Below are 461,373 nucleotides of genomic sequence, written 5' to 3' on the forward strand. Positions count from 1 at the left end.
GCAGTTCATCGACAACGACGTCTCCACCGTCGGGATGGGCATGGCTGCCTCGATGGGGCAGTTCCTGCTCTGCGCGGGGACCGCGGGCAAGCGTTACGCCCTGCCGCACGCGCGCATCATGATGCACCAGCCGTCCGGCGGGATGGGCGGTACAGCCGCTGACATCGCCATCCAGGCCGAGCAGATGCTTTACACCAAGAAGATGTTCCAGGAGCGGATCTCGTACCACACGGGACAGTCTCCGGAGCAGATCGCTGCCGACTTCGACCGGGACCGCTGGTTCACGGCGGCGGAGGCGAAGGACTATGGCTTCATCGACAAGGTGATCACCGGGGCCACGCAGGTCCCGGACGGTGCCGGAACGCTGAACTGAGGAGCTGACCATGACCGACCTTTCCATGCCTCCCGGGTTCGCTCCGGTGCACAACCGCTACGTGCTGCCCTCGTTCTCCGAGCGCACCTCGTGGGGGATCAAGGAGTCGAACCCGTACAACAAGATGTTCGAGGACCGGATCATCTTCCTCGGCGTGCAGGTTGACGACGCGTCGGCGAACGACGTGATGGCTCAGCTGCTCACGCTGGAGAGCACGGACCCGGACCGCGACATCCTGATGTACATCAACTCGCCCGGTGGCTCGTTCACCGCGATGACGGCGATCTACGACACCATGCAGTACGTGCGTCCCGACATCAGCACGGTCTGCCTCGGCCAGGCGGCCAGCGCCGCGGCTGTGCTGCTCGCCGGCGGCACCCCGGGCAAGCGGATGGCGCTCCCGCACTCGCGGATCATCATTCACCAACCGGCCACCGAGGGTGGCTACGGTCAGGGATCCGACATCGAGATCCAGGCGCGCGAGATCATGCGGATGCGTACCCAGCTCGAGGACATGATCGCGCACCACTCGAACCAGTCGGTGGAGAAGGTCCGCAAGGACATCGACCGCGACAAGATCATGACGGCGGACGAGGCCAAGGAGTACGGGCTGGTCGACGTCGTGCTGGCGACCCGCAAGAAGAGCCTGCAGGCCGTCGGCGCCAGTAACTGAGCGCGGTGTCAGGGGGACGGCCGGCAGAGGCTAGACTGGCCGACCCCTGACACGCCCGTTTTGGGGGGTCGGAGAACAGCCCCACAGCGGGTAACGTCGAGTCTGCAGCCTCAGCTACGCGGTTCAGCGGACGATGAGATGGCAACGGGGCAATCCGCCTCGGACACGGACCGGTCAGCGATCGGCCATGAAACGCAGGGAGAACGTAGGTGGCACGGATCGGCGACGGTGGCGACCTACTGAAGTGCTCCTTCTGTGGGAAGTCGCAGAAGCAGGTCAAGAAACTCATCGCGGGCCCCGGGGTCTACATCTGCGACGAGTGCATCGACCTCTGCAACGAGATCATCGAAGAAGAGCTGGCCGAGACCGGCGAGGTGAAGTGGGAAGAGCTTCCCAAGCCGATGGAGATCTGCCAGTTCCTGGACAACTACGTGGTTGGCCAGGAGCAGGCTAAGAAGGCGCTCTCCGTCGCGGTCTACAACCACTACAAGCGGATTCAGGCCGAGTCGAGCGGCGCGCCCGGTGGCGGCAGCGACGTCGAGGTGGCCAAGTCCAACATCATGCTCATCGGCCCCACCGGCTGCGGCAAGACACACCTGGCGCAGACGCTGGCCCGCATGCTCAACGTGCCGTTCGCGATCGCTGACGCCACGGCACTGACCGAGGCCGGCTACGTCGGTGAGGATGTCGAGAACATCCTGCTCAAGCTGATCCAGGCCGCCGACTACGACGTCAAGCGCGCCGAGCAGGGCATCATCTACATCGACGAGGTCGACAAGATCGCTCGAAAGAGCGAAAACCCGTCGATCACCCGCGACGTTTCCGGCGAGGGCGTTCAGCAGGCCCTGCTCAAAATCCTCGAGGGTACGGTGGCGAACGTCCCGCCGCAGGGCGGACGCAAGCACCCCCACCAGGAGTTCATCCAGATCGACACGACCAACGTGCTGTTCATCGTCGGCGGCGCCTTCGCCGGGCTGGATCGGATCATCGAGCAGCGTGTCGGGCAGAGCGGCGTCGGATTCGGCGCCCGGCTGCGGTCGATCTCGGAGCGGAACACCGACGACATCTTCAGCCGGGTGATGCCGGAGGACATGCTGAAGTTCGGCCTGATCCCCGAGTTCATCGGCCGGCTCCCGGTGATCACCACGGTGCGTAACCTCGATCGCGACGCGCTCATCAAGATCCTCACCGAGCCGCGCAACGCTTACGTGAAGCAGTACCAGCGTCTCTTCGAGCTCGACGGCGTCGAGCTGGAATTCGACGAGGGCGCTCTCGAGGCGATCGCCGACCAGGCGATGCTCCGCGGCACCGGTGCTCGTGGCCTCCGCGCGATCATGGAAGAGGTCCTCCTCTCCGTGATGTACGAGGTGCCCAGCAACCCCGACGCCGCGCGCGTGGTGATCACCCGCGAGGTGGTCCTGGAGAACGTGAACCCGACGATCGTCCCGCGGGAGTTCGTCGGCCGGCGCCGCCGTCCGGACCGCGAGGAGAAATCGGCCTGATCGGCCCCGCGTCATCGCCGCCGCCCGGTTCACCGGGCGGCGGCTTTTGCGTAGCAGTTCTTTCCGGTCCGCTTCTCCGGTGGTGCCGCTTCGGTGGCCCCGCGGTCTACGCTTCGATTCATGCGCGTCGCCGTCTGCCAGTTGAACTCCCGTGATGACCGGGCCCGGAACCTCGCGGTGGCCCGGAGCCTTCTTGAGCGAGCCGCTGAAGGCGGCGCCGAGCTGGCGGTCCTCCCGGAGTACGTCGACTTCCTGGGGCGCTCAACCGACGTGCCGAAGCCGGAACCGGTCGACGGGGAGTTCGGGGCGTTCTTCGCCACCGCGGCCCGGGAGCTCGGGATCTGGGTGCACGCGGGTTCGTTCCACGAGATCGGGCCCGATCAGGACCGGACGTACAACACCTCGCTTGTCTTCGCGCCCGACGGGACACTCGCCGCCACTTATCGCAAGATCCATCTGTACGACGTGGAGATCGCCGGCCGGGTCTCCTACCAGGAGTCGCGAACCGTGGCGCCCGGCGCGGAGACGGTGGTGACCGCGGTGAACGACATCCCGGTCGGCTTGAGCATCTGTTACGACCTGCGTTTCCCGGAGCTGTACCGCTCGCTCGCAGTCGCCGGGGCGAAGGTCCTCGTGGTCCCCGCCGCCTTCATGATGCACACCGGGCGGGACCACTGGGAGGTGCTGCTGCGTGCCCGGGCGATCGAGAACCAGTGCTACGTGCTGGCGGCCGGGCAGCTCGGCGACCACGAGCCGGGCCGGACCTGTTTCGGCCGCAGCATGATCATCGACCCGTGGGGGACGGTGCTCGCGCAAGCGCCCGACACGGTGGGGGTGGTGATCGCGGACCTGGACCTGGAGCGGCTGGAGACCATCCGCGCGGAGCTGCCGAGCCTCGCCAACCGCCGGCTGTAGGGCCGCCCTCCTCGCCGGCCCGGCGCCGCCCTCGGCCGGCTCTGCGCCGCATTCGCTGGCCTTGCGCTGCCTTCGCTGGCCTTGCGCTGCCTTCGCTGGCCTTGCGCTGCCTTCGCTGGCCTTGCGCCGCATTCGCTGGCCTTGCGCCGCATTCGCTGGCCTTGCGCCGCATTCGCTGGCCTTGCGCCGCATTCGCTGGCCTTGCGCTGCTTTTCCGCTGGCCTTGCGCTGCGCCGAGGCGCTGGCCGCGCGTTGCGGGGATCGGTCGGGCGGCCGCCGGGGCTGGGCACCTGCGGCTGATGAGGCTCAGGTCACAAACTCTGTACGAGGTAGCTGACGACGGCGAGGCCGACCACCGCGCTGCCGACCAAAAGAAGGGCCCCGCCCATCCGGGAGGGGCCTCGCAGGAACAGCCGATGAACCGAGACAACCACTGTGACCAGCACAAGTAGGCCGATCACGAGTTGCCAGAGCGGCACGAGGAGGCCGAGAAACGCGTCGACTGCCAGCGTCTCGGAAGCGTCCATGACGCCACTCTGTCACGGTTTCCTCTCGCCGTGTGCCGCCGCGCCGCCCCCGATGGTCATGAGCGTCGATTTGCGGTCACCCACCCGGGTCACGTAACTTCTTCTCTGCAAGCGGGAAACCGGTACGGAGCGGCACGAAGTGACAATCCGGAAGGCGACTCGGGAGCAGTCGAGAGCGAGCTAAGCTTGATCCCGACGATCCGGGCGGTGCGATCGGATCCAAGAAATTGGATTTGCGATCGCGACGCTGACCGGCTAGAGTGGTACAGCCGCCAGGGAAACGGACGGATGAAAATCCGGACGGCCTGGGCGAGCCACTCCACTTGGGCGAGGCCTTAACGGCGAAACTCGACCAGGTTTTTCGAACGGTTGCCTCGGATGCGGGCCTCATAATTGAGGTTCGACTTTGATGTGCGGTTGTTCTTTGAGAACTCAACAGGGTGCTTGATAAGCCAGTGCCAATTATGGCAATACCCCGGCCTGTCTTCGGATGGGTTGGAGATTCCTTTGGCAACATATCATGTTGCTGGGAATCAGATTTTCCACAGATTTTGTTGGAGAGTTTGATCCTGGCTCAGGACGAACGCTGGCGGCGTGCTTAACACATGCAAGTCGAGCGGAAAGGCCCTTCGGGGTACTCGAGCGGCGAACGGGTGAGTAACACGTGAGTAACCTGCCCCGAACTTTGGGATAACCCTCGGAAACGGGGGCTAATACCGAATACGACACGCCTTCGCATGGGGTGCGTGTGGAAAGTTTTTCGGTTCGGGATGGACTCGCGGCCTATCAGCTTGTTGGTGGGGTAATGGCCTACCAAGGCGACGACGGGTAGCCGGCCTGAGAGGGCGACCGGCCACACTGGGACTGAGACACGGCCCAGACTCCTACGGGAGGCAGCAGTGGGGAATATTGCACAATGGGCGGAAGCCTGATGCAGCGACGCCGCGTGAGGGATGACGGCCTTCGGGTTGTAAACCTCTTTCAGCAGGGACGAAGCGCAAGTGACGGTACCTGCAGAAGAAGCGCCGGCCAACTACGTGCCAGCAGCCGCGGTAAGACGTAGGGCGCGAGCGTTGTCCGGATTTATTGGGCGTAAAGAGCTCGTAGGCGGCTTGTCGCGTCGAATGTGAAATCTCGGGGCTCAACTCCGAGCTTGCATTCGATACGGGCAGGCTAGAGTTCGGTAGGGGAGACTGGAATTCCTGGTGTAGCGGTGAAATGCGCAGATATCAGGAGGAACACCGGTGGCGAAGGCGGGTCTCTGGGCCGATACTGACGCTGAGGAGCGAAAGCGTGGGGAGCGAACAGGATTAGATACCCTGGTAGTCCACGCTGTAAACGTTGGGCGCTAGGTGTGGGGACCCTCTCCGGGTTTCTGCGCCGCAGCTAACGCATTAAGCGCCCCGCCTGGGGAGTACGGCCGCAAGGCTAAAACTCAAAGGAATTGACGGGGGCCCGCACAAGCGGCGGAGCATGCGGATTAATTCGATGCAACGCGAAGAACCTTACCTGGGTTTGACATCGCCGGAAAACTCGCAGAGATGTGGGGTCCTTCGGGGCCGGTGACAGGTGGTGCATGGCTGTCGTCAGCTCGTGTCGTGAGATGTTGGGTTAAGTCCCGCAACGAGCGCAACCCTCGTCCCATGTTGCCAGCATTCAGTTGGGGACTCATGGGAGACTGCCGGGGTCAACTCGGAGGAAGGTGGGGATGACGTCAAGTCATCATGCCCCTTATGTCCAGGGCTTCACGCATGCTACAATGGCCGGTACAAAGGGCTGCGATACCGTGAGGTGGAGCGAATCCCAAAAAGCCGGTCTCAGTTCGGATCGGGGTCTGCAACTCGACCCCGTGAAGTCGGAGTCGCTAGTAATCGCAGATCAGCAACGCTGCGGTGAATACGTTCCCGGGCCTTGTACACACCGCCCGTCACGTCACGAAAGTCGGCAACACCCGAAGCCGGTGGCCTAACCCGTAAGGGAGGGAGCCGTCGAAGGTGGGGCTGGCGATTGGGACGAAGTCGTAACAAGGTAGCCGTACCGGAAGGTGCGGCTGGATCACCTCCTTTCTAAGGAGCATTCTTCTGCCGAAAGGTGGACAGAAATCCTGCACCAGCCGAATGTGTTGGTGAGGAGCTCATAGGCGGAGACACTGGTTAGCTGAAGCCGGCAACGGCCTGAATCCTCTAGTACACACGCTTTGCGTGCAGGAACGAGCTCGGGTGCGGCTGGTGGAAGCGATAAGCACCCTGTTGGGTATCTGAAAGAACAACCTTGCCGGCTGGGCCGGTGGTTGTTTTTCAATGCCAGGCATGACCTGGCGCTCCATACCGATTGCCTGAGGGCTTTGCTGGTGGTGCGCCTTGATGGTTGTGGGTTGGTCGTTGGTTGAGAATTGCACAGTGGACGCGAGCATCTTGTTTTCTGTGGTTAAGTTGTCAAGGGCGAACGGTGGATGCCTTGGCACCAGGAGCCGATGAAGGACGTGGGAGGCCGCGATAGGCCTGGGGGAGCTGCCAACCTAGCTGTGATCCCAGGGTGTCCGAATGGGGAAACCTGGCACGAGTCATGTCGTGTCATCCGCACCTGAATTCATAGGGTGTGTGAGGGGAACGCGGGGAAGTGAAACATCTCAGTACCCGTAGGAAGAGAAAACAACCGTGATTCCGTGAGTAGTGGCGAGCGAAAGCGGACGTAGCCTAAACCGGATATGTGTCATAGCTGTCAGGCGTTGCATTTCCGGGGTTGTGGGACCTGCTTATCAGGACTGACATTCTGATGAAGAGTTACAAAGTTATAGGTTAGTTGAACGGTGTGGGAAAGCCGGCCGTAGAGGGTGAGAGCCCCGTAAGCGAAAATCTATGACCTCTTTGCAGTGTTCCCGAGTAGCAGCGGACTCCTAGAATCTGCTGTGAATCTGCCAGGACCACCTGGTAAGGCTGAATACTTCCTGGTGACCGATAGCGGACAAGTACCGTGAGGGAATGGTGAAAAGTACCCCGGGAGGGGAGTGAAATAGTACCTGAAACCGTTCGCCTACAATCCGTCGGAGCCTTAGCTTTATAGCGGGGTGACGGCGTGCCTTTTGAAGAATGAGCCTGCGAGTTAGTGGCATGTGGCGAGGTTAACCCGTGTGGGGTAGCCGTAGCGAAAGCGAGTCTGAATAGGGCGCCCAAAGTCGCATGTTCTAGACCCGAAGCGGGGTGATCTAGCCATGGGCAGGTTGAAGCGTGGGTAAGACTACGTGGAGGACCGAACCCACCAACGTTGAAAAGTTGGGGGATGACCTGTGGTTAGGGGTGAAAGGCCAATCAAACTCCGTGATAGCTGGTTCTCCCCGAAATGCATTTAGGTGCAGCGTCGCGTGTTTCTTGCCGGAGGTAGAGCACTGGATGGTCTAGGGGGCCCACAAGCTTACTGAAATCAGCCAAACTCCGAATGCCGGTAAGTGAGAGCGCGGCAGTGAGACTGCGGGGGATAAGCTTCGTAGTCGAGAGGGAAACAGCCCAGATCGCCAGCTAAGGCCCCTAAGCGTGTGCTAAGTGGAAAAGGATGTGGGATCGCATGGACAACCAGGAGGTTGGCTTAGAAGCAGCCACCCTTTAAAGAGTGCGTAATAGCTCACTGGTCAAGTGGTTCCGCGCCGACAATGTAGCGGGGCTCAAGCACACCGCCGAAGCTGTGGCATTCACACTTTGCTCGACTCAATCTTTCGGGGTTGAGCCCAAGCGTGTGGATGGGTAGGGGAGCGTCGTGTTGCGGGTGAAGCGGCGGAGTGATCCAGCCGTGGACGCTACACGAGTGAGAATGCAGGCATGAGTAGCGAATGAAGGGTGAGAACCCCTTCCGCCGGATGACCAAGGGTTCCAGGGGCAGGCTAATCCGCCCTGGGTGAGTCGGGGCCTAAGGCGAGGCCGAGAGGCGTAGTCGATGGATAACGGGTTGATATTCCCGTACCCGCGTAGAAGCGCCCAAGACGAACCTCATAGTACTAACTACTTGATCAATTCAATGGCTTCGGCCGGCGATGCGGGAGACTAGGACCTCTGTGGGTAGTAGTTTAGCGATGGGGTGACGCAGGAAGGTAGATGAGCCCGGCCGGTGGTTGTGCCGGGGTAAGCGTGTAGGCCGGTGTGTAGGCAAATCCGCACACCATACAGGCTGAGACGTGATGCCGAGCCGTTCTGGTGAAGTCATTGATCCTATGCTGCCGAGAAAAGCCTCTAGCGAGCTTCGAGCGGCCCGTACCCTAAACCGACACAGGTGGTCAGGTAGAGAATACCGAGGCGACGGGTGAACTGTGGTTAAGGAACTCGGCAAATTGCCCCCGTAACTTAGGGAGAAGGGGGGCCGGACGCGTGAAGCCCCTTTGCGGGTGGAGCGTGGTATGGCCGCAGAGAGCAGGGGGAAGCGACTGTTTACTAAAAACACAGGTCCATGCGAAGTCGTAAGACGATGTATATGGACTGACGCCTGCCCGGTGCTGGAACGTTAAGGGGACCTGTTAGCCCGTGAGGGCGAAGCGGAGAACTTAAGCGCCAGTAAACGGCGGTGGTAACTATAACCATCCTAAGGTAGCGAAATTCCTTGTCGGGTAAGTTCCGACCTGCACGAATGGCGTAACGACTTCCCCACTGTCTCAACCACAGGCCCGGCGAAATTGCAGTACGAGTAAAGATGCTCGTTACGCGCGGCAGGACGGAAAGACCCCGGGACCTTTACTATAGCTTGACATTGGTATCCGAATTTAATTGTGTAGGATAGGTGGGAGCCGGTGAAGCTCGGACGCCAGTTCGGGTGGAGGCATTGTTGAAATACCACTCTGTTGGGTTTGGGTATCTAACTTGCGGCCCTGATCGGGTCGAGGGACAGTGTCTGGTGGGTAGTTTAACTGGGGCGGTTGCCTCCTAAAGGGTAACGGAGGCGCCCAAAGGTTCCCTCAGCCTGGTTGGCAATCAGGTGTTGAGTGTAAGTGCATAAGGGAGCTTGACTGTGAGACTGACGGGTCGAGCAGGGACGAAAGTCGGGACTAGTGATCCGGCACTTGCGTGTGGAAGCGGTGTCGCTCAACGGATAAAAGGTACCCCGGGGATAACAGGCTGATCTTCCCCAAGAGTCCATATCGACGGGATGGTTTGGCACCTCGATGTCGGCTCGTCGCATCCTGGGGCTGTAGCAGGTCCCAAGGGTTGGGCTGTTCGCCCATTAAAGCGGTACGCGAGCTGGGTTTAGAACGTCGTGAGACAGTTCGGTCCCTATCCGCCGTGCGCGTTGGATACTTGAGAAGGGCTGTCCCTAGTACGAGAGGACCGGGACGGACGAACCTCTGGTGTGCCAGTTGTTCTGCCAAGGGCACGGCTGGTTGGCTACGTTCGGAAGGGATAACCGCTGAAAGCATCTAAGCGGGAAGCCTGCTTCGAGATGAGGTATCCCACCACCTTGAGTGGGTAAGGCTCCCAGGAGACTACTGGGTTGATAGGCCGGAGATGTAAGCACGGTAACGTGTTGAGTTGACCGGTACTAATAGGCCGAGGGCTTAACCACTCTAAACATTGCGCTTGCGTCCACTGTGTGATTCACAGCAAACGAACAACCACCCCCGAGAGATCGGGGTTGCTGGTTTGTTCTGCTGAAGGCTGTTTCGGTGGTCATAGCGGTGGGGAAACGCCCGGTTACATTCCGAACCCGGTAGCTAAGCCCTCCAGCGCCGATGGTACTGCACTCGGGAGGGTGTGGGAGAGTAGGACGCCGCCGGACTCAACGTAGAAAAGGCCCACCCGGTTGACCGGGTGGGCCTTTTCCTGTTTGGTGGAGGAAAATCACGGCGCCGGTCCGTGCGGACAGCCGGCGAATCACTTCGCCGGCGTATCACCCCGCCAGCAAATCGCCCCCGCCGGCGGGGGCGATTTGGGCACGCTCTGATGGGCTCGGAACGCTTTTCGTCAGTTGCGGGTTTGGGTCGCTGTCCGGATTTGGCGCATCAGGGTTGCGGCGTCGGATTCGGTGCGGTCCAGGAACATGGCTACGGCGAGGCTTCCGTGGTCGGCCCAGCCGCAGACGGCGAGGTTGGTGCCGTCGGATGTCGTGGTGCCGCACTTCATGGTGCCGCCCAGGTCGCCGGCGTCGACGTCGGTCAGGCCGGTCACCGGGCTTTCCTCGTCACCCAGGAGGGTGAAGGCGTTGTCCAGCTCCTTGTCGGGGGACCACAGGAGCTTGGTGCCGCCGAAGAAGAGGACGTTGCGTTCGTCGGCGCCGGTGTAGACGGCGCCGACGGCCTTGTCCAGGGTGATCTCGGCGGAGATGGCGCTGCGCAGGTAGTCGGCGGTGCTGCTGGCGTCCGCGCTGTCGTCCAGGGTCAGGTCGCCGATGGTGGACGGCGTGGACAGGGTGGTGTGGCGCTGAGTGTTCACCTGCCAGCCGACGTAGCCGAGCGTGACCGAGCCCGCCCCGATCGCCACCAGCAGGGCGCCGAGCAGGACCGTTCTCACCTTGCGGCCCGTGGGGTTCGGGGGACGTTTGTCGTCCGCGGCTGCCGGCTCGGTGAGCTGGAAAGGCCCGGCGCTGATCTCGATGGGGGAGGACTTGTCCGCGGGGGACGGTGCGCCGGGTTCCGGAGTGGCAGAGTCGGCGGGCGAAGACATCACGCGAGCCTATCCTCCCCCGAGGGACAAGGTGTGGTTACCGGCTCCGTAGACTTGTCGGGTGACCGATGCGACCGAATCCCGTACTCCCGACAGCCGGCCCACCGGTGGCCTCTCCGCCCAGTACCAGCCGGGCGAGGTAGAGCAGCGGCGGTACGAGCGTTGGGTATCGGAGGGCTACTTCACGGCGGACGCGAAGAGTGACAAGCCGCCGTTCACCATCGTCATTCCCCCGCCGAACGTGACGGGCTCGCTGCACGTCGGCCACGCCCTCGACCACACGATCCAGGACACCCTGGTGCGCCTCAAGCGCATGCAGGGTTACGAGGTCCTGTGGCTGCCCGGCATGGACCACGCCGGCATCGCCACGCAGAACGTGGTCGAGCGCAAGCTGGCCGCCCAGCAGTTGTCCCGGCACGACCTGGGGCGGGAGAAGTTCGTCGAGAAGGTCTGGGAGTGGAAGGCCGAGTCCGGCGGCGCGATCCTCGGGCAGATGCGCCGGCTCGGTGACTCCGTCGACTGGACGCGCGAGCGCTTCACCATGGACGAGGGCCTGTCCCGTGCCGTCCAGACGATTTTCAAGCGGATGTTCGACGACGATCTGATCTACCGCGCGAACCGGATCATCAACTGGTGCCCGCGCTGCCTCACCGCGCTCAGCGACATCGAGGTGGAGCACAGCGACGACGAGGGCGAGCTGGTCTCGATCCGGTACGGCGAGGGCGACAACTCGATCGTCGTGGCCACCACCCGTGCCGAGACGATGCTCGGCGACACCGCGGTGGCGGTGCACCCGGACGACGAGCGTTACCAGCATCTGATCGGCACCGAGGTCGAGCTGCCGCTGACCGGCCGGCGCATCCCGATCGTGGCGGACGAGCATGTCGACCCGGCGTTCGGGACCGGCGCGGTTAAGGTGACCCCGGCCCACGACCCGAACGACTTCGAGATCGGTCAGCGGCATGGTCTGCCGAGCCTGACAGTCATGGACGAGCGTGCTGTCATCACCGTACCCGGGCCGTTTGAAGGTCTTGATCGGTTTGAGGCACGACCGGCGATCGTCGCGGCCCTGATGGAGCAGGGGCGGATCGTCGCGGAGAAGCGACCTTACGTGCACTCGGTCGGGCACTGCTCGCGGTGCAAGACGACGGTGGAGCCTCGGCTGTCGCTGCAGTGGTTCGTCAAGACCGGTCCGCTGGCGAAGGCGGCCGGCGACGCGGTGCGCGACGGCCGGGTGAAGATCGAGCCGGCCGAGCTCTCCAAGCGGTACTTCGCGTGGGTCGACAACATGCACGACTGGTGCATCTCCCGGCAGCTCTGGTGGGGTCACCGGATCCCGGTCTGGTACGGGCCGGACGGCGAGGTCGTCTGCGTCGGACCGGACGAGCAGCCGCCCACGGGTGAGGGCTGGCGCCAGGACGAGGACGTGCTGGACACCTGGTTCTCGTCGGGCCTGTGGCCGTTCTCCACGCTGGGCTGGCCGGAGCAGACCGCCGAGCTGGAGAAGTTCTACCCGACGAGCGTGCTGGTCACCGGCTACGACATCCTCTTCTTCTGGGTCGCCCGGATGATGATGTTCGGTCTGTACGCGATGGACGGCAAGCAGCCGTTCGACGTGGTGAACCTGCACGGCATGGTCCGTGACGGTCACGGCAAGAAGATGTCGAAGTCGTTCGGCAACGTCGTCGACCCGCTGGACTGGATCGACAGGTACGGCGCGGACGCCACCCGCTTCACGCTGGCCCGCGGCGCGAACCCCGGTTCGGACGTGCCGGTCAGCGAGGAGTGGTGCCAGGGCTCGCGGAACTTCTGCAACAAGCTCTGGAACGCGACCCGCTTCGCGATGATGAACGGCGCGACGGTGACGGGGGAGCTGCCCGACAAGTCGGAGCTGTCGGCGATCGACCGCTGGATCCTGTCCCGCCTGGAGCACACCATCGCGGAGGTCGACGGATACTTCGCGACCTACGAGTACGCGAAGGTCTGCGACACCCTGTACCACTTCGCCTGGGACGACGTCTGCGACTGGTACGTCGAACTGAGCAAGCCGGTGCTCGCTGCGGGGAGCGCGACGACGCAGAGGGTGCTCGGGCACGTGCTCGACCAGCTGCTGCGCCTGCTCCACCCGGTCATCCCGTTCGTCACCGAGGAGCTGTGGATCGCGCTCACCGGCGGCGAGACCGTGATGAAGGCGGCCTGGCCCACGGTCGACAAGAACCTCATCGACGACGCCGCCGAGGAGGAGCTCGCCGCCCTGCAGAAGGTGGTCACCGAGGTCCGCCGCTTCCGGTCCGACCAGGGCCTCAAGCCGAGCCAGCGGGTCTCCGCCGCGCTCACCGGCCTGGGCACCGTCGGCATCGACACGCACGAGCCACTGATCCGTTCGCTGGCCCGGCTCGACGCCCCCGGCCCGGACTTCACGGCGACCGCGACCCTCGCGGTGACCGGGGCGATCACCGTCGACCTGGACACCCGCGGCGCGATCGACGTGGCGGCCGAGCGGGCCCGTCTGGAGAAGGACCGGACGGCCGCGGAGAAGGAGGCCACCCAGTGCCGGGCCAAGCTCGGCAACGAGTCCTTCATCGGCAAGGCGCCCGATCACGTGGTCGCGAAGATCAAGGATCGGCTGGCGACCGCTGAGGCGGACCTGGTGCGAATTGCCGCGGCTCTGGAAGCGTTGCCCCAAGCATGAGCGCCGAATATTCAGAGGTGGAGGCCGCGCTGGACAAGCGCGGCTTCACCCGCATGGTCTTCGACATGCAGAAGATCCGGGACCTGATGGACGTGCTGGGCAGCCCGCAGCGGGCGTACCCGGCGATCCACCTGACCGGCACCAACGGCAAGACCAGCACGGCGCGGATGATCGACGCGCTGCTGCGGGCGCACGGGTTGCACACCGGGCGCTACACCAGCCCGCACCTGGAGACGGTCCGCGAACGGATCAGCCTCGACGGGGATCCGGTCTCCGAGGAGAAGCTGGTCACCACGTACCAGGAGATCGTGCCGCTCGCCGAGCTGATCGATGCGCGCAACGCCGAGCCGCTGACCTATTTCGACATGACGACGGCGATGGCGTACGCGGCGTTCGCGGACGCCCCGGTGGACATCGCGGTGGTCGAGGTCGGTCTCGGCGGCGAGGAGGACGCCACGAACGTCATCGAGGCCGGCGTCTGCGTGCTCACCCCGATCGGACTGGACCACACCGAGTGGCTCGGCGACACGATCGAGGACATCGCCTGGCACAAGGTCGGCATCATCCACTCCGGCGCCACGGTGATCACCGCGCTGCAGGACGAGGAGGCCATGCGGCCGATCCTCGAACGGTGCGCGGACATGGGTGCCACGCTCGCCCGGGAGGGGAGCGAGTTCGGCGTGATCAACCGGGCGCAGGCGGTCGGCGGGCAGGTGCTCACCCTGCAGGGGCTCGGCGGCGTCTACGACGAGATCTTCCTGCCGCTCTTCGGCGCGCACCAGGCGCAGAACGCGGCACTGGCGCTCGCCGCGGTCGAGGCGTTCCTCGGCGCCGGCCCGAACAAGCAGCTCGAGGCCGACCTGGTCCGGGAGGGCTTCGCGCAGGTCGACTCGCCGGGACGGCTGGAACGCGTACGCAGCGCTCCGACGATCCTGCTCGACGGCGCGCACAACCCGCACGGCATGGCCGCCACCGTCACCGCGCTGGAGGAGGAGTTCACCTTCCGCCACCTGGTCGCGGTGGTCGCCGTCCTCGGCGACAAGGACGTGTCCGGGCTGCTCGACCTGCTGGAGCCGGTGGCGGCCCGGATCGTCGTCACCCAGAACAGCTCGCCGCGCTCGATGCCGGTGGACGAGCTGGCCCAGCTCGCGACCGACATCTTCGGTGAGGACCGGGTGAGCGTCGCCGCGACCATGCCGGACGCCATCGAGGAGGCGGTTGTGCTCGCCGAGGAGGACTCCTCCGGCGAGCTCAGCGGTGTCGGGGTGCTGATCACCGGCTCGGTGGTCACGGTGGCGGACGCCCGGAAGCTGCTGAAGCGATGAGTGAGCGTCCGTCCGGTCTGAAGAACCCGCAGGGCGCGGTACGGGGTCTCGGCGCCGCCACGCTCTCCATGGAGGCGATCGTCCTGCTGCTGGCGATCGTCCCGCTGAGCGTCCTCGGCGGGGAGCGCAAGGGCCTGGCGATCGCCGTGGTGAGCGTCGGGGCGGTTGTCGCGATCGCGCTCTGCGGCATGATGAAACGAAGCTGGGCCTGGCAGGCCGGCAGCGTGCTGCAGGTGTTGCTGCTGCTGGGCGGTCTGCTGCACTGGGCGGTCGCCGCGGTCGGTGTCATCTTCGGACTGGCCTGGCTCTACGCCCTGCACGTCCGTCGCACCATCCTGGGCTGAGGACCGGCCGGCAGCTCTCCTGCCGGCCGGTCCCTTGCTCTATCGGACGGCCCGCCACTGGGTGATGGCGATGTTGTGGTTGTCCGGGTCGCGGAACGTCGCCGACCACAGCTCCAGCTTGTCGCCACGGTTCACCGCGCGGGGCGTGTGCACGAACTTCACGCCCTTGGCACGCAGCTCCTCGTAGACCGCCTCCACGTCGCCGACCTCGAGGTTGAGGTATATCAACCGCCCGGTCTCGGCGGCCAGGTTGTGCACGGTCCGCAGCACGAGCCGGGTGTCGCCGGACGCGAGCACCGCGCTGTCCTCCCCGGAGTCGATCTCGTAGAACCCGAGAACGTCCCGGTAGAACGCGATCGACTGGACCAGATCGGTCACCAGCACCGTGATGCCGACACCGTGGATCGCGCCGGCGGGGCCGGGTCGAGCGCTCGGGTAGGCGGTGATCACGTCGGCGGCGTGCTCGTCGGGTTCCCGGCGCCCGCCGAAGTCCCCCCACGGATTTCCAGGCACTTCCTTCTGGGTACGCCGGGAGGGCTCCTCCGCCGGGGCGCTTCGCTCCGGGATGTCGTCTGCCGGGGGCGCCACGACTCCGGCGGCCATGGCCGGGGCCGCGGCCGGGGTGGTCTCCGGCGCGGGTTCCGGGTTGTCGTCGAGCGGGATGTCGATGTCGTCCACTTCCGGCGGAGGCGCGGCGGGCCCGGTCGCGGTCTCCGGAGGTGGCGCTGTCGGGAACGGCCGGTCCGGGACGGGCGCGACCGGCGGTGGCGCGACGGGCGACGGTTCGGACGCCGTGGACGACGGGACGGGCTCCGGCCGCGCGGCGAAACCGTCCGGTTCCGGAGCGGGCACCGAACCGGCGGCGAGCGTGGACGAGGTGTGTGGCACTCCCGAGTCACCCGGTTGAGTGAAGAATCGGGTACGGCCTGACGACGTCCGCGGTGTGTCGGCGGGTTCCTCGAGGGGGATGTCGATCGGCGGTTCCGGGTCGGCGACGGTCTCCGGCGTGCTCTCGGTGGGTGTCCGCTGGGCCGGTGGCATCCCGGAGGCGGGCGTCGCCTGCGGCTGCTGCTCGGGCTCGGCCGCCGGCCCGTCGTGCCGGGCCGCCTGCTCGTCGCGCTCGACGGTTGGCTCGTCGTGCCCGGCGATCTGCTCGTCGTGCCCGGCGGTCTGCTCGTCGCGGTCGAGGGTCTGCTCGTCGCGCTCGTCGCGCTCGACCGTCGCGGTGGCTGTGGCGGCGCCGCCGCGGGGACGCGGGCTCGGCCGGACACCCGGCGGGCGGGTGGCGGACGCGGTGCCGGAGAAGGGCGCCGACGCGGCGGAGAACGACGGGGAAGGCGACGGGGAAGGCGGCGGAGGGGGTGGCGGCCCGTCGAAGCCCGGCCCCGGACCGCCGGCCGGCTCGGCGGCGAACGCCGCGCCCGCGGCACGCCGGGGCAGCGGCGGCGGCTCGTCGTCGGTCCCCACCACCTGGCCCTCGACTATGGTGCCGGCCGGTGTGTCCCGCACCACGACGGGCGTGGTCGGCCCGGCGCTGTAGGCAGCGCGGGGCGCGGGCGGCGGCGGGGGCGGAGGCTCCTCGTCGGCCTCGAACTCCCAGTCCCGGTCCCGGCCCTCCCAGGGTGCCGGTCCGATGTCGCCGAGCAGGTCGTCGTCGCGCTCCTCGGGGTCCTGGTAGGTGCCCTGCGGCACCGGCGGCGGCGGGTCGGCGCCCTCCTCGCGCAGCGGGGCGTCGTTCCAGTTGACCCGGACCCGGCGGGTGTCGTCGACGTCCACGGTGATCGGCACGGTGGCGCCCACCGCCGGCCACTTGGCGACCGGGATCCGCGACTCGCGCAGCACCGTGTCGAACGTGCCCAGGCCGGGCGCCACCACGATGACCTCGATGTCGGCACGGCCGTACGCCGCCGAGACCGGGGCCGGCGGGATCGACTTGACCTCCGCGTTGCCGGCGACGGTGGCGCGGCCGCCGCGGCGCTGCACGTTCACCAGCGCGAGGACGACGGCGAGCACGAGCACGGCGACGCCGAAGAGGGCCACCGGCCAGCTCGACATGCCCAGCCCATAAACGATCACGAAGACCGCCAGCGTGCCCATGACCGCCGCCACCAGTTTGCGGGCCGGTGCGATGGGCCGGCCGGTCTGGTTCGCCACTGTGGACCTCCCGGTTGTTCCCGTCAGGTTATGGCCCTGCGCCACATCCGCGAAAGTGCGGTAGTCGGGACATCGCCGCTCGCCCGATTCGCGGTACCGATAGGCTGAACTCACCGCGTGTCGGCCTGCCCCTTGCAACGGAGGAACTGCGTGACCAGCACCACTGAGCGTTCGCTCGTGCTCATCAAGCCCGATGCGGTGCGCCGCGGCCTGCTCGGCGAGATCCTGTCCCGCTTCGAGCGTAAGGGCCTGGTCATCGAGGCGCTGGAGTTGCGCACGATGGACGCCTCTCTCGCCGACGCGCACTACGCCGAGCACGTCGACAAGGCTTTCTACCCGCCGCTGAAGGACTTCATGACGAGCGGCCCGCTGGCCGCCCTGGTCCTCTCCGGCGACTCCGTGATCGAGGTCGTCCGCGCGATGATCGGCGCGACCGACGGCCGGAAGGCGGCGGCCGGCACGATCCGGGGCGACCTGGCCCTGTCGAACCGGGAGAACCTGGTCCACGCCTCCGACTCGCCGGAGAGCGCCGAGCGCGAGCTGGCCCTCTGGTTCCCCAAGATCTGACGGACACCCACCCCACGCCGCGTGTGGAGTTCCGGTGCCATCCGCACCCGAGATCCACACGCGGCGGGCCGTGGTGCGGGGACGGCTCTGCCCTCGTACCCGGGAAAGTGATTTAGCAGTCAGACGCTTCACCGTGATGCCTTGCTCGCCGAAAGAAGGGCGAAGAAAGCGAGGGCATCATGGGTTTTCTCCGACGGATGCGGTTGCGGACGCGGCTGCTGTCGGCGTTCGGAGTGTTTTGTCTTCTGGTCGCGGCCATGACGGCAGTGGGCGTCGCGGAGTCGCGTGAGCAGTCTGCGGCGGCGGACAAGGTCGAGGAGTTGCAGGGCCTGTCTCGTGCCGCCATGCAGTTGAAGTTCCGCAACGCGGATGTCAGTGGATGGCAGCTGGCCTACGGCTGGGACGCGTCGCTGACCAGCCCGGCGGAGGCGATCGACCCGGCTTCGGAGAACCGTAAGGGGACGATCGACGCGCTTGACGCGCTGGAGGCCGAGCTGGCCGCGGTGGCGGACGCCGATCTGAGCGCCGAGGAGCGTTCCTACTACACGGCTGTCGAGTCGAACTTCGACAAGTTCCGGGAGTACGACGACCAGGTCGTCACGATGTTGGAGAACGGCGGGACGGACGCGATCGCGCTGGCCGCCGAGCTGATCAACAACGACGCGTACGTGGTCTACCAGGCGATCGTGGAGAACACCGACAAGCTGGTGGACTCGGTCATCGCCCGGACCGAGGCGGCGCAGAACGAGCTGAAGACGGCGGGGGACCGGCTGCGGACGACGCTGCTGGTCGGGTGCGCGCTGGCCCTGGTGCTGACCGTGCTGCTCGGGCTCTGGCTGACCGCGAGCATCGAGCGTCCGGCGAACCGGGTGCGCGACGCGCTGCGGGTGCTGGCCGGGCGGGACGTCACCCCGCGCCTGCCGGTCGACGGCCGGGACGAGATGACCGACATGGCGGTCGCGTTCAACGAGGCCGCCGAGGCGGTACGCCAGACGCTGGCCGGAGTGGGCGAGCGAGCCGGCTCCCTGACCGAGGCGTCCGCCGAGCTGGCCGAGGTGGCCCGCCGGATGGACGGTCAGGCCGCGGGCACCAGCAGCCAGGCCGGTGTGGTCGCCGGGGCGGCTGACGAGGTCTCCGGCAACGTGCGGACGATGGCCGGCGCGGCGCAGGAGATGGTGGCCGCGATCGGCGAGATCTCCCGCAACACCACGTCGGCTGCCGGGGTGGCGGCGGACGCGGTGGAGACGGCGCGGCAGACGTCGGCGTCGGTCGCGGAGCTGGTGACGGCGAGCGCGGAGATCGGCGCGATCGTCAAGACGATCACCGCGATCGCCGAGCAGACGAACCTGCTGGCGCTGAACGCCACGATCGAGTCGGCGCGGGCCGGTGAGGCGGGCAAGGGGTTCGCCGTGGTCGCCGGCGAGGTCAAGGATCTCGCGCAGGAGACCGCGCGGGCGTCCGCCGACATCATCGACAAGATCTCGGCGATCCAGCACACCACCGGGCAGGCGACCCAGGCGATCGGCCGGATCACCGACGTGGTCCAGCAGATCTCCGAGCTGCAGGGCAACATCGCGGCCGCGGTGGAGGAGCAGTCCGCCACCACCGGTGAGATCAACCGGAGCGTCGGCGAGGTGGCGCAGGGCTCCGAGCAGATCGCTCGCAACGTGGCGAGTGTCGCGGACATCGCGACGGCGACCACCCGGGACGCCTCGGCGACCCGGGACTCGGCGCGGCAGCTCGGCGAGATGGCCGGCGATCTGCGAGGGCTCGTGGCGTCATTCAAATACTGAGTTCAGGGAAGCGAGGGGTGGCCGGTATCGTTGTCTCCACGCAGGCGACGATCCGGCCATCACCGGGGAGCCTTCCGGAAGAACAGGCAAGGCCCTGACAGGCAGCGCCCTACTAGAACCGGACGTCAGCGGCACGACACGTCGCGTAAACGAGCGGCGCTCGCGGGTAGGTTCGGCGGGCGCAAGCGGGGTGGTACCGCGGAGACCTGGCCGTACGCCGGGCGCTTCGTCCCCGTGTGGATGCCCGCGTGGCGTCCGTGCGAGAACGACGGAGCGTAGGGAGAACATGGTGGAGTCGCCATTCACGCCGTTGCCCACCAAGGTTGACTTCGGCGAAATGGATCGCAAGGTCATCAAGTGGTGGCAGGCCAACGACGTGTTCGCACGCAGTCTCGAGCAGACTGCCGGCGGCACCCCCTGGGTGTTCTACGAGGGTCCGCCCACCGCGAACGGCACGCCGGGCACCCACCACATCGAGGCACGGGTCTTCAAGGACCTCTTCCCGCGATACCGGACCATGCGCGGCTTCTCCGTGCCGCGGCGCGCCGGCTGGGACTGTCACGGACTCCCGGTCGAGCTGGCCGTCGAGAAGGAGCTCGGGCTCAGCGGCAAGCCGGACATCGAGAAGGTCGGTATCGCCGAGTTCAACGACAGGTGCCGCACCTCGGTGCTCCGGCACGTCGACGAGTTCGAGCAGCTCAGCGAACGCATGGGCTACTGGATCGACCTCAAGAACGCGTACGAGACGATGTCGCCGGAGTACGTGGACAGCGTCTGGTGGTCGCTCAAGAAGATCCATGGCGACGGGCGTCTCGTGGAGGACTTCCGCGTCGCGCCGTACTGCACGCGGGACGGCACGACCCTCTCCGACCACGAGGTCGCCCAAGGTTACGAGACGGTCACCGACCCCTCGGTCTATGTGCGGTTCCCGCTCAAGGACGCGGTCGCCGGGCAGGAGAACGCCGACCTGCTGATCTGGACGACCACTCCCTGGACGCTCGTCTCCAACACCGCCGTCGCCGCGCACCCCGAGGTCACGTACGTCGTGGCCCGCTCCGGCGGGCAGACGTTCGTCCTGGCCGAGCCGCTGCTCCGCAAGGTGCTCGGCGAGGAAGCCGAGGTGTTCGCCTCACTGCCCGGCTCCGCGCTGGAAGGCCTGCACTACGAGCGGCCGTTCGACCTGGTCGACATCCCGGACGCGCACCGTGTGGTGCTCGCCGACTACGTCACCACCGAGGACGGCACCGGCCTCGTGCACCAGGCGCCGGCGTTCGGCGCCGAGGACCTCGCGGTTTGCCGCGCGTACGGTCTGCCCCTGGTCAACCCGGTGGCGCCGAACGGGCGGTTCGAGGACGGTATCGAGCTGGTCGGCGGTGTGTTCTTCAAGGACGCCGACGCGCTGCTCATCGATCGGCTCAAGGAACAGGGCAAGCTGTTCAGGCACGAGCCGTTCGAGCACGCGTACCCGCACTGCTGGCGCTGCCACACGCCGCTCATGTACTACGCGCAGCCGTCCTGGTACATCCGCACCACGGCGGTCCGCGACGAGCTGATGCGCGAGAACGAGAAGACCACCTGGTACCCCGAGCACATCAAGCACGGACGGTACGGGGATTGGCTGAAGAACAACATCGACTGGGCCGTCTCGCGCTCCCGGTACTGGGGCACACCGCTGCCGCTGTGGCGCTGCGAGAACAAGCACGTCACGGCGATCGGCTCCCGCAAGGAACTGGGCGAACTGGCCGGTGCCGACCTGTCCCAGCTCGACCCGCACCGGCCGTACGTCGACTCGATCACGTTCGCGTGCCCGGACTGCGGCGCCACCGCGACGCGCGTGCCTGAAGTGATCGACGCGTGGTACGACAGCGGCGCGATGCCGTTCGCGCAGCTCGGTTACCCGCATGTGCCGGGCAGCGTGGAGCAGTTCGAGAAGACGTACCCGGCTCAGTACATCTGCGAGGCCATCGATCAGACGCGTGGCTGGTTCTACACGCTGATGGCGGTGGGCACCCTCGTCTTCGGCCGCTCCTCGTACGAGAACGTGGTCTGCCTCGGCCACATCCTCGCCGAGGACGGCCGCAAGATGAGCAAGCACCTCGGCAACATCTTGCTGCCGATTCCGCTGATGGACACGCACGGCGCGGACGCGGTGCGCTGGTTCATGGCCTGCTCCGGATCGCCCTGGTCACAGCGCCGGGTCGGTCCGGGCCCGCTCGACGAGATCGTCCGCAAGGTCCTGATGACGTACTGGAACACCGCGTCGTTCTTCACGCTGTACGCATCACACGCGGAGTGGAATCCGCAGAACGTGCACCCGGTCGGCGAGCGGCCGGTGCTGGACCGCTGGATCGTCGGTGAGGTGCACGCGCTGGTCGCCGCAGTCGACGATCGGATGCAGGACTACGACACGGCGAAGGCCGGCCGGCTGCTCGCCGACTTCATCGACGATCTGTCGAACTGGTACGTGCGCCGGTCGCGGCAGCGGTTCTGGGAGGGTGACCAGGACGCGCTGAGCACCCTCTACGAATGCCTGGAGATTCTGACCCGGCTGCTGGCGCCGTTCATCCCGTTCGTCACTGAGCAGGTCTGGCAGCAGGTCCTGCGGCCCGGCACCCCGGACGCGCCCGAGTCGGTGCACCTGGCGACCTGGCCGACGGCCGACGAGAACCTGATCGATGCGCAGCTGTCCGCGCAGGTCGCCACCTCGCGGGCGCTGGCCGAGTCGGGCCGGGCCGCGCGCAAGGCGAGCAGCCTGCGGATCCGGCAGCCGCTGAGCCGCGCCCTCGTCGGCCTGCCGGCCGACACGGTGCTGCCGCAGGAACTGCTCGACGACATCAGCGACGAGCTGAATGTGAAGTCACTGGAACGGCTCGACACCAACAACGAGATCATCGATGTGCACGTGAAGCCGAACTTCCGTGAACTCGGCAAGCGGTTCGGCAAGCGGACGCAGTTCGTCGCGAAGGCGATCACCGCCGCCGATCCTCGTGAGCTTGTCACGGCCGTACGCGATGGTGGTGTTTTCCATCTGACCGTCGATGACGAGCAGGTCGGCGTGGGACAGGACGACATTCTGGTCACCGAGGTGCCCCGGACCGGTTGGGTGGTGGAGTCGCAGCGTGGGGTGACTATCGCGCTGGACACCGACATCACGCCGGAGCTGGAGGCGGAAGGCACTGCCCGGGACGTCGTCCGCATCGTGCAGCAGTGCCGCCGGGACGCCGACCTTGACGTGTCCGACCGGATCACGCTGTCGATCGCCGGGCCCGAGGACGTGCTGGCCGCGGTCCGCGCGCACCAGGAGTTCATCGCGCACGAGACGCTCGCGGTGACGGTGAACCTGGTGAGCTCGCTGTCCGAGGGATTCCCCGGCACGGTCGGCAACGGTCGGGAGATCGTCGTGCACACACTGCGCGCCTAGCGAAAAATGGGGCGGAGGCGCCGGTTTCCGCCCCATTTTCGAGAATGAATGCGGTGCCGTCGAGCGGGTCGGAGCCGGCCGTCCGCGATGCAGCAACGCGCGGAGGTCACCGGGCGCGGCCAGAAGTGATCCGGCGAGTGCGGGATCAGTGGGATTGATCACTGCATGAGAAAACTGCCGATAGGCCCGGATGTTCGCCTGGTGGGGGCGAATGTCCGGGCCTCGGTCCAAGATCATTAGGTACATCGGCGCTCGGTTCCGATAACCTCACAGCACCCCATCCCTACTTCGCACCCTGGTGTGCTGCTCCGGAGGACGAGTTGCCGCTGATCTACTCAATCGGCAAGGTCATCGTCGGCGTGCCGTTGATGACCGGCTGGCGGCCGACCGTCGAAGGTCTCGAGCACATTCCGAGGAGTGGCGGTGCGATCTTCGCCGGCAACCACCTCTCCGTCGCGGACGAGCTCTTCCTCGGCGCGGTCGTGCCGCGTCACCTGGCCTTCTGGGCCAAGTCCGACTACTTCACCGGCACCGGCGTCAAGGGCTTCCTCAACCGCAAGCTGATGGAGGGCCTCGGCGCCATCCGGGTCGAGCGGGCCGGTGGCCGGGCCGCTCTCACCGCGTTCGACGCCGCCATCCCGGCGCTCAAGGGCGGTGACCTGGTCGCGGTCTACCCCGAGGGCACCCGCTCGCCGGACGGCAGGCTGTACCGCGGACGCACCGGCGTGGCCCGGCTCGCGGTCGCCGCCGGCGTGCCGATCATCCCGGTCGGCATGCTCGGCACCGACAAGGTCCAGCCGATCGGCCAGCTCTACCCGAAGCTGATGCGCGGCGCGGTCACCGTGAAATTCGGCAAGCCGATCGAGACGATCGGCCGCGCCGACGACCGCACCGCGCTGCGCGAGCTCACCGACCAGGTGATGGGCGAGATCCAGAAGATGACCGGCCAGGAGTACGTGCCCCGCTACGCCCCCAAGAAGCCCGACCAGGCCTAGGCAACGGGTCCGGGCCCTAGATCACGGGTTCGAGCACCTCGTCGCGGAGCTGGGCCACCAGGTCGGCGCTCTCCTCGAGCGACCGGCGGGTGAGCAGCACTGTGGCGAGGCTGCCGTGGTCGGCCCAGGTGCACGCCACCACGGCCGTGCCGTCGAGCCGGCCGGTGCCGCACTGCTCGTGCACGCCGAAGATCCCGGTGTCGTAATCGGTCACGTCGGCCAGCTTGAGCTCGTCGGCGAGCCGGTCGAGCTGGGCGCGGGCGTCCGAGCCGGGCGTCAGGCGGAAACCGGTGACGCCGTAGAGCGTGACCCGCTTGCCGTTGCCGTCGGCGTAGACCCCGGCGAACGCGTTGCCCGCCGATCCGGACTGCTGCAGCTGGTCGGCGAGCCGGTCGACGGCCTTGGTCGCGGCCGCGGTGTCGCGCAGGCTCAGGTCCGCGAAGGAGTCCGGCAGGTTCGCGCTGACCGGGAACTGCCGTGCCGCCGGGAACTGGGCGTAGGCGAGCGGCCCGCCGCAGCACAGCACCACGGCGACGATCGTGAGCATGGTGAGCCGGCGCAGCACCCGGCGCACCAGCCCGCGGCGCTTCGGCGGCCGGGCGAGCCACGGCGCCGGCACCTGGTTCCGCGGCGGGGCGAAATCCATCGGCGGGCGACGCTGGACCGGCGGCCGGGACGTCACGGTGGTCTTCGCCGCCGGCCCCTTGCCGTTACCGGGCTTGCGCCATCCACCGCCTGTGAAGAGCGGCTTGCGGGGTGCGAGCGGGGGCAGACCGTTGCCGCCGGCCGGTGGGGGATAGGTGCCCGGCGCGGGCATGCCGAGCCGCGCCTTCTGATCCGCTTCGGCCTTCGCCTTCGCCTCGGCCTCCGCTTTGGCCTTCGCCTTGTCGGCGATCATCTTGGCGATGGCGGCCCGGGCCGCCTCGGCCTTCGCGGCGGCCGCCGCGGCCGCGACCTTGGCGGCTTCGGCTGCCTTCTTCTCCACCACGTCCGCGGCTGCCGACGCGGCGTCCAGCCTCGCGTTCAGCGCGGCCACCCGGTCCGGTCGCCCGTCCGCAGCCGCGGCCTGCGCCGCGTTCTCCGCGGCGCCGGCGGGTGTGGGTCCATCCAGGCGCGTCGGTGGCATCTCCATCGGGGGTACGGGTGAAGCAGGCGCCGAGGGTACGGGTGAAACAGGCGCCGGGGGTACGGGTGAAACAGGCGCCGCCACCGTGGTGTACGCCTCGTCCCACACCTGGGTCGGCTGGTCGGCCCACGGATCGACGGCCGGCATCGTCGGCCACTCGTCGTCCTCGGGGGCACGGCCGGCGCCCGGGATCCGGTCGCGCAGCCGGCTCCACACCGATCGGCGCGGCTCGGCGGCCGGGATCGCTGCCGCGCCGCTCCACCGCGGCGGCATGCTCAGCGTCTTCGGCTCCGCGGCGTCCGCGCCGGCATCGGTCGCAGGGGCGCTGCTCTGCTCGGGCGCGCTGCTCTGCTCGGGCGTGCTGCCCGTCGCCGGCTCGCCGCTCTTCTCCGGCACGCCGACGGGCAGGGTCGCGTCGAGTGGCTGCTCGTCCGCCATTTTTCGATCTCCTCCTGTGCCCCCGGGTGTCGAACTCTTCCCCCAGGTTAGGAGTGGTATGCCAGCGGGACGGGCATGCCGGTTCCGGACGCCGTACGCGAATGCCGGACAACGAGGGCGATGTGCAGAACGCTCCGGAGTCGTATGGTTACCCGGACTTTGTATTTCGCCGGTTCCCTCGACCGGAAAGTGCCAGGAGTCACCCCTCGGAAAGATTCCGCACACCGACCACCCGCTCCGCCCGGAGGGTTTGTTGCGCATGAGCACCACGAACAGGAACGCCGTCACCTTCAGCGGCTCCGAAACCGGCCGGCCCATGGTGTTCGCCCACGGGTACGGCTGCGACCAGAACATGTGGCGGTTCGTCACACCGGCGTTCGCCGACACTCACCGGATCGTGTTGTTCGACCACGTCGGCAACGGCAGATCCGACCTGTCCGCGTACCGGGACGACCGCTACGCCACCCTCGACGGGTACGCCCAGGACATCCTGGAGATCATCCACGAGCACGACCTGCGTGACGTCGTCTTCGTCGGCCACTCGGTCAGCTCGATGATCGGCCTGCTCGCCGCGAACCGTGAGCCGGAACGCTTCGGCGCCCTGGTCATGATCGGCCCGTCCCCGCGGTACATCGACGACGAGACCCAGGGTTACGTCGGCGGGTTCGGCCACTCCGACATCGAGGAGATGCTGGAGTCGCTGGACAGCAACTACCTGGGCTGGTCCAGCGCGATGGCACCGGTGATCATGGGCAACCCGGACCGGCCGGAGCTCGGTGACGAGCTCACCAACAGCTTCTGCCGCACCGACCCGGCGATCGCCAAGAAGTTCGCCCGGGTCACGTTCCTCTCCGACAACCGCGCCGATCTCTCGCAGGCCCGGGTGCCCACGCTGATCCTGCAGTGCTCCGACGACGTCATCGCGCCCACCGTGGTCGGTGAGTACGTCCACAAGCACACTCCGAACAGCACGTTCCTGTCGCTGAACGCGACCGGTCACTGCCCGAACCTCAGTGCTCCACAGGAAACGGTTGACGCGATCAAGTCCTGGTTGTAGACAGCGGGCATGATCGGCGGAGCAGTGGCGTGAGTGAGACTGGTGGGCCGGACGTGACACAAGAGTTGCGACTGCCCTGGGACGACGATCCCGAGGACCTCTACGAGCATGCGCCGTGCGGGTACCTCACGACGCTCCCGGACGGCACGATCGTCCGGGTCAACGAGACGTTCCTGACCTGGACCGGGTACACCCGGGTCGGCCTGATCGGTCACCGACGGTTCCGTGACCTGCTCACGGGCGGTGACAAGATCTATCACGAGACCCATTACGCACCGTTGCTGTCGATGCAGAACGAGGTGCACGAGATAGCTCTCGAGGTGGTCGGTGCGGACGGGCGGCGATTGCCCGTACTGGTGAACTCGGTTCTGGAACGCGGCGCCGGCGGCGCGCCCCGGATCATCCGGACGATGGTCTTCAACGCGACCGAGCGGCGCAGCTACGAGCGGGAGCTGCTCACCGCCCGCCGTGAGGCGGAGGCCTCCGAGCAGCGGGTCCGGGTCCTGCAGCAGATAGTGGCCGACCTGTCCGCCGCGCCGACCGAGGCCGAGGTGGCCGAGGCCGTGGTCCGCGCTCCGGAACCGGCGTTCGAGGCCGCGAGCAGCAGCATCTACCTGGTGGACGAGGACCGCGACCAGCTGATCGCGGTCGCCTCCACGGACCCGACCACCGGCAACTGGGACGACATGCCGCGCTCCTCGCCCCGCGCGGTGGCGGCCGTGGCCCGGCGCGGCGACCTGCACGTGATCGGCACGCTGGCCGAGGCGGACGAGCACTTCCCGGACCTGGCCGAGTCGATGCGGGGCTCCGGCCGCGGGTCGGTGGTGCTGCTGCCGCTCACCACCGGGACCGGCGACGAGCAGGCCCTCACGGTGCTCGGCGTGCTGGCGTTCAGCTTCCGCGAGGAGCGCTCGCTCAGCGACGGCGAACTGCGGGTGATCCGCCTGCTCGGTCAGCAGGCCGGGCAGGCGCTGGACCGGGCCCGGCTCTACGACGACGCCCGCCGCCGGGAGGACCGGGCCGGCTTCCTGGCCGCCGTCACCCGGGCGCTGGACGAGGAGCATCGGCTGCTGCAGCGTGCCCGCCGCCTGGTCGAGCAGGTGGTGCTGGACTTCGCCGACTGGGCCGAGGTGCGCCTGCAGGTCGGCCCGGCCGGGCTGGTGGAGCAGGCCGGAAGCGCGCCGCCGGACGCGGACCGGATCGCCGAACGGGTCGCCGAGGCCACCCGGCTGTGCAAGCCTGTCCACGCGACCGACGGCGACGGGCTCGGCTGCACGGTGCTGCCGCTGACCGCCCGCGGCCGGGTGCTCGGCACGCTCGCGCTGCGGATGGCGCAGAACCGCCGCGGCGCCGAGGCCGAGCGGCAGTTCCTCGACGATCTGGCCGACCGGGCCGGGCTGGGCCTGGAGAACGCCCGGCTCTACGAGCAGGAACGGGCCATCGCCCGGACCCTGCAGCGCAGCCTGCTCGCCGCGGACGTGCCGGGCGGCGACCCGCGGTTCGCCGTCGAGACGTACTACCAGGCCGCCGCGCAGGATCTGGAGGTCGGCGGGGACTGGTTCGACGCGTTCCTGATCAGCCCGACCAAGCTCGCCGTGGTGGTCGGCGACGTGGTCGGCCGGGGCATCGACGCGGCCACCACGATGGGCCAGCTGCGCAGCGCGATCCGGGCGCTCGCGTCGGCCGAGAACGGGCCGGCCCGCCTGCTGGAGCAGCTGGATCGGTTCTGCGAGCGGGTCGACTCGGCCCGGATGGCGACCGTCGTCTACGGCGAGGTCGACCTGCTCAACAGCGAGCTGTCGTACGCGTGCGCCGGCCACCTGCCCCCGCTGCTGCACGAGCCGGCCGGTTCCCCGCAGTACCTGCTGCAGGCCCGCTCCGCGCCGATCGGCTCGCGGGCCGGCGACCGGCACCGCACCGAGCACAAGGTGCGGCTCGCGGCCGGCAGCCGTCTGCTGCTCTACACCGACGGCCTGGTCGAGCGCCGGGGCCGCCCGATCGACAGGGGCTTCGAGATCCTCGCCCGGGAGTACGCGCGACGCCGGGACGCCCCGCTCAAGGGCCTCACCGCCGGGCTCGCCGACACCATGGTGGGCCGTGATCACGGAGACGACGTCTGCCTGCTCTGCCTCACCCTCGGCACCGAGGAACGGCTGGAACGCTCGATCGGCGCCGACCCGCTGCAGATCTCGCTGCTCCGGGCCGACCTGCGCGCCTGGCTGGTCGGTCACGAGGTCGACCAGGAGTGCGTGAACGCGGTGCTGCTGGCCTGCTCGGAGGCGGTGGCGAACGCGATCGAGCACGGTTACCGGGAGGACCCGTTCGGCGTGGTCGACGTGTCCGCCACGGTCAGCGTGGACGCGGTGGAGGTCCGGGTCACCGACCGGGGCAGCTGGCGCGGGCCGGGCAGCGACTTCACCCGCGGCCGGGGACTGCAGCTGATCGAGGAATCGATGGACGAGGTCTTCTTCGACCGAGGCGAGGGGACGACGGTGACCATGCGCCGGCACCGCGGAGGTGTCTCATGACCGACCAGTGGGTGAGTTTCTCCCGCCACGGCGTCGCCGAGCTGGTCCACCTCAAGGGCGAGATCGACCTTGCCAACGCCAACGACATCGGGCGGGCCATCGTGGCGCGCACCACCGACGCGAACGCGGTGCTGATCGACCTCACCGCCGTCTCGTTCCTGGACAGCGCCGGGGTGCGGCTGCTCGATTTCATCGTCGGCGACCTGGACGATCGGGGGAAGCCGATCAAACTGGTGGTCGGCGAGCGCGGGGCCGCACGGATGACCCTGCAGCTCTGCTCCTTCCGGACCGACCTGCTCGCCACCGATCTGGAACGGGCCGCCGAGGAACTGGACCGTTAGTCTCGCGTACCCTGGAGACCCATGAGCGTCAGTTCCGTCTTTCCGCAGCTCGAGCAATTGTTGCCCCGGGTCAGCAAACCGATCCAATACGTGGGCGGCGAGCTCGGCGCCGTCGTCAAGGACTGGGACGCGACGGTCGTCCGCTGGGCGTTGATGTACCCGGACGCCTACGAGGTGGGCCTGCCCAACCAGGGCGTCCAGATCCTCTACGAGGTGCTCAACGAGCAGCCGGACGTGCTGGCCGAGCGGACCTACGCGGTCTGGCCGGACCTCGAGGCGCTGATGAAGGAGAACGGCGTCCCGCAGTTCACCGTCGACGCGCACCGCCCGGTCAAGGCGTTCGACGTCTTCGGCATCTCGTTCGCGACCGAGCTGGGCTACACGAACCTGCTGAGCGCGCTCGACCTGGCCGGCATCCCGCTGAACAGCGCGGACCGCACCGAGGAGCACCCGGTGGTGCTCGCCGGCGGGCACGCCTCGTTCAACCCGGAGCCGATCGCCGACTTCATCGACGCCGCGGTGCTCGGTGACGGCGAGGAGGCGGTCCTCGAGATCACCGGGATCATCCGGGAATGGAAGGCCGAGGGCTGCCCCGGCGGGCGGGACGAGTTGCTGCTGCGCCTCGCGCGGACCGAGAGCATCTACGTTCCCCGTTTCTACGACGTCGACTACCTGCCCGACGGTCGCATCCAGCGCGTCGTGCCGAACCGGCCGGACGTCCCGTTCCGGGTCGCCAAGCGGACCACGATGGACCTGGACGCGTGGCCGTACCCGAAGAAGCCGCTGGTCCCGCTCGCCGAGACGGTCCACGAGCGGTACGCGGTGGAGATCTTCCGGGGTTGCACCCGGGGATGCCGGTTCTGCCAGGCCGGCATGATCACCCGCCCGGTGCGGGAGCGGTCGATCACCACGGTCGGCCAGATGGTCCAGCAGGGCCTGGAGTTCTCCGGCTTCAACGAGGTCGGTCTGCTCTCGCTCTCCAGCGCCGACCACTCCGAGATCGGTGACATGTGCTCCGGTCTCGCCGAGCAGTACGCGGACACCAACGTCTCGCTGTCGCTGCCGTCCACCCGGGTCGACGCGTTCAACATCGACCTGGCGCAGGAGCTGTCCCGCAACGGGCGGCGTACCGGCCTCACCTTCGCGCCGGAGGGCGGCTCGGAGCGGATCCGCAAGGTCATCAACAAGATGGTGACCAAGGAGGACCTGATCCGGACGGTCGTCACGGCGTACTCGAACGGCTGGCGGCAGGTGAAGCTGTACTTCATGTGCGGCCTGCCCAGCGAGACCGACGAGGACGTGCTCGAGATCGCGGACATGGCGCACGAGGTGATCCGGGCCGGCCGGGAGGCCGCCGGCACCAAGGACATCCGCTGCACCGTGTCGATCGGTGGCTTCGTGCCGAAGCCGCACACCCCGTTCCAGTGGGCGAAAATGGACACGCCCGAGGTGATCGACGGCCGCCTCAAGATGCTCAAGCAGGCCATCAACAGCGACCGCTCGCTGGGCCGCGCGATCGGCTTCCGCTACCACGACGGCGAGCCCTCGCTGATCGAAGGCCTGCTGTCCCGCGGCGACCGCCGTGTCGGCCAGGTCATCCGCCGGGTGTGGGAGAAGGGCGGCCGGTTCGACGGCTGGTCAGAGCACTTCTCGTACGCGCGCTGGATCGAGGCCTGCGCCGAGGTGCTCCCGGACTTCGGCGTCGACCTGGACTGGTACACCACTCGCGAGCGCGAGGAGCTCGAGGTTCTGCCCTGGGACCACCTGGACTCCGGTCTGGACAAGGACTGGCTCTGGCAGGACTGGCAGGACTCGATGAGCGAGTTCGAGCAGGACGACTGCCGCTGGACGCCGTGCTTCGACTGCGGTGTCTGCCCGTCGATGGACACCGAGATCCAGATCGGTCCCACCGGCAAGAAGCTTCTTCCCCTGACCCCGGTCAACAACCTGCGGGTCCCCGCTTAGGAGAGAGACATTCCCCCCAAGAACCAGCCGGTCGGCGGTCAAGCCCCGGTCGTGCAGCGGATCCGCCTTCGCTATGCGAAGCGCGGACCGCTGCGTTTCACCTCGCACCGCGACTTCGCTCGCGCCTTCGAGCGCGCCCTGCGGCGTGCCGCGGTTCCCATCGCCTATTCCCAAGGATTCACCCCACACCCCAAGATTTCGTACGCGAGTGCGGCGCCCACCGGCGTCGGCAGCGAGGCGGAGTACCTGGAGATCGGACTGCAGGCCCCGGTCGATCCGGAGCAGCTGCGGGTCGCGCTGGACGCGGCGCTCTCCCCGGGACTCGACATCCTGGAAGCCGTGATCGCCGCAGACGGCAGCCTGGCCGACCGGATCGACGCCTCGCAGTGGCGGATCGAGCTCCCCGAGGTCGAGACGAAAACGGCGCAGGACGCCGTCGCGGCCTTCCTCGAATCGGCAGAAGTGCTGGTCGAGCGCATGACCAAGCAGGGACGTCGATCCTTCGACGCGCGCGTGGCGGTCGCCCGATGCACGGTGACGGAAGAGGCAGACCTACCTTCCGGGGCCATGGGGGTACCGTGTGCGATAATCGACCTTGTCGTACGGCAGGTGACACCCGCCGTGCGGCCCGATGACGTCCTTTCCGGCCTGCGCGTGGTGGCCGGCCTGGAGCCGCCGGTCCCCCCGCGGGTCACCCGGCTGGCCCAGGGCACACTCACCGCGCAGGGGGTTATCGTCGATCCGTTGGACGTGGATCGCGAGGCCGCCGGCATCGGAGGACGCTGACCGGAGTCCGGTCGGTGTTCGTTGGCAGACTTCGGCAGCCCGACCGGACTTGGCCGGGCCCGGAACACTTTTGCAGTGACCCTGCGTGGCAGCGCTTACCCGCGCCCGGGGTCGCCGAGAACTGGAGAGCGCCCCATGCTCGATAACGAGCCCCCAGTTAACCTGGGAGAACAGGGCGGTGAACGGGACGGTGCAGTCACGCCGCCCGGAGATACCGCCGCAGGCACCACCCCGGCACGCCGGACGCGCGCCCCGCGTCGCAAGGCGGCAGCGCCTGAGCCCGCGGCCGACGGGCCGGACAGCTCCGCCGCCGCTCCGAGCGAGGCGGCCGGCGCTGAGCCCGGCGGCGCCATCGAGGTCGCTGCCACCGATCCGCCCGCGCCGGCGAAGAAGGCGACCCGCACCCGGCGCAAGGCCGCTGCTCCGGCCGCCGAGCCCGCTCCGGTCGCGGGGGAGGCTGCCGATCCCGCTCCGGTCGCGGGCGAGGCCGTGGCTGAGGCCGCCGGCGTCCCGGTTGCTGAGACGAATGCCGGTGAGGCGACCCCGCCGCCGGTGAAAAAGGCCACACGCAGCCGCCGCAAGGCCGCCGCGCCGGCTGCCTCGGCCGCCCCGGAGACTCCGGCTGCGCCTGCCGACGCGGCCGCACCCGAAGCCACTGATGAGCCGGTGAAAGCCGTGAAAGCGGCAAAGGCCGCGAAGGCTGCTCCGGCGAAGGCCGCCGCTCCCGCCAAGGCCACGCGCAGCCGCCGCAAGGCCGCCGCCGCGCCCGAGCCCGCCGCCGAGGCATCGGCCGAACCGGCCGGAGAGGTTTCCGCCGCGCCGGCCGACGGGGTTTCCGCCGCGCCTGCCTCCGGGCCCACACCCGCGCCCGTGGTCGAGCCGGTCGCCGCCGAGGCCGACCTGGAGGAGATCGACGAGGAGCTGATCGCGGACGCCGCGATCGAGGCCGCCTCGGCCGCCCGCGCCGCGGGTGTGCCGGTCGTCGGCATCCTTCCGCTCGATGACGACTTCGTCGAGGAGCAGCCGGCCGGCCCGTCGCCGGCCCGCCGTGCCGCCCTGCCGCCGGCCGTGCTCTTCATGCCGCCGGACCCGTCCGAGGCGCAGGCCGCCCCGGCCGCCACCCGCCGCCGCCGTGGCGCTGCCGAGCCGATCGCCGCCGAGCCGGTGGCCGAGGAGCAGCCGCAGCCCACCACGACCACCCGTCGCCGTCGTGGCGCCGCCGCGCAGGCCGCCGCCGAGCCGGTCACGGCCGAGCCGGTCGAGGCGCCCGCCGCCGCAGCCGAGCCGGTCGAGGAGACCGTCACCGAGGTGCCCGTCGAGGGCACCCGCCGTTCCCGCCGCCGCCGTCGTGGCGCCGCGGAGGAGACCGCCGAGGCCGAGGTCGCGGTCGAGGAGCCGGTTCTCGAGGAGACCGACGAGACGTCCGACGACGCCGAGGACGGTGACGAGGACGGCGACGACGAGGAGTCGGGCCGCCGCCGGCGCCGCCGTGGCCGCCGTGGCCGTGGCCGTGGCAAGGGCCCGTCCGACGAGTCCGAGGACGGCGAGTCCGACACCGAGGACGAGGACGGCGACGACGAGAGCGCCGAGGCCTCGGCCGAGGAGGGCGACGAGGAGACCGACGGTGACGGCGTCACCCGTCGCCGCCGTCGCCGCCGCCGCAAGGGCTCCAGCGGTGACGCCGAGGTCGGCGGCATCGAGGACGGCGTGCACACCGTGGTCCGGGTCCGCGAGCCCCGCCGCACCTCGGACGAGGTGCAGGGCGTCTCCGGTTCGACCCGGCTGGAGGCCAAGCGCCAGCGCCGCCGAGACGGCCGTGAGCAGCGTCGCACCCGCCCGCCGATTCTGAGCGAGTCGGAGTTCCTGGCCCGCCGCGAGGCGGTCGACCGGGTCATGGTGGTGCGGCAGAAGCAGGACCGTACCCAGATCGCGGTCCTCGAGGACGGCATCCTGGTCGAGCACTATGTCGCCAGGGCGACCTCCGGCACCATGGTCGGCAACGTGTACCTGGGCAAGGTGCAGAACGTGCTGCCGAGCATGGAGGCCGCGTTCGTCGACGTCGGCCGCGGCCGCAACGCCGTGCTCTACGCCGGCGAGGTGAACTGGGACGCCACCGGCCTGGAGGGGCGCGCCCGCTCGATCGAGCAGGCGCTGCGCTCCGGCGACTCGGTGCTGGTGCAGGTCACCAAGGACCCGATCGGTCACAAGGGCGCCCGGCTGACCAGCCACATCGCGCTCTCCGGCCGGCACCTGGTCTACGTGCCGAACGGCAACGCGTCCGGGATCAGCCGCAAGCTGCCGGACACCGAGCGCAAGCGGCTCCGCGACATCCTCAAGAAGCTGGTGCCGGACGGCGCGGGCGTGATCGTCCGGACCGCGGCCGAGGGCGCCAGCGAGGACGAGCTGGCCCGCGACGTGAAGCGGCTGCAGGCGCAGTGGGAGGACATTCAGGCCCGGGCCGCCGAGGGGAACGCGCCGCGCGCGCTCTCCGAGGAGCCGGACCTGGTCATCCGCGTGGTCCGCGACCTGTTCAACGAGGACTTCCGCGAGCTGGTCGTGCAGGGCGAGCAGGCGTACGCCGAGGTCGAGGGTTACCTCGAGTCGGTCTCCCCGGACCTGGTGGAGCGTCTGCGCCGGCACACCGGTGTGGCCGACGCCTTCGCCGAGTGGCGGATCGACGAGCAGATCATGAAGGCGCTGGACCGCAAGGTCTTCCTGCCCTCCGGCGGTCACCTGGTGATCGACCGGACCGAGGCGATGACCGTCGTCGACGTCAACACCGGTAAGTACACCGGCGCGGGCGGCAACCTCGAGGAGACGGTCACCCGCAACAACCTGGAGGCGGCCGAGGAGATCGTGCGTCAGCTGCGGCTGCGCGACCTCGGTGGCATCGTGGTGATCGACTTCATCGACATGGTGCTGGAGAGCAACCGCGAGCTGGTGCTGCGGCGGCTCACCGAGTGCCTGGGCCGGGACCGGACCAAGCACCAGGTAACCGAGATCACCTCGCTCGGCCTGGTGCAGATGACCCGGAAGCGGATCGGCGCGGGTCTGCTCGAGGCGTTCAGCGAGACCTGTGACCACTGCAAGGGCCGTGGGGTGATCATTCACCCCGAGCCGGTGCCGGAGAAGCGCTCGAACGGTGGCGGCGGCGCCGCCACCCAGGTGAAGGCGGTGGCGGCGGCGCCCGCTCAGCAGGCGCCTGCTCAGCAGACGTCGAGCGGCAAGCGCCGGCGGCGGGGTGGCGACAGCGCCGCTCCGGCCGAGGTGACCCCGGCCGAGGTCGAGATCACCACGCCTGCCGAGCCCGCCAAGCCCGCCACGATTGCCGAGGCCGCCACGATCGACGTCGAGCCGGCCGGTGACGGTCCGGTCGCGCAGGTCGCCGAGGCGCCCCCGGCAGCAGCCGCACCGGTGACCCCACCGCCTGTCGCCACACCGCCTGTCGCCCAACCGCCGGCAGCCGCTCCGACGGCGTCCGCACCGGCCGCCCCGGTGGCCGGCTCGGGAATCATCAGCCGTCCGGTGAAGCAGGCGCTGACGAACTCCGACGGCAGCGAGTACGACATCAGCGGTTACGACCTGTCCCGGTACGACGTGGCTGAGACGAACGACACGGCTGAGGCCAACGGCATCGATCACGCCGAGGACGAGCCGATGAGACTGGCCGGTTCGGACGACCCGGACGCGGCCGAGGACGACGACGAGGACGACGACGCCGTCGGTGCGGGCGCGAGTGGCCGGCGCCGCTCCCGTCGCAGCGGCACGCGCAGGCGTACCCGTCCCTGAGGTCCTGTGAAGTGCGACCGGCCGTCCCTGCTCTCTTGAGCGGGGGCGGCCGGTCGCGTTTCGGGGCAGCCCAGGGGCCGGTTTGGGTCTCGGGCCTGCAATGAAGTAGTCTTGCCGACGGTGCCTTTCCGGCACCCGTTCCGTGCGCGCTTCCGAGCGCTTGCCGGAGCCCCCAGCACTATCCGCCAGCAGCTCTTCCGGCTGCGCAAGTCTCAGGGAGTCCGCGTCGATGTACGCGATCGTCAAGACCGGCGGCAAGCAGTACAAGGTTGCCGAGGGCGACGTGATCGAGGTTGAGAAGCTCGCGGGTCAGCCCGGCGACGCCCTGACCCTGGCCGCGGTCCTCCTCGTCGACGGTGACAACCTGGTGACCGATGCGGCCAAGCTTGCCAGCGTGACGGTGTCCGGCGAGATTGCCGAGCACACCAAGGGACCGAAGATTCGGATCCACAAGTTCAAGAACAAGACCGGGTACCACAAGCGCCAGGGGCACCGCCAGCCGCTGACTCGCGTCAAGGTCACCGGCATCAAGAGCGGGAAGTAGGCGCAGCTATGGCTCATAAAAAGGGTGCATCCAGCTCGCGTAACGGCCGTGACTCCGCCGCCCAGCGCCTCGGCGTGAAGCGGTTCGGTGGTCAGCTGGTCAGCGCCGGCGAGATCCTGATCCGTCAGCGGGGCACGAAGTTCCACCCGGGCGACCTGGTCGGCCGTGGTGGCGACGACACGCTCTTCGCTCTGGCCAACGGCAACGTGCTCTTCGGCACGAAGCGTGGCCGCAAGACCGTCAGCATCGTGCCGGTCGCGGAGTAGTTTTTCTTACAGCGGGCCGTGGACCCTCGGGTCCGCGGCCCGCTGTTGTTTTTCCAAACCGGTAAGAGGAGTGCTGAAGTGACCACGTTCGTCGACCGGGTCGTGCTGCATCTGCAGGCGGGTGACGGTGGGCACGGATGTGCCTCCGTGCACCGGGAGAAGTTCAAGCCGCTCGGCGGCCCCGACGGCGGTAACGGCGGGCACGGCGGCAGCATCAAGCTGGTCGTCGACCCGCAGCAGCACACCCTGCTGGACTTCCACTTCCACCCGCACATCAAGGCGAGCAACGGCGGCGGTGGCGCCGGGGCGAACCGCGACGGCGCGACCGGCAAGGACCTGATCCTCAAGGTGCCGAACGGCACGGTCGTGCTGTCGGAGTCCGGTGAGGTGCTGGCCGACATGGTCGGTAGCGGCACCGAGTTCGAGGTGGCCCGCGGTGGCCGCGGCGGCCGGGGCAACGCCTCCCTGGCGAACAACCGGCGCAAGGTGCCGGGCTTCGCCGAGCTGGGCGAGCCGGGTGACGCTTTCGACGTGGTCCTCGAGCTGAAGAGCGTCGCCGACGTCGGCCTGGTCGGCTTCCCGTCGGCCGGCAAGTCCTCGCTGATCTCGGTGATGTCCGCGGCCAAGCCGAAGATCGCCGACTACCCGTTCACCACCCTGGTGCCGAACCTGGGCGTGGTGCAGGCCGGCGAGGAGACGTTCACCATCGCCGACGTGCCCGGCCTGATCCCGGGCGCGGCCACCGGCAAGGGCCTCGGTATGCAGTTCCTGCGGCACATCGAGCGCACCTCGGTGCTGGTGCACGTGCTCGACGCCGCGGCGCCGGAGATCGAGCGTGACCCGCTCGCCGACCTGGACGCGATCGAGGCGGAGCTCGCGGCGTACGGCGGTCTGGAGGACCGTCCGCGTCTCGTGGTGCTCAACAAGATCGACATCCCGGACGGCCGGGACCTCGCCGAGATGGTCCGTCCCGATCTGGAGGCCCGTGGCTACCAGGTCTTCGAGATCAGCGCGGTGACCCGCGAGGGTCTCCGCGAGTTCACCTTCGCCCTGTCGAAGCTGGTCGCCGAGAACCGGGCGGCCAAGCCGGTCGAGGAGCCCACCCGCATCGTGCTGCGCCCGCGCGCGGTCGACGACGCCGGCTTCACGATCGAGCAGGACGAGGACGGCGTGTTCGTGATCCGCGGCACCCAGGTCGAGCGCTGGGTGCGGCAGACGAACTTCGACAACGACGAGGCCGTCGGTTACCTGGCCGACCGGCTGGACCGGCTCGGCGTCGAGGCGATGCTGGGCAAGAAGGGCGCCCAGGCCGGCGACCCGGTCCGGATCGGCAGCCGCGAGTTCGACTGGCATCCGAACGCCGGGGAGTACGTCTCCGGTCCCCGCGGCACCGACTCCCGCCTGGAGGAGCTCGACACCCGGCCGAGCGCGGCGCAGCGTCTCGCAGCCCGTAAGGCCCGGCGGGTCCGCTCCGAGGACGAGATCCAGCACATGGCGGCCGACGGCACGGTCAGCAGCGTCAAGAACTCGCAGGTTCCGGTGCTGGTCACCGACGAGGACGACGACGACGCGATCGACAAGGGCGACACCGACGAATAGGGCATAGGCCAGGTCTCGGCAACCCGCTGGCAAGGGTGGTCACCTAGAGTCACCCCCGTGCTGATCGAAACCCGTCCCGCCCTGGACCCCGAACTGGCCGCCCTGGTCACCGCTCAACAGCGGGAACTGACGGATGCCGGCGCCCGGGCGGGGGAGCGGATATTCGAGCCACGCGACGACATCGAGTACCTGGTCGGCGTCGTGAACGGCCGGGCGGTGGCCTGCGGCGGCTGGCGGGCCGGTGAGCCCGAGGTCGCCGAGATCACCCGGATGTACGTGCGCCCGGCACACCGCGGCCGAGGGCTCGGCCGGCAGATGATCGTCGCCCTCGAGGAGGAGGCGCTCGCCGCCGGCCGGCTGGTGATCCGGCTGGAGACCGCGGCCCATCTGCTCGCGGTGATCGCCCTCTACCAGTCGTCCGGCTATGCGCGGATCCCCGCTTACGGGGACCCGCGCAATATCTGCTTCGAGAAGCGGCTGCCCGCCCTAGTTCAGTAGTCCGATGGCGGCACGCGTACGCCGTACCGTCGCGGTTGCGGTGGGACGCACCTGCGCGGCGCCCGCCGCCAAGATCTCCCGGACGTGGGCCGGGTCTTTCACCAGCTCGGCGTGGCGCGCGCGAATCGGCGCGAGCAGCGCCTCGACCGCGTCGGTGACCTCCCGTTTGAGAGCGCCGTAGGAGACCGGATCGGCCGGTTCCCGCCCGGTGCAGGCGGCCAGAATGTTGAGCAGATTGGTCACGCCGGGCTGCTCGGGATGGCGGCGGACCCGCGCGAACTCGTCGGTGACGGCCCGGGCGACGGTCCGCCGGATCACGTCCGGCGGGTCCAGCAGGCCGATCCGCCCGGCGCCCGCCGCGGTGCTCTTGCCCATCTTGGTGGCCGGGTCGGCGAGATCCATGACCCGGGCCGCCGCGTCCGGGCGGACCCCGCCGGGCAGCCGGAACGTCTCGCCGTACCGCGCGTTGAACCGGGTCGCGATGGTCCGGGTCAGCTCCAGGTGCTGGTTCTGGTCCTCGCCGACCGGAACCTGGTCGATGTCGTAGAGCAGGATGTCGGCGGCCATCAGCACCGGATAGGTGAGCAGGCTGAGTCGGACCGGGCCGCCGCCCGCCGACTTCTCCTTGAACTGGATCATCCGGGAGGCCTCGCCGAAACCGGTCACGCACTCCAGCAGATAGTGCAGTTCGGTGTGCTCGGACACGTGCGACTGCAGGATGATCGGCGTGCGCGCGGGGTCGACGCCGGCGGCCAGCAGAACCGTCGCCTGCTCCATCGCGAGCGCGCGGATCTCGGCCGGATCGTGATCCATCGTCATCGCGTGCAGATCCGCGATCATCGCGATCGACACGGTGTCGTTCTGGGCTGCGATCAGCGGACGCAGAGCGCCCAGCAGGTTGCCGAGATGCAGGTGGCCGGTGGGCTTGAAACCGGTCAGCCGCCGGGTGGTTGCCATGAGATCTCCTTGCGGGGGTACGGGTGACCACACGCCCGGGAGATCGCGGTGAGACACGCAGCGGCCGCCCGGACGGGCGGCCGCGGTGAGAATCGCGCGTATGGGTGTGCCGCCCCGGTCAGGGCAGCCACCAGCTGTGGTTGATCACGCGCATGCCCCAAGGTTAACAGGGTCTTTTCCCAGCAGGCAGAATGCTTTTCATGCCGACCCTGACCCGCGCCGAGGCCGCAGAACGGGCGTCCCTCGTCGACGTCGAGACCTACCACGTCGACCTGGACGTCACCGCTGACGGCGACACGTTCCGATCCCGGGCGGTGGTCCGTTTCCGGGCCCGGCCCGGCGCAGCGACGTTTCTGGAGTTCGAGCCGGTCGAGGCGTCCTCGCTGCGCCTGAACGGCGCGCCGGTGGACCCGTCCGCGATCCGCGACGGCCGCCTGCACCTGGACGGGCTGGCGGAGAGCAACGAGCTGGTCGTCGACGCGCTGATGCGGTACTCCATCGACGGCGAGGGCCTGCACCGCTACATCGACCCGGCGGACGGCAACGTCTACCTCTACCAGCACCTGTTCATCAACAACGGCGGCCGGGTGCTGCCCTGCTTCGACCAGCCCGACCTGAAGGCGTCCTGGCAGGTGAGCGTCACCGCGCCGGCGGAGTGGACGGTCGCGACGAACGGCATGCTGGTGTCCCGCGACGGCGGTCGCTGGGAGTTCGCGCCGACCAAGCGCATCTCCACGTACCTGGCCTCCTTGATCGCCGGGAAATACCACGTGCGCACCGACGAGCACGACGGCATCCCGCTGGCGCTCTACGCCCGGGCCGCCCTCGCCGAGCACCTGGACGCCGAGGCCGCCGAGATCTTCGAGATCACCAAGCAGTGCCTGGACCGGTTCCACGAGATGTTCGAGATCCGCTACCCGTTCGGGCACTACCAGCAGGCGTTCGCGCCGGAGTTCAACTTCGGCGCGATGGAGTACCCCGGCCTGGTGGTCTTCCGGGACGAGATGATCCCGCGCTCGGTGGTCACCGAGAGCGAGCGGGAGCACCGGGCCAACGTGATCGCCCACGAGATGGCACACCAGTGGTTCGGCGACCTGGTGACGATGGCCTGGTGGGACGACCTCTGGCTGAACGAGTCGTTCGCCGAGTACCTGGGGACCCGTGTCGCGTCCGAGGCCACCCGTTACTCCGGTACCTGGACCACGTTCGCGATGCACCGCAAGGCGTGGGGGCTGCGCGCCGACCAGCGGCCGTCCACCCACCCGGTCGCGCCGGACGAGGTGACCGACACCGACGCGGCGCTGCTGAACTTCGACGGCATCTCGTACGCCAAGGGCGCGGCAGTCCTCAAGCAGCTGGTCGCCTGGCTCGGCGACGAGGCGTTCCTGGCCGGGCTGAACGCGCACTTCGCGGCGCACGCTTACGGCAACGCCACCCTCGCCGACCTGCTCGGATCGCTCTCCAAGGCGAGCGGGCGGGACCTGTCCGGCTGGGCCGACGTGTGGCTGCGCCGGGCCCAGGTCAACACGCTGCGCGCCGAGGTGCGCCGGGACGGTGCGAACTACGCCGAGGTGGCGGTGGTGCAGACCGCGCCGGCCGGGTTCCCCACGCTGCGGCCGCACCGGGTCGGCATCGGCCTGTTCGACCAGGTGGCGGGTGGCGCCGTGGTGCGCCGGCGACTGATCGAGGTGGAGCTGGAGGCGTCCGGGCGTACCGTGATCGCCGAACTCGCCGGTGAGCCCGCCGCGGACCTGCTGCTGCTCAACGACGGGGACCTGACCTACGCCAAGATCCGGCTGGACGAGGAGTCGGCGGCCGCCGTGCCGCTGCTGCTGCCGCTGCTGGACGACTCGCTTGCCCGGGCCGTGATCTGGGCCGCCGTCCTGGACGCCGTGGTGGACGGCGAGCGCCCGGTCGCCGAACTGGTCACGCTGGTCCTCGCCGCGCTGCCGACGGAGACCGAGGTGGTGATCATCGAGGACGTCCTGCGGGCCACCCGGGGACTCGTCGACAGGTACGCCACCGGCCAGGCCCGCCCGGCCGCGCTCGAACTCCTCGCCCAGGCCGCCGACCGGCTGCTCCGGGTCTCTCCGGCGGGCAGCTCGAACCAGCTGGCCGCGGCCCGTGGCCTGATCGGCGCGACCACCGAGGTGGCCCTGCTGCGCGGCTGGCTGGACGGCGAGAACGTCCCGGACGGGCTCACCGTCGACGCCGACCTGCGCTGGCTCATCCAGTACCGGCTCGCGGTGCTCGGCGCGGCCGGCGCCGCAGCGATCGACGCCGAACTGGCCGCCGACCGCAGCGCCAGCGGTGAGCAGTGGGCCGCCCGCTGCCGGGCCGCGCTGCCGGACGCCGCCGCGAAGGAGGCCGCCTGGACCGCGGTGGTCGCCGACGGCTCGCTCTCCAACCGGCTCGCCGAGCTCACCGCGGCCGGCTTCTGGCAGCCCGAGCAGCTCGACGTGCTCGCCGGGTACGCGGAGCGCTATTTCGCGGAGATGCCGGAGATGGTGCGGGTGCGCAAGGGCATGAGCGCCGAGAAGACGGCGATGGCCGCGTACCCGGACGTCGCCGTCTCGGAACGGACCCGGCAGCTCGCCGCCGGGCTTCTCGCGAGGGCGGATCTGAACCCGATTCTGCGTCGCGTCGTGCAGGACGCCGACGACGACATGCGGCGGGCGCTGGCCGCCCGAGGTTGATCGGATTCTCCCGTTCCCACCCCCGTGACCTCGTAACCTGTGCTTACGGGGGTGGGTGCGTGGAGTGGTCCGAGGAACTGGCCGGTGGGCTGTTGCAGGCCGCGCCCGACGCGATTCTGGTGATCGATGGCGATCGGATCGTGCTCGTCAACGACCGCGCCGAGCAGGTGTACGGCTGGCCCCGCTCCGAGCTCGTCGGCCGGTCCGTCGACGTGCTCATGACCGACGCGTCCCGGGCGCTCCGCGCCGAGCGGCGACAGGTCATGACGGAGAGCCCGCCCGGTTCGATCGGCACGATCAGGACGACCGCCTGCCGCAAGGACGGCACCGAGTTCCCGGTCGAGTCCTCCACCACGCTCGTCGAGACCCCGCAGGGCCGGCTCGCGGTGGCGGTGGTCCGCGACATCACCGAGCGGCTCGGCGCCGAGGAGGAGAGGGCTCGGCTGCGTGCCGAGGCACAGGCCCACCGCAGCCAGCGGCTGGAGAGCCTGGGACAGCTCGCCGGCGGCATCGCCCACGACTTCAACAACATGCTCGGGGTGATCCTCAACTACGCGAACTTCGTGATCGAGGAGGCGGAGTCGGCCGAACCGGACGTCTCGATGATCGCCGCCGACGCGAAGCAGGTGGTGAAGGCCGGGCAGCGCGGCACCGACCTCACCCATCAGCTGCTCGCCTTCGCCCGGCGCGAGGTGGTCCGCCCGCAGGCGCTTGACCTGAACGCGCTGGTCGGCGGGGTGCGGGAGCTGCTCTGCCGGACCCTCGGCGACCATGTGCGGCTGATCCTCCGGCTGGAGCCGGGCCTGCCGTCGGTGACCTGCGACCCGGCCCAGATGGAACAGATGCTCGTCCACCTCGCGCTGAACGCGCGGGACGCGATGCCGTCCGGCGGCAACCTGGTGATCGACACCGGCCGCCAGGACGACCAGGTGCGGCTCCGGGTCGCCGACACCGGCCGGGGCATGGACGCGGGGGTGCTGGACCGGGCGTTCGAGCCGTTCTACACCACGAAGGGCAGCGCCGAGGGGGCCGGACTCGGGCTGGCCACCGTCTACGGCATCGTCACCCAGGCGGGCGGCGAGGTCGCCATCACCAGTGAGCTGGGATTCGGCACCACGGTGACGGTGCTGCTGCCGGCCGGCGCCGAACCGGCTCCGGAGCAGCTCACCGGCGACCAGCCGGTGACCGAGGGCCACGGCGAGACGCTGCTGGTCGTCGAGGACGAGGACGCGCTCCGCGACGTGGCCGGCCGGATCCTCAGCGGCGCCGGGTACCGGGTGCTCTCCGCGGAGGGCGGGCGTCAGGCGCTCGACCTGGCGGCCCGGCACGACGGCGAGATCGACCTGCTGGTGAGCGACGTGGTGATGCCGGGGATGCTGGGCAAAGAGCTGGCGGAGCGGCTGATGGTGGTGCGGCCGAGCACGCGGGTGCTCTACATGTCCGGTTATGCCCAGCCGGTGCTGGCGTCCGAGGGGACTCTGGATCCCGGCGTGGCCCTGCTGGAGAAGCCCTTCACCGCGAACGACCTGCTGACCGCGGTCAGAAAGCGCCTCGACGGCTGACCCATCCGGCCACCCCGCCCGCCACCCCCTGATCGGAATAAAAGCTATCTTTTCCAGATGTCCGGACGGCGCATTGGCATCATGGGTGGCACCTTCGACCCGATCCACCACGGCCACCTGGTCGCGGCCAGCGAGGTGCAGGCGCGCTTCGACCTCGATGAGGTCATGTTCGTGCCGACCGGTCAGCCGTACGAGAAGGGGAAGGTCTCACCCGCCGAGGACCGTTACCTGATGACGGTGATCGCCACCGCTTCCAACCCGCGGTTCCACGTGAGCCGCGCCGACATGGACCGGGACGGCCCCACCTACACCGTCGACACGCTGCGGGACATGCGCACCCTGTACGGCCAGTCCGCTGAGCTCTACTTCATCACCGGCGCCGACGCCCTCTCCCGGATCATGTTGTGGAAGGACGCGCTCACCATGCTGGAGCTGGCGCACTTCATCGGCGTGACCCGGCCCGGGTTCGAGCTCTCCGGAGCCGGTCTGCCGGAGGACAGCGTGACGCTGGTGGAGGTGCCGGCCATGGCCATCTCGTCGAGCGACTGCCGCAAGCGGGTGGCCGACGGCTCCCCGGTCTGGTACCTGGTCCCGGATGGTGTCGTGCAGTACATCAACAAGCGAGGGCTCTATCGGGACTCGGGGAATTCGGGCGCGATGTGAGACGCTTGACGTCCTGACATACCTCGACCGAGGGGATTCTTTTGCCCGTCAACGAACGCGCTCTTGAACTCGCGATGGCAGCCGCTCAGGCCGCCTCCGACAAGAAGGCGCAGGACATCTCCGTCATCGACGTCGGCGACCACCTCTACATCACCGACGCGTTCGTGATCGCCTCGGCGTCGAACGAGCGTCAGGTCGTCGCGGTGGTGGACGCCATCGAGGAAGCGCTCGTCAACCTGCCGGAGAAGGCGAAGCCGGTGCGGCGTGAGGGCGAGCGCCAGGGCCGCTGGGTGCTGCTGGACTACGTCGACATCGTGGTCCACGTGCAGCACACCGAGGAGCGCGAGTTCTACGCCCTGGACAAGCTCTGGAAGGACTGCCCGACGATTCCGTTCGTCGACCGCGACATGGTCGACGCGGGAGCACCCGGAACCGAGGCGTGACCACCCGGGTCATCGTCTGGCGGCACGGCAACACCGACTGGAACGCCGGTGGGCGTGTCCAGGGGCAGACCGACGTGCCGCTCAACGACCTCGGGCGGCGGCAGGCCGCCGAGGCGGCGACGCTGCTGGCGGCCCTGCAGCCGGATGCGATCGTCGCCAGCGACCTGCGCCGGGCCGCGGACACGGCCGCCGCTCTCGCGGCGGTCACCGGGCAGACGGTCAGTCACGACCAGCGGCTCCGGGAGCGGTTCTTCGGCGCCTGGCAGGGCCTGACCACCGCCGAGGTGGCCGCCCAGCGGCCGGAGGAGTTCGCCCGGTGGCGAGCCGGCGAGGACGTGGTCGGCGGCGACGTGGAAACCCTCGACGACCTGGGCAAGCGCGTCGCCGACGGGCTGCAGGACGCGGCCCGGCTGGCACCCGGGGGCCTGGTCGTGGCGGCCACCCACGGCGCGGCGGCCCGGCAGGGGATCGGTCACCTGCTCGGCTGGCCCATCCAGCAGGTCCGCACGCTGCGCGCCCTGCAGAACTGCCACTGGGTGGAGCTGACCTCGGACGACGATCGGGGCTGGCAACTCTCGGCGTACAACGTGGGCGCCTTCTCGGACCGGCCGGTGCCGCCTCCCGTCTGAGGGAACCCCGGCCGCTCCGGTAACGTCTGAGCACCATGGTGATTCGTCGAAGCGTCATCCCCGTCGCGCTGCTCCTGGCGCTCTCCGCCGGCTGCGCGAACAACACCGGCACCGAGCCCGGCGCCCCCGCGCCGGCCCCCTCATCGGCCGCGATCGAAGAGTCGGCCGCCACCTCGGCCCCCTCCGAGGACTCCTCCGCCCCGGGCAAGCCCGCCGGCGGCACGACCACTCTGACCGGCACGATCACCGAGGGCGTCGAGCCCGGCTGCCTGCTGCTCGACGGCCATCTGTTGATCTTCAACGATGCCGCTCAGAAGCAGTCCGTGAAAGCCGGTGACCAGATCACCGTGACCGGCACGCCGGCCAAGGACATGATGACCACCTGTCAGCAGGGGGAACCGTTCAAGGTCTCCTCCGTGGCCGGCAGCTGACCCCTGGCTTCATCAAGTACCTTGCCTGCATGACCATCGCGGTCGTCACCGACTCCACCGCGTACCTGCCGGCCGAGCTGAGCGGCACGTATGACCTGACCATCGTGCCGCTCACCGTCGTCATCAACGGCTGGGACGGTCTGGAGGGCCTGGAGATCTCGCCGGCCGAGGTCGCCCGGGCGCTGGGCACCCGCCGGGCGGCGGTCAGCACCTCCCGGCCCGCGCCCTCCCAGTTCGTCGCCGAGTACCGCCGTCTGCTCGACGCGGGCGCCGACGGCGTGGTCTCGGTGCACCTCTCCGGCAAACTCTCCGGCACCTACGAGGCGGCTCAGCTGGCCGCCGCCGAGGTCGGCCCGCAGGTGCGGGTGGTGGACAGCGGGACAGCCGCGATGGGGCTGGGCTTCCCCGCCCTGGCGGCGGCCTCGGCGGCCGCCAAAAATCAGGATCTCGAGACGGTACGCCGTGCGGCAGCCGACCATGCGTCCCGGGTGAGCACGTTCTTCTACGTGGACACGCTGGAGTTCCTGCGCCGCGGCGGCCGGATCGGGGCGGCGTCCGCGCTGGTCGGCACCGCCCTCTCGGTGAAACCGATCCTGCACGTGGCGGACGGCGCGATCGTGGTCCGCGACAAGGTCCGGACCGCCGGCCGGGCCCTCAGCCGGCTCGTGGACCTGGCCGTCGACGCGGCCGGCGACGGTGAGGCCGACATCGCGGTGCACCACCTCGGCACACCCGACCGGGCGAGCGCGCTCGTCGACGCGATAAGCATGCGGCTCGGTGACCGGCTGCGGGACTGCTACCTCACCGAGGTCGGCGCGGTCGTGGCGGCGCACACCGGCCCCGGTCTGGCCGGGGTGGTCATCCACCGTCGCGCGTGACCCCGCGCTGCGAGTGCTCGACCAGCAGTTTCTCGGCCCGGCGGACCAGCGGGTGCAGCGGGTGACCAGGCGGCGCGGCATAGGGGACGGTGCAGCCGTGATCGTCGCTCACGTACGCCATCGGGCTCAGCGCCCGCGCCGACTCCCGGAAGATCTGCTCGGCCTGGGCGAAGAGGCCCGGCAGGTGCGCGCTGCCGTCCGCGGTCACCAGCAGCGTGCCGCGCTCCGGAGCGAACGCCACCGGAACCCCGCCGACCTGGTCGGCCAGCCGGCCCAGCCAGTTCTCCAGCAGCAGGTGCGAGGTCCAGTACGCGTTGCCGTCGTCGACGAACCGCACCACCACGGGACCTGATGCGACGCCGTGCAGGACGGCCCCGGGCAGATTCCGTCGCGCGGCGCCGAACACCAGGTCGGCTGAGACGCCCCAGATCGCCAGTTGAGCCGGAGACACGTACGTCATCGTCTCGGGATGATCGACCACGACGAACTCGGAGAGACACGGCAGAGCCGGCCTGCGCAGCAGGTCGTCCGGCGCCTCGCCGCGCAGAACCGGGCGCAGCAGCGGCCGCGCCGAGGCCCAGTCGGCCGGCAGGCCGGGGTTGCGCACCAGCCCCGCCACGAACGCGTCGAGTTGCCGCCGGCGGATCCGCCGGTCCAGCAACGGCCCCAGCTGCAGAACCGACGGCTCGTCGTCGCCGGAAGCGGTGAAGCGGACGCTGAAGGAACGCGTCGAGTACCGCGCGTCCCGGACACCCGCGCGACGCAAGCAGCGGATCACCCGGCGTGCCAGCCGGGCCCGGGCGATCCTTCGTAGCAGGCCCACTTCCGTCTCCCGAATGGCCCTATCGCGCCGGCGCCGGCCGGACGATGATCGCGTAGGCGTCGAGATCATCGTCGCTGGTGACGGTGGCCGTCAATCCGTTCCCATCGGCGACCGCGCACGCGGTGGCCGCCTGCGCCTCGGTGATCTCGGAAAGCAGCAGGCCGGTGGGGCTGAGCCAGTCCCGGGCCCGCTCCGCCACCGCCCGGAAGACGGCCAGGCCGTCGTCGCCGCCGTCCAGGGCGGTGCGCGGCTCGTGGTCGCGGGCCTCGGCCGGCAGGAAGGGGATGTGCCGGGTAGCGACGTAGGGCACGTTGGCGATCAGGACGTCGACGCTGCCGCGCAGGTGCTCGGGAAGGGCGGCGTAGAGATCACCCTGGTGGACGTCGCCGCCCAGGTTGTCGCGGGCGCAGGCGACCGCCACCGGATCCAGGTCGGCGGCGTGCAGGGTGATGCCGTTCACTCGGGCTCGGACGGCCAGGCCCAGGGCGCCGGAGCCGCAGCACAGGTCGGCGACGACGCTGCCCTCCTTCGAGGCCGCTTCCTCCGCCGCGAGCCTGACCAGCAGCTCACTGCGCACGCGGGGGACGAAGACGCCCGGCCGCAGGCGCACCCGGACCCCGGCGAAGTCCGCGTAGCCGACGATCTGCTCCAGCGGCTCACCGGCGGCCCGGCGCTCGACCATGGCTGCCAGCATCGCGGCGTCCGCGGCCGCCTCGGCCAGCACGGCCGCCTCCTCCTCGGCGAAGACGCAGCCGGCGGCGCGCAGCCGGTGGACGGCATCCGATGTCGCTAGCACGTCTGGCCTCCTCCCGGAAGTTGTCCACAATGCCGCGTCGTCCACAGGGGCGTCGGCGGACGGGTCGCGAAGTTCCTAGTTTCGGGCCGTGCGAGAGGCGAAGAATAGCGGTGAAGTCGCCGGAGCGCGGCTCCGGGCCGTGCTGCGGCCGGTCCGGCCTGCCCCGCCACCGCGAGACGGGCCGCTGAGCTGGTCGGACATCATTCCGGGCTGGGCGGAGGAGGATCTTCCACCGCCCGAACGCCCTTTCGGGCGTTCGCCCGCCGGTGGCGAGCCGGTGGCGGGCGACGCAGGGCACGGCGCCGGCTCGCCGGGCTTTCCATCGGGTACGGCGTGGGCCGCTCCCTACCGACCGGACCGCGCCGTGGCTGACCCGCCGCCGGACCCGTGGGACGCGCCGATCTCCCGGCCGAGCGCCGAGCCGTCGTATCAGTGGGAGGAGGTGGAATCACCGCCGCCGCTGAGCGGGGCCGGGGCGTTCGACGGGGAGAAACGCTCCTGGCTGCATGCCTTCGACCCCGGCCGGCCCGGTGTGCGGGCGCTCGCCGCGGTTGCGGTGGTGGTCGTGCTGGTCGCGGCGTTCCTGGCCTGGCGCTCCCGGCCCCGCCTCGACCCGGTCGAGCTCCCCGTGCCACCGGCCGTCGAGTCGGTGCCGGCCAGCGGCGCGGCCGTCGAAGTGGTGGTCGCGGTCGGCGGCAGGGTGCGCCGGCCGGGACTCGTCCGGCTCCCGCCAGGCGCCCGCGTGGCCGACGCGCTCACCGCTGCCGGTGGCGCCGAGCCCGGCGTGGACGTCGCGGTGCTCAACCTGGCCCGGCGGGTCACCGACGGTGAGCTGATCATGGTGGGGGCGACGCCGCCGGTTCCCGTTCCGGGCCCGGGCGGGTCGGCCGGAGCGGTGCCCGGCGGGCTGGTCAACCTCAACACCGCCCAGATGAGTGACCTCGACGGCCTGCCCGGGGTCGGTCCGGTGCTGGCGCAGCGGATCCTCGACGCCCGTGATCAGCAGGGCGGGTTCAAGGCCGTGTCCGACCTGCGCAAGGTCGACGGGATCGGCGACGCCCGGTATGAGCAGCTCAAGGAACTGGTGACGGTCGGATGAGCGGGGCGGGCGGCGAACGGCGGCTGCCGGATCTGCGGCTGGCCGGGTTTGCGCTCGGCGTCTGGCTGTCGTCGCTGGGCGCGCTGCATCTGTCCGCACGGACGGGACTGCTGGTGGGCGGGGCCGGGCTGATCGTGGCGGGCGTCCTCCTGGCGGTCCGGCCGGGTGTGACCTGGCAGGTGGCTGTTCGGTGGATCCTCGTGACGGTGGCGCTCGGGGTGGGGTGCGGGGCTGTCGCCACGGCGGCGCGGCTCTCGGTGCGGGATGCGCCGGCCCTGGCCGCCCTCGTGCGCTCGGGTGAGCCCGTCGAGGCGGAACTCGTGGTCCGCGACGATCCGCGACTCCTGCCGGGAGGGGTGGGACCGCCCACCTATCTGGTCGCGGTGGAGATCCGTACCGTGAAAGGGGCTGAGGCCGCACCGATCCGCCTGGTCGCACGCGCGCTGGTTCTCGGCGCCGACCCGGGCTGGCGTGGCCTGCTGCCGGGCCAGCGGGTGAGCGCCGCCGGACGGCTCCTGCCACCCCGCCCCGGCGATCTGCGGGCCGCCGTCCTCTCCGCGCGCAAGCCGCCGCTGCTCCACGGACGGCCGTCCTGGGCCCAGCGCGCCGCCGGTGTGCTGCGGTCCGGTCTGCAACGCGCGTGCGAACCGTTGCCGGACGACTCCGGCGGGCTGCTCCCCGGGCTGGTCGTCGGCGACACCACCCGGCTCGACCCGGCGCTGGAGGAGGACTTCCGCGCCACCGGCATGACACATCTGACAGCCGTTTCCGGTACGAACGTGGCAATCGTCCTCTCAGTGGTGCTCTTCCTGGTGCGGCGCATCCGAGCCGGGCCATTCGTGTCGGCGGCGGTGTGCGCCGTCGCGCTGGCCGGATTCGTCATCCTGGCCCGGCCGTCCCCGAGCGTCATCCGTGCCGCGGCGATGGGCGCGATCGGTCTGCTCGCCCTCGCCAGCGGGCGCAGCCGGGCGGCCGTCCCCGCGCTCGCCGCTGCGGCCGCCGTGCTGCTCGTCGCCGACCCGGAACTCGCCGCCGACCCCGGGTTCGCCCTCTCCGTGCTCGCCACCGCCGGCCTGCTCCTGCTCGCCCCGGCCTGGCGGGACGGCCTGCGCGCCCGCGGCTGCCCGGCCGGTGTCGCCGAAGCTCTCGCGGTTCCTGCCGCCGCCCAGCTGGCCTGCGGTCCGGTGGTTGCCGCGCTCTCCGGGACGATCAGCCTGGTCTCGGTCCCGGCCAACCTGGTCGCGGTGCCGGCGATCGCTCCGGCCACCCTGCTCGGCGTCGGTGCCGCGGTGCTCTCGCCGCTCTGGCCGGACGGTGCCGGGTTCCTCGCCTGGCTCGGACACTGGCCGACCGCGTGGCTGGTCGTCGTCGCGCACACCGGCGCCCGCATCCCGGCCGGCGCGGTGCCCTGGCCGGGCGGCGCCACCGGTGGGCTGCTCCTCGCGGCGATCACCGTGGCGTTCCTGGTCGCGGCCCGCCGGGCGGTGATCCGGCGGCTCGCCACCATCGTCGCCCTGGGAGCGATGCTCGGCGCCCTGCCGGTACGCCTGCTCGCCTCCGGATGGCCGCCACCGCACTGGCTGGTCGTCGCGTGCGCGGTCGGCCAGGGCGACGCCGTCGTGCTGCCTGCCGGCGCCGGCCGGGCCGTGGTCGTCGACGCCGGGCCGGAACCCGATCCGGTCGACCGGTGCCTGCGCCGGCTCGGGGTGCGTGAGGTCGCGCTGCTCGCGGTCAGCCACTTCCACGCCGATCACATCGGCGGTGTCAGCGGTGTGTTCCGGGGTCGCCGGGTCACCGCCGTGATCGGCCCGGACTGGCCGGAACCGGCAGCCGGCCGCAACGCCGTCGAAGCAGCGGCCGGCGAGGCCGGGATCGCCCTGCGCACCGCCGGGCCCAGCTGGACCTGGACCCTCGGTGACCTGCGTCTTGACGCGCTCGGGCCGGGCGATCCGATGCGCGGCACCAACTCCGATCCGAACAACAACTCGCTGATCCTGCGGGCGGTCGTCGCGGGGCGCAGCGTGCTGCTGCTCGGTGACGCCGAGACCGAGCAGCAGGACGATCTGTTCCACCGGGTCGGCGCGGCCGGGCTGCGGGCGGACGTCATGAAGGTGGCGCATCACGGGAGCGCCCTGCAGTCGCCGGAACTGCTGGACGTGGTGGATCCGGCGGTGGCGCTGGTGTCGGTGGGGCGGGACAACGATTACGGGCATCCGAACGGGCCGGTGCTGCATCGGCTGGAGCTCGGCGGGGCGCGGATCCTGCGCACCGACGAGATGGGCGACGTGGCAGCGGTGGCCGCGCCGGGCGGACTGGCGGTGGTGGCCCGAGGTGATCCGCCGGCGCGCTGACCTGCCCCCTGAGCCCTTCCTGCGTGCGGGGCGCCTGACGCGCGGCGCTCCCCGGCGCCTGACGCCCGGCGCTCCCCGGCGCCGGCGCCCATCTGCCGGACGACACGCCCGGATCCGGGACTGGCTTCTTGGACATCGCGGATGATAACGCTCAATAACGGACGAAACGCCCTGCGAAAGGCGTTCGCCGATTCGACCTGGGCAGCCGACTCTACGGCCGCCCAGGCATCATCGCCCACCGATATGTCGGGTTTCGCATTCGGTGATCGGCGTCCATGCGCGAAGGAGTGAGGCGTGCTGACTTGTCGGTGGCGCGTGCGACGATGTTGAGCGTGAACTCCGCGCCACCCGCCTCTTTGCTGCTCATCCTCGGTGATGAGGAGCTTCTCGCCGCCCGTGCCATAGCCGCGGCGGTCGAGGCCGCCCGAGCCGCCGACCCCGGTGCCGACGTCCGTGAATATGAGGCGGGCGCGCTGACCGCCGGCGAGGTCGCCGAGATGCTGAGCCCGTCGCTCTTCGGCGGGCGGCGGGTGTTGGTTATCAAAAGCGGACAGGATGCGCGCAAAGACCTGACGACGGCCCTTGTGGGGTACGCGAAGAACCCCGACCCCGACGTGACACTGATCGTGGCTCACGTGGGCGGCGCCAAGGGCAAGGCCTTCGCGGACGGTCTGCGCGCCGCGGGGGCCGAGATCGTCCCGGCGGCGAAGCTGAAGGGCGACCGGGAGCGGATCGCGTTCGTGCGGGACGAGTTCCGGCGTAACGGCGCCCGCTGTGACGAGGCAGCCGCGTCCGCGCTGCTGGCCGCGGTCGGCAACGACCTGCGGGAGATCGCGGCCGCCTGTTCGCAGCTGCTCTCGGACACCGACGGCAAGATCACCGAGGCGGTGGTGGCGCGCTACTACAAGGGGCGTGCCGAGGTCAGCGGCTTCACCGTCGCCGACGCCGCGATGGTCGGTGACCTGCCCGGCGCGCTCGAGGCGTTGCGCTGGGCGCTGCACGTCGGCGTCGACCCGGTGCCGATCGCGGACGCTCTGGCCGACGGGGTGCGGACCGTGGCGCGGGTGGCTTCGGCGGGGCGCGGTAACGCGTACCAGTTGGCAAGCTCACTCGGCATGCCGGCCTGGAAGATCCAGCGGGCGCAGGAGCGCAGCCGCGGCTGGACGCCGGATGGGCTGATCGACGCGATGCGTGCCGCCGCCGAGTGCAACGCGGCGGTCAAGGGTGGCGCGGAGGATCGTGGTTACGCGCTTGAGCAGGCGGTCTTCGCGGTGGCGGCGGCCCGGCGGAACGGTGGTGCTCGGTGACCAGGACGGTTCGATCGCGGCGTGCCGAGGTCTACCACCAGCCGCTGTACGCGCGGTTGCTCGGGCTTCGCCACCTCGCCCCGAGCAGCCTGCTCTGCTTCGTCTTCCTCGAGGGCGCCGTGGTGCTCGGCATCCTTCTCGCCCTGGCCGAGCTGGTCAGCTGGTGGGGGGTGCTGGTGCTGCCGTTCACCGTCGCGCTGATGGTCAAGTTCAACGACCTGATCGCCGGGACGCTCACCCAGCCGCCGGTCGCCACCGAGACGACGACGGCCCGCGCCTCGGTGCTGCGCCCGGCGTTGATGGCGGACACGCACGGCGCGGGTCAGATGTCCGGGTCCGCGCCGGAGGTCGAGCAGCGGATGACCGGGCCGGGCCTGGGTTTCCCGCCGGCGGGTTCGTCGCAGGCGGGCGCGGTGTTCGGCTTCCCTGGGACCGAGCAGGCCGGATTCGATCAGCCGGTGATGGAGCAGGCCGGTTTCGATCAGCGTGGGTTCGATCAGGGTGGGTTCGAGCAGCCGGCGTTCGAGTCGGCCGGGTTCGAGCAGGCCGGGTTTGAGCATGCGGGGTTCGAGCAGGCCGGCTTTGACCGGGCAGGGTTCGAGTCGTCCGTCTACGAGGAGTTCGGTTCCGAGCGGCCCGGGCTCCACGGTGCGGGCGCGAGGCAGATGCCGGGTGGCTACGGTTTCGCCGGCCCGAGCGCGGGTGACGGCTACACCGTTGGTCAGAGCGGTTTCGCCGGGGCGGGCAGCGGCTATGGCCCGGCGAACAACGGTTATGTCGCGACGGAGGACGGCCACGGTGCTGCCGACGGTGGCTACGGTCCTGCCAACGCGGGTCGGGGCTCGGCCGACAGCTTCCCGCCGGCGGTCATGCCTGCCGGGGTCGACTACGCGCATGCCGGTGACGATTCGGACCAGGCGGCAGCGCCCGCGCCCGGTGTCGTTCCGATGCGGCGGCAGTGGGGGGAGCAGTTGGACGTGCGGCAGCAGATGGCTCGGCATTCGGCGGCGCGCCGCTACGAGTGACGGCCGACGCCTGGCCGGTCGGAGTCGGACGGTTGGCCTGAGCGGTCGGGGTCCGGACGGTCGGCCATCGCGACAAAACGGGCGATTATTTGCGAAGCCCGGGCAGCCTTCACGGTGTGCCCGGGCTTATTGCTGCCTGCTACCCGCTGTGGATCGTGGAGATGTCGGGGTCGGGCTGGTGCTCAGTGTTCGCAAATCGGGCGCAGGGCAGCACTGACAGCCAGCCGGGCGAGGTGGGCTGGCGCGTAGTGCTGCTGCGAGGGCGCTTCGACGACACTGAGAGCCAGCCGGCCGGCTCTCGGGCAGGGCGACGCGAGCGGCTGGCGCGGCGATGCGAGCGGCGGGCGCGGCGGCGTGAGCACTCGGCTGGACATGCAGGGTCAGGGTTTGTGTTCGGAGGGTGACCATGCACCGGTCGCGAAAGGCGCCGGACGGCCTTGAGGGGCGCTGGGGTCGCGGGGGCGTGCCACGGGACCTATGTAGGGCGTACCAAGAAATGCACGAAGCCGGTCACCCGGGAAAGGGTGACCGGCTTCGTCAAGCTTGCCCACCGGAGGGTGGGCAGTTCACCGGTCGCGTCCGTGCGGCCGGTGAATGATCCGGAACGAGCAGATCAGGCGGAAAGCGAGGCGATCTTCTTAGCGATGGCCGACTTGCGGTTGGCCGCCTGGTTCTTGTGGATGACGCCCTTGCTGACAGCCTTGTCGAGCTGACGCGAGGCGTCACGCAGCAGAGCGGTAGCCGTCTCGACGTTGCCCGCGTCGCCCGCCTCGTGCAGCTTGCGGATCACGGTCTTCAGCGACGACTTGACCGACTTGTTGCGCAGACGGGCCTTCTCGTTCTGCCGGTTGCGCTTGATCTGGGACTTGATGTTCGCCACGCGACAGCCTTGTCCTGACTAGATTCGGAAAACGGTCTCACGCGGTGGTCACTGAAGCCGTCTGCCGGAGCAGGCTGCAACAGCGTGTCACCACACGCGAAAAACCAGATTACCAGCACGCCTGCGAGCCGCCAAAACGACTCCTGTCGAAGCGGAGGTCAAGGGGAGGTCAGCGGGCGGTCAGGGGGTGTCCCAGCCCTGCCGGGAGGCCAGCCATGCGAGCGCCTGATCGCCGCTGAAGCGCTGGTGCTGGCGGCTGTGCGGGGAGGCGCTGCTGGGGCCGTCGGAGGCGCGCACCAGCCAGTATCCGGCCAGCGCGGCGAGCGCGCCGTCGACGCCGCCGGGCGGTGGGTTCCAGGCGCTGATGTACGCGTCGGCGTCCAGCCCACTGGCATATGCGCTGATCAGGAGCGTGATCGCGTCGTACCAGGGCGCGCCGAGGCAGGGCCAGGTCCAGTCGCAGAGCCAGGCCGAGCCTGCGGCGTCGAGGAGCACGTTGTCGATCCGCAGGTCGCCATGGCAGACGCCGGAGCCGGCGGTCTTCGGTGGAAGGGCGCGTTCCAGGGCTGCCAGCTCACGCAGACGGTGCGGGGCGAGGGTGCCGTGCGCGGCCGAGGGCATCGGCTCGTGGCCGGATTCGATCAGTGACCACCACGACATCTCGTGCCGGAGGATCTCCGGAAGGGCGGGAAGACCGACATGCCGGATCCCGGCGGGCGGCTCGGCCAGCGCCCGGGCTGACGCGGACCAGGCAGCGAGCGCCGCGTCCAGGTCGGCCGGCTGCCACGGCAGCGCGGGGATCCGGCCGTCGATCGGCTCCAGCGCGAGGACGAACCATCCGGCCTCGGCGAGCGTCCAGAGCGGCCGGGCGGCCGGGACCTCGGCGGGCAGGGCGTGCGTGACGGCGGCCTCCCGGGCATACCACTCCGAGGTCGGCTCGCGCAGCGGTGCGGCCTTCACGAACGCGCTGGTCCCGGCCTCGGTGGTGAGCAGCGCGGCGAACGCCCTGGTGAATCCGCCGCCTGCGCTGCGCGCGGCGGACACCGGCGAGCCGAGGCGCCGGCTGATCGCTTCCCGCACGCGGCGGGGGAGGTCGGCCCAATCCGGACGTACGGACGTCGCGTCGTACGGGACGTCGGGCAGCGTGACCGGCCGGATCTCCATCTGTGGAATTGTCGTACCCGGCTGCGAGGATTCAGGCATGAGAACCGACGATTTCTGGGCGGTCATCGACCGTGCCACCGAGCAGCGCCCCGCCACCCCGGCCGAGGTCGCCGAGCGGGCCGTCGCCGACCTGGCCACCCGCGATCCGGAGGAGATCGTCGCCTGGGGCCGCCACCTCGACCGGGTCCTCGCCGCCTCCGGCACGGAGGATCTGTGGGCCGCGGCCTACCTGATCAACGGCGGGTGCACCGAGGAGGGCTTCGACAACTTCCGGGGCTGGCTGGTGGCGCACGGGCGCAAGGCCGTCGCCGCCTCGGTGAAATCACCCGACGTGCTGGCCGGCATGCCGGCGGTGCGGGCGGCGGCCGAGACCGGCGCGGTCTTCGAGGCCGAGGAGGTGCTGACGATCGCCGCGCGGGCCTATGAGAAGGCGACCGGCGAGCCGTTGCCCGATGCCGGTGAGCGGCCGCGTACCCGTCCGGAGGTCGCCGACCTGTGGGATTTCGACAACGAGGAGGAGATGCAGCGGCGGCTGCCGCGGCTCTCCGAGCTGTTCCTGGAGCCGCCGGACTGAGGGGTGGGAAATCGGGTCGAGCGGGCCGGTGCCGGTTGACGAGACTCGGGGCATGAGTGCGCAACGAGGGACGGTCGCCGCTGTCAGCCGTAACGACGCCTACACGTTCACCAAGCCGAACCGGGACGAGATCGTCCTGGTCGCCGGCTTCGGGGTGGAGGGTGACATCCACGCCGGGGTCAACGTCCGGCACCGCAGCCGGGTCCGGGTCGATCCGACGCAGCCGAACCTGCGGCAGGTCCACCTGATCCAGGGTGAGTTGTTCGACGAGGTGGCCGGAAAGGGCTACGAGGTGCCCGCCGGCGGCCTCGGGGAGAACGTGACGACGAGCGGGCTCGACCTGCTCGGGCTGCCGCGGGGGACGGTGCTGCGGTTCGGTGAGGCCGGTCTTGCCGGGCCGGGAGCGACTGGGGCGGGAGCGACTGGGGCGGGAGCGACCGGGGCGGGAGCGACCGGGCCGGGAGCGCATCCGGTCGCGCCGGTTCTGGAGGCGGCCGCAGCGGCGACGCTGGACGGGCCGACCGCGCGGGCCGCCGAGGCGGTGGCGGCCGCGGTGGAGCGGGACCAGACGATCACCGACGAGCGGCCGGCGATCGTGCTGGCCGGGCTGCGCAATCCGTGTCAGCAGATCAACGGGTTCCGGTCCGGGCTGCTCAAGGAGGTGCTCGGGCAGGACGAGCGGGGCAACGTGGTGCGCAAGGCCGGGGTGATGGCGGTGGTGCTGCGGGGCGGGCCGGTCCGGCCGGGCGACGTGGTCACGGTGGAACTGCCGCCGGGGCCGCACGGTGCCCTGGAGCGGGTGTGATCGGAGCGGCCCTCACGGACGTGGGACGATAGGGAGCGTCGGCTGTATCGCCGGCGCCACCCGGACCGCGCGAGCGAGCACGAGCCGGGTGCACAGCCCGGACCGTGCGTGCAGCGCGAGCCGGGTGACAAGCCCGGACCGTGCGTGCAGCGCGAGCCGGGTGACCAGCCCGGACCGCGTGACTGAGCGTGGGCCGGGCGATCCGCCCAGACCGCGACACCAAGCTCGAGAAGAACGGAAGACCGTGCCTGGACCGCTCGACCCCGGCGTGAACGTGATCGGATCGACCGATCCCGGCCGCATCCGCAACTTCTGCATCATCGCCCACATCGACCACGGCAAGTCGACGCTGGCCGACCGGATGCTGCAGATCACCGGGGTGGTCGACCCGCGTCAGATGCGCGCTCAGTACCTCGACCGGATGGACATCGAGCGCGAGCGCGGCATCACCATCAAGTCGCAGGCCGTGCGCATGCCCTGGACCGTCCGGGAGGGCGACAGGCAGGGCGACACCGCCGTCCTCAACATGATCGACACCCCGGGGCACGTCGACTTCACCTACGAGGTGTCCCGCAGCCTGGCCGCCTGTGAGGGCGCCGTGCTGCTGGTCGACGCCGCGCAGGGCATCGAGGCGCAGACCCTGGCGAACCTGTACCTGGCGATGGAGAACGACCTCCACATCATCCCGGTGCTCAACAAGATCGACCTGCCGGCGGCGCAGCCGGAGAAGTACGCCGAGGAGCTCGCCAAGCTGATCGGCTGCGAGCCCACCGACGTGCTGCGCGTCTCCGGCAAGACCGGCGTCGGCGTGGACCACCTGCTCGACGAGATCGTCCGGCAGTTCAAGCCGCCGGTCGGTGACCCGGACGGCCCGGCCCGCGCGATGATCTTCGACTCGGTCTACGACGTCTACCGGGGCGTGGTCACCTACGTCCGGGTGATCGACGGCCGGATCGAGGCCCGGGACCGGATCAAGATGATGTCCACCGGCGCCGTGCACGAGCTGCTGGAGCTGGGCGTCGCGTCTCCCGAGATGGAGAAGGCGGGCGCGCTCGGCGTCGGCGAGGTCGGCTACCTGATCACCGGCGTGAAGGACGTCCGCCAGTCGCGGGTCGGTGACACGGTGACCGGCAACTCGCGGCCGGCCAAGGAGGCTCTCGGCGGCTACAAGGATCCGAAGCCGATGGTCTACTCGGGCCTCTACCCGATCGACGGCTCGGACTACCCGGCGCTGCGTGACGCGCTGGACAAGCTGAAGCTCAACGACGCGGCTCTCACCTACGAGCCGGAGACCTCGGCGGCGCTCGGCTTCGGCTTCCGCGTCGGTTACCTGGGCCTGCTGCACCTGGAGATCATCGGAGAGCGGCTGGAGCGGGAGTTCGGCCTCGACCTGATCTCGACCGCGCCGAACGTGGTCTACCAGGTGATGACCGAGGACGGGAACGTCATGACCGTGACGAACCCGAGCGAGTTCCCGGCCGGCAAGATCGCCGAGATCCACGAGCCGGTGGTGCGTGCCACGATCCTGGTGCCGAACGAGTACGTCGGCGCCGTCATGGAGCTGTGCCAGAGCCGCCGCGGCAACCTGCTGGGCATGGAGTACCTGTCCACCGAACGGGTGGAACTGCGGTACACCCTGCCCCTCGCCGAGATCATCTTTGACTTCTTCGACCAGTTGAAGAGCAAGACCAAGGGGTACGCGTCGCTGGACTACGAGCCCTCCGGGGAGCAGGTGGCCGATCTCGTGAAGGTCGACATCCTGCTGCACGGTGAGCCGGTGGACGCGTTCAGCGCGATCGTGCACAAGGACAAGGCCTACTCGTACGGCACGAGCATCGCCGCCAAGCTGCAGAAACTGATTCCGAGGCAGCAGTTCGAGGTGCCGATCCAGGCCGCCATCGGCAGCCGGATCATCGCCCGCGAGACGATCCGCGCGATCCGCAAGGACGTGCTGGCGAAGTGCTACGGCGGTGACATCAGCCGTAAGCGCAAGCTGCTCGAGAAGCAGAAGGAAGGCAAGAAGCGGATGAAGATGGTCGGCCGGGTGGAGGTTCCGCAGGAAGCCTTCATCGCCGCGCTGTCCACCTCGGAGTCCGGTGACACCAAGGGGACAACAAAAAAATAGGGCGGTTTGATTTCTCGGGGGGTCGGGAACTCTGGGGCTCGACGGACGCAACACAGAGTTTTACCCCCCCCGAGGAGGATTCCCATGGAGTTCACGCTCACCGGCATCATCGTTGCCCTCATCGTCGGCCTGGTCATCGGTGCCCTCGGCCGGCTCGTGGTTCCGGGCAAGCAGAACATCCCGCTGTGGCTGACGATGGTTGTCGGTGTGGTCGCCGCCCTGCTCGGCACGGTCATCGCCCGTGCCGCCGGTGTCGCTGACACGGCCGGCTTCGACTGGATCGAGTTCTTCTTCCAGGTGGTTCTGGCCGCCATCGGTGTGGCTCTGGTCGCCGGTGTCGGTGGCCGTCGCCGCCTGACCCGGTAATCATCGGGAAAGCACCACAGGAACACACAGGCTTGAATGCCGGACCCAACCCCCGGGGTCCGGCATTCGGCCGTTCCACAGCGTTTTCAATATCGGAATTTGTGCTGGGCGCTGCGCCGATTCACCCAGGCCGGAAGATCGCCGACGTGATCGGAATGCGGCATCTGTTCGAATGGGTCGTGCCGGTCGGTGATGTCCCGCATGGTCACGACGAGTCCCTGGACGAGCCGGTCGTCGCGCAGATCCCGGTAGGTCATCTCGACGAACGCCTGAGTCTCGTCCGATCGGCGCAGGGCACAGCACACGCTGCCGTCGCCGTGGGAGCGCAGTCTCGCCCGTACCATCTCGCGGTCGTCCGGATGGACCAGCTCGTCGAGGGCGGTGAGCGGCGGGAGATCGTCGCCGCCGAGCAGGTCGCGCAGAGCCGGGCTGGCATAGCGGATCCGATGGTCGGAGTCGACCACCGCCATGATCTCGGCGGTGTTGCGGATGACGGCGCGCAGGTAGAGGTCGCTGTCCCGGCGGCCGATCGCAGCGACCAGGGTGATCCGGTCCAGGGCGAGAGCGGCCTCGCCGGCGAGCACCTCGAGCGTGTCCCGGCAGGCGACGAGCGCCTCCTTGCGGCCGGTCAGGATGAGCGCGCCGCCGCTCGGCCGGGCCACCGCGAGCGGTTCCAGCCGCAACGGGCAGACCAGCACGCACTCGTCCGGCTCGGCGGCCGCGGCGAACCAGCTGCGGGAACCGGCGCCGGTGGGCGCGGGCGGCACGCACTCGGCGGCGAGCCGGCCGTCGTCGGTGGCGAGCACCACCCGGCTCACCGAGCCGGGCGGCACCAGCCCGGTGATCGCGGCCCGAACGGCGGCGTCCACGGCCGGCGGGTCGGCCGCCGCGACCAGGGCGGTGTTCGCGGTACGCAGTCCGCGCTCCCGGCTCAGCGCGGCGCTGTGCTGACGGATCGCGTCGGCCAGCCGGGTGATGGTGAGCAGCAGCGTGATCGCGCCGGTCACGGCGATCACCACTCCGTCGCGCACCTCACCGGTGAGCGCCTCGATGAGCAGCACCGCCGGGGGAGTGGCGGCCGAGGCGGCGAGCAGCAGCGTCCAGTGGACCCGCCACGGGGTGAGCTCGGCCGGGCGCGGCTCGGTGAGCCGGACCATCGACGGATGCAGCGCGGAGAGTCCCCAGCCCAGGTAGAGCACGATGAACGCGGACTCGGCGGCTGCCGAGCCGCCGGTGAGCGGATAGCCGATGTCCCCGGCGAGCAGGCCGAGTGAGCCGGTGAGCAGCATGATCGCGGCGACGTTGCGGCGGTCGGCGACGACCAGCCGGACGGCGACGCCGACCAGGAGCAGGCCGCCGATCACGTCGGCGGCGCTGACCGCGCCGAGCTGCCCGGCCGACCCGATCACGAAGGCCCAGACCACCAGCAGCGTCGAGCAGGAGAACGCGAGCAGGTCGATCAGGCGGGCCCGGTTGGCCAGCACCGAGCCGTCCCGGGTGAACTGGAGCAGGCTCACCACGACGAGCGGGAACATCGCGAGGTAGGCCACCTCGGCGAGGTCCATCCGGTCGTAGGCGTACAGCACGTCGCCGACGCTGAGCGACGCGCAGGCGCCGGCGAGGAGGAACCAGGGCGCCCGCCGGACCGGACGGTGCCGCCGCACGCCGTAGAGGATCGCGGCGACGCTGCCTGCTCCCAGCAGGATCCACTCGATCGCCCTCAACACGCTCTACTTAGTACCAGGGCGGTTGCGGACTGTCCATGTCGATGTATACGCAGCGCAATACGTCCGAAAAATTACGCCGGGTCACCGATAATTTCACCGGAAGACCTCGGCGACGACCTGACCGGTGCTGGTGGTGCTGCCGTCCGTCACCGGCTGCCACTTCCCCTCCGGGGCGTGCCACTCGAGGTCGTCGAAACGTACCCGTTCGAGGCCGCTCACCGCGGCGTGCGAGACCAGCCAGTGCGCGAACCGCCAGCCGGTGTCCGCGCTGGCGACGTCCACGATCACGCCGGCCGTGTCGGTGGCGGCGGACTTGTTGGGCAGCTTCTTGCCCCAGTCCAGTTTGAGACTGGCGAGCAGGGCGGTGGCCGCCTCCGCGCCGCGCACCGCCGGCGTGCCGGTGTACCGGCACTCGACCGCGCCGGTGGCCCGGCCGGTCAGCGCGGCGGCGAGCACCCGCGACTCGTCGGCCCACTTCTGGTACGCCTCCGGGTACGCCGAGCGCTGCACCTTCTGCGCGGCGTCGGTGACCCGCATCTCCTCCCAGCCCTTCACCTTCTTCAGGGCGGAGTAGAACTTGCCCGCCGCGTACCTCGGGTCCTTGATCTCCTCGAACGTGCCCCAGCCCTGGCTGGGCCGCTGCTGGAAGAGGCCGACCGAGTCCCGGTCGCCGTCGTCCAGGTTCTCCAGTTTCGACTCCTGGAACGCCGTCGCCAGCGCCACGATCACGGCCTGCTCGGGCATCCCGCGCCGCACGCCGACCGCGGCGATCGTCGCGGCGTTGGCCATCTGGACCGAGTCGAGGGTGACCTCACCGTCGGCGCGGACCGTGCACTCGGGGCCCAGTTGCGGCAGCTTGATGCTGGTCACGACGCTGCGTAGCGCCACGAAAACGCCCAGAGCGCCGAGGAGGGCCAGCAGGGCTATCCCGCCGACGATCGGCTTCTTGCGCACCCGCACCTCCTCTGTCGTCGGCCGCCAAGCGTAAACAACGAACGCCCGAACCCCACGTTTCTAGATCCAGTAGGGGTCTCGCTTCTCCCGTGCCGCGGTGACGCCCTCGCGTCCCTCCTCGGACTTGAAGTATCCGGCGGAGCGGTGCGCCAGATCTGCCAGTTCGGCCCGGATCGACTCGTTTCGCGTACGCCGGAGCAATTGTTTCGTCCCGGCCAGCGCCAGCGGGCCGCCGCGCAGAAGGGACGCGCAGTAGCCGGCCACGGCATCGTCCAGGCGATCCGCCGGAACCGCGGCGGTGACCAGGCCGATCTCCGCGGCTCGTGTCCCGTCGAAGACGTCGCCGGTGAGATAGAGCTCAGCCGCGGCGCGGGGCGCCAGCCGGGGCAGCACGGTGGAGCTGATCACGGCGGGGATCACGCCGAGGCGTACCTCGGTGAAGGCGAACGTCGCGTCGGCCGAGCAGACCGCGATGTCGGCCGCGCCGATCAGGCCGAGACCGCCGGCGCGTGCCGGGCCGGCGATCCGCGCCACCACCGGTTTGGGGAACTCCCAGAGCACGGCGAGCACGTCGGCGAGCAGCTCGGCGGGGAGTTTGTCGCCGGGTTTCGCCTCGGCGGTCTCCTTCAGGTCGACGCCCGAGCAGAAGACCGGGCCGGTGTGGGAGAGGACGATCACCCGGCACGCCGGATCGGCGGCGGCCGTGGCCAGGTCGTCGAGCATTCCGCGCAGCACGGCGGTGGAGAGCGCGTTGCGGCTGCCGGGGTTGTCCAGAGTCAGGGTGCGGACCGGATCCATGCCCGGAACCTTAACTACGCTTGACCGATGGCAGGCGCACTCCCCGATGGCGAACCCGTACCCACCGACGGCTCACTTCCCGCTGAAGCGACCCGGCGAGTGGGCGAGAACGGGTTCGCCGTCTACGTTCACGTCCCCTTCTGTGCCAGCCGCTGCGGGTACTGCGACTTCAACACGTACACGGCGAGCGAGCTGGGCGGCGGGGCGAGCCGTGACGAGTACGCCGAGACCGTTCTGCGTGAGTTGTCCCTCGCCGGTCGGGTCGTCCAGCCGAAGATGGTCGACACCGTCTTCGTCGGAGGGGGCACGCCCACGCTGCTCCCGGCGGATGATCTTGCTCGGATCCTGGAGGGCATCGACCGTACCTGGGGATTGGCGGCCGGCGCCGAGGTGACCACCGAGGCGAACCCGGAATCCGTCGATCTGGCGTATCTCAAGACGCTGCGGCGATCGGGCTTCACCCGCATCTCGCTGGGCATGCAGTCGTCCGCCGAGAACGTCCTGCGCGTCCTCGACCGCAGGCACACCGCCGGCCGGGCGCCGCAGGCCGCCCTGGAGGCCCGCGAAGCCGGCTTCGAGCATGTCAACCTCGACCTGATCTACGGCACCCCGGGCGAGACCCCGGACGACTTCGAGAAATCGCTGAAGACCGTCATCGAGGCCGGCGTCGACCACGTGAGCGCGTACGCCCTGATCGTCGAGGACGGCACCCGGATGGCGACCCGGATGCGCCGGGGGGAGCTGCCGTTCCCGGAGGACGACGTGGCGGCCGATCGCTATCTGGCGGCCGAGGCGGCGCTCACCGCGGCCGGCTTCGGGTGGTACGAGGTGTCCAACTGGGCCAAGCCGGGCGGCGAGTGCCGGCACAACCTGCTGTATTGGACCGGCGCCGACTGGTGGGGCCTGGGGCCGGGCGCGCACAGCCACGTGGGCGGGGTCCGCTGGTGGAACGTCAAGCACCCGTCGGCGTACGCGAAAAGGCTCGCCGGCGGCGAGTCGCCGGGCCTGGCCCGGGAGGTCCTCACCGAGGAGGACCGGCACATGGAGGACGTGATGCTCCGGGTCCGCCTGCGTGACGGCATCCCGCTCGACCGGGTGGACGCGCCCGCAGCGGCGCGCGCCCTTGCCGGCGGGTTGCTCGACAAGGGCGCACACAACCGGGGGCAGCTGGTGCTGACCCTGAAGGGCCGTCTGCTGGCCGACGCGGTGATCCGCGACGTTATTTGATGATCGAGACGTTCATCGGGTAACGGAAGGGCTGGCCGCTGGTCGCCTTGATGCCGGCGATCAGCGGGACGATCCAGGCGATCAGCCAGGTGACCAGGATGACGAGCCAGCCCACCAGGACGCAGGTGAGCACCCAGCCGACGATCGTGAGCACCGACCAGAGGATCTGGAAGTTCAGCGCCTGCACGGCCTCGGCGCGCACGGCCGGCGAGCGGGAGCCCTGGGAGAGCAGGCTGATCAACGGCATGATCCAGCCGAGCACGCCGCTGCTGAGGAACGCGACGAGGGCGCTGATGAAGTGGGTCAGCACGATCCAGGTGCGGTCTTCGCTGGACGGGGCCTGCTGGTAGCCGCCGTACCCGTAGCCGTAGTCCTGCGGCGGCGGATAGCCGGGCGGCGGGCCGTATCCGGGCGGAGGCGGGGGCTGATATCCGGGCGGGGGCTGATATCCGGGCGGAGGAACCTGCCCATAGGGGTCATTTCCCTCGGGCGGGCGAGGAGGTTCGGTCATATGTCCACGCTAAGGCCGCTGATCGACCCGGTCGTGGCCGCCCCGCCGCTCAAGATCTGAGAAGCCTACGTACTTTCGATCATCGCGTTGCCGCCGCGGGCGACGTAGACTGGCACTCTGTCTTCGGGAGTGCCAACAGGGGGAGGGGTCATATGAGTCTCGATGACCGCAAGCTCGAGGTGCTCCGGGCAATCGTCCAGGACTACGTCGAGACCCGCGAGCCGGTTGGCAGCAAGGCTCTCGTCGAGCGGCACCAACTGGGCGTCTCCCCGGCCACCGTGCGCAACGACATGGCGGTCCTCGAGGAGGAGGGTTACATCCGGCAGCCGCACACCAGTGCCGGCCGGGTGCCCACCGACGCGGGTTACCGTCTCTTCGTCGACCGGCTCACCAGGATCAAGCCGCTGAGCCCGGCCGAGCGCCGCGCGATCGAGCGATTCATGGTGGGCGTCGTCGACCTCGACGACGTGGTGCACCGCACGGTCCGGCTGCTGGCGCAGCTGACCCGCCAGGTCGCCGTCGTTCAGTACCCGAGTCTCTCCCGCTCCGCGGTCCGTCACCTCGAGCTGGTGCCGATCTCCACGACCCGGCTCACGCTCGTGATGATCACCGACACCGGGCGGGTCGAGCAGCGGCTCGTCGAGATGCCGGGTCCGGTCGCGCCGGACGACGTGTGGGAGATGCGCCGCCGGGTGAACGAGAAGCTGGCCGGTCAGAAACTCGCCGACACCCCGGTCCTGGTGCAGAAACTCGTCGACGAGACGGCTCCGGATCGTCGCCCGACGATGGCGTGTCTCGCCTCGGTGTTGCTCGAGACGCTCGTCGAGCGGAGTGAGGAGCGCCTCGCGCTTGCCGGTACTGCCAATTTGACCCGCGGTGGTGTGCTGGACTTCCAGGGCACGCTGCGCCCCGTCCTCGAAGCCCTCGAGGAAGAGGTCATCTTGCTGAAGCTGATCGGCGACCTGGAGCCGAGCACCACCCGGGTCCGGATCGGCGACGAGAACGAGATCGACAACCTGCGGTCCGCGTCCGTGGTGAGCAGCGGTTACGGGCCGGGTGCGACGATCGTTGGTGGGCTCGGTGTTCTGGGGCCCACCCGCATGGATTACCCGGGCACCATCGCTACTGTTCGTGCAGTGGCACGGTACGTTGGCGACCTGTTGGCACAGAATTGACGGATTCGCGCAGACATTGAGGACTCCAAACCCCGTGGCCAAGGACTACTACGGAATTCTCGGCGTGAGCCGGGAAGCCACCGACGACGAGATCAAGCGCGCCTACCGCAAACTGGCTCGGCAGTACCACCCCGACGTCAACCCGGACCCCGAGGCGCACGAGAAGTTCAAAGAGATCAACGCGGCCTACGAGGTTCTCTCGGACGACCAGAAGCGTCAGATCGTCGACCTCGGCGGCGACCCGCTCGCGCCCGGTGGCGGCGGCGCTCCCGGCCCCGGTGGAGCGGGACCTTTCGTCGGCTTCCAGGACATCATGGACGCGTTCTTCGGCACGGCGGCCGGTGGTGGCTCCCGTGGCCCGCGCCCGCGGACCCGTCCCGGCGCCGACGCGATCCTGCGCCTCGAGCTCGACCTGGTGGAGACCGCGTTCGGCGTCGAGGCGCCGATCACCGTCGACACCGCGGTCCTCTGCACCCAGTGCTCCGGCGCCGGCACCGCCCCCGGCACGCACCTCGCCACCTGTGAGGTCTGCTCCGGTCGTGGTGAGGTCCAGTCGGTGCAGCGAACCTTCCTCGGCCAGGTGGTCTCGTCCCGCCCCTGTTCCAACTGCCAGGGTCACGGCACGGTCATCCCAACCCCCTGCCCGACCTGCGCCGGTGACGGCCGGATAAGGACTCGCCGCTCCCTCACCGTGAAGATTCCGGCGGGCGTCGAGGACGGCATGCGCATCCGGCTGGCCCAGCAGGGTGAGGTCGGCCCCGGCGGCGGCACCGCCGGCGACCTCTACGTCGAGATCCACGAGCGCCCGCACGACGTCTACTCCCGCAAGGGCGACGACCTGCACTGCCGCGTCACGCTCCCGATGACCGCGGCCGCCCTCGGCACCAGGATGACCATCAAGACCCTGGACGGCGAGGAGAACATCGAGGTCAAGGCCGGCACCCAGCCGGCCAGCACGCTCCGCATCCGCGGCAAGGGCGTCCCGCACCTGCGCGGTCAGGGCCGCGGCGAACTCTTCGTGCACCTCGACGTCAAGACGCCGACCAAGCTCACCGTCGACCAGGAGCGCATGCTCCGCGACTTCGCGAAAACCCGCGGCGAGGACGTTGCCGAGCTCTCCAAGCAGGGCGGCTTCTTCTCCCGGATGCGTGACGCTTTCAACGGGCATTAAAGACATTTGTCGCAGCGCAGGGGGGCGGCCTTCAGTCCGCTTTTGGGCGGCGGGTGGGGCGGTTGGATGGGTTCAGACCGTCGCTCCCGCCGAGGGCCCGGCGCGGGTTCGCTGACGCTCCCCGCGCCGGGCGACGTGCGTGAGTGGTTGCGCCCCTCTTCTCTCAGTCCCGTAGCGTCTCCGGTGTGTCTGCGCCGCTGTTTCTGGTCGAGAGTCTCCCCGCCGGTTCGTCGTTCACGCTCGACGGCCCCGAGGGCCACCACGCCGCCACCGTGCAGCGGCTCCGGGCAGGCGAAACCCTGATCCTCGCCGACGGCCGGGGCGGCTCCGCAAAAGCCGAGGTCAGCGCCGTCGGCAAGGGCAGCGTCGACGTGTCGATCACATCCCGCTCGCAGGAGCCGGCAGCCGACCCCCGGCTGGTCGTGGTCCAGGGCATCGCGAAAGGCGACCGCGGCGAACTCGCCGTCCAGGCGATGACCGAGGTCGGCGTCGACGAGATCGTCCCGTGGGCGGCGTCCCGCTCGGTCGCCCAGTGGCGCGGCGACCGGGGTTTCAAGGCCCGTGACAAGTGGGCCGCCACCGCCCGTGAAGCCGCCAAACAGGCACGCCGCTCCTGGCTTCCCCTGGTGGCCGGCGACCCGGACTGCTCGACGAAGCAGGTGGCGTCCCGCCTGTCCGAATCCGCCGCGGCGTTCGTGCTGCACGAGGAGGCGACGTCGCGGCTGACCGAGGTGCCGCTCCCGTCCGCCGGGGAGATCATGCTGGTGGTCGGCCCGGAAGGTGGGATCAGCGACCCGGAGCTCCAGGCGTTCGAGGATGCGGGCGCCGTGCCGGTCCGCCTGGGCGCCGCCGTCCTGCGAACCTCGACCGCAGGCGTCGCAGCCCTATCCGTGCTGTCCACCCGCCTGACCCGCTGGTAGCCGGGTCCCGCCGGGGTTGGGTGGCGCCGGGTTCGGGTGCGTGCTGAGCGGGTGCGTGCCGGGTCCGGGTGCGCGCCGGGTCCGGGCGCGCCGTGGGTCGCGTCTCGCGGTCCTGGGTGGCGCTTTCGCGGTCCCGGGTGGCACCTCGCGGCCCTTGGGGGCGTCTTGCGGTCCTCTGGCTCGCAGATCTTGGAAACGCCGATGCCGGCTGGCGCTCAGTGCGGACAAATCGGATGCCAGGCAGCACTGACCCTGCTGGTTTATTCGGTGGTTAGGCGGCGAGGGTGAAGTTGAGGCGTTGGAGGTGGGTGGTGCGGGTGCGGTTGAGGGGTTTGCCGGTCCAGTAGTGGTCGAGGCGGATGATGTTGATGGCGGTGGCGGCGAGGGTGTGTTCGAGGGTGGTTTTGGGCAGGCCGCGGTAGCGGGCGGTGCGGATGCCGGTGACGTGGGTGGTTTGGCGGATGGTGCCTTCGATGCCGGCGCGGGTGTGGTAGCGGGTTTTCCATTCGCTGGTGTTCTGCTGGGTGCGGTGGGTGGTGGCGGCTTCGTGCAGGTCGCGGGGTTGCAGGCCGATTTTGCGGCGGTCGCTGGTGGTGCAGAGTGGTTTGACGGGGCAGGGTTGGCAGGTGTGTCGGGGCCAGGCGACGATGATGGTGTCGGTGCCGTGGGATTGGGTGGGTGTCCAGGTGCTGCTGGTGTGGCCTTGGGGGCAGACGCTGTGGTGGGTGTCGTAGTCGATGGTGAACGCGGCTTTGTCGTAGCCGTTGCCGGCGCGGGCTTGGGTGGAGTTGTCGGTTAGCAGGGGGGCGATCAGGGTGATGCCGTGGTCGCGGGCGGCGGTGACGAGCAGGTGCGCGGACGGGTAGCCGGAGTCGACCAGGTGTTCGGCGGGGGTCAGGTTCTTGTCGGCGAGTTGCTGGTGGATGGTGGCGGTCATCGCGTTGTCGGCGGTGCTGGCTGCGGTGGTGACCACGTTGGTGATCAGGTTCGGGTGGTCCCCGCGTCCGGTGCTGCCGCTGGCGGTGTGGGGTTCGGGTGGGTCGCAGGTTTCGGTGAGGTGGACTTTGTATCCGGTCCAGGCCTTACCGCGTTTGGTGGCGTAACGGGCGTCGTGTTCATACGGCGAGGCGATCCGGTCTCTGGCCGGCGGGACACCGTCCCCGCTGGGGGCGGGGTCCCGCCGTCGCACCTCCCGCCGGCCGCTGCTGTCGGTGTCGCCGCAGAACTGCTGGATCCAGATCCGGCGTAACGCCTGGACCGCGGGGATCTCGGCCAGCCAGGGCGGGGCGTCCGGCTGGTGCACGGCATCGAGCAGGTGATAGCCGTCGCGGCCGTACTGCAGCAGCAGTTCGTCGCGTCGGGTCTGGCTGGCCGGTAGCCGCAGATTGTCGATCCGGGCGCCGTAAACGTCGAGCCAGGACGCGTCGATCACCGTGGTCAGCCAGTCCGGCGCCGCGGCGGACAACGCTTCCAACGCGGCCCGCACCGTTTCCCCGGCCAGCTCCAGACGGTTGAGCCGGCGGATCGCCGCGAGCACATGCGTGGAATCGGTGCGCTGCCGACCGGCGGCCTTGACCAGCTTCAACGCGGCCAGCCGCTGCAACAACGCGTCCAGCGCCAGACTGCTCAGCTCACCATCGACCAGCCTCGCCCGGAACTCACTGAGCACACTGGCATCGAACCCCGGATCGTCCAACTCCAAACCCAGCGCGTATTTCCAGGTGATCCGGTCCCGGACCGCCTCAGCGGCCTGCCGATCGGTGAGATCCTCCGCGAACTGCAACACACTGACGATCATCAACTGCGCCGGAGAAATCCCCGGCCGTCCCCGCACCCCGAACACAGCCACAAACCGGCCGTCCTCATACACCTGACCCAACTCATCACGGATCCGCGTCGCCAGATTCCCCTTCCGAAACGCCGCCCGCGCCATCCGCGCAGTCTGCTCCGGAACCTCAGGCCACGGCCTTGGCTGCATCGACATGACCACATAACTCCATCGACGGCCATAGGTAACGGACACGCCCACCGAATAAGCCATCAGGGTCAGCACTGTTAACCAGCCGGGCGAGGCGAGCTGGTTAACAGCGCTGTCAGCAGCATGCTCGGGCAACACTATGAGCCAGCCGGTCCGGCCGGACCGGCCGGACCGGCTGGACCGGCCGGACCGGCCGGACCAGCTGATTCACAGTGTCAGCCGATTCTTGTCGTGGTGGTGCTTCGGGGGTCGTCGAGGGCGTGGGCTGCGATCACCGTGTAGGTGCCGGGGATCGTCTGCCAGCCGTCGTTCCAGACCTGGAAGGCGCGTTCCGGCAGGGGGATTCGGGCGGTGACCGTTTCGCCCGGGGCGGCGGCCACCGAAACGAACCCGGCCAGCCAGCGCTCCGGCCTTTCCAGCACGGTTGACGGCGCGGTTGACGGCGCGGTTGACGGCGCGGTTGACGGCGTGGCCGCCGGCATGGTTGACGGCGTGGCCGCCGGCTCGCCCCCAAGGGAGACCGGCGAGCCGGGGTAAGAGAGATAGATCTGGACGACCTCTCGGCCGGGGCGCTCACCCATGTTGGTAACGGACACAAGAGCCTCACCCTCGGTGACCGCTAGATCCCCGTACCCCCATGTGGTGTAACCCAGACCGTGACCGAACGTGAAGAGTGGGCGTTCCGGGGAGCGCAACCACGCGCGGTATCCGATGAAGATGTCCTCGTCGTAGGTGAGCGCGCCGTCCGTGACGCGGACGTCGAGGACCGGGCAGTCCTGTTCGCGCCGGGGCCAGGTGGTCGGCAGGCGGCCGCCGGGTTCCTCGACGCCGAGGAGCACGTCGGCGAGCGCGGCGCCCGCCTCCTGGCCGGGGAACCAGGTGAGCAGGACCGCCGCCGCCTCCTCTGACCAGGGCAGGAGCACCGGTGAGCCGGCGTTGACCACGACGATGGTGCGCGGGTTGGCGGCGGCCACCCGGGAGACCAGCTCGTCCTGGCGGCCGGGCAGGGCCAGCGAGGTGCGGTCGAAGCCTTCCGACTCGACCTGCTCGGTGGTGCCGACCACGACGACTGCCACGTCCGAGCGGGCCGCGAGGTCGACGGCGGCGGCGATCAGGCCCTCCTCGTCGGGGCCCGGAGGGCGGTGACCGAGCGTGGTGGCTACCGAGTGTGCCATTCCGGGCTCGAAAGTCTGGCGGAGCACCACCGGAACGGTCACGCCGGCTTCCAGGGTGATCGGGAAGCGCTGTTCGCGCGGGTGCAGCAGCAGGTCGGCGCGGCCGGTGCCGGGCGGGTGCAGCGAGCCCTGGTAGAGCTTCTGGTCGCCGACGGTCAGCTCGAACGCGCCGAAGCCGGAGATCGCCAGCAGGTGCTCGCCGGAGACCTCGGGGGTCAGCGAGGTGCGCAGGACCATGCTGGTCGTCGTGGCGACGTCGCGGCCGCCGGGCAGGTCGCCGATCCAGCGGACCGTGCCGGTCGCGACGGTGAAGTCGTATCCGTCCAGGTCGAGCTGGAACGTGCCCCAGTCGGGGCCCTCCGCGGCGGGCAGGAACGGTCGCGGGTCGGCGCCGACCGCGTAAGCGACCTCGACGCCGGGGAGGACGGCGCGCAGGCCGTCCAGCGGTGAGATCACGTGCGGCGGGGTGACCTGGGCGCTGCCGCCGCCGAGCACGCGGGCGTCGGTGGCGAGGGCGCCGATCACCGCGACCCGGGACAGGTCGCCCGCGGTCAGCGGCAGCACGCCGTCGTTGCGGGCCAGCACGAACGAGCGGACCGCCACCTGGTGCGCGACGGCCGTGCCGTCCTCGTCGAGCGGCACGTCGGTCACGGGGTGGCTCTCCAGCGCGCCGGTCCGCATGGCGAGCAGCAGCACCCGGCGTACCTTGTCGTCGATCAACTCTTCCGGCACCTGGCCGGACCGGACCGCCTCGGCCAGCGCCGGACCCCATGGGTTGTCCATCGCCGGCATCGCGATGTCGAGGCCGCCGAGCGCGGTGCCGACCGTCGAGCGTGCGGCTCGCCAGTCCGAGACGACCACCCCGTCGAAGCCCCACTCGCGCTTGAGGATGTCCTCCTGGATCACTCCGTGCGCGGCCATCGGTGTCCCGTTCACCCCGTTGTACGCGCTCATCACGCCCCACCCGCCGGCCGCCGCGACCCGCTCGAACGGCGCCAGGTAGAGCTCGCGCAGCGCCCGGTCCGGGATCCGGACGTCCACGGTCATCCGGTCGGTCTCGAAGTCGTTGCCGACCAGGTGCTTGACCGTGGTGCCGACGCCGTGGCTCTGCACGCCTGTCACGAACCCGGTGGCGATCTCGCCGCTGAGCAGCGGGTCCTCGGAGTAGCACTCGAAGTGCCGGCCGCCGAGCGGGGTGCGGTGCAGGTTCACGGTGGGGCCGAGCAGCAGGTGCACGCCCTTGCGGCGGGACTCCTGGCCGAGCAGCCGGCCGGCTCGTTCGGCGAGGGCGACGTCCCAGGTCGCGGCGAGGGCGGTGGGGCTGGGCAGGGCGATCGACGGGTCGTCGGGGGCGTACCCGGTGCCGCGGACGCCGACCGGGCCGTCGGACATGACGAGTGAGCGCAGGCCGATGCGCGGGATCGCGGGCAGGGACCAGAAGTCCTGTCCGGTCAGCAGGGACACCTTCTCGTCCAAGGTCAGCTGAGCGAGCAGGTGATCGAGATCGGTCATGAGAGCGCTCCCAGAATATGCGACATGGATCCGCCGACCATTCAATCCGCAACACCTAAGATCCGATAGGTGGAAAACTCCTGCCTCTTCTGCCGCATCGTGTCCGGGGAGATCCCGGCGACCGTCGTGCACCGCACCGAGACCACCGTGGCCTTCCGGGACATCGACCCCAAGGCGCCGACGCACGTCCTGGTGATCCCGGTCGCGCATCACGCCGACGTGGTCGCGCTCGCCGCCGACCCCTCCGCCGCCGCCGACGTGCTGGCCACCGCGGCCGCGGTCGCCGAGAAGGAGGGCCTGACCGGCGGCTTCCGGCTGATCTTCAACACCGGGCGGGACTCCGGCCAGGAGGTCTTCCACGTGCACGCGCACGTCCTCGGCGGCACCCCGCTGGGCCCGATGCTGGCCGGCCAGTGACCGCGCCGCTCTCCCGCTACGAACGCGTCGCCCGCAAGGTCCAGGCCGACGGCCGGGTGCCGGCCCTCTCGGTCGCGCTGCACCGCGCCGACCGGGAACCCTGGGCGTTCACCGTCGGCGAGTCCGGCAACGCCGCGCATCCGCTCGGTCCGGAGACCCGGTTCCGGATCGGCTCGGTCACCAAGACGTTCACCGCGGTGCTCGTCATGCAGGCCCGCGACGAGGGGCTGATCGACCTGGACAAGCCGGTCTCGGCGTACCTCGACGTGCCCGCGCACGGCGACGCCACGCTGCGCCGGCTGCTCTCGCACACCGCCGGTTACCAGCGCGAGCCGTACGGCGACGTCTGGGACACCCTGATCACCCCGGACGCGGCGAAGCTGGTCGCCGAGCTGGACCGGGCCGAGCGGGTCCTGCCGAACGCCCGCCGGTTCCACTACTCCAACCTGGGCCTGGCAGTGCTCGGCCAGCTCGTCGCCAAGGTCCGCGGCGGCACCTGGGAACAGGTCCTCGACGAGTACGTCCTGACCCCGCTCGGCCTGCGTGCCACCACCGTGACGACGCCGCGACAGGCCGCGATCGGGTACGTGGTCGACGCGTACTCCGACGCCGCCCGCCCGGAGCCGCCGATCGAGCTGGCCGGTGTCGCGCCCGCCGCGCAGCTCTGGAGCACCGCCTCGGACATGGCCAAGTGGGCCGCGTTCCTGGCCAGCCCGGAACGGATCGACCCGGACGGCCGGGTGCTCGCCGCCGCCACTCTCGACGAGATGCGCTGGCCGCTGACCACCACCGACGAGACGCTCTGGGGCGCCGGCTTCGGGCTCGGCCTGATCCTGGTGCCGGAGGGGCGGCGGGTCGTGCACGTCGGCCACGACGGCGCGATGCCCGGCTTCCTGGCCGGCGTCTACGGCCGCCGGGGCGGCGAGGGCAACCCGGGCGCGCTGGGCTGCGCGGTCCTCGGCTCGTCGGGCGGGGCCGGCCAGATCAACGAGCTGGTGCACGAGCTGCTCCGGCTCGCCGTCGAGCTGGACCCGGCGGAGATCCGGCCGTGGCGGATCGCCCCGCCGGCGCCGACGGCGTACCGGTCGGTGCTCGGCCGCTGGTGGAGCGAGGGCTCCGAGTTCGTCTTCGCCTGGCACGACGGCCGGCTGGAGGCCCGCCTCGCGGACGCGCCAGCGGACCGGCCGCCGGCGGTGTTCGCGCCGCTGCCGGACCGGCCGGACGTGCTCCGGACGGTGTCCGGCCGGGAGACCGGCGAGCTGCTGCGGCTGACCCGGGACGACAGCGGCGAAGTGGTCCGGATGCACTGGGCGACCTATCGGTTCCGCAGGTTCCAGGACGGGTTCGACGGCGGGCCCGCTTCCGCAGGTCCGGAGCCCGTACCGGCCGGGTGATCGTGCGCGGGGCGGCGATAATGGCATCGGCGAGGCACCGGCCGAGCGGATAGGATGGCACGATCCTTCAGCACGCCGCCCCGCAAAGGCGACGTAGAGAAAGAGAGCAGGTGGCGGAGGCCCGCAGGGCCGCCCTATGACCGGTACGCCGAACTCTTCCAGCACGGGCTCGTCCAGCCCGGTGCGGGCGCAGACCAAGATCTCGGTCAGTGATCCGAAGATCATGGTGAACCTGCTCGGCGCCAAGGACGAGATCCTCCGTCTCATCGAGAAATCCCTCAGCAGCGACGTGCACGTTCGCGGCAACGAGATCACCGTCACCGGTGAGCCGGCCGACAACGCCACGGCTGAGCGTCTCTTCTCCGAGCTCGTCGAGCTCATCGAGAAAGGCGAGACGCTGAGCGTGGACGCCGTCCGGCGCACTCTCGCGATGCTCGAGGCGAACACCACCGAGCGCCCCGCCGAGGTGCTCACCCTCAACATCCTGTCCCGGCGCGGGCGCACCATCCGGCCCAAGACGCTGGGGCAGAAACGCTACGTCGACGCCATCGACGAGAACACCATCGTCTTCGGGATCGGCCCCGCCGGTACCGGTAAGACGTATCTCGCCATGGCGAAGGCGGTGCAGGCGCTGCAGGCCAAGGAGATCAGCCGGATCATCCTGACCCGGCCGGCGGTCGAGGCCGGTGAGCGGCTCGGCTTCCTGCCGGGCACGCTGACCGAGAAGATCGATCCCTACCTGCGGCCGCTCTACGACGCTCTGCACGACATGCTCGACCCGGAGTCCATCCCGCGGCTGATGGCCGCCGGGACGATCGAGGTCGCGCCGCTGGCGTACATGCGGGGCCGGACGCTGAACAACGCGTTCATCATTCTGGACGAGGCGCAGAACACCACGCCCGAGCAGATGAAGATGTTCCTGACCCGTCTCGGCTTCGGCTCCAAGATCGTGGTGACCGGTGACGTGACCCAGGTCGACCTGCCCGGCGGCACGTCGAGCGGCCTCAAGGTCGTGCGGGAGATCCTGCGCGACGTCGAGGACGTGCACTTCGCGGAGCTCTCCAGCTCCGACGTGGTGCGGCACCGCCTGGTCGCCGAGATCGTCGACGCCTACGCCAGGTTCGACGCGGACCAGGAACAACAGGCAGCACAATCCGTCCATGCCGTGCCCGGCCGGGCCGCCAGTGGTGGCCGCACCGGTCGGCGGCGCTGATTCGCAAGGGGTAATCGCACCACTATGTCCATCGAGATCGCCAACGAGTCGGGAGTCGAGGTCGACACCGACGCGATCCTCGCGGTTGCCCGGCACGCCCTGGACGAGATGGGGGTCAACCCACTCGCTGAGCTGTCGATCCTGCTCGTCGACATCGACTACATGGCCGAGCTGAACCATCGGTGGATGGGCAGCGACGGGCCGACCGACGTGCTCGCCTTCCCGATGGACGAGGGCAGCGTCGATCACGGTCCGGGCGAGTCGGGTGTCGGCGAGCCGGCTCTGCTCGGCGACATCGTGCTGGCGCCCGAGGTGGCGGCGAAACAGGCCGCCGTCGCCGGGCACTCCGCCGCCGACGAGCTGCACCTGCTGACCGTGCACGGCGCGCTGCACCTGCTCGGTTACGACCACGCCGAGCCGGACGAGGAACGGGAGATGTTCGCTCTGCAGAACAAGCTTCTGCAGAGCTGGCGCGCCACACGCAAGGCCGGCTGACCATGGAGCCCGCCTCTCTGCTGGCAGCGCCCGCCTCGGCGGGCCTGCCGGACCTGCAACTGATCATCTGCGCGGTGGCCCTGGTGCTGCTGGCCGGCCTGGCGTCGATGACCGACGCCGCGCTGGCCACGGTCAGCCAGGCCCGCTCCGCGGAACTGGCCCGGGAGGGCCAGCGCGGCGCGACCGCGCTCTCCGCCGTCGCCGGTGACGTGGTCCGCTACGTCAACCTGCTCCTGCTGCTGCGCCTGCTCTGCGAGCTCACCGCGACCACCCTGGTGGCGCTCGTCGCGGTGGACACCTGGGGCGTCGGCTGGCAGGCGGCGCTCGTCGCGGCCGGCACGATGACGCTGGTCAGCTTCGTGGTGATCGGTGTCGCCCCGCGGACCGTGGGCCGTCAGCACGCGTACGCGGTGGGCCGGGCGACCGCCCCGCTGGTGCGCTGGCTCGGCAGGGTGCTCAACCCGCTCGCCCAGCTGCTGATCCTGATCGGCAACGCGGTGACGCCGGGCAAGGGCTTCCCGGAGGGCCCGTTCGGCAGCCAGGTGGAGCTGCGTGAGCTGGTCGACCTGGCGGAGCAGCGCGGTGTCGTCGAGCACGGCGAGCGCGAGATGATCCACTCGGTGTTCGCGCTCGGCGACACGATCGCCCGTGAGGTGATGGTGCCGCGGACCGAGATGGTGTGGATCGAGGCGCCGAAAACCCTCCAGCAGGCGCTCTACCTCTTCCTGCGCTCCGGGTTCTCCCGGATCCCGGTGATCGGCGAGACCGTCGACGACGTGCTCGGCGTGCTCTATCTGAAAGACGTGATCCGCCGCACCCAGAACGGTGATCCGGCGGCGACCGCGCAGGCGGTGGCGGACGCGATGCGCCCCGCCACCTTCGTGCCCGAGTCGAAACCGGTCGACGACCTGCTCTCCGAGATGCAGGCCGCCCGCTCGCACGTGGTGATCGTGGTGGACGAGTACGGCGGCACCGCCGGCCTGGTCACCATCGAGGACATCCTCGAGGAGATCGTCGGCGAGATCACCGACGAGTACGACGTGGAGCGCCCGCCCATCGAGCACTTCGAGGACGGCTCGGTGCGGGTCGCCGCCCGGCTGCCGATCGAGGACCTGGGCGACGTGTTCGGCGTCGAGCTGCCCACCGACGAGGTGGAGACGGTCGGCGGCCTGCTCGCGCAGACGCTGGGCCGGGTGCCGATCCCGGGCGCTCACGTCGACGTGAACGGGCTGCACCTGGTCGCCGAGGGCACCACCGGCCGGCGGAACCGGATCGACTCGGTGCTGGTGCGCCGATCGGGCCCGGAGCCGGCCGACGACGAGAAGAACGACGAGAACGTCACCGAGACCGAGGAAAGACAACCCGCAGATGCCTGAGCAGATCAACGCCGCCGTTCCGGTGCCCGTCACGGACGGCACCCCGCTGAGCGCCGAGGACGCCAAGCTGGTCACGCTGGCGCGCAGTTCGCGCGCCCGGACCGGGGCGGTCGAGGGCGCGGCGGTGCGCGACCAGGACGGTCGCACCTACGCGGCGGCGTCGGTGGCGCTGCCCAGCCTCGCCGTGACCGCATTGCAGCTGGCCGTGGCGCAGGCGGCGTCCTCCGGCGCGACGAAACTGGAGGCGGCCGCGGTGGTGACCGAGGCGTCGACGCTGGACGGCTCCGGGCACGCCGCGGTGCGTGACCTGGCCGCCGACGCGCCGGTGCACGTGGCCGGCCCGGACGGCTCGCTGCTCGGCACGGTCCTCTGATGGCCCAGGAACCGGACGACCGCCATCTCACTCCGGGCGAGCGCAACGCCCGCCGCCGCCAGGAGCGTCAGGCAGCCAAGAAGAGCAATCCATCGGGTACGGGGGAGGCCCGCCCCACCGCTGACCCCCGGCCGCCCCGCAAGCCCCGGACCCGCTCCAAGGCTTCTGCCGCGCCCGACGCCCGTACCGGAAGCGGGGTCTCGCAAAGAGTGCACCGGCACAAGGCCGCGCGTTCCGACAAGCGGGAGGACGGGGTGTACCGTGCCGGTTTCGCCTGTTTCGTCGGGCGGCCCAACGCCGGCAAGTCGACGCTGACGAACGCGATCGTCGGACAGAAGATCGCGATCACGTCGAACAAGCCGCAGACCACCCGGCACGTCATCCGCGGCATCCTGCACCGGCCGGACTCGCAGCTCGTGCTGGTCGACACGCCGGGTCTGCACCGGCCGCGCACGCTGCTCGGCGAGCGGCTGAACGACCTGGTCCGGGAGACGTGGAGCGAGGTCGACGTGATCGGCATCTGCTTCCCGGCGGACGAGCCGGTCGGGCGTGGCGACCGGTTCATCTCCTCGGAGATGGCCGAGCTGAAAGCCACCGTGATCGCCGTGGTGACGAAGGTCGACCTGGTCAGCCCGCAGGTGCTGGCCGAGCGGCTGCTCGCGGTCTCGCAGCTCTACGACTTCGCCGAGATCATCCCGGTCAGCGCGGTCTCCGGGCACCAGGTGGAGCAGCTGACCGACGTGATGGTGAAGTACCTGCCGGAGTCGCCGCAGCTCTACCCGGACGACGTGCTGACCGATGAGCCGGAACAGGTGCTGATCGGGGAGCTGATCCGGGAGGCGGCGCTGGAGGGCGTGCGCGACGAGTTGCCGCACTCGATCGCCGTGCTGGTCGAGGAGATGCAGGTCGAGGGCAAGCTCACCAAGATCTACGCGGATCTGTACGTGGAGCGGCCCAGCCAGAAGTCGATCGTGATCGGGACCCGGGGCGAGCGGCTCAAGCAGGTGGGCTCACAGGCGCGGGTGCAGATCGAAGAGCTTCTGGGCGGCAAGGTTTATCTGGATCTTCACGTGCGCGTCGCCAAGGAGTGGCAGCGGGATCCGAAGCAACTTCGTAAGCTGGGCTTTTGAATCGATAATTAGACATTTCCTGACTATGGGATAGTTCACCGGGATTTGCGCTTTTCGGTCGAGGGCGGGTAACACCTTCGGTCATGCGGAACCGGTACCTGGACCTGTTGCGTGCGGCGGCGACCGTGCGGGTCGTGGTCTACCACCTCACCGGCTGGACAGCGCTGACAGTGATATTTCCGGCTATGTCGGTGATGTTCGCGCTGGCCGGCTCACTGATGGCCGCGTCGCTGGACCGGTTCGGGGTGTGGGCGGTGGAACGGCGCCTGCGGCGGTTGCTGCCGTCGCTCTGGGTGCTGGGCCTGCTGATCGCGGTGCCGGCGATGCTCATCGCCGGTACCCCGTTCGACGTACACCTGCTGCTCTGGGGTTTTCCGCTGGTGAATCCGGAGGCCACCGGGTGGTGGATGCAGTCGCTGAGCCACACCTGGTACTTGCGGGACTTCCTGTGGTTCGTGCTGTTGTCTCCGCTGCTGCTGCCGGTGTTCCGCCGATTTCCGGTGGTGACGGTTCTGACGCCGTACGCGGTGCTGGCGATCTTGGAAATTGGCGGGTTCCGCGTCCCGGCGGTGCCGCATGACCTCGCGCTGTATGGCGGCGCCTGGCTGCTCGGCTTCGCCCACCACGACGGTCACCTGCGCCGGCTCGGGCGCAAACGGCTGTTCACGCTGGCCGCCGCCCTGGCCGTGCCCGGCGCCGCCTGGGCCTTCACCCATCCCGGCCCGCGCGGCTACGACCTCAACGACATCCCGCTCGGCAACGCGCTCTGGTCCGCCGCGTTCATCCTGGTGGCGCTGGGGCTGTCGCCGGTGGTCCGGGAGCACCGCGTCCTGGCCGTCCTGAACGCCCGGGCGCTGACGATCTACCTCTGGCACATCCCGGTGATCGTGGCGGTCACCCAGGTCGGTGAGGCGCAAGGGCTGCCGGTGAGGGGCTGGGTCGGTATCTCGTGGCGTGCCGTCGTGGTGGTCGTGCTGCTCGGGCTGGCGCTGGCCGCGGTGGGCTGGGTGGAGGACCTGGCGGCGGGCCGCAGGCCTGTGCTGGCGCCCGGCCGACGGATTCACGCTCCGGTGCCGGCCTCGCCTGGACCGGACTCGCCTGGACCGGCCTCGCCTGGGCCGGCCTCGCCTGGGCCGGCCTCGCCTGGGCCGGCCTCGCCTGGGCCGGCCTCGCCTGGGCCGATCTCGTCCGGCCCGGGCTCGCCGGCTCCGGTGTCAGCGGGTCGTCACGGAGAGGTCGCCGCTTCGCGTGCGTAGGTCGATCACGTTGGTGGCCCGCGGGTCGTTCGTGAGGTTCTCCACGACCTCGTCGCCGCTGCCCGTGTCGGTGCGGATCTGGTAGGCGCCCTCCGGGACCGTCAGGTTCAGGTTGCCGCTCTGCACGGACGCGGTCACCGAGGCCGGCGTGCTCAGATCCATCTGCAGGTCGCCGGAGGTGGCCTTCGCCTGGATCGGGCCGGCGATCCGCTCGGCGATGACGTTGCCCGAGGTGAAGTCGACGGAGAGCGACGGCGCGCCGATCACCTGGAGGTCGCCGGAGGTCGCCTGCACCTTCACCGGGCCGGTGGCGTCCTCCACGATGACGTCGCCCGAGGTCAGGTTCAGATCGACGCCGCCGGTCCCGGAGAAGCGGATGTCACCGGAGGTCACCTTGCCCCGGACGGCCACCCCGGCCGGCGCGACGATCTCGTAGGAGACGCTGCACCGGTGGCCGCACTCGGTGGAGATGTCGAGCGTCGAGCCGGTGAGGCGGTAGGACGGGCCGGGGTTGGCCGAGCCGCGGACCACCCGCTTGATCCGGGTCTCCGTGACGCTGCCCGTGGTGATCACCACATCGCCGCTGGTACCGGACATCACGATGTCGGTGATTTTCGCCGTCTCGGTGTCGTCGAACGTCATGGTGGCGCCGACCACGCCGTCGCAGCCGGTCAGAGCAACCATCGACGCGGCGGCGAGAACAAGGGCAACTCTTCGGCTCATGCTGAAAACGCTATTTCCGCGGCCACCCCGAGCGCCATCGGTCCCGCCCCGGAGCCGACCCTGAGATCCGGGTCAGGGTTTGTCGTAGGCACCGGGCAGAATGGCGGGGTGCCTGCCGGATACCGACGCCAGCTCTACCGCGACGACGCGGTGGTCCTGCGTGTGCAGAAACTCGGCGAGAGCGACCGGATCGTCACCCTGCTGACCCGCCGGCACGGCCGGCTCCGCGCGGTCGCCCGGGGCGTGCGGCGCACCTCGTCGCGGTTCGGGGCGAGGCTTGAGCCGTTCGGCCACATCGACCTGCAGCTGGCCGGCTCGCCCGAAGGGCTGGGCAGCTCGCTGCACTCGGTCAGCCAGGTCGAGGCGATCGACCTCTGCGGCAAGAAACTGCTGGGCGACTACCCGAGATACACGGCTGCCAGCGCGATCTGCGAGACCGCGGAGCGGCTCACCCCGGTGGAGCGGGAGCCCGCGCTGCGGCTGTTCCAGCTCACCCTCGGCGCGCTCAAGGCCCTGGCGGCGGGCGAGCACGCCGGCAGCCTGGTCCTCGACGCGTACCTGTTGCGCGGCATGGCCTTCGCCGGTTGGGCGCCCGCGGTCAACGAGTGCGCGGTCTGCGGCACACCGGGGCAGCACGCCGCGTTCGCGGTTCCGGCCGGCGGCGCCGTCTGCCCGGACTGCCGTCCACCCGGCGCCGCCCACCCCAGCCCGGCCACCCTCGGCCTGATGTCCGCGCTGACCAGTGGCGACTGGGCGGTCGCCGACGCGTCCGAGCCCCCGGTCCGCCGGGAGTGCAGCGGCCTGGTCGCCGCCCACCTGCAATGGCACATGGAACGAGCGCTGCGTTCGCTGCCGCTTGTCGATCGACGGGAGTTGAACCCTTGAGCCCGCGTCCGCCCACCCCGCACATCTCCGGCGCCCGCCCGCCGCAGCTGCCCGCAGCCGCCCTGCCGAAACACGTGGCGATCGTCATGGACGGCAACGGCCGCTGGGCCAAGGAGCGCGGCCTGTCCCGGACGAAGGGGCACGAGCAGGGTGAGCACAGCCTGTTCGACACCGTCGAGGGCGCCATCGAGCTCGGCATTCCGTACCTGTCGGCTTATGCCTTCTCCACCGAGAACTGGAAGCGCTCGCCCGAGGAGGTGCGCTTCCTGATGGGTTTCAACCGCGACGTCATCCGCCGCCGCCGCGACCAGCTGGTCGACCTCGGCGTGCGGGTGGTCTGGTCCGGCCGAGCCGGGCGGCTGTGGAAAAGCGTGATCTCCGAGCTGCAGACCGCCGAGGAGATGAGCCGGAAGAACTCGACGCTCACCCTGCAGTTCTGCGTGAACTACGGCGGTCAGGCCGAGATCGCGGACGCGGCGGCGGCGATCGCCCGGGACGTGGCGGCCGGCCGGCTCAAGGCCGACAAGGTCAACGAGAAGACCATCCAGCGGTACCTCTACCACCCCGAGGTGCCGGATGTGGACATGTTCCTGCGCCCCTCCGGCGAGCAGCGGACCTCCAACTTCCTGCTCTGGCAGTCGGCGTACGCGGAAATGGTCTACCTGGACACCTTGTGGCCGGACTTCGACCGGCGGCACCTTTGGTATGCGTGCGAGTTGTACGCGCAACGGGACCGCCGGTTCGGGGGTGCGCTGCCGAACCCGGTCAGCCCGACATGAGGTGAGGGGGCCGGTGTGGCTGTTCGGCATCTGTGGCTCGTCCGGCACGGCGAGGCCGTGCCGGACCAGTCGGATCTGACCGAGGCGGGCCGGCAACAGGCCGAGCTGCTCGGGTTGCGGCTGGCCGGCCTTCCGCTGGAGGCGATAAGTCACAGCCCGAAGACGCGGGCGGCGCGCACCGCGCAGATCGTGGCCCGGCACTTTCCCCCGATGCCGGTCCTTCAGGCGCCGGAACTCGACGACCGGGTTCCCAGCGACGACCGGGCCGCGACCGCCGCGATGATCGCCCGGTTCACCGGCCCGGTCGTGGCGGAGAGCCACGAGCTGGTCATCACCCACAACTTTCAGGTGGGGTGGTTCCTCCGGGAGGCGTTCGCGGCGCCGACCGAGCGGTTCCGGGTGGTGAACCAGTGCAACACCGGGGTCACCCTGATCCGGTACCCGGCCGGACAGGCGCCCCGGGTGATCCTGGTCAACGACGTGACCCATCTGCCGGTGGAGCTGCGCTGGACCGGGTTCCCGCCGGAGCTGCGCCCGTGAGGGTCAGGCGGTCAGCGCCTCGATCGCCCGGTCGGGGTCGCTGAGGTCGGGCAGCACCGTGTGCGCGCCCGCTGCCTGCAGCTCGGCCGCGGTCGTGGCGCCGGTCGCCACCGCCACGGCGACCGCGCCGTTCGCCAGGGCGGCCCGCACGTCGTTCACCGTGTCGCCGATGACGACCGGCTGGAACGGTTCGCCGTACTTCGCCTCGGCCCGTTCCAGGCTCCGCTTCACGAGGGTGGCCCGGACGCTGTCGTCGGTGCCGTAACCGCCGACCTCGGCGTCGAACTCGTCGCCCAGCCCGAAGGCGGCGACCTTGGCCCGGGCGACCTCGGGCACGTTGCCGGTCACCAGGGTCTGCACCACCTCGGGCCGGCCCCCGAGCCGGGTCAGCACCTCACGGACGCCCGGCATGAGCGCCCCCTGCTCGGCGAACTCGTGCCGGGCCTCGTGCACGATCTCGATGTACCGGGCGAAGAAGCGCTCCGGCGTGCAGTCGGTCACCCCGTGCGTCGCGAACACCTCGGCGCAGATGTCCAGGTCGGTGCGCCCGCCGAAGACCGGCGTGTCCTGCCAGGCGACGCCCGTCACCTCGGTGAACGCGGCCTTCCAGGACCGCGCCGCGACCCCGCCACCGCGCAGCAGCGTGTAGTCGATGTCCCACATCACCAGCCGCTTCATCCCTGATTCAGCACCCGCTCGATGTGCTCCACCTTCGCGGTGAGCGCACCGGTGACGCCGGGCCGCACGTCGGCCTTGAGCGACAGGCTCACCCGTGGCGCGACGGCGGCGACGGCGTCCACGGCCTGCTTCACGACCGCCATCACCTCGTCCCACTCGCCCTCGACGGTGGTGAACATGGCATCGGTCCGATTGGGCAGTCCGGAGGCGCGGACGACGCGGACCGCCTCGGCGACGGCGTCCCCGACGGAGTCACCGGCCCCGATCGGCGTGACAGAGAAGGCAACCAGCATGGGGTCATCCTTCCAGGTCGGGCGCCTGAGTTGATCTATGCGTGGGACTGGCCTAGGCGTTGAGCAAGTTGTCCCTCGCTCTTTCGGGCCAGTCTGGAAGGAGTGCGAGCCCATGGAGGCTGTGGTGATGGAGAGCCCGATCGAAATCGACGCCAGGCGCTGATGGAGGCTGCCCGGATGCTCGACGACGCGATGGTGCCAGGCCTGGGCCAAACCGGCACGGGGCGAAAATCAGCGGCGGCGGTGGCGGAGCAGCTCGCTCACCTCGGCGGCCAGGTCGGTGGTGGCCTCGATCTCGGTCTTCCGGATGGAGACGTTCTCGATGTTGAAGCCGTAAGGGATGCCCAGGTGCTCGCAGAAGTCGATCAGATCCCGGGCGATCGCCACACATTGGCGGTACGACTCGGCCAGAGGGTCCTCGGCGTGCCGGAGGGAGTTCTGGAGCCAGCGGGGGACGTCCACGCCCAGCCAGCGGAGGAACTCCAGGGTCTTCGTCGAGCCGCAGAGCGACAGGGTGAAGATGATCGTGCGGGGCGTGACGCCGTCCGCGCGGCAGGCGTAGTAGTAGTCGGAGAGCAGGTTCTTCGTCTCGTTGACGTGGTAGACGACCTGGGAGATGAAGAAGCCGGCGCCGCGTTGCTGTTTCGCGAGCATGCGCAGGTGCTCGTCGGGGCGTTCGCCGATCACGACGGCGCCCAGGGGCAGCTCCGGGCGTACCTCGGACCGCAGCGCCTGTGCCTCCCGCAGGCTGGTGCGCACCGTCTTGCCGCCGGAGGAGGCGCCGACGAAGACGCTCAGGACCCGCTCGTCGACGCCGGACATCCACTCGCGCAGCTCGGACGGGGAGTACTTGCCGACGCAGCGGTAGATGACCACCGGCTTGTCCCAGCCGCTCAGATGGTCGGCGTAGTAGCGGGCCGGGTCGAGGGTCTCCAGGAAGGGGAAGGGCCGCTCGTCCGGGTTGCGGTCGGACTCGTCGTCGATGTCGTACAGGATCAGGCCGTCGAGGTCCAAGCCGTTGAGCCGGTCCAGGGTGACCTTGGCGATCTCGGTGACCCGCTCCCCGGCGGTGCTGCGCCGAGGCGGCGTGATGCTGAAGAGCAGCACGCCGCTGCGCGCTTCGGCCAGCTGTTGTGGCAGGTGGAGACGAGTCATGCCCCCACAGTAGGGAATTGTCGATCAGTGGTCGGCACAGCAGGGGGTCGGATCCCGCCTTTCGAACGGGATCAGCCGCCCGCCGGCCGCCGGGGTGGTGACCAGCACCAGTTCGCCGCCACGGAACTGGGGACGGACGAAATCGCCGGTCTCCACCACCGTGTCCGGTGCGGCCGGCCCGCTACCGAGGACCTCGACCCGGGAGATCGAACTGCGCTGCAGGATCTCGCTGACGGTCAGTTCCCCGGTCAGCCGTTCGACGCCGGGGAAGCACACGGCACGGCCGTATCGTCCCGCGGCGGCGATGTCGGCGGCCGCCTGCAACCCGTCCGCACTCTCGTAGGAGAGCGCGGTGAGCAGGCTGATCGCCACGTGCGGGAACGGCTCCGCCACCAGATGCGTGCAGGCCAGCACGGGTGCCGGGGTCAGCTCGGCGATCCAGTGGTCGGCCTCGGCGAGGGTGCGGTGACCCCGGCTGAGGCCGACGATCCGGGCGGCGCCGGCCGCCGGAGCGGCCGGCGCTACGGAGAACATCATCGCGGGAGGACCCAGATGGGGTTGGTGTAGAACCACAGGTCGCCCCACGGGTCGGCGGCGCCGGACACGTCCAGCTGGGGACCGTACGGGTCGACCGAGGCACCCATCAGACCCGGCTGGGTCCGGTTGCCGTCGGTACCCCGTACCCGGAGGTAGAAGGGCTTGTCGAGACGGCCCAGGGGGTAGGTCAGCGTGATCCTCCCGCTGGTCCTGGAGATCTCGAACGACTTGACCACCCTGGTGTTCGGGGTGGTGAAGGCGTCCCGGTCGGCGACCGGGCCGGTGACCGTGCCGACGATCACGTCGACACGCTTGAGCGCCGGGATGAAACCGGCCCAGTTCGGGATGTCCTGCAGGTCGATGTCGAGGGTCAGCTCGGTGGCGGTGCCCCGCCTGACCTGCAGCACGCCGCCGAGCGGGGTGCCGTGCGACAAGCGGCGGTCGCCGGATACGCGGACCCGCGCGTCCAGGCCCTTGACCAGCCGGCCGTGGTCGACCCAGACGCGACCGGCGCGCAGGCCGTCGACGACCGCCTTGTAGGAGAACGACGACGCGCCCACGTTGGTCCGGCCGTAGAAGCCCGGCCAGAAGTCGCCGGCCTGGGTGTTGACCGAGCCGTTGTAGACCGGGTCGTTGTACTTGCCGTTGGCGTTGAAGTCGCTGCCCGGCCCGCGCTCGGTCTGGTCCAGGTAGTTGACGTGGCTGTCCGAGTTGACGGTGATCCACCACGCTTTGCCCTCGGCGAGCAGGCTGTCCCAGAGGCCGCCGACCGTGGCGGTCATCCAGTCGAAGCCACCCCAGGTGCGGTAGCTCTCCAGCGGGTAGCCGGGGAACGAGGCGGCCGACGGGTTGTTGTCGTAGTAGCCGCGGGCGCCGCCCCGGCCGTTCGGGGCGGGGATGCCGGCGGCCTGGTGACCGGGCGCGCCCTCGAAGCCGACCGCGACTGTCGGGTCGGCGTCGCGCCAGCCGCGGATCTCGTGCGGCGAGTCGATGCCGCGGCGGGCCGGGTGGTTCGCGAAGAACAGCGCGCCGTCGATCTTGCGCTTCTTCACCTGCTCGCCGAGGAACTTGATGCCGGCGATCGCGAGGGCCTCGTTCTGGGCCGCGGTGTTCGTCGACGGGACGAACGTGCCGTCGTACGCGTTCTCGAACTGCTTGAGAACCTCGACCTCGTTCCTGCTGGGCGTGACGAACACGGTCGCGTGCTCGGCGGCCGGGATGTTCCACTCCAGACCCTGGAAGGTGAGCAGCCCCTTGAGCTCCTCGCGGGTCTTCACGATGTCCGGGTTGACCTTCTCCACACCGATCTTGGCGTGCGCGGCGCTGCCGTGGTCGGTGATGACCAGCCAGTCCAGGCCGTACGCCTGGCCCTTCTGCGCCTGGTCGAGCACCCGGTACTGGGCGTCCGAGCTGTACTGGGTGTGGATGTGGTGGTCACCGGCGAGCCACCGGAAACCGCCCTTGTCGCTGCCGCCGGCCCAGCTGCCGTGGGTGTGCGGGAGGCCGGCGGCCTCGGCGGCGCCCGGACGGGCGAGCACGGAGGCGGCGGCGCCGGCGCCGAGCAGGCCCGCGCCGAGCAGGAAGCGCCGGCGGGTCGCGTCGCCGGGGGAGAGCTCACTCTCCGGGACGCTGAGATCCAGGGCCTTCGGAAGATCGCCGGCGGAAGTGTGGACGTCGTCATGCGAGTGGTCGTGGCCGTGACCCATATCGGTGAACTCCTACGAAAGATCGTTGAGTGCACCTCACCCTGATCTGAACAGGACAACACCTGCTGTCGATACCGTGACGGCGAAGAGAACGGTCAGCCGACAACCGGCCGGAAGAAACCCAAGATCACCGAGAGGGTCAGGATCGTCGCGGAGGCCAGACCGGCGGCCACGACCAGCGCGGTGTCGGCACCGGTGAAATGCTGACGCCGGGCGTGGGTGCGGGGCACCCCGGAGTCGAAACCCCGCGCGTCCATCGCCACCGCGAGCCGCACCCCGCGCCGCAGCGCCCCGACCAGCAGCGCGAACGCGGTCGACGCGAAGAGCCGCAGCTTGGCGACCGGGTTGCGCCCGGCGTCGATGCCGCGAGCCCGGCGGGCCAGGCTGAGCGCCCGCCACTCCTCGGTGAGCAGCGGCAGCAGCCGGAAGGCGGCGAGTGCCCCGATCGCGAACCGGGCCGGCGCCTTCGCGTTCTGCACCAGCGCGTCGGCCAGGTCGGTGGGATCGGTGGTGGCGAACACGACGATGCCGGGCAGCGCCACCGCGAAGATGCGCAGGATCAGCCCGGCGGCGGTGACGAGCACCCCGGTGGTCACGTCGAACGGCCCCACCGAGAACAGCAGGTCGCCGCTGCGCTCGGCCGCGAAGAGGGTGATCGAAACCAGCACTCCGGCCGCGGCGAGCAGCAGGGGCGCGGCACGCCTCGCCAGTGTGCGGTAACGGACACCGAAGAACGGCAGCAGGATCAGTTCGAGGGTCAGGGCGACGGCCGGCGTGAACGCGTCCACGGTGGCGATCAGCGGTAGCGAGAAGAGCAGCGCGGCGCCCAGCTTGGCGACCGGGTTGCGGCGGGCCAGCGGCGCCGAGGGATCGGCGAGAGGTTCCAGGGCGAGGTTCACGGGCGGACCCGCCGCGGCAGTGGTTCCGGGTCCGGTTCGCCGAGCGGGACGGTGCGGTCCGCGAGGGTACGCACGAACACCTCGTCGTGGGTGACCGCAACGACCCCGTGCCCGGCGTCCCGCAGCTCCCCGAGCAGACCGACGAGCTCCTGCCAGGTCCGCCGGTCCTGGCCGAACGTCGGCTCGTCGAGAACCAGCAGCCGCGGGGCGGTGGCGAGTGCGGTCGCCACGCTCAGCCGCCGGGCCTCGCCGCCGGAGAGGGTGTACGGGTTCGCCTCGGCCAGTTTCTCCAGGCGCAGCCGCTGCAGCAGCTCGTCGACGATCTCCCGTACCTCGGCCGGTGACCTGCCGACCCGGCGGGGACCGAGGGCGAGCTCGTCGGCGACCCGGCCGGTGACGAACTGGTGCTCCGGGTTCTGGAAGACCGACCCGATCCGCTGGGTCAGCGTCGCGGCACGCCACCGGTGCGGCGGGCGCTTGTCGCCGAACGCCTCGATCCGGCCGGAGGTGGGCGCCAGCAGCCCGCCGAGCAGCAGGGCCAGGGTGGACTTGCCGGCACCGTTGGGACCCGTCACGGCCAGCACCTCGCCGGCCCTGGCAGCGATCGAGACCGGTCGGAGCCGGTTTCGCACGGAGGCCTGATCCGCCCGTACCAAATCGGACGTTGACTGTGACGTTGCCTTGAGCGGCGGGAAGCTGAAACCGGGCACCCAGACGCCGTCGGACGCCAGCTTGTCGCCGTAGGCGGCGAAGATCACCTCGGGCGCGCCGTCCGCGCGGACGCCGCCGCCCGGCTCCAGCACCACCACCCGATCCACCAGCGGCAGCGCCTCGGCCACCCGGTGCTCGACGACAATCATGGTCGTTTCCGGACTTGTGGCGGCGGTGAGCGACTCCCTGATCAGGGCCGCGCCGGGCGGGTCGAGATTGGCTGTCGGCTCGTCGAGCAGCAGCAGGCCGGGACGCAGCGCCAGCACGCCGGCGAGCGCGAGACGCTGCGCCTCACCGCCCGAGAGCGCCGCGGTCGAGCGGTTGATCGGGTACCGGAAACCGACACGATCGAGCACGTCGGAGACGCGGGGCCAGATCTCGGCGGCGGGCACCCCACGGTTCTCGCAGCCGAACGCCACGTCGTCGCCGCTGCGTGCCATCACCAGCTGGGTCTGCGGGTCCTGGAAGACGATGCCGACCTTGTCGCGTGCCTTCGCCGGATCGAGCCCATCAATCTCGATGGACCCCTCGGACTGACCGGAATCGGACGGCAGCAGACCGGCGAGCGCGGCGAGCAGGGTGCTCTTGCCGGCACCGGAGGGGCCGAGCAGCAGCACCCGCTCGCCGTGCCGCACGTGCAGGTCCAGGTCGCGGACCGCCCAGGCGCGGCGCCCGGCGTGCCGCCACCCGAACCCGTGAAGCTGAACCTCACTCATGACTTAGATGAGTGCCCGTTCGCGGCCCGCTCCGAACCGGTCGAGCACACCTGTCGGCGCGAGCGCCCGGACCAGGACCCAGCTGCCCAGGCCGGCGATGATCACGCTGCTCACCACGGTGAAGGCGGCGTAGGGGATGCGGTAGTCGCCGAGCGCGTACTCCGAGTTCCAGACGAAGAAGTCGTAGATCGCCGCGCTCAGACCGGTGAGCGCACCGGCGAGCAGGGCGGCCGGCAGCTTCCAGGAGCGGTAGCGCAGCGCCGCGAACGCCAGCTCGGCGCCGAGGCCCTGGCAGAGACCCTGGACGATGACCGCGCCGCCCCACTTGCTGCCGAGCAGCGCGGAGATGATCGCCGCGACGACCTCGGTGTAGAGGGACGCGCCGGGCTTACGGATGATCAGCCCGGCGAGGACGGCCGGCATCAGCCAGATGCCGTAGAGGATCGCCTGAGCCGGCGGGAAGAACGCGAACGCGCTCTCGGTGACGCTCCAGACCGTGTTCCAGGCCCAGAAGATCACGCCGAAGGTGACGGCGATGACCGAGGCGATCACGATGTCTATCGTGCGCCAGCGGTGGGTGTTGTCGTTCATAACGCCTCCCAGCGGGTACCGGGAGGAGACGCACGCCATTGATAAGAGATGACCGAGCTTCCTGCGCTGGCATTACCCAGATCAGGTACGAGGGTCTGCGGTCGCCCGCACTCTCAGCGCTTGTGCGCTCCCCTGTCGGATTACATTTGCTTTGATGACGCTAACACCTGGTCAATGGCCGGGATAGGGAGGTAGCAGTCACATGGAGATCAAGACCCGAGGCATGACGTTCGAGGTCTCCGAAAGCGGGCCCGCCGATGGGCAGCCTGTCCTTCTGCTGCACGGCTTCCCGCAGGACAACCGGGAATTCGAGCGGATCGTCCCCACGCTGAACGACGCCGGTCTGCGGACCTATGCGCTGAACCAGCGCGGCTGTTCCCCGGGCGCCCGGCCGCGCGACGTCGACGCGTACCGGCTCCGGGAGGCGGTCGCCGACGCGATCGCGGTGCTCGACGAGCTCGGCGTCGAGCGGGCGCACGTCGTCGGCCACGACTGGGGCGCCCAGATCGGCTGGCTTCTCGCCGCTCACCATCCGGACCGGGTGCGTACGCTCACCGCCGTCTCCGTGCCGCACCCGCGCGCCCTGATGCTGGCCCTGCGGGTCCGCCCGTCGCAGAAGGCCCGCCTCGCCTACTTCCAGGTGTTCCGCTCCCCGCGCGCGGAGGGCCTGCTCCTCGGGCGCGACGCCGCGGTGCTGCGCTGGATGCTGCGGCCCCTGGTCGCCGAGCGGGTGCAGCGGTACGTGGACGCCGCACGCGAACCGGGCCGGCTGACCGGCGGCCTGAACTGGTATCGCGCCTTCACCACCGACCAGATCGCCGGAACCGGTGTGATCACGGTCCCGACCACGTATGTCTGGAGTGATCGCGACGGGGTGGTCGGCCTGACCGCCGCGTTGCGCACCGCCGACTGGGTGTCGGCGGATTACCAGCTGGTGGCCATGCGCGGGGTCAGCCACTGGATCCCGGAGGAGGCGCCGCGTGAGCTGGCTGACGCGGTCCTGGGGCGCATCGGCGTTTGACCATGCGCGCGATCGGGAACGCTGCGCCGACATGGCGGCCTCGCATAACAAAGAGACTGAAAAACAGCGCTGGGACCGGAACTTCGCGGATCTCTTGCAGGAACTGCGCGTCGCGCAGACCGGTGTGCAGATCCTCTTCGCGTTCCTGCTGACCCTCCCGTTCAGCAATGGCTTTCCCAAGGCCACCGAATTCCAGAAGGACGTCTACATCGTCGCGCTGATCAGCGCGGCGTTCGCCACCGCGATGATCATCTCGCCGGTCGCGTTCCACCGCGCGCTGTTCCGGCAGGGACGCAAACCCGAGCTGGTCCGGTACGCCCACCGGATGGCCTCCGGCGGGCTCGGCTTCATGCTGGTCTCGATGGTCAGCAGCGTGCTGCTGATCACCGATTACGTGCTGGACTGGAAGTGGGCGGTCCCGCTCACCGTGATCACCGGCCTCTGGTTCCTCTCGCTCTGGGCGATCCTCCCCTTCGCGCACCGCAACTGGGGCGAGGACGAGGAGGACGCCGAGGCTACCGAGTCCGCAGACCGAGACTCCTGAGCTCCAGCTCGGCGAGGGCGTCCACCGCGTCCGCGTCGCCCGCCCGCCAGCTCTGCGCGATGTCCGGCCCGAGCCGCGACAACTCGCTCAGCGGCCGGCCGGCCAGGGCACGCAACGCCAGCAGATCGCGACCGGCCGGGTCGTCGCGCACGGCAGCGGCGACACCGGCCCGGCGCATCCACCGCAGACGCAGCGGAAGCCACAGAAAAAGAACAAGAGCCATGGGTACGGCCACCGCGATCGCCGGAATGATCAGAGCGAGCTGCCCGACCAGGTCCTGTTGCTGCTGACCGGCGTCGGCGATCGCCCGGGCGGCGTCCGCGGCGCCGCTGAACGGTTTCGTCAGCTCGTCACCGACCACCGGCACCCGTCCCACCTTGCCGCCCGCGTCGGCCAGGTTGTCGGCGATGCCGGCGCCGGCGCTCTCGAGTTTCTGGCCGGGCACCGCCAGTTTCTCCACAGTGTCGGAGATCCAGAGGGCGACCCGGATCCACAGATAGATCCAGAGGACGACGAGGATGTCGGTGAGGAGCTGGCGGATCGCGGTGGGCAGCCGGTCGGCGTAGGGCTTCACACGCGACAGCGTTCCACTCAGCCCTTTCCGGCGCACTCCTGGCACGTACCGAAAATCTCCAGGGTGTGCGAGACGTCGACGAAGCCGTGCTGGCCCGCGACCTTCTCCGCCCACGACTCGACCGCGGGACCGGCCACCTCGACGGTCCGCCCGCACGACCGGCACACCAGGTGGTGATGGTGTCCCTGGCTGCACCGGCGGTAGAGGTGCTCGCCGCCGGGCGGGCGCATCACGTCGATCTCGCCGGAGTCGGCGAGGTTCTGCAGCGTCCGGTACACCGTGGTCAGGCCGACCCGCTCACCCCGGTCACGCAGCATCGCGTGCAGGTCCTGAGCGCTGTGGAAACCCTCGGTCTCGGCGAGGACCGCGCTGACCGCGCTGCGCTGCTTGGTGTTACGGGGGGTCGTTTCCGGGTTCACTGTCGGCTCTCCCTGGCGTGGCTCACCGCGTCGGCGACGATGTGGGCGACGTGTTCGTCCACCAGGGAGTATGCGATCTCCCTGCCCTGACGGACACCCCGCACCACGCCCGCTCCGCGCAGGACCCGCAGGTGCTGGGAAACCAGGGGCTGCGGGGCGCCCAGTTTCTCCACGAGGTCGTGCACGCAGCGCTCGCCGGCGCCCAGTTCGACCACGATCGCCACACGGATGGGTGCGGAGAGGGCACGCAACAGGGCCCCCGCCGACTCGTACGCTTCATAACCGGTGGTCGTCATGGCTGCGACCACCGTACAGCTGTCGTCCGGTCAGCCATGCAACACGACGTCCGGAGGTTCCGCGGCGACCGGCGGGCGGGACCGCCGGACCATCATGCGGCGCAGCACGCCGGCGAGCGTGGTGCCGAGGAAGGCGACCAGGGCGAGCAGCACCGTGGTGGCGCCGGGCGCGGTGTCCGCCTCGGCGGAGACCAGGATGCCGGCGCCGGCGGCGCCCACCCCGATCAGCATGGCCGCCGCCATCGTGCTGCGGAAACCGCGGGTGACCTGCTGGGCCGCCGCGACCGGGACCACCATCAGGGCGGAGACCAGGAGCAGGCCGACGGTACGCATGGCGATCGTCACGGTCACCGCGGTGGTGATCGCGAGCAGGATGTTGAGGGTCCGCACCGGAAGGCCGCTGACCCGGGCGTACTCCTCGTCGTTGCAGAGCGCGAAGAGCGCCGGTCGCAGCGCCACCATGGCGATCAGCACCGCCGCGCCGAGCCCGCCGATCACCATGAGGTCCTGCGCCGACGTGGTGAGCAGCGATCCGAACAGGTACTGCATGAGGTTCGAGTTGGCGTTGTCGGAGAGACCGACCAGCACCACGCCACCGGCGATGCCGCCGTAGAAGAGCAGCGCCAGGGCCAGGTCGCCGGAGGTGCGCCCGCGCTCGCGGATCAGCTCGACGCCGACCGCCCCGATCGTGGCGACCACCACCGCGGCGAGCACCGGGGAGTTGTTGGTGAGCAGGCCCACGCCGACGCCGGTGAGCGCCACGTGCCCGATGCCGTCCCCGATCAGCGACAGCCGCCGCTGCACCAGGTAGATGCCGAGCGACGGCGCGGCCAGCCCGATGATCAGCGCGCCGATCAGGGCACGCTGCATGAACGGGTAGGTGAGCAGCTCCATCAGTACGCCTTCGATCCCTCGGTGGGCGCCCACTCGCAGATGCCGGCCTTGACCTCGTCGGCGTGCGGGTGCACGTGGTCGTGCCCCGGCTCGGCGTGGTGCCCGGCCGGCTCGGGCGGGGTCCCCTCGTGCGCGATCCGCCCGTCGTGCACGACCACGCCGCGCCCGATCAGCGGCCGCAGCGGACCGAGCTCGTGCAGCACCAGCATGATCGTGCCACCGTCCGCGGCGAACCGGGTGAGCGCCGCGGCGAACGCCTCCTGGCTGGCCGCGTCCACGCCGGCCGTCGGCTCGTCCAGCACCAGCAGGTCGGGCCGGCCGGCCAGTGCCCGGGCGATCAGGGTGCGCTGCTGCTGGCCGCCGGAGAGGGTGGCGACCGGGTCGCCGATCCGGTCCAGCAGCCCGACGTCTGCGAGCGCCTCGCGGACCGCGGTCTTGTCCGCCGCGCCGGGGAACCGGAAGATCCCGCGCCGGGCCAGCCGGCCGGACGCGACCACCTCGCCGACCGTCGCGGGAACGCCGCTGCCGGCGCCGAGCCGCTGCGGCACGTACCCGATCCGCTCCCAGCTGCGGAACCGGCGCTGCGCGGTGCCGAACAGCTCGATCTCACCGCGTCGCAGGGGCACCAGGCCGAGGACGGTACGGATCAGCGTGGACTTGCCGGACCCGTTCGCGCCGAGCACGGCGACCACGTCACCGGCGGCGACGCTCAGCGAGACGTCGCTGAGGATCTCCCGGCCGTCGTAGCCGGCCGCCGCGTGCCGTACCTCGACCACATTCGTCATGACTCACATCCCAGCGCCTTGGTGAGCGCCGCCAGGTTGGCGCGCATCACCGAGAAGTAGTCCGCATTCTCGTCGGTCAAACCTTCGAGCGGGTCCAGCACCGCGGTCTGGGCGCCGACCTCACGGGCCAGGGTCTCGGCGACCTTCGGGCTGACGAGCGTCTCGAAGAAGATCGTGGTGGTGCCGTGCTCCTTGGCCTCCTCGGCGACGGCGGCGAGCCGCTGCGGTGACGGCTCGGCCTCCGGGTCGATGCCGGTGATGCCGATCTGCTCCAAACCGTACCGGTCGGCGAGGTAGTGGAACGCGGTGTGGCTGGTCACCAGCTCCCGGCGCTCGCAGGTCTTCAGCCCGGTGGTGAACTCGCCGTCCAGGGTCTTGAGCTCGGTGCTGAGCGTCGCGGCGCGGGCGGTGAAGTCGGCGGCGTGCGCGGGGTCGGCCTTGCCCATCTCGGCGGCGACCTTCTCGGCCACCGTGGCGAGGCGGGTCGGGTCCAGCCAGAAGTGCGGGTCGGTGCCGTTCGCGCTCTCCTCCGCGTGCTCCTCCTCGCCGGTCTCGCCCTCGTGGGAGTGCGCATCGGCGGACTCGGCCGAGAGCAGCTGGATGGCCGAGGCGGCGTCGAACGCGTGGTCGCTGCCGTTCTGCTTGACCGCGTCGTCCACCGCCGGCTGGAAGCCGCCCAGGTAGACCACCAGGCCCGCGTCGGCGATCTGACCGACCTGGCCGGCGTTGAGCTCGACGTCGTGCGGCTCGGCGCCCGGCTTGGTGAGGTTGCTGACGTCGACCACGTCACCTCCCACCCGCTCGCTGATGAACTGCAGCGGGTAGAACGCGGTGACGACGGAAAGCTTCCCGTCGTCCGCCGCTTGTGCTCCGCAGCCGCTCAGGGCGGCGAGAAGGAGCAGGGCGGGGGCGAGGCGGCGCATCATGCCACCAACTGTCGTCGATAATGACAATGATTGTCAAAAGCGCATGGGTTCACAGCGCCTTCGATACGGCGGCGACGACCAGCAGGGTGAGCAGGACCACCCGGACCGCCCGGGTGATCGGAGTCTGGACCGGCCAGGTCGTGAACGTCAGCGCGCCGAGCCCGGCCGCGAGCACCGCCAGCAGCAGGGCGCCCACGATGCCCGGCAGGAAGAGGCCGGCCAGCAGGGCGGCCAGGGCCAGGGCGAACGCCACGGTCGGACTGACCCGGGCCAGACGGCGAAGCAGATGGTCGGACGGCGTCACAGTTCGGCTCCTTCGGCGTGCGTACCCTCGTCACATGCTGGTGCTCAACCGCTTCCATGTCCCACCGGAAACGCAGGACGGCTTCGTCGAGCGTGCGCACGCCGCCCTCGCCGCCCTCGCGGACAGCCCGGGATATCGATCCGGGCGGCTGGCCCGGGCCCTCGAGGACCCGGCTGCCTGGACCCTGGTGACCGAGTGGGAGTCCGTCGGAGCCTACCGGCGCGCCCTCGGCCGGTTCGAGGTCAAGATGCACGCCACGCCCCTGCTGGCGGAGACGCTCGACGAGCCGTCCGCCTTCGAGACGCTCGCCTCGGCCGCCCCCGGCGAGGCGGTCGTGGTGACCGCCAGTGACCGGGCCGCCGAGCCGTGGCGCTGAACACTACGCTGGACCCATGAGCACGGCGCCGCACTACGTTCCGCCGCCCCCGCCCGGTCCCGGGGTGCACCCGCCGTTCCCGGCGCCGCCGGTCGAGGGGCGTGGCCGCCGGGTCGGGGTGAGCCTCGGCATCACCGGGGGAGTGCTGCTACTGGTCTGCGGCGGTGGCGCGGCAGCGGTGGCCGGGCTGACCGCGGCCATGGACGACGCGCTCAACGAGCAGGTGGACGTGGTCGTGGGCCGCTATGTGCAGGCCGTGCAGAACCGGGACTTCGCCCGCTCCTACGACCTGCTCTGCCCCGCGGCGCAGCGGGCCGAATCCGAATCCGCCTACACGTCGCGCCTGTCGGCCACGGAGCCTTTTTCCGCGTACCAAATCGGTGATCTTGATCTGGTCTACGCCTCGGTCCCGGTGCAGCTGACCTATCCGGACGGGCGGACCGAAACGGTCGAGGCGGAGTTGAGTCAGAACACCTCGACGGGCGCATTCGAAGTGTGTGACCTCGGGGAGTAATCTCGCTGTTCGTCCGATAACCACGAGTTTCCCCGCCGACACCCAGCCGGCGTAGGAGGAAATCACCGATGCCCGCCGATCGTATCGATGCCGTTGTCAGCCTGGCCAAGCGCCGGGGCTTCGTCTTCCCCTCCAGCGAGATCTACGGAGGCACCCGCTCGGCGTGGGACTACGGTCCGCTCGGCGTGGAGCTCAAGGAGAACGTCCGCCGGCAGTGGTGGCGGACCATGGTCCAGCAGCGCGACGACATCGTCGGCCTGGACTCCGCCGTGATCCTGTCCCGCGACGTCTGGGCCGCCTCCGGGCACCTCGACGCGTTCGTCGACCCGCTGACCGAGTGCCAGTCCTGTCACAAGCGTTTCCGGGCCGACCACCTGGAAGAGGCCTACGAGGCGAAGCACGGCTCGCTGCCGGCCTCGCTGAAGGACCTGAACTGCCCGAACTGCGGCAACAAGGGCACCTTCACCGAGCCGAAGATGTTCAACGGCCTGATGAAGACCTACCTCGGTCCGACCGAGAGCGCCGAGGGCCTGCACTACCTGCGGCCGGAAACCGCACAGGGCATCTTCGTCAACTACAACAACGTGGCGACCGCGGCCCGCAAGAAGCCGCCGTTCGGCATCGCGCAGATCGGCAAGAGCTTCCGGAACGAGATCACGCCGGGCAACTTCATTTTCCGTACGCGTGAATTCGAGCAGATGGAGATGGAGTTCTTCGTCGTGCCCGGCAGCGACGAGGAATGGCACGAGTACTGGCTGCAGCAGCGCTGGGACTGGTACCGCGACCTGGGCCTCTCGGAGAGCAACCTGCGCTTCTTCGAGCACCCCAAGGAGAAGCTCTCGCACTACTCGAAGCGGACCGTCGACATCGAGTACCGCTTCCAGTTCGGCGGCACCGAGTTCGCCGAGCTCGAGGGCATCGCGAACCGCACCGACTTCGACCTGTCGACGCACTCCAAGCACTCCGGTGTCGACCTCTCCTACTTCGATCAGGAGAAGGGCGAGCGCTGGGTGCCGTACGTGATCGAGCCGGCGGCCGGCCTGACCCGCGCGGTGCTGGCGTTCCTGCTCGAGGCGTACGACGAGGACGAGGCGCCGAACACCAAGGGCGGCGTCGACAAGCGCACCGTCATGCGGTTCGACCCGCGGCTCGCGCCGGTCAAGGTCGCCGTGCTGCCGCTGTCGCGCAACCCGGAGCTGTCGCCGAAGGCCCGTGAACTCTCCGCGAACCTGCGCAAGCGCTGGATCGTGGAGTTCGACGACTCGCAGGCGATCGGCCGCCGTTACCGGCGCCAGGACGAGATCGGGACGCCGTTCTGCGTGACGGTCGACTTCGACACCCTCACGGACAACGCGGTGACGGTGCGGGACCGCGACACCATGAAGCAGGAGCGGGTCTCCCTCGACCAGATCGAGGACTACCTGATCAAGCGCCTGCCTGGCTGCTGATCGGCGTGGTGGTCGCGCCGCGCGGGATTCCGCGCGGCGCGGCGACCCGTTCGTCCGTGGATCCGCTCACTCAGAAGTGGAAACCACCGGGGCGATCGTTGCGGTCGGCGATCAGACCGGCCAGGATCGCCAGCGCGATCTCCGGGCCGGTGCGGCTGCCGATGTTGAGCCCGATCGGGCGGTGCACGCGGGCGATCTCCTCCGCCGGCACGCCCAGCTCACGCAACGCTTCCACGTGCGGGCCCTCGCTGCGCGGGTTGCCGACGATGCCGATCCAGCGGCTCTTGCCGGCCAGCGCCTCCTGCAGGACGGCGCCGATCTCCGCCCGGTGATGGTCGGTCAGCACCACGTCGGTGTGCTCGTCGATCCCGGCCGCGACCAGGTCCGCCACGAAGGTGTCACCGTGCGGCCGGGGAGTGCCCGACAGTCGCGTCGGGTCCGGCTCCACCAGAACGGTGTGAAAGCCCAGCTCCACCGCGAACCGCTGAAGCGCCTCGGACACCGGCGACTCGAAAACCGCAACGAGCCGCCTCGGGCTCAGCTCACTGTCTCCCACGCGGCCGACTCTGCCAGACTTCCGCCACATCGGCGCCCCAGGATTCGACAGGCGGGGGTGGTGGCGTGTCACCCTAGAGCGCGTGACCGCACCACTTCTGCTCGGCGACCATGCCGTCAACCCGCCCGTCGTGCTCGCCCCGATGGCGGGGATCACCAACGTGGCGTTCCGGCGGCTCTGTCGTGAGCAGGGCGGCGGCGTCTACGTCTGCGAGATGATCACCACCAGGGCGCTCGTCGAGCGGATTCCGAAGACGCTCAAGATGATCACGTTTGCTGAGGACGAGGGTTTCCGCAGCCTGCAGCTCTACGGCGTGGACCCGGATGTCACGGCTGCCGCGGTCCGGATGGTCGGCGAGGACAACCTGGCCGATCACATCGATCTGAACTTCGGGTGTCCGGTGCCGAAGGTGACGCGGCGCGGCGGCGGGTCGGCCCTGCCGTGGCGGCGGCGGCTCTTCGCGCGGATCGTGCAGCAGGCGGTCGACGCGGCGAAACCGTTCGGGATCCCGGTCACGATCAAGATGCGCAAGGGCATCGACGACGACCATCTGACGTACGTCGAAGCCGGTCTCGCCGCGCAGGACGCCGGTGTGGCCGCCGTGGCGCTGCACGCGCGCACCGCCGAGCAGCGCTACTCCGGCAAGGCCGACTGGGAGGCGATCGCCACCCTGAAGCAGGCGCTCGACGTGCCCGTCCTCGGCAACGGCGACATCTGGGAGGGCTCCGACGCGCTGCGCATGGTCGAGCAGACCGGCGTGGACGGCGTGGTCGTCGGCCGGGGCTGCCTGGGCCGGCCGTGGCTCTTCGCCGACCTGGAGGCCGCGTTCACCCAGGGTGCCGGCTACCGGCCGGTGCTGCCGACGCTCGGTGAGGTCGCCAAGATCCTCGCGCGGCACGCGCAGCTGCTGGTCGAGGCGCTGGAGGACGAGAAACACGGCTGTGCCGACTTTCGTAAGCACGTCGCCTGGTACCTGAAGGGCTTCCCGGTCGGCGGCGAGCTCCGCCGCAGCCTCGCCATGATCTCCTCCCTGGCCGAGCTGGACGACCTGCTCGCCAAGCTGGACCCGGCGGTGCCGTTCCCGGCCGAGGCGCTCGGTCAGCCGCGCGGGCGGGTCAACGCGCCCGGCAAGGTGTCGCTGCCGCACGGCTGGCTGGACAGCCGGGACGACGACACGGTTCCGGAGGGTGCGGAGACCGAGGAGTCCGGGGGCTGATCTCCACCCCGATCTCCACCCCTCGGCGCTCCATATCCACCCTGCCCGATCCCTACGGTTCGGGGCATGGGCATGAACGAGAACCGTGACAAGGGACGGCGTGCCGTCAACTACGTGGTCACCGGCAAGGCGGACGGCAATCATGGAACCCGGCTGGCCGGCGAGGTCATCGGCCGGGTCCTCGGTCGGGACGGCGGCCGGATCACCGGACGCGTCGTCGTCGCGATCCTGGTGGTGCTGGGCGTCGCGGGTCTGGCGTTCGTCGCCTACCGTCTGTTGATGATCGATCTGATCCTCAACCTGGTGGGGGAGCGGGGTTGACCCTGCGCGAGGGCGTGCGGCGGCTCCGGGCCGACGACCCGGAGACCGGCATTTTGGTCCGCATCGTGCTCAGCGCGCTGCTGATCTGGGCGTTCGTGACGGCGGGACCGGCCGGCCCCGGCGTCCGTCCGGTGCTCGCCGCCGCTCTCGCGTGCTGGTTCGTCTTCGTGGCCGGCGATCGCCGGCTGCCACGGCTCGCCCGGGTGGCTCTCGCCATGGCCGCGGTGCTGCCCGCTGTCGCGGCGAGCCAGCCGGACGACGCGTCGTCGCTGCTCTATCTGTATGCCGCGTTGTTCACGTTCGTACTGTTACCGCGCACGCCGATGTGGGCGATCCTGTCACTGACCGCAGTCGTCCTCACGGTCCTGCTGACGGGCCTCTGGATCGCCGGCCGGGGAACGGCGGCGATGCTCACCCAACCGGCGCTGATCGCCGTGCTGGTGCTCTTCAGCCTGCATCGGCGGGAGTACCGGCTACGGGCGGAACAGACCGCGCTGCTACTGGAACAGATCACGCAGACCCGGGCGGCGCAGGCGCGTGCGGCGGCCCTGGACGAGCGGGCGCGCATCGCGCGCGAACTGCATGATGTGCTCGCCCACTCGCTGGGGGCGCTGGGCGTGCAGCTGGAGGTCGCCGAGATTCAGCTGACCGAAAGAGGCGATGTCGACGGCGCCGCCGCGCGGATTCGGCAGGCCCGGGAACTGGCCGCCGACGGGCTGGCCGAGGCGCGGTCGGCGGTGCGGGCGCTGCGTGCCGACGTACCGCCGCTGCCGCAGGCTCTCCATGATTTGGTGACCCGGCACGAGGCTGATCACGGCGTTGCTGTCACGTTGCGTGTGGTGTCGGAACGTCGCGCGCTGTCACCGGGCGCGGAGGTGTCGTTGCTGCGGATCGCCCGGGAGGCGCTGACGAACGCCGCCCGCCACGCGCCGGGCGCGCCCGTGACGGTGACGCTCGACTATGCGGACCCGGCGGTGGCCCGCCTGACCGTCCGCAATCCGGTTCCCGGCGCTTCACCCCGGGCCGTCGGTCGCATTCCCGCAATCGGGGGTACGGGTGGACTGGGGCTGATCGGAGCACGCGAGCGGATCGCGCTGGTCGGCGGCACGCTGAAGACCGGCCCGGCCGACGGGGAATGGCAGGTGATCGCCGAGGCCCCGAGTCCCGGTGCACAGGGTGACCCGTGGGGCGCGGACGAGGGGACGGCGGCGTGACGGGGAGCGGGGCGCTGCGGGTTCTGGTGGTCGACGATCAGCAGCTCGTCCGGGAGGGACTGACCGCGCTGCTGGAGCTCACCGACGGCGTGACGGTGGTCGGATCGGCGGGGGACGGGGAACGGGCGATCGAAATGATCGCGGACCACCGGCCGGACGTCGTCCTGATGGACCTGCGGATGCCGGTGCTCGACGGGGTGGCCGCCACCGCCCGGGCTCGGGAACGGTTTCCCGAGGTCGCCGTCGTGGTGCTGACCACCTACGCCGATGACGAGTCGATCGCGGGAGCCCTCGCGGCAGGTGCGCGGGGCTATCTCACGAAGGACGCCGGCCGGGCGGAGATCGCGATGGCGTTGCGGGCCGCTGCGGCGGGGAATTCGCTGTTCGCGCCGGAGGTGTCGGCGCGGCTCGCCGAGGCGATGCGCCGGCCGGCTGAGGTGTCCGAAGCTGATCGGGGCCGGTCGTCGGATCAGTCGGGCCGGTTGCCGGACCGGCTGCCTGGCCGGTTGTCGGACGGGCAGCCCGGCCGGTTGCCGGACGGGTTGACCCGGCGTGAGGCGGAGGTGCTCGGGCGAATCGGGCAGGGGCGGACGAATGCGGAGATCGCCGCGGAGCTGTTCGTGGCCGAGGCGACGATCAAGACGCACATCAACAACGCGTTCGCCAAGATCGGCGTGCGCAACCGGGCCGAGGCGACGCGTTATGCCCTGCGCCACGGCCTCACGCCCGGCTGAGCGCCCGCGCCCGATCTCCCCACGCGGGGTGGGGCGCGCTCCCGCGTGGGGTTCAGGTGCGCCCGGAGTCAGCACGCGGGATGGGGGCGGGCTGTCAGCAGGGCTGTTGCCAGCAGGGGGATCGCGGCCAGGGCGAACAGCACCGGCAGCTCCAGCGGAAGGGCGAACCCCGCGTAGAGCAGGACCGCGCACAACTCGGCCCCGAAACCCGCCACGGACAGGACGGTCGTCCGGGACCTGCCGGACATCTCCCCCTGGAGACGGGACTCGGCGTGGACCATGGCGAATTGCAGCAGGCCGAAAGCAGCGGAGACCAGCACCATCCCGGCCAGATGGGGGATCAGCGCACCGGCGGCCAGCGTCACCGCCGCCAGCGACACGGCCAGCGACAACGGGCGCGCGGACCCCGGCGAAACCCGGCCGGCGAGAGCGCTGCCGGCGGCCATCGAAAGAGCGGTCAGAGCAAAGAGCAACGGTACGGTCGACGTCGTCGCGTCCTTGTCCCGGGAGAGCAGGGGCAGGTATTCGTCCAGAGCGCTGAACCCCGGCACGGCAGCGGCCACGACGACGGCTCGTCCCACGGTGCCGGCTTTGCCGAGAACCTCGGTGAGACCGTCGCGCAGGACCGTCAGGTAACCGCCCGTGCTGCTTTCGTCGGAGTCGTCCTCCGTACCCTCATAATCGGGCAGACGCAGCGCAAGCAGACCGCCCAGAGCGACCGTCGCGATGCTGATGATGCCGACCAGGAGGTATCCGCCGGTGGCGTAAGCGGGCGCGGCGAGCAGCGTGGCAGCGAGCATGCCGAGCAGCGCGATGGTGTCCGCGCGGCCGATGACCTGCGCATATGCGGTCGAGTCGCCGAGCTTGTCGTAGACGAGGGATTCCAGGGTGCCGGAGCTGAACGCGCCGCCGAGGCCCCACAGGGCGAAGCAGATCGCGAACCCGGGGTAGGACGGCCAGATCAGCCACAGGGTAAAACCGGTCGCGGTGGTCAGTTCACCGATCGCGTAGAGGCGCTTGCGGGACCAGACGTCGGCGAGCGCGCCGGCCGGGATCTCGCACGCGAAGGAGACCACCGACCAGATCGCGAAGAGCGAGGAGATCTCGGCGGTCGTGAGCCCGGCGTCCGCCATGAGCAGCGCGTAGACCGGGTAGAGCAGCACGGCCTCGGCACAGGCACGCACCGCATACAGATGTCAGCGTCAAATCGGGTGCATGCGCCCACCCTCCGCCACGCCGGAAGCGGGTGTCAACGCAATTGCGCCTCGTCGGCGGCGGCCCGGCCGGACTCCCAGCCCTCCAGGCTGTCCACCCGGCTCCCGCGAGCGCGGACAGTCGTCGGGAAGACCTTGTTCATCGCCTCGCGCACCTGGATGTCCCGGTTACGCAGAACCGGCAGCAGGTCGCTGTGCCCGGCCATCTCCCGCTCGGCGGTCTCCCGGAGTCGCTGGCCGATTCTGATCGCGTAGGCCACCAGGAACGACCGGCGGAACGCCTTCACCCTGGCCTTGCCCTTGGCCGGCTCGTCGCGGGTCATCGCCCGGTTCGCCTGGACCAGCAGCGACGTGTAGAGCAACTCCACCGCGTCGATGTCGGCGTCGAAGCCGAAGATCGTGCTGAAGCCGAGTTCCGGAGTCCAGACGCAGCGGCAGTTGTTCGCCCGGGAGACGGCGTCGAGGAGGCTGGCCTTCTCGTTCTCGTAGGGGTGGTCGACGCCGATCCGGCGCGCGAACGGCACGACGTCCACGGCCGGCGCGGTGATCTCCTCGATCCGGTACCGGGTGATCAGCTCCTGGGCCTTCGCGCTGTACGCCTCGGCCTCGGCCGCGAAGTCGGTCGCCTCGGCCTTCGCCAGCAGCGCGCGAACGCGGTCCAGAATCCGCTGGTCGGAATGGTGCGGCACGGTGGTGAGCGGGGTACCGGGCGGGGGGATGAGGATCTCGATCGCGGGGAGTTGCCGCAGCTCGGTGAGCAGGGTCAGCTTCGCGTCGATGACGGCTATGCGGTCGGGGCGGCGGCGGTCCTGGGACAGGGGGAGGCTGTCGGCCTGGGAGCGCCAGCGCGGGTCGACCGGTGTCCGGCTTTTCTGGAAATCGCGGGAAGCTTCGGCGGCGAGGTCGGCCTGGATCGGGTTGCCGCGCCTGGCCACCGCGCGATGCAGCTCGGCCGGTTGCCAGCCGTTGCGGAACAGCCGATCGAATTCGGTCTCGAGCGTGGTCTGAAGAGCAGAGTCGACCTCGGCGGCGGGTGCGCCGGTCAGCATGTCGAGGGCCGTCTCGTGATCGAGGTTTCCGGCCCGGACGCGGTCGACGATCTCGCGGGCCGTCATGGGAGCGATGGTAGTTGCCGGGGTCCCGGTTCCCGGCCAGGACCCCGGCGCCGTGACCGCCGAGCGGCCGGACGGTCACAGGGGTGCGCGGTGCATTCGCGACAAAGGGCGTTTGCAGCGCTGCAAAGAACAGCATGCACGCTGTTCGATCCCGAGGCAAGGGCGGAGGCGGGGGAGATCGGCGGGGCCGGGATGCCGGGCCGTAGCTCAGGCATGTGATCAAGGGGTGGATGGCCGCGCTGGCCTACGGCTGGGGGTGCCGGGCCGTAGCTCCGGCATGTGATCAAGCCGGTTTGGCCTGTCTGAGCTACGGCTCGGCCGGCGGTTGCCTGCGTGGGCTACGGCTCGGCGGGCGGGTCACCTGCCTGGGCTACGGCTCGGCGGGGAGGCGTGGGCGGGGCGCGCGGGGTGGGGAGGGGCGGGGAGGGTGGTGCGGCCCTCCCCGCCCAGGGGTGGCGATCACGACTCAGACGTCGAGGTCGTTCTCGATGCTGCGCAGCCGATGGCGGGACATGGCGAGGTTCGCGCGGTCCCGCCGCAGCGCCACATAGAGGAACAACCCCTTGCCCGACCGGCTCGTGAGCGGCCGGATCATGTGGTACTGCGTGTCGAGCGTGATGAGGATGTCCTCGATCTTCTCGGAGAGGTTCAGCATCTCCATCGCGCGCAGTTTCGCGCGGACCACGTCGGTGTTGCCGGCGGCGGCGACCGTCAGGTCGAGTTCCTTGCCGCCGCCGAGTGTGCCCAGGGCCATGCCGCTGGTGTGGTCCACGAGAGCGACGCCGATGCAGCCGTCGATCTCCATGATTTCCTTGAGTGCGGTGTCCATGTCGGGCATGGGATTCGTTCCTTCAGTTGAGTTGGGTGGCTGCGGCGAGCGCCGCACCGGAATGTCAGCCCGTCGCCTGGCGGCGGCGAGACACGTTGGACAGGGTTGCCATCGGGGTCCGCCGGGCCAGCGGGGTCGGTGGGCCGGACTGTGTGGGGATCTGCGGCCGCAGCTGCGGGGCGGTCTCCAAGGCCATGATCTTGATGAGCCGGCGTACGCACCGGCGTGCCTCCAGGTGCACCATCGCGAGGTTGGCGTCGCCGGAGGTGACCACGGTGAGCAGCGCGTTCGGTCCCGCGGTGTAGGAGGTGATGTATCCGCCGTCGCACTCGACCACGGATTCCCGCAGCTCGCCGTGGTTGACCGCGTGCGCGAACCGGCGTGCCAGCGCCAGGTGCGCCGCGGCGAGCGCCGCGAGCGTGTCCGGTTCGAGGCCGTGCGAGTCGTGTGCCACGACCAGCCCGTCGGCGGTGGCCAGCACGCTGCCGGAGAGCTCGGGCACCTTGCTGCGCAGGCGGCCGAGTTCTTCGAGTACCGCCGGATCCACCGTCATCGGATCCTCGCTCCTTCGGTCGGGGGCTGTCGAGGCTGTCGGGGGGCGCGCGCGTCACCGCAGGGCCCTCAATGCGGTGCGGATGCGCTTGAGCAGGACTTCGTCGGTGCCTTGGTGCACCGGGGGGTTCTCCGCGGACGCGATCTCCTTGGGGAGCTTCGCGCCGGGTTTCCGGCGGGCCAGCCGCGGCGCCCGATTCAGCCCGGCATTGTGATCACCGGGCGGCGGCGCGGGTGGGGGGTCGGGCTCGGGCGGCGCGGCGCGGGCCGCTGCCGGCTCCGACCCATTGATCACGGGTACGGGGGGAGCGCTCACCGGCACCGGCGAAGAAGCCGGATTCCGCGCCGGAGCTGGAGCCTGCGGTGAAGCGGAGGCCTGCGGTGAAGGGGAGGCCTGCGGTGAAGCGGAGGCCTGCGGTGAAGCGGCGGCCCGCGAGGAAGCCGGGGGCGCCCGGTCGATCGGCACGGCGGCGCCCCGGGGATGGGGCAACCGGACCAGCTCCGGGGAGTCGCTCACGCGTACCCTCGGCAATTCGATCATGCCCAGCGCCGCAAGGCGCCGCAGCTCCTGGATCGTCGCGTAGCCCGCGCGCCCCAGAAGCAGGGCCAGGTCAGCAGGTGTGCGCTGGCCGTCGGCGTGCACCAGCAGCTCCCACTGCGGCGCGGTCAGCGTGATCCGTTCGCGGGGCGCCCGGGTGACCGGGATGACCGGCGCGACGTCGATCCGCGGGTTGGGGAAGATGTCGTCGAGCAGCTTGACCCGTCGGCGCACCTCGCGGCCGACCGCTGCCGCGTCGATGTGCACGATCGCGCCGAGCCAGTGCGTCGCGCCGGGCAGGAACTCGACCGAGGCGGCCGGCTGGGCCAGCACGAAGTACGCCGCGTCGTAGGTCGAGCCGAGCACGCACAGCTCCAGCTCACCCTGGGTGAGATGGCCCTGCTCGACCAGGATCCGGCCGACGCGTGCCGTGGAGGTGCCCAGGTCCAGGGCGCTCTGCCAGGTGCGCCCGGCCAGCCGCCCGGACGAGGTGAGCATCTCGCCCACCCCGGGCGCGGACGGCGACTCGGCGTAGATGATCCGGCCCTCGAAGACGTAGACCGCGCCGCCGGGCTGACCGCTCACCACCAGGGCTCCGGTCTGCCGCTCACCGGCGACCTGCGTCAGCAGGTTCCCGGGCGATGCGGTCTTCGTGGAGGCCACCGGTGTACTCCTGTTCGGATGGTCGGAGCGGTCGGGGTTACGTCGTCACCAGCTCGTCGGCGAGGCGTTGCATCTTGCGGCGGGCGACGGCGAGGTTGCCGCGAACCCGGTCGAGCCACACGTACAGCACCAGCCGGCTGTCGAACTCGGTCTGTACGAGCCGCAGGAGGTGGTAACCGCCGGCGGTGGTGATGATCAGGTCTTCGAGCAGGTCGTGCGGGACGGCCGAGACGAACAGCGAGCGGCTGTTCGCGGCCTGGACCACCTCTGCCGTGCCGGCCGCGGCGGCTTCGTGGTCCGAGTTGGGTGCGGCTCCGGTCGTGGCGACCGGAAACCCGGTGGTGTAGTCGACGATGCTGGCCCCGACAGCGCCGGGGATCGTCATGGCCTCCTGTAGACAGTGATCGACGCCGGGCACTTCACTCCTCAGCGCTTCGTCGCGTTGCCCTTTGGTGGCGTCTTGTCGATCCCCGCCGCCACCGTGGGCCATCCTCCGGTGACACTGCGGCGACAAGTCGCACGTTTTGTGCGTCATGGTCCAGTGGGTCGCCAGCGATCCGTAACCGGCGGCGTCGTCGCACGTCCGCTGCGGTGTTCTCGGCGGTCCGGCCCGCCCGGATCGCGTAACATGATCGTCACTTATCGATCTCTGGTGTTCGGGAGGCGCGATGCCCAGCCGCTGGGAGCAGGTCGTGGTGGACGCCGAGGACCCGCCCCGGCTGGCACGGTGGTGGGCCGAGGCGCTCGGCTACGTGCTGGTGAACGAGGAGCCCGGCGAGGTGGAGATCCGGCGTACCCGGCACGAGTTGCCGGGCCTGCTCTTCACCCCGGTGAGTGACCCCAAGAGAGGGAAGAACCGGCTCCACATCGACCTGCGGCCGGACGACCAGGAGGCCGAGGTGGAACGCCTGGTCGGGATGGGCGCCCGGCCGGTCGACATCGGTCAGGGCAACCCCGGCTGGGTGGTGCTGGCCGACCCCGAGGGCAACGAGTTCTGCGTGCTGGGGGCGCGACCCGCGGCATAGGGTTAGATCATGACGCCTGCGGACTCCCAGCGATGGGCGCCGGAGCCCGCCAAGGACAGCGGCTACGGGCGTACCCCGTACCAGCGGGACCGGGCGCGGGTGCTGCACTCGGCCGGGTTCCGGCGGCTCGCGGCCAAGACCCAGGTGCACACCGCGGGATCGGACGACTTCCTGCGCACCCGGCTCACCCACTCGCTCGAGGTCGCGCAGATCTCCCGGGAGATGGGCGCACGGCTCGGCTGCGACCCGGACGTGGTGGACGTGGCCGGGCTCGCCCACGACCTCGGGCACCCGCCGTTCGGGCACAACGGCGAGGCGGCGCTGGACGAGGTGGCGCGCGCCTGCGGCGGTTTCGAGGGCAACGCGCAGACGCTGCGGGTGCTGACCCGGCTCGAGGCGAAGGTGCCGGGCGCCGGCCTCAACCTGACCCGGGCCACCCTCGACGCCTGCTCCAAGTACCCGTGGTTCCGCAAGGAGGGCTACCGCAAGTTCGGCGTCTACGCCGACGACCGGCCGGTCTTCGCGTGGCTGCGCGACGGGCGCGACGACGAGCGGCGCTGCCTGGAGGCCCAGGTGATGGACTGGGCGGACGACGTGGCGTACTCCGTGCACGACGTCGAGGACGGCGTGCACGGCGGATACCTGAGCCTGGAGCCGCTGCTGCGGGACGCGGACGAGCGGGCCGCGCTGTGCCGGGACGTGGCCGCCACGTACTCGCAGGAGAGCCCGGACGAGCTGCTCGCCGCGCTGGACCAGCTGCTGGCCGACCCGGCGGTCAGCGCGGTCGCCGGGTACGACGGCGGGTACGCCGCACAGGTCGCCCTCAAACGGATGACGAGCGTGCTGACCGGCCGATTCGTGGCGTCCGCGGTCGGCGCCACGCACAGCCGGTTCGGGACCGATCCGATGCGCCGCTACGACGCCGACCTGATCGTGCCGAGGACCGTCCGGAACCAGTGCGCGCTGCTCAAGGGCATGGCGTTCCGGTACGTGATGCGGACCCGGGCGGCCGAGGACTGGTACGCCGAGCAGCGGGTCATCCTGGTCGAGCTGGTGGCGGCTCTCACCCGTACCCCGGAGAGGTTGGATCCGCTCTTCGGGCCTCTGCACGCCACGGCAACCGATGACGCCGCGGCACTGCGGGTGATCATCGATCAGGTCGCGTCGCTCACCGACCACGCCGCTGTCGCGTGGCACAAGTCCCTGGTACCGGCGCGCCGCTGACCCTGCTGGCGGGTCGGCCGTCCGGCGAGGCAGGATGTATGCCGTGGCGGGCAGGGTCAAGGACGAAGACATCGCGCTGGTCCGGGACCGCAGCTCGATCGTCGACGTGATCAGCGAGACGGTGACGTTGCGGTCGGCCGGAGGCGGCAATCTGAAGGGCCTGTGTCCCTTCCATGACGAGAAGACGCCGTCGTTCAACGTCTCTCCCGCCCGGAATGTCTATTTTTGCCACGGTTGTGGCCAGGGTGGCGACGCGATCAAGTTCCTGATGGACGCGGAGCACCTCTCGTTCATCGAGTCGGTGGAGCGGCTCGCGTCCAAGGCCGGCATCCAGCTGCGGTACGACACGGACGGTCCCGGCGTCAGCACGCCCCGGCCGCAGACCGGGCAGCGGCAGCGCCTGCTCGCGGCGCACGCGGACGCCACCGCGTTCTACCGTGACCAGCTGGGCTCGCCGGGCGCCCGCAAGGCCCGCGAGTTCCTCGCGCAGCGCGGTTTCGGGCGGGACGCCGCCGAGAAATACGGGTGCGGTTTCGCGCCGGACAGCTGGGACGCGCTCAGCAAGCACCTGCGGCTCAAGGGGTACACCGCCGAGGAGCTGACCGCGGCCGGCCTCGCCAAGCCGGCCCGCTCCGGGTCGCTGATCGACAGGTTCCGCCGCCGGCTGCTCTGGCCGATCAAGGACCTCTCCGGCGACGTGATCGGTTTCGGCGCGCGCAAGCTGTTCGACGATGACGACGGCCCGAAATACCTGAACACGCCGGAGACGCCGATCTACAAGAAGTCGCACGTCCTCTACGGCATCGACCACGCGAAACGAGAGATCGCCAAGCGTGGCCGGGCGGTGATCGTGGAGGGTTACACCGACGTGATGGCCTGCCACGAGGCCGGCGAGCCGACCGCCGTGGCGACCTGCGGCACCGCGTTCGGCCTGGACCACATCCAGGTGCTGCGACGCCTGCTGATGGACAGCGACAGCTTCACCGGCGAGATCATCTACACCTTCGACGGGGACGCGGCGGGTCAGAAAGCGGCGTTGCGGGCGTTCGAGGAGGATCAGCGCTTCGTCGGGCGTACCTTCATCGCGGTCTCTCCCGACAACATGGACCCGTGCGAGCTGCGCCTGGCCAAGGGCGACCTCGCGGTCCGCGACATGATCGCCGGCCGGGAACCGCTGGTGGACTTCGCGCTCCGGCAGACCCTCGCCAAATACGATCTCGACTCGGTCGAGGGCCGGGTCGAGGCCATGCGCCGCGCCGCCCCTCTGGTCGCCAAGATCAAAGACAGGGAGAAACGACCGGAGTACGCCCGGAAGCTCGCCGGCGATCTCGGAATGGACCTGGAGCCGGTGCAGCGCGCCGTCGCCAACGCCGCACGTTCCGCCTCCGCCGACCCGCAGCCGCAGCGTGCCGCCTCGCCCGCCGACTCGCCGCAGCGGATGGTCGAGCGTGAGGCGCTGAAGATCGCTCTGCAGGAGCCGGTGCTGGCCGGGCCGATGTTCGACGCGCTCGGCGCGGAGAACTACGCCGACCCGGTTCTGGCGTCGGTCCGCGAGGCGGTCAGTGAGGCCGGCGGCGCGCAGGCGGCCACCGGCGGCGCGGTCTGGATCGAGAAGGTCCGGGACTGCTGCGCCGACATGGGCGGCCAGATGCTGGTGAGCGAGCTCGCGGTCGAGCCGCTCTACGTCGACGGCCCGGTCGACCCGCGTTATGTCCAGGTGACCCTGGCCCGGCTGCAGGGCGCCGCGCTGGCCACCCGGATCCGGGATCTCAAGTCCAAGGTGCAACGGCTCAACCCGGTGGCGAACAAGGATCAGTACCTCGCGCTCGCCGGGGAGCTCTTCTCGCTGGAACAGCAGGCGCGTGCCCTGCGTGATCAGGCGGCAGGTGGATTGTGAAGCTCTTCCGACGACGTCCCCGGTTGCCTGCCGATGCGCGGCCGCCGCTCGATCCGGCCGAGCGGGTGGTGGCCTGGTGCCCGGTTTCGCCGGCGGACTCCGGTGTGCTGGTGGCGACCAATCACGGGATCTGGCTGCCCGGTGCGGCGCAGCGGCTCGGCTGGCACGAGATCCACAAGGTGGCCTGGTCGGGGCGCGAGCTGCGGATCATCCCGGCGGTCGTGGAGTCGGTGCGGGAGGGCTACACCGTCCTCGCGGACGGTCCTGCCGTCACGTTCCTGCTGCTGGAGCCGGGTGAGGTGCCCGATCAGGTGCGGGCCCGGGTGACCCGGTCGGTGGCGTACACGACGCATCACCCGCTGCCGGAGGGCGCGGTCCGGGTGGTCGGGCGCCGGATCAGCGGGCGCGACGGGCTCTCCTGGGCGGTGCGGTACGACGTGGGTACGCCGGTCGAGCACGACGAGGTGATCACGGCGACCGATGAGCTGGTCGGCGCGGCCCGGGAAACTGTCGCACCCCCGCTCTAGGGTCCAGGGTGTGTCTTCCCTCATTCACGCGCGCGGTCTGATCAAGCGGTTCGAGTCGTTCACGGCGGTCGACGGCATCGACGTCGACGTGCAGGCGGGGGAGGCCTTCGGCTTCCTCGGGCCGAACGGCGCGGGCAAGAGTTCGACCATGCGCATGATCGGCTGTGTCTCCCCACCGACCGAGGGCGAGCTGCGAATACTCGGGATGGACCCGCGGCGCGACGGCCCGGCCATCCGCGCCCGGCTCGGCGTCTGCCCCCAGCTGGACAACCTGGACATCGAGCTCACCGTCCGGGAGAACCTGACCACCTACGCCCGGTTCTTCGGCATCCCGCGCAGGGTGGCCCGCGCCCGTGCCGACGAGCTGCTCGAGTTCGTCCAGCTCAGCGAGCGGGCCGACAGCAAGGTCGAGCCGCTCTCCGGCGGGATGAAACGGCGGCTCACCATCGCCCGGGCGCTCGTCAACGAGCCCGACCTGGTGCTGCTCGACGAGCCCACCACGGGTCTCGACCCGCAGGCCCGGCACCTGGTCTGGGAGCGGCTGTTCCGGCTCAAGCAGCAGGGCGTGACGCTCGTGCTGACCACCCATTACATGGACGAGGCCGAGCAGCTCTGCGACCGGCTCGTGGTGATGGACGGCGGCCGGATCGTGGCCGAGGGCTCGCCGCGCGCCCTGATCGAGCAGTACTCGACACGTGAGGTGGTCGAGCTCCGCTTCCCGGCCGAGGACCAGGGGACCTATGCCGGCAAGCTGGCCGGCATCGCCGACCGGATCGAGGTGCTGCCGGACCGCGTCCTGCTCTACGTGTCCGACGGCGACGACGCCCTCGCCGAGGTGCACCGGCGCTCCCTGAGCCCGGCCAGCGCCCTGGTCCGGCGCAGCAGCCTGGAGGACGTGTTCCTGCACCTCACCGGCCGGACCCTGGTGGACTGAGATGACCCACGTCTTCGAGTACCACCTGGTCAACTACCGGCGCACCTGGCGCTCCAGCGCGCTCTCCACCCTGCTGCTGCCTCTGCTCACCATGGTCGGTTTCGGTCTGGGCGTCGGGGGTTACGTGCAGGGCGGCATCGCCGGCGTGCCGTACCTGGACTGGATGGTCCCCGGTCTGATCGCCTCCACCGCGATGCAGGCCGCGATCGGCGAGTCCACCTGGCCGGTGCTGAGCTACTTCGAGTGGCTCAAGGTCTATTTCGCGCAGGCCGCCGCGCCGCTGCGGGTCGCCGACATCCTCGGCGGTCACCTGGCCTTCATGATGTTCCGGGTGCTGCTGAGCGTCACCGCGTTCGTGCTGATCGCGGCGCTTTTCGGCACACTGCACTCGGTGTGGGCGCTCGCCGTGCTGCCGATCTCGGTGCTCACCGGGCTGGCCGTGGCCGCGCCGGTCACCGCGTACAGCGCCTCGGTCAGCAGCGACAGCTACCTGGCGATCCTGGTGCGGTTCGCGGTGCTGCCGATGTCGCTCTTCTCCGGGGTGTTCTTTCCGCTCGACTCGCTGCACCCGGTGCTGCGCGCGGTGGCGTGGGCGCTGCCCCTCTCGCACGGCGTCGACCTGAGCCGGACGGCCACGCTCGGCCTCGGCGTCGGCTGGGCTGACCTCGGGCAGGTGCTCTACCTGCTGCTCTGGTGCGCGGTCGGCTGGTTCCTCGCGCTGCGCCGCTTCGGCCGCCGGCTGGTGGTGTGACGTGCTGACTCTGAAACTCGCCTCGGTCCGGGCGGCGGGCCGGCGGTCCAGCTCGGTGGCGGCCCGCAACGTGGCGGCGCTCGGCTCGGCGTACTGGCTGGTCATGCTCGGTGGCTTCCTCGAACCGGTGCTCTACCTCTTCTCGATCGGCATCGGGGTGGGCCGGCTGATCGGCGACATCACCCTGCCCGGCGGCGAGGTGGTGGGCTACGCCGTGTTCGTGGCGCCGGCCATGCTCGCGTCGTCGGCGATGAGCGGGGCGCTCTCCGAGACCACGTTCAACTTCTTCGGCAAGATGAAATTCATGCGGCTGTACGACGGGATGCTCGCCACGCCGATCAGGCCCATCGAGATCGCGTTCGGTGAGCTGGCGTGGGCGATGATCCGCGGCAACATCTACTCCGCCGTGTTCCTCGTCATCATGGTCGCGATGGACCTGACCACGCCGCTCCAGGCCCTCGCCGCCTTCCCCGCCACCGTGCTGACCGGCTTCGCCTTCGGCGCGGCCGGCATGGCCACGGCCACCCTGATCCGCAGCTGGCAGGACTTCGACCTGATCGGTTCGGCCCAGTTCGCGCTCTTCCTCTTCTCCGGGACGTTCGTGCCCGCCACGGCGTACCCGGAGGTGGTGCGCTGGATGGTGGAGGTGTCGCCGCTGTACCGAGCGGTGGACCTGGTCCGCGGCGTGACCACGGGAACGGTGGGGTGGGTGCAGGTGGTGGACGTGCTCTATCTGGTGGCGCTGACGGCGGTGTGTTTGATGATCGCGGGCCGCCGGATGAGCAAGCTCCTCTGCAAGTAGCCGCAGCCGCAGCACGACGCGGCACGACGCGACGCGGCACGGCGCGACGTGGCACGGCCTGAACGAGCGACGGCGCCGCCGGCTGAGCCGGCGGCGCCGTGACTGCGTGAGAGGTGGTGTCAGCCCTGGCTCAAGCCTTGCTCACTGCCCTTCTTCAGCTTCCGGTCGTCGCGGAGCTGGAGGAACGGCTCATCGTCCGGGGAGTGGCCCGCCGCGATCGCCCGCCCGCGCTCCAACTCGGCGTCGAGCTCGGCGCCCAGCAGGATCGCGATGTTGGAGATCCAGAGCCAGACCAGGAAGGCGATGACGCCGCCGAGGGTGCCGTACGTGGCGTTGTAGTTCGCGAAGTTCGCCAGGTAGATGGCGAACGCGGCGGAGGCGACCACCCAGAGGAGCACCGCGAAGATGCCGCCCGGGCTGACCCACCGGAAACCGCCGGTCTTGGCGTTCGGCGACGCCCAGTACAGGACCGCGAACATCAGGCTGACCAGCGCGATCAGAACCGGCCACTTGGCGATGTTCCAGGTGGTGACGGCGACTTCGCCGAGGCCGATCTTGTCGCCGACCACCTGGGCCAGGTCGCCGGTGAAGATGACGATCGCGGCGGAGGCGATCAGCATGACGCCGACCAGGGCGGTCACGCCGACCCGGATCGGCAGGGTCTTCCAGATCGGCCGGCCCTCGGGCACGTCGTAGATCGCGTTCGAGGCGCGCATGAACGCCGCGATGTAGCCGGACGCCGACCAGAAGGCGACGACGATACCGATGATCGCGGCGAGCCCGGCCTTGCCGGTGCCCTGCACCTGGCCGAGGACGGTGTCCACCAGGTCCCGGAGCTGCTGGTTGGGCGCGAGCTCGTCGACCGCGTCGGTCACCGCCTTCTGACCGTCCGAGCCGAGCAGGCCGAGCAGCGAGACGATCACCAGCAGGCCGGGGAAGATCGACAGAACCCCGTAGTACGTGAGCGCCGCTGCCCAGTCCGAGACGTTGTCCTCGGAGAACTGCTTGAACGTCCGCTTCACCGCGGCGAACATCCCTTTCGGGCGGAGCTTGGTGGGCCCGTCCGGGCCCGCGTCCGGTCCGGGTGCGGAGAGATCGGGGGTACGGTCCTCGGCGGTCCTCGTGGTGGCGGCGGCCGCTGTGTCGTAGTCGGCGGCGCCCTGCAAGCGCGCGTCGTCAGCGTGGCGGTCGGTGGACTGCTCGTCATGGTTGGGGCGAAGTTTCATCGAGGACCTCCTCCGGGCGTAACGGGCTGCGCGTGGTCGTTCCGTCGGTCGCTCACCCCGCTGCGACGTGCGAAGACGGCCTTGTTCGCACAGTTCCCCGTCCTAGCCGCCCCTAACCCGGAGGATCCGGGCGCGTCGTGCCAATGACGCGTCACCCCGGTCATTGTCACTTGTCGATCACGAAGCCCGACTTTCGCCAGGATTTGCAAAAGTTTCTGTTGATCAAGAAAAAGGTATGGCTCGATGTGGCGGAACCGCCTTAGTGTGACCCGCGTAACACGGCGTTAACGAACGCCCCTTTCCGGAGGTGTACGTGTTCCTGCCCGCGGCTCCCCACGTCCGGCTCCTGCGCCTGCTCCGCGACCAGGGCCCGGTGTCCCGCGCCGAGCTCGGCGACCGCCTGGAGCTGAGCCGTCCGCGCCTGCTCGCCGAGGTCGAGCGCCTGGTCGCCGCCGAGCTGATCGTCGAGGCCGGGATGGCGGCGTCCCGGGGCGGACGCCGGTCCACGCTCGTCGAGCTGGACCCCCGGCTCCGTTTCGCCGCGGTCGACCTGGGCGCCACCTCGATCGACGTGGAGCTGACGAACGGGCGGCTGGAGCCGATCGCGGCGTACCGGGAACCGGCCGACATCCGCTCCGGCCCCCGCGCCACCCTGCAGCGGGTCAACGACCTGCTGGCGAAGGCGCGGATCGACGGCGTCTACGACCGGCTGAACGGGGTGGGCATCGGCGTGCCGGGCCCGGTGAGCTTCCGGGACGGGGTGCCGGTCTCCCCGCCGATCATGCCGGGTTGGGACCGCTATCCGGTGCGCGAGCTGCTGACCAGGGAGTACGGCTGCCCCGCAGTGGTCGACAACGACGTGAACATCATGGCGATCGGTGAGCGGCACGGCGGGGTCGCGCACTCCGTCGACGACTTCCTGTTCGTCAAGATCGGTACGGGTGTCGGCTGTGGCATCCACCTGGCCGGTGGCGTCTTCCGCGGGGTGGACGGCTGCGCCGGCGACATCGGGCACATCCAGGTCGAGGCGCACGGTCCGGCCTGCTCGTGCGGCAACACCGGCTGCCTGGAGGCGCTGTTCGGCGGCGCCGCGCTGGCCCGCGACGCGATGGCGGCGGCGCGCTCCGGCGAGTCCCCGGCGCTCGCCGCCCGTCTCGGCTCGTCCACGACGACGACGCTGACCGCCCGGGACGTCGCCGACGGCGCCGCCGAGGGGGACATCACCTGCATCCGGTTGATCCGCGACGGGGGGCGCCGGGTCGGCAGCGTGCTGGCGACGCTCGTCTCGTTCGCCAATCCGTCGATGATCGTCATCGGGGGTGGGTTGGCGAACCTCGGCCATGTGCTGCTCGCCGAGATCCGCAGCGTGGTCTACCGCCGGTCGCTGCCGCTGGCGACAGGCAACCTTCCCGTGGTCCTCTCCGAGCTGGGCAGCCGAGCCGGTGTCACCGGCGCCGCCGTGCTGGCCAGCGACGCCGTCTTCGAGCAGGCATCATGACGAACCCAGAGGAATTCCGCCCGACAGGCGAAAAATCGGGAATGTCCGAAGAGGCGGCCGGCGGCGCAGCGAGGGCGGGCGAGGTCGCGGCGGCGGGGGACGTGACGGCTGTGCCAGGGGCGGCGGGGGATCCGGCGGCCCGGGCGGGGGATGAGCCCGAGCGGCCCGTGGTTCTGCGGCTTGCCGATGTGGTCAAGGTGTTCCCCGGGGTGCGGGCCCTCGACGGCGTGCAGCTGGAGGTCCGGGCCGGCGAGGTGCACTGCCTGCTCGGCCAGAATGGCGCCGGTAAATCCACCCTGATCAAGGTCCTGGCCGGCGTCCACCACGCCGACGCCGGGGAGATCACCTGGCAGGGGGAGCCGTTCGCGCCGGCGACGCCGCAGGCCGCCATGCGGGCCGGGATCGCCACGATCTATCAGGAGCTGGACCTCGTCGACGACCTGTCGGTGGCGGAGAACGCCTTCCTCGGGCACGAGCCGAGCCGGCTCGGGTTCACCAGGCGACGGGTCTCGGCGTACAAGACGAAGGAGATCCTGGCTCGTCTCGGTCATGCCGAGATCACGCCGCGACGGATGGTGCGGACCCTGCCGGCGGCGGCCAAGCAGGTGGTCAGCATGGCGCGGGCGCTGTCGCACGACGCCCGCCTGATCGTGATGGACGAGCCGAGCGCGGTGCTCGCCCACGACGAGGTGGACAACCTGTTCCGGATCATCCGGGAGCTGACGTCGCAGGGGATCGCGGTCATCTACATCTCGCACCGGCTCGACGAGATCCGGGAGATCGGCGACCGGGTGACGGTACTGAAGGACGGCCGGACCACCGCGGCGAACCTGCCGGCGCGCACCACGCCGACCCGGGAGCTGGTCGGGCGGATGACGGGACGATCCATCGAGTACGTCTTCCCGCCCGTCACCGGCACGCCGGGGGAGACCCCGCTGCTGGTCGTCGACAACCTGACCCGGTCCGGTGAGTTCGCCGAGGCGAGCCTCACGGTCCGGCCCGGCGAGATCGTGGGGATCGCCGGGCTCGTCGGCTCCGGCCGCTCCGAGCTGCTGGAGACGATCTACGGCGCCCGCCGGGCGGAGTCCGGCACGGTGACCGTCGACGGCGCGCCGGTGCGCGGGGTGGGCGCCGCGGTCCGGGCCGGCATGGGTATGGCGCCGGAGGAGCGCAAGAGCCAGGCGCTGCTGCTGGACGAGCCGGTCTTCAAGAACATGACGCTCGCCTCGTTCGCCCGGTTCGCGAAGGTGGGTTTCACCGACGCGGGTGGCGAGCGAGCGGCGGCCGAGCGGACCGCGGATCAGCTGGAGTTGCGCCCGCGGGACGTGGTCCGGCCGGTTCGGACGCTCTCCGGCGGCAACCAGCAGAAGGTCGTGGTGGGCCGCTGGCTGCTCGGCGGCACCCGGCTGCTGCTGCTCGACGAGCCGACCCGGGGCGTGGACGTGGGCGCCCGGGCCGAGCTCTACCAGGTGATCCGGGACCTCGCGGCGAACGGCGTGGGTGTGCTGCTGGTCTCCAGCGAGGTGCCGGAGGTGCTCGGTCTCGCCGACCGGGTGCTGGTGATGCGGGAGGGCCGGCTGATCCACGAGGCGCCGGCCGGCGAGATCGACGAAGACACCGTTCTCAACCTCGTGATGGCGGGGTCGCTTCTGGAAGGTGAGCCGGCATGACCACCACGGAGACCGCACATGTCGAGAAGCGTGCCGGCCGTGAGCGCCGCCGTCTCGACGAGGGCACGATACGCAACCTCGGCCTGCTCGGCGTCCTGGTGATCCTGGTGATCATCGGGATCATCACGAGGCCGGAGCTGTACAGCGACCCGGCCTGGGTGCGGAACAACGTCCTGACGATCCTGCAGCAGGCGTCCGCGATCGGCGTGGTGACGGTCGGGATGACCTTCGTGATCATCGGGGGCGGCATCGACCTGTCGGTCGGGGCGATCATCGCGCTCGCGGCGGTCTGGAGCACGACCGTCGCGACTCAGAGCTTCGGCGCCGGCGGCATGATCTTCACGGCTCTCGCGGTCGGAGTGGGCGTCGGGCTGGTCAACGGCGTGCTCATCGCGTACGGGAAATTGGTTCCCTTCATCGCCACACTCGCCATGCTGGTGGCGGCGCGCGGCCTCGCCGCGCAGATCTCCGGCAAGCAGACGCAGATCTCCGAGAGCTCGGTGATCAACAGCATCGCCACCACCAAGATCCTCGGCATCCCGCTGCTCGTGATCATCCTGGGTGTCGTGGTGGCGGCCGGCTGGGTGCTGCTGAACCGCACGACGTTCGGCCGCCGCACGGTCGCGGTCGGCGGCAATCCCGAGGCGGCCCGGCTGGCCGGCATCAACGTGAAGCGGCAGACCCTGCTGCTCTACGTGCTCTCCGGTCTCTGCTGCGGCATCGCCGCGATCATGCTGACGTCGCAGGCGACGAGCGCGCAGGCCGCGATGGCGAACCTGTACGAACTGGACGCGATCGCCGCGGCCATCATCGGCGGCACGCTGCTCAGCGGCGGCCGGGGCACCATCATCGGCGCTCTCTTCGGAGTGCTGGTCTTCTCCACGATCACGAACCTGTTCGCGATCAACAACCTCCCCACCGAGGTCCAGAACATGGTCAAGGGCGCCATCATCGTGGCCGCCGTCTTGGTCCAGCAGTTCCGATTCTCCGCGCTCACGCAGATGTTCAAAAAATGAGAAAAGACGGGAGCAATAATGTCCTCATTGTCCCGTAGGCGCGTTCTGTTCGGCGGCGCTGCCGTCGGCGCCGGCGCCCTGCTGACCGCCTGCACCAGCAACGACACTTCCAACAACGCCCAGGTCAACACGAACAGCGGCAACGAGAACGCCGCTCCCGGCGAGAAGGTGGTCATCGGCTTCACCGCCCCGGCCGCCGACCACGGCTGGATCGCCGCGATCACCAACAACGCCAAGGCCCAGGCCCAGCAGTACGAAGACGTCGAGCTCAAGGTCACCGAGGCCGGCTCGGACGCGGCGGCCCAGCGGGCGGCCATCTCCACGATGATCGCCGAGAAGCCGACGATCATCGTGATGCTGCCGCACGACGGCAAGGAGCTGAACGCGGCGGCCGAGGAGGCCATGCGGGCCGGCATCCCGGTGGTCAACCTGGACCGTGCGTTCCCGTCCCAGGACGCCTACCGGCTGCAGATCAAGGGTGACAACTACGGGATGGGGCTGGCCGCCGGGGCGTACATCGGCGAGCAGCTCAAGACCAAGGGCGTCAGCAACCCGATCATCGGGGAGATACCCGGCATCGACTCCCTCGAGCTCACCCAGGAGCGGACGAAGGGCTTCAACGACGCGCTCGCCGTCTACGGCTTCAAGGTCGCCAACCGCCGGCCCGCCGACTTCACGATCGACGGCGGCCAGAAGGCCGCGACCGATCTGCTCCAGGCGCTGCCCCGGATGGACGCGGTCTGGAACCACGACGACGACCAGGGCGTCGGCGTGCTCGCGGCGATCCAGCAGGCGAACCGCAACGAGTTCTTCATGGTCGGCGGCGCCGGGGCCAAGTCCGCGATCGATCACATCGCGGCGGACGACTCGGTGCTCAAGGCGACGGTCACCTACAGCCCGTCGATGGCCTCCTCGGCCATCTCGCTGGCCCGGCTGATCGCCCAGGGCAAGGGCATGGCCGACCTGGTGGAGCTGCAGGTGCCCAAGGAGATCACGCTCGCTTCCGAGACGATCACCAAGGAGAACGCCGCGCAGTACGCCAAGCTGGGATTCTGATCACGGAACAAGGGGGCGACATGTATCCGGACCTGCGAGTCGGCATGGTCGGTTACGCGTTCATGGGGGCCGCGCACTCGCAGGCCTGGCGCACCGTCAACCACGCTTTCGACCTGCCGTTGCAGGCCCGGATGTCGGTGGTGTGCGGCCGCTCAGCCGACCAGGTGGCGCACGCCGCCACGCGGCTGGGCTGGGCCGGGCACACCACCGACTGGCGGTCGCTGGTGGAGAGCGACGAGATCGACCTGATCGACATCTGCACGCCGGGTGACACCCACGCCGAGATCGCGCTTGCCGCGCTCGCCGCGGGCAAACACGTCCTCTGCGAGAAACCCTTGGCCAATTCGGTGGCCGAGGCGCGGGAGATGGCCGCGGCCGCGGCCCAGGCCCAATCCCATGGGGTACGGGCGATGTGCGGCTTCAACTATCGGCGGGTGCCGGCCGTCGCGTTGATGCGGGATCTGGTGGCGCGGGGACGGATCGGAGCGATCCGGCACGTCCGTGCCACCTATCTCCAGGATTGGATCGTCGACCCGGAGTTCCCACTGGTCTGGCGCCTGCGCAAGGAGATCGCCGGGTCCGGGGCACTGGGTGACATCGGCGCGCACATCGTCGACCTGACCCAGTTCGTCACCGGCCAGTCGATCACCACGGTGTCGGCGCTGACCGAGACGTTCGTCCGGTCCCGGCCGCTGCCCTCGGAGTCGGCCGGGCTGGCCGCCTCCGCCAACGGGACCGTGCTCGGGGACGTGACGGTCGACGACGCCGCCCTCTTCCTGGCCCGGCTGGACGGGGGAGCGGTCGCCACGTACGAGGCGACCCGGTTCGCGACCGGCCGCAAGAACGCGTTGCGGGTCGAGCTCAACGGTGCGCTCGGCTCGCTCGCTTTCGACTTCGAGCGGATGAACGAGCTGGAGTTCTACGACGCCACCGGGCCGGGTGCCGAACAGGGGTTCACCCGCATCCTGGTGACCGAACCAGATCACCCGTATGTGGCGGCCTGGTGGCCGCCGGGACACGGGCTCGGGTACGAGCACTCGTTCACCCACGAGGTCCGGGACCTGATCGAGGACATCGCGGCCGGTCGTGACCCGGCCCCGTCGTTCGCCGACGCGCTGCAGGTGCAGCTGGTGCTCGACGCCGTGGAGCAGTCCGCGGCCTCCGGTGCCTGGACCGACGTGGAGACGGTGCTGGAGCCCGCCTGACGCTGAGGAATCAGGAATCGTCCCGCCGCGGCCGGCGAGGGACGGCGTGGTTGCGCCCCGCGCCGGCCGGTCGTGGCGGGTGGTGCGGATGCACGGATCTCCGTGCATCCGCACCGGCGTGTGGCAAGTGCATGTCCATTTGTTCACCATCTGAACAAGGTGGGGGTCGGAACCCGCCGTTCTCCGTGTGACAGCGAAAGCTACTCGCTGGTCACCCCCGTCACGCACATTGTTGTCAATCGATGTGCGTGTGCTTTTCCGATCATGTTGTGGCCGGTCAGCTAGTCGCACGGCCGGTGCGCCGATGATCCGCTATGCGACGCACGCTCGTATCCGAGGACATGCATTCCACGGATGGAGGCGGCGATGACAGTCCGGCGGCGGGGCAGCGGTCGATCGGAGACAGGTCCCCGGATGGTCCATACTGGAGGCGTTAGCACGAGCGGATGCACGTGCACCTGCACGGGAGAGCTCGTCCGGGGAGGATATTGATGCGGCTGCGCCATCCCTCCGGCCGGATCGTGCACCTCAGCTACGGCATCAGCCTAGACCACGCCGAGACGCCGTCCGCCGCTCTGGAAGCACTCGACGCGACCGCCGCCGAGTTGCGATCCCGCTTCGGGACCGGCCTTCTCGGCGTGGCGCTCCGGCTGCCGTACCGTCTCGCCGCCGCCCTCGCGGACGACGGGCGTGCCCGCACCCGGCTGCGTGCCGAGCTCGACGCCAAGGGGCTCGAGGTCGTCACGTTGAGCGGGACGCCCGACGCCGAGGGCGGCGGCGAGAACACTGATCCGCTCGGTGACTGGAGCGAGATCGCCCGCGTCCGGCACACCCTCGACCTGGCCCGCATCCTCGTCGACCTGCTTCCGTTCGAGGAGGTCCGCGGCGCGATCGGCACCTGCGGGCTCGGTCGCGCCGACGACTGGGACGAGAACCGGCAGAAGGCCGGCGCCCGGCACCTGTCCCGGCTCTCCGCCGGCCTCGCCGACCTGGCCTGGCGGGTCGGCCGCGCGGTGCGATGCGGCTTCCAGCCCGCGCCCGGCCGGGTGCTGGACGGTCCGGAGCAGACCGTCGCGGCGCTCACCCGGGTCGACAAGGACCGGCTCGGAGTCTGTCTCGACCTGCCGGCCGTGGTGCGCGACTGGCCCGACCCGGAGGCCGGCATCGACCGGATGACCGACGCCGGTCTCTCCGTGATAACCGCCCGGATCACCGACACGACGGCCGGCTGGCAGCCGGTGCTGCGTCATCTGCTGGCCGCCGACACGGCCCGCACCGAGTATGTGGACGTCGACACGGCGGGCGGCGCGGCCGACCTGCAGCACGTGCTGGCGGAGCTCACCGCCCTCGGCCTGGTCCCCGAGCAGCAGCCCTGCACAGCGCCCTGATCACGCGGCGACCGGGTATTGATCGCGGCCTTTCGCGTCGCCGGGTCCGGTCGTAGAGTCCAGGGAGGGCATCGCCGGGAGAGAGCGAGGCCGGACCGGGAGGCGCAACCCCGTCCGGCACGACTTCTCGCCTCCCGTGGTGTGCCCTCGCGTGAGCCGGTCTCCCTCGCCGGATTGTTTCGCCGAGCCACGAGGAGGGACGACCATGGCACGACCCATCACACTCTTCACCGGCCAGTGGGCCGATCTGCCGTTCGAGGAGGTCTGCCGGCTCGCGTCGGAGTGGGGCTACGACGGGTTGGAGATCGCCTGCTGGGGTGACCACTTCGAGGTGGACCGGGCGCTCACCGAGGACGGATACATCGAGCGCAAGCACGAGCAGCTCGCCAAGCACAACCTGAAGTGCTGGGCGATCTCCAATCACCTGGTCGGCCAGGCCGTCTGCGACCACCCGATCGACGAGCGGCACCAGGACATCCTGCCGGCCGCGGTGTGGGGCGACGGCGATCCGGAAGGGGTGCGGCAGCGGGCCGCGGATCGGATGAAGGACACCGCGCGGGCGGCGGCACGATTCGGCGTCCGTACCGTGGTCGGCTTCACCGGTTCGTCGATCTGGCACACGGTCGCGATGTTCCCGCCGGTGCCGGAGTCGATGATCGAGCGGGGGTACGCGGACTTCGCCGCCCGCTGGAACCCGATCCTCGACGTGTTCGACTCGGTCGGCGTCCGGTTCGCGCACGAGGTGCACCCCAGCGAGATCGCGTACGACTACTGGACCACCCGGCGGACCCTCGAAGCGATCGGCAACCGGGCCGCGTTCGGACTGAACTGGGATCCGTCGCACTTCGTCTGGCAGGACCTCGACCCGGTCGGGTTCATCCTCGAGTTCCGTGACCGGATCTACCACGTGGACTGCAAGGACGCGAAGGTGCGGACCGGGGACGGGCGGCGCGGGCGGCTCAGCTCCCACCTGCCCTGGGCCGACCTGCGGCGCGGCTGGGACTTCGTCTCCACCGGTCACGGCGACGTGCCGTGGGAGGACTGTTTCCGAGCCTTGAACAGCATCGGGTACGACGGGCCACTCTCCGTCGAGTGGGAAGACGCCGGGATGGACCGGCTGGTCGGGGCGCCGGAGGCCCTTCAGTTCGTGCGCCGGCTGGCGTTCGACGCCCCGTCGGCGGCGTTCGACGCGGCGTTCTCCTCCCGCTGATCCGGCTGGCGAACCAGCGCAGGGCCGCCTCCGCGATGTGCGGGGGCGGCCCAACGGCTGAAACCGGCGTCAGTACGTGGTGCCGGTGCCGGTGCTGGTGCCCTTCGACCCGGCGAGCGAGTCGCTGGGTGCGAGCAGCTCGTCGGTGGTGCCCGTGCTGCTGCTGGACGTGCCGGTGTTGAGCTTCTCTCCGAGCTTGGACGACTGGATCTTGTCCTTGCCCTCGCTGTACAGCTTGTTGGCCTGCGCCTGCGCGACGCCGGCCGCCTCCTGCACCGTGGGGTTCTCCCAGATCTTCTGGGCGTTTGCCCGGATCTCTTCGTACTTCTCCCGGCCGGCACGGCTGCCCAGGACGAAGCCCGCCGCGAGACCGGTGAGGAACATCAGCTTTCCGCGCATGGTGGCGGCTCCTTCCGTTCATGACGCGCGTGCGTCTGTGGGGTGCATACCCATCCTGTCGGGGCGATACTCCCCCTCATTTGGATTCGGAGGATCTCGGCCCCCTCCGGTGGGGTATCCCCGTTGCTGGACACCCCGGATGGTCATGTAGTCTGTTCTCCGTCGCCAGGGAAACCGGGCGGCACGGAACAGAGCGATCCCCGATAGCTCAATTGGCAGAGCAGCCGGCTGTTAACCGGCAGGTTATTGGTTCGAGTCCAATTCGGGGAGCCATCCTCAACCCCAGGCTTCAGGGCCTGGGGTTTTCTGTTGTCCGCTTCTGTATAGCCCGTGGTCGCCACGCATGGTGACGGGTATCTGACAGGAGGGGCTCAGGCCGTACCCAGGGCCGAATTTGATCTTGAATTTTCCTTGCTCGTCTTTCGCCTCCCCGGGTGCGCGCGCCCGGTTAGGCTGAGTTCCGCGTTGAAATGCAGCATGTGAGGTGGTTATGTCGCAGCCGGTTGAGGTGGACGTCGTCATCATCGGCGGCGGGCTCGCCGGACTGTCGGCTGCCCGCCGGCTCGACCGCGCCGGAGTGGAATGGCTGCTCGTCGAGGCCTCCGATCGGATCGGCGGACGCGTCGCCACCGACGTGGTCGACGGCTGGCACATGGACCGCGGCTTCCAGGTGATCAACACGGCGTACCCGCGGCTGCCCGCCCTGGTCGACATCGACGCGCTCGACATGCGCTACTTCACCTCCGGTGTGCTGGTCCGCCGCGGCGCCGACCTGCACCGGCTGGAGAACCCGCTGCGGGAACCGCTCGCCACACCCAAAACGCTGCTCTCCGGCGTCGGCAGCCTTGCCGACCGGCTCAAGTTCGCCGCCCTCGCCACCCGATGCGCCACCCTGCCCGCCGGCAAGATCCTCGACATGCCGGAGACCACCACCCAGGAGATGCTGCGCAGAGCCGGCATCTCGCACCGGATGATCGAGGAAGTGCTGCGGCCCTTCTTCTCCGGCGTCTTCGCCGACCGGTCCCTGGAGACCTCCAGCCACGTCGCCGCGATGACCCTGCGCTCGTTCGCCCGCGGCCGCCTCGGCGTGCCCGCCGCCGGGATGGCCGCCCTGCCCGCCGCGATCGCCGGCCCGCTGCCCTTCCCCCAGCTGCTGATCGGTGCCCGCACCCTCTCCATCGGCCCCGGCATCGTCGTCACCGACGGCGGCGAGATCCGCTGCCGCGCCATGATCGTCGCCACCGACCCGCTCGCCGCCTCCGAACTGCTCGGCGGCCGGGTGCCGCGCCCCGACATGCACGGGCTGACCACGTTCTACTTCGGGGCGCCGCGCGCACCCATCGACGAGCCGATCCTGCTCCTCGACGGCGACCGCCGCGAGATCATCGCCAACACCATCGTGATGAGCAACGCCGCACCCGAGTACGCGCCCGGCGGCATGAGCCTCATCGCGGCCTCCGTCGTCGGCGTCTCCGCACCCTCCAGCGCCTCGGAGGCGGTGATCCGGGTCGAACTGTCCCGGATCTACGGTGCGCCCACCGACGACTGGGAACTGCTCAACGTGGTGACCCTGCCGCACGCGCTGCCGGCCGCCCGGGTGCCGCAGAGCCGGCTCCGCAAACCGGTCGCCCTCGGCGACGGCATGTTCGTAGCGGGTGATCATCGCGACAGTCCCTCCATCCAAGGCGCGCTGGCCGGAGGGTGGCGCGCCGCCGGGGCTGTCCTGGCGGCGCTCGGCGCACACGTGGGGGTGTGACGGTCCATGAGCGACGTCAATCCGGAGAATTACGCTGAATTCACCACGCAGGACGGGCCCGAAGAGCCGAGCGTGGGAGACGAGGGGCTGCCGCGCATCGAGGATCTGCAACCGCCGGACATGGTGGTCGACCCGTCCCGGCAGATCATTCTCCTGCCGAATTCCCTGGTGCAGTGATAGATCGCCTAGCTGTGGGAGCAGGGCACGGGATAGGATCGCCGCCGGTACGGGCCGGTAGCTCAGTGGGTTAGAGCAGGGGACTCATAATCCCACGTCCCGACCAAGGGGCTGTAGCTCAGTGGGTTAGAGCAGAGGACTCATAATCCTTCGGTCGCGGGTTCGAGTCCCGCCGGCCCCACCTGCGAAAACGTGGCGTTCTTTCACCTTCCGAGGTGGATGGACGCCGCATGCGCGAGTCGTCTGGTTGATCGATACTTACCGAAATGCGCAGCGTGTGGACAAAAACTGGCCCATCTAGAGGGCTTGGGCGTCCTGTAGCGCAAAGTTGCGATATGACCTCGATCACACCTCCCTCTCGTTGTCCAAGCCCAACGGTTTTGTCCAAACCTAGGCAGTACGCGTCTCCGCGCCGGCTCACGTTACGAGCGTCGCAACCATCCGGCGCAGACCTGCACACCGTCACGAGCAAACGTGACCAGACCCGCGAACAAGCCGGTTCTCAGTAGTCACCGGCACGAGGAAGGGCGGCTGGTGGAACCGGCCCTTCCCGGTCGCGTCCGTCGTGCTGGGCGGCCCTGACCCAGGGCGCGAGGCTGCGACCAGCATGCCGCGGTCCTCCACCCCGAGCCCTCCGTGTGTAGTAGATGTGCTCGCAGCGGTTAGAAGAAGGCTGCACGGATCGTTCCTACGTCCGGGGTGAAGCCTTTCCACTCCCAGTCGCTGTCCTTGTCACTGCTCGTGTCGGCATGAAAGGTTCGGTGGCACTCCGTGTCGATCACTTCGTTTTCGGTGATGCGGAACTCCAGGATCCTCGTCGGGGACGAGGGGTCCGACTTGGCGATGTGGTGGGCGGCTGCCAGCCGGTGGTTGCCGTCCAGGACCAGGCGGCGGGAGCGGCCGTCGCCGCAGATCAGCTCGTAGGTCAGGACGCAGACCGTCGGCACGACCGCCTTACGCAGAAGGCGGACCTGATTCTCGATGCCCTTGGTACGCAGGCCTTGCGGGATGGAACCATGCATGACGGGCTGCGGGTAAACGGGGATGCCGGGTGAATAGTCGATGCGGTCGTGGCGGGCTGGCTCGGCCAGCTTGTCGTTACGCACGTTGACGGGCGTCAGGGTGGCTCTATCGTTGCTGTACTCCAGGTACCACGGGGTGAGCCAGTCCGATGTTGCCGTCGGGTCGTGTATGTAAACGCTGCAAACTATGTGTTGGTGGGCGCGCAGCAGGACATTCCAGTCGGCGATCACGGTCAGCTCGCGGCGGTACAGCATGCGCAGGCGGTTCAGGCGATCCAGGGTGTTGGTGTCGTTGCTGGCGATCTTGGTTAGCTGTCGGGATTGGGTGCCGGTCAGCTGGCTCTGGCGGATGATGGCCTGGCCGACGCTCACCGCGAAGGTGATGTGGTGGATCATGCTCTGCAGCTCAGTGCGGCGGACGGTGGCGCGGGCCCCGTAACCATCAGCGAGCGTGCGGGCGTCGTCGACGAGGTCGGCTGCGCCGTCCTTGAGGCCGGTCCAGACAGAACGGGGTAGGGCGTGGGCGCGTGCGAACGTGCCGAAGGTGAGGTCGCTGTACGAGTCGGTGATCTTCGCCACGAGCTTGCTCTGCTCGGCACGACTGGCCCGGGAGTAGTGCTGCAGCGCTGCCCTGGCGTCAGCGGCGATACGCAGCGCCTGGGCGTCGTGGCCGGCGAAGCTGCGTGCGCTGCTCATGGACAGAGCCCCCATCGAGGTGATCAGTTCGGAGTTGGCTAGCGCCTCCGCGCGCCGCTCGCCTCTGCGGCCGACCAACATTGCCAGGCCGAAGAAGATAAGGCCGGTGACTACCTGGGTGGTCTGAGCCATCCAGTCGCCCCAATGCCACGACGGGTCGAGCGTGCCCGCCAGCCATCCCAGGCCTAACGGCGGTCCAACCGACAGGGTTGCGGCCAGCGTCACGAACAGCGCGGTGTCTCGCCGCCGGTCCCGCCGCTCAACGTCTGCCTGATTCTCCTCCGTCATGCCGTCCTCCGCTGGGCGACTGGAGTGGGCCGGGCCTGCAATGTCAAGCTACATAGTGATGTCCAGCGATGCTCTCGGCGTGGCCGTGGCGGCCCAGCGCCGGCGGGTCCCGAAGATGGACCGGCCCGCGTTCGAGCGCGCGGTCCTGGTGCTGCACGGCCTGATCGAGGCACTTGGGCTGGCAGGCTTCGCCGGTTCGGTAGTCCAGGATGGCAAGCCGCGGCTTCTGCTGCGCTTCGCGGCGGCGCCGGGATTCGCTCACGGCGCGGTCCTCAAGGTGTACGGTGACCGGCCCCGCGGTGAGGGTCCGCTGCTCGCTGCGTGGGGTGCGTGCGGAGTACCAACCCCACTCGTGCGTTATGGCGAGGCGGCTGGCGGCAGTTGGTTGCTGTTGGAATACCTGGACCTCACCCCGGTCGACCTCAGCTCGTCCGGCGCGTGCGCGGCTATGACTGACATGCTGGCAAGCTGGGGTGATGTCATGCACGCCGAGTCCAGCGAGGCGGCGCCGTTCCTACGGTCACTGCCCGACGTGATGCTGCCGCGCTGGCGGCAAGCGATCGGGGCGCTGCGTCGCGTCGACGCGCCGGTTCAGCGGCACTGGGCCGTGTTGGCAGAGCGGAGCTACGCGCATGGCCCGGCTCGGCCGCTGCACGGCGACCTGGCTGCAGCGAACCTGGGGATCGCCGCCGGACGGCTCGTGATCTTCGACGCCTCGGCCCTGGCCGGACCGGCCGCCTTTGACGCCGCACGGTGGGCGGCACGGCTGGCCCGCTTTGGCGTCGACCCCCGTGCGGCATACGAGCGCTGGGCCGAGCGAGAAGGGCTAGGGCCGGCGGGAGCGTTACTGGGCGTGGAGTGCGTGCTAGAGGCCGGCGCACTGATCGCCGCCCACCCGGACGTAGCCGAAGCGCTCCTGCGAGTGGCGGCAGCGCTGCTGGACGAGAATGAAACGTTGGCGAAGGCGGCGAGCCGCAAGGCAGATCAGGCATGTGATCACGGGTGGTGACGACCCGGACCCGGTCGCCGAGAAGCAGCCGGGTGGTGGGGGTCGCGATCAGGTCGTGGTCACCACGCCGTACCCGGGTGAGGAGCGCGCCGAGCCGGTGCGGCAGGTCCAGATCCGCGACGGCGATGCCCACCAGCGCGGGAGCGGAGACGGTGATGCGGCGGAAGTCGAGGGTGCCGCGGTCCAGGGACAGCGCGGACCGGGCGTCGACCCGGACCAGGATCAGGTAGGTGACCAGCGCGCCGACACCGACGCCCACGAAGAAGACGGCGGCGACACCGAGCGAGACGCCGCGGATCCGGACACCGCCGAGCAGATGCCCGAGGCCGAGGACGAGCACGCACAGTAGGACCGTGTTGGCCGCAAGCATGTTGATCAAAGGTGAGGTCATTCCGCGCATCACGCGCTTACGCGGCGGCCGATGGGCGGTTCGCTCTCGGGAGACTCCGCTGGGCGGGAACGCGGGGGTTCAGTGCTGTGCCGCCATGGAGCCGGTGAGCTCCCGATCGCGGTACGGGTGGTCCGGCCGCCGGATTCGGTCGGCTGACCGTGGCGTCCTGTCCGCGCTCGACCGGCACCCGATCGGCCCGCGGGTAGAGGAGCGGAACCAGCCCGCACGTCAGCGCCACTCCCGCTGCCTGGGCCAGCAGGAAACCCGGCACGGAAGCGGGCGCGATGCCGGCCTCGGTGCCGGTGAACATCCGCGCGATGGTCACGGCCGGGTTGGCGAAGCACGTGGACGAGGTGAACCAGCAGGCCGCGCCGATGTAGGCGCCGACCGCACCGGGGCCGGACGCGCCCCGACCGCTTCGTGTGAGCGCGGCGATGAGGACGAGCAGGCCGGTGGTGGCGACGACCTCGCTGAGCAGGATGTGGCCGCCGGACCGGGTGGTGTCCGCGATGGCCGTCACGGGCCGGTCGAACATCGCGTTACCCAGAGCCGTACCCGCGAGCGCGCCGGTGACCTGCGCGCCGACGTACCCGATCAGTTCTTTCGTGGTGAGGCCGGTCCCGGTCCGGCGGCCGAGGATCCAGTCGGCCGCGGACACGGCCGGGTTGAAGTGCGCCCGGGAGACCGGTCCGAAGGTGTGGATGGCGGCGACCAGGGCGAGCGCGACGGCGCAGGAGTTCTGCAGCAGCCGGACGCCCGCGTCGCCCGGCGACAGGTCGGCCGCCATGGCGCTCGTGCCCACCACGGCCACGAGCAGGAGGGCCGTGCCGAGGAACTCGGCGAGGAGCCGCTGAGTCAGTGACGGATGTTTCATTCTTGCTCCAGCCACTATGCCGGGCAGCGGCGAGCCGACGTCTGTCGTCCTCGTTCGCAGCCTAGGAATGCGGCCGGTCGCTGGTCAGGGCCATCCGGCCGGGCCGGCCCGGGCTCAAGAGCACATTCCTGCTCGGGGCGCCGGCGGCTACACCGGCCGGGGCTCGCGGGCTCTCTGCGGGAAGAGCAGCAGCGCGCCGATCAGGAAGCACAGCGCCCCCAGTGCCGTGCAGCTGTTCACCACCGTCGCGTTGAGCTCGTCGCCGGCTGCGGGGATGACGTACGACGCCGCTGCCGAGGCCCCGAACGCGAGGCAGCCGAGCAGGTTCACCGTGGCGATCGCCGACTCCAGGGTCCGGCGCGGGAGGCTCAGCAGGTGGCCGGTGACCTGGACGTACGCCAGGTATCCGGAGATCAGGAAGCAGATCGAGCCGAACGCGTCGGGCCGCCACACCAGGCGGTCGTAGTCGGGGGAGTCGAAGCCGAGCTGCAGGGCGCGGAAGGTCGTGGCGTTGAAGAACAGCGTCCCGACGAATTGCACGCCGCTGCTCCACCTGTCGAGCCGGGGCGGCTCGGCGCTGAGCAGCTTCGTGTCCCACCATTGCAGCCCGGCCGCCGTGGTGAAGAAGAGCGATCCCACGAAGAAGACCAGGCCGTCCACGCCCGGGCCGACGAGCTGTGCGAAGGCCGGGATGGGGGCGACGAGGAAGCAGGTCGACCCGGCGGCGAACAGGGCGGCGATCCACCAGGTCGTCCGGGAGTGTCGGCTCGCGGGCATGGACAAGTCCATCCCGGGGAGGCCCGTCGGCGCGTCATCCCGGCGGGATGACTGAGGTGGCGCCCCGGGCTCTAGATTGACGTCCATGAAAAGTCTCGGCCGGCTCCTGGCCCTGCCGGCCCTGCTCGCGGTCGCCCTGGCCGGCTGCGGACCCGGCGCCCGGGAGGCGTCGCCACCGGCTCGGGGCGCGGCCTGTATGGCCGATCCGGGCGCGGACGACGGGTACTGCGATCGCTTCATGGCCGACCTCGGCCGGCGCACGCCGCTCCCCGCCGACCAGGCGGAACCGGCGCGGGCCGCAGAGACCGCCGTGGCGCAGGCGCTCTCCGGCCGGGTCCTGGACCGCTGCAACGGCGGCGAGGGCTCCTGCGCGGAGCTGACCGCGTGGGGCGAGCGACCGGCCACACCGGACGAGATCCGCGACCGACTCGCCCCGATCGACCCCGCCGCGGTGGTCCGCGTGTCAGGTCCCGCCGATCCCGGGGTCACCGGCAGTGTGGTCTTCGGCGCGCTCGTCGGCACCATCTGCGTCTACGGCCACCAGCGCTTCAACAAGGGACCGGACCGGGTGTACGCCGGAGGCCCGCTCCCGGACGGCACGTGCCTCGCTGATCAGTAGTGCCCGTTGTTCTGGAAGTAGTTCCAGGCGCCGCACGGTGACTGATAGCGGCCCTTCACGTACCCCAGGCCCCATGTGATCTGGGTCGCCGGGTTGCTCTTCCAGTCGGCGCCGGCCGAGGCCATCTTCCTGCCGGGCAGCGCCTGGGGAATGCCGTAGGCGCCGGAGCTGCGGTTCTCCGCCTTGTAGTTCCAGCCGCTCTCCTTGTTCCACAGCTGGTTGAGGCAGGGGAACTCGGCGATCCCGAAACCGGCCTGGAGCATCAGCGTGCAGCCGATCGCCCGGCTGCCGTTGAACTCCTTGCAGGAGCCCGGGATCGGCCCGTCGAAGGGCACCGGCCCGGCGGCCTCCGCCTTCTTCTTCTCGATCTTCTTGGTCTCCAGGGTGCGCGCCTGCTTGGCGGCCCGTTTCGCCTCGGAGGCCGCCTTCTCGGCGGCCTCGTCCTCCGCCTCGTGCCGCATCGCGCGGTCCGCGGTGTGCTGGTTCTGCCGTTCCTTGAGCAGCTGCACGTCGCTGACCTCGGCCCGGGTGAGCGCGACCGGCGCCGGCGTCTCGTGCTGCTGTCCTAGATAGACACCGCCGACCAGGCCGGCGAGCAGGACCGCTACCGAGGCAGTGCGGGCACCGGCCTTCTTCCAGGCGTGGGTCACCGGGCATCCCTTCCGAGGCTGTACGAGGAAGCGCCTGAGAGTACGACGTGACGACCCGTTCCGTGCAACCGCTGTAGCGCGATCGGGCGGCTACCGTGGGTGGCGCCAGCGGTCCAGCACCTGGTCGATGGCGGTGCGGATGCGGTCCCGGGCCTCCTCGCGGGGCACCCCCGACATCAGCAATTCGTCATAGTCGGTGTCCTCGTGCCGGATCGACGCCACCACCGCGCGGGTCACCGCCTCCGGGTCCAGGGCCCGGCCCGCCGCGCTGCGACCGACCCGGCCACTGCCCCGGGCGCCGGTGTGCCGGCTGATCGCGGCGGCACGTGCCGGCGGGCAGGCGGGGAAGAGGCGGCCGATCTCCTCGGCCAGTTCCTGCTGGAACGACTCGTCGGCGACCTCGCGGCGCTCCCGGTCGCGGTCGCGGCGGCGGGCCCGGGCGTCCTCATCGGACAGGCATTCCTGCTCGGCCTGCTCCACGGCGGCCTGCTCGACGAGCAGACCCTGCCGTTCGTGACGCCGGCGCGAGCGGCTGAAGCGCACCACCACCGCGGAGAGCCGGCTGTGCTTCTTGGCGCGGCGGGTCAGCGCCACGTTGCCGGCCGGCAGGAAGACCAGGTGGTCGAGGTCGGCGCAGGTGAGGCAGAACGGCCCGGCGTCCTCCATCGTCAGCATGTCGGCGCCGGTCTGGCCGCAGCCGGCGCAGGTGAAGTCCTTCAGCGGCTGCACCACCACCAGGTCGGGGGCCTTGCCCTGCTTGGCGGTGAGTCGCTCGCGCTGGCGTTCCGGCAGGTCGGCGGGCATCCAGTGGGTGCGGAACGCCAGCTCCTGCTCGGGCCGGCCGGTGGCGGTGAAACGCAGCTGCCGCCGGTCGCGGGTGGCGGACAGGTAACCGGCCTCGCTGGGACTCAGCCCACGGCCGGCCACCCAGCGCTGGAACACCTCGAGCGCGTCGGTGAGCCGGTCGGCCGGCACGGCGGTCACCGACTCCAGGTCCGGCACGCGGCCCTGCTGCCATGCCTCCACCTGCCGGTGGGACACCCATCCGAGCCCGGTCAGCACGTCGATCGGGCTCACCTGACGCCCATGGGACAGGGCTTGCTCAGCGGCGGCGATCACCCGGCGTTCGAGCTTCGAGACGGCCTGCATGGCGGAAAGGGTATCGGTCGAGGGCGGCGCGGTTCGTGGGCGAGCGGGTTCACCGCGGTGATCGGGGAGCTTCCCGCCGTACCCGATGGCGTGCCGGGACTACCGGCGGAGATCTGCCACCGATAGGCTCTCCGAACTCGTCCACGACCTGCGGGTGATCGACTGAGAGCGCAGCTGGCGGGCATCCCCGCCGATCGTGTCGTCCAGGTCCGCGGTGCGGACGCCGGGCGGGTCGCCCGTGCCCTCGCCGAGCACAGCGCCGACCTGGCGGCGGTGGTGACCGGCGCGGGCTCCGGAGCGACGACCCCCGCCGGGTTCGTCGCCGCGGTGCTGGACGACATGGAACGCGTCGCCGCCGAGCTGCTTCCGGCCTGGCTGCCCGAGGCGGCCGACATCCACCGGACCGATCTCGGCGGGGTGGCCGCCGTCCGGATCATCGCCGAGGGCCGGGCGGCCCGTGCGCACTACAGCCGGCCGTTGCTGCGGGACCTGGCCCTGCTCGCGCTCACCGGGCAGCGGACCGAGAGCCGGCTTCCGGCCCGGGCCCGCGCCGGGCAGCTCGCCCGCCTGATCGCCGAGAGCTTCGGCCGGGAACGCTGCGTGCTGCTCGTGTCGCCCGCCCCGGGCCTCACACCGCTGGAACGCGATGCGGCGGTGGCCGGCGGTGACTGGCTCGCCCGTCACGCCCGCGCGGGGATCTGGCTGGTCAGCGACGTGCCGGTCGACGTGGAGCGGGTCCCCGTGGTGACTGTGGACAGTTGGGCCGATGAGCCCGGGCCGCCGCCGGTTGTCCGGGCCGGCGGGCCGGAAGCGGTCGTCGTCGGCAGGCCGCACCCGGCCAGCGCGGTGGAGGCGGCTCTGGAGGCCGCGCTCGCCGCCGAGAGCTGGGCCGCCGGCCGCCGGTGGAACCAGACTTATCAGCCGACCGCGCTCAGCGCCCCGATCCGGCTGGATCTCTGCTGGCCGCGCGAACGGTGCGTGGTGGAGCTGGACGGACCGGAGCACTGCCATCCGGTGCGTTTCGAGGCCGACCGGCAGCGCGACGTTCAGTTGCAACTCGACGGCTACGCCGTCCTCCGATTCACCAATGCACGTGTCGTCCACGACGTGGGCGCCGTGGTGCATCAGATCGGCACCTATATTCGGGGCCGGCGGCGCGACACAGCGGAAGGAAGCTGACCATGGCTGGCGACGAACTCACGCCCTCGGAGAACGCCATTCTGATCGTTCTCATGGCGGAGGCACGCGAGGTCCTCAACACCGAGCTGCGCGAGACGTACGGCCTCGACGTGCGCAAACCGGCCCGCGACAAGCTGGGCCGCAAGGGGTACGCGGTCAGCCGGAAGAACGGGCGCACCTTCGCGCTGGAGCTCGGCGACAAGGGCTGGGTGCACGTCCAGGAGCAGCTCAACTTCCGGTCGAACGGCGCCACCGCCCAGGCCGCGGCACTGACCGCCCTGCTCAACGGGCTGCGCAGTCGCGTGCTGGACCGCAGCGGGTGCACGTCCTTCGCCGAGCTGTTCGCCCTCACCGACGTGCGGGGCTCGGCATCGGCGCCGGAGCAGGGCCAGGTGCTGCGGACCCGGATCGTGAACGCGTACGACGCGCTCACCGACGAGCCCGGTGGCTGGGTCAGCCTCACCCGGCTGCGGCGGTTCTTCGGCGACGTCCCGCGCGCCGACCTGGACGAGGCGCTGCGCCGGGTGAGCCGGGAACCCGGCGTCACGCTCGCGCCGCAGTCGAACCAGAAGGTTCTCACCGACACGGACCACGCCGCCGCCCTGCACATCGGCGGGCAGGACAAGCACGTGCTGTCGATCGGTGTGTGATGGAGGAGCAGGAACGCGCCGCGCTCGCCGCGCTGCGATTCAACTGGGCGCCGGTCCCGGACGACGTCTGGCGGCCGATGCCGTTCCACGTCGACGGCCTGCACCCGGCGGTGATCCGTGACGTGCTCGACGGGGTGGCCGACGCCCGGACCAGCGACGGCGGCAGCCCGATCGGCCTGGTGATCCAGGGGCAGCGCGGCTCCGGCAAGACGCACCTGCTCGGCTGGGTCCGCCAGCAGGTGCAGGAGCAGGGCGGTTACTTCTTCCTCGCCGGGCTCCTCGACGGCGCGGGATTCTGGGACAGCGTGCTGGCCGCCATGCTGGACGGCCTGTCCCGCCCGGTGCCCGGCAGCCGGCAGACCCAGCTGGTGATGCTGCTGCGCCGGCTGTCCGCGATGGTGGGCGCGCCGCGTACGGCACGGCGGGCCGTCATGGGGGAGACCGAGCTCACCAAGGCGTCCCTGGACGCGTTCATCGAAGGGCTCGGCGAGTTCGACCGGCAGGTCGCCCGCGCGAGTCAGGACACCGCTCGCGCGCTGGCCCTCAGCGCTTCCGAGGATCTCAGCCATCGTGACCTGGCGGAGAACTACTTCCTCTCCGGTGAGGAGTCCGAGCCGGGCGAACGCGCGGCGTGGGGCATGCGCCGGGCGCCGCGGCGACCGCAACTGATCGTGCAGGACCTGTCCTGGCTGCTCGCCCTGACCGGCCCGTCGGTGATCGCCATCGACCAGATCGACACGCTCATCGCGCAGAGCTCGATCGCGGCGGGCGCCGACCTGCAGAAGGCCGTCCGGATCAGCCCGGAGCAGGCCTATCTGCTCAGCCAGATCGCCGAGGGACTGATGAGCCTGCGGCAGGTGACGCGGCGGACGTTCACGGTCGTCGCCTGCATCCCGGATTCCTGGGCGACGATCCGCGCCATGGCCACCGACACGGTCGGTGACCGGTTCCGCCTGGCGCCCACCCTGGAGGTCATCAAGGACGACGACCTGGGCCGGGCCATCATCGAGAAGCGTTTCACCGTGCGGTACGCGGACATCGGGTTCACTCCGCCGTACCCGTCGTGGCCGGTCCTGCCGCAGGCCTTCGCCTCCGCCGGCGACTACACACCCCGCCAGCTGCTCATCGAGATCGACACGCACATCCGCCGGTGCATCGCCGAGGACGTGGTCCTGGAACTGGAGCGGCTCGGCGCGCCGCCGTCCACCGAGCCGCACGCGCCGCGCCCGATCGCACCGGCCGTCGCCGTCGACGAGCTGGACCGGTTCGACGCCCGCTTCGCGGAGCTGAAACGGGCTGCGGACGTCGCCGGACCGCTGGCGAAGTCCGGTGAGGACGCCCTCGTGCCGGACCTGCTCGCCGCCGGGCTCACCGCGTGGATCCTGGAGCGCGGCGACGCCGGCGAGGCGTTCTCGGTCGACCCGCCGCCGAGCACGAATCCGCCACTGCACGCCCGGCTCCGGCTGACCCTCGACGAGAACACCGAGGACCAGGTCCACTGGTGTTTCCGGGCGATCAGCCACGAGCATCACGGCAACGCCGCGCTCTCCCGCATCCGCAAGGCGGCCATGGCGGCCGGTCTCGATCAGCAGATCACCAAGCGCAAGCTGTTCCTGCTCCGCAGCGGCGGCTGGTCCGGGGCGGCGACACGCAAGGCCGTGGACGCGTTCGAGGCGGCCGGCGGCCGGGTTCTCGAGCTGGACGGCGAGGATCTGCGGGTGCTGTCCGCACTGCGCGTGATGCTGTCCGAGGAGAGCATCGACCTGCAGGCGTGGCTCGCCGACCGGCAGCCGACGACCGGCGTGCGGCTGATCCAGGAGGCCCTGTCCGACGCCGCCGGGAACGGGCCTGCCGCACCGGCATCGGAGCCGACGCCGACGCCGGCACCGGCTCCGGTGGTCACCTCATCCGAGGGAACCTTCACCATCGGGTACGGCTACGACTCCGGCCGACCGGCGGCGCTCCCGCTGGAATCACTCCGCAAACACGCGACGATCTTCGCGGGCTCCGGCTCCGGCAAGACCGTGCTGATCCGCCGGATCGTCGAGGAATGCGCCCTGCAGGGCGTCTCCAGCATCGTCCTCGATCCGAACAACGACCTGGCGCGGCTCGGCCAGGGCTGGCCGGAACCGCCGGCGCAGTGGCGCGGTGGTGACGCGGCCAAATCGGCCGAGTACCTGGCCTCCACGGACGTCGTCGTCTGGACGCCGCGGCGGGTGGCCGGCCGCCCGCTCAGTTTCCAGCCGCTCCCGGACTTCCGTGGCGTGCTGGACGATCCGGACGAGTTCGCCGAGGCGGTCGAGGCGGCCGTCGCCTCGCTCGCGCCCCGGGCGATGGTGTCCGGGCGTGCCGCCAAGGCGCATCTGGGGCTCGCGGTGCTGCGCAAGGCGGTCGAGCACTACGGCCGTCGCGGCGGCACCGGGCTCAAAGGACTGATCGACACCCTGTCCGACCTGCCGGACGGCATCATCGACCTGGACGGCGCCGACAAGATCGCGCTCGGTCTGGCGCAGACGCTCACCGCCGCCATGGTCAACGATCCGCTGTTCGGCGGCGAGGGCACGCCGATGGACCCGGGCACGCTGCTCACGCCGGCGCCCGGGAAGCGCGCCCGGGTCTCGGTCGTCAGCCTGATCGGGCTGCCCTCGGACGACGCGCGCCAGAGCTTCGTCAACCAGCTCCAGATGGCCCTGTTCGCCTGGATCAAGAAGAACCCCGCGGGCGACCGGCCGCTCCTGGGCCTGCTGATCATGGATGAGGCGCAGACCTTCGCGCCGTCCGGCGCCATGACGGCCTGCACCCAGAGCACCCTGGCGCTGGCGGCGCAGGCCCGCAAGTACGGCCTCGGGCTGATCTTCGCGACCCAGGCGCCGAAAGGCCTGCACAACAGGATCCCGGGCAACGCGGCGACCCAGCTCTACGGCCTGCTGAACAGCCCCATCCAGATCGAGGCGGCCCGGGAGATGGCGAAGGCCAAGGGCGGTGACGTCCCGGACGTCTCCCGACTGACCGTGGGCGAGTTCTATCTGGCGGCAGAGGGGGCGGCGCCCGCGAAGATCCGGACGCCGCTGTCCCTGACCCATCACCCGCGCAGCCCGATGACCGTCGAGGAGGTCCTGCGAGTCGCGCGGCCATGAGGCCGGATCCTTGGCAACGGCCCCGGAAGGTGGCATCGTCGAGCGGTGATCGACCCGTACCTGTGGCTTGAAGATCTTGATTCTCCGGATGCTCTCCGGTGGGTCTCGGAGCGGAACGCGGAGACGCTCGCGTCGCTGGCCGACGCGGAGTTCGCGCGGCTGCGGGATGCCGTCCGGGAGGTGCTGGACAGCAAGGAGCGGATCTCGTTCCCAGCTTGGGGCGGGGACGGGTTCTACTACGACTTCTGGCGGGACGCCGACCATCCGCGGGGGCTGTGGCGGCGGACCACGCCCGAGGAGTTCCGGTGCGACGAGCCGGACTGGGACGTGTTGCTGGACCTCGACGCGCTGAACGCGGCCGAGGGCACGAACTGGACGTGGGGCGGCGCCACCGTGCTGCGCCCGGGGTACGACAGGTGCCTGATCTCGCTGGCCCGGGGTGGTTCGGACGCCGTGGTGGTGCGCGAGTTCGACCTGGTCGCCCGGGCCTTCGTCAAGGACGGGTTCGCGCTGCCGGAGGCGAAATCCGACGTCGGCTGGATCGACGCCGACCACATCTTCGTGGCGACCGACTTCGGTGACGGCTCGCTGACCTCGTCCGGGTACGCACGGATCGTCAAGCGGTGGCGACGCGGCACCCCGCTGTCCGAGGCGGAGACGGTCTTCGAGGGACAGCACGACGACGTCCTGATCAGCGCGTCACATGACCCGGCGCCCGGTTTCGAGCGCGACTTCGTGGTCCAGCGCGTCGAGTTCTTCCGCACCCGGTACCACCTGCGGCGACCGGACGGGGAACTGGTCCGGATCGAGATCCCCGAGGACGCCGACTTCGACGTGCACCGGGAGTGGATGCTGATCCGCCTCCGGACGCCGTGGCGGGAGTTCCCGGCCGGCGCGCTGATCGTCACGGACTTCGACGACTTCCTGGCGGGCGGGCGCGACCTCACCGTGCTGTTCCAGCCGGACGACCGGACGTCGCTGAGCTCCTACGCGTGGACGCGCCACCACCTGCTGCTCGCCACGCTGGCCGACGTGAAGACGCGGATCGAGATCCTGACGCCGGGCTCGCCGTCGTGGACGCGGGAGCCGCTCGACGCGGCCGGCGAGTTCGACAACACCTGGATCGTGGACACCGAGCCGGAGAGCTCGGACGCGTACCTGATCGCCTCCGAAGGGTTCCTGCAACCGGCGTCGCTGCGGCTCGGGGCGAGCACCGTCCTCAAGCGGGAGCCGGCCTTCTTCGACACGGACGGCCTGGCGGTCCGGCAGCACTTCGCGGTCTCGGCGGACGGGACGAGAGTGCCGTACTTCGTGGTCGGCGGCGACGGCTGCGGGCCGGCGCTGCTCACCGGGTACGGCGGTTTCGAGATCTCCAGGACCCCGGACTACGGCGGGGTGCGCGGTCGGGGCTGGCTGGCCCGCGGCGGCGCCTACATCCTCGCCAACATCCGGGGCGGCGGCGAATACGGGCCGGCCTGGCATCAGGCCGCGCTGCGGGAGAACCGGACCAAGGCCTACGAGGACTTCGCGGCCGTCGCCCGCGACCTGGTGGACCGCGGCATCACCACGCCCGCGCAACTCGGCATCACCGGCGGCAGCAACGGCGGGCTGCTGATGGGCGTCATGCTGACCCGCTATCCGGAGCTGTTCGGCGCGGTGGTCGCGGCGGTGCCGCTGCTCGACATGCGCCGCTACACGAAACTGCTGGCCGGCAAATCCTGGATCGCCGAGTACGGGGACCCGGACGTCCCCGGCGACTGGGAGTTCCTGCGGGGGTATTCGCCCTATCAGAACGTCCGGCCCGATCGGCCGTACCCTCCGGTCCTGTTCCTCACCTCGACCCGCGACGACCGGGTGCATCCCGGGCACGCGCGGAAGATGCTCGCGCTGCTGCGCGAGAACGGGCACGAGGCGTGGCTCTACGAGAACGTGGAGGGCGGGCACGGCGCGGCCGCGGACAACGAGCAGGCCGCCACCCGTGAGGCGCTGTGCCTGGAGTTCCTCTGGCGCAAGCTCCACCAGCGGGGATGAAACCGGGACAAGCGTGGCGGCGGCCTTTGCGCAGGTCGGTGACGTCCGTACCATCGGGCGGTGCGGATTCGAGGGGTCGTCGCGGCACTGATCAGTGTCGGTCTGCTGAGCGCGTGTCAGAGCGGTGGCTCGGCGGGGCGGGTGACCGGTCTGCCCGTACCCTCGCAGGGGTCTTCCGTCTCCTCGCCGCCGGCGTCGCCGTCTGAGCCGGCGTCAGCCTCGCCGTCGGCGTCACCGTCCGCCTCCACCTCGGCCTCCAGCTCGGCCTCCGCGTCGGCCTCGCCTTCGGCTTCGGGCTCGAAACTTCCGAAACCCGGCAATCCGAAGGGGCGCGCCTCCGTTCCGGCGGCGGCCAGGGCGGCCGACACCAGCGATCCCACGCGTACGGTGGGAGACGGCACCCCGGAGAGCTGCACCTCCGCCGCGGTGGTGAAAGCGGTCGCGGCCGGCGGCGTCATCACGTTCGACTGTGGACCCGCGCCGGTGACGATCACGATGAGCGCGACGGCGAAGGTTCGCAACTCCAGCGCGAAGGTGGTCCTCGACGGCGGCGGCAAGGTGACGCTCAGCGGGGCCGGAGAACGCCGCATCCTCTACATGAACACCTGCGACGACGCGCAAGGATCGGTCAACGGCCCCTGCAACGACATCGACGCGCCCCGCCTGACGATCCAGAACATGGCGTTCACCAAGGGAAACAGCTCGGACGACGAGGGCGGCGGCGCGGTCTACGTGCGCGGCGGGCACGTCAAGGTCGTCAACTCGCGGTTCACCGCCAACCGCTGCGCCCGGACCGGCCCGGACCTCGGCGGCGCGGCGCTGCGCGTCTTCGACCAGGGCGGTGACCAGCCGGTCTACGTCGTCGGCAGCACGTTCACCGGCGGCCGGTGCTCGAACGGTTCCGCGCTGAGCAGCATCGGGGTCTCCTGGATCGTGCTGAACAGCTACTTCTCCGGCAACAAGGCGGTCGGAAAGGGCGCGAACCCGGCGCGGGAGGGCACCCCCGGAGGCGGCAGCGGCGGCGCCATCTACATGGACGGCGACGCCATCAAGCTGACCCTCGACGGCACGGTGATCGAGAAGAACACGGCGGCCGAGGGCGGCGGCGCCGTCTTCTTCGTCAGCAACAACCGCACCGGCACGATGACCGTGCGCAATTCGACGCTGCGCAAGAACCCGAGCGCGGTCTTCGAGACGAGCGGTTTCCCGGGCATCTTCTTCATGGGGGCCGGAGAGCCCGTCGTGAGCGGCTCAACCCTCCGCAAGTAACCGCTTCACGGGTGCGCGTCCTCGATCCGCCGGCACCGCAGGTGGTCGAGCAGACCCTGCTGGTCCGGCTCGGGAAGCGCGGCGAACGCGCGATACGCCACCTGCCGCGCATGCGGCGTCTCCGCGGCGAGCAGAGCCACAATCGCGGCCCACGCCAGCGACACGCGATGGATCCGATCCTCGCGGACCAGCGGCAGGCGGGTCAGCTCACCCAGAGTCGTCGCCGCGTCGCCCTCGGTGGCGGCGCGGTCGCCCAGCTCGTAGACGGCCTTGCCGCGAAAGGGCCCACCGACGCGAACGAGATCGGCGAGTGCGGCATTGCTCATCTCACCGACCGGCGGTTCCGGCATCCGAGGCGGAACGGGCATCCCGGGCGGAACGGCAAAGGTCATGGGCTCTCTATCGGTACTGCTTGGACCGTCAGCTTGGCGTTGCGGTCAGTAATAGTGGGCGTGCGCAGTCTTCGGTGGTTCGCCGGAGCGGGTGTATCTACGCAGGATCGACACGGAGACCTGGGTGAAGACGGTCCGGTCGACACCATCGGCCGAGCCTGTCGTATCTCCGCTGACGCCGTCGACGGTGAGGTCCCCGAGGACGTTGCCTGCCCGATCAGCGGGGCGGAATCGCTGAGAATCCGGCTCGAACCGCACGAAGCCGGATCCGCCGCTTCCATGGTCGGCCTCCCACCGGTACAAGACACCGCTCGGCAGCGTCTGCTCTGCCCAGATACCGATTGATGCGGGCACTTCAACCTCCTGGCGATTTCGTCGCGTCAGTCCCTGCGTTGATAGCCGAAGCCGTCGGCGGCTGCGGCTTCAGGATCCCACGTGAACCCGGCCTCAAGCGTGGCAGCGTGTGCTCTCCGGTAGCTCGGGTCTCCACTGCTGGACATGAACGCGGCTTCGTACCGTTCATGCTGCAGCAGATCGATGTCAGCGGGATGTGGGTGCCCGCCCGCGAGCCGTTGCCAAGCCTCTGCAATACGCGGATTCGCGTCGAACAAGGCCATTTCGCCTTCGTCGTAAGAGTCGAGCAGGTGTTGCTCCCGGAAAAGATGGTTCTTGATGGCAATAATGTCGTCTGGTGTGAACCCATGTGCACGGGCAGTTTGGATGATGGCGGGAACGTCGTCGTCGTTGGCTCGAATCGCGTCGTAGGTCACCTCCGCCCACCGGGTCTCGAAGTCGGCGTTACCCCCGGGCGGGCGCACCTCCCCGCCGGTCTGCGACGGTCGTCCCGCAGATGTTTTAAAGGGCTCCGTCCGAGTGATTTCCTGGCCGTTCTGTCTGAGCCCGCCAAAGGCATCGACCAGATCCGACAGCTTGGCACTGAGATGGCGGAGGCTGGTCAGCAGGCCTCGGATGAAGTGCTGGATGCGGTGGGACCACTTGAGGACCAGCGCGGACACCTGGCTCGCCACGGCGGGGCTGGCGATGCCCAGGGTGAGGCCCTCCACGGCGAGCCACTGCGGCAGGCGGACGGCGAGGGTGGCGACGAACTCGGCGATGAGGTCGCGGACGATGCCGCGGACCAGGGCGACGAGCAGGCCGGCGCCCTCCACGGCGTAGGCGATGCCGCGGGTGGCGGTGGCGAGGCCGTCCAGGCTCTCCAGGTGCCGGCGGGCGTGATCGCGGTAGGCGTCGGCGGCCGCGCCGGACCAGCCGGATATGTCGGTCGTGACGTGACCGGCGTAGTCCTGGCCGGCCCCGCTGGTGAACGCGCTGACATTCGACCAGGTGGCGGCGTGCGCGGCGACCTGGTCGGCGTTGCCGGCGAGGTGGTCGAGGGCCTCCCTGAGGGGCCGGACGTGTTCCATCAGCCAGGAGACGCCCCAGGCCATCAGCCCGCCGAGCGGGTCGATCGCGAGGGTGAGCAGGTCCAGGCCGGCGCCGACGCCGCCGAGGACGGGGTCCACCCAGCTGTTGTTGCGAATCCCCTCGGCGATGTCCGCGACGTCCCCGACCAGGCCCAGCCCGGTGTGCCAGGTCGTCGAGCCCTGGCTCTCCACGACGAGCGGGTTGACGCTCATGGTGCGCCCTCTTCTCCGGAGACTGTCCCTCTCGGAGAAACCCCGTCACGGGGGCGCGGGTTCAGTGGTAGTACGTCGCCGGCCGAGCCGGTCGTTTCCCGTCGAGGACGTCAGCTCGCGATCCGGAAGTTCGGGATCTTCGGCTCGCGTTCGTCCCGTGGCAGGCGACCGTCCTGGACGAGCGCATGCTCAGGAACGAGTGTGCGAGACACCCCGATGCCCTGAAGACAGTTGTCGCACCAGAAATGGGCATACCCGACGTCGCGGCCGGGCACGCTGGTGAAGACCAGCCGGAGACACTGTTGCCCACAGTTGGGACAGGCGGCGTCGATGGGGCCCGGAATCATGTCGTAGGCGTCGCTGTAGGCGTCCAGCCATTGATCGAAGGTGGCCATCATCGGGCTCTCGGCTCGGGTCGGATCGGCTGATTCTCCCACCATTCGTCCTCGTGTGCGTATGCCCTGTCCTCGAAGGCGTCGAATTCGGCGTCGTCGCGAGGATATGGTCTGCCGGCGGCGAGTTCGTTGCGGTGGAACCTCTCGTGGACGAGGGTCCGCGCCAGGTCCTCCTCGCTGCGGAAGCCTTGCATGTAGAGCTTGATGGTGCCGTTCGGCAGCGTCTGACCACACGCGCCGCGGAATGTCGGTCTGCCGAGCTCGATCCGCAGGTCGGAGATGTCTATGCCGTATCTCGCGGCGATCTGGCGTACCGAGCGCATCTTGAAGGGCTGGGGTGGGCCGTCGCCGATCCTGCGTACCCGGTTGAGGGTCTCGCCTGCTCGGGCGGGGTTGAAGACCGCGGCTGCCCGGCCGATGTGGTCGGTGAGGGCGCGGGTCAGCGGGACCAGATTGCGCAGACTGTGCAGCAACCCCCGCAGGAAACCGGCGATCCGGGCACCCCACGCGCTGATCGCCGCGGTCACCTGCCCCACAACCAGCGGCGTCGCGAGCCCGAGGGAGAACGCCGCCTCCGCCGCATACGTCACCAGCCTCGACACCAGGAACGCGATCGCGTCGCGTACCAGAAGGCGGACCGCGGCGACCAGCGTGCCGGCGCCCTCGATCAGGGCGGCCATCGTCTCCGCCGCCGCGGCCAGCGCGACCGTGGCGTGCTGCTCGCCGCCGGAACGCGCGCGGTAGGCCTCGGCCGCCGCGCCCTCCCATTCGGACAGGTCGTGACGAACCGACCACCCGATCTCCGCGGCCTGCTCACGCAGGCCTTCGGCCGCTTCGCGCCAGGTCCGTGCGTTCCCTTCGATGGGTACGGGGTCACCCGCCAGCTGATCGAGAGCCGCGCTGAGCGGGCGCACGTGTTCGAGCAGCCAGGCAGCCCCGGATTGGAGCAGCATGCCGACCGGGTCGGCGACGTAGGCGAGCGCCTCCAGCCCGGCGCCGGTCACGCCGAGGGTGCCGTCGATCCAGCTGCCGTTGCGGACACTGCCGGCGATCAGTTCGATGTCCTCCGCGATGCCGATCCCGGCGACCGCGGACGTCATCGCGACGCACCGTCGTGCCGCATGTCGCCGGCGGCCGTGTCGTCGGTGAGCTGGTACTCGCCGGCGGTCCGTCGTACCGCGTCGGCGCTGTTGCCGACCGCCCGGGCCGCTGCCTCGATCGCCGCGACCAGTGGCACTCGTGCCTGGTCGAGGAGAGCAGGCACCATGGCGCAGAGATGACCGTAGGCGCCCGGCGTCATCCCGGTGTCATCTCCGGCAATACGGACACGCTCCAGGGTTTCGGCCGCCGCGTCGAGGCACGAGGCGTGCCGCCGGAGCTCCTCGGGTGCCGCCCTCACCGCGCGTCCCCTGGTCCGCCGAGACGGTCGGTGAAGGCGGCCAGCAGAACCCGGCCCTCGGCTGTCTCGTCGTCGCCGCCCTGCCCAGCCACCTCGGCGGCCTGCCGCGCCAGATCGACCCGCGCCGCCTCGGACGCGGCCAGCACCTGCTCGGCGATCCACCGCGCGGAATGCCGCCGCACCTCCTCGGACAGCTGAAGGCCGGTCAGCGAACCGGAGCTGTCGACGGCGACGACGACCAGGTCACCGCCGGCCGTCCCGGTTCCGGTGAGCGCGTGCAGTCTCCCGGCCAGCGCACGGGTGCGGGCGAGCCGTTCCTCGAGCCCGGCCTGCCAGTCGTCGACCCAGAGATCCGCATCAGGGAGAGGATCATCAAGAAAGGACATGTCACGACGTCTGGGTGAGGATGTCGTTGGCGATCTTCTGAACCTCGGCACGGGACTTCGCCGGCGCCGTCGCGGTCACCCCGACCTGCCACTTCAGGGGCGGACCGCCGAAGAAGTGGTCCATCTCCATCTGGTACCCGCCGTCCTCGGCCCCTTCCAGGAGATTCGTGGTGGCGTCGACGCGTTCCGGCTCGGCGCTGAACCACTCCGTGGTCAACCGGGCGGTCGCCGTCGCGTCGCAGGGCGGGGCACAGGAGCGCAGCAGCACGCCGACCCGCTTGTCGCTGCTCGGGTTCGTCTCGTCGACGCAGATGTAGGCCTTGGCGTCCGCGAGGTCCACCTTGGCGCCGAGGCAGCCCCAGGTCGCCGGGGTCCGGAAGGCGAACGGCCATCCCGGGAACCGCATCGTCGCGGTCTTCTCGGAAGCGCTGAAAACGGGACCGGCGACCGTCTGGGCGGTGACGCCGTCCCGTAGTTCCGGCCGCGACCCACCCGAGGAGCCGGACAGCGGCGGCAGGGTGGGGACGGTCCGTACCGGCGTGGGTGTCCAGCTGGGAACCGACCGGGTCTCGGCGGAGGCGGCGACGATCGCGTTGCCGACCGCGCAGAACGCCAGCAGCACCATGAAGATCAGCAGGACGATCGTGGCGGCCGTTCCGGGGTACTTCTGCGGCGGCGCACCGAGCGCCCCGCGCAGGTAGGCGATCGTCGGCGCCCGGTACTCCAGCGGGGTGGTCTGCCCCGGCAGCACCATGACGTCGAGGTCGGCTTTGCCGATCCGGCGGGGCAGAAGGTACGGCACATGGACGTGCACGTGGTGCCGGCCGGCCGCGAGCGGCACCACGATCGGCCGCTTCCATCCGGCTCGCACCGGCTGCCCGTCGACCGCGAGCACCGGCGTGAAAAGCCCCAGCAGGAGGGCGAGCGGCGAGTACCGCAGCGTGACAGCGAGCGCACTCCCGGCGGCAGGTTGACCGCCCCACCCGAAACCGGGCGATTCCGGTGCCGGATAGGGCCACCCGGGCGGCGCCTGCGCAAATCCCGGAGCCGAGGGCTGAGGCTGCGAAAACCCCGGAGGCTGAGTCCGCGAGGGGCCCGGATCCTGAACCCGCGGAAAGGCCCGCGTCTGCGACAGGGGCGGAGAAGCGGAATCAACGGGCGTATACGGCTGCCACTGCTGGTCGTACATCGCGGCCTCTTTCCGGCGAAGGTGCATCCCTGCCTGGAGAAACCGCGCTGCCACATGGTCAGTTCAGAACCGCAACGTATTGAACCCCGTCGGTGCGTCGGAGGTATTTGAGAAGCCCGCCGGGCCTGGTCCGGGCCCGGCGGGTGACCGGGGTCAGGCGAGTGTTGCTGCGAGGGGAGCGGTTCGGCGGGCCGCGTCGGCGCTCTCGTCGTCGGGCTGTTCCTGGGCGGACAGTTCGGCCATCACCACCGCCTCGTAGTGGGCTACCTCCCGCTCCACCTGCTCCTCGGTCCAGCCGAGCGGTCCGGCGATCAGCTTCGCGGTGGTCCGGGCCGCGGCGACGCCGCGGTCGGTGGTTTCGATGGAGATCCGGGTACGGCGGGACAGCACGTCCTCCAGGTGCCGGGCGCCCTCGTGGGTGGCCGCGTAGACGACCTCGGCGGCGAGGTAGTCCGGTGCGCCGTCGAGCGGCTTGCCGAGCGCCGGGTCCTCGTCGATCAGGGTGAGCACCTCGTCGATCAGGGTGCCGTACCGGCGGAGCAGGTGCTCGATGCGGTTCACGTGGACTCCGGCGCGGCGGGCCAGCTGGGCCCGGCGGTTCCAGGCGGCGCGGAAGCCGTCGGCGCCGAGCAGCGGGACCTGGTCGGTGCAGGAGGCCGGCACCCGGGTGCTGAGTTCGGCGACGGCGGCGTCCACCGCGTCCTTCGCCATCACCCGGTACGTCGTGTACTTGCCCCCGGCGACGATGACCAGGCCGGGCACCGGGTTGCCGACGGCGTGCTCGCGGGACAGCTTCGCGGTGCTGGACGCCTCGGCGGAGAGCAGCGGCCGCAGCCCGGCGTAGACGCCCTGCACGTCGTCGCGGGTGAGCGGGGTGACGAGCGCCTTGTTGACCTCGGCGAGCAGATAGTCGACGTCCCGGCCGGACGCCGCGGGCTCGGCCTTGTCCAGGTTCCACGGGGTGTCGGTGGTGCCGATGACCCAGTGCCTGTCCCACGGGATCACGAACAGGACGCTCGTCGCCGTACGCAGGATCATGCCGGACCGGGCGGAGATCCGGTCGCGCGGCACCACCAGGTGGATGCCCTTGCTCGCGGTGATCTTGAATTGGCCGCGTTCGCCGGAGAGCATGGCCTGGCTGTCGCCGGTCCACACCCCGGTCGCGTTGATCACGGTGCGGGCGCGGATCTCCAGTTCGGCGCCGCTCTCCAGGTCGCGGGCCCGGACGCCGACCACGCGCCGCCCCTCGCGGAGGAAGCCGATCACCTCGGTGCGGGAGGCCACGTGCGCGCCGTAGGCGGCCGCGGTGCGGGCCAGGAACATGGTGTGCCGCGCGTCGTCGACCTGGGCGTCGTAGTAGCGGATCGCGCCGATCAGGGTCTCGGGGCGCAGCGACGGGAACGCCTTGAGGGCTTCGACGCGGGACAGGTGACGGTGGCGGGGGAGGCCGGTGTTGCCGCCGGAGAGCGCGAGCGTGTCGTAGAGCGCGATGCCGGCGCCGATGTAGAGCCGCTCCCAGGCCCGGTGCTGCAGCGGGTAGAGGAACGGCACCGGGCGGACCAGGTGCGGCGCGAGTTTTCCGATCAGCAGGCCGCGTTCCCGCAGCGCCTCGCGGACCAGCGAGAAGTCGAGCATCTCCAGGTAGCGCAGACCGCCGTGGATCAGCTTGCTGGACCGGCTGGAGGTGCCGCTCGCGAAGTCACGGGCCTCGAGCAGGCCGACGGAGAGCCCGCGGGTGGCGGCGTCCAGGGCCGCGCCCGCGCCGACCACACCGGCGCCGATCACCAGCACGTCGAGTTCGTCGGAAGCCGAGGTGGCGGAGAGGGCGGCCAGCGCCGCGGCACGCGCCTGCGTCGAGATCACTCCGGTGTTCATTTCGGTCCTCTTTCCTAGCGGGTCACGCGACCCGGCGGAGGGTGCGGGCGGGTCGCGTGACCCAGCCGAGGTGCGGGCGGGCCGGCCGACCCAGCCGAGGTGCGGGCTGGGTCAGCCGACCCAGCCGAGGGTGCGGTCGATGGCCGCCTTCCAGCGGGTGATGCCTTCTTCGCGTCGCTCGAGCGACCAGGTCGGCTGCCAGCGCCGGTCCTCGTGCCAGTTGGCGCGCAGGTCGTCGACGGAGTGCCAGAAGCCGACCTGGAGCCCGGCCGCGTACGCGGCGCCCAGCGCGGTCGTCTCGGCGACGGCGGGCCGGCTCACCGGCACGCCGAGGATGTCGGCCTGCAGCTGCATGCAGAGCGCGTTGCCGGTCACGCCGCCGTCGACCTGCAGGCAGTCCAGGGTGGTGCCGGAGTCCTGCGCCATCGCCTCGACCACGTCGCGGGTCTGGTAGCAGATCGCCTCGAGCGCGGCCCGGGTGATGTGCGCGGCGGTGTGGTAACGGGACAGCCCGACGATCGCGGCCCGGGCGTCCGGCCGCCAGTACGGTGCGAACAGCCCGGAGAACGCCGGGACGAAGCAGATGCCGGCGCTGTCCTCCACCTCGGCGGCGAGGGTTTCGCTCGCCGCGGCCGAGTCGAGCACGCCGAGCTGGTCGCGCAGCCACTGGATGGCGGCGCCGGCCACCGCGATCGACCCCTCCAGCGCGTAGGTGACGGTCGAGCCGAACTGGTAGCCGACCGTGGTGATCAGTCCGTGGCTGGAGCGGACCGGTGTGCTGCCGGTGTTCATCAGCAGGAAGCCGCCGGTGCCGTAGGTGCACTTGGCCTCGCCGGGGGCGAAACAGGTCTGCCCGAAGAGCGCGGCCTGCTGGTCACCGATCGCGGCGGCGATCGGCACCCCCTCGAAGTGTCCGTAGATCTCGGCGGACGGCCGGATCTCCGGGAGCATCGCGCGGGTGATCCCGAAGAGGTCGAGCAGCTGCTGATCCCACTGGAGCGATTCGAGATCCATCAGCATGGTGCGGCTGGCGTTCGTCACGTCGGTGAGGTGCTGACCGCCGGTGAGGTTCCAGATCAGCCAGCTGTCGATGGTCCCGAACAGCACGTCGCCGGCCTCGGCGCGGGCCCGCAGCCCGTCCACGTTCTCCAGCAGCCATTGGATCTTCGTGGCGGAGAAGTAGGTGGCCGGCGGAAGGCCGGTGCGGTCCCGGACGAACGCCGCGTCGAGGCGGGAGACCAGGGCATCGGTACGGGTGTCCTGCCACACGATCACGTTGTGACAGGGCTTCCCGGTCGTCCGGTCCCAGGCGACCACGCTCTCCCGCTGGTTCGTGATCCCGATCGCGGCCAGGTCACCCGACGTGAGCCCGGCCTCGGCGAGCGCCACGCTGATCGTCTTCAGCGTGTTCTCCCAGATCTCCGTCGCGTCGTGCTCGACCCAGCCGGCGGCCGGCAGGATCTGCCGGTGCTCGATCTGGTGCCGGGCGATCTCCCGGCCGGCCCGGTCGAAAATCATGAAGCGTGTGCTGGTGGTGCCTTGATCGATCGCGCCGACGAAGTGCGCCACAGAACCTCCCTGATCGCCTGCGGAGAGGTGCGACGTTAGGGAGCGCAGCACCCCGGGGCAACGCCGCGCGTGCGACAATGTCGCACGTGCCGGGCCTGATCCAGTCCATCGAGCGGTCCTCCGCCGTGCTGCGGCTGCTCGCCGCCGACCGGCTGCGGGTCGGTGAGGTGGCCGAGGCGCTCGACCTGCCCAAGTCCACCGCGCACAGCATCCTGCGCACGCTGGAGCACGTCGGCTTCGTCGAGCAGGATCCGCGCACCACGCGGTACCGGCTGGGCCGGGGCGTGCTGGAGCTGCGGACGGCCGGATTCGACGTCAACGAGCTGCGGGCCCGCGCGCTGGACTGGGCGGACACGCTCGCCGCGCGCAGCGGCCAGGAGGTGCGCATCGGCGTGCTGCGGGACCGCCGGGTGCTCGTCGTGCACCACGTGTTCCGGCCGGACGACTCGGCCCAGTCGATGGGCATCGGCCGGACACTCCCGGCGCACGCCACGGCTCTCGGCAAGACGCTGCTCGCCTACCATCCGACGGCGGCTGCCGGGCTGGCTCGGGACGGCTTGGACGCGTACACACGGAGGACCGTGACCCAGCGCCAGGATCTGGCCCGGCAATTGGGTGAGGCCCGGGTGCGGGGGTGGGGTTTCGTGGTCGAGGAACGGCAGGCCGGGGAGGCCGCGATCGCGGCGCCGCTGCGCACGATCGGTGGCCTGGTGGTCGGCGCGATCGGCATCTCCGGACCGGTCGAGGTCCTCTGCGACACCCGGCGGCAGGCCCGGCCGGCGCTCGTCGAGCACGTGTGCGCGAGCGCCCGGTCCATCTCCCGCGATCTGGCGGCCGGATCGTGAGCCTCTCGATGAGCGACAGGTACGTGCTCGCGATCGACCAGGGGACCACCTCGACGCGCTGCATCCTGTTCGACCGCCGGGCGACAGTGGTCTCGGTGGTGCGCGGCGAGCATCCGCAGTCCTACCCGCGACCGGGCTGGGTGGAGCACGACGCGGCCCGGATCTGGCGGGACGTGCAGCGGCTGATCCGCAAGGCGCTGCGCGAGGCCGGGATCGGGCTGGACCAGGTCGCCGCGATCGGGATCGCCAACCAGCGCGAGACGGTGGTGCTCTGGGACCGGGCGACCGGGCAGCCGGTGGCGCCGGCGATCTCCTGGCAGGACACCCGCACGGAGGAGTTGGTCGCCCGCCTCGACGCCGGGTTCGTGCGGGAGCGCACCGGGTTGCCACCGGCCACCTACTTCTCCGCCGCCAAGATCCAATGGTTGCTGGCGGAGCACGATCTCGGCGCGCGGGCGGCACGGGGTGAGGTGCTGTTCGGGACCATGGACAGCTGGCTGATCTGGAACCTGACCGGCGGGTCGCATCTGACCGACGTGACGAACGCCAGCCGTACCATGTTGATGGATCTTGAATCGTTGGAGTGGGACGGCGAACTCCTGGACCGGTTCGCGATTCCGCGCGCGATGCTGCCGGAAATCCGCTCGTCAGCGGAGATCTACGGGCATTTCGAGGGTACGCCCATCGCCGCCGCCATCGGTGACCAGCAGGCCGCGCTCTTCGGGCAGACCTGTTTCGCCCCCGGCGAGGCCAAGTGCACCTACGGCACCGGCGGCTTCCTGCTGATGAACACCGGGACGACCCCGGTCCGCTCCCGCCACGGGCTGATCACCACGGTCGGCTACCGGATCGGCGACGAACCGCCGGTCTTCGCCCTGGAGGGCTCGATCGGCACGGCCGGTTCGCTGGTCCAGTGGGTGCGCGACGGGCTCGACCTGATCGGCACCGCGTCGGAGATCGAGACCCTGGCCGCGACCGTCGACGACAACGGCGGCTGCTACATCGTGCCGGCCTTCTCCGGCCTGTTCGCGCCGTACTGGCGCAGCGAGGCCCGCGGGGTGATCGTCGGGCTGACCTCCTACATCACCAAGGGTCACCTGGCCCGGGCGGTCCTGGAGGCGACCGGCTGGCAGACCCGGGACGTGGTCGACGCGATGAACGCCGACGCCGGCCTGACGCTGACCTCGCTCAGCGTCGACGGCGGCATGACCGCGGACAACCTGCTGATGCAGTTCGTCGCGGACGTGCTGCAGGTGCCGGTGGTCCGGCCGATGGTGGCCGAGACGGTGTCGCTCGGCGCCGCCTACGCGGCCGGTCTGGCTGTCGGATACTGGTCCGACCTGCGGGATCTGCGAGCCAATCGGCATCCCGCCGGTCGCTGGGTGCCGGCCATGGACCTGGAGAAACGCGCCGCGGAGTACGCGAACTGGCGTCGCGCGGTGGAGTGCGCGGTGTTGTTCAGCCGATAAACATTCTTCGATATGTTGGCGGTGACTTTTCTTACCGGACGGGAAGGAAGTTCCACCGTGCGCAGACTGCTCACCGCAGCACTCGCCGCCGCCCTCATCCTCGTCGGCACCCCGGCAATGGCACATCCTAAGGCCGCACCCACCCCCGGTGGCCCCGGAGTGGGCGACGAGTACTACCCGGACTACGGCAACAGCGGGTACGACGTCTCCCACTACGACATCCGGCTGCGCTACACGCCGGCCACCGACCGGCTCACCGGCACCACCACGATCCTGGCGAAGGCCACCCAGGACCTGAGCCGGCTCAACCTCGACTTCCTGCTGGACGTCTCGTCGGTACGGGTCAACAACCGTCCTGCCACGTTCACCCGGGAGGGCGAGCACGAACTCGTCGTCACCCCGGCCCGCCCGGTCGCGGCCGGCGGCGCGCTCACCATCGTCGTGCAGTACGCGGGCGTGCCCTCCACCGAGGTCGGCGCCGGGTACACCGCGTGGATCCGTACCCCGGACGGCGCCCTCGCCGTCGGTGAGCCGGAGATCGCCTGGTGGTGGTACCCGAGCAACGACCACCCGTCGGACAAGGCCACCTTCGACGTCTCGGTGTCGGTGCCGGACGGCGTCGAGGCGATCAGCAACGGCATCCAGCCGCGGCCGCCGGTCCGCGAGACGCTCGGGTACACCCGGTGGAGCTGGCGGTCGCTGAAGCCGCAGGCCACCTACCTGACGTTCCTCGCGGTCGGCCAGTACGACGTCACCACGGACACCACCGAGAACGGGCTGCCGGTCTACAACGCGTATTCGCAGCTGCTCAGCGAGGAGTTCCGGTTCGCGGCGGAGGCCAGTGTGGAGCGGACCGCGGAGATCGTGGACTGGGAGAGCACGGTGTTCGGCCCGTACCCGTTCGAGGCACTCGGCGGCGTGGTCACGCCGCCGGACACGCTCGGTTTCGCGCTGGAGACCCAGACCCGGCCGAACTACTCGTCCGCGTTCTTCCGGCGCGGCGCCAACACCTACGTGGTCGCTCACGAGAACGCCCACCAGTGGTTCGGTGACTCGGTCTCGGTGGCCGAGTGGAAGCACATCTGGCTTAACGAGGGCTTCGCCAGTTACGCCGAGTGGCTCTGGTCGGAGAAGAACGACGAGGGCACCGCGCAGGAGATCTTCGACTACCTGTACGCGACGTACCCCGACGACGCGGACATCTGGACCACCGCCCCGGCCGAGCCGGGCGTGGAGCAGTTGTTCGGTGACGCCGTCTACGACCGGGGCGCCATGACCCTGCACCAGCTGCGCCTCGCCGTCGGCGACGAGGACTTCTTCGAGATCGTGCGGACCTGGGCGGCGACGCAGAAGTACGGCAACGCCACCACCGAGGAGTTCATCGCCCTCGCCGAGAAGATCTCCGGGGAGGACCTGGACGCGCTCTTCGAGGCGTGGCTCTTCACACCGTCGAAGCCGGTGGTCGCACAGACGCTCGCGCTGCGGTCGGCGCCTCAGGCGCCGAAGTCGTGGGCCGCGATCAGCGCGGCCCACGACCTGCTGCACCACTAGGGTCCTAGCGGACCGGGTGCGCGGCGAACTGTTCGGCGTGCAGTGCGAAGGACCGGTCCAGCTTCGGCATCCAGTACGCGTCGTCGTGCCGCCCAGCTCCGAGCTGATAGTCGTGCTTGACGCCCTTCGCGGCGAGCGCGGTGCTCATCTGCTGGGCGGCCGCGCCGAACCGGTACTCGTCGGAGTCACCGCCGTCGAAGTAGAACCGGTGCCGGTTCAGCTCGGCGGCGGACATCCCGGCGACCAGGGTGAGCGGCCGGAGGCCGGCGTTCGCGGCGCGTTCCTCGGTGGTGCCGACCAGCGGCGCGAGGCTGAGCGCGCCCATGTGGCTGGCGATCGAGCTGAACACGTCCGGATTTTTCAGGCCGAGCGTGAACGCGCCCTGCCCGCCCATCGACACACCGCTGATGCCCCGGTGGTCGCGGTCCGGGATGGTCCGGTAGACCCGGTCCACCATCGGCACGATCTCGTTGACGATCATCGAGCGGAAGTTGCCGGCGGAGGTGTCGACGTACCAGCCGCTGTCGCCGTCCGGGAAGACCACGATCGCGTTCACACCCAGCTTGTCGAGCACGGTGTCGATGTCCCGTGCCTCCCACTCGATGTTGCTGCCGTTGAAGCCGTTGAGCATGTAGACCACCGGGAACCGCTTCGCCGTCGTCCGGGTGTAGCCCTTCGGCAGGTAGACGTTGAACTGCGCCCGCCGCTTCATCGCGGCCGAGTCGTAGTCGTCCCGGAAGAACCGGGCGTGATCACCGATCTCCACGAGCTTGCGCGGGTCGAGATAGAGCAGCTCCCGGGTGGTGGGCAGACCGGTCCAGGTGCGGATGGTGTCCACCACGAGGCGACCCTGCGCGTCGACGAACACCTCCGCCTGGCTGTCGGTCAGCGTGACCTTGCCCTTCTTCAGCAGCGCGCGCAGCTCGGTGATCCGGCGCTCCGCGGTGTCACCCTGGTGGAAGAAACCCGAGGCCAGCGTTGCGGCATAGCCGCGGACATCCCCGGCGGCCACGGCGCGATGCTGCCGGCTCAGCACGGCACAGGCCTGCGCCAATTGGGTACGGGTGGCAGCGGTCCCGGTGACGCCGGCGAGTGCCCGCAGCCGTGCCTTGGAGAAGAGGCCGACCGGTCCCTGGTAGAAGCCGCCGCCCCCGGTGCCGTCGTAGATCCGCACGGCGAGCACGTTGGTGGCGCCCCACCGGAGCAGCCCGTCGGCCGGGTAGTACTCCCGCGGAACCTCCCATGTCGAGTCGAACGACGGCGGGAAGCCGCCGGTGTGCCCGATCTCGGTGCCGTTGAGGAAGACCTGGTCCGCGTCGTCGATCTTGCCGAGCGCCGCGATGATCGTGGAGTCGGTGACGCCGGCGGGGCGGGCCGGCAGCGTGAAGCTCTTGCGGTACCAGGCGTAGCCGTCGTAACCGGAGAGGTCGGCGTGGTCACCCCAGTTGTCCGGGACGCTCCAGTCGCGCCAGGTGGTGTCCGCGAAGGACGGGTCGGACCAGGCGGTGTCGTCGCCGGTGGTGAACTTCCATCCGCTGCCGGCGAGATCCACCCCGAAGTCGACGGAACCGGTGGTGGCGCAGGACGTGTCGGTGGGTTTCGGGCCGGGTCGTGACCCGGCCGTAGCCGATGTGGGAACGTTCACACATGCCAGCGAAAGGACGAGGGCGCTCAGCAGAGCGGTGACCGAACGACGGGAAGGACGGTGAGTTGTTGGTGACATCGAGCCTCTCCCAGAAGCCTTGTGCACAAAAACACACACGAAACGTGGTGGACGCACACTCGCAACATTCGAGATCGATGTCAATGGCCCGGTCGCCCCGGGATCTCTCCGCAGCCGGGGCGACCGGATCGCTCAGCCGCCGCTCGGGGTGCGGGTGCTGAGCAGGGCGCTCAGGCCGCCGGCGCGGTGCAGCTTCTGCCAGCCGAGGCGGATGCCGCCGAGGGCCGCCAGCACCGACTGGATCAGCACGAGGTACATCAGCTGGCGGTAGACGAACTGCTGCAGCGGGACCATCAGGACCGGTGTGAGCTTCTCGCCGTCGAGCCGGAACGCATACACCGTGCTGGCGATCTGGATGCCGAGCATGGCGAGCCACGCGGTGGCGGTCTCCACCGGGTCCAGGAACAGGAACCCGTAGATCAGAAAGACGTCGATCAGCGGGGAGAGCAGCGGCATGAGGGTCTGGAAGAGCAGCAGGTTGAGCAGGCCGCGACGGCCGAACCGGCCGCCCGTGCCGCGCTCGACGAGCGTGCCGCGGTGCTTCCACATCGCCTGCATGGTGCCGTAACTCCACCGGTAGCGCTGACGCCACAGCTGCGAGATCGTGGTGGGCGCCTCGGTCCAGGCGCGGGCGTGCTCCTCGTACACCACCCGCCAGCCGGCCCGGATGATCGCGATGGTGAGGTCGGTGTCCTCCGCCAGGGTGTCGTCGGACAGGCCGTCGACCTGGCGCAGCGCCTCCCGGCGGAACGCGCCGATCGCGCCCGGGACGGTCGCCATGCAGCGCATCACGTCGTACGCGCGGCGGTCGATGCTGAACCCGACGACGTACTCGATGTGCTGCCAGAGGGCGATCAGTCCCTTCCGGTTGGCGACCTTGGCGTTGCCGGCGACCGCGCCGATCGTGGCGTCGGCGAAGGGCTGCACGAGCAGGCGTACGGTGTCCGGCTCGAAGACCGTGTCACCGTCCATCATCACCACGACCTCGGTGTCGGCCGCCGCGATCCCGGTGTTCAGCGCCGCCGGCTTGCCGCTGTTCGGCTGCCAGATCACCGTGACGTTCGGATAGCCGAGCCGTTCGGCGATCTCCGCGGTGCCGTCGGTGGAGCCGTCGTCCACCACGATGATCCGGATCGGGTGGGTGCTGGCGGCGAGTGACCGCACGGTGTCGGCGATGCACTCCTTCTCGTTGTACGCCGGGACGATCACCGTGACCGGCTCGGTGTACGGCCGTCCCCAGGTGTTCGGGACCACGCCCCCGGCTCGTCGCCGGCCCGTGCGGTGCCGGTTCGCGTGCCGGCGGCCGAGGATCAGCATCACCGCCAGCCGGCCCACCGTGAGCACGCCGAAGAGCAGCAGCAGCCCGGAGAACCAGATGGTGGTGTTCCGGGCGATCTGCACCGCGCCGACCAGGCTCGTGCCGATCACCAGCTCCTGGGTGGTGGCCTTCGGGTTGACCGTCTCCATGCCGGTGAGCGCCGCGATCGTGGTGAACGTGTAGCCCTGCTCCAGCAGCTCCGGGATCACCGTGGCGAGTGCCTCGGCGGTGTTCGACCGGTCGCCGCCGCCGTCGTGGAAGAGCAGGACCGCGCCCTCGCCGTCCTCCGGGGTGACCGCCTCGACGATGTCGGCGTTCGTCACGCCGGACTCCCAGTCGCGGCTGTCCAGGTCGTTGACCACGGTGAGGTAACCGCTCGCGCCCATCTCGGCCATCACCGACCAGTTGGTGTCGTCCAGCGCCGCCACGGTCGACGAGTACGGCGGGCGGAAGATCACGCTGGTCACCCCGGCGGCGCCGGCCAGCGCGTACTGGGTTTCCTGCATCTCCACCGTGCGCCGCCACTCGCCCTTGCCGGACATCTCCGGGTGGGTGAACGTGTGTACGCCGACCTCGTTGCCCTCGGCGATCACGCGGCGGACCAGGTCGGGATACTTGCTGATCTCCGAGCCGATCATGAAGAACGTGGCCGGCACGTCGTACTTCTCCAGGACGTCCAGGATCTCCGGGGTGTACTCCGGGTCCGGGCCGTCGTCGAAGGTCAGCACGATCTGCTTGGCGCCGGCCTCGACGGTCGTGGTGGTGGTCCCGTCGGTCTGGATGATCGGGCCGCCGGTCAGCGCCGCGTCGGGGACCTGGTCGGTCTGCGCGGTGGATTCGATCGCGCCGTCCTGGGTGAACTCGCCCTCGACGAGTCCGTTCACCAGCAGGATGCTCGCGAACAGGGTGAGCAGCACCGCGAAGATCACCCAGCGGGGTTCGGGCACGCGGATGCGCCGCCTGCTCGGTGGCGAATTCCCGGATGGTTTCGCCTTCCCCGACGTGTAGACACTCACGCAAATACCTTTCATATCGTGTGGGACAGGTCACTTAATTCGCTGTAGGCCAGGGTTCGCTCCGTTTCTTTCCCGGTCGAATCGCACACAGATTGTGTACGTGCTGTGTCCGGATTGATCGCTTAGGCGCGAATAGCTAAGTGTTGATATGACCGAGAAATGCAACTATCTCGGCATGCACCCGATAAGTCGCCCCCTGGCCTGCCTCGCGGTCGCCGGGATCCTGTTCGCCGGCGCCTGCACGAACCCGGCCGATGCCGAGACCCAGCCGATCGCGGCGCCCGCGGTCTCGGTGTCCGCAGCCTCCGCTTCGGCGTCGCCCGCCGTCTCGGTGTCCGCCTCCCCGAGCGCCACGGCCGGTGCGTCGCCCAGCGTCTCGGCCGGCCTCGCGTCCAGCGCACCGGCCTCTGCCACGGCTCCGGCGCCGGCATCGGCTTCCGCCGGGGACGACGAGGGACCGGTCGTCGCCCCGTACGTCGACATCCTCGGCACCGGCACGGACATCGAGGAGGTGCACGAGAAGACCGGTCTGACCGATTTCTCGCTCGCGTTCGTGCTGGCCGACGCGGCGGGCACCTGCACGCCGACCTGGGGCGGGACCACCGCGCTGGACGACAGCGCGGTGGCCGGCGAGATCGAGGCGATCGACGGGATCGGCGGGGAGGTGATCGTCTCCACGGGTGGCGCGACCGGGACGTACCTGGAGAACGTCTGCTCGTCGGGTGACCTCGCGGACGCGTACGCGGATGCCCTGGACGCCGCCGGCAGCAACCACCTCGACGTCGACATCGAGCAGGACGTCGACCACCGGACCGTGGCCGCGGCCCTGGCCGAGCTGCAGGCCGGCCGGGGCACCGCGATCAGCCTGACCCTGCCGGTCGGCGGCACCGAGACCGGGCTCACCGACGCCGACGTCGAGCTGCTGCGCACGCTGGCCGACGCGGGCGTCGAGCTCACCGTCAACGCGATGACCATGAACTTCAGCTACGACAGCGGCTGGGGCGAGGCGATGACCGAGGCCACCGAGGCGGTGCACGCCGACCTGGCGACGGTCTGGCCCGGCCGCACCGAGGCCCAGCTGTACGCGATGCTCGGTGTCACCCCGATGATCGGAGTCAACGACACCGGGCCGGTCACCACCGTCGCGAACGCCCGGACCGTGCTCGCCTTCGCGGCGGCGAAAGGGCTGGGCTTCGTCCGGTTCTGGTCGGTCAACCGGGACAACGGCGACTGCGGCGACGGCGAGCTGAGCGGCACGTGCAGCGGCATCTCGCAGTCCGACTACGCGTTCACCAAACTCTTCGCCGGCTTCGAGTAGCGGGCTCAGCGGTGGCCGCCGCGCGTCGCCGACGGGCTCGTGCTCACGACCGTGCCCCTGGTGGTGAGCTCGGCCGACGGCGCCTGGACGAAACTGGAAACGATGACGCCGATATAGAGCAGGGCGCCGGCCGCGGCCGCGATTCCCGACAACATCAGAATCCGCTTCCGCCGGCCGGTGGAATCGACGAACACCTTTGCGTCGGTGGATTCGTTCAGTTTCGTGGATGCGTAGATCACGGTGCTGGTCCCCTCGGAATGTGGAAATCCCACGGCCCCAGCAAGCTAGAAATCGATTCTGAGGGAAAGCTATGCCAACACTCAGCAGGCTCTGTGCATGATCGCAGAACCTGTCATATCGTTCGGTGACTATGGTTCGCCGCTGGCACGCCGCAGTCCTCGCGGTCCTCGCCGCCGTCGCGATCGCTTGCGACGGCGCGGGAGAGGCCGCGCCCGAGCCGTCGCCGAGCCGCAAGCCCGGCGGCACGTCGTACCCGTCGCGGATGGTGGCGCTCGGCGACTCGATCACCGCGGGCTTCGGCAGCTGCCTGGCGTTCGTGGCGTGCTCCCGCAACTCCTGGTCGACCGGCACGAGCTCGGCGGTGGAGAGCCACTACCGGCGGATCCTCGACAAGAACCCGAAGATCAAGAACAACGCGGACAACTTCGCCGAGCCGGGCGCCGAGGCGGACGCGCTGGCCGGGCAGGCGGACCGGGCGGTGGACGCGAAAGCGCAGTACGTGACGATCCTGATCGGCGCGAACGACGCGTGCGCCGGCCGGGTGCGGGACATGACCCCGGTGCGGACGTTCCGGAAGGAGGTCGACCGAGGGCTGAGCCGGCTCCGCGAAGGACTCCCCAAGGCGCGGGTCCAGATGGTCAGCATCCCGGACCTGTACCGCCTCTGGGAGGTGGGCCGCCAGGACGAGCGGGCGGCACGGGTCTGGAGCGACGGCCGGATCTGCCCGTCGATGCTCGCCGCTCCGACGTCGACGGCGGCCGCGGACGACAAGCGCCGCCGGGCGGTGCGGGACCGGATCGACGCGTACAACGAACAGCTGCGCAAGGCCTGCAAGGCCTATGGGAAGCGGTGCCGCTGGGACGGCGGCGCGGCGCACGAGGTGCGTTTCACGCTCGACCTGGTCAATGAGATCGACTACTTCCACCCCAATGTGGAGGGTCAGAACGAGCTGGCCGAGGTGGTCTATCCCGGCCGATTCACCTGGTGACCGGCGTCACATCGGCGCATTTTGGCACACTTCGGCACGGTCGCGACGACCTGCGGTTTCCGCCATTCATTCACTCCACGTAGTGATTCGCTACCACTATGGAGCGTTTTATTGCGGCTTTTCTGCGGTAACCATGGGACGGCAAACGGCGGGGGGTATTTCGATGACCGACAACAGTGCTGAGAGGACCCCCGAATGGCCCAATGGGTTCTGGTGCCGAGCCTGGTGCGGTTACGCGCCGACCTGAACGCCATCGCGCCCGGCCGGGACCGCGCCAGCGACGGCACCATCGGTGACCGGGCGCATCAGGCGAGCGTCTCGGACCACAACGACGACGAGGTCGGACGGGTGCCGATCCGGGACGCGGACCGCAAGCACGAGGTGCACGCGTTCGACGCGGACGACGACCTGCGAACCCCGAATCTGACCATGGAGATGGTGGTGCAGCACATCCTCCGCCGCTGCCGCAGCGGCGCCGAGAAGCGGTTGCGTTACATCATCTACAACCGCCGGATCTGGGAGGCGTCCAACTCCTGGCGGCAGCGCGCGTACACCGGCGCCAGCCCGCACACCGAGCACGCGCACTTCAGCGCGAGCTACGAGACGAGGCACGAGGCCGACACCTCGTCCTGGCGACTGGAGGACATCGAAGTGGCACTCACCGACGCCGACAAGAAATGGCTCTCCGCGCAGATCGACGCGGCCGCCACCAAGGCCGCCGAGCGGGTGTGGAAGACGCGCCTGAACATCGCCGTGCAGTCCGGGGCGAAGCCCAACCTGCAGGAGGCGGGCTCGATCCTGCGCTACACGCCGAGCGAGCACCACCGGATCGAGGACGAGGTGGAGTCCCTGCGTACCGAGGTCCAGAAGGTCCTGGCCGAAGACGTGTGAGCGACGGGGGCGGGCGGATCGGCCCGCCCCCGTCCGGGTCATCTCACTCCGGCGTGCCGATCGGCGCACCCTGCGTCGCCATCCAGACCTCCGGGTCGACGCTGTTGGCGTAGGAGTTGTCGCCCGCGCCCGGCGAGTTGGTGTGGACCTCGTAGTGCAGGTGCGGACCGGAGGAGTTCCCACTGCTGCCGACGTATCCGAGGATCTGGCCGACGGTGACCGTGGCGCCCACCGCGACGAGGGGCTGCGCCCCCATGTGGCAGTACCGGGTCTGCACGTCGCCGGCGTGCAGGATGTCCACGTACCACCCGCATCCGCCGAGGCCGGGGAAACCGTCCTGGTCACAGCCGTGGTACTCGGGCGCGTTGCACTTCATGACCACCACCGTGCCGCTCGCGGCGGCGCGGATCGGGGTGCCGCGAGCGGCGCTCAGGTCGGAACCGGCATGGTAGTGATCGCCGCGGTCCTCACCCCACGGGCAGCACACCGCGGCCTTCACCGGCTGCGTCCAGCCCGTCGGGCTCGCGACGAAGCTGCCGTCGTCGGGGATGCCGCACTCGACGCCCGGGGCACCGCCGCCGATGTCCTCGATGCTCTCCACACCCGCGAGGGCGGCGACCAGCTCGCCGGCCGGTTCTTCGTCGTCGTCGTACCCGTCGGGCACACCCGAACGCTGCACGGCCTGGGCCGCCGCGCCGATCGTCATCCGCTGCCAGTCCTCGACCTGCTTGAGCGCGTTGTAGAACTTCTGCGCGGAGGTCTTGGGCGTCATGAGCTCGGCCACCGTGCCCCAGCCTCCATCGCCTTCCAGCGGCCTCTGCTGAAAGAGCCCGACCGAGTCGTGGTCATGACCGACCGCGTCGTGCGGCAGCGAAAGGCTGAGCCTGGTGACCTCGGGATAGGCGGGATTGTCGTTGGCCAGGTTCCGCAGCGTGGACTCCTGCATCGCCGTGGCGACGGCGATCACCCAGCCCCGCGCCGGGACGCCCATGCCCTTGCCGACCCCCACGATGGTGGACGCGTGACTGACCTGGAGGGCGTTCCACTGGCCCACCGGCTGCACGCCGGAGACGGGGACGGCGGACGTGTCGCCGGCGGGGACGGTGGTACCGCAGGCGCCGGACGCACCGGTGACCAGGAAGACGAGCCCGCCGCCGCAGACGACCACGAGCAGCCCGAGCAGGCCGGCGACGAGGCCGGTGGCCTTCGCCTTCACGCCGCGCGCCGGAAGTCGACATGGGCGGCCAGCCAGCCGCCACCGTGCTCGGCGTCGCGGGTGACGGCCAGGATCAGCGTCCCGCCGTCGGCCGCGATGTGGAAGACCACCTCGTCGACGCGCGAGCTCGCCGCCTGCGGCTGACCGGTGATCGCGCCCGCCGGGACGTTCCCCGGGTCCGTCCCCCGGAGCTTCGCGTGCAGATAGGGCGTGCACAGCGGTGCCAGGTCCGCCCACCAGACCTCAGCGGCCACCGTACGGCGCGCCCAGAGCCCGGCGAACCGCTCGGCGACGGTACGGGCGGGAGGGGCCACCGCCGCGGAGGGCCCCGGCGTGTACTCGAGTTCGCCCTCGTGCGCGTCGCTTCCGGTCTCGGCGCTCGGCGCTGCCGCCACGCTGCTCGGCGAACCGGTCGTGCCGGCGGTCGGAGCGGGTGCCGCGGCCTCGGTGCCGGCGCAGCCGCTCAGCAGGAGTGCCGCGACGAGGGCGGCCCTCCGGTAACGACTAGACCAGGTCCGGCGGCGGTTTGGGTGGGGTGGCGGGGCCGTCAGCGTGATCATCGTTCTCCCCGTTGTAGAACAAGGCGATCACTACCGATGGCCACCAGAAGCGCCACTCCTTGCCGAGCAGCTTGCCTGGGACTATGCCCTTCTTGGCCCAGTCCCGAATGGTGACGTCGCCGTAGCCCAGACGCTCGGCGAGCTCGTCCGTGTTGAGCACGTCCGGTGGGATGGCGCCGAACGGGTCAGGTCGATTGGGCACTGCGCTCTTGCTCCTCGCAGCCGGGCCGGACAGATGGCCTCAGTGTTCCATCGGTAGCTCCGTGTTGGACACGGAACAACATAGCAGCGTCATAGTATGTTGACCATAGGTTGAGCATACGGCTACGCTGTCTCAGCACATGTTGAGGACGGTATCAGCATCTTGTGATCGCTGTCCGTATTCATCCACGGGGAGGGGTGCCTTCATGTCGCCTCTGCTAGCCGGCGCCCGCGCTCGGTCAGGCACAGCTCGTTCAAGCACAGCTCGTTCAGGCACAGCTCGTTCAGGCACAGCCACGTCAGGCACGGGGAACCCATCAGGTAATACACAGCCATCGACGGTTGTGCCACCCCAAAACCACAGTTCGGCCGAAAACGACGAGATTAGTCGATTTCCGGGTGGTGTGTGGCTGGTCGGGATCCACGGTGGAGCCGGCACCACCACCCTCGCGGCCGCAGGCGTCGGCGAGGACGGCGGGCGGCGCTGGCCGAAACAGCCGCCGGCCGCCGAGACCCGGCAGTCACCCGCCGGCGAGGACCTTCCGATCGGCGGACTGTTGCTGGTGGTCCGGGAGACGGCCGCGGGCCTCAAGGTGGCGACGAAAGCCGCTGAGGCGGTCCAGCGTGGGCAGATCCCCGACTGGTTGCAGGTGCTCGGGATGGTCGTGGTGGCCGCCGGGCCGGGCCGTCCCGCAAGGCTGGTCCGAGAGCGGACCGCCCTGGTCGGGGGCTGGATGCCCGAGGTCTGGCGGGTGCCGTGGGTGCCCGAGTTGCTGGCCCTCGACACCCATCAGGTCCGTGACTGCAAGCCCTTCCAGGCCGCCATCCCCACGAGTCTGTACGAGCTCCAGGAGCTGAGGAGAAAGTGACCATGATGATGCAGCACCTGCTGGACACGGTGTCCGCCGCGGGCGACCAGTTCGGCGCCGTGCTGGCCGCGCCGCCGAAACCGGGTGACGTGGACCTGCCCGCCAACGCTCAGGACAAGCTGGTCACGGTCCTGAGCTGGGCCGCCCGGCTGGTCTACGTCGCGTGCACGTTCGGCTTCCTGTACGCCGCGGGCAAGATGGCGATCTCCCACCAGCGCGGCGACGACGTGCAGTGGGGCCGGCTCGGTGCCGTGGCTGCCGCCTGCATCATCGGCGGCGGCGTGAGCGGCATCGTCGACGCACTCTTCTAGGAAGGCGGCGACCCATGTGGAACAAGTTCATGGCCAGCCGGGGCACACTGCTGGCGGCGGCCGCGTTCTTCGTCATCCTGCTGGTGTGCGGGGTCCTGGCGGTCATCCGGTCCCTGGACGGGGACGACCCGGAGGCCTCTCGCCCCGCGACGCCGGCTCCGAGCGCACCGTCCGCCTCCGCGGCCGCGCTCTGCCCGAGCGACACCGCGACCACGGTGCCGACGACGCGTCTGCCGGACCTGCGCTGGGAGCAGCTGGGGCCGCTGCACCTGCCGTACTCGGCCAGTGCCGGGCCGTGCCAGGTCACTGAGACCACGGCCGCCGGCTTCGCGCACACCCCGGCCGGCGCCATCGTCGCGGCCGCGCAGATCACCTCCCGGACCAGCATCACGACGCCGTTGACGGTCGCGACCGAGACCATCGAGCAGCAGGTGATCGCCGGGCCGGCTCGGGACCAGCTGCTGGCCAAGACCCGGACCCAGAAGCCGGTGACCGAGGAGACCGCCGGCCAGCTGACCGCCTGGTCGATGCTGTCCTACAGCGACGACACCGCGGTGATCAGCCTGGCCATGACCAACGCCGCGCTCCAGGGTCAGTACGTGACCATCCCGGTGACGCTGCGCTGGGCTGACGAGGACTGGCGGATGGTGGCGCCGCCGACCGGTTCCTGGGACAGCTCGGCCGCCGTGACCCCGACGTTGCAGGGCTACGTCGAGTGGGGCAGGCCCTGATGGCCGACTGCGCGTTCTACGACGTCAAGTGCCACGCCGGTGACTGGCTGGCCGATCTGGGCGTCGGCATCTTCGGCCAGCTGGAGGCGTGGGTCACCGAGGGCGCCATCGCCGGGTTGAAGTTCGCCGTGCTCGCGTGGGTCCGCGTGCCGACCCCCACGGTGAGCGAGGACTCCGGACCGGTGGCGTACCTGCTGGCCTACACCTACCCCATCGCGTTCGTGCTGGCCACGCTGTCGCTGCTGATCATGGCAGCCCGGCTGGCGTGGAGTCAGCGCGGCGAGGACCTGGTCGAGATCGGCCGCTCGCTGGTGACCTTCATCGCCATCACCACGCTGGGTGTCGCGGTCGTGTCGGCGCTGACCGTCGCCGGCGACGGGTACTCCCGCTGGGTGCTGGAGTCCTCCCTCGGGATGGGTGAGGATCCCTCCGACACGGCGATCGCCGAACGGACCGCCCTGCTGCTCAACATCACCAGCGGCACCTCCGTGGGCGAGGGGATCAAGGGCTTGACGATCGTCCTCGCCTTCGGCTGGCTCTCCGCGACCAGCCTCATCCTCATCTTCCTCACCTGGGTACGGGGAGTGCTGCTGGTCCTGCTGGCCGGCGCCGCCCCGGTCGCCGCGGCCGCGGGCATGACCAAGACCGGACGAGAGACGCTCGGCAAGTACGCCGCTTGGACGCTGGCGTGGATCACCTTCAAACCGGCCACCTCGACGGCCATGGCCACCGGCTTCTGGATGTTCGGCACCGGCGACGCCCTGGACATGCTCGGCGGCATCGCGCTGATCGGCATGACGATCTTCATGCTGCCGTTCCTGCTCCGGCTGTTCGTTCCGGCGGCAGCGGCCTTCGCCGGCAGTGGCGGATCCGGCCCGTTGCCCGGCACGGGAGCCGACGGCGCTGTCCGGGTGGGCAAGTGGCTCGCCGGTCGCAGCAGCGGTGACGGTGGTGGCGGCGGAGGCGGAGGTGGAGGTGATGGTCGGTCGAACATGACCGTCCGCGACGTTTCGCAGGGCCCGTCCGGCAGCAGCACGCCGTCCTCGGCACCGGCCAACCCGCAGCCCTCGGCCCCGGCGAATCCGCAACCCTCGGCTCCGGCGACTGGCGGAGGAGCCGCCGGAGCGAGCAAGGGCGCTGCCGGAGCGGGTGCGGCGGCCGGTGCGGCAGGCGTCGCCCTGGCGGTGGCCGACGAAGTGGTGAAGACAGGTAAGCGCGCTGCGCACGAGACTGCCGCGGCCGCGACCGGAGAGGGGTCCCGATCATGACGACGACGACGGCGCCGCGTACCTACGGCAACTTCAAGCCGGCCCGGCGGCGCCTGATCGGCGGGATGGGACCGCTCGGGGTCGCGGTGGCGGCCGCGTTCGCGATGCTCACCCTCTTCACCCTGTCAGTGATCGGATTCCAGGCGGCGATCGTGGTCGCCGTGTTCGGCGTCGTGGTCGTGGTGCCGCTGATGGTCCGCTGGGGCGGCCGCACGATCGCCGAGCGGGTCGCCCGGCGCGCGCTCGTCGGCCTGGGCCGCCTCGGCCGTCAGCACGTCTACCGGGCCGGGGTGGTCTCCCGCATCCCCGGCCGGACCCGGCTGCCCGGACTGCTGCACGACTCCCAGGTCGTGGAGGTCGAGACCGGCCGGGCCGACTACCCGCGCGTCGGGATCGTCATCCTGCCCCGCGTCAAGCACTTCTCCGTGAGCCTGCGCTGCGACACCTCCGGCACCGACCTGGTGGACTCCGAGACGATCGACACCTGGGTCGCCCGGACCGGAGGCTGGCTGCGATCGCTGAGTGAGGAGCCGGGACTGATCCAGGCCCAGGTGACCGTCGAGACCGCGCCCGACCCCGGCACCCGGCTGGCGGCGGCGGTCTCGGCACAGGTCACCGACGCGGCGCCGGACCTGGCCCGTTCGGTGCTCGAGCAGGTCGTCTCCGAGTACCCGCGGGCCGCACCCCAGGTCGACACCCGGGTCACCCTCACCTGGGCGCTGCCCAAGCCGCGGCGCCCCCGATCCGGAGGCCCCCGTCGTGCCATGACCCCGGACGAGATGTGCGTGCGGATCGCCTCCCGGCTGCCCGGGCTGATGGAGATGCTGCGGGGCACCGGCGCCGGCGACACCAGGCCGATGGCTCCGGAGGAACTGGCGGCGGTCTGCCGGTCGGCCTACGACCCGGCCGCCGCATCGCTGCTGTCGACGGACTCCGCCGAAGCGGTGGCCTGGGTGGACGCCGGCCCGGTCGCCGCGCACGAGGAGTGGGACCACTACCGGCACGACTCCGGGGTGTCGATGTCGTGGGGCCTGGCCGAGGCGCCGCGCGGCATCATCCACGCCACCGTGCTGCCCCGCCTGATGGCGGCCACGCCGGGCCTGCTGCGCAAGCGGGTGACCATGGTCTGGCACCCGATGACGCCGGAGCAGGCCGCGAACGCCGTCGACATGGACGTGCGCGACGCCCGGTTCCGGGCCGCTCAGAAGGCCCGGCCCGGCGCCCGCGAGCTGGCCGACATCGCCTCGGCCAACGCCGTGGCGGCGGCCGAGGCGGAGGGCGAGGGGCAGATCAGGTTCAGTCTGATGGTCACCGCGACCGTGGGCAGCGTCGACGAGCTCGACGCCGCCGAGGACACCGTGCGGCAGCTGTCGGCCTCCACCCGCCTGCGGCTGCGGCCGCAGTACGGCAGCCAGGCCGCGGCCTTCGCCGCCGGCCTGCCCGTCGGGGTGGTTCTGAGCCGGCACGCACACATCCCGAGCTGACGAGAAGACGGGGGATACCGATGGGGCAGAGGCCGACAGTACGCGCCGACCGGTACGGGCCCGGCGTGGCCGGCGGCGGGCGGATGGCATTCGTGGACGCGCCCGTGGAGGTGCGCGGCGGCACCGGCCAGGTGTGCGGGCTCTGGCCGTTCGGTGTCGGCACCGGTGCGCCGCTGGTCGGTGTGCCGATGGGCCGGCACCTGCGCAGCGGCGCGACCGTGTGCTTCGACCCGATCTCCTGGTACCGCGCGGGTTACATCTCGAACCCGAACCTGTTCGTGGCCGCGCAGCCCGGCAAGGGCAAGAGCTCCGCGGTCCGCCGGCAGGTGCTCGGCCTGACCGCTCAGGGCATCACCCCGCTGGTGCTGGGCGATCTCAAGCCCGACTACGTCGACCTCATCCGCGCGCTGGGAGGCCAGGTCATCCGCATCGGGCCCGGCCTCGACCGGATCAACCCCTTGGACGCCGGTCCGTGGCGGCAGGCACTCACCCATCTGGACGAGACCGCCGCGACCACCGTACGGGCGTCGGTCGTCTCCCGTCGCCGGCACATGGTGGAGGCACTGGCCACCCTCGTGCGACGCCGCCCGCTCGACGACAGCGAGGTCGCGGTGCTGACCGCCGCGATCCGGTTGCTCTCGGCGCGGGAGACCGGCGTGCAGCCGACGCTGGCCGACGTGGTCAAGGTGATCGAGACCGGCCCCGAGGAGGTCCGGCAGGTCACCCTCGACCGCGGTGACGAGGCCGAGTACCGGCGCGCGACCGACCCGCTGATGCGGACTCTGCTGGCGGTGCTGGACGGCTCGCTCGGTGCGACGTTCGACGGGCAGACCACCACGCCGATCGAGCTGGGCACCAGCGCGGTCTGCGTGGACATCTCCGGCATCGACAGCGCCGACGAGGCGCTCGTCGCGGCCGCGCTGATGTCCGCGTGGGCCTACGGCTTCGCCCAGGTGGAGGCCTCGCACCTGCTGGCGGACCTCGGACTGGGACGCCGCCGCGAGTATTACGCGATCATGGACGAGCTGTGGCGGGCGCTGCGTGCCGGGCCCGGCCTGGTCGACCGGCTCGACGGCCTGACCCGGCTCTCCCGCCAGCAGGGCACCGGGCTGGCCTACATCACCCACTCCATGGACGACCTGGAGGCCCTGGCCAGCGACGCGGACAAGGCCAAGGCGCGCGGCCTGGCCGAGCGGTGCGCCGCCAAGCTGCTCGGCGGGCTCTCCCGCGACCAGCTCGGCAAGTTCGGCCGGGTGGTCGAGCTGAGCGCGGCCGAGATCAACGAGGTGGTCGGCTGGGGCCAGCGCGAGGGCTGGAGCGCCGGTGGTGGTTCGGCGAAGAGCCGCGCCGGGGTCGGCAACTTCCTGCTCAAGATCGGATCCCGGCCGGGGATCCCGGTGCACCTGGCACTCACCGAGATCGAGCAGGAGCTCGGCAACACCGACAAGCGTTTCGGCATCGGGTTGGTGGAGGCGTAAGCGATGGCACGCAGTGGACCGTCCAGCGGCAGCGGTGAGCAGGCCGCCCTGTTCTTCGGCGGGATCGGCCTCGCGGTACTCGGCGTGTGGGTGCCCTTGCAGATCGCCGACCCGCCCGGCTACGACGGCGCCGGCCCGGTCGGCGCCGTCCTGAGCCTGTTCACCGGCAAGGTCCAGTGGACCGGCGAGTGCACGCTCGTGCTCGTCGCCGAGCTGCTCGTGCTCCTCACGCTGGCCGGCGCCGGGTGGCTGCTGTGGCGGCGGCTGCGTGGCCGCCGCCCGAGGATCGACCGCAAGGCCCGGCACATGGCCCGTCGCGGTGACCTCGATCGGCTCACCCCCGAAGCGGTCCGGGCGAGCGCGGCCCGGCTGCGTCCCAGCCTCACCGAGCCGATCAGCCCGGCCGACAGCGGCATCCCCCTGTGCGAGGCACTGCCCAGCGGTACGCCGTTGCGCCTGGACTGGGAATCCACCGGGCTCGACCTGGCGGGCCCGCGCCGCGGCAAGACCACCACCCGGATCATCCCGGGCATCGTCGAAGCACCCGGTCCCGTCCTCAGCACGAGCAACAAGCCGGACGTGCTGGACGCGACCCGCGGCGTGCGGGAGACCAAGGGCAAGGTGTGGATCGGCGATCCACAGGGCCTCAGCGGCATCGACCAGGAGTTCTGGATCGACTACCTGCGGCCCGTCACGTCGATCACCGACGCCCGGCGGCTCGCCGAGGCGTTCTCAGCGGGCGAACGCACCGACGGCAAGAACGAGTGGGATCTGTACGCCGAAGCGCTGCTCGCCACCCTCATCCTGGCCGCGGCCGCCTCCGGCCGGACTCTGCTCGACGTCTACGACTGGACCACCAAGCCCGGAGACGATGAACCGGCGCTGTTGCTGGAGCAACACGGGCACGGCGGTCCGGCCAGTCCCGCCTCCGCCCTGTGGGGCAACATCAACAAGCCGGACAAGTTCCGGGGCTCGATCTACGGCACCGCCCAGGAGATGCTGGTCTGCCTCCAGGAACCCCGCTATCAGCGATGGGTCACCCCGCAGCCGGGCCTGCCCGAGTTCAAGCCGGAAGAGTTCGTGGTCAGCACCGACACGCTTTACCTGGTCAGCGAGGGTGGTCCCGGATCACCGGCGCCCCTGATCGCCGCGCTCGTCGACGCGGTCCACGAGGCGGGCAGCAGGGCCGCCATGCGGATGCCGGGGCGGCGCCTCGATCCGCCCCTCCCTTCGTTCCTGGACGAGGTTGCCAACATCGTCCGGATCAAGCGGCTGCCCCAGCAGTTCAGCTTCTACGGCAGCCGTGGCCTGCCCATCGTGGCGGCGCTGCAGAACTACGCCCAGGGCGTCGGGGTCTGGGGCAAGGAGGGCATGGAAGCGCTCTTCGCCGCCACGAACGTGGTCACCTACAGCGGCGGCATCAAGGACCCGACGTTCCTGCGCATGATCTCCGAGCTGATCGGCGATCGGGACGTGATGGTCCGCTCGGTCTCGACCGGCCGTAGCGGCCGGTCGGTCTCGCAGCAGACCCGCAAGGAGCGGATCCTGACCGTCGCCGAGCTCGCCGCCCTGGCGTTCGGCCGGACCATCGTGATTCCCTCCGGCGCCCCGGTGGTCCTGGGCCGCAGCATCCCCTGGCAGGAAGGGCCGCACGCCCAGGCGATCCGGGACTCGCTCGCCCGCTTCGACCCGGCCGGCGAGCACTACGACGCCGGGCTCGCACCGGTGCCGGATCTCGACCTCAACGTCGCCGCGGACCTCGACTCCGTGTTCGGTGAAGGGAGCAGCTCACGATGAGCCAATCGCTCATGCGGTTCGACGAGGTCCTGGCCCGTCTCAGCGGCGAGCATGACGGGCCGGGTGAAGAGCCGGACCCGATGGTCGCCGACGGTGCGGAACCGGTCTACCGGAACGTCGACGAGTGGGTCCGTGACGTCTTCGTGCTGTTACTGGGTGACCTGAAGATCCGGACCGAGGTCGGGCGCGGCGACGGGCTGAACTGGTGTCCACGCTGGTGGGGGCACCCGCTGGCGCTGGACCGGATGGAATCGCTGTGGCGGGCCTGGGAGGTGCTGCGCCTGGACCCGGGCACCGGCATGTCGGTCTGGTACCGCGACCACTTCGCCCCTGCGCTGGCCGACCTCACCGGTGACGACGGGCCGTTCCGCAGGTGCGACAAGAACCGGCACAGCGATGCCATCCCGGCCGCGCCGGCGGTACCAGCACCGGATGCCGTGCTGTCCCGCTTCGCGGACAAGGCGCCCCCGGCCTGACACCTCGTGTGCAGGCCGGGGGAGCCGGCGCGGGTGCCGGCGGGTCAGAGCCCGTCGGCGACCGCCGCCGTCACCTGGAGCCAGGCAGCGTGACTGGCCGGGGAGAGCGCGTCGTACGCGATCGGGCCGCCGGCGATCAGAGCGGGGTCGTACGGAACGTCGATGACCTCGCGGGTGAGCTGCCCGAAGTGGCGGTGCAACCGGGCCCGCAGCACCTTGTCAGCGGTCGCGGCCGGGTCGGCCAGGACCGTGACGGCGTTGGCGACCAGATCGCCACGGCCGGAGCTGTTCAGCGAATCGGCCATCCATGCCGCACTCTGCGAGGTGTCCTCACGCACGGTGGAGACGATCACCAGCTGGTCTGCCGCGTCGACGGCGGCCTCCCAGTTGCTGGCCCGCATGTTGTTGCCGGTGTCGATCACCATGACCCGGTAGAACCGGCTCAGGGTCCGGTGCAGGGAGTTGAAGGCCTCGGCGTCGATGCTGGCGGAGGACTCGGCGTCCTCGTCGCTGGCGAGCACGTCGAACTGCGCGTCGCCCTGCGACCGCACGTAGTTGTCGAGGTCGCCGACGCGGGCGCTGCGGACGTCGGCGAACCGGTCGAGGTCGCGCAGCAGGTCGACGGCCGTGTTGTGGTGCCGGGCGGGATTGGCTCGCCAGCCCATGGTGCCGCGGGTCTCGTTGTCGTCCCAGCCCAGCACGTAGCCGCCCCGATAGATCCCCAGGGTTCGGGCGATCAGCAGCGTGGTGGTGGTCTTGAACGCGCCGCCCTTGGGGTTGACCACCACGACGGTCTTGGGACCGTTCAGGCTGCGCTGTACCGCGGCCACCGCGGTGCGGTGACGCATCTCGGCGGGTCCGGGCCCGAGCGAGATCACACCGCCGGAGGCCCTCCGGACGGCCGCCCGCCATCCGACCTTGGCCGGACCGGTGGGCGGTGCCGGGCGGTCGGCGAGCAGATCGTCCAGTGTGGGCACGGCGGCCTTGGCGCTCTTCTTCGCCGGGACGGGTTCGGGCTCGGGTGCTTCTACCGGGGTCGTCTCGGCGTCCGGAGCAGGCTGCTGCTCAGGAATGCCTTCCCTCGCAAAGATCGTCTCCACGGCTCCGGTGTCTTCCACCCACGGCGGGGTGCCCCCGTTGTTCGCTGACATGTCGCCTCCGGCGCGGTGATCGGCAGGTCTGGTATCAAATGGTTCCGGCACGGGTCATCGACTTTGGTCGTCGCCCTTCAGCGGACGGGTCGGCGCCGACTGCACGGAGCGCCGGGGCGCGGCCGGCGTGGCCTGCGGACCCGGCAGTCCGGTGGCCGGGGCGGCGCCCTTCTCGGGCGTGGCGAACGGCAGCGCGAGCTTGCCGATGCTGGCGAGCTCGTCGTGCCAGGCAGGGCCCATCTCCCGTCCGAGTTTGGCGAGCGTCCTGGTGAACGCGCTGGTCTCCTCGGCGGTCCAGGGCCGGTTGCGCTCGATGTCGATGGTTCGCGCGATCGACCGGTCCGGCCATCGCCAGTTGCCGCCGTCCGTCAGCTGATTGGTGATCAGCTCCTGGTTACCGCGGCGGTAGACGGTGGCGGCATCGACGATGCGGTCCTGATCGATCGCCCGGGCCGCGGCGGCCACCCCGTGGTACGAGGCGTCGTGATTGCTCTGCGCGGTGAGCCGGCCGTGACCGAGTTCCTGCACCTGGTCGTGATAGCGGTGCACGATGCCGAGCCGGCTCAACGCCTCCGGCACGGCCATGATCGCGGCTTCCACCCGGTAGCCCTGTGCACGGAACATCGCGGCCGGTTCGGCGAAGTCGCCCGGGTCCCGCATCGTCGTCTCGATGATCACATCAGCCCGCTTGCCGATGAGGTGTTCCTCGGCCATCGCCATCCAGCGCCGGCCGTCCATGCTGGTGTAGGGCGCGGCGTTCCGGTCGTCCTCGGCGAGCAGGCGGCTGTACTCCGGATGGAACGGCTTGTAGAAGTCGCTGTTGACCACGGCGGCGCCACCGCGCTGGTCGAGGTGGTTCTTCACCGCCTCGGTGGTACGTGTCTTGCCGGCGCCCGGCTGGCCCGCGACGAACACCACCACCGGATCCCGCTGCGACGGTGCCCTCAGCAGTTCGGACGGGACGATCCGGGATTGGAAGATCAGCTTGGAGTCGGCCTCGCTGAGCAGGTACCGAGTCGGATCGATATCGCTCATGCCGCCTGGGCCCTCAAATCCGCGATCAGGGTCCGGTACCGGCTCACCACGGCGTCCAGGGCTGTGGCATCGGCCGAGCTCAAGCCGTTACGCGCATCGATGCAGGCCTTCTGCGCCTCGCTGAGCTGTGCCTCACGTGCGGCGTCGCCCTGCTCGGCGGCTTGGTTGATCAGCACGGTGTAGGCGGCGACGGCCTGGCCGATCGCCTCCTGCGCCACCTCGTAACGCACCGCCCGATCGTTGTCCCAGTCGAACGCCGGCAGCCCGGCCAACACCGATGGTTCCTGCGGAGTATCCATGAGCCTTTCCCCCACTTCCTGAGCTCATGGGGCGGAAAAGGACTCCATTCCGCCCGATACGACGTCAAGCATTGATCTTCCTATGGATGGGCAGTCTATACAGGACTTTCCTGCCTCCTCGGGGCGAACGGCAGGCCCGGAGATCCGCTACCACAGCGACGACCGGCTTGGTCGCCGACTCCACCGTCCGGCGGCCCCCGGTCACCGCGGGCTGAACCGCTCCACGAACCTCCGCTGCCACGGCGTCTCGACCGCGCGGGGATGATAGTTCCGCCTGACGAATGCCACTGCCTCGCGCGGCTGGACCCCGTCCAGCACCGCGAGGCAGGCCAGCGCGGTGCCGGTCCGTCCACGACCGCCGCCGCAGGCCACCTCGACCCGCTCACCCTCGCTGCGGCGCAGGCTTTCGATCAAGACCTTCTCCAGGTACGGGGGGTCGCCCGGCAACCGGAAATCCGGCCATCTCACCCAGTGGCTCTCCCAGCCGAACTCGGGCGGCGGTGAGCCGAGCAGATAGACACCGACCTGTGGCGGATGGCCGGACGGCATGGCGTCCCGCAGGCCACGACCCCGGACCAGGCGCCCCGACGGCAGCCGCAGCACCCCGGCGCCGGACGGCTCCCACGCGACCGTGACGCTGACCATTTCCCGATCGTAGTCAGGGCCGGCGACCCGTAGGGTGGTCCCCTTGTGAGCGCGATCGTCGAGACCTTCCTCCCCGCCCGGCTCGGTACCAGCTTTCGATGGCTGCTCGCCTCCTCCTGGACCACCAACCTCGGTGACGGCATCGCCGCGGCCGCCGGTCCGCTGCTCGTCGCCTCGCTCAGCCGTGACCCGATCCTGATCTCGCTGGCCGCGCTGCTGGGCTGGGCGCCGCCGCTGGTCTGCGGCCTTTACGCCGGGGTGCTGTCCGACCGGTACGACCGCCGCCGGATCGTGCTGATCGCCAACGCGGTGCGGCTCGTCGTGCTCGGCACGCTCGTCGGCCTGCTCGCCACCGGACACCTCACGGTGCACGGCGCGCTGATCGGACTCGGACTGATCGCGACGGCCGAGGTCTTCGCCGACAACACCACCGCGACCCTCACCCCGATGCTCGTCCACCGCGACGACCTGGTGATCGCGAACGCCCGCCTGCAGACCGGTTTCATCACCCTCAACCAGCTGGCCGGGCCGTCGCTGGGCGCGGTGCTCTTCGCCGGTGGCCGGATCTGGCCGTTCGTCACCGAGACCCTGCTGGTCGCCGCCGGGGTGCTGCTCGTCGCCCGGGTCACGCTTCCGCCGCACGGCCGGTCGGCCGCCCTCTCCGCGAAGCCGGGAGGCGTACGGCACGAGATCGCCGAGGGGATCCACTGGGTGATCCGGCACCCCGCCGTGCGTACCCTCTGCCTGACGATCTTGATCTTCAACCTGACGTTCGGGGCGGCCTGGTCGGTGCTGGTGCTCTACGCCAGCGAGCAACTGGGGCTCGGCGCGATCGGATTCGGTCTCATCACGACGGTCTCCGCGGTGGGCGGCATCGTCGGGACGGCCTGTTACGGCTGGCTCACCGCGCGCCTGAGCCTCGGCGACATCATGCGGATCGGCCTGGTCATCGAGACCCTGACGCACCTGGTCCTCGCCGTCACCACCTCGCCGTGGATCGCGCTGCCGGTCTTCTTCGTGTTCGGGGCGCACGCCTTCGTCTGGGGCACCACGTCACGGGTGGTGCGCCAGCGCGCCGTGCCGCAGCACCTGCAGGGCCGGGTGGACAGCGTGAACACGATCTGCGTCTACGGCGGCCTGGTGGTCGGCTCGGCCGTCGGTGGCGTGCTGGCCACGCATCACGGCATCGCGGCGCCGTTCTGGGTGGCCTTCGCCGGTTCCACGGTCTTCCTGATCCTGCTCTGGCCCCAGATGACCAGAATCGCCCACCAGGAGCCCTGACCCCTCCCGCGTGTGGAGTTCGGGTGCGCGGCGCGCCGGAAATCCACGCGCGGGTGCGGGGGCGCCTCGGTATCGTCGGTGCGTGTTCTGCTTCAGCGTGCGACGCCGGCGTTCCTCGGACCGCCGCTGAAGCCATGCGCATTCCCGGCGGGTCGTCACCCGCCGGCAGCGCCCTGAGTCGCCGGTCGACCCGCCTTCGTTTCCTGACGAATCGATGAGGCCGACCAATGAATCTCGAACCACTCCTGTCCGACCGGCTTGCGCCTGCCCTCGAGGCGGTCGCCGGCGTCTGGATGGACCCGGCCGTCCGGGTGTCGCCGCACGCCGACTTTCAGTCCGGTGCGCCGCTCGCTCTGGCCCGCACGCTGGGCCGCCCGCCCCGGGACATCGCCGCCGAGGTGGCCGCCAAGGCGGACCTCGACGGTCTCGCCGAGATCGCCGTCTCGGGTCCCGGCTTCCTCAACCTGACCGTCTCCGATCATTTCATCACCGAGGCGCTCGACGCGATGGCCGGCGACCGGCGACTGGGTGTCCCGCTGACCGGGGAGCCGCGGCGGATCGTCGTCGACTACTCCGGGCCGAACGTCGCCAAGGAGATGCACGTCGGGCACCTGCGGTCGACGATCATCGGGGACGCGCTGGCCCGGATCCTTCAGTGGCAGGGGCACGAGGTGCTGCGGGTCAATCACCTCGGCGACTGGGGCACGCCGTTCGGGATGCTCATCGAGCACCTGATCTCGGAAGGCGCCGAGGGCGAGCATTCACTGGGCGACCTGACCGCTTTCTATCGCGCGGCGCGGGCCGAGTTCGAGGCGAGCGAGGAGTTCCGGACCCGGGCCCGGCTGCGGGTGGTGGCGCTGCAGTCCGGCGACCCGGCCACCCGCGTGCTGTGGCGGCGGCTCGTGGAGCGCTCCGAGCAGGCGTTCCTCGCCGTCTACGACAGGCTGGGCGTCGCCCTCGGCCCGGACGACTTCGCGGGGGAGAGCAGCTATCAGGACGCGCTCGCCGACGTGGTGTCCGATCTGGATCGGGCCGGTCTACTGGTCGAGAGCGACGGCGCTCTCTGCGCGTTCCCGGCCGGCTTCACCGGCCGGGACCAGACGCCCACGCCGCTGATCGTGCGCAAGGCCGACGGCGGTTTCGGGTACGCGGCGACCGACCTCGCGGCCCTGCGCCACCGGGTCCGGGACCTCGGCGCGACCGAGCTGCTCTACGTCGTCGGGTCGCCGCAGCGGGCGCATTTCCAGATGGTCTTCGCGCTGGCCCGCGCGGCCGGCTGGCTGCCGGAATCGGTCAGCGCCGAGCACATCGGGTTCGGCTCGGTCCTCGGCGCCGACGGGAAGATGCTGAAGACCCGGGCCGGGGAGACGATCAAGCTGGCCGCCCTGCTCGACGAGGCGGTGGCCCGAGCCTCGGCGCCGGAGATCGGGCTCGCCGCGATCAAGTACGCGGACCTCTCCGGTGACCGGCGCGGCGACTACGTCTTCGACGTCGACCGGATGCTGGCGTCCACCGGGAACACCGGGCCCTACCTGCAGTACGCGTACGCCCGGGTGCGGTCACTGTTCGCGCGGTCGGACACCGTACCCGGGCCGGTTCTGCTTGATCACCCGGCGGAACGTGCCCTCGGCCTTGCGTTGCTCGGGTGGGAGCCTGCCGTGCGGAGCGCGGCGGAGCTCCGGGAACCGCACCGGCTCGCGTCCTACCTGCACGACCTCGCCGCGACGTTCTCGAGTTTCTACGAACGGTGTCCGGTGCTGCGGGCCGAGCCCGCGGTACGGGCGAGCCGGCTCACCCTCGCCGATCTGGTGGCGCACACCCTCCACATCGGCATGTTTCTGCTCGGTATCCCGGTGTTGGAGGAAATTTGATCTTCGCGCAACACGACACCGATCGACCGATCGCCCCAACGAGCGTTAGGGTCCGGGGAATGACCCTTCTCTCCGGCGTATCGCGCCGTAGCGTGCTCGCCGCCTCCGCGGCGACCGTCGCCGCGCCGCTCGTCTTCTCCGAAGCGGCACAGGCCGGCGGCCACAAGCCCTCCGCGCCGAAGTCCTACCGGCTGACCGTGCTCGGCACGTCCGACACGCACGGCAACGTCTACAACTGGGACTACTACAAGGACGCGGAGTACGACGACAGCGCGCACAACGACATCGGCGTGGCCAAGCTGGCCGCGCTCGTCACCAAGCTGCGCAAGGAGGCGACCGGCCCGGTCCTGGTCCTGGACGCCGGTGACACGATCCAGGGCACGCCGCTCGCCACGTACTACGCCAAGCAGGAGCCGATCACCGCGACCGGTGAGAAGCACCCGATGGCCCGCGCCATGAACGTGCTGGACTACGACGCGGTGACGCTCGGCAACCACGAGTTCAACTACGGCCTGCCGCTGCTGAACCTCTGGATCCGCCAGCTCGGCTTCCCGGCCCTCGCGGCGAACGCGATAAGCGTGAAGACCGGCAAGCCGGCGTTCACCCCGTACATCATCAAGAAGGTCTCCCTCGGCAGGCACGCGCCGACGCTGCGCGTCGGCATCCTGGGCCTCACCAACCCGGGCTCGACGATCTGGGACCGGGCGAACGTCGAAGGCAAGATCAAGTTCACTGACATGATCGCCTCGGCGGCCAAGTGGGTGCCGATCATGCGGGCCCGCGGCGCGGACGTCGTGCTGATCTCGGCGCACGGCGGCGACAGCGGCACCTCCAGCTACGGCGACGAGCTGCCCAACGAGAACCCGACCGCGCTCATCGCCGAGCAGGTGCCCGGCATCGACGCGATCCTCTTCGGACACGCGCACCGGGAGGTGCCGCAGCGGTTCGTCACCAACCTGAAGACCGGCAAGCAGGTGCTGCTCTCCGAGCCGTCGAAGTGGGGCCAGCGCCTCACCAAGATGGACTTCGACATCGTTCGCGACCGGGGCCGCTGGACGATCACGACGAGCGCCGCCACCATGCTCAACACCAACACGGTCGAGGCCGATCCGAAGGTTCTCGCGGTCGTCCGCAAACAGCACGAGAAGACCGTGGCGTACGTGAACCAGGTCGTCGCCACCTCCACCGAGACGCTCTCCGCGGAGTCGTCGCGGTACGAGGACACCCCGATCCTCGATTACATCAACAAGGTGCAGACCGACACCGTCACGGCGGCTCTCGCTGGCACGTCGTACGCGTCGCTGCCGGTCCTGTCGATCGCGGCGCCGTTCAGCCGGACCGCGGTGTTCCCGCAGGGCGACGTGAAGATCAAGGACGTCGCCGGGCTCTACATCTACGACAACACCCTGGAAGCGGTCGTGCTGACCGGGCTTGAGGTGAAGGCCTACCTGGAGTACTCGGCGAAGTACTTCGTCACGCTGGCGCCGGACGCTCCGGTGAACACCGAGACGATCAGCGACCCGTCGGTGCCGGACTACAACTACGACGTGATCTCCGGCGTCGACTACGACATCGACATCAGCAAGCCGGTCGGCAGCCGGATCACCCGCCTGCAGATCGCCGGCGTGGACGTCGCGGCCGACGCGCAGTTCGTGGTGGCGGTGAACAACTACCGGCGCTCCGGCGGCGGCAGCTTCCCCGGCATCGTGAAGACCCAGGTCTACAACGCGCAGCAGGAGATCCGTCAGCTCCTGATCGACTGGGCGCAGGCCAAGGGCTCGATCAACCCGGCCGACTTCTTCGTGAAGAACTGGCAGCTCGTCCGCGCGGGCGTGCCGATCACGTTCTGACCGTCTCCGGGCGGGGCTGTCTCCGGGCGGGGCTGTCTCACGGCCTCGCCCGGGTCAGTCGCCCAGCTCCCAGTGGCCGTTGCGATCGGCCTCCACGAACACCGAGGTCTCCCCGCCGGCGACAAGCGTGAACCGGCAGGCGTAGGTGCGCAGACCATCCGAGCCCCGATCGCCGGACGGGGTGCACCGCGGGTTCGTGACGGGCGCGCCGACCAGCTTCGCGATCCGGCCGTCGTCCAGGACGGTGTCCTCCAGCGCCGTGGTCACCTTCGTCTCCTGGACGTGCCGGTACGCGGGCAGCGCCACGCTGTAACCGAGCGCCGACCAGAATGCCGCGCCCGCCACCACCGTCACACCGAAGGCGATCCAGTACGGGGCTCGCTCCCGGCCGTACCGGCGGGCCCGCCCGGACCGCCGCATCGCCGCGATGACACCGAGCACGCTGAGGAAGAACGTCCAGAACACCACCGGACGCCAGGACGGCGCCAGCGGGCGGGCCGAGCCGTGCACCTCACCGGGGAACCGGACCAGTAGCTGGCCGTGCTTGTTCTGGGGTGAGCCGTACGGCGGGACCACCCCGCCGAACGGCAGCGTGGCCGGGTCCGGCGCGGCCGGCGGCGCCGGGTCGGGCGAGATCGCCCACGGCGGAGCGTCCGGGTTCTGGAGTGTCATCGGGGACCTTCCCGGTAGCGGGACGGTTGCTACCGCCCCGCTCATCGGCCCCCACCCTCACGAGTTGAGGATTATGGGGTTGCGCCCCCGCCCGCCCCGGTCGGCGTGGTGGTCGTGGTCCCGGGGTCGGGCTCTTCGGGTTCCTTGGGCGGCGTCGTGGTGATGGTCGGCTCGGTCGTCGGCTCCGTGGTGGCCGGGGTGGTGGGCGCCTTCGTCGTCGGCTCGGTCGTCGGCGGCGTCGTGGAGACCGCAGGCGAGGGCGAGGTGGACGACAACGACGGCGACGGGCTCGCCGACGCGCTCCGCGGGCGCTGCTTCACCGGCTTGCGGGAGGTCACCTCGGTGGACGGCTCCGCCTCCTCGCTCACCGGCGGCGGGAGCACCTCTTCGTTGATCTGCTCGTTCTGCTGGGTGGGCGAGGTGACCGGCTCCTTGTCGTCGCCCTGGTTGAGCACGAAGATCAGTCCGAGTCCGCCGGCCACCGCGAAGAGCGCCAGGATCGCGATCATCAGACCGCGCTGGGCGAGCGGCTGCGACGACCGGGAGGCCGCCACCGGAACCTGCCGCGGCGCCGGGGAGACCGGCATCTGCGGCGGGAAGTCACGCGGGCGGGGCACCGCACGGGTCGGCGCCGCCGGGCTGAGCGGTGCGACCATCGACGTGCCGGTCAGCCGTTTCCAGTCCAGCGGGCCGGCCGCCGCGAACGCCGCCTCGGCGAACTCGGCAGCGCTCTGGAACCGGTCGGCCGGCTGTTTCGCCATCGCGCGGGCGATCAGCTGCTGGACCTCGAACGGCACGTGGTCGGGCAGGGGCGGCGGCTCGTCCTCCAGGTGACGCAGCGCCACCTGCAGCGCGTTCTCCCCGTCGAACGGCGGGTGACCGGCGATGCAGTGGTACGCGACGGCGCCCAGCGCGTACACATCGGTGGCCGGCGTCAGGTCACCCTTGGCGACCTGCTCGGGCGCCATGTAGAGAGCGGTGCCGACGATCGCGTTGAGGCCGGTGACGCTGGTCAGCGCGTTCGACCGGGCGACGCCGAAGTCGATCAGGATGACCGCGCCGGTCGGTTTCACGATCAGGTTGCCGGGCTTGATGTCGCGGTGCACGATGCCGGCCTGGTGCGCGGCGTGCAGCGCGTCGGCGGCCTGCGCCACGATCGACAGGGTCTCGGTGACCGGGATCGGTCCCTCTTTCACCCGGTTGGAGAGCGGCTCGCCCTCGACGAACGCCATCACCAGGTAGGCGACCTTCTCCGGGCCGGAGTAGTCGCCGTCGCTCGCGTAGTCGTAGACCTCGACCACACCCGGGTGCCGGAACGTGGCCATCATCCGGGCCTCGCCGTAGAACCGGGTGGCGAACTCCGGGTCCTCGAGCATCGCGGTGCGCAGCACCTTCACGGCGACGGTGCGGCCGAGCACCACGTCAGTGCCGCGCCAGACGTCACCCATCCCGCCGGTCGCGATGCGATCGTCCAACCGGTACCGGTTGTCCAGGAGATCTCCGGCACTGAGCACCAGTGGGACCTTATCTATCAGGCGGCCTGTGAGGGTGCCGCGGGAGGAAGCCGAATGCCGCTCAACTGTACAGATCTCCGCCAATCAGCGGGAGGTCAGCAAAGGCTGGCGCGGGGTCCTCGATATGGATGTTTCGCCCAGCGTCTCCCGCGTGTCCGGGCACGCGGCGCTCACCCACCGGCGTACCGCGCTCCTACGGTACGACAGTGGGTGTGTGCGAAACCACTCCGGCGTTCAGCGCTCGTCGTACGTGGGGGTGACCACGACGGCGGTCTCGGCGAGCTCCAGCTCCTCGTTCTCCGCCTGCCGCTCCTGGGCGGCCCGGGCGGTGCTCGCGGCGGCCCAGCCGAGAGCGACGCCGACCAGCCCGATCGCGGCGATCAGGCCCCACGGGCGGGACGGCTTGCGGCCGGCCAGCGCGTTCGCGGCGGCGTTCGCGCGGGACCACGCCTCGTCTGTGACGGAGCTCACCCGGTCGCCGGCCTGGCTGGCAGCCTGTTTGGCCATCGTGCGGCTCTTGCGACCGGCCTTGCCGGCACCCTCCTCGGCGGTCGTCATCGCCGACGTGAGGTACTCCCAGGCTTGCTCGGCGGTCCGTTCTGCCCGGTTCTTCCTGCTCCACGACACGGTTTTACCTCCTGCGGTGGCCCCTGCGAGCCAGCATGCCCCGGATCGAGGCCTGACAAACGTCCGGTGTGGACGGCATCACGGTTCCAAAACGATTTGACGGTCCGCAGTACTGTTGACCTCGTTCACACGGGCCACTCAGGCGACTGACAGGTTCGGGGCCTAACCTTTCGGTCAGATTCACCGAACTTTCCGAGGGTGGTCCTGGCCTGCGAGTTCATCGGCTTGCCGGTGCCTGGACGACCTGCGAACAGAGGAAACAACGCCCGGAGGAGCTGGGCGGGTGGAGGGAAGAGGCGTGACGCTGTCGATAACGACGTCGACGCTGGCCAACGGCGCCATCGAGGTTTCGCCGCGAGGCGAGATCGACGTCGAGAACGCGTACGAGATCCGTGAAGCGGTGGGCGCGCAACTCGCGGACGCCAGCCCGGTCCGGATCGAGCTCAACATGCAGCACGTGACCTTCATCGACTCGGTGGGGATCAGCGCCCTCGTGGCCGCGTTCCAGCTCGCCGGGGTCAGTGGTGTGAAACTCGTCGTAACCCGGCCCAGCCGGTTCGCGCACCGGCAGCTCTGGGTGACCGGGCTGCTCGGCCTGTTCGGCAACCCACAGCCCCATGAGGAAGCCGTCACCACCGCCTGAGATCACAACGACGGGTCGTGGACGCGGACGGCGTCGACGTTGATCCTGATGTCGGTGTCCTCGTGCGGAGCCCGGATCGGGGTGACCACGGCGAAGTTCTCGGCGAGAGCCGCCAGGTCGCTCCCGGGCTCCAACTCCTCCTCGGCGGCCTGCACGGCCGTCCGGACGAAACCCTCGCCGGCCTCGGCGATGCTCATCTGCACCTGACCGAACCGGGCCAGATGCGCCTGGCGTAAGCCGCGGATGCCGTCCACGTGCAGATCCGGGACGTTCAGGTTGAAAACCGTCCCCGGCGGGGTGTGCAGCAACGACGGGATCATCCGTACGGCCAGGTCGGCGCCGCTGCCCCAGTGGTGCTGCTCGTCGTCGATCCGGTCCAGCGCGGCGATGGCGGCCCCGCCGCTCTCCGCGGAGGCGGCCGCCGGGGTGAGCACGTCCAGCGACACGGCCAGGCCGCGCAGACCGGCGTGCGAGGCGGTGAGGGTGGCACCCACGGTCCCGGAGTGCACCACCGCGGCGCCCGCGTTCGCCCCCCGGTTGATCCCGGAGAGCACCAGGTCCGGCGGCGGGCCGAACGCTTCGCGCAGGGCCAGGAGCACGATGTACGCCGGTGACGCCGCCACCCCGTACGCGGGAATGTGTTTTCCCCCGGTCAGTTCCCGCGGCTCTGACATGATCTTGCCCTCTTGCACCACCGCGGTCATCGCGGCGCTGCTGCCGCTGGATTCGCTCAGCGGCGCGGCCACCACCACGTCGTAGCCCTCGTGTGCGACGGCGCGGGCCAGCCAGCGGATGCCCGGCGCCTCGATGCCGTCGTCGTTGGTGATCAGGATTCTCATCGGGGGTTGTTTGCCCGGCTTCGCGCTCATGATGCCTTCTTCATCGGAGTCAGGACGACTCGTTCGGTGAGTACGCGGACCGCGTCGACGTGGCCGGTGCCGAGTCCGTGCCGGGTGACGTTGAGGGCGCCCGCGGCCGCGCCGGTGCGCACGGCCTCCTCCATCGGGCCGCCGTGCGCGAGGACCGCGGCCACGCCGGCTGTCATCGAGTCGCCGGCGCCCCGGTGCTCGGCCGGAGTGAGCCGGGGGAGCGCGACGCTGAAGATCTCGCCGTCGATCAGCGCGAGAGCGCCCTCGTCGGCCCGGGAGACCAGGACCGTCTCGGCGCCGTGGTCGTGCAGGTGCTGCAGCGCCTTGATCAGCGAGGGCGTCGAGCCGTCCGGCGCGGTCCCGTCCGCGATCAGCTCCTCGTGGCTGATCTTCAGGACCGAGATGCCTGCCTCCAGCACCGCTGCCAGGTGCTTGCTGCACAGGTCGGCGATCACCTGGCAGCCGTTGCTGCGCAGGTCGGCGGCGAGCCGGCGGTAGACCTCCGGCTTGATGACCGACGGGTGCGCCGGGCCGCTCAGGATCGCCAGCCCGGCCCGCAGGCCCTCGGCGAGGGTCAGGTTGTAGAGCTCGTCGAGCTCGTGGCGGGAGAGCGGGGTGCCCGGCCGCTCGGCGATCTCCTGACGGGTCCCGCCGCGGCGGTCGTGCACATACCACCCGCTGCCGTGCTCGCGCATGACGAGCCGCAGCGTCACGCCGGGAAGCTCGGCGAGCAGCGGGCTGAGCACCCGGCCGACCTCGCCGCCGGCCGCGGCGCAGAGCGTCACGTGCGCGCCCAGCGACGTGATCATCCGGGTCTGCCAGATGCCCTGCCCGCCCGGATGGACGTGCAGCTCAGGCTCGTCGTGGTGTTGTTCGATGGTCACCGTCAGCTGGGGCGCCGGCGCGAAGACCATGACCCGGCCGTCACTCATGTCTCGCATTGTTATCTTTTCGCGCATCCGGCGTGGCATATCGCAAAAAGAACAGATGCCCCGTTTACAACTCCAGGCCACGCCGCGTCAGCACCCGAACCGGCTCGATCAGCTCGGGACGGGCGTGCAGCAACTCCTCAAGGCGCACCCGCCACTTACCCGCTTCCAGGTCGGTGGCGCCCCGGTCGCCGCCGGTGCGGGCGGCCTCGGTCGCCAGGTATTCGTGCGAGTCCATCAGGGCTTCGTAGATCTCCTGGCCGAGCAGGTGGTGCGCCTCGGAGGCGAACACGTGGTACCCCGGTCCCGCCGCGGCGCGGACGAACGCGCGGGCGGCATCCCAGATCACGCGAGGCTGGTGGATGACGATCGTCGACATGTATCGATCATCGCGCGCCGGGTGTGATGATCGCCACCCTCACCAGCCGGTCGGCGTACAGTGCCGGCTCGGTCCGGCCGGCTCCACCTGCAGCGTCGCGTGGTCGATCGCGAAGTCGGCGTGCAGCGCCTCGCGGGCCACGGTCAGCACCGCGCCGAGCTCGGCCGCCGGGTCGAGACGCAGGTGCGCGGAGGCCACGTCCATGCCCGAGGTGAGGGTCCAGACGTGCAGGTCGTGGACGTCACAGACGCCGGGCACGGCGGCCAGCCGCTCGCGGACGGCGGTGATGTCCAGATGCTCGGGTGCGGCCTGGACCAGGATCCGGACCGCGGACCGGCCCAGCGCGAACGTCCGGGGCAGGATCATCAGGGCCACCACCACGGCGACGATCGGGTCCGCGTACGCCCAGCCGGTGAACCAGATGACCAGAGCGGCCACGATCACCCCGACCGAGCCGAGCAGGTCGCCGAGCACCTCCAGGTACGCCCCGCGGACCCCGATGTTCTCCTTGGCTCCCGAGCGCAGCAGCGCGAAGGCGACCAGGTTCGCGAGCAGGCCGCCGACCGCGACCAGCAGCATCCACCCGCCCGGCACCTCGGGAGGGTCGGTGAACCGGCGCACCGCCTGGACCAGCACGAAGCCGGCGACCACGGTGAGCAGCGCGGCGTTGGCGAGCGCGGCGAGCACCTCCAGGCGGTAGAGGCCGAAGGTGCGGCCCGAGTCGCTGCCGGCCCGCCCGGCCGCGGTGATGGCGGCGAGCGTCATGGCGATCGCCAGAACGTCGGTGAACATGTGGCCGGCGTCGGAGAGAAGCGCGAGCGAGCCGGTGAGACCGGCCGCGATCGCCTCGCCGACCATCACCACGGTCAGCAGTGCTGCCGCCCACCAGAGTGATCTGCGGTGACGTGCCCCGCCATGCAGGACCGATACGCCGTGGTCGTGGCCGGCTCCCATGTTTTCTACCTTCCGTCGTCCCGCGGGCCGTCGCCAATATATGTTCACATTGCAATATGTGCAATCGGTTGTGCCCGAGGCGACTACGGGTTGGAATCACCAATGACCCGTCCGCATTGGAAAGGAAGTATTTGTGCTTCGCCGTACCCTTGCGAACGCTCTTCTCGGCACCGCCCTCGCGGTGACCGTAGCCGCCGCGCCCGCCGAGGCGGCCAAGTCCCATCCATTGCCCGCCACAATCACCCTGCCGAGCGGATTCCAGCCCGAAGGCATCGCCATCGGGACGAAGCCGTACGCCTACTTCGGCTCCCGCGTCGACGGTGACATCTACCGGGCAGACCTGCGTACCGGCGCCGGACGCACGATCAGCGAGGGCCCCGGCACCGCGTCGCTCGGCCTCAAGATCGACAAGAACCGGCTCTTCGTGGCCGGTGGCGCCGGTGGTGACGCCCGGGTTCTCGACGTGCGCACCGGCGAGATCCTGAAGTCCTACCGGCTCCAGCCGGTCGGCGCCACGGCGTTCATCAACGACGTGATCGTCACCCGCGACGCGGCCTGGTTCACCGACTCCCGCAACGCCGTGCTGTTCAAGCTGCCGTTCGGCCGGCACGGCGCGCTGCCCGCCGAGGCCGTCCGGGTGCCGATCACCGGCGACTTCGTGCTGGCCGAGGGGAACAACGCGAACGGCATCAGCACGACGCCGGACCGCCGCGCGCTGATCATCGTGCAGTCGAACACCGGCTCGCTGTTCCGGGTGTCGTTCTCCGGCGTGGCCACCAAGATCGACCTGGGCCTGTCCGAGACGCTCGTCAACGGTGACGGCCTCTGGCTGCGCGGCCGGACCCTGTACGCGGTGCAGAACCGGCTCAACGTGATCGCCGAGGTGGAACTCAACCGCCGGGGCACCGCCGGGACCGTGGTCTCCCGGACGTCGAACCCGGCGTTCGACGTGCCGACCACGATCGCGGAGTTCGGCAAGCGGTTCTACCTGCCGAACGCCCGATTCACCACGCCGCCGACGCCGGAGACCACGTACAACGCGGTCGCCGTCCCGATCCCGTAGCCGGACCTGGCACTGCTCCGCAAGGGGGCCGGAGCTCCCCTTGCGGAACAGTGCCTACAGCCAGCCGGGATTCGTGCCCACCGTGGTGAGCCGTTGCGTCGCCCGCGACAGCGCCACGTACAGGGTGCGGATCCCGGCCCGGTCGACTGCGATCTGCGCCGGCTCGACCAGCACGACGGCGTCGTACTCCATGCCCTTGGCCTCCAGCGCGGTCACCACCTGCACCCGCTCCGGCAGCCCGGCCACCCAGCCGGCCACCTCGTCCCGGCGCGGCACCGGCATGATCACGCCGATCGTGCCGTCCACCTCGGCGAGCTGTTTCTCGGTCAGCTCCCGGACCGCCTCGGGCAGCGCGGTCACGGTGGTCACCACGTCGGCCGGGTCGACACCGGTGCTGCGGACCGCCGACGGCAGCGGCAGATCCGGCATGATCTTGCGGATCACCGACGCGGCCACCGCGAAGATCTCCGACGAGTTCCGGTAGTTCGTGGTCAGCGCGTAGCTGGCGCGTTTGCGCGAGCCGAGCGCGCGGTCCCGGGCCCGGTCCAGCTCCTCCGGGTCACCCGACCAGGCGGTCTGCGCCGGGTCACCGACGATCGTCCAGGACGCGTACGACCCCCGGCGCCCGATCATCCGCCACTGCATCGGGGACACGTCCTGGGACTCGTCCACCACGATGTGCGCGTACTCCCGGTAGTCCTCCTCGCGCTGCACCTGCTGCGCGCGGGCCGCCGCCTGACGATCCGCGTACGTGCTGACCTCCTGGATCCCGTCCCGGACGTGGAACGGGTTCTTGGACTTCTTGGCAGGCTTGCGCGGCCGGCCCATCAGCTCGTCCAGCTCGTCCAGCAGCGCGACGTCAGCGATCGTCGGTCCCTCGGCGTCCAGCGCGTCGAACGAGCCCTGCAGCGTCGCGATCTCGTCCCGGGAGAGGACGCCCGTGGCGTACGCCCGGAGCCGTCCCGGATCGGCCAGCCAGCGCAGCACCCGCATCGGGGTGAACCGCGGCCACCACGCCTTGAGGAACTCCCGGAAGTCGTTGCGGTCGGCCAGTTCCGCCTCGAACTCGCGCTTCTCCGGCAGGCCGGTGACCTTGTGGTCGCGAGCCTGCGCCCAGAGCGCGTCGAAGACCCGGTCGAAGCCGTGCCCGCGAACCTCGTTGCGGCGCGCGCCCCGCGGCAGCGCCTGCCGCCGGATCTTGTCGAGCGCCGCGGAGTCCAGCCGCAGCAGCGTTCCCCGGTAGAGCAGGCGCAGCTCGGACGGTCCGTTCGGCACGGCGTCGTGCGAGGCACGCTCGAGCACGCGCCGCATCCGCAGCGACCCCTTGATCGCCGCGACGTCGCCGGCGTCGACCCGGGTGGCGTCGTAGCCGGGCACCAGCGACCCGAGCGAGCGCAGCGTCGCCGTCTCCTCGCCGAGCGAGGGCAGCACGGTCGCGATGTACTCCACGAAGACCCCGGACGGGCCGACCACCAGGATGCCACCGCCGGCGAACCGGCTGCGGTCCGAGTAGAGCAGGTACGCCGCGCGGTGCAGGGCCACCGCGGTCTTGCCGGTGCCCGGGCCGCCGGTGACGATCGTGACGCCGGAGGCGGGGGAGCGGATCGCCTCGTCCTGCTCGCGCTGGATGGTCGCGACGATGTCGCGCATGCCTCGGCCGGTGGCTTTCGCCAGGCTGGCCAGCAGCGCGCCGTCCCCGACCACCCGCATGTCCGCAGGAGCGGCGTCCGGGTCGAGCAGGTCGTCCTCGATCCCGGTGACCCGCTCCCGGCTGGACTGGATCATGCGGCGGCGCACCACGCCCAGCGGGTCGGCCGGAGTGGCCCGGTAGAACGCCGCGGCGGCCGGGGCGCGCCAGTCCACCACCAGGGGCTTGGAGTCCTCGTCGCGGATGCCCATCCGGCCGACGTAGTGGGTGGCCTCGGTCTTCAGGTCGAGACGGCCGAAGACGAGCCCTTCGTACTCGGTGTCCAGGGCGTGCCGGCGGCGGGCCGCGTGGAAGACCATCGCGTCGCGCTCGACGAGGGCGCCGAACGTGCCCACGCCGGCCAGCCGGTAGCCCTCCTTCTCGGCCCGGGAGGCGTCCCGGCGGAGCTCGTCGAGACGGGCGTAAACCCGGTCCACGTGCTCCTGCTCGACCGCGATCTCCTGTTGCAGGACGGTGGCGTCGCTCAAGTCGGTCGTTCTCCCTCTCATGCCCACCCAACCACTCAGCACGAAACCGCTTCGCGCGAAGGGGGCAAACCTCTGCGCACCGCCAGCGCTTGCGCGAAGGGGGCAATCGAACTTACTCCTGCGCACGGGAGCGCGTCGAACGCACCTCCCCCGGCCATGGCCGGAATCTCTCAGGATCACCGGCGCCGGGCGCGGGAGAGGGGCTTTTCCTGAAACGACTAAGCGGCCCGGCGGCAGCGGGTGGTGGCCTCCCCGGCGGCGCGGCGGCTGCGTTTCGCCGCACGCGCGGCCCGCCGGACGATGGTGACGAGCGCCGTGGAGACCTCGTCCGGCCGCTCCAGGGGCAGCATGTGGCCGGCGCCGGGCAGGATCTCCAGCCGGGCGCCGGGCAGCGCGTCGGCGATCGACTCGGCGCAGGCCGGCGGGGTCAGCCGGTCCCGGTCGCCGACCATGACCGTGGCCGGCACGCCGCCGAGCGCGGCGAGGGTGTCCAGCCGCTGCTGGGCGCCGACCGACTCACGGAAGCCTCCGATCGAGCGCAGCGAGGCCCGGCCGATGCCGCCCATCGTCACCTTGAGGGCGGCCTCGGCGCAGTCGTCGCCGAAGAGCAGCCACTGGATGGCCGGGCGCAGGGCCGGCAGCATCATCCGGTGCGGGCGCCAGGCGCCGGAGCGGGCGAGCACACCCGCGCCGAGGGTCTCACCGGCGCGCAGCAGCCCCGCGACGCGGGCAGGCAGGCCGTAGTGGGTGTGGGTGTGGCCCTCGGCCGTGGTGGAGACCAGCAGCAGGCCCGCCACCCGGGACGAGAACTCCTCGGGGTGCCGGTGCGCGAACTCCATGATCGTCATGCCGCCCATCGAGTGCCCGGCGAGGACCACCGGGCCGGTCGGCGCGAACCGCCGCAGCACCTCCGCCAGGTCGTCGCCGAGCTGGTCGAGGGTGGCCGAGCCGAGCCGGGTGTGCCCGGACCGCCCGTGCCCGCGGGTGTCGTAGGCGATCACGCGCGGAGCCTTGCCGCCCATCCCGCCGAGGGCCGCCACCTGGTCACGCCAGGTCCGCCGGTCCAGGCACCAGCCGTGCAGCAGCACGACTGTCACCGCTGCGTCGGCCGGTCCGGAAACGCTCACGTGCAGCCGGACGCCGTCGGCGAGGGTGATCTCCGAACGCTGGGGCATGGGCACCTCCGTGGAAGTCACGGCCCCGTAGTACCCACGGGAAACAATCATCACCCGCGATCTCGTGTATTACCAGGATGTTTCGTCAAGACTTTCGGCCGGTTCAGCACCGACAGTGAGTTACCTCGCAATCACTTTCGCGGTGGACCTGAACAGCGAAAATTCTCCTCATGGCGGCCATCCGAGAAGCCCAGATCCTCACTCCTGCCGAAGCGCTGAGCAGGCTGGTGACGGGCAACAAGCGTTTCGTGTACGGCAATCCCCGTTACGGCCACGACGTGACCCAGGCGGCAGCGACCGCGGGCGGGCAGCAGCCGCACTCGCTGGTGCTCGGCTGCATCGACTCGCGGGTTCCCCTCGAGGCCATCTTCGACCAGTCGTTCGGCTCGATCTGCGTGGCCCGATCCGGCGCGCACGTGCTGGACCGCTCGCTGATCGGCTCGGCCGGGTTCGCGGTCGCCTCGCTCGGCGTCTCACTGGTGGTCGTGGTCGGCCACAAGCGCTGCGGCGCGGTGAACGCCACGGTCCAGGCGCTGCGCGACGGCGTGGTCTCCGACGACGAGGTGGGTTACCTGGTCGACCAGCTGGCCCCGGCGGTGCGCGAGGTCGGCCTGGACGACGAGGATGCCGCCGAGAAGGCGATCCGTTCCCACGTCATCCGGACCACCGAGCGGCTACGCAAGGTGCACACCCTGTCCGAGCCCCTCGCGGCCGGCCGCCTGAACGTGGTGGGCGCGATCTACGACCTGGACAGCGGCTGGGTAGAGTTCCTGTCCTGATCTTCGGCAGGCTCGGCTTGTCCTCATCTTCGGCAGGCTCAGCCTGTCTTGATCTTCAGCAAGTGCGAAAAGGCGCCTCCCGGTCGAAACCGGGAGGCGCCTTTTTACGGCTGTTGTCAGCCCTCGAAGACGCCGGCGTCGGCGAGACGCTTCTCGGTGGCGTCCCAGCCGTGCTCCGGGCTGGCGGTGTGCAGAGCGGTCAGCTCGGCACGGATCTTGGCACCGTGACCGGCGGCGGCCAGCACCCGGACCTCCTCGACGAAAGCGTCGGAGTCGGTCTTGAGGTGGGTGGTCTTGCCGTTGGTCAGGTTGCGCACGTACGCGAAGCGGCCGTTGGCGAGCGGGATGAGGTACTTGTACTCACCGAGCACGCTGAGCGCGCCGGACGCGCTCTGGCCGGCGCGGACTGATGCGCGGGCGGTCTTTGAGGTGTTGCTCGCCACGGCGGTACTCCTTGAGGAAAGCATGTGAAGAGAAAAAAGGCCGTGACAACCCTACACGACGACCGGCGAACCGTGCCGTCGGAGCAGGTAACAGCGTTGCACTGGGTATGCCACTACGGCAGGTCCCATAGTCGATGTTGCGGATTCTCTGGCGCACCATCCGTACCACCCGGCATCATGGGACACGATCAACCGCGGTCGAGGTCGTAGGGGAAGACGCACCTCGGTCTCCGGGAGGTCACCGTGCCAACGTGTGGCGTCGTATACGTCCACTCGACTCCACTCGCCGTGTGCCAGCATGTCGAGTGGGCGATCGCGCGCGTCCTGACCGCGCCGGTCAATCTGCAATGGACCGTGCAACCGGTCGATCCGAGCATGCGCCGAGCCGAGTGCAGCTGGACCGGTCGAGCCGGTACTGGTGCCGAGCTGGCTGCTGCCCTCCGGCAGTGGCCCATGATCCGCTTCGAGGTCACCGAGGAGCCCAGCGCGGGCCTTGACGGCGAGCGGTTCATGCACGTCCCCGGGCGCGGCCTCTTCCATGGGGTGATGGGCGCTTCTGGAGACATCCAGATCGGCGAGGACCGGCTGCGGGCCATCATGACCTCGGCGCGTGCGCCCGAGGCGCTGGCGCACGCCCTGGACAAGGCGCTCGGCACCGCGTGGGACGCCGAGCTCGAGCCGTATCGGTACGCCGGCGACGGCGCTCCCGTGACACTGCTCACCCGGGTCGGCTGATAATCCCGCCGGCGCGACCCCGCCGGCGCGACCCCGCCCGCGGCGGCCTGCCGGCGCGACCCTGCTGGCCGCGTCCCGCCAGGGCGGGCGCACCGGCGGCCATCATCTGGGTAAACGGGCGAATACCGCGACTGATGACACACCGGCTACCGGTGGTTCTCCGGGATAAAGTGGCGACGCTCGCCATGAGCTGGTTCGATGGCGTGCGTGAAAAACGTGCTCCGCGCCGCTCTGGCCGTACCCTTGCTGTTGTTGTCCGGAGCATGCGGAAACGATGAGCCGGCGCCGACCGCACCCACCTCCGCGGCGCCGCAGGCGTCGCCCTCGATGCAGGCTCAGCCGTCGGCCAGCGCCGGTCTGGTGATCAATGCCGACCCGGCCGCCCGGGCCGCCGAGGTGGTGACCCGGCTCAGCGACGAGGACCTCGCCGGGCAGGTGCTGATGCCGTATGCCTACGGCAGTTACGCCACCTCCGTCGACAAGGGCGCCCAGGCCGGCAACCAGCAGCTGGCCGGCGTGAACACCCCTGCCGAGATGATCGAGAAGTTCAAGCTGGGCGGCCTGATCCTGGTCGGTTTCACCCCGGACGACCCGACCGGCGACACCAACCCGACCACGAACGTGGAGAACCCCAAGCAGGTCCGCGAGCTCACCCGCGGCCTGCAGCAGGCGGCGCTGAAACTGCCCGCCGCTGCGCCCTTGATGATCGGCACCGACCAGGAGTACGGCGTGGTCACCCGGATCACCGAGGGCGTCACCATGCTGCCGTCGGCGATGGCCGCGGGCGCCGCCGGCCAGCCCAGCCTCACCGAGGTGGCATGGCGCGCGGCCGGCGAGGAGCTGGCCGCGATGGGGATCACCGTCGACTTCGCACCGGTCGCCGACACGATCATGCCGAAAGGCGGCGGGCTGATCGGCTCCCGCTCGTTCGGCTCGGACGCCAAGGCGAACGCCGCCCAGGTCACCGCCGCGGTGCGCGGCCTGCAGGGCGCCGGCGTCACGGCCGCCCTCAAGCACTTCCCGGGGCACGGGCACACCAGCGGGGACAGCCACGACGAGCTGCCGGTGATCAAGCAGAGCCGCAAGGCGTGGGAGACGCAGGACCTGCCGCCGTTCCGGTCCGGCGTCGAGGCGGGGGCCGGCATCGTGATGTCCGGCCACCTCGACCTGGAGGCGGTCGACAAGGGCACGGCCGCCACCTTCTCCCACAAGATCATGACCGACGTCCTGCGCAAGGACCTCAAGTTCACCGGGGTCGCGATCAGCGACGCGATGAACATGGCGCCGGCGAAGAAGTGGCCGTCCGGCGAGGCCGCGGTCCGCGCGCTCAACGCGGGCAACGACATGCTGCTGATGCCGCCGGACATCGCGGGCGCCCGGGACGGCATCCTGGCCGGTCTGAAAAGCGGCAGCCTCAAGCGGGAACGACTGGTCGAGGCGGTCACCCGGATCCTCACCCTGAAGTTCCGCACCGAGATCCGGAACCAGCCGGACCTCGAGGTGGTCGGCTCGTCCGCGCACGCCCGCTCGGTCGGCGCGCTGGACGCCGCCTCGATCACCGTCCTCCGCGGCAAGTGCTCCGGCCCGCTGGTCAACGGCGCTGTCACGGTCACCGCCCCGGCGTCGCGCGAGCTGGCCCGGGTCACCATGGTCCGCGCCCTGCAGGAGTCGGGCGTGAAGGTGCAGGCCGACGGCGGTGCGAAGATCCGCCTGGTCGGCTACGGGGACACCGCCGTCGACCTGGACGACTCCGCCGCGATCACGGTGATGATGGACATGCCGTCGCTGCTCAGCCTGTCCCGCTCGCCGACGCTGATCGCCACGTACTCGTCGAGCAAGCTCTCGCTGACCGCGCTCGCCGCGGTGATCGCGGGCAAGGCGAAGGCGCCCGGCAAGTCGCCGATCGAGGTGACCGGCCTGAAGCGCAGCGCCTGCGTGAAGTAACGGCTAGAGCGGGATGTTGCCGTGCTCGCCGCGACCGGCGGGCGCGGCGGCGATCGCCTCGGCGATCCGGCGGCGGGTCTCGGCCGGCGTGATGACGGCGTCCACCACGCCGATCTCGTGAGCCCGGTCCATCCCGGCGGACCTCTCGGTCTGCTCCCGCATCAGCCGCTCGCGGAGCGCGGCGCGCTCCCCGGGCGGCGCGGCGTTCAGCCGCTTGCGTTCCAGGACGTCGACCGTCGCGCCGGCGCCCATCACCGCGATCTCGGCGTCCGGCCAGGCGAAGACCGCGGTCGCGCCGAGCGCCCGCGAGTTCATCGCGATGTACGCGCCACCGAACGCCCGCCGGGTCACCAGGGTGACCCGGGGCACCACCGACTCGGCGAAGGCGTGCAGCAGTTTGGCGCCGCGGCGCACCAGCCCGTCCCACTCCTGGTCCACGCCGGGCAGGTAGCCGGGCGCGTCGACCAGCACGATCAGCGGCAGGCCCAGCGCGTCGCACATCCGGACGAACCGGGCCGCCTTCTCGGCGCCGGCCGCGTCCAGGCAGCCGCCGAGGCGCAGCGGGTTGTTGGCGACCACACCGACGGTACGGCCGGCGAAGCGGCCCAGCGTGGTGACCAGGTTCGGTGCCCATCGGGCGTGCAGTTCCACACCTGGCGCGTCGAGCAGGGCCCGGACCACCGGCTGTACGTCGTAGACCCGGTCCGTGGAGCCGGGGACGAGGGCGTCGAGCCGTCCCGGGGACACGTCGTCGGGGGAGATCCGGCCCTGGTGGCCGAGCAGCCGGACCAGCCGGCGGGCCTCGGTGAGAGCCGACGCGTCGTCGTCCGTGGTGAGGTGCACGACGCCGGAGCGGTTGCTGTGCGGTTCCGGGCCGCCGAGCCGCTCGGAGTCGACCCGTTCGCCGGTGACGCTGCGGACCACTTCCGGGCCGGTCGCGAAGATCCGGCCGGCCTCGCTCATGATCACGATGTCGGTGAGCGCGGGGCCGTAGGCGGCGCCGCCGGCCGACGGACCGAGGACCACGGAGATCTGCGGCACCCGGCCGGAGGCGCGGACGATCGCCGCGAAGATCTGGCCGACGCCGTCGAGGCCGACGACGCCTTCGGCGAGACGCGCGCCGCCGGAGTGCCAGAGACCGGTGACCGGCAGCCGCTCGCGGACCGCCCGGTCGATCGCCGCGACGATCCGTGAGCAGCCCTCGATGCCGAGCGCGCCGCCCATCCGGGTGGCGTCGGTGGCGAACGCGATGGCCGTGGCGCCGTCGACGTCACCACGGGCGAAGAGCACACCGGAGTCGTCCCGGGGCACCAGCAGACGCGTGGTGCCCCGGTCGAAGAACGCCCGCAGCCGCGATTCGGGATCTCGATGATCGACGGCTGCGTCCTGCATGGCGGTTTCCGGCGGGTGTTACGCGCGGGCGAAGACCAGCGCGACGTTGTGGCCGCCGAAACCGAACGAGTTGTTCATCGCCGCCGAGATCTCCAGCGGCCGCGCCTTGTGCGCCGCCACGTCGAGGATCAGACGCTCGTCCGGGTCGTCGAGGTTGATGGTCGGGGGCACGACGCCGTCCCGCAGGGCGAGGATGGTGGCGATCGACTCGATCGCACCGGCCGCGCCGAGCAGGTGACCGCTCATCGACTTGGTCGAGGTGAGCACCGGGTGATCGCCGACGGCGGTCTTGATGCCCAGGACCTCGCCCATGTCACCGGCCGGCGTCGAGGTGGCGTGCGCGTTGACGTGCTGGATGTCCGCGCCGGTCAGACCGGCGTCGCGCAGTGCCATCCCCATCGCGCGGATGCCACCCTTGCACTCCGGGTCCGGCTGGACGATGTCGTAGCCGTCCGAGGTGATGCCGGCGCCGAGAAGACGGGCGTAGACATGTGCGCCGCGGGCCGCCGCGTGGTCGGCGCGCTCCAGGATGATGACGCCACCACCCTCACCGAGGACGAAGCCGTCCCGGTTCTTGTCCCACGGGCGCGACGCCTTCTCCGGCTCGTCGTTGCGCGTCGACATGGCACGCATCGAGGCGAAACCGGCGAGCGGCAGCGGGTGCACGACGGCTTCGACGCCACCGGCCACCACCACGTCGGCGCGGCCGGCACGGATCAGGTCGAGACCGAGGGACACGGCTTCCGCGCCCGTGGCGCAGGCGCTGGCCATGGCCCGGACGCCACCGCGGGCGCCCAGCTCGATGCCGACCCAGGCGGCCGGTCCGTTGGGCATCAGCATCGGCACGGTGTGCGGGCTGACCCGGCGCGGACCGGACTGTTCCAGGATGTCGTCCTGGTCCAGCAGCGTGGTGGCGCCGCCGATGCCGCTGCCGAGGCTGACCGCGAGGCGCTCCGGGTCGAGGCCGGAGTCGGCCAGGCCGGAGTCGGCCCAGGCCTCCTTGGCCGCGATCAGAGCCATCGCCTCGGACCGGTCGAGGCGGCGCATCTTGACCCGCTCGATCAGCGTGGACGGCTCCACGGCGAGTTGTGCGGCGATCCGCACCGGGAGCTGACCCGCCCACTCTTGAGTGAGCGGGCCGACCCCGGAGCGTCCCGCGAGCATGGCGTCCCAGGTGGACGCGACGTCCCCGCCCAGCGGGGTCGTCGCGCCGAGCCCGGTGACGACGACGTCTACGTTGCTCATGTCAGTGGTTTGCCTCGATGTAGGTGACGGCATCGCCGACGGTCTTGAGGTTCTGGACCTCGTTGTCGGGGATCTTGACGCCGAACTTCTCCTCGGCCGCAACGACGACCTCGACCATGGACAGCGAGTCGACGTCCAGGTCGTCGGTGAAGGACTTACCCTCGGCGACGTCGTCCGGGTTCACCCCGGCGACCTCCTCGAGGATCTCGGCGAGGCCGGAGGTGATCTCTTCGCGAGTTGCCATCTTCGTTCTTTCTCTCGGTGGGTGGTGGATACGCCGTCAGGTGCTGCCTAGGGGCAGCGGACGACCTGGCCGGCGTAGGTGAGGCCGCCGCCGAAGCCGAAGAGCAGCACGTGGGAACCAGAGGGGACCTCGCGCCGCTCGATGAGCTTCGACAGTGCCAACGGCACACTTGCCGCTGAGGTGTTGCCTGAATTGACCAGATCTTTTGCGATGATCGCGTCGGGGCTCAGTCCGAGCCGCTTCACGATGCCGTCGATGATCCGGGTGTTTGCCTGGTGCGGCACGAAAGCCGCCAGCTCAGAGGGCTCGACGCCGGCCCGCCGGCAGGCCTCGATCGCGAACGGGGCGAGCGCGGTGGTGGCCCAGCGGAAGACCACCTGGCCCTCCTGCTCGATGTACGGCTGCCAGCCCTCGATCCGCAGCACGTCGCCCTTGTCCGGGGCGGAACCCCAGAGCACCGGGCCGACGCCGGCCTCCTCACCGTCCGGAACCGCGGAGACCACCGCGGCGCCCGCGGCGTCACCGAAGAGCACGGCGGTCGTGCGGTTGGACCAGTCGGTGACGTCGGAGAGCTTCTCCGCGCCGATCACCAGGGCGTTGCGGGCTGCGCCGGCACGGATCGCGTGGTCGGCGGTGCCCAGTGCGTACGAGAAACCGGAGCACGCGGTGTTCAGGTCGTAGGCGGCCGGAGCCGTGATGCCGAGCCGGGCCGCGACCCGGGCCGCGACGTTCGGGCAGCGGTCGATCGACGTGCAGGTCGCGACGGTCACCAGATCGATGTCGGCCGCGCTGAGGCCGGAGCTCGCGAGCGCCTTCTCCGCCGCGTAGGTCGCCATGTCGGCGACCGTCTCGTTCTCGGCGATGCGCCGCTCGGCGATGCCGACCCGGTCCCGGATCCACGCGTCATTGGTGTCCAGGGTCATGGCCAGGTCGTCGTTCGTGACCACGCGCGAGGGCTGGTAGTGGCCCATCGCGACGATGCGGGAACCCGCGGTCATCGTGCTCCTCCTTGGTTTCCGCCGTGGCGGGCGATCAGGTCGCGGGCGGCGGGCAGGTCGTCCGGGGTGTTCAGGGTGACGATCTCGGGAGCGCCGTCGCCCTTCAGCTCCCGCTTGACCAGGCCGGCCAGGGTCCCGGCGGGCGGCAGCTCGATCACACCGGTGACGCCGAGCTCGCGCAGCGAGGCCATGCACAGGTCCCAGCGGACCGGTGCGATCACCTGGCGGACCAGGCGCCGGAGCACCTCGCCGCCGTCGGTGACCGGCTTGCCGTCGAAGTTCGACAGCAGGGTCCGGACCGGGTCGCCCACGGTGATGCCGGGCGCCACGGCCGCCAGGGCGGCCTCGGCGGGCGCCATGTACGGCGTGTGGAACGCGCCCGCCACCGCCAGCGCGATGACCCGAGCCTTGGCCGGTGGGGCAGCCGCGAGGTCGGCGAGTCCGGGCAGCGACCCGGCCGCGACGATCTGGCCGGCGCCGTTGCGGTTCGCCGGGTACAACCCGTTTTTCTCGATCGCGGTGACGACCTCGTCCGCATCGCCGCCGAGAACCGCGCTCATGCCGGTGGGCTCGAGGGCGCAGGCGGCGGCCATCTCCCGTCCGCGCACGCCGGCCAGGGTGATCGCGGCATCCGGGGTGAGCACGCCGGCCAGCGCGGACGCGCCGAGCTCGCCGACGCTGTGGCCGGCGACGACGCCGACGCCGTCCATCCCGAGCTGTTCGCCGGCGAGCAGCGCGGCCGCGACCAGCAGCGGTTGCGTCCGGGCAGTGTCCTTGATCTCGTCGGCGCCGGCCTCGGTGCCGAGGTGGACCAGATCCACGCCGGCGAGCGCCGACCACGCACGGAGGCGGTCTTCGGCGCCGGGTAGGGCGAGCCAGGGAATCAGGAAGCCGGGCTTCTGCGAGCCTTGGCCGGGGGAGAGTACGGCGAGCACGTCTTGACTCTTCCGGATCGGGGGAGGTTCGGGGGTTGCCGGGGGCGACGAAACCCTACGACGAGGTTTGTAGGAACCCAACAAACAGTCAGCTCCTTCGGGTTACTTTAACCCGATTTGCCACTTAAGCGGGAATTTCCTGCTGGGACATGTCATCGGCAATGACGCGGCCTTCTTGAGCTACGAGGCAGGGCCTGATCAAGTTGCGGGGTCGAGCCTGCCGATCGTCAGCGCCAGGCGTAACGCGAACCCGTCACGTCCGTCGAACGGTGAGAGCGCCGTGATCTCGGCCACTCTGCGCAGCCGGTACCGGACCGTGTTCGGGTGCACGTACAGCTCCCGCGCCGCACTCTCCAGTACCCCGCCGGCGGCGAAGAACGCGTCGAGCGTCTCGATCAGCCCGCTGCCCGCCCGGGTCAGTGCGCCGTACACCTCCTGCCGCAGCTTGCGCCGGGCGTCCTGGTCACCGGCGAGGGCGCGCTCCGGCAGCAGGTCGTCGGCGGAGACCGGGGACGGCGCTCCCGGCCAGGCCGGCGCCGCCCGGAAGCCGTTCAGCGCAGCACGGGCCGACTCGGTGGCCTGGTCCAGCGACGGGACGGCCGGGCCCACCACGACCGGTCCCGCGCCGAAGCTGTCCGCGAGCGCGGACGCCGTGGCGACCGGGTCGGTGGCGCCGCCGGCCACCACGACCAGGCGGTCGCCGTGCACCCCGCCGATCACCTCGAGCCGGGCCCGGCGGGCGGCCCGGTAGACCGCGTGCAGCACCGCGGTGATGTCACCGCCCGGCGAGCGGCCCACGACCACCGTGACCGGGGGAGCGTCCGCCCAGCCCAGGGCGGCGGCCCGGCTGGCGAGCACGTCCGAGGAATCGCCGCGCAGCAGCGCGTCGACGAGCAGGGCCTGCAGGCGGGCGTCCCAGGCGCCGCGGGACTCGGCGGCCCGCGCGTACACCCGGGCGGCCGAGAAGGCGATCTCCCGGGAGAAGCGCAGGATCGCCTGGAGCAGCGCGTCGGTCTCGCCCTCCTCGGCGAAGCCGGGCACCTCGGCCTCGGCGACGTCGATCGTCACCTTGATCAGCTGGACGGTCTGGGTCAGCGTGATGGCCCGGGCCAGCGCACGCGGCGCGGCCGCGAAGACCTCGTCGGAGATCTCCTGCGTGCTCGCCGCGACGGTCGCCCCGGAACTCAGCCACTCCACGAGTGACCGAACACCCGCTTGTGCGACGAGCATCACCCAGGAACGCTGATCGGCCGGGAGCGCGCGGAACCACGGCAACGTCTCTTCCATGCGGGCCACGGCGGAGGTTGCCAGCGCTCCGGCGTGCCGCTCGATCCGGCGCAGGGTGCCCGGCGCCAGCGGGTTGGTGGTGCTTTCTGCCACCGCGTCAGCCTGACACGCCGCGCAAACGGCGACGCAGAGAGGTTTTAGGCGGTTTTATGACATTTGACCGGTGTAGCGGTGCGCCTCTCCCGCGATTCCGGCCAGTGACCTGGCATCGTGTCGGACTAGTGCGGTCCGGGCCGGGGGGTTAACACCGGGCTCCTTAACACCCGGCTCCGAGGTGCCGATGAGGGAACGGTGCCGAGGAATGCTGGTGTTGGTGTCGAGGACGCGGATCGAGGAGGCGAGAAGATGGAACGGGACGACGCGTCTACGCGTGCCGACGGCGATTCCGTCCTCGACGACATGACGGTGCCCGCACCGGTCGACGAGGAGCCGATCCTGGATTCGGGATCGGGACGGGTCGGCTGCCGGACGGATCTACGCGGGTGGGCCGGCGCCCACCTGCACGGCGCCGTGCGCCCCAGGCGGCGCGCCGCGGGCCGGGGGCGGCCACCCGGCCGCTGGTGCTGACGGCCCTCTAACGAGTGAGTGCGGGTCCGGCCCGGGCGAGTTACGCCCGGGCCGGACCGCGTGACTGGTCAGCTAGGTCGGGTGGACGACAAGAGACGGCTGATCCTGGACCAGGCGCTCGCTCTCGTGGACGAGCGCGGACTCGCCGCCATGTCGATGCGGGCGGTCGCCGAGCGGGTCGGGCTGACCTCGATGGCGCTCTACCCGTACGTCGGCGGCAAGGACGCCCTGCTGGACGGCCTCGTCGACCTGCTCAACCTGGAGTTGGGCACCGCGGTCGGCGACGACCTGGCGGACATCGACTGGCGACGGCGGCTGCGGGCGCTGGGCCGTGCCGTGCGGGCGCTCGCGCACGCCCATCCGAGCGCCTACCCCCTGCTGCTGAACCGCTCGGCAACCGGCGCCTCGGCGTCCTGGCTGACCGCCGCGCTGCACGGGATCCTGCACGACGCGGGCGTGCCCGCCGCCGAGGTGTCCCGGATGGCCCGGATGATCTGTGCTTTCCTGCTGGGTTACACCACCGGCGAGGTGACCGGCGGCCTGCCGGACACAGAAAGATCGGCCGAGCCGGACGCCGAATTCGACGCCGACCTGGCCGACCTGGTGGCTCTGATCGAGCTTGCCGCGGCAGGGAGCGCCGCCGTCAGATCCGGCGGCGGATCAGGAACGCCATCCCAGCCAGGCCGACCAGGATCACCAGCAGGACCGCGCCGTTGAGCAGGAACAGGCGGCGCACCTCGGTGAACACCTCGGTCGCGCTCTCCACCGGGTTGACCTCGGGCTTGAGTTTCTCGCCGACGCCACCGCCGATGCCGCCGTGCACCACGTCCGGTTTCGCCTCCAGCGGCGCGCCGGAGACCCGCAGCGTCTCGGACATCGAGAGCCGGCCGTAGAACCAGCCGGCCGACTTCTTGCCGGACGGCTGCTTGGCCGGCCGGTACGCCCGGGGGCCGCCGGCGGCCAGCGGGTACAGGTCGTAGACCAGGCTCGGCGAGTCCTTCACCAGGATGGTGAGCGTGAACTTGTCGCCGAGCTTGCCGTCCTTGGGCGCGGAGGTCTGCGGCCGGGCCGAGGCCAGCCAGTCCACCTCGGTGAGCAGCAGCTCGAACATCCGCGGCTCGTCGGCCTGCCGGACCACGATCGGCTCGGTGATGCCCTTGCCCTTGATCTCCACCGCGCTCGGCTTGGTGTCTTTCGGCGCGGCTGCAGCCGCGGGCGCGACGCCGGCCGACAAGGCGACGGCCACCGCCACCGCTCCCGCCGCCGACATCAGTCTGGTGATTGCCCCTCGCACCATCCGACTCCCCCCGCCCGTGGATGGACATGGACCACTAACCCGCTTCTCGTGCCGACGGTGAATCCGGCACGGCGGCCCAGACCTACAGCCTTCCCGGACACCGCCCCGGCCGCATCTCGTGGCGGGGTGAATTGGAGCCATTTGGGGGACGGCTGGACGGCAACGGCACGACCGTTGATCAGCGGCCGAATAGTACCCACTCCCCGCAATCCGTGGGGGCGGCGGCCACCGGGGTGATGAGGGCCATCACCGGGTGCGGCGACCGGCCGTGACAGCCGGCCGCCGCATCGGGTGAAAGCGTCAGAGACGCCCGCGAGCTGCGGAAAGGCGGGCGAGCGTGCGCTCCCGGCCGAGTGCTTCGAGCGACTCGAACAGCGGCAGGCCGATCGTCCGGCCGGTGGCCGCGACCCGTACCGGCGCCTGGGTCTTTCCCAATTTGAGACCTCGCGCCTCACCGACCTGCTCGAGCGCGGCCTTGAGCGGCTCGGCCGACCAGTCGGTCAGGGCGCCGAAGGCGGCCGCGGTCGCGTCCAGAATGTCCGCCGCACCCTCCTTCATGGCCTTCGCCCAGGATGCGTCGTCATGGACCGGCTCGTCCAGGAAGAGGAAGTCGACGTAGTCGACGATCTCGGAGAGCACCGCGATCCGGGTCTGCGCGAGCGGGGCGATCGCCGCGAAGACCTCGGCGTCGAACGCGTCCGGCGACCACGGCGGCGCGGCGATGGTGTCGGTGCCGGTCAGCCACGGCGCGCAGACCTGGGTGAACTCGTCCGGGGTGAGCGCCCGGATGTACTCGCCGTTGAACGCGCGCAGTTTCTTGATGTCGAAGAAGGCCGGGGCGTGGTTCACGTCCTCGATCCGGTACTCCTCCTCGACCACCGACCACGGGACGATCTCCCGGTCGCCGGTGGGCGCCCAGCCGAGCAGCATCAGGTAGTTGCGCATCGCGGCGGCGAGGTAACCCTCGTCCCGGTACGACTCCAGGGCCACCTTGTCGCGGCGCTTCGACAGTTTCTGCCGCTTCTCGTTGACGATCACCGGCACGTGGCCCCAGACCGGCGGCGTGGCGCCCAGCGCCTCCCAGAGCAGCTGCTGCTTCGGCGTGTTCGGCAGGTGCTCCTCGGCGCGGAACACGTGCGTGATGCCCATGCTCATGTCGTCCACGACGTTGGCCAGCAGGAACACCGCCGAGCCGTCGCTGCGGGCGATGACGAAGTCCTCGATCAGCTTGTTCTCGAAGGTGGGCTTGCCGCGGACCAGGTCGACGACCACCGTCTCGCCCTCGTCCGGCGTGCGGAACCGCAGCGCGCGGCCCTCGCCCGGACCCAGCGCCCGGTCGCGGCAGAAGCCGTCGTAACCGGTGTGCGTGTTGCCGGTGCGGGCGATCACGTCCTCGCGCTTGCAGTCGCAGTAGTAGGCCTTCGCCTCGCCGTAGAGCCGGGTCGCGGCGGCGGTGTGGTCGGCGGCGTAGGACGACTGGTAGTAGGGCCCCTCGTACGTCCCGCGCTCGATGCCGATCCAATCCAGCGCCGAGATGATGCCCTCGGTCCACTCGGGCCGGTTGCGGGCGGCGTCGGTGTCCTCGATCCGCAGCACGAAGACACCGTCGTGCTGGCGCGCGTAGATCCAGTTCTGCAGCGCGGATCGGGCGCCGCCCACGTGGAACATGCCGGTCGGTGAGGGAGCGAAACGTACTCGAACAGTCACGACCCCCACCCTACCGAGAGCTTTCGGGTACGGGTGCGCGGCTCACACAGGCGCATCGACGGGTCCCGCCCGTACCGCGCGGCCACCTGCCGGCCCGAGGCCGTCCGGCGTCTTTCGCTACGGGTGCAACTCAAGCTTCCTCCGCCGGCCGTGACGGCCCGATCAGACCGTGACAGCGGCTCAGACCGTGACAGCGGCTCAGACTGTGACAGCGGCTCAGACCGTGAACCGGCCGACCAGCCCGGTGAGCCGCTGCGCGGTCGCGGTCAGCTCGGCGGCCGCCTGATGCGCGTCCGCCACCGAGCGCCTGGTGCCCTCCATCGCGCCGCTGACCGTACCGATGCCGTCCGCGATGTCCCGGCTGCCCCCGGCCGCCTCGGCGATGTTGCGGGCCATCTCAGCGGTCGTGGCGGCCTGTTCCTCGACCGCCGCCGCGATCGCCGTCTGATAGTCGTTCACCTGAGCGATCCGCGCTGAGATCGCGTCGATCGCGGTGACCGCGCGGGCGGTGTCCGCCTCGATCGCCGCGACCCGGGCGGTCACGTCCTCGGTGGCCCGCGCGGTCTCCTGCGCCAGCTCCTTGACCTCGCCGGCGACCACCGCGAACCCCTTGCCGGTCTCGCCGGCCCGGGCCGCCTCGATCGTCGCGTTCAGGGCCAGCAGGTTGGTCTGCTCGGCGATGTTGGCGATCAGCTTGACCACCTCGCTGATCGCGGCGGTCGAGGTACGCAGCTCGCTGATCACGTCCGCCGCGGCGGCGGTCAGCCCGACACCGTCCCGGCCGGCCTGCGCGGCCTCCTGGGCGTTGTGCGAGATCTCGCCGATCGACGTGCCCATCTCCTCGGCGCCGGCCGCCACCGTCTGCACGACGTGCGAGACCGTGTCCGCCGAGGAGCTCACCGTGCCGGCCCGCTCGGCGGCCGTGTCCGAGGCGCTGGCCAGCTCGCCGCCGGTCGCCGCGACCCGCTGGGCGGTGCCGCTCACCTCCGCGGAGGCGCCGGTCACCTCCTGCATGACGGTGCGCAGCTCGGTGACGGCGGTGTTCAGCGCGGTGGCCGCCTCGCCGATCTCGTCGCGGCCCTGGTCGTCGGCCCGGACGGTCAGGTCCCGGCCGGCGAGCCGGGTCAGCGCCGCGGTGAGCCGGCCCAGGCGGCCGGAGAGCCGGGCGGCCTGGAAGTACGCGACCACCGCGCCGGCCAGCGCCAGCAGCACCGCGGCGATCACGAAGGCGGTCAGCATGGTGCTGCGGCCGTCGCGGACCACGGCCACCGTGCTCTCCGCGTCCGCGTCGTACCCGCCGACCGCGACCGCCCACTGGTACGGCGCGTAGTACGCCACCGTCGTGGTGGTCGCTCCGGCCGCCGCCCCGGCCGCGCCGGGCAGCTGGTAGGTGGTCCGCCAGGTGGCGCCGTCGTCCAGCTCCGGCGCCTTGGTGACGATCTCCTCGACGTACGTGGTCCCGTTCGCGTCGGTGGCGTCCAGGATGGTGGTGCCGGCGACCCCCTCCAGGCTGGAGGCGATCACCCGGCCCTTGTCGGCGGTGAGCGTGCTGAAGACCGAGACCCAGCCGTTCTCCCCGACCTGCTGCTCGGAGATCGCCGTGGTGAGGTTCTTCAGGGCGCTCTCCTGCGGCACGCCGACGAAGAGCGCGCCCACCACGTCACCCGACGCGTCCTTGATCGGGTCGTACGCGGTGATGTACCAGGTGTCGACCACCTGGGCCACGCCCCGGTACGACTTGCCGGCCTTGATCGCGGCGGCGACCGCGTTCGGGTTGCCGTCCGCCCCGGTGGCCGGGATGTAGGTGCCGATCGCCCGCTTGCCGGTGGTGCCCTTGACCGTGGTGGCGACCCGCAGCAGGTCGCCGGCGGTGTTCATCCGCTGGAACATCGTGACCGCGCCGCCGACCAGCTCCTCCACGTCGTCGACGAACGGGGTGGTCCTGCCCGGGTCGGTGTTCTGCCCGAGCCAGCGGCCGTCCACCGTGACCCGGGGCAGGGTCACCGTGGATTTCTCCTGGTTCACCTGGTTGGTCGCGGTCCAGGTGGTGGTCCGGGACGAGAGCGTGACGCCGCCGCGCTGGTCGAGGAGCCCGTTGGCGCTGGTCATCCCGACGTCCACGCCGTGCTGGACCTCGTCGCCGACGGTGCTGACCAGGGTCGTCACCGAGGACGTGGTGCGGTCCAGCTCGGCCACGTTCTGCTCGAGCACCTCGTCCTGGGTGCGGTCCGCGAACCGGCTGCTCTGCCAGGCGCCCACGCCCACCAGGACGAGCGCGGTGACCAGGACACTGCCCAGGCCGAGGATCAGGAGTTGTTGGAGCATGCGCAGCCGCATAACCCCCAGATCGGCACTCCGGGGCCGAAGACTGAGGCGGCCCGCCGCAAAAATGCGACGGGCCGCCCCTTTCCGGTTCTTACCTAGCTGTCGCCGCCGGTCTCGCCCACCGGAGCGGCGTTGACGTCGTCGATGGCGTACTTACGGGCGGCCTCGGCCGGCACGTGCTTCGCCACCTGGCCGCGCAGCGCCAGCTCGCGCAGCGTGGCCACCGCGACCGACTCGCCGTCCACGTGGAAGTGGCGGCGCAGGGCGTGCCGGGTGTCGCTCATGCCGAAGCCGTCGGTGCCGAGCGAGGTGTACCCGTTCGGAACCCAGCGGCTGATCAGGTCCGGCACCGCGCGCATCCAGTCGCTGACCGCGACCGACGGGCCCTCGACGCCCTCCAGCTTCTGCTGGATGTACGGCTTGCGGGGCTCGTCGCCCGCGTGGAGCAGATTGTGCTCCTCGGCCTCGATGGCGTCCCGGCGCAGCTCGGTCCAGGAGGTGACCGACCAGACGTCGGCGCTCACGCCCCAGTCCTGGGCGAGCAGCTCCTGCGCCTTGAGCGCCCAGCGCATGCCGGTGCCGGAGGCGAGCAGCTGCGCCTTCGGGCCGTTCGTCGCGGGGCCCTCGTTGAACCGGTAGATGCCCTTGAGCAGGCCTTCCACGTCGACACCCTCGGGCTCGGCGGGCTGGATCGCCGGCTCGTTGTAGATGGTGAGGTAGTAGAAGATGTTCTCCTGCTTCTCGCCGTACATCCGGTGCAGGCCGTTCTCGACGATGTGCGCGATCTCGAACGCGAACGCCGGGTCGTACGCCACCACGGCCGGGTTGGTCGCCGCGATCAGCAGCGAGTGCCCGTCCTCGTGCTGCAGGCCCTCACCGTTGAGCGTGGTCCGCCCGGCGGTCGCGCCGAGCAGGAAGCCGCGGGTCATCTGGTCGGCGGCCGCCCAGAGCTCGTCGGCGGTCCGCTGGAAGCCGAACATCGAGTAGAAGATGTACAGCGGGATCATCGGCTCGTCGTGCGTCGCGTACGACGTGCCGGCCGCGATGAAGCTCGCGGTCGACCCGGCCTCGTTGATGCCCTCGTGCAGGATCTGGCCGTTCGTCGCCTCCTTGTAGGACAGGAACAGCTCCCGGTCCACGGAGGTGTAGGTCTGGCCGTGCGGCGAGTAGATCTTCTTGGTCGGGAAGAGCGAGTCCATGCCGAACGTGCGGGCCTCGTCCGGGATGATCGGCACCCACCGGGCGCCGAACTCCTTGTCCTTCATGAGGTCCTTGAGCAGGCGGACGAACGCCATCGTGGTGGCGACCTTCTGCTTGCCGCTGCCCCGCTTGATGTCGCCGAACGCCTTCGACTCCGGGATCGCCAGCGACTTGTGCTTGGTCCGCCGGCTGGGGATCGATCCGCCCAGGTCACGACGCCGCTGCATCATGTACTCGAACTCGTCGGACTTCTCGCCGGGGTGGTAGTACGGCGGGAGGTACGGGTTCTCCTCGAGCTGCTTGTCGCTGATGTCGAGGTAGAGGCGGTCCCGGAAGCCCTTGAGGTCTTCCAGGGTCAGCTTCTTCATCTGGTGCGTGGCGTTGCGGGCCTCGAAGTGCGAGCCCAGCGTCCAGCCCTTGATCGTCTTGGCGAGGATCACGGTCGGCTGGCCGGTGTGCTCGGTGGCCGCCTTGTACGCCGCGTAGAGCTTGCGGTAGTCGTGGCCGCCGCGCTTGAGGTTCCACACCTCGTCGTCGGTCATGTTCTCGACGAGCTTGCGGGTCCGCGGGTCACGGCCGAAGAAGTGCTCTCGGACGTACGCCCCGGACTCGCCCTTGTAGGTCTGGTAGTCGCCGTCCGGCGTCGCGTTCATCAGGTTGACGAGCGCGCCGTCGGTGTCGGCGGCGAGCAGCGAGTCCCACTCGCGGCCCCAGACGACCTTGATGACGTTCCAGCCGGCGCCGCGGAAGAAGGCCTCCAGCTCCTGGATGACCTTGCCGTTGCCGCGGACCGGGCCGTCCAGGCGCTGCAGGTTGCAGTTCACCACGAAGGTGAGGTTGTCCAGCTCCTCGCGGGCGGCCAGGCCGATCGCGCCGAGCGACTCGACCTCGTCCATCTCGCCGTCGCCGAGGAACGCCCAGACGTGCTGCTGGCTGGTGTCCTTGATGCCCCGGTTGTGCAGGTACCGGTTGTACCGCGCCTGGTAGATCGCGTTCAGCGGGCCGAGACCCATGCTGACCGTCGGGAACTCCCAGAAGTTCGGCATGAGGCGCGGGTGCGGGTACGACGGGAGGCCGCCACCCGGGTGCGACAGCTCCTGGCGGAAACCGTCCAGCTGGTGGGTGGTGAGGCGACCCTCGAGGTACGCCCGCGCGTACATGCCGGGGGAGGCGTGACCCTGGAAGAAGATGTGGTCGCCGCCGCCCGGGTGGTCCTTGCCCCGGAAGAAGTGGTTCATGCCCACCTCGTAGAGGCTGGCGCTCGACGCGTACGTCGAGATGTGCCCGCCGACGCCGATCTCCGGGCGCTGCGCCCGGTGCACCAGCATCGCCGCGTTCCACCGAATGTACGCCCGGATCCGACGCTCGACGAACTCGTCACCGGGGAACCAGGGCTCACGCTCCGGCGGGATGGTGTTGATGTAGTCGGTGGACGTCAGTGGCGGAACGCCGACCTGTCGCTCCCGGGCACGCTCCAGCAGGCGCAACATCACATAACGGGCTCTTTTCGCGCCGCGCTCGTCGATGACTCCGTTGAGCGACTCGACCCACTCGTTGGTTTCCTCGGGGTCGATGTCGGGAAGCTGGCTCGGCAGGCCATCGCTGATCACCGGGCGCTTTCGCTCCGTGGCCACAGGCAATCCTCTTGGTTGAGTGTCGTTTACACCGGGCGACCTAGGTGGCGAATCGCTCGGTCAGGAACTCCATCCTGCCCCCTTTCGGTGGGCAGCGTCACGCCTACCCGACGTGTCAGCGATACGCGACACATGTACTGACCAGTAACATTCTGGTGACCGGTGTCGGTGATCAGTGTCGCCGTGAGGATGGTTTTCGCCACCGCCGGGCTGCTCAACTCAGCCGGGCAGGAAGGAGAAACGGACCTGCCGGATCGGGTTGTCGCCGTTCGGGTCGACCAGGCAGATCGACTGCCAGGTGCCCAGGGCGATCCGGCCGGCGATGACCGGCAGAGTGGCGTACGGCGGGATCCACGCGGGCAGCACGTGGTCGCGCCCGTGCCCCCGCGAGCCGTGCCGGTGCTGCCACTTGTCCTCGGCCGGCAGCAGGTCGTCGATCGCGGTCAGCAGATCGTCGTCCGAGCCCGCGCCGGTCTCGATGATCGCCAGGCCGGCCGTGGCGTGCGGCACGAAGACGTGCAGCAGGCCGTCCTGCTCGGACGCGACGAACCGCTCCGCCTCCGCGGTGATGTCGTGCACCACGGGGGAGTTGCCGGTCCGTACGGTGATCGTTTCGCTGCGCATGGTCCATATATATCGGCCTTCTGCATTGGCAGGGTCACCGTGGGTCGGGAATGCTGAATCGCGTGACCACCCCGCAAAACCTCGACGAGCGGTTCCGCGATGCGGTCTCGGCCCTGCGGTCACCGGAGAGCCGGCGCGATCCCGGCGACCCGGTCCGTGACGGCAGCACCCTGACCGGCGCCCGCACCCGGGAACTCTTCGACGCCCAGCTCACCGCCCGCCACCTCGACCTCGCCGCCCGCTGGCTGCGCAGTTTCAACGAGGGCTTCACCACCACCGGCTCGTCCGGCCACGAGGGCAACGCCGCGGTCGCGGCGGCGCTGCGCGGCGACGATCCGGCGTTCCTGCATCACCGATCGGCGGCTTTCTATTGTGTACGGGCCGCGGACCGGGCCGGGGCGACTGGGAGCGACCCGGGCCGGCGGCTCGAGGACGCCGCCCGCGACGTGCTGCGCGGGGTGGTCGCGTCGGTCCGTGACCCGGCCACCGGCGGGCGCGACAAACTCTTCGGCAACCCCGAGTTGCACCTGCTGCCCGCCATCTCCACGCCCGGCGGCCACCTGCCCCGGGCGGCCGGCCTGGCGCGGTCGCTCAGCCGGGCCGTCACGGCGCCCTGGCCCTCCGACGCGATAGTGGTCGCCTCGTTCGGCGACGCCGGCGCCAGCGGACCGGCCGCGGCCGCCGCGCTGGAGATGGCCGGCCGGGCCGGCGCCGAGGGCAAACCGGTGCCGCTGCTGCTGATCTGCGAGGACAACGGTCCGGACGCGACGGATCCGGACGGCTGGCCGGCGGCCCTGCTGCGCGGCCGTCCCGGCGTGCGGTACAGCTTCGCCGACGGGTGCGACCTCGCCGCCGCCCACGACGCGGCGGTGGAGGCGGCCGGGTTCGTGCGCGCCGAGCGCCGGCCCGCCGTGCTCAGGCTCGCCACCGTCCACCTGCTCGGGCAGGCCGGCGACCCGGACCCCGCCCCGGAGGACCCCCGCGACCCGCTGATCGGCACCGCCCGGCTGCTGGTCGAGGCCGGGCTGCTCGGCCCGGACGACGTGATCACCCGGTACGACGAGGTCGGCTGGCAGGTCCGCAAGGCCGCCGAGGAGGTCCTCGGCGAACCCAAGCTCGCCTCGATCGGCGAGATCGTCGCGTCGCTCGCCCCGCGCCGCCCGCTGCGAGTGGCACACGCCGTCGCCGAGGCCGCCGAACGCGCCGCCGGTCCGGGCGCGGCCGCCCGGGCGCAGGTCTTCGGCGGGCAGCTGCCCGAGCACGCCGGGCCGCTCACCCTCGCGCAGACCCTCAACGCAGGCCTCACCGAGGCGCTCGCGGCCGATCCGACGCTGCTGGTGTTCGGCCCGGGCGTCACCGGCGGCGGCCCGCACGGCGTCACCACCGGGCTGCGCGAGCGCGGCGGCGACCGGGTGCTGGACACCCCGCCGGACGCCACCACGGTGCTCGGGCTGGCCCTCGGCGCCGGCACGGCCGGTCTGATCCCGGTGCCCGAGATCACCGGGCTGGCCGCCCTGCACACCGCCGCCGAGCAACTGCGGGTCGAGGCGGCCGGCATGTCGCTGCTCTCCTCGGGGTCGTACCGCAACCCGATGGTGCTGCGGGTCCCCGGTCTGGCCCAGCCGCTCGGGCTCGGCGGGCACCTCGCCAACGACAACTCGGTCGCGATGCTGCGCGACATCCCGGGGATCGTGGTGGCGGTGCCGGCCCGCGCCGCCGACGCGGCCCCGATGCTGCGCACCTGCCTGGCCGCGGCGGCCGTCGACGGGACGGTCAGCGTCTTCCTCGAGCCGGCCGCCCTCTACCAGACGAGGGACCTCTATCAACAAGGCGACAGCGAGTGGACGGCGGCGTACCCGGAGCCGTCGAGCTGGGCCGGCGAGCACGTCCCGATCGGTCGTGCGCGCATCTACGGGCTCGGCACCGCGCAGGATCTGACCATCGTCACGTACGGCAACGGGGTGCGAATGTCGCTCCGTGTCGCTGCCCAGTTAGCCGCGGACGGGTACGGTTCCCGGGTGGTCGATCTGCGCTGGCTCTCCCCGCTCCCCGTCGCTGACCTGGTGAGGGAGGCATCCGTCACGGGCCGGGTGCTGATCGTCGACGAGACACGCCGCTCCGGCGGGGTCGGTGAGGGCGTCCTGGCCGCTCTGGTGGACGGGGCTTTTGTCGGCTCCGTGCGCCGGGTGGCGGCCGCCGACGCCCCGGTTCCGCTGGGTCCGGCTGCCGAGCAGGTTCTGGTGGGAGAGGATGCCATCACACAGGGTGCCCACGCACTGCTGGCGCGGTAAATTGCCACACACCCGGTGCGCCACTTGCGCACCGGGCCCGGAGTGTGTGGACTACCCCAAAGGTTCCGGGGATTTTTCACGGCTAGGAGGATTTGGACAGTGAGCGCGACCGCGGGTCAGGCCGACGGCGTACGCAGCCTGGCGGACCGGTTCGGCTTCGAGCCGAACATGGTGGTCATGGAGATGGGTTACGACGACGACGTCGACGAGGATCTCCGTGATGCCCTGACCGAACGCGTCGGAGATTTGGTCGACGAGGACACCGACGAGGTGGTCGACGCGGTGCTGCTGTGGTACCGCGACGGCGACGGTGACCTCTTCGAACTGCTTACCGATGCACTCGGCCCACTCGCCGACAACGGCGTGGTGTGGCTGCTGACCCCCAAGGCCGGCCGTGATGGACACGTCGAACCCAGCGAGATCAGCGAGTCCGCACCGACCGCCGGTCTGCAGCAGACGTCGACGTTGAACGCCGGCAAAGACTGGACGGGCGCACGTCTCGTCTCACCGCGGGGCGCCAAGAAGAAGTAGCTCGCTGCCACCCCTCACACGAGGTCGGCGCCCGACGGGGCGCCGGCCCTGGTTAGGCTGGGCACCATGCCGATCGTGGTGGGCCAGCCGGCGCCGGACTTCACCCTCAAGGATCAGAACAACCAGGACGTGCGGCTCTCCGACTTCCGCGGCCGCAAGGCAGTCCTTCTGATCTTCTATCCGCTGGCGTTCAGCCGTCGCTGCCACGGCGAGCTCACCGAGGTGCAGGAGAACCTGCCGGCGTACGCGAACGACACGGTCCAGGTGCTCACCGTGAGCGTCGACTCGATCTACAGCCACAAGGTCTGGGCCGAGCAGGAGGGCTTCGGCTTCCCCCTGCTGGCCGACTTCTGGCCACACGGCGAGGTGGCCGCCGCCTACGGCGTCCTCGACGAAACCCGAGGCTTCGCCAACCGGGGAACGTTCCTGGTGGACACCGCAGGCGTGATCCGCTTCGCCGAGATGAACGGTCCGGGCGAGGCCCGCGACCAGTCCGCATGGCGGGCAGCCCTGGCGGCCCTGGAGGAGCCGGCAGGGTAGGATGACCACTCCGGTCCCACCGGGTCCGGGCGCGTAGCTCAGTGGGAGAGCACTCGCCTTACAAGCGAGGGGTCGTAGGTTCGAAACCTACCGCGCCCACGCGAGTCGGAGCCCCCTGTCCGCGGGAAGCGCGGACCGGGGGCTCGCGTCATTCTGCTCCGGGGGCCGAGCCCCCGGACGCCCCACGGTGCGGCCCGCCGGCGGCTCGGTCCGTAGGCGGCTCGGTCCGCCGGCGGCTTGGCGAGTCCCTTGCTCGGGATCGCGGGCGCTCTTAGTCATCGCGGGGCACCTCATCGGGGTGATCAGATGCGTGGGCTGCGGCTCACGGTGGGCTCGTGTCCGGGTGGCGGTGGTGGCTCACGGTGGGCTCGTGTCCGGGTGGCGTCTCGTGGTCCCCAGGTTCGCGGATCTTGGAAACACCGATGCCGGCTGGCGATCAGTGCGGACAAAACGGGCGGCTGGCAGCGCTGGTGGCCAGCCGGACGAGGCGAGCTGGTCATCAGTGCTGCCGGCCGCGTGTTCGGACAGCGCTGACAGCCGGCCGGACCGGCTGGTCCACAGTGCCGGCCCGGCGGCTTTGATCACGCGTACGGCGTCGCCGACCTGCGCGATCGCTCAACGGGGCGGCGTCGTGCCCTGGCGTTGACGGATCGCCACGCAGGCGTTGCGTGTGGCGTCATCCACGGACGGCGGTAGTGCCGAACGTCAATGGGCGAGCCAGCTTCGGTCAATGGGCGAGCCAGCTTCGGTCAATGGGCGAGCCAGCTTCGATAGTGGGTGGCGAAAGGCTCGGATCCGTCGGAGAGGGCTGTGCGGAGCGTCTTGGCTGCCTCTTCAGCGGCCTTCACCACGTCGTCGGGGTAGTTGAAGCGGCGGCGGTGGTGTTCGAACTCGTCCTCGTCGTCGACCACCACGCGGCTGCCGGGGCGTAGGCGCATGACGTCGATGTCCAGGTCGATGACGGTGAACTGGGAGGGTCCCGTGCGCTCGGGCGGGGTGGTCACGTCGCAGTAGATCTCGGAGCGGCTGGGCTCGGCGGTGAACATGGCGATCCACCAGGCGTCCCGGGGGAGCAGGCGTACGGCGTCGTGGCGGGTGCGCTCCAGGCGGCGCCAGCCGTAGCTGTAGCGGACCAGCGTGCCTCGCGGCGTGCCGATCCAGGTGCCGTGGTCGTCGTCGCCGAGGAGGGTGCCGGTGACCCGGCGGTGCGGGCGGCCGTCGTATTTGCGCAACATCAGCTCGACACGGTCCACGCCCGTGAGGGTAGCCAGCGCCTCAACGGCAACCGGGGTGCACCGGCGCGTGTCTCAAGGCGCCGGGGTGCGGACCGATCGCTACTGGTACCTGCGGGGACGACCCGCGGGTGGGCGGGTCCCGGCCGGTTTCCCCTTGGCGGCCGGGCCCGCCCGGCGACCGGTACGACGTGACGGAGGCTTGCCGTGGGCACGGAACAGCACATCGGCGGCGACCTGCGCGTCGGCCCGGAACTGTACGTCGGCTCGGACATGGAGAAGACCGTCGTATCCCCGTACCCGATCAAGTGCCGCAGCGGGCGCGCCCGCCGGACCCGCGTCGGTTCGCTGGTGGAGAGTGTTCCGTGCGCGCCGAGCGGCCGGACGCTGGAGCGGCGGGTGGTCGTCACGGCCCGGGTCGCGGTGCCGCTGCTGTTCGTCTCCGCGGTGCTCAGCGCGTTCGGGTTCAGCTGGTGGCTGGGCGCGGCGGCGAGTGCCGCGATTGTCGCCGGCGTCTGGCGCCGGCTGGCCCGGGGCGCCCAGCCGGGCGCGTTCGCGGTGCCGCGTGACACCGCGTCGCGGGTGCTGTGGACGGCTGCCGAGCGGACCGCCTTCGACGGCGCCCTGGCCGCCTCGCTCCGGGTGCGCGGCACCTGGCCGGCGCTGGCCGGAATGGTCGACCCGGTTCTCGCGGACCGCTCGCTGACCCGTGCCCTGGACGAGCTCGCGACGGTGCTCACCCGCCGGCAGGAGCTGCGGCGGCTGCGTGCCGACCTGAGCGGCGTGCGGCTGGCCGACATCCCGGCGGACAGCCCGGCCCGTGCCGCGGTGGCCGAGCAGTCGGAGCGGGCCGAAGAGCTGTGGCGGGAGACCGGCGCTGCCGCCGACCGGATCGTGCGCAGCATCGACACGGCGGCCCTGGCGGGGGAGACCTTTCTGCGCGAGCGCCAGGTCGCCGCGACTGCCCGGTACGCGGAACGCACCCTCGCCCGGGTGACCGGCGCGCCGGCCGCTGAGAGCGGACCGGAGCTCGCCGACCGCACCGAAGCCGTGATCGCCGCCTACCGTGACCTGGCCCCGGTCACCTGAACGGGTGACTCGCGCCACAGGCGCTGACGTACTACCTTGTCGAATGACATGTGCTCGCGCGCGCACGCCCGGTCAACCGTCCGCTTCCGGCGACGACGGTCAGGCCGCGCGGCGCGATGTGGACACTTGCCGGGGGATGACCGGGCGGGAGCGTGGCCGGGCGGCCGCGACGAGAAGCTCCTGGACCCGGTCCGCGTCCGGCAGTCGCCACTGCACCTGCTCCGGCGGGACGATCCAGCGGACCGACCCGTCGAGCATGCGGTTCGGCGGCGCGGGGATCCACGAGCCCAGTCCGTGCCTGATCACGTCGAGCCGGTGTTCCAGCTCGGGGCGCAGCGCCCGGCCGGGGCTCACCAGGAACATCCAACGCCCGGCGGAGGTGTCCGCGACGGGTCCGAGACCGGCGGCGATGCCCGCGACCGGTCCGGTCCCGGCCGGCTCCAGGCCGGTCACCCGGCGTCCCAGCGACGCCGGCACTTCCAGCACGTCGAAGCCCACCCCGGTGGGCAACAGCACGGTGTGCGCCTGACGGCGCCACCAGGCGGCGATCCGGACCGGGTCGCCGGTGGCCGATTCGGCCCAGGAGTCGAGCGCCGGGTGGCACCCGGTGATCGTGCATCCGGGGCGGCCACAGTCGAATCGACGGCCGGTGAGGTACGCGCCGGGCGTCACGTCCCAGCCGTGCGCGGCATAGCGCAGCGCGGCCCGGCGCAGGCGTACGCGGTCAAGACGATCGAGGAGCGCTGGTGGGACGAACGGCTGACGGCTGGTCCACTGCATAGCTCGATAACCCCCGGATCCGGGTGTGCGGCCGCTGTTGGGTCAGGGAGAGCCGTATCCCGATGCGACGACTGTCGTTGGGCCCGGCAGATCCACCCTTTGCAACTTGCAGAAAAACTACGAGCATCGGTTAGCAGGCGATCACACACGCTGTGCGATCTGTGCGCACGTGAACGGTCCACACTGCGATCGACACCGGATGGCTCACCGGCGCCAGGGGCCGCCGGTTGAGTGGGGGAGGCACCGTGGACGAGCTGCCGATCGGCCGCCGCGTCGCCTATTGGCGGGGCCGACGCAAGATGTCCCAGCAGGTGTTCGCTGACCGGCTGGGCAAATCGAAGAGCTGGGTCGACAAGGTGGAGCGGGGAGTCCGCCGGCTCGACAAGTTCTCTGTCGTGTACGACATCGCCGATGTGCTCCAGGTCGATGTCCAGCTCCTGCTGGGCAAGGAGGTGGAGCGCAAACCGGAGACGCAGAACTGTATCGACCAGGTGGAGGTCGAGGAGATTCGTGCTGCTCTGGAGCGATATGACCAGATGAGTGCGTTCTTCCAAGCGGTGCCACACTCACCGCCGATCGCGGAGATGCGCAAAGCGGTCAGCCATGCCTGGCTGACGTACCAGCACGCGAAGTACGGCGCGCTGGCCCGGGCCCTGCCGAAACTGTTGCGGGACGCGCAGGCCGCGGACAGCGCCCACGCGAACAGCGACGAAGCGCCCGCCGCGGCGCACCTGCTCGGCCAGGTCTACCAGATCGCTTCGTCGGCGCTGCGGAAAGTCGGGGAGCACGAGCTCTCCTGGCTCGCCGCGGACCGCTCGATCGCGGTCTCCCAGCGCGCCGGCGACCAGCTCCTCGCCGGCCTGGCCAGTTACCGGGTGGGCAGCGCGCTGCTCGCGCTCGGCCGGGTCCGGCCGTCGCTCGAGGTGAACGTCAACATCGCGAACCGGCTCGCGCCCGGGCCGGAACGGGCCCGCGGCGAGCAGCTCTCGGTCTACGGGATGCTGCTGCTCAACGGCGCGATGTCGGCCGCCCGGATCGGTGACAGCGCGACCGTCCGTGACCTGCTCAGCGGCGCCGAGCAGGCGTCGATCGAGCTGGGCGGCGACTTCAACCACTACTGGACCAGCTTCGGGCCGACGAACGTGCAGCTGCACCGCTGCGCGACAGCCGTCGAGCTCGGCGACGGCCGGCTGGCGGTGGAAGCTCACGAGCGGATGAACAAGGAAGGGTTCAACGCCATGCTCCCGGAGCGGCGTGCGCACCACTACCTGGACATCGCTCGTGGCTACACCCAGATCGGCGACGTGGAGCGGGCCGGCGAGATGCTGCTCGAGGGCGATCGCCTCGCCCCGTCGGAGATCCGCTGCCGCCCGCTCGCCCATGAAGTCCTTTCCGACGTGCTCAGGCGTACCCGGGGCACGCCGCCGGCGCCCATTGCGGAGCTGGCCGAACAGATGGGAGTCGGCGTATGAGGGGGCCTTCAGTCCGTCTTCGGGCGGGCGGGTGGGGGGCAAGGGCGTGATGACCGTCAACCCCTCACGCGGTGTGCTGTACGTGCTCGTATGCGGCTCACCGATGGCCCGGGACGTCGGGACGCTCGTCAGCCTCGCTCAGGGCGAAGGCTGGGACGTCTGTGTGGTGACGACCCCGGACGGCCGCAAGTTCGTGGACGTGGCGGCCCTGCAGGCGCAGACCGGGCACCCGGTCCGCTCCGACTACAAGAGTCCCGGCGACCCCGACGTGCTGCCGCACCCGGACGCGATGATCGTCGCGCCGGCCACCGTCAACACGGTCAACAAGTGGGCCGCCGGGATCACCGACACCCTGGTTCTCGGCCTTCTGGTCGAGGGGTACGGCTACGGCGTGCCAACCGTCGTGGTGCCGTACACCAACAAGATCATGGCGTTGCACCCCTCGCTGCACGAGAGCCTCGCGAAGCTGCGGGACTGGGGGGTGCACGTGCTCTACGGCGAGGATGTCTGCCGTCTCGGCGGGCCCGGCCAGACCGACCGGTTCCGTGGGCAGTTCCCCTGGCGGCGTGCGCTGCAGGCGGTGAACGGGCCGGTGACGGCGGGCAGCCGAGTCGAGCCTGGAGCGGTTTCCTAGGCATATAGAGTTGACGGTCGTGACCGTCCGCACCGTGGTTGAAGCGCTCGACCGGCGTTACCCCCGTGACTGGGCCGAGTCCTGGGATCGGGTGGGACTCGTGCTCGGCGATCCGGATCATGCCGTTGCCCGGGTTCTCTGCGTCGTCGACTGCGTGCCGGAAACCGTCGAGCAGGCCCTCGATCTGGGCGCGGACCTGATCGTCGCGCATCACCCGCTGCTGCTCAAGCCGGTGTCGTCGCTTGCACCTGATACGTACAAGGGCCGGATCATCCATCGGCTGATCAAGGCCGACGTGGCGCTGTACACCGCGCACACCAACGCCGACGTGGCGAACCCCGGTGTCTCCGACGCGCTCGCCGCGCGCCTCGGCCTGACCGCCCTGCGCCCGCTCGTGCCCGCCGAGGGCGCGGCCGCGGGGGAGGGGCGCGGCCTGGGCCGGATCGGCGAGCTTCCGGAGCCGCTGCCGCTCGCCGCGTTCGCCCGCCTCGCCGCGGCCCGGCTGCCGGCCACCGCGGGCGGGGTGCGTGCCGCCGGCGACCCGGAGCGGGTGCTGCGGACCGTCGCGGTCTGCGGTGGCGCAGGCGACTCCTTCCTGTCCGCCGCGACGCGGTCGGGCGCCGACGCGTATCTTTGCGCGGACCTGCGTCACCACCCGGTCAGCGAGCATCTCGCCGATGGTGGCCCGGCGCTGCTCGACGTCGCACACTGGGCGAGCGAGCGTCCCTGGCTCGACGACGTGGCCGCCTGGCTGCGTGCTGAGTTCGGCGTCGACGTGGTGGTGTCCGACATCGACACCGACCCCTGGACTGTTCAAGCCGTTGCCGCGGATCTCCCGGCTTTCGGAGAGAAGGAGAACCACTCGTGAAGGCCGCCCCGGAAGCCCAGCGTCGCCTGCTCGACCTGCAGGCCGTCGACACCGCCCTGGCCCAGCTCGCGCACCGCCGCAAGTCCCTGCCCGAACTGGCCGAGATCGACGCGGTCGCGCGGGAGATCTCCGCGCTCGAGGACGAGCGGGTCCGTGCCCAGGTCGTGGTCGACGACCTGGACCGGGACATCAGCCGGCTGGAGAAGGACATCGAGCAGGTCCGGCTCCGCAAGGACAAGGACCAGAAGCGCCTCGACGCCGGTGGCTCGCTGCGGGAGGTGGAGGGCCTGCAGCACGAGCTCGCCACGCTCAACCGCCGGCAGTCCGAGCTGGAGGACGCCGAGCTGGAGCTGATGGAGCAGCGGGAGACCGCGGAGGCCACGCTCACCGAGGTGCAGGGCCGGATCTCGGCTGCGGTCGCCCGCCGGTCCGAGGCCGAGCGCAAGCGCGACGAGACCTACCAGGAGATCACCAAGGAGCAGGAGTTCAAGACGGCGGCGCGGGTGCCGCTCGCCGCCGACCTCCCGGCCGACCTGGTCACCCTCTACGACAAGATCCGGACCGAGAGCGGGCTCGGCGCGGCGCTGTTCCGGGCCGGCCGCTGTGGCGGGTGCCGGATCGAGCTGTACGGCGCCGACCTGAACCGGGTGAAGTCGGCGCCGGCCGACGAGGTGGTCCGCTGCGAGGAGTGCCGCCGGATCATGGTGCGGACCTCGGAGTCGGGCCTGTGAGTCTGCACGTCATCGTCGAGGCGGACGGCGGGTCCCGGGGCAATCCGGGACCGGCCGGCTTCGGCGCGGTGGTCAAGGAGGCGGCCACCGGCGAGATCCTGCTGGAGCGGTACGACTCCGCGGGCGTCACCACGAACAATGTCGCCGAGTACTCCGGTCTGATCGCCGGCCTGCGCGCCGCCGCCGAGCTGAACGCGACTCGGGTCGACGTGCGGATGGACTCCAAGCTGGTCATCGAGCAGATGTCCGGCCGCTGGCAGATCAAGAACGCCGGTCTGCGCCCGCTCGCGGCCGAGGCGGCCACCCTGGTCGGCAAGTTCGACGAGGTGACCTTCGACTGGATCCCCCGGGAGCGGAACAAGGACGCCGACGCGCTGGCGAACCGGGCGATGGACGAGGCCGCCGGCAAGGCGCCCCGGGCCGGGCAGCAGCTCCCCTCCGAGAGGGCGGCGGAGACCCCGAAGTCCTGGGTCCCGCCGGCTCTGGAGAACGCCACCCGGATCGCCCTGGTCCGGCACGGCGCCACCCCGATGACGGCGCAGGGCCGTTACTCCGGGCGCGGCGACGTGCCGCTCACCGACGAGGGCGAGGCGCAGGCGATGGCCGCGGCCGGCCGGGTCGCCGGGATCTTCCCCGAGGTGGCGGCCGTGCTGAGCTCGCCGCTGTCGCGCTGTGTCCGGACCGCCGAGCACATCGCCGCGCAGGTGGGCGGGGTACCGGTCACGGTGATGGAGGATCTGATCGAGTGTGACTTCGGGGCGTGGGAGGGTCGCACGTTCGCCGAGGTTCAGGAGCAGTGGCCGGCCGAGATGTCGGCGTGGCTGGGTTCGACGAGTGTCGCCCCGCCGGGTGGGGAGTCCTTCCAGGCGGTCGCGAAACGGGTGCGGGGCGCCATGGCGACCGTGCTCTCGGCGTACCCGGGGAAGGCTGTTGTTGTTGTCTCCCATGTCTCACCGATCAAGTTGATCCTGCGGGACGCGCTGGCCGCGGGCGACGCCTTCCTGCACCGGCTCTATCTGGACGCGGCGGGTGTGTCCACCATGGATGTCTGGCCGGATGGGAACATAGCGGTGCGAACCGTCAACGAGACGGCGCATCTTCGATAGCGAGATATTGACCCTCCATGGGCGAGACGTTTAGCTTCCTCGATTAGGAAACTTTCTTCAACGTTTCGCCCTGGAGGGCTCATGCGCGGTTTATCCCGTCGCCTCGTTGCCGTCGCCGCCGCCGCGGCGTCCGTCGTGGCCGCGGCGCCGTCCCCTGCACAGGCTCACACCTCCTCGAAAAAGGTCGCGTACTTCACCCAGTGGGGTATCTACGGCCGTGACTTCCAGCTCGCCGACGTGCAGACTTCCGGGGCTGCGGCGCGGCTGACCCATATCAACTACGCGTTCGGCCCGGTCACCGCGGACGGCGTCTGTGCCTCGGCGGACCCATGGGCGGACTGGCAGACGCCGTTCTCCGCGGAGAACAGCGTGGACGGCGTCGCCGACGTGGCCGGCCAGCCCATCTCCGGCAACCTCAATCAGTTCGCCGAGCTGAAGCGGAAGAACCCCAAGCTGCGGGTGCTGATCTCGCTCGGCGGCTGGAGCGGCTCGGCGTACTTCTCGGACGCGGCCTTGACCGACGCCTCGCGCAAGAAGCTGGTCAGCTCCTGCATCGACCTGTGGATCAAGGGCAACCTGCCGGGCCTGACGCCGGGCGTGGCGGCCGGGATCATCGACGGCATCGACCTGGACTGGGAGTGGCCGGGCTCGTCCGGCAACGCCGGCAACATCATCCGGCCCGAGGACAAGCAGAACTTCACGCTGCTGGCCGCCGAGTTCCGGGCCCAGCTCGACAGGCTCGGCCGGTCCGCGCGCAAGCACTACGAGCTGACCGCGTTCGTGCCTGCCGCGCCCGCCAAGATCGAGGCCGGCTTCGAGGTCAACAAGGTCTTCAAGTACCTCGACTTCGCCACGGTCCAGGGATACGACTTCCACGGCACGTGGGAGGCGGTCACCAACCAGCAGTCGGCGCTGCGGGTGCCGGCCGGGGCGCCGGACAACCCGGACTTCTCGGTGGAGAACACGATCAACGCGTGGATCGCCGGTGGGGCGCCGAAGAAGAAGCTGGTCCTCGGCGTGCCGTACTACGGCCAGGGCTGGACCGGGGTGAGCGGCGGCGGTGACGGCCTGTTCCAGCCGGCCACCGGACCCGCGCCGAGCGTCTTCGGCGGCGGGACCGAGGACTACAAGACGCTGAAGAACCTTCCGGCGCAGGGCTACACCGTGCACCGCGACCTGCGGAACGGGCACGCCTGGCTGTTCGACGGGACGACCTTCTGGACGTACGACGATCCGGCCGTCCTGCTGCAGAAGTCGCTCTACATCCGGGCCAAGGGACTGGGTGGCGCGATGATGTGGTCGCTCGACGGCGACGACTCCCGGGCGTCGCTGACGAAGGCCATCACGGCCGCGCTCTGACGGCGACGAGGCGGTGCGTCCGTTCGGCGCACCGCCTCGCTCGTTCGGCGCATGGGGGATCGCCTGATCGACCGATGTCTCGTTAGCGTGACGTAGGACACACGCCTGACGGGAGAAATCCATGGACCGGCCCCGTACCGATAAAAGCCCCTGGAACTGGCTGCTGCTCATCCCGATCGTGGTGCCGCTGCTGACGTTCCTCTACAACGCCGACGAGCCGCGGATCGCCGGCTTCCCGAAGTTCTACTGGCTCCAGTTCGCCTTCATCCTGCTCGGCGTCGGGACGACCACGCTCGTCTATCGGATGACGAAGGGTGGACGGCGATGAGCGACCACATCACCGAGATCGTCATCTTCACGTTCCTGTTCCTGCTGGTCAGTGGCATGGGGTTCGTGGCGGCCCGGTGGCGGCGCCCGACCGACATGGCACATCTCGACGAGTGGGGGCTGGGCGGCCGCAGCTTCGGCGGCTGGATCACCTGGTTCCTGGTGGGCGGGGACCTCTACACGGCGTACACCTTCGTTGCCGTGCCCGCGCTGATCTTCGGCGCCGGGGCCGCCGGTTTCTTCGCCGTCCCCTACACCGTGATCATTTACCCGCTCTTCTTCCTGATCCTGATCCGGCTCTGGTCGGTGTCGCACCGGCACGGCTTCGTCACGCCGGCCGACTTCGTGCGCAGCCGGTTCGACTCACCGACACTCGCGCTGGTCGTCGCGATCACCGGGATCGTGGCGACGATGCCGTACATCGCCCTGCAGTTGATCGGCATCGAGGCGGTGCTCAAGACCATGGGCGTGACCGGGGAGAGCGCGTTCGCCCGGCACCTGCCGATCATCATCGCGTTCGCCATCCTGGCGGCCTACACCTACCAGTCCGGGCTGCGGGCACCCGCGCTCATCGCGTTCGTCAAAGACACGCTGATCTACATCGTCATCCTGGTGGCGGTGCTCTGGCTGCCGTACAAGCTGGGCGGCTGGGGCGCGATCTTCGACGCGGCCGACGCGAAATTCCAGGCCTCGCCCGCGCCCGGCGACGGGATCCTGCTCAACGCCAACAACCAGGTGCAGTACTTCACGCTGGCGCTCGGATCGGCGCTCGCGCTCTTCCTCTACCCGCACAGCATCACCGGCGTGCTGGCCAGCAAGAACCGCGACGTCATCAAGCGGAACATGTCGGCGCTCCCGGCGTACAGCTTCCTGCTCGGTCTGATCGCGCTGCTCGGTTACATGGCGATCGCCGCCGGGGTGAAGCCGCTGCCCGGCGCCACGGCGGGCAGCGTGGACAACAACACCGTCGTGCCGCTCCTCTTCGACCAGCAGTTCCCCTCCTGGTTCACCGGCATCGCGTTCGCCGCGATCGGCATCGGCGCGCTCGTGCCGGCCGCCATCATGTCGATCGCCGCGGCCAACCTGTTCACCCGCAACATCTACAAGGAGTACCTGCGCAAGGACGCCACCCACGCGCAGGAGGCCTCGGTCGCGAAGATCACCTCGCTGGTCGTGAAGATCGGCGCGGTCGCCTGCATCGTCTTCCTCGACCCGCAGTTCTCCATCGACCTGCAGCTCATCGGCGGTGTGATCATCCTGCAGACGGCGCCGGCGGTGGTGGTCGGCCTCTACACCCGGTGGCTGCACCGTGGCGCCCTGATCGCCGGCTGGGCGGCCGGCATGGCCCTCGGCTTCTGGATGCTCTGGCAGATCCCGAACGCCGCGACCGGCCGCGCGCACTTCGGCGGCTCCGCGTTCCCGCTCTCCGAGTTCGGCTTCGACACCAAGAAAACCATCTATGTGGGTTTCGTTGCGGTGATCGTGAACTTCCTGGTGGCAGCCGTGGTCACCCTTGCCCTTCGGGCGATCAAGACCCCTGAGGGTACGGATCACACCGCGCCCGACGACTACTTCGCCGACGAGGGTGACCCGCGGATCGAGAAGCACCGCGACGACACCACCGTGGACACGATCTCGTCGACCTGACGTGTTCGGTGCGGCCGGTCTCGTTGAGGCCGGCCGCTCTTTACTGCTCTTTACTGCTCTTACTGCCGAATCGGAGTGCTACTCACGTCGTCTCCGGTAGCGTCTGTCCCAAGAGTCGCCTTTGTTAGGTCTGTGCCACGATGATGACCCTGACGCAGCAATTCGCCGCCGAGTACGCGAAAGGCGCCGTTCCCGGCATGCTCCGGGCCATCCGGACCACCAAACGAGCCAACAATCTGATTCTGATCGGCGCGCTCGCCGCCAGTTACCTGCACCAGGCGCACTTCCTGGTCAGCCTCGGCGCCGGCATGTTCGCCTGGATCGTCCCCGCCGTGTTCGACCTCGCCATGCTCTCCATGCTCACCGTCAGCCAGACACCCGGCATGGCCGCGGACGCCAAGCGGGCCGCCATGAAAATCCTCGCCGTCGTCGTGGTCATCTCCGCGGCGGTGAACTTCGCGGCCCCCGGGCCGCTCGGCTTGCGGGTCATCTTCGCCCTGGTCGTGGGGCTGGTGGCGGGGGTCGAGTGGGTCGCCGCGAAGATCCGGCCGGACTTCGCCGCCATCGAGGCCCGCGAGGTGGAGGCCACGGCTGACGTGCGGCCCGGGCGGCGTCTCGACCCGGAGGTGGCGAAGGCGCGGGCGGCCAAGGCGGCGGCCACCCGGAAGGCCAAGGCGGCGGCCGCGGCGAAGACGGCCCGGGCGGTGGAGGAGGCGGCCCGGGTGCGGGCCGCGAAGGCGGCCGAGCGGGCGAGGCTGCGAGCCGAGCAGTCCGAGTTGGATCAGATGCTCAATCAGACGAGGGTGATGTATACGGAGGAGGTGGGCGCCCACCGCGCCTCCTGACGCTCTCACCGGCTTGTCGTACTTTCCGTCACGATCGCATTGAAGGATGGGATTCCATTCTGGGGCCGCAATTGACGGCCAAGCCATTCAGGCGATTCGGCGGACGGTGGCTAACCTGACCTTAAGGGCAGCGGACGAGTCGGCCTGCACGCCCGAGTTTGCGTAGTGCAGGCATCTTGACCAGGCGTTTCATTGGTCATGAATGCCGTCGGGTCATAGCCGGGCCATCAGCAGCTGCATCACCCGGCGGAGTACGGGCCCAGCCTTGGCTGGACTGCATCAGGTGGGGTGTAGGCGCGCAAGGTGAACGCCGGATCGGAGCGGGCCCGCCACTCAGAGATCGCGCGGATGCTCTCGCAGGCATCCAGCAGCGTGGAGGCGGACAAGGGGGCACACGTGCATGCCGTAGATCCGTCGCATCGGCCACAAGCGGCGCGATCAGATCCGGAATCGAGGTAGCACAGCCACGCCACCGTGTGCGCCCGTGACGCCGCAGCAGTAGCGATCTCCACCAAAGCCGTCACCCAGATCGCGTACGACAAGACCGTGGTGGATACCTTCCGAGCAGCCCGACTACGAGGTCCGGCCGGCACCACGACCGTGCGACGACACGTCCTCATCGATACGTTGATCCTCAGAATCAGGCCGAGACTCTCAGCCGCGCCATCGGCAGCGCGAATGACGCGCCACGCCGTATCCGCGAGGACCCAAAGTTGCGCGGACTGGGCACCACTATTGTCGCCCTCATGTGGTCAGGCGCCGCAGCCAGGCTGGCGAGCATCGGAGATTCCCGTGCCTGCCTAATGCGCGAACGCCAACAGCTGACGCAGATCACCGAGGATCACACGTATCACATCTCGTGGCTACTGCTGCCGCCGTTTCCATCCTGCCCGAAAAGATCTCTCGATTTCTCGACGGACGTCAAGACGGCCGCTCGGCCGACATTACTCAACATGAACTCCGTGCTGATGATCGGATTCTTCTGTGCTCCGATGGTCTTAGTTCATACTTGCCACAAGATCTCATTGCAAGCAGCCTCCGAACCGAGGGTAATCCTGGCCAGGTTGCGGACATTCTTCTCAGATCCGCCCTCGAACATAGCGGCCCGGATAACGCGACCATCCCGGTCATTCACGTCGTAAATTAATCCTTCCTGAGCCTTCGGGCTATTTGATTGACGTTAACAATTCGATTAGTCTTCGGCTCTGCCGGTTAGCCAATCTGGGGGCGCCGCTGGTTGGGTGAATATTTTCAGTCGTTGTACCGGAAAATCTTCCTGTGGGTACTTCTTCCAATTCAAACCTTGTTCGCGATCATCGATCCAGCTCTTGATTGCATACCGCAGATACAGATTTCCCGTCGAGGGCGTGTAAGCGACAGCCTTCGGGAACCTCGGGCTAGCTGCGAGTTGCTTGGCTCGCTGCCGAGTTCTGCCCAGCATCTTCGCTATGTCGGCTAGTCCTACCAGCTGTGGGATCTGCTCAGGAATTCTGTCCGGATGAAACCTCAGAGATAAAATCTCTGATTCACCGACAATTGTTGTCAGCTTAAGAAGTTCCTTCTGGAGAGGCTCCATTATCGCCGCGATATCGGTTGCCTCGATTGAAAATCGTAGAACAAGCTTGCGAGTGAACAGGTGGTCGTCTATGTGCCATACCCTGAACGGAACCTTGTTTTCTCGGCATGCTTCCTCAATGGAGTCGTTCAACCTGTACTCGACAACCGCCTGCCATATTGGCATCCTGATCATCCTTCCGCAAGGCGACCCGCCCGGTCGAGATCGCTGGCCGGGCGGGCATAAACCTACTAGACAATCCACCGATCAACAGATGAGTAGACAAAGGGAATTGCACCCACAGACAAGAGGAAGTCGCCTCCAGTGCGGCGCCACACCATGGCGTAGGCTGTGGCTGCGCAGACGGCTACGGCCAACTGGCGAACAGTGATGCCCTTGGGCTCCGTTCCCCTTCGGGGTGGGTCTACCTGACTGCCGATGTCTTCAGGTACGTTCAAGGCGACTCCTTCTGAAGTTGGACGGAGTGAGATGACGGCGCGCCCCGGCGCCGGACAAGCACACGGGCGCGTCGTCACACATCCATTGGAAGCCGTTATCATGATTATCTGTCGCACAGTATGTGCGACGTTTCGAAGAGTGCGCCTTGTCAGCGTCAAGGGCTCAACGGCTGGCCTTGCTCAATGTCGATATCGCGAAACGCCAGCATGTCCCACCTGATGCTTGACGTTTGGCGAACTTGCTGCCGAATTTGGCTGTACGAGCTAGCACGTCCAAAATCGTTTCCGCGAGTGGCACCCGACGTTCCTTGTTGTTCTTCGGCAGGCCGTAGACGAGCCGCGAACGCACCCGTTTGACCTGCCGCCGGACGTGGACCCACCCACCGACGAAATCGATGTCCTCGACCGCCAGGCCGAAGATCTCACCTTGCCGAGCACGGATTCTTGCTAATCCCGTTCATCATCGACGGCGGCACCCAGAATCGATCGCAGATGCGCGAAGGTCACCGCGCGGGTGCCGGGTCCGATGACCCCGGTTATCTGGACGTCCCACTCCCGAACGTGACTCGGCCGAGTCAAGGCGGTCGGCGAAGCTGACTGCTCACACCGCCCAGCAGGGCCGGACCGGAGGCCCGCCGTCCGGGGACCCCGCCACTCGGACGCTTAGCTGAGCGCCACCCTGGCGATTCCATCCGGCCGCGATTCGACCTGTTTTGGCCCCACCTGCACTCTGCTGATCGAGCTGCATGAGGTCGTAGCATCGAGGCAGGACCGGTCGCTCTGGTTCGCCCCCGACAGGTGGACCGACGGCCGCGGCCTCTTATGCGTGGGTCCGGGAAGACGTGGCCTTGGCTGGTCAGCTCAACGGCAGCTCGACCCGGCGGCCGAGCCCGAACTCGGGTGCGTCATCGTCGGTGACCATCGCGAACGATCCCGCAGGCACTCGGTCGAGCGTCGCCAGTCGCGACGCTGCCCGCAGCACGGAGGCCTCATCGGTTCCGGTAAGGAAGAAGACGTAGACATCGCCGTATTCCTCGCCGTCGTCGTAGTCCTCCGCGCCATCGGCCTCCTCGTCGAGATCCGCCAGGAAGTCCTCGACGTCATCGATCCAGGGCAGCGGATATTCGCCGGGAACAACATCCGGCGCCGGCAGCAGCGGAACGTGGACCTCAACGATCAGTTTGGGCATCGAGCCATGATCCCGGACAGGCCGACGTTCAAGATCAGCTTTATGGTTCGTTTCTGCAGCGTCGGCACGGGCACGGGCACGCGCACTGGTGGCTGCGTGAGCGGCCCGTTTCGGGCCAACGCCCTCGCGGTGACTGTGACCTAGAGGGCGGCGGACGAGTCGGCCTGTACGCCGGATTCTGTGGCCGGGGCCTGAGCCCCGGTGGCGGCCATCCATCTTGGCCTGCCGTTGCCGGCAGGCTCGTGCGGCCTACCCGCAGGCTCGGGCGAGCAGCCCTCGAACGCCTGCGCCGGCCGCTGCCTTGCGGCGGCGGCCTTTCTTGGCCTTGCTCCGGGTGGGGTTTACCTAGCCACCCCGGTCACCCGGGGTGCTGGTGAGCTCTTACCTCACCGTTTCACCCTTACCGGCTGGCGGGCCTGGGCCCGTGCCGGCGGTTTGTTTTCTGTGGCACTTTCCCGCGGGTCGCCCCGGGTTGCCGTTAACAACCACCCTGCTCTGCGGAGTCCGGACGTTCCTCGGCGATACCGGAATGGCATCGACGCGGCCGCCCAGCCGACTCGTCCGTCGCCCCGCAATGCTACGTGCCGGGAGGTGGCCGCCGGTGCGGTGGGGGAGGTCGGCGCGGTGCGGTGGGTGTCGGGCCGGCGTTGCAGCCGTCGCGATGGGCGCGCAACGGCCTGGAGAGTCGCCTGGGTCGCGGTGGCTTCTCGGGGACCGGATGGTGCGGTTGGGGAGGCGTCGCCCGTACCCTATGCGGTCTTTGGGCGGTATGCCCAGTGCCATGACTCTCGGGCTACGTTCTCGACGAAGCCGTAGTCCTTGGCGTGCTGGCGCATCCAGGAGAGGGCCTTCGCGTTGAGGTCGAGGTCGGTGGCCATGCCCCATCCGTGTTCGCTGGTGCCGGGCTTGGCGGCCAGGCCGCCCTGGGAGTAGAGGCCCTTGCGGCGGGCGAGGTCGACCTGTTCGGCGTACGGGCGGTACGAGTCCGTTATGCCGATGTTGATGCCTTCTCGCTTGGCGTCCTCGATCATGCGGTTCAGGTTCTGGGCCGCGGGCGCCCAGAGTTTGTGGCGGGTGTTGCCGACCTGGCCGAGGGCCTCTTCCGGGATCTTGCCGTTGCCGTAGGCCGCCAGATCTTCCGGGACGCCCTTGCTGTTCAGTTTGTACGTCTGGTCCGCTGCGCCGGTCCCGGTGGCCGTGGTCATGGCTGACTGCAGGTGGCTGGCGAAACTGGCGCTGCTCGTGGTTCCGGAGCCGGACGTGGCGGTCCGCTGCTGCGTGGCGGTGGCCTGCTGGGTCTGCATTGAGATGATCCGGCTTTGGATGTCCGCGATGCGCTGGTTCACTCCTTCGATACCCATGTAAGAACCGTTCGGCTCCCGCGCCGAAACCTGAGGCCTCCGGTGGAAAAAGAAGGCCCCAGGTGACAGCGGAAGGGTCAGGACACCGACGCCAAGTCGATCGTGTGCTGCGTGTGCGCGATCTTCGCCTGGAGGTATCTGACGTTCGCGGCCGACGTGTGCACCCCGGTCGGGCGGACCGTGCGCACCTCGACACCCAGGTCGCGCAGCTGGCGCGACTTGTCCGGGTTGTTGGTGAGCAGGTCGACCGTCTCCGCGCCGAGCGTGGTGAGCATCTGCGCCGCGGCCGTGTAGTCCCGCTCGTCGTCGGCGTGCCCCAGAGCCCGGTTCGCCTCGTAGGTGTCCATCCCGAGGTCCTGGAGCGCGTACGCGTCGAGCTTCGCGTAGAGGCCGATGCCCCGGCCCTCCTGACGCAGGTAGAGCAGGTAGCCGCCGACCGTGGCGATCCGCTCGACGGCCTCGCGCAGCTGAGGGCCGCAGTCGCAGCGCTGCGAGCCGAAGACGTCGCCGGTCATGCACTCCGAGTGCATCCGGACCAGCGGGACATCCCCGGCAGCCGGGGAGCCGAGCGCGAGGGCCAGGTGCTCCTTGCCGTCGGCCAGGCCGGTGAAGGTGATCACCTCGGCGGTGGTGCGGTAGCCATCGGCGAACTCGAGCGGAACGGTGACGCGCGTACGAACCGGCATGCCTTCTCCCCTGCACTTGATGCTTCAAGTGAGGTACGGATCGACCGCACGTTCCGGTTCATGAAGAGGCGGAGGTTGCTTTTTCGGTGATCCCGAGGTCGATCTCGGAGGTGCGGTCGCTGCGGTTCGGGAGGATGTTGGTGACCAGCACGATCAGGCAGCCGATCACCGCGTACAGGGTGAGGACGAGCAGGTGACTGCCGATCGGGGCGTCCGGGAAGTAGAGGTTGTCGCGGACCGCCTGGACGCCGGCGCCGGTCGGCAGGTTCTCGCCGAGCACCCGGCCGAAGGTGGGCAGGAACTCCGGCAGGATGCTGGCGCCGGAGATCACCGTGCCGATCGTGAAGTAGAAGATGCCGACCAGCGCGCCGGCCGGACCGATCAGGGCCACCGCGCCGGCCGTCGAGCCGGTGATCGCCAGCGAGATCAACGAGAAGATCAACAACATTTCGGTACGGTCGGCACCCTCACCGACGTTGAACCAGCTCATCGACCACAGCACCGCGGCGGCCGAGCCGATCGCGTAAAGGATCAGCAGGCCGAGGTGGGCGACGCCGCGCTTCCAGGAGCGGCGGGCCTTCGGGATGAGCCGGCCCAGGCCCATCGAGGCGATCGAGCCGCCCAGCGACAGCGCCTGGGTGAGGAAGCCGAGCGAGACGCCGTTCACGTCGTCGGCGGGCAGCGGCACCACGTCGGTGACCGACGGCGGCGTGATCAGCGCCTTCGCCTGCGCCACGGTGATCTCGGTGGAGTCCTCGGCGAGCGCGGTCAGCTTGTTCGCGGTCTGCTGCTGCATCACGGTGGTGTAGGTGGTGCGCAGTAGGGTCGCGGCGGAGGCGCCGGCCGCGCTCGCCACGTAGAGCATCGGCTGGTCACCGGTGAGGTCGAGGCCGCCGTAGATGTCGCGTTCCTGGATCGCGGTGGTGAGCGCGCCGGCCGAGCCGAAGTCCCGGACCTCGAACCTGCCCTCCGCCTCCAGCATCGTGGTGACCTGCTCGGTCTGCTCGCCGCCGGCGAGCAGACCGACCGGAAGGTGATGCGGCGCGGCCTTGTGCCCCATGCCCAGGTAGTACGCGGTGAGCAGCAGCTGCACGAGCATCCCGACCACGCAGACCGCGAGGGCGAAGCGGCGGAAACTGGTCACGTCCGAAAGCTTCGCAGCTGGCGGGAGCGAATCAGGCCAGATCGGAGGGATTCGTGTTCGCCCCGCAGAGCAGCACCGCGACCTTCTCGCCCGGCTGCGGCACGTAGGCCTCGGACAGCAGCGCCGCCTGGGCCGCCGCGGTGCCGTGCTCGACCACGATCCGGTAATCGTCCCAGAGCCGGCGACGGGCCTCGACGATCGCGTCGTCGGTCACCAGCACCGAGGTGATCTTCGCGTCGACGGCCAGCTCGAAGGCGATCCGCCCGACTCGCCGGGCGCCCAGCGAATCAGCCGCCACACCGGAGACCGGCACGTCGACCGGCTCGCCCTTCTCCAGCGCGGTGTGCAGCGCGCAGGACGTCACCGGCTCGACCGCGACCACGTTCACCCGGTCGCGCAGAGCGGCGATCACGCCGGCGATCAGGCCACCGCCGCCGACCGCGACGAGCACGGTGTCGACATCCGGCAGCTGTTCGAGCAGTTCGAGCCCGATCGTCCCGTTTCCCGCGACCATGTCCGCATCGTCATAAGCATGGCAAAACATCGATTGGGTACGCGTGAGCGCCGCCGTATAGGCCTCGGCGTACTCGTTTCCGGTCTGCACGACCCGCGCGCCCAGCTTGCCGAGCTTCGCCACCTTGACCGCCGGCGCGGTGACCGGCACGAACACCTCCGCCGGGACGCCGAGCTCGCGCGCCGCGTAGGCAGCCGCCAGTCCCGCGTTGCCACCGGACGCCGCGACCACCCCGGCGGCCGGCAGGTCACCCCGCTCGGCCCCGGCGAGGATCTGGTTGAACATGCCGCGGGTCTTGAACGAGCCGGCGTGCTGCAGGTATTCGAGCTTGAACCAGCGGTCCGGCCCGGCGGCGGCCACCGGGGTACGCCGAATCCGGCCGTCGACGCGCTTCGCAGCAGCCCGCACATCCTCCAGGTTGATCATGGCAGCAAGCCTAGGCCCGCTGGCGCAGCGAGGAGAATATGGAGGCATTCCCATCGTCAGGACTCCTCGGTTAAGACAAAGCGTCCCGCTGGACGGGGACGCGCGGGCCCAGCAGAACGGACTACCTGGGCCGACGGACCCATGGCTCAAGCCATCAGTGAATCCTCACGGGGTCCTGGCCACGACCGGCTTATCCGGCAAAGGATCTGGCACACCGGCATCTCTACATTCGGACGATGTGTTGCTCGGTCACAAAGGCAGCCACCTTGCCCGGCGAGCTGACCGTTCCCGTGAACGTCTCTTCCCGCCAGCTCCGCTCGTTCGTCCCTGTCGACGGCGCGGACTCGTGGGCCACCGCGGACGCGGTGGTACGGAGGCCCGGGCGTTCGGCTTCCAGGCCGGTGGCGGAGGGCGTAGGGGCGGCCGGGCAGGCAGAGCGCCTGACCGCGCAGGGCTTCTAATTTGACCGCCCGACGCCGTCGGCCGACCTGCGCGCCTGCGTCGGCATTACCTTCACCAGCTGAGGAACATCCCCGGTCCCGGGGTCGTACCAGTGGAGACCCCGGATCCTCCGGCTTTCCAGTAGGTGCAACTGCCATTCAAGCTGCCGGCGTTGCGAAACGAGTCGCCGGTACACCACAGCCGTGCCGAGCACATAAAGCCCGAAGGCAATTCCGAAGATGAAGAATCCACCGAGCCACCAGCTGTGGAGAACTACCTCAGAAGGGGTACCGATCGATCCGAACCCGCCGACACGGTTACCCACCAGGCCTGCGCCGGCTATCAGGATGAACATTACGCCGGGGACCTCCGGCGGCAGATTCTCGACCTCGTTCTCACGGGTCCGCCGCACCTTCTGCCAGACCACCACCAGCGCCGAGAAGATCCAGACAGGAATGCCGATCGCTGCGGCAAGAGCCAACCCGAGTGCCCGGGGGTCGGCGGGAAAGACGCCGATCAGCGCACCGCCGAGGTAGATGATCGAAGCCGCCATCAAGTTCGCCAGAACATTTATGCCGACATCTGACGCGAAGCTACGCCTCGGTGCCGGCCGCGAAGGTTGGTTCACTCCTGGATATTGCCCCAATCGTCCGCCGCCCCGAGGGGTGCAGCCAAGAAGGCCATCAGGCCGCGCTCCAGCTCACCTGGCTTGACGGGACGGGTAAGCGTTCTCCCACCAGCTGGGCCAGATCGAGTAATCGGTTCGAGAAGCCCCACTCGTTGTCGAACCAGCCGCGCACCTTGACCCCGCCGTCCGCGGTGGTCTGCGTGCCGGACGGGTCGAAGAGGCAGGACGCCGGGTTGTTCTTCACGTCGATCGAGACGGTCGGGTCCGGGTCGTAGGCCAGGATGCCCCGCAGCGGGCCGGCTGCCGCCTCGGCCATCGCCCGGTTGACCTCCTCGACCGTCACCGGGCGGTCGGTCTGCCCGGAGATCTCGGCGAGCGAGCCGATCGGGGTCGGCACGCAGTAGTAGCTGTAGCGCATCTCGCCGATCTCGGGGAGCGCGACGCGTACCAGGTCACCGACTACGTAGTTGTGCGGGATGATGCTCTCCCCGGTGGCCCGGCCCAGCCGCGGGTCGTCCCGGGACGTGCCGATCACCGAGTCCTGCACCCGCTGCCAGCCCTGGGTCGCGAGCATTACCGAGGTGTGCACGGACCGCAGGCCGAACCGGTCGAGCAGCACCTTCGCCATCACGGTCAGCGCGTTGACCCCGCACGAGGCCGGCGAGACGACGTCGTGCACGGCCGGGTCGTAGCTGTTGTGGTTCGCGCCGAACACCAGGAACGCGTCCGGGTCGTCGGCCGACGCGCTGATCACCACCTTGCGGGCGCCGCCGTGGGTGATGTGCGACCGCGCCGCGGTCCCGGCCCGGAATCGGCCGGTCGCCTCGATGACGACGTCCACCCCCTCCTCGGCCCAGGGGATCCGTTCCGGCCGCTCGTGGTGATACGCGCGGATCGCGTGGTCGTTCACCACCAGGTACTCGCCGCGGGCGGTCACCGTCCCCGGGAACGCGCCGCGGACGCTGTCCCTCCGCAGCCCGTAGGCCAGCTTCTCGGTCGACGCGATGTCGTTCACCGCGGCGATCTCGACGTCGGCTCGCGGCAGAGCAGCCACGATCCGGGTCAAGCTTTTTCCGATTCGCCCGAGCCCGTTGATACCGATCGCGACAGTCATCGAGCGCTCCTCGACTCCGGATGCTTTGTCAGCATTTCCCCCGTGACCAGGTCGCCCCGTTCTACCTAGGGTCTACCCCGCGTCACGACATCGACACTATGAGTTGTGCAAGTTGCACGTCAACGCACGACATTCTCACACCCCTCCAGCGATGGACATCAAAGCCTCCACAGCACTGTGGACTGAGTTACGGCATGCTGTGGACGTGCCTATCCTCGTCTCGCACGCTGTCCCCGACGGGCCATGGGCGCAGTGGATCGCCGTCGAGCTGCGCGCGGCAGGCTACCCGGTGGAGGTGCACTGTGCACGTTCCGACTTCGCCGATCGGCTGACGCTCGCGCTCTCCGGCTCGGATCCGGTGATCGTCCTCCTCTCCGCCGAGCACCCCGGAACCCCTGCGGACTGGCAACGGGTGTCCGCCGCCGGCGGCCGGTTGATCCTGCTGCGGGTGGACGCCTCGGCACCGCCGCTGCCCGGCTCGCACGGGCTGGACGGGCTCGGTGAGGACGAGGTCCGGGAGTTGCTGCACACCCTCGTCGTCATCCGATCGGGTTAATCGACGGCGGCAGGTTTGAAGACGCTTCGAACCCGGTACTCGCGGCGCACAGGACCGCACCTCTCGGCCGGATGGCGACCGGCCGGTCGGTGGCCCGGCGGCGGACCGCACCCCCGCCGCCGGGCTCCCGGCCGAACTACCCGAGGAACGCCCGATAAAACAGCACCAGGCCGATGGCCGTGCCGAACGTGACGATCACGTACCGCAGGATGTGCGCCGGCATCCGGCGGGCCAGGCGGGCCCCGGCGTACCCGCCGACCACCGTGGCCGGGGCGAGCGTCAGCACCGCCGCCCAGTTCACGTCCGCGAAGAGGGCGAAGACCAGCACCGTTACCAGCCCGACTGTCGCGGAGAGGACGTTCTTCAAGGCGTTGATCCGCTTCAGCGGCTCGTCCAGGATCAGCGCGAGCGCCGCCACGTACATGACGCCCAGCGCCGCTCCGAAGTAGCCCCCGTAGATCGCGCCGACGAACACCACCAGCTGCAGCGTGATCGCCGCGCGCCGCGGCGACATCGCCCGGGGATGCCCGACCAGGCCGCGCAGCCGCTCCTGGAACGCCAGCGTCGCCGCCGCGCCGAGCACCAGGAACGGCACCACCACCTCGAACGCCCGGGCCGGGGTGAGCAGCAGCAGCGCGCACCCGGCCACCGACCCGAGGGCCGCCGCGACCAGGGCCCGGCGCACCCGGCTGCCCTGGCCGGCGAGGTCCGCGCGGCTGCCGGCCACGCTGGAGACGTAACCCGGGAAGACCGAGACCGAGTTGGTCACGTTCGCGTCGATCGACGGCAGGCCGGTGGCGATCAGCGCCGGGAACGTGATCAGGGAGCCGCCGCCGGCGATCGCGTTGACCGCACCGGCGGCGACACCGGCGGCGACCAGCAGGAGGATGTGCGTGAGATCCATGGTGCGAGTGAATCTACGGGCTTTCCGGGTACGGTGCTCCGGTCGTACCCAAGCGGGGGTGGGAACCTGAGACGGCGCCGTCAGGCGCGGCAGATGATCTCGCCGTGCGGGATCGCGAACCAGCCGTCGGGATCGTCGGCCCAGCGGTGCCAGCCGGCGGAGATGCGCTGCAGATCAGTTTCGGTCGCGGCCCCCGTGCGAAGTGCGGTGTCGGCCATATCCGACTTGAGGATGCGATCGGCCCACATGCCGCCCCACCACTGACGGTCCTCGTCGGTGGCGAAGCACCAGACGCTCGCGGTCGCCGTGACGTCCGTGAAGCCGGCGGCACGCGCCCACGCCAGCATCCGCCGACCGGCGTCCGGCTCGCCGCCGTTGCCGCGGGCCACCCGCTGGTAGAGGGCGAGCCACTCGTCCAGCTCGGGGACCAGCGGGAACCAGTGGAATCCCGCGTAGTCGCTGTCCCGGGCCGCCACCACGCCGCCCGGACGGGTGACCCGGCGCATCTCCCGCAACGCGGTGACCGGATCGGCGACGTGCTGCAGCACCTGATGGGCGTGCACCACGTCGAACGTGTCGTCCGGGAAGTCCAGCGCGTGCACGTCACCCACCGCGAAGTCCACGTTCGGCAGGGCGTGCCGGCCCACCTCGGCGCGGGCGAGGTCGAGCGCGTCGGCGGTGCGCTCCAGCGCGGTGACCCGGCCGGGTGTGATCCTCCTCGCCAGGTCCGCCGTGATGGTGCCGGGGCCGCATCCGACGTCCAGCAGGGAAATTCCGGAGGAAAGATGCGGCAGGAGGTAGGCCGCCGAATTCTCTGCGGTGCGCCAGCGGTGCGAGCGCAAGACCGACTCGTGGTGTCCGTGCGTGTACGTCGCCATGCCGTCGAAGCTAGACCTGCTGTCCCTGATTTTGAGACATGTTTCCCGGATATTGGACAACCAGATTTCTTGGTACGCAGTTCAGGCCGTATTTTGGTGTGCATGAGGATCGGCATCGTCGGCGCGACGGGACAGGTCGGTGGCGTCATGCGCCGCATCCTGGCCGAGCGCGCCTTCCCCGTGGACCAGCTTCGTCTCTTCGCCTCCGCGCGCTCCGCGGGCCGGACCCTGCCGTGGGGGACCGGCGAGGTGACCGTCGAGGACGCGGCGACCGCGGACTACAGCGGTCTCGACATCGTGCTCTTCTCGGCGGGCAAGGGCGGCTCCAAGGAGTACGGGCCGCGCGTCGCCGAGGCCGGCGCGGTCGTCGTCGACAACTCCTCCGCCTGGCGGATGGACCCGGACGTCCCGCTCGTCGTCGCCGAGGTGAACCCGGACGCGGCCCGCAACCGTCCGAAGGGCATCATCGCGAACCCGAACTGCACCACGATGGCGGCCATGCCGGTGCTGCGGCCGCTGCACGACGAGGCGGGTCTCGTCGCGATGGTCGCCACGACGTACCAGGCGGTCGGCGGCGCCGGGCTCGCCGGCGTGGCCGAGCTCGACGAGCAGGTCAAGAAGGTGGCCGACCGGGCCACCGAGCTGACCCACGACGGCTCCGCGGTGGAGTTCCCCGAGTCCCGGGTCTTCCCGAAGCCGATCGCGTTCAACGTGATCCCGCAGGCCGGCTCGTTCGTGGACGACGGCTCCGGCGAGACCGACGAGGAGCAGAAGCTCCGCAACGAGAGCCGCAAGATCCTGGACCTGCCGGAGCTGCTGGTCTCCGGGACCTGCGTGCGGGTGCCGGTCTTCACCGGTCACTCGATCCAGGTGAACGCCCGCTTCGCCCGGCCGCTGTCACCGGCTCGCGCGCGTGAGCTGCTCGCGACCGCGCCCGGCGTGGAGCTCTTCGACGTGCCGACCCCGCTGCAGGCGGCCGGTCGCGATCCGTCCTACGTGGGCCGGTTCCGGGTCGACCCCACCGTGGAGAACGGTCTGTCCTTCTTCATCTCGAACGACAACCTGCGTAAGGGTGCTGCTCTGAACGCCGTGCAGATCGCCGAGCTGGTCGCGGCTGAACTCCGCTGATTGCACTCCGTCGTTTGTGAACTGCCCCGGTTTCGGCCGGGGCAGTTCTTTTTTGCATGGAAATTTGGGACTTTTTGCCCGAATCGGTAGCGCATGGCCGGTTTTAGCGGCACAGTGATGGAATGAACGACAGTGGGCTCGGCGGGGCAGGGTACTTCTGGTGCCTCCGCGACCACCGGGTTGAGAGCGGCGACCAGGTGTGTCCCGCCCAATACCGGCTCGGTCCCTACGCCACGGCCGACGAAGCGACGCGGGCACTCGACACCGTCGAGAAGCGCAATGCCGAGTGGGATGCCGAGGATGCCCGCTGGACAGGGGAAGCCAGCTGAATGCACGGACTACTCCGGCCGTCGAATCGTTGAGTCGCGGTAGAGCCGTCTCCGGCGCAGACGTGCCCGCAGTCATTCGCAAGGAGGAACACCTCGATGCCCGCTGCCAAAAAGGCAACGATGAGACCCGCCGCGTCCGCTCGGGGAGCGGTTTCCGGTAGCGCTGTGCCCGCCGCTCGTGGCGGTTCCAAGGCCGTCAAATCCTCGGCCAAGTCTTCGGGGTCGCCGGCTTCGAAGTCGCGGGTCACCGCTCGGGTTCCTGAGGAGAAGCCGGCGGCCAAGTCCAGCCGTTCGGGCACCGCCGGGAAGAAGGGCGCCGGTGCGGCGTCTGCCGGTAAGGCTGGTGCTGGTGCTGGTGCTGGTGCTGGTGCTGCGTCCAAAGGCGCCCGGCGAACCGGGAAGGCGGTTGCGGCCGCGGCGCCCAAGCAGGCTGTTCGCAAGGCTGAGGTGGCACCTGCGGTGAAGCGGAGCGCCGGGGCGAAATCGGCTGTGGTGAAGCAGAAGAAGCCGGGTGCGGGGTCCGCGTCGAAGGTTGCCGCTTCCACGTCGAAGGTTGCCGCGTCTGCGTCGAAGGTTGCCGCGTCTGCGCCGAAGGTCGCCGTGGTGAAGCAGAAACGTGGCGGTGCGGTGAAGCCGGTGGCCGCTCCGAAAGCTGTGGTGCCGGTGGCTCGGTCCGGGCGGCCGCGGCGGGTCGCCGCGGCGATGAGCGCGCATCCGCAGGGGCAGGTCACCGTCTCCACGGAGGAGTTGCGGAGGATGGATGAGGTCGATCCCAGCCAGATCGAGGACGTGCCGTTCGAGCGGGGATGGTTCCCGCGGCACTCCGGGCCGGCCATGCCGCATACGGATTCGGACCAGTGGGGATCGGACCGGCCGGATCTGGAGGCGCTCGGGTCCGGTGGGGACCGTTCCGGGGATGAGCCGGAGTCCGGGGATGGGGCGTCGTCGGATGAGTCGCTGAGCGAGGACGATGTTCCTGAGTCTGAGGGCGATTTGTCAGTGTCTGAGGTGGTTGCTGAGGAAGAACCGGCGCCGGTTGTTTCTCCCGCTGTTGCGGATGTGGAGGTTCGGCGTAACGGGGCTTCCGCTGGGGTGGGGGCTTCGTCCGCGGTTCGGCCCGGTGGGGCTCGGGTGGCGAAGGCTGGGCCGGCTCGGACCACCGGGGCCAAGGTGGCTCGGGTCTCGGGGGTGGGCGTCAAGAAGGCGGCTGCGGTGGGGGTCGCTTCCGAAGAGGTAGCGCCTCGGGCGGCTGCTGCGCCTCGGGCGGCTGCTGCGCCTCGGGCGGCTGCTGCGGCCAAGGCTGGAGCTGGAACTGCGGCTGGGGCTGGTAAGGCCACGGCTAAGAGGGCCACCACGGCGAAGTCGGCGGCTTCTAAGGCTGCGGCCACGAGGACGGCTGCGGCGAAGACCGCGGGGGCTAAGGCGGCTTCGGCTAGAACGGCTGTGGCTAAGACGACTGCTGCAAAGACGACTGCGGCTAAGAGGGCTGTGCCCGGCGGTGCTGCGGCTGCGAAGAAGGCAACCGCCAAGATGACGGGAACGGCCAAGGCCGTTGCCGCCAAGCGGACGCCGATCAAGGCCACAGCTGCGAAGTCCACCGCGGCCAAGGCCACGGCAGCCAAGTCCACCGCAGCCACAGCCAAGACGGCCAAGGCCACGGCGGCTAAGGCCACAGCTAAGACGGCCGGAGCCAAGACGGCCACAGCCAAGAAGACCGCTGTGAAGGCGACCGCTGCGAAAGCTTCGGCGTCGAAGAGCGCGGCAGTGAAGACCACCGCGGCGAAGACCGTGGGTTCCAGGAGTGTCGCCAAGACTGCGGCTACCCGGGCCACCGCCAAGACCGCGGCTTCCAAGATTGCTGGCGTTAAGGCGACGGGCACAAAGGCCGCTGTGTCGCGGGCAAGCGCTGCGAAGGCGACAGCGAGCAAGGCGACCGCTGCGAAGACGACTGCGGCCAAGACAGCGGCGGCCAAGACGACTGGGGCCAAGGCGACGGCGGCCAAGGCGACCGCGGCTAAGTCGGCGGGCGCGAAGGCAACGGCGGCTAAGACAACAGCGACGAAGGCTGCGGCTGCCAAGAAGACTGCCAAGACCGCCGCGACCAAGGCGGCTGCGGCTAAGGCCACGGCTGCCAAGGTGACCGCCTCCCGGGCTACACCTGCGAAGACAACCGCTGCCAAGGCCACAGCCGCGAAGAAGGCGACCAAGGCGGCTGCGACCAGGATGACCGCGGCAAAGACGGCTGCGACGAAGACGGCCGCATCCAAGACGGCGACGAGCAGGGCGACCGCCACTAGGGCAACCGCCACCAAGGCGACTGCTGCCAGGGCGACTGCGGCCAAGGCGACGACTGCAAAAGCGACGAAAGCGACGGCCGCGAAACCGGCGACCGCCGCCAAAAAGGCCACGAAGACGGCCGCCACCAAGGCCACGGCGACAAAAGCGACCGCGAACCGAACCACCGCCACCAAGGCCGCGACGGCAAAGGCCGCCACGGCAAAGGGTGCTACGGCAAAGGCCACGACCGCGGCCGCCAAGAAAGCCCCCGCCGCCAAGGCCAACGCCAAAGCGGCCACCGCCCGGAAAGCCACCACGACCGGAACCGTCGGCCGGACTTCCGCCAACAGATCCGCCGCGGCCAAAGTGAGCAGCCCCGCTGCCAATGCGGCCAAGGCGACTCGGGTCACCCGTACCAGTGGGGTGAATGCCAGGTCTCGCACCGCCGAGCCGGTGAAAGCGACGCGCAAGCGATAGCGACTGACGCGGGCCACGCCGAAGGGCGTGGCCCGCGGCGCATCACCCCGCCTGATAGGAATGGCGGGTGCCGATCAAAAAGGTGATAGCGCCCCAGATCGACTTCTCCGGGCTGCGGCAGGAACTGCGGTTGCCGGAGGAGTTCCCGGCTGCCGTGCTCGCCGACGCGGAGGCGGCCGCGCGGGACACGGCGCTTCCGGCGACGGACCGGACCGACGTGCCGTTTGTGACGATCGATCCGGCTTCCTCCCGCGACCTGGACCAGGCGATGCATCTGAGCCGGCGTGCCGGCGGCGGTTACCGGGTGCGGTACGCGATCGCGGACGTCGCCACGTTCGTTGCGGCAGGCGGTCCGGTCGCGCAGGAGAGTTGGGTACGGGGTCAGACCGTCTACCTCCCCGACGGCCGCATCCCCCTGCACCCGCCGGTGCTCAGCGAGGGCGCCGTGAGCCTGTTCCCGGACGCCGACCGTGCCGCGGTGCTGTGGACGATCGACCTGGACGCCGACGGCGCGACAGTCGCGGTGGAGCTGGAGCGGGCGCGGGTCCGCAGCCGGGCGAAACTCGACTACGACAGCGTGCAGCAACAGGTCGACGCCGGGACCGCTCCGGAGTCCGTCGCGCTGCTCCCGGAGATCGGCGCCCTGCTCGCCCGGCGCGCCGCGGACCGGGGCGCGGTGAACCTTCCCCTGCCGTCCCAGGAGCTCGAACGCGACGGTGAGGGCTGGCGGCTGGTGCTCCGGGCGCCGCTGCCGGTCGAGGAGGACAACGCGCAGATCTCCCTGCTGACCGGCATGGCCGCGGCGAGCATCATGCTGTCCGGCGGCATCGGGTTGCTCCGTACGATGCCGGCCCCGAAGCCCGAGGCGGTGGAGAAACTGCGCGCCGCAGCGGCCTCGCTGGGCATCGCCTGGCCGTCCGGCGCCTCGGTGGGAGCGGTGGTCGCCGCCGTGGACCCGGCGAACCCGCGTGGCGCGGCCTTCCTGGAGCAGGCGGCCGACCTGTTGCGCGGGGCGGCGTACACGGCCTTCGGGGTGCAGCCGCCCGAGGCCGGCGGTAACGGCAACGGCGGAAGCGTGGTGCCGGGTGTGCCGGAGCTGACCGGGCACGGCGGGGTGGGCGCGCCGTATGCGCACGTCACGGCACCGCTGCGACGGCTCGCCGACAGGTACGCGACGGAGATCTGCCTGGCGCTGCACGAGGTCCGGCCGGTGCCGGACTGGGCCGTCGAGGCGCTGCCCCGGCTGCCGAAGGCGATGTCCGCCACCGACCGGATCGCCTCGGCGGCCGACCGTGGCGCGATCGACCTGGCCGAGGCGGTGCTGCTGGAGCATCGGGTGGGGGAGACGTTCGAGGCGGCCGTGCTGGACCGGGAGGAGCCGTCCGAGAAGCGCCCGCCGCAGGGCACGATCGCCATCGACGACCCGGCGGTCCGGGCGCGCTGCCTGGGTGATCTGCCTTTGGGACAGCGGGTCCCGGTGCGTCTCACCACCGCCGACCCGGCAACCCGGACGGTTCGCTTCGAGGCGGCCTGACCCGGGACTCCGGGTACGGCGACGCCACGTCCTGAGCCGGAGCCGGTTCGACGAGTGCCTGCTCACGCCCCTCGCCGCGATCGAATACTCCCGTGGGAGGGGATCGCTGCTCGGGAGCGGCGATCCCCCGTACCGTCGGTGGGTCAGAAGGTGTGTTCGGCGGCGGGGAACTCGCCGCTCTTGACCTCGGCGGCGAATTGGCGTGTTGCCTCTGTCAGGGCGCCGGCCAGGTCGGCGTAGCGTTTGACGAAGCGTGGAGCCTTGCCGGTTCGCAGACCGGCCATGTCCTGCCAGACCAGCACCTGGGCGTCGGTGTCCGGGCCGGCGCCGATGCCGACCGTGGGGATCTGCAGCTCCTTGGTGATCTGCTTGGAGACCTCGCCGGGGACCATCTCCAGGACCACGGCGAACGCGCCCGCGTCGGCGACCGCGCGGGCGTCGGAGATGACCTCGGCACCCTCGTTCTCGCGGCCCTGCACGCGGTAACCGCCGATGGTGTGCTCGCGCTGCGGCGTGAAGCCGATGTGCGCCATGACCGGGATGCCGGCGCCGGTGATCGCCTCGATCTGCGGGGCCATCCGGCGGCCGCCCTCGAGTTTCACGGCGTGACAGCCGCCCTCTTTCATGAAGCGGACCGCGGTGCGCAGCGCTTGCGTCGGGCCCTCCTCGTAGCTGCCGAACGGCAGGTCCCCGACGATCAGCGCGGTCTTGGTGGCCCGGACGACGGCCTTGACCAGCGGCAGCATCTCGTCGACGGTGACCGGGAGGGTGGTCTCGTGGCCGTAGACGTTGTTCGCGGCGGAGTCGCCCACCAGCAGGACCGGTACGCCCGACTGGTCGAAGATCGACGCGGTGTACATGTCGTAGGACGTGAGCATCGGCCAGCGATCGCCGCGGGCCTTCGCGTTGATCAGGTCACGGGTGCGGACGCGACGGGTCGGGGGTCCGCCGTACAGGGTGGGAATTTCCGACATCTCGCTATCTCCTTCCCTCGAGGCCGCTCGGCTGCGGTCCCCGGGTGCGATAAATCGTCGCACCGGGAACCGTCCGACGGTCAGAGGTCAGTGGAGGTTTTCACACGGCTTTTTCGCCTTCTCGAAACAGGTTCGTAATGGGGAGGCGACGGTCCCGCCCGAACGCCTTGCCCGAGATCTTGGTGCCTGGCGCGGACTGGCGGCGCTTGTACTCGGCGAGGTCGATCATGCGGAGCACCCGGTCGACCAGTGCCGGGTCGTTGCCCGCGTCGACCAGCTCGGCGCGGCCCATGTCGTGGTCGACGTATCCCTTGATGATCGGGTCGAGCAGCTCGTAGTCGGGCAGCGAGTCCGAGTCCTTCTGGTCCGGCCGCAGTTCGGCGCTCGGCGGCTTGGTGATCGAGTTCTCCGGGATCGGCGCTGGGATCGGCGCGTTCACCTGGGCGTTCCGCCAGCGGGCGAGCTTCCACACCATGGTCTTCGGCACGTCCTTGAGCGGATTGAACCCGCCGACCGAGTCGCCGTAGAGCGTCGAGTACCCGACCGCCAGCTCGCTCTTGTTGCCGGTGGTCAGCACCAGGTGGCCCTCCTGGTTCGAGAGCGCCATCAGGATCACGCCGCGGACCCGGGCCTGCAGGTTCTCCACCGTGACGCCGGAGAGCGACATGTTCGCCAGGAACGCGTCGACCATCGGCTGGATCGGCTCGGTCCGGTAGTCGACGCCGGTGCGCTTGGCCAGCTCGGCGGCGTCGTCGCGGGAGTGCTCGGAGGAGTAGCCGCTGGGCATCGAGACGCCGACGACGCGGTCCGGGCCGAGGGCGTCGACAGCGATCGCCGCGACCACGGCGGAGTCGATGCCGCCGGACAGGCCGAGAATGACCGACCTGAAGCGATTCTTGTTGACATAGTCGCGCAGGCCGAGCACGAGAGCGGCCCACACCTCGGCCTCATCCGCGATCCGCTCGGCGATGCCGCCTTTAGCCGAACTGTCCGAGATGTCAGTCCGGAAGCCCACTACTGATACGCGACTGATCTCCATCTCGTCCGCGATCGACTCCTCGACCCGCGGCGCCACCGCATCCGTCGACCCCTCCGGATTCGGAACCGCATCCGCCGCCGGCAGATCCAGATCGTGTACGAGCAGACCCTCGGTGAACTGCCCGGCCCGCGCGAGCAACTCCCCGTCCCGCGACACGATCATGGAGTCACCGTCGAAGACCAGCTCGTCCTGCCCGCCGACCGCGTTCACATAGGCGACGGTGGCGCCCGCCTCGGCGGCCCGCCGCTGCACCAGAGGTAGCCGTACATCATCTTTGTTGAGCTCGTAGGGCGAAGCGTTGATGTTGACGACCAGCCCGGCGCCGGCCCGCCGTGCCGCGGTGAACGGCCCGCCCGCCTGCCAGATGTCCTCACACACGGTCAGCGCCACGTCCACCTCGCCGAGCCGGACCACGGTCAGCGCGCCGCCGGGCTCGAAATACCGGTCCTCGTCGAAGACGCCGTAGTTGGGCAGGTGGTGCTTGAAGTAGGTGGCGACCACCTCGCCGCCGTAGAGCAGCGCCGACGCGTCCCGGCGGCCGCTCCCGGCCACCGCGTCCGAGCTGGTGTGCGCCGGCCCGTCGGCGTCCACGTAGCCGACCACCACGGCGAGCTCGCCGAGCCCATCGCCGACCAGGGCCGCGGCAAGGTCGTGCAGCGCCTGGCGGGACTCGGCGACGAACGAGTTCCGGAAGACCAGGTCCTCGATCGGATAGCCGGTCAGCATCATCTCGGGGAAGGCGACGAGGTGCGCGCCGGCCCGGGCTGCCTCGCGCGACCAGCGGCGTATCGCCTCCGCGTTGCCGCCGATGTCACCGACCGTCGAGTTCACTTGAGCAAGGGCGATCCGCAGCGTGGGCATGGCCTCATTCTTCCCCGGGAAGGGGCCTTTGGATCCTGACCCAGGGCGACGTCACAGGCCGTGGTCAGCGTAGTCTCGGCGGGAAGGATCGATACCGGCACGAGGGGTGGAAGTGGACCGACAGCAGGAGTTCGTGCTTCGCACGCTCGAGGAGCGCGACATCCGTTTTGTCCGTCTCTGGTTCACCGACGTGCTGGGCACGCTGAAAAGCGTGTCGGTCGCCCCGGCTGAGCTCGAGTCGGCCTTCGAGGAGGGCATCGGCATCGACGGCTCGGCGATCGAGGGCTTCGCCCGGGTCTACGAGTCGGACATGGTCGCCATGCCGGACCCGACCACCTTCCAGGTCTTCCCGTTCGAGGGCGGCGTCAGCGGCGAGAGCGCCCGGATGTTCTGCGACATCCTGATGCCGGACGGCAGCGCCGCCTGGGCCGACCCGCGCCACGTGCTGCGCCGCGCCCTGGCCAAGGCCGCCGAGAAGGGCTTCACCTTCTACACCCACCCCGAGGTCGAGTTCTTCCTGATCCAGGACGGGCCGAGCGACGGCTCGGTGCCGATTCCGGTGGACAGCGGCGGCTACTTCGACCACACCACCCACGCGATCGCCCGGGACTTCCGCCGGCAGGCCGTGCTGGCGCTGGAGCGGATCGGCATCTCGGTCGAGTTCAGCCACCACGAGGTCGCCCCCGGCCAGCAGGAGATCGACCTGCGCTATGCGGACGCCCTCACCACCGCCGACAACATCATGACGTTCCGGCACGTGGTCAAGGAGGTGGCGCTCTCCCAGGGGGTGAAGGCCACCTTCATGCCGAAGCCGTACACCGACCAGCCGGGCTCCGGCATGCACACCCACCTGTCGCTGATGGAGGGCGAGCGCAACGCCTTCTACGACAGCGAGGACCCGCAGAAGCTGTCGAAGACGGCACGGGCGTTCATCGCCGGTCTGCTGGTGCACGCCCGGGAGTACACGGCGATCACCAACCAGTGGGTGAACTCGTACAAGCGGCTCTTCCCGCTGCAGCTGCCGGACCGGATCACCGAGTCGCCGGCGTTCGTGAGCTGGGGCCACCTGAACCGTTCCGCGCTGGTCCGGGTGCCGGCGTTCGGCAAGCCCAGCTCGGCGCGCGTCGAGGTGCGGTCGATCGACTCGGCGGCCAACCCGTACCTGGCTTTCGCGGTCATGCTCGGCGCCGGCCTCAAGGGCATCGAGGAGGGCTACGAGCTGCCCCCCGGTGCCGAGGACGACGTCTGGTCGCTGTCGCCGGCCGAGCGCAAGGCCGCCGGTTACGAGGCGCTGCCGGAGAACCTGTCCGAGGCGATCGAGGTGATGGCCGGCTCGGAGCTGATCGCCGAGGTGCTCGGCGAGCACGTCTTCGACTTCTTCCTGCGCAACAAGCGGGCCGAGTGGGAGCAGTTCCGCCGCGAGGTCACGCCGTACGAGCGCCAGCGGTACCTCGGCGCGCTCTGATCCGAAGAGACGCCAGGCGGCGGCGATCCTCCCCGTGGAGAGTGAGGATCACCGCCGCCTGACTGGTTCGGCTGCCTGCGCTGGGGTGGGGGCGACCCCGTTGTCAGCCGACCGTTGGGGCACCCGATGGATCGCCCGTTCCCCTGATCCGATCCACCGGGTGCCGGCTCTCATCTTCCGTGGCGGTCCCGCTCGAAGCCGCTGTCGGATCCGCCGTTGAGACCGCCGTCGGATCCGCCATCAGAGCTGCCGTTGGATCCGCCGTCGGGTCCGCCATCAGAGCCGCCATAGGTGCCGCCGTCGCCCGGCCACTGCGGCGTCGCGGAAAACCCGGCCCGCGGCCTGCGGAATTCGCTGCAGAAGCGCTCCACCCGCTCCCGCCGGCCGGCCCGCTCGATCAGCTCACCGAACCGGTCGTCGTTCAGCGCCCGGCTGCGCCCGTCCCGGTCCCGTCCGTCGAACTCGCGGCACAGGCCGGCGAGGTCGGCCCGGGGCTTCGCGGACGACGGCGGCTTCGTCGACGGCGACACCTTCGGACGCGGCGAGAAGGCGCGCGGCGAGGACGGTGACGACGAGGACGGCGACAGCGAGGACGGTGACGGCGAGGACGGCGAGGGCGACGGTGACGACGGCGACGGCTTGGCCGACGAGGACGCGAAGATCGGGCTGGGCAGGCTCCCGGTGGACGCGGCGACCGCCACCCCGCCGACGGTAGCCGTGGTGGCGAACGCGGCCGCCGCCACCTTGAAGCTGAGGAACCTGAGCATCGGCCTCCCCCGGGCCGCCGCCGGAGCGGCGACAGCGGACCGGAACGCGGCCATCGCCGCGGCCTCGCCGGCCAGTTCCCGCTCGGTGGCGGGCGCCTTCGCCGCGGACAGCACCTCCGCCACGGGATGCCCGGGCACGCCGCCGCGCAGCAAACTCTCCGCGGTCTTCCGGTCCATCGGGCCTCCTCTCTCGGGGCTGCTCATCTCATCTCCTTCAGCGCCGGCGCCGCCAGATGTGTCACCGGCGGGGGTTTGCGCTGCTCAGGCACGCTCAGCCGATGTGCGAGCTGGCGCAGACCGCGGTAGGCGGCGGTGCGGACCGCGCCGGCCCGGCGTCCCAGGATCCGCCCGGTGGTCTTGGCGTCGAGGCCGACGACGACGCGCAGCATCACCGCTTCGGCCATCTCCTGGGGGAGGCTCGCGATCAGGGCCAGCGCGGCGTCGGTGGTGACCATCTCCAGCGCCCGGTCGGCGGTGTCGTCGTCGGCGCGCATCTCGGCCAGATAGTCGTCGGCCGGCCCGGAGGGCTGCGGACGCCGGCGCTGGGCGCGCAGCAGGTCCATGGCCCGGTGCCGGGCAATCGTCGCGGTCCAGCCCCGGAACCCGTCGCCGTCACCTTTGAAGGAGTGCAGGTCACGGGCGATCTGCAGCCACGCCTCCGACGCCACGTCCTCCGCGTCGTCGCCGACGAGCACTCGCAGATAGCGGAGCAGCGCCGGTTGCTGCAGGCGGTAGAGCTGCCGGAACGCGTTCTCGTCGCCGGACTGCGCGGCGCGCACCACAGCGTCGAGCTCCCCCGGTGCCAGCATGCGACCTCCGCGCCTCTCCCCGTCCAGCACTGTCCGGAGCTCACCAGGGCAGGAGGGCTCCCGTGGTTACAGCGCCGGGCCGCGAAAATGTGTCACAGCCACTCCGGGGGAGAAAATCCCGCCGCGCCTGAAGACGTGGTAGATCGTCTCCGATACGGTCGGGTGCTGACATCGTGCGACAAGGGAGAAGCCGTGCTGGAAGACCTGCTTGAGGGCGCCGGACGGAGCATCGTTTTCGGTCTGGTCGGCATCGGCCTCATGGCGGTCGGCTACTTGCTGATCGACCTGCTGACCCCGGGCAAGCTCAAAGACCTGATTTTCGTCGAGCGCAACCCCAACGCGTCGCTGCTGCTGGCCGCGAACCAGCTGGGCATCTCGGCGATCGTGTTCACCGCCATCTTCACCAGCTACGAATCGTTCGCCGAAGGCCTCGCCTCGACGGTCCTTTTCGGTCTGGTGGGCATCGGCATCATGGGCCTCGCCTTCCTCGTCCTGGACTGGATGACGCCGGGCAAGCTCGGTGAGGTCATCTGCACCCCGGAGCGTCACGGCGGCGCGCTGGTGAGCGCCGCGTCCCACTTCGGCGCGGCCCTGATCGTCTGCGCCTGCATTTCCTGACGGTCCGATTTCCTGACGGTGGTTGCGGCAGGCGCTCCGGCGCCTGCCCCTTCCCGGGTACGGGGTCAGCCCCCGGTCCCCGAGGATTTCAGCCGAATCTGTGCACGTCGATCACCAGCTTGCCGGTGGTGGACCGGCCCTCCAGGTCGGCGTGGGCCTGCCCGACCGCGCCGAGCGGGTAGCGCCCGCCGATCCGGGCTCGCAGCACACCCCGCCCGGCCAGGTGGAACAGCCGCGCGGCACTGGAGGCGAAGATCTCTTCGTCGTCCAGGACCCGCTGCAGCCGGAACCCGAGCACCCCGGTCGAAGCCGTCATCAGATCGTCCACGGCCACCGTGGTGCTCACGTCACTGGCTCCGCCGTACGCCACGATCCGCCCGAAGGGCGCCAGCGCAGCCCGCAGCCGTTCGAACGTCTCGCCCCCGACGCTGTCCAGCACCAGCGTCGGCGCCGCGCCGAGGGCCTGGCGCACCGCCGAGCCCAGGTCGGGATGCCGGGAGTCGACCGCCGCGTGCGCGCCGAGCTCCACCGCGGCCGCCCGTTTCGACGGCGACGAGGCGAGCGCCACCACCCGGGCGCCGGCCCAGCGGGCCAGCTGCACCGCGAGGTGGCCCACCCCGCCCGCGCCGGCCGTCACCACGACCAGATCGTCGCCGTCGACCCGGCCGAGTGTGTGCAGGCTGTGCCAGGCGGTCAGCCCCTGTTCCAGCACGGCGAGGGCCTGCTCGTCGGTGACCGCGTCCGGCACCGGCACGGTGTGCCGGCGCAGCGGGGCGGCGACCTGCGCGTACCCGCCCCCGGCGGGCAGCAGCGCGGCCACCCGCCGGCCGTCGGCCCGCCGCCGCCCGACGACGTCGGCGCCGAGCACGGCCGGGAGTGGCGGTTGTTCGTGCTCACCGCGCCGCCGGTGGACGTCGGCGTAGTTCACCCCGGCCAGCGTCACGTCGACGATCCCGGTGTCCGGGCCGGGCGCCGGCTCGGCGATCTCGTCCAGCGCGAACACGCCGGGGCCGCCGAACGCGGTGATCACTGCGGCGAGCATGTCTTCATCAAACAGGACCCGATAGCCTCGACGGGTGGGCAGCGCACTAGTCATCGAGAACGACCCCAGCGACGACCTCCGGCGGCTCGGCGATTGGCTGACCGAGGCCGGGTTGGAGCTCACCGTGCTCCGGCCGCATGCCGGCGACGCGGTGCCCGAGACGCTCGACGGGTTCATCGCCCTGATCGTGCTGGGCGGCGACCAGAACGCGTACGCGGATGAGTCGGGTGTTCCCGGCGCGCCGTGGTTCCCCGCCCTGGAAGGGCTGTTGCGCAAGGCGGTGCGCTACCGCGTGCCCACCCTCGCGCTCTGCCTCGGCGGGCAGTTGCTGGCCGCCGCGCACGGTGGCCGGGTGCGGCTCGGCGACGCCGGTCCGGAGATCGGTCCGGGCCTGGTCGGCAAGCGGGACGCGGCCGACACCGATCCGCTCTTCAGGTGGATGCCGCTGATGCCCGACGTGATCCAGTGGCATCGGGACGAGATCGCCGATCTGCCGATGAGCGCGGTGCTGCTCGCTGCCTCCAGCCGGTACCCGAATCAGGCGTTCCGGATCGGCGATCGGGCATGGGGCACCCAGTTCCACATCGAGTGCGACGCCGCGATGATCGAGTCCTGGGCCCGCGCCGACGCCGCCACGCTGGACGAGCTCGGTTACGACCCGGAGTCGGTGGTGCTCGCCACGGCGGACGCGCTCGCCGACGTCGAGGAGGTCTGGCAGCCGTTCGCGCAGCGGTTCGCCGCGCTGGCCCTCGGCACGCTGCCGGACGCCGACATACCGAACCCGGGGACCGCCCGGACCCTGCCGCTGCTGGGCCAATGACCAGGCCCAGCCGGCTCGCCCGGTACGGCTTCGCCGACAACGGGATCCGCGCCACCGACCTGCTCGGCGCGGAGGGGCTCCGGCTGTGGGACGCCGAGGCGCACGCACCCGCCGACACGGCGGCTGCCGACCTGCTCGACGCGCTCTCCAAGAGCGCCGATCCGAACCTCGCGCTGCGCCAGCTGCACCGGCTCGCCGACTCGGCCGGCCGGGCCGCCGAGCGCAGCAACGGCAACCGGGTCGCCGGTCCGGGCAGCGCCCTGGTGCACAACACCGCCACCGAGGAGCTGCTCGGTGCGCTCCAGCGCGACCAGGGCCTGAAACGGCGGCTGGTGGCCGTGCTCGGCGCCTCGGCCGCGCTCGGCGATCACCTGGTGGCCAATCCCGACGAGTGGCGGACGCTCGCCACCGGCAAGACCGGGCTGCCGCCGGACGCCGAGGGCCGGCTCGCCCTCGACGACTCGATGGGTGACGGGCCGCCGACGGTGCCGGCGTTGCGTACCGCGTACCGGATCTCGCTCCTGCGGATCGCCGCCGCGGACCTGACCGGCGGCCGCGGCCTGGAGCCGACGATGGCCGCGCTGTCCCGGCTGGCCGACGAGACGCTCGCGGCGGCTTATGCGATAGCGGTGGCCGGTCTGCCGGAGGGGACGCCGGAGCCGCGTCTCGCGGTGGTGGCGATGGGCAAGTGCGGCGGCAACGAGCTGAACTACGTCTCCGACGTCGATGTGATCTTCGTGGCCGCCGGCGACGAGGATTTGACCGCCGGCACCACCGTGGCGGCCCGGCTGATCGAGATCTGCGGTCTGGTCGCCTGGCCGGTGGACGCGGCGCTGCGCCCGGAGGGCAGCCGTGGCCCGCTGGTCCGCACGCTCGCCAGTCATCAGGCCTACTACCGGCGGTGGGCGCGGACCTGGGAGTTCCAGGCGCTGCTGAAAGCCCGGCCGGCCGCCGGTGACCTGGCCCTCGCGCAGGCCTGGCTGGCCGACCTGGCGCCGCTGGTCTGGCACGCGGCGGAGCGCCCGGAAGCCGTGGCCGACGTCCGCGACATGCGCCGCAAGATCATCGACAACGTGCCGGCGAAAGAAGTGGACCGCGAGATCAAGCGCGGTCCGGGCGGGCTGCGGGACATCGAGTTCGCGGTGCAGCTGCTGCAGCTCGTGCACGGGCGGGTGGACGAGACGCTGCGGGCGCCGGGGACGCTGCCGGCGCTGCGGGCCCTGGTCACCGGTGGTTACGTGGGCCGGCAGGACGGGGAGACGCTGTTGCGCGGGTACCGGTTCCTCCGCGGCGTCGAGCACCGGCTGCAACTGCAACAGCTCAAACGTACGCACACCGTGCCGGACGATGCGGCGGGTCTGCGCTGGCTCGCGGCCGCGCTCGGCTACACCGCGATGCCGGGCCGGGACGCGGTCGAGGCGTTCCGGTCGGACTGGGTCGGCCACGCTGCGAACGTCCGCCGGCTGCACGTGAAGCTGCTCTATCAGCCGCTGCTCGAAGCGGTGGCCCGGGTGCCGGCCGAAGAGCTGCGGATGACGACCGAGTCGGCGCGCAATCGCCTGGAGATCCTCGGTTTCGCCGACCCGGCCGGTGCGCTGCGGCACCTGGAGTCGCTGACCGGCGGCGTCACCCGGACTGCCGCGATCCAGCGCACGCTGCTGCCGATGTTGCTGCAGGACTTCGCCGACGCCCCCGAACCGGATCGGGGCCTGCTCAGCTACCGGCAGGTCTCCGACAAGCTGGGCAGCACCCCGTGGTACCTGCGGTTGTTGCGCGACGGCGGCCCGGTCGCCCGCCGTCTGGCCCGGGTGCTCAGCCTTTCCCGGTACGCGACCGACCTGCTCACCCGCGACCCGGAAGCGCTGCGCCTGCTCGCCGACGACGGCGAGCTGCAGCCCCGGCCCCGCCAGGCGCTGCTGGACGGCTTCGCGGCGGCCGCCGACCGGCACAGCGATCCGATCAAGGCGATCGGCGCGGTCCGCGCGCTGCGCCGGCGGGAGCTGTTCCGGATCGCCTGCGCCGACATCCTGAGCCACGGCGACGACCTGGCCCCGGACCGCCCGCTGGACGTCGACGCGATCGGCGCGGCCCTCTCCGACGTCACCGACGCGACGCTCGGCGCGGCCCTGCGGATCGCCCGCCGGTCCAAGCCGGGCCCGGACGGCCTCCGGTTCGCGATCATCGGGATGGGCCGCCTCGGCGGGTACGAGATGAGTTACCCCTCCGACGCCGACGTGCTCTTCGTCTTCTCCCCGCCGCCGGGCTCGGCGGACAGCGGGGCCAGCGCCGCCGCGCACGCGATCGCCGAGGAGCTGCGGCGGCTGCTGCAGGCACCGGCGCCGGACCCGCCCCTCGGCGTCGACGCCGATCTGCGCCCGGAGGGCCGGCAGGGTCCGCTGGTCCGCAGCCTGCAGGCCTACCAGCAGTACTACGCGCGCTGGTCGAAGGTGTGGGAGGCGCAGGCGCTGCTGCGGGCCCGGTTCGTCTGCGGCGACGCGTCGCTGGGCGCCGAGTTCGAGGAGCTGGCCGACGGGGTCCGCTACCCGTCCGGCGGGCTCACCCGGGAGCAGGTCGTCGAGATCCGCCGGATCAAGGCGCGGGTGGAGACCGAGCGGCTGCCTCGCGGCGCGGACCCGAACACGCACACGAAGCTGGGCCGTGGCGGTCTGACCGACGTCGAGTGGGCGGTGCAGCTGCTGCAGCTGCGGCACGCCCACGCCGCGCCGGAACTGCGCAAGACCAGGACGAAGGAGGCGCTCGAGGCGGAGTGCGAGGCCGGGCTGGTGGACCGGGGGGACGCCACCGAGATGGCGGCCGGCTGGACCCTGGCGGCCCAGGTGCGCAACGCGCTCACGCTGGTCCGCGGCCGGCCCACCGATCAGCTGCCCCGGCACGGGGCCGAGCTGGCGGGCGCGGTGCTCCTGCTGGGCGGCGGTGACCCGGGAGAGTTCGTCGACCGGTACCTGCGGCTGACCCGGCGGTCCCGGGCCGCCATGGAACGCGTCCTGGAGTCCTGATCAGCACTTCGCGGAGGTGGCTTCGCCCCGCAGAATGCGGTAACCGCCGTCGGTGCTGATCGTGTAGCTGACCCGCCAGTCGGTGCAGGTCTCGTCGAGGCGCCCGTCCGGCCCGTCGCCGCGCTCCTGCTCGCTGCGGAACGTCACGTCCGCGCCGAGCAGCCCGGCACCCAGGTCGGTCAGGTCGCGCAGCACCACGGCGGAGTCCTTGGCGGTCGCCGTCCCGTCGGTGAACCGAGCCATCTGGTTCGGATCGTCCGGGTCGAGCTCGCCGTCCGGGTCGAGCACCGAGGCGACCCGTGCGTAGTCCTTCGCGTTGATCCCGGTGAAGTAGGTCTCCAGCATCGCGACGACCGCCGCGGCGCGCGGGTGTGTCACGTCGGCCTCGACCGTGACCAGCTTCTCCGCCTTCTCCGCCTTCTCGGCCTTCTCCGGCCGGCGGGTGCGTTCCAGTGCCGGCGGTCCCTGGACGGTCGCCTGCTCGGCGCGGGTCGGCGCGTCGCCGGTGGACTCCAGCAGCCGTGGGCCGCCGAGGACGGCGGCGGCGGCCAGGGCGGCGATCAGCACCACGATCGGTACGGCGGGGAGCACGCGCCGGGGGAGCAGCCGCCGGTGGGGCGTCGGTCCGGGACTGTCGGCCGGTTCGGGAATCCAGGCCGCCTGCGGTTCGGCGGGTGGGGGCCAGGCGCGCTCGGTCTCCTCCGGCTGATCGCCTTTCTTCGGCTGGTCGCTTCTCTTCGGCTGGTCGCTTCTCTTCGGCTGGTCACTTTTCTTCGGTATGGCCGTCCAGGGGCGGGCCGCGGCCACCTGGGGCGGGGCGTTTCGTGGTGCGGGTGGCTCGTCCCGGAATCCGGGCGCGTTCCGGGGTTCCCATCGCGCCGGAAGCGGGGGGAGCGCGTCCCACCGGGTCGGCTCGGTGCTCCGCGCCGGGCGCCCGCACGTGTCGCAGACGTCGGGAACGCCGTCGTTCGTCTCGCCACAGTTGCCGCAGATCCACATGCGCCGTTCTTTCTGGAAAGACCAGTCAGGAACTTCAGTGAATCGCGTTGCGGGAAGCTGTGGAAACGTCGCTACGGGTGACGTTTCCGCCGATCAACCGACCCGGGTGACGGATTACCAGCCGATTCGCGAATCAATTTCAGCGAGCGGCGGCGGCAATTACCCGGGTGAGCGCGGCGTGAACGTTTCTCAATTCTTCGAGCGGCATGCCGAGGCGCTCGACGACGGCCGGGGGAATGCGCTCGGCGTCGGCCCGCAACGCCCGGCCCCGCTCGGTCAGCGTGATCGCCAGGCTGCGCTCGTCGGCCGGGTCCCGCTCACGCCGCAGATAGCCGATCGCCTCCAGCCGCTTCAGCAACGGGGAGAGGGTCCCGGGGTCGAGCTGCAGCAGCTCGCTGAGCCGGCGCACCGAGAGCGGGGCGTGCTGCCAGAGGGCGAGCATCACCAGGTACTGAGGGTGGGTCAGACCCATCGGCTCGAGCAGCGGGCGGTAGATCGCCACCACGCTGCGGGCGGCGACCGACAGCGCGAAGCAGACCTGTTGCTCCAGAGCCAGGGGGTCATCACTCACTTGCGTTTCTCCTCAGGTCACCGGCTACTCTACCAATAGTTAGCGCACCAACCATTGGACTGCAAACCTTCGGAGGCGAGCGTCGTGTCGAAGTTCTCGGACTGGTTCCACCGGACGTTCGACGACTGGGCCTTCCGGTCGCTGATCGGGCCCGCCCAGACCAAGGGCGCCGTGCAGGGCTGCGACGCGGAGGCCCGGGAGCAGTGGAAACGTGACCTGGAGAACCGCAAGCGCTACACCCGGGAGCAGCGCGAGCGCCGCAAGGCCGCCCGCCGCTGACCGGCGTCAGATCAGGCTGCTGCTGAGCGTGTAACGGCCGGGGCCCGGCACGCGTACCCGGGTCCACCGCCCCTCGGCTGCCACCGCGGCCCCGCCCGAGGCGGTCAGCGAACGGTGGTGCCGCACCCGCACGAGCACGTCCGTGCCGCCGGAGCCGGCGGCCGGGACGTCGAAGACCACCGAGGCGGCGTCCTGCCGGACCAGCACGGCCGGCGCGGTGACGAGCGGGCGGGCGCCGGTCACCGCGTACAGGCGCCAGTGGGCGTCGGTCCAGACCAGTGACAGGTACGGCAGACCACCCGTCACCAGCCGCGCCTCGGCCCGTCCCGGCCAGGCCAGTTCCGCGTCCGGCACCGCCACGAACGCGACGGCCTGCTCGTCCAGCCACTGCTGGTAGCTGGCCGCGGTCAGTTCGACGCCCGTGCCGAGCGCGCCCGGCACGGTGGTGAAGAAGAGCGGGTTCCGGTCGATGTCGGCCTGCCGCAGCCAGCCCCGGGCCAGCGGCACGTCACCCATCGAGGCGGCCTCCCAGTAGGCCCGGGTCGGCGGGATCTCCACTCGTCCGGTCAGGCCCTCGGCGGCGAGCCGGTCGCGCAGCGGCTGGAAGTAGGCGGGGTCGGCCGTCGGGTTCCCGATGTCCCGCACGTCGTCGATCACCACCGGCGGCTGCCACCAGACCATCGCCGCGAGCAGGGCGACAAGAATCCCGGCGTGCTGTTTCTTACCGGCGTCCGGGATCTTCTTACCGGCGTCCGGGATCGCATAGGCGGCCAGGACCGGAATGCCGAACATCACCGCGAGACGTGTCGCGTTCAGCCCGACCGGCGTGTGGACCAGAGCGGCGGCGAGCACCCCGGCCGAGGAGAGCAGCGCGCCGGCCCGCACCGCGCGGATCGGCACCAGCGCGGCCACGACCAGGCCGGTCACCACCGCGCGGATGGTGTCGGTGCGGCTGATGTTCATCCACCCGCCGTCACCGAAGAGCAGCGAGATCAGCGCCAGCGGGACGGCGGCCAGCACGGCCAGCAACAGCCCGTCGCGCCGGCGCCGGTCCAGCATCAGCGCCACCCCGGCGAGCCCGGTGAAGAGGCCGGCGACCGGGCTCGACGCGCCGGCCAGGAACGCCGCGAGCGCCGCGAGGCGGCGCAGCCTCGGCACGGTGAGCAGGACCAGCGCGGCGATGGCGAAACAGACCCCGATCCCGTACGTCACCCGCCCGCTCACCAGGTTTCCGGCGAACCCGGCCGTCCCGAAGGCGGCGCCGAGCCACGGCCGGGCCGCTCCGGTCCGCCGGAACAGCACGGCGAGCAGCACCGAGCCCACCACCAGGGTGAGCACGCCCGTCACGCGCACGCCGAGCAGGACCATCACCGGCTGTGACACCAGGCTGTAGCCGAACTGCTCGACACCCGCGTACCAGCGCAGGTCGACCGGGGTGAAGCCGTGCCCGGCGAAGAAGTCGGCGCGCGCCACCTGGGCGGCCAGGTCCGAGCCCATCCGGGGGAGCATCAGGTAGACGACGCCGAGGATCGCCGCCACCAGCGCGGTGATCCACTCCAGCCGGTGCCGGGCCCACATCCCGCTGACCCTACCGGTTTCTCATAGGTAGCAGCCTGTCACGGTAGGGTCTTCGCCATGCCCCGTCCGTTCCTCGTCCGATACGCGGGACTGGCAGGCAGTCTGCTGCTGGCGGTGGCCGCCTGGCTCGGCGGCGCCTCCAGCCCGTGGAAACCGAACGTGACGCCGGGCACCATCTTCGCGGGTGCGAACGGGGTGCTGCTCCCGGTCAGCTGGCTGGTCGGGACGCTGCTGCTGATCGGCGCGTGGTGGGCCGGGCGCCGGCACGTCCCGTCGGTGCGGTGGGCATTCGTGACGGCGGCCCTCTGGGCGGCGCCACTGCTGCCGTTCCTGCCACTGGCGAGCTACGACGTCTACTCGTACGCCTGTCAGGGGTGGCAGCAGGCGGCGGGTCTCGACCCGTACCAGGGCGGTCTTGATCTTTTGGGTTGCCCCTGGCCGGACGCCGTCTCGCCGACCTGGCGGCAGACGCCGGCGCCCTACGGCCCGGTGTTTCTCGTGCTGGCGGCGCTGGCCGCGAAGCTCGGCGGCGGCTCGCTCCCGTTGACCGTCGCGCTGCTGCGGCTGATCGCGGTGATCGGCGTCGCGGTGATCGGCTGGTGCCTCCCGGTGCTGGCCCGGCGCGCCGGTGTGCCGCCGGAGCGGGCGGTCTGGTTGGTGCTGGCGTGTCCGCTCGTGCCCATTCACCTGATCTCCGGTGCGCACAACGACGCGGTCATGATCGCGCTCATCGTGGCGGGCCTGACAGTCGCCCAGGCCGCTACCACTTGGCCGAAAATGGTCGCTGCGGGCGTTCTCCTCGGGCTCGCCGTCGGGGTGAAGGCGACGGCCGTGGTGGTGCTGCCGTTCGCGCTGCTGCTCCTGCCCGGCCGCCTGTGGCAGCGGGTCCTGGCGCTCGGCGGATCGGCCCTGGCGGCGCTCGCGGGCGTCTCGCTGGTCGCCGGCCTCGGTCTCGGCTGGGTGACGGCCCTGTCCGGAAGTGGCGTGTCGGTGCAGTGGACCTCGCCACCCACCGCGGTCGGCCTCACCCTGGAGCTGCTCGGCGTGCCGAGCGCCGTGCCGGTGACCCGGGTGCTGGGAGTGATCACGCTGGCCGTGGTCCTCGTGGTGCTCTGGGTACGCGCCCTGACCCGTTCCCCCCTGCATCACGCCGGGCTGGCCCTGGCCGCGACGGTCCTGCTCGCCCCGGTGTTCCATCCCTGGTACGCGATCTGGCCGCTCGCCGTGCTCGCCGCGACGCTGCGCACCGAGACCCGCTGGCTGGTCGCCCCGTGCGCGGTGGCGGCTGCTCTCTGCCTGCCGGACGGGTACAACCTGGCCCTCGTCACCAAGGCGCAGGGTGCCGTCGGCATGACCGTGCTCGCCGGTTTTCTAGCGTGGAAAGTCCTGCATGAAGCGAAAAATAACCCTCGTCGGCCTGGTGTTGCTCACGGTGGGGGCGATCGTCCTCACCGGGCTCCGTAACGAGTTCTTCGACTCCAAGGTCTACCACGGCGCGGTCCAGTACTGGTTCCGCGACGGTGGCATGGTCTACGACTTCCTGCGACCGGGGACGCCGTACGGATTCACCTATCCGCCCTTCGCCGGCCTGGTCATGGCCCCGATGGCGTACCTGCCGATCCTCGCGGTTGCGATCATCGCGACGCTGGCCACGGTCGGGACCACGGTGCTGCTGGTGAAGTGGCTGGGCGGGTCGATCGTCAAACGGATCGGGTTCGGCGCGGCGGTCTGCCTGGCGCTGCTCTTCGAGCCGGTCCGCGAGACGATCACCTTCGGACAGGTGAACGTGCTGCTGCTCACGCTTGTCACCGCCGACATGATCTTCGGCGTGGCGCGCGGGCGGAAGTGGGCGGGCGTGGGCATCGGCCTGGCCGTGGCGATCAAACTGACCCCCGGCGTCTTCATCCTCTATCTGCTGGTCACCCGGCGCTGGCGGGCGCTCGCCACGGCGATCGGCTCGGCGGCCGGGGCGACGCTGCTGGCCGGGGCGCTCTTCCCGGACGAGTCCCGGGAATTCTGGACGTCGGCGCTGTGGGACACCAACCGGGTGGGGCTGCTCTACTACCTGTCCAACCAGTCCGAGCGAGGGCTGCTGGCCCGGTTGCCGATCGAGACCGTGGAGTCCAAGGTCTGGCTGGTCTGCGTGCTGGCGACGCTCGCGGCCTGGGGATGGCGGGTCTTCCGGTCGCCGGACGACGTCGTCGGCGGGCTGGCCCTCACCGGCGTGCTCGGCTGCCTGATCAGCCCGGTCACCTGGATCCACCACTGTGTCTGGCTGCTGCCGGCGCTGATCCGCTGTGTCGACCACGGCCGCCCGTACCTCGGCATCTCCGGTTATGTCCTGATGACCTCCCACCTCACCTGGTGGTGGGAGAAACGGCCCCGGCCGCCCCTGGAGCTGCTCGGCGGCAACATTTATGTCTGGTTCAGCCTGGCTCTGCTCTTCTGGACACCCCTCGGCACCCGCCGTTCGTCTGAAATCCACGAGACGGACAAGATCATCGCGTAGTCAGTGGCCATGTCCATTCGCCGTACCACCTCGGCGGTTGTCTCCGTAGTGGCGGTAGCCGCGGTCGGCAGCGTGCCCACCGCGGCCGCCGCGCACGGTTACGCCAACAGCTTCGAGCGCCTCTCCACGTTCCCCGCCTACCTGAACACGTCGATCGACGACACGGCGGCCGCCGAGATCTCCACCGTCACCGAGGACGGCCGCACGGTCGTCTACACCGACAGCCCCGGCAAGCGCCTCGGCTTCGTCGACATCACCAACCCGTCCAAGCCGCGGCCCGCCGGTGTCCTGAGCGTCGGCGGCGAGCCCACCTCGGTCGCGCACCTGGGCCGCCTGCTGCTCGCCGGGGTCAACACCCGGACCAGCTTCACCGAGCCGTCCGGCAAGCTCGTCGTGATCGACTCGGTCACCCGTAAGGTCGTCCGTGAGCTGGACCTCGGCGGTCAGCCGGACTCGGTCGCGGTCGCGCCGAGCGGTCGCTACGTCGCGGTCGCCATCGAGAACGAGCGCGACGAGGACGTCAACGACGGGGCCCTCCCGCAGGCGCCGGGCGGGTGGCTCTCGGTGATCGACACCAAGACCTGGAAGGTTTCCAAGGTCTCGCTCGATGGGCTGTCGGAGGTTGCGCCGACCGACCCCGAGCCCGAGTACGTGAGCATCAACTCCCGTGACGAGGCTGTGGTGTCGTTGCAGGAGAACAACCACCTGGCCGTCGTCTCCCTCGCTTCGAAAAAGGTCGTTTCCAACTTCTCCGCTGGAAGCGTCACGGTCAGCGGTGTTGACAGGCTGGATGACGACACCATTGCGCTGAACGGCACGATCACCGCGAAGCGCGAGCCGGACGGCGTCGCCTGGATCACCGACGACCTGTTCGCCACCGCCAACGAGGGTGACTACGAGGGCGGCTCCCGCGGCTGGTCGATCTTCAACAAGAAGACCGGCAAGGTCGTCTGGGACGCCGGCAACACCCTCGAGCACATCGCCGTCGAGCACGGCCAGTACCCGGACAAGCGCTCCGACGCCAAGGGCATCGAGGTCGAGAACGTCGCGTTCGGCAAGCTCGGCGGTGTCCCGTACGTCTTCGTGAACTCGGAGCGCGGCAACTTCACCGCCGCCTACGACGTCTCCAAGCCGTCGAAGCCGAAGTTCAAACAGCTCATGCCGACCAGCAACGCCCCCGAGGGCGTCGTCGTCGTGCCGAACCGGAACCTCGTCGTCGTCTCCAGCGAGGAGGAGGACCCGTCGATCGGCATCCGCGGCTCTATCCAGATCTTCAAGCTGGACAACCCGGACTCCGACACTCAGATCTCCTCCACCTCCTCGATCCCGTGGGGTGCGCTCTCCGCGCTCTCCCCGGTCCCGGGCAGCTGGGACAAGCTGGTCTCGGTGACCGATTCGGTCTACACCCCGACCCGCATCCTCACCCTCTCCACCGAGGGCGTGATCTCCAAGCAGCTGACCGTGACCAAGAACGGACAGCCCATCGGGTACGACGCCGAAGGTCTCGTGGCTCGCAAGGGCGGCGGTTACTGGCTGGCCGTGGAGGGCTCCTCCTCGACGCCGAACCTTCTGGTGCGCCTCAACGCCGCCGGAGCCGTCCAGGAGGAGATCCCGCTCTCCGCCGACGTCGCCGCCACGATCACCAGCAACGGCCTGGAGGGCGTCGCCGAGACCGGCAAGTACGTCTGGGTGGCCGTCCAGCGCGCCATCAAGGGCGACCCGGCGAACACCGCCCGGATCGGCCGTTACGACACCACCACGAAGACCTGGTCGTGGCTGCTCTACCCGCTCGACACCGCCCCCACCGGCTGGGTCGGCCTCTCCGAGCTGGTCGCCGTCGACGGCAACACCTTCGCGGTGATCGAGCGCGACAACCAGCGCGGCACCCTCGCCGCGGTCAAGAAGATCTACACCTTCGACGTCCCGTCGTCGTGGACCGGCCTGCCGACCGTGACGAAGAAGCTGCGCAAGGACCTGCTGCCGCAGCTGAAGGCGACGAACGGCTGGGTGCAGGACAAGGTCGAAGGGCTCGCGGTGGCCGGTAACGGTCGCACGTACGCGGTCACCGACAACGACGGCCTCGACGACGCCACCGGCGAAACCGTCTTCCTGAACCTGGGCCGCCTGCTCTGACGTCCTCCGACATGGCGCCGGTGTCTCCGCCGGCGCCATGTCGCCCGTGCTTCACTGGTGGATCGTGGATGTCGAGGTGCTTCCCGGGACGCCTGGCCTGACACTGGACTCGGTCGCGCATGTCCTCGTCCCTGGTCACGGGCGTGACGCCACCGGAGCCGGCCTCAACCCGGGCGGAGCGGATCGCTGCCGGGTGGCCGCCGCCCTGGGCGTGCCCGGACGCATCGTCTGCTCCGGGTACAAGTCGCCGATCGATCACAAAGGGACACAGTGGACGACGACGGAGGCGCCCGGTGAGATCTTCCAAGGTGTGCCCGAAGCCGACCTGATGCGCGCCTGGCTGATCGAGGCCGGCGTAGCACCACATGTCATCCGGGTGGAACGGCACTCCGTCGACACCGTGACGAACCTGCTCCGCGCCGAGCACGAGGGCCATTTCGGCGACGACCGTCCGGTGGCCGTCGTCGCCCAGCGCGGACACCTCCGCCGCATCCTGTCGGTGGTGGCGCCGCGCACGCTGCGTCGTCCGTACCTCGGGGTCGTGGTTCCCGGCGCCACTCGCGAAACCCCGCTGGCCGCGCTGGTGAGCCGCCTGATCAGCGCACGCCTGCCACCCGATCCAGCGGCGGCAATCACCACCGCAACCCGAAGATCCCAACTGCTGTGGCGTACGGCCGAACAACTCGGCAAACGCACCTACCACTGACCCCGGTTCCCCGCCCGGCGGCGCCCGGCCGTAGCTGAGCCACGTGATCGAGCCGGGATAGGCGTGATGGTCTACGGCTCGCAGCACCCGGCCGTAGCCCAGCCATGTGATCAAGCCGGGTTAGCCGTCGTCGTCTACGGCTCGGAGCGCCCGGCCGTTGCTTAGCCAGGTAATCATGGCGGGAGACCTGCGTGGGCTACGGCTCGCGGCTCGCTGCCCGGCGCTCGAACGGGCCAGCCGGATCGAGCGCCCGGTGCGGTCGGCTGACGCGAAACAGCGGCCACGTCGGCTGGGAGCCGAGCATGACCGCCGTTCCTGGCGTCGTGCGCACGATCAGATCAACAGGCGAACCTGCTGGTCGTCACTAGACGTTGTAGTACATCTCGAACTCGTGCGGGGTCGGGCGCAGCCGGACCGGGTCGATCTCGTTGGTGCGCTTGTAGTCGATCCACGTGGAGATCAGGTCGTCGGTGAAGACGCCACCGGCGGTGAGGAACTCGTGGTCGGCCTCGAGCGAGTTGAGCACCGCGTCGAGCGAGCCCGGCACCTGCTTGACGCTGCCCCACTCCTCCGGCGGCAGGTCGTACAGGTCCTTGTCGATCGGCGCCGGCGGCTCGATCTTGTTCTTGATGCCGTCGAGGCCCGCCATCATCTGGGCGGAGAACGCCAGGTACGGGTTCGACGACGGGTCCGGCACGCGGAACTCGACGCGCTTCGCCTTGGCGTTGCTGCCGGTCACCGGGATGCGGGTGCAGGCGGAGCGGTTGCGCTGCGAGTAGACCAGGTTGACCGGAGCCTCGTAGCCGGGCACCAGGCGCCGGTAGGAGTTGACGGTCGGGTTGGTGAACGCCAGCAGCGACGGCGCGTGGTGCAGCAGGCCACCGATGTACCACCGGGCGGTGTCGGACAGGCCCGCGTAGCCGGTCTCGTCGTAGAACAGCGGCTCGCCGGCCAGCCAGAGGCTCTGGTGGGTGTGCATGCCCGAGCCGTTGTCGCCGAAGAGCGGCTTCGGCATGAACGTCGCCGTCTTGCCGTGCTCCCACGCGGTGTTCTTGATGATGTACTTGAACAGCTGCATCTGGTCGCCGGCGTGCAGGAGCGTCGAGAACTTGTAGTTGATCTCGCCCTGGCCCGCGGTGCCGACCTCGTGGTGCGAGCGCTCGACGGTGAAGCCGGTGTCGATCAGGCGGCGCACCATGGCGTCACGCAGGTCGGAGTAGTGGTCGACCGGGGAGACCGGGAAGTAGCCGCCCTTGTACGCGGTCTTGTAACCGCGGTTGCCGCCCTCTTCCTCGCGGCCGCTGTTCCAGGCGCCCTCGATCGAGTCGATGTAGTAGTACGCCTGGTGCGCCGAGGTCTCGTGACGGATCGAGTCGAAGATGTAGAACTCCGCCTCGGCGCCGAAGTAGGCGGTGTCGGCGATGCCACTGGAAGCCAGGTACGCCTCGGCCTTCTTCGCCACGTTCCGCGGGTCACGCGAGTAGGCCTCGCGGGTGAACGGGTCGTGGATGAAGAAGTTGAGGGCGAGAGTCTTCTGGATGCGGAACGGGTCGACGAACGCCGTGGCGACGTCGGGCAGCAGCATCATGTCGGACTCGTGGATGGCCTGGAAGCCGCGGATCGAGGACCCGTCGAAGGCGAGGCCGTCGGTCACCACACTGTCGTCGAACGACTCGACCGGGATGTTGAAGTGCTGCATCACACCCGGGAGGTCACAGAACCGTACGTCGACGAACTTGACGTCCTCGTCTTTGAGGTATCGCAGGAGTTCCTCGGGATTGGCGAACACACGTCCTCCTGGCACAGTTTTCCGATACCGGGCGGCATGGGCCGCCACCTGGCAAGGCTGGTCGCGACGTTATGGGTCGGCGGTTGCCCCGGCGTATCCCTATTGTTTCTGCCGTGTTACGGACTGGGCCGGGAGCGCACGGCTAGAGCGCGCGCTGATCACTCGGACACTATCGCGTAACCTCGGAAGACGTGGCTGCTTCCGTCAACGAGTCCCCCGTCGCGCCCACGGGCCTGGAGCCTGCCGGGCTCGGCCCGCGACTGGCCGCCATTGTCATCGACTGGGTCCTCTGTCTGCTGATCGCCAGCATCTATGCCAGCCCGGCTGAGGCGGCCTGGCCGCCGGTCGTGATCCTGGTCGTGGCCAACACCTTCTTCCTCGGGCTCTTCGGCCAGACGCCGGGGATGCGCCTCACGCGCATCCGCTGTGCTTCATATCCGGACGGGGGAGTGATCGGTCTGCGCCGCGCCGCGATCCGTGGCGTGCTGCTCGGCCTTTTCATCCCCGCGATGATCATGGATGGGCAGGGGCGTGGCCTGCACGACCGCGCCGCCGGATCCATCGTGGCAGCGATCCGGCGCGGCTGACACCCCCGCAGCCATGAAAAGAACTGATGGCTGCCACAAGCAGATTTCATTGGCGGTCGCGGTCTTCCTCGGCGGATTCTGAAGCGGACGAACCACCGACCACGCCTCCTCCCGGCGTCCGCACTCCGAAGGCCTGCTCATGCGTGACCAGATCGTCCGGCTCCCGCACCGGGACCGGCTCCCCGCCGAAACGCCGCCTGCCCAGCTCGGGCGCCACAGTCCCATCCGGTCTGGTGGCAGCCGGGCTGCGCAGCCCCCACAGTCCTTCACTCGGCCGAGCTCGTTCCGGCGCGCCGATCACACCGGGCGCCACAGGCGGCCGCTGCTCCTCGCCGCCGAGCCAGTCAGCCCAGGGCGTGCCACGATCCCGCCGTGACGGTTGCGCCGGCTGCACGCCGGGCCCCGCGGGCGAGACCGGCCGGTTGAGGACCGGTGGTGTGGCTCCGGGCCGGTTCCCGGCGCCTCGGCCTGCGGCCGGGCGCGTCTCTTCCGCGCTGCCAGGCTGTGCCGCGCGCTCCCCGGCAGGATTTTTGAGTACGGGGGGAGCAGCGGAACCCGGCGTCCGTCCAAAGGTGTCGTAGCCGGTCCGAGCAGCGGTCCCGGAGTTCAAGCCCGGGAGCCGGTCGGGCGAGGTGGACGGCCGGTCCCCATGGGGCGGCACCGGACCAGCAGGCGCCCTGCCGGGTCCGCCGGCCCGTCCCGTTCCGCCGGGCGTCGCCGGTCCGTTGCCCGGAGGAGTGCCCGCGCGTCCGCCGTCTGGCAGGTTCCCGGCTCGCCCGCCACCCGGCGCGCCGGGCAGGGGTCCGCGTCGGCCACTGTCGGGGGCGCCCGGGATGCCGGTCCTGCCCGAAGCGGCGGGCCTGCCGGGGAAGCCCGGGGTGCCTGGCCTGCCGGTTTTTCCGGGGCCGCCGGGCGTGCCAGCTCTGCCGGATGTTCCGGGAGAACCTGGCGTGCCGGCTCTGCCTGCGGGCCCGGATGCGCCGGGGGTGCCTGCTCGGCTCGTTGTGTCGGGCGTGCCGGGCCTGCCGGACGGGCCCTGAGCACCGGGTCGGGTTGACGGGGGTACGCCGGGGATTGTGCCCGGTGTGGTGCCGGGGCGTCCGGGCTGTTGGGTGACTGGCGTGGTGGGCCGGGTGCCGGGGCGGCCCGGCTGTGGGGTTTGCCGCGCCTGCTGCGGAAACGGCAGAGGCGGTTGCCCCGGGCGGCGGATGTCCCGGCCCAGGGGCGACTGACCTGCGGGTGTCTGGCCTGCGGGTGCCTGGCCTGCGGGTGCCTGACCGGTGGGTGTCTGGCCGGCGGGGCGGCGCAGGGAACGGCCCGGTGGCGGGGCGCTGCCGGGCGGGGGGACTACACCCGGGGCTCTGCCGGGGCGGCCGAACTGTCCGGGCAGGGGCGGGCGGATCGTGGTGGGAGGGAGGTTGCCTGGGCCGGTGTGTCCGGGCGGGATGACGCTCGGCGGGACGGTTCCGGGCACGGTGCCGGGTGGAACGGTTCCCGGGGGCGTCACTCCGGGCGGGATGACGCCGGGTGGGAACGTGCCGGGCGGGAAGCCACCGGGGGTGGGGATCTGGCCGGGTGGTTGCACGCCGGGAGGTACCGCGCCGGGCGGCAGCGTGCCGGGTGGCGTGAGTCCGGGCGGGATGGATCCGGGCGGAGTCAGGCCGGGCGGGCGCAGGCTGGGCGGGACGGTTCCGGGCGGCTTGAGGCCGGGCGGGACGGCGCCGGGCGGGGTCACGCCGGGCGGCCTCAGGCCGGGGGGAGTCTGTCCAGGCGGGATCACACCCGGCGGGGCAGCGCCAGGCGGGAGAGCGCCGGGAGGAAGAGCGCCGGGCGGGATCGCCGGCGGGTTGGCTCCGGGGACGTTCTGGCCCGGTGTGTTCTGGCCCGGTGCGTTCTGGCCGGGCTGGTTGATGCCGGTCTCGTTGGAGACCGGTGACGTGGTGAAGCCGGGGCCGTTCTGGCCCGCCGAGTCGGCCGGCAGGTTGCCGGTGGGAGGGAGGGCTATGGGTTGACTGAGCACGGCGTTCATGGGCTGGACCGGCGGGCCTACGCCGCTGGCGACCACGGCGATGTAGTCGAAGAACTGGTCGGCGTAGCGCTGCGCCAGGACCTGGGCTTCGCGGCGGTAGCGTTCGCGGATCTCGGTCTGGTCCTCTTTGACATCTTCGGCGCGGGCGGCGTTCCAGCTCACGCCGCTGGTCAGGAACGAGCCCAGGTTCTCGCCGAAGCTGACGTTCTCGGCGTCGCGGAGTTCGCGTTCGTAACGGGCCAGGAGCAGGTCCAGGTCGCGGCGAGCGTCCAGCGAGACGTTGACCATGTGGCGGAGGGCGGTGATGTTGTTCTGGGCGGCGTCCATCCAGACGTCGAGGTAGGTGAGGGTCTCGCCGGGACCGCGGCGCAGGAACGCGTCGCGCGCGGCCGGGGACTTCCAGTGTTCGTCCTGCAGGACGGTGCTCTGCTGGACGACGAAGGTACGGACGTCGGCCATCAGTGACCAGGCGTTCTGCCACTGGTCGGCGAGGGCGGCCATCTGTTCCGGGTGCAGGTTCCGGATCTTGGTGGCGACGGCCTCGACGGTGAGGGGGTTGCCTGGGCCGGGCCTCGGTGTGGCCGGCATCGGTGACGGCGGGTGCGTGCCGTAACGCAGCTGGCCGCTGTACGGGCTGTACCCGTAGTTCGGATCGGCGGTGGCGCCCCAGTACTCGCCCATCGGATCAGCCGCTCACAACCGGGCCGGAGGTGCGCGTACCGGTCGACACCCGGTTCGTCTCCTCCAGCAGGCCGCTCTCGTCCGGCTGGAACGTGCTGGTCGTGCTCTCCCTCGTGACGGGATCGACCTTCTCCGTGGTCAGGCTCGTCGTCCTGCCCTCGGCGTCGACCGTTTCGGTGGTCTGCTCGGTGACGGTCGATCCCTCGTACCGGGATCGGGTCTCGGTCGTGGCAGTGAGCTTGCCGTCCGCGCCGAAGGTCTCCACCGTCGTGGTCCGGATCGGGCCGTCGACGCGGTGCGATGTGCGGGTGGTGGTGGCCGACACCGTCTCGCCGCTGCGATCGACGATCGTGGTGGTGGCTGTCGTGACTCCGCCCGGCACGGACACTGTGGACACCTCGCGCCGTTCGCCGTTCGGGCCGGTCGACGTCTGCACGGTCTGGTACGCGGAGACCGGGGTGACCGGGCCGTCCCGCCAGAGCGGGCTGTTTGCCGGAGGAGGCGCGGACGCACCGGCGGAGCCTGCCATCTGCTGCTCGACGTACGTGGCACCGAGGTTCTCCGGAAGCCCGGCCGGGCGGGGCACGCTCTTGTCGCCGAACGCGAACAGCACGTCGTTCAGGGACGCTGCGGAAACCGCGTCGCCGGACCGGTAGCTCTCCGCGATCGTCTGTGCGGCGCTCGCCACGTTGCCCAGCGACTCGGCCAGCTTGCTCAGGTAGACACCGAGCTCGGCGGCGTTCCCCTGCAGACCGGCCCGGACGGCGTCGGCTTCACCGAGGACATCGCCGTTGAAGGCGCCGTCCGGCATCTCGCTCAGCGGAGTGAGATATCGGGAGCGTGCCGCTATGTCGGCTTGCTGACTGGCGAGGAGCCGCGCGTATTCGCGGAGACCGTCGAGATCGACGTCCACGGCGGGGCCGCCGCGCAGCCAGGGCGTGGCCGTGTTCGCCGACGTCTGCTGCGGATACGGGTTCTCGGTGCCCATCACGCCTCCCCGTTCTCGATCGCTGGTAGTGATCGGGTGACGCTGGAGAGTACGCACTCCTCCGGGAACCGGTTCGAACCGTCTCCGTCCGGCCGGCGTACGGGAGGGCATAACCCACTTCCGAGGGCTGGGGAGAAAGGCAATGGCAGGTTTCGGGCAAGTCCACGCCACACAGGAACAGCTCACCGCGATGGCGAACCGCTGCGGTGAGACCGGGCAGAGCATCTCGCAGGGCATGAACCGGGTGATGGGCCAGATTCAGGCTCTCAGCGGCGGGGCCTTCGCCGGTACTGCGAACAACGCGCTCCAGGACGTCTCGGTGCAGCTCAACGACGGCCTGTCGAAGATCATGAGCGCTCTCGACGAACTGGCGGGCAAGATGTCCGCCGCGTCCACGACCTACGGCGTGAACGACGAGGAGGCAGCGTCGTCGATCCGCGGTGCCGCCGCCGGCGCCGACAGTTCCGTCGTCAGCATCCTTCGCGGCTGAGTGCGCGCGACCGAGATCGGGGAGAACCGACATGAACATCACCTACAACTTCGGCCAGATCACCGAGACCTCCGCGGCCATCAACACGTTCCAGAACCAGATGGACCAGCAGCTGAACGACCTGTACACGGCGTTCACGCAGCTCTTCGCCGCGGACTGGACCGGCGCCGCCGGCACCGCCTGCGACGAGGCGCGGCAGAAGTGGAACCAGGGCGCCACCGAGATCAAGGCCGCGCTGGCGGGCGTCGGCGTCAAGCTCGGTGCGTCGTCCGAGCGGATGCAGCAGGTCGACCAGCAGATCGCCGCCAACATGTGAGTTCCGCACGGACGGATGACCGGCCGCCGGTGATTGCCGGCGGCCGGTCCGCATCCGGCGGGCTGTCAGGACCGCCCCACCCGAGTCGGAACGCCGCCGGCGAGGAAAGCCGCCGACCAGGCAAGCCGCCGACCCCGGGAGCCGCCGGTCGGAGGAGCCGCCGGTTGGAGGAGCCGCCGGCGGGTGGGGGGCGGCGCTGAGAACCGGCCGGTGTGGACAGGGCTTCGGAGGTGGTCGTCATGAGGAAAGCGGCATTCGTCGCCGTCGCGGCGCTGGCCGGCGCGCTCACACCCGGGGCGGCCGTCGCGGCCCCCGGCGTCAACTGCGCCCCGCCGGGGGAGAGCGAGGTCGCCGCCTCCTGGGCACGTTCGGTTCTCCGGGCCGACGCCCTCGGGACCGTCGCGGACGGGAGCGGGGTGCGGGTCGCGGTCCTGTCGACAGGGGCGGACGCGGGCCAGCCGCTGTTGCGGCAACGGGTCCTGAACGGCGTGGACGCGGTGGACGGTGGCTTCGCCAACGACGACTGCACGGGTACGGGTACGCAGGTTGCCGGCGTGATCGTGGGCCGGCCGGGGGATGCCGGCATGGCGGGGCTGGCCCCGAATTCGCGGGTTCTGCCGATTCGGGTGCAGCTCGACGACCCGCTCGGATCCGAGGCCGACCCGGATGCGCTGGCACGTGGCATCAACCAGGCCGCCGGAAACGGCGCGGACGTCGTGGTGGTGGTCAGCCCGGTCTACCGGGACGACACCGACCTGGCGAACGCCGTCGAGGCCGCGATCGACCAGGGCGTCGTCGTGGTGGCGGCAGCCGGTGATCAGGGCGGGGCCGATGAGGGGAACCCGACGCCGTACCCGGCGGCGTACCGGGACGTGATCGGGGTCGGCGCCATCGATCAGAACGGGCGGATCTGGCCGGATTCGCAGCGCGGTGACTTCGTCGATCTGGTGGCGCCCGGCGTGGCCGTGCCCACTCCGCAGACCGGTCGCGGACTCGTCGAGGTGAGCGGCACCGGGGTGGCGGCCGGGTTCGTGGGCGCTGCGGCGGCGCTGGTTCACGATCGGCGGCCGAATCTGAGCGCGCGGGAGGTCGGGCGGCTGCTGACCGGTACGGCCGGGCCGGCGCCGGCGGGACCCGCATTCGGCGCCGGGGTGGTGGATCCGTATGCGGCGATCACCAGTCAGCTGGTTCCGGCGGAGCGCCGGGCGCTGCCGGGGGTCGAGGCAGTGCCACCGCCGGACACCGCTGCGGAGGGCCGGCGGCGTGCCTACGCGTTGAGCGGGGCCGGGGTTGCCGGGGTTCTTGTCGTGATGGTGATCGTCATGGCTGCGGCGATGCGGCGGAGCCGGCGACAGCGGTGGCGGCCGGGGACGGCGTCCGTGTTGCCGGTGCGCGAGGAGCCGCTGGAGCCGGGCCCGCCGGTGATGTTGCTGGACGAGCGCAGATGATGCGGCGGCACGTCCGGAAGCTTCCAAGATCGCGGAGATAAGGGGAGCGCGACGGAGACGGGGTGCGGAGGCGGCGCGCGGAGGTGGCGCGCGGAGGCGGGGCGCAAAGCCCGGGCGCAAGGCGGGGTCGCATAGGCGGGCCGCGTGGAGGTGGAGCGCGCTCCAGAGCGAGAGGCCGTGCGGCGTCTGGCTGACCCGTGGGAAACCGGGAAGCGTCCGTCTCACTCCACTGTGGTGGCCGCCGGCTTCAAGGCTTCCGCCGGGTCCAGCGTCACCCCCGCCGGGATCGCGTTCACGAGGGCCGTCGGCACGTCGATCGCGCTCTCCGGCGCGTAACCCAGGAGACTTGCCACGTCCGGGTCGGAGAGCGCATGCCGTACCCCCGAATCGGTTATCAATTGGACGCCACCGGCGGCCCGTACCAGCTCGAATCGCCCCGCGGGAACCTGGACCGCGTCGGCCAGCGCGCGTCCCCCCTGCGTCGCGCCGCCCGTCGGCACTGCCGCGTTCAGATCGGCCACCGGCACGCCGACGGTCAGTGACGGCGGGGCAGTCGCGTCACCGGTGACCGCGCACGCTGCTTCACCGGCGCCGAGCGTGGACAGTTCCGGGACGGACGGCGGGCCCTGGACGGCCGGGTCGGCGTCCGGGTCGAGTGGCTGCGGGTCGAAGCGGGCCACGTCGGCGGCGGAGATCTCCTGCGGGTCGGCGGGGAACGCGGCTTCCAGCACAGCCTGTTGCAGCGCGGTGATCGGCGCCAGCCGGTCGTCCAGCACCAGGTAGAACTGGCGTCCGCCGGCCGTCTCGTTGAACAGCACGTCACCGTTGTCGAAGCCGTCGACGGCGCCCGAGTCGTCGCCGCGGTCGTCCACGTCGATCGGCTCGATGTCGGCGCCGGCCGGCAGGGCGTTGAGCCAGGCCACCCCGACGCCGGTCGGCTGCACCGCGCCGAACAGCGCGGGGACGGTGACCCGGGCGTTGCGGATCAGGTGTCTGCGGCCCTGCCAGATCAGGTTGGTGCCGCCGGCCGGGTCGCCCGCGACGAGCAGCCCGCGATCGCCGAGCGGGTCGCCGCCGGGGCTGCCGGCGCCCACGAGCAGCACCGACCGTGGTGGGTCGCCGGGCGCGGCGCACATCGTCCACGGCAGGCGGGCCTGCTGTTTCGCGTCGGGCAGGGAGGCCGGGGCGCCGGCGATCCCGATCGTCACGCCGCGGGGCACGTCGGTGAGCGATTTCGCGGCAACCCGGTAGACCTGCGGGTTGGGGCGGCCGGCGGCGAGTTTCGCGGACGTGAAGTTGAGTGCGGGGTGCAGCTTGTCGCGCAGGTAGACGAAGCTGGCGCCGGACTCGCGCTCGACGACCACCGAGCCGTCGGTCTGCCAGCGGTCCGGGCCGGTGCGGGTGAGCACGCCGTAGATGCCGAAGCCGGCGGCGACCAGGATCGCGACCATCAGGCCGCCGAACAGCGCGCCGATGCCGCGGCGCAGCGGGGATTGCGCCGGATCGGTTTCCCGCATCACGAACGCGGAGATCACCCGCTGGTTCATGAACTGGTAGGACTGGAGCTGGTCGCGGCGGGACGGCACGGTGTCAGCCGCCGATCGAGGCGAACAGGCCGCGGATGTCGTCGAACACCCCGATCACCGCGCAGGCGAGCGGGATCAACGCCATGATCGCGACGACGTCGAGGATGTCGGCGGCCCGGCCGAGGTAGGGCGACGGCGGGCGGCGGCTGAAGGTGAGCGCGGCCGGCAGGGCGATCGCGGCGACCAGCAGCGCGCCGGCGAGCAGCGCGAGACCGGGCAGCGCGCCGGTGACCACCGGGCCGGCGCCGAGCCCGGCGAGCCCGGCGAAGCCGGCCACCAGCAGCGGCACCCGTTGCGGCGGGGTCGGCAGCAGGCGGGCGCGCAGCAGCAGGGCGGCCACCGCGGCGACCATGAGAAGCACGGCGGAGACACCCGGGTCGTTCAGGGCGAGGAACGTCATCGCGGCGAAGCTGCACAGGGCGGCGGAGAGCAGCAGGCCGCTCAGTACCTCGCCGGCCCGGACCACGGCGGCGAAGACGTCCTCGCGGCGGGGCGCCGGCTTGTCGTTGAGGATCTCCTCGGCCCGGCTCGGCAGTTCCGGGAACGGCAGCCGGCCCAGCCAGCCGGCCAGCACCGGGTACGCCGGGAGCAGCCCGATCGCGGCGGTCAGCGCCACCGCGGCGCACCCGTCGGGGGACATCCCGGCGAGCGCGAGCGCCGAGGCGAGCAGACCGGTCAGCCCGGCCGCCATCCCGGCCACGAAGAGGCGGGTCAGCCCGGCGACGCCGACGTGGCCGAGGACGCTGAGGACCAGCAGTGTGGACGAGCCGAGGAGCAGGCCGGGCGCGGTGATGCCCGGCGCGGCGAGCAACCAGGCGCCGCCGAAGAACGCGTACGGCAAGCCGGCGGCCGCCACGATCGCTCCCGCGGCGGCGTCGCTGAACGCCCGGGACAGCAGGATGCCGGCCACCGTGAGCGCGAGGGCCACGGCGAGGGCGGCGACCGCGGTGACCACCCACGGTGGGCCGTCGGCGGCCAGACCGGCGAGACCGAGCAGCAGCGCGCCGGCCGCGACGGCCAGGCCGCACCGGCGGGTGGCGGTGTCGCTCCAGGTTCGCCCGGCCCGCCGGGAGCCGCTGGCGATCACCTCGACCACGTCGTCGTACGCCAGCTCGGGCCAGTCCTCGCGGGCCGGGCTGAGGTGCAGCAGCTCGCCGTCGCGGACACCCTGGGCGGCGAGGTTGCGACCCGGCTCCAGGACGGTGCCGGTGGCGCGGCGCAGCACCCAGCCGCCGGTGAGGTCGGCCGGTTCCTCGGGCGAGGCATGCCGCAGCAGGTGGGGCAGCAGCTCGGCGACGAGCATGTTGTCGGGCAGCGCGAGATCCATCCGGCGGGTCGGTGCGGCGACGGTGACCCGGGCCAGGCTCGGCCCGCCCGGTGCGGTCATGATCACCTCCTGCTGTCCAGTGCCTACTCAACGTAGCAGCTGTCACCGGACAGCACTGATCAAAAAGGACCGATAGGATTGACGCGATCCGTCACCACCGGGGAGCCCAGTGTGACCGTCACGATCATCAAGCGTCCGCCCCGCCGGCCGGCGCCCGTCATGCCCGCCGGCGAGCTGATGCTGGAAGCGCCGCCCGAGGTGCCGCAGCCCAGCGGCAAGGCCTGGACGCGGATGCTGATGATCCTGCCGATGGGCGCGGGTGCGGCGGCGATGGCCCTGATGATGGGCGCCCAGCGCGGCGGCCCGATCACCTATGTGGCCGGTGCGATGTACGGCGTCTCGATGCTGGGCATGATGGGCATGATGGCCGCGAACACCAGCGGTCCCGGCAAGCGCGAGATGATCGAGGCCCGTCGGCAGTACCTGCGGCATCTCTCCCAGCTGCGTGCCCAGTTGCGCACCACGATCCGGCAGCAGCGGGAGGCGCTGTACTACCACAATCCGGACCCGGGGACGCTCTGGAGCTTCCCCGACAGCGGGCGGCTCTGGGAACGCCGGCGCGGCGACGCCGACTTCGCCGTGATCCGGATAGCGGTCGGCCCGCAGGAGGTGGCGACCCGTCTCGTGCCGCCGCAGACCCGGCCGGTCGACGAGCTGGAGCCGCTCTGCGCGACGGCGCTGCGGCGATTCCTCAACGCGTACGCGATCGTCCCTGATCTTCCGGTCTCGGTCTCCCTCCGGGACTTCTCGCACCTCTACATCAGGGGCGGCCCGGTCCGCGATTTCACTCGCGCGCTCGTCGCCCAGATGGCGGTCTTCCACGCGCCCGACGACCTGCGGATCGGGGTGTGCGTGCCGGACGACAGGCGGTCCGAGTGGGAGTGGGCGAAATGGCTGCCGCACTCCCAGCACCCCGGCAAGACCGACGCGGTCGGCCCGGTGCGGCTGGTCGCGCCGAGCGTGCCCGCGCTGGAGGCGATGCTCGACGACGTGCTGGTCAACCGGCCCCGCTTCGACCCGTCGGTGACGCCCGGCGGCGCGCACGTCGTGGTGATCATCGACGGCGGCTCGACCGCCGGCTCCGACCACCTGATGACCGAGGGCGGGGTCGCCGGTGTCACCCTGCTCGACCTCTCGGTGCCGCCGCCCAGGCTGCTCGACGACAGCTCGGTGGTGCTCGAGATCGCCCCGGACGGGACGGTCACCGGCACCACGATGGACGGTCCGACCGAGGTGGGCCGGGCCGACGCGCTCGGTGTCGAGCAGGCCGAGGTGCTGGCGCGGGAGCTGGCGCCGCTGCGGCTCTCCGCCGCCTCCTTCAACGACCAGCCGGCCGTCAACCAGGACATGGGGCTGGCCGAGCTGCTGGAGGTCACCGATCCGTACGCTCTGGAGCTGTCCGAGCTCTGGGCGAGCCGGCCCAACCGGGACCGGCTGCGGGTGCCGATCGGCGTGGGGCTCGACGGGCGGCCGGTCGAGCTCGACCTGAAGGAGTCCGCCCAGGACGGCATGGGCCCGCACGGGCTGCTGGTCGGCGCGACCGGGTCCGGCAAGTCCGAGCTGCTGCGCACGCTGGTGCTCGCGCTCGGGCTCACCCACGACCCGGAGATCCTCAACTTCGTGCTCGTCGACTTCAAGGGCGGCGCCACGTTCGCCTCGCTGGACCGGTTGCCGCACACCGCCGCGATGATCACCAACCTGGAGGATGAGCTGCCGCTCGTCGACCGGATGCTCGGCGCGATCTCCGGCGAGCTGAACCGGCGGCAGGAGCTGCTGCGCAAGGCCGGCAACTACGCCTCGCAGCGGGACTACGAGCGGGCCCGGTCGGCGGGGGTGCCGCTCGCGCCGCTGCCCAGCCTGCTCTTCATCGTCGACGAGTTCTCCGAGCTGCTCAGCGCGCGGCCCGACTTCATCGACATGTTCGTCCAGATCGGACGCGTCGGGCGGTCGCTCGGCATCCACCTGCTGCTCGCCTCGCAGAAACTGGAGGAGGGGCGGCTGCGGGGCCTGGAGTCGCACCTGTCCTACCGGATCGGGCTGCGGACCTTCTCGTCGATGGAGAGCCGGGCTGTTCTGGGTGCCCCCGATGCTTATGAATTGCCGCGCTCTCCGGGACATGGCTATCTCCGTACCGGAACGGAGGGTTTGATCCGGTTGAAAGCGGCCTATGTCTCGGGACCGGTTCGCCGGGACGGGGCGCCCGTCGCCGGCGGGATGAAAGCGGGCAATCCGATCCGGGAGTTCTCCACGTTCTACGCCGTGCCCCCGCAGAAGCCGGTGGAGGAGGCGCCCCAGCCGGACGAGGACAAGGTGGTCGGCGACACGCTGCTGGAGGTGCTGGTCCGGCAGATGGAGGGAACGGGCACCCCGGCGCACGAGGTGTGGCTGCCGCCGCTCGACACGGCGCCCACCCTCGGCCAGATGCTGCCGCCCGTGATCACCATGCCGGACCGCGGACTCACCGTGGACGCGGCCGACCGGTTCGGCTCGCTGCATGCGCTCGGCGGCATCGTCGACAAGCCCTACGAGCAGCGCCGCGACCCGCTCTGGCTGGACCTCTCCGGCGCCGGCGGGAACGTGGTGGTGGTCGGCGCCGCCCAGTCCGGCAAGTCCAACCTGCTGCGCACCCTGATCACCTCGCTCGCGCTCACCCACACCCCACGGGAGGTGCAGTTCTACGGCCTCGACTTCGGTGGCGGGCCGCTCAGCGCGCTCACCGATCTGCCGCACGTCGGCGGGGTGGCGAACCGGCGGGACACCGACCGGGTCCGCCGGACCATTGCCGAGCTGCACGGACTGATGCGGGCCCGGGAGGACCTCTTCGCCCGGCAGAACGTGGAGGGCGTGGCCGCCTACCGCCGGGCCAAGGCGCAGGGCGGTTTCGCCGAGGACCCGTTCGGCGACGTCTTCCTGGTGGTGGACGGCTGGGCCACGCTGCGATCCGAGTTCGAGGACCTGGAAGGCACCGTCCACGAGCTGGCCAACCGCGGTCTCGGCTTCGGCATTCACGTGCTCACCGCGACGAACCGCTGGATGGACATCCGGCCGCAGATCCGCGACGTCTTCGGCACCCGGCTCGAACTGCGGATCGGCGAGCCCAGCGACTCGGCGATCAACCGGCGGGAAGCGGTGAACGTGCCCGAGGGCTCACCCGGCCGTGGCCTCACCCCGGACGGGTACCACTTCCTCACCGCGCTGCCCCGGATCGACCGGGAACAGCGCGTCGACGACCTCGCCGACGCGGTGGCCGAGCTGGTCAAGCACTCCACCGAGCAGTGGACCGGCGCGCCGGCGCCTCGGGTGCGGCTGCTGCCGGCCGAGCTGCCGTACGCGGCGCTGCCGCCCGCCGAGGGCGAGAGGATCCCGATCGGCATCGCCGAGGCCGACCTGCAACCGGTCTGGCTCGACTTCGACAACGAGCCGCACGCCCTGCTCTTCGGCGACGTGGAGTCCGGCAAGAGCTCGTTCCTGCGCGGCCTCGCGACGTCGATCGCGGCCAGTCACACCCCGGCGCAGGCCCGGATCCTCCTGGTCGACCTGCGGCGCAGCCTGCTCGGCTGCGTGCCGCGCGAGCACACCCTGGGGTACGGGACGTCGGCGCAGGTCACCACCGACCTGATCAACCAGGTGGCGGTCGCGATGCGGGAGCGGCTGCCCGGACCGGACGTCACCCCGGAGATGCTCGCCGACCGCAGCTGGTGGAAGGGCCCGCAGCTGTACGTGCTGGTCGACGACTACGACCTGGTCGGGCAGACGCCGCTGCAACCGCTCGTCGAGTTCTTGCCGCAGGCGAGGGACATCGGACTGCACGTGGTGCTGACCCGGCGGACCGGCGGGGCGAGCCGAGCCCTCTTCGAGCCGATGGTGAGCCGGATCCGCGAGCTGGCCTCACCGGGCATCCTGATGTCCGGGCCGCGCGAGGAGGGCCCGATCTTCGGCACGCTGAAACCGCAGCCCCTGCCGCCGGGCCGGGCCTGGATGGTGACCCGCAAGCACGGCGCCCGCCTGGTCCAGCTGGCCTGGACGCCGCCGAGCCGCTAGCGACGCGGCGGCCCCAGGTACTGCTGTTCGATTCCGGTCTGGTTCAGGGAGACGAAACGGTCCGGCCCCTCGCCGACCAGCGCCACCATGTCGTCGGTCATGAACTGCAGCAACTGGCCGTTCTGCTGACTCAGCCGCAGCGTCGCCGCGGCCAGCGTCGACTCGTCGCCGCCGAGCCGCTGCATCAGGGTCAGGTCGGCCTCCTGCAGCGCCGCCACACCGGGCCGGTCCAGCTGGCGCAGCACGGTCAGCGCGGAGGTCCAGGGTCCGAGCGGCGGCGCGGTGGCCGGGCCGGTCACGCCCAGGTCGTAGACGATCAGCGAGGGGGTCTGCGCGGTGCCCGGCGGCAGCGCGTCCGGTTCGCCGCCGAGCACGGTCAGCCGCTGGTACTGCCCGGTCGCGCGCTCGCCGAAGCCGGACCAGGCCCGCTGCTCGGTGGTCACCACCATCGCGCGGGCGCCGATCGCGAACGCCCGGAAGATCAGCAGCTGAGCGGCCCAGACCCCGCCGACCAGGGCGACCCGGACCGGGTCCGGATCGAAGAGCCTCAGGGGTACGGGCACCTGCTGCTGGTTGCGCCCCAGCAGCAGACCGGCTCCGGTCGCCGGCCAGACCGTGAGCCGGCGCAGCCCGGTCCGCGGCACCGCGTGCCAGCCGATGCGCAGCCGGGAGACGCGTCCCGAGGGGCCGGTGTGGTCGGGGTGGTAGGGCGCGGGCGGGTCCTGCGGGGGAGGGCCGGGCCGGTGTGGCGCGCGTGGCGCGGCGGCGGCCCGCGGCGCGGGGGATGCGATCACAGCGGGCGCGGTCTGGGTCGTCTGGGCAGGTTGGGGTGCCGCTTCCGGTGGAGGTGCCTGTCGCTTCTCGGGAAGGGTCATCCGGCGCCACCTCCGGTCGGGGCCGTCGCATAGGCCGCCGGACCGTGCTCGCCGTCGAGCGGGCGCAGCTCGCCACCGGCCCGGCGCACCCCTTCCAGCAGCACCCGGTCGAGGGCCGTCAGATCCACGTCCGGCCTGGTCGCCAGCCTGATGAAGGCGCGGACCGGCACCTCCTCGGCGCCCGTCGCGTCCACGATCAGCGCCACGCTGGTCTGCGCGGCCGGGGCGGTCGAGGCCCAGGCGAACAGCGGTCCCAGCTCGGCGATCGACCGCGGCCAGCTCTCCAGCCAGTAGGTGCGGTGGACGAGGTGGTGGGAGCGCCAGTGCGTCCACTCCTCCACCGCCACCGCCGGGGTGCCCGGCGCGACGTCGCAGGACCGGGCGAGAAGTTCCAGCAGCTCACGGCCGCTGAGCACCCGGCCGGGCAGACCCAGGCGGCGCAGCGCGGTCGCGATCCTGCGGGTCAGCGCGGCGGCCAGGGCGGCCGCCGAGGCGGGATCGGTGGTGTGGTCGAGAACGGACTCGGCGAGCGCCTGGGCGTCGACCCGGACGCTGATCGAGGACTCCCGGTGCGCCGGGATCGGGGCGATCGCCATCGCCTCGGTCAGCCGGCGGTACGACGCGCCGGCTGGTGAGGCGGCCGGAAGATCGGGGCTCGGTGCCGGGACGGTGTGCGTGACGAGAGCCAGCACCACGCCCGGTTGCTCGGTGGCCGCCAGGCTGCTGACCAGGGTGTCCAGGGGCACCGAGGAGTCCAGGGACACCACGCCGAACCAGCCGGCGTCGTCACGGGCGACCCCCGTCGCCTCCTGCGAGCTCTTCCCCGGGACGTCGGTGACGGTCAGACCGGGGGCGATCGTGCGGAGGGCGGCCAGGACCGGGCCGGAATCCGTCTCCGGTCGCGCGGCCCGCCGCCGCCGATGCTCGCGGGTGAGCGCGGAGTGCTCCAGCCACCAGCGGTTCTGCCGGCGGGCGAACGCGATGACCAGCATCACGGCGGCGGCGGCCGCGGCGATCAGCGCGGGCAGGACGCCCTGGGTGGCGGCGGCCGCGACGGCGAAGACCGCGGCCTCGGCGATCAGGATCTGGGGGAGGCGCAGCGGGCCGAGGTAGCCGCGGCGGGGAACCGGAACCGCGCCCTCTGATGTCACGTCCACCCCCTACGATCCGTAGTGGACACATCCTATCGACGTAATCATGATCGTCAGGGTCCCGTTCGGGTGGCCGTCCTGAGATCGTCGACCATCAGCGTCCGGAGATCATCCCGGCTGGGCATCCGGCCCATCGCCCGCAGCCGCCCGGACTGCGCCTTCCGCATCCCTTCGAGCAGCTTGCGGGCCTCCCGGGCGTTGCCGAAGTTGCGGTCCCGTTCCAGGCCGGAGAAGTACGCGTGCAGCGCCGTCGGCAGTCCCGCCGCGAAGATGTAGTCGTCGTTGCGCGCGATCCGGTCGGCGATCATCACGAGCTCGTCGGCGCCGTAGTTCTCGAACTCCAGGGTCTTCGCGAACCGGGACGCCAGACCCGAGTTCGCGTCCAGGAAGTCGGCCATCTCCCGGGTGTAGCCGGCGACGATCACCGCGACCTGGTCCCGGTGGTCCTCCATCAGCTTCACCAGCGTGTCGATCGCCTCCTGGCCGAAGTCGGCGGCCGTGCCACCGGCCCGGGCCAGCGTGTACGCCTCGTCGATGAAGAGCACCCCGCCCATCGCGTCCTCGAAGACCGAGGTGGCCTTCTCCGCGGTGTGCCCGATGTACTGCCCGACCAGGTCACGGCGGGACACCTCACGGAACTGCCCGTTCGGCAGCACGCCCAGCGCCTTGAGCAGCTGACCGTAGATCCGGGCGACGGTGGTCTTACCCGTACCCGGAGCGCCTGTGAAGATCAGGTGGTGGCTGACCGCGCCGACGCTGAGCCCGGCGCTGCGCCGCCACTCGTTCACCTGGATCTCGTCGATCAGCGCGCGGACCTCGCCTTTCACACCCGCCAGGCCGATCATCGAGTCGAGCTCGGAGAGCAGCCGCTCCACGTCGGCGTCGTCGTGCGCCCCGGCTTTCGACAGCCCGCCGCTGCCGGTCAGGTCCACCGTCGCGGTCGCCGTCGGGTCGATGTGGACGGACGGCTCGCCGGTCTGCTCCACCCGGCATCTCTCGATCGTCGCGGTGCAGCCCGGCCCCACCACGATCCCCGGCCCGATCGTCTCGTGCACCCGGGTCTCCACGATCCGCGGTGCGCTGCCGTGCGCCACCACGATGCCCGCGTCGCCCGCGCCGGAGACGTCACAGCGCTCGATCACCGGGCGACTCGACTGGTAGATGTAGATCCCCCGATAGCCGCACTCGGCCACCGTCGTGCCGCGCAGCACCGGGTCCGCGCCGAGCCGCACGATCACCCCGTCGTCGGAGATGCCGCGCACCTCGCTGGACTCCACGGTGCCGCCCGCGTCGGAGAAGACGAAGCCGTACTGCGCGCGCAGCACGCGGACCTCGGAGGCCTCCACCGTCGCGCCATCGGCCGCCTGCAGCCCGGCGCCGAACCCGGCCTGCAGCTCGCACTTGCGCAACGTCAGCCGCCCGCCGGTGACGACGACCGCCGGATAGTCACCCGACGTGAAGCTCACGCCCTCCACGTCGACCCGGCCGCCGGTGATCGCCAGCGCCGGGCCGTCCAGCTCGGACGCGTCGACGATCACCTCACCGAGCGCCCGCAGGGTCAGATCACGCCGGTCCAGCTCCAGACGCTCCCGATAGGTCCCGGCCGCGAGCGTCACGATCGCCCCGTCCGGAGCCACCTCCAGGGCGTCACGCACGGTGGGATAGCTGCCGGGGACCGCCAGGGTGCTGACCACGAGCGGGACTCCTTCGTTCGGCCTGCTGCACCGAGGCTATCCCGCACACCCATCTTTCCGGTACGCGTCATCGGCCCCACAGAAGCAGCTGAACCGCCCGGGGATGACATCGCGATCCAATGCCTCGGGTCACGGCCGCAGCGCGCCTCCCGCTCAGCGCGGGCAGCATCCCCCTATCGGGGCATTGACCTAGCGGGGGCGCTGCTGGCGGAAGGCGCCCTTGCTGGGACGCATGTTCTTCGGGATCGCGCCCTTCGGCATCTGCGGGCGGGCCATCAGGGCGCCGAGACGCTTGTCCAGGGCGTTGACGTCCTTGCCGGTGAGGTTGCGCGGCAGCTTCAGCATCGTCGACCGCAGCTTGCGGACCGGGAGCTGACCCTCCTCGGAGCCGATGATGTAGTCGTAGAGCGGGGCGTTGCCGATCACCTTGACCAGGCGGCGCTTCTCCTGGCCGAGCAGGGAACGCACGCGCTGCGGGTCACCCTCGGCCAGCAGGATCACGCCGGGCCGGCCGATCACCACGTGGACCATGTCGAACTGGGTGGTGGAGCTGGCCGCGGGCCGGACCCGCCAGTCGCCGCGCATGTTCTCCATCAGCGAGGCCGCCGCGCCGGGCTGGCCCTCCGCGACGTTCATCATCGCGGTGTTCGAGCGCAGGTTGAGCACGATCAGGACGGCCAGCAGCGTGAAGAGGACGCCGACCGGGATCCAGACCCAGGACCCGGTGAGAAGCACGACGAGAACGGTGAGCGCGATCGGGATCGCGACCGCTCCGATGACCAGCGGGACGAACCACTTGTCCTGCTTCGCCGTGAACGAGAACACCTGGCCGATCTGCTTCAGGCGCTCGCGAAACGACACCTTCTCCTGGGGCTTTGCCATAGCCGCAAAGTGTAGTGGTGCTCAGGTACCTTACGGCGTCCCGGGCACCTCAGCCGTGCCGGTAAGGAGGGGCGGGGCTTCTCGGAATCGGTCATCGTCCCCATGACCGGCGGCTGCCTTCGGGCGAAGAGTCAGTGGTGTTCCAGTCGTCCGACGCCGAGGAGCACCCGATGATTCCGTTCACCAACCCGGAGATCCAGCTCGAGCTCGTGCACGCGCAGGCCGCCGAGCTGGTCCGGGAAGCCGACGACTACCGGCGGGCGAAGGCTCTCCGGCCGAAAGAACCACGCCACTGGCCGCGACTCAGACGGGCCGCCAAGCAGTCGATCGCGTGATCAGGCCGGAAAATCTGTCGTACTCGCATGGCATGCTCGACCTCATGACGGCAAGCACTCCGAGCACCGTCCTGGTCGGCCGCGAGGCCGACCTGGGCGTGCTGCGCGAGGCGCTCAAGCGGGTGCGCGGCGACGAGCCGGCCGCCGTGCTGGTCGGCGGTGAGGCCGGGGTCGGCAAGACGCGTCTGGTCGAGGAGTTCTGCCGCTCGCTCGACGGCGAGCCGGTCCGGGTGCTCCAGGGCCAGTGCCTGGAGCTGGGGGAGGAGGGCCTGCCGTTCGCGCCGTTCGCGGCCGCGCTGCGGGAGCTGGCCCGGCATGAGGGCCGCGCGGTGTTCGACGGGCGGGAGGCCGAGTTCGCCCGGCTGCTGCCCGAGCTGGGCCCGCCGCCGGACTTCCAGGAGGCCCGCCGCGGCCACCTGTTCGAGCTGGTCGGCGCGCTCTTCGCCCGGCTCGCCGAGGAGCAGCCGGTGATCCTCGAGATCGAGGACCTGCACTGGGCCGACCGGTCCACCCGTGACCTGATCGGCTTCCTCCTGCGCTCGGTCCGGGTCCGGCGGCTGCTGCTGATCGCCACCTACCGGACCGACGAGCTGCACCGCGGGCATCCGCTGCGGCCGTTCCTCGCCGAGCTCGACCGGGTCCGCGGCGTGCAGCGGCTCGAGGTGGACCGGCTCGACCGCGACGGCACCGCCGAGCTGCTCGGTCACCTGCTCGGCCTGGAGCCCGACCCGGCCACCGTCGACGCGGTCGCCGAGCGGGCGCAGGGCATCCCGTTCTTCATCGAGCAGTTCGCGTCCTCCGCCGACCCGGGCTGCGGCGACATCCCGGAGACGCTGCGCGACCTGCTGCTCTCCCGGGTCGACCAGCTGCCGGAGGCCGCGCAGCGGGTGCTGCGGGTGGCCGCGGTCGGCGGCACCCAGTTCGGCCACGAGCTGCTGGCCCGGGTCGCCGGGGTGGACGAGGCGACGCTGGAGTCCGCGCTGCGCGCCACGGTCGCCGCCCAGCTGATCGTCTTCGACCCCACCGGTGGTTACGAGTTCCGCCACGCGCTGGTCCGCGAGGCGGTGCACGACGACCTGCTGCCCGGCGAGCACGCTCGGCTGCACGCGCGCTACGCGCAGACCATCGAGTCCGAGCCGCACCTGGTGGCGCCGGACCGCGCGCCGGCCGAGATCGCCCACCACTGGCACGCCGCCCACGACCATCCCCGGGCGCTCGTCGCCGCGCGTCGCGCCGCCGAGTCTGCGAGCTGCCGCTATGCGTTCGCCGAGCAGGCGCGCCTGCTGGAGCGCGTGCTCGAGCTCTGGGAGCAGGTGCCGGAGGCCGCCACCCTGCTCGGCACCACCCACCTCGACCTGCTGGAGGAGACGGCGCTCGTCGCGATCGACGCCGGCGACCACCTGCGGGCGCTCAGCCTCACCCGGGCCGCGATCGGCGACCTGGACTGCGAGGCGGAGCCGCTGCGCGCCGCGCGGCTGCTGATCCGGCGGGCCAAACTGCTGCGCAACGCCGGCAAGAGCGACGGCGCGGCGGAGGCCCGCGAGGCGTACCGGCTGCTGCAGTCGGCGCCGCGTGACGCCGCCTGGCTGCGACTCGTGGGCGACGTGGCCTACCAGACGGCCGGCATCGACGGTGAGGCGGCGGCGCGGATGGCTGGGGAGCTCCGGTCGGCGGCGGCCGACCTGGGTGACGAGGCCTCCCAGGTCCATGCCGAGATCACGTTCGGGCAGGTGTGCGGCGGCCGGCTCCCCGCCGACCAGGCTGTGCCCACCATGCGGCAGGCGGTCGAGCGGGCCCGCGCGGCCGGTGACGTCTCGAACTGCTCGCACGGCGTGGTCAACCTCTCCGACTCGCTGTTCGAGCTCGGCGACTATGCGGAGTCCGCCGCGGTCGCCGCCGAGGGCATCCCGGACGCCGACCGGGTCGGGGTGAGCCGGACCACCGGGGTCTACCTGCTGGTGAACTACGCCGAGGCGCTGATGGCCCTGGGCCGCTGGGACGAGGCGGACGCCCGGCTGGCCGAGGCCGCCCGCCAGGACCCGCCCGGCGTCCTGGCCGTCGCGTGGCTGCGGCTGCGGGCCCGGATCCGCCTGGCGCGCGGCCACGACGGCGCGGCCGCCCTGGTGACCCGGGCGGTCGGATTCCTCGCCAAGCCGTTCCTCACCGCCGAGCACCGGGTGACCCTGCTCGAGCTGCGCCTCCTCGCGGCGCTGGCCTCGGGCGACACGGCCGCCGCGCTGCAGTTCGCACGGGCGTCGGTGCACGACAAGGGGGTGTTCGAGCGGCCGCGCTACGGGTGGGCGCTGCTCGTGGCGGCCTCCCGCGCCGCGGACGAGCCGCTGCGGGCCGAGATCCGCGAGCTGGCGGCGGCGCTGCCGGCCCGTTACCCGGCGGAGCGCGCGGCGGCAGCCGAGGTGGCCGCCCTGATCGGCACCGCGCCCGACGACGGTGGGCCGGTTGATGCGTGCTTCTCGGGCGGTCCGTCAGCTGGCGCGGGTGCCTCCGGCGGTGGGTCGGGCGCCGGCGGGTCCGCCGGCGGCGGGGCGGGGCTGGGCGGGGTTGAGGCGTGGCGGGCGGCGGTTGCGGCTCGGCGGGTGGATGGGCAGCCCTATCAGCTGGCCGGGGCGTTGCTGGGCTATGCGGAGGCGGTGGCCGGGGATCGGCAGGCGGCTTCCGAGGCGCTGCAGGAGGCGGCTGAGATCGCCGAGCGGCTGGGCGCCGGGCCGATGCTCGCGGCAGTCGACGTCCTGGGGCGGCGGCTCGGTGTCCGGGCCGGGGTGGCGCACGTGCCGGAGCAGCGCGGGGACGGTGAGGTGCTGACCGCGCGGGAGCGGGAGGTGCTGCGTCTCGTCGCCGAGGGGCAGAGCAACAGCGGGATCGCCCGGGAGCTGTTCATCTCGCCCAAGACGGCGAGTGTGCACGTGTCGCGGATCATCGCGAAGCTGGAGGTGAGCAACCGGCTGGAAGCCGCAGCGGTGGCCCGGCGGCTCGGGATGCTGGAGTCCTAAGGCCGGGGGCGGCGGTTCCGATACTAGGGGCCGATGTCGTTCTTCCCCCTCGGAGGCCGCTCGTGGACAACGCTCTTGATGTGACCTATCGGGTGGTCGAAGGCCTGTTCGGGCCGGAGTCCTCGATTCCCTGGTGGGCCTGGGTTGCGCCGCTTCTGCTGATCTTCTGGACGATGCTGATGCCGTCGGTGGCGCCGGCCGCCGCTGGTGGCGGCAAGAAAGGCAAGAAGGGCAAAGCGGACAAGAAGCCGCCCAAGAGGAAGTGAAGCCGCGCAAGAAGCGGTGAAGCCGCCGCCCACGAAGACGTGACGCCGCCCGAGAAGAAGTGACGAAAGCCCGGGAAGCAGCAGCTTCCCGGGCTTTCGTACGGTGCTGGGCGGTGCTGGGTGGTGCTGGGTGGTGCTGGGCGGTGCTGGGCGGTGCTGGGCGGTGACTAGCCGCGGGCCTCCAGGGCCTGCTTGTAGAGCCGGCCGGCGCGGTACGAGGAGCGGACCAGCGGCCCGGACATCACGCCGGCGAAACCGATCTGCTCGGCCTCCTCGCGCAGCTCGACGAACTCCTCCGGCTTCACCCAGCGCTCGACCGGGTGGTGGCGCGGGGTAGGCCGCAGGTACTGCGTGATGGTGATCAGCTCGCAGCCGGCCGCGTGCAGGTCGCGCAGGGCCGCGGAGATCTCGGAGCGCTCCTCGCCCATGCCGAGGATCAGGTTGCTCTTGGTGACCAGCTCGGCCTTACGGGCCTGAGTGATCACGTCGAGCGAGCGCTCGTAGCGGAAGCCGGGGCGGATGCGCTTGAAGATGCGCGGGACCGTCTCGACGTTGTGCGCGAGAACCTCGGGCGCCGCGCCGAAGACCTCGGCCAGCTGGGCCGGGTCGGCGTTGAAGTCGGGGATCAGCAGCTCGACACCGCAGCCCGGCTGAAGCTTGTGGATCTGGCGGACCGTCTCGGCGTAGAGCCAGGCGCCGCCGTCCGGCAGGTCGTCGCGGGCCACGCCGGTGACGGTGGCGTAGCGCAGGCCCATCGTGGCGACGGACTCACCGACGCGACGGGGCTCGTCCGCGTCGAACTCGGCGGGCTTACCGGTGTCGATCTGGCAGAAGTCGCAGCGTCGGGTGCACTGGTCGCCACCGATCAGGAAGGTGGCCTCACGGTCTTCCCAGCACTCATAGATGTTGGGACAGCCGGCCTCCTGGCAGACCGTGTGCAGACCCTCTTTCTGGACGAGCCCGCGCATCTGCGTGTATTCCGGGCCCATCTTCGCCTTGACTTTGATCCACGGCGGCTTCCGCTCGATGGGAGTTTCGGCGTTGCGCGCCTCGATGCGCAGCATGCGGCGGCCCTCGGGAGCAATAGTCACAACCCGAAGATACGCCCGCGACGGCCGGTCGTATCGCATGGGCGACGAGGCTCACGTGGCGGGTCATGTGACGGCGGTCACGGTAAGCGCGGTAATGCGGATGCGGCCCTGTGAAGTGCGCTGTTAACCTGCCCGTCACGGCCGTGATGGGAGTGACGCCCCGGAGCCGAGCACGACAAGAGGCGCTCTGAGCGAAGAGCGTGAAGGTGTGGTGGCACCGCGAGGTTCCCGCTCGCCCACACCTCCCTGGGGCCGCGTTGCAGACACCAGAGGAGGTCCCACCGCCATGCAACGCATCCTCTCCACCGAACTGACGGCGTACGCCGGTGAGAAAGTCACGATCGCGGGCTGGGTTCATCGCCTGCGGCAGCTCAAGAAGGTGGCGTTTCTGATCGTCCGGGACGCGGCCGGCTTCAGCCAGGTGGTGATCGAGCCCGGGCACGAGACGCCGGAGCCGGCGATCACCGAGGGCAGCGTCGTCGAGATCACCGCGACGGTCACCGCCAACGAGCAGGCGCCCGGCGGGGTCGAGCTCACCTCACCGGAGATCCGGGTACTGAGCTCTGTGGACGTACCCCTGCCGTTTGAACTGCATCGACCCGCGCTGAGCGCGGGCCTTGCCGCCCAGCTCGACCACGCCGCTCTGGCGCTGCGGCATCCGTCGCGCGCGCGGAACCTGCGGATCGCGGCGGCCGCCACCGCCGGATTCCGTGCCGCCCTGGAGGCGCAGCGGTTCGTCGAGATCCAGACTCCGAAGATCGTGGAGTCGGCGACCGAGTCCGGCGCGAACGTGTTCGCGCTCGACTACTTCGGACGGCCCGGGTACCTTGCGCAGTCGCCGCAGTTCTACAAGCAACTGATGGTCGGCGTCTTCGAGCGGGTCTTCGAGGTCGGGCCGGTGTTCCGCGCCGAGCCCAGCGACACCGCGCGGCACCTCGCGCAGTACACGTCACTCGACGCCGAGATGGGGTTCATCGCCGACCACCGGGACGTGATGACGGCGCTGACCCGGACGCTGAGCGGGATGTTCGCCGAGATCACCGAGCGGACCGGGTTCGTGCCGCCGGCCGTGCCCGCCGAGATCCCGGCGGTGCACTTCGCCGAGGCGCTGCGGATCGCCGGCGCGCCCGCGGACGAACCCGACCTGGCACCCGCGCACGAGCGGGCGCTCGGCGAGTGGGCGCTGCGCGAGCACGGCTCCGAGTTCGTCTACGTGACCGGGTACCCGATGCGGAAACGGCCGTTCTACACGCACCCGTCCGCGGACCCGGCGTACTCGAACGGGTTCGACCTGCTGTTCCGGGGACTGGAGATCGTCACCGGCGGGCAGCGGCTGCATCGGTACGCCGACTACGTCGCCGCCCTGACCGCGGCCGGGGAGCCGCTGGAGGCGTACCGCGGGTACCTGGACGGTTTCCGGTACGGGATGCCGCCGCACGGTGGCTGGGCGATCGGCTTGGAACGGCTGGTGGCGCGGCTGGTCGGCGCCGCGAACGTGCGTGAGGTGACGGCCTTCCCCCGGGACCTGCACCGGATCGCGCCCTAGAGCAGCCGCGAGCAGCCGAGCAGCCGTGAGCAGCCCTGAGCAGCGATGGAGCAGTCCTGGAGCTGCTCCGAAGCAGCCCTAGAGCACGACCATCAGCGTCACGACGGCGACGATGACGAAGGGGACGACCGTGGTGCAGACCAGGATCGTCCAGGCGATGGGGTGGCCGAAGTTGAGGACCACCCCACCGCTCTTCGTGGGCACGAAGACGCGTTTGTCCTGAGGGTTGCGGTAGAGAGCCATCAGAGCAGCGTAGGGAGGTGCCGCTCGACCACCGGAAGCACCTCGGCGACCGGCACCGGGCGGCCCACCTCCGCGCTCAGCGACGTCACGCCGGCGTCGCGGATGCCGCACGGGATGAAGCGGTTGAAGTTCTCCAGGTCACAGTCGCAGTTCAGCGCGAAGCCGTGCAGCGTCACGCCGCGGGCGACCCGGATGCCGATCTGCGCGATCTTGCGGTCGAGGCCGCCGTCGGTGGCCTTGATCCAGGCGCCGCTGCGGCCCTCGACGCGCTCCGCGGTCACGCCGAACTCCGCGCAGACGTCGATCAGCATCTGCTCGACGCGGCGCACGTAGGCCACCACGTCCACCGGGTCCGGCAGCTTCAGGATCGGGTAACCCACCAGCTGGCCCGGGCCGTGCCAAGTGATCTTGCCGCCGCGGTCGACGTCGACCACCGGGGTGCCGTCGAACGGGCGGTCGGCGGGCTCGGTGCGCTTGCCGGCGGTGAAGACGCTCGGGTGCTCGAGGAGCAGGATCGTGTCCGCCCGGGAACCCTCGGCGACCGATTCGTGAATGCGCTTCTGCTCCTCCCACGCCTCGACGTAGTCGACGAGGCCGGGACGGAGGACGGTCAGCACTTCGGTAGTCACGTCCGCAAGCCTACTCACCGGCTGACCGGGTCGACTCCCGGGCGGATTCGCCACAGGAGCACGTCGTCGACCCGTTCCGGCTGGCCGAAGAGCTGGATCGCGGTGGTCAGGACCGCTTCCCGGAACAGGATCTTGTGGTCCGAGCCGGTGATCTCGTCGGCCAGGAAGATCGCCTCGACACCCCAGTACGCGAGGTCGGCGCGAGCCTGTTCCCGGTCCGCGTTGGTGAGCCGCGGAACGTACCCGTAGAGGGCCGCCCGGGTGAACAGCCAGTCGGTGGCACGCGGCGGGGCGCCGATCTGCCCCATCTCCTTGCGGCCCTGGACGCCGTGTTTCATCGGGCCGAGGAAGTAGCCGTCCGGGATCCGGAACTGGGCGCCGCCGCGGGCCATCGTGTACGCCTGCCAGCGCTGCCCGTCGGCGTGCACGTTGAGCGCGAACGGAAGGGCGGTCAGCACGCCGTTGTCGGTGACGTACTGCTGCCAGGTGCCGTTCGCGATGAAGGCCGGCTCGGCGGAGCGCTGCTGCACCCGTACCGGAAGGGGGAAGATCAAGGTCAGGCTGAGCGCAAGCGACGCGGAAAGCGCGATCTTCTGATTCCTCGGGAATCTCGGCAGCTGATCGAGCAGAAGCGCCAGCAGGATGCCGAAGACACCGACCAGCGCGAGAGCGAACCGCAGCGGCAGCGCCGAGTCGAACAGCGGCAGGTGGGCGAGCGCCGCGTAGGGCAGTGGCAGGGGCAGCTCGGCGTCCATCCAGTTCAGCCGCGGGCCCCAGGAGAACACCAGGAAGACCAGGCCGGTCACGCCGACCGCGCGCAGGGTGGCCCGCCGGCCCGGCTCGGCACGGGTCCAGAGGATCCGGAACGCGACGATCATGAAAAGGATCAGGGGTACGCCGAAGAAGGACGTCTCCTCCGTCCGGTTCGGGCCCAGTTCCGTGCCGAGACCGAGAAGCGCCGCGATCGACCGGCTCGGGAACGACAGGTACGCCGCCAGATCCTCGACGAAGAAGCGCTGGTTGAAGCCCGTGCCGGAGAACGTCTGCGGTCCGGCGAAGTGCATGTAGAGCGGGTACGCCAGCAGCGCCCCGGCGATCGTGGCGGCTACACCGAGCGCCTTGACCACGGTCCGGAACGCGGCCTTGGCCTCGTCGCGGACCGGGCGGGCCAGCGACCACACGCCGATGAACACGGCGCTCGCGATGGCGACGTAGAACAGGCCCTCCGGCGCGATCGAGAAGCCGATCGCGAGGGAGAGGCCGAGCAGCAGGCCGTTACGCAGCCAGCGGCCCTCCTCGCGCAGTTTCATGACCCGCCAGAGCACGAACGGCGCGACCCAGCCGGCCGACCAGTTCAGATGGCCGTTCGCATGCGCGACGAAACCCGGCGCGAACCCGCAGAAGAGACCGGCCAGCCCGGCGGCGAACGGGCGCACGGCCAGCCAGCGGAGGAAGAACATGTACCACGCGACGGCGGAGACGGCGAGGTTGAGCGTGAGGATCGTCACGAACGTGACCTGTGGCCCGGCCAGGTAGGTGAGCGGCGCGAAGACCACCGTGTAGACCGTGATCGACGTGTTCGCCGCGAGGTTAACCCCGACCGGCGCGTTCATCAGGTGCGTGAAGTACGGGTCCGCGCCGTGACTCAGCATGTAGACGCCGTATCCCAGGAGCCACTCGAACCACGCCTGGTCACCGACGTTGTCCGAGAGGACCTGCCGGTACGGGTCGCGCCACAGACCGCTCGTCACGTAGACGGCGAGCCCGAGAGCGAGCACGACGAGGGTCAGATGCGCACGCCAGCGTCGCGATCTCGGCGGGGACACCGCGGGATCGGACGGGGGATCGGCGGACGCGGCGGGGGCGGGGGCGGCGACGGACATCAGGCGCAGGTTAGCAAGCGCCGGGTTGCGCTCCGGTGCCCGCGGAGTGGTTCACAAGTAATGCTCAGGAAACCGTTGCCTGTTCGGGGCGTAGCGCTGCGGCCAGCGCAGTCGTGATCGTGGGGTAGGTCCACGCGAAACCGGCGCCGGTGAGCACCGCCGGCAGCACCCGCTGACTGCGCTGCGCCTCACCGGCCAGCTCGCCGAGCACCACGTCCAGCACCGGGCCGGGCACCGCGAGCAGCGCCGGCCGCCGCAGCTCCCGGGCCAGCGCCTTGGTGAAGTCGATGTTGCGGACCGGGTTCGGCGCGACCACGTTGACCGGGCCGGCCACGTCCTCGCGCTCCAGCAGGAACTCGGTGGCGTTGAGCCAGTCGGCGAGCGCGATCCAGGTCATCCACTGCCGGCCGCCGCCGATCTTCGCCCCCGCGCCCATCTTGAACGGCAGCAGCAGCGGCTTGAGCAGCGAGCCCGAGGCCTCGATGGTCGGCGCGGTGCGCATCAGCACCAGCCGCACCCCGGCGTCCTCGGCGGGGCGGGCGGCGGCCTCCCAGACCCGGCACAGGTCGGCGAGGAACGTGCTGCCGGCCGGGGTCTCCTCCGTGACGGCCTGCTCGCCGGTGTCGCCGTACCACCCCACGGCGGAGGACTGGAGCAGGGTGCGAGGCCGTTCGGCCTCGGAGAGCTGCTTGAGGGTACGGGCGACGGTGTCCGTCGTGTTGATCCGGCTGGACCGCAGCACCCGCTTGTAGCGATCGGTCCAGCGGTGGTCGCCGACGTTCGCCCCGGCCAGGTTGATCACCGCGTCCGCCCCGGCCAGCACGGCCGGGTCGAGACGGCCCTGCGCCGGGTCCCAGGTGGCCTCGTCCGGCCGCTGGGCCGGGCGGCGCACCAGTCGCGTGACGTCGTGGCCGCTCTGCCGCAGCCGGTCGGTGAGCCGGGTGCCGAGGAATCCCGAGGAGCCGGCCATGACGATCCGCATGTCCTGATTCTTTCCCGAAGATCCCTCGCTCACAAACAAACAGGGCACGCCTTTCGGCGTGCCCTGTTTTTCACCTACCGGCTGTCACAGCTACCGGCTGTTACAGCCACCGACCGTCACAGCCCGAGGTCGGCCTCGAAGTGGCCGCCCTCCAGCCGCTCCTTCAGCGTGCCCAGGAAGCGGGCCGCGTCAGCGCCGTCCACGATCCGGTGGTCGTAGCTGAGCGCCAGGTAGACCATCGAGCGCGGCGCGATGATCTCGCCCAGCTCCGGGTCGTTCACGATCACCGGGCGCTTGACGACCGCGCCGAGACCGAGGATGCCGACCTGCGGCTGGTTGATGATCGGGGTGTCGAAGAGCGCGCCCCGGCTGCCGGTGTTGGTCAGCGTGAACGTGCCGCCGCCCAGCTCGTCCGGTCCGATCTTGTTGTTCCGGGTCCGCTCCGCGACGTCCGCGATGCGCTTGGCGAGGCCACCCAGGTTCAGGTCGCCGGCGTCCTTGATGACCGGGACGACCAGGCCCTTCGGCGCGTCCACCGCGATGCCCAGGTGCTCGGCGCCGTGGTAGGTGACCGTGCCCGCCTCGACGTCGATCGAGGAGTTGACCACCGGGTGCTGCTGCAGCGCCTCGACCGTGGCCAGGGCGAAGAACGGCAGGAAGGTGAGCTTCACGCCGTGCTTGGCCTGGAAGTCGGCCTTCGCCTTGTTGCGCAGGTTGGCGATCTTGGTGACGTCCACCTCGACCACCGTGGTGAGCTGCGCCGAGATCTGCAGCGACTCCACCATGCGCCGGGCGATGGTGGCCCGGATGCGGGTGAGCTTCTCGGTGCGGCCCCGCAGCGGGCTCGGCTCCGCCTTGGCGGCGGGCTTGGCAGCGGCCGCCGCCGGGGCGGACGCATCTGCTGCGGGGGCCGGGGCCGCCTTGGCCGCGGCAGCCTTCTCCGCCGCGTCCAGCACGTCCTGCTTGCGGATCCGGCCACCGACGCCGGTGCCGGACAGCGTGGACAGGTCCACGCCCTTCTCGGCGGCCAGCTTGCGGACCAGCGGCGTCACGTAACCGGCGTCGCCGGCGCCGTTCGACTTGACCGTCTCGGCGGCCGGAGCGGCCGGCTGGGCCGGGGCGGCGGGCTGGGCCGGGGCGGCGGGCTGCTTGGTCTCGGCAGCCGGCGACGGGGTGGCGTAGGACTCGCCGATCTGCGGCGCGGGGGCCGACTCGATCCGCGGCTGCGGAGCCGGCGCCGACTCCTGCTTGGGAGCCTCCTGCTTCGGAGCCTCCTGCTTGGGCGCGGGCGGCGGGGTCTCCTGCTTGGCCGGGGCGGCGTCCGCCGACCCGATCACCGCGAGCACGGCGCCGACCTCGGCGGTCTCGTCCTCGCCGACCTTGATCTCGAGAACCGTGCCGGCGACCGGCGACGGGATCTCGGTGTCGACCTTGTCGGTGGAGACCTCGAGGAGCGGCTCGTCGGCCTCGACCGTCTCGCCGACCTGCTTGAGCCAGCGCGTGACGGTGCCCTCGGTGACGCTCTCGCCGAGCGCCGGAAGCTTGACCTCCGTGCCCTCGGAGCTGCCGGCGGACGCGGTCTGCGGCGCCGGGGTCTCCTCCTCGACCGGCTTCTCGGTCGACGGCGTGGTCAGCGCGGCGGGCTCCGGCTCCGGCTCCGGCTCGGCAGCCTGCTGCTGCGCGGGCGCGGGCGCGGCGGAACCGGCGTCCTCGCCCTCACCGGCGATGACGGCCAGCTCGCTGCCGACCTCCGCGGTCTCGTCCTCGCCCACCACGATCCGGGTCAGCACGCCCGCTGCGGGCGACGGGATCTCGGTGTCGACCTTGTCGGTGGAGACTTCGAGCAGCGGCTCGTCCGCCTCGACCCGCTCGCCCTCCTGCTTGAGCCAGCGGGTGACGGTGCCCTCGGTGACACTCTCTCCCAGCCGCGGCATGGTTACCGATACCGGCATTTTTCCCCAAACTCCCTCAGTGAACGATCGAATCAGCTGTGCGCGTGCAGCGGCTTACCCGCGAGCGCGAGGAAGGCCTCGCCCAGCGCCTCGTTCTGCGTCGGGTGGGCGTGTACGAGCTGGGCGACCTCCTCGGGGAAGGCCTCCCAGTTGTAGATGAGCTGCGCCTCGCCGACGAGCTCACCCATCCGGGCGCCGACCATGTGGACGCCGACGACCGGGCCCTCGTTGACCCGGACCAGCTTCACGAAGCCGGCGGTCTTCAGGATCTGGCTCTTGCCGTTGCCGCCGAGGTTGTAGTTGTACGTCGAGACCTTGTCCGCGCCGTACTTCTCCTTGGCCTTGGCCTCGGTGAGACCCATCGAGGCGACCTCGGGGTCGGAGTAGGTGACCCGCGGGATGCCGGCCTCGTCGATCACGGCCGGGTTCAGGCCGGCGATCTCCTCGGCGACGAAGATGCCCTGGGCGAAGCCGCGGTGCGCCAGCTGCAGGCCGGGGACGATGTCGCCGACGGCGTAGATGTTGCCGACGCCGGTGCGCAGACGCTCGTCGACGATCACGAAGCCGCGGTCCAGGGTGATGCCCTGTTGCTCGTACCCCAGGTTGGCGGTCGACGGGCCGCGGCCCACCGCGACCAGCAGCACCTCGGCCTCGAGGGTCTCGCCGCCGGCGATGGTGACCTTGACGCCGTTCTCGGTCTTCTCGACCTTCTCGAACGGCTTGCCGACCTTGAAGTTGATCTTCCGCTTGCGGAACGCGCGCTCGACCTGCTTCGAGATCTCCTCGTCCTCCGCGGCGACCAGGCGGGGCAGGGCCTCGATGATCGTGACGTCGGCGCCGAACGACTTCCAGACGCTGGCGAACTCGACGCCGATCACGCCGCCGCCGAGCACGATCGCCGACGCCGGGACACGGTCCATCTTGAGGCCGTGCTCGCTGGTGATCACGCGGGTGCCGTCGACCTCGATGCCGGGCAGCGAGCGCGAGTAGGAGCCGGTCGCCAGGATCACGTTGCGGCCGGTGTACCGCTGGCCGGCCACCTCCACGGTGTCCTTGCTGACGAGCTTGCCCTCGCCGGAGACCACCGTGATGTTCTTGTTGTGCGTGAGGAGGCCGGTGAGGCCCTTGTAGAGGCGGCTGACGACGCCGTCCTTGTACGCGTTCACGCCGGCCATGTCGATGCCGACCAGGTCCGCCTTGACGCCGAACTGCTCGCTCTCGCGGGTCTGATCGGCGATCTCGGCGGCGTGCAGCAGCGCCTTGGTCGGGATGCAGCCGCGGTGCAGGCAGGTGCCGCCCAGCTCAGCCTTGTCGATCAGGGCTACCGAGAGGTTCAGCTCGGCCGCGCGCAACGCAGCCGCGTACCCACCGCTGCCGGCGCCGAGAATGACGATGTCGAAGGTTCCGCCGTTGGGCTGGCTCACGTTGACTCCAGTGGTCGCATCGTCTCCGTGTGGGTCACACAATGGAAACGGTCACAGTCCCGTCACCGACATCTTGTCACTTACAGACCCGGTCAATGCAGTCAGGTGCCCCGGAAGTCGGCGCGTCGCCGTACCCTTGCTGGATCCGGCGTGAGGAGGGGTAGTGGCGTGGTTTCGGCGTCGTCGGAGTTCCGGCGGTCCCGGCGGTCGGTCGGTGAACCAGGCCGATCTGGAGCATCTTACGCAATTCGTCCGCTCCCGGCGCGGTGTTGAGGCATTCATCGAACCGCAGACCACAGTGACCGAGACCACGCTGTTGCTTGTCGCACACGACGGTGAGTGGACCCGGCGCCGGATCGAGTCGCCGGAGATCGCGCGGCGGTTCGCCCACCAGCTCGCGATGCCGATCTACGACATCAAGCTGATGGGCTACCCGCAACGGATGCGCGACTACAACGAGCGCCGGAAACGTGGCTAGAGCGACTCGATGAGCTGGAGGAAGGTGCGGACCGGAACGCCGGTGCCGCCCTTCGTCCAGTAACCGGTGGCCTCCCCGGTGTGGTAACTCGGGCCGGCGATGTCGATGTGCGCCCACTCGACACCCTCGGCGACGAACTCCCGCAGGAAGACGCCGCCCTGCAGCATGTGCCCGGCGCGGTCCAGGTTCGCGTTGGTCTGGCAGATGTCGGCGATCTCCGACTCCATGCCCTTGCGGACGTCGTCCGGCAGCGGCATCCGCCAGGACGGCTCGCCGACCACCGCGCCGGCCGCCTCGACCAGACCGGTCGCCTCGTCCGAGCCCATCAGGCCGGAGATCCGCTTGCCCAGCGAGATCACCTGGCCGCCGGTGAGAGTCGACGTCTCGAACAGGTAGTCGGTGCCGTCGGCGCAGGCCCGCGCCATCGCGTCGCCGAGCACCATCCGGCCCTCGGCGTCGGTGTTGAAGACCTCGACCCGCTTGCCGTTGAACATGGTGATCACGTCACCCGGCCGGTACGCCGAGCCGGACGGCATGTTCTCGGCGATCGCCAGGTAACCGGAGACCGCGACGCCCGGCTTGAGCGCGGCGACCGCGAGCAGCGTGGCGGCGACCGCCGCCGCACCGGCCATGTCGGACTTCATCTCCCACATGCCCGCGGACGGCTTGATGCTGACACCGCCGGTGTCGAACGTGATGCCCTTGCCGACCAGCGCGACCCGCTTCGGGTCGGACACGCCCTCCGGGGTGTAGGAGAGCTTGACCAGGCGCGGCGGGGCCTCGGAACCCTGGCCGACCGCCACGATGCCGCCGTAACCGCCGGCCTTCAGCGCCTCGAAGTCGAGCACCTCGACCTCGAGGCCGGTGCCCTCGGCAGCCGCCACGATCCGGTCCGCGAACTCCGCCGGCTGCAGCACGTTCGGCGGCTCGTTGACCCAGTCGCGGGTCAGGCGCACGGCCCGGGCCACCACCTCGGCGCGGCGCACCTCGGCGAGAGCGGTCTCGTCGGTCGCGTCCGGCACGTGCAGGCGCAGCTCGCCGACCGGGTCACGGCGGCCCTTCTGCGGCTTGGTCTTGTAACCGGCGAACCGGTAGCCGCCGAGCAGCGCGCCCTCCAGGACGGCACGCAGCACCGGCGCGGCGTCCGCGTCGTCGGCGGACGGCAGGGCGAGGGCGACCGTACGGCTGCCGGCGAGCGCACGCACCGCGGCGCCGGCGCCGCGCCGCAGGGTCTCCAGGTCGGGCGCCGGGCCGGTCGGCTCGTTGCCGAGGCCGACGGCGATCAGCAGTGGGGCCGCGACCGTGCCGAGCGTGGCGAGTTTGGTCACCTCGCCGGGGGCGCCGCTCGCGCCGAGCAGAGCCAGCGTCGCGGTCAGCTTGCCGTCGAACGCCGCGGCGATGCTCTCGGCGCCGGCGGCGGGCAGCAGCGCGCCGTCCTCCTCGGGCTGGCTGTGCAGGCCGATGACGATGGCATCGACCGCCAATTCGGCCGGGTCGGTGTCGACCAGGCTGAGGCTGGGCTGGGTCACTCGGGCACTCCGGAACTCGTGGGGCCGGTGCGCTACTTGTGGGTGCGCTCCCGGCTGGTGGGAAATCACGTGCTGTCCCCGCGACTCTAACCAGGTGCAAGGTCACCGGTAAGTTGAGTCTCATGTCTGCCGAGCTTCTCCAGTCCCCGCTGCACTCACGCCACGTCTCCCTGGGCGCGAAGTTCGCCGCCTTCGGCGGCTGGGACATGCCGCTGGAGTACGCCGGTGGCGGTGTCCTGCGCGAGCACGCGGCGGTCCGGGAGGCGGCCGGCGTGTTCGACGTCTCGCACCTCGGCAAGGCCCGCGTCCGCGGCGCCGGGGCGGCCGGCTTCGTGAACTCGTGCCTCACCAACGACCTGGGCCGGATCGAGCCGGGCAAGGCGCAGTACACGCTCTGCTGCGACGAATCCGGCGGCGTGGTGGACGACCTGATCGCGTACCTCTACGGCGACGACCACGTGTTCCTGATCCCGAACGCGGCGAACACGGCCGAGGTGGTGCGCCGGCTCACCGCCGCAGCGCCGGACGGGATCACCGTCACCGACGAGCACCTGTCGCACGCGGTGCTCGCCGTGCAGGGCCCGCAGTCGGCTTCGCTGCTGACGACGCTCGGGCTGCCGACCGGGCACGACTACATGTCGTTTGACTCGGCGACCCTGAACGGCGCCGAGCTGGTCGTCTGCCGGACCGGATACACCGGCGAGCACGGGTACGAGCTGGTGGTCGGCGCCGACGACGCGGGCGCGGTCTGGGACGCGCTGATCGAGGCCGGGGCGCGCCCGTGCGGCCTCGGCGCCCGGGACACGCTGCGCACCGAGATGGGCTACCCGCTGCACGGCCAGGAGCTCTCCCTCGACATCACGCCGGTGCAGGCCCGCTCCGGGTGGGCGGTCGGCTGGGACAAGCCGGCGTTCTGGGGGCGGGACGCGCTCGTCGCGGAGAAGGCCGCCGGGCCCCGGCGCCGGCTGAGTGGGTTGGAGATCACCGGCCGGGGGATCCCGCGCGGGCACATGACCGTGTACGCCGGGGAGCGTCCCGTGGGGGAGACGACGAGCGGCACGTTCTCGCCGACCAAGAAGGTGGGCATCGCGCTGGCCCTGCTCGACACCGCGGCCGGCCTGACCGAGGGCGACACGGTCGAGGTCGACATCCGTGGCCGCCGCGTCGAGGCGAAGCTGGTCAAGCTGCCGTTCGTGAACCCGTCGGTCCGCTGACGGCGGCACGCGGGTGGGGGTGCACCGGTCGCCGGCGGTCGCGCAGCGGCTCGGACGGCGCAGGGGGTCGCGCGGCTTCTCGGGGACGGGTCGGTGCGGTTGGGGGCGGCTGTTACGCGTACCCGTGGGAAAGGGTCAATGCGACGAGGGTGACCGTTGTCGCGGACTCGGCGGCCGCGCCGAGGACGTCGCCGGTGATGCCGCCGAACCGGCGTACGCAGTGGCGCACCAGAAGGACCACCGTGATGCTCGCGGCGGCGACGGCGGCCGGGCCCTGCCACGGACGGCCCGGGATCGCGGCAGTGGCGAGAGCGGCGACGAGGACCGCGGCCGTCAGCATTACCGACAGCGGGACCGTGGACGCCACCATCGCGCCGAGGCCCTCCTCACGGGCCGGCGGCACACCCCTGCGGCAGGCGATCGTGATGGCGAGGCGGCCGGTGGCCCAGGCGGTGACGACCGTGAGGGCTGTCGCTTCGGTGAGGGCGGCGCTCTGGATCAGCAGCGTGAGGCCGATCGCCGCGACACCGAACGGGCCGATGTCCGACTTTTTCATGATGTGTAGGGCGTCGGCGCCGGAACGATAGGAGCCCAGCGCGTCCACCGTGTCGGCCAGGCCGTCCAGGTGCAGCCCTCGGGTGAGCAGCGCGCCCGCCGCCACCGTGACCGCGGCCGCGACCAGAGCGGGCGATCCGAGCGCCCGCAGGCCCTCCGAGACGCCCGCAAGGATCACGCCGAGCATCGCGCCCACCAACGGCGCCAGCGACATCGCCACGGCGGCCGTGGGCCGGTCCCAGCGACCGGCCCGCACCGGCAGGACGGTCAGCGTGGTGACCGCCAGCCGGAACCCGTCAAACACCGCCAGCCGCAACCCGTCAAACAACGTCGTCGTCGTCGACGCTCTGCTCGCCCAGCATCGCCGGGTGCACCGGCAGGGCCGATGCCAGGCCGATCGCGGTGCGCAACGCCGGCAGGACGGCCAGCGCGTTCGCGCCCTCGCCCAGGTCCAGGCCGGTCCGCAGCACCGGCGTGAGGCCGAGGACGTCCGCGCCCTGGCGGACCAGCGCGAGCGCGCCCGCCTCGGGCAGCAGGCACCAGTGCCGGGTCTGGCTCGCGAAGTCCCGGGCCACCAGGCCGGCCGCGATGCCGAGCGGGCCGTCCAGCAGCACCGGCAGCCGGCGGGCCGCCGCGCCGAGCAGCACGCCGGTCGCCACCGCCACGTCGGGACCGCCCAACTCGCGCAGGATGTCGGTGGCGCCGCGCGGCTCCTGGCGGATCCGGTGCAGCGCGTCCCGGATGGCGGCGCAGCGCACCATCCAGGCGTCGTCGTCGTAGCGCCCGCCGGGCACCAGCACCCGGGGCAGCATCGCGACCGGCTCGGCGCCGGTCGTGGCGGCCAGCACCGCGGTGGCCACCGCCTCCAGGCCCGCGCCGAGCCCGGCCAGCAGGATCGCGTCCCGGCCCCCGTCGGCCGCGTCGTCGGCCAGCCGCCAGCCCTCGCGCAGCCCGGCGGAGACCGTGTCGTCGCCGGTGACCGGGCCGTCCTCGATCGCGCCGGCCGCGCTCACCCGGAGCACCGAGATGTCCGCGCCGGCCTCGGCGGCGAGCCGGCCCAGCAGCCCGGCGCCCTGTTCGGCCTCGGCGAGGCGGCGCTCGATGTCCGCCTCGTCGGCGCCGGCCGCGGCGCCACCACCGTGGTTGCCGGCGATCAGGACGAGCCGGACCGCGGTCCAGGGACGCGGGGTCGTGGTGTCCTGTGTGGCGGCGGCGAACTCGACCGCCTCGCCGAACGCGCCGAGCCCGATGCCGGGCAGGTCGATGGTGCCGAGCCGCTCGCGGGCGTCCGGCCCGGCGTCCGAACTGGGCAGCGGGAGATCCATGCCGGGAGCGATCTCGGTGAGCCCTGAGGCGACGAGCGGCAGGGTCATGGTGCGCTCGGTGAGCACGGAAGCGAGCGGGGCCGGGGTGGTCTCCACCGGCGGCGGAGCGACGACCGTCGGGGCGGCGGCCTGCGGCTTCTTCGGGGCCGGTGTCTCGCGCTTCAGCCAGGTCGCCTGACCCGCCACCACGAGCGCGACGCCGTCACAGGCGCCCGCCAGTGCCTGGTTCGTCACACCGAGCGCGTCGGCGAAGGCCCGCCCGACCGGCGTGACCGGAACCAGCGACAGGCCCACCTCGGGGCTGACCAGAACCACCCGTGCCCGGGTCGCCTTCACCGCCTCGGCCAGCGCTGCCACGTCGGCCTCGTCGTCGTTGGGCTGGCGGGCCGGGTTCAGCACCGCCGCGACCCAGCCGCCGAGGTCGTCGACGAGCAGCGTCTCGTCGGGTTTCGCCTCGATGAGCAGCTCGGTGAGCCGGGTCGGGTCGGCGCCGGTCTCCTCGGTCGACCACGACTGCGGACGCCGGCGCTGATGCGCCTCGATCCGCGCCAGCCATTCCGGGTCGTCCTCGCCGCCTACCGCGGTGGCGACGTACCGTACCGACGGCGCGTCTGCCACCAGGGATTCGGCGAACGCGGATTTGCCGGAGCGGATTCCGCCGAGCACCAGGACCGTGTTCCACCGATCTTCGGACATGCCCCGTACCTTAGAGCCGGTCCGCACACGGATACGCCGTAGGGTGGAAGCCCACCGACGGACGACGTGAGGGGGCGGCTCAATGCCGTGGAGTTGGCGGTACGAGGACGTCGACGGCAAGCCCGTCGAAGGACCGGCCGAGACGTTCAGCAGCCAGGCGGACGCCGAGTCCTGGATCGGGCAGGAGTGGCGGCAGCTGCAGGGCGCCGGCGTCAGCACGGTCGTGCTGGTCGAGGACGACCGGGTCGACTATCAGATGAGTCTGCTGCCGGCGGACTGACGTGACTTACGAACCGGTCTACACCCGGACACCGCGCAACGCGTTCATCCCGAGCCCGGTGTTCGTCGGGATCGTCGCGGTCTTCGCGGTCAGCGGCTTCATGACGTGGAGCCGCTTCGGCAACGTCAAGATCGACGTCTTCTTCTTCGTCATCTCGGGCTGGATCATCTCGCTCTGCCTGCATGAGTACGCGCATGCGGTCACCGGGTACTTCTCCGGCGACCTGAGCGTGGCCGACCGGGGTTACCTGCGGCTCAACCCGTTGAAGTACACGCACCCGCTGCTCTCCATCGTGCTGCCGGTGATCGTGGTGATCCTCGGCGGCATCGGCCTGCCCGGTGGCGCGGTCTGGGTCGATCATCGGTACATCCGCAGCCGGCTCAAGGACTCGCTGATCAGCGCGGCCGGACCACTGACCAACGTGGTCCTCGCGCTGATCGTGGCAGTGCCGTTCCTGGCCGGGATGGCGCCCGAGCTGTCCCCGACGGTCTCCGGGCAGTACAACCTGAGCAGCGCGGACCACCTGGAGTTCTGGGCGGCGCTGGCGCTGATCGCGTTCCTGCAGGTGACCGCGAGCGTGCTGAACTTCCTGCCGGTGCCCGGCCTGGACGGCGGCAGCATCATCTCGCCGTGGTTCAGCCCGGCCTACCAGCGTGCCTGGAACCTCGTCGCGCCCTGGGGCTTCCTCCTGCTGTTCCTGCTGCTGTGGCAGACACAGGTGGGCGACTACTTCTACGAGCTGGTGAACTGGCTGGCCGGGCTGATCAACGTGGATCCGTGGCTCTACGCCCTCGGATTCGACCTGATGCGGTTCTGGAGCAGTAGCTAAGGTCGGTTCGCGGGGCTGGACGTCAGCGACGGGTCACGGGTCACGACCGGATCCAGGATCTCGTCGATCGCCTTCATCAGGCCGGCGTCCAGCTCCACCCCGGAGGCCTTCACGTTGTCCCGGACCTGCTCGGGCCGGGACGCCCCGATGATCGCCGCGGAGACGTTGGGGTTCTGCAGCACCCACGCGACGCCGAGCTGCGCCATGGTGAGACCGGCCTGCTCGGCGAGCGGCTGCAGGCGTGCCACCGCGTTCAGCACGTCGTCCTCCAGCCAGCGGGCGATGAACCCGGCGCCGGATTTCTCGTCGGTGGCCCGCGACCCGGCCGGCGGCTGCTGACCCGCCTTGTACTTACCGGTCAGCACACCCTGCGCCAGCGGCGACCAGACGATCTGACCGAGGCCGAGCTCCTCCGACGCCGGCACCACCTCGGCCTCGATGACCCGCCACAGCATCGAGTACTGCGGCTGGTTCGACACCAGGCGGATCTTCAGCTCGTCGGCGAGCGGCTTCGCGGCCCGGATCTCGGCGGCGGTCCACTCGGAGACCCCGATGTAGTGCGCCTTGCCGCGGTGCACCACGTCGGCGAACGCCTCCATGGTCTCCTCCAGCGGCGTGTGGTGGTCGAACCGGTGCGCCTGGTAGAGGTCGACGTACTCGGTGCCGAGCCTGCGCAGGGACCCGTCGATCGACTCCATGATGTGCTTGCGGGACAGTCCGCTGTCGTTCGCGCCCGGGCCGGTCCGCCAGTAGACCTTCGTGAAGATCTCCAGGCCTTCCCGGCGCTCGTCCTTCAGCGCCCGGCCCAGCACCTCCTCGGCGCGGGTGCCGGCGTAGACGTCGGCCGTGTCGAACGTGGTGATGCCCTCGTCGAGGGCCGCGCGCACACAGGCGAGCGCGGCCTCCTCCTCGACCTGGGAACCGTGGGTGATCCAGTTGCCGTAGGCGATCTCGCTGACGAGCAGGCCGGAACGGCCGAGATGACGGTGCTTCATCTTTTCGTTCTACAGCACCGGACGGGCCTCGTCCTCGATCGCCGCCGCGGCCGCCGCCCGGTCCGGGTGTGTCATCTCGGTCAGCGGCTCGCCCGCGCGGTTCAGCGCACCCCACTGACCTGCTGCGTCGCGCACCAGGAACGCCGACGGGTGGATCACCACGGCCGCCCAGGTGGGCTCGATCACCAGTTGCCCGGTCCGGTCCAGCACACCGAAGCCGTCACCCGCGTCGACCACCGCGAGCCCGTCGCCGGTGAAGCCGTCGATCGCGCCGCCCACGTGCAGCGAAGTCGCGAACGCCGGCCAGCGCGGCGGCACCGCGACCCGGCCGGTACGGTCGATCCCGCCCCAGACGCCGTCCTGCCGGATCAGCGCCATCCCGCGCCGGAACGGCCGGGCCTCCTCGAACTCGCCGGGCACCACGGTGTGACCCTGCCGGTTCACCGCGAACCAGCCGCCCTCCGGCTGCCGGGACACCCAGGCGAGGCCCTCGGCGAACGGTCCGGCCGCGAGATAGCCCTCGTCCGCGCTGATCACGACGGTTCCGGACGGGTCGATCAGCTCCCAGGCCGGCGCATCGGGGCGGCGCACCCACGCCAGGCCCTCGGCGAACGGCTGGACCTCGGCGTAGCGCGGTTCGACGGCTGCCGCGTACCCCCAGAGGCCGGTGCCGTCGTCGGGCAGCGGCATCGGCGCCGCGGGGAGGCCGAGCAGCTCGTCACGGGTCCGCGGGTAGGGACCCCAGTTGCTGGAGTTGGTCTTCTGGGCGATCGTGTCGAGGGCCAGCTCGATCCGCTCCACCAGGTCGGGATCACCGCCCTGCCGCACGTCGAGGGCGTGCTCGAAGTGGTTCACGGCCTCCAGGAACCGCCCCTGCTCGAACGCCGAGCGCCCGGCGAGCTCCAAGATCTCAGCCCGCACCCGCGACGGCAGCTCGACCGAATCCGCCCGCGCGTAGAGCCGGTCGGCCTCGGCGAAGTCACCCCGGTACTGCAGCACCTGCGCGAGCCGCGCCTGCGCGATCGAAACCGGTCGCAACTCCCCGCTGGCCTCAGCGTGCCGCAACGCCTCACGCCCATCGGCGAGTGCGTCGTCCAGCTCGCCGAGGACACGCGAGACCACCGCGCGCAGGCTCAGCAGCCCGGCCCGGACGTTGTCACGCTCGGCGAATTCGAGGCGGTCGGTGAGCCGATCGATCAGATCCCACAGCCGGTCCGGCTCATCGACCTGCTCACGCAGCGTTTGCGGGTCGAAGGTCCACGGGAAGGACGCCAAAATCTGCTCGGGGTCAGCCCGCCGCCTTTCGGCGCCGGCTCGTTGGTCACGACGCTGCCGCACTCTGGGTACGGGGGGAGCCAGCTCACCGACAGCCTGATCGCTCTCGGGCAGCGGGGTGGGGGTCGCCTCTGCTTCGCCCGTCGTGGGGTGGATCGGTTCGGTGGCGTCGGGCTCGGGGGTTTCCGGCTCGGGCGTGTCCGTTTCTGATTCGTTGAGGGTTGGTTCGGGGTCCTCGCTCGGTGCCGGGATCAGGGCGTCGAGGGGGGCGGTCTCCTCGTCGGGGAGCGTCCCGGCCAGTGAGGTGGTGATGACGACGGTGGCGGGCTCGTCGATCTCGGGTGTGGCGAGGAGTTCGGTCGCGGGTTCCTCGATGAGTTCGGTGACGGGTGCCGTGACGGGTTCCGTGACGGGTTCCGTGATGAGTTCGGTGGCCGGTTCCGCGATGAGTTCTGTTTTCGGTTCCACGATCAGCGCCGTGGGAGGTTCCTCGATCGGCTCAGTGGCGGGTTCGAGGATGAGTTCGGTCGCGGGTTCGTCGATCAGGGCCGTGGGCGGTTCCACGATCAGCTCGGTGGCCGGTTCCACGATCGGCTCGGTGGCCGGTTCCACGATCAGCTCGGTGGCGGGGTCCTCGATCGGCTCGGTGACCGGCTCGTCCGTGTCGGGCTGCCCGCCGAACGACTGGAAGTCAGCGAAAGGCTGGTCATAGCCCAGATCGTCGTCGGCCTCCGCCTGGAGCAGCGTCTCCGTGACGGGTTCTTCGGCCGGAAGGATCTCGATCTCGGGGAGTTCCTCAGCGACGAGCGCCTCTTCAGCAACCGGTTCCGCCGCAGCCTCGTGGGGGAATGGCTCCTCGGTGAGAACGTGGAGGACCGTCAGTTCCGCTTCCGGCTCGTAGACCGGTTCCTCAAGGACCGGTTCCTCAAGGACGGGCTCGTCAAGGACCAGTTCGTCGGCGACGGGTTCGTCGGCGGCCAATTCGTCGGCGACGGGTTCGTCAACGACCAGTTCCTCAGCCACCGGCTCTTCAACGGCCAGCTCTTCGGCGACCGGCTCTTCGGCGGCCGGGTCTTCGACGGCCAGTTCCTCGGCGACCGGCTCTTCGACGGCCACTTCCTCGGCGACGACGACCTCGGCGACCGGCTCCTCGGTGGCCTCTTCCGCGACCTCTTCGGTGGTCTCCAGGGCAGGCGCGAACCAGCCCTGCGGCCGTACCTCGGTAGCCGCCTCCGCCTCGGCCTCCACCGGCTCGGCTTCTGCTTCGGGCACGGGCGTGGTAGCCCCGAGCCCACTCATCGACAGCAGCCAGCCGAGACCGTGCGGCTCTTCGGGCTCCGGCTCCTCGGCACGGTCGGATTCCTCGGGCCGGGCGTGCGCCGCCGGCCGCGGTTCCACCGGTGCGGCAGGCGCTTCGGCAGCCTCCTCGTAGGGCGCGGCATGCGCACCACCCGGCCGCGTCTCGATCACCTGGGTGTGCTCGAAGTCCCGCTCAGGCGCGACCGCCGGACCGGCCAGGTCCGCCCGGCGCACGTCGATCGGCTGCGTGCTCTCCTCACCCACGACGGGACCCGGCTCGACACCCACAGTCCCGGAGACCGGCGTGATCGGCTCCCCGCCCACAACGTGCTGCGACTCGCCCTCAGCCCCCGGCACCACCGGAACCGCACCATGCCCGAACGGCCCGGACACCGGCTGCACGGCCGGCCCGGATACCGGTTGCACGGCCGGCCCGGACACCGGCTGCACGGGCGGGTACACCGCCGCGGGGGGCGCGACCGGCTGCGGCGGAGTCATGCGCGTGGGCTGCGCGGCCGGCCGCGACGGGGCCGGCGCGTTCCGCTCCGGGGGCACCGGGCGGAGATCGAACGGTGCTTCCGGAGTCCGGCCGTCACGCGCAGAGCGGCGGTCATCGGAGTACGCGGGGAACGCCTCAGGCGGCGCAGGCCGCGCACTGCCATAGGTGGGACCCGACGGTGACACCGGTCCGGACACCGGCCGACCCTGCTGGTCGGGCATAGGGCGACCGTGCTGCTCGGGCATGGGACGACCGTGCTGCTCGGGCATCGGGCGACCGTGCTGGTCCGGCTGGGGACGACCGTGCGGGTCCGGCATGGGGGCAGGCCACGGGGCGCGCTGATCCGATGCGGGGCGACGGTTCGGAAGGCCGGAATCGCGGTATCCGGGTTCCTGCGGCGGCCGGCCATAACCAGCGGGCGGCACAGGCCCAGCAGGCGCACCCGACGGCATGGGCGCACCGGGCGACATGGGACCAGAACCGGGCGGCACAGGCCCGCTGAAGCGACCCTGCGGACCCTGCCCATGCCGGCCATCCCCGTGCGGCGGCACCGGCCCACCCGCCTGCTGCGGCGGCCCCTGAGTGCCCCCATACGGCGGCACCGGCCCACGACCAGCACCCTGAGGCGGCATCGGAGCAGGTGGAACGGCTGCCGGCGGCACAGCTCCAGGCGGCACGGAACCACCCGGACCATCCGGACGATTCCCATAGGTCTGAGGCGGCATCGCCTCGCGCCCCCACGGCCCACCCTCAGCCGGCCGAGGAGACCCATAGTGACCCGGCTGTCCAGACCCGTGCTGTCCAGACCCATGCTGCCCGGCCACGTGCTGCCCAGGCGCGTGCTGCCCCGGACCACCGTGCCGAGGCCCATCCTGCTGAGGAGAGCCGTGCTGAGGCGCACCGTGCTGAGGAGAGCCGTACTGTCCGGACCCGGGACCAGGACCGGGGCCCTGCGCCATCCCAGGCTGCCTGTACACCGGCCCCCCACGCCGCGGCTCCGGCCCTCCAGCCGACCGCGACCAATCTTCAGCGAACCGCTCCTGCACCCGAGCAGGCCGATTCCACGACGGCTCCTCCCGGGGCCCCCGTGGTTCCTCGGGCCACGTAGGCGCCGGAACCGGCGCCGGCCCGACCGTGGCACGCCCCCGCCCACGCCCGTCACCACCAGGACTGACCGGCGCCGAGCTGATCGGCATCCCACTGACGGGCACCCCGCTGACCGGCACGCCACTCATCGGGACACCACTCATGGGCACGCCACTCATCGGTACGCCATTGACCGGAACACCACTGGTGGGCGCACCGCTGGCCGGCGCCGCGCTTCCCTGGGACGCCTCGTAGACCGGTGTGTGCACGGCCTTCCGGCGTCCCGGGTCACCCGGATAACGCTGGCCCGGGAGCGGCGCCCACTCCCAGGTGATCTCGTAGACCCACGCCGGTTCGTCGTCCCAGCTGTCCGGACCCGGCCGGGAGCTCCAACCGTTCATCGGGCGGCCATCGGGCGGCCCGGCAGTTGGCAACTCTCCGTCACGGCGTACTCCACCTTGTCCAAAATTCGTGCCGTGGGCGGCCGGGGACCGGGTTAGAGTCGCCCGGCTCCACTGCGGGGGGTTTTCGAAAGGAGATTAACGGCGTGGGCCGGATGGACGCCAGCGTGCTGACGATCTCTCGAATCGGTCCGTTCCGCAGCTCGGCCACTACTTTCGGTGTGCTTGTCGGGTCGGGTTTCCGGAGGTACTCCACCTACCGGCAAGCCACCATAGCCGGATCGTTCACCAACATCGTCTTCGGCTTCCTGCGCTGCTCGGTGCTGCTGGCCCTGGCGGCGGGGGTGGCCGGGCAGCGACCGGCGGGATACGACCCGGAGCAGCTCGCGACCTACGTCTGGGTGGGGCAGGGGTTACTCGCGGTGATCGGCATCTGGGGCTGGACCGAGCTCGCCGAGCGGATCCGCAGCGGCGACATCGCAGCCGACCTGTTACGTCCGGTCTCCCCGGTGACCAGTTATCTCGCCGCTGACCTGGGCCGGGCGCTGCATGCGATGCTCACCCGGTTCGGCCCGCCGCTGGTGGCCGGCGCGATCTTCTTCCCGTTGCATCTGCCGACGCGCTGGCAGACCGTTCCTCTCTTTCTGCTCTCGGTGATCCTGGCAGTGGTGATCTGCTTCGGCTGTCGTTATGTCGTCAATGCGACCGCCTACTGGCTGCAGGACGCCCGGGGCCCGATCACGCTCTGGACGCTCGGCTCCGGTGTGCTGGGCGGGCTCTACTTCCCGTTGCGGCTGCTGCCGGACTGGTTCACCATCACGCTCTGGCTGGGCACGCCGCTGCCGAGCCTGCTGCAGGCGCCGCTCGACGTGATCGCCGAGCGGGACGGCCCCGCGCTGCAGGCCGGGCTGGTGGTGGTTCAGGCGTACTGGGCGGTGGTGGTTCTTGCTGTTGCCGCTTTCGTGCAGCGCCGCGCGGAGCGCAAGCTGGTGGTGCAGGGTGGGTGACCTGCTCGCCTACCGTGCCCTGTTCGGCGCGCAGGCCCGCTCGGTGCTCATGTACCGCACGTCGTTCCTGGTCGAGCTGCTCGGCAACATGGGCGCCACGGTCTTCGACGTGATCACGGTGGTGGTGCTGTTCCGGGCGGCGCCGCAGGTGGGCGGTTTCACCCTGGCCGAGGCGGTGCTCACGGTGGGGCTCAGCTCGGCCGGTTTCGCTCTCGCGGACATGCTGGTCGGCAACGTGGACCGGCTCAAGGTCTATGTCCGAGCGGGGGCGCTCGACGCGGTGCTGGTCCGGCCGCTGCCGGCCCTGCCGCAACTGTTGCTGATGGACCTGCCGCTGCGGAAGGCGCTGCGCGTGGTCTTCGGGTTCGTCGTGCTCGGCGGGGCGCTCGCGATCAACGACATCGACTGGACGCCGGCCCGGATCGCGCTCGTCGCCGTGACTCCGCTCGCCGCGGCGGCCTTCTTCGGCTCGATCTTCGTGATCAGCGCGTCGATGGCGTTCTGGTGGGTCGAATCCGGCGAGATAGGGGCCGCTTTCACCTACGGCGGCCGGGATTTCACCTCGTACCCGATCACGGTTTACGGCCCGTGGTTCCGCGGCCTCTTCGCGTACACGCTGGGCTTTGCCTTCGTCGCCTATCAGCCGGCGCTGGCGCTGCTCGGCCGGACCGATCCCCTGGGTCTGCCGGCCGTGGCCGGCTACCTTTCGCCGCTGGTGGCGCTCCCCGCGGTGATCATCGCCGCCGGGGTGTGGCGCACCGGCATCCGCCACTATCGGAGCACCGGCTCATGATCAAAATGCAGGATCTGAGAAAAGACTTCACGGTACGGGTCAAAGCCGGTCGATTCCGGAGGACGAAACGCGTCGTCCCCGCTGTGGACGGGATCAGTCTCCGGATCGACCGTGGGGAGATGGTCGGCTACATCGGCCCGAACGGCGCCGGGAAATCGACCACGCTCAAGATGCTGACCGGCGTGCTGATGCCGTCCTCGGGGGAGGTGTCGGTCTGCGGGCTGGCGCCGGTGCCGCAGCGCACCCGGCTGGCGCTGCGGATCGGCGTCGTCTTCGGGCAGCGCTCCCAGCTCTGGTGGGACCTGCCGCTGCGCGAGTCGTTCGGGCTGTTGCGGCACATCTACCGGGTGCCCGCCGAGGAGCACGCGGCCCGGTTGCGGCGCTGCCGTGCGCTGCTCGATCTGGACGAGTTCATGGACACCCCGGTACGGCAGTTGTCGCTCGGCCAGCGGATGCGCGGCGAGCTGACGGCGGCCCTGCTGCACGGCCCGGAGGTGCTGTTCCTGGACGAGCCGACGATCGGGCTCGACGTGGTGAGCAAGCAGGCGGTCCGCGCGTTCCTCGCCGACCTGGGCGCGAGCGGGGACGTGACGCTGGTACTCACCACGCACGATCTCGCCGACATCGAGCGGTTGTGCGAGCGGCTCGTGGTGATCGACCACGGGCGGGTGGTGCACGACGGGACGATCGAGGCGCTGCACGCGCGGTACGGGTCCCGCCGCAGTCTCGTGGCTGACCTGGAACGGCCACTGCCCCTCGACTTCGAACTTCCCGGCGCGATCCTGACGACCGTCGAGGCGGGACGGCACCGGGCGACGTTCGCCCTGGAGTCGGCGAGCGCGGGCGCGGCCGTGGCGGCACTGGTGTCGGCCGTCGGCGTTCGTGACCTGTCGCTGCTGGAACCGGACATCGAGGACGTGGTGGCCAGGCTCTACACGTCTACCGATGTTCCATGATCAGCACTGCTCGGGAGGGTTCGAGGGCCTCGTACCGGTGCGGGACGTCCCCCGGGAACGTCACGTAGTCCCCGGGCCCCACCTCGACCGGCTCCTCGACCGGCCCGGTCCGGATCCGTCCCGACGACACCACGATGTGCTCGATGCTGCCCGGAATGTGCGCCTCGGCCTCCCGTGGCTCACCGGGCTCCAGTTCCATCACGTAGATGTCCCGCCGGGTGTTCGGTGACCCGGTCGCGAGCAGCGTCGCCACGAAATCGGCGTGATCCGAGCGCAGCCGTGGACCCTCGCCGGCCCGCACCACCCGTACCGGTGATGGCGGCGGCTCGACCAGCCTGCTGAACGGGATGCCGAGCGCGACGCCGAGTGCCCACAGCGTCTCGATGCTCGGATTGCCGGTGCCCGCCTCCAGCTGGGAGAGCGTCGACTTCGCCAGTCCCGCGCGACGGGCCAGCTCGGTCAGGGAGATCCCGGCGCGGTCCCGTTCCCTGCGCAGGGCGGCCGCGATGACGGCCAGCGGCGGTGCCGACTGCTGCATGTTCGCTCCATCGGACAGGTTGTTCGGTTTGACGAACCGTTCGCGTTCGTTCATCGTAGCGAACATGAGTACGGTGAAACGAACACTGCGGGACGTGGGCGCGCTCGGCGCCGCCATGGTCGCGGTGGGCGCTTCCTTCGGCGCCATCGCGATCGCGTACGGGCTGCCACCGTGGACGCCGATCGCCATGTCCACGGTCGTCTTCGCCGGGGGCTCCCAGTTCCTCGCGGCCGGCCTGATCGCGGCCGGCAACCCGATCGCCGCCGTACTGGCCGGGCTGCTCCTCAACGCCCGGCACCTGCCGTTCGGCCTGGCCGTCGCGAGCACCATCGGCGGCAGCTGGCGCCATCGTCTGATCGGCAGCCACATCATGACCGACGAGGCCGTCGCGTTCGCCCTGGCCGAGACCGACCCGGCCCAGCGGCGCCGGATCTACTGGCTGGTCGGCACGACCCTCTTCGTCACGTGGAACATCGGCACCGTCCTCGGTGTCCTGCTGGGCGGCGCCACCGGAGACCCGGACGCCCTGGGCCTGGACGCCGCGTTCCCCGCCGCGCTGATCGCCTTGATCCTCCCCAGCCTGCGCGACCGTCCGACGCGGCTGGTCGCTCTGGCGGGCGCGGCCACAGCGGTAGCCCTGACCCCGGTGCTGCCGGCCGGCCTCCCCGTCCTGTGCGCCCTGCTGGGTCTGCTGGTCCTGCTGGCCCCGTCCAGGTTCCTGAACCCCCGTGTCGCTCCCGCGGAGGAGACCCGATGCTGATAGCCGCCATCCTCGCGCTCGGCATGGGCACCTATGCCATCCGCCTGAGCGGAGTGCTCCTCCGTGAACGCCTCGAACTCTCCGACAACCTTCAACGGCTGCTCCCGATGGCTGCCGCGTCACTGCTGGCCGCCCTGGCAGCCACCGCAGCCCTGATGGCAGGAAGCGAGTTCACCGGCCCGGCCCGCCCCACGGGAGTCCTGATAGGCGCCGTGCTGGCGTACCGCCGGGCCCCCTTCGTAGCCGTAGTCCTGGCAGCAGCCACCACAACAGCCCTACTACGCCTAGCCGGCGTCCCCTAGCCCCAACGCCGCTCAGTTAGCCGGCGAGGCGAGGCCATGTGCGGCGGTGCCATGCGCGGCGGTGCCATGTGCGGCGATGGGGTGGCGTGGCAAGGTGTGGCGCTTGGCAGAGCGGCATGGCGCGGCGAGACGTGGCGGGCGGCGGCGCGGCGTGGTGTGGGCCCTCCCCGCCCAAGACCGCCCCAGCCAGCGCAAAACCGCCAAGCCGAAGAAGCAAGCCGCCGAAGAGAGTCAAGCCGGCAAAAGACCCGATCAGATCTTGGCGCCGAACGAGACCTTGGCCTTGGGGATGCGCATCCGGCGGAACGTCAGCCCGCGCATGATCCCGTACAGATAAAGGGACCCCATCCGCTGCGAACTGTCCGGGAACCGCTCCCGCACCATCCTCTTGATCTTGCGAGCGATCAGAATGCTGTCCACCAGCACGGCCAGCGCCAGCAGCGCCCAGATCAGCGTGCTGATGTTCTGCACGGTGCGGTTCGGCACCGAGGAGCCGATCAGGACCACCACAGCCCCGGCGATGAACCACGAGCCCACGGTGTGCCGGGAGTCGACGATGTCACGGACCAGCGACCGCTCCGGACCCCGGTCGCGGGCGAGCAGGTAACGCTCGTCCCCGTTGCGCATGCCCTCGTTCGCCTCGGCGCGCTCGGCTCGCTGCCGCTCGCGCAGCTGCTTGTAGGCCTCTTTGCGGTTCTCCGGCGCCTTGTCCTGCACCCGGCGGCCGGTGGCCGTCCGCTTCGGCGTGACCACGCCCAGCTCTTTCTTGCTGGGTGTGTAGCTCTTGGGCCGGGACTCGGCGGAGGTCGTCACCTCTTCCACCTGAGCGGGGGCGACGTCTTCTGGCTTGCGGCGAAACAGCGGGGACACGTCAGCAGCGTAGCCAAACGGCGCGGTGTGTCACACACCGCGCCGTTGATCGTGACGAAGATGCAGCTCAGGGACGCTCGACGTGGGCGCCGAGGGCGGCCAGCTTGGCTTCGAAGTCCTCGTAGCCGCGCTCGATCAGGTTGACGCCGTAGACCCGCGAGGTGCCTTCGGCGGCCAGCGCCGCGATCAGGTGCGCGAAACCGGCCCGCAGGTCGGGGATGCGCAGGTCGGCGGCGTGCAGCTTGGACGGGCCGGCGATCACCGCGGAGTGCATGAAGTTGCGGCGGCCGAAGCGGCACGGGGTGCCACCGAGGCAGTCCCGGTAGACCTGGATGGTGGCGCCCATCTGGTTGAGCGCCTCGGTGTAGCCGAGCCGCTGCTCGTACACCGTCTCGTGCATGATCGAGATGCCGCGGGCCTGGGTCAGGGCGACGACCAGGGGCTGCTGCCAGTCGGTCATGAAGCCGGGGTGCACGTCGGTCTCCAGCGCGACGGCCTTGAGCTCGCCGCCGGGGTGCCAGAACTTGATGCCACCCTCGGCGCCGGTCACGCCGGGGCGGGCGATCCGGTCGTCGGTGATCTTCAGCTCGCCGCCGATGGAGCGGAAGACGTTCAGGAACGTCATCATGTCGGCCTGGCGGGCGCCGACGACCTCGATCTCGCCACGGGTGGCGAGCGCGGCGGCGGCCCAGCTGGCGGCCTCGATGCGGTCCGGGATCGGCTTGTGCTCGTACCCGTAGAGCCTGGGCACGCCCTGGATCTCGATGACCCGGTCGGTGTGCACGGTGATGATGGCGCCCATCTTCTGCAGGATGCAGATGAGGTCCATGATCTCCGGCTCGATGGCGGCGTTGCGCAGCTCGGTGACGCCCTCGGCGCGGACCGCGGTGAGCAGCACCTGCTCGGTGGCGCCGACGCTCGGGTACGGCAGTTCCAGCTTGGCCCCGTGCAGACCGTTCGGGGCGCTCAGGTGCATGCCCTCGGGGGTCTTGTCGACGACCGCGCCGAACTCGCGCAGCGCCCGGATGTGGAAGTCGATCGGGCGCGGGCCGATGTGGCAGCCGCCCAGGTCGGGGATGAACGCGTGACCGAGACGGTGCAGCAGCGGACCGCAGAGCAGGATCGGGATCCGGCTGGACCCGGCATGCACGTTGATCTCGTCGGTGCTGGCGCTCTCCACGTTGGTGGGGTCCATCACCAGCTCGCCGTCCTCGGTGCCGTCGGTGACCTTCACACCGTGCAGCTCGAGGAGGCCGCGGACGACCTCGACGTCCCGGATGCCGGGCACGTCGTAGAGGTGGCTCGGTGACTCGCCCAGCAGGGCGGCGACCATCGCCTTGGAAACGAGGTTCTTGGCGCCACGGACCCGGATCTGACCCTGCAGCGGCGTGCCGCCGTGCACGATCAGGACATCGTCGGTCAACGTAACCTCCAGCCGGCGGGCGATGGGTTCGCCCGGTGTACGAGGGGGCAGAGCGTGGGCGGGGGTACCCGATTCTGCAACCGGGGAAGCATAGCGCTGAGTGACAACCGCGCCAGTCGTAGAGGGGTACGAAACGCCGTTGACTAAGGCAGCATTAACGAACCCATCATAGAGATGGATTCAAATGACTACTCAGCGTTACGGCAGGGCGAGCATCTGGTCGAGCGCGACCCGGGCCTCGTGGGCGGTCTTCTCGTCGACCGTGATCACGTTCGGGACCCGGCCGGCGACGAGTTCCTCGAGCGCCCAGACGAGGTGCGGCAGGTCGATGCGGTTCATCGTCGAGCAGTAGCAGACCGCCCGGTCGAGGAACATGATCTGCTTGTCCGGGTGGGCGAGCGCCAGACGCCGTACCAGATTGAGCTCGGTGCCGACGGCCCAGGACGAACCGGCGGGGGCGGCCTCCAGGGCCTTGATGATGTACTCGGTGGAGCCGACGTAGTCGGCGGCCCGGACCACCTCGTGGCGGCACTCGGGGTGCACCAGGACGTTCACGCCCGGCACCCGTTCCCGCACCTCACGCACGCTGTCCAGGGTGAACCGGCCGTGCACCGAGCAGTGCCCGCGCCAGAGGATCATCCGGGCGTCGCGCAGCTGCTCGTCGGTCAGCCCGCCCTTCGGCTTGTGCGGGTCGTAGAGGACGCAGTCGTCCAGGTCGAAGCCCATCTCCAGCACCGCGGTGTTGCGGCCGAGGTGCTGGTCGGGCAGGAAGAAGACCTTGGAGCCCTGCTCGAACGACCAGTCCAGGGCGCGCTTGGCGTTGGACGAGGTGCAGACCACACCGGAGTTACGGCCGACGAAGCCCTTGATGTCGGCGGAGGAGTTCATGTAGGTCACCGGCACGATCTGGTCGGTGATGCCGAGGTCCTGGAAGTGCTCCCAGGCGGTCTCCACCTGCCCCAGGACGGCCATGTCGGCCATCGAGCACCCGGCCGCGAGGTCGGGCAGGATCACGCGCTGGTCTTTACCCGTCAAGATGTCGGCGCTCTCGGCCATGAAGTGCACGCCGCAGAAGACGATGAACTCGGCCTCCGGACGGGCCGCCGCCTGCTGGGCGAGCTTGAACGAGTCACCGGTGACGTCGGCGAACTGGATCACCTCGTCGCGCTGGTAGTGGTGACCGAGAACGAACACCCGGGAGCCGAGCGCCTCCTTCGCCGCGCGGGCCCGTGCCACCAGGCCGGGGTCGCTGGGTGCGGGCAGGTCGCCGGGGCAGTCCACGCCCCGCTCGCTGGCCGGGTCGGTGCCCTGGCCGAGCAGGAGCAGGGCCAGCGGGGTGTTCTGAGGTTCGGTCCAGGTCGACGTCACGTCCCTCATCGTTACACAGGCCCCGGCACCGAGGCTGCGCCCGGACGGGGTGTGCTGCCACACTCGCGGGTGTGCGCGTACTGATCTGTCCGGACAAGTTCGCCGGCACCCTTTCCGCCCCCGCCGTCGCCGATGCGATAGCCGAGGGCTGGTCCGTCCCCGATGACGTCCTTGTCCGCCGCCCACTGGCCGACGGCGGACCCGGTTTCGTGGAGGTGCTGGCCACCGCGCTGGACGGCCGCCGCATCCCGGTGGACACGGTCGACCCGCTGGGCCGCCCGGTGCGGGGTGAGATCTTCACAACCGGGCCGATCGCGTACGTCGAGAGCGCGCAAGCCTGTGGCCTGCATCTCCTGGAGGCGGCCGAGCGTGACCCCAAGGTGACGACCTCCTACGGACTCGGGCTGCTGCTCACCGCCGCGGTCGAGTCGGGCGCGACCGAGGTGGTGGTCGGGCTCGGCGGCTCCGCGGTGAACGACGCGGGCGCCGGGATGCTCGCCGCGCTCGGCGCCGCCCCGGTCGACGTGTCCGGGAACGCCCTGCCCTACGGCGCCGCCCCGCTGATCACCGCGGCCGGGCTGGCCGGTGAGCCGCGCCTGCGGCAGGTCAGCCTGGTGGCGGCGACCGACGTCGACAACCCGCTGACCGGCCTGCACGGCGCCAGCAACGTCTTCGGCCCGCAGAAGGGCGCCTCCCGCGAGGACGTGCTGCGCCTGGACGCGGCTCTGGAGCATTTCGCCGGTGTGCTGGAGAAGGCGTTCGGGCGTACCGGCCTGAGAGAGGAACCGGGCGGCGGCGCCGCAGGCGGCCTGGGCGCCGCCCTGATCGCGCTCGGCGGCCGGGTGACCTCCGGTATCAACATGGTCACGAATCTGATCGGGCTCGACGCCGAGCTGGACGCCGCCGACCTGGTGATCACGGGGGAGGGGTCGTTCGACCACCAGTCGCTGCGCGGCAAGGTGGTGGCCGGGATCGCGGCCGGCGCCCGGGACCGGGGTCTGCCGTGCGTGGTGCTGGCCGGGCGCAACGAGACCGGGCACCGGGAGGCCGCGGCGGCCGGGGTGACCGAGACGCACACCCTCGTCGAGCATTTCGGTTCGGTCGAGACCGCTCTCGCCGAACCCGCGCGCGGCCTGCGGGAACTCGCCGGAGCGCTGGCCGCCCAGTGGAGCAGGTGATCTAAAAAGCACCCGGATTGGGAATCTCGGGAATTGGGGTTAGCGTTGGCCTGTACGGCACCAGTCCGCACCTGGCAGGGAGATACCTAGTGACCACAGAAGCGCACACCGAGTCGACCGAGGCGACCGCCCCGACCGGCGTCACCCTCACCGACGTCGCCGCGGTGAAGGTCAAGGCCCTGATCGAGCAGGAAGGGCGCGACGACCTGCGCCTGCGCATCGCCGTACAGCCCGGTGGCTGCTCCGGCCTGCGCTACCAGCTCTTCTTCGACGAGCGTTCGCTCGACGGCGATGTCGTGAACGACTTCGGCGGCGTCGAGGTCGTCGTGGACCGGATGTCCGCGCCGTACCTCGCGGGCGCGACGATCGATTTCGCGGACCGCATCGACGCTCAGGGCTTCACGATCGACAACCCGAACGCGCAGAACTCCTGCGCCTGCGGCGACTCGTTCCACTGAGCCGCCGGAAAGCAACGACCAACAGGCCGTCCCGTTAACGGGGCGGCCTGTTGTGCTTCACCGGCCGGTAGTCTCAGGGCGTAACAGCCCCTGTCCCCGACCCTGAGGGCCGAAATGAAGATCGCCGTCACCGGCTCGATCGCCACCGACCATCTGATGCACTTCCCCGGCAAGTTCGCCGACCAGCTGATCGCCGATCAGCTGCACAAGGTGTCGCTCTCCTTCCTCGTCGACGACCTCGTGGTGCGCCGCGGCGGCGTCGCCCCGAACATCGCGTTCGGGATGGGCAAGCTGGGCCTGCGCCCGATCCTGGTGGGAGCGGTCGGCGCGGACTTCGCCGACTACCGGTCCTGGCTCGAGCGGCACGGGGTGGACTGCGACTCGGTGCACGTCAGCGACGTGGCGCACACCGCCCGGTTCGTCTGCACCACGGACGACGACCTGAACCAGATCGCCTCGTTCTACGCGGGCGCGATGGCCGAGGCCCGCAACATCGAGCTGGCGCCGGTGAACGAGCGGGCCGGCGGCCTCGACCTGGTGCTGGTCGGCGCGAACGACCCGGCCGCGATGATCCGACACTCGCAGGAGTGCCGGGCCCGGGGCTACGCGTTCGTGGCCGACCCGTCGCAGCAGCTGGCCCGGATGGACGGCTCGGACGTGCTGAGCCTGATCCGCGGCGCCGAGTACCTGATGACGAACGAGTACGAGCGTTCGCTGCTGGAGACCAAGGCCGGCCTCACCTCGGAGCAGGTGCTGGACGAGGTCAAGATCCGGGTCACCACGCTCGGCAAGGACGGCGTGGAGATCACCGGGCGGGGGATCGAGCGGATCCACGTGCCGGTCGTCCCGGACGTGATCGGCGAGGACCCGACGGGTGTCGGCGACGGCTTCCGCGCCGGCTTCTTCGCGGGCGTCTCCTGGGGCCTCGGCCTGGAGCGTTCGGCGCAGGTCGGCTCGCTGGTGGCGGCGCTGGTCCTGGAGACCGTCGGCACCCAGGAGTACGACATCAGGGCCGCCGACTTCAGCAAGCGCTTCGCCGCCGCGTACGGCGACGAGGCCGCCGCCGAGATCGCCGCGCACCTGCCCAAGTAAAGCTAGGAAACAACATGGTTCTCGCGGTCTTCGCCGGCCTGCCCGGCGTCGGCAAGAGCACGCTCGCCGCGCAGGTGGCCACCGAGCTGCCCGCGGCGGTGCTCGCCGTCGACACTGTCGACTTCACGCTCCAGCGGTACGGGGTGCAGGAGCACCGGCCCGGCTACGCCGCCTACGGCGTGGTGGCCGCGCTCGCCGAGGAACAGCTCAAGATCGGCCACAGCGTGATCATCGACGCGGTGAACCCGGTCAAGTCGGCCCGTGAGCTCTGGGTGGAGCTGGCGGACCGGATGGACGTGCCGCTGCGCGTGGTCGAGGTGATCTGCGGCGATGACGCGGAGCACCGCCGCCGGGTCGAGGCGCGGTACGCGGCGCGCGACCACGAGGGCATCCCCGACTGGGTGCGGGTCCTGGAGCGCCAGGCGGAGTACGAGCCGTACCTCGGCCCCCGCCTGGTCGTCGACACGTTCCTGGCGAAGGACCCGGTCCCGCAAGTGTTGTCATATCTCGGGAACAGCCGCTGACACGCGATTGCCGCCGGTGAGATGGCACGTGGTTTTCCGACGCCGCGGGGTTTGCGGTGGCGGAAAACCGCCTGCCATCTCACCGGTTACCAGGCAATCGCCGCGGAGCGAAGCGAAGCCGGCTAGCAGAGTCTTCTGACGTCGAACTGATGGCCGTGGCCGGCGACGAACTCCTGACCCTTCATGCGGCACCAGGCGGGGATGTCGTTGGCCGCGGCCGGATCGTCCGCGAGCACCCGGACGATCTCGCCGATCGGCACGTCCGGCATCGCCTTGGCCAGCTTGATCACCGGCAGCGGGCAGCGCTGACCGAGGCAGTCCAGCGTGATCACAGCCCGGCCTCCTTGCGGATGTCACCGACCAGGCCGGGCAGCACCGCGAGGAACCGCTCGATCTCCTCGGGCGTGGTGTCCCGGTGCAGCGACACCCGGACGTTGCCGTGGCTGAGTACGCCCATCGCCTCCAGCACGTGGCTGGGCCGCAGCGTGGACGACGTGCACGAGGAGCCGGACGACACCGCGAAACCGTGCCGGTCCAGCGCGTGCAGCAACGCCTCGCCGTCCACGTAGAGGCAGCTGAACGTGACCAGGTGGGGCAGCCGGTCGGCCGGGTCGCCGACGATCTCCACGTCCGGCACGGTGGCGGCCACCCGGTCCCGGATCCGGTCGACGAGCGCGCTCAGCCGTACCCTCTCGGTCTCGGCCTCGGCGGCGACGGCCCGCAGGCTCGCCGCGGCCGCGACCACCGCCGGCAGGTCGAGCGTGCCCTGCGAGCGCGGGTTATAAAGATCATCTTGGGGCAGCGGTGAGATCCACCGCACACCCTTGCGCACCACCAGGACACCCACGCCCGGCGGACCGCCCCACTTGTGGGCGCTCGCGCTGAGAAGAGACCATCCCGAGGGTACGGGCATCCGCCCCACCGTCTGGGCGGCATCCACGAACAACGGCACGCCGGCCTCCGCGCAGAGTTCCGCGGCGGCTGCCACGGGCTGCGCCGTGCCCACCTCGTGACTGGCACTGATCAGGCTCGCCAGGGCGACGCCCGGCGCCGCGACGGCTCGTCCCCAGGCCTCCAGGTCGAGTCTGCCGAGACGGTCCACACCCACCTCGGAAACGTCCGACCAGGACAGCAGGACGGCGGAGTGCTCGATCGCCGAGCGGACCAGGGTGCTGCCGGCCCGTTTGCGTCCGGCCAGGCCACCGAGGACAGCGGCTTGAGCGGCGGCTGTGCCGGAGGGCCAGAAGGAGACCTCGTCCGCCCGTACCCCCAGGATCTGCGCGACCACCGCGGTGGCCGCCTCGCGCAGCTGCTGGGCCCGGCGCCCGGCCGCGTAGAGCCGCGCCGGGTCGGCCCAGCCGTCGGCGAGCGCTGCCAGCAGCGCCTCCTTTGTCACCGGATGGAGGGGAGCCGCGCTTGCGGCGTCCAGGTATACCGGCTGCCCGGCCGGATCGCCTGTGTAATCCACACTCCGAACGGTATCGTCCGGTTGTCCGGGCGTTTGCTTTCGATCGACCTACGCCCCCCGGTGGCGGGCGGTCCGGTCTTGGTCGAGTAGTGTGCGACCGTCGGTGAGCCTTGCCGCCAGGTGTCCGTTTTCGGGCCGGCGGCGCTGCTAAGGAGGCAGAAGCAGGTGGGCGCAAGGAGTTCGGCCACACGGCCGCGGGCAGTAGGCCGAGCGGCCGGGCTGGGTCTCGGCGGTGCGACGCTGCTGACGCTGCTCTCGGGTTGTTCGCTGCAGGACTGGGGCGACACGTTCAGCCACTTCGGATGGCCGAGCAACGGCATCAGCCTGCAAGCGCACGAGATGTACGACCTGTGGATCGCATCGGTGATCGCAGCTCTCGCAGTCGGTATCGGCGTGTGGGGCCTGATCTTCTGGTGTGTGATCCGGTATCGCAAGCGCGGCGACGAGCTGCCCGTGCAGACCCGGTTCAACATGCCGATGGAGATCCTCTACACGGTCACGCCGGTCCTCATCGTCGCGGTGCTCTTCTACTACACCGCGATCGTGCAGACCAGCGTGGACAAGCTGTCGAAGAACCCCGACCAGGTCGTCGAGGTCGTCGCTTTCAAGTGGAACTGGCAGTTCAACTACCGCGACGGCATGGGCGAGAAGGCCAACACGGTGGCGTCGACCATCGGGTCCTCGGACGTCATCCCGATCCTGGTGCTGCCGGTCGGTGAGAAGATCCGCTTCGAGGAGACCAGCAAGGACGTCATCCACTCGTTCTGGGTGCCGGAGATGCTGTTCAAGCGGGACGTCTTCCCGGGCAGCGTGCGCAACGTCTTCGAGGTCACGCTGGACAAGGAAGGCCGCTACGTCGGGCGGTGCGCGGAGCTCTGCGGCACCTACCACGCCTTCATGAACTTCGAGCTGGTCGTCGTCTCCCCGACGAAGTTCGACCAGTTCCTGGACTCGAAGAAGACGGGCGCCTCGACCCAGGAGGCGATGGCTGCGATCGGGTTCACCGGTGCGGAGTCGTACGCGACGACCACGTCGCCGTTCAACACCCGCCGCCAGCAGCACAGCTGGAACCAGCCCGAGACCGTAGCCGCAGGGAAGTAGGGGCGACGTGCGCACCGAATACAAGATCTTCGCCGGCGTCGCCGTCTTCCTCTTCGGAGCGGCAGCGGTGTACGGCTTCTACACGCACGCGACCGCCACGGACGGCGCGGTCAGCAGCGGCTCGGCGTACGCGGGCGGCACCGAGTGGGTCGGCGTCGTCGCGCTGATCCTCTCCGGCCTGCTCTGCTCGATGTGCGCCGGCTTCTTCTGGTTCGTCGCCCGGCGCATCGACCTGCGTCCGGAGGACCGCGAGGACGGCGAGATCGCCGAGGGCGCCGGCGAGGTCGGCTTCTTCAGCCCGGGCAGCTACTGGCCCTTCGGCATCGCGCTCTCCGCGGCGATCGCCGGCATCGGCCTGGTCTTCTGGATGTGGTGGCTGCTGGCCTTCGGCCTGATCTGCGTCATCTTCGCGTCCTGCGGCCTGCTCTTCGAGTACTACTCGGGAACCCGGCACCCGGCCGAGCACTGAGCACTGAGCACGACGGAAAGGCCCGCATCCCCTCGGGGGTGCGGGCCTTTCGTCATGCCGCTCGGCGCTGCTCGGGGGCTATCTTGCGGCTGGTGGGTGGCAGCCACATGTGTACGACGATCGGGGCGACCACCTCCGCCGCACCGCAGCGGGTGCAGACGAGCTCGGGGCAGTCGTCGTGGCCGTCCTCGCAGGGCGGGACCTCGAACAGCATGTCGCCGTCGCAGATGGCGCAGCGGAGTTCGCGTTCACGCACGGGTTTCTCCTTCCCCTTCGCCGGAAGGCCGTTCGTTCGGGAGTGTTCGTTCGTTTGTCGCAGCGTTCAAAATTACCCGAATGTCATTCAGACGCTGTCACGTATTTCGGACATTTTCGGGCATTGGCGTCGGCGTGTTGCCGGTTTTTGTCACTCGCCAGGTCTACTCGGCCGCTTTCGCCGCCCTTACCCGCGGTTTCGGCCGCTGTTACTCCGCGGCTTTGGTGGCCCTTACTCCGCGGCTTTGGTGGCCCTCACTCCGCGGCTTTGGCGGCCCGCGCCGAGGCCACCCAGCGCTCCAGCTGAGCCGTCACAGCGCCGGAGTCGATCGTGTCCTGGGCCCGGGCGATTCCGGCCCGCAGCGCGTCCCTGAAGTCGCCGGGGAAGCCACTCTGTGCCGCCAGGGCCGCCGCCGCGTTCAGGACCACGGCGTCCCGGACCGCTCCGGCCTCGCCGGCGAACGTCCGGTGCGCCACATCCGCGTTGAACGCCACGTCGCCACCACGCAGCGCGTCCGGCGCGCTCCGCGGCAGGCCCAGCTCGGTCGCGTCGACCAGCAGTTCCTCCACGGCGCCGTTGCGGGCCAGCCAGATCCGGGTCGGCGCGGCGGTGGTGAACTCGTCCAGGCCGTCCTCGCCGCGCATCACCAGCGCCGAGTCGCCCCGCTGGGCGAACACCTCGGCCATCACCGGCGCCATCCGCGGGTCGAAGCAGCCGACCGCGGCCGCCGTCGGGCGGGCCGGGTTGGTCAGCGGGCCGAGCACGTTGAAGAACGTGGGAACGCCCAGCTCCCGGCGGGTCACCGAGGCGTGCCGCATGCCGGGGTGGTAACGGGCCGCGAAGCAGAAGCCGATGCCGGCCTCGGCGACGGTCCGGGCCACGCCGGCCGGGCCGAGGTCGAGCGGGATGCCGAAGTGCTCCAGCAGGTCGGCGGTGCCGGTGGTGGACGACGCCGACCGGTTGCCGTGCTTCACCACGGTCACCCCGGCGGCCGCGGTCACGATCGCCGCCATCGTCGAGATGTTGACCGTGTTGGCCCGGTCGCCGCCGGTGCCGACCACGTCGACCGCGCTGGTGCGCACCTTCTCCGGCAGCTCCACCAGGGTGGCCGCCGACAGCATCGCCTGGACCAGGCCGGCCAGCTCGGCGGGTGTCTCGCCCTTGGCCCGCAGCGCCACGGCGAACCCGGCGATCTGCGCCGGGGTGACGTTGCCCGCCATGATCTCGCCCATGGCCCAGGCGGTGTCCGCGGTGGCGAGCTCCTCGCCACGGATCAGAGCACTCGTCAGGTTGGGCCAGGTACGTGCGGCCATGGCAGGGCCTTTCGTCAAAAGGGGGTTTACTGGGCCTGGGTGCCGAGCGGGATCGCGCCGGCCCGGCGGGCGCGCAGCAGGCCGGCCACGGTCTGACCGGTGGTCACCGGGTCGAGCGGCGCGAGCAGGGTCGCGTCGACCTGCGAGTACGCCGCGAGCCAGCGATCCGCGGCGCGGGCGATCACGACGCAGGTGGGCGGGGGAGTCAGGTACTCGTCCTTGGTCTGCCGGGCGATGCCGAGACCGCCGGCCGGCGCCGCCTCGCCGTCGAGGACCATCAGATCGATCTCGTACTCGTCGAGCAGGCGGCGGCACTCCTCCCACGAGGAGGCGTCGGTGAACTCGACTTCCAGGTCGGCGGCGGGCCGCGGGCCGATGGCGAGCCGGATCCGGTCGCGCACGGCGGCGTCGTCGCTGTAGAGCAGAACGGTGTACTCGCTCATCTTGTGCCCCACCTCACGTATTGAGTCCCGGAGATCGTACCGAATCTGTTATTGAGTGTCCGGCTCCGGTGGCCGCCCGGCGGCGATCGCCTCCTGCCGGTCGAGGGCGCGGTCGATCCGTTTCGCCTCCCGCTCCGACTGCCGGACCCACTGCACCACCAGGATGCCGAGCATCGTGACGCTGACGATCTCGCCGCCGGCCCACAGGATGCCGCCCGCGGTGACCTGGTCGGCGTGCGGATCCATCCAGCTCAGGCCGAGGTTCGGGTACCAGTCGCCGCCGAGCAGCTCCTTGCTCTGCATGATCGTCAGACCGAGCACCGTGTGGAACGGGACGGAGAGCACCATCAGCAGCGCGCGGCCCGGGTACGGCCAGCGGTTCGGCAGCGGGTCCAGCCCGAGCAGCGGCCAGAAGAAGAGGCAGCCGGTCACGATGAAGTGCAGGTGGACGAACTCGTGGAACCAGACGTGCTCCAGGGTCAGCCGGTACACGCCGGTGAAGTAGAGGACGAACGGGTTCGCGATGAAGATTCCGAACGCGACAAGGGGGAACGTCAGCACCCGGACGTACCGGCTGTGCAGCAGCTTCAACAGGACCTTGCGCGGTTTCTTGTCGAGCACCCGCAGCGCCAGGGTGGTCGGCGCGCCCAGGGCCAGGAAGATCGGTCCGACCATCGAGAGCACCATGTGCTGGACCATGTGCACCGAGATCAAGGTCGTGTCGTACGCCTCGATACCGGTCACCGACACCGCCGCGATGGAGCCGAGTCCACCTGCGACGAAGGCCGCGGTCCGTCCGCCCGGCCAGTGGTCGCCACGCTGACGCAGACGCCAGACGCCGTACAGGTACAGCGATGCCGAGACCACCAGACCCAGAGCGATCAGACTGACCAGGTTGAACTCGGTGAAGATCGCCGCTGGACTGAAAGGCGGGAGTCCAGTATCCCCGCTGGACGCCGCGAGGAGGGGCATTTCGTCGAACAACACCCCTTGAGGCTAGGCCTACCCGCTGGTCACAGAATATTCCGGGCTGTCTTCGGTGCCGGATTGGGGACCCCGGGGGACCTTGGACCTAGTTCGGATGAATAATGAGGCCGTGACAGCGGCAGCCATCGACAAGAGCCGGATCCACTCGCTGACCCGACCCAACATGGTCAGCGTCGGGACCATCGTGTGGCTCTCCAGCGAGCTCATGTTCTTCGCGGCGTTGTTCGCGATGTACTTCTCCATCCGGGCGGCAGCGCCCGAGCAGTGGGAGGAGCACACCGAGCATCTCAACATCCCATACGCCACCACGTTCACCGTGATCCTGGTGCTCTCCTCGGTGACCTGCCAGCTGGGCGTGTTCGCGGCGGAGAAGGGTGACGTGTTCGCGCTGCGGCGCTGGTTCACGATCACCTTCGTGATGGGCCTGATCTTCGTGCTCGGCCAGGCGAACGAGTACCGCGAGCTCGTCCACCACGGCGTCAAGCTGAACGGTGACGGGTACGGCTCGATGTTCTACCTGACCACCGGGTTCCACGGTCTGCACGTGACCGGTGGCCTGATCGCCTTCATCGTCTACATGATCCGTACGACCATGGGCCGGTTCACGCCGGCACAGGCGACGTCGGCAATCGTCGTGTCGTACTACTGGCACTTCGTGGACATCGTGTGGATTGCCCTGTTCGCCATGATCTATTGGCTGCAGTGACCAGCGCCGACGGCGAGGATCCCAAGCAACAACACCCAGAGGGACATAGCAGATGACTTCTGACACCCCCGCCCGTAGGCGTGCCCGGGTGTTCTCCCGGCGGCGGACCGCGCCCAGCCGGGCCCGCCGGCGGCTCGGTGCAGCGGTACGCATGATCGCGGCGCTCGCGCTGGCCGGAGGCGTGTACACCGCCTTCACCCCGGGCGCGTTCGCCGAGGACAACGTCCAGCTCTCCGCCGCCGCTCAGGAGGGCAAGGCGCTCTTCGACAACAGCTGCATCTCCTGCCACGGGCGGGACGGGCAGGGCGTCGAGGACCGCGGACCGAGCCTGATCGGCGTCGGCTCTGCCTCGGTCGAGTTCCAGGTCAGCACCGGCCGCATGCCGATGACCCGCCAGGAAGCTCAGGCCGAGCAGAAGAAGCCGCAGTTCGACGAGGACCAGACCAAGCAGATCGCGCAGTACATCCAGGAGCTGGGTGGCGGTCCGGAGATCCCCGAGGGCTCGCTCGTCGAGGACCTGGAGACCAACCCGGAGGCGCTGGCGCGCGGCGGTGAGCTGTTCCGCATCAACTGCACCTCCTGCCACGGCTTCGGCGGTGGCGGTGGCGCCCTGTCGTCCGGCAAGTTCGCTCCGAGCCTGCACGACGCCACGGCCGACCAGATCTACGCGGCGATGCTGACCGGACCGCAGAACATGCCGGTCTTCGGTGACAACCAGCTGACGCCGGAAGAGAAGCGCTCGATCATCACGTACATCCAAACCCAGCTCCAAGAGGACCGGGACCCGGGCGGCCTGTTCAACCTCGGTCGGTACGGCCCGTCGACGGAAGGCATGGCGATCTTCCTGGTCGGCATCGTCCTCCTGGTCTTCACGTCGCTCTGGATTGCGGGGAAGTCATGACGGCTGTGCACCACGCGGGCGAGGCCGGCACCCCGCCGGTCGACGTGAACGACCCGCACCTGTCGCGGTTCGACATCGTCAAGGAGGGCCTGCGGCGCGACGACATCGAGATCGTCACGTACGAGTCGCAGTTCCACGGCCAGAACTCCAAGGCCGAGAAGCGGGTCGTCCGCAACATCTCGCTGCTGTTCGCGATCTCCGGCATCCTGACGCTGGCCTTCATCGTCTTCTACATCGTGTGGCCGTGGGAGTTCGAGCTCGGCAACACGATGAGCGACTACTACACGCCGATCCTGGGCATCACGCTCGGCCTCGGCCTGCTGGCGCTCGGCTTCGGCATTCTCGCCTGGGCGAAGAAGCTGCTCCCGCACGAGCTCTCCATCCAGCAGCGGCACGACAAGCCGTCGCCGGACGACGAGCGGCTGATCACCGGTCAGACCGCGATGTTCGTCGCCGACGAGCTCGGTGTGCAGCGCCGCCCGCTGCTCAAGGGCGCCATCGCGCTCGGTCTCGCTCCGGTGGGCGTCGCGATCGGCGCGCCGATCATCGGTGGCCTGATCGAGAACCCGCACAAGGGCGACCTGCCGATGATGTTCACGACCGGCTTCAACCCCGGGAACAACGGTGGCAAGCTGGTCCGCCTGGTCCGTGAGGACGGCAGCGCGATCCGCCCCGAGGACGTCAGCACCGGTGGTCAGATGACCGTCTTCCCGGGCATCCCGGGCGGCGCCACCAACCACTGGGCCGACTCGCCGACGCTGCTCATCCACCTCCGGGCGGACGACGCGGCCGAGACCCGCCGGAACGCTGACGCCGACAGCAACGGCCGGAACGTCGGGTCGATGTGGGGCAACTTCGTGGCGTACTCCAAGATCTGCACGCACGCCGGTTGCCCGGCGAGCCTCTACGAGCAGCAGACGAACCGTCTGCTGTGCCCGTGCCACCAGTCGCAGTTCCTCATCACTGACAACGCGCAGCCGGTCTTCGGGCCCGCGACTCGGCGTCTGCCGATGCTGCCGCTTACAGTGGACGAGGAAGGTTTCTTCGTGGCAGCGTCCGACTACAAGGACACCGTCGGACCTGACTTCTGGGAGCGGCCATGAAGCGCCGAAAAGTTGACCTCGCAGAGGCACCCGTCAACCTCGCCAAGGGTGTTGACGACCGGTTCCAGGCTGCGACCCCGCTGCGCGCCCTGCTGAACAAGGTCTTCCCCGACCACTGGTCCTTCCTGCTCGGTGAGATCGCGCTCTTCTCGTTCATCGTGCTGCTGCTCAGCGGCGTGTTCCTCACGCTCTTCTTCGACCCGTCGATGAAGGAGATCGCGTACGACGGGTCCTACCTGGGCCTGCGCGGCACCGAGATGTCGGCCGCCTACGCGTCCTCGCTGCACCTGTCGTTCGAGGTCCGCGGCGGCCTGTTCATGCGGCAGATGCACCACTGGGCGGCGCTGCTGTTCATGGCGTCGATCATCGTGCACATGGCCCGTGTCTTCTTCACCGGCGCGTACCGCAAGCCGCGTGAGATCAACTGGGTCATCGGCATCCTGCTGTTCCTGCTCGGGTTCTTCGCCGGCTTCACCGGTTACTCGCTCCCCGACGACGGCCTCTCCGGCACCGGTCTCCGCATCGCCTCGGCGATCATGCTGACCCTCCCGGTGATCGGCACCTGGCTCTCCGCCGCGATCTTCGGTGGCGAGTTCCCCGGCGAGCTGATCATCGGCCGGTTCTACATCGCGCACGTGCTGCTCATCCCGGGCATCCTGCTCGGCCTGATCGCGGCGCACCTGGGCATCGTCTTCAAGCAGAAGCACACCCAGTGGCCGGGCCCGATGCGGACCAACACGAACGTGGTCGGCGAGCGCATGTTCCCGCGCTACGCGATGAAGCAGGGCGGCTTCTTCATGGCCGTCTTCGGCGTCATCGCGCTGATGGCCGGTCTGTTCCAGATCAACCCGATCTGGCTGTTCGGGCCGTACCGCGCTTCCGAGGTCTCCTCGGCCTCGCAGCCCGACTTCTACGTCATGTTCATGGACGGCCTGGTCCGTCTCATGCCGAACTGGCAGATCTACATCCCGATCGGCAACGGCTACAGCATCCCGCCGATGTTCTGGCCCGCCGTGGTCGGCCTCGGTGCCCTGTTCACGCTGCCGATGGCGTGGCCGTGGCTGGAGGCGCGCAAGCTCAAGGACAAGCGCACGCACCACCTGCTGGAGCGCCCGCGCGACAACCCGGAGCGCGTCGGCATCGGCATGATGGCGTTCACGTTCTTCATGGTCGCCACGATCTCCGGCGCCAACGACGTCATCGCCGACAAGTTCCACATCAGCCTGAACGCGATGACCTGGGCGGGCCGCATCGGTCTGCTGCTGCTCCCGCCGATCGCGTACTACATCTCGGTCCGCATCTGCCTGGGCCTCCAGCAGCACGACCGCCAGGTCCTGGCACACGGTGTGGAAACGGGCATCATCAAGCGCCTGCCGAACGGCCAGTTCGTCGAGGTCCACCAGCCTCTCGGCCCGGTCGACGAGCACGGCCACCCGGTGCCGCTGAACTACGCCGGCTGGGTCGTGCCGAAGAAGATGAACCGCCTCGGTGCCCTGGCGCCCGCGGTGAAGGGCTTCTTCTACCCGGTCGAGAAGCCCGCCGAGACGCCGGTCTCCCCGGCCGTCGGCGGTCCGGCCAAGAAGGAAGAGATCAAGTCCGGCCGGTAAGACCATGATGTGAGAGAGCCCGTCGCTTCCGCGGCGGGCTTTCTTTCATGGGTACGCCGACAGCAGTCCCCCCCCGCACCCGACCCGTCCCGCCGGCCGCAGCCCCTGACGGGCGCGGTCCGGCGCGACCCGCCGCCGGCCCCGGCGCGTGGATAGCATGAGCGGGTCTTGTTGTCAGTCACTCGATTTGCCGAGTCACACAATTCGTCAGTCATTCAGTCCGTCAGTCACTCAGTCCGTCAGTCACTCAGTCCGTCAGTCACTCAGTCCGTCAGTCACTCAATCCGTCAGTCACTCAACGTTGAGGAGCCCGCAGGTGAACACCGCGATCGTCCACATCGACTGCGCCACCGATTCGATTCCCGAGGTGGCCGAGGCGCTGGCCGCGCTGGAGGGCGTCAGCGAGGTCTACTCGGTGGCGGGCGGCGTGGACCTCATCGCCATCGTCCGGGTCCCCCGCTTCGACGACATCGCCGAGGTGATCGCCGGCAAGATCTCCAAAACCCCCGGCGTCGTCAACAGCGAGACTTTCGTGGCCTTCCGTGCCTACTCGAAGCACGACCTGGAGGACGCGTTCGCCATCGGCCTCCCCGACGCCGACTGAGACCCCGCCGCTCCGCCGCACGGTCCCGTACCGCCGCCGCGTGCCGGCGGCGGGTCGCGGCTAGCGGGTGGCGACGGTCAGGCCGCTGGGGGCTCTGATCACGCCGTGGAGGATCTCGCCGGCCGCCACCGATGCGCCGGGCCAGATCACGCTGTCGGTGACCGTGCCGGCCACCTGAGCGCCCGCGCCGACCACCGAGGTGGTCACCGTGCCGGTCACCGTGGCGGACGGGTCGATCAGGGCGGCGCCGCCGGCCACGTGCAGGTTGGCGGCCACGTAGTCTGCCGGGGTTCCGGTGTCCAGGTAGAAGCCCTCGTAACCGATCAGCTCCAGCTCGCCCGCGGCTTCGGCGGGACGCCACACGGTGCGTACCAAATTGCTGTCCACGTCGGACAGGTCCCTGATATAGCGCCAGGGGAGCAGCGAGAAGCCGGTGAATCGGCGACCGCTGAAACCGCCGGACTCGCCGTCGCGGCACGGCAGGGTGAGCATCCGGACGGTGTCGCCGGACCAGCCCTCCAGCAGCGCGGCGATGTCCTTGCCGGGCTCGCGGAACGGGTCCACCAGGTACGCGTCGGCGTTGCCGACCAGCGCGCCCCGCCCGCCGATCCAATCCTTCATCCGCGCCACGCCGCCGGAGGTGCCCAGCGGCCCGTCCGGCTCGACGGAGAGGTGGGTGCGGTCGCCGACGTGGGCGACGACCTGGTCGGCGAGGTACGCCGCGTTGACGGCCACAGTGTCCGGACCGGTCAGGCCGAGACCGGCGAGGCGGCGCAGCGCGTGGTCGAGCAGCGGCAGGTTGCCGACCGGGCAGAGGGCTTTCGGCACGAGTTCGGTGAGGGGACGCAGGCGCTGGCCCTCGCCGGCGGCGAGAACGACGCCACAGACCTCGATCGTCACTTCTCCTCCACGTGCGGCGCCGTGGCCGGACGGTTCAGCGACGGCGGGAACTCGCCGGCGCGCGGGCCGATGCCGTAGATGCCGAGCAGCCGTTCCGTCGGCCAGGTCAATTTCGGCAGGTCGTCGACCGGGAACCAGGCGGCCTCGAGCACCTCGCCGCCGTCCACGACCAGGGGCGTGCTGGACGCCGGGACAGCGCCGAAGAAGACGGTGTCGACCACGCCGCCGTTCGGGTGGACGATCGCGTTCGGATCACCGGCTGTCAGGTCACCGGGCTCCACCCGTACCCCCGCTTCTTCGAAAAGCTCGCGGGCGGCACCCACCGCGGGCAGTTCGCGGCGCTTGAGCAGACCGGCCGGAAGGCCCCAGCCGCGGCCCGGCGGCTGACGCAGCAGCAGCAGCAGGCGGCCCGGCGCGGGCGCTTCCGCGTCGCGGATCACCGCGACCGCGCCGACCAGGTATTTCGGGGAGAGCAGCCGGGCCAGGTGCCGGCGGACCGGCAACGGCAGCCCATAGAAAGCCTGATAGGCGAAGCCACGCAGCTGCCGAGGAGTTTTCACGCGGACAAGGCTATCCGGGAGAATCCAGTGGATCAGTCCGGGTGGTCGACCAGGGCGATGAGCTGCTCGACCACGGCGTCCGGTTCGAGGCTGCGCTCGCAGACCGCCACCAGCAGTGTTTCCAGGTCGGGGTAACCGAGTTCCTCGGCGAGACGGCGCAGCGGCACCTCGCTGGCCAGACCCCTGTCGTGCTTGCGGAGGGTGAGCCCGATGGTGGCGCGGCCGAGTCGGACCTTGTCGGCGATGCTGATGCCCGGCTCGTTCTTCTCGTCGAAGTACCGGTTGATCTGCATCTGCGCCTGGCTGGACTTGACGAATCCGAGCCATTCCTTGCGGGGGCCGCGCGGGGCGTTCGGCTCGACCTCGATCTGGCCGTCGGTCTCGGAGAAGATCTCGACGACGTCGCCGTCGCGGAGGGGGGAGCTGAGGGGGGCGAGACGTCCGTTGATCGTTGCGGCGAGACACTGGTCGCCCTTGCGGGGACTCAACTCATACGCCACGTCGACGGGGGTGGAGCCGCTCGGAAGCTCGTGCGCGTTGCCGTGGGCGAAAACGGTGATCTGGCCTTCGGCGAGGTCACATCGGAGGGAGTCGAGGAACTGGGTCGCGTCGGTGGTGTCCTGTTGCCAGTCCAGCACCCGTTTCAGCCAGGTGAGCTGGTCGGCGCCCGGTGGCTCGTCGGCCACCTTGGGATATCGATAGCTGGTGGCGACGCCGTACTCCGAGTACCGATGCATGGTCTCGGTCCGGATCAGCACCTCGACGAGCTTGCCCTCCGGGCCGACCACGGTGGTGTGCAGCGAGCGGTACAGGTTGTTCTTCGGCGAGGCGATGAAGTCCTTGAACCGGCCGGCCACCGGGCGCCATCTGCCGTGGATCGCGCCGAGCGCGGCGTAACAGTCGGTGTCCGGGCCGTCGACGATGACCGCGATGCGGGGCAGGTCGAGCGGGACGCTGCGACCGCCGGCCACCGTGTCCTTCCAGATCGAGTAGTAGTGCCGTGGTCGCGGCGTCACCACGGCGTCCACCCGGGAGCGGCGCAACGCGGTGTGCGCCTTGCGGGAGACGTCGGCGAGGTACTCGTTCCAGCCGGGACGGTTCTTCACGTGCTCGTCGATCCGCGCGTACGAGTCAGGTTCCAGGTGGTAGAGCACCACGTCGTCGAGGTCGCGCTTGAGCGCCTGGATGCCGAGCCGGTCGCAGAGCGGGACGAGCACGTCGAGCGTGGCCGTGGCGATCCTGGCCCGGCTGGCGGGGGAGCGGGCGTCGAGGGTGCGCATGTTGTGCAACCGGTCGGCCAGCTTGATCACCAGCACCCGGACGTCCTTGCCGGCCGCGACGATCATCTTCCGGATCGTCTCGCCCTCGGCCGCCTTGCCGTAGTACGCCTTGTCGAATTTCGTCACGCCGTCGACCAGGTGGGTCACCTCGGGCCCGAAGTCGCCGTGCAGCGCCTCGAGGGTGTAGCTGGTGTCCTCGACCGTGTCGTGCAGCAGGGCGGCGACGATCGTCGTGGTGTCCATGCCGAGCTCGGCGCAGATCTGCGCGACGGCGAGCGGATGCGTGATGTACGGATCGCCGGACTTGCGGAACTGCCCGCGGTGCATGCTCTCGGCGATCGCGTAGCTGCGGCGCACCACCGCCACGTCGGCGGACGGATGGATGCTGCGATGCGTCTTGGTGAGCGTGGCGACCGGGTCGTCGTCGTTGCTCTGGAAACTGAACATCGACCGCAACCTGGCGAAGGGAGTGGTCGGCAGGGCACGCCCCAGAGCGGCGCCGTGGCCGGCGTCGACGTCCACCCGGACACCCCCTCACCGATCGTTCCAGCGGCTTTCACTTGCTCAGCCGGTTTCCCTTGATAGCGAAGCACCGAGGCGGCTGATCGCCAAAGGCATCAAGCCGCCAAATGAGGTGAATCACCACGAGGGTCGCGCGTGCCTTACAGCCTAAGCGAGCGAGCGTCATCCGAACGGTCAGTTACCGATAGGCGAACGGATGAGTCTTAAGCCGAAGTGGCCGCCTCGGCCCTGGTGAGAAGGGTGCTGAAACGCGCCGCGCCACGAACCGGTGACACCCAGTCGCCGGCGGTTTCCACCAAGCGGGTGTCCGGCCGCTCCAGCCACGCCAGGATCCGCTCGGTCTCCTCGGCCGTCGCGGCGTGCACCGGGCCCGGTCCTGCCAGGACCGTCTCGGCCGTCATCCGCGCCGCGTCGAGCGTCGGGCGGGGGTGCTGCCGGGGTGGCGAGGTGGCCGCCGCGGCCAGCCGGCCGTGCCGGACCACCGCGATCTCCCAGCCGCCCTTGTCGTCGCGGCGGGCCGCCACCAGCTCGGTCAGGCTGGTCAGCGCCTGGAGTCTCTGCATCCGGATCAGGGCGCGCAGCAGGGCGATCAGCCGGGACCGGACGGTCGCGGCCTCCTCGTAGCGCTGGCGGCCGGAGAGCACGTCGATCCGGGACATCAGCGCGTCGATCACCGGGCCGGGGTCGTTCGAGGTGGCGGTCCGGAACGGCGACGCGGCGCGAAGGTCGTACTCCTCCTGGGAGATCTCGTGCTGGCAGGGCGCCGGGCATCTCCCGAGCTCGGCCAGCGCGCAGGCCGGCGTCTTGGTCCGCACCGAGAGCTTGTGGTTGCACTGCCGCAGCGGAACGGCGTCGTAGACCCCGGCGGCGGCCAGCTCGGCGGTCCGCCGCGACGAGAACGGGCCCAGATAGGTCGCGCCGTCCTCGGCGAACCGGCGCACCACGGAGAGCCTCGGGAACGCCTCCGCGGTCAGCTTGAGCCAGACCACCCGCTCCGGGAACTTCGACCGGCGATTGTACGGCGGGGCGTGCGACGCGATCAGCCGCAGCTCGCGGACCTCGGCCTCGAGCGAGTGAGCGCACTCGACCGCCTCCACCCGGACCGCGGCGGTGAGCATCTCGGAGATCCGGGCGCGTTTCTCGGCCGCCGTGAAATAACTGCGCACCCGGGTGGCGATGTCCTTCGACGTGCCGACGTAGAGCGGGCGGTCGTCGGCGGCCCGGAACAGGTAGACCCCCGGCACGTGCGGCAGGCCGTCGGCGAGATGTCTCTGCCGGCGCTGTGCCGGGGTCACCGCCTTCGCGAACTCGATCGCGTCGCCCAGCGTGTGCACCCGGTGACTGCCGAGCCGCTCGATGAGCCCGTGCAGCACGTCGACCGTGGCTTTCGCGTCGTCAAGGGCCCGGTGGTTCGGCTCGACCGCGGACCGGAAGAACCGGGCCAGCGTGCCGAGCTTGCGGTTGGGCACCTCGTCCTTGGTCAGCGCGCGGCGGGCCAGCGCCGCGGTGTCCAGCACCCGCATCTGCGGCCAGGGGTAGCCGTGCCGGGCGCAGGCGGCCTTGAGGAAGCCGACGTCGTAGGGCGCGTTGTGCGCGACGAGCACCGCGCCGCGCAGGAACTCCAGCAGGGCGGGGAGAACCGTCTCGATCGGCGGGGCCGGGCGCAGCATCGCCTCGGTGATGCCGGTCAGGACGGTGATGAACGGCGGCAGCGGCACACCCGGGTTGACAAGCGTCGCGAACTCGCCGAGCTGCACGCCGGCGCGCACCTTGACCGCGCCGATCTCGGTGATGCCGGCGCCGTCAGCGGCGCCGCCGGTGGTCTCCAGGTCGAGCACGACGAACGTGGTGTCCGCCAGGGACAGCGCCGCGGGGTCGACCGATCCGTCAGCGGTCAGCAGCGTGTCCAGAGTGCCCTGCACGTAGGCGGGTTGTGTCACGGGCGGCAACCCTAGCCAAGGGGTACGACACTTCCCAGAAAAGATCACCTGCTCGCCAGAGGCGGATCGGTCATGGCCGGTGTGAGAATGGGGAGATGTCCGCGCCGCTCGATCCTGAAGACCGCCCCGATGAGGAGGCGGCGGACTTCATGCCCGAGCCGGTTCTCCCCGAGGCCGTCCGGCAGCGGATCACCACGCTGGCCGCCGCCGCCCTGCCCGGCCTTCCCGCCGACGAGATGCCGGTGCCGCTGCGCCGGGTCGCCCGGTTCGCACCCAATCGCCGGGCCCGGCTCGGCGGGCGGGACATCGCCGCGCAGCTGGTCGCCGACCCGCTGTTTCGCCAGCGCCTCGGCGCCCGGGTGGTCACCGAGGCCGGTGACCTGGGCGCCGCCGTGACCAGCGGGGTGGCCCCGGCGGCCGCCGACCCGGTCGAGGTGGCGGCGCTGGCCTACCTGGCCCGCCCGGCCGGCTGGCGGGAGCTGATCGACGCGGCCGGCGACGCGGTCCGGGCCGAGGCCGACACCGCCGCGATCGCCTCGCAGGTGCGCGCCGCCGAGCAGCGCGCGGTCCGGGCCGAGCACGACCGGACGGTGGCCCGGGTCGAGGCCGACAAGCTGCGTGACGAGCTCGCCCGGGTCCGCGAGGAGCTGGGCCAGCTGCGCGAGGAGGCGCGGACCGCGACCAAGGCGCTGCGCGAGGCGCAGGCCGCCCAGAAACGCGCGGCCGACCTGCTGGCCACCGAGAAGGGCCGGGCCGCGCGGGCCGCGCAGGACCACGAGGCCGAGCTGCGCCGGCTGCGCGCCCGGGTCGCCGACGCCGAGGCCGCCGCGGCGTCCGGCAAGCAGACCGCCAAGGACGCGCGGGCGGTCGACGACGCCCGCCTCTGGCTGCTGCTCGAGACGATCGGGCAGGCCGCCAGCGGGCTGCGCCGGGAGCTGGCGATCGGCCCGGCCGACAAGCTGCCCGCCGACTTCGTGGCCGACGCCGCCGCCGACCGGCCCGGCGCGCCGGAGCGCTCCCGGGCCCGGGCGCAGGACACCGACGACCCGGGCCGGCTCGACCAGCTGCTCGCGCTGCCCCGCGCCCACCTGGTCGTCGACGGGTACAACGTGACCAAGCGCGGCTTCGCCGACATGTCCCTGGAACAGCAGCGCAAGCGGCTGATCACCGGGTTGGGCGGGATCGCGGCGCAGACCGGTGACGAGATCACCGTGGTCTTCGACGGCGCCGAGCGGGTGCACGGGCTGCCGCCGGCGCCCCGGGGCGTGCGGGTGCTCTTCTCCCGCAAGGGGATGACCGCCGACGAGCTGATCCGCCAGCTGGTCCGGGCTGAGCCGCCGGGCCGCCCGGTCGTGGTGGTCTCCTCCGACCGGGAGGTGGCCGACGGCGTGCGCCGGCACGGCGCCTACCCGATGGGGGCGGATTCGCTCCTCCGCCGATTGTCCCGATCCTGAAAACTGTCGTACCCCTCGCTTAGCGTGACTGTCACGCCTTCAGAGGAGGGGTAATGATCATTGATTGTGGTCGTTGCACCGAAAAAACCGACGCATGCCACGGGTGTCTGGTCAGCGCGCTGATCGACACTCCGGACGGCCTGGCCGACCTGACACCCGGCGAGCTGCGGGCGATCGAGACGTTCGAGCTGGCCGGGTTCGAGGTGGAGCTGCTGGAGACTCCACCGCCGCCCGTGATGGTGAAAAAACACGTTGCGTGATCATGACTAGGATTACCTGATGACGCCGAGACAGTGGGCGGTCACCGCGCTCGTCGTGCTGCTCGCCGCGCTGGCCGCGTTCGCCGCCGCCAAGGTCCCGTGGCACCGCGCCCCGGCGCCCCGCGCCGACCAGCTCGACGCCCTCGGCCGGCTCGACGCCGGCAAGGTCGCACGGGCCCGGCAGTTCCACGCCGAGCTGCGCCCCGGGCGATACCTGGCGATGCTCCTCGGCCTGGCCGCCGCGCTGGTGCTCGGGCTCACCCCGCTCGGCGCGCGGCTGGTCGAGCTGACCGGCGACCACTGGCTCGTCCGGGCGGTCCTCGGCGGACTCCTCGTCGTGGTCGTCACCGAGCTGCTCACCCTGCCGATCGCGATCTGGCGGCACACGGTGGTGGTGCGCTACGGCATCTCCACCCAGAGCTGGGGCGGCTGGGCCGGCGACATGCTGAAGTCGTACGCGGTCGGCGCGGTCCTCGGCGGCGTGGTGCTGGCCGGCTTCTTCACCGTCACCCACTTCGCCCCGCGCTGGTGGTGGGCGTTCGGCGCGGCCGGTGTGGCGGGTCTCGTCGTGCTGCTCTCGTTCGTGCTGCCGGTCCTGGTCGAGCCGATCTTCAACAAGTTCACGCCGATGCCCGAGGGGCCGCTCCGCACCGAGCTGCTGGAGCTCGCCGAGCGCGACGGCGTGCCGGTCCGCGACGTGCTGGTGGCCGACGCGTCCCGGCGGACCCGGGCGGTGAACGCCTACGTCTCCGGGCTCGGCCCGACCCGGCGGATCGTCGTCTACGACACGATGCTGACCGAGGCCACGCCGGACGAGGTCGTCTCGGTGGCCGCGCACGAGCTCGGCCACGCCAAGGACAACGACGTGCTGACCGGCACGATCATCGGCGCGCTCGGCGCCGCCGCCGCGGTGATCGCGCTCTACCTGGCCGGCTCCTGGGGCGGGCTGCTGCGGCTCGCCGGGGTCGACTCGATCGGCGATCCCCGGGCGATCGGGCTGCTGCTCGCGCTCAGCACGGTCGCCGGGCTGATCGCCGGCCCGGCGCAGGCGTTCGTCTCACGCCGCGTCGAGGCCCGCGCCGACGCGCACGCCATGGACCTGACCGGCGACCCGGAGACCTTCGAGGCGATGCAGCGCCGCCTCGGCACCGTGAACCTCGCCGACCCCGACCCGCCGCACTGGGAGCACGCCATGTTCGCCTCACATCCGTCCACCGTGCAGCGGATGGCCGCGGCCCGCGCCTACGCCCGGGCGGCCCGCTGATGACCCGCACCCTGCTCGTCACGAACGACTTCCCGCCCCGGCCCGGCGGCATCCAGCAGTTCGTGCACAACCTGGCGGTGCGCCAGCCGGCCGGCTCGATCGTCGTCTACGCCTCGCAGTGGCGCGGGTCGGCCGCGTTCGACGCGGAGCAGCCGTTCGAGGTGGTGCGCGAGGAGACGAGCGTCCTGCTGCCGACTCCGGCGATCGCGAAAAAGGCCGCAGCCCTCGCGAGAAGCCACGGCTGCGACACCGTGCTCTTCGGCGCGGCCGCCCCGCTCGGGCTGCTGGCACAGGGCCTGCGCAAGGACGCCGGCATCGAGCGGGCCGTCGGCATCACCCACGGGCACGAGATCGGCTGGGCGGCGCTGCCCGGCGCGCGGCAGCTGCTGCGCCGGATCGCCCGGGGCGCCGACGTCATCACGTACCTCGGGGAGTACCAGCGCACCCGCCTGGACAAGGCGCTGCACGGGCTCACCGACCTGCGCCGGCTCGCGCCCGGCGTCGACGTGGACACGTTCCACCCCGGTGTGGACGGCTCCGAGGTGCGCAAACGGCACGGGCTGGCCGGGCGGCCGGTGGTCGTCTGCGTCAGCCGTCTGGTGCCCCGCAAAGGCCAGGACATGCTGATCCGGGCGATGCCGCTGATCCGCCGCCGGGTTCCGGGAGCGGCGTTGTTGCTGGTGAGCGGCGGGCCGTACCGGAAAACGCTGGAACGGCTGGCACGGGAGCACGGCGTCGAGTCCGACGTGGTGTTCACCGGTTCGGTGCCGTGGCCCGAGCTGCCCCAGCACTACGCGGCGGGCGACGTCTACGCGATGCCCTGCCGCACCCGCGCCGCGGGGCTGGACGTGGAGGGTCTCGGCATCGTCTACCTGGAGGCCTCAGCCACCGGGCTGCCGGTCGTCGGCGGCGACTCCGGCGGCGCGCCGGACGCGGTGCGCGAGGGCGAGACCGGGTTCGTGGTCGGCGGCAGCGACGTGCCGGCCATCGCCGGGCGGGTCGCCGACCTGCTGAGCGACCCCGACCGGGCGAAACAGATGGGTCAGGCCGGCCGGGCCTGGGTGGAGCGCGAGTGGCGATGGGAGACCCAGGCCGCGCGGCTCACCGCGCTGCTCGAGCGTGAATGAGTCTGGACTGAGTCGGGGGCGGCGGCGTAGGAACGAGGCAGGAGGCCGCCGATGCCGGACACTGCGCCCGATTCATCCTCTCTGCTGGAGTCGGAGGACGACGGGGAACTCGCTCTTCCCTACTGGCTGACCAGCACCAAGGAGGCGGCCGACACCACGTTCCTGACGATGCTGCGCCGGCTGCCGCGCCTGCTCCGCGACGGCTGGCTGCTGGCCTGGCACGCCAGCCGGCGCACCACGATGGCCGTCCTGATCCTCCAGTCGGCGGCCGGACTCGCCTCGGCGCTCGGCCTGATCAGCGTGGTCGGCGTCTTCGACGGGCTGCTCCAGGCCGGTCCGACCCCGGAGCGGGTGCGTGCCGCCGTACCCTCGCTGGTGCTCTTGATCCTGACCCTCGCCGCGCGGGGGCTGCTGAGCTCGGCGGCCACGGCGGCGCACGGCCGTCTCACGCCGCTGGTGTTCGAGGCCGCGGAGATGCGGCTGCTCGACCTGACGACAGGCGTCGACCTCGCCACGTTCGACGATCCGGAGTGGCGCGACGCCATGCAGCGCGCCCGTGACCGCGGCATCTACGCGGCACAGCGGATCGTGGACTTCGGCATCGAGGTGCTCACCAACCTGATCGGACTGATCGCGGCCGGCGGTGTGCTCGCCGTGCTGCACCCGGTCCTGCTGCCGATGCTGGTGCTGGCGGCGGTGCCGACCGGCTGGGCGGCGGTCCGCGCGGCACGCCTGGGGTACCGCATGCGGCTGCGGCTCATCGCCGTCTGGCGGCGGCAGAACATGCTCGCCGAACTCCTGGCGGCGCGCGAGCCGGCCGGAGAACTAAGAGCCTTCACGGTACGGCGTTTCCTGCTCGCCGAGGTCGCCCGGCTGCTACGAATCTCCACTGTGGAAGAAATCAAGGTGGTGACCCGGTCGGTGCGCAGCAACCTGTTCGGACAGGCGCTCAGTGGCCTGCTGACCGGGGGCGCCTACCTGGTGCTGCTCTGGCTGCTCTGGACCGGCCGGATGGAGCTGGCCGCCGGAGGCGCGGCCGCCTACGCCATCAACATCGGCATCGGCAAGCTGCGGGAACTGGCCTTCTCGGTGAACCGGGTCTACGAGCAGGGCCTGTACTTCTCGGACTTCCAGGGCTTCTGCGACCTGTCCCGGCAGCGGGCCGAGCCGTCGCCGGAGCGGTGCGCGCCCACCCGGTTCAGCGAGATCACCCTGGACTCGGTGACGTTCAGCTACCCCGACGCCACCCGACCGGCGGTCGACGACGTCAGCCTCACCCTGCGCCGCGGCGAGATCATCGCGCTGGTGGGGGAGAACGGGTCCGGCAAGTCGACGCTCGCCGCCGTGCTGGCCGGGCTCTACCGCCCGCAGCACGGGACCGTCACCTGGGACGGCGTCGACGTGAGCCGGCTGCACCCGGACTCGCTGCGGGACCGGGTCGCCGTCGTCATGCAGGAGCCGACCCGCTGGCCGCTCTCCGCCCGGCTCAACATCGCGATCGGCCGGCACGACCGCCCGGCGACGCTGGAACAGGTGCAGGAGTCGGCGCGGGCCGGTGACGCGCACTCGTTCGTGATGGAGCTGCCCCGCGAGTACGAGACGCTGCTCTCCCGGCACTTCACCGACGGCGCCGACCTGTCCGGCGGGCAGTGGCAGCGGCTCGCGGTCAGTCGCGCCTTCCACCGCGACGCGCCGCTGCTGATCTGCGACGAGCCCACCGCGAACCTCGACGCCCGCGCCGAACACGACGTCTACCAGCGGTTGCGATCCCTCGCGGCGGGCCGGAGCGTCGTGCTGATCACGCACCGGATGGCGAGCGTGCGCGAGGCCGACCGGATCTACGTCCTCGATCACGGGTCGGTGATCGAGGAGGGGGATCATGACTCTCTGATGGCGGCGGGCGGGCTGTATGCGCAGTTGTTCACGCTCCAGGCCAGCGCCTATCAGTCGGCGTGAGATATTTCGACATGGACCTTTCCGGTACGCGTATCGACCCGTCCCTGCTGCGCCGCCTCGGTGTGGAGCCCGGCGTGGCGACGCTGCTGCAGTTCTCGACGGCGTTCTGCGCGCCGTGCCGGGCGGTGCGGCGGGTGAGCGGTGAGGTCGCTGCGCTGGTGCCGGGGGTGCGGCACGTCGAGGTGGACGCGGAGAGTCACCTCGACGAGGTGCGCGAGCTGGACGTGCGGCGGACGCCGACGCTGTTCGTCCTGGACGCCGAGGGGCGCGTCGTCAAACGTGCGACCGGCGTCCCGACGAAGCCGCACTTGATAGCCGCCCTGGCCGAAATCCTCCCGGCCACCTGACCACCCGGCCGCCACCGCCGCCACCTGATCGCCCCGGTCACCACCTGGCCGCCCGGTCCGGCGCCTGGGATCGCTCGGCCGTAGCGCAAGCAGGTGACCCGCGCCGGTGACCTGCGTGGGCTACGGCTGAGGCCGCCCGGCCGGAGCTGATGCCTGTGATCATGGCCGGATAGCCGGCTTGGGCTACGGCTCGGATCGCTCGGCCGTAGCGCGGGCAGGTAACCCGCGCCGGTGACCTGCGTGGGCTACGGCTCGGGGCTCGAAAGCGGCCCCGACCCGCCGTGGCGGCGAGCGAACCGGCCCCGCGTGTCGAGTTCGGGTGCGATGCGCGCCCGAAATTCACACGCGGGGGAGCGGGGTCAGGCGGGGACCGGGACCGGGGTGGGCGTGTGGGTTGCGCGGGTCAGATTGCGGGCTCCGGGGATCAGCAACTGCGAGGCGCCCGCCACGAACAGCACCGCCGCGCACCCCGTCACCACCTGGTCGATGCCGAAGCGGTCGGAGAGCGGCCCGGCCAGCGCGTTCCCGACCGGCATCGCCAGGAACGACGCCACGTAGTCCCAGGAGGCGACCCGGCCGAGCATCTGGTGCGGGACGTTGTCCTGGATCGCGGTCTCCCACGCCACGTCGTAGAAGAGCAGTCCCGCGTAGCCGATGACCGCGCCGGCGAGGACGGCCCACAGGACGCCGGGCCAGACGTACGCGAAGGCCCACAGCGGCATCAGCAGCAGCGCCAGCCAGCCGGCCCGGAGCAGCTTGTGCGGGCGTAACCGCATCCCGAGCGCGGCGCCGAGGAATCCGCCCAGTCCTTCGGCGGCTGCGATCAGGCCGAACGCGTGGGCGCCGCCGAGCCGCTCGATGGCGACGACCTGGACGAGGACCAGGATCATGCCGTTCGCGATGTGGTAGACCGTGGCGCCGAACAGGCCGCCGATCAGCCAGTCCCGGCTGCGGATCTCCTTCCATCCGGCGGCGAGCTCGGCGATGAAGGGCTCTCGGGTGCCGCGCTCCGCCCGTACCCTCATCATCGCTGCCGCGACCAGCGACAAGAGGAAGCTGACCGCGTTGACCGCGAAGCCCGCGGGCGCGCCGAATGCAGCGACCGTGACCCCGCCGAGCGTGGGGCCGGCGATGCCGCAGCCGGTCTGCAGCATGCTGAGCGTGGCGTTCGCCGACTGGCGGCGGTCGGCCGGGACGAGCAGCGGCTTGAGCGCGGTCATCGCGGGGGAGAAGAAGCTGCCGGCGGCGGCGGAGACGACGGTGAGCGCGCAGAGCAGGCCGAGGTGGTAGCTCCCGGTGAACATCAGCGCGATGCCGGCGGTGGCGGCGAACCGGATCAGGTCCGACCAGACCATCACGTGCCGCGGCTGCAGGCGGTCCGCCCAGACGCCGCCGAAAAGGGTGCAGATCAGCAGCGTCGTCACCGAGGAGGCCATCACCAGGCCGAGGTCTCGGGCGCCGCCGCCGGTGGTGACCACGGCGACGGCGAGGGCGACCGTCTGGAAGCCGTTGCCCAGCCAGGAGAGGGCCTGCCCGGTGGCGAGCAGCCGGAAGTCACGAGTCATGACGATGAAAGTAGTTCATCGTCTAACTATCAGCAATCGAATAATCAGAAGACGTGTCAAGATGGCGGCATGGAACGAGACAGCGCGGATCAGCATGTCGACCGATGGTCGACGTTCTGGAAGGACGAGCCGGCCTTCGACCCCGAGGTCGAGGGGGCGCTGATCCGGATGTTCCACATTCAGCGGAGGATCAGGCGCGATGACGCCGCGGCGTTCGCCGGCAGCGAGGACTTCACGTTGCAGGACTACAAGACCCTGCACGAGCTGATGGTGCAGCCGTGGCCGACCGAGGCCACCCCGGCCCAGCTCGCCGAGGCGGCGAACGTGACCAGGGCGGCGATGACCAGCCGGCTGGACCGGCTCGCCGAGGCCGAGTTGGTCACGCGCGAGGTGGACGGCACGGATCGGCGGCGGGTCCTGATCCGGCCGACGAAGAAGGGGCGGGAGATGTGGAACCGGTACATCTTCGAGGGGATCGAGCGGGACAAGCAGGTGATGAGCGCCCTGACGAAGGACGAGCTGATCCAGCTCAACGCCCTGCTGCGAAAAGTCCTGCTGTCTCTGGGCGAATGAACGGACTTGGCCTCCGCGGGGGATATCTCGGGGACGCGGAGACTCGTCGTTGCCGCTCTGGAGCAGTGAGACCTATCGGGGGATCCGAAGGCTAAAGCCGTGAAACGCCGAAAATGTCGGAGATGGGCTAGAACTTCGGGGCGTCGGGGGCTTCCAGGAGGCCGAGCCGGAGCGCTGTCATCAGTGCCTGCGCCCGGTTGGCCGCACCCAGCTTCTCGTAGAGCTTCGAGATGTGGGTCTTGGCGGTCGACTCGGAGACGAAGAGCTGCTTCGCGATCCCGGCGACGCTCATGCCGTCGGCGAGCAGGCGGAGCACCTGACCCTCACGCGGCGACAGCTGCGGGCCGGACGGGGCGAGCCGGCGCTTCATCGCCTCGGCCAGGTCGGCCGCCGTGAAGGCGCTGGGTGCGGACGCGGCGTGCCGGGCGGCCGCAACGACCTCGTCGGCGGGCGCGGTCTTCGGCACGAACGCGCTGGCCCCGGCCTCGAGAGCGCCGAAGAGCTGGTCGTCGCCCGCATACATGGTGAGCACCACGATGCCCATGTTCGAGTTGTTCTTGCGCAGCGCGCGGGTGGCCTCCAGGCCACTGCCGTCGGGCAGGCGCAGGTCCATGATCACGACGTCCGGCTGCAGGGCGCCGGCCTGGCGCACCGCCTCCGCCGCGGTCGCAGCCTCGCCGACGACCTCGAACTGCCGGTCGCGCTCGAATGCGTGTCGCAGCCCTTTGCGGATCAGGTCGTGGTCGTCGACTAGCAGGACCTTGGTGCGCCCGGTCGGCGCAGGAGTGGTCATGGTCGGGTTACTCCCCTTCTGGAGCGGAAACACTCTCCCGCACGCTATCGCGCCGAGGTGGCGTTCCGAGCACTACGGCGACGGTTGTCCCGCTGGGGTGTCGCGGCGTGATCTTGAGACGTCCTCGGATGCGTTCAGCACGCTCGGCCATGATGGTAAGGCCGTAACGGCCGTCCGGCCGCTCGTCGGCGAAGCCCTTGCCATCATCGGACACTTCGATTTCCGCGTACGGCGGGTCGACCGTGCAGGTGACCCAGAGATTCGACGCGCCCGCGTGCTTGCGGGCATTGGTGATCGCCTCCTGGGCGATCCGCAGCAGCTCCGCCTCGGTCGCGGCCGGCAGCCGGGCGGTCGACTCGTCGAACGTGAAGTGCACCCGCAGGCCGGCGCTGGTGCCGAGGGTCCGAGCGTACTCCGCGATGGCCGCGGCCAGGCCGCCGTTGCGGTCCACCTCGCTGCGCAGCTCGAACAGGCTCAGCCGCAGCTCGGTGATCACCCGGGTCACCTCGCCGCGCAGCGTGCGCAGCTCCTCGGCCGTCTCCTCGGCACCCTCCGGCAGGGTGGCCTGCGCGTTGTCGATGCCGTAGCCGACCATCACCAGCTCCTGGGCGACCCCGTCGTGGATCTCCCGGGCCAGCCGCTGGCGTTCCTCGTTCGTCGCGAGCGAGCGCACGTCGTCGAAGAGCAGGGCGGCTTCCAGCCGCAGCGCGGCGGGGCCGGTCACCTCGGTCACCGCCTGGACGACCGCCGACGGGTACGCCCCGGCGGCATCCGTCTCCAGGATCACCAACCCGATCGTCCGGACGCCGGCGACCAGCGGCACGACAAGCGACGACGCCTCGCCCCCGGCATGCGTGCGCGCCTGCGAGCGACTCGCGGTCTGCGGCTGCTGGGTGGCCCAGGCGTCCGCGATCGCCGAGTCGGCGTCGAGCGTGACCTCCCAGTCGACCCGCTCCGCGCCGCTCTGCGCGAGCACCACGAGCCGGCCGCCGCCGCTCGCCGACAGGACCGCCGCCCGGTGGCCGGGAGCGACCGCGCGCAGCTCCTCCAGCAGGTGCTCGGATATGCCGCCGGGGTCGAGCGTCGCGCCCGGCAGCGAGCGGGCCACGCTGCGCAGCTGGGTGAGCAGGCGCGTGGCCTCCGCGTACGGCTGGGGGGTGGGCTCGGGCGGCTGGAGCAGCTGACGCATCGTCTCGGCCGCGAACGTCACGATCGCCCCGAGCACCAGCCACTGCCCGCAGGCCGCCAGGTAACCCGGCTCGGTGAGCGAGCCGGAGACGCCCCCGCCGATCACCATGGTGGCCGCGGCGACGCCGAGCAGCACGGGTCCCTCGGTCGAGCGACGGTGCAGCGCCGCGGTGAGCAACGGCACCGCGAGGTACGGCAGGATCGCCTCGGCGCCGAACCCGGCGTTGACCCGCCCGACCGTGTCCGCCGAGGAGGCCACGAAACCGGCTGCCAGACTGGTGATCACCACCTCGGCGAGCCGGCCGGCGGGCGACCAGATGTGATGCCGGACCAGGAACGCGGGCACCGCGGCGACCGCGAGCAGGGCGATCCAGCCCAGCTGTTTCGGATCCTCGGTGGCGGTCAGGGTCAGGACGGCGACCAGCGCGAGCATGACGACACGCGCGGCGGCTTCGGCCGGGCGCAGGCGCGCGGGTCCATTGGCTGGGGCTGGCACGGAACGGATGGTATCGGGAGCCGCCGACATCGCCCATCCGTCGCGGCCCGGTCGCGTGCTTCGTCGTACCCAGCGAGTAGCCTCCCAGCATGGCCGACACCTCGACGCAGACGATTCAGATCCATGCGCCGCTGGCCCGCGTGGCCGCGGTGATCTGCGACTTCCCGCGCTACCCGGAGTGGGCCGAGTCGATCAAAAAGGCCGAGGTCGTCGAGGAGTACGAGGACGGTTACGCCGCGCAGGTCCGTTTCCAGATCGACGCGACGGTCCTGACCGACGAGTACACGCTGGAGTACGCGTACGCCGACGATCTCTCCCGGATCGAGTGGCACCTGGTCGAGCCGTCCAAGACGCAGCGCTCCCAGGACGGGTCCTACGACCTGGTCGAGGGCGCCGACGGGACGACCACGGTGACGTACTCCCTGGCGGTGGATCTCGCGATCGGGATGCTGGGGATGTTCCGCCGCAAAGCGGAGAAAGTGATCATGGACACGGCGCTGAAGGAGCTCAAGCGCCGGGTCGAGAGCTCGCCGGCCGCCTGAGCCGCGCCGGCGAGGAGGGGAGCGCGAGATGGCCGGTTCCGCACGCGATGAGGCCGAGCGGCTGGTGGCGACGTTCCTCGCGAAGGCCGCGGCCGGCGGTCTGGGTGCCGCGGCGAGCGCTTCCCGGGCCTCCGGCGATTCACCGGGTACGGGTGATGCCGACCCCCTGAGATTCCTCGGCGAGACGGTCGCCGGATTCCTGCACTCGTCCCGTGGCTGGGCCACCGGCAGCGCCGAGTGCTGCGTCTGCCCGATCTGCCGGGCGATCACCGCGCTGCGCGACCCGAGCCCGGAGACCGCCGAGCGGCTGGCGACGAGCGCCGGTGAGATCGCGACCGGGGTGGCCGGGCTGATGCGGGCGTTCTCGTCGCTGACCGAGCAGCGGCCGAAGCCGCCGCCGGCGCAGCGGTCGTCGGAGCGCCCGGCGAACCCGGACTCGGTGTGGGCGTCCGCGACCCACGCGGCGCAGCGTGCTGGTGGCGGAGAGGATTCGCCGGACGCCGGCGACGATCCGTGGGCGGCGGCGACTGCGGAGAGCGCGCGGGAGGCGGCTGCGGCGGCCAGGGCGCGGGCTGCGGCTGCCGAGGAAGCGGTGGCACGAGCGGTCGCGGCAGCCACAGCGGCCCGTGAGCGGGCATCGCAGGAGCGCGAATCGCGGACCGGGGGCGGGTGGACGCCGGAGCATGGAGGGATGGCGAGCACCCGTACCCGTACTGGGGATGTCTGGGCCTCCGCCATCGCTCAGACCGAGGCCGCGGCAGAGGCGAAAGCTGCCTCCGAGGCCGCGGCCATCGCCGAGGAGCACAGCGCGGCCCAGGCGGGAAGCGCGGCTGAGGGGCACAGCGCGGCCCAGGTGGAAATGGCGGCAGAAGCGGAGGCCGGGGCAGACGACGCGGCCCGGCACCGTAGCGTGGATCATGTGCGGGGCGCTGTGGCGCCCGAGGACCGCGACGGCGCCGGTCCGGGCGACGGCGCCCGGCGAGGCGACGCGGTGTGAACTGTTTGCAGAGGGGACGGGCAGCGTGACGCTGACCATCGGAATCGACGTCGGCGGGACCAAGGTCGCCGGTGGCGTGGTCGACGAGTTGGGCAACGTGCTCGCGTCGAACCGCCGGCCGACGCCGGCGGAGGACCCGGCCGCCACCCGGGACACGATCGTCGAGGTCGCCGCGGAGCTGGCGGCGAAGTACCCGGAAGCGACCGCGATCGGCATCGGCGCTGCCGCGTGGATCGACGCCGCCGGTTCGACGGTGCTGTTCGCGCCCAACCTGGCCTGGCGCGACGAGCCGCTGCGTGACTACGTGTCGAAAGCGGTCGGCCTGCCGACCGTGCTGGAGAACGACGCGAACGTCGCGGGCTGGGCCGAGTTCCGCTTCGGTGTCGCCGAGCACGCCGACGACTCGATGGTGATGATCACGGTGGGCACCGGCATCGGCGGCGCGATCGTGGTCAACGGCAAGCTGTGGCGGGGTGCCAACGGCATCGCCGCCGAGCTGGGCCACATCCAGTCGGTTCCGGACGGGCACCCGTGCGGCTGCGGCCGGCTGGGCTGCCTGGAGCAGTACGCGTCGGGCAACGCCCTGGTCCGGTTCGCCCGGGCCGGCGCCCGGCAGGAACCGGAGCGCGCCGCGAAGCTGCTGGAGCTCGCCGGCGGTGATGCCCTCGCGATCAGCGGCCGGCAGATCACCGAGGCGGCCCGGTCCGGCGACGGCGTCGCGATGGACGCGTTCGCGCAGGTGGGCTACTGGCTGGGGGTGGCGCTCGCGGACCTCGCGCAGAGCCTCGACCCGCAGATCATGGTGATCGGCGGCGGCGTGATCGACGCCGGCCCGCTGCTGATGGGCCCGGCCGAACGGACGTACCGGGAGCAGCTCGCCCAGCGCAACCGGTTCCCGGTGGCCGAGGTGCGCGCCGCCGAGATGGGCAACGCGGCGGGCGTGGTCGGCGCCGCGGACCTGGCGCGCCGGGCCTGAGCGGATGTCCGGGGTCCCGCTGCGGGTGGTCAGTTACAACGTGCACGGCATGCGGGACGACCGGCCGGCTCTGGTCGGCCTGATCCGCGAGCTGGCCCCGGACGTCCTGGTGGTGCAGGAGGCGCCGCGCCGGTTCCGCTGGCGGGACCGGTGTGCCTCGCTGGCCGCCGACGCGGGCCTGGTGGTGGCGGCCGGCGGGCTGCCGGCGCTGGGCAACCTGCTGCTGGTCAGCCTCCGGGTGGCGGTGCATCGGACGTGGTGCCTGCGGTACCCGCTGACCCCGGGACGGCACATGCGCGGCGCGGTTTTCGCGGAGCTGTCGGTGCGGGATGCCGGTCGATTCGTGGTGACCGGGTCGCACCTGGCGACGGATCCGGCGGAGCGTCCCGTGCAGGCTGCGCGGTGGAAATCAGAAATGCCCGACTTGCCGTTTATTGTGGCCGCTGATCTCAACGAAGGGCCGGGCGGCAGCGCCTGGCGGATGGTGGCGGACGGCCTCACCGGCGACGACCGCGATGTCCCGACATTTCCGGCGGTGCTCCCGCAGCGGCGCATCGACGGTCTCTTCGTCTCGCCCGGCATAGCCATCGAGCGTTACGAGATCATCGGCTCCGACCTCGCCCGCCGGGCGAGTGATCATTTACCGGTCGTCGCTGATCTTCTACTCCCTTCCGCGTGAGGCCGGGCTCTGCGAGGATCGCCGGGTGCACGACACCCCCGAGCCGGGCGACCGTGGCGACGCCGTCTGTGTCGTCGGCGCCGGCGCCAGCGGCCTGGCCGCCGTCAAGAACCTGCGTGAGCTGGGCTTCGCCGTCGACTGCTACGAGCGTGAGACCTCCGTCGGCGGCGCCTGGAACTGGCGTCACGACCGCAGCCCGGTCTATGCCGGCACCCATCTGATCTCGTCCCGGCCGCTCACCGAGTTCCCCGACTTCCCGATGCCGGACAGCTGGCCCGACTACCCCCACCACAGTCAGGTCCTGCAGTACCTGGAGCGGTACGCCGAGCACTTCGATCTGAGGCGCGACATCTGGTTCGGCATGGAGGTCACCTCCGCGGTCCCGGCCGGTGACGGCAGGTGGGATGTCACGATCAGGTCCACCGGTGTGGGTGAGTCGTCCCGGGTGCAGCGCTACGCCGCCATCGTGGTCGCCAACGGCCACAACTGGTCGCCGCTCACGCCGGAGATCCCGGGGGAGTTCCGGGGGCAGGTGATGCACGCCCGGGCGTACAAGGATCCGGCTCGGCTGCGCGGCCGCAAGGTCCTGGTGATCGGCGGCGGCAACACCGGCTGCGACATCGCGGTGGAGGCGGCCCAGTACGCGGCGCGGGTCTGGCACTCCACCCGCCGGGGGTACTGGTTCGCCCCGAAATACCTGTTCGGCCGCCCCGCCGACCAGGTCAACGACCGTCTGCTGCGGCTGCGCGTGCCGTTGCGGCTGCGCCAGTGGCTCTACCGCCGGACCGTGCGGCTGACCGTCGGCGACCTCACCCGGTTCGGCCTGCCGGCACCCGATCATCGGCCGTACGAGACGCATCCGATCGTCAACAGCCAGCTGCCGTACTACCTGGGACACGGCCGGATCGAGCCGGTGCCGGACGTGGAGCGCTACGACGACGACGGCGTGGTGCTGGCCGGCGGCGGCCGGATCGAGCCCGACCTGGTGATCACCGCGACCGGTTACCGGCCGCGGTTCGACTTCCTCGCCCCCGAGCTGCTCGACACCGACGAGCACGGCCGGCCCGACCTGCACCTGCACGCGTTCGCCCGCAGACACCCGACGCTCGCGGTGATCGGCCTGCTGCAGCCGGACTCCGGGGTCTTCCCGCTCGCGCACTGGCAGAGCGTCGCCGTGGCCCGCTGGCTGCGGCTGCGCGTCACCGATCCGGACCGGGCCGCCGCGGTGCAGCAGAAGGAGTCCGCCCGCCCGCTGGGCAGCTGGTCGCGGCGCCGGGTGGTGCCGACCCAGCGGCACTGGTTCGAGGTGGACCACGTGGACTACCTGCGCTCCGTGGAGAGCCTGCTGGAGCGGATGGAGCCGGCCCGATGAGCCTTCTTCGCTCCGCCGGCCGCACCGGCCCGATGAGCCTGCTTCGCTCCGCCGGCCGCACCGGCCCGATGAGCCTTCTTCGCTCCGCCGCCCGCACCGGCCCGATGAGCCTGCTTCGCTTCGCTGACTGGACCGACCCGGTGCCGGCGGCCGAGCGGGAGGTCGTCTCCCGCCTGCCCGAGGACGGCACCGGTCAGCCGCCGCTGCTCTTCGTCCCCGGCCGCGGGCACACCGCCGCGATCTTCGCCGAGCATTGGCTGGGGCACGCCGCCGGTCGCGGTTTTCCCGGGTACGCGGTGACCCCACGCCCGGGCGGCGACCTGCGGGCGTTCGTCCACGACACGATCCAGGTGGCCGCCTCGATGCCCCGGCAGGCCGTACTGATCGGGCACGGGCTCGGTGCGCTGACGGTGGCGCGGGCGCTGGGCCGCTATCCGGCGCGGGCCGCGGTGCTCGTCGCTCCGCGCGTCTTTCCCCGTCTTCCCCTGTCCCGAGGCTGGGAGCTGCCGGATCCGGTGGGCGCGCCGCCGATCCTGGTCGCCGGCAGCCCGGACGACCGGGTCGTCAAGCGCCCGGCCCTGGACCGTGCCGCCGCCCGGTACGGCGGTGCGCCGCTGCTCTTCCCCGGCATGGGTCACGACCTGATGACCGGCGAGAGCTGGGCCGAGCCGATCGACGCGATCCTGGACTGGCTGGAGAAGTCGTTACCGGTGCCAGGCCACTGACGCGGCCGGGGCGCGGTCGCCGGCGAGCCGCTCGGCGAGGCTGCCGGTGTGATCCAAAGCGGTCAGATAGGCCCGCGCCCAGGATTGGATGTCGTGCCCGGCCAGATGATCGCGCATCGCCGTCATCCGCGCCGCCAGTTCGGCCGGGTCGGCGGACATCGCCCGCAGCAGGGTGTCCTTGAGCCCGTCGACGTCGTGCGGGTTCACCAGAAAGGCCTGCGGCAGCTCCGCGGCCGCCCCGGCGAACTCGCTGAGCACCAGCGCGCCGCGACCGTCCTCACGGGCCGCCACGAACTCCTTGGCGACCAGGTTCATGCCGTCCCGCAGCGGGGTCACCACCATGACGTCCGCGGTCCGGTAGAGGGCGGCCAGCTGGGAGCGGGCGAACGGCTGGTTGAGGTAGTGGATCGCGGGCTCGCCGACCCGGCCGAACTCGCCGTTGATCCGGCCCACCTCGCCCTCGATCCGGTCGCGCAGGTCCTGATAGCTCTCCACCCGTTCCCGGCTCGGCACGGCCACCTGGACCATCACGGTGTCCCGGACCTTCACGTGCCCGGCCCGCAGCAGTTCGCTGTACGCGGTGAGCCGGTGCTCGATCCCCTTGGTGTAGTCGAGCCGGTCCACGCTGAGCAGCACCCGTTTCGGCTGCCCGAGGTCGTGCCGCAGCTGTTCGGACTGGCGCAGCACGTCCGGGCGGCTGGCGAGGGCCCGCATCTCGGCGACGTCGATGGAGACCGGGAACGCGCCGGTGCGTACGGTCCGCCCGTCCACGGTGATCGCGTCGTCGGTGGCGTGCGCGCCGAGCAGCTTCGTGGCGAGCTGGGCGACGTTGTGCGCGGCCTGCTCCCGCTGGAAGCCGACCAGGTCGGCGCCGAGCATCCCGCGCAGCAGCTCGACCCGGCGGGGAAGCTGCATGTAGAGCTCGGGCGGCGGGAAAGGCACGTGCATGAAGAAGCCGATCAGCAGATCGGGGCGCAGCTCGCGGAGCATCCCCGGCACCAGTTGCAGGTGGTAGTCCTGCACCCAGACCACGCCAGCGTGCTCGGCGACCTCGGCCGCGGCCTCGGCGAAGCGGGCGTTGACGCTGCGGTACGTCTCCCACCAGTTCCGGTCGAACACCGGCTGTTGCACCGCGTCGTGGTAGAGCGGCCAGAGCGTCGAGTTCGCGAACCCTTCGTAATAGCCCCGCAGCTCGTCCGCGCTCAGTGACACGGGCCGCAACCGCAGGCCACCGATGTCCGTCAGGGTCGGCGCCGGGCCCACCCCGCCGGCCCAGCCGACCCAGGTGGCGGGCGCCTGCTCCAGGATCGCGTGCAGGGCACCGGCCAGCCCGCCCGGACTGCGGCGCCATTCGCACGCGCCGTCCGGGGCGGCGTTGTCATCCAGCGGCAGGCGGTTGGCCACAACGACGAGCGAACTCTGGCGCATCACCGAAGGTTACCGTGATAACACCAACGATCATCTATGTGATGGGTTACATCCGGCGGTCAGACCACGGCGCCGTCGTCGAACTCGTCGTCGTCATCGCCGGAGCGCAGCCGCCACACCAGCGTCACCGCGCCGCCGACGATCCCCGCGAAGCCGAACAGCGTCACATAGGTCTTGTCGAGCGGGAGCAGCTGCGGGAAGAGGAAGAGCACGAAGCCGACCACGATGCTGAGCACGCCCATCACCGCGTACTTCGAGATGTGCGGCAGCGGCGGGGGAGGCGGCGGGATGTACCGCTCCTCCTCGTCGTCGCCGGACTCCGGCACATCGGTGCCGAACGTGTCGAGCCCGTAGAGCAGCGACTGCTCCTCGGGCGGCGGCGGGTCGGTGCGCCGCCGGTTCAGCGGGCGGCCGTCCTCGCCGACCGGCCGGCCGGTCGGCTGCGGCGGGTCCACCGGGCCCACGCTCTCCGCTTCCGGCCAGGGTGAGGAGGCGCTGTCGTCGAGCGTGTGGAAGCCGGCAATGATCTTTTCCCACTCGGCGTCCACCTCGGCCTGCGGCCGGGTGTCCGCCGCGGGCGCCGAGGGCGGCGTCGGGAGCGCTCCGCCGGTCACCTTCTGCAGGTGCTCGCGGGCGGTCTCCAGGCGGGTACGGTCGACGTAGAGCCGATCGATCGGACGGGCCGGCAGGGTCGTGGCCCGCAGGATCGGGTTCAGATCCGCCGTGGGCTGGAGGTACGCCGCGATGCCGCCGGCGGCCAGCACATCGAGCAGGTGCTCGCCAACCCGCGGATCCACGTCACCCGCGACGGCATAATCTGCCGCGTCGAGCCCGTTGTCGCGTCGCCCCCGACGGGCGCCACCCGTTGTCACCGATGCACCCCCTTGCCGACCGTGCCTTGAATGGTGACACGGCATGCGCCTGTTGCGGGAGTGCGTTGTGGCGCGCCGCCCCGCTTCGTACGCTTCTGTTCGCCCCGGGACGCCGGTGGCATCCGCGGAAAGGACCTCAGTGTTCTACTGGCTGCTGAAGTTGGTGGTCCTCGGACCATTGCTGAGACTTGTCTTCCGCCCGAAGGTGGAAGGCCTGGAGAACGTTCCCCGGACGGGTCCGGTGATCCTGGCCTGTAATCATCTCTCGTTCTCCGACTCGATCTTTACCCCGCTGATCATGCGGCGGAAAGTGACCTTCGTCGCCAAGGCCGAATACTTCACCGGCAAGGGGATCAAGGGGTGGTTCTCCCGGATGTTCTTCGTCGGCGCCGGGACGATCCCGGTGGACCGTTCGGGTGGCGAGGCGGCCCAGGCGGCCCTGGACACGCTGCTGCGGGTGCTGCGCGAGGGCAACGTCGCCGGCATCTACCCGGAGGGCACCCGTTCGCCGGACGGGCGGCTCTACCGCGGTAAGACCGGCGTGGCCCGGCTCGCCCTGGAGAGCGGCGCCCCGGTGGTGCCGGTGGCGCTGCTGAACACCGACGAGATCCAGCCGACCGGCACGCTGATCCCGTCGGTGAAGCGGGTCCGGATCAGGATCGGTCAGCCGCTCGACTTCTCCCGCTACGCGCAGAGCCGCGGCGACCGCTTCGTCGAACGCGCGATCACCGACGAGATCATGTACGAGCTGATGGTCCTCTCCGGCCGCGAGTACGTCGACGTCTACGCCTCGACCCTTAAAGAGCCGGTAGCGGCGGCCTGAGCCCACCCGAAGTCGCATTGCGCCCGCCGGTGTCGAGAGACGCGAAATCGGCTAGGCGAAGCCGTGGTCGATTTCGTGGCTCTCGACACCGGCGTTAAGGGGCGCAATGCCCGCCGAGCGGAGCGAGGCCATCAGACTCTGCTTAATTCATCCCTGCGCGGCGCTTGAGGGCCTGCACGTCGGTCACCACGATGCGCCGGCCCTCGGTGCGCAGCCAGCCGCGGTTGGCGAACGAGCCGATCGCCTGGTTGACGCTCTGCCGGGAGCCGCCGGCCATCTCGGCGAGCTGGCTCTGGTTGAGCTCGATGGTGATCATCGGCGCCTGGCTCTCGCCGGAGAGCCGGACCAGGGTCTTGGCGACCCGGCCGGGCAGGTCGAGGAAGACGTGGTCGGCGTTCTGCTCGGTGAGCCGCCGGATCAGGCCGCCGACCGAGCGCATCACGGCGTCCAGGATGCGTGGGTTGGAGTGCACCAGGTCCATGAACGCGGCCCGGGACAGCGAGAGCGCCTGGGAGTCCTCGATCGCCTCGGCGGACGCGCTGCGGGTCGAGGCGTCGAGCAGCGAGACCTCGCCGAGCACGTCGGGTGGTCGGACCACGGTGAGCACGGCGCGCTCACCGGTCGGTGCGGTGCGGAAGACCGCGACGGCGCCCCGTTTCATGATGATCAGAGAGTCGCCGGGGTCGTGCTCGACGAAAAGGATCTGACCCTTGCGGTAGTGGCGCGGAACGGCGGTGGCGATGACGCGCTGCCGAACGTCCGGCTCCAGCCCCGCAAACATTTCCACGCCGGTGAGCGCGTCGCCGGAATCCGGCAAACGATGATCCACGGCGCTAATCCCTCCCCCGGTGGGGACGCGTCGACCCGGCCGGCGCCGGCCCCACGACGCGAACGATCACTCTTAGCACGAAGCGGGCCCCGAACGCCATCTCTCTGTCGGACATCGAAGCTCACTCCCGTACGATCATGTCGCTTCAGTAGCTTTCTGTAAACCTCCCATCGCCTTCTGTGATTGTCGCCCTCGCTGTCCGTCGCTTCTGTCGCTTGTGCCGAGATAATCCCGCAGTGCCGGATGATGAAATCCTTCGATCGACGTTGCGCGACCAGTGGCACCTCGTCCCCTCGGAGATCACCGAGCAGCCCGTCGCCCTGATGTCCCGCGGGTGGGAGATCACCACACCGGACGGCAGCTACGTCGCCCGGCTCGCCGAGAGCGGCGCGCGGGCGCCGATGGAGGCCGGGCTGATGGCGGCCGAGCACCTGCGGGGACGCCGGATCGACGCCGGTGAGCCGATCCGCACGCTCGCCGGGGCGCTGACCGTGGAGACCGAACGGGGTGCGCTCGGCGTGCAGCGCCGGCTGCCGGGGCGGCCGCTGGACTGCCGGGATCCGGTGGATCAGCAATGGTGGGGGGAGCGGCTCGGGGTCGTACACAAGGCATTGCAGGGTTTTCGGCATCCCGGCCTGCGCCCGTGGCAGTTGCCCGACCCCGACGCGCCTCATCTGGACGCGGAGCCCTGGCTCCGCGCAACGGTCTCCGCGGCGGTCGCCGCCGCGACCCGGCTGACCGTGACCGATCAGCTGACCTACGGGATGCTGCACGGCGACCCGGCCGCCGACGTCTTCGTGCTCGACCCGGCGACCGGGCGGTCCGGTCTGCTGCACTGCGGCGCCTGCGGCACCGGTCCGGTGGTGTACGACGTGGCGGCCGCCGTGGCCTGCGCCGGAGGGCCGGAGGTCGCGGGGGAGATGCTGGACGGTTACCTGGCGGCCGGGCCGGTGCGCCGCGACGAGCTGGACGCCGCGTTGCCGGTGCTGCTGCGGTTGCGCTGGGCGGTGCAGGCCGACCGCGCCGCCCGCGCGGGCTGCCCGGAAGGGCTGGGCGCGGCACGGGAGGCCCTGGAGTCCATGCCCGGATGACGATGGGCAAGGATGTCCGGTGATGGTGTACCGATATTTTTACGACTGCGAGTTCATCGAGGACGGGCGGACCGTCGACCTGGTCTCGATCGGTGTCGTCGACGAGTTCGGCCGCGAGTTCTACGCGATCAGCACGGAGTTCGACGACTCCAGGGCCGTGCCCTGGGTGCGCCGCAACGTGCTCGACAAGCTGCCCTCACCGGCTGACAAGGCGTGGCGCAGCCGGGAGCGGATCCGGGACGACCTCTACGAGTTCCTGATGGAGCCGCTCCGGGGCCGTTCCGAGCAGATGGAGCTCTGGGCGTGGTACGCGGCGTACGACCACGTGGCGCTCGCTCAGCTCTGGGGCGCGATGCCGGCCCTGCCCCGGGAGATCCCGCGGTTCACCAAGGACCTGCGGCAGCGCTGGGACGACCAGGGCCGCCCGAAGCTGCCGGAGATGGCAGGCCGGCACGACGCGCTCGTCGACGCCAGGCACAACCTCGCCCGGTGGAAGGTCCTCAGCGGCTCTTGAGGGGTGGGACGCACTCCCTCATCACTGCCTGAACGTCGTTGTCGGTCAGCTGCGGCCCCAGGTCGCCGTTGTCCGGCCGGGCCCGCAGGCCGTCCACGATCAGCGCCAGGTAGCGCTCGTAGAGCTGCGGCCGGCACGCCGCGCTGTTCTGCGCCAGCTCGGTGACCATCGCCATGATGATCGGGAAGTCGTGGATCCCGACATCCGCCCGGAGCGTGCCCTCGGCGTGCGCCCGGTCCAGGATCTGCTGGATCAGCGGCAGCATGTGCTCGCCGACCTGCGCGAAGTGATGCTGGTTCATGGTCAGCGCGGCGTCGCGCAGCCCTCGGTCGGCCGCGTGCATCCGGGCCGCCCGGTGCAGGAACGTCACCAGCCCCTCCCACGCGCTCGGTGCCGCCAGCGCGTCCTCGGCGAGGCTCACCATGTCCTCCAGGCGGTCCGTGAAGACCGCCTCGACGAGCGCCTCCTTGGTGGGGAACCGCCGGTAGACGGTGCCCACCCCGACGCCCGCGTGATGCGCCACGTCGTCGAGCGTGGCGGCGAAGCCACGGGTCGCGAAGACCTCGTGAGCGGCCTCGATGATCCGCTCCCGGTTGCGCTGCGCGTCTCGTCGCAACGGCCGCACCTCGGTGTCCATGTGTCGAAGCCTACAAGAAAGTGGAGGCAATCCCTCAACTTCCGCTGCTAGCCTGCCGAAGTGGAGGACGAACCTCAACTTCTTGAAAGGCTGCGATGAGCACGCTTACTGATCGACCACGTCCGTCCGGACGTGAGGAGCAAGCGTCATCCGGGCGCTGGTGGGCGCTCGTGGTGCTGGCCCTCGCGCAGCTCATGGTGGTGCTCGACGCCACGATCGTGAACATCGCGCTGCCCACCGCCCAGGCCGACCTCGGCTTCGACGACGCCGGCCGCCAGTGGGTGGTCACCGGTTACGCGCTCGCCTTCGGCAGCCTGCTGCTGCTCGGCGGACGGCTCTCCGACTTCTTCGGCCGTAAGCGGATGTTCGTCATCGGCCTGATCGGCTTCGCGCTCGCCTCCGCCCTCGGCGGCGCCGCGCAGAACCTGGAAGTGCTGATCTTCGCCCGGGCGCTGCAGGGCGCGTTCGGCGCGGCGCTCGCCCCGGCGGCGCTCTCGCTGCTCTCCACCACGTTCACCGAGCCCGCCGAGCGCGGCAAGGCGTTCGGCATCTTCGGCGCCATCTCCGGCGCCGGCGGCGGCATGGGCCTGCTGCTCGGTGGCGTGCTCACCGAGTACGTCTCCTGGCGCTGGTGCCTCTACGTCAACCTGGTGATCGCCGCCATCGCGGTGATCGGTGCCTTCGCCAAGCTGAAGGACGAGCCGATCCCGGCCCACGGCAAGATCGACATCCCGGGCACGATCACCGCCGTCGCCGGTCTGGTCGCCCTGGTCTACGGCCTCGCGAACGCCGAGACCGACGGCTGGACCGACGCCATGACCCTCGGCCCGATCGTGGCCGGCCTGGTCATCCTGGTGGCCTTCGTGCTGATCGAGCGCCGGGTCCAGCACCCGCTGCTGCCGATGCGCGTCATCCTCGACCGCAACCGCGGCGGCTCCTACGCCTCGATCGCGATCGCCGGCGCCGGCATGTTCGGCATCTTCCTGTTCCTCACCTATTACCTGACCGCGATCCTGCAGTTCACCCCGATCCAGACCGGTCTCGCGTTCCTGCCGATGCTCGGCTCGGTCATGCTCACCGCCACCACGGCCGGCACGATACTTACGCCGAAGATCGGCCCGCGCCCGCTGGTCCCGGTCGGCGCCGTGATCGCCGCCGTCGGCATGGTCTTCCTGACCCGGCTGCAGCTCGACTCGACGTACGTCTCCGGCATCCTGCCCGGTCTGATCATCATCGGTCTCGGCCTGGGCCTGGTCTTCGCGCCCACCCAGAACGCCGCCACCTCCGGCGTCGAGCACAGCGACGCCGGCGTCGCCTCCGCGATGATCAACACGGTGCAGCAGATCGGCGGCTCGATCGGCACCGCGCTGCTCAGCTCGTTCGCCGCCTCCGCTGCCAGCGACTACATGGTGGGCAAGGAGCCGACCGCGCAGCTCGCGATGCAGGCCCAGCTGGAGAGCTACCACACCGTGTTCTGGTGGTCGGCCGGCTTCTTCCTGCTGGCCGCGATCGTGGCGGCGGTGCTCTTCCGCACCGGCCCGCTCGACGTGGACCCGGACGCGCCGCCGGCGATGGCGCACTGACAGTAGTTCGCCCTGAGAGCGTGTGGACCTCGGTGGAGGTCCACACGCTCTCGCCGTTTCCGCCGGAGGGCGCGCCGACAACACTGAGCACCGGCCGGTCCGGCTGGTCCGGCCGGTCCGGCTGGTTGTGGATGCTGCTGGGACTGCGCTGGGCGCCAGCCGGTCCGGCTGGTTATCGATGCTGCCGGAGGCCGCGACCTCCGCGACCCCGCGACTGCCGCGACCCGCGAATGTCGCCCGCCTCCGCGTCCGGCTCACGCACGGGAAAGCCCCGGCCGCCTTGCGCAACCGGGGCTTGAGCCGTCGGGGCCCGAGCCGTCCGGGGCCTGAGCCGACGAGGGGTCAGAGCTTCAACCCGTGCCCGTACGGGAACAGCGGCGCCACCGTGTCATTCGGGACGTCCTCACGGGACTCCTCCACGGCGGCCATCGACGACGGCAGCTCGAACGGCAGTGTGCCCGACGACGGCGCCCGCCCGAACAGCACGTCCAGCAGCGCCTCGTCACTGGACCCGAACGTGCCGGTCAGCGCGGCCGCCTCGGTCACCAGGGGGGTGAGCACCGCCGGCCGGTCCAGCATCACGTCGACCACGGTCGGCAGGGCGGCCGTCAGTGAGAGGACCGGTGCCAGCTCCTCGGCGGTCCACTCCAGGCGACCGGCGTGGAAGAAGGCCTCGAACCCGCCACCGCGCGGCTCGTACGGCGCGGCCCGGCGGACGATCGCCACGTCGGCGTCGGCCGGGTCGTCAACGACCTTGGCATAGGCGGCTGCCACCGCCGGGTCCACCCCGTCGAGGTAGACGTTGATGCCCTCGGTGAGCGGCAGGTTCGACGCGGTGAGGACCACGACCGCGCGGCGCTGGGCTTCCAGGCCGGCGGCCCGGAACGACGACTGACCGGCGACCTTCTCGGTGTTCGACGGGTCGACGTAGCGGCGGTCGTCGAAGAGGCCCATACGGAACTTGTCGCGCAGGATCCGGCGTACCGAGACGTTGATCCGCTCCTCGCTGACCCGGCCCTGCTCGACCAGGTCCACGATCAGTTCGGGGCAGTGCTCGCCGCCGAGCTGGTCCGCGCCGGCCTCCAGGATGCGCTGCACCCGGGCGTGCCGGTCCAGGTGTTCGACGCCCCAGGCGCGCGCCGGCATCGGGGTGCCCATGATCTCGGCATCGGTGACCAGTCCCCAGTCGGTGCAGATCACGCCGTCGAAGCCGTACCGGCCGCGGAGCAGCCCCTCGATCACGCTCTTGTTGAAGCCGAAGCCGACCTCCTCGTGCTCGGTGTCGACGGGCATCCCGTAATAGGGCATGATCTGCGCGGCTCCGGCCTCGAACGCCGCTTCGAACGGCTTGAGGTGGTACTCCCACATGCCGCCCGGGTAGACCTGCTCCCGCCCGTACGCGAAATGCGCGTCCTCACCGCCCTTCTGCGGCCCGGCGCCGGGGAAGTGCTTGACCATGGCGGCGACCGAGGACGGGCCGAGAGCGTCACCTTGGAGACCCCGGACATAGGCCGCCAGCAGCTCGGCGACGGTGTCGGCGTCCGAGCCCAGGGTCCCGCTGGTGCGGGCCCAGCGCGGCTCGGTGGCGAGGTCGGCCATCGGGTGCAGGGCGACCCGGATGCCCGCTGCCAGGTACTCCTGCCGGGCGATGTCGGCGAATTCCCGTACCAGGGAAGGGTCTTTGGTGGCGCCCAGGCCGATCGGCTCCGGCCAGGCCGAGAAACCACCGGCCGCGGCCGAGGCCGCGGGGTTGTCGATGACGCCGTGGCGAGGGTCCGTCGAGACGGTGACGGGGATGCCGAGCCGGGTGCCGGCCGCGATCTCCTGCACCCGGTTGTGCCACTCGGCGATCTTGCGAGGGGTGACCGGGCCGAGCGTCAGGATGTTGACGTGGTTGATCAGCTTGTCCTGGATCAGCTCACCGGTGGACGGGATCATCGCGTCACCGGGTGGGAGGGTGCCGTCCGGGCTGACCGCGGCCATGGTGTGGAACATCAGTCCGGCCTTCTCGGCCAGGGTCATCCGGCCGAGCAGATCGGTGACCCGCTCCTCGATAGGGAGTTCCGGGTTCTGGTACGGGTGCATGAGTTTCTCCATCATCGGATGCGCGGATTTACCGGAAGCGCGAATTCACCAGCTGCGCGGATTCACCGGGCGCCGCGGACCATGCGGACCAGGATCGATCCGGCGACTGCGACGACCGCGCCGAGCAGGAAGAGCAGGCTGTAGTTCGAGTTGTCGCTGCTGCCGATCGCGAGGATCGGCGCGGCCAGGATCGGCACGAGCGACTGCGGCAGGGCGTTCGCGATGTTCATGACGCCCATGTCCTTGGCCGCGTCGTCCGGGTTCGGCAGCACGTCGGTGGCGAGCGCCAGGTCGACCGCGAGGTAGACGCCCTGTCCGAGGCCGAAGAACGCGACCGCGATCAGGAAGACGGTGAAGTTGTCCGCGAAGGCGATCAGCGCCAGGGCGGCGGCGACCACGACGCCGGCGCCGAGCACGAACGGCTTGCGGCGGCCGATGCGGTCGGAGAGCGTGCCGCCGAAGGACGAGCCGACGACGAGGCCGACCGTGCTGATCAGGGTGGCGACGAGGATGCCGTTCGCGACGTTGTCGGTGGTGTAGCCGTAGCGGTCGATCAGCAGGTAGCTCTGGTAGGTGCTGACGCTCGCCAGGCCCATCCAGATCAGGAACCGGCTCACGATGTTCCACGCGAAGTCCGGGTGGCGGCGCGGGTTGATGTAGAAGGTGCGCAGGAAGTCGGTGAACCGGTACGGCCCGAAGTGGCCCTTCTCGGCGGGCCGGTCCTTCAGGACGATCACGAGCAGGACCACCGTGGCCACGCCGATCGCCGACGGGACCGCGAACATCAGCAGCGCGCTGCCGGCGAGGGCGGCCGCCAGGGCGCTGCCGACCAGGATGGCGACCGAGGTCATCAGGCCCAGGATCCCGCTGACCTTGCCGCGCTGCTGCGCCGGGATCTGGTCCGGCAGCAGGGCGGTCAGCGTGGAGAGGGTCGCGTTCACGCCGAGCTGCGCGATCGCCCAGCCGGCGGTCAGCACCGGGATGCTGGTGCCGAGCGCGACCACCATGAGACCGGCGAAGCCGAGCAGCATGCCGCCGAGCAGCCAGGGCCGGCGGCGGCCGAGCCGGGAGGTGGTGCGGTCCGACATCGCGCCGAAGAACGGGTTGCCGATCAGCGCGAGCACGGCACCGACGCTCAGGACGGTGCCGAGGGCGGAGGCCTTGTTGTTCGGGGCGATCTGTGCGACCCGGATCGACATGGTGACCACGACCGGGGTGAGGATCGTGAGGTATGCGCCGAGTTGCGCGAGGGCCATCGCGACGATCAGCCGGGTGGGCGCGTTGGGCGCCGGATGAGCCGGCTGCTGCGTTTCCTGCGTCGCCGGACGGGACTGAAGAGTGGTCATAGCGCACCTCGATCGGGGCCTTTGTTAACACCTTGTTTTCTGAAGGTATCGACTTGATTTGCGGTAAACCAGATCCCAAAAGGCCTGCTCAGAGCCATGATTCACCTGTGTCTCGCCTTTTTGCGGCGGCGATTCGCGGCGTTTGTGGCTCGGTGCGTGTGACGCCGGTCCCACTCTGCGGCGGATTATGTCCAGGTCCAGCAAAACGCTTAGGTTGGCTGGCATGACGCCCACCGGTCGGCGCATCCATCTGGTACGCCGTGACCTGATCTTCGCGGCGGTCCGCGAGGCCGGCCGGATCAGCCGTGCCCATCTGGTCCGCCGTACCGGCATGGCCCGGGTGACCGTCAACAGTCTCGTCACCGATCTGCTCGCCGCCGGGGTTCTCACCGAGGAGGCCGCCGCGCCCACCGGTGATCGCGCCGGCCGGCCCGCGCGGTCCCTCACCCTGGGGCCCGCCGCCGGCGGCGTCGTGGGCGCGGTCATCGGAGCCGATGGGGTACGGGTGGCAGAAGCCGATCTGGCCGGCCGGATCCTGCGCGAGCACCACCACGACATCGACACCTCCGATCCGAGCACCGCACTCGACGCCATCGCCGAAGTGATCACCGGAACCGGCCGGGTCTGGTCGACCGTGGCCGGGCTCTCCGCGCCGATCAGCGGCGGCGTCGTGCAGAGCAGCAGCGTGCTGCCCGGCTGGGCCGGGATCGCCCCGGCCACCGAGCTGAGCCGCCGCCTCGGCCACCGGGTCATCGTCCGCAACGACGCCGACCTGTGCCTTCGCGGCGAGGTGGAGTACGGCGTGGCCGCCGGTCACCAAGACGTCTGCTATCTGCGGGTCAACTCCGGGATCGGCTGCGGCCTGCTGCTCGGCGGGGTGGTGCACCACGGCGCCACCGGCGTGGCCGGCGAGATCGGGCACGTGCAGGTCGACGAGACGGGCGCGCTCTGCCACTGCGGCAACCGGGGATGCCTGGAGACGATCGCGTCGCCGCGGCAGATCCTCGGCGCGCTCTCCGGCAGCTACGGCTCGCCGGTCACCGCCGCCCACGCCGTCGAGCTGGCCCGCAGCGACGCCACCGCCGAGCGGGTCATGGCCGACGCCGGGCGGATGATCGGGCGGGTGGTGGCCGCGCTCGCCAACGGCATCAACCCGTCCCTGGTCGTCCTCGACGGTCCGCTGATCGAGCCGGGCGGGCCCGTGGTGCTGGGCGTCGTGGAGTCGCTGCATCGGTACGCGCAGCCGGAGGTCGTGGAGAACACCGAGGTACGGGTGAGCGCCCTCGGCGGCCGGGCGGCGCTGCTGGGGTCGCTGGCGGTGGCGTTGCGGGGCACGCCGGTGGCGCGGGGGAGCAGGGCCCTGCCCGAGTCGGACCCCGAGCCGGCCGTCGAGCCCGCGCCCGTGGCGTCGTCGCGGGCGCCCGGGTCGCCGGCCAAACGGGAACGGGCCGTGCGGCGGGACATCCTGGTGGCAGCGCTGCGGGGGCGCGGGCCGACCGCCCGCAGCGACCTCGTGAAGATCACCCGGCTGCCGCGGGCCGCCGTCGTCGAGCTGCTCGGCGAGCTGCGGCAGGACGGGATCGTGGAGCTCTGCACGCCTGCCGAGACCCGTTCCGGCCGGCCGTCACCGCACTTCCGGCTCGCCGTCGGCGCCGGCCGACTGATCGGGCTGGCCCTGGCCGAGCCGGGCATCCGGGCCGTGGTCGCCGACGGGACCGGGCACGTCGAGGAGACCCGGAGCGTTCCGTTCCCGATGTCCCACGACTCGCACCCGATGCTGCGCGCCGCCGGTGACCTCGCGGTGGAGCTGCTCGAACGGTACGGCTCGGACGCGCGGATCGCGGTCAGCGTGCCGTCACCCGTACACCCGGGCACCGGACGGTTCGGGGCGCGCAGCGTGCTGCCGATGTTCTCCGGCTTCGACCCGGCCGAGGAGATCGCCGCCGCCGTGGGCCGCCCGGTCCGGGCCGAGAACAACGCCCAGCTCGCCGCGCTCGCCGAGATGCGGCGCGGGGCGGCCCGGGGCGCGCGGGACGTGCTCTACCTCAAGGCCGACCAGCACACCGGCGCCGGGATCATCGCCGGCGGCCGGATGCACCGGGGCGCCATCGGGTACGCCGGGGAGGTCGGTCACCTGAACGTCCGCGAGATCGGCCCGCTCTGCATCTGCGGCAGTCGCGGATGCCTCTCGGCGTTCCTGGCGCCGGCGTACTTCGGCGCGCTCCTGGAGAACCGCCCCGCCCCCGCGAAGCCCGCCACGGAACCGCTGCCGGCGGCGCTGGACAAGCCCGCCGAGGAGCGGCTGCTCCGGCTGGCCGCCGACGGGGACCGGCCGGCGCAGCGGGCGCTGCTGGACGCGGGACGGCTGATCGGCCGGACCGTCGCGCCGCTCTGCGACGTGCTCAACCCGGGTGTCGTCGTGGTCGGCGGCCGGTTCGTCGAGCCGGGGCCGCACGTGGTGGACGGCGTCCGCGAGGCGCTGCAACGGCACTGCGCCCCGAGCGCCGCGGCCGGCCTGACCGTGGTCCCCGCCGAGCTGGGCCCGGACGCCGAGGCCCTGGGCGCGATCGAGCTGCTCCTCTGACGATCGCCGCAGCGCACACGCTCCTCGGCATCGCCGTCGGCGCGTGGATCCGGGGCGCGGAGCGGGCCCGAACTTCGCACGCTCGGTTGTCGCGGGCGGGACTGAGAGGAGAGGGGCGCGACCACTCACGCAGGTCGCGCGCCGCGGGGAGCGCAGCGAGCCCGCGTCGCGCCCTCGGCGGGAGCGACGGTCCGGGCCACCCACCTCGATGCGACATGGGTCTGACTTTCCGGGGTATGGGTGTGGCATGACTGAACAGGAGCAGCGCGACAAAGTCCGGAAGATGGTGGCCGACGCCCGGATCTGCATGGTCACGACGATGACCGAGGACGGGCGGCATGTGAGCCGGCCGATGGCGTTGCAGGAGGTGGAGTTCGACGGTGATCTGTGGTTCTTCACCTACTCCGATTCGGATCTGGTGGAGCAGATCGGCCGGCATCCGCAGGTGAACGTCGCGTTCAGCGACCCGAAGCAGCAGAACTGGATCTCGATCGCCGGCGCGGCGTCGCAGGTGGAGAACCGGGCCAAGGCCGAGGAGTTGTGGAGCGCGCCGCTGAAGGCGTGGTTCCCGGACGGGTTGGACACGCCGAATCTCACGCTCGTCAAAGTGAGCGCGGATACGGCGGAGTATTGGGAGGCCGCGCACAGTTCGAAGGTCATCACGCTGCTGGGATATGCGAAGGCGGCGGTCACCGGAAAGACCCCGGACGCGGGGGAGAACGAAACAGTCAGGCTTTAGCGGGGCGCGTTCGACCGGGGTGAGGGCGGCGACTAGAGTGCGGTTGCGGCCCGCCCCCGGGCCCGGCAACGCTGCCGACGTGTTCGTCCCTGGGGCCATGACGGGCTATCCGCATCTCGCTACCCGATCCAGGGGGAAGAAAAATGCGTATCGGCGTGCTGACCGGTGGCGGCGACTGCCCCGGCCTCAACGCGGTCATCCGGGCCGTCGTCCGTAAGGGCGTCACCGCTTACGGCCACGAGTTCGTTGGCTTCCGTGACGGATGGAAGGGCCCGCTGGAGGGTCTCACCAAGCCGCTGGGTATCGCGGAGGTGCGTGGCATCCTGCCGCGCGGTGGCACGATCCTCGGCTCCTCGCGCACCAACCCGTTCAAGATCGAGGGTGGCGTCGAGAAGATCAAGGCCAACCTGGCCGAGCAGGGCGTGGACGCGCTCGTCGCGATCGGCGGCGAGGACACCCTCGGTGTCGCCACCAAGCTGCACGACCTGGGCGTGAACGTCGTCGGCGTGCCGAAGACGATCGACAACGACCTCAACGGCACCGACTACACGTTCGGCTTCGACACCGCGGTCAACATCGCGATGGAGGCCATCGACCGGCTGCACACCACCGCCGAGTCGCACCACCGCACCCTGGTCGTCGAGGTCATGGGCCGGCACGCCGGCTGGATCGCCCTGCACGCCGGTCTCGCCGGTGGCGCCAACGTGATCCTGCTGCCGGAGCGCAAGTTCGACGTGGAGCAGGTCGCGACGTACGTGACCAAGCGCTTCCAGGTCGAGTACGCGCCGATCGTCGTGGTCGCCGAGGGCGCGCAGCCGCTCGACGGCCAGATGGTGCTGCACAACCAGGAGCTGGACAGCTTCGGTCACGTCCGTCTGGGCGGCATCGGCCAGTGGCTCGCCGAGCAGATCGAGGAGAAGACCGGCAAGGAGGCCCGCACGGTCGTCCTCGGTCACATCCAGCGCGGTGGCACCCCGACCGCGTTCGACCGGGTGCTCTCCACCCGCTTCGGCCTGCAGGCGATCGACGCGGTCAACGATGGCGACTTCGGCAAGATGGTGGCGCTGCGCGGCACCGACATCGTCCGGATCCCGCTCATCGAGGGCACCGGCGAGCTGAAGACCGTTCCGCTGGAGCGGTACGAAGAGGCTGAGGTCTTCTTCGGTAACTGAGTTTGTTAGAAAGGGGCCGGGTCCTTCCCGGCCCCTTTTTTGCATGAGGAGTCGTTTTGACCAAGCACACCGTCGCGGTCATCGGAGCCGGCAAGATGGGTGAACTCGTGATCTCCGGGTTGCTGCGGTCCGGCTGGCCCGCCGATCGTCTGCTGGTCACCACCCGGCGTGCCGCGCGGGCAGCGGATCTGTCGGAGAGATACGGCGTCTCGGCCGTCGACAACGCCACCGCGGCGGCCAAGGCGGACATCCTGGCCGTCGCCGTCAAACCGCAGGACGCGGCGGCCCTCTTCGACGAGATCGGCGCGCGGATCCCGGCCGGCAAGCTCGTGGTGTCGCTCTGCGCCGGGCTGACCACGGAGTTCTTCGCGGTCCGGCTGCCCGAGGGCACCCCGGTCGTGCGGGTCATGACGAACACCCCGGCCCTCGTCGACCAGGCGATGACCGCGATCTCGGCCGGTCCGCACGCCACCGCGGAGCACCTGGACATCGCCGAGGAGATGTTCAAGCCGCTCGGCGCGACGATCCGGGTCCCGGAGGCGCAGCAGGACGCGGTGACCGCTCTGTCGGGTTCCGGTCCCGCGTATTTCTACCTGCTCGTCGAGGCGATGATCGACGCCGGAGTGCTGCTCGGGCTGCCCCGGCAGACGGCGCACGAGCTGATCGTGCAGACCGCGATCGGCTCGGCGGTGATGCTGCGCGACTCGGGTGAGCACCCGGTGAAGCTGCGCGAGGCGGTGACGTCCCCGGCCGGGACGACGATCGCGGCGATCCGGGAGCTGGAGAACCACGGTGTGCGGGCGGCGCTTTTGACGGCATTGGAAGCAGCGCGAAATCGGGCTCGGGAACTCGCCGGCGAAATGCGCTGATCGTAACTTTTTCCCACATTTGGAAGTTACGGTGAGGAAGGGTGTTCATAGCGTCGCGTGACGGGCACATGATGGTGTAGGGGCATCCTGCATTCGGGTGTCGCGGCGACGCTCAGCATGCGTTTACGCTTGCGCGGCCCGGCATTCGTTATTCCAAAAGCGACTGTGGTGATTCCGATGAGTAGGCGGCAGCCGACGATCCGTCCGATCGAGCAGATCGAGGAGCTCGAACAGGCGGTCACAGTGCTGTGCCGGGTCTGGGCCGCCAAGACTCCCGTCGATCTGATCAACGCCTCGACCCTGTGGGCGATGGCGGAGGCGGACAACTACGTGGTCGGTCTCTTCATGGTCGACGAGGACGGCGCGGAGCCCGACGAGATGGTCGGTGCGGCGGTGGCGATCCGCGGCCGCAAGCACCTCCACTCGCACATCGTCGGGGTGCTCCCCGGGATGCAGGGCCTCGGGCTGGGCTCGCTGCTCAAACGGCACGAGGCCGACTGGGCCGCCGGCGAGGGCTTCGAGGTCATCCGCTGGACCTTCGACCCGCTGGTGCGGCGCAACGCCCACTTCAACCTCGCCAAGCTGCACGCCCGGGTCGAGAAATACCAGGACAACCTCTACGGCAGCCTGGACGACGGGCTCAATGACGGTGACGAGACCGACCGGCTGGTGATCGAGTGGGACTTCCGCGCCGATCCGCCGGCCGATGATCCGGCGCCCGTCGTGACGCCGGGCTCCCCGGACCGCTGGGACGTGACCGGCCGGCCCGAGGCGGTCGTCTTCCTCGACGACGGGGTGCACTGCCTGATCCCCACCCCGCCCGACATCGAGGCCCTGCGCAAGGACGATCGGGACCGGGACCTGGCGAAAGCCTGGCGGTTCGGCGTCCGGGCCGGGTTCAGCAAGGCCGAGGCCAATGGGTACGCGGTGACAGGCTTCAGCCCCGACGGGTGGTATGTGCTGCGGCGCCGGTGAACTGGAGGACCTCCTCGGCGCAGCCCCAGGAGAGGGTCACGCCGCCACCACCGTGTCCGTAATCGTGGATCACGTGCGGATGGCGCTCGTCCGGCCCGATCCGGACCTTGTCGCGGACCGGGCGCAGCCCCACCCGGTGCTCGATGAGGCGGGCGCCGGCCAGTGACGGCTCGGCTTCGGTGCACCGGTCCAGGATGGCCTGGCGGATCACCGGGTCCTCAGCGGTCGACCACTCGCCGTCGTAGAGGCTGCCGCCCAGCATCACCCGGTCGCCCTGTGGCAGGACGTACGTGGTGAGTTGCTGTGCCTGGTTCTCCTCGGCCTCCACGAAGAACGTGTCGATGCCGGGGTTGTCGAGCACCAGCAGATCCCCGCGGACCGGCCGGATCGTCTCGCCCGGCACCAGCTCGCGCGCGCCCAGCCCGGTGCAGTTCACCACGATCGGCCCGAGCGCCGGCAGCTCCGCGCGCGTGACCGGCCGGTCGACCGTGATCTGCCCGCCGCTGCTGAGCAGCCGGGTGGTCAGGTAGGCCAGGTAGCGGGTCATGTCGATCAGCGGCACGCGGTACCGCCAGCCGTTGGTGTAACCCGGTGGCAGCGCCGCGCGGTCGCACTCCCGCACGCCCTCCGCGCCCGGACCGGGTGGCGGGATGCGGTCGGCGCCCCGGCCGGCCTCGACGCCCCAGAGCATCCGGACCCCGGTGGCGGCCGGGTCGGCGGCGAGCTCGCGGAAGACCTCGAGCGACTGGAGCGCCCAGTCCTCGGCCCGATCGTGCGCCACGAGGTGAGGACCCCAGATCGCTCCGGCGGCGCAGGAGGTTGTCCGGGGGGAGGAGAGGTTGCTCCGAACGAGCACCCGAAGGCCCGCCTCGGCGAGGCGCACCGCGCAGGTCAGGCCGGACACCCCGGCGCCGAGCACGACCACGTCCGTCTCGCGGATCATCTAGACATTTTAATCGAACCGGTCCAGTGATCGAAGATGATGAACATGAGATGAATGCGGAAGGTGACAATACGGGGACGTTGCGCTATCGAAGGCGGTGCGGTCCAATCGACTCTTGGAACGATTCTCCAGACGGGAGCGGGCGCGGGGCGATGCTGGTTCTGGGTGAAGTCCTCACGTCCCTGCTGCCGTCCTCCGCGGCGCTGCCGGCCGATGCCGGGGAGCGGCTGCTGGCCCTCACCACCGGCGCTCAGGTGATCCGGTCGGACCGTCCGATGTCGTACGTGGTCTCGCCGGAGCGGCTGACCGGCGTGGACTGTCACGTGCCGACCGGGCCGCACGGCACCGCCCGGGCGATCGGCACGGTCACCACCCGCGCGGTGCTGACCGGCGGACACGTCCTGCAGTCGTCGGCGCGGACCACCGCCGTGCGCAGCTCGCACAACCGGCGGCTGCCCTGGTCGTACTATCTGGCCCGGCCGAGCAGCGTGGAGATCATCGGAAAGTACCGGGAGCGCGCGCTGACCGACGCCTTCCTGGCCGCCGCGCCCGCTCCGCCGATGCTGAACCTCGCCGCGATCGCCGGGCACACCGCCGACCGGGTCCGGAACAGCGCGATGGTCGACTCCCGGGTGCCGTTCCGCAGCCGGCAGACCACCCTGCGCTGGGCCGCCGCCCTCGGCGCCGAGGGCGACGCGCTCACGTTCACCGTGGAACGGCCCGACCACCGGACGGTGCGGCTGCAGACGCACGGGACGGAACTCGGCGACGTGGTGGCGCTCTGCGAGGACCTGGCCCTGCACGACTGGCTGCTGACCACGCTGACCGGGCTGGTGACCCGGGCCGGGCTGACCGGCCCGAAGCCGTCCGTGGCCGTCGACCGGATCCGGCCCGCCGTGGACCATCTGCTGCACCTGTGGATGCCCGGCGCCCGGCTGGAGGTGCGGACCCGGCGATTCTGGGAGGAGATGGAGCAGCGGGCCGGCTTCGGCCGCCAATGGGCCGCCTCGGTGCAGCGGATCCGCGACCATCTCGCGCTCAGCACGCTGCGGGAACTCGGCCGGCTCGCCGGACCGGCGTCGTGAGCGGGCTGACCGTGCCGGCCGGGAACTCGGGACGCCGCCTCTCCGAGGTGCTGCGCAAAGTCCTGATCGCCCTGATCACCGGCGGCATCGCGTTCAGCCTGACCAACCTCGCGCAGAAGGACCCGCTGCTGTCGGTGACGCTCTCCGTGCTGGTCGGCGGGTCGGCGCTGGTGGTCCAGTTCCTGGTGGAGTTCGAGGCCCGGCTGCGGGAGGTCCAGCTCGGTCAGGAGGACCAGGCCGTGCAGATCAAGGCCTGCGTCGACGAGCGGTTCCGGGCGATCAGCGAGGCGACCGAGCTGTTCGGCCTGATCGAGGAGTCCGCGGTGCAGACCGAGCTGCTGAGCCAGCTCGTCCGGCACTCCACCAAGATCGGTACGGACTCGCCGCCGCTCGCGCACCGGCTGGCCCAGCGGGAACTGGCCCGGATGTCCGACTTCCTCAAGGAGCTCGGTGACGGCGCCGAGGCGATCTACGACGGTGAGGACCGGGACTGGCTGCTCAGCCTCGCCCACTCCGCCGTGACCAGCATCGACGCGACGAGCCTGACCACTGTCGACGGCGGCGGGATGTGGGCCACCGACCTGGGGCAGCGGTACCTGGACTCGCAGCGGGACGCCGTCCGGCGCGGCGTCAAGATCCGCCGGATCTTCATCCAGGACCGTCCCGAGCCGGGCGGGCAGACCGCGCTCGACAAGATCTACCGCCAGCACGCGGACGTCGGCATCGACGTCCGGGTCCTCGACCTCTCCACCGCCAGCGACCTGCGCCGCACGTCGCTCTTCGACTTCGTGCTCTTCGACGGCGTGATCAGTTACGAGGTGACGACCGGCACCTGGCTCGACGAGAACAACCCGCCGATCGTGGTGAACACCCGGCTGCTGCTGCATCCCGGCCGGGTCGAGGAGCGCGGCGAGCGGTTCCGCGAGCTGTGGGAGGCCGCCCGGCCGCGCGAGTCCTAGAGCATCTTGGTGGTGTCGCCGTCGAAGACGTACGAGATGCGCTGCACCAGGTCGTCCGGAAGGCCGAAGCCCTCGCCCTCGGCCCGCCGCCGGACCTGGCGCTGGACCTCCTCGTCGACGTTCACCTGGCTCAGCACCACGCCGACCGCCGCCTCGATGTTCTGGAAGCGCCGGGCCAGCATGGAGAGCGTGCGATAGGCGCTGAACGGCTGCGCCGCCGGGTTGAGCCGCAGGATCGGCGGCATCTCCGCCCAGGTCGCCGGCAACCGGTCGCCGACCGGTTCCGGGGGCGCCACCGGCCGGCCCTCGCACCGCAGCATGCCGAGCCGCAGCAGCTGCCAGACCGACGCGAGGTAGGGGCAGGACCAGAGCCGGCCGTCCGGCCCCTCGGAGAAGATCTCCACGGCCAGGAAGATCGAGTGGCGGTTCTTGGCGTTCTCGACAGGCGGCTGGAACCCGGCGTCACGGGCCATCGCCGGCTGCGGCGAGGTGCCCGGCGGGCGGCTGCCGTTGGTGAGCCAGCCGCTCTCCTGCGGCGGCGGCCAGACCCCGTCGGTGCCCGGCGACGGGTCCGGGACCAGCCGGTCCAGCACCAGCTCGGCGGGCCGGACGTCCCCGGCGTCGGCGCAGGCCGCCTCCCGGGCCACGTAGTCGATGGTGAGCCCGTTGTCGCCGGCCGCCTCGACCAGCTGGGCGATCACCTCGTCCGGGCTGCTGAACGTGGTGAAGTAGTCGTCCACCAGGAAGCAGGTGCTGATCCGGGGGCGCTTGCCCGGCCCGGCGAGGTCGGCGACCCGCTGCTCGGCGGCGGCCACCCACGGCTTGATCTCGCGGAAGTGCCGGCGCAGCTGGTCGATGCCGCCCTCGTAGTCCTCCATGTAGAGATGGCCCAGCTCGATCGAGACGTGCGCCAGCGGGACCTGCTCGACCCGCGGCTGCGCCGACCGCTCCCGGAAGGTGGCCGCGGGCTCCGTCACCGCACCTCCCAGGCCTTGTCGTCGAGCAGCAGCTCGGACAGCCGCTTGAACGCCTCGGCGGTCCGGTCGTTGGCGATGCCGATGTTGTTCACGTCGTGCGCGGTGATCAGCTGTTCGCGCCACTGGAGCACCGGGTCGAGCGGCACCGAGTGCAGCAGCCAGAGCGGCCCGGCGCCCTCGGCCTGGGCGATCGCCTGCAGTTTGCCGTCCCACTCGGTGATCCACACGGCCTGCTGGGAGGTGAGGCCGGGACGGCTCGGGTCGACGAGCGCGGTCCGGACGAACCGCAGCGACGACAGCAGCTCCTCCCGGTCGTGGCCCAGGTCCTCGCCGGTGTCCAGGATGCCGTGCTCGCCGTGCACCAGGGCGGCGGCCGCGATCACGTGCTGCTTGGTCCACCGGTGGTAGACCAGCCAGCGGGTGGTCACGCCGGCCAGCTGCTGGGCGGCGGCCAGGGCCATCTGCAGCGCGTACGACCGGCCCGCGCTCAGGTCGACGAAGCAGACGTCGAACTCGCCGTTCAGCCGGCTGATCAGGTTCGCGCAGCGGCGGACCAGCTCCGGGCTGCTCGGGAACTCGCCGACACCGCTGTCACCGGGCATCAGGATCAGCCGGCCGGCGTCGTAGGGCCGATCCTTGACGCTCTCCCGCTCGGTCTCGCCGAACACGTCGATGCGCCACGGGTCGGCGACCTTCCCCAGAAGGTACGAGTGGAGCCCGCCCTCCGGCACGCCGAGCCGTCCCGAGTCGACGTCGAAGACCGAGCCCGCGGTCGGCGAGCCGAAGTCGAAGTCGAGGTAGCAGACGTCGTTGCCGGCGAGCGCGCACTGGTACGCGACGTTGCTCGTCGTCACCGACCGCCCGGTGCCTCCCTTGTCGGAGGTCGCGAAGACCAGCATCGTCACGACTCGCCGTCGAGATCGTCACGGGCCGCGGCGAACCGGTCCAGGCTCAGCAGCACGTCGATGGCGAGGGCCGAGGCGGTGCCGGGTTTCTCGTCGCGGATCGAGCGGCCGCGCTTGAGCTTGGCCGCCAGCGCCTGCAGGTCCATCTGCATCGCGTAACCGCCGTTCGGCGAGCCTTTCAGCAGCTCCTGGTCGTAGAGGTGCTCGGCCTCGCTGAGCAGGTCACCGGCCAGGTCCGCGAGCTCGTCGCTGCGCAGGGGTGGCTCGGTGATCACCTCGGCCGCGGTGATCAGGCAGTCGACGACCCGTTTCGTGTGGTACCAGGAGGGCTCGGTGTAGAGGCCCTCGTAGTCCTCGAAGACCATTTTCGGCTGGTCCCAGAGGCCGCGCCGGCGGTCGTCGAGCAGCCGGCGCGAGTCCAGGTGGCCCCAGATCTCGTCGGCGAGCGCGAGCATCCGGCCGCGCAGCTGCGGGTCGCCGAGCAGCCCGGCCAGGCTGATCGTGCGCTTGAGCAACAGCGGTGCGAAATCGGACATCATCCAGACGAGCTGGGGCCCGCCGAGCTCGTCGCTGCCGCGCAGGTTGATCGGGAAACCGGGCGCGTGCAGCAGGTAGGACTGGTCGCCGGCGAAGACCCGGCGGTTGATCCGGGAGCGGTTCGCCAGCTCCTCCAGGACCTTGCCGACCCGGTCCAGGTCGGCGTCGCCGGCGCGCTTGCGAACCAGGTCCTGCACCACGATCGAGGAGACGTGCAGCGAGAAGTACTCCGATTCCTTCTCCGTGGTGCGCTGCCAGGGGATGTCCTCCAGCGGCCAGCGCCCGCCGCCGCTCGGCACGGCGATCTTCGACCAGTACGACTGGGTGAGGTCCCAGCGCAGCTGCAGGCCCTGCGCGAGGCGCAGCTGCTCCTCGTTGAGCAGGCCGAGTTGCCGGGTACGGGTGGAGAAGAGCGCCTCGATGGCGTCCAGGGCGACCACCGTGAAGTAGATGTAGGGCGCGGGTTCGGCGGCGCCCGGCAGCTGGTCGCCGACATCCTGGTTCGTGTTGATGGCCGGCGCGTCCCGGACGACGCCCCAGCTCCAGCCGCACTCGAAGAGCCGGTCCGGGTGGTCGAGCTCGTCGGCCACGCCGGCGCCGGAACCCATCGTGACGTCACGCAGGCTGGCCCGGATCTCCCGCAGCGTCTCCTGGATCTGCGGAACGATCTTCCGGGTGGAGAGGCCGCGCTGGTTCACCGTGCGGCACAGGGCCCGGCCGTCGCGGGAGTCCTTGTCGAAGATGTTGACGGTGAAGCTGCGCAGCAGGCCCACCATGGCCGCGGAGAGCCGCTTGCTCGCCATCGCCTCGATCCGGTCGATCTCGGCCCGCGAGCTGCGTCGTTTCAGGCTCTTGCGGAACTGCCTGGCGAAACCGATGGTCGCCAGGGCGAGCGAGAGCGAGATGGCGAACGAGTCGACGACCGGCTGGGCGAGCTGCTGCGGGTTCACCGCCTCGAGGTCGTCCTCCGGCTGGCCGCGGAAGTAGCTCTCCGCCGCGAAGATCGGCGTGCCGTTCTTGTCGGTGTACGTCGTCAGGTACGACTCGACGGCTTCGAGCAGGGTGAGCGGGATGTCCATCACGCCGCCGAGCGGTTTCAGGGCGGCCTGGACGTCCTCGGCGACCCGCTCCGGCGAGTCGAGGGCGAACTGCTCGATCGCCGTCGCCGGTCCGAAGACGCAGAGCAGCTGCTCCGCGTCACTGATCGAGTTTCGGCCGTCGCGACCGCCCCACACCCACTCGCCGTCGCGGTAGGAATGCTCGATCACCGCTTGCCAGATCTCGAGAAGCTGCTGCCGGGGTTGAACCCTCATAGCGCGGTCACCCACCACTCAATGGAGACGGCCTGGTGCGACGCCAGTTTACAAAGCGGACGCTAAGTGGTGATCCGCCCATATGACCGAAGCGCGGATCGTAGCCGAATCGCTACAATCCGCGGCCGCAGTCCACAAGAGATCAATACCAGATCGCTATCCGTGAGCCGTTCTCCTCCTCCGGCGGGCTCGGGTGGCTGAGAGCGCTGCCGGTGGCGACGCGGTGCGCGGTCCAGGCCACCGCGGCGGCGTCCAGGATGTCGTCCGGCGGGGCCTGGCCCGCCGGGCCGAGCTGGTCCGGCAGCACGATGCCGTTGCGGGCCAGCAGCTCCCGGCGGCGGGCCTGTCCGCTCCAGGTCTTCTTCGCGTACGGCAGCGGCTCGCCCGCCATGGTCCGGAACGACAGCTCCGGGTGCGCCTCGAAGAGCAGGCCCGGGTGGCGTTCCCAGATGGCGTTCGCCTCGAGCAGCTTGGGTCGCAGCGCCCAGGACTGCCGGCTCAGCCCGGCGCCGGTCAGCTCGCGGCACAGCCGGTTCGCCGAGGTGAAGTCCTGCTCCATCCAGACCGGCCGGGGCGGCACCCGGAAGACACTGGCCCGGCGGGGTCCGAGCGTGTCCGCGGCGAGCGTGTCGGCGGCCCGCCACCGGTCCGGGAGCATGCCGAGCGGAATGTCCACACCGATCACCGCGGCGCCGGAGCTGCCCGCGACGATCTCGTAGAGCGTGGACGCGAGCACCGCACGTCCGAAGGCGCCGTCCCGCAGCTCGACGCCGACCCAGCCGAGCGCGTACGCGTCGACGCCGATCACGTGGATGCTCATCGGCGGGGATGGTCCATATCGGTCGCGCTTCGGGTGGGGGAACCGGGGCTGACGTCGACGGTGGTCATGATCTAAGACTACGCGCAGTGCCCGTCCGAACGCACGCCGTCATCACGCGGTTCTCGATGTTAAACAGACCTTAAAGGTCCTGACCTCGCTTGACTGTTGTTAATCGATGTGACTACGGTCTCTGCATCCCTCTCTTTGGAAAGTTTCCTAACTGTTGAGGAGACATCCCCGTGCAGAAATCCGCCCGTCGGGCGATCCTTGCGAGCGTGGTCGTGGTCGCGGCAAGCGTCGCGGTCCCGCTCGTCTCGGCATCGGCCGCCACCGCCTGTGCTCCCGCCTGGTCCTCGACCGCCACCTACGTCAAGGGCAACGTCGCCTCACAGAACGGCCACAACTACACCGCCAAGTGGTGGACCCAGAACGAGTCGCCGGCCACGAACAGCACCCAGTGGGCGGTCTGGACCGACAGCGGCGTCTGTGAGGGCGGCACCACGCCCACCACGCCGCCGACCTCGCCCTCCACCTCCCCGTCGACGTCGACGTCGCCCTCCACCCCGCCCTCGACGCCGCCGACCTCGAACCCGCCCACCGGCAACAAGTGGGTCGTCGGTTACTTCGCCGAGTGGGGCGTCTACGGACGCGGCTACCACGTGAAGAACATCGACACGTCCGGCTCGGCCTCCAAGCTGACCCACATCCTGTACGCGTTCGCCAACACCACCGGCGGCAAGTGCTCGATCGGTGACTCGTACGCCGACTACGAGAAGGCCTACACCGCCGCGGAGAGCGTCGACGGCGTCGCGGACACCTGGGACCAGCCGCTGCGTGGCTCGTTCAACCAGCTCCGCAAGCTCAAGGCGAAGTACCCGCACCTCAAGGTGATCTACTCGGTCGGCGGCTGGACCTGGTCCGGCGGCTTCTCCGACGCGGCCAAGAACCCGGCCGCCTTCGCCGAGAGCTGCTACAACCTGGTCGAGGACCCGCGCTGGGCCGACGTGTTCGACGGCATCGACGTCGACTGGGAGTACCCGAACGCCTGCGGCCTCACCTGTGACACCAGCGGCCCGGCCGCGTACGCCAACGTGATCTCGGCGCTGCGCGCCAAGTTCGGCAGCAACAACCTGATCACCTCGGCGATCTCCGCGGACGGCAGCAACGGCGGCAAGCTCGACGTGGCCGACTACGCATCCGGCATCGCGAAGCTCGACAAGGTCTTCCCGATGACGTACGACTACTTCGGCGCGTTCAACGCACAGGGCCCGACCGCCCCGCACTCGCCGCTGACCTCGTACGCCGGCATCCCGCAGGCCGGCTTCAACTCGGACGCCGCGATCCAGAAGCTGAAGAGCAAGGGCGTTCCGGCCAGCAAGATCCTGCTCGGCATCGGCTTCTACGGCCGGGGCTGGACCGGGGTCACCCAGGCGGCGCCGGGCGGCACCGCGACCGGCGCGGCGCCCGGCACCTACGAGGCGGGCATCGAGGACTACAAGGTCCTCAAGACCAAGTGCCCGGCCACCGGCACGGTCGCCGGAACGGCCTACGCCTTCTGCGGCAACAACTGGTGGAGCTACGACACCCCGTCGACCATCGCCGGCAAGATGACCTACGCGAAGAACCAGGGTCTCGGCGGCGCGTTCTTCTGGGAGCTCTCCGGTGACACCACCAACGGTGAGCTGATCACGGCCATCAAGGGCAACCTGTAATCAGCTGATGAGATGAGGGGCACCGGGCGCAGGCCGGGTGCCCCTCTTCCGTACGCTTTGCGCATGCGCCGAGAGTGGCATCAGCTCAGTCACCCGGGGGTGGGCAACCCGGCACTCCAGACGTCCCGCCCGTCCACCGACTCCGCCGAGGACTCCGCTCTCGGCCTCGACCTCTGGCGCAGCCTGCCGCGCGTGCAGATGCCGCCCTGGCCGGACATGGACGAGGTCGCCGAGGTCTGCAAGGTCCTCGACAACGTCCCGTCGATCGTCGCGCCCTACGAGGTCGACCAGCTGCGGGTGAAGCTCGCCGAGGTCTGTGAGGGGCGGGCGTTCCTGCTCCAGGGCGGCGACTGCGCCGAGACCTTCGCCGACAACACCGAGAGCCACCTGCTCGCCAACGCGCGCACCCTGCTCCAGATGGCGGTCGTGCTGACCTACGGCGCGTCGATGCCGGTGGTCAAGGTGGCCCGGGTCGCCGGTCAGTACACCAAGCCACGGTCGTCGCCGACCGACTCGCTCGGGCTCCCCGCGTACCGGGGAGATCTGATCAACTCGCTGGACGCGAACGAGGCGGCGCGTGTCGCCGACCCGCAGCGCATGATCCGGGCGTACGCGAACTCCGCCGCCGCGATGAACATGCTCCGGGCCTACCTCTCCGGCGGTCTCGCCGACCTGAACGGCCTGCACGACTGGAACAAGGACTTCGTCCGCGCCTCGCCGGCCGGCGAGCGCTACGAGGCGATCGCCCGGGAGATCGACCGGGCCCTCGACTTCATCCGGGCCTGCGGCATGACCGACGCCGAGGCGCTGCGCACGGTCAGCCTCTACTGCTCGCACGAGGCGCTCGCCCTGGAGTACGACCGCGCGCTCACCCGGGTGAGTGACGGCCGGGCGTACGGGCTGAGCGGCCACTTCCTCTGGATCGGCGAGCGGACCCGGCAGCTCGACCACGCGCACATCGACTTCATCAGCCGGATCGCCAACCCGATCGGCGTGAAGCTCGGCCCCGGCACATCGCCCGAGACCGCGATCGAGCTCTGCGAGAAGCTCAACCCGGAGAACATCCCGGGCCGGCTCACGCTGATCAGCCGGATGGGCAACGGCAAGGTCCGCGACGCGCTTCCCCCGATCGTGGAGAAGGTGACGGCGACCGGCGCCAAGGTCGTCTGGCAGTGCGACCCGATGCACGGCAACACCCACGAGTCCTCGAACGGGTACAAGACCCGCCACTTCGACCGGGTCGTCGACGAGGTGCTCGGCTACTTCGAGGTGCACCGCGGCCTCGGCACCCACCCGGGCGGCATCCACATCGAGCTGACCGGCGAGGACGTCACCGAGTGCCTCGGCGGTGCCCAGGGCATCGAGGACCTCGACCTGCCCGGCCGCTACGAGACCGCGTGCGACCCGCGCCTCAACACCCAGCAGAGCCTCGAGCTGGCGTTCCTGGTGGCGGAGATGCTCCGTGGCTGAGTTGCCGGCCGACCTGCGGTCGACTGATCGCATCGCCGACCTCCGGTCGGACACCGTGACCCGGCCCACCGCCGGGATGCGGGAGGCGATCGCCACCGCGGCCGTCGGCGACGACGTCTTCGGCGACGACCCCACGGTCAACGCGCTGGAGAACCACGTCGCCGCGCTCTTCGGCCACGAGGCGGCGCTGTTCGCGCCGTCCGGCACGATGGCCAACCAGATCGCGCTGCAGCTCGTCGCCCCGCCCGGCGGGGAGCTGCTGGCCGGCGCGGACGCGCACGTGGTGACGTACGAGCTGGGCGCGGCCGCCGTCTACGGGGGGATCTCCACCCGTACCTGGGGGTCGGACGGCGCCCAGCTCGACCCCGAGCGGATCGCCGCGATGATCCGGCCCGCCGGCTACCCGTCGGTGCCGACCTCGGCGATCGCGGTCGAGCAGACGCACAACCTCGGTGGCGGCGGCGTCGTGCCGCTCTCCGTGCTGCGGGACCTGCGCGCGGTCGCCGACGCCCACGGGGTCGCCCTGCACTGCGACGGCGCCCGGATCTGGCACGCGCACGTCGCCGACGGGGTGCCGCTCGCCGAGTACGGCGCGCTCTTCGACACCCTCTCGGTCTGCCTCTCCAAAGGGCTGGGCGCCCCGGTCGGCTCGCTGGTCGTCGGCAGCCGGGAGCGGATCACCCGGGCCCGGGCGATCCGCAAGCGGATGGGCGGCGGGATGCGTCAGGCGGGTCTGCTCGCGGCCGCCGGCCGGTACGCCCTGGACCACCACGTGCAGCGCCTGGCCGCAGACCATGAGCGGGCGCACCGGATCGCGGAGGCTCTCGCCGAGTTCGGGGTCGTCGAGCCGGCCCGGGTGCGGACCAACCTCGTACCCCTGGATCTGTCGAAATCGGCACTGGACGCGCCGACGCTGGCCGCGGAGGCCGCCGAGCGTGGCGTGCTGATCGCGGCGATGCTGCCGCGGACCGCGCGACTGGTCACCCATCTGGACGTGGACGACGAGGCGGTCGACCACGCGATAAACGTCCTGAGCGACCTCCTCGCCTGACCGGCGCCTGCGTGTGGACGCGCCTCAATTCCACACGCGGGCGGCGGCGTCATGCGGCGGCTGCTCGCGCGAAGCCTCGGATCACCGGGTGCGGGCCGTCGCCGGCGAGTTCCGGCTGGAAGAGCGTGGCCAGGAAGAACGGGTGGTCCGGCAGCTCGGCGACCCGCACCTCGCCGTCGTCGGCGTGCCCGGTGAACCGCATCCCGTGCGCGCGCAGCAGGTCCAGCCGGCCGGTCGCCAGGCCGTAGGAGCAGTGGTAGCGCTCGATGGTCCGGGACGCCCCGAGCAGCCGTTCGGCGAGCGATCCCGGTGCCAGGCCGACCGCTGACTCGTGCCCCGCGAGCGAGCAGGAGAGCTCCACGATCAGGTCCTCGCCGTCACCGTCGTACTCCGCGTGCCGGGCCTCGCGGAGACCGCACACCTCCCGTGCGAACTCCAGCATGGCGTGCTGGAAGCCGGCGCAGGTGCCGAGGAACGGGATGCCGGCGGTGCGTGCGGTCCGGGCCGCGGCGATGCCGCCGGCTTCTCTCCGGTACGGGCTACCGGGCGTCAGCCAGATCCCGGAGAACCCGGTCAGCGCGTCCGGGTCGGCGGCCTCGGTCGTCGGCACCCAGTAGACGTCGAAGTCGAGCTGGTCGAGCTCCCGGATCTCGTCGAGGATCCGGGGAATGCGGGTGTGCGCGCGAACGGCCGGGGAACGGTCCCCGACCAGGGCGATCGTCTTCATGCCCGAATCCTCGTCCGATCCTGTGCATCACGTCCAACGATGATCGTTGACGTGGGGATTAGCATTCCTGATGTGGATCCGCATCTGCTGCGCACGTTCGTCACCGTCGCCGAGACCGGCTCGTTCTCGCTCGCCGCGGACCGCCTGCGGTTCACCCAGTCGGCCGTCTCCCAGCAGATCGCGACCCTGGAGGCCGACCTCGGCACCCCGCTGCTGACCCGGCGGCCCGTTGCGCTCACCGCGGCCGGCGAGCGGCTGCGCCGGCACGCCGAGATCATTCTGGTACGCCTCGAAGCCGCCCGCGCCGACGTGATCCGCGCCGTCGCGCCGCCCGGACGGCTCGCCCTCGGCCTGACCCCGCTCGCGGGTGCTCCCATGGTGGCCGGCTCGATGGCGGGCGGCTCGATGGCGGGCGGCTCGATGGCGGGCGTCCCGATCGCGGGCGGGTCTTTCGCGGGCGGCTCGGTTGCGGATGTGCTGGCGCGGCTGCGGGCCGAGATGCCGCGGCTGCGGATCCGGGTGACGGTCGGCAGCCGGGACCGGATCGTCGCGGCCGCCGCCACCGGTGAGGTCGACCTGGGGCTGGTGGACGGTTTCGCCGCGCCCAGCGACCCGCTGCGCCTGCCGGAGCCCGGCGGCGCCGGGGCGACCGGGATCGGCGAGCACCCGGCCGTGGTGGCGGTTCCGGAGGGCCACCCGATCGCCGGGCGATCAGCCGTGGACCTGGCCGACCTCGCGGACGCCTACTGGATCGACGCCCCGGAGGTCGCGCCGGCCGGGCCGGGCCTGCCCGCCGCGGACGGGCTGCGGATCGGCCTGCGCTACGACGGCGGTGACGTGGCGGTGCTGCTCGGGCTGGTCGCGGCCGGGCACGGGCTGGCGCTGCTGCCCGCGCCGCCGGTCGCCGCGACGCCCGGCCTGCGGGGCGTGCCGGTCGGCACGCCCCGGCTGGTTCACCGGGTGGAGTTGCTCCGCGCCCCGGCCACCTGGACCGGCGCCGAGCCGCCGGCCCGGCTCACCGCCTTACTGACCGGCTGACTTACTGACCGGCTGACTTACTGACCGGCTGACTTACTGACCGGCTGACTTACTGACCGGCTGACTTACTGACCGGCTGACTTACTGACCGGCTGACTTACTGACCGGCTGAGTCGCCGTCGCGGAGGGACTTGAGCAGGGCGATGTCGGCCGCGTGGCCCTCGTGCTCGACGGTCGGGGTCTCCACGATGACCGGGACGCCGTCGGTGGCCGGATGGGCGAACAGCTCCGCGAACGGCGCCGCGCCGATCGTGCCCTTGCCGATCGTCTCGTGCCGGTCGCGGGTGGAGCCGCAGGCGTCCTTCGAGTCGTTCGCGTGGATCAGCTGCAACCGGCCCGGGCCGGCCGCCTCGACCAGCGCGTCCAGGGTCTCGGTCATGCCGCCCGGGGTGGCCAGGTCGTGCCCGGCCGCCCAGGCGTGGCAGGTGTCGAAGCAGACGCCCAGCCACGGGTGCCGCTCGACCGCGTCGAGGTACCCGGCGAGGTCCTGCACCTTCGACGCCAGGCTGCGGCCGCCACCGGCGCTCGGCTCGACGAGCAGCCGCGGCAGCCCTTCGGCCGCGGCCCGGTCGAGCAGCGGCAGCAGCGACTCGTGCAGCTGGTGCATGGCCTTGTCGGCGTGCGCCTCGTCGACCGAGCTGCCCGCGTGGTAGACCACGGCCGTCGCGCCGATCGCCTTGCCACGCAGCAGCGCGTGCTCCAGGGTCGCCACCGAGCGTTCCACGGTCAGCTCGGTGGGGGAGCCCAGGTTCACCAGCAGGGACGCGTGGATGTACGCGGGGACGCCGCGCTCACCGCACCCGTCCCGGAACAGCGTGTCCTGTTTCGGGTCGCCGGCCGGCAGCGCCCAGCCACGCGAGTTGGAGACGTAGACCTGCAGTGTCTCCGAGCCGGCGGCGTCGACGTACGGGAGGGCGGCTTTCGCCAGCCCGCCCGACGTCTTCGTGTGTGACCCGATCCGGCGGTGTGCCCCCTGTCGGTTCAGAAGCACTGGAGCTGCACCACGCTCTGCGGCGGGACCTGCGTGTTGCCGCCCGGGTTCTGACCCCGTACCAATCCGTTGGGGTTGAAGTTGATCTGCACTTGGAGGTTCATCCCCTGGAGGGTCGCCTGTGCCGCGGGGCAGGGCTGGTTGGTCAGGTCCGGCACGGTGACCAGCGGCGGGCCGTTGCTGACGTCGAGGATGACGTCGGTGCCCTTCTCCACGCCGGTGCCGGGTTTCGGCGACTGGCCGAGAACGGTGTCCTTCGGCTGGTCGCTGTCCTTGTAGCGCTCGGCGCCGCTCAGCCCCAGCTTGTTGAGCTCGTTGCGGGCCTCGTTGATGTTCTTGCCGGTGAAGTCCGGGATGGTGATCGGGGCCTTGCCCCGGCTCAGCACCACCGTCACCGTGGCGCCGGGCCGCAACTGCTCACCGGCTTTCGGGTCGGTGGCGAGGACGACGCCCGCGGCGGCGGTCTCGTTGTACTGAGCCTTGCCCTCCTTGACCTCCAGGCCCAGGGCCTCCAGCTGGCCCTTGGCCGCCGCCAGCTCGACGCCGACCAGGTCGGGCACCGGGTGCACCTCGGGGCCGAGGGAGAGGTTCACCGTGATGGTGTCGCCCTTGACGATCTTCTCCTGGGCGGCCGGCTGCTGCGCGACCACGGAGTCCTTCGGCACCACGTCGCTGTACGCGCCGTCGCCGATGACGATCTTGAAGCCCTTCTCCTCGGCGTGCGCCAGCGCCTGTGCCTGCGGCATGTTCAGCAGGGTGGGCGTCTCGCTGAACCGCCCGGCGGTCACCCACCAGATGCAGCCGACGACCACCAGGGCCATCACGGTGATCAGCGAGGAGAGCATGACGCGGCGCCGGTCGGCGAGGAACCCGCCGGAGGGCGCGGCGGCACGGCGGTGCGGCGCGGTGCGCGCGCCGCCCTGCTCCGGCAGCCGGGCCCAGGAGGGTCGCTGACCACCCTGGTACGTCCCCGCGGGCACCGGCGGCACGAACGCCGTCGCGTCCGCGGAGGCGGGCACGGCCGGGACGATCGTGGTGGCGTCCCCGCCGAGCGGCCGGGACGGGACCTGGCGCAGCAGCGCGGTCTCCACGTTCGCCGTGCCGAGGCCGTCGCGGACCGCCTGCACCTCGCCGAGCAGCGCGCCGGCGTCGGTGGGCCGGGCGCCCGGGTCGCGGCGGGTGGCCCGGGCGACGAGCTTGTCCAGGACCGGCGGCAGGCCGGGCGTGACGCCGGACGGGGCGGGCACGTCGTTGTCCACGTGCTGCCAGGCCACCTCGACCGGGTCGGCGCCGTCGAACGGCACCTTGCCGGTGAGCATCTCGAACAGCACGATGCCGGCCGAGTAGACGTCGGTGCGCGCGTCCGCGTGGCCGGTCTGCACCAGCTCGGGCGCGACGTAGGCGACGGTGGCCATCAGCTGGCCCGAGTCGTCCACGGTGCTCGCCTCGATGGCCCGGGCCAGACCGAAGTCGGCCACCTTGACCACGGCGTCCACCAGGTCCGCGGAGCCGCCGCTTGGCGCCTCGGCGACCAGCACGTTCTCCGGCTTGACGTCGCGGTGGACCAGGCCGGCGCGGTGGGCCGCGGCGATCGCGGCGAGCATCTGCTCGAGGATCGCGAGCGCCTCGACCGGGCTCAGCCTGGTGCGCTGGCTGAGCAGGTCGCGCAGGGTGCGGCCCTGCACGAACTCCATCACCAGGTAGGGAAGCCCCTGGTGACGGCCCTGGTCGTAGACGGCGACGACGTTGGGGTGGGTCAGACGGGCGATCGTCTTGGCCTCGTCGGTGAACCGGTCGACGAAGTGGACGTTGGTTGCCTGCGACGGGTGAATGATCTTCAGCGCGACGTCGCGGCCCAGACGTTCGTCGGTGGCGCGGTACACGGTCGACATGCCACCACGGGCCACGCGACCGGTGATCCGGTAGCGCCCGTCAATCGTTGTGCCGATCAACGTATCGGCGACTGTGGTGTCCATCGGCGTGAAGTGTATGTGTCTTTCCGGTGGGGGTAGACCGGGATGTCGCAGCTGAGTCCAAACGGGTATCTGAACGGCTGTGACCTGCGGCGACTTGTCGCAGCCGCCCCACCCCATCCGCCAAAAGATGAAATATCCGGCTAGTTCCGGTGAGAACGGCGGTGATGGTGCCCGTTGCCGCCGGTGCTCGGGGACGGACCGGCGGAGGCGCCCGGCTTCCCGGAGGCGCCCGGATCGGGCGAAGTGCCGGGACTTCCGGACGGTTGAGCGGGCGTCACCGGCCCGGACGGCGACGGCGACGCCCCGGTCGGCGACCCGGTCGATCCAGTCGGTCCGGCCGGCCCGATCGGCCCGGCGGGAGAGGGCGCGGTCGGGGTGGGCACCGGTGGCGTGTGACACGTGCCGCACGGCGTACCGGTGCGGCTGGTCTTCTCCGGCGCGACGGCGACCGGCCGCGGGTGCCGGGAGGTGGCCGGGACGGCGGGGTCGGCGGCGGACGCGGGCGCCGTCCCGGTCCGGGGCGCCGTCCCGGTCGCGGTGGTCCGGCCGACGCCGGCGGTGGTCGTCCCGCCCGGCGCGGGGGCGGACGGGGACGCGCTCGCGGAGGTCGTGGGCGCGCCGGACCCCGTACCCGGATCGGTCCTGTCCTCCTCGGCCTGATCCACCGGGATCGGCCGCTGCGCGGCCGGCTGCCGCACCGCCTCCGGAACGACACCGCGCGGGGAGCTGAAGATGCTGGTGGCGATCAGGTACGAGCCCGCGGCGCCCAGCAGAGCAAGAAGGCAGAACGCCGTAACCGCGACAAATCGCCGCGGGGGGCGGGCATCGGTCCGCGGCGGCGACGAGGGCAGGTCGATCAGGGAACCCGGAAAGGTGGTCATCCCGGTCGAGGTGACGTCCGGCTCACCGGGCGAGCCGGCCGTCCCCGGCGTGCGCCGCCCCAGGTCGTAGCCGACCGAGCGCCACGCTCCGGCCACTTCGTCGCGGATCCTGCGCCACAGGCTCATCAACAGTTCTCCGATCTGGTCTGGCACGCTGTACGAGTGAGCGAACCCGTAACCGCCGGCCCGGCCGGATGGATCACCCTGCCGGACCTGTCCGAGAAGCTCGGCGTGTCGATCAGCAAGGTGCACCAGATGATCCGCGAAGGCTCCCTGCTCGCCGTCCGGCGCGACGGCATCCGGCTCGTCCCGGCCGAGCTGGTGGCCAACGAGACCGTGCTGAAGCATCTGCCCGGCATCCTTACCTTGCTGCACGACGCCGGGTACAACGACGAAGAGGCCCTTCGGTGGCTCTACGAACCCGATGAGACTCTCGGGGGCAACGCCGCGCTCGGGCTCGGTGGCGACCGGGCCCGCGAGGTGAAGCGCCGCGCGCAGGCGGCCGGTTTCTAGACCGTCCGCCGTTCTAGACCGTCCGCCGTTCTAGACCGTCCGCCGTTCTAGACGGTCCTCCGGGTGGCGGCCTCGGCGAGGGCGAAGAGCACCGTGCGTGCCTCGTCCTCGATCGGGGCCCGCTTCAGCGCGTCGAGAGCCTCCGCCTCCAGCGCCGCGATCCGGGACTCGGTCGCCGCGAGGGCGCCGCAGTCCCGGATGACCGCGCGCAGCCGGCGCACCCCGGCGTCGTCCAGCGCCGGGTCGCCCAGGGCGGCGTCCAGCTCGGCGCGCCCGTCCGCACCGAGGGCCTCGAACGCGGACGCCACCAGGTACGTCCGCTTGCCCTCGCGCAGGTCGTCACCGGCCGGCTTGCCGGTCCGCTCCGGATCGCCGAAGACGCCCAGCACGTCGTCGCGCAGCTGGAACGCCTCGCCCAGCGGCAAGCCGAACGCGGTGTACGCCTCGTGCACCGCGGGACCGCCGCCGGCCAGCGCCGCGCCGAACAGCAGCGGCCGTTCCACGGTGTATTTCGCGGCCTTGAACCGGGCCACCTTTCCGGCACGCTCCAGCGACGTGTCAGCGGTCGCCTGGGTGAGCACGTCCAGGTACTGCCCGACGGTCACCTCGGTGCGCATCCGGTCGAAGACGACACGCGCCCGGGCCACCGCGTCGAGCGGCAGGCCGGCGGTGTGCAGCAGTTCGTCCGACCAGACCAGGGCCAGGTCGCCGAGGAGCACCGCGGCCGCGTCGCCGAAGCCGGACGCGCTGGCCCGCCAGCCGGACGTCACGTGCAGCGTCTCGTAGCGCCGGTGCACCGACGGCTCGCCGCGACGGGTGTCCGACCGGTCCATCAGATCGTCGTGGATCAGGGCGCTGGCCTGCACGAACTCCAGCGCGCTGACGGCCGCGACGACGGCGTCCGAGTCGGTGCCCCCGGCGCCCCGGAAACCCCAGTAGGCGAACGCCGGACGCAGCCGCTTGCCGCCGCCCAGCACGAACGCCGACATGGTGCCGGCCACCTCGTCGAGCGCCGGGTCGATCTCCAGGAGCAGGGCCCGCTGGGTCGCCAGGAACCCGGCGAGGGCCCGGTCGACCCGGTGGCGGAGATCGGCGAGCTCGAGAGGTGAAGTCGTCACGGGCCTGACGCTAGTACAGTGCTCATGTGTCTCTCGGCCTTCCCTCCCGCCTTCCCGGCACGCCGTCGATCGGCGCGCTGATCCGCGAGCCGGCGCCGACCTTCTCCTTCGAGTTCTTCCCGCCCAAGACCCGTGACGGCGAGCGTCTGCTCTGGCAGGCGATCCGCGAGCTGGAGTCGCTGCGGCCCAGCTTCGTGTCGATCACGTACGGCGCGGGCGGCACCACCCGGGACACCACGGTCGCCGTCACCGAGCGGGTCGCCACCGAGACCACGCTGCTGCCGATGGCGCATCTCACCGCGGTCAACCACTCGGTCGCCGAGCTGCGCAACGTGATCGGCCGGCTGGCCGGCGCCGGCATCCGCAACGTGCTCGCGGTCCGCGGCGACCCGCCCGGCGACCCGACGGGCGAGTGGGTGCGGCACCCCGAGGGCGTGCACTACGCCGAGGACCTGGTCCGGCTGATCCGCGAGTCCGGCGACTTCAGCGTCGGGGTGGCCGCGTTCCCCTACAAGCACCCCCGCTCGGCGGACGTGGAGAGCGACACCCGCGACTTCATCCGCAAGTGCCGGGCCGGCGCCGACTTCGCGATCACCCAGATGTTCTTCGACGCCGACGACTACCTGCGCCTGCGTGACCGGGTCGCGGCGGCCGGCTGCGACACCCCGATCGTGCCGGGCGTGATGCCGGTGACCCGGATGGCGACGATCGAGCGGTCCGTGCAGCTCTCCGGCGCGCCGTTCCCGCCCGCGCTGCTGCGGCGGTTCGAAGCCGTCGCCGGCGACGAGGCGGCGGTCCGCGAGCTGGGCGTCGAGACGTGCAGCGAGATGTGCGCGCGGCTGCTCGCCGAGGGCGTGCCGGGCATCCACTTCATCACCCTCAACCGGTCCACGGCGACCCGCGAGGTGTGGCAGCGGCTGGCGCCCGCCGAGGTGGCCGCCGCGGCATGAGGTGACCTGGGAGGAGTACGCCACCGCCTGGTCCCGGCTGCACGGTGGTTTCGACCCGCGACAGGCCTCGCCGGTGGTCCGGGGATGGGTGCGCGGGGCGTACCGGATCGGGTCTTTTCTCGGTCGCCGGGGGGTCTCGCCGTTCGCGGTGACCCTGGCCGGGGTGGTCCTGTGCCTGGCCGTGCCGGTCGTCGCGCTGGCCGGTCCGGCCGGTGTCGGCGTGGCCGCGCTGCTGGTGCTGCTCGCCGCGATGGCTGACGGGCTGGACGGCGCGGTGGCGGTGGTGACCGGGCGGGTGAGCCGGGCCGGGTTCGTCTACGACTCGGTGGCGGACCGGGTGGGCGAGGCCGGGTGGCTCGCCGCCTTCTGGGTGGCCGGGGCGCCCGGCTGGCTGGTGGTCGCGGCGGGTGCCGCGAGCTGGCTTCATGAATATGTACGGGCCCGCGCCGTGGCCGCCGGCATGGCGGAGATCGGCGCCGTGACCGTGGGGGAGCGGCCCACCCGGGTCTCGATCGCCCTGTGCGCGTTCCTCTTCGGCGCCCTCGCCGCTCCCGCCGTCCTGGTGGGCGCCGCGGCGTGGCTGCTGATGCAGATCATCGGATTCGCGCAATTGATTTTCGCGGTCCGCCGCGCCCTCCGATGATCTTTTAATCGGTTGTCGGCGGTCGATGCCGTGCCTATTTTTCTCCTCAGCTTCTTTTCTTCGCTGGGGGGTGACTTCTCATGAGTGCGGTGCTGGTGCTGAACGCGGACTGTCTGCCGCTGCACCGGGTCAGCCTCCGGCATGCGATCCGGATGCTGTTCCGTCAGGTGGCGGTGGTGCACGAGGCGCAGCCGGACGACCACATAGGTGTCTACCCGGTGCCGACCGTGGTGCGGCTGGTCAGTTACGTGGTGACGCGCTGGCGGCGCGGTCGCGGGCCGTCCTGGTCGCGGGCCGGGGTGCTGGCGCGGGACGGGCGGGTCTGTGCGTACTGCGCCGGTCCGGCCTCGACGATCGACCACGTGCTGCCCCGCTCGCGCGGTGGCCGCAATTCCTGGGAGAACACCGTGGCCGCCTGCGGGAAATGCAACAACCGTAAGCGCGACCGCACTCCGGAAGAGGCGCGAATGCCGCTGCTGGTGATTCCGGTGGCGCCGCGCTGGGGTGTTTGAGAGCTGATGGTCGGCGGTTTTACACGGGGATCCGTCGGCCATCTTTTCGTCCGATGCCGGATGATCCGTCGTTAGACTTGCGTCATGGCTGCTCCCGAGCGCGCCCAGCGCGACATCACCGGCCTGCTCAACGCGGCCGGGCACACCCTCTCCAACCGGCTCGCGGCAGCGCTCGCCGAGGTCGATCTGACGCCCCGCATGCAGTGCGTGCTGATCCACGCCATGGAGGAGGAGCGCACCCAGATCCAGCTGGCGGCCCTCTCCTTCCTGGACAAGACGACCATGGTCAGCACCGTTGACGAACTGGAGAAGCGTGGCCTGGCCGAGCGGCGGCAGTCGGCCACCGACCGGCGCGCCCGGATCATCGCGGTCACCGACAAGGGCCGCCGGGTCGCCGAGGAGGCCCAGGCGATCGTCGACCGGGTGCACGGGGAGGCGCTCGCGGGGGTGGCGCCGGAAGGGCGGAAGGCCTTCCTCGACCTGCTGACGTCGCTGGCCGGGCCGGACGCCAACCCGGGGCCCCAGCCGATCCGCCGGGCCCGGGGCAAGTGATCCGCTAGGGTTCCAGCCCTTTGAAAACCACAGCGAGGGTACGGTCTCGCAACTGCTCGTCCCAGCCGCCGTGCAGCGCGCCCTGGCAGAGGCTGACCAGCAGCGCCATCACCTCGGGCAGCCGCACCTCGCGGGAGACGGTCCCGGCCTCCTGGGCCTGGCTCAGCAGGGCGGCGACGGCGTCCCGCAGGTTCCCCACCACGTCCGGCAGGCTCAGGCCGATCCCGGACCGGGCGAGCAGCTCCACCACCGACCGTTTCCCGGCGGCCTGCGCCACGAGACTCGTCAGGAAGCGGACCAGCCCGTCCGGGCCGCCGAGCTCGCCGGCCTCGGCGACCAGCCGGGCCAGCAGTCGTTTCATGATCGCGGCGAGCAGGTCGTCCTTGGTGGGGAAGTGCCGGAAGACCGTCCCGACGGCGACACCGGCACGGCGGGCCACCTCCTCGGTGGATCCGCCCGGGCCGAGCTCGGCGAAGACCGTCTCGGCGGCGTCCAGGATGCGGGCCCGGTTGCGCTGGGCGTCGGCACGCAAAATGAGTCTCCACTCACTATCGTGGTCCGCAGAAGTCGAGTGCTGACTCACTTTAGATGAAGGAGCGCTGCCGTGACACCCAGAGAGATCTTCGAGCGGATGCGGGCGCACTGGCTCGCGAACGAGACCACCTTCACCGGCGAGATGCTGGCCGAGGAGGTGGTGGTGGAGACGCCGTTCGCCGCGCCCGGACGCCCCAGCCGGACCGAGGGGCGGGAGCGGGTGCTGGCCTGGACGCAGGCGGGGCGGGCGTCGTTCCCGGTGCGCTTCGACGACTGCCGCAACGTGGTGGTGCACGAGACGGCAGACCCGGAGGTGATCGTCGTGGAGTACGAACTGGCCGGCACCCACACGGCGACGGGGGCCAGCGCGTCGGCGCCGTTCATCGCGGTGCTGCGGACGCGGGGCGGAAAGCTGGCCCACTGGCGCGAGTACCAGCACACGCTAGCGATCATGCAAGCCGTCGGGTAGGCGAAGCGATCAAGCACAGTGGTGGGACACGCCGTTGTGTCCCACCACTGGCGGCTCGCGTCAGCGCTTCGTGAGCGCCTTGCGGTAATCGCTGTTCAGGCGGCCGATCAGGCTGAGCGGGATGCCCTTCGGGCAGACCTCGGCGCACTCGCCCATGTTGGTGCAGCCACCGAAGCCGGCGTCGTCCTGCGCCTGCAGCATGTCGATCACCCGGCTGTCACGCTCGGGCTGGCCCTGCGGCATCAGGCCGAGGTGGGTGATCTTCGCGGCGGTGTAGAGCATCGACGAGCCGTTCGGGCAGGCCGCGACGCAGGCGCCGCAGCCGATGCAGGTGGCCGCTTCGAAGGCCGCGTCGGCGTCCTTCTTCGGGACCGGCGTGGCGTGCGCGTCGGGCGCGGTGCCGGTCGGCGCGCTGATGTAGCCGCCCGCCTGGATGATCTTGTCAAAGGCGGACCGGTCGACGACCAGGTCCTTGATCACCGGGAAGGCCGCGGCGCGCCACGGCTCCACGTCGATCGTGTCGCCGTCCTTGAACTTCCGCATGTGCAGCTGGCACACCGTGGTGGCCTTCTCCGGACCGTGCGCCACACCGTTGACGACCATGCTGCACATGCCGCAGATGCCTTCACGGCAGTCGTGGTCGAACGCGATCGGGTCCTCGCCGGAGAGGATCAGGTCCTCGTTGAGAACGTCGATCATCTCGAGGAACGAGGCGTCGGGGGAGATGTCCTTGACGTCGTAGCTGACCATCCGGCCCTTGTCGTCAGGACCGGACTGACGCCACACCCGTACTTTGATGTTCATTACTTGTAACTCCGCGTGCTCGGGTGGACGTACTCGAAGTTGAGGTCTTCCTTGTGCAGCGTCGGCTTGCCGTCGGTGCCGAAGTACTCCCACGCGGCGGCGTAGGCGAACTCGTCGTCGTGGCGCAGCGCCTCACCGTCGGGGGTCTGGCTCTCCGCCCGGAAGTGACCGCCGCAGGACTCGCGGCGGTGCAGGGCGTCGATGCACATGAGCTCGCCGAGCTCGATGAAGTCGGCGACCCGGCCGGCCTTCTCCAGGTTCTGGTTGAGCTCCTCGCCCTTGCCCGGCACCTTCACCCGGGTCCAGAACTCCTCCTTGAGCGCCCGGATCAGGCCGATCGCCTTGGTCAGGCCCTCCTCGGTGCGCTCCATGCCGCAGTACTCCCACATGATGTGGCCGAGCTCGCGGTGGAAGGAGTCGACGGTACGGTCGCCATCGTTGGTGAGGAACTTCGTGATCTGGTCCTCGACCTGCTTGCGGGCCTCGACGACTGCCGGGTCCGACTCGGTGACCTTCGGGAAGGGCCCGGAGGCGAGGTAGTTGTTGATCGTGTTGGGCAGCACGAAGTAGCCGTCCGCGAGGCCCTGCATCAGCGCGGACGCGCCGAGGCGGTTCGCGCCGTGGTCGGAGAAGTTCGCCTCGCCGACCACGAACAGGCCGGGGATCGTGGACTGCAGGTCGTAGTCGACCCAGAGGCCACCCATCGTGTAGTGCACGGCGGGGTAGATGCGCATCGGCGTCTCGTACGGGTCCTCGCCCGTGATCCGCTCGTACATCTCGAAGAGGTTGCCGTACTTCGCCTCGACGGCCTTGCGGCCCAGCCGCTTGATCGCGTCCGCGAAGTCCAGGTAGACGCCGAGACCACCGGGGCCGACGCCGCGGCCCTCGTCGCAGACGTTCTTGGCGGCACGCGACGCGATGTCACGGGGCACCAGGTTGCCGAACGACGGGTAGATGCGCTCCAGGTAGTAGTCGCGCTCCTCCTCGGGGATGTCGGCGGCCCGGCGGGTGTCCTTCTGCGCCTTCGGCACCCACACCCGGCCGTCGTTGCGCAGCGACTCCGACATCAGGGTCAGCTTCGACTGGTGCGAGCCGGACTCCGGGATGCAGGTCGGGTGGATCTGCGTGTAGCAGGGGTTCGCGAAGAGCGCGCCCTTGCGGTGCGCCCGCCACGACGCCGTGACGTTGCAGCCCTTGGCGTTGGTGGAGAGGAAGAAGACGTTGCCGTAGCCGCCGGAGGCGAGCACCACGGCGTCGGCGAACTCGGTGGTGATCTCACCGGTCACCATGTCGCGGACCACGATGCCGCGGGCCTTGCCGTCCACGATGATCAGCTCGAGCATCTCGTGCCGGGCGTTCATCTCGACATTGCCGAGGCCGATCTGCCGCTCCAGGGCCTGGTACGCGCCGAGCAGCAGCTGCTGACCCGTTTGACCACGGGCGTAGAACGTCCGGGACACCTGGGTGCCGCCGAACGAGCGGTTGTCGAGCAGACCGCCGTACTCGCGGGCGAACGGGACGCCCTGCGCCACGGCCTGGTCGATGATGTTCACCGACTCCTGGGCGAGGCGGTAGACGTTCGACTCGCGGGCGCGGAAGTCGCCGCCCTTGACGGTGTCGTAGAACAGCCGGTAGACGGAGTCGCCGTCGTTGCGGTAGTTCTTCGCGGCGTTGATGCCACCCTGCGCGGCGATCGAGTGCGCGCGGCGCGGGCTGTCCTGGTAGCAGTACGACTTGACGTGGTAGCCCTGCTCGGCCAGCGTCGCGGCGGCCGAGCCGCCGGCCAGGCCGGTGCCGACGACGATGACGGTCAGCTTGCGGCGGTTCGCCGGGTTGACCAGCTTGGCCGCGAACTTGCGGCGCTCCCAGCGGGTCTCGATCGGTCCGTCCGGCGCCGCCTTGTCGAAGACCGGTTCGCCCTCGTTCCAGAAGTCAGTCATCGTCACTCCACCAATCCGAACGTCACGGCGAACGGCACCGAGAGGTACATCGCGACAAGCACCACGGAGAGAACCAGCGCGGTGACCTGTGCGCGGCGCTCGTTGGTCTTGGTCTGCTGGCCCAGCGTGCGCACCGCGCTCCAGATGCCGTGCCGCAGGTGCAGGCCGACCATGATCACCGAGACGACGTAGAAGAGCGTCACGTACCAGCGGTCCGGCGCGAAGTCCGCGATCACGTTGGCGTGCGGCCGGCTCGAGTCGCCCACCGGGTTCAGGTGGCCGGTCGTCAGGTCGAGGATGTGGTAGATGATGAACAGCAGGACGATCACGCCGCCCCAGCGCATGGTCCGGGCGGCGTAACTTCCCTGGACCTTGGGCCGGTGCGCGTACTTGACCGGCCGGGCCTTCTTTGCCCGGATGGTCAGCTGCGTCGCCGCGTAGATGTGCGCGAAGATGGCGACGAGCAGGCCGATCCGCATGATCCAGAGGAACCAGACGTCCGGCAGCAGAGGCGTGCCGATCGTGCGCAGCCAGTGCGCGTAGTGGTCGAAGTCTTCATTGCCGATGAAGATCTTCAGGTTGCCGGCCGCATGCGCGAAGAGGAACAGCACCAGCGCGATGCCGCTGACCGCCATGATCAATTTAAGAGCGACCGACGAGGGCCGCACAGATTTCCGCGGCGCGGGGCGTGCCGTTGCACCCGCTGCGTTGGTCGTCTTCGGAATAGGAGTGTCTACCGCCACAACCTGGACGGTAAGAAGTCCCGAGTCATTCGTCTAATGCATGATCGGGCGGTTGTCCATGCCGGTAGTCTATTAAGGTGCAGCTGCAACAACTCAGGTACTTCGTGGCGGTCGCCGAGACCAGGCATTTCACCCATGCCGCCGATATTCTGGGCGTCTCGCAACCTACGTTGAGTAAGCAGATTCACACCCTGGAGTCGTCGCTCGGCGCGCCGCTCTTCGAGCGGGTGCGCGGCGCGATCACCCTGACGGTGGCCGGCGAGACACTCCTGCCCCTCGCGCAACGCATGGTGGCCGACGCCGACGCGGCCCTCGACGCGGTCCGCGACATCGTCGGCCTGCGGCGTGGCGAGGTCCGGCTCGGTGCCACGCCCAGCCTCTGCTCCTCGCTCGTGCCGGGGATACTCCGCACGTACCGGGAGGAGCACCCGGACATCCAGCTCCACGTGAGCGAGGGCAGCTCCCAGGACCTGATCGCCAACCTGATGGCCCACGCGCTCGACCTGGCGCTGATCGTGCAGCCCGAGCACGGCGTCGACCCGGTCCTGGAGACCACCGATCTGCTGCGGGAGAGCCTGGTCGTGGCGTCGGTCGCGGCCGAGCCTCCGCCGACCGTGGCCCGCCAGCTCGAGCTCGTGGAGCTGCGGCACACCCCGATGGTGATGTTCCGGAAGGGCTACGACATCCGTGACGTCACCCTGCACGCCTGCGAGCGGGCCGGGTTCACCCCCAAGTTCGCGGTGGAGGGCGGCGAGATGGATGCGGTGCTGGCGTTCGTCGAGGCCGGCCTCGGTGTCGCCCTGGTGCCGAGCATGGTGCTGGCCAACCGGCCGCTGCTGCGGGCGACACCGCTCGCACCGCCCGGCATGCGGCGGACGATCGCCCTGGCCCAGCGGCGCGGGGCGGTGCTGCCGCACGCGGCCGCCGCGCTGCGGGACGTGGTGACCGAGCACATCGCCTCCGGCCGGCTGCCGTTCGGGGTGCGCGCACTGTCCACATCGGCCACTGACGGTTAGCATCCGGGGTGTGTGGCATGGCGAGTACCGGCATCCCCGGCTGGTCGAGGTCTACGACGCCGAATGCCCCTGGGGCTGGGACGACGACTTCTTCATGGCGGTCCTCGCCGAGCACACCGCGCCGCGCGTGCTCGACCTCGGCTGCGGCACCGGCCGGCTCGCGATCGCGATGGCCGGCGCCGGTCACGAGGTCACCGGGGTGGACCCGGCCGGATCGGCCCTGGACGCCGCCCGCCGCAAGCCCGGCGCTGCCCGGGTCCGCTGGGTCGAGGGCTCGGCCTCGGCACTTCCGGCCCGGGCATTCGACGCCGCGTTTCTGGCCGGGCATGTCGCGCAGTTCTTCGTCGATGATCAAGAATGGTCGGAGTTGCTCCGCGCGCTGCGCCGCAGCCTTGTCGCCGAGGGGCGATTGATCTTCGATAGCCGGGATCCGGCAGCGCGCGTCTGGTTGCAGTGGAACCCGGAGGAATCGCGGCGGATCGTCGTCCTCGCCGACGGCGGCGAGGTCGAGGCGTGGACCGAGGTGACCGCGGAGGGCGACGGTGTGGTCTCGCTGCTGCACCACTACCGGTTCTCCGACGGCGAGGCGCTGACCAGCCGCGAGACGCTGCGCTTCCGCACCGAGGAGGAGTTGCGCGAGTCGCTGGCCGAAGCCGGTTTCCGGGTGGACCGGGTCTACGGCGGGTGGGGCCGGGAGCCGGTCGGCCTCAGCGGGGACGGCGAGTTGATCGTCATTGCGATCGCCGATTCGTGATCCTCTAATTTGGATCTTGCGCAGTTCTGAAATCGATCTTAGGAATGTGCCGAGATCTGGCCGGCCCCATTGCGGAACGTGAATCCCGGGCTAGTATCCGCCTCGCACGATGGCGAAATCGGCGACGGGTAAGGGTGGCATGTCCGACAACGAGTGGCCAAGGGAGTTGCCTGCGGCTCACGGTGAGTGGAACGACCCTCCCCACCGTCCTCAGCGGGCGATTCTCGCGGCAGCACTGGTCCTCGCCGTTCTCGCGGCGGCCGGCGGTCTCACCTGGCAGCTGATGAGGAACGGCGCCGAGTCGCCGGACGCGGCGCCCACCGCGGCGCCGGTCCCCTCGGTCACGTCACCGAGCGTCGCGCCCTGCCCCGAGCCGGAGCTGAGCGTCGCCGCCGCCCCCGAGATCGAGCCGCTGATCCGCGAGGCCGCCGCCACGCTCAACCCGTCCGGGCTGCGCTGCCCGCCGGTCGTGGTCCGCGCCGAGGAACCGGCGATCACCGCCGCCGCCAAGGAGCGGGCCGGCGTCTGGATCCCGTCCAGCAGCGCCTGGCTCAGCGTCGCCGCCCGCGCCGGCGGTGCGTACTCGGTGTCCGGCAAGCCGATCGCGTACTCACCGGTGCTGATCGCCGCCCCGGAGGGGATCGCCAGTGTCTACGCGAAGGACGGCACGACCTCGTGGACCGGGCTGATCAAGGGGGCGACCGAGAGCACGTTCCCGACGATCACCATGCCGGACCCGCTGAAGAGCACGGTCGGCCTGCTCAGCGTGCACGCGGTGCACGCCGCGACGGCCCGCACCACGAAGGACGCCGGCATCGCCCAGCTCCGCGCGCTCACCCTGCGCAGCCGGCTCGAGGAGGCGAACGCGGACCCGGCCGAGCTGCTCGAACGGATGGGCCGGCAGACCGACGGGACCACCGCGGTCTTCGACATCGGGCTCTTCCCGGTTCTGGAGCAGCAGCTGAAGGCGTACCAGAAGGTGAAGCACCCGGTCCCGCTCGCCGGTGCGCCGCCGGCCGACGGCCGGGTGGAGGCGGACTATCCGTTCGCGATCCGCAAGGGCGCCGACAAGGAGCTCGCCGCCCAGCTGCGCGCCGCGATCAGCAAGCCGGCCGTGGCGGCGGCCGGCTTCCGGACCGAGCCGACAGCCGGTGTGCTCCGGCTGCCGCAGTCGTCCGGCAAACTGCTCGGCCCGGCCCGGCAGTGGGCGCAGTACCGTGACCTGGCGTTCCAGGTCCTCCTGCTGATCGACTCGTCGGGTTCGATGAACGAGCCGATCACCGACCGGGACGGCCGGTCCGGCACCAAGGCGTCACTACTGCGCGCGTCCGGGGTGAGCGCCGCCGAGCTGTTCGGCGACGACACCAGGATCGGGATGTGGTATTTCGGCACGGCCGCCCGGAACGGCCCCGCACACACCGAGGTGGTGCGCTACGGGTCGATCAGCGGCGTCGTCGACGGGCAGACCCGGCGCGAGGCGCTGCAGACGAGGATCGGGGCCTACAAGCCGGAGAGCAGCGCCGGGACGCCGCTGTACCAGGCCGTGCTGGACGGGGTGGAGACGATGCGCGGCGAGGTGACGCCGGACGCCGCGACAGTCGTGGTGGTGCTCACCGACGGGGCCGACGGCGGCGCCCGGTTCGCGATGTCCAACGACGCGTTCCTGAAGAAGCTCACCGCCGGCCAGGACCCGGCGAAACCCGTCTCGATCATCGCGGTCGGTTACGGGCCGGACGCGAACATGAGCGCCCTGACCGGGATGGCCGACGCGACGGGCGGCAAGGCGTTCGCCGCCGAGAACCCGGCCGACCTGGCGTCGGCGGTGGCGCAGGCCTTCCTCGCCGCCCACACATCGTGACAGCGGCGTCAGACCGGGTAGATCCGGCCGGCGCGTTTGTGACAGCGGTCAGGCCGGGCCGATCCGGTCGGCGACGATCTGGGCGGACAGGGTGACCATCGGCAACCCGCCGCCCGGATGCGCCGAGCCGCCCACCAGGAACAATCCGCGTACCGGCCCCTGGTTCGCCGGCCGCACCAGGCCTCCCGCCGTGCCGTAGATCGAGCCGCCCGGCGCGCCCGCCGCGTCCGCCAGGTCGGCCGGCGTTCGGATCTCGGTGAACTCCAGCCGGTCCCGCACGTCCAGCCCGCGCCGGGCCAGCACGTCCAGCAGATGCCTGCCGTAAGCGTCGGCGAGCCCCGGCCGCCGCCAGTCCACAGCGGACCACGCAGTGCCGTGCCGCGCCGCGTTGACCAGCACGAACCACGCCTCGCAGCCGGCCGGGTGAACCGACGGATCCTCGGCCCGGGTGACGAAGATGGCCGGGTCGTCGACCGGGCGGGCCCGCCGCGACGCCGAGCCGAAGATCGCGTCGAACTCGGCGTCGTAGTCGTGCGGGAAGAACACCGTGTGGTGCGCCAGTGACGGGGTCTCCCCGCGGACGCCGAGCAGCATCACGAACCCGCCGAGACTGCGGTCGGTCAGCCCGGTCAGCCGGCCCGGCGACGGCAGCAGATCGCGGTAGAGCACCGAGGCGTCCACGTTGGAGACGATTGCGTCGGCGCGCACGAACTCGCCGGACTCCAGGGTGACGCCCCGCACGGCGCTGTCCGCGTCGATTCGGGCGACCGGGGTGGAGAGCTTCACCCGTACCCCCAATTGTGCGCACCGGGCGTGCAGCGCGTCGCCGAGCGTGCCCAATCCGCCGTCCAGATACCACCCACCGTGTGTGAGCTCGGCATACGGGATGGCGGCAAGCGCCGCAGGCGCGCGACGCGGATCGGTGCCGGTATATGTCGCATACCTATCCAGCAACATCCGCAGCCGCCGATCCCGCAGATAGCTGCGCCCCAGCGACCGCAACGACCGCCCCGGAGCGATAGCCGCGAGATCACCGATCCGCCAGGAGAGCCGCGCCAGTGACGCCGCGCTCACCGGACGCCGCAGCACCGAATCCCACGATGCGTGCCAGATCCGCGCCGCCCGCCGCCAGAACCGATCCCAGTCCCCGGCCGCCTCCGCGCCGAGCGCCGCCCCGATCCGCTCCAGAAAGACACTGTGCACCGACGACGAATCGAGCACCGTCCGATCCGGGAACACGTGCCGCACCACCGGATCCAGCGCCCGCGGCCGAAGACCCAGCTCCAGATCGTCGAAGACCTGCGGCAGCGTGAGCAGGCTCGGCCCGGTGTCGAACCGATACCCGTCCCGCTCAAGAACGGCCAGCTTCCCCCCGACACCGGCCGCCCGCTCGAACACCGTCACCCGATGCCCCTGCCCCGCCAGCCGCACGGCGGCGGCAAGCCCCCCGACCCCCGCGCCGATAACCACGATGTCACTCACGCTCCCATGATCCGGCCCCTTCCGCCGGTACGCTCATCGGCCCCACAAACGCCATAGCCCCTCCCGCCCCCGCAACCCCTGACGCCCCCTTCCGCCGGCGCCCAAGGCCGCCGGCCCCGGCGCCCCCTCCAGCCCCCGGACCCGTCCCGCCCGTCCCCCGGTCCCCACCAGAAGCCGCCCCCCGCAGCCGGTGCAACTCCCGCACGGCCGAGCCGTAGCGTAGGCAGGTGATCAAGCTGGGTTAGCCGCGCTCAGCCACGGCTCGCGTCCCCGAGCCGTGGTGCAGGCAGGTGATCAAGCCGGGATAACCGTGCCTAGCGACGGCTCGCGTCCCCCGGTCGCGGCGAGCGGCTGGCGATAGTGGACGAGAGCACACGCAACGCGATTGTGTGCCTCCACCCACGCCATAGCAGGGATGAGAGCACACGATCCGCTTCCGTGCGCCCTCATCGACGCACCACCGAAGCGCAAGGGCGACAAGTCCGACATGTGACCGTAGGCGGCGCTACGGCCTGGGCCACGACGTCCAGCCGCTGGCGACCCGAGCTCAGCCACCCGCACGCCCAGAGTGGCGCTACGGCCCGAAGCCACGACGTGCAGCGCCGGGAAGCCAGAACTCAGCCACCCGCTCAGCGGGAGCGGAACTACGGTGCGGGGTGAGGAAGCTAAACCGCCCGTCCCCGCCACCGCAACGCCCCCCGACGCTTCATGGAGAACGACCGGATCACCAACCCGGCGAACACCACCACCGACACCGGATGCAGCAGCGAATCCGGGAACGCCCGACCCCCCGTAGCCACAGCGCTCACCATCCGCCCGGCCACACCCACCCCATAGGCGACCACCGCCCACCACCCCGTCACGATCAGGAGGGGCGGAACAACGTACAAGAGCAGAAGCAGGACCACGACGGCGGCCGCACCCGACGCGGAACCGAACGAGGCCCAGAGCGACTTGCCATACCCGTCAGCCAGCTCACCCCACGACTCGTACATCCGGCATTCGGCCAGCCTCGACCCGTCAGCCAGCGCGATCCGGCCACCGGATCGTTTCACCGCGCGGGCCAGCCCGATGTCCTCCAGGATGTCGTCGCGGACCGCGGCGTGCCCACCGGCCTGCTCATACCCGGCCCGGTCCACGACAAGCCACTGCCCACCGGCGGCGGCGAGTGACGGGCGCGGCGAACGTTCCATGGCGCGCAGCGGCAGGAAGGTCAGCCACGACCATTGCAGCAGCGGCTGCACCAGACGGCCCGAACCGACGATCCGGGGGTACGGCGACAGCAGCGTCACCTTTTCATCCCGCAGCAGCGTGGCAGCCCCGGCGATCGCATCCGGTTCCAGGATGACGTCGGCGTCGACGAAGACCAGCACGTCGGCGTCGCCGGCCGCCGCGGCGAGCTGGTGGCACGCATGGGGTTTGCCGAGCCAGCCGTCCGGCGGCGCGACCCCGTGATGCAGGCGCACCCGGTCACCGGCGACCGCGCGGACCACGTCCGCGGTGCCGTCGGTGGAGCCGTCGTCGAGCACGTGGATGGTCAGGTTCGGCACGCCGCGCTGGGCCAGCAGGGACTCCAGGCAGGGCGTGACCCGGCCGGCCTCGTCGCGCAGCGGCAGCAGGACGGCGATGTGCTCGTCGGTGACCGCGTCGCGGCGCGGGCGGCGCAGCAGCAGCGCGTTGACTGCGGTGTGCGTGGTGAGCAGCACCAACGGTACGAGCAGGAGCCAGCCGATCACACGAGTGTCCGGGCCGGGCGGCGCAGACGCGCGATCAGCGGCAGGACCGCCGCGCCCATCACCACTCCGCCCCACGCCGCCGACGCGGGCAGGTCGAGGAAGACCGCGTGGGCGAGGACCGACGAGGCGTAGGTCCAGAGCCAGAGGGCGAGCATCGGGGTGTCGGTGGGAGCGGGTTCGGTGACGCGGGACGTGGCGGAGAGGGCCGTCATCAGCAGCAGCGCGAACCCGAGCCAGCCCAGGTAGTTGCTGATCGGGATGCCGGGGACGCCGGGCAGGGCGGGCACCGGGTCGTGCCAGCGCCAATATCCCTCGGCCACCATCTGCGGGTCGAGGAAGAGGTCCCAGGCGGCGAGCCCGGCGGCGGCCAGGAGGATCCGGGGGAGGCGGGCGCGTGTCACCCGGACCGCGGCGAGCCAGGCCGGCCAGGCCATCCAGGTCCAGGCCAGCGGGATGATCAGCGGGACGCCGAGGATCTTCGGGCCGAGTTCACCGGAGTAGTCGTAGGTGCCGAACGGGAAACCCGTCGCCACCCCGATCGCCTCCACCGCGAACCCGCCCAGCGTCGCCGCGCCGACCAGCGCCAGGGCCGCGCGCCGGCCGCGGGTCAGCAGCGCGTGCGACACGGACAGGACCACGCCGATCAGCACGGTGGCGACGGTCAGGCCGGCCCGGAGGTCGCCGGAGGTCAGCGGGTAGCAGATCTGCGCGAGGATCAGGCCGCCGAGCAGCCACCAGGGGAGGAGTCTCGTGCTCAGTGTTTCTCCTCGGCCAGCCGGTCGGCGAGCGGCAGCTCCCGACCGAGGATTGCGAAGGCCCGCTCGTCACCGGGGAAGTAGAAGCTGCGCAGCACGTCGGTGAAGCCGAACGTCCGGTACAGCCGCCAGGCCCGGGACGCCCGCTCGTCGGCCTCCGGTGTGGACAGCAGGACGGTCCGGCCCTTCGCCATCGCGAGCAGGGCGCGCAGCTGGCGGGAGCCGAGGCCGTGCCCCTGGGCGGCCGGGCGGACGTGCAGCTCGACGACCTCGAAACAGTCCGGCAGCCAGTGTTTGCGGCCGGGCTCGTCCAGCGCCGAGCGGACCTGGTCGTGCCACCACTGGCCGGGCTGGGAGGTGTATCCGTACCCGAAACCGGCGAGCCGGCCCTCCGGGGTGAGCGTCGCGACCGCGCGGAAACCGGGCCGGCGCACGTGGGAGCCGATGTAGCCGCGGCGGGTCTGCAGCAGCTCCGGCCGGTAACCCATCGCCTCTCCGTAGACCGCGACCACGTCGTCGAGCCGTCGCAGCAGGTCGTCCGGCTGCCAAGCAACGAGCCTCATGCTTTCGTATGCTCCCATCCCAGGACGGACCGGTCGCCGCTGATGTCGAGCACCGCGAAACGGGCGAAGAGTTCCTCGGCGTACCAGCGGTCTGTCGGGGTGCGGGCGATCGCGGCGCGGTGCTGCGGCTGACGGTACGCGAACGCGGTCAGGTCCGTCGCGCTGCGCCACACGCTCACCGTGCCTTGCCAGCCGATCGGCGCCTCGCCGATGCCGAACCGGGCGAGCAGGCCGGGGGCGGCCGCGAGCTCCCGGGTGATCGGTGGGACGGCCGTCCAGAACCGCAGGGCGCGGGTGGGACGCAGCCGGGCCCGGGTGATCGCCAGCAGCGGGCCGTCGGCTTTGCGCCCGGTCGGCTGGAACGGCTCCCGGCCGGACCACCGGCCGCGACTGACCAGGGGTTCCAGATCGACGCGCGCCTGTGCCACGGCGATGGCGTCCCAGGACGGGTATCGCACCGGCCGGTCGCTCACCGTGATCGCGGCCCAGCGGGTCAGGTCGGAGTCGCCCGGTCCGAAGGTGCGGCCGGTGCCCGTACCCAGGAATTTGCCGAAACGGACACCCGGGAGAGCGCGCCGGGCGAAGGCCATGCGCAGCATGGCGGAGCCGACGGCGCGGCGAGGTATACGCCAGACATGCAGGCTGACCAGGTCCATCGTCGGCGATCAGGCGACCGGCGCGGGGGTTCCCGCGGTCACCCGGACCAGTTCCGGGTAGGTGATCGGGAAAACCGACTGGGGTACGCCGGCGGCCGCCCACACCACCGGGTACTGCTCCAGGTCGACGTCGATCAGCGTGCGGACCGGTTTGGGATGGCCGAGGGGCGCGACCCCGCCGATCGCCTGACCGGTGTGCCGGCGGACGAACTCGGGGGTGGCCCGTTTCAGCTTGCCGACGCCGAGCAGCACGGCGACCTTCGCGGTGTCGACCCGGTGCGCGCCCGAGGTGAGCACGAGCAGCGGCTCACCGTCCGCGTCAAAGATCAGCGAGTTGGCGATCTGGCCGACCTCGATGCCGAGCGCCGCGGCGGCGAGGGCGGCGGTGTGCACGGCCTCGTCCAGGATGACGATCTCGGCGGTGGCGCCGGCGCTCTCCAGGGCGTCGCGGACCGCCGTCACGTTGGGGTGGTTCTGCATGATCTATCCCGTCGCCTCGGCGATTCTCTCCCAGAGCTTGGCAGCCAGCGCGTCGTCGCGAGCGTGCGGGGCGGGCTCGGCCGGTTTGTCCCGGCCCACGTAGTAACCGCCCTGGACCAGGTCGGCCTTCGGCGCGGTGGACAGCCAGACCAGCAGCTCGCCGGCCTTCTCCGGGGTGACCAGGCCGGGCGCGTACTTGTAGAAGAGCCGCACCACGCGGCCGGCGCCGAAGTTGCTGCGCACCACGCCCGGGTGGAACGACACGCTGGTGATGTCCGGCCAGCGGCGGGCCGCCTCGGCCGCGAAGAGGATGTTGGCCGCCTTGCTGGCGCCGTAGGCCTGCCACGCGCTGTATTTCTCCGGGTCGCCGGCGAGGCGCTCCGGATCGGGTTTGCCCTGCACGTGCGCGCGGGACGCGGTGTTCACCACCCGGGCGTCGCGCAGCCGCTCCCGCAGCAGGCTGGTCAGCAGGAACGGCGACAGGTGATTGCCCTGCATCGTCGCCTCGAACCCGTCGGCCGTCCGCCGGTACTCGCCGACCATGCCACCGGCGTTGTTCGCCAGCACGTCGATCCGGGGCAGGCTGGTCAGCAGGTGGTCGGCCAGCGTGCGTACCTCGGCGAAGGATTCGAAATCGGCGCGGAAGCGCCCCGGCTCGCGCCCGCCGCCCGCCTCGCGCACCCGGGCCACCGCGGCGGCCAGGCGCTGCGGGTCCCGGCCCACCAGCACGACGTCGTCGCCCAGAGCCGCGAACTGCTCGGCGGCGGCGAGCCCGACACCCGAGCTGCCGCCGGTCACCACGATGGTCCGTCCCACACTGCCTCCTCTACGCCGGAGCCATGGTCGCATGTCCGCTGCTCATCCGCCTCCTGCGCAGCGCCGGAGCCAGCGCCAGCGTGACCACGATCGAGGCCGAGGCCATCGCGGCGATCGCGACGCCGGGCGCGGTGTGCTCGGCCACCGTCCCGGCCAGCGCCGCGCAGACGGCCTGCATGGTCAGCATGCCGGAGGTGTGCAGGCCCAGCGCCTGCCCGCGGGTTTCCGGCGGGGTGATCGCGACGAGGCCTTCCTGCAGCAGCAGCGTCGAACAGTAGCCGACCGACGCGGCCGCGGCGGCGAACGCGGCGATCGGCAGCGGAGGATCAAGAACGAAGAGCAGATAGGGTACGGCGAGAAGCAGTCGCAGCAACGGCGCGAGTCGCGTCCGCCACCGCGGGGTCAGGTACCGCCCGGCCAGCACGTCACCGGCGAGCATGCCGGCCGCCGCGGCCGCCAGCAGGACACCCGCCCCCGAGGACGACCACGGGACGAAGAGTGCCTCACAGCCGACGATCAGTCCGTTCGGGATCCACAGGGCGAGATAGATCGGGCGTACGCCGGGAATCGCCCACAAGCGACGGTTGACCCGCCAGGTCTCGGCGACCGAAGGCCGCCCCGCCGCGCGCGGAGCGCGCCGGGACAGGCCGAACCGGGCCACCACGGCCGCCAGGAGGTGCAGGCCCGCACCGGCCAGCAGGGTCTGGCCCGGCGAGAGCACCAGCACCAGCAGGCCACCGGTGGCGAAGCCGGCGATCTGCATGGTGCCGGTCGAGATGTTCAGCGCCGAGCGCCCCAGCAGATAGGCCCGTTCCGGCACGATCTCGGTGAGCAGCCCGCCCCGGACGCCGCCGGCCACCGAGCCGGCCAGACCCATGCCCAGCAGCACGCCGAAGACGGCCACGGTCGGTGGCGTGGTCGAGAGGATCGCCACCAGGGTGGCGGTGACCAGGGCCAGGCTGCTGATCGCGGCGCGCGGCGGCAGCCGGTCCGCGGCCGAGAGCAGCAGCGTGGCGCCGGCCAGCTGGGCGATCGAGGGGCCGAACATGCTCAGCGCGGTGAGCAGCGGCGAGCCGGTGCTGCGGTAGACGGCGGTGGCGAGGGCCAGGCCGGTCACGGTGCTCGCGGCGTTCTGCACGCAGGCCGTGGTGAAGAGGGCGGTGAACTCGCGGTTCCGGAACAGATCGCGATAGGTCTGCATGACCGCCGAGTTTTCGCCTGGTCGTTCGATCCCGGTTAATGTTTCGCGCAGGCGCGAAAGGTGGGGTCGTGGGCTGGTGGAACGTGGACGCGGACACCCTGGCCGGTAGCCGGTTCGTCCGGTCGCCGCTGGCCGAGACGCTCGCCGTGCTGATCCGGCTGCATCGCGGGACGGCGGAGTCGCCGGGGGAACTGCTGAGCGGGCATCGGGACGCGCGCCGGGCGTACCGGGCCCGGCTCGCCGCCGACCCGGTCGACGCCGCGCTCGTCGACGCGGTCTTCCGGCCCCGGTGGATCGCCGACTTCGTCTCCCCGGCCCCGCCCCTGGTGGAGGTGAGCTTCGCCGAGGAGGTCGCGGTCGTCCGGGCGGCGGCACCTGAGCAGGTTCGCCGGGATCTGGCCGTGGCGTTCACCGCGGGCCGGTCCGCGGTCATGCCGGACTCCTCGCCGTTCGGTGAGCTCTCCCGGCGAGCTGATCCCGGTGAGCTCTCCCGGCGTGCCGATTTCGGTGAGCTCTCCTGGCGGGTCGATCCCGGTGAGCTCTCCCGGCGGGCCGATCTCGGTGAACGGATGGCGGAGTTGCTGACCTGGGTGTGGCGCACCGCCGTGGAGCCGGACTGGGCGCGGCGCGGGCGGCTCCTCGAAGCGGACATCCTGGCACGCACCCGGCAGCTCAGCCTGGGCGGCTGGGCGGCCGCGCTCGACCGGATGCGGGACGGGATGCGCTGGCTCGGCGAGGGGCGGCTGCAGATCAACGCGTTCGACTATCCGCCGCACGACATCTCCGGCAGTCGCCTGCTGTTCGTGCCGGTGACCATGACCAAGGGCTGGGTGGCCTGGTCGGCCGACCGGTACGCGGTGATCTACCGGTGTTCCGGGCTGCTCGCCGGCACCGGCGCCACCGCGGCCGGCGCGCTGGAGCGGCTGATCGGGCCCGGGCGGGCCCGGGTGCTGGTGGAGCTGGATCCGCCGAAGAGCACGACGCAGCTGGTGGCGATCACCGGGCAGGGGCTGGGCTCGGTGGGGCGGCATCTGAAGGTCCTGCTGGAGGCCGGTCTGGTGCTGCGGCGGCGGGCCGGGCGGAGCGTTCTGTACGCGCGAACGGCCGCCGGTGACGCCGTGGTGGAGGCGTCCGCGGGGGGATGTGACCCCCGGCTCATCGATTCGATCATCCGTTCGAAAAAGTCGGCCGCGAGGCGTCCTGAAGGTTGCGGTTTTGTCGGAGGGGGGTGCTAGTCTCTGCTTAGTTAGAACGGATGTTCGAAAGACCTTCGTTCTGCTCCGGGAGCGTGTTTCGCGGCTCGCCTCCCGGGTGTGGCGCCCGCGAAGCGCCGCACGTGAGATCCGGGTATTCGCGGACCCGGATCCGCACATGGCAGGCCGTCGCTCGCCGCCCCCGACCCCCGGTGGCGGGCGGCGGACCCGCCGGCAGTGCGGTGCCGGCCGGGTGTGGTGTGGGGAAGCTCTGCACCCGGCCGGCGAGCACGCACGGTGTCACCCCGCTGCGTCTTCCTCCGCGGCACTCGGTTCGACCACACGTCGGATGCGGAACAGGCGAGGAGATACGAGCATGGCGAGCACCACGGCCGGCCCGGCCCTGGGCCTGGCCCCCGGGTCGTCACAGACGACCGGCGCGGCCGGCCCGGCTCTGACCCCCGGGCTGTCACAGGCGCCCAGCGCGGCGGGCAAGGCGGAGACGCCTGCGATCCCGGCGCACATGCTGCCGCACCGCACACCGGCTCAACTGCTGGCGATCGCCCGCGCGGGCTTGATCGAGGCATCGCACACCACCCCTGACGGACTCCGCTATGCGGCAGCGCACCTTGCTGCCCTGCGCGCGGCTGCCGCCCTGCTGGCGGCGAGAGCCAGACCGGCGGCGTCGTCCGGCCGGCGCGCGCGGGCGACGAGTGTCTGGTCGCTGCTCTCCCTGGTGGCCCCCGAGTTCAGCGACTGGGCCGGCTATTTCGCGCTCGGCGCGGGCAAGCGCGCGGCCGCCGAGGCCGGGATTCCCCGGGTGGTGAGCGCCCGGGAGGCCGACGACCTGTTGCGCGCGGCCGAGCAGTTCGTGACCGTGGCCGAGTCGTCGCTCGGCATGACGTATCAGCCGCCGCTGGCAGCGTGAGCAGTCATGGCACGCCGGTCGCGCCGGGCGGGACGGATGGGGATGGCACGCCGGCCGCGTCGGGCGGGACGGCTCGGCATGGCACGGCGGCCGTGGCCGGCGCAGTGGAGTGGCCTGGCCCGCCGGTGGCGGGCGGCGCAGTGGATGGGCATGGCTCGCCGGTTGTGGCCGGCGGGGTGAATCGGCATGGCATATCGGCCGGCGGCGGGGCAGTGCTGCCCGCGGCCGGATGGGTGAGCGCTGCCCGCGGCTGGGCGGGTGAGTGGGTGATCGCAGCGGGTTAGAGCGGGGCATGACGTGGCGGGGCGCATGATCAGTAATGCGGCTGCCCTTGCGGGGATGGTCCGGACGGCTACCGGGACCGATGAACCGGGGGCGCACCGGATGCTGCCGGTCGCGCCCGAGTTGAGCGGGCTGCTTCCCGGGCGGGGGCTACGCCGGGGAAGCACGGTGTCGGTGGACACCGGGCGGGCCGCGCCGGCCGGCGGCGGCACCTCGCTGATGCTGGCGCTGCTCGCCGCCGCGTCCCGGTCCGGCTCCTGGTGCGCCGTCGTGGGTGTGCCGATGCTGGGCGCGCTCGCCGCCGCCGAGAGCGGCATCGCCCTGGAACGGCTCGCCCTCGTCCCGCACCCCGGCCCGGACTGGCCCACCGTGGTCGCCGCCCTGATCGACGGGGTGGACGTGGTGGTGACGGCGGTTCCCGGCGCGGTCTCGGCGTCGATCGTGAGCCGGCTGGCGGCGCGGGCCCGGCAGCGGGGAAGTGTGCTGGTCCCGTTCGGCGAGTGGTCCGGCGCGGACGTCACGCTGCGGGTGGGCGACGGCCGGTGGGAGGGCCTCGGCAGCGGCCGGGGGCGGCTGCGGCGCCGTGAGGTGACGGTGACGGCCCGGGGGCGGGGAGCGGCGGCCCGGCCCCGCGAGATCACGATGTGGATGCCGGGCGTGACGGCCCATGCGGCCGCGTTCTCCCCGGCCCGCGCTGACCAGCCCGCAGGGCCGCAGTCCGTGCCTGCTCGCGCGGACCAGCCCGTCGGGCCGCAATCTGTGCCTCGCGCTGGTCGGCCGGCTGGGCCGCAGTCTGTGCCTGCTCGCGCGGACCGGTCGGTGGGGCCGCAGTCAGTGCCTGCTCGCGCTGGTCGGCCGGCTGGGCCGCAAACCGCGGCCGCCCCTGCGGCCGCCCCCGCCCCCGCGCCCGCCGCGGCTGATGGCGCCGGCGCGTGGGCCCCGGCTGGAGTCGATTCGTCTGGTTCCTCCCCTGTGGAGCGTGCGGCTCCGGCGCTGCGGCTCGTGGAGAGCGGGGAGGGGGCCTGATGGAGACGGCTGTTCGGGCGTTACTGGTCTGGTGTCCGGACTGGCCGATCGTCGCTGCGGAGATCGTGGAGGGGGTTCCGGCGGACGCTCCGGTCGTGGTGCTCTCCGCGAACCGGGTGCTGGCGTGTTCCGAAGCGGCCCGGCGGGAGGGCGTCCGGCGCGGGCTGCGGCGGCGTGAGGCGCAGAGTCGCTGTCCGCATGTGATCGTGGTGGAGCACGATCCGGGGCGGGACGCGCGGGCGTTCGAGCCGGTGGTGGCGGCCATCGAGGAGGTGGTGGCCGGCATCGAGGTGATCCGGCCGGGCGCGTGTGCGGTGGCGGCGCGCGGGCCGGCGCGGTACTTCGGGAGCGAGGAGGCCGCGGCGGAGCGGATCGTCGAGCAGGTGGCCCAGGCGTGCGCGGTGGAAAGCCAGGTGGGGATCGCCGACGGGGTGTTCGCGGCGGGAATCGCGGCGCGGACCGGGGTGGTCGTCGCGGCCGGGGGGACACGGGAGTTCCTGTCACCCGTACCCGTGGCGGCTTTGGAGAAGCCGGACCTGACCGACCTGCTGAAGCGGCTGGGGGTGGAGACGCTCGGGCAGTTCGCGGCGTTGCCGGCGAGCGACGTGGCCACTCGATTCGGGTTCGAGGGGGCGCTGGCGCATCGGCTGGCGTCCGGTTCCGATCATCGGCCGCTCGCGCTGCGGCAGCCGCCGCCGGACGTGGCCGTCGAGGAGAGCTACGACGAGCCGCTGGACCGGGTGGACATGGCCGCGTTCGCCGGGCGCGCGCTCGCCGAGCGGCTGCACGAACGGCTCGCCGCGCACGGCCTGGCCTGCACCCGGCTCGGCGTGGAGGCGGTCACCGCGGACGGCCAGGAGCTGTACCGGGTGTGGCGGCACGACGGCGTGCTCACCTCGGCCGCGATCGCCGAGCGGGTGCGCTGGCAGCTGGACGGCTGGCTCACCGGTGCCCGGCGCGGCGGGATGAACGGGCCCACCGCGGGACTGGTCCGGCTGCGTCTGGTGCCGGACGGCGTGATGGTCCATCTCGGACTCCAGCCCGGTCTCTGGGGGGAGGCGGGGGCGGAGCGCGAGCGGGCGCACCGCGCGTTCAGCCGGGTGCAGGGTCTGCTCGGGCCGGAGTCGGTGGTGACCATGGTGCTGGGCGGCGGGCGGTCGGCGGACGACCAGGTGCGGCTGGTGCCCTGGGGTGACGAGCGGGAACCGTCCCGTCCGGCGGCGCCGCTGCGCGAGCCGATTCCCGGGATCGTGACCGAGCCGCTGGTCGGGAAGATGGCCTCGGTGACGCATCTGCGGCCGATCCAGGTGCTCGACACGTCCGAGAACGTGCTGATCGAAACCCGCCAGCCGTCGGCAGCCAGGCAGCCGGTGAAGAAAGGCGCCAAGCGGAAGCCGGCGCTGCCGCCGTGGCCGGGGCGGATTCCGCGGCCGTCGCCGGCGATCGTGCTGCCGGAGCCGCTGCCCGCCGTGGTGCGGGACGCGGACGGGCATCCGGTCGGTGTGAGCGCCCGGCTGGAGCTGACCGGGACGCCGGCCACGCTGACCGTGGGAAAGAGCGCGGAGCGGGGCTTGATCACCGGCTGGGCCGGGCCGTGGCCGATCGACGAGCGCTGGTGGGCGCCGGAGGAGGCGCGGCGGCGGGCCCGGTTCCAGGTGACGACCGAGGACGGGCGGGCGCTGCTGCTCTCCCTCGCGCAGGGCCATTGGTGTGTGGAAGCGATCTATGACTGACGGGGTGGACCATGGGTTTTCACAACCCTGATGTGCCGTGGGCGCAGCTGGAGCGGGCGCTGAGCGGCGGCGGGCCGGCGGTCGTCGACCCGCTGGCGATCGACGGTGACGGCGGTGACTCGCCGGCCTGGAGCCGCAAGCGCGAGCCGTACCGCGCGGCGCCGGGACTGGTCCGGGCCGAGAGCACGACGCCGTACGCGGAATTGCACTGCCACACCAACTTCAGCTTCCTCGACGGCGCGAGCCACCCGGAGGAACTGGCCGAGGAGGCGGCCCGCCTCGGGCTGTCCGGGCTGGCCGTCACCGATCACGACGGCTTCTACGGCGTGGTCCGCTTCTCCCAGGCGGCCCGCGAGCTGAACCTGCCGACGATCTTCGGCGCGGAGTTGTCGCTGGAGCTGACGAAACCGCAGAACGGCGAGCCGGATCCGGAGGGCGCCCACCTGCTCGCGCTGGCGCACGGCCACGAGGGGTACGCCCGGCTGGCCCGGGTGATCTCGCAGGCGCACCTCCGGGGCGGTGAGAAGGGCAAACCGGACTACGGAAGCCTGGAGCAGGTCGCCGAGGTGCTGAAGGATCACGTGCTGGTGCTGACCGGCTGTCGCAAGGGGACGGTTCCGCTGGCCCTGGCCGCGCACGGTCCGGAGCGGGCGGCGTACGAGCTGGACCGTCTCGTCGACCTGTTCGGCGCACCGAACGTGGCGGTCGAGCTGAGCGACCACGCCGACCCGGGCGACGGCGACCGCAACGACTACCTCTTCGCGCTGGCCCGCAGCCGCAGGCTGGAGGTGGTGGCGACGAACAACGTGCATTACGCGACCCCGTCCCGCCGCCGGCTCGCGACGGCTCTCGCCGCGGTCCGGGCCCGGCGCAGCCTGGACGACATGGACGGCTGGCTGCCCGCGTCCGGCGCCGCCCACCTGCGCAGCGGTGACGAGATGGCCCGCCGGTTCGCGGATTATCCGGGCGCGGTGGCGAATGCCGCGATGTACGGCGAGGACCTGGCGTTCAGCCTGGACCTGGTCGCGCCGCGGCTGCCCGATTACCCGGTGCCGCCCGGTCATACCGAGATGAGCTGGCTGCGCGAGCTGACCATGCGAGGCGCCCGCGAAAGATACGGCACTGACAACCGCCGGGCCTATGAGCAGCTGGAATACGAGCTGAAGATGATCGAGGAGTTGGGCTTCCCCGGTTACTTTCTGATCGTCTACGACATCGTCCAATTCTGTCGAAAGAACAGGATCTATTGCCAAGGTCGTGGCTCGGCTGCCAACTCGGCCGTCTGTTACGCCCTGCGGATCACCAACGTGGACGCGGTCCGCTACAACCTGCTCTTCGAGCGTTTCCTCGCCCCGGAACGCGACGGCCCGCCGGACATCGACGTCGACATCGAGTCCGACCGGCGCGAGGAGGTCATCCAGCACGTCTACGCGAAATACGGTCGTGAGCACACCGCGCAGGTCGCCAACGTGATCTCCTACCGGCCCCGGTCGGCGGTGCGGGACATGGCCCGGGCGCTCGGGTTCTCGCCGGGCCAGCAGGACGCCTGGAGCAAGCAGATCGACCGCTGGGGTGACGTCGCGACGACCGACACCGACATTCCGGACAGCGTCGTCGACGCCGCCAACGAGGTGCAGGATTTCCCCCGCCACCTCGGCATCCACTCGGGCGGCATGGTGATCTGCGACCGGCCGATCATCGAGGTCTGCCCGGTGGAGTGGGGGCGGATGCCGGGCCGCTCGGTGCTGCAGTGGGACAAGGACGACTGCGCCGCCGTCGACCTGGTCAAGTTCGACCTGCTCGGCCTCGGGATGCTGTCCGCGCTGCACTACGCCTACGACATGATCGACGACGAGCTCGATCTGGGGACGATGCCGCTCGACGACGCCGAGGTCTACGCGATGCTCTGCCGGGCCGACTCGGTCGGCGTCTTCCAGGTGGAGAGCCGCGCGCAGATGGCCACGCTGCCCCGGCTCAAACCCCGTGAGTTCTACGACCTGGTGATCGAGGTGGCGCTGATCCGTCCGGGACCGATTCAGGGTGGGTCGGTTCACCCGTACATCAGGCGGAAGAACGGCCTGGAGGCGCCCACCGTGCCGCATCCCCGCATGGAGAACGCGCTGGCCAAGACGCTCGGGGTGCCACTTTTCCAGGAGCAGCTGATGCAGCTCGCGATCGACGTGGCCGGCTTCGACCCGTCCGAAGCCGATCAGCTGCGCCGGGCGATGGGCTCCAAGAGATCGATCACCAAGATGGAGAGGATCAAAACCAGACTGTACGAGGGGATGGCCGCCAACGAGATCACCGGCGAGCTCGCCGACGACCTGTTCTACAAGCTCTCCGCGTTCGCCAGTTACGGCTTCCCGGAGAGCCACGCGATGAGCTTCGCCTACCTGGTCTACGCGAGCGCGTGGCTGAAGCGGTACCACCCGGCGGCGTTCTGCGCGGCGCTGCTCAACGCGCAGCCGATGGGCTTCTACTCGCCACAGTCGCTGGTCGACGACGCGCGGCGGCACGGCGTCGAGGTGCGCCGGCCGGACATCAACCGCAGCGACGCCGCAGCGACCCTGGAGACGACGCCGGAGAGCCGCCGGAAATCCGAGCCGGGGGAGCCGCCGCACGCCTGGGGGCTGCGCGGCCCGGCCGTCCGGCAGGGGCTTTCCAGCATTCGTACGATCGGGACGGATCTCGCCGAGCGGATCGAGAAGGAACGGCGCGACAATGGTCCGTACCGGTCAATGACTGATCTTGCCCGGCGGACCGGGTGCTCCACCGCGCATCTGGAGGCGCTCGCCACCGCCGACGCGTTCGCCGGGTTCGGCCTGTCCCGCCGGGAGGCGCTCTGGGCGGCCGGCGCCGCCTCCCAGGACAAGCCGGACCGGCTGCCCGGCACGGTGACCGGCATCGAGGCGCCGATGCTGCCCGGCATGAGCGAGGTGGACGTGCTGGTCGCCGACGTCTGGGCGACGGGCCTGTCGCCGGACACGCATCCGGCCCGGTTCCTGCGCGAGCAGCTGACCGCGTCCGGTGCGCTGCCGATTTCGGCGTTGCCGCAGGTGGAGGCGGGCACCCGGATCCGGGTCGGCGGGATCGTCACCCATCGGCAGCGACCGGCGACGGCGGGCGGGGTGACGTTCGTGAACCTGGAGGACGAGACCGGGATGCTCAACGTGACCTGCTCGCCGGGGCTGTGGCAGCGGTACCGGCGGGTGGCCCGGAGCAGCACGGCGCTGCTGGTGCGCGGACGCCTGGAGAAGGTGGAGGGCGTGCTCAACCTGGTCGCGGACCGGCTGGAGGAGGTGACGCCACCGGTCAAGCCGGCATCGCGGGATTTCCGGTAAATTGTACCTTTTACCGGATTTATCCGAGGTGCTCCATGATCCGTACCCTGATCGCTTTTCTCGCGGCCGGCATCGCACTCGCCGGCGGCAAGCCGGGCGGTGACCTCACGCTGACCTACATGGCGGACGCCGGGTTCGCGTCGGCCGTCAAACTCACCTGCGACCCGGACAGCGGTGGGCATCCGAAGACCGCCGAGGCGTGTGCCACGCTGCGCACGATCGATGCCGACCCGGACCGCCTACCGGCCGGCGACAAGCTCTGCATCCTGCTCTACCAGCCGGTCACCGCGGAGATCACCGGCGTCTGGCGCGGGCGGCAGGTGTCCTGGCGGCACACCTACGGCAATACCTGCGAGATGAACCGTGCAACGGGTGTCCTGTTCCGGTTCTGACGGTCGCTAGGCTGCCGGGGTGGAAACTTCTGCGCGCACCGGACGTCCGCTCGTCACGGCCCGCAACGCCGCGGTCTGGGCCGTCCTCCGCAAGGAGCTCGACCGGCACGCCGGAGAGACGCTGACCGTTCTCGACGTCGGCGGCGGGACCGGGGGCTTCGCCGTGCCGCTCGCCGAGGCCGGGCACACCGTCACGGTGATCGACGCGAGCCCCGACGCGCTCGCCGCGCTGACCCGCCGGGCCGCCGACGCGGGCGTCGCCGACCGGATCCGGGCCGTGCAGGGCGACGGCGACGCGCTCGCCACGCTCGTCGATCCGGGCAGCGCCGACCTGATCCTCTGCCACGCGGTACTGGAGATCGTCGACGATCCGGCCGAGGTCGCCGCCGCGATCGCGGCCGCGCTGCGTCCGGGCGGCGCGCTGAGCCTGCTGGTCGCCGGCCGGGCCGCCGCCGTCCTGGGCCGTGCGGTGAACGGTCATCTGCGTGCCGCCGCCGCGCTGGTCACCGATCCGGCGGGCCGTGCCGGCCCGCGCGACACCCTGCTGCGCAGGTTCGACGCGGACGGGGCCACCGCGTTGCTCACGGCCGCGGGCCTCACGGTCGAGCAGATCCATGGGGTACGGGTGGTGGCCGACCTGCTTCCGGCGACGGCCCTCGAGGACGACCCGCAGGCGGTGCTCGACCTCGAACTCGAACTGAGCTCCCGGCCGCCGTTCCGGGACATCGCGTCGCAGCTGCACCTCTTCGCCCGCCGGTCATGATCGTCCCGGACGACGGGCTGCCCGCCGACGCGCTCCGGATCGTCGCGCCGGCCTACGGCACGGGCAGCCTCGCCGACCTGCTGCCCAGCGTGTCGGGGGTGCTCGGGGTGCCGGGCGCCGCCGACGTCCTCGGACTGGGCGCGCGGCTCGACGGGGTTGACCGGATCGGTGTGCTGCTCGTGGACGGGCTGGGGGCGTACCAGTTGCCGCTGGCCGCCAAGCACGCGCCGGTTCTCGCCGACCTCGCCGCCGGTGGCGGCGGACACGCCGGCACGCTGACCGCCGGGTTCCCGTCGACCACCCCGGTCAGCCTGGTCACGCTCGGCGCCGGGGCGCCGCCCGGCGCGCACGGCGTGCTCGGGTTCACGGTCCGGCGACCGGACGGCCGCACCCTCACCCACATCGCCTGGGGCGACGACCCCGACCCCCGGGAGTGGCAGCCGGTGCCGACCCGGCTGGAGACCGCCGCGGCGGCCGGGGTCGAGGTCACCGTGGTGAGCAGGTCCGCGTTCGAGGGCAGCGGGCTGAGCCTCGCCGCCAACCGGGGCGGCCGCTACGTCGGTGCCGACGACGGTGACGCCGTCGCCGAGGGGATGCTCGCGGCCCTGCGGCGCTCGCCGGGACTGGTCTACGGCTACCACCCGGACCTCGACCACTACGGCCACGAGGACGGCATCGACTCGCCGACCTGGCAGGCCGCGGCCCGCGGCGTCGACCGCATCCTGGACCGGATCGTGCACGGCCTGCCGCCGACCGCCGCGCTGCTCGTCGTCGCCGACCACGGTCAGCTCAACGTGCCGTCCGCCGGTCGTTACGACATGGCGGACATTCCGGCGCTCCGGGACGGGGTGGTCGCGGTGACCGGCGAGCCGCGGGTGCGCTATCTGTACGCGACCCACGGCGCCGTCCCCGACGTGATCGACAACTGGCGGGGCGTGCTCGGCGCCGACGCCCGGGTGCTGACCCGCGACGAGGCGATCGGGGAGGGCTGGTTCGGGCCGGTTCCGCCCGCGCACGCAGGGCGGATCGGGGACGTCGTGGTGCTCTGCCAGGGGCGCGCCGTGGCTGTCGCCTCCGGGTGGGAGCCGGTCAAGGCGGGACAATTGGTGGCGTACCACGGGTCGGCCACCGCGGCCGAGATGACCGTCCCGCTGCTGGTTCACTCCCCGGTTCACTCGCGGTGATCGACACCACTCGGTGGAGTGATGACACCCCTCAGTCGGTCTTTTGGGACGAACCAATCTTGGGGGCACGGAAAATCACCCGCACTCGGCGGTCGTCCGGCTTTCCGACCCGCCAACCCGCTCGTAGACTTGCGTGATAAGGCAGCCGACGGCTGCCCCGCATCACCACACCTGCACCACCGCCGGCTCCGGAATTCGGGGCCGGACAGCGCCCGGGGAGGAATGCCGTGCCGCTCTCGGAGCACGAGCAGCGGCTGTTCGATCAGATCGAGCGGTCGCTTGCCGAGGACCCCAAGTTCGCCTCGGCTGTGCGGGCCAGCGACCCGCGTTTCCACGCACGGCGCCGGCTCCTCATCGCCGCGTTCGTGATCGTCCTTGGTCTCGCCCTCGTCGTCTACGGAACGGTCAGCCAGACCACGTGGCTCGGCGTGGCCGGTTTCGTCGTCATGCTCGGCTCGGCCGCTTTCGCGATGCAGTCGCGACGCCGCAGCCAGGCCCCCGACCTGAAATCGGTCGGCGGCACGGCGACACGCCGCACCAGGCAGGGCGGTCGCAGGGGCGGTCTCATCGACCGTCTCGAGGACCGGTGGCGCCAGCGGCCGGAGGGGCATCGCTGACCAGCCGAGCCGGCTGACGAGGCCGGCTCCCGACGAACGGCGGCCGGTGACGGCCGCCTTCGTCGTATCCCCATGTCCCGGGCCGGCTGCCGTCGTTTTCCGCCGGCCGGCTGCCGTCGTTTTCCGTCGGCCGGTTGCCGTGCCGGCCAGCTGCCGCGCCGGCCGGTTGCCGTCGCTTCCGGCCGGCTGACCGGCGCTGCTGTTGGCCGTCCGTCCGCCGCCGCGCGCCTGCCGCCGGCCGCCGCCCATCCGTCCTCCCAACCCACCGCGATCTTGGCGCGTTGTGCCTGTGCGGGCGACCGCAGTCTGCCTAGATCTGCGAGGGCCAGCGCGATCGAGCGGATCACGCGGCGGTGCGATCGAGCGGATCACGCGGCGGCGCGGCGTGGCGGCGCGGCGTGGCGGCGCGGCGTGGCGGCGCGGCGTGGTGCGGGGGCGGCGCGGCATGGTGCAGGGGCGGCACGGTTGTGGTGAGGCGCGGCGGTGAGGCGATAGGTGCGGCGGCGCGGTGGTGATGAGGTGCGGCGGCGCGGTGGTGAGGTGCGGCGGCGCGGTGGTGGTGGGGCAGGGTGTGGGGACTGGGTTGGGGGTGGGACGGCCTCCCACCCCCAACTGCTGTCAGCGGGCTCGGGACAACAAGCGTCTCGGGCTGAAACGGCTTGCTGAATCGCGCAAGCGGGCCATCGCCTCGGCTGCCCTCGCTGACTTGTCGGTGATGCCCAGACGCCAGCTGAGCAGCACCGACGGGGGCAGCAGGGACGCGCGTGCCTTCGTACGGAATGTGGCTGTGGAGGCCAGCCCGGCACGGACCTGGCGCAGCGCCGCGGAGAGTTCCGCGCCCTGCAGCGGCTGCCGGGCGTAGCGGGCGCGTTCCTCGGCGCGGCCCAGCAGACCGGCCGCCGTAGCCGAATCCCCGGAGAGCAGGGTGTCCTTGACGAGGCGCTGGGTGGTGACCCGTGGCGTCTCGGTCGGATCCACCGGGACCTGGAAGTCGATCATCGTGTCGAGGAGTTCGTCCCAGGCGGCGTGGGCGTCCTGGCGGGCGCGGGTGGACTCGGTGGTGACCGTGATGTCGGAGATGCCGCCGGATGCGGCGGTCACCACCGGCGCCGGGCCGCCCGCCGTCGCGGCGTGGCGCCGGCGGCGGAGCAGGACCCGCAGGAACGCCGGGACCAGCAGGAGCGCGAACAGCAGGGCGATGCCGGCCGCCACGAACAGCGGCGTCCACGAGCCGTCGTCCGGCACGACGCCCTCGTCGATCGCGGAGGTGGCGCCGTCGTTCGCCACCTCGGGACGCTCGGCGCGGCCCGGTGCGGCGGACGATTCGGTCCCGGGCGCGGCGGCGCCGGTGGAGGCGGACACCTCGGGCTCGGGGCGTTCCACGTCGGGCGCCCACGAGGAGCGCGCGGAACCCTGCACGTTGGCCGCGGGCGTCGCGTCGAACGGCACCCACCCGAAACCGTCCAGGTAGACCTCGGTCCAGGCGTGCACGTTCCGGTTGGTGATCTGGTACGTGTTGTCGTCCAGCGCCGTCCCGCGGGTGAAGCCGAACGCCACCCGGGCCGGGATGCCGGCCGCCCGGACCATCCACGTCATCGCCGCCGCGTACTGCTGGCAGTAACCGACCTTGTTCGTCAGGAAGGCCGCGATCTCGGAGGCGTTCGCGGGGTTCTGCGTGGACAGCTGGTACCGGAAGCCGTTCTCCGACGAGAACGAGTCGTAGATGGCCCGCACCTTGTCGTAGTCGGTGTCCTCGCCGTCGATCAGATCGTCGACCTTCTTCTGCACGACCGGGTCTTCCGGCGCCGCCGTGTACTGCTGGTAGAGCGGGTTGTTCTCGGGCAGCGGCAGCGCGGTCCGCAGCTGCGCGGCGGTGTACCGCGGGCGCAGGTAGTTGATCGTGTACTTCTGGTTGCCCGTCGTGCTGCGCCCGGAGTAGATCACCTGCTGGCCGTCGTCGTACGACCAGTTGCCCTTGATGCCGTCCACACCCGTCGGATAGGTGTAGACCGGCAGCATGCTCTGCCGCAGGGCGTCGCTGACCTCGATCTGGGCTTGGTACTCGGTGTAGGTCGCCCGCTCGGACGAGCCCAGTGTCGCCGGGTTGGGCAGGCCCTCGCTCAGCGAGTCGCCGCGCGGCGCGGTGTTGCCGACACCGTCGGCGTTCAGCACGTCGGCCACGGCGAAGCGCAGGTAGAACGGCTCCTTCTCGTTCGTCCGCACCTTGACGATGTTGACGGTGGTGTTCTGGTTGAGCTGGCCGCTGAGCGCCGCGAACAGGTTGATCCGCCCGTTCCCGGTGCCGCCGGGCCCGGAGCCGATCCCGCTGCCGGTCTGGGTGAGCCGGGTGAGCAGGCCGCCGGAGACGGTCGGGACGGCGAGCGGCAGCAGCACCGCGACGAGCACGCCGACCACGCCGAGCCGGCGACCGGCCGAGGCGAGCGGTGACGGCTCCCAGACGTCGACGTCACGGCCGTCGCCGGTGAAACGGCGGCCGAACCGGCGGACCCGGTCGACGTTGTCGGCGACGAGCAGCCACAGGTAGCCGATCGCGCCGATGATGAACGGGAACACCGGCACGCTGTCCAGGTAGACCGCGACCGGGATCGAGTAGATCGCGAGCATCGGCAGCCCGGCGAGGGCCGGCCGGCGGAACACGGCGGTGAGCAGATCCACCACGATCGCGACGGCGCCGATGCCGAGGACCGCCACGAACTGCAGACCGTCCCGGTCGGGGACGGGCACGCCGTACGACCGGGTGTCCTCCCCGGCCTGCCGGATCAGGTCGGCGAAGTGGGTGAACGTGGCCGGCTGGGGGATCAGGATCTCTTTGCCGCTGGGGAAGATCCAGGTGAGCGCGAGCGCCAGCGCGACGACCATGCTCACGGTCTGTGCCCAGGTCGGGAACCGGAGGGTACGGGCGGCGACCGCGGCCCCGGCGATCAGGATGACCGCCAGCAGGCTCTGGAACAGCCACGCCCAGGTTTCGAAGATGGCCGACAGCGGCGCGGCCGCGAGAAGCGTCGCGCACGCCGCGATCAGCCCGAGTCGACGCCGCCCGGTCATCGGCTCACCCCGCTCACGGTCTCCGCCATCGCCGCGCGGTACGCGAAGCCCTGCGAGCCCCGGGCCACGGCGGGCCAGAGCGCGGGCAGGGTGTCGCCGTGTGTCACCGGCACCGATTTCCAGCCGCTGCGGACCAGCGCCAGCGAGGCCGCCGCGTGCTCGCGGTCGGACTCCTGCCGGTCCCCGTTGGTCATCGGCACCCAGGTGGAGCTGTCGATGGCGAACCCGACGCAGGTGGCGCCGTTGCCGCGCAGGCCGGTGAGCACCTCCGCCTCGGCCACCGTGAGCGCGCCGAACAGGCCGATCACGAGACCGCCGTCGGAGCGCCGCCGGACCTGCTCGACAAGCACCGAGACGTCGCCGTTCGGGCTGAGCTTGACGTCGGCCAGGGTGTCCAGGATCAGTCCTTCCCCGCCGGCCTCGGAGGCGTCCAGGTCGACGCCGGTGCCGGTGACCAGGCGCAGCTTGTAGCCGGACTGGCGCAGGTGCATGGCGATGCTGGCGGCCGCCGACACCGCCCATTCGAAGCTGGCGGTCGGTCCCTCGCCGCGGTGCGCCTGCAACCGGGTGTCCAGGACCACCGTGGCCCGGCTCTCCCAGGGTTGCTCCTCGCGGCGGACCATCAATTCACCGGTACGGGCGGTGGAACGCCAGTGGACCCGCCGGAGGTCGTCGCCGCGCCGGTATTCCCGGGTGGCCGCGTCGTCCTCGCCGTGCACCGCCACCGACCGGGCCCGGCTCTCGCCGGTGCCCGCGTACTCACCGGCGAGGCGCACCCGGGGGAGCTGGGTGACCTGCGGGATCACGATGAGCTTGTCGACCGAGGGGAACGAGCGGTTCAGCTCGCACAGGCCGAACGGGTCGGTCAGGCGGATCATCAGCGGGCCGATCGGGTAACGCCCGCGCACGTCGGCACGCACCGTGTACGCCACCGAGCTGGCCTGCTGCGCGCCGAGCCGCTCCAGCACGACCCGCGGGCGGCTGCCCAGCGCGTACGGCAGGCGGTCCTCCAGCAGCATCGTGCCGGTGGGCAGCCGGGACAGGTTCTGCAGTCGCAGGATGACCCGCGCGCTGGAGCCGACCGGGGTGCGGACCGGGTCCAGCGAGCGGGTGCACGCCAGTTTGTACCGGCTGCGACCGACGTACCACGCGGCGAGCATCGGCAGCGCCGCCAGCAGCACAGCGACCCGCAGGAGGTCGCGTTCGCCGAGGATCAGCGCCGAGACCGCGGCCGCGAGGGCCGCGGCCAGGAACGAGCGGCCGCGCGTGGTGAGCCCCCGCAGCGCCTCCCGCATCGTCACCGCCCCCGGGACTCGTACGACGTCGACGTACGCCCGTCACGGGTGTCGTACGGGTTGCGGGCGCGGTCGTGCGGCAGCGGGAGCCGGTGCACGATCTCCGACACGATGGTGTCGGTGGTGCGCCGGTTGAGCTGCGCGTCCGCAGTCGGGATGATCCGGTGCGCGAGCACCGGCACGGCGAGCGCCTGCAGGTCGTCCGGGAGGACGTAGTCACGGCCCTCCAGGGCGGCGACCGCCTTCGCGGTGCGCAGCAGCTGCAGGGTGGACCGCGGCGAGGCGCCGAGACGGATCTCCGGTGCCTCCCGGGTCGCCGTGACCAGGGCGATCGCGTACTGCTGGACGGCCTCGGCGGCGTGCACGTCACGCGCCGTGGCGATCAGCCGGCGGACCAGCGCGGCGTCCGCGACGGCCCGCAGGTCGTTCAGCGGGTCGTGGTCGCCGTGCCCGCCGAGCATCGCGAGCTCGGCCCGGGGGTCGGGGTAGCCCATCGCGATCCGGGCGGTGAACCGGTCCCGCTGCGCCTCGGGAAGAGGGTAGGTGCCCTCCATCTCGATCGGGTTCTGCGTTGCGATCACCATGAACGGCGCCTGCAGCTCGTACGTCGTGCCGTCGACGGTGACCTGCCGCTCCTCCATGCACTCGAGCAGAGCGGACTGCGTTTTCGGCGAGGCCCGGTTGATCTCGTCGCCGACCACCAGGTTCGCGAAGACCGCGCCCGGCTTGAACTCGAAGTCACGCGTCTCCTGGTTGTAGACGCTGACGCCGGTGACGTCGCTGGGCAGCAGGTCGGGCGTGAACTGGATCCGGCGTACCGAACAGTCGATGGAGCGGGCGAGGGCCTTGGCGAGCTTGGTCTTGCCGACACCCGGCACGTCCTCGATCAGCAGGTGTCCCTCGGCGAGCAGCACCGCCAGCGCCAGCCGCACCGTGGCGCTCTTGCCCTCGATGACCTGCTCGATGTTGGCCATGATGGCGTGCGTCGCGGTGGCGAACTCAGCGCTCGTCAGCGGGCCGGCTGGCTCGCCCCAGGTCGGCGTTGTCACGGGCCTCCTCCAAGTTGTTTTTACCCCTGCGGTGGATATCACCCACGGTCAAGGGCATCGAAGGTTGCGGGCGCCCAGCGGCCGTGGGCCTCCGGCGCTCGCCGCCCGTCCCCACAGGTTATCTCTGTCCGTACACATCGCCGAAAGGCCTGATCGAGACCAATTCGAGATAGGGAAACGGTCGCCTGTGGACAGCACCGGCCATATCACCCGTCCGGCATACCGGTCGCCGTGCGTGACGGTCGGCGGGTATCATGCATGCCATGGCTCGGTCCGTTCTGCTCCTTAGCCGGCCGTGCTGATCCGTTAAGACGGACCAGGCACGGCGCCCCCTCCTGCGTGAGGGGCTTTTTTATGCCCTTCAGCTCCCCTGATTCTTCGAAGAGCTGCTGAAAAGACGAGATGGTGAAGATGAGCGAGACCGAGACCCCGCCGTTCCGTTACACCGCCGCGCTGGCCGGTGAGATCGAGCTGCGCTGGCAGGCCTACTGGGCCGAGAACGGGACGTTCCAGGCACCCAACCCGGTCGGCGAGCTGGCCGACCCCACGCACCCCCGGGCCGGCGCCCCCAAGCTGCACGTGCAGGACATGTTCCCGTACCCGTCGGGCGCGGGCCTGCACGTCGGGCACCCCCTGGGCTACATCGGCACCGACTCCTACACCCGCTTCCAGCGGATGGCCGGTTACAACGTGCTGCACCCGATGGGCTTCGACGCGTTCGGCCTGCCCGCCGAGCAGTACGCGGTGCAGACCGGCACCCACCCGGCGGTCACCACCGCCGCGAACGTCGAGCGGTACAAGGCGCAGCTGCGTCGTCTGGGCCTGGCCTACGACGAGCGGCGCTCGTTCTCGACGACCGACCCGGAGTACTACCGCTGGACCCAGTGGATCTTCCTGCAGGTCTTCAACTCCTGGTTCGACCCGGAGCTGAGGAAGGCGCGGCCGATCAGCGAGCTGATCGAGCGGTTCGAGACCACCGACCCGGAGTGGGCGCAGCTGTCCCCGGCCGAGCGCCGCAAGCGGATCGACGCCCACCGCCTGGCCTACATGAGCGAGGCGCCGGTCAACTGGTGCCCCGGCCTGGGGACCGTGCTGGCCAACGAGGAGGTCACGCCGGACGGCCGCAGCGAGCGCGGCAACTTCCCGGTCTTCAAGCGCAGCCTGAAGCAGTGGATGATGCGGATCACCGCGTACGGTGACCGGCTGGTCGACGACCTGGACACGCTGGACTGGCCGGAGCCGGTCAAGCTGATGCAGCGCAACTGGATCGGCCGGTCCCGTGGCGCCCACGTCGACTTCCCGGTCGGGTCCGAGACGATCACCGTCTTCACCACCCGTCCGGACACCCTGTTCGGCGCGACCTACATGGTGCTGGCGCCCGAGCACGAGCTGGTCCCGGTGATCACGCCCGCGCAGTGGCCGGCCGGCACCAACGCCAAGTGGACCGGTGGTCACGCCACCCCGGCCGAGGCGATCGCGGCGTACCAGGCCGCGGCCGCCGCGAAGACCGAGGAGGAGCGGACCGCCGACGGCAAGGTGAAGACCGGCGTCTTCACCGGCGCCTTCGCCGAGAACCCGGTCAACGGGGTACGCGTACCTGTCTTCATCGCCGACTACGTGCTGGCCGGGTACGGCACCGGAGCGATCATGGCGGTGCCCGGACAGGACGAGCGGGACTGGGCCTTCGCGGAGGTCTTCGAGCTGCCGATCATCCGTACCGTGGAGGCTCCTGAAGGTTTTGAGGGCGCTTTCACCGGTGACGGACCGGCGATCAACAGCGACTGGCTGAACGGTCAGGGCGTCACCGAGGCCAAGGCCGCGATGATCGCCTGGCTGGAGGAGAACGGCAAGGGCCGGGGCGCGACCACCTACCGGCTGCGGGACTGGCTGTTCAGCCGGCAGCGGTACTGGGGCGAGCCGTTCCCGATCGTCTACGACGAGAGCGGCCTGCCGATCGCGCTGCCCGAGTCGATGCTGCCGGTCGAGCTGCCGGACGTCGACGACTTCTCGCCGCGCACCTTCGACCCGGACGACGCGGACACCGAGCCGGAGACCCCGCTGTCCCGCAAGAAGGACTGGGTGCAGGTCGAGCTGGACCTGGGCGACGGCCCGAAGATGTACACCCGCGAGACCAACACCATGCCGCAGTGGGCCGGTTCCTGCTGGTACGAGCTGCGCTACCTGGACCCGCACAACGACACCAAGCTGGTCGACCCGGCTAACGAGGCCTACTGGATGGGCCCTCGTCAGGACGGCGATTGTGGTGGCGTCGACCTGTACGTCGGCGGCGTCGAGCACGCCGTGCTGCACCTGCTGTACGCCCGTTTCTGGCACAAGGTGCTGTTCGACCTGGGTCACGTCTCGTCGTTCGAGCCGTTCCGGAAGCTGTTCAACCAGGGCTACATCCAGGCGTACGCGTTCCAGGACGACCGTGGCTTCTACGTGCCCGCCGAGGAGGTCGTCGAGCGCGACGGCAAGTACTTCCACGGCGACCAGGAGGTGACCCGCTCCTACGGCAAGATGGGCAAGTCACTGAAGAACGTCGTCACCCCCGACGAGATGTGCGATCAGTACGGGGCCGACACGTTCCGCGTCTACGAGATGGCGATGGGTCCGCTGGACGTCTCCCGCCCGTGGGAGACCCGGGCCGTCGTCGGGTCGCAACGCTTCCTGCAGCGCGCCTGGCGTCTGGTCGTCGACGAGGAGACCGGCGCGACGCGGGTCACCGACGAGCCGCTGGACCCGAAGACCCGCAAGGTCCTGCACAAGGTCATCGCCGGTGTCCGGGAGGACATGGCCGAGCTGCGGTTCAACACCGCGATCGCCAAGCTGATCGAGCTGACGAACACGCTGACCCCGCTGCCGACCGTGTCCCGTGAGGCGGTCGAGCCGCTGGTGCTGATGCTGTCGCCGTTCGCGCCGCACATGGCCGAGGAGCTGTGGGGCAAGCTGGGCCACACCGGGACGCTGGCCTACGCCGACTTCCCGGTCGCCGACCCGGCCCAGCTGGTCGCCGACTCGATCACCTATCCGGTGCAGGTCAACGGCAAGGTGCGCGGCCGGGTCGAGGTGTCACCGGAGACCGGCGAGGCCGAGGTGCGGGCGGCGGCGCTGGAGGCCGTGGCAGAGGCGCTGGCCGGTCGCGAGCCCAAGAAGGTCATCGTGGTGAAGGGCCGCCTGGTCTCCGTCGTCGTCTGACAGCCGCTGTGCGAGAACGGCCCGTCGTGCTCCGGCACGGCGGGTCGTTCCCGTTCCGGCGGATGGACCCGGGTCGATGGATGCGCTCAGGCTCTCGGGCATGGCGACCGGGAGACTTCTGCATCGCGCGGTGTCGAGCCCTGATCCCGATCCGTGTGTGCTCCTGGGCGGTCGAGCGCCGTGATCGTCACCCGAGGACCGGGCATCCGGGGTGGCGCTGGCGCACGGCGGAAACCCGCTGACGCCGTGGGCCCCGCATCACCGGGCCCGGCTGGTTCTCGGTGCTGTCGGGTGCCCGATTTGTGAATACTGAGCGCCGGCTGGACCAGCTGGTTATTCGCGGTGCTGGCTGTCCGGTGAGCGACCTCTGGGGTGACGGGTCGCCTGGGGTGACGGGACGCCGGGGCCGGCGGTGGGATGCGCCGGCGGGAGGGGCCGTCAGGTGGCGTCAGCTGGGGGACGGTTCTGCTGCGGTTAGGAGAGGTGCGGCGCGTAACCGGGGAAAGGATTCTCGGCCCGGCCGACCGGTGGGTGACCGGGGCCGGGCCGTGCGGAAGACGCGGAGCGCAGGTGGGGAGGACCAGGCGGACGCGGAGGTCAGGCGGGGACAGCGGCGCGGCGGGAGGTGTAGCGCCAGCGGAGGACGATCGCTGTGGAGATGGCGAAGCCGATGGCTGCGGGGGCCAGCGTCGCCACGTTCATCTCGCCGGGGGCGGCCACCGCGGCGCCGATCACCGCGTAGGTGACCGTGGACGGGATGGCGGCGATCGTGGTGCCGAGGAGGTAGCGCTTGCGGCAGACGCTGGTGGTGCCGTAGGCGTAGCCGACCAGGCCGAACGGGGCGAGGGGGAGGAAACGGACCAGCAGGACGGCGGAGAGGCCTCGGCGGTTGAGCCAGCCGTCCAGGCGGTCGAGCTTGCTGCCGGCGCGGGCCTTCAGGGCGCCGCGGCCGGCCCAGCGGCCCGCGTAGTAGGTGGCCGTCGCCGCGATGATGGCGGCGGCCAGGGCGGCGAGGGCGCCGGTGGCGGCACCCAGCAGGAGGCCGCAGAGCAGGGTGATCGCGGTGCGCGGGACCAGCACCGACAGGAGCAGGCCGCCGATCACGGCGACGGCGGCGGGGGCGGCCGCGCCGAGGGTCTCGACGCCGGCCCCGATCTCCCGCAGCGGGAGCGTGGCGGCCGCGATCGCGAGCGCGCCCACCACGCCGCCGAGCGTGCCGAACCGGATGAGACGACGCTTCCAAGCGATCGGAGAGGCGTCCTGAGGGTCCGCGGAGGTCTGAACGGCGCCCCGCGGGGCGATCAGGATGTCGGTCATGCAGGCCTACCGCCCCAACTGTCGTCGATTCCGTGAAAAATCAAACGGCGCTTGCAGCTTCCAGTCGCTCCTGGCGTAGCCGGTCGGCCCACGTGTCGTCCAGGGGCGCAAGCCTATCCGCGCCCGTTGACCAGCGCAGTAGCAGATCGGCTATAGCTGGGTTGCGAGCCAGCGCCGGGCCGTGCGAATACGTCCCGAGGATCTTGCCGGCCCACGCGCCCTCGGTCTGGCCGTCGTTGCCGACGCCGGCGGTGACCCGGGCGAGCGGGGCCGCGTGCGCACCGAGGTGGGTGCGCCCGCCGTGGTTCTCGAAGCCGGTCAGCGGGGGCAGCCCGAGGCGCGTGTCGATGTCACCGCGCAGCTCTCCGACCGCCCGGGTGACACCCCGGTCCGAGGTTATGTCGAGCAGACCGAGACCCGAGCACTTCGCCCCTTTTGCGAAGAAAGAGTGCCCGAACAGTTGATAACCGGCACAGATCGCCAGGACGGCGGCGCCCTGGTTGACGGCCCGGTGCACGCCGCCGTCGGTGAGCAGGCGCTGCGCGGCGAGTGCCTGCGGGCCGTCCTCGCCGCCACCGATCAGATAGATGTCGGCCGAGGTCGGCATCTGCTGGTCGGAGCGGACCTCGTAGGTCTCCACCGGGATGCCCCGCGCGGCTGCCCGGTGGGCCAGGATCAGCAGGTTGCCCCGGTCGCCGTAGGTCGACAGCAGATCGGGGTAGATCCACACGATCCGGAGGCTCTCAGTTGACACGGTCCAACTCCGCTCGGATGTCCTGGAACGCCGTGTAATTGGCGATCACTTCGAGGCGGCCGGGGGGCACCGCGGCCAGGGCCTCGTCGAATCTCTGTACGTGCCGGAACGGCACCTGGTTCACCTGGAGCCGGACGGCCAGGTCGTACGCACGGTCACCGGTGATCAGCACCGGGCGGTTGCGCAGGGGCGAGAAGTCGACGTCGTAGAGCCACGAGGTGTCGAAACCGTCGGGGTCACGGGCGTTGATGGAGAGCAGTGTCGGCGCCTGTTCCGCCATGTCGAACGCCTCCAGCCAGCTGGCCGGGTTCTTGGCGAGGAGCAGCCGGATGTTGCGGCCGTCCCGGTCGACCTGCGCGTACCGCCCGGCGATCGAGGCCACCCGGGAGAGCCGGGGGAGAGCCTCGATGGGGCGCACCCCGAACTCGGCGGCGACGGCGAGCGCGGTGGCCGCGTTGCCGATGTTCACCTTGCCCGGGAGCTGCAGTTTCACCATGTGCCAGTCACCGCGCGGGTCGATCACGCCCTCGTCCTCGACCGACCAGTGCGCGCGGGGCCGGCGCAGCGGGCAGCCGGTGCACCACCAGTCGCCGTTGGCCCGCTCGATCGGGTGGCCGCTCTCCGGGCAGACGAACGAGTCGTCGAGCCAGCGCTGGCCGGCGCTGAACCAGGTCACCTGCGGGCTGCCGCTGGCGGCCCAGACGACCATCGGGTCGTCCGAGTTCGCCACGACCTTGATGTGGGGGTGGCTGGCCAGCGCGGTCTTCCACAGCTGCGCCATCATCGCCACCTCCTTCGCCCGGTCCAGCTGGTCGCGGGAGAGGTTGAGCAGGGCCACCACCTTGGGGCGGGTGGACTCGATGACCTGGGCCAGATAGTGCTCGTCGACCTCCAGCACGGCGAACGGGGTGTGACCCTCTTTCGCCAGTGCGGAGGTGTGGCCGGTCGGCATGTTCGCGCCGAAGGAGTTCGTGGCGACCCGGCCGAGCACGCCGACCGCCGCCGCGGTGAGCCGCGTCGTGGTGGTCTTGCCGTTCGTCCCGGAGACGAGCGCCACAGCCCGGCCGGACGAGAGGTGGGCCAGCAGGTCGGGGTCGATCTTGAGGCCGATCCACCCGCCGATGACCGAGCCGTCGCCGCGTCCAGCAGCCCTGGAGAGCGCCGCGGCGGTCTTCGACGCAGTGGTCGCGACCTTGGCGATAAGAGGCATCTTCCCGTCCGTCACGCCAGCGAGGGTACCGGACCGAAAGGTTACGTCGAGTTGCCGTCCGGTCAAGATCGCATGCGCCTTGCGTTTGTGCCGCTCTCGACGTTTTGACCTAGGTTCCGGGTTGGCGGCTGACGAATTGTGTGTTCTGTTTCACCCGTGACCTTCGACTGATCGTGATCGGTCGACCCCGATGAGTAATGGCATTTGTCTCCGGGCGGTAACAAACCGGACACCAACATGTGTGCCAATTACTGTGAGTGACATTTTCGGCCCTAACGATCACGCGGAAGGTCAGGTACCAAGGTTGGGCCGGGTGCGACCGCCTCCCGGCTCGCACCAGCCCGGCCCACGCCGAGCCCTGCCCCGAGCTGGACGGTGCGACCACCGCAGGACCGGAACCACAAACAAGGCATCAGGGGGCAGGGACGGGGGACCCATATCCGGCCGGTTCAGCTCCACACCGGCCTCGGGGTGAAGTCGCCTAGCGACCGGGCACACCTTCCCGCCCGAACCCGACAGCTAACCTCGCAGGCGTGCCGGAGGGATATCTCTACCGTGCACGAACTCAGTTCGCGCCGTGGCAGCCGCGTGTCTCGCGGCGCCGGCACTGTCGCACTGTCTCTGGGTCTCTGCCTCTGCGCCGGGCAGTTGGTCGCCGCGTCCCCCGCGGCTGCCGCTCCGGTCGCTGTCAAGGCAGCCGTCGCGACGCAGGCCGCCGCGAAGGTCAAGCCCAAGCTGACCGCCAAGGCCAGCACCCGGAGCCTGAAGTGGGGCTCCACCCTCAAGGTGACCGCCAAGGTCATCGACCCGCGTACCGGCAAGATCGCCAAGGGCACGGTCCGGCTCCAGGGCCTCGTCGGCGGCAAATGGCGGACGTGGGACACCGAGACCGTCAAGAACCAGAACGGGACGGTCACCCTCAAGTACGCCCCCAAGAACACGTACTACATCCGGACCCTCTTCACGGGCTCCGGCTTCAGCAGCGCGTCCACCGGCAAGACGAAGATCACTGTCAAGACGAGTGGCGCGAAGATCCTCGCTGAGGCGAAGAAGCACAAGGGCGCCCTGTACAAGTACGGCGCGTCGGGCCCCAAGCGCTTCGACTGCTCGGGCTACACCAAGTACGTCTACAAGAAGGCAGCCGGCAAGTCGCTGCCGCACAAGGCGAACTCGCAGCAGAAGTACGGCAAGAGCGTCAGCAAGAGCAAGAAGCAGGTCGGTGACCTGATCGTCTTCCGCAACGGGTCGTACGGTTACCACGCCGGCATCTACGCCGGCAACGGCTACATCTACGACTCGCCGCACACCGGCGCCCGGGTCGGCAAGCACAAGATCTGGAACAAGAACTACGTGGTCCGGCGCCTCGTTGCCTGACGTGCTTGGTTTCGTCTCCAGTAAGTGTTTCGTCTCCAGTAAGTAAGGAAAGACCGGCACGCGGCGTGGTGGCGCCGTAGCCGTGATCACGCCTGTGGGGTGTGGCCCGATCGATGGGGTCACGCCCCACAGGCGTTTCTTCTTCCGGGTACGGGCGACGCCGCCCCCGACCGCAGATGAGCCGTCCCCGAGAAGCCGCGCGACCGGGGCGTCCGGTCCGAGCCGTCCGGCGAGTTCTGCTACCGGTGCGTGGGCACGCTCCGCGGCCGCCCCGACGTGCGGAACGCGGAGGCGGAGTGCGGAGTGCGGACTGCCGAGCGCCGGAGTGCGGACTGCCGAGCGCCGGAGTGCGGACTGCCGAGCGCGGAGTGCCGAGCGCGGAGTGCCGAGCGCGGAGTTCCGAGTGCGGAGCGCGAGTGCGGACGCCGGGCCGGCTGGGCGACCGGCGGAGGTGGATCGTGGTCGCCGCGGGGCCGAGCCGTAGCTGAGGCCTGTGATCAAGGCCCTGTTGCCTATGTGAGCTACGGCTCGCGTCCCCGAGCCGTAGACCAGGCCTGTGATCAAGGGCTTGTCGCCTGTGTGAGCTACGGCTCGCAGGGCCGGGCGGCGGGATGCCTGCGTGGGCTACGGCTCGGGGCGGCGGGATGCCTGCGTGAGCTACGGCTCGCGGGGGAGGGCTCCCTTCTGCTCCACCCGGGGGCTCCACTTTGCTCCACGATTGCGGTCAAGGGCGGGCTCCCACAGTTTGAACAGGGAGTTATCGGACCTGCTGGGGGCGATGTCGGAAACGAGACTCCGTCGATCATGGCTTGGCCCTCCACTTGGGGGCACCACCGTTGAACAGGCAATACGTCCGCGAAAAGGCCTCGCGAGCGGCTCCATTCGGGTTGCAGGTGGAGGGAAGTGGAGTAGAGTGGGGCGCAGTGGCAGGACCGAGGAAACGAACCGGGACTGCCGGCCCGAGTTGACAGGCGGGACCGCTCCACCGCGAAGGAGCGCGACGCCACGGCAAGGGGGGTTGGCCGATGTTCCTCGGCACGCACACCCCGCGCCTGGACGAGAAGGGCCGGTTGATCCTCCCGGCGAAGTTCCGTGATGAGCTGGCGGGAGGTGTCGTGATCACGAAGGGGCAGGAGCGCTGTCTGTACGTGTTCCCGATGCCGGAGTTCCAGCGCATCGCCGGTCAGCTCCGTGAGGCGCCGGTGACGAACAAGGCCGCCCGGGCTTACAGCCGGGTGTTCTTCGCCAGCGCGCACGACGAGGTGCCCGACAAGCAGGGCCGGGTGACCATCCCGGCGCACTTGCGGGAGTACGCGAGTCTCGGCCGCGACCTCGTGGTGATCGGGGCGAGCACCCGTGTCGAGGTCTGGGACAAGCAGGCCTGGGACGACTACCTCACGGCGAGCGAGGAAGAGTTCGCCGACATCGAGGAGGGGGTGCTGCCCGGCGGACTGTAAGGCGTGGCACCTCGGTGGCCGCAACGCGGCCCGGACGCCACTGCCGCCGTACTGCGAGATCTCCAGCCGCTCCCGCTCCTGGCGCCTCTTCCCCGGCGCCAGGCGCGTGTCCGGGGCCGGCCGTCCCGCCTATGGGACAGCCCGGCACGGGACACGAGCGGATGGGGATCTGGCGGTACGGACGGGCGGCCGGGTCGGTACGGCGAACGAGCAACACCTGGGTGAGACGCGAACGGGCAGGCAATGGGGGTCGTAATGGGGGAGCCGCGAGGCACACACGTGCCGGTGCTGCTCGAGCGCTGTCTTGAGCTGCTCGCTCCCGGACTGCAGTTGCCGGGCGCCGTCCACGTCGACTTCACGCTGGGTCTCGGCGGGCACGCCGAGGCGGTCCTCGAGCGGTACCCGGACGTCGTCCTGGTCGGCCTCGACCGGGACACCGAGGCGCTCGCTCATGCGCGGCACCGGCTGGCCCGGTTCGCCGGGCGGACCCATCTGGTGCACGCGGTCTACGACGAGTTGCCGAGAGTTCTGGCCGAGCTCGGCATCCCGGCGATCCACAGCGGACTGTTCGACCTCGGTGTCTCCTCGCTGCAGCTGGACGAGGCGGACCGCGGTTTCGCGTACGCGCAGGACGCTCCTCTGGACATGCGGATGGACCAGTCCCGCGGCGTGACGGCCGAGGAAGTGGTCAACGGGTACGAGCCGGGCGAGCTGGTCCGGATTCTCCGGCAGTACGGCGAGGAGAAGTTCGCGCCGCGGGTCGTCTCGGCGATCGTGCGCGAGCGGGCGAAAGCCCGGATCACCTCGACGGCGCGGCTGGCGGAGCTGATCAAGGAAGCGATCCCGGCCGCCGCGCGCCGAACGGGTGGAAATCCCGCAAAAAGAACCTTCCAGGCACTACGCATTGAGGTCAACGCCGAACTGGACGCTCTCGAGGGTGCGGTTCCGGCGGCTTTGGATGCGTTGGCGCCTAAGGGGCGACTTGTGGTGATGAGTTATCAATCACTCGAGGACAAAATCGTGAAGCGTGCGCTCGCTGAGAGGGCACGTAGCACCGGGCCGATCGACCTTCCGGTCGAGCTGCCCGGCACCGGTCCGACGCTGCGGCTGCTCACCCGGGGGTCCGAGCTGCCCAGCGAGGCGGAGGTGACGGCCAACCCGAGGGCAGCCTCGGTGAAGCTGCGGGCGGTGGAACGGATCGACGAGCAGGAACAGGGGCGTCAGTACAACCAGGCACCGGTGAGCCGCCGCGAACGGCCCCGGATGGCTGGGCCTGCGCCCCGGGAACAGCAGTAACCCCGGGGTTGAAACGCGCGGGGGACAGGGGCGGTTACGCCCGGGGGCGAAAAGAAGAGGGGGAGGGATGAGCATGAGTGAGCGAGTCGACGCGCCGCGGTCGGGGGACCGTGCCGCGCCGCGTGACACCAAGGGAACTGGCGCCCGGGGGGTGCGCCAGTCCTCCGGCCGGCCCGACACGCGCCGCTCAGGGATGGGGCGGACCAGCGAATCGGACGGCACGGCTGCCCTGGCGCTCGAGGTGACCGACCTTTCGGTCACCGCCGGCGAGCCGATCGCCGCCGGCCGTCCTCGGCTGTGGGTGGCGCCGCCGCTGCCGATCCGGGCGCCGCGGGTGACGTTCGCCGCGTCGGTGATCGCCGTGGTGCTCGTGGGTGTGCTCGGCATCCTCTTGATCAACACGAAGACGATGGAGCAGTCCTTCAAGCTCGACGCGCTGCAGAAGGAGCAGTCCGCTCTGGACAAGCAGCAGCAGGGCCTGGAGCAGCAGCTCATCCAGGCGTCCAACCCGGGCAACCTGCACGCCGCCGCGCGCCGGCTCGGGCTGGTCATGGCCGAGTCGCCGGCGATGATCCGGCTTCCGGACGGCAAGATCAGCCGGATTCCGACGCCGGGCCGGGGACAGCCGGGCGTGACCGCGCAGAGCGGTCTGGACAACGCCGGTACGCCGTCCACGGGCGCCGGGCGGTAACCGACGTGTCGCCGCGAGACGACGAGACACCGCGCCGGGGTACTCAGCCCCGGCGCGGTTCGTCACGTGACCTGCCCAGCGACGAGCCTGAGGAGGCCACCGGACGCCGCGGGCGGTCCAGCATCTCCGACGCGCGGGCCTACACGCCGCGCGGGCGGACCGTGGCCGAGCGGGGACGGCTGCCGCGCTCCGGGCGGACCACTGATCCGTTCCGGCCGGCTCTGCAGGTTCTCGACGGCGGCGACACGGCGCCGCGCGCCCGCGGCCGGAACCAGGGTGCTCGCGAAGCCGACGAGGACGGGACGGACGCCCGCCGGAGCCAGCGGGAGCCGGCTGCACCCCGTACCAAGTCGGCACCCCGTACCAAGAAGGAACCGGAAGCGGCGCCGCGGCGCCGGCAACCCACCCGGCCGGAGAAACGTCCGGAGCGCAAGCCCGAGAAGGCCCGGCGGCCGGAGAAGCGGGTGCCGGCGGAACCGCCGAAGCTCGCGAACAGCACCCGGCGGCTGCGGCTGGGCACCGTCCTCGCGCTCTCGCTCTTCGTGATGATCGGGGTGCGCCTGGTCGTGCTGCAGGTCGCGACGTCGCCGGACGAGGCCGCGAGCCTGCTCGAGCTGCGCGAGCGCCGGCTGAGCACGGTCGAGCTGCCGGCGCCGCGCGGCAGCATCCTGGACCGGTCCGGGGCGGTTCTGGCGCACAGCGTCGAGGCGCGGTACGTCTACGTGGACCCGGAGAACGCGAACCTGCAGAAGGACGTTCCGGGCACCGCGGCCAAGCTGGCGCCGCTGCTGCGGATTCAGCAGTCCAAGCTGATCGAGCTGATGCAGCGCAAGCAGTCGCTGGGCCGGTGGCTGAAGTTCCGTTACCTGGCGCGCGGTGTCGACGTGGCGGTCGCCGACAAGATCGAGGCGATGCGGCTGCCCGGCATCTACACGCACACCGACGAGCGGCGTGACGTGCCCGGCAAGGACCTCGCGGCAAACCTGATCGGCTTCACCGGCGACGACCACCACGGCCTGGAAGGCCTGGAGGCGCGCTACGACGAGCTGCTGCACGGCACCGACGGCAAGCGGGTCTTCGAGGTCGGCAAGGGCAGCCTGGGCGCGCCGATCCCGGGCGGGTACGAGCGGTACACCGCCGCCCAGCCGGGCAACTCGCTGCAGCTCACCATCGACCGCTACGTGCAGTACGAGGTTCAGCGGATCCTCGACGCCCAGGCGGAGAAGAACAAGGCGACGGTGGCCGGAGCGGTGGTGCTCGACGCCCGTACCGGCGAGGTTCTCGCGCAGGCCAGCTACCCGGCCTACAACGCCGCGAAGCCGGAGGCCTACGACGCCCAGGAGCGGATCGACGTGCCGACCAGCGTCGTCACCGACCCCGGCTCCAGCCACAAGGCGTTCATCTTCGGCGCGGCCCTGCAGGAGGGCCTGATCAAGCCGGACTCCACGCTCACCATCGGGCCGGCCCTGGAGCGGGGTGGCGAGGCGTTCAAGGACACCCACCCGCAGCCCAAGGGCACCGAGATGACGATGCCGGGCCTGCTGGCGTACTCCTCCAACGTCGGGACGATCCTGATCGGGGAGAAGCTCGGCAAGGAGAAGATCTACGAGTACCAGCAGAAGTTCGGCCTCGGCCAGGCCACCGGTGAGGGCATGCCGGGTGAGGCCGAGGGGATGCTGCTGAAGCCGGAGGACTGGAGCGGCTCGGCGCCGGGCTCGGTGCCGATCGGGCACAGCGTCTCGGCGACCCTGATCCAGATGGCGGCGGCCTACGGGGCGATCGCGAACGACGGCACCTACATCCAGCCGCACCTGATCAAGTCGACCATCTCCGGGGCCGACGGCAAGGTCACCCCGGCCGCCGAGCCGAAGACCCACAAGGTGCTCGAACCGGCCGTCGCCTCGCAGCTGCGGACGATGATGGAGGCCGTGGTCGACGCGAAGGGCGGCACCGGTGGGGCGGCCGCTGTCACCGGGTACCGGGTGGCCGGCAAGACCGGCACCGGCAAGATGCTGATCGACGGGCAGTACACCAGCCACAACGCCAGCTCGTTCATCGGCATGGCGCCCGCCGAGGACCCGCGGTACGTGATCGCGGTCTCGATGGACGTCGCCACCGGCGGCGGCGGCGACGTGGCCGCGCCGGCCTTCAGCGAGATGATGTCCTACACACTGCTCCATTACTTTGTGCCACCGTCCGGTACGAAGCCACCGACCTTCAAGATCCATCCATGAACTCCGGCCGCATGGCGTTGACGAGAACCTGTGCGGCACGGGGTAGGGTCTGACGCCGTGTCCGGCATTCCCCGACCCATGAACGTCGCGCCGTACCCGTTGAGGCAGCTCGCTGAGTTGCTGAGCACGGAACCGGCGGGCGCTGACATCGATGTCACTGGGGTCACTCACAGTAGTGGGGCAGTACGCCCCGGCGACCTGTACGCGGCTCTGCCCGGTGCGAACCGGCACGGCGCGGAGTTCATCCCGGCGGCGGTCCAGGCCGGCGCCGTGGCGGTGCTCACCAACCCGGCGGGACGGCAGGCGGCGGCCGACGCCGGGCTGCCGGTGCTCGTCGTCGACGACCCGCGGGCGGTGCTCGGCGCGGTCGCGGCAGCGATCTACGGCGAGCCGTCGCGGCGGCTCACCATGATCGGCATAACCGGCACCGCGGGCAAGACCTCCACGTCGTACCTGGTGGAGGCGGGACTGCGGGCGGCCGGGCTCGTCACCGGGCTGGTCGGGACCGTGGAGACGCGGATCGGCGACCTCGTGGTGAAGAGCGTCCGGACCACCCCGGAGGCCACCGACCTGCAGGCCATCCTCGCCGCGGGGGTGGAGCGCGGGGTGTCCGCCGTCGTGATGGAGGTGTCCAGCCATGCCCTCGTGATGGGGCGGGCGGACGGGATCCGGTTCGCGGCGGCCGGTTACACGAACTTCGGGCAGGACCACCTCGACTTCCACCCGACGTCCGAGGAGTACTTCGAGGCCAAGGCCCGCCTTTTCGACGGCAGGTCAGCGGTTGAGGTGCTGAATCACGATGATGACGCGGTTATGCGCTTAAATCGTGACGAATCGGTCACGTACTCGGCCAGTGGCGACCAGCGGGCGACCTGGTGGGCCTCCGGCGTCCGGCCGTCCGACTACGGGCAGACCTTCACCGCCCACGGGCCGGACGGGATCACCGTCGAGACCGGCGTGGCGCTCCCCGGCCTGCACAACGTCGCGAACGCGCTGCTCGCGCTCGCCGTCCTGGTCGGCGCCGGCATCGACGCCACGGTGGCCGGCCGGGGCATCGCCGCGTGCAAGGGCGTGCCCGGCCGGCTCGAGCAGGTGGACGCGCCCGGCGAGATCCTCGGCGTGGTCGATTACGCGCACAAGCCGAACGCGATCGTCGCCGCGCTCGCCGCGCTCCGTGAGCTCGCCACCGGCCGTGGCGGCCGGCTGATCTGCGTGATCGGCGCCGGCGGCGACCGGGACAAGGGCAAGCGGCCGCTGATGGGCGACGCCGCGGCGCACGGCGCGGACCTGGTGATCGTCACCGACGACAACCCGCGCACCGAGGACCCGGCCGCGATCCGGGCCGCGGTCCGTCAGGGCGCCGAGCAGGCCGCGGCGCCTGCCAAGGTCATCGAGGTGGACGGCCGGCGCGCGGCGATCGGCGAGGCGGTCCGGCTGGCCTCGGCCGGTGACGTGATCGCCGTCCTGGGCAAGGGCAACGAGCAGGGCCAGGAGGTGAACGGCGAGGTGCTGCCGTTCGACGACCGTATCGAGTTGGCCGCCGCGTTGGGAGAACGTTCATGATCCCTCTGACTCTGGGCGAGATCGCCTCGATCACCGGTGGGACGCTTGTCAACGCCGCACCGGACGTCACGGTGACCGGCGGGGTGGAGTACGACTCCCGCAAGGTGGGACCGGGCGGGCTCTTCGTCGCGTTCGACGGGGAGAAGGTCGACGGGCACTCGTACGCCGGCGGTGTGATCGCCGGCGGCGCGGCGGGCGTGCTCGCCACCAAGGACGTCGGCGTGCCCTCGGTGATCGTCGAGGACCAGCTGGCGGCGCTGGCGGCCCTGGCCGCCCACGTCGTGCGGAACCTCGACAAGCTGGTCGTCGTCGGGCTCACCGGCTCGTCCGGCAAGACGACGACGAAGGACTACATCGGGCAGCTGCTGTCGCGGCTCGGCCCCACGGTGGCCCCGGCCGGCTCGCTCAACAACGAGCTCGGCTTCCCCTACACGGTCCTGCAGGCCACGCCGGAGACCCGGTTCCTGGTCCTGGAGATGGGCGCCCGGGGCATCGGGCACATCCGCTACCTGACCGAGATCGCCCGTCCGAGCATCGGTGTCGTGCTCAACGTGGGCGCGGCGCACATCGGCGAGTTCGGCTCGATCGAGGGCACCGCGCTCGCCAAGGGCGAGCTGGTCGAGGCGCTGCCGGTCGACGGGGTCGCGGTGCTCAACGCCGACGACCCGCTGGTGTCCGCGATGGCGTCCCGGACGTCCGCGCGGGTCGTGCTCACCGGGTCGTCCGCCGCCGACGTGCAGGCGGCCGAGGTGAAGCTGGACGCGAGCGGGCGGGCCTCGTACCTGTTGAAGTGGGGTGGGAGGTCCGGCCACGTCGCGCTCGGCGTCGTCGGGCAGCACCAGGTCGCCAACACCCTCGCCGCCGCCGCCGTGGCCCTCGCCGCCGGCATGGACTTCGACGAGCTCACCACCGCGCTCGGCGAGGTCGGCATCGTCTCCGGCCGGCGCATGGACGTCTTCCAGAACCCGGCCGGCGTGACGGTGATCGACGACTCGTACAACGCCAACCCGTCCTCCACGGCGGCGGCGCTGCGCGCGCTGGCGTCGATGGGTGAGGGCCGGCGCACCACGGCGGTCCTCGGTTACATGGCCGAGCTGGGCGAGCACGAGATCTCCGGGCACGCCGAGGTCGGCCGGCTCGCCGCCGAGCTGAACATCGACCGCCTGATCGTGGTGGCCGAGAACGCCCGCCCCATCCTGGACGGCGCCGCCGCGCTGGCGGACAAGCACCTCGCCGCCGACCAGGCCGAAGCCATCGCCATTCTGAAGCAGGACCTGCGCGCCGACGACGTCGTGCTGGTCAAGGGTTCCCGGTACCGCACATGGGACGTCGCCGACTGGCTGCGCCGTCCCGAGGAGGTTCAGCCCACGTGAGGGCAGTCATCGTCGCGGCCGCGGTCGCCTTTCTCATCTCGCTGTTCGGCACCCCGATTGCGATCCGGATCTTCTCGGCGCTCAAGGCCGGACAGCCGATCCGCACCATCGGCCCGCAGACCCACCTGGGCAAGCGGGGCACCCCCACGATGGGCGGCGTGGCGTTCATCCTCGCCACGGTCTTCGCGTACGTGGCCGGTCACCTGGCGCTGACCACCCTGCCGGACCGGCAGATCGCGCAGGAGAAGCCGACCATGACCGCGCTGGTCCTGCTCGGCCTCTTCGTCTTCTGCGGGGCCGTCGGCTTCCTCGACGACTTCCTGAAGGTCCGGAAGAAGAACTCGGACGGTCTCAGCGCCAAGGGCAAGCTCCTCGGGCAGCTGATCATCGGCACCGGCTTCGGCATCGCGGCGCTCTACTTCAAGAGCACCAACGGCCAGACCGTGGCGAGCGAGAAGATCTCGTTCATCCGGGACGTGAGCTGGCTGGACGTCGGCAAGGTCGGCTCGGTCATGGTCTTCGTCTTCGTCATCATGGCGATGTCGAACGGCGTGAACCTCACCGACGGCCTGGACGGCCTGGCGACCGGCGCGTCGATCCTGGTGCTCGGGGCGTACTCGCTGATCGGCTTCTGGCAGTACCGCCACTGGTGCGGTGACGACGACTACCGCACCACCAGCGCGCTCACCGAGCAGCACTGCTATCAAGTGCGAGATCCGCTGGAGATCGCGATGATCGCGGCAGCCGCCGCGGCGGCATGCGTCGGCTTCCTCTGGTGGAACACCAACCCGGCCCGCATCTTCATGGGCGACACCGGCGCGCTGGCCCTGGGCGGCCTGATCGGCGGCCTCGCGGTCGCCACCCGCACGACGCTGCTGTCGGTCATCATCGGCGGCCTCTTCGTCATCATCACGATGTCGGTGGTCATCCAGATCATCTCGTTCAAGACAACCGGTAAGCGCGTCTTCCGGATGTCACCGCTCCAGCATCACTTCGAGCTGGCGGGCTGGTCCGAGGTCAACATCGTGGTCCGCTTCTGGATCATCGCGGGCATCTGCGCGGCGATCGGCCTGGGCCTGTTCTACAGCGATCACCTCGCGGTCATGGGCTGACCCCTCCTTCGCACCCCGGGCGGCCGGTTGCGCTCCTTCCCGGAGTACGCGCGCCGGCCGCCCTTTCCTTTTCCCCGTCCCGCCTCTTCCCGCACTGACGTCCGTTCCGCCGGCTCACCCCGCCGCCGGCCCCGGACCTGCGTCACCGGGAACCCGCGCACGCGACGGCTCGCCGCCCGCCGGGAGGGCGACGGCGCGCCGGGGCCGGCGGTGGGGAGCGCCGGCGGGAGGGGCCGTCAGGTGTCCGGCGGGGTGGGGACGGGTCGGGGCGGTGGGGTAGGGGCCTTCGGCCGTACCGGATCGGGGTTTGAGGGTGAGAGAGTCGGCGGGCGACACGCCGGGGGGTGAAGGGGTGGTTCGTGGACATCCGGCGATGATGGGGTTATGGCGGACGACCGTATGCAAAAGGACCGCCCGTCGCTGAGCCGGCAGTTGCTGCCCGCGGTGCACGGGCTGCTGGCGCGACCGCTCTCGTCCTACTACCTGCTGATCGCGAGTTCCGGGCTGCTGCTGCTGATCGGGCTCACCATGGTGTTCTCGGCGACGAGCGTGGAGGCCTACGCCAAGAACGGGAACGCGTTCGCGGACATCTCCAGCCAGGCGGTCTACGCGCTGCTCGGGCTCGTCGCGTTCTGGGTGTGCCAGCGGCTGCCGGCGCAGACCCTGCGGACGCTCGGCAAATATGTCATGGGCCTGGCCCTGGTGCTGCTGTCGATTCTCGCGGTGCTGCACGCGATGGCCTCGGCGGGCATCGGCAACGGTTCGGTGGGGCCGATCGAGGCCGACCTGAACTGGCTGTCCCTCGGGCCGGTCAGCCTGCAACCGGGTGAGTTCGCCAAGGTCGGCATGGTGCTCTGGGGCGCCGACGTGATCGCCGGCAAGGGGCCGAAGCTGGCGCACTGGCGTGAGCTGGCGATGCCGCTCTTCCCGGTGGTGGGCCTGCTGTTCGTGCTGGTCGGCTACAACGACCTGGGCACCATGCTGGTGCTGCTCGCGCTGATCGTGGGCCTGCTCTGGGCGGCCGGTGTGCGGATGCGGTTCTTCGCGGCGCTGGGCGTGCTCGGCCTGGCCGGTATCGGACTGCTGATCGCGGCGGCGTCGGGCGGTGCCGGTTCCGGCGCCGCGGGCGCGTCGAACTATCGGTTCGGACGGATCACGAGCTGGCTCACGCCGCTGAGCGAGTGTGACCCGAACGGCGACTGTTACCAGGTCATCCAGGGGCGGTCGGCGATCTTCGAGGGCGGCTGGTTCGGTGTCGGCCTGGGCAAGGGCGCGCTGAAGTGGGGCTGGGTGCCGGAGGCCGAGAACGACTTCATCTTCTCGATCGTGGCCGAGGAGCTCGGCATCGTCGGCTGCACCGTGGTGCTGGCGTTGCTCTCCGTGCTCGCCTACGCCGGTTTCCGGATCGCGCGGCGGTCCAGTGACCCGTTCCGCCGGCTCGCCGCTTCCGCGATCACCACGTGGCTGGTCGCCCAGGCTGTGATCAACATGGGTGGGGTGGTCGGGCTGCTGCCCATCACCGGTCTTCCGCTACCGTTCATCTCCGCAGGTGGCAGCGCCTTGGTGGTGACGATGGCGGCGATCGGCATGCTCGCGTCGTTCGCTCGCGCGGAGCCGGATGCGGCCCGAGCGCTGAACGCCCGTCCGACCCCGAGATGGGTACGACTAGTGTGGGCCCCGCTGCCGCCGCTTCCCCCGCCGCGGCGGTCGGGAACGCCGCGTCCCCCGGCACAGAAGAAGCCGGTTCAGACGAAGCCCGTCGGTAGGGGGATGCGTCTTTAGTCCGTCACAACGGGTGGCGGGTGGGGCGGTCGGAAGGGGAAGGAGACGGTGATGAGCCAGCTGCGGTCGGTCGTGCTCGCCGGAGGAGGCACCGGTGGTCACATCTATCCGCTGCTCGCCTTCGCCGACGCGTTACGACGCCACTTCCCGCAGATCCGGATCACGACGCTGGGCAGCCCGAAGGGCATGGAGAACCAGCTGATCCCGGCAGCCGGGTACGACCTGCGCGTCATCCCGGCGTTCCAGCTGCCCCGGGCGCTCAACCTGGACCTGCTGCGCACGCCGGACCGGATGTACAAGTCGGCCGCCGCGGCCGGTGAGATCATCGACGAGGTGCAGGCCGAGGTGGTGGTCGGCTTCGGTGGCTACGTGTCGGTCCCGGCCTACCTCGCGGCCTGGCGCCGTGAGCTGCCGATCGTGATCCACGAGGTCAACGTGCCGGCGGGTGTCGCGAACCGGATGGGCATGAAGTTCACCAAGCGGGTCGCGGTGGGTTTCCCGCACCAGCTGGAGCAGGCCGAGTCGCTGCGCAACGCCCGGCTCGTCGGCGTGCCGCTGCGCACCGGCATCACCCACATGGACCGGCCGGCGCTGCGCCCGCAGGCCCTGTACCACTTCGGCCTCCGCCCGGACCTGCCGGTGCTCTTCGTCTCCGGCGGCTCGTCCGGGGCGCGGACCATCAACCTGGCGGTCGCCGCGGCGGCGAAACGGCTCGCGCACGCCGGCATCCAGGTGCTGCACGTGCAGGGTGGCCGCAACGACCCGTTCGAGGTGCCGCACGACCTGCCGGTGCCGTACGTCGTGGTGCCGTATCTGTCCGAGATGGAGCTCGGCTATGCGGCCGCGGACCTGATGCTCTGCCGGGGCGGGGCGATCACGGTGGCGGAGACCACGGCGCTCGGCATGCCGGCGATCTACGTGCCGTACCCGTTCAGCAACCAGGAGCAGCGCCGCAACGCGCTGCCCGTGGTGGAGTCCGGCGGCGGCCTGCTGGTGGACAACAGCGAGCTGACCCCGGACTGGATCGAACGCAACATCATCCCCCTGGCCCGGGACCGGCAGCGGCTCGGCCAGATGGGCGCGGCGGCGGCACAGTACGGGCGGCGGGACGGCGACGAGGCGCTGCTGCGCTACGTCCTCGAAGCGGTGAGCTGAGGCTTTTCATGGAGTTCGTCGAGGGAGTGGAACTGTGAACACGGCGGAGCTGACGCCGGCCGGTGAGTTGACCGCCGAGGACCTGGGCAGCGTGCACCTGATCGGCATCGGCGGGGTCGGCATGGCCGGCCTGGCCCGCCTCCTGCTGACCCGGGGCGTTCCGGTCTCCGGCAGCGAGCTGCGGGAGTGGCCGGCCCTGGCGGCGCTGCGGGCGCTCGGCGGCACCGTGCACATGTCGCACGTGGAGTCGAACCTGGACGGCGTCGACACGGTCGTCTACTCGACGGCCATCCCGTACGAGCACATCGAGCTCGCCGAGGCGCGCCGTCGCGGGCTGCGGGTGCTGCACCGTTCCGAGGCGCTCGCGGCGGCCATGACGAACCGGCAGAGCATCGCGATCGCCGGCACCCACGGCAAGACCACCACCACCTCGATCATGACGGTGATCCTGCAGCACACCGGGCAGGACCCGTCCTTCGTGATCGGCGGCGAGATCTCCGCGGCCGGCGCGGCCGGGCACCACGGCACCGGGCCGCACTTCGTGGTCGAGGCCGACGAGAGCGACAAGTCGTTCCTGATCTACCGGCCGCACGTCGCGATCATCACGAACATCGAGGGCGACCACCTCAACAACTGGGGCGACCTGGACTCGCTGAAGGCGGGCTTCCTGGAGTTCGGCTGCCTCGCCGACGGCTTCGTGGTGACCTGCGCGGACGGGCCGGGCACCGAGGAGCTGATCGCGGGGCTCCGGGCCGCAGGCAAGACCGTTTACACGTACGGCGAGTCGGAGAGCGCCGACCTGCGGATGAGCGACATCGTCTCGTCGACGAGCGGGGTGCGCTACCAGGCGTCGCTGGACGGCAAGCCGCTCGGCGAGATCAAGCTGGCGCTGCCCGGCAAGCACATGGGCCTGAACAGCGCGGCGACCGTGCTGACCGCGCTGAAGCTGGGCCTGCCGCTGGACAAGGTGATCGAGGCGCTGGAGTCGTTCCCGGGCGTCCGGCGGCGGTTCGAGCGCAAGGGCATCGCCGCCGGGGTGCGTGTCTACGACGAGTACGCGTACCACCCGACCTCGGTGAAGGCGGCCCTGCGGACGCTGCGCGAGGTGGCCGGCGACGGGCGGCTGCTGGTGGTCTTCCAGCCGTACCGGGTGTACCGCACCCGGGACCTGCAGGCCGAGCTCGCCGAGGGCCTCGCGGTCGCCGACGAGGTGATCTGCATGGAGGTGTTCGGCCCGGGGGAGACCCGTGGGCCGGGGGAGGGCGGCCGGGCGCTCACCGCCGCGATCGACCTGCCGGAGGACCGCAAGGTCTTCGTGCCGGACTGGGACGACGTGCCGGCCGAGGTGGTGCGCCGCAGCCGTCCCGGCGACGTGGTGGTGACGATGGGCGCGCCGCCGATCTCGCTGATGGGTGACGAGCTGCTGGCCGCGCTCGCCGAGGCGGACCAGCTGCCGGACCTGGCCCGCTGACCATGGCCGGCGCAGGCTCGCGGAACTGGCGGCTGGTCCGGGCCGACCCGGACGCCGTGCCGCCGTCGGCCCGCCGGTTCATGGCCCGGGCCCGGCAGCGCAAGCTGCGGGCCGCGCTGCCGTGGCTGATCGCCGCCGGGGTGCTGCTGGTCGCCGGCCTGCTGGTCTGGGTGGTCTACGGGACCTCGGTGCTGGGTGTCCGCACCGTCGAGGTGGTCGGCGCCGAGCTGCTCAGCCAGGAGCAGGTGCGCGCGGCTGCCGCGATCCCGGCGGATCAGCCGCTGGCCCGGGTCGACCTGGGGGCCGCGCGCGGCCGGGTGCGCGAGCTGCCGGCCGTGGACCGGGTGGTGGTCAGCCGCAGCTGGCCGTCGACCGTGGTGATCGAGGTGGTGGAGCGGACCGCGATCGCGGCGGTGCCGGCCCGGCAGGGTTTCATCCTGATCGACGACGACGGTGTGCCGTTCCGGGCGGTCGCCGAGCAGCCGGCCGGGCTGCCGCTGGCCCGCCTCGCCAAACCCGGCCCGCTGGACGAGAACACCGAGTCGGCGCTGACGGTGCTGGAGTCGCTCAGTGACGAACTTCGCAAACAAGTCGTCGCGGTGGCCGTCCCCTCGCCGGTGAAGATCCGGTTGGAGTTGCGGAAGGGTCGTGTCGTCATCTGGGGCGACGACACCAAGAGCGGCGAGAAGAGCAAGGTGGCCACCGAGCTGCTGAGCCAGAAGGGCGACGAGATCGATGTGAGCGCCCCGACGGTCGTGACGATCAGGTAAATAATCGTTTTAAACGGACAAGCGGCGCAAACGTCATGAACTGACTAAGGTTACGGGTGAGTCGGATACTCGCCACGTAAGCGGCGGGCGACACGCCGCCCGGGGTCTTTGGTCGCAGCAGATGTATTGCTTACGTTGCGTCGAGAGGTTCGAGTGGTTGACATAACTCTGAACCTCTAGTAGAGGGTGAGGGTTTCCTCGCCCTCCCTTGTACGGCAGCGGATGTCCGAAGTGCGCCGTCGACATTCGTCCACCCTGGAAGGGAAGGCTGGAGACCGATGACACCTCCACACAACTACCTGGCGGTAATCAAGGTCGTCGGTATCGGCGGCGGCGGCGTGAACGCCGTGAACCGCATGATCGAGGTGGGACTCAAGGGCGTCGAGTTCATCGCGATCAACACCGATGCCCAGGCGCTGCTGATGAGCGACGCCGACGTGAAGCTCGACGTGGGCCGGGAACTGACGCGTGGCCTCGGCGCGGGCGCGCAGCCCGAGGTCGGCAAGAACGCCGCCGAGGACCACCGGGACGAGATCGAAGAGGTGCTCAAGGGCGCCGACATGGTCTTCGTCACCTGCGGCGAGGGCGGCGGCACCGGCACCGGTGGCGCTCCCGTCGTGGCGAACATCGCCCGCAAGCTCGGCGCGCTGACGATCGGCGTGGTGACCCGCCCGTTCTCGTTCGAGGGCAAGCGGCGTCAGGTCCAGGCCGAGGCCGGCATCGACGAGCTGCGCAACCAGTGCGACACGCTGATCGTGATCCCGAACGACCGGCTGCTCGCGCTCGGCGACCGCGGGATCAGCATGATGGACGCGTTCCGTCAGGCCGACCAGGTGCTGCTCTCCGGTGTGCAGGGCATCACCGACCTGATCACCACGCCGGGTCTGATCAACCTGGACTTCGCGGACGTGAAGAGCGTCATGAGCAACGCCGGCAGCGCGCTCATGGGCATCGGCAGCGCGCGCGGCGACAACCGCGCGGTCGAGGCGGCCGAGCGGGCCATCTCCAGCCCGCTGCTGGAGCAGAGCATGGACGGCGCGCGCGGCGTGCTGCTCTCCATCGCCGGCGGCTCGGACCTCGGCCTGTTCGAGATCAACGACGCGGCGCAGCTGGTCACCGACGCGGCCCACCCGGACGCGAACATCATCTTCGGCGCCGTGATCGACGACGCGCTCGGCGACGAGGTGCGGGTCACCGTGATCGCCGCGGGCTTCGACGGGGGAACGCCGTCGTACAAGCCGGCCGAGCCGGTGCGCAAGGTGGTGCCGCAGCCCACCACGCCGCCGGCCAGCACGCCGGTGACCCCGCCGCCGGTCCAGCCGGCCGCGACCACCCCGCCGCCGCGCCGGGTGCTCTTCGACGACGTGGACGTGCCGGACTTCCTGAAGAACGGCTCCTGAGCACTGCTGATGGAACATGATGGAGGGCGGCGGGCCGAGCTCGCCGCCAATCTTGTCGAGGTACGGGGCCGGATCGCGCGAGCCTGTGAGGCCGCCGGCCGGCCGGTGGACAGCGTCACCCTGACCGCGGTGACCAAGACGTATCCGGCGAGCGACGTGGTGCTGCTCGCCGGGCTCGGCGTCACCGACGTCGGGGAGAACAAGGACCAGGAGGCGGCCGCCAAGGCCGCCGCGGTCTCCGCCGAGGGCGTGCGGCTGCGCTGGCATTTCGTCGGCCAGCTGCAGCGCAACAAGGCAAAATCGGTGATCAGGTACGCCGACGTGGTCGAATCTGTCGACTCGGAGCGCCTGGCCGTCGCGTTGGGACGGGCCGCCGAGGATCGCGAGACCCCTCTGGACGTGTTGATCCAGATCAGCATCGACGGCGATCCCGCGCGCGGCGGTGTGGTTGAAGATGATCTTTGGCGGGTATCCGACACGGTGACCTCATCGGACGGTCTCCGGCTGGCCGGCGTCATGGCTGTGGCGCCGCTGGGCTGGGAGGCGGATCGCGCGTTCGAGCGGCTCGCCGTGCTGGCGGGGCGTTTGACCGCGCGTCATCCGGGCGCCACGACGGTCTCCGCGGGCATGAGCGGGGATCTCGAGGCGGCCGTCCGGCACGGTGCGACACACGTACGGATCGGTACATCTTTACTCGGGATGCGAAACTCGCTGCGGTAGCCTTGCGCCGGGCAGCAAACTACACAGGTGTTGTTTTGCGCGACGGATTCCCGCCACGGTGGCCGCCGCGTCCGACGACGCAGCGTCGCGGCGAGTCGTGGGTCCGAATCGGATCCGTGTGTTCGGCTCGCACAAGGGGGGACGCGGCACGCCAAGGGGGCGCGGGCCGCACAGCGGACACGGAGGTGGGGGCATGAGCGCGTTGCGTAAGGCCGGCGTCTGGCTCGGCCTCGTCGAGGAAGACGACGAGCGCGGGTACGACGACCGCGGCTACCGGGAGAGCTCCTACCGTGACCGCGACCGTGACCGGGATCGTGACCGCGGACGCGAGCGGGACCGGGAGCGCTACTCCAGCGATCGGTACGCCGACGAGTTCGCCGAGGACGACGACGAGGACGAGCGCGCCGTTCCCCGCGCGCGGTCCGACCGCAGCCGGCTCGACCGGGTCTCCGCGGCCCGCGCCGACCTGGACCGGGAGGAGAGCGAGCGCCTCGATCGGGCGAGCGTGCGCTCCATCACCCGTCCGCAGCCGGCGCCCGAGCAGAGCAACGCCCTGAGCTACTCGACCCGGGAGAACCTGGCGCTCAAGCCGCAGCCGCAGGCTCAGCCCCAGGTGCAGCCGCGTCCGGTGGAGGAGGAGCAGCGTTACCAGATCACCACGCTGCACCCCACCACGTACCGGGAGGCCCGCACGATCGGCGAGCATTTCCGCGACGGTGTGCCGGTAATCATCAATCTCACCGAGATGGATGAATCCGACGCCCGCCGGCTCGTCGACTTCGCCGCCGGGCTGGCGTTTGGCCTGCGGGGTACGATCGAGCGCGTGACCAACCGGGTTTTCCTGCTCTCACCGGCGAATGTCCAGGTCACCGCGGAGGACAAGGCCAAAATCGCTGAGGGCGGCTTCTTCACTCAGAGTTGACCCGAACGAGGGATCCGCCGAACGTGCTGTCGATCGTGTTCCAGATTCTCTATGTCGTGCTGTACCTCCTCTACATGGTGCTGCTGGCCAGGTTCGTGCTGGGTGCGGTGCTCCAGTACGGACGGCGCTGGCAGCCCAGCCGGGGTGCCTCGGCCGGACTCGAATCGGTGTGGAGCGTCACGGATCCGCCCCTTAAGGCGTTGAGGCGTGTGATCCCACCGCTGCGCATTGGTAACGTGAGTTTGGACCTGGCTTCCATCGTGCTGCTGGTTATCCTGTTCGTGCTCATGGAGTTCGTGCTACGTCCACTGATCATCAGTTACAGCTAGACAGCAGCCCCAACCGCGGCCGCGACTGACCCGAGGAGTTTCGATGCCGCTGACCCCGGCCGACGTTCATAACGTCGCCTTCAAGAAGCCCCCGATCGGCAAGCGGGGGTATGACGAGGAGGAGGTCGACGCTTTCCTTGACGAGGTGGAGCGCGAACTCGCCCGTCTTATCGAGGAGAACAACGAGCTGCGCGCCCAGGTGGAGCGCGGCGGCCGGGGTGGCGCACCAGCCGTCCCGGGTGCCGACCCCCGCCTCGCGGCCGAGCTCAACGACCTGAAAGCCCAGCTCGACCGGGTGCAGCGGGACAAGTCGGCGGCCGAGCAGGCCGCGCGTCAGATGCAGGCCGAGCTGGAGCAGGTCCGCGCGCAGGGCCCCGGCCCCGGCGCCGGCCAGAGCGCGGCCGACGGCGAGCAGCAGGCGCTGCGGGTGCTCATGATGGCCCAGCGCACGGCTGACGACCACGTGGCGGACGCCCGCCGCGAGGCCGACAAACTCCTCTCCGACGCCCGTTCCAAGGCCGAAGAGGTCACCCGTGAGGCCCGGGCCAAGGCCGACGCCCTCGAGCGCGACGCGCGTCAGCGGCACCAGGAGGCCATGGGCGGCCTGGACGCCAAGCGGACCGCGCTGCAGAAGCACATCGAGGAGCTGAAGCAGTTCGAGCGGGAGTACCGCACCCGCCTGAAGGCGTACCTGGAGAGCCAGCTGCGTGACCTGGACGGTCGTGGTCAGGGCCTGGAGGCCGAGCTGACCAGGGCCGACGCCAGCCGCGCGGTGGGCGGTTCCGGCGGCCTCGCCGCTGCGGGCCTCGCCGGGTCGTACGGCGGCCGGACCAACTCCATCGAATCGGGTCGCTGACCGGCAGCCCCCGGCACCGCGATCGAGAAACCGTACCGCGACGAGGATGAGCCATGATCGTTGCTAGTCTCCTGCTCATCCCCGTCGCGGTGGTGTTTCTCGCGCTCGGTCTGATCAACGGATCGAGCAACCTTCTGATAGCCGCGATCGTGGTCAGCCTGCTGGTCTCGGTCGCACTGGTCCTCGGTGCGCGCCAGGCCGCGGCTCGCCGCAGCACGGCCCAGCGGGAACCCGCCCGCGAGCCCTTCCCCGAGGATCCTTTCCGGGAAGAGCCCTTCCCGGAGGAGCCGGTCCGCGAGGCGCCGCCCCGCAGCCGCCGCCCGGAACCGGAAACGCCGCAATACGCGGACTCCGCTGAATATTCCGAGTCGGCCGCCTACTCCGACTCCACGCAGTACGCCGCGTCCGCGCAGTACGCCGGGGGTGAGGACTCCTCGGATCCCTACGCCGGAAATTCTGCCCCGGCCGGGACGGCGTTCGCAGCCGAATCCGACTTCGCCGATCAGGTCGGCGCCGCTACGCCAGCCGATCGGTACCCGGGTGATCGGTACCCGGATGATCGCGCTCCGGGCGATCGGGCTCGGGATGACCGGCTGGCGGATGATCGGCCCTCAGATGACCGGCTCTTGGATGACCGGCTCTCGGATGATGATGAGCCCGATCTGGCCGATATGTCGGATGCTGACCGGGCCCGGTGGGCCGGGGAGCGGGACGCGGCGGAGCATTTCGCGGCGGAGCGCGGCGGCGTTTCGTCCCCTGCAGCAGACTATGCCGAATCCGACTCGGCCTCTGAATTCGACGGTCTCCGATCCGCGCCGGCCGGCGCGGACTACGACCACGCCTCCTCCACGATCGACGCCTCCCGTGCGCCGGAGTCCGATGACCCGTCGTGGCGGCGCCCGGCTGAGGCCGCAGCGGCCGCCGACGCCGCGCGGGACGCGGATGTGACGCGGGGCACGGATGACCCGAGCGGGCCGGATCTCACGCACCGCTCGGATGACCCGCGCGCCTCGGATGGCCTGCGCGGCTCGGATGGCCTGCGTGGTTCGGATGGCCTGCGTGGTTCGGATGGCCTGCGTGGTTCGGATGGCCTGCGTGGTTCGGATGGCCTGCGTGGTTCGGATGGCCTGCGTGGTTCGGATGGCCTGCGTGGTTCGGATGCGGTTCCGCCGGTGGATGCCGCTGCGGACGAGTTCGGCGAGCCGGATGACGACGATCCGGACGACGAGCCGCTGCCGCAGTCGGTGCGGCCGGCCGACGCGGTCCTGGTGGCCCGGCTCGACGCCGAGGTGCTGGTGGTCGACGGGCGTCCGCGCTACCACATGGCGGACTGCCCGCACCTGGTCGGCCGGCTGACCGAGCCGCTGCCGGCGAACGAGGCGGTCGAGCTCGGCTTCAGCCCGTGCGGCCTGTGCCGGCCGGTGGACCGGCTGGTCGCCGCGGTCGCCCGGCACTGAGCCGCCGTGAGCCCGCCGTGAGTCGCCGGGAGGCTGCGAGGAGTCGGGGCGGCCGGTGGGACGGCTCGGAACCCCGCGCCGCGGGTGGCCCCGCTGCCGGCCGGGCGGCGGGCACGGGGGATTCGGTTGTGGTGCGGGTTCGGCCCGGGGCGGGGCGGAACCGGGTCGGCGGGCGGTATGACGGACCGCACGGGCCGGCCTTGATCGTCGCGGTGAGCGCCCCGGCGGTCGACGGCCGGGCCACCGAGGCCGTCCGGCGGGCGCTCGCCGAGGCGCTCGGTGTGCGCCCCGCGGAGGTGGAGCTCCGGATCGGCGCGACGAGCCGGGACAAGGTGTTCACCGTCACCGCCGCGACCCGCGACTGGGAGCAGCGTCTCACCGCACTCCGTCAATAACCGTTAGTAAGCGCAGCATCACCATCGGTGTATCGTCGGTTATCCGACGACCTCCTGACTCGTTTCAGCTGGTTTGTCGCCGAGCGGGTGAGATGGTGGGTTGTCGGGGCTCCTCACCTTCCGTATCCTTGCCACCCTCACGCGTGCGCGGCTGTTTCTTGCCGCGCCGTTTGTGCAGGTGGGGGAAGATCAACGGCCGGGGAATCCGTCCCGGAAGCACGGGAACAGACCAGGGGACCGCAGGGGCGTACCCCGCGGATCCTTCAGACCGCTGTCGCCGCGCGCGAGCGCGGCCGAGGGAGCGACGATGGCCAAGGCAACCGAAGTCCGGTCCGGTTCGTCCGCTGCGGAGCGGAGCCGCAGCGCGGCGGAGACCGAGGAGATCCGGCAGGCTCTGGTCGCGCGGCTCACCGAGCTGCAGGCCGAGTACGATCAGTCGCTCAGCGAGATCACCGAGTTGCAGCGCGAGCGGCTCGCCGACTCGGCCGGGGACGACCAGGCCGACACCGGCACCAAGACGTTCGAGCGGGAGCAGGAGATCACGCTGGCCAACAACCTGCTCGAGCGGATCACACAGGTGGAACGCGCCATCGATCGACTCGGCTCGGGCAACTACGGTTGGTGTGAGCGGTGCGGTAACCAGATTCCGGTCGAGCGGCTGGCGGCGTTCCCGTCCGCGACGCTCTGTGTCTCATGCAAGCAGTTGGAGGAACGACGCTGAACGCCGATGAGCCGGCGACCGTGACACCGCGGTTCGCCCCCCGCGCCGTGGCCGTGCTGGCCGCGACCGCTGTGATCGCCGTCGCGGTCGACCAGTGGGTCAAGCACCTCTCCACCGAGAATCTGGAGCCGGGCGAGCCGGTCCGCATCCTCGGTGGGCTGGTCTACCTGTCGCTGTTCCGCAACGGAGGCGCGGCGTTCAGCCTGGGCAGTGACTACACCTGGGTCTTCCCGCTGATCACGCTCATCGTGGTCGGCTGGATCGGCTGGATGGCGAGCCGGCTGCGCTCGCTGCCCTGGGCGATCGCGCTCGGCCTGGTGCTGGGTGGCGCGCTGGGCAACCTCGGCGACCGGCTGTTCCGGGCGCCGAGCTTCCTCCACGGTCACGTGGTCGACATGATCAGTGTGTTCGGGCCGAACGGGCAGTACTTCGCGATCTTCAACATCGCCGACAGCTGCCTGAGCGTCGGTGTGGTGCTCGCGGTGCTGCTGGAGCTGACCGGCAGGCAGCGGGACGGCAGCCGGGTCAGCGTCAAGAAGAAGAGCACCGAGGAGAAAACGGCATGAGCGAGCTTGCGAGCGAATCGGCTGGCTCAGTCGTGAACTCATGCCGGCGTCGGCGCCGGAGCGCAGCGGAGGGGGCGGCATGAGCGGGCAGCGATCTCTGCCGGTGCCGGACGGCCTGCACGGCATGCGCCTGGACCAGGCGGTCTCCCGACTCTTCGGGCTGTCCCGGACCGCCGCGGCCGACCTGGTCGAGGCCGGTGACGCGCTTGTCGACGGCGTGGCCCGGGCGAAATCCGAGAAGGTGAACGCCGGCTCCTGGCTGGAGGTCACGCTTCCCGCGCCGGCCGCCGCCCCGGCCGTGGTGGCCGAGCCGGTGCACGGGATGAAAATCATCTACAGCGACGACGACATCGTCGTGGTGGACAAGCCGGTCGGTGTCGCGGCGCACCCGAGCCCGGGCTGGACCGGCCCGACCGTGATCGGCGGGCTGGCCGCGATGGGTCAGAACGTGGCGACCACCGGCGCGGCCGAGCGGCAGGGCGTGGTGCACCGGCTCGACGTCGGCACCACCGGGCTGATGGTGGTCGCGAAGACCGAGCTGGCCTACACGGCGCTGAAGCGGGCGTTCAAGGAGCGCGAGGTGGAGAAGCGGTACCACGCCGTGGTCCAGGGCCACCTGGATCCGCTGCGCGGCACCATCGACGCCCCGATCGACAGGCACCCCAGCTCGGACTGGAAGTTCGCGGTGATGTCCGGCGGCAAGCCGAGCGTCACCCACTACGACACGCTCGAGGCGTTCCGGTCGGCCAGCCTGGTCGACGTGAAGCTGGAGACCGGCCGTACCCATCAGATCCGGGTGCACTTCTCCGCGCTGCGGCACCCGTGCGTCGGCGACATGACCTACGGCGCCGATCCCACCCTGGCGGCCCGGCTGAAACTGGACCGTCAGTGGTTGCACGCCCGCGAGCTGGCATTTCTTCATCCCCGTACGCACGATGAGGTCCGTTTCGTCAGCGACTACCCTGACGACCTGAAATACGCGCTGGACGTCCTGGAGGACGGCAGCTGAGGATCGGGAGTGCAGCGTGGGCCCCGCGTATCGTCTGCGGGCGCTCCTCGTCAGGTTCGGGAGCGGCTCGCTCCGGTCAGTGATCATGGCCGGTGTGGCGCTGGCCGCTATCGTGACCATGATCGCGGCGCTGCTGCTGGCGGACCGTGAGCCGCCCGGCGGCGAGGTCTCCGGTGAGGTGGTCCGGGTCGGTGTGGTCGAGGGCCAGTCGGTCGACGGTTACCTGGACGCCGCGGAGCACGAGGTGGCGGCTCTGCCGGCGGCGGGGGAGACCTGGGCGCTGGTGTCGCTGCGGTCCTACGCCGCACCGGACCTGCTGCCCGCGCTGCTGGCCGGAACGACGGTCGCCCAGGTCTACGCGCGGGTGCCGCTCGCCGACGCCCGCACCCCGATCACCCGGATCCCGGTGCGTCAGCTGCCCGGCGACGTGATCGACGGGATGCTCGCCGCGGCGGTCGCCCGTGATCAGGAGCAGGCGGAGTACGAACAGCTCAGCCGCGCGCTGACAGGTGACGGGCGTAACGAGGAACGGCTGCGGGCCGCGTACCGGACGGCGGCGCGAACCGCGGCGGAGGAGGCGGCTGCCTACCGGGCCGGCTGTGACTGCGTCTTCGCCGCGGTGGTGCGGGCCGTCCCGGCCGTGCTGAGCGGCCTGGCGTCAACCCCGGTGGTCCGGGCCGTCGACCCGGCGCCGGAGGTGCGGGAACTGGAGCGTACGGAGTTCCGCCCGCCCCTGCCCGAGGAGACGGGAACCGCCTCGGCGCAGCCGTCCACCGTGCCCTCGGCACAGCCATCGACCCCGGTCGTGCCATCCGTGTCGCCGGCCGTTGCCGGGACCACACCCGCGCCGATAGCGTCGTCGGTCGTGGCTCCTGTGACATCCGCCTCACCCGAAAGTTCGACTGCCGCCCCGCTGATGTCCGTATTCCCCTCCGAGGGTGACCGTGCCGTACCCTCGGCGGCGGACATGAGCCCTGTTCGTGACATGTCCGGCTCTCCGTGAAAGAGCATCCACCGGCCGCTCCGGACGTTAGGTCTTCCGACCGCGAAACGTTCGGCCGGATGCACGTGCACGACCAGCGTGCCGCTATGTGATCAAGATTGACCACGAGATGGGCAGTCGGCCGGTGGCCCGAATAGGGTTCTCGTCCGTAGCCTGTCAGTCGGGCGGGAACATCGCCCATCGGGTGAGAACTTCGCCGTGGACCATCGCCGAGGATTGACCATCGGGTAGGCGCAGAGAGGACGAGCCGTGGACGGGACCGAGACCGGCTGGGGCCGGCCTGCGGAACCAGCCCCGCGCTGGCGGGCGCTGCTCGACCGGGCTCGGCATGGCAGCCGCAGTGACGAGCCGGAGGAGACTCCGCAGCAGGAACAGCCGGCGCAGCCGTCGCCGTGGGGGCAGCAGCCGCCGGGGCGGGCCGCGTCCGGAGTGGAGCGGCGGCCGTTCAACCCGCTCGACCCGCGTGCCGAGCGGCAGCCCGGCCTCGACCGCCGTGTTCCCGAGCCGCCGGCCGAGCCGCGCCCGGAACCGCGATCGGTGCCGCAGCGGCCGATCAACCCGCTGGACCCGCGCTGGCAGGCCCGTCGCGATCAGGAGCAGCCGAGCAGCTTCTTCGAGCCGGGCGGGCGTGCCACACCGCCGCCGCCGGCCCAGCCACCGGCTCAGCCGCCGCCGTCCCGGGATTACGGCGCGGCCGGTCCGGGGTATGCGACGCCGGCCCGCGACTATCCGGCCGGTGGTTACGCCGCACCCGCGACCGGCTATCAGCCGCAGCCGCAGCCGCAGCCGCAGCCGCAGCCGCAGCCGCAGCCGCAGACCAACGGTTACCCGCCGCCCGCCGCGAACGGGTATTCGAGCACGGCGTACGCGCCGACGCCGCCGGCTCCGGTGCAGCCCTCGCCCGCGCAGCCGGGCGCCTATCCGCCGGCGCCGCCCGCTCCCGCGTACCCGCGCAATCCGGCCGCACAGGGCCCGGTGGTGCCCCCGCAGGCCGCGCCCCGCATTCCCGCGGCCGCGCCGGCACCGATCTCCCCCGCGGCCCCCGCGGCCGCCCGGATCGAGTGGCGGCAGACGCGCAGCGACGACGGCTCGGACCGGGCCGCGGCGGTGCTGCGGCGCAAGCTCGGCAAGCCGCGGGTGCTGGCGTTCGCGAACCCGAAGGGCGGCGTCCACAAGACCACCGCGACGGTGCTCGCCGCGGCCACCATCGGCAGCGTGCGCGGCCGGGGCGTGCTGGCCTGGGACGACAACGAGCTGCGTGGCACGCTCGGCCTGCGAGCCGGCAGCGCCCGGCACGCCCGGACGATAAAGCACCTGCTCGCGGACCTGATGCGGATCGAGAACCTGCACGGGGACGCGCTGCTGCAGGAGCTCGACGCCTACCTGCGGCACGCCTCGGACGGCTCCTACGACGTGCTGGCCGGTGAGGAGAACCCGCGGTTCGCCCAGCGGCTGGACCAGGCGACCGTCCGCCGGGTGATGGACCTGCTCCGGCGTACCCATGATGTGATCTGCGT

The 461,373-nt window shown here is 70.6% G+C and carries 412 protein-coding genes, 3 tRNA genes, 3 rRNA genes, 1 other RNA gene, 3 pseudogenes and 2 riboswitches (2 of these 424 only partly in view); of the genes and pseudogenes, 242 read left to right on the plus strand and 180 right to left on the minus strand.

Annotation, left to right across the window (positions count from 1 at the left end):
* The 4 genes from AMIS_RS05650 to AMIS_RS05665 form a co-directional block, all read left to right on the plus strand.
* Positions 1–373, plus strand: partial view of a ClpP family protease gene (locus AMIS_RS05650; protein ID WP_014441240.1) — the 3' portion only. 260 nt of this gene lie to the left of the window's left edge; the window shows 373 of its 633 coding nt (coding positions 261–633); its start codon lies beyond the left edge, outside the window; it ends in the stop codon at positions 371–373.
* A 10-nt stretch (positions 374–383) separates the two neighbouring features.
* Positions 384–1,046 carry an ATP-dependent Clp protease proteolytic subunit gene (locus AMIS_RS05655; protein ID WP_014441241.1) on the plus strand — a complete coding sequence of 221 codons (663 nt, stop codon included), beginning with the start codon at positions 384–386 and terminating at the stop codon, positions 1,044–1,046.
* A gap of 209 nt (positions 1,047–1,255) precedes the next feature.
* Positions 1,256–2,548, plus strand: coding sequence for an ATP-dependent Clp protease ATP-binding subunit ClpX (clpX, locus tag AMIS_RS05660; protein WP_014441242.1), 1,293 nt, complete (start codon positions 1,256–1,258; stop codon positions 2,546–2,548).
* Positions 2,549–2,668: 120 nt separating this feature from the next.
* On the plus strand, positions 2,669–3,463 hold the full coding sequence (locus AMIS_RS05665) for a carbon-nitrogen hydrolase family protein (protein WP_014441243.1): 795 nt from the start codon (positions 2,669–2,671) through the stop codon (positions 3,461–3,463).
* A 311-nt stretch (positions 3,464–3,774) separates the two neighbouring features.
* Here AMIS_RS05665 and AMIS_RS05670 read toward each other — a convergent pair whose 3' ends face one another.
* Entirely contained in the window at positions 3,775–3,990 is a 216-nt protein-coding gene (locus AMIS_RS05670) for a hypothetical protein (protein WP_014441244.1), read from the minus strand.
* Positions 3,991–4,541: 551 nt separating this feature from the next.
* On the opposite strand from AMIS_RS05670, the gene AMIS_RS05675 reads away from it, so the two are divergent.
* The 3 genes from AMIS_RS05675 to rrf all read left to right on the plus strand — a co-directional run bounded on the left by AMIS_RS05675 (position 4,542) and on the right by rrf (position 9,744).
* Positions 4,542–6,056: ribosomal RNA gene (locus AMIS_RS05675) — 16S ribosomal RNA — on the plus strand.
* Positions 6,057–6,415: 359 nt separating this feature from the next.
* Positions 6,416–9,531, plus strand: a 23S ribosomal RNA gene (locus AMIS_RS05680).
* Positions 9,532–9,627: 96 nt separating this feature from the next.
* Positions 9,628–9,744 (plus strand): 5S ribosomal RNA (rrf, locus tag AMIS_RS05685).
* The 16S, 23S and 5S rRNA genes sit together here, the layout of an rRNA operon.
* Positions 9,745–9,929: 185 nt before the next feature.
* Here rrf and AMIS_RS05690 read toward each other — a convergent pair.
* Positions 9,930–10,628 carry a hypothetical protein gene (locus AMIS_RS05690; RefSeq protein WP_014441245.1) on the minus strand — a complete coding sequence of 233 codons (699 nt, stop codon included), beginning with the start codon at positions 10,626–10,628 and terminating at the stop codon, positions 9,930–9,932.
* 61 nt (positions 10,629–10,689) lie between these two features.
* Between AMIS_RS05690 and AMIS_RS05695 the strand changes: the two genes are divergently transcribed.
* Genes AMIS_RS05695 through AMIS_RS05705 form a run of 3 tightly spaced genes read left to right on the plus strand, consistent with a single transcriptional unit; the run spans position 10,690 to position 14,989 of the window.
* Complete coding sequence (locus AMIS_RS05695) at positions 10,690–13,320, plus strand: valine--tRNA ligase (RefSeq protein WP_014441246.1); 2,631 nt, start codon at positions 10,690–10,692, stop codon at positions 13,318–13,320.
* Complete coding sequence (locus tag AMIS_RS05700) at positions 13,317–14,645, plus strand: bifunctional folylpolyglutamate synthase/dihydrofolate synthase (RefSeq protein ID WP_014441247.1); 1,329 nt, start codon at positions 13,317–13,319, stop codon at positions 14,643–14,645. Before AMIS_RS05695 ends, AMIS_RS05700 begins: the two co-directional genes overlap by 4 nt.
* A complete protein-coding gene (locus AMIS_RS05705; protein ID WP_014441248.1) occupies positions 14,642–14,989 on the plus strand; it encodes a DUF4233 domain-containing protein in 348 nt (115 codons plus the stop codon). The genes AMIS_RS05700 and AMIS_RS05705 overlap by 4 nt, the downstream gene beginning before the upstream one ends.
* Positions 14,990–15,028: 39 nt before the next feature.
* On the opposite strand, the gene AMIS_RS43920 is transcribed toward AMIS_RS05705, so the two are convergent.
* On the minus strand, positions 15,029–17,143 hold the full coding sequence (locus tag AMIS_RS43920) for a VOC family protein (protein WP_014441249.1): 2,115 nt from the start codon (positions 17,141–17,143) through the stop codon (positions 15,029–15,031).
* 150 nt (positions 17,144–17,293) lie between these two features.
* Between AMIS_RS43920 and ndk the strand changes: the two genes are divergently transcribed.
* The 4 genes from ndk (at position 17,294) to AMIS_RS05735 (ending at position 23,919) form a co-directional block, all read left to right on the plus strand.
* A complete protein-coding gene (ndk, locus tag AMIS_RS05720) occupies positions 17,294–17,710 on the plus strand; it encodes a nucleoside-diphosphate kinase (RefSeq protein WP_014441250.1) in 417 nt (138 codons plus the stop codon).
* Between the two features lie 257 nt (positions 17,711–17,967).
* Positions 17,968–19,503: a methyl-accepting chemotaxis protein gene (locus AMIS_RS05725; protein WP_231859242.1), complete on the plus strand. Its 1,536-nt coding sequence runs from the start codon at positions 17,968–17,970 to the stop codon at positions 19,501–19,503.
* A gap of 286 nt (positions 19,504–19,789) precedes the next feature.
* A complete protein-coding gene (gene ileS / locus AMIS_RS05730; protein WP_014441252.1) occupies positions 19,790–22,924 on the plus strand; it encodes an isoleucine--tRNA ligase in 3,135 nt (1,044 codons plus the stop codon).
* 320 nt (positions 22,925–23,244) lie between these two features.
* A complete protein-coding gene (locus AMIS_RS05735) occupies positions 23,245–23,919 on the plus strand; it encodes a lysophospholipid acyltransferase family protein (protein WP_014441253.1) in 675 nt (224 codons plus the stop codon).
* Positions 23,920–23,935: 16 nt separating this feature from the next.
* Here AMIS_RS05735 and AMIS_RS41480 read toward each other — a convergent pair whose 3' ends face one another.
* A complete protein-coding gene (locus AMIS_RS41480; RefSeq protein WP_014441254.1) occupies positions 23,936–25,483 on the minus strand; it encodes a hypothetical protein in 1,548 nt (515 codons plus the stop codon).
* Between the two features lie 259 nt (positions 25,484–25,742).
* On the opposite strand from AMIS_RS41480, the gene AMIS_RS05745 reads away from it, so the two are divergent.
* The 10 genes from AMIS_RS05745 to AMIS_RS05790 all read left to right on the plus strand — a co-directional run bounded on the left by AMIS_RS05745 (position 25,743) and on the right by AMIS_RS05790 (position 38,856).
* A complete protein-coding gene (locus AMIS_RS05745; protein WP_014441255.1) occupies positions 25,743–26,540 on the plus strand; it encodes an alpha/beta fold hydrolase in 798 nt (265 codons plus the stop codon).
* A 29-nt stretch (positions 26,541–26,569) separates the two neighbouring features.
* The gene (locus tag AMIS_RS05750; RefSeq protein WP_157434744.1) at positions 26,570–29,068 is read left to right on the plus strand and encodes a SpoIIE family protein phosphatase; all 2,499 of its coding nucleotides are present in this window, start codon (positions 26,570–26,572) and stop codon (positions 29,066–29,068) included.
* Positions 29,065–29,409 carry an STAS domain-containing protein gene (locus AMIS_RS05755; protein ID WP_014441257.1) on the plus strand — a complete coding sequence of 115 codons (345 nt, stop codon included), beginning with the start codon at positions 29,065–29,067 and terminating at the stop codon, positions 29,407–29,409. Before AMIS_RS05750 ends, AMIS_RS05755 begins: the two co-directional genes overlap by 4 nt.
* Before the next feature lie 21 nt (positions 29,410–29,430).
* The gene (locus AMIS_RS05760; protein WP_014441258.1) at positions 29,431–31,374 is read left to right on the plus strand and encodes a TIGR03960 family B12-binding radical SAM protein; all 1,944 of its coding nucleotides are present in this window, start codon (positions 29,431–29,433) and stop codon (positions 31,372–31,374) included.
* Positions 31,375–31,425: 51 nt separating this feature from the next.
* Positions 31,426–32,160: a TIGR03936 family radical SAM-associated protein gene (locus AMIS_RS05765; protein WP_014441259.1), complete on the plus strand. Its 735-nt coding sequence runs from the start codon at positions 31,426–31,428 to the stop codon at positions 32,158–32,160.
* 135 nt (positions 32,161–32,295) lie between these two features.
* Positions 32,296–35,949 (plus strand): Rne/Rng family ribonuclease, encoded by a 3,654-nt coding sequence (locus AMIS_RS05770; protein ID WP_041829572.1) that lies wholly within the window; start codon positions 32,296–32,298, stop codon positions 35,947–35,949.
* A 229-nt stretch (positions 35,950–36,178) separates the two neighbouring features.
* Complete coding sequence (gene rplU / locus AMIS_RS05775) at positions 36,179–36,493, plus strand: 50S ribosomal protein L21 (RefSeq protein WP_014441261.1); 315 nt, start codon at positions 36,179–36,181, stop codon at positions 36,491–36,493.
* A gap of 8 nt (positions 36,494–36,501) precedes the next feature.
* On the plus strand, positions 36,502–36,759 hold the full coding sequence (gene rpmA, locus AMIS_RS05780) for a 50S ribosomal protein L27 (protein ID WP_014441262.1): 258 nt from the start codon (positions 36,502–36,504) through the stop codon (positions 36,757–36,759).
* A 78-nt stretch (positions 36,760–36,837) separates the two neighbouring features.
* A complete protein-coding gene (gene obgE, locus AMIS_RS05785; protein ID WP_014441263.1) occupies positions 36,838–38,358 on the plus strand; it encodes a GTPase ObgE in 1,521 nt (506 codons plus the stop codon).
* A gap of 57 nt (positions 38,359–38,415) precedes the next feature.
* Positions 38,416–38,856 carry a GNAT family N-acetyltransferase gene (locus AMIS_RS05790; RefSeq protein ID WP_014441264.1) on the plus strand — a complete coding sequence of 147 codons (441 nt, stop codon included), beginning with the start codon at positions 38,416–38,418 and terminating at the stop codon, positions 38,854–38,856.
* On the opposite strand, the gene trpS is transcribed toward AMIS_RS05790, so the two are convergent.
* The gene (gene trpS, locus AMIS_RS05795) at positions 38,845–39,813 is read right to left on the minus strand and encodes a tryptophan--tRNA ligase (protein WP_014441265.1); all 969 of its coding nucleotides are present in this window, start codon (positions 39,811–39,813) and stop codon (positions 38,845–38,847) included. The two genes, AMIS_RS05790 and trpS, sit on opposite strands and share 12 nt — an antisense overlap.
* A gap of 200 nt (positions 39,814–40,013) precedes the next feature.
* On the opposite strand from trpS, the gene pepN reads away from it, so the two are divergent.
* The 7 genes from pepN to AMIS_RS05830 are packed head-to-tail and all read left to right on the plus strand — an operon-like array spanning position 40,014 to position 47,115.
* Positions 40,014–42,509, plus strand: coding sequence for an aminopeptidase N (gene pepN, locus AMIS_RS05800; RefSeq protein WP_041830547.1), 2,496 nt, complete (start codon positions 40,014–40,016; stop codon positions 42,507–42,509).
* 59 nt (positions 42,510–42,568) lie between these two features.
* Positions 42,569–44,071, plus strand: coding sequence for an ATP-binding protein (locus tag AMIS_RS05805; protein ID WP_014441267.1), 1,503 nt, complete (start codon positions 42,569–42,571; stop codon positions 44,069–44,071).
* Positions 44,072–44,128: 57 nt separating this feature from the next.
* Positions 44,129–44,734 (plus strand): nicotinate-nucleotide adenylyltransferase, encoded by a 606-nt coding sequence (gene nadD / locus AMIS_RS05810; protein ID WP_041829573.1) that lies wholly within the window; start codon positions 44,129–44,131, stop codon positions 44,732–44,734.
* A gap of 41 nt (positions 44,735–44,775) precedes the next feature.
* Positions 44,776–45,177 (plus strand): ribosome silencing factor, encoded by a 402-nt coding sequence (rsfS, locus tag AMIS_RS05815; protein WP_041829574.1) that lies wholly within the window; start codon positions 44,776–44,778, stop codon positions 45,175–45,177.
* Complete coding sequence (locus AMIS_RS05820; protein ID WP_014441270.1) at positions 45,174–45,806, plus strand: histidine phosphatase family protein; 633 nt, start codon at positions 45,174–45,176, stop codon at positions 45,804–45,806. Before rsfS ends, AMIS_RS05820 begins: the two co-directional genes overlap by 4 nt.
* Before the next feature lie 35 nt (positions 45,807–45,841).
* Positions 45,842–46,237, plus strand: coding sequence for a hypothetical protein (locus AMIS_RS05825; RefSeq protein ID WP_014441271.1), 396 nt, complete (start codon positions 45,842–45,844; stop codon positions 46,235–46,237).
* A gap of 29 nt (positions 46,238–46,266) precedes the next feature.
* Complete coding sequence (locus AMIS_RS05830) at positions 46,267–47,115, plus strand: DegV family protein (RefSeq protein WP_014441272.1); 849 nt, start codon at positions 46,267–46,269, stop codon at positions 47,113–47,115.
* On the opposite strand, the gene AMIS_RS05835 is transcribed toward AMIS_RS05830, so the two are convergent.
* Together AMIS_RS05835 and AMIS_RS05840 are read right to left on the minus strand one after the other, a co-directional pair.
* Positions 47,096–47,938 carry a hypothetical protein gene (locus tag AMIS_RS05835; protein WP_014441273.1) on the minus strand — a complete coding sequence of 281 codons (843 nt, stop codon included), beginning with the start codon at positions 47,936–47,938 and terminating at the stop codon, positions 47,096–47,098. The two genes, AMIS_RS05830 and AMIS_RS05835, sit on opposite strands and share 20 nt — an antisense overlap.
* 19 nt (positions 47,939–47,957) lie before the next feature.
* The gene (locus tag AMIS_RS05840; protein ID WP_014441274.1) at positions 47,958–48,734 is read right to left on the minus strand and encodes a putative protein N(5)-glutamine methyltransferase; all 777 of its coding nucleotides are present in this window, start codon (positions 48,732–48,734) and stop codon (positions 47,958–47,960) included.
* Between the two features lie 364 nt (positions 48,735–49,098).
* Here AMIS_RS05840 and AMIS_RS05845 point away from each other — a divergent pair, with 364 nt between their 5' ends.
* The 4 genes and pseudogenes from AMIS_RS05845 to AMIS_RS05860 form a co-directional block, all read left to right on the plus strand.
* Entirely contained in the window at positions 49,099–49,833 is a 735-nt protein-coding gene (locus AMIS_RS05845; protein ID WP_014441275.1) for a ComEA family DNA-binding protein, read from the plus strand.
* The gene (locus tag AMIS_RS05850; RefSeq protein ID WP_014441276.1) at positions 49,830–52,184 is read left to right on the plus strand and encodes a ComEC/Rec2 family competence protein; all 2,355 of its coding nucleotides are present in this window, start codon (positions 49,830–49,832) and stop codon (positions 52,182–52,184) included. The genes AMIS_RS05845 and AMIS_RS05850 overlap by 4 nt, the downstream gene beginning before the upstream one ends.
* Positions 52,185–52,507: 323 nt before the next feature.
* Positions 52,508–53,491, plus strand: a complete 984-nt coding sequence (gene holA, locus AMIS_RS05855) for a DNA polymerase III subunit delta (RefSeq protein WP_014441277.1) — start codon at positions 52,508–52,510, stop codon at positions 53,489–53,491.
* Positions 53,488–53,733 (plus strand): annotated as a pseudogene (locus AMIS_RS05860) (hypothetical protein); the annotation flags it as partial. The gene holA and the pseudogene AMIS_RS05860, both read left to right, overlap by 4 nt.
* A 1,396-nt stretch (positions 53,734–55,129) precedes the next feature.
* On the opposite strand, the gene rpsT reads toward AMIS_RS05860, so the two are convergent.
* Positions 55,130–55,396 (minus strand): 30S ribosomal protein S20, encoded by a 267-nt coding sequence (rpsT, locus tag AMIS_RS05865; protein ID WP_014441280.1) that lies wholly within the window; start codon positions 55,394–55,396, stop codon positions 55,130–55,132.
* 180 nt (positions 55,397–55,576) lie between these two features.
* A complete protein-coding gene (locus tag AMIS_RS05870) occupies positions 55,577–56,560 on the minus strand; it encodes a phosphotransferase family protein (RefSeq protein WP_014441281.1) in 984 nt (327 codons plus the stop codon).
* A 37-nt stretch (positions 56,561–56,597) separates the two neighbouring features.
* Between AMIS_RS05870 and AMIS_RS05875 the strand changes: the two genes are divergently transcribed.
* From AMIS_RS05875 to AMIS_RS05890, 4 genes are all read left to right on the plus strand, one after another.
* Complete coding sequence (locus tag AMIS_RS05875) at positions 56,598–57,134, plus strand: DUF4240 domain-containing protein (RefSeq protein WP_014441282.1); 537 nt, start codon at positions 56,598–56,600, stop codon at positions 57,132–57,134.
* Positions 57,135–57,186: 52 nt separating this feature from the next.
* Positions 57,187–57,939, plus strand: a complete 753-nt coding sequence (locus tag AMIS_RS05880) for an MOSC domain-containing protein (RefSeq protein ID WP_014441283.1) — start codon at positions 57,187–57,189, stop codon at positions 57,937–57,939.
* Between the two features lie 244 nt (positions 57,940–58,183).
* Positions 58,184–60,064, plus strand: a complete 1,881-nt coding sequence (gene lepA / locus AMIS_RS05885) for a translation elongation factor 4 (RefSeq protein ID WP_014441284.1) — start codon at positions 58,184–58,186, stop codon at positions 60,062–60,064.
* Positions 60,065–60,148: 84 nt separating this feature from the next.
* Positions 60,149–60,430, plus strand: a complete 282-nt coding sequence (locus AMIS_RS05890; protein ID WP_014441285.1) for a GlsB/YeaQ/YmgE family stress response membrane protein — start codon at positions 60,149–60,151, stop codon at positions 60,428–60,430.
* A gap of 86 nt (positions 60,431–60,516) precedes the next feature.
* Here AMIS_RS05890 and AMIS_RS05895 read toward each other — a convergent pair whose 3' ends face one another.
* From AMIS_RS05895 to AMIS_RS05905, 3 genes are all read right to left on the minus strand, one after another.
* Positions 60,517–62,157 carry a PAS domain S-box protein gene (locus tag AMIS_RS05895; protein ID WP_014441286.1) on the minus strand — a complete coding sequence of 547 codons (1,641 nt, stop codon included), beginning with the start codon at positions 62,155–62,157 and terminating at the stop codon, positions 60,517–60,519.
* A gap of 93 nt (positions 62,158–62,250) precedes the next feature.
* Positions 62,251–63,117, minus strand: a complete 867-nt coding sequence (locus AMIS_RS05900) for a hypothetical protein (RefSeq protein WP_014441287.1) — start codon at positions 63,115–63,117, stop codon at positions 62,251–62,253.
* Positions 63,118–63,171: 54 nt separating this feature from the next.
* A complete protein-coding gene (locus tag AMIS_RS05905; protein ID WP_014441288.1) occupies positions 63,172–63,909 on the minus strand; it encodes an enoyl-CoA hydratase-related protein in 738 nt (245 codons plus the stop codon).
* Between the two features lie 27 nt (positions 63,910–63,936).
* Here AMIS_RS05905 and hemW point away from each other — a divergent pair, with 27 nt between their 5' ends.
* Positions 63,937–65,136, plus strand: a complete 1,200-nt coding sequence (gene hemW / locus AMIS_RS05910) for a radical SAM family heme chaperone HemW (RefSeq protein ID WP_041829576.1) — start codon at positions 63,937–63,939, stop codon at positions 65,134–65,136.
* On the opposite strand, the gene AMIS_RS41485 is transcribed toward hemW, so the two are convergent.
* Positions 65,129–65,647, minus strand: a complete 519-nt coding sequence (locus AMIS_RS41485) for a DUF4870 domain-containing protein (protein ID WP_083888571.1) — start codon at positions 65,645–65,647, stop codon at positions 65,129–65,131. The genes hemW and AMIS_RS41485 overlap by 8 nt on opposite strands.
* 152 nt (positions 65,648–65,799) lie before the next feature.
* On the opposite strand from AMIS_RS41485, the gene hrcA reads away from it, so the two are divergent.
* The 3 genes from hrcA to AMIS_RS05930 all read left to right on the plus strand — a co-directional run bounded on the left by hrcA (position 65,800) and on the right by AMIS_RS05930 (position 68,913).
* Positions 65,800–66,822, plus strand: coding sequence for a heat-inducible transcriptional repressor HrcA (gene hrcA, locus AMIS_RS05920; RefSeq protein ID WP_014441291.1), 1,023 nt, complete (start codon positions 65,800–65,802; stop codon positions 66,820–66,822).
* 34 nt (positions 66,823–66,856) lie between these two features.
* On the plus strand, positions 66,857–67,993 hold the full coding sequence (dnaJ, locus tag AMIS_RS05925) for a molecular chaperone DnaJ (RefSeq protein WP_014441292.1): 1,137 nt from the start codon (positions 66,857–66,859) through the stop codon (positions 67,991–67,993).
* Positions 67,994–68,178: 185 nt separating this feature from the next.
* Complete coding sequence (locus tag AMIS_RS05930; protein WP_014441293.1) at positions 68,179–68,913, plus strand: 16S rRNA (uracil(1498)-N(3))-methyltransferase; 735 nt, start codon at positions 68,179–68,181, stop codon at positions 68,911–68,913.
* A 271-nt stretch (positions 68,914–69,184) separates the two neighbouring features.
* Here the strand turns inward: AMIS_RS05930 and AMIS_RS05935 are convergent, their stop codons facing one another.
* Complete coding sequence (locus AMIS_RS05935; RefSeq protein WP_014441294.1) at positions 69,185–70,897, minus strand: IS1182 family transposase; 1,713 nt, start codon at positions 70,895–70,897, stop codon at positions 69,185–69,187.
* 209 nt (positions 70,898–71,106) lie between these two features.
* Positions 71,107–73,578 (minus strand): beta-glucosidase family protein, encoded by a 2,472-nt coding sequence (locus AMIS_RS05940; RefSeq protein ID WP_014441295.1) that lies wholly within the window; start codon positions 73,576–73,578, stop codon positions 71,107–71,109.
* A gap of 69 nt (positions 73,579–73,647) precedes the next feature.
* Between AMIS_RS05940 and AMIS_RS05945 the strand changes: the two genes are divergently transcribed.
* The 8 genes from AMIS_RS05945 (at position 73,648) to AMIS_RS05980 (ending at position 81,232) form a co-directional block, all read left to right on the plus strand.
* Complete coding sequence (locus tag AMIS_RS05945) at positions 73,648–73,995, plus strand: HIT domain-containing protein (RefSeq protein ID WP_014441296.1); 348 nt, start codon at positions 73,648–73,650, stop codon at positions 73,993–73,995.
* On the plus strand, positions 73,992–75,389 hold the full coding sequence (locus AMIS_RS05950) for a serine hydrolase domain-containing protein (protein WP_014441297.1): 1,398 nt from the start codon (positions 73,992–73,994) through the stop codon (positions 75,387–75,389). Before AMIS_RS05945 ends, AMIS_RS05950 begins: the two co-directional genes overlap by 4 nt.
* Positions 75,390–75,525: 136 nt before the next feature.
* Entirely contained in the window at positions 75,526–76,602 is a 1,077-nt protein-coding gene (locus AMIS_RS05955; protein ID WP_014441298.1) for a PhoH family protein, read from the plus strand.
* Positions 76,603–76,626: 24 nt separating this feature from the next.
* Positions 76,627–77,097: an rRNA maturation RNase YbeY gene (ybeY, locus tag AMIS_RS05960; protein ID WP_014441299.1), complete on the plus strand. Its 471-nt coding sequence runs from the start codon at positions 76,627–76,629 to the stop codon at positions 77,095–77,097.
* A gap of 2 nt (positions 77,098–77,099) precedes the next feature.
* Positions 77,100–78,473, plus strand: a complete 1,374-nt coding sequence (locus AMIS_RS05965; RefSeq protein WP_014441300.1) for a hemolysin family protein — start codon at positions 77,100–77,102, stop codon at positions 78,471–78,473.
* Complete coding sequence (locus AMIS_RS05970) at positions 78,466–78,846, plus strand: hypothetical protein (RefSeq protein WP_014441301.1); 381 nt, start codon at positions 78,466–78,468, stop codon at positions 78,844–78,846. The genes AMIS_RS05965 and AMIS_RS05970 overlap by 8 nt, the downstream gene beginning before the upstream one ends.
* Positions 78,847–79,100: 254 nt before the next feature.
* Positions 79,101–79,976 (plus strand): GTPase Era, encoded by an 876-nt coding sequence (gene era, locus AMIS_RS05975; RefSeq protein ID WP_041830553.1) that lies wholly within the window; start codon positions 79,101–79,103, stop codon positions 79,974–79,976.
* A gap of 83 nt (positions 79,977–80,059) precedes the next feature.
* The gene (locus AMIS_RS05980) at positions 80,060–81,232 is read left to right on the plus strand and encodes an acyltransferase family protein (RefSeq protein WP_014441303.1); all 1,173 of its coding nucleotides are present in this window, start codon (positions 80,060–80,062) and stop codon (positions 81,230–81,232) included.
* Here AMIS_RS05980 and AMIS_RS05985 read toward each other — a convergent pair.
* Positions 81,191–81,955 (minus strand): DUF4097 family beta strand repeat-containing protein, encoded by a 765-nt coding sequence (locus AMIS_RS05985; protein ID WP_041829577.1) that lies wholly within the window; start codon positions 81,953–81,955, stop codon positions 81,191–81,193. The genes AMIS_RS05980 and AMIS_RS05985 overlap by 42 nt on opposite strands.
* Before the next feature lie 108 nt (positions 81,956–82,063).
* Between AMIS_RS05985 and recO the strand changes: the two genes are divergently transcribed.
* The 3 genes from recO to AMIS_RS06000 are packed head-to-tail and all read left to right on the plus strand — an operon-like array spanning position 82,064 to position 84,159.
* Positions 82,064–82,840, plus strand: coding sequence for a DNA repair protein RecO (gene recO / locus AMIS_RS05990; protein WP_014441305.1), 777 nt, complete (start codon positions 82,064–82,066; stop codon positions 82,838–82,840).
* Entirely contained in the window at positions 82,837–83,619 is a 783-nt protein-coding gene (locus tag AMIS_RS05995; protein WP_014441306.1) for an isoprenyl transferase, read from the plus strand. Before recO ends, AMIS_RS05995 begins: the two co-directional genes overlap by 4 nt.
* Positions 83,620–83,634: 15 nt before the next feature.
* A complete protein-coding gene (locus AMIS_RS06000; RefSeq protein ID WP_014441307.1) occupies positions 83,635–84,159 on the plus strand; it encodes a phosphoglycerate mutase family protein in 525 nt (174 codons plus the stop codon).
* 3 nt (positions 84,160–84,162) lie between these two features.
* Here AMIS_RS06000 and AMIS_RS06005 read toward each other — a convergent pair whose 3' ends face one another.
* The 8 genes from AMIS_RS06005 to AMIS_RS06040 all read right to left on the minus strand — a co-directional run bounded on the left by AMIS_RS06005 (position 84,163) and on the right by AMIS_RS06040 (position 91,445).
* A complete protein-coding gene (locus AMIS_RS06005; RefSeq protein WP_014441308.1) occupies positions 84,163–84,837 on the minus strand; it encodes an HAD family hydrolase in 675 nt (224 codons plus the stop codon).
* Positions 84,834–85,130 carry an MTH1187 family thiamine-binding protein gene (locus AMIS_RS06010; RefSeq protein ID WP_014441309.1) on the minus strand — a complete coding sequence of 99 codons (297 nt, stop codon included), beginning with the start codon at positions 85,128–85,130 and terminating at the stop codon, positions 84,834–84,836. Before AMIS_RS06010 ends, AMIS_RS06005 begins: the two co-directional genes overlap by 4 nt.
* 231 nt (positions 85,131–85,361) lie before the next feature.
* Positions 85,362–86,285, minus strand: coding sequence for a 5,10-methylenetetrahydrofolate reductase (locus tag AMIS_RS06015; protein WP_014441310.1), 924 nt, complete (start codon positions 86,283–86,285; stop codon positions 85,362–85,364).
* A gap of 24 nt (positions 86,286–86,309) precedes the next feature.
* Positions 86,310–86,822, minus strand: coding sequence for a hypothetical protein (locus AMIS_RS06020; RefSeq protein WP_014441311.1), 513 nt, complete (start codon positions 86,820–86,822; stop codon positions 86,310–86,312).
* Positions 86,819–88,528, minus strand: coding sequence for a PHP domain-containing protein (locus AMIS_RS06025; protein WP_014441312.1), 1,710 nt, complete (start codon positions 88,526–88,528; stop codon positions 86,819–86,821). Before AMIS_RS06025 ends, AMIS_RS06020 begins: the two co-directional genes overlap by 4 nt.
* A gap of 95 nt (positions 88,529–88,623) precedes the next feature.
* Positions 88,624–89,427: an energy-coupling factor transporter transmembrane component T family protein gene (locus AMIS_RS06030; protein ID WP_014441313.1), complete on the minus strand. Its 804-nt coding sequence runs from the start codon at positions 89,425–89,427 to the stop codon at positions 88,624–88,626.
* On the minus strand, positions 89,424–90,854 hold the full coding sequence (locus tag AMIS_RS06035) for an ABC transporter ATP-binding protein (protein ID WP_014441314.1): 1,431 nt from the start codon (positions 90,852–90,854) through the stop codon (positions 89,424–89,426). Before AMIS_RS06035 ends, AMIS_RS06030 begins: the two co-directional genes overlap by 4 nt.
* Before the next feature lie 3 nt (positions 90,855–90,857).
* Positions 90,858–91,445, minus strand: coding sequence for an ECF transporter S component (locus AMIS_RS06040; RefSeq protein ID WP_041829578.1), 588 nt, complete (start codon positions 91,443–91,445; stop codon positions 90,858–90,860).
* Between the two features lie 40 nt (positions 91,446–91,485).
* Positions 91,486–91,589: riboswitch (TPP riboswitch) on the minus strand.
* Between the two features lie 58 nt (positions 91,590–91,647).
* On the opposite strand from AMIS_RS06040, the gene AMIS_RS06045 reads away from it, so the two are divergent.
* Complete coding sequence (locus tag AMIS_RS06045; RefSeq protein WP_014441316.1) at positions 91,648–92,466, plus strand: alpha/beta hydrolase; 819 nt, start codon at positions 91,648–91,650, stop codon at positions 92,464–92,466.
* Positions 92,467–92,497: 31 nt separating this feature from the next.
* Positions 92,498–93,010, plus strand: coding sequence for a DUF6328 family protein (locus AMIS_RS06050; RefSeq protein WP_014441317.1), 513 nt, complete (start codon positions 92,498–92,500; stop codon positions 93,008–93,010).
* On the opposite strand, the gene AMIS_RS06055 is transcribed toward AMIS_RS06050, so the two are convergent.
* The 7 genes from AMIS_RS06055 to AMIS_RS06085 are packed head-to-tail and all read right to left on the minus strand — an operon-like array spanning position 92,982 to position 97,208.
* Positions 92,982–93,584, minus strand: a complete 603-nt coding sequence (locus AMIS_RS06055) for a hypothetical protein (protein ID WP_014441318.1) — start codon at positions 93,582–93,584, stop codon at positions 92,982–92,984. The two genes, AMIS_RS06050 and AMIS_RS06055, sit on opposite strands and share 29 nt — an antisense overlap.
* Positions 93,585–93,601: 17 nt before the next feature.
* A complete protein-coding gene (locus AMIS_RS06060) occupies positions 93,602–94,003 on the minus strand; it encodes a Fur family transcriptional regulator (protein ID WP_014441319.1) in 402 nt (133 codons plus the stop codon).
* Positions 94,000–94,299 carry an ArsR/SmtB family transcription factor gene (locus AMIS_RS06065; protein ID WP_014441320.1) on the minus strand — a complete coding sequence of 100 codons (300 nt, stop codon included), beginning with the start codon at positions 94,297–94,299 and terminating at the stop codon, positions 94,000–94,002. The genes AMIS_RS06060 and AMIS_RS06065 overlap by 4 nt, the downstream gene beginning before the upstream one ends.
* A 30-nt stretch (positions 94,300–94,329) precedes the next feature.
* Positions 94,330–95,193: a metal ABC transporter permease gene (locus AMIS_RS06070; RefSeq protein WP_014441321.1), complete on the minus strand. Its 864-nt coding sequence runs from the start codon at positions 95,191–95,193 to the stop codon at positions 94,330–94,332.
* Positions 95,193–95,978 (minus strand): metal ABC transporter ATP-binding protein, encoded by a 786-nt coding sequence (locus AMIS_RS06075; protein WP_014441322.1) that lies wholly within the window; start codon positions 95,976–95,978, stop codon positions 95,193–95,195. Before AMIS_RS06075 ends, AMIS_RS06070 begins: the two co-directional genes overlap by 1 nt.
* On the minus strand, positions 95,975–96,904 hold the full coding sequence (locus AMIS_RS06080; protein ID WP_014441323.1) for a metal ABC transporter substrate-binding protein: 930 nt from the start codon (positions 96,902–96,904) through the stop codon (positions 95,975–95,977). Before AMIS_RS06080 ends, AMIS_RS06075 begins: the two co-directional genes overlap by 4 nt.
* 49 nt (positions 96,905–96,953) lie before the next feature.
* The gene (locus AMIS_RS06085; RefSeq protein ID WP_014441324.1) at positions 96,954–97,208 is read right to left on the minus strand and encodes a DUF6703 family protein; all 255 of its coding nucleotides are present in this window, start codon (positions 97,206–97,208) and stop codon (positions 96,954–96,956) included.
* Between the two features lie 34 nt (positions 97,209–97,242).
* Here AMIS_RS06085 and AMIS_RS06090 point away from each other — a divergent pair, with 34 nt between their 5' ends.
* From AMIS_RS06090 to AMIS_RS06100, 3 genes are all read left to right on the plus strand, one after another.
* Positions 97,243–97,584: an antibiotic biosynthesis monooxygenase family protein gene (locus AMIS_RS06090; RefSeq protein ID WP_014441325.1), complete on the plus strand. Its 342-nt coding sequence runs from the start codon at positions 97,243–97,245 to the stop codon at positions 97,582–97,584.
* 16 nt (positions 97,585–97,600) lie between these two features.
* Positions 97,601–98,098 carry a hypothetical protein gene (locus AMIS_RS06095; protein WP_014441326.1) on the plus strand — a complete coding sequence of 166 codons (498 nt, stop codon included), beginning with the start codon at positions 97,601–97,603 and terminating at the stop codon, positions 98,096–98,098.
* Between the two features lie 68 nt (positions 98,099–98,166).
* Positions 98,167–99,546, plus strand: a complete 1,380-nt coding sequence (locus AMIS_RS06100) for a glycine--tRNA ligase (RefSeq protein WP_014441327.1) — start codon at positions 98,167–98,169, stop codon at positions 99,544–99,546.
* A gap of 70 nt (positions 99,547–99,616) precedes the next feature.
* Here the strand turns inward: AMIS_RS06100 and AMIS_RS06105 are convergent, their stop codons facing one another.
* A complete protein-coding gene (locus tag AMIS_RS06105; RefSeq protein ID WP_041829579.1) occupies positions 99,617–100,102 on the minus strand; it encodes an XdhC family protein in 486 nt (161 codons plus the stop codon).
* 82 nt (positions 100,103–100,184) lie between these two features.
* On the opposite strand from AMIS_RS06105, the gene dusB reads away from it, so the two are divergent.
* The 4 genes from dusB to AMIS_RS06125 all read left to right on the plus strand — a co-directional run bounded on the left by dusB (position 100,185) and on the right by AMIS_RS06125 (position 103,587).
* Positions 100,185–101,318, plus strand: a complete 1,134-nt coding sequence (gene dusB / locus AMIS_RS06110; protein ID WP_014441329.1) for a tRNA dihydrouridine synthase DusB — start codon at positions 100,185–100,187, stop codon at positions 101,316–101,318.
* Positions 101,319–101,384: 66 nt separating this feature from the next.
* A complete protein-coding gene (locus AMIS_RS06115; RefSeq protein WP_014441330.1) occupies positions 101,385–101,639 on the plus strand; it encodes a hypothetical protein in 255 nt (84 codons plus the stop codon).
* Entirely contained in the window at positions 101,636–102,853 is a 1,218-nt protein-coding gene (locus AMIS_RS06120; protein WP_014441331.1) for a sensor histidine kinase, read from the plus strand. Before AMIS_RS06115 ends, AMIS_RS06120 begins: the two co-directional genes overlap by 4 nt.
* Complete coding sequence (locus AMIS_RS06125; RefSeq protein WP_014441332.1) at positions 102,850–103,587, plus strand: response regulator transcription factor; 738 nt, start codon at positions 102,850–102,852, stop codon at positions 103,585–103,587. Before AMIS_RS06120 ends, AMIS_RS06125 begins: the two co-directional genes overlap by 4 nt.
* 68 nt (positions 103,588–103,655) lie before the next feature.
* Here AMIS_RS06125 and AMIS_RS06130 read toward each other — a convergent pair whose 3' ends face one another.
* The 6 genes from AMIS_RS06130 to AMIS_RS06155 all read right to left on the minus strand — a co-directional run bounded on the left by AMIS_RS06130 (position 103,656) and on the right by AMIS_RS06155 (position 108,883).
* Positions 103,656–104,771 carry an MFS transporter gene (locus AMIS_RS06130; RefSeq protein ID WP_014441333.1) on the minus strand — a complete coding sequence of 372 codons (1,116 nt, stop codon included), beginning with the start codon at positions 104,769–104,771 and terminating at the stop codon, positions 103,656–103,658.
* 65 nt (positions 104,772–104,836) lie between these two features.
* Positions 104,837–105,916: a DUF2786 domain-containing protein gene (locus AMIS_RS06135; protein ID WP_014441334.1), complete on the minus strand. Its 1,080-nt coding sequence runs from the start codon at positions 105,914–105,916 to the stop codon at positions 104,837–104,839.
* A gap of 466 nt (positions 105,917–106,382) precedes the next feature.
* On the minus strand, positions 106,383–106,754 hold the full coding sequence (locus AMIS_RS06140) for a hypothetical protein (RefSeq protein ID WP_014441335.1): 372 nt from the start codon (positions 106,752–106,754) through the stop codon (positions 106,383–106,385).
* Between the two features lie 55 nt (positions 106,755–106,809).
* Positions 106,810–107,298, minus strand: a complete 489-nt coding sequence (locus tag AMIS_RS06145) for a roadblock/LC7 domain-containing protein (RefSeq protein ID WP_014441336.1) — start codon at positions 107,296–107,298, stop codon at positions 106,810–106,812.
* Positions 107,299–107,352: 54 nt separating this feature from the next.
* On the minus strand, positions 107,353–108,498 hold the full coding sequence (locus AMIS_RS06150; protein WP_014441337.1) for a DUF4388 domain-containing protein: 1,146 nt from the start codon (positions 108,496–108,498) through the stop codon (positions 107,353–107,355).
* Between the two features lie 37 nt (positions 108,499–108,535).
* Positions 108,536–108,883 carry a roadblock/LC7 domain-containing protein gene (locus AMIS_RS06155; RefSeq protein WP_231859244.1) on the minus strand — a complete coding sequence of 116 codons (348 nt, stop codon included), beginning with the start codon at positions 108,881–108,883 and terminating at the stop codon, positions 108,536–108,538.
* A 283-nt stretch (positions 108,884–109,166) separates the two neighbouring features.
* Here AMIS_RS06155 and AMIS_RS06160 point away from each other — a divergent pair, with 283 nt between their 5' ends.
* From AMIS_RS06160 to AMIS_RS06190, 7 genes are read left to right on the plus strand one after another with little or no spacing between them, the layout of a single operon-like run.
* Complete coding sequence (locus AMIS_RS06160) at positions 109,167–109,523, plus strand: VOC family protein (protein WP_014441339.1); 357 nt, start codon at positions 109,167–109,169, stop codon at positions 109,521–109,523.
* Between the two features lie 9 nt (positions 109,524–109,532).
* On the plus strand, positions 109,533–110,747 hold the full coding sequence (locus AMIS_RS06165; RefSeq protein WP_014441340.1) for a deoxyguanosinetriphosphate triphosphohydrolase: 1,215 nt from the start codon (positions 109,533–109,535) through the stop codon (positions 110,745–110,747).
* Between the two features lie 34 nt (positions 110,748–110,781).
* Positions 110,782–112,644 carry a DNA primase gene (gene dnaG / locus AMIS_RS06170; protein WP_014441341.1) on the plus strand — a complete coding sequence of 621 codons (1,863 nt, stop codon included), beginning with the start codon at positions 110,782–110,784 and terminating at the stop codon, positions 112,642–112,644.
* Positions 112,641–113,171 (plus strand): hypothetical protein, encoded by a 531-nt coding sequence (locus AMIS_RS06175; RefSeq protein WP_014441342.1) that lies wholly within the window; start codon positions 112,641–112,643, stop codon positions 113,169–113,171. Before dnaG ends, AMIS_RS06175 begins: the two co-directional genes overlap by 4 nt.
* A gap of 10 nt (positions 113,172–113,181) precedes the next feature.
* The gene (locus tag AMIS_RS06180) at positions 113,182–114,105 is read left to right on the plus strand and encodes an ABC transporter ATP-binding protein (RefSeq protein ID WP_014441343.1); all 924 of its coding nucleotides are present in this window, start codon (positions 113,182–113,184) and stop codon (positions 114,103–114,105) included.
* Between the two features lies 1 nt (position 114,106).
* Positions 114,107–114,856 (plus strand): ABC transporter permease, encoded by a 750-nt coding sequence (locus AMIS_RS06185; RefSeq protein WP_014441344.1) that lies wholly within the window; start codon positions 114,107–114,109, stop codon positions 114,854–114,856.
* 1 nt (position 114,857) lies between these two features.
* Positions 114,858–115,658: an ABC transporter permease gene (locus AMIS_RS06190; RefSeq protein WP_014441345.1), complete on the plus strand. Its 801-nt coding sequence runs from the start codon at positions 114,858–114,860 to the stop codon at positions 115,656–115,658.
* A gap of 119 nt (positions 115,659–115,777) precedes the next feature.
* Here AMIS_RS06190 and AMIS_RS06195 read toward each other — a convergent pair whose 3' ends face one another.
* The gene (locus AMIS_RS06195; RefSeq protein ID WP_014441346.1) at positions 115,778–116,884 is read right to left on the minus strand and encodes a YihY/virulence factor BrkB family protein; all 1,107 of its coding nucleotides are present in this window, start codon (positions 116,882–116,884) and stop codon (positions 115,778–115,780) included.
* 307 nt (positions 116,885–117,191) lie between these two features.
* Between AMIS_RS06195 and AMIS_RS06200 the strand changes: the two genes are divergently transcribed.
* The 7 genes from AMIS_RS06200 to AMIS_RS06230 all read left to right on the plus strand — a co-directional run bounded on the left by AMIS_RS06200 (position 117,192) and on the right by AMIS_RS06230 (position 125,927).
* The gene (locus tag AMIS_RS06200; protein ID WP_014441347.1) at positions 117,192–118,382 is read left to right on the plus strand and encodes an ROK family transcriptional regulator; all 1,191 of its coding nucleotides are present in this window, start codon (positions 117,192–117,194) and stop codon (positions 118,380–118,382) included.
* Between the two features lie 167 nt (positions 118,383–118,549).
* Positions 118,550–120,052, plus strand: coding sequence for a sugar ABC transporter ATP-binding protein (locus tag AMIS_RS06205; protein ID WP_014441348.1), 1,503 nt, complete (start codon positions 118,550–118,552; stop codon positions 120,050–120,052).
* On the plus strand, positions 120,049–121,068 hold the full coding sequence (locus AMIS_RS06210) for an ABC transporter permease (protein ID WP_014441349.1): 1,020 nt from the start codon (positions 120,049–120,051) through the stop codon (positions 121,066–121,068). Before AMIS_RS06205 ends, AMIS_RS06210 begins: the two co-directional genes overlap by 4 nt.
* An 18-nt stretch (positions 121,069–121,086) precedes the next feature.
* Positions 121,087–122,124 carry a substrate-binding domain-containing protein gene (locus AMIS_RS06215; RefSeq protein WP_014441350.1) on the plus strand — a complete coding sequence of 346 codons (1,038 nt, stop codon included), beginning with the start codon at positions 121,087–121,089 and terminating at the stop codon, positions 122,122–122,124.
* A gap of 20 nt (positions 122,125–122,144) precedes the next feature.
* Complete coding sequence (locus tag AMIS_RS06220) at positions 122,145–123,329, plus strand: Gfo/Idh/MocA family protein (protein ID WP_014441351.1); 1,185 nt, start codon at positions 122,145–122,147, stop codon at positions 123,327–123,329.
* Between the two features lie 491 nt (positions 123,330–123,820).
* Entirely contained in the window at positions 123,821–124,717 is an 897-nt protein-coding gene (locus tag AMIS_RS06225) for an apurinic/apyrimidinic endonuclease family protein (protein WP_014441352.1), read from the plus strand.
* 205 nt (positions 124,718–124,922) lie between these two features.
* Positions 124,923–125,927, plus strand: a complete 1,005-nt coding sequence (locus tag AMIS_RS06230) for a sugar phosphate isomerase/epimerase family protein (protein WP_014441353.1) — start codon at positions 124,923–124,925, stop codon at positions 125,925–125,927.
* A 69-nt stretch (positions 125,928–125,996) separates the two neighbouring features.
* Here the strand turns inward: AMIS_RS06230 and AMIS_RS06235 are convergent, their stop codons facing one another.
* The gene (locus AMIS_RS06235; RefSeq protein ID WP_014441354.1) at positions 125,997–126,326 is read right to left on the minus strand and encodes a hypothetical protein; all 330 of its coding nucleotides are present in this window, start codon (positions 126,324–126,326) and stop codon (positions 125,997–125,999) included.
* A gap of 197 nt (positions 126,327–126,523) precedes the next feature.
* Here AMIS_RS06235 and AMIS_RS06240 point away from each other — a divergent pair.
* The 4 genes from AMIS_RS06240 (at position 126,524) to AMIS_RS06250 (ending at position 128,440) form a co-directional block, all read left to right on the plus strand.
* Positions 126,524–126,599, plus strand: a tRNA-Asn gene (locus tag AMIS_RS06240).
* A gap of 217 nt (positions 126,600–126,816) precedes the next feature.
* A complete protein-coding gene (locus AMIS_RS06245; protein ID WP_014441355.1) occupies positions 126,817–128,082 on the plus strand; it encodes an NAD(P)/FAD-dependent oxidoreductase in 1,266 nt (421 codons plus the stop codon).
* A gap of 6 nt (positions 128,083–128,088) precedes the next feature.
* Positions 128,089–128,259, plus strand: coding sequence for a hypothetical protein (locus AMIS_RS43270; protein WP_014441356.1), 171 nt, complete (start codon positions 128,089–128,091; stop codon positions 128,257–128,259).
* A 107-nt stretch (positions 128,260–128,366) separates the two neighbouring features.
* Positions 128,367–128,440, plus strand: a tRNA-Ile gene (locus AMIS_RS06250).
* 481 nt (positions 128,441–128,921) lie between these two features.
* Here the strand turns inward: AMIS_RS06250 and AMIS_RS06255 are convergent.
* Positions 128,922–130,265 carry a hypothetical protein gene (locus AMIS_RS06255; protein ID WP_014441357.1) on the minus strand — a complete coding sequence of 448 codons (1,344 nt, stop codon included), beginning with the start codon at positions 130,263–130,265 and terminating at the stop codon, positions 128,922–128,924.
* Between the two features lie 58 nt (positions 130,266–130,323).
* On the opposite strand from AMIS_RS06255, the gene AMIS_RS43925 reads away from it, so the two are divergent.
* Complete coding sequence (locus AMIS_RS43925; protein WP_231859245.1) at positions 130,324–131,274, plus strand: phosphotransferase; 951 nt, start codon at positions 130,324–130,326, stop codon at positions 131,272–131,274.
* A 37-nt stretch (positions 131,275–131,311) separates the two neighbouring features.
* Here AMIS_RS43925 and AMIS_RS44930 read toward each other — a convergent pair.
* From AMIS_RS44930 to AMIS_RS06275, 3 genes and pseudogenes are all read right to left on the minus strand, one after another.
* A pseudogene (locus AMIS_RS44930) lies at positions 131,312–131,674 on the minus strand (hypothetical protein); the annotation flags it as partial.
* A gap of 7 nt (positions 131,675–131,681) precedes the next feature.
* Complete coding sequence (locus AMIS_RS06270) at positions 131,682–132,539, minus strand: aquaporin (protein ID WP_014441360.1); 858 nt, start codon at positions 132,537–132,539, stop codon at positions 131,682–131,684.
* A gap of 147 nt (positions 132,540–132,686) precedes the next feature.
* Complete coding sequence (locus tag AMIS_RS06275; RefSeq protein ID WP_051041846.1) at positions 132,687–133,316, minus strand: hypothetical protein; 630 nt, start codon at positions 133,314–133,316, stop codon at positions 132,687–132,689.
* Positions 133,317–133,401: 85 nt separating this feature from the next.
* Here AMIS_RS06275 and AMIS_RS06280 point away from each other — a divergent pair, with 85 nt between their 5' ends.
* The gene (locus tag AMIS_RS06280) at positions 133,402–133,935 is read left to right on the plus strand and encodes a hypothetical protein (RefSeq protein ID WP_014441362.1); all 534 of its coding nucleotides are present in this window, start codon (positions 133,402–133,404) and stop codon (positions 133,933–133,935) included.
* Here the strand turns inward: AMIS_RS06280 and AMIS_RS06285 are convergent.
* Positions 133,929–134,585 carry an aggregation-promoting factor C-terminal-like domain-containing protein gene (locus AMIS_RS06285; protein WP_014441363.1) on the minus strand — a complete coding sequence of 219 codons (657 nt, stop codon included), beginning with the start codon at positions 134,583–134,585 and terminating at the stop codon, positions 133,929–133,931. The genes AMIS_RS06280 and AMIS_RS06285 overlap by 7 nt on opposite strands.
* A 90-nt stretch (positions 134,586–134,675) precedes the next feature.
* Positions 134,676–135,734 carry a DUF2293 domain-containing protein gene (locus AMIS_RS06290; RefSeq protein ID WP_014441364.1) on the minus strand — a complete coding sequence of 353 codons (1,059 nt, stop codon included), beginning with the start codon at positions 135,732–135,734 and terminating at the stop codon, positions 134,676–134,678.
* A 273-nt stretch (positions 135,735–136,007) separates the two neighbouring features.
* On the opposite strand from AMIS_RS06290, the gene AMIS_RS06295 reads away from it, so the two are divergent.
* From AMIS_RS06295 to AMIS_RS06310, 4 genes are read left to right on the plus strand one after another with little or no spacing between them, the layout of a single operon-like run.
* On the plus strand, positions 136,008–136,913 hold the full coding sequence (locus AMIS_RS06295) for an endonuclease domain-containing protein (RefSeq protein WP_014441365.1): 906 nt from the start codon (positions 136,008–136,010) through the stop codon (positions 136,911–136,913).
* 2 nt (positions 136,914–136,915) lie between these two features.
* Positions 136,916–137,563, plus strand: a complete 648-nt coding sequence (locus AMIS_RS06300) for a hypothetical protein (protein ID WP_014441366.1) — start codon at positions 136,916–136,918, stop codon at positions 137,561–137,563.
* Positions 137,563–140,700 carry a helicase HerA domain-containing protein gene (locus tag AMIS_RS06305; RefSeq protein WP_014441367.1) on the plus strand — a complete coding sequence of 1,046 codons (3,138 nt, stop codon included), beginning with the start codon at positions 137,563–137,565 and terminating at the stop codon, positions 140,698–140,700. Before AMIS_RS06300 ends, AMIS_RS06305 begins: the two co-directional genes overlap by 1 nt.
* A gap of 45 nt (positions 140,701–140,745) precedes the next feature.
* Positions 140,746–142,731: a prolyl oligopeptidase family serine peptidase gene (locus tag AMIS_RS06310; protein WP_014441368.1), complete on the plus strand. Its 1,986-nt coding sequence runs from the start codon at positions 140,746–140,748 to the stop codon at positions 142,729–142,731.
* Between the two features lie 116 nt (positions 142,732–142,847).
* Here AMIS_RS06310 and AMIS_RS43935 read toward each other — a convergent pair whose 3' ends face one another.
* Complete coding sequence (locus AMIS_RS43935) at positions 142,848–143,225, minus strand: hypothetical protein (protein ID WP_231859246.1); 378 nt, start codon at positions 143,223–143,225, stop codon at positions 142,848–142,850.
* Between AMIS_RS43935 and AMIS_RS06315 the strand changes: the two genes are divergently transcribed.
* On the plus strand, positions 143,215–144,000 hold the full coding sequence (locus AMIS_RS06315) for a hypothetical protein (RefSeq protein ID WP_231859247.1): 786 nt from the start codon (positions 143,215–143,217) through the stop codon (positions 143,998–144,000). The two genes, AMIS_RS43935 and AMIS_RS06315, sit on opposite strands and share 11 nt — an antisense overlap.
* Before the next feature lie 5 nt (positions 144,001–144,005).
* Here AMIS_RS06315 and AMIS_RS06320 read toward each other — a convergent pair whose 3' ends face one another.
* From AMIS_RS06320 to glpK (AMIS_RS06365), 10 genes are all read right to left on the minus strand, one after another.
* The gene (locus tag AMIS_RS06320) at positions 144,006–144,326 is read right to left on the minus strand and encodes a hypothetical protein (protein ID WP_157434746.1); all 321 of its coding nucleotides are present in this window, start codon (positions 144,324–144,326) and stop codon (positions 144,006–144,008) included.
* Positions 144,327–144,437: 111 nt separating this feature from the next.
* On the minus strand, positions 144,438–144,746 hold the full coding sequence (locus tag AMIS_RS06325) for a hypothetical protein (RefSeq protein WP_014441371.1): 309 nt from the start codon (positions 144,744–144,746) through the stop codon (positions 144,438–144,440).
* Between the two features lie 26 nt (positions 144,747–144,772).
* A complete protein-coding gene (locus AMIS_RS06330) occupies positions 144,773–146,029 on the minus strand; it encodes a WXG100 family type VII secretion target (RefSeq protein ID WP_014441372.1) in 1,257 nt (418 codons plus the stop codon).
* Between the two features lie 110 nt (positions 146,030–146,139).
* Positions 146,140–146,427 (minus strand): hypothetical protein, encoded by a 288-nt coding sequence (locus AMIS_RS06335; RefSeq protein ID WP_014441373.1) that lies wholly within the window; start codon positions 146,425–146,427, stop codon positions 146,140–146,142.
* Positions 146,424–147,524: a hypothetical protein gene (locus AMIS_RS40260; RefSeq protein WP_014441374.1), complete on the minus strand. Its 1,101-nt coding sequence runs from the start codon at positions 147,522–147,524 to the stop codon at positions 146,424–146,426. The genes AMIS_RS06335 and AMIS_RS40260 overlap by 4 nt, the downstream gene beginning before the upstream one ends.
* Positions 147,521–147,823 (minus strand): type VII secretion target, encoded by a 303-nt coding sequence (locus AMIS_RS41495; protein ID WP_014441375.1) that lies wholly within the window; start codon positions 147,821–147,823, stop codon positions 147,521–147,523. The genes AMIS_RS40260 and AMIS_RS41495 overlap by 4 nt, the downstream gene beginning before the upstream one ends.
* The gene (locus AMIS_RS43275; RefSeq protein WP_014441376.1) at positions 147,820–148,209 is read right to left on the minus strand and encodes a YbaB/EbfC family nucleoid-associated protein; all 390 of its coding nucleotides are present in this window, start codon (positions 148,207–148,209) and stop codon (positions 147,820–147,822) included. Before AMIS_RS43275 ends, AMIS_RS41495 begins: the two co-directional genes overlap by 4 nt.
* Before the next feature lies 1 nt (position 148,210).
* Positions 148,211–149,104 (minus strand): hypothetical protein, encoded by an 894-nt coding sequence (locus AMIS_RS43605; protein WP_014441377.1) that lies wholly within the window; start codon positions 149,102–149,104, stop codon positions 148,211–148,213.
* 447 nt (positions 149,105–149,551) lie between these two features.
* Positions 149,552–151,273: a glycerol-3-phosphate dehydrogenase/oxidase gene (locus AMIS_RS06360; protein ID WP_014441378.1), complete on the minus strand. Its 1,722-nt coding sequence runs from the start codon at positions 151,271–151,273 to the stop codon at positions 149,552–149,554.
* A 111-nt stretch (positions 151,274–151,384) separates the two neighbouring features.
* Positions 151,385–152,842 (minus strand): glycerol kinase GlpK, encoded by a 1,458-nt coding sequence (gene glpK / locus AMIS_RS06365; protein WP_014441379.1) that lies wholly within the window; start codon positions 152,840–152,842, stop codon positions 151,385–151,387.
* Positions 152,843–152,928: 86 nt separating this feature from the next.
* On the opposite strand from glpK (AMIS_RS06365), the gene AMIS_RS06370 reads away from it, so the two are divergent.
* From AMIS_RS06370 to AMIS_RS06380, 3 genes are read left to right on the plus strand one after another with little or no spacing between them, the layout of a single operon-like run.
* Positions 152,929–153,687 (plus strand): IclR family transcriptional regulator, encoded by a 759-nt coding sequence (locus AMIS_RS06370; protein ID WP_041830565.1) that lies wholly within the window; start codon positions 152,929–152,931, stop codon positions 153,685–153,687.
* An 8-nt stretch (positions 153,688–153,695) separates the two neighbouring features.
* Complete coding sequence (gene glpK, locus AMIS_RS06375) at positions 153,696–155,156, plus strand: glycerol kinase GlpK (RefSeq protein WP_014441381.1); 1,461 nt, start codon at positions 153,696–153,698, stop codon at positions 155,154–155,156.
* Between the two features lie 57 nt (positions 155,157–155,213).
* Complete coding sequence (locus tag AMIS_RS06380; RefSeq protein ID WP_041829583.1) at positions 155,214–156,707, plus strand: M1 family metallopeptidase; 1,494 nt, start codon at positions 155,214–155,216, stop codon at positions 156,705–156,707.
* A gap of 4 nt (positions 156,708–156,711) precedes the next feature.
* Here AMIS_RS06380 and AMIS_RS40270 read toward each other — a convergent pair whose 3' ends face one another.
* Both AMIS_RS40270 and AMIS_RS06390 read right to left on the minus strand, forming a co-directional pair.
* Positions 156,712–158,352 (minus strand): alpha/beta hydrolase, encoded by a 1,641-nt coding sequence (locus tag AMIS_RS40270; protein ID WP_014441383.1) that lies wholly within the window; start codon positions 158,350–158,352, stop codon positions 156,712–156,714.
* Between the two features lie 210 nt (positions 158,353–158,562).
* The gene (locus AMIS_RS06390; protein ID WP_231859248.1) at positions 158,563–160,695 is read right to left on the minus strand and encodes a bifunctional polysaccharide deacetylase/glycosyltransferase family 2 protein; all 2,133 of its coding nucleotides are present in this window, start codon (positions 160,693–160,695) and stop codon (positions 158,563–158,565) included.
* A 217-nt stretch (positions 160,696–160,912) separates the two neighbouring features.
* Between AMIS_RS06390 and AMIS_RS06395 the strand changes: the two genes are divergently transcribed.
* Positions 160,913–162,082, plus strand: coding sequence for a glycoside hydrolase family 18 protein (locus tag AMIS_RS06395; RefSeq protein WP_157434748.1), 1,170 nt, complete (start codon positions 160,913–160,915; stop codon positions 162,080–162,082).
* A gap of 5 nt (positions 162,083–162,087) precedes the next feature.
* On the opposite strand, the gene AMIS_RS06400 is transcribed toward AMIS_RS06395, so the two are convergent.
* Complete coding sequence (locus AMIS_RS06400) at positions 162,088–162,321, minus strand: hypothetical protein (protein ID WP_157434749.1); 234 nt, start codon at positions 162,319–162,321, stop codon at positions 162,088–162,090.
* Positions 162,322–162,452: 131 nt separating this feature from the next.
* Between AMIS_RS06400 and AMIS_RS06405 the strand changes: the two genes are divergently transcribed.
* Both AMIS_RS06405 and AMIS_RS40275 read left to right on the plus strand, forming a co-directional pair.
* Positions 162,453–163,310 carry an SGNH/GDSL hydrolase family protein gene (locus AMIS_RS06405; RefSeq protein ID WP_014441387.1) on the plus strand — a complete coding sequence of 286 codons (858 nt, stop codon included), beginning with the start codon at positions 162,453–162,455 and terminating at the stop codon, positions 163,308–163,310.
* 195 nt (positions 163,311–163,505) lie between these two features.
* Positions 163,506–164,201 (plus strand): hypothetical protein, encoded by a 696-nt coding sequence (locus AMIS_RS40275; RefSeq protein ID WP_014441388.1) that lies wholly within the window; start codon positions 163,506–163,508, stop codon positions 164,199–164,201.
* A 43-nt stretch (positions 164,202–164,244) separates the two neighbouring features.
* Here the strand turns inward: AMIS_RS40275 and AMIS_RS06415 are convergent, their stop codons facing one another.
* From AMIS_RS06415 to AMIS_RS06425, 3 genes are all read right to left on the minus strand, one after another.
* On the minus strand, positions 164,245–165,417 hold the full coding sequence (locus AMIS_RS06415) for a M23 family metallopeptidase (RefSeq protein WP_014441389.1): 1,173 nt from the start codon (positions 165,415–165,417) through the stop codon (positions 164,245–164,247).
* Positions 165,414–165,812: a hypothetical protein gene (locus AMIS_RS42305; protein WP_014441390.1), complete on the minus strand. Its 399-nt coding sequence runs from the start codon at positions 165,810–165,812 to the stop codon at positions 165,414–165,416. Before AMIS_RS42305 ends, AMIS_RS06415 begins: the two co-directional genes overlap by 4 nt.
* 109 nt (positions 165,813–165,921) lie before the next feature.
* Positions 165,922–166,179 (minus strand): helix-turn-helix domain-containing protein, encoded by a 258-nt coding sequence (locus AMIS_RS06425; protein WP_014441391.1) that lies wholly within the window; start codon positions 166,177–166,179, stop codon positions 165,922–165,924.
* A gap of 403 nt (positions 166,180–166,582) precedes the next feature.
* On the opposite strand from AMIS_RS06425, the gene AMIS_RS06430 reads away from it, so the two are divergent.
* From AMIS_RS06430 to AMIS_RS06465, 8 genes are read left to right on the plus strand one after another with little or no spacing between them, the layout of a single operon-like run.
* Positions 166,583–167,047: a hypothetical protein gene (locus AMIS_RS06430; protein WP_014441393.1), complete on the plus strand. Its 465-nt coding sequence runs from the start codon at positions 166,583–166,585 to the stop codon at positions 167,045–167,047.
* A 2-nt stretch (positions 167,048–167,049) separates the two neighbouring features.
* Positions 167,050–167,358 carry a hypothetical protein gene (locus AMIS_RS06435; protein WP_051041852.1) on the plus strand — a complete coding sequence of 103 codons (309 nt, stop codon included), beginning with the start codon at positions 167,050–167,052 and terminating at the stop codon, positions 167,356–167,358.
* A gap of 14 nt (positions 167,359–167,372) precedes the next feature.
* On the plus strand, positions 167,373–168,089 hold the full coding sequence (locus AMIS_RS06440; RefSeq protein WP_014441395.1) for a hypothetical protein: 717 nt from the start codon (positions 167,373–167,375) through the stop codon (positions 168,087–168,089).
* Positions 168,089–169,357, plus strand: coding sequence for a hypothetical protein (locus AMIS_RS06445; RefSeq protein ID WP_014441396.1), 1,269 nt, complete (start codon positions 168,089–168,091; stop codon positions 169,355–169,357). The genes AMIS_RS06440 and AMIS_RS06445 overlap by 1 nt, the downstream gene beginning before the upstream one ends.
* The gene (locus AMIS_RS06450; protein WP_014441397.1) at positions 169,354–170,841 is read left to right on the plus strand and encodes an SCO6880 family protein; all 1,488 of its coding nucleotides are present in this window, start codon (positions 169,354–169,356) and stop codon (positions 170,839–170,841) included. Before AMIS_RS06445 ends, AMIS_RS06450 begins: the two co-directional genes overlap by 4 nt.
* A 20-nt stretch (positions 170,842–170,861) precedes the next feature.
* The gene (locus tag AMIS_RS06455; protein ID WP_014441398.1) at positions 170,862–172,319 is read left to right on the plus strand and encodes a P-loop NTPase family protein; all 1,458 of its coding nucleotides are present in this window, start codon (positions 170,862–170,864) and stop codon (positions 172,317–172,319) included.
* Positions 172,320–172,322: 3 nt separating this feature from the next.
* The gene (locus tag AMIS_RS06460) at positions 172,323–174,116 is read left to right on the plus strand and encodes a type IV secretory system conjugative DNA transfer family protein (RefSeq protein WP_014441399.1); all 1,794 of its coding nucleotides are present in this window, start codon (positions 172,323–172,325) and stop codon (positions 174,114–174,116) included.
* Entirely contained in the window at positions 174,113–174,592 is a 480-nt protein-coding gene (locus AMIS_RS06465; protein ID WP_014441400.1) for a DUF4913 domain-containing protein, read from the plus strand. Before AMIS_RS06460 ends, AMIS_RS06465 begins: the two co-directional genes overlap by 4 nt.
* Positions 174,593–174,636: 44 nt before the next feature.
* Here the strand turns inward: AMIS_RS06465 and AMIS_RS06470 are convergent, their stop codons facing one another.
* The 4 genes from AMIS_RS06470 to AMIS_RS06485 all read right to left on the minus strand — a co-directional run bounded on the left by AMIS_RS06470 (position 174,637) and on the right by AMIS_RS06485 (position 177,722).
* Complete coding sequence (locus tag AMIS_RS06470; RefSeq protein ID WP_014441401.1) at positions 174,637–175,743, minus strand: cobalamin biosynthesis protein CobQ; 1,107 nt, start codon at positions 175,741–175,743, stop codon at positions 174,637–174,639.
* A gap of 54 nt (positions 175,744–175,797) precedes the next feature.
* On the minus strand, positions 175,798–176,778 hold the full coding sequence (locus AMIS_RS06475) for a zeta toxin family protein (protein WP_014441402.1): 981 nt from the start codon (positions 176,776–176,778) through the stop codon (positions 175,798–175,800).
* Positions 176,775–177,077, minus strand: coding sequence for a hypothetical protein (locus AMIS_RS06480; RefSeq protein ID WP_014441403.1), 303 nt, complete (start codon positions 177,075–177,077; stop codon positions 176,775–176,777). Before AMIS_RS06480 ends, AMIS_RS06475 begins: the two co-directional genes overlap by 4 nt.
* A gap of 201 nt (positions 177,078–177,278) precedes the next feature.
* Positions 177,279–177,722: a protein-tyrosine phosphatase family protein gene (locus tag AMIS_RS06485; RefSeq protein WP_014441404.1), complete on the minus strand. Its 444-nt coding sequence runs from the start codon at positions 177,720–177,722 to the stop codon at positions 177,279–177,281.
* Positions 177,723–177,767: 45 nt separating this feature from the next.
* Between AMIS_RS06485 and AMIS_RS06490 the strand changes: the two genes are divergently transcribed.
* The 3 genes from AMIS_RS06490 to AMIS_RS06500 all read left to right on the plus strand — a co-directional run bounded on the left by AMIS_RS06490 (position 177,768) and on the right by AMIS_RS06500 (position 182,724).
* Positions 177,768–179,003, plus strand: a complete 1,236-nt coding sequence (locus AMIS_RS06490; RefSeq protein WP_014441405.1) for an MFS transporter — start codon at positions 177,768–177,770, stop codon at positions 179,001–179,003.
* 227 nt (positions 179,004–179,230) lie between these two features.
* Complete coding sequence (argS, locus tag AMIS_RS06495) at positions 179,231–180,874, plus strand: arginine--tRNA ligase (protein WP_014441406.1); 1,644 nt, start codon at positions 179,231–179,233, stop codon at positions 180,872–180,874.
* Positions 180,875–180,933: 59 nt separating this feature from the next.
* The gene (locus AMIS_RS06500) at positions 180,934–182,724 is read left to right on the plus strand and encodes a bifunctional metallophosphatase/5'-nucleotidase (protein WP_014441407.1); all 1,791 of its coding nucleotides are present in this window, start codon (positions 180,934–180,936) and stop codon (positions 182,722–182,724) included.
* Between the two features lie 54 nt (positions 182,725–182,778).
* On the opposite strand, the gene AMIS_RS06505 is transcribed toward AMIS_RS06500, so the two are convergent.
* From AMIS_RS06505 to AMIS_RS06515, 3 genes are all read right to left on the minus strand, one after another.
* On the minus strand, positions 182,779–183,396 hold the full coding sequence (locus AMIS_RS06505) for a hypothetical protein (RefSeq protein WP_157434751.1): 618 nt from the start codon (positions 183,394–183,396) through the stop codon (positions 182,779–182,781).
* Between the two features lie 71 nt (positions 183,397–183,467).
* Positions 183,468–184,910, minus strand: a complete 1,443-nt coding sequence (locus AMIS_RS06510) for a serine/threonine-protein kinase (protein ID WP_014441409.1) — start codon at positions 184,908–184,910, stop codon at positions 183,468–183,470.
* A gap of 234 nt (positions 184,911–185,144) precedes the next feature.
* Complete coding sequence (locus AMIS_RS06515) at positions 185,145–185,537, minus strand: hypothetical protein (protein WP_014441410.1); 393 nt, start codon at positions 185,535–185,537, stop codon at positions 185,145–185,147.
* A 298-nt stretch (positions 185,538–185,835) separates the two neighbouring features.
* Here AMIS_RS06515 and AMIS_RS06520 point away from each other — a divergent pair, with 298 nt between their 5' ends.
* On the plus strand, positions 185,836–186,180 hold the full coding sequence (locus AMIS_RS06520) for an STAS domain-containing protein (protein ID WP_014441411.1): 345 nt from the start codon (positions 185,836–185,838) through the stop codon (positions 186,178–186,180).
* Positions 186,181–186,182: 2 nt separating this feature from the next.
* Here AMIS_RS06520 and surE read toward each other — a convergent pair whose 3' ends face one another.
* From surE to AMIS_RS06540, 4 genes are read right to left on the minus strand one after another with little or no spacing between them, the layout of a single operon-like run.
* Positions 186,183–187,049, minus strand: coding sequence for a 5'/3'-nucleotidase SurE (surE, locus tag AMIS_RS06525; protein WP_041829587.1), 867 nt, complete (start codon positions 187,047–187,049; stop codon positions 186,183–186,185).
* On the minus strand, positions 187,046–187,990 hold the full coding sequence (locus tag AMIS_RS06530) for a 1-phosphofructokinase family hexose kinase (protein WP_014441413.1): 945 nt from the start codon (positions 187,988–187,990) through the stop codon (positions 187,046–187,048). Before AMIS_RS06530 ends, surE begins: the two co-directional genes overlap by 4 nt.
* A 55-nt stretch (positions 187,991–188,045) precedes the next feature.
* Positions 188,046–188,357, minus strand: a complete 312-nt coding sequence (locus AMIS_RS06535; protein WP_014441414.1) for a hypothetical protein — start codon at positions 188,355–188,357, stop codon at positions 188,046–188,048.
* Positions 188,358–188,396: 39 nt separating this feature from the next.
* Positions 188,397–189,311, minus strand: coding sequence for a cation diffusion facilitator family transporter (locus AMIS_RS06540; protein WP_041829588.1), 915 nt, complete (start codon positions 189,309–189,311; stop codon positions 188,397–188,399).
* Positions 189,312–189,444: 133 nt separating this feature from the next.
* On the opposite strand from AMIS_RS06540, the gene AMIS_RS06545 reads away from it, so the two are divergent.
* Entirely contained in the window at positions 189,445–190,374 is a 930-nt protein-coding gene (locus AMIS_RS06545; RefSeq protein ID WP_014441416.1) for an SMP-30/gluconolactonase/LRE family protein, read from the plus strand.
* A gap of 54 nt (positions 190,375–190,428) precedes the next feature.
* Here the strand turns inward: AMIS_RS06545 and AMIS_RS06550 are convergent, their stop codons facing one another.
* Both AMIS_RS06550 and AMIS_RS06555 read right to left on the minus strand, forming a co-directional pair.
* Positions 190,429–192,549, minus strand: a complete 2,121-nt coding sequence (locus tag AMIS_RS06550; protein ID WP_041829589.1) for a HelD family protein — start codon at positions 192,547–192,549, stop codon at positions 190,429–190,431.
* Positions 192,550–192,767: 218 nt separating this feature from the next.
* A complete protein-coding gene (locus AMIS_RS06555; protein WP_014441418.1) occupies positions 192,768–193,724 on the minus strand; it encodes an alpha/beta fold hydrolase in 957 nt (318 codons plus the stop codon).
* Between the two features lie 170 nt (positions 193,725–193,894).
* On the opposite strand from AMIS_RS06555, the gene AMIS_RS06560 reads away from it, so the two are divergent.
* Positions 193,895–194,503, plus strand: a complete 609-nt coding sequence (locus AMIS_RS06560; RefSeq protein WP_014441419.1) for a carbonic anhydrase — start codon at positions 193,895–193,897, stop codon at positions 194,501–194,503.
* A gap of 116 nt (positions 194,504–194,619) precedes the next feature.
* On the opposite strand, the gene AMIS_RS06565 is transcribed toward AMIS_RS06560, so the two are convergent.
* The gene (locus AMIS_RS06565; RefSeq protein WP_014441420.1) at positions 194,620–194,946 is read right to left on the minus strand and encodes a hypothetical protein; all 327 of its coding nucleotides are present in this window, start codon (positions 194,944–194,946) and stop codon (positions 194,620–194,622) included.
* 243 nt (positions 194,947–195,189) lie between these two features.
* Here AMIS_RS06565 and AMIS_RS06570 point away from each other — a divergent pair, with 243 nt between their 5' ends.
* Positions 195,190–195,681, plus strand: coding sequence for a DUF3145 domain-containing protein (locus AMIS_RS06570; protein WP_014441421.1), 492 nt, complete (start codon positions 195,190–195,192; stop codon positions 195,679–195,681).
* 198 nt (positions 195,682–195,879) lie between these two features.
* On the plus strand, positions 195,880–197,625 hold the full coding sequence (locus AMIS_RS06575) for a glycoside hydrolase family 3 protein (protein WP_041829590.1): 1,746 nt from the start codon (positions 195,880–195,882) through the stop codon (positions 197,623–197,625).
* A 3-nt stretch (positions 197,626–197,628) separates the two neighbouring features.
* Here the strand turns inward: AMIS_RS06575 and AMIS_RS06580 are convergent, their stop codons facing one another.
* The 6 genes from AMIS_RS06580 to AMIS_RS06605 all read right to left on the minus strand — a co-directional run bounded on the left by AMIS_RS06580 (position 197,629) and on the right by AMIS_RS06605 (position 203,819).
* Entirely contained in the window at positions 197,629–199,017 is a 1,389-nt protein-coding gene (locus AMIS_RS06580; RefSeq protein ID WP_014441423.1) for an acyl-CoA carboxylase subunit beta, read from the minus strand.
* A gap of 18 nt (positions 199,018–199,035) precedes the next feature.
* Entirely contained in the window at positions 199,036–200,262 is a 1,227-nt protein-coding gene (gene fabF / locus AMIS_RS06585; RefSeq protein WP_014441424.1) for a beta-ketoacyl-ACP synthase II, read from the minus strand.
* A 1-nt stretch (position 200,263) separates the two neighbouring features.
* Positions 200,264–200,506, minus strand: a complete 243-nt coding sequence (locus AMIS_RS06590; RefSeq protein ID WP_014441425.1) for an acyl carrier protein — start codon at positions 200,504–200,506, stop codon at positions 200,264–200,266.
* A gap of 47 nt (positions 200,507–200,553) precedes the next feature.
* Complete coding sequence (locus tag AMIS_RS06595) at positions 200,554–201,504, minus strand: beta-ketoacyl-ACP synthase III (protein WP_014441426.1); 951 nt, start codon at positions 201,502–201,504, stop codon at positions 200,554–200,556.
* On the minus strand, positions 201,501–202,439 hold the full coding sequence (locus AMIS_RS06600; RefSeq protein WP_014441427.1) for an ACP S-malonyltransferase: 939 nt from the start codon (positions 202,437–202,439) through the stop codon (positions 201,501–201,503). Before AMIS_RS06600 ends, AMIS_RS06595 begins: the two co-directional genes overlap by 4 nt.
* A gap of 198 nt (positions 202,440–202,637) precedes the next feature.
* Complete coding sequence (locus tag AMIS_RS06605; RefSeq protein ID WP_014441428.1) at positions 202,638–203,819, minus strand: PucR family transcriptional regulator; 1,182 nt, start codon at positions 203,817–203,819, stop codon at positions 202,638–202,640.
* Between the two features lie 252 nt (positions 203,820–204,071).
* On the opposite strand from AMIS_RS06605, the gene AMIS_RS41510 reads away from it, so the two are divergent.
* The gene (locus AMIS_RS41510; RefSeq protein WP_157434752.1) at positions 204,072–204,293 is read left to right on the plus strand and encodes a hypothetical protein; all 222 of its coding nucleotides are present in this window, start codon (positions 204,072–204,074) and stop codon (positions 204,291–204,293) included.
* An 81-nt stretch (positions 204,294–204,374) separates the two neighbouring features.
* On the plus strand, positions 204,375–205,010 hold the full coding sequence (locus AMIS_RS06610) for a TetR/AcrR family transcriptional regulator (RefSeq protein WP_014441430.1): 636 nt from the start codon (positions 204,375–204,377) through the stop codon (positions 205,008–205,010).
* Here AMIS_RS06610 and AMIS_RS06615 read toward each other — a convergent pair.
* From AMIS_RS06615 to AMIS_RS06635, 5 genes are all read right to left on the minus strand, one after another.
* On the minus strand, positions 204,937–205,590 hold the full coding sequence (locus tag AMIS_RS06615) for a hypothetical protein (protein ID WP_041829591.1): 654 nt from the start codon (positions 205,588–205,590) through the stop codon (positions 204,937–204,939). The genes AMIS_RS06610 and AMIS_RS06615 overlap by 74 nt on opposite strands.
* A gap of 300 nt (positions 205,591–205,890) precedes the next feature.
* Positions 205,891–207,297: a glutamate--tRNA ligase gene (gltX, locus tag AMIS_RS06620; RefSeq protein WP_083888790.1), complete on the minus strand. Its 1,407-nt coding sequence runs from the start codon at positions 207,295–207,297 to the stop codon at positions 205,891–205,893.
* 216 nt (positions 207,298–207,513) lie between these two features.
* Positions 207,514–209,622 (minus strand): methyl-accepting chemotaxis protein, encoded by a 2,109-nt coding sequence (locus AMIS_RS06625; RefSeq protein ID WP_231859250.1) that lies wholly within the window; start codon positions 209,620–209,622, stop codon positions 207,514–207,516.
* Between the two features lie 95 nt (positions 209,623–209,717).
* Positions 209,718–212,456: a pyruvate dehydrogenase (acetyl-transferring), homodimeric type gene (gene aceE / locus AMIS_RS06630; RefSeq protein ID WP_014441434.1), complete on the minus strand. Its 2,739-nt coding sequence runs from the start codon at positions 212,454–212,456 to the stop codon at positions 209,718–209,720.
* A 219-nt stretch (positions 212,457–212,675) separates the two neighbouring features.
* Complete coding sequence (locus AMIS_RS06635; protein WP_014441435.1) at positions 212,676–213,080, minus strand: YjbQ family protein; 405 nt, start codon at positions 213,078–213,080, stop codon at positions 212,676–212,678.
* A 50-nt stretch (positions 213,081–213,130) separates the two neighbouring features.
* On the opposite strand from AMIS_RS06635, the gene AMIS_RS06640 reads away from it, so the two are divergent.
* From AMIS_RS06640 to AMIS_RS06655, 4 genes are all read left to right on the plus strand, one after another.
* Positions 213,131–215,371 (plus strand): transketolase C-terminal domain-containing protein, encoded by a 2,241-nt coding sequence (locus AMIS_RS06640; protein ID WP_014441436.1) that lies wholly within the window; start codon positions 213,131–213,133, stop codon positions 215,369–215,371.
* 99 nt (positions 215,372–215,470) lie between these two features.
* Complete coding sequence (locus tag AMIS_RS06645) at positions 215,471–215,902, plus strand: DUF3052 domain-containing protein (RefSeq protein WP_014441437.1); 432 nt, start codon at positions 215,471–215,473, stop codon at positions 215,900–215,902.
* Between the two features lie 66 nt (positions 215,903–215,968).
* On the plus strand, positions 215,969–216,442 hold the full coding sequence (locus AMIS_RS06650; RefSeq protein ID WP_014441438.1) for a peroxiredoxin: 474 nt from the start codon (positions 215,969–215,971) through the stop codon (positions 216,440–216,442).
* A 27-nt stretch (positions 216,443–216,469) separates the two neighbouring features.
* Positions 216,470–216,541 (plus strand) — tRNA-Val (locus tag AMIS_RS06655).
* 650 nt (positions 216,542–217,191) lie between these two features.
* Here AMIS_RS06655 and AMIS_RS06660 read toward each other — a convergent pair.
* Positions 217,192–217,695: a DUF402 domain-containing protein gene (locus AMIS_RS06660; RefSeq protein ID WP_014441439.1), complete on the minus strand. Its 504-nt coding sequence runs from the start codon at positions 217,693–217,695 to the stop codon at positions 217,192–217,194.
* 186 nt (positions 217,696–217,881) lie between these two features.
* On the opposite strand from AMIS_RS06660, the gene AMIS_RS06665 reads away from it, so the two are divergent.
* A complete protein-coding gene (locus tag AMIS_RS06665) occupies positions 217,882–218,763 on the plus strand; it encodes a hypothetical protein (RefSeq protein ID WP_014441440.1) in 882 nt (293 codons plus the stop codon).
* Between the two features lie 99 nt (positions 218,764–218,862).
* On the opposite strand, the gene AMIS_RS06670 is transcribed toward AMIS_RS06665, so the two are convergent.
* Positions 218,863–219,543: a bifunctional DNA primase/polymerase gene (locus tag AMIS_RS06670; RefSeq protein ID WP_014441441.1), complete on the minus strand. Its 681-nt coding sequence runs from the start codon at positions 219,541–219,543 to the stop codon at positions 218,863–218,865.
* A gap of 245 nt (positions 219,544–219,788) precedes the next feature.
* On the opposite strand from AMIS_RS06670, the gene AMIS_RS06675 reads away from it, so the two are divergent.
* The 10 genes from AMIS_RS06675 (at position 219,789) to AMIS_RS44935 (ending at position 229,674) form a co-directional block, all read left to right on the plus strand.
* Positions 219,789–221,015 carry a helix-turn-helix domain-containing protein gene (locus tag AMIS_RS06675; RefSeq protein WP_014441442.1) on the plus strand — a complete coding sequence of 409 codons (1,227 nt, stop codon included), beginning with the start codon at positions 219,789–219,791 and terminating at the stop codon, positions 221,013–221,015.
* A gap of 49 nt (positions 221,016–221,064) precedes the next feature.
* Positions 221,065–221,649, plus strand: a complete 585-nt coding sequence (locus AMIS_RS06680) for a flavoprotein (RefSeq protein WP_014441443.1) — start codon at positions 221,065–221,067, stop codon at positions 221,647–221,649.
* Positions 221,650–221,683: 34 nt separating this feature from the next.
* A complete protein-coding gene (locus AMIS_RS06685) occupies positions 221,684–222,517 on the plus strand; it encodes a Nif3-like dinuclear metal center hexameric protein (RefSeq protein ID WP_051042404.1) in 834 nt (277 codons plus the stop codon).
* On the plus strand, positions 222,514–223,248 hold the full coding sequence (locus tag AMIS_RS06690; protein ID WP_014441445.1) for a zinc ribbon domain-containing protein: 735 nt from the start codon (positions 222,514–222,516) through the stop codon (positions 223,246–223,248). The genes AMIS_RS06685 and AMIS_RS06690 overlap by 4 nt, the downstream gene beginning before the upstream one ends.
* A complete protein-coding gene (locus tag AMIS_RS06695; protein WP_014441446.1) occupies positions 223,245–224,354 on the plus strand; it encodes a bifunctional RNase H/acid phosphatase in 1,110 nt (369 codons plus the stop codon). Before AMIS_RS06690 ends, AMIS_RS06695 begins: the two co-directional genes overlap by 4 nt.
* Before the next feature lie 81 nt (positions 224,355–224,435).
* The gene (locus tag AMIS_RS06700; RefSeq protein ID WP_014441447.1) at positions 224,436–225,713 is read left to right on the plus strand and encodes a glycoside hydrolase family 18 protein; all 1,278 of its coding nucleotides are present in this window, start codon (positions 224,436–224,438) and stop codon (positions 225,711–225,713) included.
* A gap of 121 nt (positions 225,714–225,834) precedes the next feature.
* Complete coding sequence (locus tag AMIS_RS06705; protein ID WP_014441448.1) at positions 225,835–226,041, plus strand: DUF3311 domain-containing protein; 207 nt, start codon at positions 225,835–225,837, stop codon at positions 226,039–226,041.
* Positions 226,038–227,687: a monocarboxylate uptake permease MctP gene (mctP, locus tag AMIS_RS06710; protein WP_014441449.1), complete on the plus strand. Its 1,650-nt coding sequence runs from the start codon at positions 226,038–226,040 to the stop codon at positions 227,685–227,687. The genes AMIS_RS06705 and mctP overlap by 4 nt, the downstream gene beginning before the upstream one ends.
* 140 nt (positions 227,688–227,827) lie before the next feature.
* A complete protein-coding gene (locus tag AMIS_RS06715) occupies positions 227,828–228,532 on the plus strand; it encodes a hypothetical protein (protein ID WP_014441450.1) in 705 nt (234 codons plus the stop codon).
* 713 nt (positions 228,533–229,245) lie between these two features.
* Complete coding sequence (locus AMIS_RS44935; RefSeq protein ID WP_157434754.1) at positions 229,246–229,674, plus strand: hypothetical protein; 429 nt, start codon at positions 229,246–229,248, stop codon at positions 229,672–229,674.
* A gap of 50 nt (positions 229,675–229,724) precedes the next feature.
* Here the strand turns inward: AMIS_RS44935 and AMIS_RS42315 are convergent, their stop codons facing one another.
* The 9 genes from AMIS_RS42315 to AMIS_RS06755 form a co-directional block, all read right to left on the minus strand.
* Positions 229,725–230,273, minus strand: a complete 549-nt coding sequence (locus AMIS_RS42315; protein ID WP_157434755.1) for a hypothetical protein — start codon at positions 230,271–230,273, stop codon at positions 229,725–229,727.
* A gap of 1,128 nt (positions 230,274–231,401) precedes the next feature.
* Positions 231,402–231,734, minus strand: a complete 333-nt coding sequence (locus AMIS_RS06720) for a hypothetical protein (RefSeq protein WP_014441451.1) — start codon at positions 231,732–231,734, stop codon at positions 231,402–231,404.
* Between the two features lie 151 nt (positions 231,735–231,885).
* Positions 231,886–232,294: RNase P RNA component class A (gene rnpB / locus AMIS_RS41140), an RNA gene on the minus strand.
* Between the two features lie 189 nt (positions 232,295–232,483).
* Complete coding sequence (locus AMIS_RS06725; protein ID WP_014441452.1) at positions 232,484–233,095, minus strand: M15 family metallopeptidase; 612 nt, start codon at positions 233,093–233,095, stop codon at positions 232,484–232,486.
* Between the two features lie 77 nt (positions 233,096–233,172).
* The gene (locus tag AMIS_RS06730; protein WP_014441453.1) at positions 233,173–233,781 is read right to left on the minus strand and encodes a GTP cyclohydrolase II; all 609 of its coding nucleotides are present in this window, start codon (positions 233,779–233,781) and stop codon (positions 233,173–233,175) included.
* A gap of 58 nt (positions 233,782–233,839) precedes the next feature.
* A complete protein-coding gene (locus AMIS_RS06735) occupies positions 233,840–234,925 on the minus strand; it encodes a hypothetical protein (RefSeq protein WP_014441454.1) in 1,086 nt (361 codons plus the stop codon).
* Positions 234,926–234,956: 31 nt separating this feature from the next.
* Positions 234,957–235,865: a threonine/serine dehydratase gene (locus AMIS_RS06740; RefSeq protein ID WP_014441455.1), complete on the minus strand. Its 909-nt coding sequence runs from the start codon at positions 235,863–235,865 to the stop codon at positions 234,957–234,959.
* A gap of 457 nt (positions 235,866–236,322) precedes the next feature.
* The gene (locus tag AMIS_RS06750) at positions 236,323–236,859 is read right to left on the minus strand and encodes a hypothetical protein (protein WP_014441456.1); all 537 of its coding nucleotides are present in this window, start codon (positions 236,857–236,859) and stop codon (positions 236,323–236,325) included.
* 130 nt (positions 236,860–236,989) lie between these two features.
* Complete coding sequence (locus AMIS_RS06755; RefSeq protein ID WP_014441457.1) at positions 236,990–238,048, minus strand: type I glyceraldehyde-3-phosphate dehydrogenase; 1,059 nt, start codon at positions 238,046–238,048, stop codon at positions 236,990–236,992.
* Between the two features lie 205 nt (positions 238,049–238,253).
* On the opposite strand from AMIS_RS06755, the gene AMIS_RS06760 reads away from it, so the two are divergent.
* The gene (locus AMIS_RS06760) at positions 238,254–238,604 is read left to right on the plus strand and encodes a toll/interleukin-1 receptor domain-containing protein (RefSeq protein ID WP_172666565.1); all 351 of its coding nucleotides are present in this window, start codon (positions 238,254–238,256) and stop codon (positions 238,602–238,604) included.
* A gap of 136 nt (positions 238,605–238,740) precedes the next feature.
* Here the strand turns inward: AMIS_RS06760 and AMIS_RS06765 are convergent, their stop codons facing one another.
* The gene (locus tag AMIS_RS06765; protein WP_014441459.1) at positions 238,741–239,508 is read right to left on the minus strand and encodes a sulfite exporter TauE/SafE family protein; all 768 of its coding nucleotides are present in this window, start codon (positions 239,506–239,508) and stop codon (positions 238,741–238,743) included.
* 80 nt (positions 239,509–239,588) lie between these two features.
* Positions 239,589–240,386 carry a class I SAM-dependent methyltransferase gene (locus tag AMIS_RS06770; protein WP_014441460.1) on the minus strand — a complete coding sequence of 266 codons (798 nt, stop codon included), beginning with the start codon at positions 240,384–240,386 and terminating at the stop codon, positions 239,589–239,591.
* Between the two features lie 102 nt (positions 240,387–240,488).
* On the opposite strand from AMIS_RS06770, the gene AMIS_RS06775 reads away from it, so the two are divergent.
* From AMIS_RS06775 to AMIS_RS06795, 4 genes are all read left to right on the plus strand, one after another.
* Positions 240,489–241,514, plus strand: a complete 1,026-nt coding sequence (locus AMIS_RS06775; RefSeq protein ID WP_014441461.1) for an aspartate-semialdehyde dehydrogenase — start codon at positions 240,489–240,491, stop codon at positions 241,512–241,514.
* Positions 241,515–241,636: 122 nt separating this feature from the next.
* On the plus strand, positions 241,637–241,843 hold the full coding sequence (locus tag AMIS_RS41515; protein ID WP_014441462.1) for a hypothetical protein: 207 nt from the start codon (positions 241,637–241,639) through the stop codon (positions 241,841–241,843).
* Positions 241,844–242,302: 459 nt separating this feature from the next.
* Positions 242,303–244,597, plus strand: a complete 2,295-nt coding sequence (locus AMIS_RS42325) for a hypothetical protein (protein WP_157434756.1) — start codon at positions 242,303–242,305, stop codon at positions 244,595–244,597.
* Between the two features lie 67 nt (positions 244,598–244,664).
* Positions 244,665–246,131, plus strand: coding sequence for an RNB domain-containing ribonuclease (locus AMIS_RS06795; protein WP_014441464.1), 1,467 nt, complete (start codon positions 244,665–244,667; stop codon positions 246,129–246,131).
* 143 nt (positions 246,132–246,274) lie between these two features.
* On the opposite strand, the gene panB is transcribed toward AMIS_RS06795, so the two are convergent.
* Both panB and AMIS_RS06805 read right to left on the minus strand, forming a co-directional pair.
* Positions 246,275–247,105, minus strand: a complete 831-nt coding sequence (gene panB, locus AMIS_RS06800; RefSeq protein WP_014441465.1) for a 3-methyl-2-oxobutanoate hydroxymethyltransferase — start codon at positions 247,103–247,105, stop codon at positions 246,275–246,277.
* A gap of 100 nt (positions 247,106–247,205) precedes the next feature.
* A complete protein-coding gene (locus tag AMIS_RS06805) occupies positions 247,206–249,005 on the minus strand; it encodes an NAD+ synthase (protein WP_014441466.1) in 1,800 nt (599 codons plus the stop codon).
* A gap of 112 nt (positions 249,006–249,117) precedes the next feature.
* On the opposite strand from AMIS_RS06805, the gene glnA (AMIS_RS06810) reads away from it, so the two are divergent.
* A complete protein-coding gene (gene glnA / locus AMIS_RS06810; protein WP_041829595.1) occupies positions 249,118–250,470 on the plus strand; it encodes a type I glutamate--ammonia ligase in 1,353 nt (450 codons plus the stop codon).
* Between the two features lie 170 nt (positions 250,471–250,640).
* On the opposite strand, the gene AMIS_RS40285 is transcribed toward glnA (AMIS_RS06810), so the two are convergent.
* Both AMIS_RS40285 and AMIS_RS06820 read right to left on the minus strand, forming a co-directional pair.
* A complete protein-coding gene (locus AMIS_RS40285) occupies positions 250,641–251,414 on the minus strand; it encodes a hypothetical protein (RefSeq protein WP_051041859.1) in 774 nt (257 codons plus the stop codon).
* Between the two features lie 23 nt (positions 251,415–251,437).
* Positions 251,438–252,046, minus strand: a complete 609-nt coding sequence (locus tag AMIS_RS06820) for an RNA polymerase sigma factor (protein ID WP_014441469.1) — start codon at positions 252,044–252,046, stop codon at positions 251,438–251,440.
* Between the two features lie 192 nt (positions 252,047–252,238).
* Here AMIS_RS06820 and AMIS_RS06825 point away from each other — a divergent pair, with 192 nt between their 5' ends.
* A complete protein-coding gene (locus AMIS_RS06825; protein ID WP_014441470.1) occupies positions 252,239–252,664 on the plus strand; it encodes a DUF350 domain-containing protein in 426 nt (141 codons plus the stop codon).
* An 88-nt stretch (positions 252,665–252,752) separates the two neighbouring features.
* Here the strand turns inward: AMIS_RS06825 and AMIS_RS06830 are convergent, their stop codons facing one another.
* A complete protein-coding gene (locus tag AMIS_RS06830; RefSeq protein WP_014441471.1) occupies positions 252,753–253,706 on the minus strand; it encodes a quinone oxidoreductase family protein in 954 nt (317 codons plus the stop codon).
* A gap of 34 nt (positions 253,707–253,740) precedes the next feature.
* Between AMIS_RS06830 and AMIS_RS06835 the strand changes: the two genes are divergently transcribed.
* Both AMIS_RS06835 and AMIS_RS06840 read left to right on the plus strand, forming a co-directional pair.
* On the plus strand, positions 253,741–254,526 hold the full coding sequence (locus tag AMIS_RS06835; RefSeq protein WP_014441472.1) for a type 1 glutamine amidotransferase: 786 nt from the start codon (positions 253,741–253,743) through the stop codon (positions 254,524–254,526).
* Positions 254,523–257,543, plus strand: a complete 3,021-nt coding sequence (locus AMIS_RS06840; protein ID WP_014441473.1) for a bifunctional [glutamine synthetase] adenylyltransferase/[glutamine synthetase]-adenylyl-L-tyrosine phosphorylase — start codon at positions 254,523–254,525, stop codon at positions 257,541–257,543. Before AMIS_RS06835 ends, AMIS_RS06840 begins: the two co-directional genes overlap by 4 nt.
* On the opposite strand, the gene AMIS_RS42330 is transcribed toward AMIS_RS06840, so the two are convergent.
* Together AMIS_RS42330 and AMIS_RS06850 are read right to left on the minus strand one after the other, a co-directional pair.
* Complete coding sequence (locus AMIS_RS42330; RefSeq protein WP_157434757.1) at positions 257,544–258,134, minus strand: hypothetical protein; 591 nt, start codon at positions 258,132–258,134, stop codon at positions 257,544–257,546. It lies immediately after the preceding gene.
* 547 nt (positions 258,135–258,681) lie between these two features.
* Positions 258,682–259,113: a MarR family winged helix-turn-helix transcriptional regulator gene (locus AMIS_RS06850; protein WP_014441475.1), complete on the minus strand. Its 432-nt coding sequence runs from the start codon at positions 259,111–259,113 to the stop codon at positions 258,682–258,684.
* An 84-nt stretch (positions 259,114–259,197) separates the two neighbouring features.
* On the opposite strand from AMIS_RS06850, the gene AMIS_RS06855 reads away from it, so the two are divergent.
* The gene (locus AMIS_RS06855) at positions 259,198–259,392 is read left to right on the plus strand and encodes a hypothetical protein (RefSeq protein WP_014441476.1); all 195 of its coding nucleotides are present in this window, start codon (positions 259,198–259,200) and stop codon (positions 259,390–259,392) included.
* Positions 259,393–259,398: 6 nt separating this feature from the next.
* Here the strand turns inward: AMIS_RS06855 and AMIS_RS06860 are convergent, their stop codons facing one another.
* Entirely contained in the window at positions 259,399–260,970 is a 1,572-nt protein-coding gene (locus tag AMIS_RS06860; protein ID WP_014441477.1) for a hypothetical protein, read from the minus strand.
* A gap of 57 nt (positions 260,971–261,027) precedes the next feature.
* Here AMIS_RS06860 and mptB point away from each other — a divergent pair, with 57 nt between their 5' ends.
* The 4 genes from mptB (at position 261,028) to AMIS_RS06880 (ending at position 266,318) form a co-directional block, all read left to right on the plus strand.
* The gene (gene mptB / locus AMIS_RS06865; protein WP_014441478.1) at positions 261,028–262,434 is read left to right on the plus strand and encodes a polyprenol phosphomannose-dependent alpha 1,6 mannosyltransferase MptB; all 1,407 of its coding nucleotides are present in this window, start codon (positions 261,028–261,030) and stop codon (positions 262,432–262,434) included.
* Positions 262,361–263,479, plus strand: a complete 1,119-nt coding sequence (locus AMIS_RS06870; protein WP_014441479.1) for a glycosyltransferase 87 family protein — start codon at positions 262,361–262,363, stop codon at positions 263,477–263,479. The genes mptB and AMIS_RS06870 overlap by 74 nt, the downstream gene beginning before the upstream one ends.
* Positions 263,480–263,488: 9 nt before the next feature.
* On the plus strand, positions 263,489–265,612 hold the full coding sequence (locus tag AMIS_RS06875; protein ID WP_014441480.1) for an esterase-like activity of phytase family protein: 2,124 nt from the start codon (positions 263,489–263,491) through the stop codon (positions 265,610–265,612).
* Positions 265,613–265,676: 64 nt separating this feature from the next.
* Positions 265,677–266,318, plus strand: coding sequence for a YdcF family protein (locus tag AMIS_RS06880; protein WP_172666566.1), 642 nt, complete (start codon positions 265,677–265,679; stop codon positions 266,316–266,318).
* Positions 266,319–266,682: 364 nt separating this feature from the next.
* On the opposite strand, the gene glnA (AMIS_RS06885) is transcribed toward AMIS_RS06880, so the two are convergent.
* A complete protein-coding gene (gene glnA / locus AMIS_RS06885) occupies positions 266,683–268,107 on the minus strand; it encodes a type I glutamate--ammonia ligase (RefSeq protein WP_014441482.1) in 1,425 nt (474 codons plus the stop codon).
* Between the two features lie 191 nt (positions 268,108–268,298).
* On the opposite strand from glnA (AMIS_RS06885), the gene AMIS_RS06890 reads away from it, so the two are divergent.
* Both AMIS_RS06890 and AMIS_RS06895 read left to right on the plus strand, forming a co-directional pair.
* Positions 268,299–268,694: an RDD family protein gene (locus tag AMIS_RS06890; RefSeq protein ID WP_014441483.1), complete on the plus strand. Its 396-nt coding sequence runs from the start codon at positions 268,299–268,301 to the stop codon at positions 268,692–268,694.
* A 2,008-nt stretch (positions 268,695–270,702) separates the two neighbouring features.
* A complete protein-coding gene (locus AMIS_RS06895) occupies positions 270,703–271,188 on the plus strand; it encodes a hypothetical protein (RefSeq protein ID WP_041829597.1) in 486 nt (161 codons plus the stop codon).
* A gap of 220 nt (positions 271,189–271,408) precedes the next feature.
* Here the strand turns inward: AMIS_RS06895 and AMIS_RS06900 are convergent, their stop codons facing one another.
* Complete coding sequence (locus AMIS_RS06900; protein WP_014441485.1) at positions 271,409–272,392, minus strand: hypothetical protein; 984 nt, start codon at positions 272,390–272,392, stop codon at positions 271,409–271,411.
* Positions 272,393–272,534: 142 nt separating this feature from the next.
* Between AMIS_RS06900 and AMIS_RS06905 the strand changes: the two genes are divergently transcribed.
* The 3 genes from AMIS_RS06905 (at position 272,535) to AMIS_RS06915 (ending at position 274,646) form a co-directional block, all read left to right on the plus strand.
* Positions 272,535–272,882, plus strand: coding sequence for a WXG100 family type VII secretion target (locus AMIS_RS06905; protein ID WP_014441486.1), 348 nt, complete (start codon positions 272,535–272,537; stop codon positions 272,880–272,882).
* A gap of 31 nt (positions 272,883–272,913) precedes the next feature.
* Positions 272,914–273,198 (plus strand): WXG100 family type VII secretion target, encoded by a 285-nt coding sequence (locus tag AMIS_RS06910; protein WP_014441487.1) that lies wholly within the window; start codon positions 272,914–272,916, stop codon positions 273,196–273,198.
* Positions 273,199–273,437: 239 nt separating this feature from the next.
* Positions 273,438–274,646: a S8 family serine peptidase gene (locus AMIS_RS06915; RefSeq protein ID WP_014441488.1), complete on the plus strand. Its 1,209-nt coding sequence runs from the start codon at positions 273,438–273,440 to the stop codon at positions 274,644–274,646.
* 221 nt (positions 274,647–274,867) lie between these two features.
* On the opposite strand, the gene eccB is transcribed toward AMIS_RS06915, so the two are convergent.
* Together eccB and eccD are read right to left on the minus strand one after the other, a co-directional pair.
* On the minus strand, positions 274,868–276,232 hold the full coding sequence (eccB, locus tag AMIS_RS06920; protein ID WP_014441489.1) for a type VII secretion protein EccB: 1,365 nt from the start codon (positions 276,230–276,232) through the stop codon (positions 274,868–274,870).
* A 4-nt stretch (positions 276,233–276,236) separates the two neighbouring features.
* Entirely contained in the window at positions 276,237–277,619 is a 1,383-nt protein-coding gene (gene eccD / locus AMIS_RS06925) for a type VII secretion integral membrane protein EccD (protein WP_014441490.1), read from the minus strand.
* A gap of 111 nt (positions 277,620–277,730) precedes the next feature.
* Here eccD and AMIS_RS06930 point away from each other — a divergent pair, with 111 nt between their 5' ends.
* Positions 277,731–281,660, plus strand: a complete 3,930-nt coding sequence (locus AMIS_RS06930) for a type VII secretion protein EccC (RefSeq protein ID WP_014441491.1) — start codon at positions 277,731–277,733, stop codon at positions 281,658–281,660.
* Here the strand turns inward: AMIS_RS06930 and AMIS_RS06935 are convergent.
* The 4 genes from AMIS_RS06935 to AMIS_RS06950 form a co-directional block, all read right to left on the minus strand.
* A complete protein-coding gene (locus AMIS_RS06935) occupies positions 281,657–282,454 on the minus strand; it encodes a hypothetical protein (protein ID WP_014441492.1) in 798 nt (265 codons plus the stop codon). The genes AMIS_RS06930 and AMIS_RS06935 overlap by 4 nt on opposite strands.
* 77 nt (positions 282,455–282,531) lie before the next feature.
* On the minus strand, positions 282,532–283,692 hold the full coding sequence (locus tag AMIS_RS06940) for a type VII secretion protein EccE (protein WP_014441493.1): 1,161 nt from the start codon (positions 283,690–283,692) through the stop codon (positions 282,532–282,534).
* 47 nt (positions 283,693–283,739) lie between these two features.
* Positions 283,740–285,380, minus strand: coding sequence for a right-handed parallel beta-helix repeat-containing protein (locus AMIS_RS06945; RefSeq protein ID WP_014441494.1), 1,641 nt, complete (start codon positions 285,378–285,380; stop codon positions 283,740–283,742).
* Between the two features lie 189 nt (positions 285,381–285,569).
* Positions 285,570–286,262: a DUF4191 domain-containing protein gene (locus AMIS_RS06950; protein WP_014441495.1), complete on the minus strand. Its 693-nt coding sequence runs from the start codon at positions 286,260–286,262 to the stop codon at positions 285,570–285,572.
* Between the two features lie 137 nt (positions 286,263–286,399).
* On the opposite strand from AMIS_RS06950, the gene AMIS_RS06955 reads away from it, so the two are divergent.
* From AMIS_RS06955 to AMIS_RS06965, 3 genes are all read left to right on the plus strand, one after another.
* Complete coding sequence (locus tag AMIS_RS06955; RefSeq protein ID WP_041829598.1) at positions 286,400–286,597, plus strand: hypothetical protein; 198 nt, start codon at positions 286,400–286,402, stop codon at positions 286,595–286,597.
* Between the two features lie 44 nt (positions 286,598–286,641).
* A complete protein-coding gene (locus tag AMIS_RS06960; protein ID WP_231859251.1) occupies positions 286,642–289,605 on the plus strand; it encodes a helix-turn-helix transcriptional regulator in 2,964 nt (987 codons plus the stop codon).
* Between the two features lie 62 nt (positions 289,606–289,667).
* The gene (locus tag AMIS_RS06965; protein WP_014441498.1) at positions 289,668–289,871 is read left to right on the plus strand and encodes a hypothetical protein; all 204 of its coding nucleotides are present in this window, start codon (positions 289,668–289,670) and stop codon (positions 289,869–289,871) included.
* A gap of 167 nt (positions 289,872–290,038) precedes the next feature.
* Here AMIS_RS06965 and lipA read toward each other — a convergent pair whose 3' ends face one another.
* Positions 290,039–290,935 carry a lipoyl synthase gene (gene lipA, locus AMIS_RS06970; RefSeq protein WP_041829600.1) on the minus strand — a complete coding sequence of 299 codons (897 nt, stop codon included), beginning with the start codon at positions 290,933–290,935 and terminating at the stop codon, positions 290,039–290,041.
* 313 nt (positions 290,936–291,248) lie between these two features.
* Between lipA and aspS the strand changes: the two genes are divergently transcribed.
* A complete protein-coding gene (aspS, locus tag AMIS_RS06975; RefSeq protein WP_014441500.1) occupies positions 291,249–292,508 on the plus strand; it encodes an aspartate--tRNA(Asn) ligase in 1,260 nt (419 codons plus the stop codon).
* Positions 292,509–292,586: 78 nt separating this feature from the next.
* Here aspS and AMIS_RS06980 read toward each other — a convergent pair whose 3' ends face one another.
* The 6 genes from AMIS_RS06980 to lpdA all read right to left on the minus strand — a co-directional run bounded on the left by AMIS_RS06980 (position 292,587) and on the right by lpdA (position 299,621).
* Positions 292,587–292,751: a hypothetical protein gene (locus AMIS_RS06980; RefSeq protein ID WP_014441501.1), complete on the minus strand. Its 165-nt coding sequence runs from the start codon at positions 292,749–292,751 to the stop codon at positions 292,587–292,589.
* The gene (gene lipB, locus AMIS_RS06985) at positions 292,751–293,380 is read right to left on the minus strand and encodes a lipoyl(octanoyl) transferase LipB (RefSeq protein ID WP_041829601.1); all 630 of its coding nucleotides are present in this window, start codon (positions 293,378–293,380) and stop codon (positions 292,751–292,753) included. The genes AMIS_RS06980 and lipB overlap by 1 nt, the downstream gene beginning before the upstream one ends.
* A gap of 14 nt (positions 293,381–293,394) precedes the next feature.
* The gene (locus tag AMIS_RS06990) at positions 293,395–295,263 is read right to left on the minus strand and encodes a hypothetical protein (RefSeq protein WP_014441503.1); all 1,869 of its coding nucleotides are present in this window, start codon (positions 295,261–295,263) and stop codon (positions 293,395–293,397) included.
* A gap of 64 nt (positions 295,264–295,327) precedes the next feature.
* Positions 295,328–296,245: a TIGR01777 family oxidoreductase gene (locus AMIS_RS06995; protein WP_014441504.1), complete on the minus strand. Its 918-nt coding sequence runs from the start codon at positions 296,243–296,245 to the stop codon at positions 295,328–295,330.
* A 116-nt stretch (positions 296,246–296,361) separates the two neighbouring features.
* On the minus strand, positions 296,362–298,197 hold the full coding sequence (gene sucB / locus AMIS_RS07000) for a 2-oxoglutarate dehydrogenase, E2 component, dihydrolipoamide succinyltransferase (protein WP_014441505.1): 1,836 nt from the start codon (positions 298,195–298,197) through the stop codon (positions 296,362–296,364).
* A gap of 32 nt (positions 298,198–298,229) precedes the next feature.
* On the minus strand, positions 298,230–299,621 hold the full coding sequence (gene lpdA / locus AMIS_RS07005) for a dihydrolipoyl dehydrogenase (RefSeq protein ID WP_014441506.1): 1,392 nt from the start codon (positions 299,619–299,621) through the stop codon (positions 298,230–298,232).
* 163 nt (positions 299,622–299,784) lie between these two features.
* Here lpdA and AMIS_RS07010 point away from each other — a divergent pair, with 163 nt between their 5' ends.
* Complete coding sequence (locus AMIS_RS07010) at positions 299,785–300,099, plus strand: hypothetical protein (protein ID WP_041829602.1); 315 nt, start codon at positions 299,785–299,787, stop codon at positions 300,097–300,099.
* Here AMIS_RS07010 and AMIS_RS07015 read toward each other — a convergent pair.
* Complete coding sequence (locus AMIS_RS07015; protein ID WP_014441508.1) at positions 300,096–301,628, minus strand: leucyl aminopeptidase; 1,533 nt, start codon at positions 301,626–301,628, stop codon at positions 300,096–300,098. The genes AMIS_RS07010 and AMIS_RS07015 overlap by 4 nt on opposite strands.
* 122 nt (positions 301,629–301,750) lie before the next feature.
* Between AMIS_RS07015 and gcvT the strand changes: the two genes are divergently transcribed.
* Entirely contained in the window at positions 301,751–302,842 is a 1,092-nt protein-coding gene (gene gcvT, locus AMIS_RS07020) for a glycine cleavage system aminomethyltransferase GcvT (protein ID WP_014441509.1), read from the plus strand.
* Positions 302,843–302,954: 112 nt separating this feature from the next.
* On the opposite strand, the gene AMIS_RS07025 is transcribed toward gcvT, so the two are convergent.
* Positions 302,955–303,701, minus strand: a complete 747-nt coding sequence (locus tag AMIS_RS07025; RefSeq protein ID WP_157434758.1) for an adenosylcobinamide-GDP ribazoletransferase — start codon at positions 303,699–303,701, stop codon at positions 302,955–302,957.
* Positions 303,702–303,717: 16 nt separating this feature from the next.
* Positions 303,718–305,418: a bifunctional adenosylcobinamide kinase/adenosylcobinamide-phosphate guanylyltransferase gene (locus AMIS_RS07030; protein WP_014441511.1), complete on the minus strand. Its 1,701-nt coding sequence runs from the start codon at positions 305,416–305,418 to the stop codon at positions 303,718–303,720.
* 82 nt (positions 305,419–305,500) lie between these two features.
* Between AMIS_RS07030 and AMIS_RS07035 the strand changes: the two genes are divergently transcribed.
* Both AMIS_RS07035 and AMIS_RS07040 read left to right on the plus strand, forming a co-directional pair.
* The gene (locus AMIS_RS07035) at positions 305,501–305,698 is read left to right on the plus strand and encodes a hypothetical protein (RefSeq protein WP_014441512.1); all 198 of its coding nucleotides are present in this window, start codon (positions 305,501–305,503) and stop codon (positions 305,696–305,698) included.
* Between the two features lies 1 nt (position 305,699).
* Positions 305,700–306,527 (plus strand): site-2 protease family protein, encoded by an 828-nt coding sequence (locus AMIS_RS07040; RefSeq protein WP_014441513.1) that lies wholly within the window; start codon positions 305,700–305,702, stop codon positions 306,525–306,527.
* On the opposite strand, the gene AMIS_RS07045 is transcribed toward AMIS_RS07040, so the two are convergent.
* Both AMIS_RS07045 and AMIS_RS40290 read right to left on the minus strand, forming a co-directional pair.
* Positions 306,524–307,522, minus strand: a complete 999-nt coding sequence (locus AMIS_RS07045; RefSeq protein ID WP_014441514.1) for an aldo/keto reductase family protein — start codon at positions 307,520–307,522, stop codon at positions 306,524–306,526. The genes AMIS_RS07040 and AMIS_RS07045 overlap by 4 nt on opposite strands.
* 9 nt (positions 307,523–307,531) lie before the next feature.
* On the minus strand, positions 307,532–310,453 hold the full coding sequence (locus AMIS_RS40290) for a WG repeat-containing protein (protein WP_157434759.1): 2,922 nt from the start codon (positions 310,451–310,453) through the stop codon (positions 307,532–307,534).
* A 1,784-nt stretch (positions 310,454–312,237) separates the two neighbouring features.
* Between AMIS_RS40290 and AMIS_RS07055 the strand changes: the two genes are divergently transcribed.
* From AMIS_RS07055 to AMIS_RS07065, 3 genes are read left to right on the plus strand one after another with little or no spacing between them, the layout of a single operon-like run.
* Positions 312,238–313,089, plus strand: coding sequence for an ABC transporter permease (locus AMIS_RS07055; protein ID WP_014441517.1), 852 nt, complete (start codon positions 312,238–312,240; stop codon positions 313,087–313,089).
* Positions 313,082–313,882 (plus strand): ABC transporter permease, encoded by an 801-nt coding sequence (locus tag AMIS_RS07060; protein ID WP_014441518.1) that lies wholly within the window; start codon positions 313,082–313,084, stop codon positions 313,880–313,882. The genes AMIS_RS07055 and AMIS_RS07060 overlap by 8 nt, the downstream gene beginning before the upstream one ends.
* Complete coding sequence (locus AMIS_RS07065) at positions 313,879–314,838, plus strand: ABC transporter ATP-binding protein (protein WP_014441519.1); 960 nt, start codon at positions 313,879–313,881, stop codon at positions 314,836–314,838. The genes AMIS_RS07060 and AMIS_RS07065 overlap by 4 nt, the downstream gene beginning before the upstream one ends.
* Here the strand turns inward: AMIS_RS07065 and AMIS_RS07070 are convergent.
* Positions 314,822–315,376, minus strand: a complete 555-nt coding sequence (locus AMIS_RS07070) for a helix-turn-helix domain-containing protein (RefSeq protein WP_014441520.1) — start codon at positions 315,374–315,376, stop codon at positions 314,822–314,824. The two genes, AMIS_RS07065 and AMIS_RS07070, sit on opposite strands and share 17 nt — an antisense overlap.
* A gap of 64 nt (positions 315,377–315,440) precedes the next feature.
* Between AMIS_RS07070 and AMIS_RS07075 the strand changes: the two genes are divergently transcribed.
* Together AMIS_RS07075 and AMIS_RS07080 are read left to right on the plus strand one after the other, a co-directional pair.
* Positions 315,441–316,136: an AzlC family ABC transporter permease gene (locus tag AMIS_RS07075; protein WP_014441521.1), complete on the plus strand. Its 696-nt coding sequence runs from the start codon at positions 315,441–315,443 to the stop codon at positions 316,134–316,136.
* The gene (locus AMIS_RS07080; protein ID WP_014441522.1) at positions 316,130–316,438 is read left to right on the plus strand and encodes an AzlD domain-containing protein; all 309 of its coding nucleotides are present in this window, start codon (positions 316,130–316,132) and stop codon (positions 316,436–316,438) included. Before AMIS_RS07075 ends, AMIS_RS07080 begins: the two co-directional genes overlap by 7 nt.
* A gap of 252 nt (positions 316,439–316,690) precedes the next feature.
* Here the strand turns inward: AMIS_RS07080 and AMIS_RS07085 are convergent, their stop codons facing one another.
* The 3 genes from AMIS_RS07085 to nadA form a co-directional block, all read right to left on the minus strand.
* Positions 316,691–317,308, minus strand: a complete 618-nt coding sequence (locus AMIS_RS07085) for a DUF3043 domain-containing protein (RefSeq protein ID WP_014441523.1) — start codon at positions 317,306–317,308, stop codon at positions 316,691–316,693.
* A 67-nt stretch (positions 317,309–317,375) separates the two neighbouring features.
* Positions 317,376–318,731, minus strand: a complete 1,356-nt coding sequence (gene murA, locus AMIS_RS07090) for a UDP-N-acetylglucosamine 1-carboxyvinyltransferase (protein ID WP_014441524.1) — start codon at positions 318,729–318,731, stop codon at positions 317,376–317,378.
* Between the two features lie 198 nt (positions 318,732–318,929).
* Positions 318,930–320,099: a quinolinate synthase NadA gene (gene nadA, locus AMIS_RS07095; RefSeq protein WP_172666567.1), complete on the minus strand. Its 1,170-nt coding sequence runs from the start codon at positions 320,097–320,099 to the stop codon at positions 318,930–318,932.
* A 71-nt stretch (positions 320,100–320,170) separates the two neighbouring features.
* Between nadA and AMIS_RS07100 the strand changes: the two genes are divergently transcribed.
* From AMIS_RS07100 to AMIS_RS07115, 4 genes are all read left to right on the plus strand, one after another.
* Positions 320,171–321,277 (plus strand): glycerate kinase family protein, encoded by a 1,107-nt coding sequence (locus AMIS_RS07100; protein WP_014441526.1) that lies wholly within the window; start codon positions 320,171–320,173, stop codon positions 321,275–321,277.
* 89 nt (positions 321,278–321,366) lie between these two features.
* Complete coding sequence (gene erpA / locus AMIS_RS07105; RefSeq protein ID WP_014441527.1) at positions 321,367–321,735, plus strand: iron-sulfur cluster insertion protein ErpA; 369 nt, start codon at positions 321,367–321,369, stop codon at positions 321,733–321,735.
* Positions 321,736–321,849: 114 nt separating this feature from the next.
* Complete coding sequence (locus AMIS_RS07110; protein WP_014441528.1) at positions 321,850–322,827, plus strand: carbohydrate kinase family protein; 978 nt, start codon at positions 321,850–321,852, stop codon at positions 322,825–322,827.
* Between the two features lie 14 nt (positions 322,828–322,841).
* A complete protein-coding gene (locus AMIS_RS07115; RefSeq protein ID WP_014441529.1) occupies positions 322,842–323,351 on the plus strand; it encodes an AAA family ATPase in 510 nt (169 codons plus the stop codon).
* A gap of 122 nt (positions 323,352–323,473) precedes the next feature.
* Here the strand turns inward: AMIS_RS07115 and AMIS_RS07120 are convergent, their stop codons facing one another.
* Both AMIS_RS07120 and AMIS_RS07125 read right to left on the minus strand, forming a co-directional pair.
* Complete coding sequence (locus tag AMIS_RS07120) at positions 323,474–323,683, minus strand: sulfurtransferase TusA family protein (RefSeq protein ID WP_014441530.1); 210 nt, start codon at positions 323,681–323,683, stop codon at positions 323,474–323,476.
* Entirely contained in the window at positions 323,680–324,819 is a 1,140-nt protein-coding gene (locus AMIS_RS07125) for a cysteine desulfurase family protein (RefSeq protein WP_014441531.1), read from the minus strand. Before AMIS_RS07125 ends, AMIS_RS07120 begins: the two co-directional genes overlap by 4 nt.
* 165 nt (positions 324,820–324,984) lie before the next feature.
* On the opposite strand from AMIS_RS07125, the gene ctaC reads away from it, so the two are divergent.
* Together ctaC and AMIS_RS07135 are read left to right on the plus strand one after the other, a co-directional pair.
* Positions 324,985–325,920 carry an aa3-type cytochrome oxidase subunit II gene (gene ctaC / locus AMIS_RS07130; RefSeq protein WP_014441532.1) on the plus strand — a complete coding sequence of 312 codons (936 nt, stop codon included), beginning with the start codon at positions 324,985–324,987 and terminating at the stop codon, positions 325,918–325,920.
* A 7-nt stretch (positions 325,921–325,927) separates the two neighbouring features.
* The gene (locus AMIS_RS07135; protein ID WP_014441533.1) at positions 325,928–326,389 is read left to right on the plus strand and encodes a cytochrome c oxidase subunit 4; all 462 of its coding nucleotides are present in this window, start codon (positions 325,928–325,930) and stop codon (positions 326,387–326,389) included.
* 52 nt (positions 326,390–326,441) lie between these two features.
* Here the strand turns inward: AMIS_RS07135 and AMIS_RS07140 are convergent, their stop codons facing one another.
* The 4 genes from AMIS_RS07140 to AMIS_RS07155 form a co-directional block, all read right to left on the minus strand.
* Entirely contained in the window at positions 326,442–326,645 is a 204-nt protein-coding gene (locus AMIS_RS07140; RefSeq protein ID WP_014441534.1) for a hypothetical protein, read from the minus strand.
* Positions 326,646–326,899: 254 nt separating this feature from the next.
* Positions 326,900–327,958, minus strand: coding sequence for an anthranilate phosphoribosyltransferase (gene trpD, locus AMIS_RS07145; RefSeq protein ID WP_014441535.1), 1,059 nt, complete (start codon positions 327,956–327,958; stop codon positions 326,900–326,902).
* 26 nt (positions 327,959–327,984) lie between these two features.
* Positions 327,985–328,401: a hypothetical protein gene (locus AMIS_RS07150; RefSeq protein WP_014441536.1), complete on the minus strand. Its 417-nt coding sequence runs from the start codon at positions 328,399–328,401 to the stop codon at positions 327,985–327,987.
* A gap of 48 nt (positions 328,402–328,449) precedes the next feature.
* Positions 328,450–329,373, minus strand: a complete 924-nt coding sequence (locus AMIS_RS07155) for a cytochrome c oxidase assembly protein (protein WP_014441537.1) — start codon at positions 329,371–329,373, stop codon at positions 328,450–328,452.
* Between the two features lie 124 nt (positions 329,374–329,497).
* Here AMIS_RS07155 and ctaE point away from each other — a divergent pair, with 124 nt between their 5' ends.
* The 5 genes from ctaE to AMIS_RS07180 all read left to right on the plus strand — a co-directional run bounded on the left by ctaE (position 329,498) and on the right by AMIS_RS07180 (position 334,309).
* On the plus strand, positions 329,498–330,094 hold the full coding sequence (ctaE, locus tag AMIS_RS07160; protein ID WP_041829604.1) for an aa3-type cytochrome oxidase subunit III: 597 nt from the start codon (positions 329,498–329,500) through the stop codon (positions 330,092–330,094).
* 52 nt (positions 330,095–330,146) lie between these two features.
* Positions 330,147–330,995 (plus strand): cytochrome bc1 complex diheme cytochrome c subunit, encoded by an 849-nt coding sequence (gene qcrC / locus AMIS_RS07165; RefSeq protein ID WP_041829605.1) that lies wholly within the window; start codon positions 330,147–330,149, stop codon positions 330,993–330,995.
* Complete coding sequence (qcrA, locus tag AMIS_RS07170; RefSeq protein ID WP_014441540.1) at positions 330,992–332,098, plus strand: cytochrome bc1 complex Rieske iron-sulfur subunit; 1,107 nt, start codon at positions 330,992–330,994, stop codon at positions 332,096–332,098. Before qcrC ends, qcrA begins: the two co-directional genes overlap by 4 nt.
* Positions 332,095–333,705: a cytochrome bc1 complex cytochrome b subunit gene (qcrB, locus tag AMIS_RS07175; protein ID WP_014441541.1), complete on the plus strand. Its 1,611-nt coding sequence runs from the start codon at positions 332,095–332,097 to the stop codon at positions 333,703–333,705. The genes qcrA and qcrB overlap by 4 nt, the downstream gene beginning before the upstream one ends.
* A 316-nt stretch (positions 333,706–334,021) precedes the next feature.
* A complete protein-coding gene (locus AMIS_RS07180; protein WP_014441542.1) occupies positions 334,022–334,309 on the plus strand; it encodes an Lrp/AsnC family transcriptional regulator in 288 nt (95 codons plus the stop codon).
* A 60-nt stretch (positions 334,310–334,369) separates the two neighbouring features.
* Here the strand turns inward: AMIS_RS07180 and AMIS_RS07185 are convergent, their stop codons facing one another.
* The 4 genes from AMIS_RS07185 to AMIS_RS07200 form a co-directional block, all read right to left on the minus strand.
* Positions 334,370–335,209, minus strand: a complete 840-nt coding sequence (locus AMIS_RS07185) for a sugar phosphate nucleotidyltransferase (protein WP_014441543.1) — start codon at positions 335,207–335,209, stop codon at positions 334,370–334,372.
* Positions 335,206–335,769, minus strand: a complete 564-nt coding sequence (locus AMIS_RS07190; RefSeq protein ID WP_014441544.1) for an NUDIX domain-containing protein — start codon at positions 335,767–335,769, stop codon at positions 335,206–335,208. The genes AMIS_RS07185 and AMIS_RS07190 overlap by 4 nt, the downstream gene beginning before the upstream one ends.
* A 32-nt stretch (positions 335,770–335,801) precedes the next feature.
* Positions 335,802–337,571: a RelA/SpoT family protein gene (locus AMIS_RS07195; protein WP_014441545.1), complete on the minus strand. Its 1,770-nt coding sequence runs from the start codon at positions 337,569–337,571 to the stop codon at positions 335,802–335,804.
* Between the two features lie 203 nt (positions 337,572–337,774).
* Positions 337,775–339,511 (minus strand): DEDD exonuclease domain-containing protein, encoded by a 1,737-nt coding sequence (locus AMIS_RS07200; RefSeq protein ID WP_014441546.1) that lies wholly within the window; start codon positions 339,509–339,511, stop codon positions 337,775–337,777.
* 95 nt (positions 339,512–339,606) lie between these two features.
* On the opposite strand from AMIS_RS07200, the gene AMIS_RS07205 reads away from it, so the two are divergent.
* Genes AMIS_RS07205 through AMIS_RS07230 form a run of 6 tightly spaced genes read left to right on the plus strand, consistent with a single transcriptional unit; the run spans position 339,607 to position 345,919 of the window.
* Entirely contained in the window at positions 339,607–340,965 is a 1,359-nt protein-coding gene (locus tag AMIS_RS07205) for an NYN domain-containing protein (RefSeq protein WP_014441547.1), read from the plus strand.
* Positions 340,966–341,018: 53 nt separating this feature from the next.
* Positions 341,019–341,225 (plus strand): hypothetical protein, encoded by a 207-nt coding sequence (locus AMIS_RS07210; RefSeq protein WP_014441548.1) that lies wholly within the window; start codon positions 341,019–341,021, stop codon positions 341,223–341,225.
* A gap of 19 nt (positions 341,226–341,244) precedes the next feature.
* Positions 341,245–342,489, plus strand: a complete 1,245-nt coding sequence (locus AMIS_RS07215; RefSeq protein WP_014441549.1) for a M48 family metallopeptidase — start codon at positions 341,245–341,247, stop codon at positions 342,487–342,489.
* On the plus strand, positions 342,489–343,616 hold the full coding sequence (locus tag AMIS_RS07220) for a glycosyltransferase family 4 protein (RefSeq protein WP_014441550.1): 1,128 nt from the start codon (positions 342,489–342,491) through the stop codon (positions 343,614–343,616). Before AMIS_RS07215 ends, AMIS_RS07220 begins: the two co-directional genes overlap by 1 nt.
* 51 nt (positions 343,617–343,667) lie before the next feature.
* On the plus strand, positions 343,668–345,572 hold the full coding sequence (locus tag AMIS_RS07225; RefSeq protein WP_014441551.1) for an ABC transporter ATP-binding protein: 1,905 nt from the start codon (positions 343,668–343,670) through the stop codon (positions 345,570–345,572).
* Positions 345,569–345,919 (plus strand): TlpA family protein disulfide reductase, encoded by a 351-nt coding sequence (locus AMIS_RS07230; protein WP_231859253.1) that lies wholly within the window; start codon positions 345,569–345,571, stop codon positions 345,917–345,919. Before AMIS_RS07225 ends, AMIS_RS07230 begins: the two co-directional genes overlap by 4 nt.
* A gap of 359 nt (positions 345,920–346,278) precedes the next feature.
* Here AMIS_RS07230 and AMIS_RS07235 read toward each other — a convergent pair whose 3' ends face one another.
* Positions 346,279–347,484: an MFS transporter gene (locus AMIS_RS07235; protein ID WP_014441553.1), complete on the minus strand. Its 1,206-nt coding sequence runs from the start codon at positions 347,482–347,484 to the stop codon at positions 346,279–346,281.
* A 69-nt stretch (positions 347,485–347,553) separates the two neighbouring features.
* Here AMIS_RS07235 and AMIS_RS07240 point away from each other — a divergent pair, with 69 nt between their 5' ends.
* Positions 347,554–348,057, plus strand: a complete 504-nt coding sequence (locus AMIS_RS07240) for a MarR family winged helix-turn-helix transcriptional regulator (RefSeq protein ID WP_014441554.1) — start codon at positions 347,554–347,556, stop codon at positions 348,055–348,057.
* Between the two features lie 127 nt (positions 348,058–348,184).
* Here the strand turns inward: AMIS_RS07240 and AMIS_RS07245 are convergent, their stop codons facing one another.
* Entirely contained in the window at positions 348,185–348,850 is a 666-nt protein-coding gene (locus AMIS_RS07245; RefSeq protein WP_014441555.1) for a response regulator transcription factor, read from the minus strand.
* 7 nt (positions 348,851–348,857) lie between these two features.
* On the minus strand, positions 348,858–350,534 hold the full coding sequence (locus AMIS_RS07250) for a GAF domain-containing sensor histidine kinase (protein ID WP_041830586.1): 1,677 nt from the start codon (positions 350,532–350,534) through the stop codon (positions 348,858–348,860).
* 89 nt (positions 350,535–350,623) lie between these two features.
* Between AMIS_RS07250 and AMIS_RS07255 the strand changes: the two genes are divergently transcribed.
* From AMIS_RS07255 to AMIS_RS07280, 6 genes are read left to right on the plus strand one after another with little or no spacing between them, the layout of a single operon-like run.
* A complete protein-coding gene (locus AMIS_RS07255; RefSeq protein WP_014441557.1) occupies positions 350,624–351,076 on the plus strand; it encodes an SRPBCC family protein in 453 nt (150 codons plus the stop codon).
* Between the two features lie 28 nt (positions 351,077–351,104).
* Positions 351,105–352,073 (plus strand): hypothetical protein, encoded by a 969-nt coding sequence (locus AMIS_RS40295; protein ID WP_014441558.1) that lies wholly within the window; start codon positions 351,105–351,107, stop codon positions 352,071–352,073.
* A gap of 25 nt (positions 352,074–352,098) precedes the next feature.
* Entirely contained in the window at positions 352,099–353,049 is a 951-nt protein-coding gene (locus AMIS_RS07265) for an ROK family glucokinase (RefSeq protein WP_014441559.1), read from the plus strand.
* A 4-nt stretch (positions 353,050–353,053) separates the two neighbouring features.
* Complete coding sequence (locus tag AMIS_RS07270; protein ID WP_014441560.1) at positions 353,054–353,728, plus strand: endonuclease/exonuclease/phosphatase family protein; 675 nt, start codon at positions 353,054–353,056, stop codon at positions 353,726–353,728.
* Positions 353,729–353,753: 25 nt separating this feature from the next.
* Positions 353,754–355,100, plus strand: coding sequence for a flavin-containing monooxygenase (locus AMIS_RS07275; protein ID WP_014441561.1), 1,347 nt, complete (start codon positions 353,754–353,756; stop codon positions 355,098–355,100).
* A complete protein-coding gene (locus AMIS_RS07280; protein ID WP_014441562.1) occupies positions 355,097–355,825 on the plus strand; it encodes an alpha/beta hydrolase in 729 nt (242 codons plus the stop codon). Before AMIS_RS07275 ends, AMIS_RS07280 begins: the two co-directional genes overlap by 4 nt.
* Here AMIS_RS07280 and AMIS_RS07285 read toward each other — a convergent pair.
* Both AMIS_RS07285 and AMIS_RS07290 read right to left on the minus strand, forming a co-directional pair.
* Positions 355,805–357,253, minus strand: coding sequence for an alpha,alpha-trehalose-phosphate synthase (UDP-forming) (locus AMIS_RS07285; RefSeq protein WP_014441563.1), 1,449 nt, complete (start codon positions 357,251–357,253; stop codon positions 355,805–355,807). The two genes, AMIS_RS07280 and AMIS_RS07285, sit on opposite strands and share 21 nt — an antisense overlap.
* Positions 357,254–357,312: 59 nt before the next feature.
* Positions 357,313–358,125, minus strand: coding sequence for a hypothetical protein (locus AMIS_RS07290; protein WP_014441564.1), 813 nt, complete (start codon positions 358,123–358,125; stop codon positions 357,313–357,315).
* A 139-nt stretch (positions 358,126–358,264) separates the two neighbouring features.
* Between AMIS_RS07290 and AMIS_RS07295 the strand changes: the two genes are divergently transcribed.
* Positions 358,265–358,948 (plus strand): lysophospholipid acyltransferase family protein, encoded by a 684-nt coding sequence (locus AMIS_RS07295; protein WP_014441565.1) that lies wholly within the window; start codon positions 358,265–358,267, stop codon positions 358,946–358,948.
* A gap of 142 nt (positions 358,949–359,090) precedes the next feature.
* Here AMIS_RS07295 and AMIS_RS07300 read toward each other — a convergent pair whose 3' ends face one another.
* Positions 359,091–359,777, minus strand: a complete 687-nt coding sequence (locus AMIS_RS07300) for a Crp/Fnr family transcriptional regulator (RefSeq protein WP_014441566.1) — start codon at positions 359,775–359,777, stop codon at positions 359,091–359,093.
* 236 nt (positions 359,778–360,013) lie between these two features.
* Between AMIS_RS07300 and AMIS_RS07305 the strand changes: the two genes are divergently transcribed.
* Together AMIS_RS07305 and AMIS_RS07310 are read left to right on the plus strand one after the other, a co-directional pair.
* Entirely contained in the window at positions 360,014–360,868 is an 855-nt protein-coding gene (locus AMIS_RS07305; RefSeq protein ID WP_014441567.1) for a phosphotransferase enzyme family protein, read from the plus strand.
* Positions 360,869–360,890: 22 nt separating this feature from the next.
* Positions 360,891–361,382, plus strand: a complete 492-nt coding sequence (locus AMIS_RS07310) for a polyadenylate-specific 3'-exoribonuclease AS (RefSeq protein ID WP_014441568.1) — start codon at positions 360,891–360,893, stop codon at positions 361,380–361,382.
* Here AMIS_RS07310 and AMIS_RS07315 read toward each other — a convergent pair.
* On the minus strand, positions 361,369–362,019 hold the full coding sequence (locus AMIS_RS07315) for a TetR/AcrR family transcriptional regulator (protein WP_014441569.1): 651 nt from the start codon (positions 362,017–362,019) through the stop codon (positions 361,369–361,371). The genes AMIS_RS07310 and AMIS_RS07315 overlap by 14 nt on opposite strands.
* Before the next feature lie 95 nt (positions 362,020–362,114).
* Here AMIS_RS07315 and AMIS_RS07320 point away from each other — a divergent pair, with 95 nt between their 5' ends.
* Positions 362,115–363,602: a DHA2 family efflux MFS transporter permease subunit gene (locus AMIS_RS07320; protein WP_014441570.1), complete on the plus strand. Its 1,488-nt coding sequence runs from the start codon at positions 362,115–362,117 to the stop codon at positions 363,600–363,602.
* A 342-nt stretch (positions 363,603–363,944) separates the two neighbouring features.
* Here the strand turns inward: AMIS_RS07320 and AMIS_RS07325 are convergent, their stop codons facing one another.
* Both AMIS_RS07325 and AMIS_RS07330 read right to left on the minus strand, forming a co-directional pair.
* On the minus strand, positions 363,945–365,687 hold the full coding sequence (locus tag AMIS_RS07325) for a glycoside hydrolase family 3 protein (protein WP_041830589.1): 1,743 nt from the start codon (positions 365,685–365,687) through the stop codon (positions 363,945–363,947).
* A gap of 62 nt (positions 365,688–365,749) precedes the next feature.
* Complete coding sequence (locus AMIS_RS07330) at positions 365,750–367,033, minus strand: MFS transporter (RefSeq protein ID WP_014441572.1); 1,284 nt, start codon at positions 367,031–367,033, stop codon at positions 365,750–365,752.
* A 223-nt stretch (positions 367,034–367,256) separates the two neighbouring features.
* Between AMIS_RS07330 and AMIS_RS40300 the strand changes: the two genes are divergently transcribed.
* The 5 genes from AMIS_RS40300 to AMIS_RS07355 all read left to right on the plus strand — a co-directional run bounded on the left by AMIS_RS40300 (position 367,257) and on the right by AMIS_RS07355 (position 373,372).
* A complete protein-coding gene (locus tag AMIS_RS40300) occupies positions 367,257–369,617 on the plus strand; it encodes an ROK family protein (RefSeq protein ID WP_014441573.1) in 2,361 nt (786 codons plus the stop codon).
* Between the two features lie 247 nt (positions 369,618–369,864).
* On the plus strand, positions 369,865–370,356 hold the full coding sequence (locus AMIS_RS07340) for a pyridoxamine 5'-phosphate oxidase family protein (RefSeq protein ID WP_014441574.1): 492 nt from the start codon (positions 369,865–369,867) through the stop codon (positions 370,354–370,356).
* Positions 370,357–370,499: 143 nt separating this feature from the next.
* Positions 370,500–371,528, plus strand: coding sequence for a 6-phosphofructokinase (locus AMIS_RS07345; protein ID WP_014441575.1), 1,029 nt, complete (start codon positions 370,500–370,502; stop codon positions 371,526–371,528).
* A 56-nt stretch (positions 371,529–371,584) separates the two neighbouring features.
* Positions 371,585–372,397, plus strand: coding sequence for a pyrroline-5-carboxylate reductase (gene proC, locus AMIS_RS07350; RefSeq protein ID WP_014441576.1), 813 nt, complete (start codon positions 371,585–371,587; stop codon positions 372,395–372,397).
* Between the two features lie 177 nt (positions 372,398–372,574).
* Positions 372,575–373,372 (plus strand): GNAT family N-acetyltransferase, encoded by a 798-nt coding sequence (locus AMIS_RS07355; protein WP_014441577.1) that lies wholly within the window; start codon positions 372,575–372,577, stop codon positions 373,370–373,372.
* Here AMIS_RS07355 and AMIS_RS07360 read toward each other — a convergent pair.
* Positions 373,335–374,315: an FAD-dependent oxidoreductase gene (locus AMIS_RS07360; protein ID WP_014441578.1), complete on the minus strand. Its 981-nt coding sequence runs from the start codon at positions 374,313–374,315 to the stop codon at positions 373,335–373,337. The genes AMIS_RS07355 and AMIS_RS07360 overlap by 38 nt on opposite strands.
* A gap of 152 nt (positions 374,316–374,467) precedes the next feature.
* Here AMIS_RS07360 and AMIS_RS07365 point away from each other — a divergent pair, with 152 nt between their 5' ends.
* The gene (locus AMIS_RS07365) at positions 374,468–375,400 is read left to right on the plus strand and encodes an SCO2521 family protein (RefSeq protein ID WP_014441579.1); all 933 of its coding nucleotides are present in this window, start codon (positions 374,468–374,470) and stop codon (positions 375,398–375,400) included.
* A complete protein-coding gene (locus tag AMIS_RS07370; protein WP_014441580.1) occupies positions 375,397–376,359 on the plus strand; it encodes a DUF6879 family protein in 963 nt (320 codons plus the stop codon). Before AMIS_RS07365 ends, AMIS_RS07370 begins: the two co-directional genes overlap by 4 nt.
* On the opposite strand, the gene AMIS_RS07375 is transcribed toward AMIS_RS07370, so the two are convergent.
* The 4 genes from AMIS_RS07375 to AMIS_RS07390 form a co-directional block, all read right to left on the minus strand.
* Positions 376,356–377,336, minus strand: coding sequence for an SCO2522 family protein (locus AMIS_RS07375; protein WP_014441581.1), 981 nt, complete (start codon positions 377,334–377,336; stop codon positions 376,356–376,358). The two genes, AMIS_RS07370 and AMIS_RS07375, sit on opposite strands and share 4 nt — an antisense overlap.
* Positions 377,333–378,235 (minus strand): SCO2523 family variant P-loop protein, encoded by a 903-nt coding sequence (locus tag AMIS_RS07380; protein ID WP_014441582.1) that lies wholly within the window; start codon positions 378,233–378,235, stop codon positions 377,333–377,335. Before AMIS_RS07380 ends, AMIS_RS07375 begins: the two co-directional genes overlap by 4 nt.
* 2 nt (positions 378,236–378,237) lie before the next feature.
* Positions 378,238–380,091 (minus strand): SCO2524 family protein, encoded by a 1,854-nt coding sequence (locus AMIS_RS07385; RefSeq protein WP_014441583.1) that lies wholly within the window; start codon positions 380,089–380,091, stop codon positions 378,238–378,240.
* 142 nt (positions 380,092–380,233) lie between these two features.
* Positions 380,234–380,911, minus strand: a complete 678-nt coding sequence (locus tag AMIS_RS07390; protein WP_014441584.1) for a DUF429 domain-containing protein — start codon at positions 380,909–380,911, stop codon at positions 380,234–380,236.
* A 239-nt stretch (positions 380,912–381,150) separates the two neighbouring features.
* Here AMIS_RS07390 and AMIS_RS07395 point away from each other — a divergent pair, with 239 nt between their 5' ends.
* The 3 genes from AMIS_RS07395 (at position 381,151) to AMIS_RS07405 (ending at position 385,144) form a co-directional block, all read left to right on the plus strand.
* On the plus strand, positions 381,151–382,623 hold the full coding sequence (locus AMIS_RS07395; protein ID WP_014441585.1) for a glycosyl hydrolase family 18 protein: 1,473 nt from the start codon (positions 381,151–381,153) through the stop codon (positions 382,621–382,623).
* 63 nt (positions 382,624–382,686) lie between these two features.
* Positions 382,687–384,093 carry a class II 3-deoxy-7-phosphoheptulonate synthase gene (locus AMIS_RS07400; protein WP_014441586.1) on the plus strand — a complete coding sequence of 469 codons (1,407 nt, stop codon included), beginning with the start codon at positions 382,687–382,689 and terminating at the stop codon, positions 384,091–384,093.
* A 31-nt stretch (positions 384,094–384,124) separates the two neighbouring features.
* Positions 384,125–385,144: a threonine aldolase family protein gene (locus AMIS_RS07405; protein WP_041830592.1), complete on the plus strand. Its 1,020-nt coding sequence runs from the start codon at positions 384,125–384,127 to the stop codon at positions 385,142–385,144.
* Between the two features lie 49 nt (positions 385,145–385,193).
* On the opposite strand, the gene AMIS_RS07410 is transcribed toward AMIS_RS07405, so the two are convergent.
* Positions 385,194–385,871 carry a CTP synthase C-terminal region-related (seleno)protein gene (locus tag AMIS_RS07410; RefSeq protein ID WP_014441588.1) on the minus strand — a complete coding sequence of 226 codons (678 nt, stop codon included), beginning with the start codon at positions 385,869–385,871 and terminating at the stop codon, positions 385,194–385,196.
* 72 nt (positions 385,872–385,943) lie between these two features.
* Between AMIS_RS07410 and AMIS_RS07415 the strand changes: the two genes are divergently transcribed.
* Positions 385,944–386,909, plus strand: coding sequence for a LysR family transcriptional regulator (locus AMIS_RS07415; RefSeq protein WP_014441589.1), 966 nt, complete (start codon positions 385,944–385,946; stop codon positions 386,907–386,909).
* 97 nt (positions 386,910–387,006) lie between these two features.
* Here AMIS_RS07415 and AMIS_RS07420 read toward each other — a convergent pair whose 3' ends face one another.
* The 3 genes from AMIS_RS07420 to AMIS_RS42335 form a co-directional block, all read right to left on the minus strand.
* A complete protein-coding gene (locus AMIS_RS07420) occupies positions 387,007–387,900 on the minus strand; it encodes a deoxyribonuclease IV (RefSeq protein WP_014441590.1) in 894 nt (297 codons plus the stop codon).
* The gene (gene pknB / locus AMIS_RS07425; RefSeq protein WP_014441591.1) at positions 387,891–389,876 is read right to left on the minus strand and encodes a Stk1 family PASTA domain-containing Ser/Thr kinase; all 1,986 of its coding nucleotides are present in this window, start codon (positions 389,874–389,876) and stop codon (positions 387,891–387,893) included. The genes AMIS_RS07420 and pknB overlap by 10 nt, the downstream gene beginning before the upstream one ends.
* Positions 389,877–390,016: 140 nt before the next feature.
* On the minus strand, positions 390,017–390,910 hold the full coding sequence (locus tag AMIS_RS42335) for a hypothetical protein (RefSeq protein ID WP_172666568.1): 894 nt from the start codon (positions 390,908–390,910) through the stop codon (positions 390,017–390,019).
* Between the two features lie 9 nt (positions 390,911–390,919).
* On the opposite strand from AMIS_RS42335, the gene AMIS_RS07435 reads away from it, so the two are divergent.
* Positions 390,920–391,270 carry an Rv2175c family DNA-binding protein gene (locus AMIS_RS07435; protein WP_014441593.1) on the plus strand — a complete coding sequence of 117 codons (351 nt, stop codon included), beginning with the start codon at positions 390,920–390,922 and terminating at the stop codon, positions 391,268–391,270.
* A 47-nt stretch (positions 391,271–391,317) separates the two neighbouring features.
* On the opposite strand, the gene AMIS_RS07440 is transcribed toward AMIS_RS07435, so the two are convergent.
* Complete coding sequence (locus AMIS_RS07440; RefSeq protein WP_014441594.1) at positions 391,318–392,388, minus strand: polyprenyl synthetase family protein; 1,071 nt, start codon at positions 392,386–392,388, stop codon at positions 391,318–391,320.
* Between the two features lie 26 nt (positions 392,389–392,414).
* Here AMIS_RS07440 and metF point away from each other — a divergent pair, with 26 nt between their 5' ends.
* The 4 genes from metF to AMIS_RS07460 all read left to right on the plus strand — a co-directional run bounded on the left by metF (position 392,415) and on the right by AMIS_RS07460 (position 395,045).
* The gene (metF, locus tag AMIS_RS07445) at positions 392,415–393,338 is read left to right on the plus strand and encodes a methylenetetrahydrofolate reductase [NAD(P)H] (RefSeq protein WP_014441595.1); all 924 of its coding nucleotides are present in this window, start codon (positions 392,415–392,417) and stop codon (positions 393,336–393,338) included.
* A 1-nt stretch (position 393,339) separates the two neighbouring features.
* Positions 393,340–393,981 (plus strand): CDP-alcohol phosphatidyltransferase family protein, encoded by a 642-nt coding sequence (locus AMIS_RS07450; RefSeq protein ID WP_014441596.1) that lies wholly within the window; start codon positions 393,340–393,342, stop codon positions 393,979–393,981.
* An 80-nt stretch (positions 393,982–394,061) separates the two neighbouring features.
* The gene (locus tag AMIS_RS07455) at positions 394,062–394,493 is read left to right on the plus strand and encodes an HNH endonuclease (protein WP_014441597.1); all 432 of its coding nucleotides are present in this window, start codon (positions 394,062–394,064) and stop codon (positions 394,491–394,493) included.
* An 84-nt stretch (positions 394,494–394,577) separates the two neighbouring features.
* Positions 394,578–395,045 carry a MarR family winged helix-turn-helix transcriptional regulator gene (locus tag AMIS_RS07460; protein WP_014441598.1) on the plus strand — a complete coding sequence of 156 codons (468 nt, stop codon included), beginning with the start codon at positions 394,578–394,580 and terminating at the stop codon, positions 395,043–395,045.
* A 4-nt stretch (positions 395,046–395,049) separates the two neighbouring features.
* Here AMIS_RS07460 and AMIS_RS07465 read toward each other — a convergent pair whose 3' ends face one another.
* Entirely contained in the window at positions 395,050–395,577 is a 528-nt protein-coding gene (locus tag AMIS_RS07465) for a TetR/AcrR family transcriptional regulator (protein ID WP_014441599.1), read from the minus strand.
* Between the two features lie 72 nt (positions 395,578–395,649).
* On the opposite strand from AMIS_RS07465, the gene AMIS_RS07470 reads away from it, so the two are divergent.
* A complete protein-coding gene (locus tag AMIS_RS07470; RefSeq protein WP_014441600.1) occupies positions 395,650–396,048 on the plus strand; it encodes a nuclear transport factor 2 family protein in 399 nt (132 codons plus the stop codon).
* 60 nt (positions 396,049–396,108) lie between these two features.
* On the opposite strand, the gene AMIS_RS07475 is transcribed toward AMIS_RS07470, so the two are convergent.
* From AMIS_RS07475 to AMIS_RS07485, 3 genes are read right to left on the minus strand one after another with little or no spacing between them, the layout of a single operon-like run.
* Positions 396,109–396,852 carry a succinate dehydrogenase/fumarate reductase iron-sulfur subunit gene (locus tag AMIS_RS07475; RefSeq protein ID WP_014441601.1) on the minus strand — a complete coding sequence of 248 codons (744 nt, stop codon included), beginning with the start codon at positions 396,850–396,852 and terminating at the stop codon, positions 396,109–396,111.
* Positions 396,852–398,792 carry a fumarate reductase/succinate dehydrogenase flavoprotein subunit gene (locus AMIS_RS07480; protein WP_041829607.1) on the minus strand — a complete coding sequence of 647 codons (1,941 nt, stop codon included), beginning with the start codon at positions 398,790–398,792 and terminating at the stop codon, positions 396,852–396,854. Before AMIS_RS07480 ends, AMIS_RS07475 begins: the two co-directional genes overlap by 1 nt.
* A gap of 2 nt (positions 398,793–398,794) precedes the next feature.
* On the minus strand, positions 398,795–399,460 hold the full coding sequence (locus tag AMIS_RS07485; protein ID WP_269447722.1) for a succinate dehydrogenase cytochrome b subunit: 666 nt from the start codon (positions 399,458–399,460) through the stop codon (positions 398,795–398,797).
* A 146-nt stretch (positions 399,461–399,606) separates the two neighbouring features.
* Here AMIS_RS07485 and AMIS_RS07490 point away from each other — a divergent pair, with 146 nt between their 5' ends.
* The 3 genes from AMIS_RS07490 (at position 399,607) to AMIS_RS07500 (ending at position 403,163) form a co-directional block, all read left to right on the plus strand.
* On the plus strand, positions 399,607–400,551 hold the full coding sequence (locus AMIS_RS07490) for a LysR family transcriptional regulator (protein ID WP_083888582.1): 945 nt from the start codon (positions 399,607–399,609) through the stop codon (positions 400,549–400,551).
* Between the two features lie 10 nt (positions 400,552–400,561).
* Positions 400,562–401,305: a class I SAM-dependent methyltransferase gene (locus AMIS_RS07495; RefSeq protein WP_014441605.1), complete on the plus strand. Its 744-nt coding sequence runs from the start codon at positions 400,562–400,564 to the stop codon at positions 401,303–401,305.
* A gap of 139 nt (positions 401,306–401,444) precedes the next feature.
* Positions 401,445–403,163: a substrate-binding domain-containing protein gene (locus AMIS_RS07500; RefSeq protein ID WP_014441606.1), complete on the plus strand. Its 1,719-nt coding sequence runs from the start codon at positions 401,445–401,447 to the stop codon at positions 403,161–403,163.
* A gap of 48 nt (positions 403,164–403,211) precedes the next feature.
* Here AMIS_RS07500 and AMIS_RS07505 read toward each other — a convergent pair whose 3' ends face one another.
* The 8 genes from AMIS_RS07505 to AMIS_RS07540 form a co-directional block, all read right to left on the minus strand.
* Positions 403,212–404,645 carry a phytoene desaturase family protein gene (locus tag AMIS_RS07505; RefSeq protein WP_014441607.1) on the minus strand — a complete coding sequence of 478 codons (1,434 nt, stop codon included), beginning with the start codon at positions 404,643–404,645 and terminating at the stop codon, positions 403,212–403,214.
* A gap of 665 nt (positions 404,646–405,310) precedes the next feature.
* A complete protein-coding gene (locus AMIS_RS07510) occupies positions 405,311–406,381 on the minus strand; it encodes a glycosyltransferase (protein ID WP_014441608.1) in 1,071 nt (356 codons plus the stop codon).
* Positions 406,378–407,139, minus strand: a complete 762-nt coding sequence (locus tag AMIS_RS07515) for a carotenoid biosynthesis protein (RefSeq protein WP_014441609.1) — start codon at positions 407,137–407,139, stop codon at positions 406,378–406,380. Before AMIS_RS07515 ends, AMIS_RS07510 begins: the two co-directional genes overlap by 4 nt.
* Positions 407,136–407,699: a GNAT family N-acetyltransferase gene (locus AMIS_RS07520; protein ID WP_014441610.1), complete on the minus strand. Its 564-nt coding sequence runs from the start codon at positions 407,697–407,699 to the stop codon at positions 407,136–407,138. The genes AMIS_RS07515 and AMIS_RS07520 overlap by 4 nt, the downstream gene beginning before the upstream one ends.
* Positions 407,696–408,355, minus strand: a complete 660-nt coding sequence (locus AMIS_RS07525; RefSeq protein ID WP_014441611.1) for a monooxygenase — start codon at positions 408,353–408,355, stop codon at positions 407,696–407,698. Before AMIS_RS07525 ends, AMIS_RS07520 begins: the two co-directional genes overlap by 4 nt.
* Positions 408,356–408,364: 9 nt before the next feature.
* Positions 408,365–408,835: a YbaK/EbsC family protein gene (locus AMIS_RS07530; RefSeq protein WP_014441612.1), complete on the minus strand. Its 471-nt coding sequence runs from the start codon at positions 408,833–408,835 to the stop codon at positions 408,365–408,367.
* A gap of 3 nt (positions 408,836–408,838) precedes the next feature.
* Positions 408,839–409,651: an SDR family NAD(P)-dependent oxidoreductase gene (locus AMIS_RS07535; protein ID WP_014441613.1), complete on the minus strand. Its 813-nt coding sequence runs from the start codon at positions 409,649–409,651 to the stop codon at positions 408,839–408,841.
* A 10-nt stretch (positions 409,652–409,661) separates the two neighbouring features.
* The gene (locus AMIS_RS07540) at positions 409,662–410,852 is read right to left on the minus strand and encodes an MFS transporter (RefSeq protein WP_014441614.1); all 1,191 of its coding nucleotides are present in this window, start codon (positions 410,850–410,852) and stop codon (positions 409,662–409,664) included.
* Between the two features lie 68 nt (positions 410,853–410,920).
* On the opposite strand from AMIS_RS07540, the gene AMIS_RS07545 reads away from it, so the two are divergent.
* The 9 genes and pseudogenes from AMIS_RS07545 to AMIS_RS07585 all read left to right on the plus strand — a co-directional run bounded on the left by AMIS_RS07545 (position 410,921) and on the right by AMIS_RS07585 (position 422,311).
* Positions 410,921–412,087, plus strand: a complete 1,167-nt coding sequence (locus AMIS_RS07545) for an ArsR/SmtB family transcription factor (protein ID WP_014441615.1) — start codon at positions 410,921–410,923, stop codon at positions 412,085–412,087.
* 481 nt (positions 412,088–412,568) lie between these two features.
* Positions 412,569–412,973, plus strand: coding sequence for an SAV_6107 family HEPN domain-containing protein (locus tag AMIS_RS07550; protein WP_051042409.1), 405 nt, complete (start codon positions 412,569–412,571; stop codon positions 412,971–412,973).
* Positions 412,974–413,270: 297 nt separating this feature from the next.
* A pseudogene (locus AMIS_RS07555) lies at positions 413,271–414,023 on the plus strand (hypothetical protein); the annotation flags it as partial.
* 257 nt (positions 414,024–414,280) lie between these two features.
* Complete coding sequence (locus AMIS_RS07560) at positions 414,281–416,014, plus strand: DNA polymerase Y family protein (RefSeq protein WP_014441618.1); 1,734 nt, start codon at positions 414,281–414,283, stop codon at positions 416,012–416,014.
* 11 nt (positions 416,015–416,025) lie between these two features.
* Positions 416,026–419,355 (plus strand): error-prone DNA polymerase, encoded by a 3,330-nt coding sequence (locus AMIS_RS07565; protein WP_014441619.1) that lies wholly within the window; start codon positions 416,026–416,028, stop codon positions 419,353–419,355.
* Between the two features lie 35 nt (positions 419,356–419,390).
* On the plus strand, positions 419,391–419,747 hold the full coding sequence (locus tag AMIS_RS07570; protein ID WP_014441620.1) for an SSI family serine proteinase inhibitor: 357 nt from the start codon (positions 419,391–419,393) through the stop codon (positions 419,745–419,747).
* A gap of 19 nt (positions 419,748–419,766) precedes the next feature.
* Complete coding sequence (locus AMIS_RS07575) at positions 419,767–420,510, plus strand: methyltransferase domain-containing protein (protein ID WP_014441621.1); 744 nt, start codon at positions 419,767–419,769, stop codon at positions 420,508–420,510.
* Positions 420,507–421,694, plus strand: coding sequence for an alkaline phosphatase family protein (locus tag AMIS_RS07580; RefSeq protein WP_014441622.1), 1,188 nt, complete (start codon positions 420,507–420,509; stop codon positions 421,692–421,694). The genes AMIS_RS07575 and AMIS_RS07580 overlap by 4 nt, the downstream gene beginning before the upstream one ends.
* Positions 421,695–421,921: 227 nt before the next feature.
* Positions 421,922–422,311, plus strand: coding sequence for a DUF3040 domain-containing protein (locus AMIS_RS07585; RefSeq protein ID WP_014441623.1), 390 nt, complete (start codon positions 421,922–421,924; stop codon positions 422,309–422,311).
* Between the two features lie 618 nt (positions 422,312–422,929).
* On the opposite strand, the gene AMIS_RS07590 is transcribed toward AMIS_RS07585, so the two are convergent.
* From AMIS_RS07590 to AMIS_RS07600, 3 genes are read right to left on the minus strand one after another with little or no spacing between them, the layout of a single operon-like run.
* The gene (locus AMIS_RS07590) at positions 422,930–425,377 is read right to left on the minus strand and encodes a transglutaminase TgpA family protein (RefSeq protein WP_014441624.1); all 2,448 of its coding nucleotides are present in this window, start codon (positions 425,375–425,377) and stop codon (positions 422,930–422,932) included.
* Complete coding sequence (locus AMIS_RS07595; protein WP_041829608.1) at positions 425,374–426,672, minus strand: DUF58 domain-containing protein; 1,299 nt, start codon at positions 426,670–426,672, stop codon at positions 425,374–425,376. Before AMIS_RS07595 ends, AMIS_RS07590 begins: the two co-directional genes overlap by 4 nt.
* Before the next feature lie 2 nt (positions 426,673–426,674).
* The gene (locus AMIS_RS07600) at positions 426,675–427,721 is read right to left on the minus strand and encodes an AAA family ATPase (RefSeq protein ID WP_014441626.1); all 1,047 of its coding nucleotides are present in this window, start codon (positions 427,719–427,721) and stop codon (positions 426,675–426,677) included.
* A gap of 402 nt (positions 427,722–428,123) precedes the next feature.
* Here AMIS_RS07600 and leuS point away from each other — a divergent pair, with 402 nt between their 5' ends.
* Entirely contained in the window at positions 428,124–430,919 is a 2,796-nt protein-coding gene (leuS, locus tag AMIS_RS07605; protein ID WP_014441627.1) for a leucine--tRNA ligase, read from the plus strand.
* A gap of 597 nt (positions 430,920–431,516) precedes the next feature.
* Here the strand turns inward: leuS and AMIS_RS07610 are convergent.
* Genes AMIS_RS07610 through AMIS_RS07620 form a run of 3 tightly spaced genes read right to left on the minus strand, consistent with a single transcriptional unit; the run spans position 431,517 to position 434,200 of the window.
* A complete protein-coding gene (locus AMIS_RS07610) occupies positions 431,517–432,236 on the minus strand; it encodes a TVP38/TMEM64 family protein (protein WP_014441628.1) in 720 nt (239 codons plus the stop codon).
* Positions 432,237–432,276: 40 nt separating this feature from the next.
* Complete coding sequence (locus tag AMIS_RS07615) at positions 432,277–432,990, minus strand: type 1 glutamine amidotransferase (RefSeq protein ID WP_014441629.1); 714 nt, start codon at positions 432,988–432,990, stop codon at positions 432,277–432,279.
* A complete protein-coding gene (locus tag AMIS_RS07620) occupies positions 432,980–434,200 on the minus strand; it encodes a MurT ligase domain-containing protein (RefSeq protein WP_014441630.1) in 1,221 nt (406 codons plus the stop codon). Before AMIS_RS07620 ends, AMIS_RS07615 begins: the two co-directional genes overlap by 11 nt.
* A gap of 398 nt (positions 434,201–434,598) precedes the next feature.
* Positions 434,599–434,749: riboswitch (cyclic di-AMP (ydaO/yuaA leader) on the plus strand.
* Between the two features lie 39 nt (positions 434,750–434,788).
* Here AMIS_RS07620 and AMIS_RS07625 point away from each other — a divergent pair.
* From AMIS_RS07625 to AMIS_RS07740, 24 genes are all read left to right on the plus strand, one after another.
* Positions 434,789–435,574 carry a C40 family peptidase gene (locus AMIS_RS07625; RefSeq protein WP_231859255.1) on the plus strand — a complete coding sequence of 262 codons (786 nt, stop codon included), beginning with the start codon at positions 434,789–434,791 and terminating at the stop codon, positions 435,572–435,574.
* Between the two features lie 1,025 nt (positions 435,575–436,599).
* A complete protein-coding gene (gene mraZ / locus AMIS_RS07630) occupies positions 436,600–437,031 on the plus strand; it encodes a division/cell wall cluster transcriptional repressor MraZ (RefSeq protein ID WP_014441632.1) in 432 nt (143 codons plus the stop codon).
* Between the two features lie 255 nt (positions 437,032–437,286).
* Positions 437,287–438,327: a 16S rRNA (cytosine(1402)-N(4))-methyltransferase RsmH gene (rsmH, locus tag AMIS_RS07635; RefSeq protein ID WP_231859256.1), complete on the plus strand. Its 1,041-nt coding sequence runs from the start codon at positions 437,287–437,289 to the stop codon at positions 438,325–438,327.
* Between the two features lie 73 nt (positions 438,328–438,400).
* Complete coding sequence (locus tag AMIS_RS07640) at positions 438,401–439,018, plus strand: hypothetical protein (protein ID WP_157434764.1); 618 nt, start codon at positions 438,401–438,403, stop codon at positions 439,016–439,018.
* Positions 439,019–439,023: 5 nt separating this feature from the next.
* A complete protein-coding gene (locus AMIS_RS07645; RefSeq protein ID WP_041829610.1) occupies positions 439,024–441,252 on the plus strand; it encodes a peptidoglycan D,D-transpeptidase FtsI family protein in 2,229 nt (742 codons plus the stop codon).
* 78 nt (positions 441,253–441,330) lie between these two features.
* Positions 441,331–442,815 carry a UDP-N-acetylmuramoyl-L-alanyl-D-glutamate--2,6-diaminopimelate ligase gene (locus AMIS_RS07650; protein WP_014441636.1) on the plus strand — a complete coding sequence of 495 codons (1,485 nt, stop codon included), beginning with the start codon at positions 441,331–441,333 and terminating at the stop codon, positions 442,813–442,815.
* Positions 442,812–444,188 (plus strand): UDP-N-acetylmuramoyl-tripeptide--D-alanyl-D-alanine ligase, encoded by a 1,377-nt coding sequence (locus tag AMIS_RS07655; protein ID WP_014441637.1) that lies wholly within the window; start codon positions 442,812–442,814, stop codon positions 444,186–444,188. Before AMIS_RS07650 ends, AMIS_RS07655 begins: the two co-directional genes overlap by 4 nt.
* Positions 444,185–445,300, plus strand: coding sequence for a phospho-N-acetylmuramoyl-pentapeptide-transferase (gene mraY / locus AMIS_RS07660; protein ID WP_014441638.1), 1,116 nt, complete (start codon positions 444,185–444,187; stop codon positions 445,298–445,300). The genes AMIS_RS07655 and mraY overlap by 4 nt, the downstream gene beginning before the upstream one ends.
* A 384-nt stretch (positions 445,301–445,684) precedes the next feature.
* Positions 445,685–447,082 (plus strand): FtsW/RodA/SpoVE family cell cycle protein, encoded by a 1,398-nt coding sequence (locus AMIS_RS07665; protein WP_014441639.1) that lies wholly within the window; start codon positions 445,685–445,687, stop codon positions 447,080–447,082.
* A gap of 51 nt (positions 447,083–447,133) precedes the next feature.
* Positions 447,134–448,237, plus strand: a complete 1,104-nt coding sequence (murG, locus tag AMIS_RS07670) for an undecaprenyldiphospho-muramoylpentapeptide beta-N-acetylglucosaminyltransferase (protein WP_041829612.1) — start codon at positions 447,134–447,136, stop codon at positions 448,235–448,237.
* 34 nt (positions 448,238–448,271) lie between these two features.
* Entirely contained in the window at positions 448,272–449,708 is a 1,437-nt protein-coding gene (gene murC, locus AMIS_RS07675; RefSeq protein ID WP_014441641.1) for a UDP-N-acetylmuramate--L-alanine ligase, read from the plus strand.
* Positions 449,709–449,710: 2 nt separating this feature from the next.
* Entirely contained in the window at positions 449,711–450,478 is a 768-nt protein-coding gene (locus AMIS_RS07680; RefSeq protein WP_014441642.1) for a cell division protein FtsQ/DivIB, read from the plus strand.
* Positions 450,479–450,756: 278 nt separating this feature from the next.
* On the plus strand, positions 450,757–451,878 hold the full coding sequence (gene ftsZ, locus AMIS_RS07685; protein ID WP_014441643.1) for a cell division protein FtsZ: 1,122 nt from the start codon (positions 450,757–450,759) through the stop codon (positions 451,876–451,878).
* A 9-nt stretch (positions 451,879–451,887) separates the two neighbouring features.
* The gene (locus AMIS_RS07690) at positions 451,888–452,598 is read left to right on the plus strand and encodes a YggS family pyridoxal phosphate-dependent enzyme (protein ID WP_014441644.1); all 711 of its coding nucleotides are present in this window, start codon (positions 451,888–451,890) and stop codon (positions 452,596–452,598) included.
* A 193-nt stretch (positions 452,599–452,791) separates the two neighbouring features.
* Positions 452,792–453,520 carry a cell division protein SepF gene (locus AMIS_RS07695; protein ID WP_014441645.1) on the plus strand — a complete coding sequence of 243 codons (729 nt, stop codon included), beginning with the start codon at positions 452,792–452,794 and terminating at the stop codon, positions 453,518–453,520.
* A 23-nt stretch (positions 453,521–453,543) separates the two neighbouring features.
* Positions 453,544–453,849 (plus strand): YggT family protein, encoded by a 306-nt coding sequence (locus AMIS_RS07700; protein ID WP_014441646.1) that lies wholly within the window; start codon positions 453,544–453,546, stop codon positions 453,847–453,849.
* 43 nt (positions 453,850–453,892) lie between these two features.
* Positions 453,893–454,705 (plus strand): DivIVA domain-containing protein, encoded by an 813-nt coding sequence (locus AMIS_RS07705; protein WP_014441647.1) that lies wholly within the window; start codon positions 453,893–453,895, stop codon positions 454,703–454,705.
* 53 nt (positions 454,706–454,758) lie between these two features.
* The gene (locus AMIS_RS44940; RefSeq protein WP_014441648.1) at positions 454,759–456,162 is read left to right on the plus strand and encodes a collagen-like protein; all 1,404 of its coding nucleotides are present in this window, start codon (positions 454,759–454,761) and stop codon (positions 456,160–456,162) included.
* A gap of 128 nt (positions 456,163–456,290) precedes the next feature.
* Positions 456,291–456,557, plus strand: coding sequence for a DUF167 domain-containing protein (locus AMIS_RS07715; RefSeq protein ID WP_014441649.1), 267 nt, complete (start codon positions 456,291–456,293; stop codon positions 456,555–456,557).
* Positions 456,558–456,864: 307 nt separating this feature from the next.
* Complete coding sequence (locus tag AMIS_RS07720; protein WP_014441650.1) at positions 456,865–457,278, plus strand: TraR/DksA family transcriptional regulator; 414 nt, start codon at positions 456,865–456,867, stop codon at positions 457,276–457,278.
* The gene (gene lspA, locus AMIS_RS07725; RefSeq protein ID WP_083888584.1) at positions 457,251–457,844 is read left to right on the plus strand and encodes a signal peptidase II; all 594 of its coding nucleotides are present in this window, start codon (positions 457,251–457,253) and stop codon (positions 457,842–457,844) included. The genes AMIS_RS07720 and lspA overlap by 28 nt, the downstream gene beginning before the upstream one ends.
* Before the next feature lie 79 nt (positions 457,845–457,923).
* Complete coding sequence (locus tag AMIS_RS07730; protein WP_041830602.1) at positions 457,924–458,853, plus strand: RluA family pseudouridine synthase; 930 nt, start codon at positions 457,924–457,926, stop codon at positions 458,851–458,853.
* Between the two features lie 85 nt (positions 458,854–458,938).
* On the plus strand, positions 458,939–459,856 hold the full coding sequence (locus AMIS_RS07735) for a hypothetical protein (RefSeq protein WP_231859381.1): 918 nt from the start codon (positions 458,939–458,941) through the stop codon (positions 459,854–459,856).
* A 249-nt stretch (positions 459,857–460,105) separates the two neighbouring features.
* Positions 460,106–461,373, plus strand: the 5' portion of a protein-coding gene (locus tag AMIS_RS07740) for a MinD/ParA family ATP-binding protein (RefSeq protein WP_014441654.1). 376 nt of this gene lie beyond the right edge of the window; only the first 1,268 of its 1,644 coding nucleotides appear in the window; the start codon lies at positions 460,106–460,108; the stop codon falls past the right edge of the window.

The organism is Actinoplanes missouriensis 431, from assembly GCF_000284295.1.
Lineage (GTDB): Bacteria > Actinomycetota > Actinomycetes > Mycobacteriales > Micromonosporaceae > Actinoplanes > Actinoplanes missouriensis.

Excerpts from the sequence above, each read along its gene's own strand:
- AMIS_RS06080 (WP_014441323.1), bottom strand. The coding sequence starts at position 96,904 with ATGATGCGCCGCCTCGCCCCCGCCCTGCTCCTTCTCGCCGCCCTGAGC.
- AMIS_RS05755 (WP_014441257.1), top strand. The coding sequence starts at position 29,065 with ATGACCGACCAGTGGGTGAGTTTCTCCCGCCACGGCGTCGCCGAGCTG.
- AMIS_RS05690 (WP_014441245.1), bottom strand. The coding sequence starts at position 10,628 with ATGTCTTCGCCCGCCGACTCTGCCACTCCGGAACCCGGCGCACCGTCC.
- AMIS_RS07525 (WP_014441611.1), bottom strand. The coding sequence starts at position 408,355 with ATGGACCTGGTCAGCCTGCATGTCTGGCGTATACCTCGCCGCGCCGTC.
- AMIS_RS07705 (WP_014441647.1), top strand. The coding sequence starts at position 453,893 with ATGCCGCTGACCCCGGCCGACGTTCATAACGTCGCCTTCAAGAAGCCC.
- AMIS_RS07340 (WP_014441574.1), top strand. The coding sequence starts at position 369,865 with ATGACTGAACAGGAGCAGCGCGACAAAGTCCGGAAGATGGTGGCCGAC.
- rpmA (WP_014441262.1), top strand. The coding sequence starts at position 36,502 with ATGGCTCATAAAAAGGGTGCATCCAGCTCGCGTAACGGCCGTGACTCC.
- sucB (WP_014441505.1), bottom strand. The coding sequence starts at position 298,197 with ATGCCGGTATCGGTAACCATGCCGCGGCTGGGAGAGAGTGTCACCGAG.
- AMIS_RS06255 (WP_014441357.1), bottom strand. The coding sequence starts at position 130,265 with ATGACGGAGGAGAATCAGGCAGACGTTGAGCGGCGGGACCGGCGGCGA.
- AMIS_RS06215 (WP_014441350.1), top strand. The coding sequence starts at position 121,087 with ATGTCCTCATTGTCCCGTAGGCGCGTTCTGTTCGGCGGCGCTGCCGTC.
- argS (WP_014441406.1), top strand. The coding sequence starts at position 179,231 with ATGAATCTCGAACCACTCCTGTCCGACCGGCTTGCGCCTGCCCTCGAG.
- nadD (WP_041829573.1), top strand. The coding sequence starts at position 44,129 with ATGTCCGGACGGCGCATTGGCATCATGGGTGGCACCTTCGACCCGATC.
- AMIS_RS06155 (WP_231859244.1), bottom strand. The coding sequence starts at position 108,883 with ATGACGATCCCCGGCGCTGTCGGGGCCAGCATCGTCGACTACACCACC.
- AMIS_RS05830 (WP_014441272.1), top strand. The coding sequence starts at position 46,267 with ATGACCATCGCGGTCGTCACCGACTCCACCGCGTACCTGCCGGCCGAG.
- AMIS_RS41510 (WP_157434752.1), top strand. The coding sequence starts at position 204,072 with ATGGAACGGGACGACGCGTCTACGCGTGCCGACGGCGATTCCGTCCTC.
- AMIS_RS06635 (WP_014441435.1), bottom strand. The coding sequence starts at position 213,080 with ATGCGCAGCGAAACGATCACCGTACGGACCGGCAACTCCCCCGTGGTG.
- AMIS_RS07055 (WP_014441517.1), top strand. The coding sequence starts at position 312,238 with ATGGACGCCAGCGTGCTGACGATCTCTCGAATCGGTCCGTTCCGCAGC.
- AMIS_RS07475 (WP_014441601.1), bottom strand. The coding sequence starts at position 396,852 with ATGAACATCAAAGTACGGGTGTGGCGTCAGTCCGGTCCTGACGACAAG.
- AMIS_RS07070 (WP_014441520.1), bottom strand. The coding sequence starts at position 315,376 with ATGCAGCAGTCGGCACCGCCGCTGGCCGTCATCGCGGCCGCCCTGCGC.
- AMIS_RS06040 (WP_041829578.1), bottom strand. The coding sequence starts at position 91,445 with ATGAACGACAACACCCACCGCTGGCGCACGATAGACATCGTGATCGCC.
- AMIS_RS06640 (WP_014441436.1), top strand. The coding sequence starts at position 213,131 with ATGCTGAATCGCGTGACCACCCCGCAAAACCTCGACGAGCGGTTCCGC.
- AMIS_RS07210 (WP_014441548.1), top strand. The coding sequence starts at position 341,019 with ATGATCATTGATTGTGGTCGTTGCACCGAAAAAACCGACGCATGCCAC.
- AMIS_RS07620 (WP_014441630.1), bottom strand. The coding sequence starts at position 434,200 with ATGCCTCTTATCGCCAAGGTCGCGACCACTGCGTCGAAGACCGCCGCG.
- AMIS_RS07530 (WP_014441612.1), bottom strand. The coding sequence starts at position 408,835 with ATGCAGAACCACCCCAACGTGACGGCGGTCCGCGACGCCCTGGAGAGC.
- AMIS_RS06230 (WP_014441353.1), top strand. The coding sequence starts at position 124,923 with ATGGCACGACCCATCACACTCTTCACCGGCCAGTGGGCCGATCTGCCG.
- pepN (WP_041830547.1), top strand. The coding sequence starts at position 40,014 with ATGCCGACCCTGACCCGCGCCGAGGCCGCAGAACGGGCGTCCCTCGTC.
- AMIS_RS06820 (WP_014441469.1), bottom strand. The coding sequence starts at position 252,046 with ATGCTGGCACCGGGGGAGCTCGACGCTGTGGTGCGCGCCGCGCAGTCC.
- AMIS_RS41485 (WP_083888571.1), bottom strand. The coding sequence starts at position 65,647 with ATGACCGAACCTCCTCGCCCGCCCGAGGGAAATGACCCCTATGGGCAG.
- panB (WP_014441465.1), bottom strand. The coding sequence starts at position 247,105 with ATGTCGGAAATTCCCACCCTGTACGGCGGACCCCCGACCCGTCGCGTC.
- AMIS_RS06010 (WP_014441309.1), bottom strand. The coding sequence starts at position 85,130 with ATGCTGGTTGCCTTCTCTGTCACGCCGATCGGGGCCGGTGACTCCGTC.
- AMIS_RS42315 (WP_157434755.1), bottom strand. The coding sequence starts at position 230,273 with ATGCCAATATGGCAGGCGGTTGTCGAGTACAGGTTGAACGACTCCATT.
- AMIS_RS07255 (WP_014441557.1), top strand. The coding sequence starts at position 350,624 with ATGGCCGACACCTCGACGCAGACGATTCAGATCCATGCGCCGCTGGCC.
- AMIS_RS07320 (WP_014441570.1), top strand. The coding sequence starts at position 362,115 with ATGAGCACGCTTACTGATCGACCACGTCCGTCCGGACGTGAGGAGCAA.
- AMIS_RS05875 (WP_014441282.1), top strand. The coding sequence starts at position 56,598 with ATGAGAACCGACGATTTCTGGGCGGTCATCGACCGTGCCACCGAGCAG.
- AMIS_RS07650 (WP_014441636.1), top strand. The coding sequence starts at position 441,331 with ATGAACGTCGCGCCGTACCCGTTGAGGCAGCTCGCTGAGTTGCTGAGC.
- murG (WP_041829612.1), top strand. The coding sequence starts at position 447,134 with ATGAGCCAGCTGCGGTCGGTCGTGCTCGCCGGAGGAGGCACCGGTGGT.
- AMIS_RS06220 (WP_014441351.1), top strand. The coding sequence starts at position 122,145 with ATGTATCCGGACCTGCGAGTCGGCATGGTCGGTTACGCGTTCATGGGG.
- AMIS_RS07500 (WP_014441606.1), top strand. The coding sequence starts at position 401,445 with ATGTCCGACAACGAGTGGCCAAGGGAGTTGCCTGCGGCTCACGGTGAG.
- AMIS_RS06910 (WP_014441487.1), top strand. The coding sequence starts at position 272,914 with ATGAACATCACCTACAACTTCGGCCAGATCACCGAGACCTCCGCGGCC.
- AMIS_RS06020 (WP_014441311.1), bottom strand. The coding sequence starts at position 86,822 with ATGATGTTCTCCGTAGCGCCGGCCGCTCCGGCGGCCGGCGCCGCCCGG.
- ybeY (WP_014441299.1), top strand. The coding sequence starts at position 76,627 with ATGTCCATCGAGATCGCCAACGAGTCGGGAGTCGAGGTCGACACCGAC.
- AMIS_RS06245 (WP_014441355.1), top strand. The coding sequence starts at position 126,817 with ATGTCGCAGCCGGTTGAGGTGGACGTCGTCATCATCGGCGGCGGGCTC.
- AMIS_RS07455 (WP_014441597.1), top strand. The coding sequence starts at position 394,062 with ATGAGTGCGGTGCTGGTGCTGAACGCGGACTGTCTGCCGCTGCACCGG.
- AMIS_RS06210 (WP_014441349.1), top strand. The coding sequence starts at position 120,049 with ATGACCACCACGGAGACCGCACATGTCGAGAAGCGTGCCGGCCGTGAG.
- AMIS_RS06995 (WP_014441504.1), bottom strand. The coding sequence starts at position 296,245 with ATGCGGATCGTCATGGCCGGCTCCTCGGGATTCCTCGGCACCCGGCTC.
- AMIS_RS06905 (WP_014441486.1), top strand. The coding sequence starts at position 272,535 with ATGGCAGGTTTCGGGCAAGTCCACGCCACACAGGAACAGCTCACCGCG.
- AMIS_RS06875 (WP_014441480.1), top strand. The coding sequence starts at position 263,489 with ATGTCCATTCGCCGTACCACCTCGGCGGTTGTCTCCGTAGTGGCGGTA.
- AMIS_RS06160 (WP_014441339.1), top strand. The coding sequence starts at position 109,167 with ATGCCCAGCCGCTGGGAGCAGGTCGTGGTGGACGCCGAGGACCCGCCC.
- AMIS_RS07215 (WP_014441549.1), top strand. The coding sequence starts at position 341,245 with ATGACGCCGAGACAGTGGGCGGTCACCGCGCTCGTCGTGCTGCTCGCC.
- AMIS_RS06830 (WP_014441471.1), bottom strand. The coding sequence starts at position 253,706 with ATGCTCGCCGCAGTGATCACCGCGTTCGGCGGCCCCGGCGTGTTCGCG.
- AMIS_RS07155 (WP_014441537.1), bottom strand. The coding sequence starts at position 329,373 with ATGCCCCTCCTCGCGGCGTCCAGCGGGGATACTGGACTCCCGCCTTTC.
- AMIS_RS07240 (WP_014441554.1), top strand. The coding sequence starts at position 347,554 with ATGGAACGAGACAGCGCGGATCAGCATGTCGACCGATGGTCGACGTTC.
- AMIS_RS06705 (WP_014441448.1), top strand. The coding sequence starts at position 225,835 with ATGGACCGGCCCCGTACCGATAAAAGCCCCTGGAACTGGCTGCTGCTC.
- AMIS_RS05670 (WP_014441244.1), bottom strand. The coding sequence starts at position 3,990 with ATGGACGCTTCCGAGACGCTGGCAGTCGACGCGTTTCTCGGCCTCCTC.
- AMIS_RS07690 (WP_014441644.1), top strand. The coding sequence starts at position 451,888 with ATGGAACATGATGGAGGGCGGCGGGCCGAGCTCGCCGCCAATCTTGTC.
- AMIS_RS07540 (WP_014441614.1), bottom strand. The coding sequence starts at position 410,852 with ATGCAGACCTATCGCGATCTGTTCCGGAACCGCGAGTTCACCGCCCTC.
- AMIS_RS43925 (WP_231859245.1), top strand. The coding sequence starts at position 130,324 with ATGTCCAGCGATGCTCTCGGCGTGGCCGTGGCGGCCCAGCGCCGGCGG.
- trpD (WP_014441535.1), bottom strand. The coding sequence starts at position 327,958 with ATGGCCGCACGTACCTGGCCCAACCTGACGAGTGCTCTGATCCGTGGC.
- AMIS_RS06770 (WP_014441460.1), bottom strand. The coding sequence starts at position 240,386 with ATGGCGACGTACACGCACGGACACCACGAGTCGGTCTTGCGCTCGCAC.
- AMIS_RS07345 (WP_014441575.1), top strand. The coding sequence starts at position 370,500 with ATGCGTATCGGCGTGCTGACCGGTGGCGGCGACTGCCCCGGCCTCAAC.
- AMIS_RS05665 (WP_014441243.1), top strand. The coding sequence starts at position 2,669 with ATGCGCGTCGCCGTCTGCCAGTTGAACTCCCGTGATGACCGGGCCCGG.
- fabF (WP_014441424.1), bottom strand. The coding sequence starts at position 200,262 with ATGAGCAACGTAGACGTCGTCGTCACCGGGCTCGGCGCGACGACCCCG.
- AMIS_RS07730 (WP_041830602.1), top strand. The coding sequence starts at position 457,924 with ATGAGCGGGCAGCGATCTCTGCCGGTGCCGGACGGCCTGCACGGCATG.
- AMIS_RS40275 (WP_014441388.1), top strand. The coding sequence starts at position 163,506 with ATGGCCCAATGGGTTCTGGTGCCGAGCCTGGTGCGGTTACGCGCCGAC.
- pknB (WP_014441591.1), bottom strand. The coding sequence starts at position 389,876 with ATGGACACCACAGTCGCCGATACGTTGATCGGCACAACGATTGACGGG.
- hemW (WP_041829576.1), top strand. The coding sequence starts at position 63,937 with ATGGCAGGCGCACTCCCCGATGGCGAACCCGTACCCACCGACGGCTCA.
- AMIS_RS07385 (WP_014441583.1), bottom strand. The coding sequence starts at position 380,091 with ATGAGGGTTCAACCCCGGCAGCAGCTTCTCGAGATCTGGCAAGCGGTG.
- rplU (WP_014441261.1), top strand. The coding sequence starts at position 36,179 with ATGTACGCGATCGTCAAGACCGGCGGCAAGCAGTACAAGGTTGCCGAG.
- AMIS_RS06475 (WP_014441402.1), bottom strand. The coding sequence starts at position 176,778 with ATGAGCGATATCGATCCGACTCGGTACCTGCTCAGCGAGGCCGACTCC.
- rsmH (WP_231859256.1), top strand. The coding sequence starts at position 437,287 with ATGGGGGAGCCGCGAGGCACACACGTGCCGGTGCTGCTCGAGCGCTGT.
- AMIS_RS06225 (WP_014441352.1), top strand. The coding sequence starts at position 123,821 with ATGCGGCTGCGCCATCCCTCCGGCCGGATCGTGCACCTCAGCTACGGC.
- AMIS_RS05890 (WP_014441285.1), top strand. The coding sequence starts at position 60,149 with ATGGAGTTCACGCTCACCGGCATCATCGTTGCCCTCATCGTCGGCCTG.
- AMIS_RS06870 (WP_014441479.1), top strand. The coding sequence starts at position 262,361 with ATGAAGCGAAAAATAACCCTCGTCGGCCTGGTGTTGCTCACGGTGGGG.
- AMIS_RS07285 (WP_014441563.1), bottom strand. The coding sequence starts at position 357,253 with ATGCGCCAGAGTTCGCTCGTCGTTGTGGCCAACCGCCTGCCGCTGGAT.
- AMIS_RS06460 (WP_014441399.1), top strand. The coding sequence starts at position 172,323 with ATGGCACGCAGTGGACCGTCCAGCGGCAGCGGTGAGCAGGCCGCCCTG.
- AMIS_RS06580 (WP_014441423.1), bottom strand. The coding sequence starts at position 199,017 with ATGCAGGACGCAGCCGTCGATCATCGAGATCCCGAATCGCGGCTGCGG.
- AMIS_RS07045 (WP_014441514.1), bottom strand. The coding sequence starts at position 307,522 with ATGAAGCACCGTCATCTCGGCCGTTCCGGCCTGCTCGTCAGCGAGATC.
- AMIS_RS44940 (WP_014441648.1), top strand. The coding sequence starts at position 454,759 with ATGATCGTTGCTAGTCTCCTGCTCATCCCCGTCGCGGTGGTGTTTCTC.
- AMIS_RS06115 (WP_014441330.1), top strand. The coding sequence starts at position 101,385 with ATGGGCATGAACGAGAACCGTGACAAGGGACGGCGTGCCGTCAACTAC.
- AMIS_RS06070 (WP_014441321.1), bottom strand. The coding sequence starts at position 95,193 with ATGGAGCTGCTCACCTACCCGTTCATGCAGCGTGCCCTGATCGGCGCG.
- AMIS_RS07365 (WP_014441579.1), top strand. The coding sequence starts at position 374,468 with ATGCTGGTTCTGGGTGAAGTCCTCACGTCCCTGCTGCCGTCCTCCGCG.
- AMIS_RS07270 (WP_014441560.1), top strand. The coding sequence starts at position 353,054 with ATGTCCGGGGTCCCGCTGCGGGTGGTCAGTTACAACGTGCACGGCATG.
- AMIS_RS06100 (WP_014441327.1), top strand. The coding sequence starts at position 98,167 with ATGCCCGCCGATCGTATCGATGCCGTTGTCAGCCTGGCCAAGCGCCGG.
- AMIS_RS06075 (WP_014441322.1), bottom strand. The coding sequence starts at position 95,978 with ATGACGAATGTGGTCGAGGTACGGCACGCGGCGGCCGGCTACGACGGC.
- AMIS_RS06505 (WP_157434751.1), bottom strand. The coding sequence starts at position 183,396 with ATGACACTCCAGAACCCGGACGCTCCGCCGTGGGCGATCTCGCCCGAC.
- AMIS_RS07075 (WP_014441521.1), top strand. The coding sequence starts at position 315,441 with ATGAGTACGGTGAAACGAACACTGCGGGACGTGGGCGCGCTCGGCGCC.
- AMIS_RS07245 (WP_014441555.1), bottom strand. The coding sequence starts at position 348,850 with ATGACCACTCCTGCGCCGACCGGGCGCACCAAGGTCCTGCTAGTCGAC.
- AMIS_RS43270 (WP_014441356.1), top strand. The coding sequence starts at position 128,089 with ATGAGCGACGTCAATCCGGAGAATTACGCTGAATTCACCACGCAGGAC.
- AMIS_RS06335 (WP_014441373.1), bottom strand. The coding sequence starts at position 146,427 with ATGATGGCCACCTTCGATCAATGGCTGGACGCCTACAGCGACGCCTAC.
- AMIS_RS07400 (WP_014441586.1), top strand. The coding sequence starts at position 382,687 with ATGCGCCGAGAGTGGCATCAGCTCAGTCACCCGGGGGTGGGCAACCCG.
- AMIS_RS05955 (WP_014441298.1), top strand. The coding sequence starts at position 75,526 with ATGACCGGTACGCCGAACTCTTCCAGCACGGGCTCGTCCAGCCCGGTG.
- AMIS_RS06840 (WP_014441473.1), top strand. The coding sequence starts at position 254,523 with ATGACCAGGCCCAGCCGGCTCGCCCGGTACGGCTTCGCCGACAACGGG.
- AMIS_RS06900 (WP_014441485.1), bottom strand. The coding sequence starts at position 272,392 with ATGGGCACCGAGAACCCGTATCCGCAGCAGACGTCGGCGAACACGGCC.
- AMIS_RS07610 (WP_014441628.1), bottom strand. The coding sequence starts at position 432,236 with ATGACCGACATCCTGATCGCCCCGCGGGGCGCCGTTCAGACCTCCGCG.
- AMIS_RS06275 (WP_051041846.1), bottom strand. The coding sequence starts at position 133,316 with ATGCCCGCGAGCCGACACTCCCGGACGACCTGGTGGATCGCCGCCCTG.
- AMIS_RS07410 (WP_014441588.1), bottom strand. The coding sequence starts at position 385,871 with ATGAAGACGATCGCCCTGGTCGGGGACCGTTCCCCGGCCGTTCGCGCG.
- AMIS_RS06005 (WP_014441308.1), bottom strand. The coding sequence starts at position 84,837 with ATGAAGCGGCTGGTGATGTGGGACATCGACTACACGCTGCTGCGCGGT.
- AMIS_RS07480 (WP_041829607.1), bottom strand. The coding sequence starts at position 398,792 with ATGACTGACTTCTGGAACGAGGGCGAACCGGTCTTCGACAAGGCGGCG.
- AMIS_RS06680 (WP_014441443.1), top strand. The coding sequence starts at position 221,065 with ATGACCGTCAACCCCTCACGCGGTGTGCTGTACGTGCTCGTATGCGGC.
- AMIS_RS06440 (WP_014441395.1), top strand. The coding sequence starts at position 167,373 with ATGTGGAACAAGTTCATGGCCAGCCGGGGCACACTGCTGGCGGCGGCC.
- AMIS_RS07225 (WP_014441551.1), top strand. The coding sequence starts at position 343,668 with ATGCCGGACACTGCGCCCGATTCATCCTCTCTGCTGGAGTCGGAGGAC.
- AMIS_RS07310 (WP_014441568.1), top strand. The coding sequence starts at position 360,891 with ATGGTGTACCGATATTTTTACGACTGCGAGTTCATCGAGGACGGGCGG.
- AMIS_RS05965 (WP_014441300.1), top strand. The coding sequence starts at position 77,100 with ATGGAGCCCGCCTCTCTGCTGGCAGCGCCCGCCTCGGCGGGCCTGCCG.
- AMIS_RS06720 (WP_014441451.1), bottom strand. The coding sequence starts at position 231,734 with ATGCCCAAACTGATCGTTGAGGTCCACGTTCCGCTGCTGCCGGCGCCG.
- AMIS_RS07390 (WP_014441584.1), bottom strand. The coding sequence starts at position 380,911 with ATGAGCATCCACGTGATCGGCGTCGACGCGTACGCGCTCGGCTGGGTC.
- aspS (WP_014441500.1), top strand. The coding sequence starts at position 291,249 with ATGCAACGCATCCTCTCCACCGAACTGACGGCGTACGCCGGTGAGAAA.
- AMIS_RS07280 (WP_014441562.1), top strand. The coding sequence starts at position 355,097 with ATGAGCCTTCTTCGCTCCGCCGGCCGCACCGGCCCGATGAGCCTGCTT.
- AMIS_RS06305 (WP_014441367.1), top strand. The coding sequence starts at position 137,563 with ATGGAGGAGCAGGAACGCGCCGCGCTCGCCGCGCTGCGATTCAACTGG.
- AMIS_RS05980 (WP_014441303.1), top strand. The coding sequence starts at position 80,060 with ATGCGGAACCGGTACCTGGACCTGTTGCGTGCGGCGGCGACCGTGCGG.
- AMIS_RS06980 (WP_014441501.1), bottom strand. The coding sequence starts at position 292,751 with ATGGCTCTCTACCGCAACCCTCAGGACAAACGCGTCTTCGTGCCCACG.
- leuS (WP_014441627.1), top strand. The coding sequence starts at position 428,124 with ATGGTGAAGATGAGCGAGACCGAGACCCCGCCGTTCCGTTACACCGCC.
- AMIS_RS07360 (WP_014441578.1), bottom strand. The coding sequence starts at position 374,315 with ATGATCCGCGAGACGGACGTGGTCGTGCTCGGCGCCGGGGTGTCCGGC.
- AMIS_RS07720 (WP_014441650.1), top strand. The coding sequence starts at position 456,865 with ATGGCCAAGGCAACCGAAGTCCGGTCCGGTTCGTCCGCTGCGGAGCGG.
- eccD (WP_014441490.1), bottom strand. The coding sequence starts at position 277,619 with ATGACCGCACCGGGCGGGCCGAGCCTGGCCCGGGTCACCGTCGCCGCA.
- AMIS_RS41480 (WP_014441254.1), bottom strand. The coding sequence starts at position 25,483 with ATGGCGGACGAGCAGCCACTCGACGCGACCCTGCCCGTCGGCGTGCCG.
- AMIS_RS06615 (WP_041829591.1), bottom strand. The coding sequence starts at position 205,590 with ATGGTGCGAGGGGCAATCACCAGACTGATGTCGGCGGCGGGAGCGGTG.
- AMIS_RS07110 (WP_014441528.1), top strand. The coding sequence starts at position 321,850 with ATGAAGATCGCCGTCACCGGCTCGATCGCCACCGACCATCTGATGCAC.
- AMIS_RS06590 (WP_014441425.1), bottom strand. The coding sequence starts at position 200,506 with ATGGCAACTCGCGAAGAGATCACCTCCGGCCTCGCCGAGATCCTCGAG.
- AMIS_RS06395 (WP_157434748.1), top strand. The coding sequence starts at position 160,913 with ATGACCGAGAAATGCAACTATCTCGGCATGCACCCGATAAGTCGCCCC.
- AMIS_RS06730 (WP_014441453.1), bottom strand. The coding sequence starts at position 233,781 with ATGCCGGTTCGTACGCGCGTCACCGTTCCGCTCGAGTTCGCCGATGGC.
- qcrB (WP_014441541.1), top strand. The coding sequence starts at position 332,095 with ATGAAGCGCCGAAAAGTTGACCTCGCAGAGGCACCCGTCAACCTCGCC.
- AMIS_RS06560 (WP_014441419.1), top strand. The coding sequence starts at position 193,895 with ATGGCGGCCATCCGAGAAGCCCAGATCCTCACTCCTGCCGAAGCGCTG.
- ileS (WP_014441252.1), top strand. The coding sequence starts at position 19,790 with ATGGTGGAGTCGCCATTCACGCCGTTGCCCACCAAGGTTGACTTCGGC.
- AMIS_RS06740 (WP_014441455.1), bottom strand. The coding sequence starts at position 235,865 with ATGATCAACCTGGAGGATGTGCGGGCTGCTGCGAAGCGCGTCGACGGC.
- AMIS_RS06860 (WP_014441477.1), bottom strand. The coding sequence starts at position 260,970 with ATGTGGGCCCGGCACCGGCTGGAGTGGATCACCGCGCTGGTGGCGGCG.
- AMIS_RS06555 (WP_014441418.1), bottom strand. The coding sequence starts at position 193,724 with ATGCCCCAGCGTTCGGAGATCACCCTCGCCGACGGCGTCCGGCTGCAC.
- AMIS_RS07205 (WP_014441547.1), top strand. The coding sequence starts at position 339,607 with ATGTCCGCGCCGCTCGATCCTGAAGACCGCCCCGATGAGGAGGCGGCG.
- AMIS_RS40295 (WP_014441558.1), top strand. The coding sequence starts at position 351,105 with ATGGCCGGTTCCGCACGCGATGAGGCCGAGCGGCTGGTGGCGACGTTC.
- trpS (WP_014441265.1), bottom strand. The coding sequence starts at position 39,813 with ATGGCAACCACCCGGCGGCTGACCGGTTTCAAGCCCACCGGCCACCTG.
- AMIS_RS06530 (WP_014441413.1), bottom strand. The coding sequence starts at position 187,990 with ATGCGAGACATGAGTGACGGCCGGGTCATGGTCTTCGCGCCGGCGCCC.
- ftsZ (WP_014441643.1), top strand. The coding sequence starts at position 450,757 with ATGACACCTCCACACAACTACCTGGCGGTAATCAAGGTCGTCGGTATC.
- AMIS_RS06145 (WP_014441336.1), bottom strand. The coding sequence starts at position 107,298 with ATGACGGTGGATCCGGCGGTACTCGAAGAACTCGGCCGCCTGCGCAGC.
- AMIS_RS06445 (WP_014441396.1), top strand. The coding sequence starts at position 168,089 with ATGGCCGACTGCGCGTTCTACGACGTCAAGTGCCACGCCGGTGACTGG.
- AMIS_RS05745 (WP_014441255.1), top strand. The coding sequence starts at position 25,743 with ATGAGCACCACGAACAGGAACGCCGTCACCTTCAGCGGCTCCGAAACC.
- AMIS_RS06455 (WP_014441398.1), top strand. The coding sequence starts at position 170,862 with ATGGGGCAGAGGCCGACAGTACGCGCCGACCGGTACGGGCCCGGCGTG.
- AMIS_RS40285 (WP_051041859.1), bottom strand. The coding sequence starts at position 251,414 with ATGGACCGGAAGACCGCGGAGAGTTTGCTGCGCGGCGGCGTGCCCGGG.
- AMIS_RS05825 (WP_014441271.1), top strand. The coding sequence starts at position 45,842 with ATGGTGATTCGTCGAAGCGTCATCCCCGTCGCGCTGCTCCTGGCGCTC.
- AMIS_RS06775 (WP_014441461.1), top strand. The coding sequence starts at position 240,489 with ATGAGGATCGGCATCGTCGGCGCGACGGGACAGGTCGGTGGCGTCATG.
- AMIS_RS40260 (WP_014441374.1), bottom strand. The coding sequence starts at position 147,524 with ATGACGTCCGCGGTCGCCGGGATCGGCATCGCGGAGGACATCGAACTG.
- AMIS_RS07315 (WP_014441569.1), bottom strand. The coding sequence starts at position 362,019 with ATGGACACCGAGGTGCGGCCGTTGCGACGAGACGCGCAGCGCAACCGG.
- AMIS_RS07580 (WP_014441622.1), top strand. The coding sequence starts at position 420,507 with ATGATCGTCCCGGACGACGGGCTGCCCGCCGACGCGCTCCGGATCGTC.
- AMIS_RS06035 (WP_014441314.1), bottom strand. The coding sequence starts at position 90,854 with ATGAGTGAGGTTCAGCTTCACGGGTTCGGGTGGCGGCACGCCGGGCGC.
- AMIS_RS07665 (WP_014441639.1), top strand. The coding sequence starts at position 445,685 with ATGGCGGACGACCGTATGCAAAAGGACCGCCCGTCGCTGAGCCGGCAG.
- AMIS_RS07380 (WP_014441582.1), bottom strand. The coding sequence starts at position 378,235 with ATGCTGGTCTTCGCGACCTCCGACAAGGGAGGCACCGGGCGGTCGGTG.
- AMIS_RS07035 (WP_014441512.1), top strand. The coding sequence starts at position 305,501 with ATGCCGTGGAGTTGGCGGTACGAGGACGTCGACGGCAAGCCCGTCGAA.
- AMIS_RS06300 (WP_014441366.1), top strand. The coding sequence starts at position 136,916 with ATGGCTGGCGACGAACTCACGCCCTCGGAGAACGCCATTCTGATCGTT.
- AMIS_RS06755 (WP_014441457.1), bottom strand. The coding sequence starts at position 238,048 with ATGACTGTCGCGATCGGTATCAACGGGCTCGGGCGAATCGGAAAAAGC.
- AMIS_RS05705 (WP_014441248.1), top strand. The coding sequence starts at position 14,642 with ATGAGTGAGCGTCCGTCCGGTCTGAAGAACCCGCAGGGCGCGGTACGG.
- mptB (WP_014441478.1), top strand. The coding sequence starts at position 261,028 with ATGCCCCGTCCGTTCCTCGTCCGATACGCGGGACTGGCAGGCAGTCTG.
- AMIS_RS06095 (WP_014441326.1), top strand. The coding sequence starts at position 97,601 with ATGAGCACGGCGCCGCACTACGTTCCGCCGCCCCCGCCCGGTCCCGGG.
- AMIS_RS06700 (WP_014441447.1), top strand. The coding sequence starts at position 224,436 with ATGCGCGGTTTATCCCGTCGCCTCGTTGCCGTCGCCGCCGCCGCGGCG.
- AMIS_RS07235 (WP_014441553.1), bottom strand. The coding sequence starts at position 347,484 with ATGACTCGTGACTTCCGGCTGCTCGCCACCGGGCAGGCCCTCTCCTGG.
- AMIS_RS07325 (WP_041830589.1), bottom strand. The coding sequence starts at position 365,687 with ATGCACCCGTACCAGAACCCGGAACTCCCTATCGAGGAGCGGGTCACC.
- AMIS_RS06670 (WP_014441441.1), bottom strand. The coding sequence starts at position 219,543 with ATGCAGTGGACCAGCCGTCAGCCGTTCGTCCCACCAGCGCTCCTCGAT.
- AMIS_RS07565 (WP_014441619.1), top strand. The coding sequence starts at position 416,026 with ATGGGTTTTCACAACCCTGATGTGCCGTGGGCGCAGCTGGAGCGGGCG.
- AMIS_RS06140 (WP_014441335.1), bottom strand. The coding sequence starts at position 106,754 with ATGCCCGACATGGACACCGCACTCAAGGAAATCATGGAGATCGACGGC.
- AMIS_RS07030 (WP_014441511.1), bottom strand. The coding sequence starts at position 305,418 with ATGTCCGAAGATCGGTGGAACACGGTCCTGGTGCTCGGCGGAATCCGC.
- AMIS_RS07355 (WP_014441577.1), top strand. The coding sequence starts at position 372,575 with ATGAGTAGGCGGCAGCCGACGATCCGTCCGATCGAGCAGATCGAGGAG.
- qcrA (WP_014441540.1), top strand. The coding sequence starts at position 330,992 with ATGACGGCTGTGCACCACGCGGGCGAGGCCGGCACCCCGCCGGTCGAC.
- surE (WP_041829587.1), bottom strand. The coding sequence starts at position 187,049 with ATGAGCGCGAAGCCGGGCAAACAACCCCCGATGAGAATCCTGATCACC.
- AMIS_RS07640 (WP_157434764.1), top strand. The coding sequence starts at position 438,401 with ATGAGTGAGCGAGTCGACGCGCCGCGGTCGGGGGACCGTGCCGCGCCG.
- AMIS_RS06725 (WP_014441452.1), bottom strand. The coding sequence starts at position 233,095 with ATGGGTATCGAAGGAGTGAACCAGCGCATCGCGGACATCCAAAGCCGG.
- AMIS_RS06990 (WP_014441503.1), bottom strand. The coding sequence starts at position 295,263 with ATGTCCGTCGCCGCCCCCGCCCCCGCCGCGTCCGCCGATCCCCCGTCC.
- AMIS_RS07590 (WP_014441624.1), bottom strand. The coding sequence starts at position 425,377 with ATGACCGGGCGGCGTCGACTCGGGCTGATCGCGGCGTGCGCGACGCTT.
- AMIS_RS06360 (WP_014441378.1), bottom strand. The coding sequence starts at position 151,273 with ATGAACACCGGAGTGATCTCGACGCAGGCGCGTGCCGCGGCGCTGGCC.
- AMIS_RS05850 (WP_014441276.1), top strand. The coding sequence starts at position 49,830 with ATGAGCGGGGCGGGCGGCGAACGGCGGCTGCCGGATCTGCGGCTGGCC.
- AMIS_RS06195 (WP_014441346.1), bottom strand. The coding sequence starts at position 116,884 with ATGAAACTTCGCCCCAACCATGACGAGCAGTCCACCGACCGCCACGCT.
- AMIS_RS07460 (WP_014441598.1), top strand. The coding sequence starts at position 394,578 with ATGGCTGCTCCCGAGCGCGCCCAGCGCGACATCACCGGCCTGCTCAAC.
- AMIS_RS06485 (WP_014441404.1), bottom strand. The coding sequence starts at position 177,722 with ATGGTCAGCGTCACGGTCGCGTGGGAGCCGTCCGGCGCCGGGGTGCTG.
- AMIS_RS06950 (WP_014441495.1), bottom strand. The coding sequence starts at position 286,262 with ATGGCAAAGCCCCAGGAGAAGGTGTCGTTTCGCGAGCGCCTGAAGCAG.
- AMIS_RS06765 (WP_014441459.1), bottom strand. The coding sequence starts at position 239,508 with ATGGATCTCACGCACATCCTCCTGCTGGTCGCCGCCGGTGTCGCCGCC.
- AMIS_RS07330 (WP_014441572.1), bottom strand. The coding sequence starts at position 367,033 with ATGACCACTCTTCAGTCCCGTCCGGCGACGCAGGAAACGCAGCAGCCG.
- AMIS_RS06805 (WP_014441466.1), bottom strand. The coding sequence starts at position 249,005 with ATGCCCACGCTGCGGATCGCCCTTGCTCAAGTGAACTCGACGGTCGGT.
- AMIS_RS06480 (WP_014441403.1), bottom strand. The coding sequence starts at position 177,077 with ATGGATACTCCGCAGGAACCATCGGTGTTGGCCGGGCTGCCGGCGTTC.
- AMIS_RS07080 (WP_014441522.1), top strand. The coding sequence starts at position 316,130 with ATGCTGATAGCCGCCATCCTCGCGCTCGGCATGGGCACCTATGCCATC.
- AMIS_RS05905 (WP_014441288.1), bottom strand. The coding sequence starts at position 63,909 with ATGGATCCGGTCCGCACCCTGACTCTGGACAACCCCGGCAGCCGCAAC.
- AMIS_RS05870 (WP_014441281.1), bottom strand. The coding sequence starts at position 56,560 with ATGGAGATCCGGCCGGTCACGCTGCCCGACGTCCCGTACGACGCGACG.
- AMIS_RS06650 (WP_014441438.1), top strand. The coding sequence starts at position 215,969 with ATGCCGATCGTGGTGGGCCAGCCGGCGCCGGACTTCACCCTCAAGGAT.
- AMIS_RS06470 (WP_014441401.1), bottom strand. The coding sequence starts at position 175,743 with ATGTCAGCGAACAACGGGGGCACCCCGCCGTGGGTGGAAGACACCGGA.
- AMIS_RS07220 (WP_014441550.1), top strand. The coding sequence starts at position 342,489 with ATGACCCGCACCCTGCTCGTCACGAACGACTTCCCGCCCCGGCCCGGC.
- AMIS_RS05985 (WP_041829577.1), bottom strand. The coding sequence starts at position 81,955 with ATGAGCCGAAGAGTTGCCCTTGTTCTCGCCGCCGCGTCGATGGTTGCT.
- AMIS_RS06045 (WP_014441316.1), top strand. The coding sequence starts at position 91,648 with ATGGAGATCAAGACCCGAGGCATGACGTTCGAGGTCTCCGAAAGCGGG.
- AMIS_RS06595 (WP_014441426.1), bottom strand. The coding sequence starts at position 201,504 with ATGACCGCGGGTTCCCGCATCGTCGCGATGGGCCACTACCAGCCCTCG.
- AMIS_RS07560 (WP_014441618.1), top strand. The coding sequence starts at position 414,281 with ATGGAGACGGCTGTTCGGGCGTTACTGGTCTGGTGTCCGGACTGGCCG.
- dnaG (WP_014441341.1), top strand. The coding sequence starts at position 110,782 with ATGTATGCCGTGGCGGGCAGGGTCAAGGACGAAGACATCGCGCTGGTC.
- AMIS_RS40300 (WP_014441573.1), top strand. The coding sequence starts at position 367,257 with ATGACGCCCACCGGTCGGCGCATCCATCTGGTACGCCGTGACCTGATC.
- AMIS_RS06025 (WP_014441312.1), bottom strand. The coding sequence starts at position 88,528 with ATGGGTCACGGCCACGACCACTCGCATGACGACGTCCACACTTCCGCC.
- AMIS_RS06090 (WP_014441325.1), top strand. The coding sequence starts at position 97,243 with ATGCTGGTGCTCAACCGCTTCCATGTCCCACCGGAAACGCAGGACGGC.
- holA (WP_014441277.1), top strand. The coding sequence starts at position 52,508 with ATGTTGAGCGTGAACTCCGCGCCACCCGCCTCTTTGCTGCTCATCCTC.
- AMIS_RS06270 (WP_014441360.1), bottom strand. The coding sequence starts at position 132,539 with ATGAAACATCCGTCACTGACTCAGCGGCTCCTCGCCGAGTTCCTCGGC.
- AMIS_RS07520 (WP_014441610.1), bottom strand. The coding sequence starts at position 407,699 with ATGAGGCTCGTTGCTTGGCAGCCGGACGACCTGCTGCGACGGCTCGAC.
- gcvT (WP_014441509.1), top strand. The coding sequence starts at position 301,751 with ATGTCTGCCGAGCTTCTCCAGTCCCCGCTGCACTCACGCCACGTCTCC.
- AMIS_RS06450 (WP_014441397.1), top strand. The coding sequence starts at position 169,354 with ATGACGACGACGACGGCGCCGCGTACCTACGGCAACTTCAAGCCGGCC.
- AMIS_RS06715 (WP_014441450.1), top strand. The coding sequence starts at position 227,828 with ATGATGACCCTGACGCAGCAATTCGCCGCCGAGTACGCGAAAGGCGCC.
- AMIS_RS05770 (WP_041829572.1), top strand. The coding sequence starts at position 32,296 with ATGCTCGATAACGAGCCCCCAGTTAACCTGGGAGAACAGGGCGGTGAA.
- AMIS_RS06960 (WP_231859251.1), top strand. The coding sequence starts at position 286,642 with ATGACGGCAAGCACTCCGAGCACCGTCCTGGTCGGCCGCGAGGCCGAC.
- AMIS_RS05970 (WP_014441301.1), top strand. The coding sequence starts at position 78,466 with ATGCCTGAGCAGATCAACGCCGCCGTTCCGGTGCCCGTCACGGACGGC.
- AMIS_RS05725 (WP_231859242.1), top strand. The coding sequence starts at position 17,968 with ATGACGGCAGTGGGCGTCGCGGAGTCGCGTGAGCAGTCTGCGGCGGCG.
- AMIS_RS07115 (WP_014441529.1), top strand. The coding sequence starts at position 322,842 with ATGGTTCTCGCGGTCTTCGCCGGCCTGCCCGGCGTCGGCAAGAGCACG.
- AMIS_RS06405 (WP_014441387.1), top strand. The coding sequence starts at position 162,453 with ATGGTTCGCCGCTGGCACGCCGCAGTCCTCGCGGTCCTCGCCGCCGTC.
- mctP (WP_014441449.1), top strand. The coding sequence starts at position 226,038 with ATGAGCGACCACATCACCGAGATCGTCATCTTCACGTTCCTGTTCCTG.
- lipA (WP_041829600.1), bottom strand. The coding sequence starts at position 290,935 with ATGCTGCGCATCGAGGCGCGCAACGCCGAAACTCCCATCGAGCGGAAG.
- AMIS_RS07065 (WP_014441519.1), top strand. The coding sequence starts at position 313,879 with ATGATCAAAATGCAGGATCTGAGAAAAGACTTCACGGTACGGGTCAAA.
- AMIS_RS06235 (WP_014441354.1), bottom strand. The coding sequence starts at position 126,326 with ATGCGCGGAAAGCTGATGTTCCTCACCGGTCTCGCGGCGGGCTTCGTC.
- AMIS_RS06135 (WP_014441334.1), bottom strand. The coding sequence starts at position 105,916 with ATGACGGCCCGCGAGATCGTCGACCGCGTCCGGGCCGGAAACCTCGAT.
- mraZ (WP_014441632.1), top strand. The coding sequence starts at position 436,600 with ATGTTCCTCGGCACGCACACCCCGCGCCTGGACGAGAAGGGCCGGTTG.
- AMIS_RS06015 (WP_014441310.1), bottom strand. The coding sequence starts at position 86,285 with ATGACTCGTCTCCACCTGCCACAACAGCTGGCCGAAGCGCGCAGCGGC.
- AMIS_RS06575 (WP_041829590.1), top strand. The coding sequence starts at position 195,880 with ATGGCGTGCGTGAAAAACGTGCTCCGCGCCGCTCTGGCCGTACCCTTG.
- AMIS_RS07695 (WP_014441645.1), top strand. The coding sequence starts at position 452,792 with ATGAGCGCGTTGCGTAAGGCCGGCGTCTGGCTCGGCCTCGTCGAGGAA.
- AMIS_RS06915 (WP_014441488.1), top strand. The coding sequence starts at position 273,438 with ATGAGGAAAGCGGCATTCGTCGCCGTCGCGGCGCTGGCCGGCGCGCTC.
- AMIS_RS06500 (WP_014441407.1), top strand. The coding sequence starts at position 180,934 with ATGACCCTTCTCTCCGGCGTATCGCGCCGTAGCGTGCTCGCCGCCTCC.
- AMIS_RS06465 (WP_014441400.1), top strand. The coding sequence starts at position 174,113 with ATGAGCCAATCGCTCATGCGGTTCGACGAGGTCCTGGCCCGTCTCAGC.
- AMIS_RS07150 (WP_014441536.1), bottom strand. The coding sequence starts at position 328,401 with ATGAGCGAGTACACCGTTCTGCTCTACAGCGACGACGCCGCCGTGCGC.
- AMIS_RS06165 (WP_014441340.1), top strand. The coding sequence starts at position 109,533 with ATGACGCCTGCGGACTCCCAGCGATGGGCGCCGGAGCCCGCCAAGGAC.
- AMIS_RS06185 (WP_014441344.1), top strand. The coding sequence starts at position 114,107 with ATGACCCACGTCTTCGAGTACCACCTGGTCAACTACCGGCGCACCTGG.
- AMIS_RS06290 (WP_014441364.1), bottom strand. The coding sequence starts at position 135,734 with ATGCAGGCCGTCTCGAAGCTCGAACGCCGGGTGATCGCCGCCGCTGAG.
- qcrC (WP_041829605.1), top strand. The coding sequence starts at position 330,147 with ATGACTTCTGACACCCCCGCCCGTAGGCGTGCCCGGGTGTTCTCCCGG.
- AMIS_RS05935 (WP_014441294.1), bottom strand. The coding sequence starts at position 70,897 with ATGTCGATGCAGCCAAGGCCGTGGCCTGAGGTTCCGGAGCAGACTGCG.
- AMIS_RS06280 (WP_014441362.1), top strand. The coding sequence starts at position 133,402 with ATGAAAAGTCTCGGCCGGCTCCTGGCCCTGCCGGCCCTGCTCGCGGTC.
- AMIS_RS06625 (WP_231859250.1), bottom strand. The coding sequence starts at position 209,622 with ATGCTCCAACAACTCCTGATCCTCGGCCTGGGCAGTGTCCTGGTCACC.
- AMIS_RS06435 (WP_051041852.1), top strand. The coding sequence starts at position 167,050 with ATGATGATGCAGCACCTGCTGGACACGGTGTCCGCCGCGGGCGACCAG.
- AMIS_RS43275 (WP_014441376.1), bottom strand. The coding sequence starts at position 148,209 with ATGTCCTTTCTTGATGATCCTCTCCCTGATGCGGATCTCTGGGTCGAC.
- AMIS_RS06750 (WP_014441456.1), bottom strand. The coding sequence starts at position 236,859 with ATGGCGGCTTCGATCATCTACCTCGGCGGTGCGCTGATCGGCGTCTTT.
- AMIS_RS05700 (WP_014441247.1), top strand. The coding sequence starts at position 13,317 with ATGAGCGCCGAATATTCAGAGGTGGAGGCCGCGCTGGACAAGCGCGGC.
- AMIS_RS07735 (WP_231859381.1), top strand. The coding sequence starts at position 458,939 with ATGGCCGGTGTGGCGCTGGCCGCTATCGTGACCATGATCGCGGCGCTG.
- glpK (WP_014441381.1), top strand. The coding sequence starts at position 153,696 with ATGAGCGACAGGTACGTGCTCGCGATCGACCAGGGGACCACCTCGACG.
- lspA (WP_083888584.1), top strand. The coding sequence starts at position 457,251 with ATGCAAGCAGTTGGAGGAACGACGCTGAACGCCGATGAGCCGGCGACC.
- AMIS_RS07595 (WP_041829608.1), bottom strand. The coding sequence starts at position 426,672 with ATGCGGGAGGCGCTGCGGGGGCTCACCACGCGCGGCCGCTCGTTCCTG.
- AMIS_RS05880 (WP_014441283.1), top strand. The coding sequence starts at position 57,187 with ATGAGTGCGCAACGAGGGACGGTCGCCGCTGTCAGCCGTAACGACGCC.
- AMIS_RS06540 (WP_041829588.1), bottom strand. The coding sequence starts at position 189,311 with ATGGGAGCCGGCCACGACCACGGCGTATCGGTCCTGCATGGCGGGGCA.
- AMIS_RS07680 (WP_014441642.1), top strand. The coding sequence starts at position 449,711 with ATGGCCGGCGCAGGCTCGCGGAACTGGCGGCTGGTCCGGGCCGACCCG.
- AMIS_RS05760 (WP_014441258.1), top strand. The coding sequence starts at position 29,431 with ATGAGCGTCAGTTCCGTCTTTCCGCAGCTCGAGCAATTGTTGCCCCGG.
- AMIS_RS41515 (WP_014441462.1), top strand. The coding sequence starts at position 241,637 with ATGAACGACAGTGGGCTCGGCGGGGCAGGGTACTTCTGGTGCCTCCGC.
- AMIS_RS07655 (WP_014441637.1), top strand. The coding sequence starts at position 442,812 with ATGATCCCTCTGACTCTGGGCGAGATCGCCTCGATCACCGGTGGGACG.
- hrcA (WP_014441291.1), top strand. The coding sequence starts at position 65,800 with ATGAGTCTCGATGACCGCAAGCTCGAGGTGCTCCGGGCAATCGTCCAG.
- AMIS_RS06065 (WP_014441320.1), bottom strand. The coding sequence starts at position 94,299 with ATGACGACCACCGGTTATGAAGCGTACGAGTCGGCGGGGGCCCTGTTG.
- AMIS_RS07570 (WP_014441620.1), top strand. The coding sequence starts at position 419,391 with ATGATCCGTACCCTGATCGCTTTTCTCGCGGCCGGCATCGCACTCGCC.
- AMIS_RS06050 (WP_014441317.1), top strand. The coding sequence starts at position 92,498 with ATGGCGGCCTCGCATAACAAAGAGACTGAAAAACAGCGCTGGGACCGG.
- AMIS_RS06330 (WP_014441372.1), bottom strand. The coding sequence starts at position 146,029 with ATGAGCGTCAACCCGCTCGTCGTGGAGAGCCAGGGCTCGACGACCTGG.
- AMIS_RS07550 (WP_051042409.1), top strand. The coding sequence starts at position 412,569 with ATGCTGCCGCACCGCACACCGGCTCAACTGCTGGCGATCGCCCGCGCG.
- AMIS_RS05655 (WP_014441241.1), top strand. The coding sequence starts at position 384 with ATGACCGACCTTTCCATGCCTCCCGGGTTCGCTCCGGTGCACAACCGC.
- AMIS_RS06320 (WP_157434746.1), bottom strand. The coding sequence starts at position 144,326 with ATGAGCAATGCCGCACTCGCCGATCTCGTTCGCGTCGGTGGGCCCTTT.
- AMIS_RS06535 (WP_014441414.1), bottom strand. The coding sequence starts at position 188,357 with ATGTCGACGATCGTCATCCACCAGCCTCGCGTGATCTGGGATGCCGCC.
- AMIS_RS05940 (WP_014441295.1), bottom strand. The coding sequence starts at position 73,578 with ATGACCGATCTCGATCACCTGCTCGCTCAGCTGACCTTGGACGAGAAG.